Source organism: Ruegeria sp. AM2 (genome assembly GCF_056540685.1).
On the sequence record NZ_JBQFXE010000001.1, the window covers coordinates 1 to 454613 of the forward strand.

General features: G+C 57.1%; 442 protein-coding genes, 8 tRNA genes, 1 other RNA gene and 2 pseudogenes (1 of these 453 running past the window's edge). 229 read left to right on the plus strand and 224 right to left on the minus strand.

Features of this window, described 5'->3' with window-relative positions:
• Window positions 1–91, plus strand: a pseudogene (locus ACR0CR_RS00005) (universal stress protein); the annotation flags it as partial.
• 3 nt (window positions 92–94) lie between these two features.
• On the opposite strand, the gene ACR0CR_RS00010 reads toward ACR0CR_RS00005, so the two are convergent.
• From ACR0CR_RS00010 to ACR0CR_RS00020, 3 genes are read right to left on the minus strand one after another with little or no spacing between them, the layout of a single operon-like run.
• Entirely contained in the window at window positions 95–1129 is a 1035-nt protein-coding gene (locus tag ACR0CR_RS00010) for a lipocalin-like domain-containing protein (protein ID WP_480595586.1), read from the minus strand.
• The gene (locus tag ACR0CR_RS00015; protein WP_480595588.1) at window positions 1119–3533 is read right to left on the minus strand and encodes an FtsX-like permease family protein; all 2415 of its coding nucleotides are present in this window, start codon (window positions 3531–3533) and stop codon (window positions 1119–1121) included. The genes ACR0CR_RS00010 and ACR0CR_RS00015 overlap by 11 nt, the downstream gene beginning before the upstream one ends.
• A complete protein-coding gene (locus ACR0CR_RS00020; RefSeq protein WP_480595590.1) occupies window positions 3530–4177 on the minus strand; it encodes an ABC transporter ATP-binding protein in 648 nt (215 codons plus the stop codon). The genes ACR0CR_RS00015 and ACR0CR_RS00020 overlap by 4 nt, the downstream gene beginning before the upstream one ends.
• A 144-nt stretch (window positions 4178–4321) precedes the next feature.
• On the opposite strand from ACR0CR_RS00020, the gene ACR0CR_RS00025 reads away from it, so the two are divergent.
• Window positions 4322–4756, plus strand: coding sequence for an ion channel (locus tag ACR0CR_RS00025; protein ID WP_480595591.1), 435 nt, complete (start codon window positions 4322–4324; stop codon window positions 4754–4756).
• Here the strand turns inward: ACR0CR_RS00025 and cls are convergent.
• Window positions 4753–6165, minus strand: a complete 1413-nt coding sequence (gene cls, locus ACR0CR_RS00030) for a cardiolipin synthase (protein WP_480595593.1) — start codon at window positions 6163–6165, stop codon at window positions 4753–4755. The genes ACR0CR_RS00025 and cls overlap by 4 nt on opposite strands.
• 138 nt (window positions 6166–6303) lie before the next feature.
• Window positions 6304–7389, minus strand: a complete 1086-nt coding sequence (locus ACR0CR_RS00035) for an AI-2E family transporter (protein WP_480595594.1) — start codon at window positions 7387–7389, stop codon at window positions 6304–6306.
• Between the two features lie 157 nt (window positions 7390–7546).
• Here ACR0CR_RS00035 and ACR0CR_RS00040 point away from each other — a divergent pair, with 157 nt between their 5' ends.
• Both ACR0CR_RS00040 and ACR0CR_RS00045 read left to right on the plus strand, forming a co-directional pair.
• The gene (locus ACR0CR_RS00040) at window positions 7547–8401 is read left to right on the plus strand and encodes a YihY/virulence factor BrkB family protein (protein WP_480595596.1); all 855 of its coding nucleotides are present in this window, start codon (window positions 7547–7549) and stop codon (window positions 8399–8401) included.
• Window positions 8402–8584: 183 nt separating this feature from the next.
• Window positions 8585–8779: a hypothetical protein gene (locus tag ACR0CR_RS00045; RefSeq protein WP_480595598.1), complete on the plus strand. Its 195-nt coding sequence runs from the start codon at window positions 8585–8587 to the stop codon at window positions 8777–8779.
• Between the two features lie 3 nt (window positions 8780–8782).
• Here ACR0CR_RS00045 and ACR0CR_RS00050 read toward each other — a convergent pair whose 3' ends face one another.
• Genes ACR0CR_RS00050 through ACR0CR_RS00060 form a run of 3 tightly spaced genes read right to left on the minus strand, consistent with a single transcriptional unit; the run spans window position 8783 to window position 11011 of the window.
• The gene (locus ACR0CR_RS00050) at window positions 8783–9499 is read right to left on the minus strand and encodes an RlmE family RNA methyltransferase (RefSeq protein WP_480595600.1); all 717 of its coding nucleotides are present in this window, start codon (window positions 9497–9499) and stop codon (window positions 8783–8785) included.
• Between the two features lie 30 nt (window positions 9500–9529).
• A complete protein-coding gene (locus tag ACR0CR_RS00055; protein WP_480595602.1) occupies window positions 9530–9886 on the minus strand; it encodes a hypothetical protein in 357 nt (118 codons plus the stop codon).
• Window positions 9887–9898: 12 nt separating this feature from the next.
• Entirely contained in the window at window positions 9899–11011 is a 1113-nt protein-coding gene (locus ACR0CR_RS00060; RefSeq protein WP_480595604.1) for a Ppx/GppA phosphatase family protein, read from the minus strand.
• Between the two features lie 241 nt (window positions 11012–11252).
• On the opposite strand from ACR0CR_RS00060, the gene ACR0CR_RS00065 reads away from it, so the two are divergent.
• From ACR0CR_RS00065 to ACR0CR_RS00075, 3 genes are read left to right on the plus strand one after another with little or no spacing between them, the layout of a single operon-like run.
• Window positions 11253–11549, plus strand: coding sequence for a virulence factor (locus tag ACR0CR_RS00065; protein ID WP_480595606.1), 297 nt, complete (start codon window positions 11253–11255; stop codon window positions 11547–11549).
• Window positions 11550–11575: 26 nt separating this feature from the next.
• Entirely contained in the window at window positions 11576–12502 is a 927-nt protein-coding gene (locus ACR0CR_RS00070) for a methylenetetrahydrofolate reductase (protein ID WP_480597482.1), read from the plus strand.
• A gap of 9 nt (window positions 12503–12511) precedes the next feature.
• A complete protein-coding gene (locus ACR0CR_RS00075; RefSeq protein WP_480595608.1) occupies window positions 12512–13576 on the plus strand; it encodes a methyltetrahydrofolate cobalamin methyltransferase in 1065 nt (354 codons plus the stop codon).
• 68 nt (window positions 13577–13644) lie between these two features.
• Here the strand turns inward: ACR0CR_RS00075 and ACR0CR_RS00080 are convergent, their stop codons facing one another.
• The gene (locus tag ACR0CR_RS00080; RefSeq protein WP_480595610.1) at window positions 13645–14181 is read right to left on the minus strand and encodes a winged helix-turn-helix transcriptional regulator; all 537 of its coding nucleotides are present in this window, start codon (window positions 14179–14181) and stop codon (window positions 13645–13647) included.
• Window positions 14182–14221: 40 nt separating this feature from the next.
• Here ACR0CR_RS00080 and ACR0CR_RS00085 point away from each other — a divergent pair, with 40 nt between their 5' ends.
• The 3 genes from ACR0CR_RS00085 (at window position 14222) to ACR0CR_RS00095 (ending at window position 15666) form a co-directional block, all read left to right on the plus strand.
• The gene (locus ACR0CR_RS00085; protein WP_480595611.1) at window positions 14222–14596 is read left to right on the plus strand and encodes a VOC family protein; all 375 of its coding nucleotides are present in this window, start codon (window positions 14222–14224) and stop codon (window positions 14594–14596) included.
• Window positions 14597–14698: 102 nt separating this feature from the next.
• Complete coding sequence (locus ACR0CR_RS00090; protein ID WP_480595613.1) at window positions 14699–15526, plus strand: polyphosphate kinase 2 family protein; 828 nt, start codon at window positions 14699–14701, stop codon at window positions 15524–15526.
• 66 nt (window positions 15527–15592) lie between these two features.
• Window positions 15593–15666 (plus strand) — tRNA-Gly (locus ACR0CR_RS00095).
• A 16-nt stretch (window positions 15667–15682) separates the two neighbouring features.
• On the opposite strand, the gene ACR0CR_RS00100 is transcribed toward ACR0CR_RS00095, so the two are convergent.
• Window positions 15683–16540, minus strand: a complete 858-nt coding sequence (locus ACR0CR_RS00100; protein WP_480595614.1) for a class I SAM-dependent methyltransferase — start codon at window positions 16538–16540, stop codon at window positions 15683–15685.
• Between the two features lie 24 nt (window positions 16541–16564).
• Window positions 16565–18610, minus strand: a complete 2046-nt coding sequence (locus ACR0CR_RS00105; protein WP_480595615.1) for an ASKHA domain-containing protein — start codon at window positions 18608–18610, stop codon at window positions 16565–16567.
• A 207-nt stretch (window positions 18611–18817) separates the two neighbouring features.
• Between ACR0CR_RS00105 and guaB the strand changes: the two genes are divergently transcribed.
• The 3 genes from guaB (at window position 18818) to ACR0CR_RS00120 (ending at window position 23856) form a co-directional block, all read left to right on the plus strand.
• Window positions 18818–20266 (plus strand): IMP dehydrogenase, encoded by a 1449-nt coding sequence (gene guaB, locus ACR0CR_RS00110; protein ID WP_480595617.1) that lies wholly within the window; start codon window positions 18818–18820, stop codon window positions 20264–20266.
• Window positions 20267–20299: 33 nt separating this feature from the next.
• A complete protein-coding gene (locus tag ACR0CR_RS00115; RefSeq protein WP_480595618.1) occupies window positions 20300–21481 on the plus strand; it encodes an RsmB/NOP family class I SAM-dependent RNA methyltransferase in 1182 nt (393 codons plus the stop codon).
• An 83-nt stretch (window positions 21482–21564) separates the two neighbouring features.
• Window positions 21565–23856: a hybrid sensor histidine kinase/response regulator gene (locus ACR0CR_RS00120; protein WP_480595620.1), complete on the plus strand. Its 2292-nt coding sequence runs from the start codon at window positions 21565–21567 to the stop codon at window positions 23854–23856.
• 5 nt (window positions 23857–23861) lie between these two features.
• On the opposite strand, the gene ACR0CR_RS00125 is transcribed toward ACR0CR_RS00120, so the two are convergent.
• Window positions 23862–24455, minus strand: a complete 594-nt coding sequence (locus tag ACR0CR_RS00125) for a gamma-glutamyl kinase (RefSeq protein WP_480595622.1) — start codon at window positions 24453–24455, stop codon at window positions 23862–23864.
• A 191-nt stretch (window positions 24456–24646) separates the two neighbouring features.
• Here ACR0CR_RS00125 and recA point away from each other — a divergent pair, with 191 nt between their 5' ends.
• The 5 genes from recA to ACR0CR_RS00150 all read left to right on the plus strand — a co-directional run bounded on the left by recA (window position 24647) and on the right by ACR0CR_RS00150 (window position 30586).
• Window positions 24647–25711, plus strand: coding sequence for a recombinase RecA (gene recA / locus ACR0CR_RS00130; protein ID WP_480595624.1), 1065 nt, complete (start codon window positions 24647–24649; stop codon window positions 25709–25711).
• A gap of 180 nt (window positions 25712–25891) precedes the next feature.
• Complete coding sequence (gene alaS / locus ACR0CR_RS00135; RefSeq protein ID WP_480595625.1) at window positions 25892–28564, plus strand: alanine--tRNA ligase; 2673 nt, start codon at window positions 25892–25894, stop codon at window positions 28562–28564.
• Between the two features lies 1 nt (window position 28565).
• Entirely contained in the window at window positions 28566–28853 is a 288-nt protein-coding gene (locus ACR0CR_RS00140) for a DUF1330 domain-containing protein (RefSeq protein WP_480595626.1), read from the plus strand.
• Window positions 28854–29318: 465 nt separating this feature from the next.
• The gene (locus ACR0CR_RS00145) at window positions 29319–29828 is read left to right on the plus strand and encodes a transglutaminase-like cysteine peptidase (RefSeq protein WP_480595628.1); all 510 of its coding nucleotides are present in this window, start codon (window positions 29319–29321) and stop codon (window positions 29826–29828) included.
• A 92-nt stretch (window positions 29829–29920) separates the two neighbouring features.
• Window positions 29921–30586, plus strand: coding sequence for a hypothetical protein (locus ACR0CR_RS00150; protein ID WP_480595629.1), 666 nt, complete (start codon window positions 29921–29923; stop codon window positions 30584–30586).
• 383 nt (window positions 30587–30969) lie between these two features.
• On the opposite strand, the gene typA is transcribed toward ACR0CR_RS00150, so the two are convergent.
• On the minus strand, window positions 30970–32787 hold the full coding sequence (gene typA, locus ACR0CR_RS00155; RefSeq protein WP_480595631.1) for a translational GTPase TypA: 1818 nt from the start codon (window positions 32785–32787) through the stop codon (window positions 30970–30972).
• A gap of 280 nt (window positions 32788–33067) precedes the next feature.
• Between typA and ACR0CR_RS00160 the strand changes: the two genes are divergently transcribed.
• Window positions 33068–33199, plus strand: a complete 132-nt coding sequence (locus ACR0CR_RS00160) for a hypothetical protein (RefSeq protein ID WP_480595633.1) — start codon at window positions 33068–33070, stop codon at window positions 33197–33199.
• Window positions 33200–33257: 58 nt separating this feature from the next.
• On the opposite strand, the gene ACR0CR_RS00165 is transcribed toward ACR0CR_RS00160, so the two are convergent.
• Together ACR0CR_RS00165 and ACR0CR_RS00170 are read right to left on the minus strand one after the other, a co-directional pair.
• On the minus strand, window positions 33258–33503 hold the full coding sequence (locus ACR0CR_RS00165; RefSeq protein WP_480595635.1) for a hypothetical protein: 246 nt from the start codon (window positions 33501–33503) through the stop codon (window positions 33258–33260).
• Window positions 33503–34156: an alpha/beta hydrolase gene (locus tag ACR0CR_RS00170; protein ID WP_480595637.1), complete on the minus strand. Its 654-nt coding sequence runs from the start codon at window positions 34154–34156 to the stop codon at window positions 33503–33505. The genes ACR0CR_RS00165 and ACR0CR_RS00170 overlap by 1 nt, the downstream gene beginning before the upstream one ends.
• Window positions 34157–34333: 177 nt before the next feature.
• On the opposite strand from ACR0CR_RS00170, the gene iscR reads away from it, so the two are divergent.
• From iscR to ACR0CR_RS00220, 10 genes are all read left to right on the plus strand, one after another.
• Window positions 34334–34792 (plus strand): Fe-S cluster assembly transcriptional regulator IscR, encoded by a 459-nt coding sequence (iscR, locus tag ACR0CR_RS00175; protein ID WP_480595639.1) that lies wholly within the window; start codon window positions 34334–34336, stop codon window positions 34790–34792.
• 54 nt (window positions 34793–34846) lie between these two features.
• Complete coding sequence (locus ACR0CR_RS00180) at window positions 34847–35890, plus strand: cysteine desulfurase family protein (protein WP_480595641.1); 1044 nt, start codon at window positions 34847–34849, stop codon at window positions 35888–35890.
• Window positions 35891–35908: 18 nt separating this feature from the next.
• Window positions 35909–37429, plus strand: coding sequence for a Fe-S cluster assembly protein SufB (gene sufB, locus ACR0CR_RS00185; RefSeq protein WP_170658583.1), 1521 nt, complete (start codon window positions 35909–35911; stop codon window positions 37427–37429).
• The gene (locus ACR0CR_RS00190; RefSeq protein ID WP_480595643.1) at window positions 37429–37632 is read left to right on the plus strand and encodes a hypothetical protein; all 204 of its coding nucleotides are present in this window, start codon (window positions 37429–37431) and stop codon (window positions 37630–37632) included. Before sufB ends, ACR0CR_RS00190 begins: the two co-directional genes overlap by 1 nt.
• A 47-nt stretch (window positions 37633–37679) precedes the next feature.
• A complete protein-coding gene (gene sufC, locus ACR0CR_RS00195; protein WP_480595645.1) occupies window positions 37680–38435 on the plus strand; it encodes a Fe-S cluster assembly ATPase SufC in 756 nt (251 codons plus the stop codon).
• Window positions 38435–39715: a Fe-S cluster assembly protein SufD gene (sufD, locus tag ACR0CR_RS00200; RefSeq protein WP_480595647.1), complete on the plus strand. Its 1281-nt coding sequence runs from the start codon at window positions 38435–38437 to the stop codon at window positions 39713–39715. The genes sufC and sufD overlap by 1 nt, the downstream gene beginning before the upstream one ends.
• Window positions 39715–40200: a YIP1 family protein gene (locus ACR0CR_RS00205; protein ID WP_480595649.1), complete on the plus strand. Its 486-nt coding sequence runs from the start codon at window positions 39715–39717 to the stop codon at window positions 40198–40200. Before sufD ends, ACR0CR_RS00205 begins: the two co-directional genes overlap by 1 nt.
• A complete protein-coding gene (locus tag ACR0CR_RS00210; protein WP_480595651.1) occupies window positions 40197–40757 on the plus strand; it encodes a Yip1 family protein in 561 nt (186 codons plus the stop codon). Before ACR0CR_RS00205 ends, ACR0CR_RS00210 begins: the two co-directional genes overlap by 4 nt.
• An 18-nt stretch (window positions 40758–40775) precedes the next feature.
• Window positions 40776–41996, plus strand: a complete 1221-nt coding sequence (locus ACR0CR_RS00215) for a cysteine desulfurase (protein WP_480595653.1) — start codon at window positions 40776–40778, stop codon at window positions 41994–41996.
• 57 nt (window positions 41997–42053) lie between these two features.
• Window positions 42054–42130 (plus strand) — tRNA-Arg (locus ACR0CR_RS00220).
• A gap of 118 nt (window positions 42131–42248) precedes the next feature.
• Here ACR0CR_RS00220 and mepK read toward each other — a convergent pair.
• Entirely contained in the window at window positions 42249–42818 is a 570-nt protein-coding gene (gene mepK / locus ACR0CR_RS00225; protein WP_480595654.1) for a peptidoglycan L,D-endopeptidase MepK, read from the minus strand.
• 345 nt (window positions 42819–43163) lie between these two features.
• Between mepK and ACR0CR_RS00230 the strand changes: the two genes are divergently transcribed.
• From ACR0CR_RS00230 to ACR0CR_RS00245, 4 genes are read left to right on the plus strand one after another with little or no spacing between them, the layout of a single operon-like run.
• Window positions 43164–44765: a L,D-transpeptidase family protein gene (locus ACR0CR_RS00230; RefSeq protein WP_480595656.1), complete on the plus strand. Its 1602-nt coding sequence runs from the start codon at window positions 43164–43166 to the stop codon at window positions 44763–44765.
• A 34-nt stretch (window positions 44766–44799) separates the two neighbouring features.
• Window positions 44800–45891: a UDP-3-O-(3-hydroxymyristoyl)glucosamine N-acyltransferase gene (lpxD, locus tag ACR0CR_RS00235; RefSeq protein ID WP_480595657.1), complete on the plus strand. Its 1092-nt coding sequence runs from the start codon at window positions 44800–44802 to the stop codon at window positions 45889–45891.
• A 32-nt stretch (window positions 45892–45923) separates the two neighbouring features.
• The gene (locus ACR0CR_RS00240) at window positions 45924–46181 is read left to right on the plus strand and encodes an acyl carrier protein (protein WP_480595659.1); all 258 of its coding nucleotides are present in this window, start codon (window positions 45924–45926) and stop codon (window positions 46179–46181) included.
• Window positions 46182–46189: 8 nt separating this feature from the next.
• The gene (locus ACR0CR_RS00245) at window positions 46190–47398 is read left to right on the plus strand and encodes a beta-ketoacyl-[acyl-carrier-protein] synthase family protein (protein WP_480595661.1); all 1209 of its coding nucleotides are present in this window, start codon (window positions 46190–46192) and stop codon (window positions 47396–47398) included.
• A gap of 58 nt (window positions 47399–47456) precedes the next feature.
• On the opposite strand, the gene ACR0CR_RS00250 is transcribed toward ACR0CR_RS00245, so the two are convergent.
• Window positions 47457–48059, minus strand: coding sequence for an invasion associated locus B family protein (locus ACR0CR_RS00250; RefSeq protein WP_480595663.1), 603 nt, complete (start codon window positions 48057–48059; stop codon window positions 47457–47459).
• A 450-nt stretch (window positions 48060–48509) separates the two neighbouring features.
• Here ACR0CR_RS00250 and ACR0CR_RS00255 point away from each other — a divergent pair, with 450 nt between their 5' ends.
• Window positions 48510–50057 (plus strand): helicase HerA-like domain-containing protein, encoded by a 1548-nt coding sequence (locus tag ACR0CR_RS00255; protein WP_480595665.1) that lies wholly within the window; start codon window positions 48510–48512, stop codon window positions 50055–50057.
• A gap of 12 nt (window positions 50058–50069) precedes the next feature.
• Here the strand turns inward: ACR0CR_RS00255 and ACR0CR_RS00260 are convergent, their stop codons facing one another.
• The 7 genes from ACR0CR_RS00260 to ACR0CR_RS00290 form a co-directional block, all read right to left on the minus strand.
• Window positions 50070–50324 (minus strand): hypothetical protein, encoded by a 255-nt coding sequence (locus ACR0CR_RS00260; RefSeq protein ID WP_480595667.1) that lies wholly within the window; start codon window positions 50322–50324, stop codon window positions 50070–50072.
• A gap of 184 nt (window positions 50325–50508) precedes the next feature.
• Window positions 50509–51822 (minus strand): branched-chain amino acid ABC transporter permease, encoded by a 1314-nt coding sequence (locus tag ACR0CR_RS00265; RefSeq protein WP_480595669.1) that lies wholly within the window; start codon window positions 51820–51822, stop codon window positions 50509–50511.
• Window positions 51819–52898, minus strand: a complete 1080-nt coding sequence (locus ACR0CR_RS00270; RefSeq protein ID WP_480595671.1) for a branched-chain amino acid ABC transporter permease — start codon at window positions 52896–52898, stop codon at window positions 51819–51821. Before ACR0CR_RS00270 ends, ACR0CR_RS00265 begins: the two co-directional genes overlap by 4 nt.
• Window positions 52898–53353, minus strand: coding sequence for a hypothetical protein (locus ACR0CR_RS00275; protein ID WP_480595673.1), 456 nt, complete (start codon window positions 53351–53353; stop codon window positions 52898–52900). Before ACR0CR_RS00275 ends, ACR0CR_RS00270 begins: the two co-directional genes overlap by 1 nt.
• Window positions 53354–53355: 2 nt before the next feature.
• Window positions 53356–54186, minus strand: coding sequence for an ABC transporter ATP-binding protein (locus ACR0CR_RS00280; protein WP_480595675.1), 831 nt, complete (start codon window positions 54184–54186; stop codon window positions 53356–53358).
• On the minus strand, window positions 54183–54971 hold the full coding sequence (locus ACR0CR_RS00285; RefSeq protein ID WP_170658565.1) for an ABC transporter ATP-binding protein: 789 nt from the start codon (window positions 54969–54971) through the stop codon (window positions 54183–54185). Before ACR0CR_RS00285 ends, ACR0CR_RS00280 begins: the two co-directional genes overlap by 4 nt.
• 127 nt (window positions 54972–55098) lie before the next feature.
• Window positions 55099–56280: an ABC transporter substrate-binding protein gene (locus ACR0CR_RS00290; protein WP_480595677.1), complete on the minus strand. Its 1182-nt coding sequence runs from the start codon at window positions 56278–56280 to the stop codon at window positions 55099–55101.
• Between the two features lie 166 nt (window positions 56281–56446).
• Here ACR0CR_RS00290 and ACR0CR_RS00295 point away from each other — a divergent pair, with 166 nt between their 5' ends.
• On the plus strand, window positions 56447–57541 hold the full coding sequence (locus ACR0CR_RS00295; RefSeq protein WP_480595679.1) for a PQQ-dependent sugar dehydrogenase: 1095 nt from the start codon (window positions 56447–56449) through the stop codon (window positions 57539–57541).
• On the opposite strand, the gene ACR0CR_RS00300 is transcribed toward ACR0CR_RS00295, so the two are convergent.
• Window positions 57538–58542 carry a GlxA family transcriptional regulator gene (locus tag ACR0CR_RS00300; protein WP_480595681.1) on the minus strand — a complete coding sequence of 335 codons (1005 nt, stop codon included), beginning with the start codon at window positions 58540–58542 and terminating at the stop codon, window positions 57538–57540. The two genes, ACR0CR_RS00295 and ACR0CR_RS00300, sit on opposite strands and share 4 nt — an antisense overlap.
• Before the next feature lie 170 nt (window positions 58543–58712).
• Between ACR0CR_RS00300 and ACR0CR_RS00305 the strand changes: the two genes are divergently transcribed.
• The gene (locus tag ACR0CR_RS00305) at window positions 58713–60083 is read left to right on the plus strand and encodes a class II 3-deoxy-7-phosphoheptulonate synthase (RefSeq protein WP_480595683.1); all 1371 of its coding nucleotides are present in this window, start codon (window positions 58713–58715) and stop codon (window positions 60081–60083) included.
• A gap of 44 nt (window positions 60084–60127) precedes the next feature.
• On the opposite strand, the gene ACR0CR_RS00310 is transcribed toward ACR0CR_RS00305, so the two are convergent.
• Complete coding sequence (locus ACR0CR_RS00310) at window positions 60128–60802, minus strand: PAS domain-containing protein (protein WP_480595685.1); 675 nt, start codon at window positions 60800–60802, stop codon at window positions 60128–60130.
• A gap of 241 nt (window positions 60803–61043) precedes the next feature.
• On the opposite strand from ACR0CR_RS00310, the gene ACR0CR_RS00315 reads away from it, so the two are divergent.
• From ACR0CR_RS00315 to phoB, 10 genes are all read left to right on the plus strand, one after another.
• The gene (locus ACR0CR_RS00315; protein WP_480595687.1) at window positions 61044–61934 is read left to right on the plus strand and encodes a YicC/YloC family endoribonuclease; all 891 of its coding nucleotides are present in this window, start codon (window positions 61044–61046) and stop codon (window positions 61932–61934) included.
• A gap of 16 nt (window positions 61935–61950) precedes the next feature.
• Entirely contained in the window at window positions 61951–62592 is a 642-nt protein-coding gene (gene gmk / locus ACR0CR_RS00320) for a guanylate kinase (RefSeq protein ID WP_480595688.1), read from the plus strand.
• Window positions 62589–63116 (plus strand): gamma carbonic anhydrase family protein, encoded by a 528-nt coding sequence (locus tag ACR0CR_RS00325; RefSeq protein ID WP_480595690.1) that lies wholly within the window; start codon window positions 62589–62591, stop codon window positions 63114–63116. Before gmk ends, ACR0CR_RS00325 begins: the two co-directional genes overlap by 4 nt.
• Before the next feature lie 16 nt (window positions 63117–63132).
• The gene (locus ACR0CR_RS00330) at window positions 63133–64179 is read left to right on the plus strand and encodes a sensor histidine kinase (RefSeq protein WP_480595691.1); all 1047 of its coding nucleotides are present in this window, start codon (window positions 63133–63135) and stop codon (window positions 64177–64179) included.
• A gap of 192 nt (window positions 64180–64371) precedes the next feature.
• A complete protein-coding gene (locus ACR0CR_RS00335; RefSeq protein ID WP_480595692.1) occupies window positions 64372–65427 on the plus strand; it encodes a substrate-binding domain-containing protein in 1056 nt (351 codons plus the stop codon).
• Window positions 65428–65510: 83 nt separating this feature from the next.
• On the plus strand, window positions 65511–66983 hold the full coding sequence (pstC, locus tag ACR0CR_RS00340) for a phosphate ABC transporter permease subunit PstC (protein ID WP_480595694.1): 1473 nt from the start codon (window positions 65511–65513) through the stop codon (window positions 66981–66983).
• Window positions 66980–68341 carry a phosphate ABC transporter permease PstA gene (pstA, locus tag ACR0CR_RS00345; RefSeq protein ID WP_480595696.1) on the plus strand — a complete coding sequence of 454 codons (1362 nt, stop codon included), beginning with the start codon at window positions 66980–66982 and terminating at the stop codon, window positions 68339–68341. Before pstC ends, pstA begins: the two co-directional genes overlap by 4 nt.
• A gap of 12 nt (window positions 68342–68353) precedes the next feature.
• Entirely contained in the window at window positions 68354–69151 is a 798-nt protein-coding gene (pstB, locus tag ACR0CR_RS00350; protein ID WP_480595697.1) for a phosphate ABC transporter ATP-binding protein PstB, read from the plus strand.
• 16 nt (window positions 69152–69167) lie between these two features.
• A complete protein-coding gene (gene phoU, locus ACR0CR_RS00355; RefSeq protein ID WP_480595699.1) occupies window positions 69168–69878 on the plus strand; it encodes a phosphate signaling complex protein PhoU in 711 nt (236 codons plus the stop codon).
• 3 nt (window positions 69879–69881) lie between these two features.
• A complete protein-coding gene (gene phoB, locus ACR0CR_RS00360; RefSeq protein ID WP_480595701.1) occupies window positions 69882–70571 on the plus strand; it encodes a phosphate regulon transcriptional regulator PhoB in 690 nt (229 codons plus the stop codon).
• A 3-nt stretch (window positions 70572–70574) separates the two neighbouring features.
• Here the strand turns inward: phoB and ACR0CR_RS00365 are convergent, their stop codons facing one another.
• Window positions 70575–71486: a LysR substrate-binding domain-containing protein gene (locus tag ACR0CR_RS00365; RefSeq protein ID WP_480595703.1), complete on the minus strand. Its 912-nt coding sequence runs from the start codon at window positions 71484–71486 to the stop codon at window positions 70575–70577.
• A 96-nt stretch (window positions 71487–71582) separates the two neighbouring features.
• On the opposite strand from ACR0CR_RS00365, the gene ACR0CR_RS00370 reads away from it, so the two are divergent.
• Window positions 71583–72812, plus strand: a complete 1230-nt coding sequence (locus ACR0CR_RS00370) for an acyl-CoA dehydrogenase (RefSeq protein WP_480595705.1) — start codon at window positions 71583–71585, stop codon at window positions 72810–72812.
• A 120-nt stretch (window positions 72813–72932) separates the two neighbouring features.
• Window positions 72933–73700, plus strand: coding sequence for an SDR family oxidoreductase (locus ACR0CR_RS00375; protein WP_480595707.1), 768 nt, complete (start codon window positions 72933–72935; stop codon window positions 73698–73700).
• Here the strand turns inward: ACR0CR_RS00375 and ACR0CR_RS00380 are convergent.
• Complete coding sequence (locus ACR0CR_RS00380; protein ID WP_480595709.1) at window positions 73697–74563, minus strand: acyl-CoA thioesterase; 867 nt, start codon at window positions 74561–74563, stop codon at window positions 73697–73699. The genes ACR0CR_RS00375 and ACR0CR_RS00380 overlap by 4 nt on opposite strands.
• A 49-nt stretch (window positions 74564–74612) precedes the next feature.
• Window positions 74613–75830: a serine hydrolase domain-containing protein gene (locus ACR0CR_RS00385; protein WP_480595711.1), complete on the minus strand. Its 1218-nt coding sequence runs from the start codon at window positions 75828–75830 to the stop codon at window positions 74613–74615.
• A gap of 154 nt (window positions 75831–75984) precedes the next feature.
• On the opposite strand from ACR0CR_RS00385, the gene ACR0CR_RS00390 reads away from it, so the two are divergent.
• Window positions 75985–76614 carry a DsbA family protein gene (locus ACR0CR_RS00390; RefSeq protein WP_480595713.1) on the plus strand — a complete coding sequence of 210 codons (630 nt, stop codon included), beginning with the start codon at window positions 75985–75987 and terminating at the stop codon, window positions 76612–76614.
• Between the two features lie 3 nt (window positions 76615–76617).
• Here ACR0CR_RS00390 and ACR0CR_RS00395 read toward each other — a convergent pair whose 3' ends face one another.
• Together ACR0CR_RS00395 and ACR0CR_RS00400 are read right to left on the minus strand one after the other, a co-directional pair.
• Window positions 76618–77649: a phosphotransferase family protein gene (locus ACR0CR_RS00395; RefSeq protein ID WP_480595715.1), complete on the minus strand. Its 1032-nt coding sequence runs from the start codon at window positions 77647–77649 to the stop codon at window positions 76618–76620.
• 42 nt (window positions 77650–77691) lie between these two features.
• Window positions 77692–78510 (minus strand): SDR family NAD(P)-dependent oxidoreductase, encoded by an 819-nt coding sequence (locus tag ACR0CR_RS00400; protein ID WP_480595716.1) that lies wholly within the window; start codon window positions 78508–78510, stop codon window positions 77692–77694.
• Window positions 78511–78675: 165 nt separating this feature from the next.
• Here ACR0CR_RS00400 and ACR0CR_RS00405 point away from each other — a divergent pair, with 165 nt between their 5' ends.
• The 3 genes from ACR0CR_RS00405 (at window position 78676) to ACR0CR_RS00415 (ending at window position 81006) form a co-directional block, all read left to right on the plus strand.
• Window positions 78676–79677 carry an NADPH:quinone oxidoreductase family protein gene (locus ACR0CR_RS00405; protein WP_480595718.1) on the plus strand — a complete coding sequence of 334 codons (1002 nt, stop codon included), beginning with the start codon at window positions 78676–78678 and terminating at the stop codon, window positions 79675–79677.
• Between the two features lie 130 nt (window positions 79678–79807).
• Complete coding sequence (aroQ, locus tag ACR0CR_RS00410; RefSeq protein ID WP_480595720.1) at window positions 79808–80257, plus strand: type II 3-dehydroquinate dehydratase; 450 nt, start codon at window positions 79808–79810, stop codon at window positions 80255–80257.
• Window positions 80254–81006: an autoinducer binding domain-containing protein gene (locus ACR0CR_RS00415; protein WP_480595722.1), complete on the plus strand. Its 753-nt coding sequence runs from the start codon at window positions 80254–80256 to the stop codon at window positions 81004–81006. Before aroQ ends, ACR0CR_RS00415 begins: the two co-directional genes overlap by 4 nt.
• A 333-nt stretch (window positions 81007–81339) precedes the next feature.
• Here the strand turns inward: ACR0CR_RS00415 and tsf are convergent, their stop codons facing one another.
• The 5 genes from tsf to ACR0CR_RS00440 all read right to left on the minus strand — a co-directional run bounded on the left by tsf (window position 81340) and on the right by ACR0CR_RS00440 (window position 85170).
• A complete protein-coding gene (gene tsf / locus ACR0CR_RS00420) occupies window positions 81340–82215 on the minus strand; it encodes a translation elongation factor Ts (protein WP_480595724.1) in 876 nt (291 codons plus the stop codon).
• Between the two features lie 76 nt (window positions 82216–82291).
• Window positions 82292–83083: a 30S ribosomal protein S2 gene (gene rpsB / locus ACR0CR_RS00425; RefSeq protein WP_480595726.1), complete on the minus strand. Its 792-nt coding sequence runs from the start codon at window positions 83081–83083 to the stop codon at window positions 82292–82294.
• 212 nt (window positions 83084–83295) lie between these two features.
• Window positions 83296–84129 carry a lyso-ornithine lipid O-acyltransferase gene (gene olsA / locus ACR0CR_RS00430; RefSeq protein WP_480595728.1) on the minus strand — a complete coding sequence of 278 codons (834 nt, stop codon included), beginning with the start codon at window positions 84127–84129 and terminating at the stop codon, window positions 83296–83298.
• A gap of 4 nt (window positions 84130–84133) precedes the next feature.
• Window positions 84134–84889 (minus strand): L-ornithine N(alpha)-acyltransferase, encoded by a 756-nt coding sequence (olsB, locus tag ACR0CR_RS00435; protein ID WP_480595730.1) that lies wholly within the window; start codon window positions 84887–84889, stop codon window positions 84134–84136.
• A 98-nt stretch (window positions 84890–84987) separates the two neighbouring features.
• On the minus strand, window positions 84988–85170 hold the full coding sequence (locus ACR0CR_RS00440; RefSeq protein ID WP_480595732.1) for a DUF3553 domain-containing protein: 183 nt from the start codon (window positions 85168–85170) through the stop codon (window positions 84988–84990).
• Window positions 85171–85213: 43 nt separating this feature from the next.
• Between ACR0CR_RS00440 and ACR0CR_RS00445 the strand changes: the two genes are divergently transcribed.
• Window positions 85214–85810, plus strand: a complete 597-nt coding sequence (locus ACR0CR_RS00445; RefSeq protein WP_480595733.1) for a histidine phosphotransferase family protein — start codon at window positions 85214–85216, stop codon at window positions 85808–85810.
• On the opposite strand, the gene ACR0CR_RS00450 is transcribed toward ACR0CR_RS00445, so the two are convergent.
• The 9 genes from ACR0CR_RS00450 to ACR0CR_RS00490 form a co-directional block, all read right to left on the minus strand.
• Window positions 85807–87069, minus strand: coding sequence for a glutamate-5-semialdehyde dehydrogenase (locus tag ACR0CR_RS00450; protein WP_480597483.1), 1263 nt, complete (start codon window positions 87067–87069; stop codon window positions 85807–85809). The two genes, ACR0CR_RS00445 and ACR0CR_RS00450, sit on opposite strands and share 4 nt — an antisense overlap.
• Before the next feature lie 45 nt (window positions 87070–87114).
• On the minus strand, window positions 87115–88221 hold the full coding sequence (gene proB / locus ACR0CR_RS00455) for a glutamate 5-kinase (RefSeq protein WP_480595735.1): 1107 nt from the start codon (window positions 88219–88221) through the stop codon (window positions 87115–87117).
• On the minus strand, window positions 88209–89243 hold the full coding sequence (gene obgE, locus ACR0CR_RS00460) for a GTPase ObgE (protein WP_480595737.1): 1035 nt from the start codon (window positions 89241–89243) through the stop codon (window positions 88209–88211). The genes proB and obgE overlap by 13 nt, the downstream gene beginning before the upstream one ends.
• A 37-nt stretch (window positions 89244–89280) precedes the next feature.
• Window positions 89281–89817, minus strand: a complete 537-nt coding sequence (locus tag ACR0CR_RS00465; protein WP_170658529.1) for a GNAT family N-acetyltransferase — start codon at window positions 89815–89817, stop codon at window positions 89281–89283.
• Window positions 89814–90422 (minus strand): LysE family translocator, encoded by a 609-nt coding sequence (locus tag ACR0CR_RS00470; RefSeq protein WP_480597485.1) that lies wholly within the window; start codon window positions 90420–90422, stop codon window positions 89814–89816. The genes ACR0CR_RS00465 and ACR0CR_RS00470 overlap by 4 nt, the downstream gene beginning before the upstream one ends.
• 90 nt (window positions 90423–90512) lie before the next feature.
• Complete coding sequence (gene rpmA, locus ACR0CR_RS00475; RefSeq protein WP_010440093.1) at window positions 90513–90782, minus strand: 50S ribosomal protein L27; 270 nt, start codon at window positions 90780–90782, stop codon at window positions 90513–90515.
• Between the two features lie 11 nt (window positions 90783–90793).
• Window positions 90794–91405, minus strand: coding sequence for a 50S ribosomal protein L21 (locus ACR0CR_RS00480; protein ID WP_480595739.1), 612 nt, complete (start codon window positions 91403–91405; stop codon window positions 90794–90796).
• 208 nt (window positions 91406–91613) lie between these two features.
• Window positions 91614–92420, minus strand: coding sequence for a DUF2059 domain-containing protein (locus tag ACR0CR_RS00485; RefSeq protein ID WP_480595742.1), 807 nt, complete (start codon window positions 92418–92420; stop codon window positions 91614–91616).
• The gene (locus ACR0CR_RS00490) at window positions 92420–93262 is read right to left on the minus strand and encodes a DUF2059 domain-containing protein (RefSeq protein ID WP_480595744.1); all 843 of its coding nucleotides are present in this window, start codon (window positions 93260–93262) and stop codon (window positions 92420–92422) included. The genes ACR0CR_RS00485 and ACR0CR_RS00490 overlap by 1 nt, the downstream gene beginning before the upstream one ends.
• Before the next feature lie 123 nt (window positions 93263–93385).
• Here ACR0CR_RS00490 and ACR0CR_RS00495 point away from each other — a divergent pair.
• The 9 genes from ACR0CR_RS00495 (at window position 93386) to ACR0CR_RS00535 (ending at window position 102066) form a co-directional block, all read left to right on the plus strand.
• Window positions 93386–93475: transfer RNA gene (locus ACR0CR_RS00495), tRNA-Ser, on the plus strand.
• Between the two features lie 201 nt (window positions 93476–93676).
• Window positions 93677–94165, plus strand: a complete 489-nt coding sequence (locus tag ACR0CR_RS00500) for a hypothetical protein (protein WP_480595746.1) — start codon at window positions 93677–93679, stop codon at window positions 94163–94165.
• Window positions 94166–94378: 213 nt separating this feature from the next.
• The gene (locus tag ACR0CR_RS00505) at window positions 94379–95407 is read left to right on the plus strand and encodes a zinc-binding dehydrogenase (protein WP_480595748.1); all 1029 of its coding nucleotides are present in this window, start codon (window positions 94379–94381) and stop codon (window positions 95405–95407) included.
• A 75-nt stretch (window positions 95408–95482) separates the two neighbouring features.
• Complete coding sequence (locus tag ACR0CR_RS00510; protein ID WP_480595749.1) at window positions 95483–96358, plus strand: branched-chain amino acid ABC transporter permease; 876 nt, start codon at window positions 95483–95485, stop codon at window positions 96356–96358.
• Between the two features lie 4 nt (window positions 96359–96362).
• The gene (locus tag ACR0CR_RS00515; RefSeq protein ID WP_480595751.1) at window positions 96363–97460 is read left to right on the plus strand and encodes a branched-chain amino acid ABC transporter permease; all 1098 of its coding nucleotides are present in this window, start codon (window positions 96363–96365) and stop codon (window positions 97458–97460) included.
• Entirely contained in the window at window positions 97457–98221 is a 765-nt protein-coding gene (locus ACR0CR_RS00520; protein ID WP_480595753.1) for an ABC transporter ATP-binding protein, read from the plus strand. The genes ACR0CR_RS00515 and ACR0CR_RS00520 overlap by 4 nt, the downstream gene beginning before the upstream one ends.
• Window positions 98218–98991, plus strand: coding sequence for an ABC transporter ATP-binding protein (locus tag ACR0CR_RS00525; protein ID WP_480595755.1), 774 nt, complete (start codon window positions 98218–98220; stop codon window positions 98989–98991). The genes ACR0CR_RS00520 and ACR0CR_RS00525 overlap by 4 nt, the downstream gene beginning before the upstream one ends.
• Before the next feature lie 5 nt (window positions 98992–98996).
• Window positions 98997–100883, plus strand: coding sequence for an AMP-dependent synthetase/ligase (locus ACR0CR_RS00530; protein ID WP_480595757.1), 1887 nt, complete (start codon window positions 98997–98999; stop codon window positions 100881–100883).
• Between the two features lie 22 nt (window positions 100884–100905).
• The gene (locus ACR0CR_RS00535; protein ID WP_480595759.1) at window positions 100906–102066 is read left to right on the plus strand and encodes an ABC transporter substrate-binding protein; all 1161 of its coding nucleotides are present in this window, start codon (window positions 100906–100908) and stop codon (window positions 102064–102066) included.
• A gap of 67 nt (window positions 102067–102133) precedes the next feature.
• Here the strand turns inward: ACR0CR_RS00535 and rpsI are convergent, their stop codons facing one another.
• From rpsI to ACR0CR_RS00550, 3 genes are all read right to left on the minus strand, one after another.
• The gene (gene rpsI, locus ACR0CR_RS00540) at window positions 102134–102619 is read right to left on the minus strand and encodes a 30S ribosomal protein S9 (RefSeq protein WP_480595761.1); all 486 of its coding nucleotides are present in this window, start codon (window positions 102617–102619) and stop codon (window positions 102134–102136) included.
• Between the two features lie 6 nt (window positions 102620–102625).
• Window positions 102626–103084, minus strand: coding sequence for a 50S ribosomal protein L13 (gene rplM, locus ACR0CR_RS00545; protein WP_039536983.1), 459 nt, complete (start codon window positions 103082–103084; stop codon window positions 102626–102628).
• Between the two features lie 164 nt (window positions 103085–103248).
• Window positions 103249–104652: an aminotransferase-like domain-containing protein gene (locus ACR0CR_RS00550; protein ID WP_480595763.1), complete on the minus strand. Its 1404-nt coding sequence runs from the start codon at window positions 104650–104652 to the stop codon at window positions 103249–103251.
• Between the two features lie 99 nt (window positions 104653–104751).
• Here ACR0CR_RS00550 and ACR0CR_RS00555 point away from each other — a divergent pair, with 99 nt between their 5' ends.
• On the plus strand, window positions 104752–104979 hold the full coding sequence (locus ACR0CR_RS00555) for a YjiS-like domain-containing protein (RefSeq protein ID WP_170653396.1): 228 nt from the start codon (window positions 104752–104754) through the stop codon (window positions 104977–104979).
• A 58-nt stretch (window positions 104980–105037) separates the two neighbouring features.
• Here ACR0CR_RS00555 and ACR0CR_RS00560 read toward each other — a convergent pair whose 3' ends face one another.
• A complete protein-coding gene (locus tag ACR0CR_RS00560; protein WP_480595765.1) occupies window positions 105038–105481 on the minus strand; it encodes a PaaI family thioesterase in 444 nt (147 codons plus the stop codon).
• 58 nt (window positions 105482–105539) lie between these two features.
• Here ACR0CR_RS00560 and ACR0CR_RS00565 point away from each other — a divergent pair, with 58 nt between their 5' ends.
• The 4 genes from ACR0CR_RS00565 (at window position 105540) to gluQRS (ending at window position 109409) form a co-directional block, all read left to right on the plus strand.
• Window positions 105540–106325, plus strand: coding sequence for an enoyl-CoA hydratase (locus tag ACR0CR_RS00565; protein WP_480595766.1), 786 nt, complete (start codon window positions 105540–105542; stop codon window positions 106323–106325).
• Between the two features lie 249 nt (window positions 106326–106574).
• Window positions 106575–107915 carry a methylenetetrahydrofolate--tRNA-(uracil(54)-C(5))-methyltransferase (FADH(2)-oxidizing) TrmFO gene (trmFO, locus tag ACR0CR_RS00570; RefSeq protein ID WP_480595767.1) on the plus strand — a complete coding sequence of 447 codons (1341 nt, stop codon included), beginning with the start codon at window positions 106575–106577 and terminating at the stop codon, window positions 107913–107915.
• Window positions 107916–107952: 37 nt separating this feature from the next.
• Window positions 107953–108567: a class I SAM-dependent DNA methyltransferase gene (locus ACR0CR_RS00575; protein WP_480595769.1), complete on the plus strand. Its 615-nt coding sequence runs from the start codon at window positions 107953–107955 to the stop codon at window positions 108565–108567.
• On the plus strand, window positions 108564–109409 hold the full coding sequence (gluQRS, locus tag ACR0CR_RS00580) for a tRNA glutamyl-Q(34) synthetase GluQRS (RefSeq protein WP_480595770.1): 846 nt from the start codon (window positions 108564–108566) through the stop codon (window positions 109407–109409). The genes ACR0CR_RS00575 and gluQRS overlap by 4 nt, the downstream gene beginning before the upstream one ends.
• Before the next feature lie 9 nt (window positions 109410–109418).
• Here the strand turns inward: gluQRS and hisI are convergent, their stop codons facing one another.
• On the minus strand, window positions 109419–109808 hold the full coding sequence (gene hisI / locus ACR0CR_RS00585; RefSeq protein WP_480595771.1) for a phosphoribosyl-AMP cyclohydrolase: 390 nt from the start codon (window positions 109806–109808) through the stop codon (window positions 109419–109421).
• A 48-nt stretch (window positions 109809–109856) separates the two neighbouring features.
• On the opposite strand from hisI, the gene ACR0CR_RS00590 reads away from it, so the two are divergent.
• Both ACR0CR_RS00590 and ACR0CR_RS00595 read left to right on the plus strand, forming a co-directional pair.
• Window positions 109857–110309: an iron-sulfur cluster assembly scaffold protein gene (locus ACR0CR_RS00590; RefSeq protein ID WP_480595773.1), complete on the plus strand. Its 453-nt coding sequence runs from the start codon at window positions 109857–109859 to the stop codon at window positions 110307–110309.
• Between the two features lie 56 nt (window positions 110310–110365).
• Window positions 110366–111004 carry a MarC family protein gene (locus ACR0CR_RS00595; protein ID WP_480595775.1) on the plus strand — a complete coding sequence of 213 codons (639 nt, stop codon included), beginning with the start codon at window positions 110366–110368 and terminating at the stop codon, window positions 111002–111004.
• 184 nt (window positions 111005–111188) lie between these two features.
• Here the strand turns inward: ACR0CR_RS00595 and ACR0CR_RS00600 are convergent, their stop codons facing one another.
• The 5 genes from ACR0CR_RS00600 to sciP form a co-directional block, all read right to left on the minus strand.
• Complete coding sequence (locus ACR0CR_RS00600) at window positions 111189–111311, minus strand: hypothetical protein (protein ID WP_480595777.1); 123 nt, start codon at window positions 111309–111311, stop codon at window positions 111189–111191.
• 112 nt (window positions 111312–111423) lie between these two features.
• Entirely contained in the window at window positions 111424–113514 is a 2091-nt protein-coding gene (gene recG / locus ACR0CR_RS00605; protein ID WP_480595779.1) for an ATP-dependent DNA helicase RecG, read from the minus strand.
• Window positions 113511–115763, minus strand: coding sequence for an NAD-dependent DNA ligase LigA (gene ligA / locus ACR0CR_RS00610; protein WP_480595781.1), 2253 nt, complete (start codon window positions 115761–115763; stop codon window positions 113511–113513). The genes recG and ligA overlap by 4 nt, the downstream gene beginning before the upstream one ends.
• 123 nt (window positions 115764–115886) lie before the next feature.
• Window positions 115887–116603: a response regulator transcription factor CtrA gene (gene ctrA / locus ACR0CR_RS00615; protein WP_480595783.1), complete on the minus strand. Its 717-nt coding sequence runs from the start codon at window positions 116601–116603 to the stop codon at window positions 115887–115889.
• Between the two features lie 86 nt (window positions 116604–116689).
• On the minus strand, window positions 116690–116983 hold the full coding sequence (gene sciP / locus ACR0CR_RS00620) for a CtrA inhibitor SciP (RefSeq protein ID WP_480595785.1): 294 nt from the start codon (window positions 116981–116983) through the stop codon (window positions 116690–116692).
• 130 nt (window positions 116984–117113) lie between these two features.
• On the opposite strand from sciP, the gene mnmA reads away from it, so the two are divergent.
• Window positions 117114–118259, plus strand: a complete 1146-nt coding sequence (mnmA, locus tag ACR0CR_RS00625) for a tRNA 2-thiouridine(34) synthase MnmA (RefSeq protein ID WP_480595787.1) — start codon at window positions 117114–117116, stop codon at window positions 118257–118259.
• Here mnmA and ACR0CR_RS00630 read toward each other — a convergent pair.
• The 18 genes from ACR0CR_RS00630 to ACR0CR_RS00715 all read right to left on the minus strand — a co-directional run bounded on the left by ACR0CR_RS00630 (window position 118256) and on the right by ACR0CR_RS00715 (window position 134366).
• Window positions 118256–118837 (minus strand): hypothetical protein, encoded by a 582-nt coding sequence (locus ACR0CR_RS00630; protein WP_480595789.1) that lies wholly within the window; start codon window positions 118835–118837, stop codon window positions 118256–118258. The genes mnmA and ACR0CR_RS00630 overlap by 4 nt on opposite strands.
• A complete protein-coding gene (gene lpxB, locus ACR0CR_RS00635) occupies window positions 118837–119994 on the minus strand; it encodes a lipid-A-disaccharide synthase (RefSeq protein WP_480595791.1) in 1158 nt (385 codons plus the stop codon). The genes ACR0CR_RS00630 and lpxB overlap by 1 nt, the downstream gene beginning before the upstream one ends.
• Entirely contained in the window at window positions 119994–120788 is a 795-nt protein-coding gene (locus ACR0CR_RS00640) for an LpxI family protein (protein WP_480595793.1), read from the minus strand. Before ACR0CR_RS00640 ends, lpxB begins: the two co-directional genes overlap by 1 nt.
• 4 nt (window positions 120789–120792) lie before the next feature.
• Window positions 120793–121578 carry an acyl-ACP--UDP-N-acetylglucosamine O-acyltransferase gene (gene lpxA, locus ACR0CR_RS00645; protein ID WP_480595795.1) on the minus strand — a complete coding sequence of 262 codons (786 nt, stop codon included), beginning with the start codon at window positions 121576–121578 and terminating at the stop codon, window positions 120793–120795.
• The gene (fabZ, locus tag ACR0CR_RS00650) at window positions 121575–122048 is read right to left on the minus strand and encodes a 3-hydroxyacyl-ACP dehydratase FabZ (protein WP_480595797.1); all 474 of its coding nucleotides are present in this window, start codon (window positions 122046–122048) and stop codon (window positions 121575–121577) included. The genes lpxA and fabZ overlap by 4 nt, the downstream gene beginning before the upstream one ends.
• Window positions 122049–122120: 72 nt before the next feature.
• Window positions 122121–122705 (minus strand): OmpH family outer membrane protein, encoded by a 585-nt coding sequence (locus ACR0CR_RS00655; RefSeq protein WP_480595799.1) that lies wholly within the window; start codon window positions 122703–122705, stop codon window positions 122121–122123.
• Between the two features lie 6 nt (window positions 122706–122711).
• The gene (gene bamA, locus ACR0CR_RS00660; protein WP_480595801.1) at window positions 122712–125072 is read right to left on the minus strand and encodes an outer membrane protein assembly factor BamA; all 2361 of its coding nucleotides are present in this window, start codon (window positions 125070–125072) and stop codon (window positions 122712–122714) included.
• 127 nt (window positions 125073–125199) lie between these two features.
• A complete protein-coding gene (locus tag ACR0CR_RS00665; RefSeq protein WP_480595803.1) occupies window positions 125200–125328 on the minus strand; it encodes a hypothetical protein in 129 nt (42 codons plus the stop codon).
• A gap of 90 nt (window positions 125329–125418) precedes the next feature.
• Window positions 125419–126771, minus strand: a complete 1353-nt coding sequence (gene rseP / locus ACR0CR_RS00670; protein WP_480595804.1) for an RIP metalloprotease RseP — start codon at window positions 126769–126771, stop codon at window positions 125419–125421.
• 5 nt (window positions 126772–126776) lie between these two features.
• The gene (gene dxr / locus ACR0CR_RS00675; RefSeq protein WP_480595806.1) at window positions 126777–127949 is read right to left on the minus strand and encodes a 1-deoxy-D-xylulose-5-phosphate reductoisomerase; all 1173 of its coding nucleotides are present in this window, start codon (window positions 127947–127949) and stop codon (window positions 126777–126779) included.
• Window positions 127949–128731: a phosphatidate cytidylyltransferase gene (locus ACR0CR_RS00680; protein ID WP_480595808.1), complete on the minus strand. Its 783-nt coding sequence runs from the start codon at window positions 128729–128731 to the stop codon at window positions 127949–127951. The genes dxr and ACR0CR_RS00680 overlap by 1 nt, the downstream gene beginning before the upstream one ends.
• The gene (gene uppS / locus ACR0CR_RS00685) at window positions 128728–129459 is read right to left on the minus strand and encodes a polyprenyl diphosphate synthase (protein WP_480595810.1); all 732 of its coding nucleotides are present in this window, start codon (window positions 129457–129459) and stop codon (window positions 128728–128730) included. Before uppS ends, ACR0CR_RS00680 begins: the two co-directional genes overlap by 4 nt.
• Before the next feature lie 9 nt (window positions 129460–129468).
• The gene (frr, locus tag ACR0CR_RS00690; RefSeq protein ID WP_480595812.1) at window positions 129469–130032 is read right to left on the minus strand and encodes a ribosome recycling factor; all 564 of its coding nucleotides are present in this window, start codon (window positions 130030–130032) and stop codon (window positions 129469–129471) included.
• A 187-nt stretch (window positions 130033–130219) separates the two neighbouring features.
• Window positions 130220–131215, minus strand: coding sequence for an acryloyl-CoA reductase (gene acuI / locus ACR0CR_RS00695; protein WP_480595814.1), 996 nt, complete (start codon window positions 131213–131215; stop codon window positions 130220–130222).
• A gap of 40 nt (window positions 131216–131255) precedes the next feature.
• Window positions 131256–132359, minus strand: coding sequence for a dimethylsulfoniopropionate demethylase (locus tag ACR0CR_RS00700; protein WP_480595816.1), 1104 nt, complete (start codon window positions 132357–132359; stop codon window positions 131256–131258).
• On the minus strand, window positions 132360–132866 hold the full coding sequence (locus tag ACR0CR_RS00705) for a DinB family protein (protein WP_480595818.1): 507 nt from the start codon (window positions 132864–132866) through the stop codon (window positions 132360–132362). It abuts the gene before it with no gap.
• Window positions 132866–133570: a DUF1326 domain-containing protein gene (locus ACR0CR_RS00710; RefSeq protein ID WP_480595820.1), complete on the minus strand. Its 705-nt coding sequence runs from the start codon at window positions 133568–133570 to the stop codon at window positions 132866–132868. The genes ACR0CR_RS00705 and ACR0CR_RS00710 overlap by 1 nt, the downstream gene beginning before the upstream one ends.
• Before the next feature lie 4 nt (window positions 133571–133574).
• Window positions 133575–134366: a DUF2182 domain-containing protein gene (locus tag ACR0CR_RS00715; RefSeq protein WP_480595822.1), complete on the minus strand. Its 792-nt coding sequence runs from the start codon at window positions 134364–134366 to the stop codon at window positions 133575–133577.
• A gap of 88 nt (window positions 134367–134454) precedes the next feature.
• Between ACR0CR_RS00715 and ACR0CR_RS00720 the strand changes: the two genes are divergently transcribed.
• The 7 genes from ACR0CR_RS00720 (at window position 134455) to ACR0CR_RS00750 (ending at window position 139257) form a co-directional block, all read left to right on the plus strand.
• Complete coding sequence (locus tag ACR0CR_RS00720) at window positions 134455–135186, plus strand: FadR/GntR family transcriptional regulator (RefSeq protein ID WP_480595824.1); 732 nt, start codon at window positions 134455–134457, stop codon at window positions 135184–135186.
• Window positions 135187–135249: 63 nt separating this feature from the next.
• Entirely contained in the window at window positions 135250–135612 is a 363-nt protein-coding gene (locus ACR0CR_RS00725; protein WP_480595826.1) for a DUF4345 family protein, read from the plus strand.
• 36 nt (window positions 135613–135648) lie between these two features.
• Window positions 135649–135996: a transfer-messenger RNA gene (gene ssrA, locus ACR0CR_RS00730) on the plus strand.
• Between the two features lie 99 nt (window positions 135997–136095).
• Complete coding sequence (locus ACR0CR_RS00735; protein WP_480595828.1) at window positions 136096–136527, plus strand: ester cyclase; 432 nt, start codon at window positions 136096–136098, stop codon at window positions 136525–136527.
• Window positions 136528–136656: 129 nt separating this feature from the next.
• Window positions 136657–137469 (plus strand): chromate resistance protein ChrB domain-containing protein, encoded by an 813-nt coding sequence (locus tag ACR0CR_RS00740; RefSeq protein ID WP_480595830.1) that lies wholly within the window; start codon window positions 136657–136659, stop codon window positions 137467–137469.
• On the plus strand, window positions 137466–138719 hold the full coding sequence (gene chrA / locus ACR0CR_RS00745; protein WP_480595832.1) for a chromate efflux transporter: 1254 nt from the start codon (window positions 137466–137468) through the stop codon (window positions 138717–138719). Before ACR0CR_RS00740 ends, chrA begins: the two co-directional genes overlap by 4 nt.
• Window positions 138720–138795: 76 nt before the next feature.
• Complete coding sequence (locus ACR0CR_RS00750) at window positions 138796–139257, plus strand: SspB family protein (protein ID WP_480595834.1); 462 nt, start codon at window positions 138796–138798, stop codon at window positions 139255–139257.
• Between the two features lie 19 nt (window positions 139258–139276).
• On the opposite strand, the gene ACR0CR_RS00755 is transcribed toward ACR0CR_RS00750, so the two are convergent.
• Window positions 139277–139840, minus strand: a complete 564-nt coding sequence (locus ACR0CR_RS00755) for a hypothetical protein (RefSeq protein WP_480595836.1) — start codon at window positions 139838–139840, stop codon at window positions 139277–139279.
• Window positions 139841–140047: 207 nt separating this feature from the next.
• On the opposite strand from ACR0CR_RS00755, the gene fumC reads away from it, so the two are divergent.
• Genes fumC through ACR0CR_RS00775 form a run of 4 tightly spaced genes read left to right on the plus strand, consistent with a single transcriptional unit; the run spans window position 140048 to window position 142498 of the window.
• Window positions 140048–141442 carry a class II fumarate hydratase gene (fumC, locus tag ACR0CR_RS00760; protein WP_480595838.1) on the plus strand — a complete coding sequence of 465 codons (1395 nt, stop codon included), beginning with the start codon at window positions 140048–140050 and terminating at the stop codon, window positions 141440–141442.
• Window positions 141442–141618, plus strand: a complete 177-nt coding sequence (locus ACR0CR_RS00765) for a DUF4169 family protein (protein ID WP_480595840.1) — start codon at window positions 141442–141444, stop codon at window positions 141616–141618. The genes fumC and ACR0CR_RS00765 overlap by 1 nt, the downstream gene beginning before the upstream one ends.
• Window positions 141615–141836 (plus strand): ribbon-helix-helix domain-containing protein, encoded by a 222-nt coding sequence (locus ACR0CR_RS00770; protein ID WP_480595842.1) that lies wholly within the window; start codon window positions 141615–141617, stop codon window positions 141834–141836. Before ACR0CR_RS00765 ends, ACR0CR_RS00770 begins: the two co-directional genes overlap by 4 nt.
• Before the next feature lie 59 nt (window positions 141837–141895).
• Entirely contained in the window at window positions 141896–142498 is a 603-nt protein-coding gene (locus tag ACR0CR_RS00775; RefSeq protein ID WP_480595844.1) for a DNA-3-methyladenine glycosylase I, read from the plus strand.
• Between the two features lie 3 nt (window positions 142499–142501).
• Here the strand turns inward: ACR0CR_RS00775 and ACR0CR_RS00780 are convergent, their stop codons facing one another.
• The 4 genes from ACR0CR_RS00780 to ACR0CR_RS00795 all read right to left on the minus strand — a co-directional run bounded on the left by ACR0CR_RS00780 (window position 142502) and on the right by ACR0CR_RS00795 (window position 146846).
• Window positions 142502–143383 (minus strand): fructose bisphosphate aldolase, encoded by an 882-nt coding sequence (locus ACR0CR_RS00780; RefSeq protein WP_480595846.1) that lies wholly within the window; start codon window positions 143381–143383, stop codon window positions 142502–142504.
• Between the two features lie 71 nt (window positions 143384–143454).
• Window positions 143455–144804 carry a cytochrome P450 gene (locus tag ACR0CR_RS00785; protein ID WP_480595848.1) on the minus strand — a complete coding sequence of 450 codons (1350 nt, stop codon included), beginning with the start codon at window positions 144802–144804 and terminating at the stop codon, window positions 143455–143457.
• Window positions 144801–146015, minus strand: coding sequence for a hypothetical protein (locus tag ACR0CR_RS00790; protein ID WP_480595850.1), 1215 nt, complete (start codon window positions 146013–146015; stop codon window positions 144801–144803). Before ACR0CR_RS00790 ends, ACR0CR_RS00785 begins: the two co-directional genes overlap by 4 nt.
• A 78-nt stretch (window positions 146016–146093) precedes the next feature.
• Window positions 146094–146846, minus strand: a complete 753-nt coding sequence (locus ACR0CR_RS00795; protein WP_480595852.1) for a cytochrome c biogenesis CcdA family protein — start codon at window positions 146844–146846, stop codon at window positions 146094–146096.
• Window positions 146847–146951: 105 nt separating this feature from the next.
• On the opposite strand from ACR0CR_RS00795, the gene ACR0CR_RS00800 reads away from it, so the two are divergent.
• A complete protein-coding gene (locus ACR0CR_RS00800; RefSeq protein ID WP_480597486.1) occupies window positions 146952–147185 on the plus strand; it encodes a sulfurtransferase TusA family protein in 234 nt (77 codons plus the stop codon).
• A gap of 43 nt (window positions 147186–147228) precedes the next feature.
• Here the strand turns inward: ACR0CR_RS00800 and ACR0CR_RS00805 are convergent, their stop codons facing one another.
• The 7 genes from ACR0CR_RS00805 to purC form a co-directional block, all read right to left on the minus strand.
• Window positions 147229–149985: an Rne/Rng family ribonuclease gene (locus ACR0CR_RS00805; protein WP_480595854.1), complete on the minus strand. Its 2757-nt coding sequence runs from the start codon at window positions 149983–149985 to the stop codon at window positions 147229–147231.
• Window positions 149986–150492: 507 nt separating this feature from the next.
• Complete coding sequence (locus ACR0CR_RS00810; RefSeq protein WP_170653304.1) at window positions 150493–151827, minus strand: sigma-54-dependent transcriptional regulator; 1335 nt, start codon at window positions 151825–151827, stop codon at window positions 150493–150495.
• 12 nt (window positions 151828–151839) lie between these two features.
• Window positions 151840–153558, minus strand: coding sequence for a sensor histidine kinase (locus ACR0CR_RS00815; protein ID WP_480597488.1), 1719 nt, complete (start codon window positions 153556–153558; stop codon window positions 151840–151842).
• 106 nt (window positions 153559–153664) lie between these two features.
• Window positions 153665–154333, minus strand: coding sequence for a phosphoribosylformylglycinamidine synthase subunit PurQ (gene purQ / locus ACR0CR_RS00820; RefSeq protein ID WP_480595855.1), 669 nt, complete (start codon window positions 154331–154333; stop codon window positions 153665–153667).
• A gap of 27 nt (window positions 154334–154360) precedes the next feature.
• Complete coding sequence (gene purS, locus ACR0CR_RS00825; protein WP_480595857.1) at window positions 154361–154591, minus strand: phosphoribosylformylglycinamidine synthase subunit PurS; 231 nt, start codon at window positions 154589–154591, stop codon at window positions 154361–154363.
• 126 nt (window positions 154592–154717) lie between these two features.
• Complete coding sequence (locus ACR0CR_RS00830) at window positions 154718–155374, minus strand: MarC family protein (protein ID WP_480595859.1); 657 nt, start codon at window positions 155372–155374, stop codon at window positions 154718–154720.
• Between the two features lie 131 nt (window positions 155375–155505).
• Window positions 155506–156261: a phosphoribosylaminoimidazolesuccinocarboxamide synthase gene (purC, locus tag ACR0CR_RS00835; protein WP_480595861.1), complete on the minus strand. Its 756-nt coding sequence runs from the start codon at window positions 156259–156261 to the stop codon at window positions 155506–155508.
• Window positions 156262–156447: 186 nt separating this feature from the next.
• Here purC and ACR0CR_RS00840 point away from each other — a divergent pair, with 186 nt between their 5' ends.
• Window positions 156448–156768 carry a DUF1476 domain-containing protein gene (locus ACR0CR_RS00840; protein WP_480595863.1) on the plus strand — a complete coding sequence of 107 codons (321 nt, stop codon included), beginning with the start codon at window positions 156448–156450 and terminating at the stop codon, window positions 156766–156768.
• Between the two features lie 116 nt (window positions 156769–156884).
• Window positions 156885–157901 (plus strand): betaine--homocysteine S-methyltransferase, encoded by a 1017-nt coding sequence (gene bmt, locus ACR0CR_RS00845; RefSeq protein ID WP_480595865.1) that lies wholly within the window; start codon window positions 156885–156887, stop codon window positions 157899–157901.
• An 8-nt stretch (window positions 157902–157909) separates the two neighbouring features.
• Here bmt and ACR0CR_RS00850 read toward each other — a convergent pair whose 3' ends face one another.
• The 10 genes from ACR0CR_RS00850 to ACR0CR_RS00895 all read right to left on the minus strand — a co-directional run bounded on the left by ACR0CR_RS00850 (window position 157910) and on the right by ACR0CR_RS00895 (window position 169319).
• Window positions 157910–158686 (minus strand): enoyl-CoA hydratase-related protein, encoded by a 777-nt coding sequence (locus tag ACR0CR_RS00850; RefSeq protein ID WP_480595867.1) that lies wholly within the window; start codon window positions 158684–158686, stop codon window positions 157910–157912.
• A 71-nt stretch (window positions 158687–158757) separates the two neighbouring features.
• Window positions 158758–159213 (minus strand): cytochrome c-type biogenesis protein, encoded by a 456-nt coding sequence (locus tag ACR0CR_RS00855; protein WP_480595869.1) that lies wholly within the window; start codon window positions 159211–159213, stop codon window positions 158758–158760.
• Window positions 159210–161174: a heme lyase CcmF/NrfE family subunit gene (locus tag ACR0CR_RS00860; RefSeq protein WP_480597489.1), complete on the minus strand. Its 1965-nt coding sequence runs from the start codon at window positions 161172–161174 to the stop codon at window positions 159210–159212. The genes ACR0CR_RS00855 and ACR0CR_RS00860 overlap by 4 nt, the downstream gene beginning before the upstream one ends.
• A 74-nt stretch (window positions 161175–161248) precedes the next feature.
• Entirely contained in the window at window positions 161249–161815 is a 567-nt protein-coding gene (locus tag ACR0CR_RS00865; protein ID WP_480595871.1) for a holin family protein, read from the minus strand.
• Complete coding sequence (locus tag ACR0CR_RS00870; protein WP_480595873.1) at window positions 161806–162417, minus strand: holin-associated N-acetylmuramidase; 612 nt, start codon at window positions 162415–162417, stop codon at window positions 161806–161808. The genes ACR0CR_RS00865 and ACR0CR_RS00870 overlap by 10 nt, the downstream gene beginning before the upstream one ends.
• 130 nt (window positions 162418–162547) lie before the next feature.
• The gene (gene ccmE, locus ACR0CR_RS00875; RefSeq protein WP_480595875.1) at window positions 162548–162994 is read right to left on the minus strand and encodes a cytochrome c maturation protein CcmE; all 447 of its coding nucleotides are present in this window, start codon (window positions 162992–162994) and stop codon (window positions 162548–162550) included.
• 7 nt (window positions 162995–163001) lie between these two features.
• Entirely contained in the window at window positions 163002–164030 is a 1029-nt protein-coding gene (gene argC, locus ACR0CR_RS00880) for an N-acetyl-gamma-glutamyl-phosphate reductase (RefSeq protein ID WP_480595877.1), read from the minus strand.
• Window positions 164031–164125: 95 nt separating this feature from the next.
• Entirely contained in the window at window positions 164126–164935 is an 810-nt protein-coding gene (locus tag ACR0CR_RS00885; RefSeq protein ID WP_480595879.1) for a glutamate racemase, read from the minus strand.
• Between the two features lie 7 nt (window positions 164936–164942).
• Window positions 164943–165821: a lysophospholipid acyltransferase family protein gene (locus tag ACR0CR_RS00890; RefSeq protein ID WP_480595881.1), complete on the minus strand. Its 879-nt coding sequence runs from the start codon at window positions 165819–165821 to the stop codon at window positions 164943–164945.
• Between the two features lie 78 nt (window positions 165822–165899).
• Window positions 165900–169319: an indolepyruvate ferredoxin oxidoreductase family protein gene (locus tag ACR0CR_RS00895; protein ID WP_480595883.1), complete on the minus strand. Its 3420-nt coding sequence runs from the start codon at window positions 169317–169319 to the stop codon at window positions 165900–165902.
• Window positions 169320–169488: 169 nt separating this feature from the next.
• Between ACR0CR_RS00895 and ACR0CR_RS00900 the strand changes: the two genes are divergently transcribed.
• From ACR0CR_RS00900 to grxD, 5 genes are all read left to right on the plus strand, one after another.
• Window positions 169489–170397, plus strand: coding sequence for a LysR family transcriptional regulator (locus ACR0CR_RS00900; protein ID WP_480595885.1), 909 nt, complete (start codon window positions 169489–169491; stop codon window positions 170395–170397).
• 278 nt (window positions 170398–170675) lie between these two features.
• A complete protein-coding gene (locus tag ACR0CR_RS00905) occupies window positions 170676–172925 on the plus strand; it encodes a mechanosensitive ion channel domain-containing protein (protein WP_480595887.1) in 2250 nt (749 codons plus the stop codon).
• A gap of 152 nt (window positions 172926–173077) precedes the next feature.
• A complete protein-coding gene (gene purL, locus ACR0CR_RS00910; RefSeq protein ID WP_480595889.1) occupies window positions 173078–175237 on the plus strand; it encodes a phosphoribosylformylglycinamidine synthase subunit PurL in 2160 nt (719 codons plus the stop codon).
• A gap of 125 nt (window positions 175238–175362) precedes the next feature.
• Window positions 175363–175599: a BolA/IbaG family iron-sulfur metabolism protein gene (locus tag ACR0CR_RS00915; protein WP_170354080.1), complete on the plus strand. Its 237-nt coding sequence runs from the start codon at window positions 175363–175365 to the stop codon at window positions 175597–175599.
• A gap of 252 nt (window positions 175600–175851) precedes the next feature.
• Entirely contained in the window at window positions 175852–176214 is a 363-nt protein-coding gene (gene grxD, locus ACR0CR_RS00920) for a Grx4 family monothiol glutaredoxin (protein ID WP_480595891.1), read from the plus strand.
• On the opposite strand, the gene ACR0CR_RS00925 is transcribed toward grxD, so the two are convergent.
• From ACR0CR_RS00925 to ACR0CR_RS00935, 3 genes are read right to left on the minus strand one after another with little or no spacing between them, the layout of a single operon-like run.
• Window positions 176215–176565, minus strand: coding sequence for an MliC family protein (locus tag ACR0CR_RS00925; RefSeq protein WP_480595893.1), 351 nt, complete (start codon window positions 176563–176565; stop codon window positions 176215–176217).
• A complete protein-coding gene (locus ACR0CR_RS00930; protein ID WP_480595895.1) occupies window positions 176562–176957 on the minus strand; it encodes a cell division protein ZapA in 396 nt (131 codons plus the stop codon). Before ACR0CR_RS00930 ends, ACR0CR_RS00925 begins: the two co-directional genes overlap by 4 nt.
• Window positions 176957–177754 carry a hypothetical protein gene (locus ACR0CR_RS00935; RefSeq protein ID WP_480595897.1) on the minus strand — a complete coding sequence of 266 codons (798 nt, stop codon included), beginning with the start codon at window positions 177752–177754 and terminating at the stop codon, window positions 176957–176959. The genes ACR0CR_RS00930 and ACR0CR_RS00935 overlap by 1 nt, the downstream gene beginning before the upstream one ends.
• 234 nt (window positions 177755–177988) lie before the next feature.
• Here ACR0CR_RS00935 and tkt point away from each other — a divergent pair, with 234 nt between their 5' ends.
• Complete coding sequence (gene tkt / locus ACR0CR_RS00940; RefSeq protein WP_480595898.1) at window positions 177989–180013, plus strand: transketolase; 2025 nt, start codon at window positions 177989–177991, stop codon at window positions 180011–180013.
• Window positions 180014–180067: 54 nt separating this feature from the next.
• Here tkt and ACR0CR_RS00945 read toward each other — a convergent pair whose 3' ends face one another.
• Complete coding sequence (locus ACR0CR_RS00945; protein ID WP_480595900.1) at window positions 180068–181030, minus strand: DUF808 domain-containing protein; 963 nt, start codon at window positions 181028–181030, stop codon at window positions 180068–180070.
• A 182-nt stretch (window positions 181031–181212) separates the two neighbouring features.
• On the opposite strand from ACR0CR_RS00945, the gene gap (ACR0CR_RS00950) reads away from it, so the two are divergent.
• The 3 genes from gap (ACR0CR_RS00950) to gap (ACR0CR_RS00960) all read left to right on the plus strand — a co-directional run bounded on the left by gap (ACR0CR_RS00950) (window position 181213) and on the right by gap (ACR0CR_RS00960) (window position 183516).
• Window positions 181213–182214 (plus strand): type I glyceraldehyde-3-phosphate dehydrogenase, encoded by a 1002-nt coding sequence (gap, locus tag ACR0CR_RS00950; protein WP_480595902.1) that lies wholly within the window; start codon window positions 181213–181215, stop codon window positions 182212–182214.
• Window positions 182215–182286: 72 nt separating this feature from the next.
• Window positions 182287–182430 carry a hypothetical protein gene (locus ACR0CR_RS00955; protein WP_480595904.1) on the plus strand — a complete coding sequence of 48 codons (144 nt, stop codon included), beginning with the start codon at window positions 182287–182289 and terminating at the stop codon, window positions 182428–182430.
• An 81-nt stretch (window positions 182431–182511) separates the two neighbouring features.
• Window positions 182512–183516, plus strand: a complete 1005-nt coding sequence (gap, locus tag ACR0CR_RS00960; protein ID WP_480595906.1) for a type I glyceraldehyde-3-phosphate dehydrogenase — start codon at window positions 182512–182514, stop codon at window positions 183514–183516.
• Here gap (ACR0CR_RS00960) and coaD read toward each other — a convergent pair.
• The 3 genes from coaD to ACR0CR_RS00975 all read right to left on the minus strand — a co-directional run bounded on the left by coaD (window position 183508) and on the right by ACR0CR_RS00975 (window position 185485).
• Entirely contained in the window at window positions 183508–183999 is a 492-nt protein-coding gene (gene coaD / locus ACR0CR_RS00965; protein ID WP_480595907.1) for a pantetheine-phosphate adenylyltransferase, read from the minus strand. The genes gap (ACR0CR_RS00960) and coaD overlap by 9 nt on opposite strands.
• A gap of 84 nt (window positions 184000–184083) precedes the next feature.
• Window positions 184084–184521 carry a CBS domain-containing protein gene (locus ACR0CR_RS00970; protein WP_480595909.1) on the minus strand — a complete coding sequence of 146 codons (438 nt, stop codon included), beginning with the start codon at window positions 184519–184521 and terminating at the stop codon, window positions 184084–184086.
• 61 nt (window positions 184522–184582) lie between these two features.
• Window positions 184583–185485: a LysR family transcriptional regulator gene (locus tag ACR0CR_RS00975; RefSeq protein WP_480595911.1), complete on the minus strand. Its 903-nt coding sequence runs from the start codon at window positions 185483–185485 to the stop codon at window positions 184583–184585.
• Between the two features lie 104 nt (window positions 185486–185589).
• Here ACR0CR_RS00975 and ACR0CR_RS00980 point away from each other — a divergent pair, with 104 nt between their 5' ends.
• Together ACR0CR_RS00980 and ACR0CR_RS00985 are read left to right on the plus strand one after the other, a co-directional pair.
• On the plus strand, window positions 185590–187089 hold the full coding sequence (locus ACR0CR_RS00980) for a CoA-acylating methylmalonate-semialdehyde dehydrogenase (RefSeq protein WP_480595913.1): 1500 nt from the start codon (window positions 185590–185592) through the stop codon (window positions 187087–187089).
• A gap of 175 nt (window positions 187090–187264) precedes the next feature.
• Window positions 187265–187849, plus strand: a complete 585-nt coding sequence (locus ACR0CR_RS00985) for a L,D-transpeptidase (protein ID WP_480597490.1) — start codon at window positions 187265–187267, stop codon at window positions 187847–187849.
• A 55-nt stretch (window positions 187850–187904) separates the two neighbouring features.
• Here the strand turns inward: ACR0CR_RS00985 and ACR0CR_RS00990 are convergent, their stop codons facing one another.
• On the minus strand, window positions 187905–188381 hold the full coding sequence (locus ACR0CR_RS00990) for a fasciclin domain-containing protein (protein WP_170653215.1): 477 nt from the start codon (window positions 188379–188381) through the stop codon (window positions 187905–187907).
• 71 nt (window positions 188382–188452) lie between these two features.
• Window positions 188453–189304, minus strand: a complete 852-nt coding sequence (locus tag ACR0CR_RS00995; protein WP_480595915.1) for a class I SAM-dependent methyltransferase — start codon at window positions 189302–189304, stop codon at window positions 188453–188455.
• A gap of 135 nt (window positions 189305–189439) precedes the next feature.
• On the opposite strand from ACR0CR_RS00995, the gene ACR0CR_RS01000 reads away from it, so the two are divergent.
• The 5 genes and pseudogenes from ACR0CR_RS01000 to ACR0CR_RS01020 all read left to right on the plus strand — a co-directional run bounded on the left by ACR0CR_RS01000 (window position 189440) and on the right by ACR0CR_RS01020 (window position 194252).
• A complete protein-coding gene (locus tag ACR0CR_RS01000; protein ID WP_480595916.1) occupies window positions 189440–190555 on the plus strand; it encodes a carboxylate-amine ligase in 1116 nt (371 codons plus the stop codon).
• A gap of 132 nt (window positions 190556–190687) precedes the next feature.
• The gene (locus ACR0CR_RS01005; RefSeq protein WP_480597492.1) at window positions 190688–191830 is read left to right on the plus strand and encodes an acyl-CoA dehydrogenase family protein; all 1143 of its coding nucleotides are present in this window, start codon (window positions 190688–190690) and stop codon (window positions 191828–191830) included.
• Between the two features lie 7 nt (window positions 191831–191837).
• Window positions 191838–192851, plus strand: a pseudogene (locus ACR0CR_RS01010) (enoyl-CoA hydratase/isomerase family protein); the annotation flags it as partial.
• A 30-nt stretch (window positions 192852–192881) separates the two neighbouring features.
• Window positions 192882–193754: a 3-hydroxyisobutyrate dehydrogenase gene (gene mmsB, locus ACR0CR_RS01015; protein WP_480597493.1), complete on the plus strand. Its 873-nt coding sequence runs from the start codon at window positions 192882–192884 to the stop codon at window positions 193752–193754.
• Between the two features lie 108 nt (window positions 193755–193862).
• Window positions 193863–194252, plus strand: coding sequence for a hypothetical protein (locus ACR0CR_RS01020; protein WP_480595917.1), 390 nt, complete (start codon window positions 193863–193865; stop codon window positions 194250–194252).
• 6 nt (window positions 194253–194258) lie between these two features.
• On the opposite strand, the gene uvrA is transcribed toward ACR0CR_RS01020, so the two are convergent.
• From uvrA to ACR0CR_RS01040, 4 genes are all read right to left on the minus strand, one after another.
• The gene (gene uvrA, locus ACR0CR_RS01025; protein WP_480595919.1) at window positions 194259–197117 is read right to left on the minus strand and encodes an excinuclease ABC subunit UvrA; all 2859 of its coding nucleotides are present in this window, start codon (window positions 197115–197117) and stop codon (window positions 194259–194261) included.
• Between the two features lie 107 nt (window positions 197118–197224).
• On the minus strand, window positions 197225–197791 hold the full coding sequence (locus ACR0CR_RS01030) for a methyltransferase domain-containing protein (RefSeq protein ID WP_480595921.1): 567 nt from the start codon (window positions 197789–197791) through the stop codon (window positions 197225–197227).
• Between the two features lie 100 nt (window positions 197792–197891).
• Window positions 197892–197968, minus strand: a tRNA-Asp gene (locus tag ACR0CR_RS01035).
• A 45-nt stretch (window positions 197969–198013) separates the two neighbouring features.
• Window positions 198014–198090, minus strand: a tRNA-Asp gene (locus ACR0CR_RS01040).
• Window positions 198091–198302: 212 nt separating this feature from the next.
• On the opposite strand from ACR0CR_RS01040, the gene ACR0CR_RS01045 reads away from it, so the two are divergent.
• A tRNA-Val gene (locus tag ACR0CR_RS01045) sits at window positions 198303–198377 on the plus strand.
• A gap of 126 nt (window positions 198378–198503) precedes the next feature.
• Here ACR0CR_RS01045 and lon read toward each other — a convergent pair.
• The 3 genes from lon to ACR0CR_RS01060 form a co-directional block, all read right to left on the minus strand.
• Window positions 198504–200912, minus strand: a complete 2409-nt coding sequence (gene lon / locus ACR0CR_RS01050; RefSeq protein WP_480595923.1) for an endopeptidase La — start codon at window positions 200910–200912, stop codon at window positions 198504–198506.
• 214 nt (window positions 200913–201126) lie between these two features.
• Entirely contained in the window at window positions 201127–202257 is a 1131-nt protein-coding gene (gene tgt, locus ACR0CR_RS01055; RefSeq protein ID WP_480595925.1) for a tRNA guanosine(34) transglycosylase Tgt, read from the minus strand.
• Window positions 202258–202320: 63 nt separating this feature from the next.
• Window positions 202321–203232 (minus strand): nucleoside hydrolase, encoded by a 912-nt coding sequence (locus ACR0CR_RS01060; RefSeq protein WP_480595927.1) that lies wholly within the window; start codon window positions 203230–203232, stop codon window positions 202321–202323.
• A gap of 174 nt (window positions 203233–203406) precedes the next feature.
• On the opposite strand from ACR0CR_RS01060, the gene ACR0CR_RS01065 reads away from it, so the two are divergent.
• The 4 genes from ACR0CR_RS01065 to ACR0CR_RS01080 all read left to right on the plus strand — a co-directional run bounded on the left by ACR0CR_RS01065 (window position 203407) and on the right by ACR0CR_RS01080 (window position 206370).
• Window positions 203407–204297 (plus strand): SPFH domain-containing protein, encoded by an 891-nt coding sequence (locus ACR0CR_RS01065; RefSeq protein ID WP_480595928.1) that lies wholly within the window; start codon window positions 203407–203409, stop codon window positions 204295–204297.
• Entirely contained in the window at window positions 204297–204575 is a 279-nt protein-coding gene (locus tag ACR0CR_RS01070) for an NfeD family protein (protein WP_480595930.1), read from the plus strand. The genes ACR0CR_RS01065 and ACR0CR_RS01070 overlap by 1 nt, the downstream gene beginning before the upstream one ends.
• 95 nt (window positions 204576–204670) lie before the next feature.
• Window positions 204671–205033, plus strand: a complete 363-nt coding sequence (locus ACR0CR_RS01075) for an SUF system Fe-S cluster assembly protein (protein WP_480595932.1) — start codon at window positions 204671–204673, stop codon at window positions 205031–205033.
• 125 nt (window positions 205034–205158) lie between these two features.
• Entirely contained in the window at window positions 205159–206370 is a 1212-nt protein-coding gene (locus tag ACR0CR_RS01080) for a glycerophosphodiester phosphodiesterase family protein (protein ID WP_480595934.1), read from the plus strand.
• 61 nt (window positions 206371–206431) lie between these two features.
• Here ACR0CR_RS01080 and ACR0CR_RS01085 read toward each other — a convergent pair whose 3' ends face one another.
• The gene (locus tag ACR0CR_RS01085; RefSeq protein ID WP_480595936.1) at window positions 206432–206743 is read right to left on the minus strand and encodes a hypothetical protein; all 312 of its coding nucleotides are present in this window, start codon (window positions 206741–206743) and stop codon (window positions 206432–206434) included.
• Window positions 206744–206929: 186 nt separating this feature from the next.
• On the opposite strand from ACR0CR_RS01085, the gene ACR0CR_RS01090 reads away from it, so the two are divergent.
• Complete coding sequence (locus ACR0CR_RS01090; protein ID WP_480595938.1) at window positions 206930–207295, plus strand: HesB/IscA family protein; 366 nt, start codon at window positions 206930–206932, stop codon at window positions 207293–207295.
• On the opposite strand, the gene ACR0CR_RS01095 is transcribed toward ACR0CR_RS01090, so the two are convergent.
• Window positions 207292–208206, minus strand: a complete 915-nt coding sequence (locus ACR0CR_RS01095) for an isopenicillin N synthase family dioxygenase (RefSeq protein ID WP_480595940.1) — start codon at window positions 208204–208206, stop codon at window positions 207292–207294. The two genes, ACR0CR_RS01090 and ACR0CR_RS01095, sit on opposite strands and share 4 nt — an antisense overlap.
• A 118-nt stretch (window positions 208207–208324) precedes the next feature.
• Between ACR0CR_RS01095 and tpiA the strand changes: the two genes are divergently transcribed.
• On the plus strand, window positions 208325–209074 hold the full coding sequence (gene tpiA / locus ACR0CR_RS01100; protein WP_480595942.1) for a triose-phosphate isomerase: 750 nt from the start codon (window positions 208325–208327) through the stop codon (window positions 209072–209074).
• A gap of 8 nt (window positions 209075–209082) precedes the next feature.
• Here tpiA and ACR0CR_RS01105 read toward each other — a convergent pair whose 3' ends face one another.
• The 6 genes from ACR0CR_RS01105 to ACR0CR_RS01130 all read right to left on the minus strand — a co-directional run bounded on the left by ACR0CR_RS01105 (window position 209083) and on the right by ACR0CR_RS01130 (window position 216041).
• Window positions 209083–209394 carry a DMT family transporter gene (locus ACR0CR_RS01105; protein ID WP_480595944.1) on the minus strand — a complete coding sequence of 104 codons (312 nt, stop codon included), beginning with the start codon at window positions 209392–209394 and terminating at the stop codon, window positions 209083–209085.
• Window positions 209395–209554: 160 nt separating this feature from the next.
• Entirely contained in the window at window positions 209555–210931 is a 1377-nt protein-coding gene (locus ACR0CR_RS01110; RefSeq protein ID WP_480595946.1) for a TRAP transporter large permease, read from the minus strand.
• Window positions 210931–211608, minus strand: coding sequence for a TRAP transporter small permease (locus tag ACR0CR_RS01115; RefSeq protein ID WP_480595948.1), 678 nt, complete (start codon window positions 211606–211608; stop codon window positions 210931–210933). The genes ACR0CR_RS01110 and ACR0CR_RS01115 overlap by 1 nt, the downstream gene beginning before the upstream one ends.
• Before the next feature lie 112 nt (window positions 211609–211720).
• Window positions 211721–212722: a DctP family TRAP transporter solute-binding subunit gene (locus ACR0CR_RS01120; RefSeq protein ID WP_480595950.1), complete on the minus strand. Its 1002-nt coding sequence runs from the start codon at window positions 212720–212722 to the stop codon at window positions 211721–211723.
• Between the two features lie 359 nt (window positions 212723–213081).
• Complete coding sequence (locus ACR0CR_RS01125; RefSeq protein ID WP_480595952.1) at window positions 213082–214311, minus strand: sigma-54-dependent transcriptional regulator; 1230 nt, start codon at window positions 214309–214311, stop codon at window positions 213082–213084.
• The gene (locus tag ACR0CR_RS01130; protein ID WP_480595954.1) at window positions 214308–216041 is read right to left on the minus strand and encodes a sensor histidine kinase; all 1734 of its coding nucleotides are present in this window, start codon (window positions 216039–216041) and stop codon (window positions 214308–214310) included. Before ACR0CR_RS01130 ends, ACR0CR_RS01125 begins: the two co-directional genes overlap by 4 nt.
• Before the next feature lie 47 nt (window positions 216042–216088).
• On the opposite strand from ACR0CR_RS01130, the gene ACR0CR_RS01135 reads away from it, so the two are divergent.
• Window positions 216089–217270 carry a cytochrome P450 gene (locus tag ACR0CR_RS01135; protein ID WP_480595956.1) on the plus strand — a complete coding sequence of 394 codons (1182 nt, stop codon included), beginning with the start codon at window positions 216089–216091 and terminating at the stop codon, window positions 217268–217270.
• Between the two features lie 21 nt (window positions 217271–217291).
• Here ACR0CR_RS01135 and ACR0CR_RS01140 read toward each other — a convergent pair whose 3' ends face one another.
• Window positions 217292–217759 carry an Lrp/AsnC family transcriptional regulator gene (locus ACR0CR_RS01140; RefSeq protein ID WP_480595958.1) on the minus strand — a complete coding sequence of 156 codons (468 nt, stop codon included), beginning with the start codon at window positions 217757–217759 and terminating at the stop codon, window positions 217292–217294.
• Window positions 217760–217941: 182 nt separating this feature from the next.
• Here ACR0CR_RS01140 and ACR0CR_RS01145 point away from each other — a divergent pair, with 182 nt between their 5' ends.
• From ACR0CR_RS01145 to infC, 6 genes are all read left to right on the plus strand, one after another.
• On the plus strand, window positions 217942–218256 hold the full coding sequence (locus ACR0CR_RS01145) for a DUF2849 domain-containing protein (RefSeq protein WP_480595960.1): 315 nt from the start codon (window positions 217942–217944) through the stop codon (window positions 218254–218256).
• A 63-nt stretch (window positions 218257–218319) separates the two neighbouring features.
• The gene (locus ACR0CR_RS01150) at window positions 218320–219984 is read left to right on the plus strand and encodes a nitrite/sulfite reductase (protein WP_480595962.1); all 1665 of its coding nucleotides are present in this window, start codon (window positions 218320–218322) and stop codon (window positions 219982–219984) included.
• Complete coding sequence (locus tag ACR0CR_RS01155; protein ID WP_480595964.1) at window positions 219974–220735, plus strand: phosphoadenylyl-sulfate reductase; 762 nt, start codon at window positions 219974–219976, stop codon at window positions 220733–220735. Before ACR0CR_RS01150 ends, ACR0CR_RS01155 begins: the two co-directional genes overlap by 11 nt.
• Entirely contained in the window at window positions 220732–221139 is a 408-nt protein-coding gene (locus ACR0CR_RS01160) for a DUF934 domain-containing protein (protein ID WP_480595966.1), read from the plus strand. The genes ACR0CR_RS01155 and ACR0CR_RS01160 overlap by 4 nt, the downstream gene beginning before the upstream one ends.
• A 99-nt stretch (window positions 221140–221238) precedes the next feature.
• On the plus strand, window positions 221239–222072 hold the full coding sequence (locus ACR0CR_RS01165; protein ID WP_480595968.1) for a ferredoxin--NADP reductase: 834 nt from the start codon (window positions 221239–221241) through the stop codon (window positions 222070–222072).
• 235 nt (window positions 222073–222307) lie between these two features.
• On the plus strand, window positions 222308–222769 hold the full coding sequence (gene infC, locus ACR0CR_RS01170; RefSeq protein ID WP_480597495.1) for a translation initiation factor IF-3: 462 nt from the start codon (window positions 222308–222310) through the stop codon (window positions 222767–222769).
• A gap of 50 nt (window positions 222770–222819) precedes the next feature.
• On the opposite strand, the gene ACR0CR_RS01175 is transcribed toward infC, so the two are convergent.
• The 3 genes from ACR0CR_RS01175 to ACR0CR_RS01185 all read right to left on the minus strand — a co-directional run bounded on the left by ACR0CR_RS01175 (window position 222820) and on the right by ACR0CR_RS01185 (window position 225339).
• Window positions 222820–223179, minus strand: coding sequence for a hypothetical protein (locus tag ACR0CR_RS01175; RefSeq protein ID WP_480595970.1), 360 nt, complete (start codon window positions 223177–223179; stop codon window positions 222820–222822).
• 97 nt (window positions 223180–223276) lie between these two features.
• Entirely contained in the window at window positions 223277–224593 is a 1317-nt protein-coding gene (locus tag ACR0CR_RS01180; protein WP_480595972.1) for an aspartate aminotransferase family protein, read from the minus strand.
• Window positions 224590–225339 (minus strand): beta-keto acid cleavage family enzyme, encoded by a 750-nt coding sequence (locus ACR0CR_RS01185; RefSeq protein WP_480595974.1) that lies wholly within the window; start codon window positions 225337–225339, stop codon window positions 224590–224592. Before ACR0CR_RS01185 ends, ACR0CR_RS01180 begins: the two co-directional genes overlap by 4 nt.
• Window positions 225340–225435: 96 nt before the next feature.
• Between ACR0CR_RS01185 and ACR0CR_RS01190 the strand changes: the two genes are divergently transcribed.
• Window positions 225436–226335, plus strand: a complete 900-nt coding sequence (locus ACR0CR_RS01190) for a MurR/RpiR family transcriptional regulator (protein WP_480595976.1) — start codon at window positions 225436–225438, stop codon at window positions 226333–226335.
• 44 nt (window positions 226336–226379) lie between these two features.
• Here the strand turns inward: ACR0CR_RS01190 and ACR0CR_RS01195 are convergent, their stop codons facing one another.
• The 5 genes from ACR0CR_RS01195 to ACR0CR_RS01215 form a co-directional block, all read right to left on the minus strand.
• Window positions 226380–227171 carry an FAD binding domain-containing protein gene (locus tag ACR0CR_RS01195; protein WP_480595978.1) on the minus strand — a complete coding sequence of 264 codons (792 nt, stop codon included), beginning with the start codon at window positions 227169–227171 and terminating at the stop codon, window positions 226380–226382.
• Between the two features lie 95 nt (window positions 227172–227266).
• Window positions 227267–229627, minus strand: a complete 2361-nt coding sequence (locus ACR0CR_RS01200; RefSeq protein ID WP_480595980.1) for a xanthine dehydrogenase family protein molybdopterin-binding subunit — start codon at window positions 229625–229627, stop codon at window positions 227267–227269.
• A 52-nt stretch (window positions 229628–229679) separates the two neighbouring features.
• Complete coding sequence (locus ACR0CR_RS01205) at window positions 229680–230165, minus strand: (2Fe-2S)-binding protein (protein WP_480595982.1); 486 nt, start codon at window positions 230163–230165, stop codon at window positions 229680–229682.
• Between the two features lie 150 nt (window positions 230166–230315).
• Window positions 230316–231317 (minus strand): molybdopterin-binding protein, encoded by a 1002-nt coding sequence (locus tag ACR0CR_RS01210; RefSeq protein WP_480595983.1) that lies wholly within the window; start codon window positions 231315–231317, stop codon window positions 230316–230318.
• On the minus strand, window positions 231314–232282 hold the full coding sequence (locus ACR0CR_RS01215) for an XdhC family protein (protein ID WP_480595984.1): 969 nt from the start codon (window positions 232280–232282) through the stop codon (window positions 231314–231316). Before ACR0CR_RS01215 ends, ACR0CR_RS01210 begins: the two co-directional genes overlap by 4 nt.
• Before the next feature lie 206 nt (window positions 232283–232488).
• On the opposite strand from ACR0CR_RS01215, the gene ACR0CR_RS01220 reads away from it, so the two are divergent.
• The gene (locus ACR0CR_RS01220; RefSeq protein ID WP_480595986.1) at window positions 232489–232989 is read left to right on the plus strand and encodes a hypothetical protein; all 501 of its coding nucleotides are present in this window, start codon (window positions 232489–232491) and stop codon (window positions 232987–232989) included.
• On the opposite strand, the gene ACR0CR_RS01225 is transcribed toward ACR0CR_RS01220, so the two are convergent.
• Window positions 232990–234249 (minus strand): vWA domain-containing protein, encoded by a 1260-nt coding sequence (locus ACR0CR_RS01225; protein WP_480595988.1) that lies wholly within the window; start codon window positions 234247–234249, stop codon window positions 232990–232992.
• 58 nt (window positions 234250–234307) lie between these two features.
• On the minus strand, window positions 234308–235216 hold the full coding sequence (locus ACR0CR_RS01230; RefSeq protein ID WP_480595989.1) for an AAA family ATPase: 909 nt from the start codon (window positions 235214–235216) through the stop codon (window positions 234308–234310).
• Between the two features lie 149 nt (window positions 235217–235365).
• Here ACR0CR_RS01230 and pyrC point away from each other — a divergent pair, with 149 nt between their 5' ends.
• Window positions 235366–236403 carry a dihydroorotase gene (gene pyrC / locus ACR0CR_RS01235; protein ID WP_480595991.1) on the plus strand — a complete coding sequence of 346 codons (1038 nt, stop codon included), beginning with the start codon at window positions 235366–235368 and terminating at the stop codon, window positions 236401–236403.
• On the opposite strand, the gene ACR0CR_RS01240 is transcribed toward pyrC, so the two are convergent.
• Together ACR0CR_RS01240 and ACR0CR_RS01245 are read right to left on the minus strand one after the other, a co-directional pair.
• A complete protein-coding gene (locus tag ACR0CR_RS01240) occupies window positions 236400–237695 on the minus strand; it encodes an MmgE/PrpD family protein (RefSeq protein ID WP_480595993.1) in 1296 nt (431 codons plus the stop codon). The genes pyrC and ACR0CR_RS01240 overlap by 4 nt on opposite strands.
• A gap of 38 nt (window positions 237696–237733) precedes the next feature.
• A complete protein-coding gene (locus tag ACR0CR_RS01245; RefSeq protein WP_480595995.1) occupies window positions 237734–238180 on the minus strand; it encodes a type II toxin-antitoxin system RatA family toxin in 447 nt (148 codons plus the stop codon).
• 73 nt (window positions 238181–238253) lie between these two features.
• Here ACR0CR_RS01245 and hpt point away from each other — a divergent pair, with 73 nt between their 5' ends.
• Complete coding sequence (gene hpt / locus ACR0CR_RS01250; RefSeq protein WP_480595997.1) at window positions 238254–238796, plus strand: hypoxanthine phosphoribosyltransferase; 543 nt, start codon at window positions 238254–238256, stop codon at window positions 238794–238796.
• A gap of 181 nt (window positions 238797–238977) precedes the next feature.
• Here hpt and ACR0CR_RS01255 read toward each other — a convergent pair whose 3' ends face one another.
• From ACR0CR_RS01255 to ACR0CR_RS01270, 4 genes are all read right to left on the minus strand, one after another.
• On the minus strand, window positions 238978–240120 hold the full coding sequence (locus ACR0CR_RS01255) for an amidohydrolase (RefSeq protein WP_480595999.1): 1143 nt from the start codon (window positions 240118–240120) through the stop codon (window positions 238978–238980).
• Window positions 240117–241067: a lipoyl synthase gene (gene lipA / locus ACR0CR_RS01260; protein ID WP_480596001.1), complete on the minus strand. Its 951-nt coding sequence runs from the start codon at window positions 241065–241067 to the stop codon at window positions 240117–240119. Before lipA ends, ACR0CR_RS01255 begins: the two co-directional genes overlap by 4 nt.
• A 94-nt stretch (window positions 241068–241161) precedes the next feature.
• Complete coding sequence (locus ACR0CR_RS01265; protein WP_480596003.1) at window positions 241162–242085, minus strand: LysR substrate-binding domain-containing protein; 924 nt, start codon at window positions 242083–242085, stop codon at window positions 241162–241164.
• A gap of 47 nt (window positions 242086–242132) precedes the next feature.
• The gene (locus tag ACR0CR_RS01270) at window positions 242133–243254 is read right to left on the minus strand and encodes a DUF6456 domain-containing protein (RefSeq protein WP_480597497.1); all 1122 of its coding nucleotides are present in this window, start codon (window positions 243252–243254) and stop codon (window positions 242133–242135) included.
• A gap of 242 nt (window positions 243255–243496) precedes the next feature.
• Between ACR0CR_RS01270 and ACR0CR_RS01275 the strand changes: the two genes are divergently transcribed.
• Entirely contained in the window at window positions 243497–243796 is a 300-nt protein-coding gene (locus tag ACR0CR_RS01275) for a DUF6477 family protein (protein ID WP_480596005.1), read from the plus strand.
• Here the strand turns inward: ACR0CR_RS01275 and ACR0CR_RS01280 are convergent, their stop codons facing one another.
• Together ACR0CR_RS01280 and ACR0CR_RS01285 are read right to left on the minus strand one after the other, a co-directional pair.
• Window positions 243797–245341 (minus strand): trimethylamine methyltransferase family protein, encoded by a 1545-nt coding sequence (locus ACR0CR_RS01280; protein ID WP_480596007.1) that lies wholly within the window; start codon window positions 245339–245341, stop codon window positions 243797–243799.
• A 117-nt stretch (window positions 245342–245458) separates the two neighbouring features.
• Window positions 245459–245899: a GNAT family N-acetyltransferase gene (locus ACR0CR_RS01285; protein ID WP_480596009.1), complete on the minus strand. Its 441-nt coding sequence runs from the start codon at window positions 245897–245899 to the stop codon at window positions 245459–245461.
• Window positions 245900–245988: 89 nt separating this feature from the next.
• Between ACR0CR_RS01285 and guaA the strand changes: the two genes are divergently transcribed.
• The 9 genes from guaA to ACR0CR_RS01330 all read left to right on the plus strand — a co-directional run bounded on the left by guaA (window position 245989) and on the right by ACR0CR_RS01330 (window position 255223).
• On the plus strand, window positions 245989–247548 hold the full coding sequence (gene guaA / locus ACR0CR_RS01290; protein ID WP_480596011.1) for a glutamine-hydrolyzing GMP synthase: 1560 nt from the start codon (window positions 245989–245991) through the stop codon (window positions 247546–247548).
• A 97-nt stretch (window positions 247549–247645) separates the two neighbouring features.
• On the plus strand, window positions 247646–248551 hold the full coding sequence (locus ACR0CR_RS01295; RefSeq protein ID WP_480596013.1) for a DMT family transporter: 906 nt from the start codon (window positions 247646–247648) through the stop codon (window positions 248549–248551).
• A gap of 132 nt (window positions 248552–248683) precedes the next feature.
• Entirely contained in the window at window positions 248684–249817 is a 1134-nt protein-coding gene (locus ACR0CR_RS01300; protein WP_480596015.1) for an OmpP1/FadL family transporter, read from the plus strand.
• Window positions 249818–249915: 98 nt separating this feature from the next.
• A complete protein-coding gene (locus ACR0CR_RS01305) occupies window positions 249916–250812 on the plus strand; it encodes a DMT family transporter (RefSeq protein ID WP_480596017.1) in 897 nt (298 codons plus the stop codon).
• Between the two features lie 50 nt (window positions 250813–250862).
• Window positions 250863–251735 (plus strand): ATPase, encoded by an 873-nt coding sequence (locus ACR0CR_RS01310; protein ID WP_480596019.1) that lies wholly within the window; start codon window positions 250863–250865, stop codon window positions 251733–251735.
• Between the two features lie 39 nt (window positions 251736–251774).
• The gene (gene metA / locus ACR0CR_RS01315; protein ID WP_480596021.1) at window positions 251775–252692 is read left to right on the plus strand and encodes a homoserine O-acetyltransferase MetA; all 918 of its coding nucleotides are present in this window, start codon (window positions 251775–251777) and stop codon (window positions 252690–252692) included.
• Complete coding sequence (locus ACR0CR_RS01320; protein WP_480596023.1) at window positions 252643–253635, plus strand: alpha/beta fold hydrolase; 993 nt, start codon at window positions 252643–252645, stop codon at window positions 253633–253635. Before metA ends, ACR0CR_RS01320 begins: the two co-directional genes overlap by 50 nt.
• 49 nt (window positions 253636–253684) lie before the next feature.
• Window positions 253685–254554 carry a polyphosphate kinase 2 gene (gene ppk2, locus ACR0CR_RS01325; RefSeq protein ID WP_480596025.1) on the plus strand — a complete coding sequence of 290 codons (870 nt, stop codon included), beginning with the start codon at window positions 253685–253687 and terminating at the stop codon, window positions 254552–254554.
• Between the two features lie 54 nt (window positions 254555–254608).
• A complete protein-coding gene (locus ACR0CR_RS01330; RefSeq protein ID WP_480596027.1) occupies window positions 254609–255223 on the plus strand; it encodes a TetR/AcrR family transcriptional regulator in 615 nt (204 codons plus the stop codon).
• A gap of 3 nt (window positions 255224–255226) precedes the next feature.
• Here the strand turns inward: ACR0CR_RS01330 and ACR0CR_RS01335 are convergent, their stop codons facing one another.
• The 3 genes from ACR0CR_RS01335 to ACR0CR_RS01345 all read right to left on the minus strand — a co-directional run bounded on the left by ACR0CR_RS01335 (window position 255227) and on the right by ACR0CR_RS01345 (window position 257801).
• Entirely contained in the window at window positions 255227–256285 is a 1059-nt protein-coding gene (locus ACR0CR_RS01335) for an adenylate/guanylate cyclase domain-containing protein (RefSeq protein ID WP_480596029.1), read from the minus strand.
• Window positions 256282–256650 carry a group I truncated hemoglobin gene (locus ACR0CR_RS01340; RefSeq protein ID WP_480596031.1) on the minus strand — a complete coding sequence of 123 codons (369 nt, stop codon included), beginning with the start codon at window positions 256648–256650 and terminating at the stop codon, window positions 256282–256284. The genes ACR0CR_RS01335 and ACR0CR_RS01340 overlap by 4 nt, the downstream gene beginning before the upstream one ends.
• A 101-nt stretch (window positions 256651–256751) precedes the next feature.
• The gene (locus ACR0CR_RS01345; protein ID WP_480596033.1) at window positions 256752–257801 is read right to left on the minus strand and encodes a patatin-like phospholipase family protein; all 1050 of its coding nucleotides are present in this window, start codon (window positions 257799–257801) and stop codon (window positions 256752–256754) included.
• A gap of 291 nt (window positions 257802–258092) precedes the next feature.
• Between ACR0CR_RS01345 and ACR0CR_RS01350 the strand changes: the two genes are divergently transcribed.
• Window positions 258093–259016 (plus strand): SMP-30/gluconolactonase/LRE family protein, encoded by a 924-nt coding sequence (locus ACR0CR_RS01350; RefSeq protein WP_480596035.1) that lies wholly within the window; start codon window positions 258093–258095, stop codon window positions 259014–259016.
• A gap of 138 nt (window positions 259017–259154) precedes the next feature.
• Window positions 259155–262343 (plus strand): ATP-binding protein, encoded by a 3189-nt coding sequence (locus ACR0CR_RS01355; protein WP_480596037.1) that lies wholly within the window; start codon window positions 259155–259157, stop codon window positions 262341–262343.
• Window positions 262344–262352: 9 nt separating this feature from the next.
• Here the strand turns inward: ACR0CR_RS01355 and ACR0CR_RS01360 are convergent, their stop codons facing one another.
• From ACR0CR_RS01360 to ACR0CR_RS01385, 6 genes are all read right to left on the minus strand, one after another.
• Window positions 262353–263771, minus strand: coding sequence for a Dyp-type peroxidase (locus tag ACR0CR_RS01360; protein WP_480596039.1), 1419 nt, complete (start codon window positions 263769–263771; stop codon window positions 262353–262355).
• Window positions 263768–264484 (minus strand): hypothetical protein, encoded by a 717-nt coding sequence (locus tag ACR0CR_RS01365; RefSeq protein WP_480596041.1) that lies wholly within the window; start codon window positions 264482–264484, stop codon window positions 263768–263770. Before ACR0CR_RS01365 ends, ACR0CR_RS01360 begins: the two co-directional genes overlap by 4 nt.
• Window positions 264481–265515, minus strand: coding sequence for a catalase (locus tag ACR0CR_RS01370; RefSeq protein WP_480596043.1), 1035 nt, complete (start codon window positions 265513–265515; stop codon window positions 264481–264483). The genes ACR0CR_RS01365 and ACR0CR_RS01370 overlap by 4 nt, the downstream gene beginning before the upstream one ends.
• A 178-nt stretch (window positions 265516–265693) precedes the next feature.
• Window positions 265694–266791: a mandelate racemase/muconate lactonizing enzyme family protein gene (locus tag ACR0CR_RS01375; protein ID WP_480596045.1), complete on the minus strand. Its 1098-nt coding sequence runs from the start codon at window positions 266789–266791 to the stop codon at window positions 265694–265696.
• Window positions 266791–267306, minus strand: a complete 516-nt coding sequence (locus ACR0CR_RS01380; RefSeq protein ID WP_480596047.1) for a redoxin domain-containing protein — start codon at window positions 267304–267306, stop codon at window positions 266791–266793. The genes ACR0CR_RS01375 and ACR0CR_RS01380 overlap by 1 nt, the downstream gene beginning before the upstream one ends.
• Window positions 267307–267345: 39 nt before the next feature.
• Entirely contained in the window at window positions 267346–268380 is a 1035-nt protein-coding gene (locus ACR0CR_RS01385; RefSeq protein ID WP_480596049.1) for an L-idonate 5-dehydrogenase, read from the minus strand.
• Between the two features lie 77 nt (window positions 268381–268457).
• On the opposite strand from ACR0CR_RS01385, the gene ACR0CR_RS01390 reads away from it, so the two are divergent.
• Entirely contained in the window at window positions 268458–269225 is a 768-nt protein-coding gene (locus ACR0CR_RS01390) for an SDR family oxidoreductase (RefSeq protein ID WP_480596050.1), read from the plus strand.
• Between the two features lie 35 nt (window positions 269226–269260).
• On the opposite strand, the gene ACR0CR_RS01395 is transcribed toward ACR0CR_RS01390, so the two are convergent.
• Genes ACR0CR_RS01395 through ACR0CR_RS01410 form a run of 4 tightly spaced genes read right to left on the minus strand, consistent with a single transcriptional unit; the run spans window position 269261 to window position 273440 of the window.
• Window positions 269261–269851, minus strand: coding sequence for a LysE family translocator (locus tag ACR0CR_RS01395; protein ID WP_480596051.1), 591 nt, complete (start codon window positions 269849–269851; stop codon window positions 269261–269263).
• Between the two features lie 12 nt (window positions 269852–269863).
• Window positions 269864–270787 (minus strand): 2-hydroxyacid dehydrogenase, encoded by a 924-nt coding sequence (locus ACR0CR_RS01400; protein ID WP_480596053.1) that lies wholly within the window; start codon window positions 270785–270787, stop codon window positions 269864–269866.
• Complete coding sequence (locus ACR0CR_RS01405) at window positions 270780–271628, minus strand: fumarylacetoacetate hydrolase family protein (protein WP_480596055.1); 849 nt, start codon at window positions 271626–271628, stop codon at window positions 270780–270782. Before ACR0CR_RS01405 ends, ACR0CR_RS01400 begins: the two co-directional genes overlap by 8 nt.
• A gap of 12 nt (window positions 271629–271640) precedes the next feature.
• Window positions 271641–273440, minus strand: a complete 1800-nt coding sequence (locus tag ACR0CR_RS01410; RefSeq protein ID WP_480596056.1) for an IlvD/Edd family dehydratase — start codon at window positions 273438–273440, stop codon at window positions 271641–271643.
• A 220-nt stretch (window positions 273441–273660) separates the two neighbouring features.
• Between ACR0CR_RS01410 and ACR0CR_RS01415 the strand changes: the two genes are divergently transcribed.
• Both ACR0CR_RS01415 and denD read left to right on the plus strand, forming a co-directional pair.
• Window positions 273661–274545, plus strand: coding sequence for an NAD(P)-dependent oxidoreductase (locus ACR0CR_RS01415; RefSeq protein WP_480596058.1), 885 nt, complete (start codon window positions 273661–273663; stop codon window positions 274543–274545).
• Window positions 274542–275510 (plus strand): D-erythronate dehydrogenase, encoded by a 969-nt coding sequence (gene denD, locus ACR0CR_RS01420; protein ID WP_480596059.1) that lies wholly within the window; start codon window positions 274542–274544, stop codon window positions 275508–275510. The genes ACR0CR_RS01415 and denD overlap by 4 nt, the downstream gene beginning before the upstream one ends.
• On the opposite strand, the gene ACR0CR_RS01425 is transcribed toward denD, so the two are convergent.
• Window positions 275507–276157: a GntR family transcriptional regulator gene (locus ACR0CR_RS01425; RefSeq protein ID WP_480596061.1), complete on the minus strand. Its 651-nt coding sequence runs from the start codon at window positions 276155–276157 to the stop codon at window positions 275507–275509. The genes denD and ACR0CR_RS01425 overlap by 4 nt on opposite strands.
• Window positions 276158–276351: 194 nt before the next feature.
• Between ACR0CR_RS01425 and ACR0CR_RS01430 the strand changes: the two genes are divergently transcribed.
• The 9 genes from ACR0CR_RS01430 (at window position 276352) to ACR0CR_RS01470 (ending at window position 285821) form a co-directional block, all read left to right on the plus strand.
• The gene (locus ACR0CR_RS01430; RefSeq protein ID WP_480596062.1) at window positions 276352–277365 is read left to right on the plus strand and encodes a TRAP transporter substrate-binding protein; all 1014 of its coding nucleotides are present in this window, start codon (window positions 276352–276354) and stop codon (window positions 277363–277365) included.
• A gap of 78 nt (window positions 277366–277443) precedes the next feature.
• Window positions 277444–278613 carry a mandelate racemase/muconate lactonizing enzyme family protein gene (locus ACR0CR_RS01435; RefSeq protein ID WP_480596063.1) on the plus strand — a complete coding sequence of 390 codons (1170 nt, stop codon included), beginning with the start codon at window positions 277444–277446 and terminating at the stop codon, window positions 278611–278613.
• A gap of 16 nt (window positions 278614–278629) precedes the next feature.
• The gene (locus ACR0CR_RS01440) at window positions 278630–279472 is read left to right on the plus strand and encodes a TRAP transporter small permease subunit (protein ID WP_480596064.1); all 843 of its coding nucleotides are present in this window, start codon (window positions 278630–278632) and stop codon (window positions 279470–279472) included.
• Window positions 279472–281094, plus strand: coding sequence for a TRAP transporter large permease (locus ACR0CR_RS01445; protein ID WP_480596066.1), 1623 nt, complete (start codon window positions 279472–279474; stop codon window positions 281092–281094). The genes ACR0CR_RS01440 and ACR0CR_RS01445 overlap by 1 nt, the downstream gene beginning before the upstream one ends.
• A 10-nt stretch (window positions 281095–281104) precedes the next feature.
• Entirely contained in the window at window positions 281105–282052 is a 948-nt protein-coding gene (locus ACR0CR_RS01450; protein ID WP_480596067.1) for a phytanoyl-CoA dioxygenase family protein, read from the plus strand.
• A gap of 49 nt (window positions 282053–282101) precedes the next feature.
• Window positions 282102–283112 carry a Gfo/Idh/MocA family protein gene (locus ACR0CR_RS01455; RefSeq protein WP_480596069.1) on the plus strand — a complete coding sequence of 337 codons (1011 nt, stop codon included), beginning with the start codon at window positions 282102–282104 and terminating at the stop codon, window positions 283110–283112.
• A gap of 62 nt (window positions 283113–283174) precedes the next feature.
• On the plus strand, window positions 283175–284077 hold the full coding sequence (locus ACR0CR_RS01460) for an NAD(P)-dependent oxidoreductase (RefSeq protein ID WP_480596070.1): 903 nt from the start codon (window positions 283175–283177) through the stop codon (window positions 284075–284077).
• Between the two features lie 2 nt (window positions 284078–284079).
• Complete coding sequence (locus tag ACR0CR_RS01465) at window positions 284080–284961, plus strand: DMT family transporter (RefSeq protein ID WP_480596072.1); 882 nt, start codon at window positions 284080–284082, stop codon at window positions 284959–284961.
• Window positions 284958–285821, plus strand: coding sequence for a sugar kinase (locus tag ACR0CR_RS01470; protein WP_480596073.1), 864 nt, complete (start codon window positions 284958–284960; stop codon window positions 285819–285821). Before ACR0CR_RS01465 ends, ACR0CR_RS01470 begins: the two co-directional genes overlap by 4 nt.
• Here the strand turns inward: ACR0CR_RS01470 and ACR0CR_RS01475 are convergent.
• A complete protein-coding gene (locus ACR0CR_RS01475; protein WP_480596074.1) occupies window positions 285808–287004 on the minus strand; it encodes a mannitol dehydrogenase family protein in 1197 nt (398 codons plus the stop codon). The two genes, ACR0CR_RS01470 and ACR0CR_RS01475, sit on opposite strands and share 14 nt — an antisense overlap.
• Window positions 287005–288369, minus strand: coding sequence for a glucuronate isomerase (gene uxaC / locus ACR0CR_RS01480; protein ID WP_480596076.1), 1365 nt, complete (start codon window positions 288367–288369; stop codon window positions 287005–287007).
• Between the two features lie 99 nt (window positions 288370–288468).
• Here uxaC and ACR0CR_RS01485 point away from each other — a divergent pair, with 99 nt between their 5' ends.
• The 6 genes from ACR0CR_RS01485 to ACR0CR_RS01510 all read left to right on the plus strand — a co-directional run bounded on the left by ACR0CR_RS01485 (window position 288469) and on the right by ACR0CR_RS01510 (window position 294690).
• Entirely contained in the window at window positions 288469–289485 is a 1017-nt protein-coding gene (locus ACR0CR_RS01485; protein ID WP_480596077.1) for a Gfo/Idh/MocA family protein, read from the plus strand.
• The gene (locus ACR0CR_RS01490) at window positions 289482–290483 is read left to right on the plus strand and encodes a Gfo/Idh/MocA family protein (protein WP_480596078.1); all 1002 of its coding nucleotides are present in this window, start codon (window positions 289482–289484) and stop codon (window positions 290481–290483) included. Before ACR0CR_RS01485 ends, ACR0CR_RS01490 begins: the two co-directional genes overlap by 4 nt.
• Complete coding sequence (locus ACR0CR_RS01495; RefSeq protein ID WP_480596080.1) at window positions 290480–291532, plus strand: Gfo/Idh/MocA family protein; 1053 nt, start codon at window positions 290480–290482, stop codon at window positions 291530–291532. The genes ACR0CR_RS01490 and ACR0CR_RS01495 overlap by 4 nt, the downstream gene beginning before the upstream one ends.
• Window positions 291529–292710: a mannonate dehydratase gene (uxuA, locus tag ACR0CR_RS01500; RefSeq protein ID WP_480596081.1), complete on the plus strand. Its 1182-nt coding sequence runs from the start codon at window positions 291529–291531 to the stop codon at window positions 292708–292710. The genes ACR0CR_RS01495 and uxuA overlap by 4 nt, the downstream gene beginning before the upstream one ends.
• A 210-nt stretch (window positions 292711–292920) precedes the next feature.
• The gene (locus tag ACR0CR_RS01505) at window positions 292921–293811 is read left to right on the plus strand and encodes an NAD(P)-dependent oxidoreductase (protein WP_480596083.1); all 891 of its coding nucleotides are present in this window, start codon (window positions 292921–292923) and stop codon (window positions 293809–293811) included.
• Between the two features lie 15 nt (window positions 293812–293826).
• Window positions 293827–294690, plus strand: a complete 864-nt coding sequence (locus tag ACR0CR_RS01510; protein WP_480596084.1) for a sugar phosphate isomerase/epimerase family protein — start codon at window positions 293827–293829, stop codon at window positions 294688–294690.
• A 31-nt stretch (window positions 294691–294721) separates the two neighbouring features.
• Here the strand turns inward: ACR0CR_RS01510 and ACR0CR_RS01515 are convergent.
• From ACR0CR_RS01515 to pyrH, 10 genes are all read right to left on the minus strand, one after another.
• Window positions 294722–294811: transfer RNA gene (locus tag ACR0CR_RS01515), tRNA-Ser, on the minus strand.
• Between the two features lie 57 nt (window positions 294812–294868).
• Window positions 294869–297304, minus strand: a complete 2436-nt coding sequence (locus ACR0CR_RS01520; protein ID WP_480596085.1) for a DUF3772 domain-containing protein — start codon at window positions 297302–297304, stop codon at window positions 294869–294871.
• A complete protein-coding gene (locus tag ACR0CR_RS01525; protein WP_480596086.1) occupies window positions 297304–298338 on the minus strand; it encodes a cysteine synthase A in 1035 nt (344 codons plus the stop codon). Before ACR0CR_RS01525 ends, ACR0CR_RS01520 begins: the two co-directional genes overlap by 1 nt.
• 69 nt (window positions 298339–298407) lie before the next feature.
• The gene (locus tag ACR0CR_RS01530; protein ID WP_480596088.1) at window positions 298408–299523 is read right to left on the minus strand and encodes an NUDIX domain-containing protein; all 1116 of its coding nucleotides are present in this window, start codon (window positions 299521–299523) and stop codon (window positions 298408–298410) included.
• Between the two features lie 30 nt (window positions 299524–299553).
• On the minus strand, window positions 299554–299994 hold the full coding sequence (locus ACR0CR_RS01535) for a TrgA family protein (protein WP_480596089.1): 441 nt from the start codon (window positions 299992–299994) through the stop codon (window positions 299554–299556).
• A 16-nt stretch (window positions 299995–300010) separates the two neighbouring features.
• Window positions 300011–301219 carry a class I SAM-dependent methyltransferase gene (locus tag ACR0CR_RS01540; protein WP_480596091.1) on the minus strand — a complete coding sequence of 403 codons (1209 nt, stop codon included), beginning with the start codon at window positions 301217–301219 and terminating at the stop codon, window positions 300011–300013.
• 69 nt (window positions 301220–301288) lie between these two features.
• On the minus strand, window positions 301289–302713 hold the full coding sequence (locus ACR0CR_RS01545) for a cryptochrome/photolyase family protein (RefSeq protein WP_480596092.1): 1425 nt from the start codon (window positions 302711–302713) through the stop codon (window positions 301289–301291).
• A gap of 48 nt (window positions 302714–302761) precedes the next feature.
• Window positions 302762–303988: an aminotransferase class V-fold PLP-dependent enzyme gene (locus tag ACR0CR_RS01550; protein ID WP_480596093.1), complete on the minus strand. Its 1227-nt coding sequence runs from the start codon at window positions 303986–303988 to the stop codon at window positions 302762–302764.
• Window positions 303989–304108: 120 nt separating this feature from the next.
• Entirely contained in the window at window positions 304109–305695 is a 1587-nt protein-coding gene (locus ACR0CR_RS01555) for a BCCT family transporter (RefSeq protein WP_480596095.1), read from the minus strand.
• 216 nt (window positions 305696–305911) lie between these two features.
• Window positions 305912–306664 (minus strand): UMP kinase, encoded by a 753-nt coding sequence (pyrH, locus tag ACR0CR_RS01560; protein WP_480596097.1) that lies wholly within the window; start codon window positions 306662–306664, stop codon window positions 305912–305914.
• A gap of 97 nt (window positions 306665–306761) precedes the next feature.
• On the opposite strand from pyrH, the gene miaA reads away from it, so the two are divergent.
• The 5 genes from miaA to ACR0CR_RS01585 all read left to right on the plus strand — a co-directional run bounded on the left by miaA (window position 306762) and on the right by ACR0CR_RS01585 (window position 314517).
• Window positions 306762–307658, plus strand: a complete 897-nt coding sequence (gene miaA, locus ACR0CR_RS01565) for a tRNA (adenosine(37)-N6)-dimethylallyltransferase MiaA (protein WP_480596099.1) — start codon at window positions 306762–306764, stop codon at window positions 307656–307658.
• Between the two features lie 348 nt (window positions 307659–308006).
• On the plus strand, window positions 308007–309677 hold the full coding sequence (locus ACR0CR_RS01570) for an ABC transporter substrate-binding protein (RefSeq protein ID WP_480596101.1): 1671 nt from the start codon (window positions 308007–308009) through the stop codon (window positions 309675–309677).
• 134 nt (window positions 309678–309811) lie between these two features.
• Complete coding sequence (locus tag ACR0CR_RS01575) at window positions 309812–310858, plus strand: ABC transporter permease (RefSeq protein WP_480596103.1); 1047 nt, start codon at window positions 309812–309814, stop codon at window positions 310856–310858.
• A gap of 13 nt (window positions 310859–310871) precedes the next feature.
• Entirely contained in the window at window positions 310872–312335 is a 1464-nt protein-coding gene (locus ACR0CR_RS01580) for an ABC transporter permease (protein WP_480596104.1), read from the plus strand.
• A 94-nt stretch (window positions 312336–312429) separates the two neighbouring features.
• Window positions 312430–314517 (plus strand): dipeptide ABC transporter ATP-binding protein, encoded by a 2088-nt coding sequence (locus ACR0CR_RS01585; protein WP_480596106.1) that lies wholly within the window; start codon window positions 312430–312432, stop codon window positions 314515–314517.
• A 48-nt stretch (window positions 314518–314565) separates the two neighbouring features.
• Here ACR0CR_RS01585 and ACR0CR_RS01590 read toward each other — a convergent pair whose 3' ends face one another.
• Window positions 314566–315144, minus strand: a complete 579-nt coding sequence (locus tag ACR0CR_RS01590; protein ID WP_480596109.1) for a lytic transglycosylase domain-containing protein — start codon at window positions 315142–315144, stop codon at window positions 314566–314568.
• 208 nt (window positions 315145–315352) lie between these two features.
• Here ACR0CR_RS01590 and ssb point away from each other — a divergent pair, with 208 nt between their 5' ends.
• On the plus strand, window positions 315353–315838 hold the full coding sequence (gene ssb, locus ACR0CR_RS01595; protein WP_170652947.1) for a single-stranded DNA-binding protein: 486 nt from the start codon (window positions 315353–315355) through the stop codon (window positions 315836–315838).
• Window positions 315839–315856: 18 nt separating this feature from the next.
• On the plus strand, window positions 315857–316927 hold the full coding sequence (locus ACR0CR_RS01600; RefSeq protein WP_480596111.1) for a site-2 protease family protein: 1071 nt from the start codon (window positions 315857–315859) through the stop codon (window positions 316925–316927).
• 7 nt (window positions 316928–316934) lie between these two features.
• Here the strand turns inward: ACR0CR_RS01600 and aroB are convergent, their stop codons facing one another.
• The gene (gene aroB / locus ACR0CR_RS01605) at window positions 316935–318047 is read right to left on the minus strand and encodes a 3-dehydroquinate synthase (protein ID WP_480596113.1); all 1113 of its coding nucleotides are present in this window, start codon (window positions 318045–318047) and stop codon (window positions 316935–316937) included.
• Complete coding sequence (locus ACR0CR_RS01610) at window positions 318048–318635, minus strand: shikimate kinase (RefSeq protein ID WP_480596114.1); 588 nt, start codon at window positions 318633–318635, stop codon at window positions 318048–318050.
• Between the two features lie 79 nt (window positions 318636–318714).
• Between ACR0CR_RS01610 and ACR0CR_RS01615 the strand changes: the two genes are divergently transcribed.
• From ACR0CR_RS01615 to ACR0CR_RS01655, 9 genes are all read left to right on the plus strand, one after another.
• Window positions 318715–318864, plus strand: coding sequence for a hypothetical protein (locus ACR0CR_RS01615; RefSeq protein ID WP_480596116.1), 150 nt, complete (start codon window positions 318715–318717; stop codon window positions 318862–318864).
• Window positions 318854–320377, plus strand: coding sequence for a hypothetical protein (locus ACR0CR_RS01620; RefSeq protein ID WP_480596118.1), 1524 nt, complete (start codon window positions 318854–318856; stop codon window positions 320375–320377). The genes ACR0CR_RS01615 and ACR0CR_RS01620 overlap by 11 nt, the downstream gene beginning before the upstream one ends.
• A 2-nt stretch (window positions 320378–320379) precedes the next feature.
• Entirely contained in the window at window positions 320380–321336 is a 957-nt protein-coding gene (locus tag ACR0CR_RS01625; protein WP_480596120.1) for a site-specific tyrosine recombinase XerD, read from the plus strand.
• A 63-nt stretch (window positions 321337–321399) separates the two neighbouring features.
• Window positions 321400–322707: an HlyC/CorC family transporter gene (locus ACR0CR_RS01630; protein WP_480596122.1), complete on the plus strand. Its 1308-nt coding sequence runs from the start codon at window positions 321400–321402 to the stop codon at window positions 322705–322707.
• A 101-nt stretch (window positions 322708–322808) separates the two neighbouring features.
• Window positions 322809–325226 (plus strand): GcvT family protein, encoded by a 2418-nt coding sequence (locus ACR0CR_RS01635; RefSeq protein ID WP_480596124.1) that lies wholly within the window; start codon window positions 322809–322811, stop codon window positions 325224–325226.
• 31 nt (window positions 325227–325257) lie between these two features.
• Window positions 325258–325854 (plus strand): nucleotidyltransferase family protein, encoded by a 597-nt coding sequence (locus tag ACR0CR_RS01640; RefSeq protein ID WP_480596126.1) that lies wholly within the window; start codon window positions 325258–325260, stop codon window positions 325852–325854.
• Between the two features lie 748 nt (window positions 325855–326602).
• On the plus strand, window positions 326603–328039 hold the full coding sequence (locus ACR0CR_RS01645; protein WP_480596127.1) for a DegQ family serine endoprotease: 1437 nt from the start codon (window positions 326603–326605) through the stop codon (window positions 328037–328039).
• Between the two features lie 161 nt (window positions 328040–328200).
• Window positions 328201–328881 carry a response regulator transcription factor gene (locus ACR0CR_RS01650; RefSeq protein ID WP_480596129.1) on the plus strand — a complete coding sequence of 227 codons (681 nt, stop codon included), beginning with the start codon at window positions 328201–328203 and terminating at the stop codon, window positions 328879–328881.
• A gap of 49 nt (window positions 328882–328930) precedes the next feature.
• Window positions 328931–330244, plus strand: a complete 1314-nt coding sequence (locus ACR0CR_RS01655) for a sensor histidine kinase (RefSeq protein ID WP_480596131.1) — start codon at window positions 328931–328933, stop codon at window positions 330242–330244.
• Here ACR0CR_RS01655 and ACR0CR_RS01660 read toward each other — a convergent pair.
• Genes ACR0CR_RS01660 through ACR0CR_RS01670 form a run of 3 tightly spaced genes read right to left on the minus strand, consistent with a single transcriptional unit; the run spans window position 330241 to window position 333167 of the window.
• Window positions 330241–330702 carry a CYTH domain-containing protein gene (locus tag ACR0CR_RS01660; RefSeq protein ID WP_480596132.1) on the minus strand — a complete coding sequence of 154 codons (462 nt, stop codon included), beginning with the start codon at window positions 330700–330702 and terminating at the stop codon, window positions 330241–330243. The genes ACR0CR_RS01655 and ACR0CR_RS01660 overlap by 4 nt on opposite strands.
• Before the next feature lie 2 nt (window positions 330703–330704).
• Window positions 330705–331460, minus strand: coding sequence for a ParA family protein (locus ACR0CR_RS01665; RefSeq protein WP_480596134.1), 756 nt, complete (start codon window positions 331458–331460; stop codon window positions 330705–330707).
• Window positions 331461–331463: 3 nt separating this feature from the next.
• A complete protein-coding gene (locus ACR0CR_RS01670; RefSeq protein ID WP_480596136.1) occupies window positions 331464–333167 on the minus strand; it encodes a CHAD domain-containing protein in 1704 nt (567 codons plus the stop codon).
• Window positions 333168–333247: 80 nt separating this feature from the next.
• On the opposite strand from ACR0CR_RS01670, the gene ACR0CR_RS01675 reads away from it, so the two are divergent.
• Entirely contained in the window at window positions 333248–333595 is a 348-nt protein-coding gene (locus ACR0CR_RS01675; RefSeq protein WP_480596138.1) for a TfoX/Sxy family protein, read from the plus strand.
• A gap of 50 nt (window positions 333596–333645) precedes the next feature.
• Here the strand turns inward: ACR0CR_RS01675 and ndk are convergent, their stop codons facing one another.
• Window positions 333646–334068: a nucleoside-diphosphate kinase gene (gene ndk, locus ACR0CR_RS01680; RefSeq protein WP_170352964.1), complete on the minus strand. Its 423-nt coding sequence runs from the start codon at window positions 334066–334068 to the stop codon at window positions 333646–333648.
• Between the two features lie 103 nt (window positions 334069–334171).
• Window positions 334172–335374, minus strand: coding sequence for a multidrug effflux MFS transporter (locus tag ACR0CR_RS01685; protein ID WP_480596140.1), 1203 nt, complete (start codon window positions 335372–335374; stop codon window positions 334172–334174).
• 108 nt (window positions 335375–335482) lie between these two features.
• Here ACR0CR_RS01685 and ACR0CR_RS01690 point away from each other — a divergent pair, with 108 nt between their 5' ends.
• The 10 genes from ACR0CR_RS01690 (at window position 335483) to ACR0CR_RS01735 (ending at window position 348990) form a co-directional block, all read left to right on the plus strand.
• Complete coding sequence (locus tag ACR0CR_RS01690; RefSeq protein WP_480596142.1) at window positions 335483–337336, plus strand: ABC-F family ATP-binding cassette domain-containing protein; 1854 nt, start codon at window positions 335483–335485, stop codon at window positions 337334–337336.
• The gene (locus ACR0CR_RS01695; RefSeq protein ID WP_480596144.1) at window positions 337333–337953 is read left to right on the plus strand and encodes a MarC family protein; all 621 of its coding nucleotides are present in this window, start codon (window positions 337333–337335) and stop codon (window positions 337951–337953) included. Before ACR0CR_RS01690 ends, ACR0CR_RS01695 begins: the two co-directional genes overlap by 4 nt.
• A gap of 41 nt (window positions 337954–337994) precedes the next feature.
• On the plus strand, window positions 337995–338576 hold the full coding sequence (locus ACR0CR_RS01700; RefSeq protein ID WP_480596146.1) for a retropepsin-like aspartic protease family protein: 582 nt from the start codon (window positions 337995–337997) through the stop codon (window positions 338574–338576).
• A 48-nt stretch (window positions 338577–338624) separates the two neighbouring features.
• Window positions 338625–339245, plus strand: coding sequence for an ImuA family protein (locus ACR0CR_RS01705; protein WP_480596148.1), 621 nt, complete (start codon window positions 338625–338627; stop codon window positions 339243–339245).
• A 64-nt stretch (window positions 339246–339309) separates the two neighbouring features.
• A complete protein-coding gene (locus tag ACR0CR_RS01710; protein WP_480596150.1) occupies window positions 339310–340524 on the plus strand; it encodes an MFS transporter in 1215 nt (404 codons plus the stop codon).
• A complete protein-coding gene (locus tag ACR0CR_RS01715) occupies window positions 340521–341117 on the plus strand; it encodes a YceI family protein (protein WP_480596152.1) in 597 nt (198 codons plus the stop codon). Before ACR0CR_RS01710 ends, ACR0CR_RS01715 begins: the two co-directional genes overlap by 4 nt.
• A gap of 70 nt (window positions 341118–341187) precedes the next feature.
• A complete protein-coding gene (locus tag ACR0CR_RS01720; protein WP_480596154.1) occupies window positions 341188–342411 on the plus strand; it encodes an MFS transporter in 1224 nt (407 codons plus the stop codon).
• A gap of 268 nt (window positions 342412–342679) precedes the next feature.
• Window positions 342680–344398, plus strand: a complete 1719-nt coding sequence (gene metG, locus ACR0CR_RS01725; RefSeq protein WP_480596156.1) for a methionine--tRNA ligase — start codon at window positions 342680–342682, stop codon at window positions 344396–344398.
• Between the two features lie 278 nt (window positions 344399–344676).
• Window positions 344677–345849 (plus strand): efflux RND transporter periplasmic adaptor subunit, encoded by a 1173-nt coding sequence (locus ACR0CR_RS01730; protein WP_480596158.1) that lies wholly within the window; start codon window positions 344677–344679, stop codon window positions 345847–345849.
• 3 nt (window positions 345850–345852) lie between these two features.
• The gene (locus ACR0CR_RS01735; RefSeq protein WP_480596160.1) at window positions 345853–348990 is read left to right on the plus strand and encodes an efflux RND transporter permease subunit; all 3138 of its coding nucleotides are present in this window, start codon (window positions 345853–345855) and stop codon (window positions 348988–348990) included.
• Window positions 348991–349040: 50 nt separating this feature from the next.
• Here ACR0CR_RS01735 and glpD read toward each other — a convergent pair whose 3' ends face one another.
• Window positions 349041–350609, minus strand: a complete 1569-nt coding sequence (gene glpD, locus ACR0CR_RS01740; protein ID WP_480597499.1) for a glycerol-3-phosphate dehydrogenase — start codon at window positions 350607–350609, stop codon at window positions 349041–349043.
• 209 nt (window positions 350610–350818) lie between these two features.
• Here glpD and ACR0CR_RS01745 point away from each other — a divergent pair, with 209 nt between their 5' ends.
• The 6 genes from ACR0CR_RS01745 (at window position 350819) to ACR0CR_RS01770 (ending at window position 355546) form a co-directional block, all read left to right on the plus strand.
• On the plus strand, window positions 350819–351580 hold the full coding sequence (locus tag ACR0CR_RS01745) for a DeoR/GlpR family DNA-binding transcription regulator (RefSeq protein ID WP_480596162.1): 762 nt from the start codon (window positions 350819–350821) through the stop codon (window positions 351578–351580).
• Window positions 351581–351685: 105 nt separating this feature from the next.
• The gene (locus tag ACR0CR_RS01750; protein WP_480596164.1) at window positions 351686–351841 is read left to right on the plus strand and encodes a DUF5993 family protein; all 156 of its coding nucleotides are present in this window, start codon (window positions 351686–351688) and stop codon (window positions 351839–351841) included.
• Between the two features lie 24 nt (window positions 351842–351865).
• A complete protein-coding gene (locus tag ACR0CR_RS01755) occupies window positions 351866–352420 on the plus strand; it encodes a disulfide bond formation protein B (protein WP_480596166.1) in 555 nt (184 codons plus the stop codon).
• A 34-nt stretch (window positions 352421–352454) separates the two neighbouring features.
• On the plus strand, window positions 352455–352817 hold the full coding sequence (locus ACR0CR_RS01760; RefSeq protein ID WP_480596168.1) for a DUF3302 domain-containing protein: 363 nt from the start codon (window positions 352455–352457) through the stop codon (window positions 352815–352817).
• A gap of 21 nt (window positions 352818–352838) precedes the next feature.
• On the plus strand, window positions 352839–353984 hold the full coding sequence (locus ACR0CR_RS01765; protein WP_480596170.1) for an HlyD family secretion protein: 1146 nt from the start codon (window positions 352839–352841) through the stop codon (window positions 353982–353984).
• Between the two features lie 2 nt (window positions 353985–353986).
• Window positions 353987–355546, plus strand: coding sequence for an efflux transporter outer membrane subunit (locus ACR0CR_RS01770; protein WP_480596172.1), 1560 nt, complete (start codon window positions 353987–353989; stop codon window positions 355544–355546).
• Window positions 355547–355549: 3 nt separating this feature from the next.
• On the opposite strand, the gene mprF is transcribed toward ACR0CR_RS01770, so the two are convergent.
• Together mprF and ACR0CR_RS01780 are read right to left on the minus strand one after the other, a co-directional pair.
• On the minus strand, window positions 355550–358156 hold the full coding sequence (gene mprF, locus ACR0CR_RS01775; RefSeq protein WP_480596174.1) for a bifunctional lysylphosphatidylglycerol flippase/synthetase MprF: 2607 nt from the start codon (window positions 358154–358156) through the stop codon (window positions 355550–355552).
• Between the two features lie 132 nt (window positions 358157–358288).
• A complete protein-coding gene (locus ACR0CR_RS01780) occupies window positions 358289–358717 on the minus strand; it encodes an Lrp/AsnC family transcriptional regulator (RefSeq protein ID WP_480596176.1) in 429 nt (142 codons plus the stop codon).
• A gap of 86 nt (window positions 358718–358803) precedes the next feature.
• On the opposite strand from ACR0CR_RS01780, the gene rocF reads away from it, so the two are divergent.
• Entirely contained in the window at window positions 358804–359724 is a 921-nt protein-coding gene (gene rocF / locus ACR0CR_RS01785; RefSeq protein WP_480596178.1) for an arginase, read from the plus strand.
• Window positions 359724–360767 carry an ornithine cyclodeaminase gene (locus ACR0CR_RS01790; protein ID WP_480596180.1) on the plus strand — a complete coding sequence of 348 codons (1044 nt, stop codon included), beginning with the start codon at window positions 359724–359726 and terminating at the stop codon, window positions 360765–360767. Before rocF ends, ACR0CR_RS01790 begins: the two co-directional genes overlap by 1 nt.
• 140 nt (window positions 360768–360907) lie before the next feature.
• Here the strand turns inward: ACR0CR_RS01790 and ACR0CR_RS01795 are convergent, their stop codons facing one another.
• From ACR0CR_RS01795 to ACR0CR_RS01805, 3 genes are read right to left on the minus strand one after another with little or no spacing between them, the layout of a single operon-like run.
• Window positions 360908–362311: a TRAP transporter large permease gene (locus ACR0CR_RS01795; RefSeq protein ID WP_480596182.1), complete on the minus strand. Its 1404-nt coding sequence runs from the start codon at window positions 362309–362311 to the stop codon at window positions 360908–360910.
• A gap of 3 nt (window positions 362312–362314) precedes the next feature.
• Complete coding sequence (locus tag ACR0CR_RS01800; RefSeq protein WP_480596184.1) at window positions 362315–362944, minus strand: TRAP transporter small permease subunit; 630 nt, start codon at window positions 362942–362944, stop codon at window positions 362315–362317.
• 58 nt (window positions 362945–363002) lie between these two features.
• The gene (locus tag ACR0CR_RS01805; protein WP_480596186.1) at window positions 363003–364019 is read right to left on the minus strand and encodes a C4-dicarboxylate TRAP transporter substrate-binding protein; all 1017 of its coding nucleotides are present in this window, start codon (window positions 364017–364019) and stop codon (window positions 363003–363005) included.
• Between the two features lie 428 nt (window positions 364020–364447).
• Between ACR0CR_RS01805 and acs the strand changes: the two genes are divergently transcribed.
• The 8 genes from acs (at window position 364448) to ACR0CR_RS01845 (ending at window position 373839) form a co-directional block, all read left to right on the plus strand.
• Window positions 364448–366412, plus strand: coding sequence for an acetate--CoA ligase (acs, locus tag ACR0CR_RS01810; protein WP_480596188.1), 1965 nt, complete (start codon window positions 364448–364450; stop codon window positions 366410–366412).
• 7 nt (window positions 366413–366419) lie between these two features.
• Window positions 366420–367127 carry an adenylate kinase gene (locus ACR0CR_RS01815; protein ID WP_480596190.1) on the plus strand — a complete coding sequence of 236 codons (708 nt, stop codon included), beginning with the start codon at window positions 366420–366422 and terminating at the stop codon, window positions 367125–367127.
• A 159-nt stretch (window positions 367128–367286) separates the two neighbouring features.
• Window positions 367287–367571 carry a DUF4212 domain-containing protein gene (locus tag ACR0CR_RS01820; protein ID WP_480596192.1) on the plus strand — a complete coding sequence of 95 codons (285 nt, stop codon included), beginning with the start codon at window positions 367287–367289 and terminating at the stop codon, window positions 367569–367571.
• A gap of 5 nt (window positions 367572–367576) precedes the next feature.
• A complete protein-coding gene (locus tag ACR0CR_RS01825) occupies window positions 367577–369361 on the plus strand; it encodes a sodium:solute symporter family protein (RefSeq protein WP_480596194.1) in 1785 nt (594 codons plus the stop codon).
• A gap of 108 nt (window positions 369362–369469) precedes the next feature.
• Window positions 369470–371293, plus strand: coding sequence for a DUF294 nucleotidyltransferase-like domain-containing protein (locus ACR0CR_RS01830; protein ID WP_480596196.1), 1824 nt, complete (start codon window positions 369470–369472; stop codon window positions 371291–371293).
• A 27-nt stretch (window positions 371294–371320) separates the two neighbouring features.
• Window positions 371321–371839, plus strand: a complete 519-nt coding sequence (locus ACR0CR_RS01835) for a hypothetical protein (protein ID WP_480596198.1) — start codon at window positions 371321–371323, stop codon at window positions 371837–371839.
• Between the two features lie 2 nt (window positions 371840–371841).
• Entirely contained in the window at window positions 371842–373254 is a 1413-nt protein-coding gene (locus ACR0CR_RS01840; protein ID WP_480596200.1) for a 3'-5' exonuclease, read from the plus strand.
• A gap of 84 nt (window positions 373255–373338) precedes the next feature.
• Complete coding sequence (locus ACR0CR_RS01845; RefSeq protein ID WP_480596202.1) at window positions 373339–373839, plus strand: flavin reductase family protein; 501 nt, start codon at window positions 373339–373341, stop codon at window positions 373837–373839.
• On the opposite strand, the gene ACR0CR_RS01850 is transcribed toward ACR0CR_RS01845, so the two are convergent.
• Genes ACR0CR_RS01850 through ACR0CR_RS01860 form a run of 3 tightly spaced genes read right to left on the minus strand, consistent with a single transcriptional unit; the run spans window position 373840 to window position 376069 of the window.
• Entirely contained in the window at window positions 373840–374319 is a 480-nt protein-coding gene (locus tag ACR0CR_RS01850; protein ID WP_480596203.1) for a DUF6505 family protein, read from the minus strand. It abuts the gene before it with no gap.
• Window positions 374320–374321: 2 nt separating this feature from the next.
• Complete coding sequence (locus tag ACR0CR_RS01855; protein ID WP_480596205.1) at window positions 374322–375011, minus strand: biotin/lipoate--protein ligase family protein; 690 nt, start codon at window positions 375009–375011, stop codon at window positions 374322–374324.
• On the minus strand, window positions 375008–376069 hold the full coding sequence (locus ACR0CR_RS01860; protein ID WP_480596207.1) for an Mrp/NBP35 family ATP-binding protein: 1062 nt from the start codon (window positions 376067–376069) through the stop codon (window positions 375008–375010). Before ACR0CR_RS01860 ends, ACR0CR_RS01855 begins: the two co-directional genes overlap by 4 nt.
• 108 nt (window positions 376070–376177) lie before the next feature.
• Between ACR0CR_RS01860 and ACR0CR_RS01865 the strand changes: the two genes are divergently transcribed.
• The gene (locus ACR0CR_RS01865) at window positions 376178–376906 is read left to right on the plus strand and encodes a c-type cytochrome (protein ID WP_480596209.1); all 729 of its coding nucleotides are present in this window, start codon (window positions 376178–376180) and stop codon (window positions 376904–376906) included.
• Here the strand turns inward: ACR0CR_RS01865 and ACR0CR_RS01870 are convergent.
• Complete coding sequence (locus ACR0CR_RS01870; protein WP_480596212.1) at window positions 376900–378852, minus strand: 4Fe-4S binding protein; 1953 nt, start codon at window positions 378850–378852, stop codon at window positions 376900–376902. The two genes, ACR0CR_RS01865 and ACR0CR_RS01870, sit on opposite strands and share 7 nt — an antisense overlap.
• A 250-nt stretch (window positions 378853–379102) precedes the next feature.
• Here ACR0CR_RS01870 and ACR0CR_RS01875 point away from each other — a divergent pair, with 250 nt between their 5' ends.
• The 10 genes from ACR0CR_RS01875 (at window position 379103) to ACR0CR_RS01920 (ending at window position 388292) form a co-directional block, all read left to right on the plus strand.
• A complete protein-coding gene (locus ACR0CR_RS01875; protein ID WP_480596214.1) occupies window positions 379103–379657 on the plus strand; it encodes a DUF3305 domain-containing protein in 555 nt (184 codons plus the stop codon).
• Window positions 379654–380238 (plus strand): DUF3306 domain-containing protein, encoded by a 585-nt coding sequence (locus tag ACR0CR_RS01880; RefSeq protein WP_480596216.1) that lies wholly within the window; start codon window positions 379654–379656, stop codon window positions 380236–380238. Before ACR0CR_RS01875 ends, ACR0CR_RS01880 begins: the two co-directional genes overlap by 4 nt.
• A 4-nt stretch (window positions 380239–380242) precedes the next feature.
• Entirely contained in the window at window positions 380243–380854 is a 612-nt protein-coding gene (locus tag ACR0CR_RS01885) for a TorD/DmsD family molecular chaperone (protein WP_480596218.1), read from the plus strand.
• Window positions 380855–380911: 57 nt separating this feature from the next.
• A complete protein-coding gene (locus ACR0CR_RS01890) occupies window positions 380912–381100 on the plus strand; it encodes a ubiquinol-cytochrome c reductase iron-sulfur subunit N-terminal domain-containing protein (protein WP_170442015.1) in 189 nt (62 codons plus the stop codon).
• A 104-nt stretch (window positions 381101–381204) separates the two neighbouring features.
• Window positions 381205–384099, plus strand: coding sequence for a formate dehydrogenase subunit alpha (locus ACR0CR_RS01895; protein ID WP_480596221.1), 2895 nt, complete (start codon window positions 381205–381207; stop codon window positions 384097–384099).
• A gap of 12 nt (window positions 384100–384111) precedes the next feature.
• Window positions 384112–384705 carry a formate dehydrogenase FDH3 subunit beta gene (fdh3B, locus tag ACR0CR_RS01900; RefSeq protein ID WP_037307340.1) on the plus strand — a complete coding sequence of 198 codons (594 nt, stop codon included), beginning with the start codon at window positions 384112–384114 and terminating at the stop codon, window positions 384703–384705.
• A 125-nt stretch (window positions 384706–384830) separates the two neighbouring features.
• On the plus strand, window positions 384831–386018 hold the full coding sequence (locus tag ACR0CR_RS01905) for a formate dehydrogenase subunit gamma (RefSeq protein WP_480596223.1): 1188 nt from the start codon (window positions 384831–384833) through the stop codon (window positions 386016–386018).
• Window positions 386019–387278 (plus strand): c-type cytochrome, encoded by a 1260-nt coding sequence (locus tag ACR0CR_RS01910; RefSeq protein ID WP_480596225.1) that lies wholly within the window; start codon window positions 386019–386021, stop codon window positions 387276–387278. It begins immediately after the preceding gene.
• 15 nt (window positions 387279–387293) lie between these two features.
• Window positions 387294–387419 (plus strand): hypothetical protein, encoded by a 126-nt coding sequence (locus ACR0CR_RS01915; protein WP_480596227.1) that lies wholly within the window; start codon window positions 387294–387296, stop codon window positions 387417–387419.
• Entirely contained in the window at window positions 387420–388292 is an 873-nt protein-coding gene (locus ACR0CR_RS01920) for a substrate-binding domain-containing protein (RefSeq protein WP_480596229.1), read from the plus strand. It abuts the gene before it with no gap.
• A 59-nt stretch (window positions 388293–388351) separates the two neighbouring features.
• On the opposite strand, the gene ACR0CR_RS01925 is transcribed toward ACR0CR_RS01920, so the two are convergent.
• From ACR0CR_RS01925 to ACR0CR_RS01980, 12 genes are all read right to left on the minus strand, one after another.
• A complete protein-coding gene (locus tag ACR0CR_RS01925) occupies window positions 388352–389164 on the minus strand; it encodes an ABC transporter substrate-binding protein (RefSeq protein ID WP_480596230.1) in 813 nt (270 codons plus the stop codon).
• A gap of 19 nt (window positions 389165–389183) precedes the next feature.
• On the minus strand, window positions 389184–389918 hold the full coding sequence (locus ACR0CR_RS01930) for an ATP-binding cassette domain-containing protein (protein ID WP_480596232.1): 735 nt from the start codon (window positions 389916–389918) through the stop codon (window positions 389184–389186).
• Window positions 389911–390624, minus strand: a complete 714-nt coding sequence (locus ACR0CR_RS01935; RefSeq protein ID WP_480596234.1) for an ABC transporter permease — start codon at window positions 390622–390624, stop codon at window positions 389911–389913. The genes ACR0CR_RS01930 and ACR0CR_RS01935 overlap by 8 nt, the downstream gene beginning before the upstream one ends.
• Window positions 390625–390776: 152 nt before the next feature.
• Window positions 390777–391766, minus strand: coding sequence for an ABC transporter substrate-binding protein (locus ACR0CR_RS01940; RefSeq protein WP_480596236.1), 990 nt, complete (start codon window positions 391764–391766; stop codon window positions 390777–390779).
• A gap of 52 nt (window positions 391767–391818) precedes the next feature.
• Window positions 391819–392664, minus strand: a complete 846-nt coding sequence (locus tag ACR0CR_RS01945; protein WP_480596238.1) for an ABC transporter permease — start codon at window positions 392662–392664, stop codon at window positions 391819–391821.
• On the minus strand, window positions 392661–393578 hold the full coding sequence (locus tag ACR0CR_RS01950; RefSeq protein ID WP_480596240.1) for an ABC transporter permease: 918 nt from the start codon (window positions 393576–393578) through the stop codon (window positions 392661–392663). The genes ACR0CR_RS01945 and ACR0CR_RS01950 overlap by 4 nt, the downstream gene beginning before the upstream one ends.
• Complete coding sequence (locus ACR0CR_RS01955) at window positions 393575–394006, minus strand: N-acetyltransferase family protein (protein ID WP_480596242.1); 432 nt, start codon at window positions 394004–394006, stop codon at window positions 393575–393577. The genes ACR0CR_RS01950 and ACR0CR_RS01955 overlap by 4 nt, the downstream gene beginning before the upstream one ends.
• A complete protein-coding gene (locus tag ACR0CR_RS01960; RefSeq protein ID WP_480596244.1) occupies window positions 394006–394797 on the minus strand; it encodes an ABC transporter ATP-binding protein in 792 nt (263 codons plus the stop codon). The genes ACR0CR_RS01955 and ACR0CR_RS01960 overlap by 1 nt, the downstream gene beginning before the upstream one ends.
• On the minus strand, window positions 394794–395288 hold the full coding sequence (locus tag ACR0CR_RS01965) for a DUF4760 domain-containing protein (RefSeq protein WP_480596246.1): 495 nt from the start codon (window positions 395286–395288) through the stop codon (window positions 394794–394796). Before ACR0CR_RS01965 ends, ACR0CR_RS01960 begins: the two co-directional genes overlap by 4 nt.
• A 10-nt stretch (window positions 395289–395298) precedes the next feature.
• Window positions 395299–396753 carry a dihydropyrimidinase gene (hydA, locus tag ACR0CR_RS01970; protein WP_480596247.1) on the minus strand — a complete coding sequence of 485 codons (1455 nt, stop codon included), beginning with the start codon at window positions 396751–396753 and terminating at the stop codon, window positions 395299–395301.
• Entirely contained in the window at window positions 396750–397091 is a 342-nt protein-coding gene (locus tag ACR0CR_RS01975; protein ID WP_480596250.1) for a hypothetical protein, read from the minus strand. Before ACR0CR_RS01975 ends, hydA begins: the two co-directional genes overlap by 4 nt.
• Window positions 397088–398338 (minus strand): Zn-dependent hydrolase, encoded by a 1251-nt coding sequence (locus tag ACR0CR_RS01980; RefSeq protein WP_480596253.1) that lies wholly within the window; start codon window positions 398336–398338, stop codon window positions 397088–397090. The genes ACR0CR_RS01975 and ACR0CR_RS01980 overlap by 4 nt, the downstream gene beginning before the upstream one ends.
• A 171-nt stretch (window positions 398339–398509) precedes the next feature.
• Here ACR0CR_RS01980 and ACR0CR_RS01985 point away from each other — a divergent pair, with 171 nt between their 5' ends.
• On the plus strand, window positions 398510–399118 hold the full coding sequence (locus ACR0CR_RS01985; protein ID WP_480596254.1) for a TetR family transcriptional regulator C-terminal domain-containing protein: 609 nt from the start codon (window positions 398510–398512) through the stop codon (window positions 399116–399118).
• 34 nt (window positions 399119–399152) lie between these two features.
• Window positions 399153–399377, plus strand: coding sequence for an N-(5'-phosphoribosyl)anthranilate isomerase (locus ACR0CR_RS01990; protein ID WP_480596256.1), 225 nt, complete (start codon window positions 399153–399155; stop codon window positions 399375–399377).
• Window positions 399378–399425: 48 nt separating this feature from the next.
• On the opposite strand, the gene preA is transcribed toward ACR0CR_RS01990, so the two are convergent.
• The 4 genes from preA to ACR0CR_RS02010 form a co-directional block, all read right to left on the minus strand.
• The gene (gene preA / locus ACR0CR_RS01995; RefSeq protein WP_480596258.1) at window positions 399426–400730 is read right to left on the minus strand and encodes an NAD-dependent dihydropyrimidine dehydrogenase subunit PreA; all 1305 of its coding nucleotides are present in this window, start codon (window positions 400728–400730) and stop codon (window positions 399426–399428) included.
• 20 nt (window positions 400731–400750) lie between these two features.
• Window positions 400751–401587, minus strand: coding sequence for a methyltransferase domain-containing protein (locus tag ACR0CR_RS02000; RefSeq protein WP_480596260.1), 837 nt, complete (start codon window positions 401585–401587; stop codon window positions 400751–400753).
• 46 nt (window positions 401588–401633) lie between these two features.
• Entirely contained in the window at window positions 401634–402968 is a 1335-nt protein-coding gene (locus ACR0CR_RS02005) for an NAD(P)-dependent oxidoreductase (RefSeq protein ID WP_480596261.1), read from the minus strand.
• A 160-nt stretch (window positions 402969–403128) separates the two neighbouring features.
• Window positions 403129–403761, minus strand: a complete 633-nt coding sequence (locus ACR0CR_RS02010; protein ID WP_480596263.1) for a cupin domain-containing protein — start codon at window positions 403759–403761, stop codon at window positions 403129–403131.
• A 152-nt stretch (window positions 403762–403913) separates the two neighbouring features.
• Here ACR0CR_RS02010 and ACR0CR_RS02015 point away from each other — a divergent pair, with 152 nt between their 5' ends.
• The 3 genes from ACR0CR_RS02015 (at window position 403914) to ACR0CR_RS02025 (ending at window position 406988) form a co-directional block, all read left to right on the plus strand.
• Entirely contained in the window at window positions 403914–404909 is a 996-nt protein-coding gene (locus ACR0CR_RS02015) for a hypothetical protein (RefSeq protein ID WP_480596265.1), read from the plus strand.
• A 71-nt stretch (window positions 404910–404980) separates the two neighbouring features.
• On the plus strand, window positions 404981–406273 hold the full coding sequence (locus ACR0CR_RS02020; protein ID WP_480596267.1) for an O-acetylhomoserine aminocarboxypropyltransferase/cysteine synthase family protein: 1293 nt from the start codon (window positions 404981–404983) through the stop codon (window positions 406271–406273).
• Between the two features lie 4 nt (window positions 406274–406277).
• Window positions 406278–406988 (plus strand): GNAT family N-acetyltransferase, encoded by a 711-nt coding sequence (locus tag ACR0CR_RS02025; protein WP_480596269.1) that lies wholly within the window; start codon window positions 406278–406280, stop codon window positions 406986–406988.
• A 1-nt stretch (window position 406989) separates the two neighbouring features.
• On the opposite strand, the gene ACR0CR_RS02030 is transcribed toward ACR0CR_RS02025, so the two are convergent.
• Window positions 406990–407685, minus strand: a complete 696-nt coding sequence (locus ACR0CR_RS02030; protein ID WP_480596272.1) for an SIMPL domain-containing protein — start codon at window positions 407683–407685, stop codon at window positions 406990–406992.
• Between the two features lie 163 nt (window positions 407686–407848).
• Here ACR0CR_RS02030 and ACR0CR_RS02035 point away from each other — a divergent pair, with 163 nt between their 5' ends.
• Window positions 407849–409795, plus strand: a complete 1947-nt coding sequence (locus ACR0CR_RS02035; protein ID WP_480596274.1) for a hypothetical protein — start codon at window positions 407849–407851, stop codon at window positions 409793–409795.
• 42 nt (window positions 409796–409837) lie between these two features.
• On the opposite strand, the gene hppD is transcribed toward ACR0CR_RS02035, so the two are convergent.
• Window positions 409838–410935, minus strand: a complete 1098-nt coding sequence (hppD, locus tag ACR0CR_RS02040) for a 4-hydroxyphenylpyruvate dioxygenase (protein ID WP_480596276.1) — start codon at window positions 410933–410935, stop codon at window positions 409838–409840.
• Window positions 410936–411082: 147 nt separating this feature from the next.
• Between hppD and ACR0CR_RS02045 the strand changes: the two genes are divergently transcribed.
• Both ACR0CR_RS02045 and ACR0CR_RS02050 read left to right on the plus strand, forming a co-directional pair.
• Window positions 411083–411538, plus strand: a complete 456-nt coding sequence (locus ACR0CR_RS02045; protein WP_170652773.1) for an Lrp/AsnC family transcriptional regulator — start codon at window positions 411083–411085, stop codon at window positions 411536–411538.
• Between the two features lie 18 nt (window positions 411539–411556).
• A complete protein-coding gene (locus ACR0CR_RS02050) occupies window positions 411557–413440 on the plus strand; it encodes a cation:proton antiporter domain-containing protein (protein WP_480596278.1) in 1884 nt (627 codons plus the stop codon).
• 16 nt (window positions 413441–413456) lie between these two features.
• Here ACR0CR_RS02050 and cobT read toward each other — a convergent pair whose 3' ends face one another.
• Complete coding sequence (gene cobT, locus ACR0CR_RS02055) at window positions 413457–414470, minus strand: nicotinate-nucleotide--dimethylbenzimidazole phosphoribosyltransferase (protein ID WP_480596281.1); 1014 nt, start codon at window positions 414468–414470, stop codon at window positions 413457–413459.
• Between the two features lie 79 nt (window positions 414471–414549).
• Between cobT and cobS the strand changes: the two genes are divergently transcribed.
• Window positions 414550–415314 carry an adenosylcobinamide-GDP ribazoletransferase gene (gene cobS, locus ACR0CR_RS02060; protein WP_480596284.1) on the plus strand — a complete coding sequence of 255 codons (765 nt, stop codon included), beginning with the start codon at window positions 414550–414552 and terminating at the stop codon, window positions 415312–415314.
• On the opposite strand, the gene ACR0CR_RS02065 is transcribed toward cobS, so the two are convergent.
• From ACR0CR_RS02065 to ACR0CR_RS02090, 6 genes are all read right to left on the minus strand, one after another.
• The gene (locus ACR0CR_RS02065) at window positions 415311–416072 is read right to left on the minus strand and encodes an ion channel (RefSeq protein WP_480596286.1); all 762 of its coding nucleotides are present in this window, start codon (window positions 416070–416072) and stop codon (window positions 415311–415313) included. The two genes, cobS and ACR0CR_RS02065, sit on opposite strands and share 4 nt — an antisense overlap.
• Before the next feature lie 116 nt (window positions 416073–416188).
• Entirely contained in the window at window positions 416189–416698 is a 510-nt protein-coding gene (locus ACR0CR_RS02070) for a CarD family transcriptional regulator (protein WP_480596289.1), read from the minus strand.
• Window positions 416699–416981: 283 nt separating this feature from the next.
• Entirely contained in the window at window positions 416982–417320 is a 339-nt protein-coding gene (gene fdxA / locus ACR0CR_RS02075) for a ferredoxin FdxA (protein WP_170352843.1), read from the minus strand.
• 65 nt (window positions 417321–417385) lie between these two features.
• Window positions 417386–417751, minus strand: a complete 366-nt coding sequence (locus ACR0CR_RS02080; protein ID WP_480596292.1) for an RNA-binding S4 domain-containing protein — start codon at window positions 417749–417751, stop codon at window positions 417386–417388.
• A gap of 6 nt (window positions 417752–417757) precedes the next feature.
• Entirely contained in the window at window positions 417758–420580 is a 2823-nt protein-coding gene (locus tag ACR0CR_RS02085) for a helicase-related protein (protein ID WP_480596294.1), read from the minus strand.
• Window positions 420581–420601: 21 nt separating this feature from the next.
• Window positions 420602–421171, minus strand: coding sequence for a tetratricopeptide repeat protein (locus ACR0CR_RS02090; protein ID WP_480596296.1), 570 nt, complete (start codon window positions 421169–421171; stop codon window positions 420602–420604).
• Between the two features lie 70 nt (window positions 421172–421241).
• Here ACR0CR_RS02090 and ACR0CR_RS02095 point away from each other — a divergent pair, with 70 nt between their 5' ends.
• The 3 genes from ACR0CR_RS02095 (at window position 421242) to ACR0CR_RS02105 (ending at window position 424412) form a co-directional block, all read left to right on the plus strand.
• Window positions 421242–421532 (plus strand): SCP2 sterol-binding domain-containing protein, encoded by a 291-nt coding sequence (locus ACR0CR_RS02095; RefSeq protein ID WP_480596298.1) that lies wholly within the window; start codon window positions 421242–421244, stop codon window positions 421530–421532.
• Window positions 421532–422509, plus strand: coding sequence for an alpha/beta fold hydrolase (locus ACR0CR_RS02100; protein ID WP_480596300.1), 978 nt, complete (start codon window positions 421532–421534; stop codon window positions 422507–422509). The genes ACR0CR_RS02095 and ACR0CR_RS02100 overlap by 1 nt, the downstream gene beginning before the upstream one ends.
• Before the next feature lie 82 nt (window positions 422510–422591).
• On the plus strand, window positions 422592–424412 hold the full coding sequence (locus tag ACR0CR_RS02105) for a M3 family oligoendopeptidase (protein WP_480596301.1): 1821 nt from the start codon (window positions 422592–422594) through the stop codon (window positions 424410–424412).
• Between the two features lie 38 nt (window positions 424413–424450).
• Here the strand turns inward: ACR0CR_RS02105 and ACR0CR_RS02110 are convergent, their stop codons facing one another.
• The 6 genes from ACR0CR_RS02110 to ACR0CR_RS02135 form a co-directional block, all read right to left on the minus strand.
• Complete coding sequence (locus ACR0CR_RS02110; RefSeq protein WP_480596303.1) at window positions 424451–425122, minus strand: Crp/Fnr family transcriptional regulator; 672 nt, start codon at window positions 425120–425122, stop codon at window positions 424451–424453.
• A gap of 275 nt (window positions 425123–425397) precedes the next feature.
• Window positions 425398–426264, minus strand: coding sequence for a DMT family transporter (locus ACR0CR_RS02115; RefSeq protein WP_480596304.1), 867 nt, complete (start codon window positions 426262–426264; stop codon window positions 425398–425400).
• 33 nt (window positions 426265–426297) lie between these two features.
• Window positions 426298–426567: a DksA/TraR family C4-type zinc finger protein gene (locus ACR0CR_RS02120; protein ID WP_480596306.1), complete on the minus strand. Its 270-nt coding sequence runs from the start codon at window positions 426565–426567 to the stop codon at window positions 426298–426300.
• A 58-nt stretch (window positions 426568–426625) separates the two neighbouring features.
• On the minus strand, window positions 426626–427600 hold the full coding sequence (locus ACR0CR_RS02125; RefSeq protein ID WP_480596307.1) for a Gfo/Idh/MocA family protein: 975 nt from the start codon (window positions 427598–427600) through the stop codon (window positions 426626–426628).
• Between the two features lie 144 nt (window positions 427601–427744).
• Window positions 427745–428641 carry an RNA polymerase sigma factor RpoH gene (rpoH, locus tag ACR0CR_RS02130; protein ID WP_480596309.1) on the minus strand — a complete coding sequence of 299 codons (897 nt, stop codon included), beginning with the start codon at window positions 428639–428641 and terminating at the stop codon, window positions 427745–427747.
• Between the two features lie 147 nt (window positions 428642–428788).
• On the minus strand, window positions 428789–429823 hold the full coding sequence (locus tag ACR0CR_RS02135) for an RluA family pseudouridine synthase (RefSeq protein WP_480596311.1): 1035 nt from the start codon (window positions 429821–429823) through the stop codon (window positions 428789–428791).
• Between ACR0CR_RS02135 and ACR0CR_RS02140 the strand changes: the two genes are divergently transcribed.
• Window positions 429822–430124, plus strand: a complete 303-nt coding sequence (locus ACR0CR_RS02140; RefSeq protein ID WP_480596313.1) for a DUF6476 family protein — start codon at window positions 429822–429824, stop codon at window positions 430122–430124. The genes ACR0CR_RS02135 and ACR0CR_RS02140 overlap by 2 nt on opposite strands.
• Here the strand turns inward: ACR0CR_RS02140 and ACR0CR_RS02145 are convergent.
• The 5 genes from ACR0CR_RS02145 to ACR0CR_RS02165 form a co-directional block, all read right to left on the minus strand.
• Window positions 430121–432115 (minus strand): hypothetical protein, encoded by a 1995-nt coding sequence (locus tag ACR0CR_RS02145; RefSeq protein WP_480596315.1) that lies wholly within the window; start codon window positions 432113–432115, stop codon window positions 430121–430123. The genes ACR0CR_RS02140 and ACR0CR_RS02145 overlap by 4 nt on opposite strands.
• A gap of 173 nt (window positions 432116–432288) precedes the next feature.
• Window positions 432289–433422: an N-acetylglucosamine-6-phosphate deacetylase gene (gene nagA / locus ACR0CR_RS02150; protein WP_480596317.1), complete on the minus strand. Its 1134-nt coding sequence runs from the start codon at window positions 433420–433422 to the stop codon at window positions 432289–432291.
• Complete coding sequence (locus tag ACR0CR_RS02155; RefSeq protein WP_480596319.1) at window positions 433419–434447, minus strand: SIS domain-containing protein; 1029 nt, start codon at window positions 434445–434447, stop codon at window positions 433419–433421. Before ACR0CR_RS02155 ends, nagA begins: the two co-directional genes overlap by 4 nt.
• 12 nt (window positions 434448–434459) lie before the next feature.
• Window positions 434460–435215 carry a GntR family transcriptional regulator gene (locus ACR0CR_RS02160; RefSeq protein ID WP_480596321.1) on the minus strand — a complete coding sequence of 252 codons (756 nt, stop codon included), beginning with the start codon at window positions 435213–435215 and terminating at the stop codon, window positions 434460–434462.
• Window positions 435202–436089 (minus strand): glucosamine kinase nucleotide-binding domain-containing protein, encoded by an 888-nt coding sequence (locus ACR0CR_RS02165; RefSeq protein WP_480596323.1) that lies wholly within the window; start codon window positions 436087–436089, stop codon window positions 435202–435204. Before ACR0CR_RS02165 ends, ACR0CR_RS02160 begins: the two co-directional genes overlap by 14 nt.
• A gap of 158 nt (window positions 436090–436247) precedes the next feature.
• On the opposite strand from ACR0CR_RS02165, the gene ACR0CR_RS02170 reads away from it, so the two are divergent.
• From ACR0CR_RS02170 to ACR0CR_RS02195, 6 genes are all read left to right on the plus strand, one after another.
• Entirely contained in the window at window positions 436248–437168 is a 921-nt protein-coding gene (locus ACR0CR_RS02170; RefSeq protein WP_480596325.1) for an N-acetylmuramic acid 6-phosphate etherase, read from the plus strand.
• Entirely contained in the window at window positions 437165–438415 is a 1251-nt protein-coding gene (locus ACR0CR_RS02175; RefSeq protein ID WP_480596327.1) for an ABC transporter substrate-binding protein, read from the plus strand. The genes ACR0CR_RS02170 and ACR0CR_RS02175 overlap by 4 nt, the downstream gene beginning before the upstream one ends.
• A gap of 67 nt (window positions 438416–438482) precedes the next feature.
• Window positions 438483–439397 (plus strand): carbohydrate ABC transporter permease, encoded by a 915-nt coding sequence (locus ACR0CR_RS02180; RefSeq protein ID WP_480596328.1) that lies wholly within the window; start codon window positions 438483–438485, stop codon window positions 439395–439397.
• 10 nt (window positions 439398–439407) lie between these two features.
• The gene (locus tag ACR0CR_RS02185) at window positions 439408–440247 is read left to right on the plus strand and encodes a carbohydrate ABC transporter permease (RefSeq protein ID WP_170393445.1); all 840 of its coding nucleotides are present in this window, start codon (window positions 439408–439410) and stop codon (window positions 440245–440247) included.
• Window positions 440244–441278 (plus strand): Gfo/Idh/MocA family protein, encoded by a 1035-nt coding sequence (locus tag ACR0CR_RS02190; protein ID WP_480596330.1) that lies wholly within the window; start codon window positions 440244–440246, stop codon window positions 441276–441278. Before ACR0CR_RS02185 ends, ACR0CR_RS02190 begins: the two co-directional genes overlap by 4 nt.
• Window positions 441275–442270 carry an ABC transporter ATP-binding protein gene (locus ACR0CR_RS02195; RefSeq protein ID WP_480596332.1) on the plus strand — a complete coding sequence of 332 codons (996 nt, stop codon included), beginning with the start codon at window positions 441275–441277 and terminating at the stop codon, window positions 442268–442270. The genes ACR0CR_RS02190 and ACR0CR_RS02195 overlap by 4 nt, the downstream gene beginning before the upstream one ends.
• A gap of 283 nt (window positions 442271–442553) precedes the next feature.
• Here ACR0CR_RS02195 and ACR0CR_RS02200 read toward each other — a convergent pair whose 3' ends face one another.
• Complete coding sequence (locus ACR0CR_RS02200; RefSeq protein ID WP_480596334.1) at window positions 442554–443240, minus strand: hypothetical protein; 687 nt, start codon at window positions 443238–443240, stop codon at window positions 442554–442556.
• A gap of 598 nt (window positions 443241–443838) precedes the next feature.
• Between ACR0CR_RS02200 and ACR0CR_RS02205 the strand changes: the two genes are divergently transcribed.
• A complete protein-coding gene (locus tag ACR0CR_RS02205; RefSeq protein WP_480596336.1) occupies window positions 443839–444195 on the plus strand; it encodes a hypothetical protein in 357 nt (118 codons plus the stop codon).
• Window positions 444196–444251: 56 nt separating this feature from the next.
• Here the strand turns inward: ACR0CR_RS02205 and ACR0CR_RS02210 are convergent, their stop codons facing one another.
• The 3 genes from ACR0CR_RS02210 to ACR0CR_RS02220 form a co-directional block, all read right to left on the minus strand.
• Window positions 444252–444503, minus strand: coding sequence for a hypothetical protein (locus ACR0CR_RS02210; protein WP_480596338.1), 252 nt, complete (start codon window positions 444501–444503; stop codon window positions 444252–444254).
• 44 nt (window positions 444504–444547) lie between these two features.
• A complete protein-coding gene (locus ACR0CR_RS02215; protein WP_480596340.1) occupies window positions 444548–445831 on the minus strand; it encodes a tyrosine-type recombinase/integrase in 1284 nt (427 codons plus the stop codon).
• A gap of 44 nt (window positions 445832–445875) precedes the next feature.
• Window positions 445876–445962 (minus strand) — tRNA-Leu (locus ACR0CR_RS02220).
• Window positions 445963–446101: 139 nt separating this feature from the next.
• On the opposite strand from ACR0CR_RS02220, the gene ACR0CR_RS02225 reads away from it, so the two are divergent.
• Together ACR0CR_RS02225 and lipB are read left to right on the plus strand one after the other, a co-directional pair.
• Window positions 446102–446761 carry a DsbA family oxidoreductase gene (locus tag ACR0CR_RS02225; RefSeq protein ID WP_480596342.1) on the plus strand — a complete coding sequence of 220 codons (660 nt, stop codon included), beginning with the start codon at window positions 446102–446104 and terminating at the stop codon, window positions 446759–446761.
• A gap of 39 nt (window positions 446762–446800) precedes the next feature.
• Window positions 446801–447460, plus strand: a complete 660-nt coding sequence (gene lipB / locus ACR0CR_RS02230) for a lipoyl(octanoyl) transferase LipB (RefSeq protein WP_480596344.1) — start codon at window positions 446801–446803, stop codon at window positions 447458–447460.
• A 327-nt stretch (window positions 447461–447787) separates the two neighbouring features.
• Here lipB and ACR0CR_RS02235 read toward each other — a convergent pair whose 3' ends face one another.
• The gene (locus tag ACR0CR_RS02235) at window positions 447788–448207 is read right to left on the minus strand and encodes an HIT family protein (protein WP_480596346.1); all 420 of its coding nucleotides are present in this window, start codon (window positions 448205–448207) and stop codon (window positions 447788–447790) included.
• Between the two features lie 286 nt (window positions 448208–448493).
• On the opposite strand from ACR0CR_RS02235, the gene ctaD reads away from it, so the two are divergent.
• The 3 genes from ctaD to ACR0CR_RS02250 all read left to right on the plus strand — a co-directional run bounded on the left by ctaD (window position 448494) and on the right by ACR0CR_RS02250 (window position 451424).
• Complete coding sequence (gene ctaD / locus ACR0CR_RS02240; protein WP_480596348.1) at window positions 448494–450152, plus strand: cytochrome c oxidase subunit I; 1659 nt, start codon at window positions 448494–448496, stop codon at window positions 450150–450152.
• A 133-nt stretch (window positions 450153–450285) separates the two neighbouring features.
• Window positions 450286–450885 carry a DsbA family protein gene (locus tag ACR0CR_RS02245; protein ID WP_480596350.1) on the plus strand — a complete coding sequence of 200 codons (600 nt, stop codon included), beginning with the start codon at window positions 450286–450288 and terminating at the stop codon, window positions 450883–450885.
• Window positions 450886–450929: 44 nt separating this feature from the next.
• The gene (locus ACR0CR_RS02250; RefSeq protein ID WP_480596352.1) at window positions 450930–451424 is read left to right on the plus strand and encodes a DUF2244 domain-containing protein; all 495 of its coding nucleotides are present in this window, start codon (window positions 450930–450932) and stop codon (window positions 451422–451424) included.
• Here the strand turns inward: ACR0CR_RS02250 and ACR0CR_RS02255 are convergent, their stop codons facing one another.
• Window positions 451425–451907: a GatB/YqeY domain-containing protein gene (locus ACR0CR_RS02255; protein ID WP_480596354.1), complete on the minus strand. Its 483-nt coding sequence runs from the start codon at window positions 451905–451907 to the stop codon at window positions 451425–451427.
• 183 nt (window positions 451908–452090) lie between these two features.
• Here ACR0CR_RS02255 and carA point away from each other — a divergent pair, with 183 nt between their 5' ends.
• Both carA and ACR0CR_RS02265 read left to right on the plus strand, forming a co-directional pair.
• On the plus strand, window positions 452091–453263 hold the full coding sequence (carA, locus tag ACR0CR_RS02260; RefSeq protein ID WP_480596355.1) for a glutamine-hydrolyzing carbamoyl-phosphate synthase small subunit: 1173 nt from the start codon (window positions 452091–452093) through the stop codon (window positions 453261–453263).
• A 73-nt stretch (window positions 453264–453336) separates the two neighbouring features.
• Window positions 453337–454613 carry the 5' portion of a glycosyltransferase family 2 protein gene (locus ACR0CR_RS02265; RefSeq protein WP_480596357.1) on the plus strand. Its footprint extends 595 nt past the window's final position, so only the first 1277 of its 1872 coding nucleotides appear in the window; it begins with the start codon at window positions 453337–453339; the stop codon falls past the right edge of the window.

Here is a 454613-nt window from a genome sequence, read left to right on the forward strand (position 1 = left end):
ACACAAACCAGACCTCAAAGACTACCTCCTAGGCCCAAACGCCGCCAGAGTCGTCAGACACTCAGAAGTGTCAGTCTATGTCGTTAGGTGAGGATCAGTAGCCTGTCATTTCTAGATAGCCCCGCCCGGAATGGGTGCCTTGAACGACGACGGGTCCTTCCCAATATTCGAAGCTTGTACCCATCCAGGATTTGGGTGTGAGTGCTGTAACTTCAACGTCAACGTCGCGATTTGGTAGCGAAACCTGCCACCGAACGGGCATATCACGCCCCGCGACCTCCGCTTGCTCCAGAGGTTCGAATTGCACCGATCCGTTGGGCAGGCCGATGCCTGATCCGTTCGCGTCGATCCATGTCGCCGCAGTGAAATCGCCGCGAGTACCACGCAGGCGGAAAGCCATGAGCTTGTCGCCGGTATCAAAGCTGAGCGAGAACCAGTCCCAGCCGCTTTGATCTTCGGCCAGCGGCTGCGACGACCATTCCCGATCAAGCCAGCCATTGCCGGTGACTTTGACATCTCCATCGGGCAGGTGAAGGACCCCTTGGACCCGATACGAAGGTTGCGAATAGTAGTAACTGGCTTGCCCGTCTGCGGATTTGACCGAATATCCGTCTTTGCCATGAAAGACGAGCGGACCACTGGCCTGCAGCGAAAGATCGTAGCTGAATTCCGATCCGCTTGCAGTTAGCGACAATGTATCGAAATTGTCGCCGCGCATGTGCCACTCGTCGATCCATGCGTCGAACGGTTCCGCTACAACTCCGGCCTGACCAATGCCGCCGCGCGACAAGCGTTCGGCGAAATAGTGGGTGTCTGGCGTGGTTACGGCGGCGTGTCCCATCCAGATCTGTGGACTTTGCCACCCCTGAACGTCTTCGGGTTTCAAGGCCGAGCGGAACAACGTCCACTGAATGCCATAGTCGCGCCCATCATCGCCGGTCAAGTTGGCAGTCAGATACCACCATTCAATGCGATACGACGGATGCGCGCCGTGGTCTGTGGGAAAGTCAAACCTGTAGCCCGGCTGCGGGACATCGAACCCTTCGACCTTGGTGCCGAGCCCCGCATAGCTCTGCGCCCAAGAACAGACAGGTAGGAGCAAAAAGAACAGGCCCGCCCTAACGTACATTCGCGAAAACCCCCAACAAAGTGGCGGGTGGCAGTTTCCGCAGACGCCACGCGGGCAGTGCGGCGGCTATCGCAGCCGCGAGAAGCGTCAGAGCGAAGAGGCGCAGCCAATCGCCTGGAAACAAATACATTGGCAATCGCCAGCCAAAGGCCTGCACATTGATCACCGCCAGAAGGACCCAAGCCAGAAGCATCCCCAACGGCAGCGCGAGGCAGGCGGTCAGGGCGGCCAGCAAGATACTGCGCAACAGTTCAAGCCGTGCCAGACGCGCGCGGGTCAGTCCCAGGGCCCAAAGAGGCGCGACTTGAGGCAGGCGTTGGGTCCAGAGAGTCAGAAGGCTGGTCAGGATTGCAAATCCAGCCACGCCCAAGGTCAGAATGTTCAGGGCCGAAGTCACAACAAATGTCTTTTCGAAAACGGCCAACGACTGTGCCTTCATTGCCTCCTGACGGACAACAGAAGAAACCGGAAGCTCGAATTGCTCCCGCAAGCCCTGCGCCAATTCCGCCGTGCGATCTGGACTAACGCGCAAGCCGAAGCGCCGGCTTGGGGTGCCCGGCGCAATTCTGTCCAGCGCCTGCATCGAAACGATGGCTTGACCTGTCGGGTTCCCATAGTCGGAATAGACCCCGACTATGCGTAAGGTTTCGTCAGAGCTCAGCCTTAAGTGATCGCCGGGCCAAAGACCGGCGCGACGGGCCAGTTGTTCATTGATCAGGACGGCGTCATGGCCCATCACCTTATCCCAGGCATCAGTGTCGCGGGCAATGAGGGGCCAAAACTCTCGATACGTTGGATCATCCACCACGCCATAAAGAAAGAGAGGACCCGTTTCGTGGCTCACTTCCGTGCTGCGGATCGGCAAAATGGCGTCGACTTGAGGCTCCAGCCATTCCGTGATCGCCGCTCCCTCAGCCTCATCGCGGGCGGTGACGTATAGATCAGACGTTAGGCGTTGGTCCAGCCAACCGATAAAGGTCAAGCGAAAACTGGACACCATGGTGCCGACACCAATATTGGCCGCCAGGGCCAGCAAAAGCGCCATGAGCGCAAGCGACAATCCGGGCAGTTGCGCCCGCATGTCGGCCCAAACCCAATGCGCAATCGGTCCATGGGCACGCCGTCCGCACAGGTCCAGCACGACCGACAGCAGTATCGGAAGCAACAGCGCAGAGCCCGTGAGTAAACCGGCCAACAAGGCAAAGCCCGCGATCAATCCACCCGCAATGGCATAGGTCAGTAAGCCGAGGCCAACCAAGCCAATACCTGCCAGAGCGGCAAGCCGTCGGGAAACTGCGGACCCGCTCCAAGCCTGAATACCCGGCCCCTCGAGCAATGGCATACGTGCCAACCGCCACATTGCCTGTCCGCTTGCAGCAAGTGTTCCTGCCAGCGCCATCGCCAGACCCGCGAGAACCCACCCGGGGCGCAGCGACATTTGGCCATCGATGGGTGCGCCGTATAGGCCGCGCAGGGTGGCGGCGACATCGGGTAGCAGTGCTCCGGCCACGAAATACCCGAGTACAAGGCCCAGTAGTCCGCCCAAGAGAGAAAGCACAAGCAATTCGCAGCAGACGATCCAGATCAGCCGTCGCATTGGCAAACCCAGTGCCCGTAGGGTTCGGATCATCCCGCGCCTTTGGGCAAAGGCAAGGCCGACGGTGCCGTGGACGATAAACAGACCAACCGCAAATGACAGCAGCCCAAAGGCAGTCAGGTTGAGGTGAAAACTGTCGGTTAGTTGCGCCGTATCCAATTGCGCCGCCGGACCAATCCGCCGTAGTTCTGGTGCAACCTTTGACAGCGGCGGGACCGACCGGAGTTGATCCGGCAGAACGATCAGCCTGGAAATCTGACCCACGCGGTTGAGCAGCTGTTCCGCGACCCCGATATCGGTCAGCACCAAGTCGGGCGGTAGCGAGGTGCTTGCGATGACGGGGGGCAGCTCTGGCAGGCTTTGTAGGGCGGGAACCAGAGCAATCGGAGCCAGCAAACGGCCCGGCGCAGTCAAAATATCCGCCGGATCTGGGGGCTCTGCGCTTTGTTCTGCTTCGGCGATCGCGGGCAGGGCGGGATACGTGACCATGTCAACGCCCAGTAAACGGACCCGACGCTCACCTACACGCAGAGATCCGTCAAGGACGGCAGCGACCTGCCAACCCGCGCGGCGCAGATCGACGTAACGAGACAGCGGGATAGAACCCGACGGGTCACGCAGCTCATCAAACTGCCCGAGGGCCAACTGCGCGCTGGCGCGGTTATAACTCGCGCGCGCCTCAGCGTTGATCGCTTGCACAGCCGACCACAGGCAGGTAGCCAACGCGATGCCTGTCAGCAGTGTCACCAGTTGCAGCGGATGCGTGCGCCAATGGGAAAGCAGGGTCTGAACTGCCGGTCCAATCATTGAATCTGACCGCCCGTCAGGTGGGCTTGCGCATCCAGCCGGGCAGCGATGTCTGTGGAATGAGTGACCAACAGCAGGGCCGCGCCGGTATCGGCAACCAGTGACAACATCAGATCCAGCACCACAGCGCTGGCCGTCTCATCCAAGTTGCCGGTCGGCTCATCTGCCAGAAGAAGTTTGGGTCGCGTCGCCATCGCGCGACCAATGGCGACGCGTTGCTGTTGACCGCCCGAAAGGTTTTCGGGGTGCCGGTCCAGCACCTTGGTCAGGCCGAGCCGTTCAACCAAATGTGCGATCCAGTCCGGATCATGCCGTCCTGCAAGCCGTGCGTGGATCGACAGATTATGAGCCACTGTCAGCGACGGGATCAGGTTGAACTGCTGAAACACCAGCGACAGCCTGTCCCGGCGAAGAGCTGCTCGTCCGGGATCGTCCAACGCCGACAATTGCGTGCCATTGACTGTGATCTCGCCGCCGTCGAACCCATCCAGCGCGGCAACCAGATGCAGCAGGGTGCTTTTGCCGCTACCGCTTTCTCCGGTCAGCGCCAGCGTCTTACCTTCGGCCAGTGTCAGCGAGACATTGCTAAGGACAGGACGTCCGCCGGGATAGGATTTTTTAACGTGATCAACGCGCAACAGCATTACAGTCATCCATTGTTTGCCCGCTACAATGTGCGGCGGCGCAACCCGGTGTCCAGAGCAGACAGCCGGTACTTTGATCCATCTCGGGGTTGTTCGACCAATATGATGCCGTCATTGTGAAGCCAGAGCAGTGGGACGGAATATATGATTTTATCGCAGCAAATATTTTGGGGAAGTATCTATCTGGGTATCTGCTTCTTGGCCGAGATAATCCTGCTGACATGGTGCACGTTGGTCATTCGCAAAGTGATCGAGCGTGTAGAAGACAAAAGCCGGATACTGACCACCGCCGCGCCAATTTCGGTCGCGCTGGTTTTCATTGTTGCCATCCACACCTTTCAGGTTTGGCTGTGGGCCATCGTGTGGATATTCAGCAATGTCCTGCCGGACTGGAACACTGCGCTTTATTTTTCCTTGGTGACGTTCACGACACTTGGGTATGGCGACATAGTTCTGGGGGAAGAACTGCGGATATTCGGGGCGTTTGCCTCGGTCACCGGGTTGCTGGCGTTTGGCCTGTCGACGGCGTTCATGGTCGCCTTGATGACGCGCGTCTTTCAAAAAGAGCTATTGAATTAAAGGATTGGCGCGGCCAGCCGGGCCAGAGGCGAACCGAACCGGATATGAAACGGTTGTTGTGACAGATTCCGCGTCAGTTCGTAACTGTTTTCAAAGTCTGTAAGCAGCATATTTGCGGCTGCCTCTGCGGCGCGGCTGTCGAAGAATAGCGCCATCGCTTCGAAGTTCAGCCTGAATGATCGGTTGTCCAGGTTGGTCGTCCCTACGGCGGCCAGCGTATCGTCCACTACGAAGGCCTTTTGATGCATGAAGCCGTCGGTGTATCGGAACACGCGCGCGCCGCAGTCACGGATTTCGTCGAAATAGGCGAAAGCGGCCAGCCAGGGAAGCCGGTGGTCGATGATGTCTGGCACCAGTATCCGCACGTCCACGCCACGCAGAGCGGCATGTTGCAGCGCGGTCATGATGTCGATATCCGGAACGAAGTACGGCGACGCGATCCACAGCCGTTGTTTGGCCTCTGCAATGGCCGAGAAATACATCATCGCGCCTGTCTCGGTATCATCGCCTGGGCCGGTTGCGACCAGCAAAGCGTTCATGTCCTGTTCGGATTCCGATCCGGCCCAATCGAGTTTGTCGATCAGATCCTCATTGCGGGCCCAATGCCAATCTTCGGTGAATATTAGCTGTAGTTGGCGCACGACATGCCCGGTCATCTTTAGATGTGTGTCACGCCAGCGACCGAAGTGAGGGTTTTGGCCCAGGTACTCAACGCCGACATTGTGACCGCCGATGAACCCGGTTTCCCCATCAATGATGACGGTTTTGCGATGGTTGCGGTAGTTGAGTTGAAAGCGGAAGTTCGGCCCGCGTTGCTGGCGCGGATCGGCAACGTCGACACCGGCGTTGCGCAGTGTTTCCAGATAGGCGGACGGCAATCCATAGCTGCCCACGGCATCCGTCATGAACCGCACATTCACGCCACGCCCGACGGCAGCGATCAGTTTCTGTTGCAGCTCCTGGCCCAGAGCATCATCGCGGACGATATAAAACTGGATCAGGATGTAGTTTCTGGCCGCGTCGATCGCTTCGAATATGGCTTTGAATGTGGCGTCCCCATCAATCAGCAGTTCAGCGCCATTGCCGCGCGATACGGGTAAATGGGCCAGTGCCTCGAAAGGGCGGGGATTGATCCGCATCGACTCTGCGTCGGGCTGAGAGAAATCTGCAAATGTCTTGATTCCTTCGACTACGCGTTCGCTTTCCTGACGTGCCACGCGATAGCCGCGAAACCGGTGGTGCCCCAGAAACAAATAAAGCGGAATGCCCAGCATCGGAGCCGAAAGCAGGAACACCACCCAGCCGACAGCACCCTGAGGTGTTCGCGCCGTTTGCGCAGCGCGCACCGAAAAAACGACCGCTACGCAGAACAGTGCGAATACAAAAACAGATACAAACAAAGTCCACATAAGCGCGCCGTTCTATCCATTGAGTTCCGGTCAGTCTAAAGGTGCGTACGTGGCTTTGCCATAGTTTTACGCCCGGCCATTGTCGCGGATGACCCCAAAATTCTCTTTGTTCCTGAACGCTTGCAGGGTCCGAGCGCTTTAGTCGTTTGTGCTGACCCGATCTTCGTCGGCCAGCCGCCCGTCCAGCGACATCAGGATGGCCACAGGGCGCAGGGCTGGAATGTGGCTGAAGATAATCAGTAGACACACGGTCAATGGAACGCTGAGGAATGCGCCGATCAGACCCCAGACTGTGGTCCAGAAGGTCAGGGCCAGAATTACGAGAAATGTGGACATGTTTAACGATCGACCCAACATGGCCGGGTCGACAAAGTTGCCGATCAGGAATTGCAACGTTCCACAGCCCAACACGATGATCAGGAACGGACCGATCGACTCGAATTGTACAAGTGCGATCAGGGCGGGAAAACACACAGCGATGATCGAGCCGATCGAGGGGATGAAGTTCAAGGCAAAGGTCAAAACCGCCCATGTCTCGGCATATTCCAGACCCAACGCTTTGAAGACCGCGTAACTGATGGCCGCCGTGATCAGGCTGATCAAGGTCTTAACGCCGACATAGCGTTGCAGGCTAAAGGAAATCGCATCCAGAACCGAGGCCAAGTCCGCGCCGAATTTCGGGTTGCCCGCCGCCAGTTGTATCTTTTTGCGAAAGGCCAACCGTTCGGCCATCAGGAAAGCGACATAGAGGCTGATCAGAAAGAATTGATTGAGCAGCGAGGTCGCGCTGCCCAACAAAACGCGCGCCACATAGGACATGTCGATGCTGACCAAATTGTCCCGGATAAACCGGGTGACATCGTTGCCAACAAGACCCGCGATCCGGTTCACCGCATTGTCGAACTGGCTTTCATAGGTGTTGATTGAGCGCGCGAACTGCGTGGCTTGGCTGCCGAGGATGTACATGATCATGAACAGTCCCGCCAGTACGACGGTCACACCGGCAATGTTGGCCAGCCACACCGGCGCGCGCGTGAGGGCAATCACCCGATCGCTTAGCGCGATGATCAGCACGTTGATCAGCAGGGCCATCGTCAATGGGATTAAAAAGCCGGCACCCGCATAAAGACCCAGAACGCCGAGCGTCGCGATGATGGTCACATCCCGCAGAACGCTAAGGGACATGCGCGGTCGGATCGTGCGGTCGGGCAGTTCTGAACTCATGGGTCGGCCTTGGGCTGCAACGCTGTAGTAACGCCAGGCAACTCTGCACAGGCTATGCGCTTTATGCAATGCACACAGGTGGTTAACCGAGGGAATTTGGCACTGAACCGGCATTCCCGGGGTTCTGCCGAACCTTAAGGCGAGATAACAATTGAATATGAGACGAACTGCGATTCCCTCGCCCGGATTGTATTTGCGCGCACTTTGGATGGCACTGGGCCGGTTCAATAACAAAAATGGCATGATCATGAGCAGCCACGTCGCGATGTCGTTGATGCTGGCCCTGTTTCCTTTTGTGCTGTTCACGGTCGCTTTGGCTGGTGCCTTGTCGCAGGGCTATGTCACGGATGAATTGATTGAACTGATCTTCGGGGCCTGGCCCAGCGATGTTGCCGACCCGATCGTAGCGGAACTGCGCGCAGTGCTGGCCAATTCAAGCTCTGGTGTCATCACGATTGGTGGTCTGTTGGCGATCTATTTTGCCTCGAACGGAGTCGCCGCTGTGCGCCAGGCAATGACGCGGGCTTATCACGATCACGACAGTTGGCCATTCTGGAAAACGCGCTTGCTGTGCCTCGGGCTGGTGATCGTGGGTGGAGCGGCCATTCTGGCAATCGCGGCTGTCGAAGTGGTCTTGCCCGTCTACACGCGCCTTGTGTCAGAAAAAACGGCCGTTGACGTCGATACATGGCTGTCTGTTGATCGGTTGCGGTGGACGTTCACGGTGGCGGTTCCAGCGGGGACCGTATTGCTTGCGCATCTGATCCTGCCGACGCGGCGGCATAGCGTGTTCCAGATTTTGCCCGGCGTCATTCTGACCTTGGCCCTATGGGCCGCAGGGGGGTGGGGGTTCTCAATCTACATCGCGCAATTCGCCACATACAGCGCGACCTATGCAGGCTTGGCAGGCGCCATGGCTGCTTTGATATTTCTATACCTCTGTTCAGCGATGCTAATCTTGGGGGCCGAATACAACGGAGCACTTATCGATTTGCAAAGAAACGACGACTGAACTCTGTAGCTTCCTTTTGGCAGAACACGCTTTTGCACGCGGCGGCAGGGCGGTCGCTAATCGCGTTCAAGGTGTTTTTAGACCAAGCCATGCGGCGTTGAATCGGCAGATTTGCGCCACGCTCCGGGCTCATTTTGCCATTAGGTTGGGCTTTAAAGCAGGTCTAAAATCAAAAGGTAAGATATGCCCAAACGTCCGGCAACCGATATTCAGCCTCTGACCAAAGCGGGAAAAACGACCCTGGATCAGCGCATTGAGCAGCTTCGCGCACGCGAACCGTCGGATATCAGCCGTGGTCAGGCCTTGATGTTGCGGGGTGTCGCGATCTCGTCTCTGCGCGAACAGCGCCTCTCCGGGAACAAGATCGACCTGAGGTAGCCGCTAACCTCGGAACCCCGTAGCGACCACGAATTTTTCGGAACTGTTCGACCGTGATGCGGGCGGCTTCACATTCGCCACCTTCTCAAACTTCTGTTTCAACAGCTTCTGCAAATCGCCCTCGGCGCCACCGGCCAGTACTTTGGCAACAAATGTGCCGCCCACTTCCAGAACGTCAAAGGCGAAATAGGCTGCTGTTTCACACAAAGCCATGATGCGCAGATGGTCCGTCTGTTTGTGGCCAGAGGACGCGGCGGCCATGTCTGACATCACAACATCAGCCTTACCACCCAGCCAATCCTTGACCTTTTGGTCGGCATCGTCCTCCATGAAATCCAGAACATAGGTCTCTGCGCCCGCAACAGGTTCGACCTCTTGCAAGTCCACGCCGAGAACGGTTCCAATCTTTTTGCCTGATTTCTCGCCCAGCGCATTGATGCGTTTGACCGCGACCTGACACCAGCCACCGGGCGCGCAGCCCAGATCAACCACCCGTGCGCCGGGGACGAGGAACCGGAATTTGTCGTCCAATTCCAGTATCTTGAACGCCGCGCGTCCGCGGTACCCCTCGGCCTGAGCACGTTTGACATAGGGGTCGTTCAACTGTCGCTCCAGCCAACGGGTGGAACTGAGCTTACGTCCGCGCGCGGTTTTGACCTTGACCTTCAGGTCGCGTTGTCCGCGCCCCGAAGTGTTTTTGCCACTGGGTGTCTTGGCCATGAAATCGGTCTCCTGAAGGATGCAGGGCCTTTAGCGTTTCGCCGCGCTGGCATCAAGCCATTGGGACGGCATGTCTTTCAATAGCAGATCGGGCCAAGGGGACGAAACGCCAAAGGCCAGCCAACCCAAACCATTTACAACTTTGTGTGTGCGCGAGTCCGGAGCTGCGCCGGAATATGTGAAACTGTGCAAGAGCGTCAACGCGTCTTTCTGCTGATCCTCAGCAACGGCAATTCCGATCCCGCCAATAGCAAGGGCATAGTGCGGCAGCGTGTTCGCGATTTGAAAGCCGGGACAGAAGACATCAAAACCCTGCGCTTCCAGCACGCAGATCGTTGTTGCCGCCGTCGAGGCGCGATAGGCGATGGCTATGGTGGTCAGCGGCATGAAAAACGGGCGTCAGAATGGGCCGTCTTCTAACACGCCGTCCGCGCTCATCTGCGCATAAAGCAGGCCTTCGCGCAGTCCACGGTCTGCAACAGAAAGCCGGTCGGTGGGCCAGCACCTCAGCAGCGCCTGCAATATGGCGGACCCGGACATGATCAGAGCTTGCCGATCATCACCGATCCGCGGATCGCGCCGCCGCCCCTGAGGGCCGAGGTCAAGATACCCGCGAATGACTTTGTCAATTTGGTCGCTGGTCATGCGCAGACCATCCACTTTCGCGCGGTCATAGCGTTTTAGTCCCAGGTGAGAGGCCGCAACCGTTGTAACCGTTCCGCTGGTGCCGACGATCTGAAAACCTTCCCGGGCCTGTTCGTCCTTGTATGGCGCAAAATCGGCCAGGTTTTCCTCAAAGAACCAGCTCATCAGCGCAAATCGGGCCGAGTCGTCTTCGACATCGTTGAACTGGTCGCGAAGCGTCGCCACACCTAGCGGGACGCTGATCCAATCAACCACCTTGGCCGCAGGAAATGGGCTTTCGGCTGTGTGGAACCCGTTGTGCAGACGCATAATGGCCGCCGGGCGGTCGCGACGCGGAACCGACGAAATGTCGATCCAGACCAATTCGGTTGAGCCGCCACCGATGTCCACGACCAACAGTTGCTCGGTTTTTGTAGAAACCAGCGGTGCGCAGGAAATAACCGCCAGACGGGCTTCTTCCTCGGGCTGAATGATCTCCAACGTCAGGCCGGTTTCCCGTTTGACTTGCCTTATGAAGTCGCGCGAATTCTTGGCCCGGCGACAAGCCTCGGTCGCGACCAGACGCATCCGTCTGACCCGGTTCCGTTTTAGCTTTTGCTGGCAAATCCGAAGCGCTTGAATGGTGCGCGCCATAGACGACCGGGACAGCCGCCCGGTACGCTCCAACCCCGAGCCCAACTGAACGGACTTGGAAAAGCTGTCAACCACATGAAACCCGCTGCCATTGGGCTGGGCGATCAACATGCGGCAACTATTTGTTCCCAAATCCAGCGCCGCATACAACGCATCTGGATCGGGTCTATCCGGCGCGGGGCTTTCGACCGCCTTCGGGAACGCGCCCGCACCTTTGGGACGCTTGGGCGCCATCTTCAACGCCCTCCGATTTTCGAGTTACCCCGACCATATGGTGCGCACCTGAATCGCGCAAGACGCTCATTAAAGTGATGAGTATTTTGATATGCGCGTTTGTCGGACAGTCCGTTACAAGGTTGGCATGCCGGCGTAGGCAAAAAGGTCGCTGGAAATGCGCCTTGTGTCGAAATTCGACCGACCTGCGCCCATATTGAAGTTTAGAACCGGCCCATCTGGTTAGGAGGAATCACGCAAGATGCCTGACGTCACCATCGTTTACTGGCGCGACATTCCCGCCCAAGTCATCGTCGGCAAAGGCCGTCGTGGCGCAAAGCGGCAGTTGGAAGAGAGGTTCGAGCAGGCCATCGACCGTGCGGCCATGAAGGTGAACGCCAAGGACAGCGACGCCTACCTGGCCGAATGGCGCAAAGCCAAGCCTTTTGCGGTTGAGGGCGACCCGTCCGATATCGCCGAAGCTGAAGCAACGCGTTTGGAAGCAGAGTATGATCAGGACCGTATCAAGGCACTGATCGCAAATGACGGTTGGGCATGAGCCCCAAATCTATGTGGGAGGCCGCTATGGCTTTGCTGAACTTCAAGAAACGTGATGCCGTAGAAAACGGCCCGGTGAACCCGACTGTCGAAGCCTTTTTGCAAGGCTATTCGATCGAGGTGATGCCGCGCACCGCCGAAAAGGTCGAGGATTTTCGCGCGCTGCTGCCCGAAGGCACCCGCGTTTACATCGCCCATATCGAAGGCACTCCGATCGAGGATATGGTCAAGACCGCCAAGCGCATCGCTGCCGAAGGCTACCCGGTCATGCCGCACTTTCCGGCGCGGATCATCAAGGATGCGGCGACTCTGGAAAACTGGATCTCGATGTATCAGGGCGAAGCGGGTGTTGAGCAAGCGCTGCTGCTGGCAGGTGGCGTTGAGAAACCGCATGGTGAATTTGACAGCTCTATGCAGCTGCTGGAATCCGGTCTGTTCGACAAAGCGGGCTTCAAACGGTTGCACGTGGCGGGCCACCCCGAGGGCAACAAGGATATCGACCCGGACGGGTCGACCAAGAATGTCGATGACGCGCTGCGCTGGAAACAGAAGTTCAGCGAGACCACCGATGCCGAAATGGCATTGGCCACTCAGTTCGCATTTGACGCCAAGCCGATCATCGCGTGGGCCGACAGCCTGAAAGAGGCGGGCATCGACCTGCCGATCCATATCGGCATCGCGGGTCCTGCCAAGTTGCAGACGCTGATCAAATTCGCCATCGCGTGCGGCGTTGGCCCCTCGCTGAAGGTTCTGCAGAAGCGTGCGATGGATGTCTCCAAACTGCTGCTGCCCTATGAGCCGACCGACGTGATCACCGAGCTAGCCAACCACAAGGAAGCCAACCCGGATTTCAACATCACCAACGTCCACTTCTTCCCGCTGGGCGGGATCAAGACAAACGCCAACTGGGCGATCAATAACGGTGGCGCTTCGGCAAAGCCTGCAAACTCCTAAGGAACGGACATGACCCGTACAGTCGTAGAATCAAAAACAAAAACAGCCGTTCTGGGCTTTGATGAACCATTCTGCGTCATCGGTGAGCGGATCAACCCCACCGGCCGCAAGAAGCTGGCCGCCGAGTTGGAAGCGGGCGATTTTTCAACCGTCGAGAAAGACGCTTTGGCACAGGTCGCAGCAGGCGCGACCGTTCTGGATATCAATGCGGGCGTCGTCTACAACTCGAACCCGAACCCCAACGAGACCGAGCCGCCGCTGATGCGCAAGATCGTTGAACTGGTACAGGGTCTGGTTGATGTGCCGCTGTGCATCGACTCGTCAGTACCTGGTGCTTTGGAGGCCGGTCTTGCAGCCGCCGAAGGCCGCCCGTTGCTGAACTCGGTCACCGGCGAAGAAGAGCGTCTGGAACTGGTTCTGCCGCTGGTCAAGAAATACAACGTGCCGGTTGTCGCGATCTCGAACGATGACACCGGGATTTCCGAAGACCCTGACGTGCGCTTTGCCGTTGCCAAAACCATTGTGGAACGTGCTGCCGACCACGGAATTCCCGCCCATGACATCGTCGTTGATCCGCTGGTCATGCCCATCGGCGCGATGGCCACGGCTGGCCAGCAGGTGTTTGCTCTGGTCCGTCGCCTGCGCGAGGAACTGGGCGTGAACACCACCTGCGGTGCGTCCAACATCTCGTTCGGTCTGCCGAACCGTCATGGCATCAACAACGCGTTCCTGCCGATGGCGATGGGCGCTGGTATGACCTCGGCGATCATGAATCCGGTGGCTCTGCCAGTGACACAGAAGAAGATTGCGGAGAAGAAAGAGGCCGTCGCCGCCGCAGGTATCATCCTGCCCGAGGGCATGGACGATGAGACCTTTGTACAGATGTTCGGTCTGGGCTCGACGCTGCCGCGCGCCGGTAAGGAAATGGAGGCCATTCGTGCCGCCAATTTGCTGACCAACAACGACGCGCATGGTGGCGAATGGATCAGGTTCAACAAACCACCTGCCGAGGCTGGTGCCGAGGGTGAAGGCGCCCGCGGTCGTCGCGGCGGGGGCCGTCGCCGCCGCGCCTGATCGTTTCGAGAGCTGAACTTAGAAAGGCCGGGTATCCACCCGGTCTTTTTTGTTGGCGGGTTCGTCGTCTACAGGTGAAGCCCGATTGCCCGGTTGACCTCTATCCCGGCGTTCACCGCACAATAGGTGGGAAAGGGTGCCCGTGCGGACGTATCAATGCTGCGGTGGATCCATTCACGATCTTCCAATTGGTGCAACGTGGACGACAAGGCGCGGTCGGTGATCCGATGAAGCGAAGTTTTTATGGTCGAAAAGCGTTGCGGGCTATCCGTCAATGCGAGGATCGGCACGGACCAGCTGCGCCTAAGCACAGCAAAATCGGCTTCATCAGGAATGGCGGAGACGATACGGGCCGCAACTTCGGCAGCCTTAATTCCTTGTGCAGTCAATTTGAATTCTGGGCGCAAAGGATGTCCGTGACCCGGATTTTTCTCCAAAAGACCAAGCTCGAACAGATGCGACAGACTCGCCGCAAAAGACGTGCGGCTTGCCTGCGTTGCGCTCAGCAGCGGAGCCTGACGCCCCGGAATACCTCTATGCAGTGCTGCCAGAATGTTCAGTGACCAAGCACGCGAGGTCAGCTTGACAAGTGCGTCAATGTCCATAAAGTATAGTTACTATAATTTTGAACAAAAGGAAAGATCGATGGCTTTGATTTCTCTGGATGATACGATCACGCTGGCTCTGTCAGTTCGGGACCGCCACGCCAGCGCCGACTGGTACGGATCGATGTTGGGCTTCGACCTGATCCATCACATTGACGAGGCTGGCTGGAGCGAATTGCAGACCAAAACGCCGGGCGTGACGCTGGGATTGGGCGAACAAGCCGAACCGGCGCCCGGCAATACTGTTCCGGTTTTTGGGGTTGCTGACATCGCCTCAGCCAGAACGGCGTTGGAAACCGCAGGTGTCAAGTTCGATGGTCCGACCGAGACAGTAGAGGGGATGGTCAGCACCGCAACTTTCTATGATCCGGACAACAACGCCTTGATGTTGGCGCAGGACCTTACCAAGGGATGACGCTAAAACCCGTCTCTGGATGCTAAGACTCTAGCTTTCCTTGCAAAACGACCGGGTTCCGGGAACAGTGGTAAGGGCTATGGCAAGCTTATAGGTGGCCCCATGTCCATACACCATCCGCCTAAACTCTCGGACACGGATTTGACCAAGCGTCTGGGGAAAAAGAACTATTTCGACCAACTGGTTGATCTGCAGGCTCAATTGGCGCTCATCCAGCAGGCGTTTCTGTTTCATGGCGTCAAGGGCGTGCTTGTGTTCGAAGGTTGGGATGCCGCTGGCAAGGGCGGCACCATTCGTCGGATCAGTCAGGCGCTTGACCCGCGCAGTTTCAAGGTCTGGCCAATTGGCGCGCCGCGAAATTACTACCTGAACCGGCACTACTTGCTGCGGTTTTGGGAACGACTCCCGCCTGCAGGAGCGATCTCGGCTTTTGACCGTAGTTGGTATGGCCGCGTCATGGTCGAACGGCTTGAAAACTTCACCCCGGAACATCGCTGGCGTGCGGCGTATCGTGAGATCAATGACTTTGAACGGATGTTGGTGGATGACGGCACACGGATCGTAAAACTGTTCTTTCATATTTCGCCCGAAGAACAGATGGCACGTTTTACCGAGCGGCTGCGCAACCCGATGAAGCGTTGGAAACTGACTTACGAGGATTTCCGCAATCGCGAACGCTGGGCCGAGGCAGAAGTGGCCGTGGATGAGATGCTGGCCCGAACCTCGACCGAAAGTGCCCCGTGGCATGTGATCCCTGCGAACAACAAAAAGTATGCGCGGATCAAGGCGATGCGCGCAATTGTTGATGCGTTTTCCAAGGATGTTGATCTGAACCCGCATCATCTGGACAAACGTACTCTGGATGCGGCGAGTGAGGCGTTGGATGTCGAGCAATCGTTGATCGACAGCCTGCGCGCACGCACGGAATGATCGCTTTGAAGGATGCCGAAAGGCGCTTGCAGCCGGTCCGGCGACAATGCTATCCAAATCGATGCGGCGGGTATGATGTAATGGTAGCCTGTCAGCTTCCCAAGCTGAACGCGCGGGTTCGATTCCCGCTACCCGCTCCACGCTATTCCGACTGGCTCATTCTGCCCGACGGGCCTGAAACAGGTTGATGACCGCCGGGATTTCGACGCCGTTATTGCCCTCGAATAGCTCAACTTTCTTAGCGACATCTGCTTCAATGGCCGCTACGTCATGGTCCGTTCCATTGAAATGGCTGATCACACGGGCCGCCGGTCCAACTCGGGTACATAGTGCTGCGGTGCCTTTCACACCGTTGAATCCGGGCAATTTCAAGGGCACGGGGTCAGCTTGGATGTCGGTTAGTGCGGCGTCATTCATCATTCCGGCCACGTGGTCCAGATCGTGAAACGCAAGCGGACCGGGAGCGTATCTTCCATATTTGGGCGGATTGCCCAGCCGCGCGGTGGCGGCGATGTGCGGGATCCTGAACCACGGATTGGTCGAAAGTGGTCCCCAGGCGGCAAAGGTCATCTGCCCTCCGGGTTTCAGCGCGCGAGCGATATTGCGGAAGGCGGCAACCGAGTCCTGAAAGAACATGACGCCGAACCGAGAAATCGCGGCATCGAATTCGCCCTCGGTGAACGCATGTGTTTGGGCGTCCGCGAAAAGAAAACTTATATTATTCAGGCTTTCAGCACGCGCGCGTTCTTCGGCTCGGTCCAGAAAGGCCTGAGAGATATCCGCGCTTTGAACATGACCCGAATTGCCAACGCGTTTCGCCGCAGCAAGCGAACTGACGCCGGTGCCGCAGCCGATGTCCAACAACCTCATCCCTTCGCCGATATTGGCGCGGTTTAGGACAAGGTCCAATACCGGTGTGAATACGTGATCCAGCTGATCCTCGTATGTCAGCCATTTCACGCCGGATGGCGACTTGCCCCAATACTCAGCCTGTTCTTCGTTCGGTGTGTGCATTGGGGCCTCCGGCGCTTGATCCGACTATGACCTGCGGCGGCGACGACGGCCAGATTTTTCATCATCCCCGCCGCCGGTGTTGAAGGATGGCGAGGGCAGGGTGACCACCTGCGCCAGTTCCGGGAACGGATCGGTTTTGTGCGGGATCGCATTGGCGGCGACGAAGTGGTCCTGAAACTTGGGCTCGATGGCAGTTTCGACCTTGGTGATCTCGCGCACGACCCGCTCGATTTCGGCCCGTGAGCCGATGTTGCACAGCGCAATCCGGGCACCGGTGCCTGCGGCGTTGCCCGCGCTTGAAACCTTGTCCAGCGGCGCGTCAGGAATCATTCCCAGAACCATCGCGTGTTTGGTCGAGATATGTGCGCCAAAAGCACCGGCCAGGACCACACGATCGACCCGGTCGACTTCCATTTCATCCATCAATAGGCGCGCACCGGCATAGAGCGCCGATTTCGCCAGTTGGATGGCGCGGATGTCGCCTTGGGTCACGGTGATGCGCGGGCCACCTTCGGCGCTGGCATCGTGGATCAGGTAGGAATGCGTGCGGCCTTCGGGAACGCTGCGCGCGGTGCCGGTTTGCTCGGCCGATCCGATCAGGCCGCTTTCGTCCAGCAAACCTGCGATGCGCATCTCGGCCACCGCCTCAATGATGCCCGACCCGCAGATTCCGGTGATGCCGGTGGTGGCGATATCGACGTCGAAACCATCCTCATCGGACCATTTCTCGGACCCGATGACGCGGAAGCGGGGTTCTTTGGTCACCGGATCGATCTCAATCCGTTCAATCGCACCGGGTGCGGCACGCTGGCCCGAGCTGATCTGAGCACCCTCGAAGGCGGGACCCGTGGGCGAGGAACAGGCCAGCACGCGTGTTGTGTTGCCCAGCAGTATTTCCGCGTTGGTGCCCACGTCCACGATCAGCACAAGGTCTTCGGACTTGCCGGGTTCCTCGGACAGTGCAACGGCGGCGCAGTCGGCCCCCACATGGCCCGCGATACACGGCAGGATATAGACCTGCGCGCGGGGGTTCATCTTGGTCAGGTCCATCTCACGCGCGGGCAGGGACATGCTCTCGGACGTGGCAAGCGCGAACGGGGCCTGCCCCAGTTCCACCGGGTCCAGACCCAGTAGCAGATGGTGCATGACCGGGTTGCAGACAAACACGGTTTCCACGATCAGCGCGGCATCAATCCCGGCTTCATCCGCGATCGAGGCGGTCAGATCGTTGATTGCCTCGCGCACGGCCTTGGTCATCTCGGCATCGCCGCCGGGGTTCATCATGGCGTAGGACACACGGCTCATCAGGTCTTCACCAAAGCGAATCTGTGGGTTCATCAGGCCCGAGGACGCTTTGACCTCACCTGTTTCCAGATCCGTCAGATGCGCTGCGATGGTGGTCGAGCCGAGGTCGATGGCAAGACCGTACAGTCCTTGTTCATGCAAGCCGGGCCAGATTTCGATGATCTTTGCGACATCGTCTTTGTGGCCTTTGTAGACGGCCACCGTGACCTCCCACTTACCTTTGCGCAGCACTGGTTGCAGCTTGGACAACAGCGACAGGTCGGCGGTGACGGCCTCGATCTGCCACTGTTCGCGCAACGCGCGTTCCAGGCGTTCCAGATCGCCGGTTGGCGAATGCATATCGGGTTCCTCGACCACGACAAAGAACAACCGCGTGGCCGGATCCATAGTGATCGCACGTGCCGCGGCGGCTTTTCGAACGACCTGACGGTGCACTTGACTTTCCGGCGGGACATCGATGACCACATCGCCCTGAACGGTCGCTTGGCAACCTAGGCGACGCCCAGGCTTCAGCCCGCGTTTGTCGTCATAGCGCTGCTCAACCGCGTTCCATTCGCTCAGCGCGCCCTCTGACACGGTCACGCCATGCTTGGGGAATTCGCCATAGCTGGGCGTGATCTGGCATTTTGAGCAAATCCCGCGACCGCCGCAGACCGAATCCAGATCGACTCCCAACTGGCGCGCGGCGGTCAAAATCGGCGTGCCCACAGGAAAGTGCCCGCGTTTGCCCGATGGGGTAAAGACGACGAGGGGGTCGGTGGTCATGTCTGGCCTGCCTTTTGAATTCGCGCGTTTGATGCGCAAGATATGGGTTTGCGCGCAAAGGGAAAGGCCAATCAGCGGCACGTTTTACGCAGGTTGCGTCGTTTTGAGGCGCGGCCTTCCGAAACAACTTGGGTCAGGGGGCTTTCCCTTTTGCAAAATCCATGTAATAGGGTCACCGCCAAACGGGGTTTTGCATGGGGTTAGCAGATGCAGATTCGTGAGGCACTCACCTTTGACGACGTACTTCTGGTTCCGGGCGCATCTTCAGTGCTTCCGGCAACGGCGGATACGACCACGCGCGTGACGCGTGAGATCACCATGAATATCCCTTTGCTCAGCTCGGCCATGGACACGGTGACCGAGGCTCGAATGGCGATCGCCATGGCGCAGGCGGGGGGCATTGGTGTGGTCCACAAGAACCTCTCGGTCGAGGAACAGGCGCGGGAAGTTCGCCGGGTCAAACGCTTTGAATCCGGTATTGTCTATAACCCCGTAACCTTGCGTTCGGACCAGACACTGGCCGATGCCAAAGCATTGGTGGAGCGTTACAATTTCACCGGTTTTCCTGTCATCGAAGACGATGGGCGTGTTTTGGGCATCGTCACCAACCGAGACATGCGTTTTGCGACCTCGGATGATACGCCGATCAAGGCGATGATGACCACCGAGAACCTGGCGATGCTGCAAGAGCCCGCCGATCTGGAAGAAGCCAAAAGCCTGATGAAAGCGCGGCGTATCGAAAAGCTGCTGGTGGTTGATGGTGAAGGCAAATTGACTGGTCTGTTGACGCTGAAAGACACTGAACAGGCGGTTCTGAACCCGACCGCATGCAAAGATCGTCTTGGTCGTCTGCGTGTCGCGGCGGCGACCTCGGTTGGAGATGCGGGATTTGAGCGGTCCGAGCAATTGGTGGACTCGGGCGTCGATATTATTGTCGTTGATACCGCGCACGGGCATTCTCAAGGCGTTCTCGACGCGGTCAAACGGGTGAAGACACTGTCGAATGAAGTGCAGATCATCGCGGGGAACGTTGCGACAAGCGAGGCGACCAAGGCTTTGATTGATGCAGGTGCGGATGCCATCAAGGTTGGCATCGGACCGGGTTCAATCTGTACCACGCGGATGGTGGCAGGCGTCGGTGTGCCTCAACTGACGGCGATCATGGATTGCGCGGCAGCGGCAGGGGATGTGCCGGTGATCGCGGATGGCGGCATCAAGTTCTCAGGTGATTTCGCTAAGGCAATCGCGGCAGGCGCGTCCTGCGCCATGGTCGGATCGATGATCGCGGGTACGGATGAAAGCCCCGGTGAGGTGATCCTGTATCAAGGTCGTTCGTTCAAATCCTACCGGGGTATGGGCAGTCTGGGTGCAATGGCCCGCGGTTCAGCGGATCGGTACTTCCAGAAGGACGCAGCCAATGACAAGCTGGTGCCCGAAGGCATCGAGGGGCAGGTGCCGTACAAAGGCTCGGCCAGTGCGGTTGTTCACCAGTTGGTGGGCGGTCTGCGGGCGGCGATGGGATATACCGGATGTGCCACGGTCGACGAAATGCGCCGCAATTGCAACTTTGTCAAAATCACCGGCGCTGGCCTGAAAGAGAGCCATGTGCATGACGTTCAGATCACGCGGGAAAGCCCGAATTACCGGGTGATGTAGTACCGAGTTGCATTCAGCACGAGGGAAGCAGCAATGACGCCAGCCGCCCGGGTTCAAGCCTCGATCGAAATTCTCGACGACATTCTTGCAGGCTCACCCGTTGAAAAAGCGCTGACCGGTTGGGCGCGGCGCAGCAGATTTGCCGGGTCTAAAGATCGGGCGGCGGTGCGTGATCACGTTTTTGACGCCATCAGATGCAAGCGGTCATTCGCTGCGCGCGGTGGTTCTGAAACGGGTCGTGGCCTGATGATCGGCGCTCTGCGCGCGGCGGGACGTGATCTGGCGGAGGTTTTCACCGGGGACCGGCACGCTCCCGCGAAGGTACTAGATACCGAGCGTTCAAAGCCGTTTGCGTCGGACGCAGAGCGACTGGATATTCCAGGATGGCTGTGGCCGCAATTTGCGGCTTCTTTGAATGATGCGGCTGAGGCTGTTGCTCATTCGCTGCAAAGCAGGGCTCCTGTTCATCTACGCGTCAACCTGGCAAAATCGACAAGACCGCAGGCGATAAGCGCGTTGGCAGCGGATGGGATCGGGGCCGAGACGCATCCAGCATGCAGCACCGCGTTGAACGTCACCGGGGGCGCTCGGAAAATCGCACAATGCACTGCCTATTTGACAGGATTGGTCGAATTACAGGACGCGGCAAGCCAGGCCGTCATCGAAGCAATCAGCCTGAGGCCGGGGCTGCGCGTATTGGACTATTGCGCGGGCGGCGGAGGCAAATCTTTGGCTCTCGCGGCGCGCTCTGAAGGTGTTCAGGTTTTTGCGCATGATGCCAACCAAAGTCGGATGAAGGATTTGCCCGCGCGTGCGGAACGTGCAGGTGCTGATATTCGCGTTCTGTCGACGGCCCAAGTGGCGCAGCAAGAACCATTTGATGTGGTGCTGACGGATGTGCCGTGTTCGGGAAGTGGCTCGTGGCGGCGTGCGCCCGCCGGGAAATGGGCTTTGACACAAGACCGGCTGGCCGCGTTGCTTGGCACTCAAAACGAGGTTCTCGAGTCTGCGGCGGCTTTCCTAAAGACCGACGGCGTTTTGGTTTATGCGACGTGTTCGGTTTTGAAAGCCGAGAATGACGGTGTCACCGATGCCTTTCTGAAGGCGCATCCAAACTGGCATCGAAGCTATCGCAATGCGTGGTTGGTATCACACGAAACCGATGGTTTTTTTACTATCCACTTGACGAGAAAAGGTCTTATTGAAATCAACTAAAAGAAGAGTGGCCGCGCCTGTTTAAGCGGTCGTTAACCATTTCAGGCCGATACAGGTCGAAAATGCACAATTCCGAGCAGTTGATGACCAATTCCGAAGCACTTTCATCTGAACCCACCGACCTTGAAAGCCCAGGCGCCAGCCGTATCCTTCCCATTGTCCTTTTGTCCGCATTGCTTTGTTTGCTTCCGGGGTTTGCGGCCGTGCCGCAAGGCTGGAACACTGGACTGTTTGCCGCCGGACTTACGCTTTTGGGTACAACCTCCATCTGTTACGCCAAAATGTGGTTTCAAAACAGATTGCGCGAAAGAACAATAAGGCTATCTGCGGCATTGATCGAAAACGAGGACAGTGCTTGCGTCATCGCGGATGAGCGAGGCTATGTATTGGCCGCGAATTCGCGTTTCTTGGCACGGTTTCGGCAGCAAACAAGAACGCGGTTGGACGATTATCTGAGGTCTCAGTTCGCAAATCCGTCCGCGATAGCCCTGCGTCTGCAATCGTTGGCGCAAACACATGGTACAGCGCAAGATACAATCGTTTCGCGCGGCGGAGAAACTCATGTGTCCGTAACGCGCCTGGAAAAAGACCTGTATTGTTGGCGCATTCATCTGGACCAAAGGCGGATTTGGAAGGAAACGCTGGCACCGGTGCTGACTGTGGGCCGAAATGACGTCGTCCTGAACATCAATGAGCCTGCTCGCGTTCTATTGGGAAACACGCCTGAGGCGCTTTCTGACATACTGGTGGCGGGCACGACTGCGGGCTGCGAGGCAGTGCATATTCAAACGTCAAAAGATGTGCAGCTTGCGCGCCTTATTCCCTTGCGCAAGAACGGCGTGACACGCGATCTGCTGTTGTTGCTGAACGATCCCGACCAAGTCACGGAAACAGGCGCGTCATTCAAGGATTTGCCAGTTCCGATCATGCGTTTATCGCCCGAAGGCGACATTCTCGAAGCCAATCGACTGGCGACGCAATTGGTCGGAGACGTGCTACCAGGAAACAGCAACATTCAGGACCTAATGCAGGGCCTGGGTCATCCTATTCAAGCGTGGCTTGACGACACGATCGAGCGTGAAGCATCACCACGGTCCGAAATTCTGCGCCTGACCCGAGAGGATCAGGACGTCTTTGTTCAGGTGACGTTGTCAAAGATGCTGCGCGACGGTCAGGTTTGCCTGATCGCCGTGCTGAACGATGCGACAGAGTTGAAAACGCTCGAAGCACAGTTCGTGCAAGGGCAGAAGATGCAGGCCGTTGGTCAGTTGGCCGGCGGCGTTGCTCACGATTTCAACAACCTTTTGACTGCCATCTCTGGGCATTGCGATTTGCTGCTGCTTCGCCACGATCAAAATGACCCGAACTTTGGCGATCTTGTTCAGATTAACCAAAACGCGAATCGAGCGGCCGCGCTGGTCAGTCAGCTGCTGGCATTTTCGCGCAAACAAACCCTCAGGCCCGAAATCCTGGATCTTCGGGACACAATCTCGGACCTTATTCACCTACTCAATCGACTGGTTGGCGAAAAAGTGCGCCTTATCCTCAGCCATGACCCTGTGGTTAAGCCGGTTCGAGCGGACAAGCGCCAACTTGAGCAGGTGCTGATGAATCTTGTCGTGAACGCGCGGGATGCAATGCCAGAGGGCGGAGAGATTCGGATCGAAACCGAGATCCTCAGGCTCGATCAGCCAATGATGCGAGACCGCGCAACGGTTCAACCGGGAGAGTACGTTACCGTGAAGGTAATTGACAGCGGGACAGGCATTGCTGCTGACAAGCTTCAGAAGATATTCGAGCCGTTCTATACGACGAAACGCACCGGTGAAGGCACCGGTCTGGGCCTGTCCACTGTGTACGGCATCGTCAAGCAAACGGGCGGCTTCATTTTTGTTGACAGTGTCGTGGGAAGAGGTTCGGAATTCACTGTCTTCCTTCCTGTTTGCCAGCAGAAAGCGCGTATAGAACCCCAGGCACCAACAGCTCCGAATGAACAGATTTCGCACCAGGGCGAAGGTGTCGTGCTGTTGGTTGAGGACGAAGCTCCGGTCCGTGCATTTGCCACCCGCGCGCTGCGGCTGAAGGGATTTACCGTGCTCGAGGCTGAATCCGCCGAAGACGCGCTTGCGTTGCTTGAAGATGATGATCTGAGCGTGGACATATTTGTGACAGATGTTGTCATGCCCGGCATCGACGGTCCAACCTGGGTACGGCAGGCGATGGAGAAGCGACCGGACGTGCGCGTCGTTTTCATGTCAGGTTACACCGAAGGTGCGTTTGACGATTCGGGGCCGGATATTGCCAATTCCACCTTCTTGCCAAAGCCATTTTCGCTGAACCAGTTGACCGAAGCGGTGTTTCAGCAGCTCAACTGATCGCGTCACAGTGCTGCGTCGTAGGCTTCGAATTCACCCGCATGGCGCATCTGAAACTGCCGCAGGGTATGATCACCAAGGCTAAGGTCTCCGCTGGGTGAGACGTTTTCCTGCGTGAGGTTGATCTTGCAGTTCAGTCGATCCTGGAGAAAGTCCAGTATTCCCACCTGGTTGTCGTATTTGAATACATGCGTCGCACCAATCCCGTTGCGCCGGGGTTGCAGAAACTCGGCCTGACTGCCGACATCGGCAAACAGGGGTCGATCTCGCTGCATATAGGCGTTCACGAAGGCATCGAAGGTTATCGAGCTTGTGGAATTGGGATGGCCGTTCAACTCGAGGCGGCTGCGATATCTGTACCAGCTACCCAGCCAGTCAATAGGTTCCCGAATGACGGCCATGACTTCCATCTCAGTGTCGAACATTTTGCGGAACATGGTCTGAAAGAACCGATCATACCGGCGAACGGTTGCGTGTTTGAGTTCCGGTGGTCCTGCCACAAATATGTCCGCCCGGTCGCGCAAAGCGAGCTGATAGGCTGTACTGCCTGTCTTGGGAACAGACAAGAGCGCCAGACGTTCCTCATAAAAAACAAGCATTTATCTTTCCACTTTCAACGCATATTAGTTTTCAGATTGGCGTAAACGACTCTTTAACACAATTGACGAACAGTGGGATTTGTAAGTTTTTATTGAAATGTTCTCTTTTTGGTCCCATAAGGAGCAAGAGGCGAACAAAGCAGTGATTGCCGCCCGTTAAAGGGTGTGACAAAAGGGAAGGCGACAGGACAATGGCGGATCTTCTGACGATGAGCGACAAGAAAAACGCAGACAAGCAAAAGGCGCTCGACAGCGCGTTGGCGCAGATTGAACGGCAATTCGGCAAGGGTTCGATCATGAAGCTGGGCGAGGATTCCAAGCAGGATATCGACGCCAGTTCAACCGGCTCTCTGGGCTTGGATATCGCTCTGGGCATTGGCGGTCTGCCGATGGGGCGGATTGTTGAGATTTATGGTCCGGAAAGCTCGGGTAAAACCACGCTGACCTTGCATTGTATTGCTGAACAGCAGAAACGCGGCGGTGTTTGCGCGTTTGTCGATGCAGAACATGCGCTTGACCCGCAATATGCCCGAAAGCTGGGTGTTGATCTGGATGAATTGTTGATCTCGCAGCCCGATACAGGTGAGCAGGCGCTGGAAATCACGGACACTCTGGTGCGGTCGGGGGCTGTCAACATGGTCGTGGTCGACTCGGTGGCGGCGTTGACGCCGAAATCCGAACTTGAGGGCGACATGGGCGACAGCAGCGTGGGCGTGCAGGCCCGCTTGATGAGCCAGGCGATGCGCAAACTGACCGGGTCGATCAACCGCTCGAACTGCATGGTGATTTTCATCAACCAGATCAGGATGAAGATCGGCGTGATGTTCGGCAGCCCCGAGACCACAACCGGTGGCAATGCGCTGAAATTCTACAGTTCGGTCCGCCTCGACATCCGCCGCATCGGTGCGATCAAGGACCGTGACGAGGTGGTTGGCAACCAGACCCGCGTCAAGGTCGTCAAGAATAAGGTGGCGCCGCCGTTCAAACAGGTGGAATTCGACATCATGTATGGCGAGGGCATCTCGAAAATGGGTGAACTGTTGGATCTGGGCGTCAAGGCCGGTGTGGTCGAAAAATCCGGCTCGTGGTTCAGCTATGGCGATGAACGGATTGGGCAGGGGCGTGAGAACGCCAAGCAATACCTGCGCGACAACACCCGCGCCGCGCTGGAGATCGAGGACAAGATTCGCGCCGCACATGGGTTGGAATTTGAGATGCCGCCTGAGGCGGAAGAGGATGATATCCTCGAAGCCTAAATAGTCGCTGAAGGGAACGGCAGAAATTCCCCGGTGCCCAGATGGTGCTGAGAAAACTTGGAACAAGGCGGTCCACCGGGGCCGCCTTGTTTCGTTCCAGGCTGCCTCGCCTGTGGACACTCGGGGGGCGCACCGCTAAACCTTTGCCGACCAAAACGATTGCGCGCTGAGAGAGCCCTAATGCCTACGCTGAACGACATTCGATCGACCTTTCTGAACTATTTCGCCAAGCAAGGGCACGAGGTCGTTGCGTCCAGCCCATTGGTGCCGCGCAACGACCCGACGCTGATGTTCGTCAACTCGGGCATGGTGCAGTTCAAGAACCTGTTCACAGGTGTTGAAACGCGGGATTATCAGCGTGCCACGACCGCTCAGAAATGCGTGCGGGCAGGCGGCAAACATAACGATCTGGACAATGTCGGTTACACAGCGCGACACCATACCTTCTTTGAAATGCTGGGAAATTTCTCGTTTGGAGACTATTTCAAACCCGAAGCGATTCCCTTCGCCTGGGAGCTGATCACCAAAGAGTTCGGCATTGATAAGAACCGCCTGCTGACCACAGTCTATCACACGGATGATGAGGCGTTCGAGATCTGGAAAAAGGTTGGTGTGCCCGAAGACCGGATCATTCGCATCGCCACAAATGACAACTTCTGGCAGATGGGCCCGACCGGCCCGTGCGGACCATGCACCGAGATTTTCTATGACCACGGCGATCACATCTGGGGTGGCCCTCCGGGTTCGGCCGAAGAAGACGGTGATCGGTTCATCGAGATCTGGAATATCGTCTTCATGCAGAACGAGCAGTTCGAAGATGGCTCGATGGTCGAGCTCGACATGCAGTCGATCGATACGGGTATGGGGCTGGAACGGATTGGGGCTCTGCTGCAGGGAAGCCATGACAACTATGACACCGATCTGTTTAAAACGCTGATCGAAGCCTCTGCGGATGTGACGAATGTCGATCCTTACGGGGATCAGAATGTCCACCACCGCGTGATAGCGGATCACTTGCGGTCAACGTCTTTCCTGATCGCGGATGGCGTGATGCCCAGCAATGACGGGCGTGGATATGTACTGCGTCGCATCATGCGCCGTGCCATGCGTCATGCGCATCTGTTGGGGGCGAAAGACCCGGTGATGCATCAATTGGTGCCGACTTTGGTGCAACTGATGGGGGCTCAGTACACGGAACTCGGTCAGGCGCAGGCATTGATCGAAGAAACGCTTCTGCTGGAAGAAACACGCTTCAAGCAGACATTGGATCGTGGCCTCAAACTGTTGGACGACGAAGTCGCAGGCCTGCCGGAAGGTGGTGCGCTACCGGGTGATGCGGCGTTTAAGCTCTATGATACTTATGGCTTCCCTCTGGATCTGACGCAAGATGCGCTGCGGGAAAAGGGTCTGACCGTCGATACCGATGGGTTCGACACAGCTATGGCGGAACAAAAGGCCAAGGCGCGCGCCGCTTGGGCAGGCTCCGGAGAAGCTGCGGATCAGGCTGTCTGGTTTGATGTCCTCGACAGTGCGGGACCTACAGACTTTCTGGGCTATGAAACCGAAAAAGCTGAGGGGCAGGTGTCTGCGCTGGTCGTCGATGGTGCGTTGGTCGACAAGATCGAACAAGGGGGTGCCGGCTGGGTTGTGGTCAACCAAACGCCTTTCTACGGCGAAGCTGGTGGTCAAATTGGTGACGCAGGTGAAATTCGGCGCTTAGAGAATATGCAGGACGTGGCGCAGGTGGAAGACACGCGCAAGTTCGCCGAGGGCAAGGTTTATGCGCATCGTGTAACGGTCAGCCAAGGCGTGCTCTCAATGGGTGACGCGGTTGAGCTTGAGGTCGATCACGCACGCCGATCCGCAATTCGGGCGAACCATTCCGCAACTCACCTTTTGCACGAAGCACTGCGCGAAACATTGGGCGACCATGTTGCGCAGCGTGGATCGTTGAATGCGGCGGATCGTTTGCGGTTTGACTTCAGCCATTCCAAAGCGTTGACGGTCGAAGAGGTGCAAAAAGTTGAGCGCGATGTAAACAACTTCATTCGCCAGAACTCGACAGTTGAAACGCGGATCATGACGCCGGACGATGCCCGCGAATTGGGTGCTCAGGCTTTGTTTGGCGAGAAATACGGCGACGAGGTCCGGGTCGTGTCTATGGGAAAAGCCCCGACCGGCAAAGGCCAGGATGGCGAGACATGGTCGATTGAATTATGCGGCGGCACGCATGTGCGCCAGACCGGTGACATCGGTACTTTTGTCGTTCTAGGTGACAGCGCCAGCAGTGCGGGTGTGCGCCGGATCGAGGCTTTGACAGGGAATGACGCCCTTCGCCACCTGTCTGCGCAGGATCGGCGCCTGGGACAGATTGCATCGGACCTAAAGGCGCAGCCAGATGATGTCGTGGACCGGGTCAAAGCGCTGATTGACGAACGAAAATCCTTGCAAAACGAAGTTGCACAGCTACGGCGTGACCTCGCGATGGCGGGCGGTGCAGGGCAGGGCGCGCCGTCGGAAACAATAGAAATCAATGGCGTTCCGTTCCTCGCGCAGTCGTTGAAGGGCGTTTCTGGCAAGGACCTACCGTCGCTGATCGATGAACACAAAGCACGTTTGGGCAGCGGGGCCGTGTTGCTGATTGCTGACGCAGGGGGCAAGGCCGCGGTGGCCGCGGGCGTTACCCCGGATCTGACAGGCAAGGTGTCTGCCGTGGACCTTGTCCGTGCGGCCGTTGCAGAGCTGGGCGGAAAGGGTGGCGGCGGCCGTCCGGACATGGCTCAGGGCGGTGGCAAGGATGCATCGAATTCGGATGCGGCAATCAAGGCCGCTGCACAAGTATTAGGAGGATAAAATGGCCGCACTCTGGATTGCACATGTCACTGTGACCGACGCGGATGCTTACGGGAAATACGCCGAGTTGGCCGGGCCCGCCATTGCGGCTCATGGCGGAACGTTCATCGCGCGCGCAGCTCGATACGTTCAGCTTGAAGGGAAAGACCGCCCTCGCAACGTCGTCGCCCGGTTCCCCTCGGTCGAAGCGGCTGTTGATTGCTATAATTCGGACCAATACCAAAAAGCCCTCGATCACGCTCGGGGCGCAAGCGAACGCGAATTGGTTGTGGTAGAGATTTCTGACTGAGAATCACCGGGTTCGCCGTAGACCTCGGCGACACCAACGGCAGATTTGGCGAGGTTTGGGGCCTTTTGGGCCTCAAATCGGCATTGGATAATGTAAAAGTATAAAAACACTTTAAAATAAAACGAGTTAGGGCGCGATCTTAACCCTGTTGCCATTCCGTTAGGCCGAATTGTGGCTGCGTTTGCCTTAAATTCGCGCTTGAATGGCCCTGAAATCTGACGAAATTCCGCCGTTTTTCCCTCGCAAATTAATCAGTGATTGCGCGGCGTGTTCTGTTTACGATTACTAAAGACGGACAGAATACACTTTTGAACTGACGCGATCGATCGAAACAAAGATCGAGGGGATGCAATGAATTCGATTCAGAAAAAACTGAATGACGTCATTGGACTGTCAGTTGCGCGTGGCCGCATGGCTTTGGGCGCAGTAACACTTGTTTTGGCTGCGCATGTTGGCGCAGCCGGTGTGGAAGCCGCCGAGGCGGCATTTATCAAAAGTTCGTTTGCGTCCCCGCCACCCTCCGGCGCGCGCGAACTGTGCCATCAATACTCTTGGGCCTGTGCGGCAAGTCCGAAAGTTTCTCGACCGGTGCAACAAGAGATGAGTCTGGTCAAGAAAATCAATCGCAAGGTCAATGCCTCTACCAGAGAGGTGACAGACCAGTCTCAGTACAAAACACAAGAACGCTGGGCCCTTCCGACCCGTCGTGGTGGGGATTGTGAAGACTTTGCGCTGTTGAAAAAGCATGACCTTATCAAAGCCGGCATTGATCCGAACAAGCTTTTGCTTGCGACGGTTTTGGACACGCGCAGAAATGCTCATGCGGTTTTGGTGTACCGATCCAGCCAGGGCGATCTGGTTTTGGATAACCTCACCAACCGGATCAAACCTTGGGCGGCGACCAAATACCTGTTTCTTAGGATGCAGGACCCGCGGCAACCAGGAAAATGGGTCGGCGTTTACGGTCGAAGTTAAGGCGGTATAAATAGAGCTATCAGCCAAGCAAGTATTAAGCGATCAAACGTGGGTGACTCGGGTGTCTCCCACGTTTTTTTCGTAAATTTCAAATGCTGATCGGCGTCGTTCGGAACAGTACCTCAGCCTGCCGCAATAGCTTACGCAGACTCTTCACCATCGCTATTGCGATTGGCCCTGCGCTGTTGTTCGCGTTCCTGCTTAGCGCGGTTCTTTTGCTCGCGGATTTCCTTTCTGCGCTCTTTCCTTTCGCGCTCAGCGCGCTCACGCTGCTCTCGTTTGCGCTCGGCTCTGGCGCGATTTTTCTCAGCCCGCCTTTGCTCTTTTTCGGTCTTCTTATTGTTTTCGCCATCGACTTCTTCGCCGCCGTCTTCGCCGTCGTCGTTCCCGTCTTCGCCGTCGTCGTTTCCGTCCTCGCCGTCGTCGTTCCCGTCTTCGCCGTCGTCGTTTCCGTCCTCGCCGTCGTCGTTCCCGTCCTCGCCGTCGTCGTTTCCGTCCTCGCCGTCGTCGTTCCCGTCATCGCCACCGTCGTTTCCGTCTTCACCATCTGGATCATTGTCACCACCTTCGTCGGCTGGTCCATCACCCGATCTCTGATCTGGGGTGCCAACAGAAGCGGTGGGGAAATCTGTCAGTACAGACGCAAAGGCAGGGCAGTCTATCAGAGTTCGAGAGAGTATTTCTTCAAAGTCCGCACGCCTCTGGATGTATCGCAGCATGCTGGACGATACTACGTCGCACGCGCACAGAGTGTTTGAAGAAACGGACTGACGGGCCGTTTTTACCGTGCACATTTCCGAGGCCAAAGTCGGTGCCGCAGATACAAAGGGAAATGTTGCCGAACAAAAAACAATAGAAAGCAATCGGGACTTCAGGCGCATCGCGCGTCTCCTTTACACTCGTTAAACTGGCATCGCGGAACAAGCGAGGCCTTACTTTTGTCACAGATACAGCGTTTTTACGCCCCAATATCAAGGGGTAAAATTCTTGTCAATTTTCATCTTAATGCAATCTAGGGGAGATTAATGAGTAAAAACAGTGCAGAGCGGGTATCAGCCGCTCTGTTCACATATTGGGCGCTTTGTGAAATTGGACGTAAAAATGTCACAATTGCGGCATTGTTTCTAAAGGCGAAACGAAATTACGCAGATCTCGCCATACGTTTGCGTTCATGCGGATCAAGGAACCGTTTGCGCAGACGAATGGCGTTTGGGGTGACCTCGACCAATTCGTCATCATCGATATAGGCGATCGCTTCTTCCAGTGAAAACTGGATGTGCGGGGTCAGGCGCACCGCATCATCCGATCCGCTGGCGCGCACGTTGGTAAGCTTTTTGCCCTTGAGCGGGTTTACTTCCAGATCATTGTCGCGCGAGTGCTCACCGATCACCATGCCCTGATATACCTCGACCTGAGGGCCGACGAACATGCGTCCACGCTCTTCAAGGTTCCAAAGGGCGTAAGCGACGGCCTGGCCCTTCTCCATCGAGATCAAGACACCGGCACGACGCCCAGGGATTGGGCCTTTATGCGCGGCCCAGTCGTGGAACACGCGGTTCAGAACACCGGTGCCACGGGTGTCGGTCAGGAACTCTCCATGATAGCCGATCAGGCCACGCGAAGGTACATGCGCGATGATGCGCGTTTTGCCAGCACCGGCTGGACGCATCTCGACCAACTCGCCTTTACGCGCACCAGTGATCTTTTCAATCACCGCCCCAGAATATTCGTCATCAACGTCGATGGTGACTTCTTCGACCGGTTCCAGTCGCTGACCCTCTTCTTCGCGGAACAGAACCTGCGGCCGAGAGATGCTGAGTTCGAACCCCTCGCGACGCATGTTCTCGATCAAAACACCCATCTGCAATTCGCCACGACCCGCCACCTCGAAAGCTTCACCGCCCGGCGTGTCCGTGATCCGGATGGCGACATTCGATTCGGCCTCTTTCATCAGGCGATCACGAATGACACGGGACTGAACCTTTTTCCCGTCACGGCCAGCCAGAGGTGAATCGTTGATGCCGAAGGTCACTGTAATGGTCGGCGGGTCAATGGGTTGGGCGGGCAGGGCTTCTTCAACTTGCGGAGAGACCAGCGAATCCGCGACGGTGGCCTTGCTCATGCCGGCGATGGTGACGATATCACCCGCTTCGGCCACATCGATGGGCTGCTGAGCCAGCCCACGGAAAGCCAGGATTTTTGAGGCGCGGAAGCTTTCGATCAGTGAGCCGTCGCGGCTGAGCGCCTTGACGCTGTCACCTGCCTTCAGCGTGCCGCTTTCGACACGCCCAGTCAGAATGCGGCCGATGAACGGATCGCTGCCCAGCGTCGTGGCCAGCATGCGGAACGGTTCGTCCTTGCGGTTCGCCTGTTTCGGGGCTGGGACGTGATCGACGATCAGGTCAAAAAGGGCGGTCAGATCCTTGCGAGGGCCGTCCAACTCCATATCTGCCCAGCCGGACCGGCCCGAGGCATACATCGCAGGGAAGTCCAACTGGTCGTCATCGGCGCCCAGATTTGCGAACAGGTCGAAACACTCGTCCAGCGCCCGATCGGGTTCAGCATCGGGTTTGTCGACCTTGTTCAAGACCACTATGGGGCGCAACCCCAGCGCCAATGCCTTGGATGTGACAAACTTGGTCTGCGGCATCGGACCCTCGGCGGCATCAACCAGCAGGACCACGCCGTCGACCATGCTGAGAATCCGTTCGACTTCGCCCCCGAAATCGGCGTGGCCAGGTGTGTCAACAATGTTGATCCGGGTGCCTTTCCACTCGACACTGGTGGCTTTGGCCAAGATAGTGATCCCGCGCTCGCGCTCCAGATCGTTGCTGTCCATGGCGCGTTCCGCCACGGCCTGATTTTCCCGGAACGCGCCGGATTGTTTAAGCAGCTCATCCACCAAGGTCGTCTTGCCGTGGTCCACGTGAGCGATGATTGCGATGTTGCGCAGGTCCATGAGAGGTCAGCCTTTGAACAGGAAGTTGCCGCGCGCATAACGCGGCTCGGCGCAATATGCCAGCCCTAACCGCCCGTCAGAGGTCTGCAAATCGGGAAATTCACCATTCTACCTACGGTGCAATCGAAGCGGGCATGCGGTCGCGTAGTGATTAAAATCCAAGCGAATGTGAAGGCTGGGCGCAACACTTTCGAAAGGTCAGGTAAACCGGACTATTCGAGTTCGCAGCGAATGTGGTAAAAAGCATTTGTTTTTAGTGTTTTTTTTATGAGTGTTAGAAATGACGACTTTTGCAAAATCCGTCATCATCATATCGTTTCTGATTGTGGCGCTGGGGTGGCTTGCAGACGGGGGGTCCGTCGACATTGATGCAGCCCAAAGTGTTGAACGTGTATCGGGTGTTTCTGTTTAAGCGCTGATCAGGCGACCTTAAAAAGGAGCATTGCGCTCCTTTTTTTCTTGCAGTCGAACTATTGCTTCTCGATCGCTTTCATTTTCGAGCGATGCTGAGACAGTCGTTTGACGACGAACTGACGCGCTTTCCGTTCGGCCAGACGTACGCGAATTTCGGTCAGAAACGCCTCTTCTAACGTTTGTGATGATGCGCCTAACACCTCGCCAACCTCGACGAAGAACCGATCGTCGCCGGTTTCGTCCATGACCTTGACAGTGTCGTCGGCCAATCGTGCAGCAAGGGTTGTAATCGTGTCTGACATCAGCGCGTGGTCTCGGTCAGGCGGCGCTTCACGTAATCGGTGACGTCACCCATAAGCGTGTCCATGTGCCGATCCTGAAAGAAGTGGTCTGCGCCGTCGACCTCATGATGGGTGATGGTGATGCCTTTTTGCTCGTGCAATTTGCCCACCAGCGACGTCGTGTCCGCAGGCGGGGCCACGCGGTCAGCGGACCCGTTGATAATCAGGCCGGAAGACGGGCAGGGCGCCAGGAACGAGAAATCGTACATGTTTGCCGGTGGCGAGACACTGATGAAGCCTGTGATCTCGGGGCGGCGCATCAGCAGTTGCATACCGATCCAGGCGCCGAAAGAAAAGCCAGCAACCCAGCAATGTTTGGAATTGTTGTTCATCGACTGCAGGTAGTCCAGCGCCGATGCGGCATCACTAAGCTCGCCCACGCCTTGATCGTACTCACCCTGACTGCGACCGACACCGCGGAAGTTAAAGCGCAGAACCGTGAAGCCCATGTTGTAGAATGCGTAGTGCAGGTTATAGACGACCTTGTTATTCATGGTCCCGCCAAATTGCGGGTGCGGATGCAGCACGATGGCGATCGGTGCGTCTTTTTCCTTTTGCGGGTGGTAGCGGCCTTCCAGGCGGCCTTCGGGTCCGGGAAAAATCACCTCGGGCATGTGTGCTTTGATCCTGTCTTTTTTGCGTCGGCGTCCGGATATACTTGACGGTTATCGTCGGACACCTTAGAACGGTTCTAATTTCATTGATGTGCGTCATAAGCACTGCCCGTCGGAGATACGCATTGCCTGCGGCGGCGTCAATGTTTTCGCGCGGTCTTGCCGAGAGGGAATCTGATGAAGCTGTCAACCAAAGGGCGATATGCGATGTTGGCGCTGGCGGATATTGCGCTGCAGTCCTCGGATAAACTGGTGACGCTGGGCGAGATTTCTGAGCGTCAGGACATCTCGTTGCCATATCTGGAGCAACTCTTTGTCAAGTTGCGCCGCGCTGATCTTGTCAGTTCCGTTCGCGGTCCCGGCGGTGGGTATCGCCTAGCGCGTCCAGCTTCGGAAATCCGGGTTGTCGAAGTGTTGTCTGCGGTCGATGAAACGGTTGATGCCATGCACAAAGGGGCTGGTGCATCGGGCGGGTCGTCGGGAAGTCGGGCGCAATCCATGACAAACCGCCTATGGGAAAGTCTCAGCGCGAATGTCTACGTGTTTCTGCATCAGACGCGGCTGTCGGACGTGATCAGAAATGATCTGGCGCCTTGTCCGGCTGTCCCTAACCTGTTTTCGGTGGTGGACGATTGATTTCATGAGGCCCGTCACTGCATATCGCGTCGCGGCATTAATAATGATGCATCTATGAATCGAGTTTATCTGGATCATAACGCGACAACGCCTTTGCGCCCCGAGGCACGCGCGGCAATGATTGCCGCGATGGATGTGTGCGGCAACCCATCCTCGGTGCATGCCGAGGGACGTTTGGCAAAGTCTCTGATTGAGAGCGCGCGCGCGCAGATAGCGGCAGCCTTTGGCGCAGACGGTTCGGATATCGTCTTTACATCAGGTGCGACCGAGGCTGCTGCGTTGGCACTGCGCGGACATCCGATCAAAGGTGCCGCGATTGAGCATGACGCGGTAAGGGCTTGGATTGATGAAGTTCTACCTGTTACAGCAGGTGGTCAGGTCACGGTAGAAGATCCCTCACGGACCACATTGCAGGTGGCCAATTCCGAAACGGGTATTGTGCAGTCCTTGCCCACAGGCTTGGCCGTAACCGACGCGACTCAGGCATTTGGAAAATCGCCGTTGGCTTTCAACTGGATCGGAGCGCAGATGGCGCTGATATCCGCGCACAAGCTGGGCGGACCCAAGGGGGTGGGCGCGCTTGTGATGAAACGCGGCACCGATATTGCTGCGCAGATCAAGGGTGGCGGGCAAGAGATGGGGCGACGTTCGGGTACGGAAAACGTCATTGGAATTGCGGGGTTCGGCGCTGCAGCTGAAGCAGCGGCGCGTGACTTGGCCGACGGTGTTTGGGAAAAAGTTGCGGAACTTAGAAATATTCTAGAAAACGCCCTTGAGGCTGGCTCTAAATCTACTATTTTTGTCGGGAAAGATCAGGCGCGACTCCCGAACACGCTGTGTTTTGCAACGCCCGGATGGAAGGGCGAAACGCAGGTCATGCAGATGGATCTGTCGGGCTTTGCAGTCAGCGCGGGCTCGGCCTGTTCCAGCGGCAAGGTGCGCGCCAGCGCGGTGCTGACCGCGATGGGGTTTGACGAACAAACGGCTGCCAGTGCGATCCGCGTATCGCTGGGAACCGAAACGACGGAAGAAGACGTGCTGCGTTTCGCCGAAACGTGGCTTGAGAAAGAGAAAAAGCATCGCGCGCGGGCCGCGTGATCTGACGGAGGGTGTCTTATGGCCGCTTTGGACCAGACCCAGGTAAAAGAAGGTGTTGATCAGGAAACCGTGGATGCGGTGCGCGAGGTCAGCACGTATAAATACGGCTGGGAAACCGATATCGAGATGGAATATGCGCCAAAAGGCGTAAATCCGGATATCGTGCGTCTGATCTCGGAAAAGAACGAAGAGCCCGAGTGGATGACCGAATGGCGTTTGGCCGCGTTCGAGCGCTGGACCCAAAAGGAAGAACCTAAATGGGCGATGGTTCACTACCCGCCGATCGATTTTCAGGACCAGTATTACTATGCGCGTCCGAAATCGATGGAGGAAAAGCCGAAGTCGTTGGACGAGGTCGATCCCAAGCTGCTGGCCACTTATGAAAAGCTGGGTATCCCTCTGAAGGAACAGATGATTCTTGCGGGCGTCGAGGGGGCGGAAGATGCACCCGCCGAAGGTCGAAAGGTTGCCGTGGATGCGGTATTCGATTCCGTTTCCGTAGGTACGACATTTCAGGATGAACTGAAAAAAGCGGGCGTGATTTTCTGCTCGATCTCCGAAGCGATCAAAGAACATCCCGAACTGGTCAAGAAATACCTTGGCACGGTGGTGCCGGTCTCGGACAACTTCTATGCCACGCTGAACTCCGCCGTGTTCTCGGACGGCTCGTTCGTCTACATCCCGCCGGGTGTCCGCTGCCCGATGGAACTGAGCACCTATTTCCGCATAAACGCTGAAAACACCGGTCAGTTCGAACGGACGCTGATCATCGCCGACAAGGGTTCCTACGTGTCCTATCTGGAAGGCTGCACCGCGCCGCAGCGGGACACCGCGCAGCTGCACGCGGCTGTAGTTGAGATCATCGTCGAAGAAGATGCCGAGGTGAAATACTCAACCGTCCAGAACTGGTTCCCCGGCGATGAGAACGGCAAAGGCGGCATCTATAACTTCGTGACCAAACGCGCCGATTGCCGGGGTGATCGGTCCAAGGTGATGTGGACTCAGGTGGAAACCGGTTCGGCTGTGACGTGGAAGTACCCCTCCTGCATTTTGCGGGGGAATGACAGCCAGGGTGAGTTTTACTCGATCGCGATTGCCAACAACTATCAGCAGGCTGATACCGGCACGAAGATGGTTCATCTGGGTAAGAACACCAAGTCGCGCATCGTGTCCAAGGGGATTAGCGCGGGCAAGGCACAGAACACCTATCGCGGTCTTGTCTCGATGCATCCCAAGGCGAAGGACAGCCGCAACTATACGCAGTGTGACAGCCTTCTGATCGGCGACAAATGCGGCGCGCATACGGTTCCTTATATCGAGGTCAAGAACAACTCTTCCCGAGTGGAACATGAGGCGACGACCTCCAAAGTGGACGACGATCAACTGTTCTACTGCCGTCAGCGCGGCATGGACGAGGAAGAGGCCGTGGCGCTGGTCGTCAACGGGTTCTGCAAAGATGTGCTGCAGGCGCTACCGATGGAATTTGCCATGGAAGCGCAGCAGTTGGTGGCAATCAGTCTTGAAGGTTCGGTTGGCTAATGGCGCGGTCACCTCAGGCCCGCATCCGGAAGGATGATGTGCTGACCTGGCTTGGTTACGCATTGCCCGTTTTGGGCGGGGTGCTGGGCGTGGCCTATGTCAACATCAACTACTACGAATTCATAAACCCGGTCTGGGCTATTGGCGGCGGGGTAATCCTTGGGTGGATTGCAGCAAAGTTGATCCGCAGGGTTGTGGGATAAAATGATCGGAGCCCAAGGGCTCTTTGCGATAGGCAAAAGGACAAAAAATGCTGGAAATCAAGAACCTGCACGTCAAACTTGAGGAAGAAGAAAAGCAGATCCTCAAAGGCGTAGACCTGACTGTCGAAGCCGGCAAAGTACACGCGATCATGGGGCCGAACGGCTCGGGCAAATCTACGCTCAGCTATGTTCTGTCCGGGCGTGATGGCTATGAGGTCGAAGAGGGCTCTGCCACGCTGGACGGCGAGGACCTGTTGGAGATGGAGCCGGAAGAGCGCGCGGCAGCGGGTGTTTTCCTGGCGTTTCAGTACCCGGTCGAGATTCCAGGCGTTGGCAACATGACCTTCCTGAGGACTGCAGTGAACGCTCAACGCAAAGCGCGCGGTGAAGACGAGCTTTCGGCGACGGATTTCCTCAAAGAAGTGCGCGCCAAGGCGAAGGCCTTGAAGATCGATGCGGAAATGCTCAAACGTCCCGTGAATGTTGGCTTCTCGGGTGGTGAGAAAAAGCGCAATGAGATCCTGCAGATGGCCATGCTGGAACCCAAGATGTGCATCCTGGATGAGACGGACTCGGGGCTTGACGTGGACGCGATGAAGCTGGTGGCCGAAGGCGTGAACGCGCTGCGCGATGAGGGGCGTGGTTTTCTGGTTATTACGCATTATCAACGGCTTCTGGATCACATCAAACCTGATGTCGTTCACATCATGGCGGACGGTCGGATCGTGAAAACCGGTGGCCCAGAGCTGGCGCTTGAAGTGGAAAACAACGGCTATGCCGACATTCTTTCCGAGGTGAACTGATGGCGCTGCCCCAAGCAAAACAGTCGGCGACCGAGGAACGGCTGGCCGCTTTGACCCTGCCGGATGCCGGGTGCACCCGTAAGGCGCGCGAAGCCGCTCTGGCCCGTGTCCGCGAGATGGGTTTGCCCGGTCGTCGCGACGAATACTGGAAATACACCCGGCCCGACACGCTGACCTCTGCCGAGGCGATCCCCGCCGCGCTATATCGCACGGACGAACCCATGGTGTTTCATGAGTTTGATCGGTTGAAGATCGTTTTCATCGACGGTGTGTTCAGCCCGGACGACTCGGATGATTTGTCTTTGGAGGGCGTCTCGATTGACCGGCTCGAGGATATCTGCTGCAAGGATATTCATTGGGCCAAAGAGTTGTACGGCGTTCTTGAAGCCAGGGGACAAGACCCGGTTCAACGACCACTGGCCGCTTTAAACACGGCTTTTGCGTCGGATGGTGTGGCCATCCATGTGACCGGCAAGCCGTCAAAGCCCATCAGCCTGATCTATCGCCACGCGTCTGAAACGTCGGACGCGATACTGCACCACATCGTTCGGGTCGAAAGTGGGGCCGAGGTAACGATCCTCGAGAACGGACCTGCCGCATCGCGCTTTAACAAGTGCATGGAGATCGATATTGCCGACGGCGGTACCTTGCACCACATCCGCGCTCAGGGCCGCGATCATCAGCGCCGGGCCGCAACGCATATGTTCACCCGCATGGGGCGCCAATCTGTTTACAAGTCGTTCACGCTGACCGTAAACGGCGTGCTGACCCGCAATGAACAGGTCGTCGAACTGACCGGAGACGACGCGATCGCGCATGTGGCCGGGGCCTGTGTCGGCGACGGTGATTTCCACCACGACGACACCGTTTTCGTTACTCATGACGCGGTGAATTGCGAAAGTCGTCAGGTGTTCAAAAAGGTGCTGCGCAACGGTGCGACGGGCGTGTTTCAGGGTAAGATCCTGGTCAAGGAAGGCGCACAGAAAACGGACGGCTATCAGATCAGCCAGTCCCTGCTGTTGGACGATGACAGCCAGTTCCTTGCCAAGCCGGAGCTTGAGATATACGCCGATGACGTGGCTTGTTCGCACGGATCGACATCCGGCGCGATTGACGAGACGGCGCTGTTCTATCTGCGCTCGCGCGGTATTCCTGCAAAGGACGCGACAGACATGCTGACGCTGGCCTTTCTGGCCGAAGCGGTGGACGAAATCGAAGACAAAGCTCTGGCTGACGTGATGGTATCCCGTCTGGAAAGCTGGCTGGCACGCCGAAGCTGATGCCGGTCGCAACCGATATCGTTGCCACGTATCGCGGACCGGGGCGCGTTGTTCGACGGCTGCTGCAGATGGGGCCACGCGAAGACCGTGCGTTGATCATCGTTATGGCGGCCTGCGTGCTGGTTTTCATTGGTCAGACACCGCGTCTGGCCCGTGAGGCGCATTTGACGGGGCAGGAACTGAACGCGCTTCTGGCCGGGGCGTTGTTTGCGTGGGTGCTGACCGCGCCGCTTTTCCTTTACGTTCTGGCGGGCCTGAGCCATGTGGTTGCGCGCCTGTTAGGTGGCAAAGGCGATTGGTTTGGCGCCCGGTTGGCCTTGTTCTGGTCTTTCCTTGCAGCCAGTCCCTTGTTGATGTTGTTTGGCCTTGTCGCGGGCTTCATCGGTCCCGGCGGCGCCCTGAACGCGGTCGGACTGGTTTGGGTGGGCTTCTTTTTGTGGTTCTGGATCTCGGCTTTGATCCAAGTGGAAAGGCGCGACCCATGAATTCGGTGGATTGGCGCGGTCTTGTGATCATGACGCTGGCTCAGCCCGCCGAAGCGGGCCGCCGTCTTTTAGCACTTTGCCCAAAACGCGATGTATTGTGGCTGCTGTTCTTTTTGACAGTGGTTCTGAATACACTGTTGCAAACCACGGCTTCGATCCTCATTCCGGCAGTCAATCCCGAACTGGAGGTTCCAGTTGAACCGGTTGCGCGGGCGCTGGCGACATCGACCGGCATATTGTTCCTAAGCATTGCCGCCTTCTTTTTCGCCGGGCGTCTGATCGGTGGGCAAGGCAGCTTTGACGGTATCATGTGCCTGGTGCTCTGGCTGCAACTGCTGCAGATCGCAGCGCAGGTCGTGATCTACGCTGTGGCCATCATCGCGCCGCCTATGTTCGGCCTGCTGTTGCTGGCGATGAGCCTTTACAGCCTCTACATCACGTTGCACTTCATCAATCAGGCGCATCAGTTCCATTCTCTGGGAAAGGCTTTCCTTGTAGTGCTGCTTTCCGCTTTGGCGGCGGTGCCGTTTGTGCTGATTTTATACCCGTTGGCTTAAGACAGGACCTCGACGACAATGTATGATGTTGAAAGCATCCGCTCTGACTTTCCAATCTTGTCCCGGCAGGTGAACGGTAAGCCGCTGACCTACTTGGACAACGGCGCGTCTGCGCAGAAACCTCAGGTGGTGATCGATGCGGTGACGCAGGCCTATGCGCATGAATATTCCAATGTGCATCGCGGCTTGCACTACCTGTCGAATCTTGCCACCGAGAAATACGAATCCGTCCGCGGGACGGTTGCGAAATTCCTTGGTGTTCCGGATGAGGACGAAATCGTCCTGAACTCGGGTACAACCGAAGGCATCAACCTTGTTGCCTATGGATGGGCCATGCCGCGCATGCAGGCAGGGGATGAGATCGTTCTGAGCGTGATGGAGCACCACGCCAACATTGTCCCTTGGCATTTCCTGCGCGAGCGGCAAGGCGTGGTTCTGAAATGGATCGACGTGGATGCGGCGGGACATTTGGATCCCCAAGCGGTGATTGATGCGATTGGCCCCAGGACGAAACTTGTCGCCGTGACCCATTGCTCGAACGTGTTGGGAACGGTTGTGGATGTTAAGGCGATCACCGAAGGCGCTCATGCAAAAGGTGTTCCGGTTCTGGTTGATGGCAGTCAGGGCGCCGTGCACATGCCGGTCAACCTGTCAGATATCGGCTGCGATTTTTATGCGATCACGGGCCACAAGCTCTATGGCCCGTCCGGATCCGGTGCGATTTTCATCAAATCGGAACGTATGGCCGAAATGCGCCCGTTCATCGGGGGCGGTGACATGATCAAAGAAGTCTCGAAGGACGAAGTGATCTATAACGATCCGCCAATGAAGTTCGAAGCTGGAACGCCAGGCATCGTGCAAACGATCGGAATGGGTGTGGCTTTGGATTACATGATGGGTCTGGGCATGGACAACATCGCCGCGCACGAGGCCGGTCTGCGCGATTATGCAATGCAAAAACTGACCGGGCTGAATTGGTTGCAGGTTCAGGGCACGACGGCCGACAAGGCGGCGATCTTCAGCTTTACCTTGGATGGTGCAGGTCACGCTCATGACGTTTCGACCATATTGGACAAAAAAGGTGTTGCCGTTCGGGCAGGGCATCATTGCGCAGGCCCGTTGATGGATCATCTCGGCGTCACGGCGACGTGCCGGGCCAGTTTTGGGCTGTATAACACGACCGATGAGGTCGACACTCTGATCGATGCGCTTGAACTGGCGCATGATCTGTTCGCCTGATCCGGGCGTGGATTTGCAGTTGCACCCGGATCGGAACGAGGGTAGCTAACGGCCAAGGCACCTGTAGCTCAGCTGGATAGAGCGCTGCCCTCCGAAGGCAGAGGCCAGAGGTTCGAATCCTCTCAGGTGCGCCATCTTTCATCAAAAGCTCGACAGTTTTGGCGCCATTGCATCGCGAAAATGCCGAGCGCCAAAAACAAAACCCCCGAGCGCGGGCTGCGGGGGCGAAGAAAACAACGACGGGTGGTTAAATTAACCGCGCCAGGTGCGGATCACACCGCAGTCCATGTGGACAAAGTTCGAGCGATAATACTGACCGACACCGCCTGCACGGCAGGCCATTGCGGCCTTGGCCATTTGCGAGACCGAGCGCGAGGATAGTCTGAGATCGGCAGCCTGACCCTTCATATGAAGTGAGTTCTTGGCAACGCCGCGTGATCTGGAGCGCAGCAACGCGTTGGTTTGCGGTGAGCGGTAGCCGGACAGGAGCATATACGGTTCGCTCACATCCATCATGTTGTGTGCCGCCGCCATGATGTCGATTGTCCGCAGGTCCATGTCCTTCACCTGGTCGCTGCGCCAATCGCGCATGAAGTGATTCACTTCTTTCACGGCATCCTTGATGTATTTGCCATCAACCCAATATACCATGTCGATGCGTTCACCGGTGCGACCGGAATACATGCGGACGCGCCGTATGTCGCCGCCGCCACGCAGAAATCCTGCTGCTTGGGAATAAGTCGGAGCCGCGGCAACCGCCGTGGCAGCAAATGCGCCCAATAGGGCGCGCCGGGTCAAGCCCGATGCACTGCTCATGGTCATTTCTTGTTTCGTCCCGTACTGTTCCTGCCTGCACGCGATGTTACGCGAGCTGTCTTAATTTTTTCCCATCCCAGATGCGGTTTTTATGACACAGTGAGAGTCGCGCGCCAAGAAGTGTTTCACATATACGTTTTCAAGGGGGAATTTTCGGCAGTTTTTTGCGCAATTGACACAGTTTCGCCTAAGCTTCGCGCACAGCCCAGGCTCTAGATGCAAACGCGCACCACGACAATCCAGATGCGTTCAGGTGATGAATTTGTGAATGGACTTCTGAGTTTTTGGACAACATTGTCATTTGACGCACCGGATTTGGTGCTCAAGTCATTGAATTGTTAAGGTCACCCCATGCCTTTTTCCTTTTGTACCAGTATTCGTGTTGTCTCTGTCGCGATTTTCGCGACATGTTCCTCGGTTGCGCAGGCCGCGCCGGACGGGACGGCTTTTCGATTGTCGGTGGCTGAAACTGCCTCATCAAACTCTGTGCTGACAGAGTTTTACCGCACCAATGGTTTTGACCCGTTGTGGGTAGGCGACACGCCTGCGCACACCGCGCGACGCGCCGCTTTGGTCGATGCGCTTTCCTCGGCCGAACTTCATGGGCTGCCCACTGCGGAATACGACGTCAATTCCTTGATGTCTCAGATGAAGGACGCGCGCAGTCTCCGTGATCTGGGTGCTGTGGAAGTTGAGCTGAGCCGGGTTTTCCTAGGCTACGCTGCTGATATTCATTCCGGTGTGGTCGAACCGTCAAGCGTTGACGATGGATTGGTTCGCGAGGTCGTTCACCGGTCGAAGACTGAACATCTCAGCAAACTTTCCGCTGATAAATCAGGTGCATACATTCGGACATTGATGCCGCAAACACGCCAATATCGCGCGTTGTTGAAGCAGAAGAAAGCGCTTGAGAGCCTAATTGCCCGAGGTGGTTGGGGACCGACGGTTCCCGATGGCAAGCTTGAGTTCGGTGATGCCGGACCGCATGTCGTGAAACTGCGCAATCGTCTGATTGCGATGGGGTATTTGAAACCCAATGCGAGCGCCGAGTTCGACGATGCGTTGCTGGCAGCTGTTCAATCGTTTCAATCTTCACATGGGTTGGAGCCTGACGGAGTTGCGGGCAGTGGCACGATTGCTGAACTCAACCGTCCAGCATCTGACCGGCTGAAATCCGTTATCGTCGCGTTGGAGCGTGAACGCTGGTTACCCGAGCAGCGCGGCGAGCGTCACATTCTGGTCAATCAGGCGGATTTCTCGGCCAAGATTATCGACGACGGGCAGGTTACGTTTGAAAGCCGTACGGTCATTGGCAAAAACACACACGATCGCCGGAGCCCGGAGTTTTCGGATCAGATGGAACACATGGTGATCAATCCAAGCTGGTATGTACCACGCTCGATTATCACCAAGGAATATCTGCCGCAACTTCGTGAAAACCCGAACTCTGTTGGCCATATTCAGATTACCGACCGCAGCGGGCGTCAGGTAGACCGCGGAGCGGTCGACTTCAATCAGTTTACCGCCCGCAACTTTCCGTTTTCCATGCGGCAACCGCCCGGTAACAGCAACGCTCTGGGGCTTGTAAAGTTCATGTTCCCCAACAAGCATAACATCTATCTGCATGATACCCCTCAGAAAAGCTTGTTTGCGCGTGAGGTTAGGGCATTCTCGCATGGTTGTATCCGGCTTGCTGACCCGTTCGGGTTCGCCTACGCCTTGTTGGCAAAGCAAGAGGAAAACCCCAAAGCCTTTTTCCATCGCGTGCTGAACACCGGCAAAGAGACCAAGGTCAACCTGGAGCAGCCGGTTCCCGTGCACTTGATCTATCGCACAGCTTATGTCGGACCAAAGGGCGACGTTCAGTATCGGCGCGATGTTTATGACAGGGATCGCAAGATTTGGGAGGCATTGCAGAAGGCAGGGGTGGTCCTGCCGGACGTTCAGGGGTAATCACGGGGCGACTCCTGCAATAAGGGTGCCCGAAATGCAGTTCACCATTGAACAGATTGCTCAATCTTTGGGGGCGGTGGCCGAGGGCCAAACCGACCTGACCATTCTGCGTGCTGCAGAACCACAAGACGCCGGGCCAACAGATCTGGCGATGGCCATGTCGCCGAAATATGCCGAATCCTTGTCTGCTGGCTCCGCACGGGCGGCTGTTGTGTGGGACGGAGCGGATTGGAAGTCGATGGGTCTTGCCGCTGCGATTTTCGTGCAGCGACCCCGGATGGCAATGGCAGGCATCACAACAATGCTTGATCGAGGGCAGGGGGTTGCGGAAGGGGTTCATCCATCGGCCGTAATAGACCCGTCAGCGGAGATAGGGGACAATGTTTCGATCGGTCCTCTGGCCGTCGTCGGAGCGCGTGCAAAGATCGGCGCAGGCTCGGTTATTGGTCCTCAATGCTCAATTGGAATGGATGCGGTGCTAGGCGAATACGCGCTTTTGCGCGAAATGGTCAGTATTGGCGCGCGGGTGCAGATTGGCGCACGGTTCATCGCACAGCCCGGTGCGAGGATCGGAGGGGACGGGTTCAGCTTTGTCACGCCCGAGGTGTCCGGAGCCGAAAACGTCAGAAAGACCATGGGTGACAAAGGGGACGCCAAGGACCAAAGCTGGCTGCGCATCCATTCTCTGGGCGCGGTTGAGATTGGTGACGACGTTGAGGTCGGATCCAACAGCACGGTGGACAACGGCACCATTCGCAACACAGCGATTGGAGATGGTTCGAAACTGGATAACCTAGTGCATGTTGGCCACAACACACAGGTTGGTCGGGATTGCCTGCTTTGCGGTCTGACTGGAGTTTCTGGCTCTGTCGAAATCGGCAACAACGTGATCCTTGGTGGTCAGACCGGTGTTGTGGACAATATCTTTATCGGTGACGGTGTGATTTCAGGCGGCGGGACGAAAATCCTGTCAAATGTTCCTGCGGGCCGCGTAATCATGGGCTATCCTGGTATCAAAATGGAAACACACACCGATATCTACAAAGCCCAACGACGTTTGCCACGCATGGCGCGTGACGTAGAGGCGTTGAAAAAGGCGGTTTTCAAACAGCCCCCAAGCGATTAAGTCATCCGCAACGCGATAATCAGGGGACCGACATGAGCATCAGCGACCGTGTCATTGCAATCATCGCCGAGCAGGCCGTGCTGGAGCCGTCGGACGTGACGCCGGAAAGTACGCTCGAGGATCTGGGAATAGACAGCCTTGGTCTGGTCGAAAGCATCTTTGCGATTGAGGAAGAGTTCGACATCTCCATCCCATTCAATGCCAATGAGCCGACGGCCAGTGATTTCGACATCTCGAACGTCGCGGCGATCATTGCCGGTATTGAAAAGCTTGTGGCGGAAAAGGTCTGAGCCACCTTATGAAACGCGTTGTCATTACGGGTGCCGGGACAATCAACTCGCTGGGGCATTCTGTCCCCGATACGCTGGAGGCTATGCGCGAAGGTCGTTGCGGCATCAGCGAACTGGAATTTCGCGATGTTGAGCGTCTGGCCATCAAGATTGGCGGCCAGGTACGCGGGTTCGAGGCCGAGGGCCGGTTTAATCGGCAACAAATGACCTTGTATGACCGGTTTACTCAGTTCACCCTGACAGCGGCCAAAGAGGCGATCGATCAGTCGGGCATCGTTTTCCATGGCGACGTTGCGGCTCGGTCCGGTGTGGTGCTTGGCACTGCCGGTGGCGGGGTGTCTACTTGGGACGACAATTACCGATCCGTCTACGAAGACGGCAAGAACCGGGTGCACCCATTCGTCGTACCAAAGCTGATGAACAATGCGGCGGCCAGCCATGTATCGATGGAGCACAACCTCAAGGGCCCCAGCTTCACCGTATCAACGGCATGCGCTTCCTCGAACCACGCCATGGCGCTCGCGTTTCAAATGGTACGCAGCGGCGCGGCACCGGCGATGCTGACAGGCGGTTCGGAATCCATGCTGTGCTTTGGCGGCGTGAAAGCCTGGGAAGGGTTGCGTGTCATGTCGAAAGACGCGTGCCGCCCGTTCAGCGCCAACCGCAACGGAATGGTTCAGGGCGAAGGCGCAGGCGTGTTTGTTTTCGAAGAGCTTGAACACGCGAAAGCAAGGCGAGCGGAAATCCTTTGTGAAGTCGTTGGCTTTGCCATGTCCTCGGACGCAGCTGATATCGTGATGCCCAGCAAACAGGGCGCGTCGCGCGCAATGTCTGGCGCTTTGGCGGATGCAGGGCTGAACGCCAGCGAAGTTGGCTACATCAACGCGCACGGCACCGGAACTGCGGCCAATGACAAGACCGAGTGCGCGGCTGTCGCAGATGTCTTCGGCCCACATGCGGATGATCTGATGATTTCGTCAACCAAATCCATGCATGGTCACCTGATCGGTGGAACGGGCGCGGTTGAATTGCTCGCGTGTATCATGGCGCTGCGGGACGGTGTTATCGCACCGACGATCGGTTACGAAGAACCTGACCCGGAATGCGCCCTAGATGTGGTCCCCAACGAGGCCCGTGAAGCCAAAGTCGACGTTGCCCTCAGTAATGCTTTTGCATTCGGCGGGCTAAACGCCGTCTTGGCGCTGAAACGCGTCTGACAAAAAAAACCGCCGTTTTGGGACGGCGGCTTTGATATTGGGGCTTTCAGGTCACCTGTCAGTTGACCGAAACATTCAGCCCATCAAACGCGGCGGTAAATCCGCTAAGAGACATATCCATGTTCAGGATCTGATCCGGTGCGCGCGCGGGCACCAGAGACAACACGGCAGTTGTACCTGATTTCATCGCATCCACATCGCCCTGTGTCAGGCCCAACTGCGCGACACATCCGACTGGAATGCAGTGGTGATAATTATACAGCTTGCGTGGTGCGCCATCGATTGAAATGGCCAACTGCGCCTGCAACAGTGTCTCAAGTGGAACAACGACATTGGCCCACGCCACGGCTGCCCCCCCTTCGGGCAGCTTGCCGATTGTCACCTCGGCAATAGGATCACCTTGCTGACCGTTGAGAATTTGCACCATGGCGCAGGGGTCATCCCCTTCGCCGGCTTTGATGCAGGACACGCCCCAAGCCCCAGATTCTTCCTTGATGTATTGTTCACCCACCCGCGGGCCGCTTTGACCCAAATCCAGATCGCTGCCGGGCTGCGCATTCGGCTCTGCCTGCTCTTGCGAGGTGTTGCTTTCATCCTGGGCATAGACCGCGCCAGCCATGGCAGCAGCCACCAGAGTAATTGGGACAAATTTCCTGATCATGAACGCCTCATATTGCTGATCCAGCTTTTTTTACCCGTCTATCATCGCAATTCGATGGTGTCAGGATCAAACGGGGCGTTCTGCGGGGAATTGACCATATTTTTGCTTAAACGAGTGGCGAAGGTTTCCCAAGGTCAAACGACAAAGGGAGCCGATAGAGCGGCTCCCTTCATGAATTTTTTCTCCCCGTCGGACTGGCCGACTTAGTTATGCGCAGACGTTACGAAAGGGAATCTCGGCGGTCAACAGCTAACGACAAAATTTTTTCCGTTGTTCCTGAGCTTTATCCTTAAGTGGGCGAAAAAAGCCGTGCCCAAGGGCACGGCCAGTCAACAGGGAGGAAGTTTGCCCCGACGCAACAGAGCCACGGCGAAGGCAAATTGACTATCGCAGTGAATGGTTAACTTTGTATGCTCGGGGCAGATCGGTGGAATTCGGGACAGGTTTTCAATGGATAACAATATCTTTATCGGCGGTGGCGGGGATGAATATGGCGTGCCTCAGGGACTGACGCTGAGCTATGCGAACCGCCACGGTTTGATCGCCGGGGCAACGGGCACCGGCAAGACCGTCACGTTGCAAATTCTTGCCGAAGGGTTTTCCAAGGCCGGGGTTCCGGTGTTCATGGCCGACGTCAAAGGTGACCTGTCCGGACTGGCTCTGCCCGGCAGCGACCAGCACAAGCTGCACCAGGCATTTCTAGACCGCGCTGAACGGATCGGTTTTGACACATTCTGCTACAGTGCGTGTCCAGTAACGTTCTGGGATCTGTTTGGTGAACAGGGGCATCCTGTCCGTACCACGATCACGGAAATGGGCCCATTGTTACTGTCGCGACTTTTGGAATTGAGCGAGGCACAAGAAGGTATTTTGAACATCGCCTTCCGGGTCGCCGATGAAGACGGATTGCCCTTGCTGGACCTTAAGGACCTACAAGCCTTGTTGGTCTGGATCGGCGAGAACCGGGCACAGCTTTCTCTGCGTTACGGCAATGTCTCGACTTCTTCTATTGGCGCAATTCAGCGCAGGCTTCTGGTTCTTGAAAACCAGGGCGGGTCAAAATTGTTTGGAGAGCCGGCGCTCGATCTGGCGGATTTGATGCGCGTCGACGAAAACGGGCAGGGAATGGTGAACGTTCTGGCCTCGGACAAGTTGATGGGGGCGCCACGCCTTTACGCAACCTTCCTGCTGTGGTTGCTCAGCGAACTGTTCGAGGAACTACCCGAAGTGGGCGATCCAGAGAAACCCAAGCTCGTCTTCTTCTTTGACGAAGCGCATTTGTTGTTCGAAGACGCGCCCAAAGTTCTGATCGACAAGGTCGAACAGGTTGCCCGTTTGATCCGGTCAAAAGGGGTGGGGGTCTATTTCATCACACAAAACCCGGCGGACATACCGGAGGATATTCTGGGCCAGTTGGGCAACCGCGTGCAGCATGCCTTGCGTGCATTCACTGCGCGAGACCGTAAGAACCTGCGGCTGGCCGCCGAGACGTATCGGGAAAACCCTGCCTTTGACACCGAAACGGCGATTCGCGAGGTGGGCGTGGGTGAGGCCGTCACATCGATGCTGCAAAAGAAGGGCGTGCCAGGCATCGTCGAGCGGACGCTGATCCGGCCGCCCGGCTCGCAATTGGGTCCGATCACAGCCAAGGAGCGTCAATCCATATTGGATCAATCTGCGATGGGCGCGAAATATGACAAGACCATCGACCGGAAATCGGCCTTCGAAATTCTTCAGGCCCGCGCCGAAGCTGCCGCTAAAGAGGCCGAGGCCGCAGAAGCCGACGAACTCATTGAACAACAATCTGCTGCCGAAAGAGAATACGCATCTGCCCGCCGCTATTCTGGCAGCAGGGTGGGCCGGTCCTCTTCCCGGGTTTCCCGGAAAAAGGATACTTTCGCCACAGCCATGAGCCAGGCGGTTATCAAAGAGCTGAAAGGCACCACGGGGCGCAGAATTGTGCGTGGTATTCTGGGAGGGTTGTTTAAGAACAGATAGGCACCGAAATGCTTACCCGTTCAATTGGCGCAACCCTTCTTCGCGGCAAATATTGTCAGCTTCCGCGACAGACATTTTCGTTGCCGGGAAATCAATTGCACGATCCCAGAGGACGCGGTTCTTGGTATATAGCTGACAAGTGACGACGCCTTTCTGCGTTTGAACTTGAACAGGTTCAGTTTCCAAATCCACAGGGGACGGAACGCAGGCGGCCAATGCCGAGAACAGGGGCAAAAGCAAAGCGACTTTGGTGAGGGTCGATGACATCGTGAGGCTCATTCTCATTAGTAAACATAGCGGGTCGTACCGATCGGTCAGATCGTGTGAGTGGACGCCGAAACCAAAAGCGGCACACGCAAGCGGTGAGGTCGTTTATAAACAAACGCAAGCGAAATCAAGAAACCGCGCCAAAAAAAGTTGACGCGGTTCAATTGTTTGAGAGGTTTTCGGTCTATTTCTCGGGGATCAAACCCCGAGGGCTGAACCTGAGAACGATCAGCAGAATAAGCCCCATGGTGAACAAACGCATATGAGCTGCGCTGTTGATCAAATGCGATTTCAGCGCGCTGCCTTCGGGCATCCCCACGGTGATGAGGTTCATAAGCCAAAGACCGATGGGCTCAACCTGAACCCACAGGAACCAGATCAGGAAGGCGCCCAGAACCGCGCCGAAATTGTTGCCTGATCCGCCGACAATCACCATCACCCAGACGAGGAAGGTAAAGCGCAGCGGGTTATAGGTGCCAGGTGTCAGCTGTCCGTCCAGCGTGGTCATCATCGCACCGGCAATGCCGCAGATCGCAGAACCCAGAACGAATATCTGCAGATGGCGGCGGGTGACATCCTTGCCCATTGCTTCAGCCGCAACCTCGTTGTCACGAATGGCGCGCATCATCCGGCCCCACGGGCTTTTCAACGCCATCTGGGCCATCCAAAGCAGCACCAGCAGCACGACAACAAACAGCAGCGAATAGCCCAGCTTGACCGAGAGGGTCGATGCCGTCACTGGGTCAATCCCAAACCACTCGGCGCGTGCTATGAACGAGGGGTCTTGCTGCAGCTCGACCTCGTACCCCACAACGGGCGCGGGGCGAGGGATGCCGTAGACATTCTTTACCCCTCGGGCCAGCCAATCCTCGTTTTTCATGATCGCGATGATGATCTCGGCGATGCCCAGCGTTGCAATCGCCAGATAGTCCGAGCGCAGACCAAGCGCCGTTTTACCGATCAGCCACGCGGCACCTGCGGCCAGTAAGCCTCCGGCGGGCCAAGCCAGCAGGACAGGCAGATTCAGACCGCCGATATTGCCTGCAACCGCAGGATCGATTGCCTCAATCGCGGCGATGCTGGGATCGAAAATCGCGCGATAAACAAAGAATCCAATGACGAGGATGCCTATAATGGCCAGCGTCTGCACGCGACCTTTGGGCATCTTTTTTGCCACCATCACCGCCGCAACAACTGTCGCAGCGCCAAGCAGCAGCGCGAGTACAACGCCATAACCACCCGATGACCATGCTCCGGGTGTCGGAGGGGTCGAGACCAGCACAACCGCCAGGCCGCCCAGCGCGACAAAGCCCATGACGCCAACGTTAAACAGCCCCGCAAAGCCCCATTGCAGGTTCACCCCGATGGACATGATAGCCGAGATCAGCCCCATGTTCAGAATCAGGATCGCCGCGTTCCAGCTTTGCGTGAACCCGGTCAAAAGGATCAGCCCGCCGACGACGACGAAAAGCAGCGTGTTTTTGACAGTCTCGGTCATACCGCTTTCCCCTTGAACAGGCCCGTGGGCTTAAACAGCAGCACAATCAGCAAGATGGCAAAGCTGACGGCGAATTTGTAATCGGTGGACAGGAACTGAACCAAACCTGAAGGTTCAAGGCTTTCCGGTGCCAGATAGGTCAGCACCTTTTTCCAGGCATAGGTGATCGTCACCTCGGAAAACGCGATGATGAACCCGCCTGCGATGGCCCCGATCGGGTTGCCAAGGCCGCCTACAATGGCTGAGGCGAAGATCGGCAGCAACAGCTGGAAATAGACAAACGGCTTGAAGCTTTTGTCGAGGCCATAGAGCACACCTGCCGTGGTCGCGAGTGCTGCGACGATGATCCATGTGATCATCACAACACGCTCGGGGTTGATGCCGGACAGCAGCGCCAGATCTTCATTGTCCGAATAGGCGCGCATCGATTTACCGGTGCGGGTTTTGTTCAGGAACCAGAACAACAGCGCCACGGCAACAACAACCACGATCACGGTAATGCCCTGAGAAGTCTTGATCGCCAACCCCTCGCGCAGCCCGGTCATCGCCTTGAAATCCCGCGCCGAGATGATGAACCTTGCACCGTCCGAGAAGCGCTGATCGTCCGGTCCGATGATGAACCGCACGAGGCCGTTCATGATGAACATCACGCCCATCGATACGATCACCAGAATGACCGGTTTTGCCTTTTGTTCCCTGTAGAACCTGTAAACCAGCCGGTCGGTGATCAGCACCAGAACGATACAGCCAAGAATGGCAAAGGGCAGGGCGACGAGAGCGGTTGGGAGCGGACCGCCCATCACTCCGAATGGGGTCAAAAACCAAGACATTACCCCGTTAACTAAGCCAAACTGACTTTCTAGGGTCCAAGCAAGCAGCAATGGAATTCCCCAAGTCACCAGCACCGCAATCATCGCGCCAAAGGCCATCGTATCGCCATGGGCAAAGTTCGAAAACCGCAGGATTCCATAGATCAGCGTCACCCCCAAAGCGCCCAGCGCCAACTGGCTGCCATAAGCGATTGCGGGAACAAGAACGAAGTTGGAGAGCGCCACCAGGGCGTTGAGGAAGTCCATTAGTTTTCTTCTCCGCAGAAGCCGTAAACCATTTCAACAAAATGAGAATGAGGGAGCCTCTGAATGGTCATTGCGATGCCGATTGGTTCGCCGTCGGTCCACAATTCAACGACCGCATTGGTCAGGGTGTTATCAACAACACTATTCGCCACAATCGCGCGATCGTTTGAGAGTCTGCTGTCAACCTGAAAGTCCCCGAAATGAACTCGAGAGTCCTTGGTCGACGGAACCGCGTAAACTTGTAGTTCACTATCGTCCATTGAGATTTCCAGCCAAAAGCTTCCTTCCGGACAGTCCGTGGCGGGACAATCTGCACCCATGCACATTGTTCTAACTTCACACATTCTCATTTCGCAGTAGGTCTTAGGAAACGAGGCGGCTTGCGCAGGGCTTTGCCACATTAGGTTCATCGCAACAGCCAACGTGAGGAAAAATTTGAAAGAGGTTGTTTTCATCCTCACCCCCCCAAGAAACTCTTGCGCACTTCAGGATCGGCCAGCAGCTCTTTGCCCGTGCCGGTATAGGCATTCCGCCCCTGAACCAGCACATATCCCTTGTCCGCGATCTCCAGCGCCTGGCGGGCGTTTTGTTCGACCATCAGGATCGGCAACCCGGTGCGGGAAACCTCGATGATCCGGTCGAACAGCTCATCCATCACGATGGGCGAGACACCAGCGGTCGGCTCATCCAGCATCAGCACCTTTGGCTGGGTCATCAGCGCGCGGCCCACCGCGACCTGTTGGCGTTGACCACCTGATAGCTCTCCGGCGGCCTGATTGCGTTTGTCGCGCAGGATGGGGAACAGGTCATAGACCTGCTCCATTGTCTGGCTGATATCGTCGCGGCGGATGAAGGCGCCCATCTCAAGGTTCTCTTCCACCGTCATCGACGTGAAGATGTTCGAGGTTTGCGGTACAAAACCCATCCCGCGTATCACGCGATCCTGCGGGGTGAGAGAGGTGATGTCTTCGCCGTCCAGTCGCACCGCGCCCGAACGGACATCGAGCATCCCGAACACGGCCTTCATCGCGGTGGACTTGCCCGCGCCGTTGGGGCCAACGATCACCGCAATCTCACCCTTGTCGACGGCGATGGTGCAATCATGCAGGATGTCTGGCCCTTTGCCGTATCCGCCGGTCATGGTGTCACCGATCAGGAAGGGGCCGCCCTCGACCTTGTGCGTCTCACCACTTTTGCGATGTGCAGGTGTCATGGTGCCGGCGCCGTGCGTATTGGTGATCGAGGCATCCTTGTTGCCCTTGTCGTCATGGTAAGGGTTGTCGGTCACGCCCCGGCCTCCAGCTTGTCTTTGTTTTTCAGGCCGGTGCCCAGATAGGCCTCGATCACGTGCTCATTGGCCTTGATCTCATCCAGAGTGCCCTCGGCAAGTACCTTGCCTTCGGCCATACAGATGACGGGGTCGCAAATCTTGCCGATGAAATCCATGTCATGCTCGATGACGACGAAGGTATAGCCACGCTCTTTGTTCAAGCGTAGGATCGTGTCGGCGATGGTCATCAGCAGGGTGCGGTTCACGCCCGCGCCAACCTCATCCAGAAACACGATTTTGGCGTCGACCATCATGGTGCGACCCAATTCCAGCAGTTTCTTCTGACCGCCCGAGACCTGACCGGCCTTGTGATCGGCCAGATGTTCGATGGTCAGGAATTCCAGAACTTCGTCCGCCTTGGCCTTCAGCGCGCGTTCTTCATCAGCAATACGTTTGCGACCAAACCATGTGTTCCAAAGCGATTCCCCGGATTGCGCGCCCGGCACCATCATCAGGTTCTCGCGGCAGGACATCGACGAAAACTCGTGCGCGATCTGAAACGTGCGAAGCAGCCCTTTGTGAAACAAGTCGTGCGGTGGAAGGCCGGTGATTTCCTCACCGTCCATAAAAACGCGCCCTGAAGTAGGGGGCAGAACGCCCGCGATCACGTTGAACAGAGTGGTCTTTCCGGCTCCGTTCGGCCCAATCAGACCGGTGATCGAGCCCTTTTGGATTTCCAGCGATGCCCCGTCCACCGCATGAAATCCGCCGAAATGCTTGTGCACGTCTTCGACGACGATCATCTTTTCCCCTAGCCGCCGTTTTCCGGCGTTGTTGCCACATCCCTGTACGAATGGTGCGGGCTTTTGTCATTGAAACAGCCCGGGCACAAGGCCCGGGCTGCTTGTTTTTATGACTATTAACCTCGGATCAACGGAAGTTGACGGTCTTGTTTTCGCCGTCGGTCACTTCGATCTCGCGATAAGAGCCCGCGCTTTCACCGGGGCCGATCAGCTCAACGCCCGACGCGCCGACATAGTCGATGTCTTGACCTGCAGCCAGCAGCTCCAAACCCTTGGCCAGTTCACCCGGATAGATCTTCTCACCCGGAGCGTTGGCAACGTCCATGATTTTCGCGCCATAATCCGCGGGGCTGGTCGAGCCTGCGGCCTGCATGGCCAGCATGAACAGAGCCGCGGCGTCATAGCTTTCCGGCGAGTAGGGCGACGAGCCGTCGAAGCCTGCAGCTTCGGCCATGGCAAAGTACTTTTCAGCACCTTCACCACCCGAGCCAGCGATCTGACCGAACGAGCCGTTCAGGTCCGGACCGACATTGGCAGGCAGCGAGTCACCGATCATGCCGCCCGGTAGACCGAACGTATCGAACGCACCGCTGTCCAGCGCCGACTGGATGATGCCCAGACCGCCTTGGTCCAGATAGCCTGCAACGACCAGAATGTCGCCACCGGCCGAGGCCAGCGCGCCGACTTCAGCCGAATAATCAGCCTTGCCGTCCTCGTGGGCTGCGACAATGGTCACTTCGCCACCCGAAGCCTCGTACGAGGATTGGATCGCGTCCGCCAGACCCTTACCATAGTCGTTATTGGTGTAGGTCAGAGCGATCGAACTGATGCCGCGATCGTTCAGGATGTCGGCCATCACCTGACCTTCACGCGCATCCGACGGGGCGGTGCGGAAGAACAGGCCGTTATCTTCCATGGTCGACAGGCCGGGCGAGGTTGCCGACGGCGAAATCATCACCATGCCGTTCGGAATCGCGACGTTCTGCAGAATCGCGCCGGTGACGCCCGAGCAGTCGCCGCCAATGATGCCAGCAACGCCGTCCGCGATCATGCGTTCGCCGTTCGAGGTGGCCAGACCATTGTCGATGCAGCCGGTGTCGGCGCGCGACGCGCTGACCTTGGTGCCATCCAGCAGCTTGCCGGATTCGGAGACTTCGGCCATCGCCATCTCGGCACCCGAACCCATTGCGGGGGCCAGAGATTCAATCGGACCGGTGAAGCCAAACAGAACGCCCAGCGTGATGTCCTCGGCCAGTGCCGGACCAGCCAGCAGAGCGGATGCTGCAGTTGCAGTAAGCAGCTTTTTCATATGGTTACTCCCTGTTGTGAACGTAATCGTTCTGGGCACGACCCTAGGCAAGCTACCAAAAAAAGAAAAGTCCTAACGAAACTGTGTTTTTACCGGTCACAATCCTATTTGTTTCTATAGGTTTGTCGCCCGATCCGGCGATATCGTCCAATGGATGGAGGTGAATATGTTCCGAGCTTTCGCGATTCTGATGCTGTGTTGCTGCACTACGTTGGTCAATGCCGATGTGCTGCGAACGTCGGCGGGTCCGGTTCAGGTTGCAAAAGTGGTCGAAGGTTTAGACACCCCCTGGGCGGTTGGTGTTTTGCCGGACGGCTCTTTTCTGGTCACGGAACGGGACGGCGATCTTTTGTATGTCAGCGATGGTCAAGCAAAACGCGTCAAGGGCATGCCGAAAGTTGCTGCGAACGGGCAGGGAGGCTTGCTGGACGTGACGGTTGCCCGTGACTTTGCGCAAAGCCGCGAGATTTTCCTGACCTTCTCGAAACCGCAACGAGGTGGTGCCGGAACTGCCGTTGCCATTGCGCGTCTTTCTGAGGGCGGGGACCGTCTGACCAATACCCGCGTGATATTCGAGGCTGTACCGGGCGGCTCGGGTGGCCGACACTTTGGCTCTCGCGTGGTCGAAGCACGTGACGGGACACTTTACGTTACCATTGGTGACCGCGGTGACCGTCCTCAGGCACAGGACCGGTCCAATCACATGGGAACGGTGATCCGAATTAACCGAGATGGATCAATTCCCGAAGACAACCCCTTTGTTGGGCAATCCGGCATGCGGCCGGAAATCTGGTCATACGGTCATCGTAATCCACAAGGCGCGGGATTGGATGCGCGGGGCAAGCTTTGGGTTTCTGAACATGGTGCCCGTGGGGGCGACGAGGTGAATTTGGTGGAGCCCGGTGCAAACTATGGCTGGCCAGTCATTTCTTATGGCGTGCACTATTCCGGTCAGAAGATCGGTGAAGGCACGTCGAAACCGGGAATGAAGCAGCCCGAGTACTACTGGGACCCGTCAATCGCACCGTCAGGTTTGCTGGTTTATTCCGGCAAGCTCTGGCCGCAATGGAAGGATGACTTATTCGTTGGATCGCTGAAATTCGACTATATTTCTCGTCTGTCAGGGAACCCATTGCGCGAAGTCGAGCAGATAAAGGGACCTGAAACCGAACGTGTTCGCGATATCGTAGAAGCCCCGGATGGTTCTATCTGGTTCATTTCTGTCGGTGAGGGCGCGGTCTATCGGATGACGCCCGGCTAAACTGAAAGCCGACCAGCCTGCGCCCCACGCTCGCGATACGGCGTGGTGTTATAATGCGCGCGGTAACATTTTGAGAAATGGCTGGGCGAGGCGAAACCGCAGGCCAGCGCGACGTTGATCACGCTCATATCCGTCTGCATCAACAGGTTGCGTGCTTTGTGAAGACGCAGTTCCATGTAGTACCGTTTGGGCGACCGGCTCAGGTAGCGGCGAAACAGGCGCTCTAGCTGACGGGTCGACATGCCCACATCTTTGGCGAGGATCGAGGGCGAGATCGGCTCTTCGATGTTTTTCTCCATCATCATGATGACCTGGCTGAGCTTTGGGTGACGCACGCCAATCCGTGTCGGCGTCGACAGGCGCTGGGTGTCTTGGTCGGTGCGGATCGAAGAATAGATCATCTGATCAGCCACCGCGTTTGCAAGGTCTTCACCATAATCGTCGGCGATGAGTTTCAGCATAAGATCGATTGACGATGTCCCACCGGCTGTCGTCATGCGATTGCCGTCGATCAGAAAGACGGATTTGGTCAGTTCGACGGCATCAAATTCTTCCGCGAAACTATCCGAGTTTTCCCAGTGGATCGTGGCCTTCTTTCCGTCCATCAGCCCCGCCTTGGCCAGCGTATAAGCAGCAGTACACAATCCACCGATCTTCAGCCCTTTGCGGGCCTCGCGACGCAGCCAGTTCAACACGCGTTTCGTTGTCGCCGCCTGAACATCGACTCCGCCGCAAACCATGATCACTTCGTCGCGCTGCAACTCTTCAAGATCACAATCCAGTTTGAACGTTGTCCCGGCCGAGCACTTGACCGTCTCTCCACCCTCGCCGGCCAACTCCCACGTGTATAGCTCGCGGTTTGCCATACGGTTTGCGATGCGAAGGCTGTCGAGCGCAGACGCGAAAGACAGCAAAGAGAATTTGTCCAGAAGCACAAAAACGAAATTGTGCGGCTTTGCCGCGCTGCTGTCCACAGTGACAACTTGGCGTTGCTCTTGCATGGCGAACTGTCCTTGATTCGGTGCGTACTGCGGTTGCCCGCAGGTACGTATGTGCCTGCCAACATGCTCAAAGCTTGTTTGCGCCGTCAAGAGGCCCAAAAGGGATATGGTCTCTGATCAAAGCTTTTTGTATAGAGACCACCTGAATTACCTCAGCGGAGATCAAAGCTATGAGTGAATGGCAAAAAACGAACTGGCGCAACAAGCCACGGGTTCAGATGCCAGACTATACCGACGCGGCCGCGCTGGCCAAAGTCGAGGCGCAGCTTTCGCAATATCCCCCGCTGGTCTTTGCAGGCGAGGCGCGGCGTCTTAAGCAACATCTGGGTGCCGCCGGTCGCGGCGAGGCCTTCCTGCTGCAGGGCGGGGATTGTGCTGAAAGCTTTGAACAATTCAGCGCGGATGCGATCCGCGACACGTTCAAAGTGATGCTGCAGATGGCAATGGTTTTGACCTATGGCGCCAAAGTTCCGGTCATCAAAGTAGGCCGTATGGCGGGTCAGTTTGCCAAGCCGCGCAGCGCGCCGACCGAAGTTGTGGATGGCGTGGAACTGCCCAGCTACCGCGGTGACATCATCAACGAACTGGCCTTCACACCCGAGGCGCGCATTCCGAATCCGGGCAAGATGCTGCAGGCCTATACACAGGCGGCGGCGACACTGAATCTGCTGCGCGCCTTCTCGACCGGCGGTTTCGCCGATATGAGCATGGTGCATTCGTGGACTCTCGGCTTTGCTGATGAACAGGACGTGCACAAATACTCTGAGATTGCGGACCGTATTCAGGACACGATCGACTTCATGGGAGCGGCAGGAATTACCGCCGACACCACACATGAATTCTCGACCGTTGAGTTCTACACCAGCCACGAAGGGTTGTTGCTGGAGTATGAAGAGGCACTGACCCGTTTGGACTCAACCTCGGGCAATTGGCTTGCTGGTTCTGGTCACATGATCTGGATCGGCGACCGTACCCGTCAACCTGATGGTGCACATGTTGAATTCTGCCGGGGCGTTCTGAACCCGATCGGACTGAAGTGTGGCCCAACGACGACGGCCGAGGACCTGAAGGTTCTCATGTCCAAACTGAACCCCGAAAACGAAGAGGGGCGTCTGACGCTTATCGCGCGTTTCGGTGCTGGCAAAGCAGGTGAGCATCTGCCGCGTCTGATCAAGGCCGTGAAAGAAGAAGGCGCCAAGGTGACATGGGTCTGTGATCCGATGCATGGCAATACCATCAAGTCGGCAACCGGCTACAAGACTCGCCCATTCGACTCGGTACTGCGCGAAGTGCGCGACTTCTTTGGTGTGCATCAGGCTGAGGGCACCATCCCCGGCGGCGTGCATTTCGAGATGACCGGTCTTGACGTCACTGAATGCACCGGAGGTGTGCGCGCCGTTACAGAAGAAGACCTTTCGGATCGCTACCACACAGCATGCGACCCGCGCCTGAACGCAACGCAATCGCTGGAGTTGGCTTTCCTCGTTGCCGAGGAACTGACCAACTTGCGCGGTGGTCGCACCAAACGCGCCGCCAGCTAAAGGTTTGCAATTTAGAAGAAAGGCGGGCCATGTGCCCGCCTTTTTTAGTCATCACGCGACGAAACAAGTCTTAGATGACGGCCTTTAGGCTTGAATGTGCTTTGATCCTCGGCAAATCCCGCCTCATGTTGCGGAATCGGACGAGGCAGTTGCTGCAGGTTCGAAACGTCTCGCACAGTGCTGTCCGTGATCGAAAATCTGCGTGGCGTTGCCCCGACAACGCCATCGCTGACCATGACCCCTAGCGCTCGACTCACATCCCCGAGATCGCTTTTGAGCGGTAAAAGGATCATGCGCGCATCCATTTGAGTGCGGCCAATCTTGCCCGGTGACACAAGACCTAAGTCCGCGACCGCAGGGGCGGAAAAGACGCGGTTCAGGTGGTCCGAGACATCTTTACGCGCGGCAGGTTCAAAAAACGACGTAAGTGGCATGCCACGCACTTCCATCCCGGCCAGCTTGTTCAGATGGCTGCCCGCCAGGCGAAAGCGCGCCAGACCGGGCGCGATCCGTTCCAGAATAAACGTATATTCCAGAATATTCTCAAGCCCGCGCGGATCGATCTGCGAACGCATCGGCACCCCGTCGCCCGGCAGCAACGCGGTCCAATAGGCCTCGGCCTGACGGATGGGGGACAGACTGCGCCCACTGTCAAAACGATCCATTGCAACGATCTTTCCAAATCTCTGGTCGGAACCAATCCCGAAAAAGGTTTTCATTTCATCACCCTAACGTCAATCGGCCGCGATTTTCATAAAATGCCACCTAACGGGCGAACCTGCGACACACCAATCTTTGCTCTGGGCAGATTGACACGGGGTAGTTCTATTTTGGAGTAATTCTTTAACGAATGGTTAACGTAATGGCCTGAATGCATGAATAAGCAAAGGCTTGCCCCCGCATGGCGGATGGCATTAGGTGCGGCGAGCGGTGTGGCGACCAAAATAGGAAAGGGCAGGCATGATCAGATCCATGACCGGATTCGCCTCGGACAAAGGTACGTTCGGGCCATATAGCTGGGCCTGGGAGTTGCGCAGCGTGAACGGCAAGGGGCTGGACATGCGCATTCGCGTTCCCGACTGGCTAACCGGTCTTGAGGCGGCGTTGCGGGCCGAGATGGCCAAATCACTGGGGCGCGGCAATGTCGCTTTGTCTTTGCGGGTCGCTCGCGAAGAAACCACAGCCGACCTGCAACTGAACGTAGCCGCCATCAAGGTTGCAATTGAGGCGGTGGCGCAGACCGAAGCGTTGGCAAAAGAAAGGGGCGTGACTCTTGCGCCATCCTCGGCCAGCGACTTGCTGGCTTTGAAAGGAATGCTTGAGGCTGGTAGCGGTGAGGAAGACACCGCTCCGCTGGTTGCGCAGCTAAAATCTGAGTTCGGCGAACTTTTGGCCGCCTTCATTGATATGCGCGAGGCCGAAGGAACATCGCTGGCAAATATTCTGAAAGATCAGCTTGTGAAAGTCGCCGAATTGACTGAACAGGCTGCCGGATTGGTCGAAAAACGGCACCATGAGACGGCTCAATCTCTCCGCGAAAATCTCGCCCGCGTTATGGACAACGCCCAGGGTGCCGACGCTGATCGGGTTGCGCAGGAACTGGCCATAATTGCGGTCAAAGCGGACATCACAGAGGAAATTGACCGTTTGTCGACCCATGTCGAGGCGGCAAAAGAGCTGTTGACGAAGGACGGCCCGGTTGGACGCAAGCTGGATTTTCTGATGCAGGAGTTCAACCGCGAGGCAAACACGCTGTGTTCCAAATCCCAAAACGCCGAACTGACATCGGTAGGGCTGGAATTGAAGGCAGTTATTGATCAGATGCGCGAGCAAGTGCAGAACGTGGAATAAAGACAGGAACCAAGATATGGCGGATCGCCGAGGCCTACTTATCATTCTGTCCTCGCCTTCTGGCGCGGGTAAATCCACCTTGGCCCGACGGCTGATGCAATGGGATTCCGATCTGGAATTCTCGATTTCGGCCACGACACGCGCGCCGCGCCCTGGGGAAGAGGACGGGCGTGAGTATTACTTTCTGACCGAAGACGCGTTCAAGCAGCAAGTGGCGGACGGCCAGATGCTGGAACACGCGCATGTCTTCGGCAACTTTTACGGCTCGCCAGCGGGACCGGTTCGGAGCTCCATCGATCAGGGGCGTGACGTGCTGTTCGACGTGGACTGGCAGGGGGAAGTGCAGATCAGGAACTCGGATCTGGGCAAGCATGCGCTGTCGATCTTTATCCTGCCGCCGTCGATCCCCGAGTTGCGGCGCAGGCTGGAAAGCCGGGGTCAGGACAGCGAGGACGTTATCTCAAAGCGGATGCTGAAAAGCTGGGATGAGATCAGCCATTGGGGGTACTATGATTACGTGCTGATAAATGACGATCTGGACGCAACTGAAGAAAAGCTGAAGACCATCGTCAGCGCCGAGCGGATGCGTCGCATTCAGCAACCGCGCCTGCAATCTCATATCCGCAAACTGCAAAATGAGTTCGAGGGGATTTCATGACGATTTACGCTCTGGGCGACGACGCGCCGCAATTGCACCAAGACACATGGGTTGCTCCGGACGCCAATCTGATTGGCAAGGTGGTTTTGGAAGAGGGCGCCTCGGTCTGGTTTGGCTGCACCATTCGTGCCGACCACGAAGAAATCCGCGTGGGCGCGGGCAGCAACGTGCAGGAAAACTGCGTCATGCATATTGATGCAGGGTATCCTCTGACAATCGGTGCGAATTGCACGATTGGGCATAAGGTCATGCTGCACGGCTGCACGATCGGAGACAACAGCCTGATCGGAATGGGCGCTATCGTTCTGAACGGTGCCAAAATCGGCAAGAATTGCCTGATCGGGGCAGGGGCCTTGATCACCGAAAACAAGGAAATACCCGACAATTCTCTGGTCATGGGTTCGCCCGGCAAGGTCGTGCGGCAACTGGACAACGCGGCGGCGCAGCGCATCACCCTTAGCGCGCTGCATTATCAGGAGAACATGAGGAAATTCCGCGATACAATGCGGCCCGTACCCGCATAGTCTGAAAGCAATGATCATGTCCGAGGACTTGCTAGCCGAATTTGTCTCGGCCGTTCCGATGCCCGCTTTGATGGTCGATCAGACCGAACGGATCATAGCTGCCAATACCGATGCGCGTACGATGTTGGGGCAAAATATTCAGGGACGTCATTTCGCGACGATTCTGCGCCAGCCGCAGGTGATCGAAACACTTGAACAAAGCCTTCTCTTGAAAAAACCCGCTAAGACGCGGCACCTGTCCAATGACGGCGCGCAAGACACCACGTTCGAGGTCGAGTGTCGCTATATGAACGGGGTCGGCGCGGTCGAAGGCGGCGCGGTGCTGGTTACGTTTCAGGATGTCACCCACCTGGAACAGGCCGGCCAGATGCGCCGCGATTTTGTCGCCAATGTCAGCCACGAGCTGCGCACACCGCTGACTGCGTTGATGGGGTTTATCGAAACACTGCGCGGACCTGCGCGCGATGACGTCAACGCACGCGAACGGTTCCTGCAGATCATGGCGGATGAGGCCAACCGGATGAACCGGCTTGTTGGTGATCTTCTGTCGCTGAACCGGGTGGAAAGTGAAGAGCGTGTCAGACCGCGCGAAGAACTGGAACTGGTCGGTTTGCTGCAATCGACGTTGAACTCGCTTACGCCTCTCGCCGAGGGCGCTTCTGTCTCGCTGAACCTTATTGCGCCACCCGATCCGCTGATGCTGATGGGCGACAGCGATCAATTGCGTCAGGTCTTCACCAACTTGATTGAAAACGCCGTCAAATACGGCGGCAGTGGCGGCAGTGTCGATGTGCGTGTGACCGCATCCGAACGCGATACCGCGATGCGTGGACCATCGGTCCGGGTGCAGATTGTTGATAAAGGCCCGGGAATTGATCCAGTGCATCTGCCGCGCCTGACCGAGCGGTTTTATCGTGCCGACAGCCACCGTTCGCGCGAGTTGGGAGGAACCGGCCTGGGGCTGGCCATCGTCAAGCATATCGTGAATCGGCACCGCGGTCGGTTGCGAGTTGAAAGCGATTTGGGCAAAGGCTCGGTTTTTACGGTGATCCTGCCGGGCTAGGTGGATCTCCGGGCGGGTTCGGCTGCGCCACATGACGTTTTCCCCGCGTCACATTAAGTTTTTTTCAAGTTTTTTTCACGCTGTCATGAAACCGTTACAAACCTGTCACAAAAGCCTTACGCGCGGTCCTTAGGGGTGCCCGCAAGATCATCATGGGGGTGATCACATTCCAAATTTCTCAAGGAGACTGAGATGTCCTTTGTAAAACTGTCGGCTTCGGCGCTTGCCATCGCTGCCGTTTCGGCCACTACCGCCGCAGCTCGTGATCAGGTTCAGATTGCCGGTTCTTCGACCGTTCTGCCTTACGCATCGATCGTCGCTGAAGCCTTCGGTGAAAACTTTGATTTCCCAACGCCGGTTGTTGAATCGGGTGGTTCGTCCGCCGGCCTCAAGCGGTTCTGCGAAGGTGTTGGCGAAAACACCATCGATGTTGCCAACGCATCGCGCAAAATCCGCGAAAAAGAGATCAAAGCCTGTGCCGACAACGGTGTGACCGACATCATCGAAGTACAAATCGGCTATGACGGCATCGTTTTCGCATCCGACATCAACGGTAACTCGTTCGAGTTCACACCGGAAGACTGGTACAAAGCTCTGTCCGCTCAGATCGTTGTGGACGGCCAGTTGGTCGACAACCCCAACAAAACCTGGGCCGACGTAAACCCTGCGTTCCCGGCGCAGCCGATTGCCGCTTTCGTTCCCGGCACCAAGCACGGAACTCGTGAAGTGTTTGAAGACAAGGTGATCCTGGCCGGTTGTGAGCATCTGGGCGATTTCGACGCGTATCTGGCGGCTGCTGAAGGCGACAGCGACAAGGCCAAGAAGAAAGCAGCCGAGAAAGCCTGTATCGCTCTGCGCACCGATGGCGTTTCTGTCGACATCGACGGCGACTACACCGAAACACTGGCTCGCATCGACAGCAACAAGGACGGCATCGGCGTCTTTGGTCTGGCGTTCTATGAAAACAACACCGACAAGCTGCAGGTTGCAACCATGTCTGATGTTGTTCCGTCGACCGAATCGATCGCAACCGGCGAGTACCCGGTATCCCGTCCGCTGTTCTTCTACGTGAAGAAGGCGCATATCGGCGTGATCCCCGGCCTCAAAGAATACGCCGAATTCTTCGTCGCGGACGAGATCGCAGGCCCCGATGGCCCGCTGGCCGAGTATGGCCTGGTTTCGGATCCCGAGCTGGTCAAAGTTCAGGAAGCTGTTGCCAACGAAACCGTACTGGGCGGCGGTTCCTAATCACCCTTGCCTATGGAACCGGGGCGGTTTATGCGCGCCCCGGTTCTTTTTGACTCTTCTCCTGCCATTCCGACGGAGTTCCCATGGCACTATCCTGGCTGTTGCTCATCCTGCTTGTATTGGCGGTGATCGGATATTTCGCAGGGCGGTCCCGCGCCCTTGTTAGCGCAGGAGGAGACGCGCGCGAACTGCACTCGCTGCCGTCCTACTATGGCTACAACGTTGCGCTGATGGCCTTGGTGCCCGCGCTTGGCGTTTTGATTGTCTGGTTGCTGGCACAACCGATGATCGTGAACAGCACGGTCACAGGCATGATCCCCGAGAATGCAATCCCCGACGGAGCAGATCGCAGCCTTGTCATGAGCGAGGTGCGCCGCGTTTCGGATGGGTTGGAGGGTGCTGTATCAGTCGGAGCGCTTGCCGAGGCGCAGGCCCGCAATGCCGAAGCTGACATCGACGAGCTGACAGAGACATTGAAGGATGCAGGTCAGGTTCTAACGCAAGAGATCACGCAACCTATTCTGGTCGCGGCACAGAAATACCGCAGCATGACTGCGACGGGTACGATTGCAATGCAGGTGATCGTGTTGATCGTCGCGCTGTTTGGGGCGGCCTTCGCGTATATCCGCACACACAAGGAATTCCGCGCCCGCAACGTGGTGGAACAAGGGGTGCTGGCACTGCTGCTGTTGGCGGCCTCTATCGCGATCCTGACCACGGTAGGCATTGTTCTGTCGATGTTGTTTGAAACGCTCAACTTCTTCCAGCTGCATTCGTGGAAGGATTTCTTTTTCGGCAGCACCTGGGCCCCGAATTTTCGTGGTGGGTCCGAATTGTCGATCCTGCCGCTGCTGTGGGGCACACTTTATATCTCGTTGATTGCATTGCTGGTCGCGGTGCCGATTGGCCTGTTCGCAGCAATCTATCTGTCTGAATATGCGTCTGGCGCGACCCGATCGATTGCAAAACCTCTGTTGGAGATTCTGGCCGGCATTCCAACCATCGTTTACGGTTTGTTTGCCTTGCTGACGGTCGGTCCCGCATTGGTATCGATGTTCGGGCAGGGCGGCGCGCTGGGAGTGGGCTGGATGGCCAGCTCGAACGCAGTGCTGACCGCCGGGTTGGTGATGGGCATTATGCTGATCCCCTTCGTCTCGTCACTGTCCGACGACATCATCAATGCGGTACCGCAGTCGATGCGCGATGGTTCGTTGGGTTTGGGCGCGACGCATTCCGAAACGGTGCGTCAGGTGGTTGTGCCCGCCGCGTTGCCGGGGATCGTGGGTGCGATCCTTCTGGCTGCAAGCCGCGCCATCGGTGAGACGATGATCGTGGTGATGGCCGCCGGTGCAATCGCCAAATTCTCGGGTAACCCGTTCGAGGCGATGACGACCATCACAACCCGGATCGTCAGCCAGTTGACCGGGGATACCGACTTTGCCAGCCCTGAAACGCTGGTGGCCTTTGCGCTGGGTCTGACCCTGTTCATCATTACGCTGGGGCTGAACATCTTCGCCCTTTATATCGTGCGCAAATACCGGGAGCAGTACGAATGACCGATATTTCCCAAACCCCCGGCGCAGCGCCCGAGGCCCCCTCCAAACACGGGTCGCTGTTCGAAAAGGACGCCCGCACCAAAAAGCGCAATGCGGCTGAATCCCGGTTCAAGATGTATGGCATCGCCGCCATCGGGATCGGCCTGCTGATGCTTATCGTGCTGGTCACCAATATCGTGACCGCAGGAACTGGTGCCTTCCAGCAGTCTTTCCTTGAACTGAATGTTGAGCTGAAAGAAGACAAGCTGGACAAGAAGGGCAACCGCAATATCGAGGACATCAAAAAGGTCTCGACCTTTGGATACGCGCCGCTTATCGCCTCGGCGCTTGAGACCGAAGTTCAGGAGCTGGGCATACAGTCTGACCTGAAGCCCAAGGACATGGGTAAAATCCTGTCCAAGGCCGCACAGGCCGAATTGCGGGATTATGTGATCGCCAATCCAGATGAGATCGGCAAAACCGTCAGCTTCCGCTTTCTGGTCAACAGCCGCGTCGATGGCTACATGAAGGGCCGCGTGACCCGCGAGTCCATCGCCAATGACAAAAGCATCACGGTCGCTCAGCTGGATTTCGTCGATCAACTGCGCGATGCAGGCGTACTGTATAAAGCGTTCAACCCGGATTTCATCTTCGGCTCGGATGCCTCGGACCAACGCCCCGAGGCCGCGGGGATCGGTGTGTCGATGCTGGGCTCGCTGTTCATGATGTTCGTGGTGCTGGCTTTGGCGCTGCCGATTGGCGTTGCAGCCTCGATCTATCTGGAAGAATTCGCGCCGCAGAACCGGCTAACCGATATCATCGAGGTCAATATCTCGAACCTGGCCGCCGTGCCGTCGATCGTGTTTGGTATTCTAGGTTTGGCCGTCTTCATCAACTATATGCACCTGCCGACCTCGGCCCCGCTGGTGGGCGGTCTGGTGCTGACGCTGATGACCCTGCCGACGATTATCATTTCAACCCGAGCCTCGCTGAAGGCGGTTCCGCCGTCGATCCGCGATGCGGCACTTGGGGTGGGGGCTTCGAAAATGCAGGCGGTGTTCCACCATGTTCTGCCTCTGGCCGCGCCCGGCATTCTGACCGGCACAATCATCGGTCTGGCGCAGGCTCTTGGCGAAACCGCGCCGCTGCTGCTGATCGGGATGGTGGGCTTTATCGCCTCGAACCCACCTGATGGGCTGGTGGCGGGCTTCCTGTCTCCGAACTCGGCTATGCCGGCGCAGATCTACGAATGGTCGAAACGCGCCGACCCGGCCTTTTACGAACGCGCATGGGGAGGCATCATCATCCTGTTGATCTTCCTTGTGACAATGAACACCATCGCGGTCATACTGCGCCGCCGCTTTGAACGCCGCTGGTAAGAGGGCGCTATTATGAATGACATGACACGAGTGGAGAGAGCCGTGGACTCCAAAGCCATCAAGATCGCCGCGAACAAAGTGCAGGTCTACTACGGTGAGACGCACGCCATCAAGGACGTCAACGTCGAGATCGAAGACAAGACCGTCACCGCCTTTATCGGCCCGTCAGGCTGTGGCAAGTCGACCTTTCTGCGTTGCCTGAACCGGATGAACGACACGATCGACATCTGCCGGGTCCAGGGCGATATCCTGCTGGATGGCGAGGATATCTACGACAAACGCGTCGATCCGGTGCAGCTGCGCGCCAAGGTGGGTATGGTGTTCCAGAAACCGAACCCGTTCCCCAAGTCGATTTATGACAACGTGGCCTATGGCCCGCGCATCCACGGCCTTGCCAAGAACAAGGCGGAACTTGATGAGATCGTTGAGAAATCCCTGCGTCGCGGTGCGATTTGGGATGAGGTCAAGGATCGTCTGGATGCCCCCGGCACTGGCCTGTCCGGCGGTCAACAACAGCGCCTGTGCATCGCCCGCGCCGTAGCGACGGAACCCGAGGTTCTGTTGATGGACGAGCCATGCTCGGCCCTGGACCCGATTGCGACCGCCCAGGTCGAGGAACTGATCGATGAACTGCGCTCGCGCTATTCGGTGGTGATCGTGACCCACTCAATGCAGCAGGCTGCTCGGGTCAGCCAGAAAACCGCATTCTTCCACCTCGGCAACCTCGTCGAATTCGGCGAAACGGGTCAGATCTTCACCAATCCCGAAGATCCCCGCACCGAAAGCTATATCACCGGCCGGATCGGCTGAGGACAGGTATCAAACTATGACCGAACAACATATTGCATCCGCTTTTGACCGCGATCTCGAAGCCATTCAGGCCCATATAATGAAAATGGGTGGACTGGTCGAAGCCGCCATTATGAGCTCGGCTCGGTCGTTGGAGTCGCGCGATGAGGAACTTGCGCAGGAGGTTCGCCAGGGCGACAAAGCCATCGACGCGCTGGAAGACCTGATTAACGAAGAAACTGCCCGCTTGATTGCCTTGCGGTCACCGACTGCGGGCGATCTTCGGCTTGTCCTGTCAGTGCTGAAGGTTTCGGCCAACCTGGAACGCATTGGGGACTATTCGAAAAACATCGCCAAGCGGACCACCGTTCTTGTCAACGCCGGAGAGATCAATGGCAGTGCCGCCGCCTTGCGCCGCATGGCCCGCGAAGTTGAACATATGCTTCGTGACGCCCTGGATGCATATATCCAGCGTGATGCCGAACTTGCCGCCGACGTGATCGAGCGAGATGAGGAAGTGGACCAGATGTACAATGGTCTGTTCCGCGAGTTCCTGACCTTCATGGCCGAAGACCCGCGCAACATCTCATCTTGCATGCACCTGCATTTCATCGCCAAGAATATTGAGCGGATGGGCGATCATGTCACCGCCATCGCCGAACAGGTCGTCTATCTTGTGACCGGCGAACGCCCGACCGAAGCGCGGCCCAAGGCTGACATCACCTCGCACACCCCGCAGGAGATCTGACCAATGTCAGCGGATCAGCCCACTGTTCTGGTCGTGGAAGATGAATTGGCCCAGCGTGAAGTGCTGGCCTATAACCTTGAGGCCGAAGGGTTTCGTGTCTCCAAGGCGGCAAGCGGCGATGAAGCGATGTTGTTGGTGGACGAAGACAGCCCTGACATCATCGTGCTGGACTGGATGATGCCGAACCTCAGCGGGATCGAGGTGTGCCGGCGCCTCAAAACACGCCCCGACACGCGGTCCATTCCGATCATCATGCTCTCAGCCAGATCCGAAGAGGTCGACAAAGTGCGGGGTCTGGAAACCGGCGCGGACGACTATGTTGTCAAACCCTATTCCGTGGTCGAGCTGATGGCGCGTGTCCGGACCCAGTTGCGGCGCGTGCGCCCGGCGACCGTTGGTATCCGGCTGGAGTTTGACGACATCATTCTGGACTCGGAAACCCACAAGGTCAGCCGCGCGGACAAACCTTTGAAGTTGGGACCCACCGAGTTTCGCCTGCTGAGCACATTCATGGAAAAGCCCGGCCGCGTCTGGAGCCGCGAGCAATTGCTGGATCGGGTCTGGGGCCGAGACATCTATGTGGATACGCGCACTGTTGACGTTCATATAGGGCGACTGCGAAAGGCGTTAACCCAGCACGGTGGTCAAGACCCCGTGCGCACAGTACGCGGAGCAGGCTACGCGCTGGGTTAGGGTCTAGCGAGGCAGGGTCTCATCCGACTGTGCCTGTGATGCCAACCAGTGCCGAAATTGCCTGAGTGACGGCTCATCCGATTTGTCTGTCGGCCAAACCAAATAATACGCGCCAACTGTTTCAACGGCATCCGGGAAGGCCGCGATTAACTGGCCGGTCGCGAGGTCTTGTTCAATCAGGTAATTCGGTAAAAGCGCGATGCCCAGCCCGTGTAGGGCAGCCTGATTGAGGGTGGCGAACTGATCGTGCACCATGCCGGGCAGGGGGTTCGGTGGCGTGACGCCCATTTGCCTGAACCAGTCCTGCCATGCGCGTGGCCGAGTCTGAATGTGCAGCAACGGAAGTTTCAGCAATTCTTCCGGCGTGACTGGCGTCCCCTTTGGAAGCAGTTCCGGCGCGCAAACGGGCAACACGCGCTCGGTCTTTAGCAACAGACGGTCCGTGCCGGGCCAATCTGGCTCGCCAAAATGTAGCGCAGCATCAAAGAGTTCATTTGCAAAGTTGAAGGGGCGTAACCTGCTGGACATGTTGATCGTGATGTCTGGGTGAAGCCGAGTGAAGTCCGGAAGCCTCGGCACCAGCCAGCGCATTCCGAACGTCGGCAAAATCGCCAAGTTCAACGTGCCGCCCACCGGCGCGATATGAAGCTTAAGTGCTGCTTGGGCAATTTGGGAGAGGGCGGGGCGAATTTGCTCAACATAGTCCTGTCCGGCTTGCGTCAGCGTAAGCCGTTTACGATCACGGCGTACAAGTTCCGCACCCAATTGGCCCTCAAGCGTTTGCAATTGCCGGCTGATGGCGCTCTGCGTCAGGGCCATTTCTTCTGCAACTGCCGATGCTGATCCAAGCCTGTCCAACGCCTCAAGTGCGCGCAAGGCAGAAATCGGGGGCAGGATAGGGCGGTTCGGTCTCATCTATGCGTTTTAGTCATGAAAACTTGAGAAAGTCTTGCTGTTTTTTGCGGTTTCCTCAGATTACATTGCGTTCAAACAGTTTTGACGGAGCTCATCATGAACGCGCCAAATTCCAAACCGACCCTGAAAGCAAAGGATGCACCTGATTTGGGGCGTTTTTCGTGGGATGATCCGTTTCAACTGTCTGACCAGTTGCAAGAGGATGAGCGCCTGATGGCCGACAGTGCCCGCGCTTATGCCCAGGAAAGGCTGCAAACACGGGTCACGCAGGCGTTTCAGAACGAAGAAACCGACCCCGATATTTTTCGTGAAATGGGTGAGATGGGCCTTCTGGGCACGACAATCCCCGAAGAATACGGCGGTTTGGGTGCTGGCTATGTAGCGTACGGATTGGTCGCACGTGAAATTGAGCGGGTGGACTCCGGCTATCGCTCGATGATGTCTGTGCAAAGCTCGTTGGTGATGTACCCGATCTATGCCTATGGCACCGAGGCACAGCGGCGCAAGTACCTGCCAAAGCTGGCCAGCGGCGAATGGATTGGCTGCTTTGGCTTGACCGAACCGGATGCCGGTTCCGACCCGGCAGCGATGAAAACCAGGGCTGAAAAGATCGACGGCGGCTATCGCCTGACTGGCAGCAAAATGTGGATCTCGAATTCTCCAATCGCGGATGTGTTTGTCGTCTGGGCCAAATCCGACGCGCATGATGGAAAAATCCGCGGTTTTGTTCTGGAAAAAGGCCTAAAAGGCCTGAGCGCGCCGAAGATCGAAAACAAAATGAGTCTGCGGGCTTCAATCACGGGTGAGATCGTTTTGGAGGACGTCGAAGTAGGCGAGGACGCCTTGTTGCCGCATGTTCAGGGTCTTAAGGGGCCATTTGGATGCCTGAATCGGGCGCGTTATGGTATCAGTTGGGGCGTTATGGGTGCGGCCGAATGCTGTTGGCATGCCGCGCGGCAATACGGACTTGATCGTCGCCAATTCAATCGTCCTTTGGCCCAGACGCAATTGTTCCAGCGAAAGCTGGCGGATATGCAAACCGAAATTGCCCTAGGACTTCAGGCCAGTCTGCGCGTGGGCCGTTTGATGGATCGGGCAGAAGCAGCACCCGAGATGATCTCGATCATCAAGCGGAACAACTGTGGCAAGGCGCTTGAAATCGCACGGACGGCGCGCGACATGCACGGTGGCAATGGAATTTCCCTGGAGTTTCAAGTCATCCGGCACATGGTCAACCTTGAGACCGTCAACACCTATGAAGGAACTCATGACGTTCACGCGTTGATCCTGGGGCGGGCCCAAACAGGTTTGCAGGCTTTTTATTAAGTCGCACCTAATGTTCGCATAATCGGTATTATGTAAAAAAGATAGTCACCACGCCGTGTGTACTGGTGGTTCTATTCCAACATGTTACGCTGCCATTTGAAACCAGCGCTGGATGATAGAATGAAACTAGAAAACAAAACGGTTGTTGTCACCGGTGCGGCTGGCGGCATTGGCGCAGGCCTGGCGAAACGGTTCGCACGTGAAGGTGCGCGTGTCGTTTGTGCCGATATCGATCTGTCCGGAGCTCAACGTATTGCAGATGAGATCGATGGTCACGCCGTCGGATGCGATGTCTCAAGAGAAGCTAACATCCAGGAATTGATCGATACCGTTGAGACGGAAATTGCTCCGATCGATCTGTTCTGCGCCAACGCGGGAATTCTGACTTTGGGCGGCCTCGATGTTCCGGATGAGCAATGGGAAAAGATTTGGAAAATCAACGTGATGTCGCATGTTTGGACGGCGCGACATCTGATCCCGCGCATGATACAGCGCGGCGGCGGCTACCTGCTGACGACTGCGTCAGCGGCCGGGTTACTTAATCAACCCGGCGCGGCGCCGTATGGTGTCACCAAACATGCCGCTGTCGGGTTCGCCGAATGGGTCGCTTTGACCTATGGCGATCAGGGAATCCGTGTCTCTGTCTTGTGCCCACAGGCCGTTCGGTCGGACATGACGCGGGGACACGAAGAATCCGTTGCTGCAATTGATGGCATGTTGGAACCTGAAGACGTCGCACAAGCCTGTGTCGAAGCGATTGATGCCGAAACGTTCCTGGTGCTGCCGCACCCGCAGGTATTGGACTATATCCGGTTGAAAACCTCGGATTACGACCGGTGGCTGGACGGAATGAGAAAGCTAAATCAAAAGTTTGTAGGACAAACTTAATTCCCTTGTCGCCGCCTTTGCAGACCTTCCTGGGCAACAGAGGCGACAAGGGTTCCGTCTTGTGCGTAAATCAAACCCCGGTTGTAACTGCGCCCCTGCCCCGTCCACGGTGCCTCCATCGAGTATAGATGCCAGTTCTGAAATTGAACCGGGGCGTGGAACCATATCGCGTGGTCTAAACTGGCGGCGTCAACCTGACCGGTAAACCAGCTCAGCCCATGCGGGCGTAAACCGGAACTGAGAAGGCTCATGTCCGAGGCGTAGGCCAAAAGAAGATGTTGTGTGACAGTATCCGCCTGATCAGCAGCCCCCATGCGAAACCATAGTTGATGCTTGTCGTCTGCCTTTTCAGGTTGAAACAAGTCCAGGGGGGCCACATCGCGAACCTCAATCGGGCGCTCACGCAGCAATTCAGTCTTTAACTTGTCGGGCACTCGGGACAGGTATTTTTGCCTCAGGTCGTCGCGTGACGCATGGCTTTCTGGCTGTTCGACATTCGGCATCGGATGCTGGTAATCCCAACCTTCATCCTGTTTGTGGAACGACGCAGACATGTTCAAAATCTGTTTGCCGTGCTGAATGGCCACGACGCGGCGTGTCGTGAACGAGCCTCCGTCCCGCGCTCGATCAACTTGATAAATAACAGGTATTGACGGATCGCCCGGGCGAATGAAATACGCATGCAACGAATGACACAGCCTGTCCTCGACCGTTCTGTAGGCCGCGGCAAGCGCTTGGGCGATCACCTGACCACCAAAAATCCGGGTTGGGGTTTCTCCTCCGGAACCGATGCCGCGGAACAGATCAACTTCCAATCGCTCTATGTTCAGCAGATCCAGCAGAATGCGTTCGGCTTCGGTCATCGTGTTCACTCCGGTTCTCGCCCGAACAGCGGTAGCACCAGAGGTCGCATCATTCAATCATTGCCCCAAGGACAAGCGCCTTCAGTTCCGAACGGGACGGATAAGAACTGGAAGGTGAAAGTTGGGTGAAGAAAACGCAAGACAGGCCATTGACCCGATCGATCCAGAAATAAGTGGACGCCATCCCGCCCCAGCCGAAATCACCGACCGATCCGGGCGTTTTTGCACGAGCGGGGTTCAAAACAACAGCACCGCCGATTCCAAACCCCGTTCCTTCCATCGGTTGCTCAGCGAAGCTTTGCGGTCCCATCGATGCAATGTCGCCGGGTAAGTGGTTGGAAAGCATAAAATCCATGGTCTTGGGGCCAAGCACGCGGTGGCCGTCCCAAGTGCCTCGGTTTCTGAGCATTTCGGCAAACGTACTGTAATCGTCAATCGTCCCGACAAGCCCACCACCGCCCGAGAATGTCTTGGCGTCTAAAAACGGAGACTCTATTGCGGCATCGACCAGCCGTAATGTCTCGCCCCCGGTCTTTGCGGTGTTCAGTGCCATGGCGTCGCCATCCAGCGGAGTATAAAGCGAGGCAAAGCGGTTCCCTACCCCGGCCGGAACGGAAAACCCAGTCTCGGTCATCGAAAGCGGTTCGAAAATGTGGTCGCGGAAGAACTGGTCCAGAGTTTGACCGGAAACAACTTCGATGACACGGCCGATGACGTCTATTCCAACCGAATACTCCCATCGCGTGCCCGGTTGAAAAGCCAGCGGCAGATCAGCCAAAAGCCGAACGCGCGCGCTCAGAGAACCTTGATTCGGCGAAAATATCAGCTTTCTTTCATCCATGGCTTGGGGCAGAACGCCGGGATTGAAAGGATAGCTCAATCCACTTGTGTGCGTGAGCAACTGATGGATTGTCGGCGCAGGGGCATTTTCAACCTGATCCAGACGTGTCGCACCGGGTAGCAGGGCCTGCATCTCATTGAATTCTGGCAAAAATTCTGACAGCGGCGCATTCAGGTGCAGTAATCCGCGTTCGACCAAAGTCATCAGGGCCACCGATGTGACCGGTTTCGTCATGGAATAGACCCGTACAACGGTGTCGCGCCCAAATGGCAGCTTATCTTCAACGGATCGATATCCGCACGAGTCAAAAAAGACTTCTTGCCCTGATCGTCTGATCAGGACCGAACAGCCGGGATATTTTCGTTGATCCACATAGCGTTGCATCCAGTTGCTGATGCGCGTGGTTAGTGCTGGATCGAGTCCCATTCGCTGGCTCCGTTCAGGGTTTTCCCGATCTTGCAGTGTGACCCGCAGAATCTACAATAGAAATCAAGAGAGCAAGCCATCGCTGCTATGATGGTTGGGTTACCGAGTCCGTTTTGTGGTGTTGCGTCTATTCAGATTTGGACAGGAGAACAAAATGGCTGACCATATTGATTTCATTTACGACTTTTGCAGCCCGAATGCGTATTTGGCCTGGAAAGAGCTTCCGGCGCTGGCCAAACGCGCATCTGTTGACGTGACGTGTCACCCTGTTTTGCTGAGTCTTGTGTTCAAGGCGACCAACAACCAAAACCCCTTTCAGGCCTTCGCAGAAAACCGCCAGAAGACGGCATATCTGACGCATGACCTGCATCGGTTTGCGAGGCGGCGCGGGATTAGTTTTCACATGAGCCCTCATTTCCCGTTGAATACCAAATTCGCCATGCGCGGGGCCTGTTTTGCGCAAGGAAAGTCGTGGGAAAACAAGTACATAAATTCGGTCTTTGACGCCATCTGGGTGCATGGTCAAAAGGTGGACGATCTGAATGTGTTGATTGAGGTCGCACAGGATAATGGTTTGCCGGTGCGAAAACTTCGCGAGGCGATGACCAATCCTGAAATCAAGCAGACGCTCAAGGACCAAACCAAAGCAGCCGTTAGGCGCGGAGTCTTTGGCGTTCCGACCATGTTTGCGGAGCGCGAGATGTTCTTTGGAAAGAACAGCCTCGGCAACCTCGAGGCTGAACTTGCGATTCAGGCACAGCAGAGCGTCGCCGAATCGACCTGACTTTCAGCGCGTCGAACCAAGCGCCGCCAACCCATGAGCGGCAAAAACCGGAACATACGCCCCGAAGGCCTGCGCCCGGGCGGGATCCGACGCATTTCCGTCAAGCGACCGCTTGTAGACTCCTTGCAAGATTCCAGCCATGCGGAAAAAGTTGAATGCCAGGTAGAACCCGAAATTTTTGATCCCCGGCAGACCGCGGCGCACGCAATAGTCCGCGATAAACGCCTGATCCGATGGCAGCCCCAATGAAGACCGATCAACCCCCGCAAGGCCGCGTCCCTCTTTGCCGGGGGGCAGTTGCCATTGCATGATGACAGCCGCCAGATCGGCATAGGGGTGTCCAATGGTGGACAGTTCCCAGTCTAGAACTCCGATACACGTCGTTCCGCCATGTTCAAACAGCATGTTATCGATGCGATAGTCACCATGAACCAGCGTCCTCTGACCGTCGTCTTCGGGTATCTGACGATCGAGTTCGGTGATCAGTCTGTTCATGTCGTCGATCGTGTCGGTCTCGGATGCGCGATATTGTTTGGTCCAGCGCGCGATCTGCCGCTCAAAGTAATTTCCTGGCGGGCCGTAATCAGACAGCCCGTGCGCGTCGATGTCGACCATATGCAATTCGGCGAGGATGCGGTTCATCTCATCCAGAACACCGGTTCTGGTTGCGTTGTCCTCACCTTCCATGACCGGATCCTGAAAACTGCGCCCATCCAAGTGCTGCATGATGTAAAAGTCCGAGCCAATGACAGCGTCGTCTTCACACAGAAGATACATCTTTGGGACTGGTACGTTGCTTGTCGCCAGCGCGCGCTGGACGCGAAACTCGCGATCAACGGCATGGGCTGATTTCAGCAATGTTCCCGGTGGCTTACGGCGAAGAACATAGTTCCTGCTTGGCGTTTGCAAACGGTAAGTTGGGTTGGACTGCCCGACCGTGAATTTGGTGGCCTTCAGCGGGCCTTCATACTCTGGGAGGTGCAGTTTTAGATAAGCGTCAACGGCATTCAGGTCCAATACGTTCTGATTTGTCATAACCAAACCTCGGGCAATACGTGCGGGTCAGAAAGTGAAACGTCAAAGCGCCTCGGCAAAGATGTTACCGGCAGTTTGCACATTTATGCCGCCAGAGACAGGGATCACACCGCCAGTGACATAACTGCCGCCCCGACCGCACAAAAACAGAAGGCATCCAGCGATATCCTCGTCTCGCCCAACGCGTCCCAACGGCACCGAGCCACCGACCCGTTCCCGTGTATCCAAATCATGCGTCGCAAAGGCCGTCATCCGTGACACGAACGGTCCCGGCGCAAGCGCGTTGACAGTGACACGGAACGGCGCAAGTTCCTTGGCCATGATCTTGGTCAGATGGATTACAGCGGCCTTGGATGCAGAGTAGCTGTAGGCACCGTCGCCCATGGGGACCTCTCCCATGACAGAGGCAACATTGACGACGCGCGCCGGGTCGTCATCCGTCCCGGAAACTGTGAGCAATGGCAACAGTTTCTGGGTCAGATCGAATATTCCGGCAACGTTCACGGACATCACTTTGTCCCACGCCTCATACGGAAACTGCCCCATTGGCGCCCCCCATGAGACGCCCGCATTGTTCATAAGTATTTCAAGCGAATCTGTGCGGTTGGTCACCTCGGATACCAGCGCAAGAATGCCCTCTTCGGTGCCGATGTCCCCTGCGAATCCCTCGGCGGTTCCGGGCGCATCCATCGCGTTCAACTCGGCCGCCACCACTTCGCAAGCCGCGCCCTTGCGCGATGCGATCAGAACGCGTGCGCCGGCGCGGACCAACGCCTCGGCCGCCATCCTGCCAATCCCCGTTGCGCCACCCGTGACCAGAGCGGTTTTTCCGTGCAGCGAAAATAATGTCTCGGGCGTCATGGGGTCTCCTCCTGGTATGTACGCATTGTGCCATTGGCCTTGCGGCGAGAATACAACGGCTGGCGCTTATTGGCCGAAGCAGGATTGCGCCCGGCGCGGTTCTTGACAACACCTGAATGTAATCCAACGATTTCGACTTCGGTCAGGCAAGAGGCAAAAAGACAGATGAAAGCATTACTCAGCGTAACACCCGGCGGACCCGAAACTTTGGAGCTGACCACCCTGCCCGATCCCGCGCCCCAAAAAGGTGAACTGCTGATCCGAGTGCATGCGGCCGGTGTGAATTTTCCGGACACTTTGGTCATTCGTGACCTGTATCAGATCAAACCGCCCCGCCCTTTTGCGCCGGGTGGGGAAGTCGCCGGTCAAGTTATTGCTGTTGGGGAAGGCGTCACCGGGTTTGCCCCAGGCGACCGGGTGCTGGCGCTGACTGGTCATGGCGGGTTCGCGACCCATCTGACGCTGAAAGCCAAAGCAGCAGTCAAAATCCCTGACGTGATGCCATACGAGGACGCTGCTTGTTTCGTCTTCACATACGGAACATCGTACCACGCCCTGAAAGACCGCGCGACGTTGCAGCCTGGTGAAACCGTCCTTGTCCTCGGCGCTGCCGGTGGTGTCGGGTCTGCCGCGATCGAATTGGCAAAGGCGATGGGTGCCCGTGTCATAGCCGCTGTTTCTTCAGAGGAAAAAGCATCGTTTTGCCGAAAGATTGGCGCTGACGAAACACTGGTCTATGCGCGAGACATGACCAAGGATGCGCAAAAAGAACTGTCGGCCCAGATCAAGGCCCTGGCAGGCGGCGAGGGCGTGGACGTAGTCTACGACGCCGTTGGCGGAGACTATGCGGAACCCGCGCTTCGCAGCATGGCATGGAACGGCCGCTACCTGGTTGTCGGGTTTCCTGCCGGAATTCCCAGCTTGCCGTTCAACCTGACCTTGCTCAAGGGGTGTCAGATCGTTGGTGTGTTCTGGGGTGCGTCCGTGTTCCGCGATCCCAAAGGTCACGCGGAAAATATGGCAGAACTGTTCGGCATGTATTCAGGCGGCAAAATCAAGCCGCAGATCAGTGCGCAATTCCCGTTGGAGCGCGCTGGTGACGCGCTGGATTTGCTGAACCAGCGGTCTGTTTTGGGTAAAGTCGTGATCTCGATGAGCGATGTGTGAATAGTTTTACATCCAGAATGCTCAACTCGGGACAACATGCAGAATCAAAGGAAGTTGTCACGTAAGGTCGTTGCTAGACGGTTCTTTGTTCGGCGTTTATTAAACTAAGGGAGATGGGGACAGTTTGAAGATGCAGAATATCCTGGTACTGAACGGCCCGAACCTGAACCTTCTGGGCACCAGACAGCCCGAGGTTTACGGCCATACCACGTTGAAAATGGTCGAAGATCTCTGTGTATCTCATGGCGGGAAGTTGGGGCAAACGGTCACGCATCTTCAGTCCAATCATGAAGGCGCGCTAATCGACGCGATTCATGCGGCCCGAGGCGTTCAAGATGGGATTGTCCTGAACGCTGGTGCTTATACCCACACATCCATCGCTTTGATGGACGCGATTTCCTCGGCGCAGGTTCCGGTCGTCGAAGTCCACATGTCGAACATCCACGCGCGTGAAGAGTTTCGGCACACGTCCTACATTTCAAAAGTTGCGATCGGTTTGGTCTGCGGTTTTGGCGCACAAAGCTATGTACTCGCTCTGGAAGCGTTGGCGGCACATCTGGCTGAGGAGGGCAAGGGATGAACCTCAAAGAGTATCTCAATTATCTGAGCTATACGAAAACGCTGGAAGAGCTTTGGGATGCGCATTGTCGCCAAATGGCGCAATTTGGTTTCGACCGGCTTTTATACGGGTACACACAATATCGCACGGCGACGTCTTTGGGCGACCCCGAAGACTTTGTCATTCTGACCAACCATTGCAAAGAATACCTGGACGGGTTTCTCGCATCCGGTCTTTACTTTCATGCACCCATGCTGAAATGGGCCCTGAACAACGAAGGCGCGGCAAGCTGGAGCATGATCCAAAAGATGATGTCCAGCGGGGTGCTGACGGCGGATGAGCGCAAGGTTTTTGACTTCAACAAGTCTCGTGGCGTGACATCAGGCTATACAGTCAGCTTCACGTCGGTTTCGATGCGGTCCAAAGGGGCGATTTCACTTTGTTCCCGTAACGGCAGCCAGCAGGACGTCGACGAGATCTGGGCCGAGCACGGCGAAGATATCCTGCTCATGAACAATGTGGCCCACTTGAAAATTCTGACCCTGCCCTACAGCGCGCCCAACCGGGCCTTGACCAAAAGGCAGCGCGAGGCGTTGCAATGGGTGGGTGACGGAAAAACGACGCAGGATATTGCCCTTTTGATGGGGCTGACGTCTGCAACGGTAGAAAAGCACCTGCGTCTGGCGCGTGAATCGCTGTGCGTTGAAACGACAGCACAGGCGGTGTTGAAGGCATCCTTTCAAAACCAAATGTTTGTGATCGAAGCCTAAGGTCCCAAATTGAGCTAAAACACGCTGGTTGACCCTAGGTAAGGAAATCATGACTTTCCAAATGTGGGCAGAAAAAGGCAGAGTGTTAATGTTCCGTGAGTGGTGGCTTTGGCCAGGGAACATTTGGTCGGATCTCTGCAATACCAGAGCTCTCTGATCGCTCTGACAAAAGGGCGCCTATTTGTCCGCGTTCCTGCCGTTGGAATTGTTGAGGGGTCCTGTCCATCCCCATCATGCGGGGCCCCTCAACTTCTCAACCAGATATGAACAAAAAACCGGCCACGAAATGTAGCCGGTTTAGAATTTTGTAGCGCCTCTTTTGGGCTGACCCAATTAGCCCTGTGCGGCCTTGGCAACCTCTGCAGCGAAGTCTTCTTTTTCGACCACGATGCCTTCGCCAACTTCCAGACGGATAAAGCCGGTGATGGTTGCGCCCGCTTCTTTGGCCGCTGCTTCAACGGTCAGGTCAGGGTTCACAACGAACGACTGGTTCAGCAGGGTCGACTCGGCCACGAATTTCTTCATGCGGCCCACGATCATCTTTTCGATCACCTGCTCCGGCTTGCCGGATTCGCGGGCGATGTCCATCTGAACCTGCTTTTCCTTCTCGACAACAGCCGGGTCCATGTCCGCCTCGGACAGAGCCGCCGGGTTCACAGCCGCGATGTGCATCGCAACCTGTTTGCCGATCGCTTCGTCGCCGCCGGTAAGAGCGACCAGCACGCCGATCTTGCCCATGCCGTTGGTGGCTGCGTTGTGGACGTAGGACACAACGGTGTCGCCCGACAGTTTTGCCATGCGGCGCACCGACATGTTTTCACCAATGGTGGCAATCTTGTCGGTCAGCGTGTCGGCGACGTTCTTGCCACCCAGATCAGCCGCCAGCAGAGCCTCGACATTGTCCACGCCTTCGGCTGCGTATGCGATCTTGCCGACCATTTCCTGGAACTCGGCGTTTTTCGCAACGAAGTCGGTTTCCGAGTTCACTTCGACAGCAACACCGTTGCCACCGTCGACGTGAACAGCGACCAGACCTTCGGCTGCGGTACGGCCCGATTTCTTGGCAGCTTTCGCCAGACCTTTGGTGCGCAGCCAATCAACGGCCTCGTCCATGTTGCCGCCGGTTTCGGTCAGCGCTTTTTTCGCGTCCATCATGCCTGCGCCAGTTGCGTCGCGCAGTTCTTTCACCATTGCTGCTGTGATTGCCATCTCTTGGCTCTCCTCAATTCAAACGGATTTGGGGCAGGTCTACCCTGCCCCACATGTCATTTACGTGACGGGCAGCTTACGCTTCGGCAGGTGTTTCTGCTTCGGCGGGGGCTTCTTCGGCAACGGCTTCTTCAACCGGAGCTTCTTCGAACTCACCCAGATCAACGCCTGCGGCACCCATCTGAGCGGTCATGCCGTCCAGAGCAGCACGTGCGGCCAGATCACAGTACAGCGCGATTGCACGAGCCGCGTCATCGTTGCCGGGGATGATGTAATCCACACCATCGGGCGAGCAGTTGGTGTCGACAACAGCCACAACCGGGATACCCAGCTTGTTGGCTTCGGCGATGGCCAGTGCTTCTTTCTTGACGTCGATGACGAACAGCAGGTCAGGAACGCCGCCCATCTCACGGATGCCGCCCAGCGAAGCCTGCAGTTTGCCCTGGTCACGCTCCATGCCCAGACGCTCTTTCTTGGTCAGGCCTTCGGCGCCCGATTCCATCGCCTCATCGATCTGGTTCAGACGGTTGATCGACTGGGAAACGGTTTTCCAGTTGGTCAGCGTGCCGCCCAGCCAGCGGTGGTTCATGTAGTATTGGGCCGACTTTTCAGCCGCTTCGGCAATTGGCTGTGCCGCCTGGCGCTTGGTGCCAACGAACAGAACGCGGCCACCCTTTGCAACGGTGTCACGAACAGCCTGCAGAGCCTGATCCAGCATTGGAACAGTCTGGGTCAGGTCCATGATGTGGATGCCATTGCGCGAGCCGTAGATGAACGGGCCCATGCGGGGGTTCCAACGCTGTGTCTGGTGACCAAAGTGAACGCCAGCTTCCAGCAGCTGACGCATGGTGAACTCGGGAAGAGCCATGCTTTACTTTCCTTTTCCGGTTTACGCCTCGGCGGGGGTGAAAGAAGCGGATGCTCCAACCGGCGGGCCAGATAAGGATGTCTCCCCTACAAAGCCCAAACCCCGCCTGCGGGTTTGAATGGCGCGCGTATACGGGAGCAGAGTTCACCCTACAAGTGAAAAATCACGATTTTTAGTGATTTTTCACTATGAAATGTGAAATTCAAACAGCCTTATTGTAAGCGCGCCAGCGCGTGCGCATTTCGCACGACGTCTTCGCAATGCGCCGCAAGTTCCTTGCGGTTGGCGAAATCGCTGACTTTGGCGGGTGCGTGGTAAATCAACTCAACCGATCCCTGCCTGCGCGCGCCCAGAGTCTTGAGCAAATGAGGACCAAAATCCATATCGCCCCACCAACCATAAAACCGGTTCGGCTGCCCCTTTGGCGGGTGATAGATCACGGAAACGGGCTGCACATACATGAATTCGCGTAGTTCTTCGGTGAAGAACGCTGCGAAAAGTGTTGTTTTGAATGGCAAAACCCTAATGCCATCGGTCGAAGTGCCCTCGGGGAAGAACACCAGCTTGTGCCCGGCGGTCAGACGTTCCTGAAACAGCAGGGTCTGCTCGCGCGCTTTCTTGCGATTGCGTTCGATAAAAACGGTGCCCGTCGCGCGTGCCAGCCAGCCAATCCCAGGCCATTTCGCCACCTCGGCCTTGGACACGAAATAGACCCTTTTACGGGCGTTTAGCGAAAAGATATCCAGCCATGAAGAGTGGTTTGCGACAACTGCCCCGCGTTGCGTCATTAACTCGCCCGAAGTGCGGAACCCCATCCCGAGAATGCGAAACGCGTTACGGCATACAAATTGGCTGATGAACGGGGTGATCGGTCGTCGCACACCGAAAAGCGGGCGCTCGACAAGCCTTAAGACCAGCAAGACGATCAGCCCCCCGAAAACCAACACGGCCAGAGGCAGCCCGCGCAGCAACACCAAAAGCCACCCGATCAAGCCCAGTTCAATCGGGTCGGGCGCGTCTTCGCTGTGCCAGGATGCGTCACTCATTGATTCAGACCCCGCCATAGATGCGCCTTTGACGCTCATTCATGCGTGCAGTGTCCAGGATCAGGCACACGTCGGTGGTGTTGAAAGTGTAATCGACAAAGGCCCCCTCACCCACGAAACCGCCCAGCCGCAGATAGGCTTTGATCAACGCCGGAACTTGCACCATGGCCGCGCGACGGTCCAGTGCGCCCGGGTCGACCAGATTCATCGACTGAAACACCTTGGGCTGCGCGCGCACCCTTAAGTCTTTGGGTGCGAGGTGGTTGTGATGCAGCATGGACAATGGCTGCGCCAATGCATGCACATCAGTGCCGTGAAAGCTGGCAACTCCGAACAGCACCTCGATCCCGCGTTCGGACACATAAGTCGCAAGACCGTTCCACAGATGATACATCGCCGTGCCCCCACGATAGTCGGGATGCACGCACGACCGCCCCAGTTCCAGCAGCTTGCGGCCACTATCCTTCAGAACGGCCAGATCGTATTCGTCTTCGGAATAAAACTGCCCAATCTCCATCGCACGTTCACCCGGCAACAGCCTGTAAACGCCCACAGTTTCTCCGGTCTGATCATCAATGGCCAGCATATGGTCAAAAAAAGGGTCGAACCTATCCCGCTCAAGCCCGGCCTCATGGTCGACCATCTCTCCGCCGCCGCCCAATTCAAGGATGAACACGTCATAGCGCAGCCTCTGCGCAGCGCGCAGTTCGGCTTCGGTTTCGGCAAGTTTCACGGTGAAAGTTGGGCCCGTTTCCGACATCAGCGCTTCCGTATCTTTTAGGCGCTGATACCGCAGGTGCCGGGGGAATGGCAACTAAGGGCGCGATCGACGGAACGTTAACCTTTCCTAAACCAGTTTCACGGATCAAAGACCGGTATCAGGGTGATGCGTGTTCCGTCGATTACTACTTTCCCCTGCTCGCGGAAGTTAACGGTGATCTTACCAGCGATATTGGACTGCACCTGTCCAATGCCCCATTCGGGGAGATCGGGGTGGCGGACAAGCATGCCCGGTGCAAGAATTGCATTGAGGTCTGACATGACTGGGCTCCGGGTCCGGCGGCAGATAATTCAGGAGGTACGCATGAGCGTTACAGACGTCAACCTGGCCGAACTGATCGGGTCGCGGATCTGTCATGATCTGATCAGCCCGATTGGCGCGATCACCAACGGGTTGGAATTGCTTGAGATGGTTGGCGCCGCAAACGGCCCTGAGATGGAGCTTATCTCGGGCAGTGTCGGCAACGCCAAGGCAAGGATCAGGTTCTTCCGTGTGGCGTTCGGGGCGGCCAGCGACCAACCATTGGGCCGCACCGAGGTCATGGAGCTTTTGAATGATGTCGAACGCGCCGGTCGCGTTCGTGTCAATTGGCACCTGACCGAAGCTGTGCCGCGCAATCAAGTGAAACTAGCCTTTCTGGCCATGATGTGCTGTGAAAGCGCCATGCCGTTCGGAGGTGAGGTCTCCATTCAGAACACCGGAAACTCCTGGACGGTGACCGGGGTGGCCGACAAACTGAATGTGGATGCGGACATGTGGAAGGGTCTTCCAACGGGTCGTTTTTCGGACAAGATCAAACCGGCGCATGTGCAATTTGCCCTGCTGCCGGAAACAGCGGCGTCCATGGGGCGTCGGGTTGCGGTGGAGACCACCTCAACCCGCATTGCAATCCGAATTTAGGGGCGCACAGTCCCGTTTCCCCGGACCAAGTATTTGAAACTGGTCAATTGCGCAGCGCCAACAGGTCCGCGGGCGTGCATTTTGCCCGTGGCGATGCCGATTTCAGCGCCCATCCCAAACTCTCCGCCATCCGCGAATTGAGTTGACGCGTTGTGCATCAGAATTGCGCTGTCCAGCCGCTCGAAGAATCGTGCGGCAGTCGCATTGTCCTCGGTCATTATGCAGTCGGTGTGGTTCGACCCATACCGGCGAATATGCGCAATGGCAGCGTCAACATCAGCGACAGGTTTCGCGGCGATGATGCTGTCGACGTATTCCTTACCCCAATCGTCCGCTGTAGCAGCCACAGTCCCGTCCAAAACTAACGCGCCATCCGCATGAACTTCGACACCAGCGGCCTGCAGAGCAGCGATGACTTCGCGCCCCAAAGTTGCGACGACATCCTGATGGATCAAAAGGCACTCGGCCGCGCCGCAAATGCCAGTGCGACGGGTTTTTGCGTTCAGCACCACATCCAGCGTCTTTTGAGGGTCGGCATCCTTGTCAATGTAGACATGAACGATGCCTTCCAGATGGGCGAAGACAGGCACCCGCGCTTCACGTTGTACCAAACCGACAAGGCCTTTTCCGCCTCTGGGGACGATGACGTCGACATAGTCGGTCATGGTCAATAATTCCTGAACCGCGGCGCGGTCACGCGTGGGAACCAACTGGATCGCGTCCTCGGGCAGGTCCGCCGCCCGAAGCCCTTCGACGAGACAGGCGTGAATAGCTCCGGAAGAATGAAAGCTTTCAGATCCTCCTCGCAGGATCACAGCGTTTCCTGATTTCAGGCAGAGTGCGCCCGCATCGGCCGTCACATTGGGTCGGCTTTCATAGATGACACCGATTACGCCCAAAGGCGTGCGCACGCGCTGGATATTCAAACCCGACGGCATGTCCCATTCGGCCAGAACCTCTCCGACAGGGTCCGATTGTTCAGCGACGGCGCTCAGGCCGTCTACCATGCCCTGAACGCGCGATTCATCCAGCATCAGGCGGTCCATCATGGCAGGGCTCAGACCCTTTTCGCGACCAAATTCCAGGTCCTTCTGGTTTGCCTCGATGATCGCCGCGCGGTTCGCCCATACCGCGTCTGCAGCCGCAATCAGGGCTGCATGCTTACGCTCAGCCGTTGCAAACGCCAGGTCTGCCGAGGCGGCTTTGGCGCGTTGACCAAGATCGGCCATCAGGGCGGGAATGGTGTCGAAATCCTTCATCTCATCAGCCTTTCGGTCGGTCCTATTCATTTTATCCTCGCGCCATCACAGCGCCAAATCATCCCTGTGGATCAGGACGGCGCGCCCGGGGTATCCCAACGTCGCCTCAATTTCCGAGGACTTGCGCCCTTTGATCGCGTCCGCCTCTTGCGCAGTATAACGACTAAGGCCTTGTGCGAGGCGTCGCGCATGCGGGTCCATGATTGCAACCGGATCACCACGCCCGAAGTCGCCAGTAACTTCAACAATCCCCGCGGGCAGCAGGCTTTTGCCGTTGCCAAGGGCCTTGGCCGCACCTGCGTCCACCACGATTTCTCCACGCGGTTTCATAGCCGAGATCCAGCGTTTGCGCGCAGCATGCGGATCAAGCGTCGCTGTGAACCAAGTACAGTTCGCGCCTTGTTCCAATGATTTCAGTGGGTTCAGGGGTGATCCTTCAGTAATCGCCATGTCACATCCGGCAGCGGTCGCCATTTTAGCGGCCAGAAGCTTGGTCTTCATGCCGCCTTTGGACAGGCCAGACCCAGCGTCACCCGCCATCTGTTCGATCTCTGACGTGATGCTTTCAATCACATCAAATCGTGTCGCCGAGGCATCTTCGTTGGGGTTACCAGAGTAGAACCCATCCACGTCCGACAGAAGGATCAACTGATCCGCTCCGACGGTTACTGCAATTTGGGCAGCCAGACGGTCATTGTCTCCATATCGGATTTCATCGGTGGCGACCGTATCGTTTTCGTTGACAATCGGGACCACGCCCAAGCCCAACAGCGTTTCCAAAGTCGCCCGTGAGTTCAAATATCTGCGACGATCGGCGCTGTCCTCTAAGGTGACCAGAACCTGTGCGGTTGTGATGGCGTGGGGCGTCAACGCTTCTTCATATGCACGGGCCAGACGGATTTGTCCAACTGCCGCAGCGGCTTGCGACTGTTCCAACGGCAAAGTTTGCATCGGCAGACCCAAAACACCACGCCCCAGCGCAATTGAACCCGAGGACACCAGAATGACATCTGTCCCCTGCCCTTTAAGCCACGCCACGTCCTGAGCCAGTGAGTGCAACCATTCGGAACGCAACAACCCGGTATGCCGATCCACCAAAAGCGCGGACCCGATTTTTACGACCAGACGTTTTGCTGACGTCAGGGTTGCCACGGTGCGGCCTCTTCGGTGGGTTTTTGACGGACTCGGTTGTCGTCGATTTGCGCGCGCAAGGCGCGCAGAACCTCGGTCACGCCAAGATGCGCCACGCCGGACATAGTCATGACCAGCCCGCCAACGGCCTCTTCCAGTTCCGCTTTGGCAAAGTCACGTTCCTCGTCGTCCAAAGCGTCAACCTTGTTCAGGACGGTGATGCGCGGCTTGTCCGCCAACTCACCGCCATAGGCTTCAAGCTCGTGGATAATGGTGCGATAGTCCTCGGCAACAGTTTCCGACGTGCCGTCAACCAGATGCAGTAACACGGCGCAGCGTTCGACGTGGCCCAGAAAGCGGTCTCCGATCCCGCGCCCCTCATGGGCACCTTCGATCAGGCCGGGAATATCAGCCACAACGAATTCCACATTGTCGACGCCAACAACGCCCAGGTTTGGGTGCAGCGTAGTAAACGGGTAGTCCGCGATCTTCGGGCGCGCGTTCGACGTGGCGGCCAGAAAGGTGGACTTCCCGGCATTCGGCATTCCAAGCAAACCCACATCTGCAATCAGTTTCAACCGCAACCAAATGGTGCGGTCAATCCCCGCCTGCCCCGGATTTGCACGGCGCGGAGCCTGGTTTGTAGCCGATTTGAAATGCAGGTTGCCAAAGCCACCGTTGCCGCCCTTGGCCAACAGGAAACGCTGTCCAACTTCGGTCAGATCGCAAATGACGGTTTCTTCGTCTTCGTCCAGAATCTCGGTGCCGACGGGGACGCGCAGGACGATATCGTCGCCATCCTTGCCGGTGCGCTGCTGCCCGCGACCGGGCTGGCCGTTCTTTGCGAAGAAATGCTGCTGATAGCGGAAGTCGATCAGCGTGTTCAGGCTGTCCACAACCTCAACCCAGACCGAGCCACCTTTGCCTCCGTCGCCGCCATCAGGCCCGCCATATTCGATGTATTTTTCGCGCCGGAAACTGACGCAGCCGCCACCTCCGGCACCGGACCGGATGTAGACCTTTGCAAGATCGAGAAATTTCATGTGTGTCCCCTACTGCAAAGGCCCCATCGGCCACAAGTCAGAGTTTTTTGCTGTACGTCCAGGTGGGCACGTTCGCATCGCGCGCCACCGAATAGCTTTCCGCATCACCCAGATACTGGAACCCGCAATGAGTCAGCACCCGCGCCGAGGCCGGATTGTCCTGAAAGACGCTGGCGAACATATTGGCGTTTTCCAGCGGGTTTGCATTCACAAGCGTCTCAACAGCAAGCGACGCGATACCGGTGTTCCAATAGACCGGCGCGACCCAATAGCCGACCTCGGTCTGGTTACGATCCAGTCGGGTTAGCGAGATCAGCCCGATCAGTTCGGGTCCGCCGTCCTTGGTGGCATCCATCGCCCATACGTCTTCGTCACGGTCTTCGGCCATCGAGCGTGTCACAAACGCCTCGATCGAGCCGGGTGGCAACGGGTGCGGAATAGACGTGGTCATGCGCGCCACACGCTCATCGCCTGCGTAATGCTCAATGAGACCCATATCCGACCGGCGCAGCGGGCGCAGGTCGAACCGCTCGGTTTCAATGACCGGCTGATTGATTATCGTCTCAAGTTTCATGAGTGCGTTCCTCCTACGAACAACACGAAAAATACGGACGCAACCGTGAGGCTGGCTAATGTCCACATCAGATATTTTTCCGAAGGGCGACCTTCAACCGCATGAGCGATCCGATCGCCGGCAAATGTCCAGATCGGGTGCAAAACCGCCTGGCAAAGCAATAAACAGAGAGCAATCGTCAACGTTGCGTTAACGGTGGGTGTTCCCGCGGCGACAAAGCCGGTAAATCCGGCGATGATCATTGCCCATGCTTTGGGATTCAGCGGATGCACGATCAGCCCCGCCCAAAAACCTGGCGCATCTCCAACGGTTTCGCCGCGTGCCAGTCGTAGATTTGCAATCTTCCACGCCAGCCAGAAAATATATGCTGCCGAAGCATATTTCAGCGCCGTGAATGCCGCAGGTGCCTGCTCGGCGACCTGCATCAGGCCAAAACCAACGGGCCAGATGATCAGTTGCTTACCCAGGATAACCCCTGCCACAAATGGCAGAGCCGCTCGAAAACCATAGCGCGCACCGGTGCCCAGCAAGACCATATTGGCCGGTCCCGGCGTGCCGACCTGGCTGGCGGCAAAGATCAGGAAACTGGTGGTTGCGACTGTCATCGGATCGGTGTTCACGACTGCGTTAAAACGAGAAAGGGGACCGGCAATTTCTGCCGACCCCCCGAATTTTCAAACCTTATGGGTTTCGGCTTACTCTGCGGCCTCCGCCACTGGCAGGACCGAAATAAAGGTGCGGTTTTTGAGGCCTTTGTGGAACTTCACAGCGCCATCAACAGTTGCAAAGATGGTGTGATCTTTGCCCATGCCTACGCCTTCGCCCGGCCAGAACTTTGTGCCGCGCTGACGTACGATGATGTTGCCTGCGATGGCCGCCTGGCCACCATACAGTTTCACGCCAAGGCGGCGACCAGCTGAGTCGCGACCGTTACGGGAGGAACCGCCAGCTTTTTTATGTGCCATTCTCTCTCTCCTTAGCCTTGAGCCAGCTCTTTGGCTTGCTCAACCCATTCGGGCTTCACTTTGATGGTGTCGATAGCAGCAATCTGCTCGTCCGACAAGGCAGCCAGAGCGGCAAAGCTCTCGATGCCGGCCTCAACCAGCTTTTTGGCAGCGGCGGGGCCGACACCGTTCAGCTTGGTCAGATCGTCAGCGGCAGCAGCGGCGGGTGCCTCTGCTTTGGCTTCTGCTTTCTTGGCAGGCTTTGCAGCAGGTGCCGCTTTGCCAGCCGGAGCAGATCCGGTTGCAGCTTTGATGCCCGACTTGTCAGCGCCTGACGACAGGATGTCGGTGATTTTGACCAGGGTCAGCTTCTGACGGTGGCCAACGGTACGCTTCGAGCTGTGCTTACGACGGCGCTTGACGAACTTGATGACCTTGTCACCTTTGATCTGTTCGATCACTTCGGCCTGTACGCCTGCGCCTTCAACGAAAGGTGCGCCAACAACCGGAGCGTCGCCACCCAGCATCAGAACATCGTTGAATTGAACTTTTTCACCTGCGTCGGCAGCCAGCTTTTCAACGCGGAGCACATCGCCCGCCTGAACCTTGTACTGCTTGCCGCCAGTCTTGAGGACCGCAAACATGCGTCTTTCCTTTTCCAACCCGCGTTCTGTGGTCCCCATATGGGTGTTAACGGCCTCAGCCACCTCGAACAGCGCGCCCTTTTTGGGCTGTGTGACGACCCTGGGACACGCCCCTTAGGTCAAATAATAACGAGACCCGGCGCGGAGATTCCGGCCGGGATGCGGGCTTATCCAAGGATTGCGGGTGAAAGTCAACCAGAATCGGCGGTCAAAGATCCGAGGCCCTGAGCGCACGCGCGACAGTGGTGCCCAACTCAAATGAGATCGTATCAATCATCCGGTCAAACCCTTCGAACAGAGCTTGATTCAAAGCTTGTCCTGTATCCGTCCTTGAGAACGCGATGTTCTCGCGGAGTTGGCCCTCGCTTAACGGTTTGTAGGCCAGCAAAAGGAAAGAATACATCCAGTCCACGGTTTCTTGGCGGGCCTCATCCTGGCCTTCCAACAACTCGCTGAGGATTGACTGATCGTCCACCGGCAAGCCCTGTCCAGAAGACAGTCCGCGATAGAAATTGTAGTCCGCGCTGAGCGTTCCCTGAAGGTTTCGGTCAACCAAATCGTTGACCTCGATATATTCATCGACGAGGCGGAAGAACGGAGTAGATCTGTCAATCTCAGCGTAGTTCAGGCGCGCGAACTCTTCTATGGCGTCGTCACCCAAAGCACGGCGGGCCGAATTTTCCAACGATACGATGGTCTGACCCAGTTCGCTTTCGAAGAAAATCGCCGCTTGTTCCAACTGACCGTCGTCCAAGTTGACTTCAACGGCATCCGACAGTTGCTCATACATCCAAGCAGGTTCGTAGAGCAGTTCAACTTGGTCGTGAAACAGGGGGCCACCTGCGCCGTCTAGCAATCCTTCGTTTATGGCGTTTCCTTGCTCTTGCCCTTCTTCGCGCAGAATTAGCAGGAAAGCGGGCACCTGCATCGCTTCAAGCAAGCGATCAACCCTTGGGTTCGCAAATGCCGAGCTGGCAAGAAGGGAAGCTACAACGGCAAAGGCAACCGTGCGCATCAGATATCCTGTGCTGGCCGCAGTTCGGCCATACGCGCCGCAAGGATTTCAAAGCGCATCGCCATGATTTCGTATTGGATCGCATTCAGCAATTCATAGACTTCCTGCATTAAGGGCTGTTCCAAAGCCTCGACATATGCGTCCACGTCTTCGTTTGAAAAATCCTGATACGTGTACGCCGAGCCGGCCAAAGCAGAAAGTTGCAGCGACCTCCGCATCTCAGCCTCGTTCCGGCGCATCATTTCGCGCAATTCATCACCGCCAAGCTGTAGGTCGATCACACCGGACGCACTTGCGGCCAAAAGAAATCGAACTTGGATTTCTTGCAGCGCTCGTAAAGATGTGCCGCTTGCATCGACAGCCCGATTCATACGCTTGAGACTCTCGACCCGCGTCGATCCTTCCTTGATCAGATCTGAAACGATCTCCTGCCCACGCTGTTGCTTGGCCTGATCGTCCTCATCCATATGTGACGCGTTCTCAGCTTCGACGAGGCGTTGGCCCAGATCCGAGGCGTAGAATGTAACCGCATGGGTGAGCGCCTGATCGCTTAGTGTTTGTTCGAGGATCGAAACGGCAGTTTCGTGCATTTGCTGTGTATCAAAGACTTCTTCAGTCAGGCGTGTCCAATCGGACCCGAAGCCATCCGCGTCGATCCCCAGCATGTCTGGCGCCGAAGCCGAGGCCAGTGCGATGCTTTCAAGCGCAACGTCAAAACCCGTTGTGGTCAGGAAGGCTTCTATCCTGTCGCGGCTGGCGGCCTGTGACGGCATGGCCATCGTGCACAAGGCCAGTAACGGCAGAAACAGGGACAGGGTCGCGCGGCGCATCAAGTAGGTCATAATAAGCAGCCTAGGTTTTTTAGGCCCGCTGGCAATGGGAAATCCGGGGAACAGAAGATTTCGGAATTTTCTGCTTGCACCCCTGCCCGTTCCTTACTACATCCCGCCCTCACAGACCCCCGCGGAGAGGTGCCGGAGTGGTCGAACGGGGCGGTCTCGAAAACCGTTGTGGGTGCAAGCCCACCCAGGGTTCGAATCCCTGTCTCTCCGCCACAATCAATCCAAGTTGGACAACCCCGGATAGAGCGATAGAGCTTTGTTTCTCGTCTTGTGGCGTGAAGTCGCCGCTTGCGTGCGGTCTTATCAGCATGGTGTGGCTCAAATCGGCTTTCTGCTGATGTCTGCCCGGAATTCCCCTTTGTGATCAGGTATTTTTTCCCCATCTCGGCAGCATATCATTTGTAGGAGAAAGACATGAACCGTCTCATTCTGATCGTAGTCGTCCTTGTTATTGGCGCAGGGGCTTATTTCTTTGTATCCCGACCCGATCCCACACCAGCCGAGCAATTGCAGTCTGCGGCTGAAAACGTCGGCGATGCTGTCAGCGAGGCTGCTTCCGCCGTACAGGACGCCGCGGGTGAAGCCGTAGAAACAGCCACACAACAAGCGTCGGATGCCGCGTCGTCCTTGACCGATCAGGCCGCTGACACCGCTTCTGAGGCAGGTGATCAGATAGCATCTTTGGCAGCGCAGGGTCAGGATTTACTCAACACATGGGTGCAAGAAGGTCTGCTGACGGCACAGCAAATCGACTATGATGCCATGATGACGTCGTTGCAGGACAGCGCGTTGTCACAAGAAATCAAAACTCAGGTGGCCCTGATTCTGGACGAAATCAAAGCATCGCCAGAGACTGCAGTGGCCAAAATCGAAGATCTGCGCAAACTGCTAACGCAGCAGTAAGCCCAATTTGGGGCGGGCCCGCTGCGGTCCGCCCTGCACTACCATGTGTTGGGCTTCCTCGACGTTAAAGTTGGTCACAATTGACCTTCGAGGTGTGTTTTGTTTGGTTTGAGATAAGACGGTTGCCCTGAAAGACCGACTGCGTTTGCGCCTGTTTTCACAGCGGTCTGACAAGGCGGAACGTCAAATCCAAGCTGTATCGAGGACATGAACATGACAACCCTTCCAGATTCGATGTTCGCTGTTATTCAAACCCACGACGGGTATTCAGGCGAAGCGACCGGACCGACGTTGGACAAAGCCTCTGACTGGCTGGCCGAGGCCGAGCTGCCGGTTCCCGCACCCGGACCGGGTCAGGTTCTAATCCGGTTGCGCGCCTCGTCCGTTAATCCGTCGGACATTCACTTTATCAAAGGCGAATATGGTCAACCTCGGGTCAAAGGCGCGGCGGCCGGATTCGAAGGGTGTGGTGACGTTGTCGCCACCGGAGAAGGCGCAGAAGCCCTTCAAGGTCAGCGTGTCGCGTTTGTGGCCGCAGGGTCTGGGGCTTGGGCGGAATACGTGGTGACACAGGCGCAGATGTGTATTCCCCTGCGCCCGGGTATCTCGGATGAGGACGGCGCGGCGCAGATCGTGAACCCCATGACCGCCATGGCGATGGTCGATATCGCGCGGGGGGACGGTGAGGCGTTCATTGTGTCCGCCGCTACCAGCCAGTTGGGCAAACTGATGTGTAGCCTGGGTCGGGACTTGGGGCTAAAGCCGATCGCTCTGGTCCGCCGAGCAGAGGCTGTAGAGCCGCTTAAAGAGCTGGGTGCTACCGAGGTCCTGGTGACCGCTGACCCTGGCATTACCGAGCAATTCGCCGCAGTGAGCAGAGAATTGAAACCGCGTGTGTTTTTGGATGCTGTCGCAGACCAATTGTCCGAGCAAGTTTTCTGCAACATGCCGAACGGTGCGCGCTGGGTCTGCTATGGCAAGCTGAGCCCCGAATTACCCAAGCTGACGCAGACGGGCCAGTTGATCTTTATGAACAAGCGGATCGAAGGGTTCTGGCTGACGCAGTGGATGATGAACACGCCACCTGCGGACCAAATGCCAGTTGTGGCTGAAGTGCAGGCCAGATTTGCCGACGGTCGCTGGAAAACTGATGTCTCTGAAAGGCTTGCCCTGAAAAATGTGGTCCCAAGTCTGGCCGATGCGCTAAAAAAGAGTGACGGAAAGGTGATAATCACGCCATAGTGGTATCAAGCTCCGGGTCCGGCACAGGACCCGGAGTACAAAAAACGCCGGACATACCGGCATGGGAGGGTGAATTTGGATAACGCGCAGCTGCTGATAAGCGGGCTGGCGAATGGCTGTGTGTACGGCCTGATCGCACTTGGCTTTGTGTTGATTTACAAGGCGACCGAAGCTGTGAATTTCGCGCAGGGCGATTTCATGATGCTGGGCGCGTTTGTGACCATTGGTCTGACAAATACTGAATATATGGGGCTGCCGTTCTGGCTCGCGCTTCCGATCTCATTGGGAATCATGGGCGCGCTGGGATATCTGATCGATAGGCTGATCATCCGCCGCCTGTTCGGCGAAAGCCAGACGGCTGTTGTGATCCTGACAATCGCCTTGGGCTTTGTGATTCGGTTCTTTGCCGGTTTGATCTGGGGGCACGAACCACAGACGCTGCAAAACCCGCTGGCCGGAAAAGAGCTGCGCTTTGGCGGGCTTGTTCTGGGGATGGAGGATGTCGCCGTTATCGTCGTGACGGTTCTGCTGACATGGGGGCTGTACGTGTTCTTCAGCAAGACCAAACTGGGCCTTGCGATGCAGGGCGCGTCTCAGAACCAGTTGGCGGCATATTACATGGGTATCCCGGTCAAGCGGGTGCAGGGCTTTATCTGGGCGCTGGCCGGCGTTGTCGCAGGGATTGCGGGCATCCTCTTTGCGGCCAAAGGTTCAGTGGATCCGTCCACCGGTCTGTTGGGCATCAAGGCTTTTGCTGCCGCGGTGATCGGAGGGTTCGGTAGCCTGCCCGGCGCGCTGGCGGGTGGCTTGATCGTTGGCGTCATAGAACCCTTTGCCAGCCGCTATATCGCAGCGGGTTATAGCCAAATTGCACCGTATGCTCTGTTGTTGGCGGTGTTGATTTTCCGCCCACACGGGCTGTTCAGTCAGATACGGCTCAAGAAGGTCTAAGCGCATGAGGATCGTTTTCAAAACCGACTACATGCAAGATATCCGACCCTGGAAGGATGGATATCAACTGCGGCTCTATCTGATCCTTTTGGCCATCGCTGCTATGGCGCCATGGTGGCTGGATGCATTCTACCTTGGCGAGTTGACGAATGTGCTGATCTGGGCAATCGCGGGGTTGGGGTTGATGATCCTGACCGGTCATACTGGTCAGGCCAGCCTGGGTCACGCGGCATTTTTGGCGGTTGGATGCTATGCGAACGTCATTCTGATCGAGGCAGGCGTACCGTTTCTGATTGCCTTCCCGGTGGCTGGCATCATCACAGGCATCGTCGGCGTCACCGTAGCCATCCCGGCGCTGCGCCTGCATGGCATTTATCTCGCGATCTTCACCTTGGCATTGTCGATCCTCATGGATGACATCATCGTTCTGGCCGAGCCCATTACCGGCGGTGTTGCTGGGAAATACATGGGCGGGGTTGAGATATTCGGGTTTCTGGTAGACCGCTGGGCCACCCCAAACCAGTTTTACTGGCTGGTTCTTGCTGTGGCGGTCATCGTCACGCTTGGATACATAAATTTGCTTCGCGCACCGCTGGGGCGCAGTTTCATTGCGGTTCGCGATTCCGAAGTTTCCGCGCAGGCAATGGGCGTCGACATTGCACGGACCAAGATGATTTCGTTTGCCCTGTCTTGCGCAGTCACCGGCTGGGCCGGTGCGCTGATGGGGCTGTTTTCCGGCGCGTTCAACAATGAAACATTCAGTGTCGTCATCTCGATTCAGTTGTTGATGATGATTGTGATCGGCGGGCTGGGGTCGATCCACGGCGCGTTTCTTGGGGCCATCGTGATCGGGTTTCTGCCTCAGTTCCTGTCCATCTCAAAAGAGTATGTCGGGGCGCTGTTCGGCGGAAACACCGTTGCCATACCCGGCCTTGAATTCGGCGTGTTCGGCATGATCCTGATCGCGTTCATTCTGTTCGAACCGATGGGGATGTATGGCCGATGGTTGAAAATCCGCACCTGGTTCGAACTTTTCCCCTTCTACCGCAAAGATATGTTCAAACGGCAGAAATCCTATCTCAAGACGGAGCGTCTGAGATGAGTATGCTGGAGTTCGAAAACGTCACCCTGAAATTCGGCGGCCTGACTGCGGTGGACAACCTTTCTTTCTCAGTCAACGAAGGCGAGGTGTTTGCGATTGTCGGGCCGAACGGTGCGGGCAAGTCGACCGTGTTCAACTTGATATCGCGTTTCTATGATCCATTTGCCGGGTCGATCCGATTTGACGGCCACGATCTGTTGCAGGTCAAACCTTCCGGCGTTGCGTCCTTTGGCGTTGCGCGAACATTTCAGAATATCGAGCTGTTCGAACACGCGACCGTCCTGCAAAACCTGCTGGTTGGGCGACATAGGCACCGCCGTACGAACCTGATCTCCGAGATTCTGTTCACTCCGTCGGTCAAGCGTCAGGAAATCGAGAACCGCGAAAGGGTTGAAGAGATCATTGATTTTCTCGACCTGCAAGCCGTGCGCGACAAGATGATCTCTGGTCTGCCATACGGCGTGCGCAAGGTGGTCGAGGTTGCGCGCGCTCTGGCAACCGATCCAAAGCTGCTATTGCTGGACGAGCCCGCCTCGGGACTGTCCGTTGAGGAAACCACGGATATGCGCTGGTGGATCGATGACATTCGGCGGCAGATGGGGATCACTGTGCTGATGGTCGAGCATGACATGGGTCTTGTGTCAGGCGTGTCTGACCGAGTTCTGGCGATGGCGGATGGCGCGAAATTGGCGCTTGGCACACCGTCAGAAGTGCAATCCCACCCGGCTGTTGTCGAAGCATATCTGGGGAAAGCCTCATGACTGAGCCGATCCTGAAAATCCGCAATGTCGAAAGCTTCTATGGCCCGATCATGGCCATTCGTGGTGTGTCTTTGGATGTTCACCCGGGCAAGATTGTCTCGATCCTTGGGGCCAACGGCGCGGGAAAGACAACTCTTATGAAAACCGTATCGGGGGTGATGGACCCGGAAAAGGGTACAATTACCTTCGACGGTAAGGAAATTCAGGGGGCAGAGCCGCACAAAGTTGTCGGTCAGGGCGTCATTCATATCCCCGAAGGGCGCGAGGTCTTTCCTTTGCTGACAGTGGATGAGAACCTGAGCCTCGGCGCCTACACCCTGTCGGACAAGGGGCAAATCGACCACGACCGCGATCTGGTGTTCTCATATTTCCCTGTCCTTAAGGAACGACGAAATCAAGAGGCCGGAACCCTGTCCGGCGGCCAGCAGCAGATGCTGGCGATTGGCCGAGGGTTGATGGCAAACCCTAAAATCATGCTGCTGGATGAGCCTTCGCTGGGGTTGTCACCGCTGCTGGTCCAGGAAATCTTCGGTATCCTCAAGCGTTTGAACGACGAACAGAACATGACGATGATGCTGGTTGAACAGAATGCGAATGCGGCCCTGCAGCTGGCCCATCATGGCTATGTCATGGAGATTGGGCGCATCGTGATGGATGGTGCGGCGGATGTGCTGATGCAATCCGAGGACATTCAGAATTTCTATCTGGGTGTTCAGGAAGAAGGCACACGCGAGAACCGCCGCTGGAAACGTAAGAAGACGTGGAGGTGAACCAGATGGACGCAAACGCCCTGCCCCCACAGAAAATGATCAATGGTGTGCAGTTCAACGCCACCCCTGGTCAACGCCCATTGCGGGTCGATGGCTGCATCACGATCAGCGAATTGTTCCAGAAACGCTGCGCAGAGTTGGGCGACCGCACCGCGCATCGCGAGAAGGACTTTGGTATCTGGAAGTCCTATTCATGGTCTGACTATTGGCAGCACGCCAAATGGATTGGTCTGGCCCTGCGCGGGCTGGGGATGCAACGTGGCGAGGTCGTGTCGATCCTCTCCGAAGACCGCAAGGAATGGGCCTGGTTCGATATGGGCATTCAGGCGGTCGGCGGGATCGCTTCGGGTGTCTACACCACGGACTCTGCCAACCAGTTGGAATACCTGATCAACGACAGCGGCAGCCGCTTTCTGGTCGTGGAAAACGAGGAACAGCTGGACAAGTTTCTTGAGATTGAGCACGCCGTCCCGGACTTGCAAAAAGTCATAATCCTTGAGGACGAAGGGCTTCATGATCTCGATCATCCTCGCTGCATGATGATCGACGAGCTGTACGATCTGGGTAAACAGGCCGAAGCACAGGAACCCGGTGCCTTCGAGGCCGAAATTGCGCTGTCCACGCCGCAGGATACTGCGCTGCTGGTTTATACATCCGGAACCACGGGCAAGCCGAAGGGCGCAATGCTGAGCAATGAGAATGTCATGGCCGCCATCGAAAGCGGTGCACATGCCCTGCCCGCCTTGGAAACGGATGAGCAGCTGTGTTTCCTCCCATTATGCCATGTCCTGGAGCGTGGTGTTTCCGTGATGTTTCCGCTTGCGTCCAAGTGCACAGTGAACTTCGCCGAGAGTCCCGAGACGGTTTTTACAAATCTGCAAGAGGTCTCTCCAGCAACATTCACCGCCGTGCCGCGCGTGTGGGAGAAAATATACTCACAAGTCTTGTTCATGGTGAAGCAGGCCACACCGACCGGGCGGACTGCATTTGGATTGGCGCTCAAGGCTGGAATGGCGCGGGCGGATTATCTTTTGTCGGGCAAACCGGTCCCTGCTGCGGTTGCAATGCAATACTGGTTTTGGGACAGGCTCGTTCTTCGCAACCTGCGGCGAATGCTGGGTATGGATAATTTGCGCCGGGGAGGCTCGGGTGCTGCTCCGATTTCCGCAGATCTGTTGCGGTGGTATTGGGCGATTGGTGTGCCTGTGGTCGAAGGTTTCGGTATGACCGAAACAACGGGGATCGCTGTTCTGAACACACTTGACGCGAACCGACCGGGCACGATTGGCCGGGCTGTCGAAGGCAACGACCTGCGCATAGCGGATGACGGCGAAATTCAGGTAAAAGGTCTGAACGTGTTTCAGGGATACTGGCGCAACAATGCCAAGACGGCGGAAACGTTCACCGCCGACGGATGGCTGCGAACGGGCGACCTGGGTGAGGTTGACGCAGACGGGTTTGTGACGATCACCGGTCGACTGAAGGATGTCATAATCACGGCCGGAGGTAAGAACATAACGCCTGCCGAAATAGAGACACGGTTGAAATTCAGCCAGTATATCTCGGATGCTGTGATCATCGGTGACGGGCGAAAATATCTGACGTCGCTGATCATGATCGATCAGGAAAATGTCGAAAAGTTCGCACAAGAGGGCAAAATCCCGTTTTCCAACTTTGCTTCGCTGTGTGCGGCCCCTGAGATTCGCGACCTGATCGGGGCTGAGGTCTCAGCGACGAACAAGGAATTCGCTCGGGTAGAACAAATTAAGGATTTCCGCCTGATCAATGTCCTGCTGACCGCTGACGACGAAGAGTTGACGGCAACCATGAAGCTGAAACGAAATATGGTCGAAAAGAACCACGCGCATCTTATTGAAGACATGTACAAATAATCAGATCTAAGGGAGGAGCATAATGAGGAACTTTCTAAAAGGGGTCACAGCGGCCACCGCTTTGTCGATGTCGGCAACGATGGGTTCGGCCGAAACCCAGGGTGTGACCGACGATGAAATCGTCATCGGGTCAGTCAACGACCTGAGCGGTATTTTTGCGGCTGTCGGAGTGCCCGCCACCAAGGGCGCGAATGTCTACTTTGACAGGGTCAACGCTAATGGCGGCGTTCACGGACGCAAAATCCGTTATGTGGTTGAAGACAACGGGTACCAAATGCCGCGCGCAATGCAGGGCTATAACAAGCTACTGAACCGCGACAAAGTCTTTGCCATGTTGCAGTCGTTGGGCACGCCGATGAATGTCGCGGGTTTCAAGCTTCTGGACCCCAAGGGCATCCCGAACGTCGCGCCGTTATCTGCCGCGCGTCAGATGCTGCAAGAGCCGATGGACAACAAGTTCACCGCCTTTTCGACCTATTTCGATCAAAGCCGCGTCGGCGTGAAATACCTGGCTAAGGAATTTGGCGGGCAGTCCGTCTGCTCGATGTATTTGCCTACCGATTTCGGCGAAGAAATCGTCGAAGGTACCAAGGCAGGTGCCGAAGAGGCTGGGATTAACTTTGTCGCCGAAACCACTCATAAACCAGACGAAACGGACTTTGTGGGTTCGCTCAGCAAGCTGAAGGAAGAAGGTTGCGATATCGTCACCATTGCCTTGGGCGTCCGGCAGGCGATCACCGTTGTGGGCACCGCCAAGAAGATGGGACTTACAGATATGAAGTTCCTCGGCACATCGGCAAGCTTTTTGACCGTGGTCGCGCAAGTTCCCGGTGGCGTGACAGACGGTTTCTACGCCGCCGCCTCATGGCAGGACCTGTGGGCGCGTGCGGATGAGCCCGCCCCCGCTGCGTTTATCGAAGAGTACAAGGCCGCGACCGGAGAAGACCCTGTCGGTTTCGCGATGCTTGGCTATTCAGCGGCTGAAACGATGGTGCGTGCGCTAGAGGCTGCCGGACCTGACCTGACCCACGAAAGCTTCATAGCCGCTATGGAGACGTTGGACTATCAGGATGAGTTGGTTGGAAACCACATGACATTCGGACCAGACGATCACCAGGGTGCGGACTCGGTCTACGTCAACGTCGTGGAAAACGGCGCTTGGAAACTGGTTTACGAAGAATAACCAGCATCAATAAACGAAAAAAGGGCTCGCAATTGCGAGCCCTTTGCTTTTCGAAGTTCCGTAGCGATTAACGCTTCGAGAACTGGAACGAACGACGCGCTTTGCGCTTACCGTATTTCTTACGTTCCACAACGCGGCTGTCGCGGGTCAGGAAGCCAGCGGCTTTCAGAGCGCCACGCAGGTTGGGGTCATAAAGCTGCAACGCTTTTGAGATGCCGTGCTTGACCGCACCGGCCTGACCGGTCAGGCCACCACCTTTGACGGTCGCAACAACGTCGAACTCACCTTCCACACCAGCAACCTGAAACGGTTGGCGCAGGATCAGCTGCAAAACGGGACGCGCAAAGTAGACGTCCTGATCCTTGCCATTCACGGTGACCTTGCCGGAACCCGGCTTGATCCAAACGCGGGCAACAGCGTCTTTACGCTTGCCGGTGGCATAGGAGCGCCCCAGTTCGTCACGAACGGGTTCACGCACGATGACTTCTTCAGCCACAGTTTCAACGCCTGCGACGGCGCTCAGCTCTTCGAGAGTATTGATCTGATCAGCCATCGGTCATTAGCTCCGGGTGTTTTTCTTGTTCATGGACTTAACATCCAGAACTTCGGGCGCTTGCGCCTCATGAGGGTGCTCGGCACCGGCATAAACGCGCAGGTTGGTCATCTGCTGACGCGCCAAACGGTTGCCCGGCAGCATGCGCTTGACCGCTTGGGTCACGACGCGCTCGGGGTGTGCACCTTCCAGGATCTGCTGCTTGGTGCGCGACTTGATGCCGCCCGGGTGGCCAGTGTGCCAGTAGAAGTTCTCTTCGCGCTTCTTGCCGGTCATCTGGATCTTGTCAGCGTTGATCACGATGACATTGTCGCCCATGTCCATGTTCGGGGTGAAGGACGCTTTGTGCTTGCCACGCAGGCGCATGGCGACGATCGAGGCAAGACGGCCCAAAACAACGCCCTCGGCGTCGATCAGGATCCATTTCTTGTCGATGTCTGCAGGTGTTGCAGAAAAGGTTTTCATGGCAGGATAGTCCTGTTTGATGTGAAAGACCGCCCCCATGTCGGAGCGGCCCGAATTCGATGGAGCGTATTTAGAGGGGACACAGTGACAGGTCAACAGCGTTAGGATCTTTTTTAGATAGCAAAACCAATGATTTAGCAAATAGGTATTATTTTACCCCAAATCTAAACGCTGATTTGTTCGGGTGGATTGTCCAACAAGGCGCGCAGGCGTTGCATAGCGGCTTCGAACCGTTCAATTGAGACATGGCCGTTCATTGCGATGCGCACTGCGTTTGGTGCGCGCCCGTCGCGCAGGGCGAACTCATCAGCGGAACGCAGCTGAATACCCTCGCGTTCGGCGGCACGGCTGAAGGCGGCGGCGCGCCAGCCGGAGGGCAGGTTCAGCCAGACAAACGGCACATCCGGAGCCCAGTTGAGATCGAACCCGCCCAGGGCATTGACGGCCACCCGGACATATTCCCCCATCTTAGCGCGCACATCCTTGGCAATCTGGCGCGTTCTGGGGTCTGAAAGCAGCAATCGGGTCAATTCCGCCAGCGGCTGTGCCAGACCAAAATACCCGTATTCGGCAGAGCGTCGCAAATCCACACTGCGTTCGCGCGGTGCAATCGCGAAGCCGACGCGCAGCGATGGTGTCAGGGTTTTTGAGATCGACGATACGTGCCAACCCCTTTCGGGCGCCAAAGCGCGGTAGCTCGGTTCACGCGCGTCGCCCATTCGATAGCAATCATCTTCGACGATCTGAACGTCATAGCGTCTTGCGACCTCAACGATCTCTTTCCGCCGTTCCATCGGTGTGTGTGATCCTGTCGGGTTTTGCACCTCGGGCGAAACACAAACTGCCTGTGCCGGAGTTTGCCGCAAGACGTGTTCCATGGCGTTTGGGTCAATTCCCCATTTGTCCATTTTCACACCGACAATCTCGGCACGCATCAATTCCCCTGCCCTCCGGAACCCGGCGTATGACAGGTCCTCGACCAGAACGACGGGTTTGGGGCCACGCAAAATGGTTTGAAACACCAGGCACAAGCCGTTCTGACCGCCATGTGTCAATACAATGTCGTCCTGCGACAACGCGCCAAGCGGTATGTCTGACAGCCAATCTACAACGACCTGACGCATCGGCTTGTATGCATCGCGTGTGGGGTAATTCAAAAACAGGCCTGGATCGGATTGAGCGACCTTCTTCAAACATTCCCGTATCAGAGTGACCTGCCCCACATCCGGCAGCCGCGGGCTGAACAGGCTGACACTGGCGTTGTATTTGTCGTCCCTCAGATGAAGCTGCCGGGCCCAAACATCGTCCAAAAGCGGGGATTTTGGAGGTGCCACAAATGTACCACGGCCGACCTCAGCTAGTAACAATCCCTCATCAGTGAGAATCGTGTAAGCCCGTGCTACGGTGCCCGGCGTGATTTGTAATTGGTACGCAAGTTCCCGCACCGGAGGCAGCTTCACGCCAACCTCCAGCGTTTTGTTTTCAATCGCTTTTCGTATTGTGTCAGCCACCAGTGTATACTTGGGGCCTTTGGACTTTGGCAGCGATTCTGGCCAAATTGTATCCATTACAATTATTCCTTTGATTGCGACACAATGTTGAATGTATCAATCTCATATACCGAACATATTTGTTTTGTGTCAATACAATTTGAAAGGATACCCAAGATGACACGCGCAATGCACAACCCAGCCCTTCTGCTGCTGAACGACAGCCCTCGGCTGCCGCTGATCGCCGCACTGGCCGTGCGGTTTGCGGCGACCGTCACCAAATGGGAACAACGTCGCCGCAGCCGAGTGAACCTCGGCAGGCTTGATGACCGGTTGCTCCGGGACGTTGGTCTGACGCGATATCAGGCCAACTCGGAAACCAGTCGTTATTTCTGGATGAGTTAAACAATCCCCAGTCCCAATTTTGGGACCTCTTCCTGGCCGGGGTTCGCCCCGGCCTTTTTTATCCGAACGCCGCCGCGGCGGATCCTTCGGGTGGAATTGAATAAGTTAAACTGGCCCGCGCCACAGGTTTGTCTGACCCTTCCGAATACATCAGCACGTCACCGACGGCCAAAGTGCGCCCCAGTTTCAACAGACGGCAATGGGCGATCATGTCGGCGCTGCCCTCGGGTTTTCGCAGAAAATCCATCGAGCTGCCCGTGGTCACCGCAAGGGATTTGCGTCCCTTTCGCGCCAGCACCATGGCATAGACACACACATCGGCCAGACCGAACATGGATGGGCCAGAAACCGTGCCCCCTGGCCGCAAGTGACGGTCTTCAACGATCAAACGCATTGTAATTGTGTCTTCGGAAAGCTCCTCGACCGCGAAGTCTTTGTGAACTTGTGGGAATACCTGTTCTAGATACTCCGTCAGTTCTTGTTTGTTCAGGGCCAATGACATGCTTCCCCTCCTCCTGTTCCCGGCCTAGAGTTGGCCCGGATTCAGGTGGGAGGACAAGATGGGAATTCTGGAACGTAACGACACAGGTGCAATCGCGCGACTGAAGATGAACGCTCCAGAGCGCCTGAACGCCCTGAGCGATGAGATGATTGCAGCGCTGCAATCGGAATTCGACGCGCTGCGCGAGGATCGTTCGATCCGGGTTGTGATCCTTTCTGGTTCCGGGAAAGCATTTTGTGCCGGGCACGACCTGAAGCAGATGACCCAGGGCCGTCAGTCCGAGGACGGGGGGAAAGCTTATTTCCGGGATCTGTTTGACCGTTGCGCAAAAATGATGATGTCCATTCAATCCTTGCCGCAACCGGTGATTGCCCAGACACATGGGATCGCGACCGCCGCCGGTTGCCAATTGGTCGCGACTTGCGATTTGGCCGTTGCGGCCGAAGGCACGCGATTTGGCGTGAATGGTGTAAATATCGGACTATTCTGTTCGACACCGATGGTCGCCCTCAGCCGCAACATCCCGCGCAAACGCGCATTTGAATTGCTGACGACCGGTGATTTCGTTGATGCCGACCGTGCGTCCGAGCTTGGTCTGATCAACCGAGTTGTCCCCGAGATGCTGCTGGAGCACGAGGCAAATGTGCTGGCCGAACAGTTGTCCTCAAAGTTAGGTGCGGCGGTAAAAATCGGGAAACAGGCGTTCTACGAACAACTGCAAATGCCCGTGGATCAAGCATATGCCTATGCCGCCGAGGTAATGACACAGAATATGCTGGGTCGGGATACCGAAGAAGGAATTTCCGCATTTATCGAAAAAAGACCACCAAATTGGAAGCAGTAAGTAGATTATTTTCAATAAATCTGATGACTGTTCGCAATTTTTCACTTTCCAAAAGGGCAACACTGTGGCAATGGTGGGTCAAGGCTAGGGCCTGACACATACTTTTGGGTCGCCGTGGGCGGAAGGTCCCTCCAGGTTGGTTTCTCTCACTGACCGCGACATTCCCGCAGCGGCGACCCCAAGACCTCCTATATATTTGGTTCCCGATTGTCATTGCGGCGACGCTGTGTCTGCCCTATGTGGCAGCCCATGACAGAGACTTTGCATATTGTGGGCGGCGGCATGGCCGGGTCCGAAGCCGCCTGGCAAGCCGCCGAAATGGGCGTTGACGTGGTGATCCACGAAATGCGCCCCACGGTCGGCACATTTGCGCATCAGACCGGTAATCTGGCTGAAATGGTGTGTTCAAACTCTTTCCGATCGGATGATGACGAACAGAACGCTGTGGGTCTGCTGCACTGGGAAATGCGCGCGGCGAATGGGTTGATCATGACAACCGCAGACGCCCATCGCCTGCCCGCAGGCGGCGCGCTGGCCGTTGACCGCGATCCGTTTGCCGAGACCGTCACGGCCAAGTTGCGCAGCCATCCGCGTGTATCCGTGACAGATGAAGAAGTCACCACCCTGCCCGACACCGGACGTTGGATCTTTGCGACGGGTCCTTTGACCTCTGCCGCGTTGGGTCAGGCGATTCAGGCTGAGACCGGTTCAGATGCGCTGGCTTTCTTCGACGCGATTGCCCCGATTGTTTATGCCGAGAGCATCGACATGAGCCAGGCGTGGATGCAGTCGCGATATGACAAAGGCGAAACCGAGGAAGAGCGCACAGCCTATTTGAACTGCCCGATGGACCGCGATCAGTATGAGGCCTTTATTGACGCGCTTCTAGCCGCTGACAAAACCGAGTTTCATCAAGGTGAAACGGCGGGTTACTTCGATGGCTGTCTGCCGATTGAAGTGATGGCCGAACGTGGTCGCGAAACGCTGCGCCACGGACCGATGAAGCCGGTGGGCCTGACCAATCCGCATCAGCCGGATGTCAAACCATGGGCTGTGGTCCAACTGCGTCGCGACAATGCGCTTGGAACGCTGTTCAATATCGTGGGCTTCCAGACCAAGATGAAGTACGGTGCGCAGACCGAAGTGTTCCGCATGATTCCGGGGCTTGAGAATGCAAGTTTTGCTCGGCTGGGTGGCATTCATCGCAACACGTTCATCAATTCGCCGACCTTGTTGGACGCTCAGATGCGGCTGAAATCGCGGCCCAATATTCGCTTTGCCGGGCAAATCACCGGCGTCGAAGGCTATGTTGAAAGCGCCGCAATGGGTTTGCTGGCTGGACGCATGGCGGCCACCGAGATCCTCGGAAAGCCTCTGCCAGAAGTTCCGCAAGACAGCGCCATGGGTGCATTGATCCATCACATCACCGGCGGGGCCGAGGCCAAGACGTTCCAGCCGATGAACGTGAATTTCGGCCTTTTCCGCCCGGTCGAGGGGCTAAAAGGTGGCCGTCGGGGCCGCAAAGACCGCTACAAAGCCTACACTGATCGCGCCAAATCGGCTTGGACAGACTGGCTCACACATTGCTGACTGGACGGCACAGGGGTGCTGGGCCTAAAATAAGGGTATGACCAAGAAATTCCTTGCAGATACCTATGGGTTGGACACGCCTCAGGACACCCGGGATCACTATCAGGAATGGGCGGCCTCGTACGATGATGAGGTCGGAGAAAACGGGTATGTCACGCCCGGTCGCGTGGCCGCTGCTTTACGTTCAATCGTTCCGGACGCCCAAAAACCAGTTTTGGACTATGGATGCGGAACTGGCCTGTCGGGGCGCGCGCTCTACGACGCCGGGTTTCGGGTGGTCGACGGTATGGACCCGACACCGAAAATGTTGGAGGGCGCAGCCGCCAAAGGCGTCTATCGCAATCTGATCAGCTTTGAAATCACTGATCCCCAACCTCTTCTGCCTAATGCGTATTCCGTGATTGCGGCGATCGGGGTAATTGGTGCCGGAGCCGCGCCGCCCGAAACCTTTGATCTGCTCATGAACGCTCTGCCGAAAGGTGGGTTCTTGGCCTTTTCGTTCAACGATCACACGTTGGAAGAGCGCGCCTACACAGCGCGCCTCAATGATTGGCTGGATATGGGGCATGCGCGGCTGTTGTTTCGCGAATATGGCCCGCACTTGCCCGGTCTCGGCATGAATTCAGACGTCTATGTCATAGAAAAAGCGTGACATTTACTACTCGGTTCGCACCTTCGCCGACAGGACCCCTGCATCTCGGCCATGCCTATTCAGCGCTTTTGGCGCATGACATGACAAGGTCCGAAGGGGGTGCGTTCCTGTTACGGATCGAGGATATCGACCAATCCAGAGCCCGCCCGCGTTGGGAAGACCAGATCTATGACGATCTTGCTTGGTTGGGGCTGCGGTGGCCAGAGCCGGTCTTGCGACAGTCGGGCAGATTGCCGAACTACCGTGCAGCATTGGACGCGTTGATCGCACAAGGTTTGGTGTACCCGTGTAGGTGCAATCGTTCGGACATTGAAGCCGCCGCCGGAGCTCCGCAGGAAGGCGTGCCACAATTCGGACCTGACGGGCGCATCTACCCCGGCACCTGCCGCCAGCGGGTTATGACGGACGCTGGCCCCGATGACGTGTTGCGGCTGAACATGCAAAAAGCTGTCGCGTCAACGCGACTTGGATCATTTCAAGAAACGGGTGATGCCTTCCGCGGCGTGCACGACCTCGACCCCAAGCAGCTTGTGACCACCGTCGGTGACATCATTCTGGTTCGTCGAAACATGGGCAGTTCCTATCACCTGTCGGTGGTTGTTGATGATGCCGAACAAGGAATTAACCATGTTGTGCGCGGAGAGGACCTGTTCGACGCCACCCAAATCCACGTACTACTGCAGCGTCTGCTGGGCGTGCCGACGCCGGTTTATCATCACCATCGGTTGATCCGTGACGACACAGGCAAACGTTTGGCCAAACGCGACGACGCACGAGCCATTGCCAAATACAAGGCCGAGGGCGCCTCACCGCAAGACATTCGGGCGATGGTCGGGCTTTGACCGGCTCAGCTATTCCATCGGAGCCATCAGTTCGACTTCTTCACCATCACGAACGGCTGTGTAGAAACAACTCCGTCGGTTGGTATGGCACGCAGGCCCGGTTTGACGGACCAGAACCAGCAGGCAATCCCGGTCGCAATCCACGCGGAAATCGACCAGTTCCTGTATGTGGCCCGAGCTTTCGCCTTTGATCCAAAATGCCTGCCGTGAGCGGGACCAATACGTAACCCGCCCGGTCGTCAACGTTTGTTCAACCGACTGCGCGTTCATCCAGGCCATCATCAGGACCTCTCCGGTCCCTTCATCCTGGGCAATTGCGGGGATCAGTCCGGCCTCGTTGAACTTTAGACTTGAAACATCAAACGCGACATTCGCCGACATGGTAAAAACCTTTTGCATCCCAGATTCAGGTCACTATGTATGGGGAACGGACAAAGAGGGAAAGCCATGAGCGGCGAGACCGACCTTATCAAGCTGTATTCCGGGCGCATTCTGGCCCTTGCAGCCGACATTCCGCACCTTGAGCGACTGGAAAACCCTGACGCAACCGTCAAAAAACGCGCACCATTGTGCGGGTCGACAGTTGCCGTTGATGTCAATGTCGAAGACGGAAAAATCACCGCTTTCGGACAGGACGTAAAGGCCTGTGCATTGGGGCAAGCCTCGGCCTCGGTCGTCGGTAGCGCGATTGTCGGCGCGACTCGGGCACAAGTCGAAACCGCCCGAGATCAGTTGTCGGCCATGCTGAAGAAAGACGGCCCTGCCCCGGATGCGCCATTCGATGGGCTAGAAGTTTTGATGCCAGCGCGTGATTACAAAAACCGTCATGCCTCGATCCTGCTGGCGCTGGAGGCAACCGCTGAAGCGATGGAAAAGGCCGAACAGGCCAACTGCGCCTAACCGTGGTGTTTCAAAGCATTTCCGTCTAGGCTCTCGTCAAATCGGGGAGAGTCCGTTTGGATAAGTTGCTGGAACACTTTGTGACCCTTTGGGTCGTTATCGACCCGATCGGCACGATCCCCGTGTTTATTGCCGTCACTGCTGGGCTCGAAGTTGCCGCGCGACGGCGTACCGCTTTGCTGGCGGCACTCATCAGTGCCGGTGTGCTGTTGTTCTTTCTGGTTTTTGGCCAATTGCTGATCGAGGCTTTGGACATTGGCCTGAACTCGTTTCAGGTCGCGGGCGGCATCATTCTTTTCCTTTTTGCGCTGACAATGATCTTTGGCGAAAGCAAACAAGAGCTTGAAGAGCGAGAGGCGAAAGAGGACCAGAAGGACAAGATGCATCAGCACAACCCTGCGATTTTTCCGCTGGCTGTGCCGTCATTGGCTTCGCCCGGCGCGATGCTGGCCATTGTCATCCTGACTGACAACAGCCGATATAGTGCCACAGATCAGGGCATCACAGCGTTGGTCATGTTATCGGTGATCGTCATAGCTTTCGTGCTGATGCTTCTGGCCGAGCCTATCATCCGTCTGATTGGACATTCAGGCGCCGCTATTATCAGTCGCGTTATGGGCATGATCCTGGCTTCGGTTGCGGTGAATTCCGTGCTTTCGGCGCTTTTGGAAATTCTCAAAACCGGTCAGTTATAAAAAAGCCGCCGCACCTTCCGGGCGGAAAGGGCGGCGGCAGGTTATGCGTGTCTCGTATGGGGTCCGGATACTGCGCGGGGCCGAGGCTGGCCCCTTCAAGGGGTATGGGATAGGCAGGTCACCCTTGACTGATATGGGGACGACAAGCGCAGGGTTTTCGGTACGAGATCGCAGGCAGAAAGGGTCAGAATCCAGTGGGCAGGTGAAGAGCGACCATCAGCATGACAACCAATGAGACTGCACCGATCGCGTCCTGCAGGAACGTCGATTGTGAACGGCTGAACGCGGTCTTAATCTGGGTCAACATGGTCTCACCTCCGTTCTGGATTTAACTCTTTGTTGACCTTTTGTTCTCATATTTTTCCATTGCGGTAAAGAACTTTATGAGAACATTTGTGAACTTTTTTGGCGGCAGCTACTTAACCTACTGAAATCAAACGGATCGCCTGGTCCTGCTTCATCAACCACAACAGAACACGCGCCGCGCGGCCTCGGTCTGACGTGAGTTTCGGGTCTGCCGACAGCAACGCGCGCGCATCCGACTGCGCAACTGCCATAAGCCCGGCCTGTCGTTCCAAGTCTGCGATGCGGAACTTTGGTAACCCGGATTGAGCCGTCCCGATCAGGTCACCCGCCCCGCGCATTTGCAAGTCGGTTTCGGCGATGCGAAAGCCATCCTCGGTTTCGCGCAGCACTTCAAGCCGTTTGCGCCCGCCTTCACTGAGCGGGGGTTGATACATCAACAAACAGGTCGAGGCGTCCTCGCCGCGTCCCACTCGGCCGCGCAACTGGTGCAGCTGGGCCAGTCCGAATATCTCGGCCCGTTCGATCACCATGATCGTTGCGTTGGGGACGTTGACGCCGACCTCAATTACCGTTGTTGCAACCAGAACCTTGGTTTGACCGGATTGAAACGCAGCCATGGCCGCGTCTTTTTCGGCAGGCGGCATCTGTCCGTGCACCAAGCCAACCGCTTGATCCCCCAGCAATGCCCGCAGTCGCTTGAACCGTTCTTCCGCCGCCGTCAGATCGGACACTTCGGATTCGTCAACCAAGGGGCACACCCAGTAGCTTTGCTTTCCGGCTTCAATCGCGCCGCGAAGATGCGCGACGACCTCTTCCATCCTTTCGGTGCTGACGATCGCAGTTTTGATCGGTTTGCGCCCAGGCGGCTTTTCATCCAGCACGGACACATCCATGTCGCCATATTGCGCCAAGGCCAGGCTGCGAGGGATCGGCGTGGCCGTCATCACCAGCACATCCGCCCCCTGCCCTTTTTCCGAAAGTTCCATCCGCTGGCGAACACCAAACCGGTGCTGTTCGTCCACAATGGCCAGTCGAAGAGCGTGGAAGGCCACATCGCTTTGGAATACGGCATGCGTGCCAACCAGAATCTGGATGTCACCACGCCTTAGGGCGTCCAGCTTTGCCTTGCGTTCCGCGCCTTTGTCTCGGCCCGTCAAAATCTCCAACACGACCCCGGCGTCCTCGGCCAGCGGGCGCAGCCCTTCCAGATGCTGACGCGCCAGGATTTCGGTTGGGGCCATCATGACGCCCTGCCCGCCAGCTTCGACCGCGACCAGCAATGCCATGAACGCCACCAGCGTTTTTCCCGCCCCGACATCCCCTTGCAGCAGCCGGTTCATGCGGGCGTCAGACGCCATATCCTGGGTGATTTCGGAAATCGCGCGCGTTTGGGCGTTGGTGGGGCGATACGGTAAACTCCTGAGAACCTTGGATTGCAGTGCGCCGGTTGCGACACTCACAATGCCGCGCGCCTTTCTCTCTCGCTGGCGCGCGAGGGCCAATGTCAACTGGTGCGCCAGCAGCTCATCATAGGCCAGACGTTCCCGCGCGGGTGCAAACGGGGCGACGTCATCCGCCCCGCTTGGGTTGTGGGCGGTGTTTATGGCTTCAAGCCAACTCGGCCAATTTTGCTGTGCCACTTGCGCCGGGTCGGCCCATTCCGGAAGGTTTGGCGTGCGTGACAAAGCGCTGCGCGACGCTTTGAAAGCCGTCTTCTGCGTCACCCCCTGGGTCAGATGATAGACCGGTTCGAACTCCGGCAAGTCTGCGGCTTGGTCCACCGGGACCATATGGTCGGGATGCACCATCTGGGCCATGCCATCAAACAGCTCAAGCTTGCCTGATACCACGCGGCGCGAGCCCTGCGGTAGAACCTTGTTCAGGTAGTCTCCGCGTGCATGAAAGAAGACCAATTGAAAATCAGATTGGCTGTCCTCGACATGCACCCGGTAAGCGCCACCCTTGTTGCGTGGCGGACGGTGCGGACCGACCGTTACCTCTACCGTCAAGGTCGTAGGCAGATCTGCGCCCTGAATGGTGTCGCGCCGCCTGCGATCAATGACCGCGTAGGGCAGTGCGAACAACACATCGCGCGGCGACTCGATCCCCAATTGGCCCAGAAATTGCGCTGTTTTGGGGCCAACACCGTCCAGAGTTTCCAAGCCCGCAAACAGCGGAAACAGCTCTTCGGGGCGGCCGCTCATGCATCCCCGATCAGCTGAATCCAGCCGTCTTCGTCCAACGTTTCAATGCCAAGGTCTGCCGCCTTCTTCGCCTTTGACCCTGCCCCAGGCCCCGCCACAAGCAAATCGGTTTTCTGACTGACTGATCCTGAGACTTTGGCCCCTAACGCTTCGGCCCGTGCTTTGGCTTCGGCCCGAGTCATTTTTTCCAACGTTCCGGTAAACACGACGGTTTTTCCAGCGACAGGGCTTTCCGATGCCGGAGCTTCTGGCGGGACGATTGTCAGATGTGCCCGCAAAGCATCAAACGCCCGGCGTTCGTCTGAGTTCGCAAAGGCGTCCGACAACGAGAGGCCAAGCGTTGCACCAATCCCATCAATTCCGATCAAGTCAGACCAAGCACTGACAGCCTCGACCGATGGATTCAGTGCATTAAATGCGGCAGTCCGCGCGTCCTTTAAGTTCGCCTTGCGGCCTTCGGTGCTTGCTGCAACGCGCTCTTCCTCCTCGGCCTGATCCGCCGCGCGCTGTGCCAGCGCCGCCGGTCTCGCGGTATCGATTGCCTGCGCCATCACATCCCATTCGCGGTAATACAACGCCAGATCCCGCGCGCCGACTTCGCCCACGTGCCGGATGCCCAAAGCGAATAACAGCCTCGCAAACGGAATCGTTCGCTTGTTCTCGATTGCCGCGAACAAGTTGGCCGCAGAGGTCTCGCCCCACCCGTCGCGATTTTTCAGGCGCGCCACGTTTTGAGTGTCCCGCTGCTGCAGTGTGAAAATATCGGCAGGCGCGTTGATCGGCAAAACCGGGTCATCGTGGAACATTTCGATCTGTTTAGCCCCAAGACCCTCGATATCGAATGCCTTGCGCGAAACGAAGTGCTTGAGTTTTTCGACCGCCTGCGCCGGACAGATCAGCCCACCTGTGCATCGCCTGACCGCATCGCCGTCTTCGCGGATGGCGTCACTGTTGCATTCAGGGCAACGGTTCGGAAACTGGTATGGCTCGGTGTCATTGGGGCGTTTCGAAAGATCCACGTCCGAGATTTTGGGGATGACGTCACCAGCACGATAGACCTGAACCCAATCGCCCACGCGGATATCCTTGCCGTCGCGGATCGTGCCGCCCTTTGCATCGCGCCCGGAGATGTAGTCCTCGTTATGCAGCGTCGCGTTGGACACGACAACTCCGCCCACTGTGACAGGGTGCAACCGGGCAACCGGGCTGAGCGCGCCCGTGCGACCGACCTGAATGTCAATGGCCTCAAGCCGAGTCCAGGCCAGTTCGGCCGGAAACTTGTGCGCAATTGCCCATCGAGGGGTGGTTGAGCGGAAACCCAATCTGGACTGCAGCGCAAGGTCATCGACCTTGTAGACAACGCCGTCGATGTCATAGCCCAGCGTCGACCGTTGTGCTTCAATCGTACGGTAATGATCCAGCATTTCGCTGGTTGAATGGCACTGTCGGGTCAGAGGATTGACCTGAAATCCAAATGACCCCAGCCGTTCGATTGCGCCGGTCTGCGTGTCCGCCAAAGGCTCGGACAGCTGACCCCAGGCATATGCAAAAAACCGAAGCGGGCGCGATTTGGTTATCTCGGCATCCAACTGGCGCAACGATCCCGCCGCAGCGTTGCGCGGGTTTGCAAATGTTTTTCCGCCAGAGGCAGTTTGGCGGGCGTTGAGTGCATCGAAATCCTCATGAGACATGTAGACCTCGCCTCGGACCTCCAGAACGTCAGGTGCGTTTTCGATCCGCTGCGGAATGTCCGAGACGGTGCACGCATTTGCCGTGACGTTCTCACCGACTTCGCCATCGCCGCGGGTCGCCGCCTGAACCAATTGCCCGTTTTCGTATCGTAGAGAAAGCGACAGCCCATCAATTTTTGGTTCGGCGGTGTAGGAGAGTATCTCGCCGTCAGCCATCCCCAGGTACTTTCGGACTGAGCGGTCAAAGTCCTGCACGTCTGTATCGTCGAACGCGTTGCCCAACGACATCATGCGTACTGCATGTGTAACCTTGGTAAATCCATCAGTTGCACGTGCGCCCACCTGATCAGTTGGGCTGTCGTCGCGTTTGAGTTCGGGAAAACGCGCTTCTATTTCCGAGTTGCGCCGTTTTAGCGCATCATAAGCGGCGTCTGAAATCTCGGGGTCGTCTTCCGCATGATACAGCCGGTTCGCGCGCTGCAATTCGGTGGCGAGTCGCGCCAGTTCCTGCTGCGCCTGATCTTTGGTCAGGTCTGATACCGGAATGGTCTCGATCATGGCCTCGCCCTGTCACGTAGTCTTGGACCTCAGTGATAGGGCGAGGCCATGGCAAGGTCCAGTGGTGTGCTGAGCCGTGAGTGATGATGCCGCCCTGAACCTCCGACGGCAATCTACGGGTATTCAGGCGCCGACGGCCATTCTGGTTTCGTCTACCGTGTTGGATTGCGGGTCGCGCAATACGTATCCCCGGCCCCAGACGGTTTCTATATAGTTCTCGCCGCCCGTTGCATTGCTGAGCTTTTTGCGCAGCTTGCAGATGAACACGTCAATGATTTTCAGTTCCGGCTCGTCCATGCCGCCGTAGAGATGATTCAAAAACATCTCCTTCGTCAAAGTTGTCCCCTTGCGCAGGCTCAAAAGCTCCAACATCTGATATTCCTTGCCCGTCAGATGCACGGTCTTGCCTTCGACTTCGACCGTTTTGGCATCAAGATTGACCGCAATTCGACCCGTATGAATTACAGACTGCGAATGACCTTTGGAACGTCGGATGATGGCGTGAATTCTCGCCACAAGTTCCTCGCGGTGGAAGGGTTTCGTCAGATAGTCGTCTGCCCCGAAGCCAAATCCTTTGATCTTGCTTTCCGTGTCATCCGCACCTGACAGAATCAGGATGGGCGTTTCGACACGGGCGATACGCAATTGCCGAAGGACCTCATGCCCGTTCATGTCCGGCAGGTTCAGGTCCAGCAGAATTAGGTCGTAATCATATAGCTTTGCCAGATCGATCCCTTCTTCGCCAAGATCCGTCGCATAGACGTTCAGGTTGGCGTGGGTCAGCATCAGTTCAATGCTCTTGGACGTGGTTGGATCATCCTCGACAAGAAGTATACGCATTCTACTGCTCCAATTTTTGGGTCAAATTTTCCTGTTCAAACCGAGCCTGATCAAAAATGGTTAATCTGACGTTACCGTTGAATCATTTATTCCCTTTCACCTTTAGGTTGTCGATATTTTTTTAGGGTGGTCGCCTTCAAGGCGTCGATTCCATGTTCAGCAACCGCAGAAACCCACGCATTAAATTCCTCATCACTGATGCCATATCTTTTTTTTGCCTCAGACAGAGTGATCAACCCGTATAGAACGCCCCGCACGACCACGACCTTGCGCGACGCCACCCAACGGCTTGTCTCCGAGGGCGGCAGGTCGGCGCGGGTCAAAACCGAGCCGTCCGGCAAGGTAACCGATCTTGGCCCATCAACTTTGTGCAAATACATCTTTCCGGCCCTTTTCTTGCTGCGACAAAGTTGCGACCAGTCTACTTAACGTCGTGTGAAACCGCCCCTTGAGAGTGTCTAAGATTTTCCTATATTCTGCCGGTCTTCATTAACCCTGACTGGAATCGATATGGCCCTCGATGCCGAGACCCCTCTGAACTCACTTGGCTTTGCCAAACCGCCCTCGGAGACGCGGGTCGTTGTGGCCATGTCCGGTGGTGTGGATAGCTCTGTTGTGGCCGCCTATCTGGCTGATCAGGGGTATGATGTCGTCGGTGTGACGTTGCAGCTTTACGATCATGGCGCTGCGCTGGCCAAGAAAGGCGCGTGTTGCGCGGGGATCGATATACACGACGCGCGGCGGGTCGCAGAAGAACGCGGGTTTCCGCATTACGTGCTGGACTATGAAAACATCTTCAAAGACGCCGTGATCGATGAATTCGCCGACAGCTACCTGGCCGGCGCGACACCGGTGCCGTGCATCCGTTGCAACGAGCGAGTGAAATTCAAGGATCTGCTGGAAACAGCCAAGGACTTGGAAGCCGATTGCATGGCGACCGGGCATTACATCCAGCGCAAGATGGGCGCGAATGGGCCGGAGCTTCACAGCGCCGAAGATGCGAACCGGGATCAGTCGTATTTCCTGTTCTCGACCACACCGGAGCAATTGGACTATTTGCGCTTTCCTTTGGGCCACCTGCCCTCAAAGGACGCTACACGAGAGATGGCGGCGCAGTACGGTCTGGCCGTCGCGGACAAGCCCGACAGTCAGGACATCTGTTTTGTGCCCAACGGCAACTATGCCAGCGTGATCGAAAAACTGCGCCCCGGCGCCGCCGAACCTGGTGAGATAGTTCACGCCGACGGCCGTGTGTTGGCGCGGCACAATGGTGTCATTCACTACACGATCGGTCAGCGTCGCGGCCTTGGCATTGGTGGGCTGAGTGAGCCGCTCTATGTGGTTAAGCTCGACGTAGACAAAAAGCAGGTTGTTGTCGGCCCGAAAGAGTTGCTGGCCACGCGTACTGTTCCTGTTCGCGAAATCAACTGGCTTGGCGATACGCCATTTACGTCGCAGAAGGAATGGCAAGTCTCGGTCAAAGTGCGTTCCACGCGCCCCCCGACCGAGGCGATCATTCGCCCGCTTTCGGAGACCACGGCCGAAGTGGAGTTGCTGATGGCTGAGGAGGGAATTTCTCCGGGTCAGGCCTGTGTGTTCTATGAAACCGGCGGCAGCCGCATCTTTGGTGGCGGCTGGATTTGGCGCGGCTACTAGATCGCGTCCGTCCACGAGTTGCTAAGAATATAGAGCCCGGCGCAGATCATCACATAAGGCACCAGCGTTTCAAGGCGGCGCGCGAGGCCACCGCTCATTAGGGGCGTTCGCGCGCCGAACAGTCCCAATGCGGTTAACGTCACGGCGGCGGCGCTGGCTCCGATCACACCGGCAACTCGGAAGCTTTGCGTCGAATCCGCCAGCAATGGCGCGAGAACCGCGAATGTGTCCATCGACAGGCTGACGAACAACAACATCGTCACCAGCACAGACGCGCCGGATGAGACGCTGGGATCGGCCCCACCATCGGACCCTCGGAATTGCCGGTAAACGCCCATAAGCCCTAGGCCCAAAGGGATCACGCCAAGATATCCGGCCCAATGGGGCACGACGTCGTCCACACCAAGGGCCAAGAGTAGCGCGGCCAGAATGATCAGCACCTGCGCCAGCAGGAATCCGGTAACCGCGCGTCGTGGTCCCGAGACCATCATCAACGCAACCAGCGCCGCCAGATTGTCGAGATTGGTCAGAACCTGCGCAGTAAAGGCCGAGGCGCCAAAGGCCAGATGTTCCAGCATCAGGCGTTCATCCGCTCCAGAACCGCGCGGGCGGCCCGCAGGCCCGGTGCCTCGCCCCCGCGTCCGAGGCGGTCCATGGTCACGGTCATCGCCTCACGCTGCGCATCAGGTGTTTGCGATACTTCTGTCAGCGCCCGCGCAATCTGTTGCGGTTCACAGTCATCCAGCAGGCATTCGGGCACTGCGCGCGTGTCTGAGACCAGATTGACCAGAGTCACCGTCTCAAGCTTCACCATACGTTTGGCGATCAGCGTCGTCAGCCAGTTCAGATTGTACGCAATCACCATCGGCGTTGCCTGAGCAGCGAGCTCGAGCGACACGGTGCCTGAGGCTGCCAAAGCAATGTCGGCGCCCGCGAAGGCGGCCCGTTTCAGCGCTTGTGCGTCATCCGACGGCATGTCGCGCGGGTCCAACACCACTGTCTGACCAGGCCAGTCGCGGGTATGGGTCGAAACAGTATCGACCATATGCGCCACCGAGGGTACAACGACACGCATATCTGGACGGTCTTTCAAAAAAAGCGATAACGCTTCGCCAAACACCGGGGCTAGGCGATCAACCTCGCCCCGGCGTGATCCGGGCAAAGCCAGGACGTAGGGCGCATCTTGCAGATCGTAGGTGTTGCGGAAGTGGGCGATGTCGTGATCGGTCGCAATCGGCTCGTTGACCACCGGATGACCAACGAAGTCGCATTCCATCCCTGCGCGCTCCATATAGGGCGGCTCAAAGGGCAGCAGGGCCAGAACGTGGTCGATCACCTTGGCCATCTTATCCGCCCGTCCCGGTCGCCAAGCCCAGACGCTGGGGGCAACGTAGTGGACGGTACGAATGGTGCTGGCCGCATTGACAATCTTGGCAACGCGCAGTGAGAAATCGGGACTGTCGATTGTGATCAGCACATCCGGCCTGGTATCCAGCACAGCCTGCGCGGTCTCGGAAATCCGACGCTTGAGGTGAAAGTACTTGGGCAATACCTCGATCAACCCCATCACGCTGAGTTCTGACATCGGAAAGCGGCTGTTCAGACCCTGAGCTTGCATCAGCGGACCACCGACTCCGTCAAACTCAATATTAGGCGCCAGCGCCTTGAGCCCTTCCATCAACGCGCCACCCAGCCGGTCACCAGAGGGTTCGCCAGCGACCAGAAAGACACGCATCAGATCGTACGCTCGCGTACGGCCAGAAACAGGCCAAGGCGATTGCATTCCTCGACGACCCGCTGCCGCTGCAGGACGATCACGCCGCCTTTTTCGATCACGATACCGGACAATCCAGCAGCAACGGCTGCAGAAATGGTGTCGGGCCCAATGGCGGGCATATCCGCGCGGCGGTCTTGATCGGGTTTGGGGCCTTTGAACAAAATACCACCGCCCGCATCCGGGCGTTGGGTCAGTGATTGAAGCATCCAGGCGGTTCCATAGATGCTTTCAATCGCAAGCGCCTGGCCGTTCAGAACGACGCAAGCCTGACCAATATCTGCGGCTCCCATGGAACGCAATATGCCTGCCGCGCGATCGGCGTCTGAAATATCGGCCTCGGACGGCTGAGCTTCTGTCGGACAGCCAAGCGGTGGCAACAGATCTGGCGCGATCTCATGCGCAGCCTGAACACGCAGGCCCGCACCTTCGATAATTCCGATTACTGCACGCAATGCGCCATCGTCGCCGGACATAATCGCCTTTTGCAAGATCGGAACCAACGGAATCGTCGCCGCATCAATACGCTCGGGGTTGACCGTGGGGCGGCGTACAGCCCCGGCCATGCAGATTTCCGAAATACCGCGCGCTTTCAAATCAGCGAGAAAACTGCCCAGCTGTTCCAATGGGAAAACAACGTCCGGAGACAGATTGTCAGGCTCAAACCCTTCCAACGCGCATATCAGGGGCCGTTCGGGCAGATGTGCCACAACCTCATCCGGCAAACCACCCGTTCCCGCGATCAGCGCTAGCATCAGATTACTTCCTTGGCGTCAGAAATGAACGGTCGGTTTCGCCGGTTACAAACTCGACGATCTGGCGCACATAGTCGCTGTCGGAGTCCTCGCCCAAGCGTTTCGCGCGGTCCATGAAAGTGCCGTCGCCCTCGGACAACTCGCGAAACGCCGCGCGCAGAGCAGCGATGTCCGCCCGGGCAATCCCGCGGCGTTTCAGACCAACGAGGTTCAGCCCGTCAAGCTCGCCACGCGGAGCCTGAACCAATCCATAAGGAATCACGTCGTTGGCAACCATGGTCAAAGCCCCGATGATGGCACCCTGCCCGACGCGGACCCACTGGTGCAGGCCCGAGATTCCGCCAACAATCACATCGTCCCCGATGACACAGTGACCGGCGGCACCGGCGTGGTTCACCATGATCACACGGTCACCGATCTGAACGTCGTGGGCGACATGGACCCCTGCCATCAGCAGGCAGTCGTCCCCAATACGGGTGACACCACCACCACCTTCTGTGCCGGTATTTATCGTCACATGTTCGCGAATGCGGTTTCGTTTGCCGATTTCCAGACGAGTATCTTCGCCGCCGAATTTCAGATCCTGCGGGATTTCTCCGATCACCGAGAAGTTGAAGATGATGCTGTCTTCGCCAACGCGGGTGTCCCCGGTCACGACGACATGAGATTTAAGTTCCACCCGGTCGCCGAGGCGAACGCGCGGGCCGACATAGCAAAACGGACCGATGGTGCAGTCCTGACCGATCTGCGCCCCGTCCTCGATAATCGCGCTGGGGTGAATGTTGCTCATGTTGTTTTTTCCATGTCCCAATCGACATAGGCCGAGAATTCGGCTTCGGCAGCAACTTCGCCTTCAACGGTGGCGCGGCCCGCAAACTTGAAGATCTTTCCGCCTTTCTTACCGCGAACAGTTTCGACGTGCATTTCAAGCACGTCACCGGGGATGACTTTGCGGCGGAATTTGCATTTGTCGATATTCATGAAATAGATCAGCAACTCGCTGTCGATCACATCCATACCCACACCCAGCATGACACCGGCGGTCTGCGCCATTGCCTCGACGATGGTGACACCGGGCATAATTGGCGTGCCGGGGAAATGGCCCTGAAAATGCGGCTCGTTCATGGTGACATTCTTGATGCCCACCGCCGACTGATAGCCCGAGATATCGACCACTTTATCGACCAGAAGGAACGGATAGCGATGCGGCAGGATACGCTGGATCAGCTGAATGTCGGCACTCTGGGTTTCCGTGGTCATGGTGCGGATGTCCTGTTCTGGAAGTCTCGTGTTCGCGTGGTTAGCAATACGTGGACATTAGGGCAAGCCAAGCTAGTCGTTATCTCTCTGCTCAAGAGCGGTGCCGTCTCCGATTGCAGCGTCGATCCTGGCAATGGCAGCGTCTGTAATATCCGACGCATCCGAACTGAGCACCACATTTGCGCGTTCGATGACAATCGACGCCCGGGATTCGCGCAGAAGCTCGATCAGAATGGGCTGCGCCATCTCAAAGAACGTGCCGCGCGCCTCCTCGCCCCGGCGGGCCAAAGCGTCCAACTTGGCGCGTTGACCTTCGCGGTGGGATTGAACCTTTTGGTCAAATGCTTCGGCAAGCGGACGGAACTCAGGCGGTGTCAGAGTGGCGCGCTTGACGGTCAATTCTTTTTCTTCCTGACTGAGCTCTGCGACGATGCGTTCGTTTTCCTGCGCCAGCAATGCGCTTTCGGCATCGATCTCTTCGAAAACGCGCCGACCAAAGGCAGAATCGGAAAACAGGCGCTCGCTCGAGATGGTCAGAACTCCGGATTGCGGAACGCCAAGCTGCTGGGCGACTGCGGTTGATCCGACAATCGCCATTGCCAAAACGCACAGGGCCCAAACCGGGCCCTGCAGCTTTTGAACAAACCCAAAGGCCATTCGTGATCAGAACCGAGCCTGAATGGTCAGGTCAAAGTTCTGTTCCTGGTCGAAATCTTCTTTCTTGAGCGCCTGAGAAAAGTTGAACCGCAGAGGGCCAAACGGCGTCTCCCACAGGACCGACACCCCCAGAACGTGACGGATCGACCCGTCCTCGCCAACGATGTTACCACCCGCGGTATTCACATCGTCCAAGTTGTACAGGTTTCCGACGTCATAGAAGACGCCGCCCCGCAAGCCAAGTTCCTCGGGAAGTCCCAGCGGGAAATCGGATTCAAAACGCGCCACCCAATAGTAGTTACCACCGATCGCGTCATCTTGACCGTTCGACAGATCACGGGGACCGATACCAGCGGGCTCAAACCCACGGAACGTGCTGGGGCCAAGAACAAAGCGGTCAAGTGTTCGGCTAAAGTCATTGCCACGCCAGCGCAATGCGCCCATTTCCAATGTCGCCCGCAGAACCACCTCTTCATTCCAGACCCGTTGCTGCGCAATTGCACGGGCAGTTGATTTAATGAACTTATTGTCGCCACCAAGACCGGCCGCGTCTACGCCGACCTCAAAGAGGACACCCGCGTTGGGGTTCAAACCACCAAGCCGGCTGTCGTAAACATAGGACAGTCCGATGCTGTTTGTTGTCCGTTCACCCTGGGCAATTTCCGAGGCGATCACGGCACCGTTCACCTCACCGCTTTGCTGCGTCATCTCGCTCTCTTCCCATCCATAGCGGAGACGGATCGAAGAAAGCTCACCGATGGCGTAGGACAGTTGCGGGGTAAAGAACAGACGCTCGGTGTCGTAGCTTGCAAAGCTCGAGTTTGTGCTTGCTAGTCCAAGACCAAGATCAAAGCGCAGCCTGCGCCCCAAAAGGTAGGGTTCAGTGAAGTTCAGAGTGTACTGCTCTGCATCCTGCGCCGTTGCAATGGTGACGCCGATATTTTGCCCGCGGCCAAGAAAGTTGGATTCATTCAGGCCAATGGCAATCCCGAACCCATCCGAGACCGAGTAACTACCGCCAAGACTTAGTGAACCCGTAGGCTGTTCGGTAACGTCGACATCAACGATAACCTGGCTTGGCGTCGATCCTTCGCGTGTCTCGACATCTGCGACTTCAAAGAACCCCAGCGCACGAATGCGTTCGGCACTCTGGCGAATTTCTCGGGGATTGAACGGGTCACCTTCGACAGTGTCAAACTGACGGCGGATGACGCGGTCCAGAGTGGTTGTGTTGCCTTCGATATCGATACGTTCAACAAAGATCCGGGGACCCTTGGTCAGGACAAACTGTACATCCAGCGTCAGGTCGCGGTCGTTGCGCGTAACGCGCGGCTCTACGCGCAGGAAGTCAACGCCTTGCTTGATGCCAAGCCGCTCCATCCGAGCGATCGAGTTTTCAACCAGCGTCGGTGTATAGATAACGCCCGGCTTGATTTTCAACGCCTCTTGATACGGTGCGGGATCAACACCGGGGATTTCGCTGACGGTCGTGATATTACCGAACGAGAAACGCTGACCTTCAGTGATATTCATCACCAGGAAAAAAGCATCGCGTTCGCGGGTGAATTCAACGTTGGCACTGTTGACGCGGAAATCCACATATCCGCGCGAAAGATAGAAATCGCGTATAACCTGTTTGTCAAACTCGATCCGGTCCGCGATGAATGTATCCCCACGCAGGAAGGTACGCAGGACATTCGCCTGTTTGGTCTCCAGCACACGGCGCAGACGTCTATCCGAATACGCGCGGTTTCCGACAAAACTGACGCGCTCGACCTCAATCGTTGTGCCTTCGGCCACTTCGAAGACCAGATCGACCCGATTGTCGCTGCGGCGGATGATGCGTGGGATGACGGTCGCGGACACGCGACCCTGTGCGGAGTAAATCTGAGCAATCAGATCAGCATCTGCCTCTGCCACTTGCGGAGTAAACACACGCCGTGTTTCAGATGAGATCGCTTCAAGCAGGACATCATCCTTGACGCGTCGGTTGCCCTCGATGCTGATCTTGTTGATCGTTGGGTATTCTTCGACGGAAATGACCAGCGTATTGCCACGCGGCGTCAGCTCGACTGTCTCAAAAACACCACTGTCAAGCAAACGCTGAAAAGCATCATTCAGCTGTCCGGCCGAGACGGTCTGACCCGGTTCGATTCCCGTTCGGGCGATAATGGTCGAGGTTTCGATCCGCCTGTTGCCTTCAACCTCAAAGGCGTTGATCGTGTATTGCTGGGCGCTGGCGAAGCGCGGCAATGCCACCCAACTTATTGCGAATACCAGAAAAAAAAGCGTTAGTGCCTGCCACAAAATATAGGTTCTCGGTCCCTGCGCGCCGCAGAATGTGCCCGTGCCTCTGCTGTCATTCATTTTTTTCTTCACCCAGAAAATTTGGTCTTTATGAGTTGAGTAACGGGATTGCAGAGTCTTGTCAAAAGACCAAAAGCAAGAGCGGACCATTGGACCGCTCACCAACTTTCAGGGATTTCAAATAGAATCAGAGACCGACGAGATAACCGCCCACGGCCAGCGCCAACGCGGTGACGCCAAAACTCAGCAAAGCGTCCCAATTCAGCATGAAGAGGAAGCTGAAGCTACGGTATGACTTCTGTAGCGCATTGGTCATCGGACGGGTTTCCGGTCAAGTTACTCTTACGATCATCTTACCTTTGAATTGAGGCAATTTTGCGTCCTAATCTTGCCTCTATCGCCATAGTCAGCAGAACAAATCGTTGCTGACTGAAAACAGCATAAGCGACAGAATGAGCGTGATGCCAATCCCCATCAACACTTTCAAAGCCTTGTCGCTGGGCGGTTTGCCGGATACGGCCTCGTAGGCGTAGAAAACCAGATGCCCGCCGTCCAGCGCCGGTATTGGGAAAAGGTTCAGCATGCCCACGGCGGTAGAAAGAACCGCAATGAAAAAGATGAAGTTCTGTGCGCCTTGACTGGCCATGGCGCCGGATGTTTCGGCAATACCAATGGGGCCAGAAATATTGCAGGTACTGATCGCACCGGTGATCATATGCCAGATGCCGGACAATGACCCGTCAATGATGCGAATGGTTTGGTTTACACCGCCGGTCAGGGACTCCCAAAACCCAGCAGGAACTGTTGCGGGCTCTAACATCATGCCGCCGACAATACCAATCCGCCAGTGAGTCACAAAGCCACCGTCCGCCTTCGGTTCATCGGTCCGGCGCGGCGCCAGCGCAAATTCAAGCTCTGCCCCGTCGCGCCACACGTCAATCAACAGCACCCGACCATCCGAGCCTTCGACCTTTTCTTTCAACTGAGCAAAGGCGAAAATCGGATCACCGTCGACAGCAGTGATCACATCGCCGGACTTCAATTGAATGTCCATCGCGGCGCTGCGCGGTGTAACTTGTTGAATGAGAGGTGGAAACAGCCACGGCCCAGCGACATCAAGGGTCTGTCCATCCCGGACAACGGTGTAATCAAGCTCAGGTTCTACGGGCAGCGCCGAAGTAAACTCGGACCACGTGATCTGATTGTCGATATCCGGGGTCTCAATCCCCGCAATCGCCACGATTTCGTCTCCGTCCCTCAAGCCCTGTTCCGTGCCCGGCAGCGGGCTGAGCGATCCAACGGTCAATGGCTCACGCGAGACGCCTTGCGACCAAAGGATCAGCCCAAACACGATGATGGACATTGCAAAATTAAAAATCGGCCCGGCGGCTACGGTCGCAGCCCGGGCCCAAAGCGGTGCGCCATGCATCGTTCGGCGCAATTCCTCAGGGCTCTGCTCCGAGATTTCCTCCATCGCGTCGGCATCCTTGCCGGACGCTGCGTTCGCATCACCCAGAAACTTCACATAGCCGCCAAACGGCAACAGCGCGATCTGCCACTTCGTACCGCGTTTGTCATAACGGCTCCACAAAACGGGACCGAAGCCGATGGAAAAGACCTCGGCATGGATGCCTGACCAACGTCCGACGATATAGTGACCATATTCATGCACCGCGACAATGGCCGACAGCGCAATAACAAAGGCCAGTATCGTATAGAGAAGATTGCCGAATTGCGGAATCAGAGAGAGTATGTCCAACGAAATTATCCTGCTCGTTCAAGTACGGCTTCATCGACCCACTTCCGTGCCAGATGGTCCGTTTGAAGCACATTATCAAGGGTCATGGAGGCATCAATAAGGCTATCGGATGACTCAAAACGTTCCAGTACCGAAGAAACGGCATCCGCCATATCAACAAACCGAAGCCTGCGTGCGATAAAGTGGTCCAAAGCCCGTTCCTTGGCGGCGTTGAAAACCGCACCTGACAGGCCTCCACGGTCCATCACTTCGCGCGCCAAACGCAAAGCTGGGTAGCGCGCCTCGTCCGGAGCTTTGAACTGCAATTGCCCAAGCGCGGCGAGATCCAATCGTTTGACCGGCAAATCCTGTCGGTCTGGCCAGCTTAGCGCATAACCAATCGCGTGACGCATATCAGGTTCTCCCAGATGCGCCATGAAAGCTCCGTCATGAAATCCGACCAGTGCGTGAACGATGGATTCGGGATGCACCAGCACTTCGATCTGCGATGGCCGAACCCCGAAGAACTCTTTTGCTTCTATGACTTCCAATGCTTTGTTAAACATCGATGCGCTATCGATTGTGATGCGCTGACCCATTTTCCAGTTTGGGTGGGTCGAGGCCTGTTCAACTGTCGCAGAGGCCAGTTTGTTCAAAGGCCAGTCTCGAAACGCACCGCCACTGGCGGTGATGATGATACGTTCAACCGTTGAGATATCCTCTCCGACCAGGGCCTGAAACACCGCTGAATGCTCGCTGTCTACGGGCAAAAGCCGGGCGTTGTGCGTGGCCGCAGTTTTCAGAACCAATTGTCCGGCACAAACCAAAGTTTCTTTGTTGGCCAAAGCCAAGGTTGCGCCCTGCTTCAAGGCTTCAAGACCCGGTGCAAGACCGGCCGAGCCGACAATGGCAGACATGACCCAATCCGCTGGGCGCGCGCCCGCTTCAATCAAAGCCGCCTGCCCCGCTGCCGCCCGAACGCCAGTCCCCGCCAGCGCATCTCGCAGGTCATCTAACCGGTCATTATACGCCGTAACAGCGATGTCCGCACTCAGGTTAATCGCGTCCTGCGCCAGTTGTTGAATGTTTGCTCCGCCCGTCAGGGCAACCACGTCATATCTTTCAGGGTCCCGCGCAATCAGATCGATGGTGTTCTGGCCAATCGATCCGGTTGATCCGAAAATCGACACTTTGCGCATTAGATATCCCCTGGAGCGTAGACTAGCCCGGCAATCAGGACAAACAGTGACGCCCCCATCATACCATCAAACCGGTCCAGAAACCCGCCGTGGCCCGGGATCAGGTTCGAGCTGTCCTTCACACCAAATTTCCGCTTTGTTGCGCTTTCCACGATATCGCCCGCCTGACTAGCCATTGAAGCAAGGATCGAGATCAAAACGAACGCCACCCCGAACCCGGCGAATGACGCAAACACCGCTCCGACCAATGCAGCAGCGACCCAGCCACCTGCGGTTCCCGACCAGGTCTTTTTCGGGCTGACCTTGGGCCAGAACTTAGGTCCCCCAATGGCTTTACCAACAAAATACCCGGCCACATCTGTCGCAACGACGACCGAGATCAGCCAGACCATCCAGCCGAAGCCCATATTTTCACGAATGGAAATGAAGCCAAGTCCCGCCGCAGCGATCCAGATTGCAAAGAGTGCAAAGGTGACCCGCGCTTGTTTTACCTGCCCCGCTCCTACAAGCGCAGGGGCCAGCAAAAAAGGCAACTTATACAAAGGCGGAAGATGGTAACTGAGTACGACCGCGACGGCCATCAGAATTCCAAGCTGAACCGCAACGCCGGTATTCTGGCGGTCGATCATCCGCACCAGTTCCCATGTCATGAGACCGCAGGCCGCGGCGATGAACGCTTCGAACCAAAGGCCGCCCAGCCAAACCTCGATGGCCCCGATCACAACCAGAACTGCGGCAGACAGAATCCGTGCGGCTAAATCCGACCATCGGCCGTCGCTCATGCCAGAACCGCTCCGTACCGGCGCTCACGCGTTCCGAAGTTTCGGCACAGGCGCTCAAATTCGGCCGCTGTGAAATCTGGCCACAGAGTTTCTATGAACTCGTATTCGGAATAGGCCGATTGCCATAGCAAAAAGTTGGAAATCCGGGCCTCGCCGCTGGTTCGAATGACAAGATCGGGATCGGGCAATACGCGTGTGTCGAGGTATTTCGGAAGTGTTTCCTGATCGACGTCTTCGGGCCGTAGCTTGCCGTCCGCGACATCACGAGCCAGCCTTTTCGTCGCCCGCGCCACCTCGTCTCGACCACCATAATTCAAGGCGACGGTCAGGTGGATCAGATCGTTGTGTTGCGTTTCCTTTTCAAGTGTGTCCATCAAGCCCGTCAGCTTGGAATCCAGACGCACCCGATCACCGATAAAGCGAACCCGAACACCGTTTGCCTTCAGAGTTCGGGTTTCTTTGACGATATAGCGACGGAACAGGCTCATCAAACCAGCGACTTCCACCTGGGTCCGTTTCCAGTTTTCCGTCGAAAATGCAAAAACCGTAAGGTATCTGACCCCAAGGCCCGGACAGGCTTCGACCACTTCGCGCACGCGACGCGCGCCTGCATGGTGACCAAAAAGCCTTGGCCTTCCCCGAGCCTGCGCCCAACGGCCGTTACCGTCCATGATGATGGCGACGTGGCGCGGGCCTACAGCGTTCATATCTTGGGGCGTATTCAGCATGAAACCGGGTTAGACCTGCATTATCTCTGATTGTTTAGTTTCCAACGCTTCGTCGACGGACTTAATAAATTGATCCGTCAAATCCTGCACTTCGGATTCCCAGAATTTCTGATCATCTTCGGACATGCCATCCGCCTTGGCCTTCTTGATTTGGTCCATTCCATCGCGGCGAACGTTGCGGATCGAGACCCGGGCGCTTTCGGCGTATTGACCGGCCACTTTACCCAATTCCCGGCGTCTTTCTTCGTTCAACTCGGGAATGGGCAGCATTATGATCGTGCCGTTAAGCTGAGGGTTGATACCCAAACCACTTTCGCGGATCGCTTTTTCCACCTTGCCGACCAGTGACTTGTCCCAGACATTCACAGTCACCATGCGCGGCTCAGGAACGTTTACTGTGCCAACCTGATTGATCGGAGTCATCGAACCATACGCGTCGACCATCACCGGTTCTAGCATCGAAGCCGAGGCGCGTCCTGTGCGCAAAGATGCAAATTCGGTTCGGAGGTTCGCCATTGCGCCCTCCATACGGCGCTTCAAATCGTCGGTGTCCAATTCGAAATCATCTGACATTCTGCTCACTCCCGGTCTTCAGGTGCTATTCGTTCGGGTCTTACGCCATTGCACTTGGGATGTATAGCAATCATGGGCGCGAATTGTGCCATTGACCAGAACTGTTTCCGGCATTTTTGTGAACTGTTCTAAAAAATGAAGAACCGACCGGCCAGGTTGGACCGGTCGGTTTTGGTTGTCTGCAGGATCAGGCGTTGACGTCTACAACGACACGTCCCTTGACCTGTCCTTTAAGGATGTCTGCACCAAGCTGTGGCAGATCGGACAGCGTGGCCGGATGTACCATTGCTTCAAGCTTGTCCATCGGAAGGTCCGTCGCGATCCGCTTCCACGCGCGGACGCGATTGTCATAGGGCTGCATAACGCTGTCGATCCCCAGCAAGTTCACGCCACGCAACAGGAACGGGATCACCGTCGCAGGAAGAGCCGCGCCGCCAGCCAGACCAACGGCCGAGACCGAGCCGCCGTATTTCATCTGCCCCAGAACACGGGCCAGCATCTCGCCTCCAACAGCGTCCACACAACCTGACCAAGTCTCGCTTTCCAGCGGGCGTTTTGTGGTCTCATTCAATTCATCACGCGGCACAATCGTCGTCGCGCCAAGAGACTTGAGGTAGTCCTCAGTCTCAGGTCGCCCGGTCACTGCGGCGACCTCGTATCCCAAATTGGCGAGGATTGCTGTGGCAACCGAACCAACCCCACCGGCGGCCCCGGTCACGAGAACGGGACCCTGCCCCGGTTTCAGCCCGTGATCCTCAAGCGCCATGACCGCCAGCATTGCTGTGAAACCAGCTGTTCCGACCGCCATGGCCTGACGCGCGTCCAACCCTTCGGGCAGCGGTACCAGCCAATCCGCCTTGGCGTTCGCCTTTTGCGAATAGCCGCCCCAATGCGCTTCTCCAACGCGCCAGCCGGTCAGAACGACCTTGTCGCCCGGCGTGTAACGATCGTCCGAGGATGCCTCGACCGTACCGGCGTAATCGATCCCCGGTATATGCGGATAGGCCCTGACAAGTCCGCCACCTTTTGGCGACATGCACAGGCCGTCCTTGTAGTTCACCGTTGAATACTCCACCGCGACCGTAACGTCCCCTTGCGGCAAATCGTCGGTTGAAAGCTGCTTGACTGTGGCGCTGGCAAGCCCGCTTTCCTCGTCCTTATCCATGACCAAAGCGTTGAACATAATCAATTTCCTTTCGTTGTATTGGCGATTCACCGGAACGTCAGATCCAGAAACTTGACTGGACTTTTGCTTTGCGCGTTCCATCTGGCGTTTCGACTTCAATTTCTGTGCCCGCGTCCCAATGGCTGAGTCTCAGCATTCCGATTGAAACGTTGGTTTCAAAATCCGGGGACCATACCGCTGACGTGACCTGCCCAACCCGCTTGCCATCCACAAAGGCGGGCCAAGGCCGATCGCAGACAGGAACGGCGTCACCTTCAATGGCGATAGGGCGAATTTGCTGCACGGGTCCTTCCTTGGCGACTCGCAACAAGGCGTCACGCCCAATACAGCCTATGGCGGTATGCGTGTTGCAGAACTTGCCCAGCCCGCATTCGTGCGGCGTGTTGTCGTCGGTCATGTCATTGCCGTATGACAACAAACCACCCTCGATGCGCTCAATCAGGTTGGGGCATCCGGCACGGACATTCAGGTCTTCGCCCGCATCAAACAGAGCGTTCCACAGCGGCATGCCGACATCTGCACCCTCGACGTAGATTTCAAAGCCGCCTTGTTTCGAATAGCCAGAACGCGCAATGGCAAGGTCGCGCCCTTCAAACTGGAACATGTCGAATTTGAAGAACCTGATATCGCGGACCCTGTCTCCGAACACACGAGCCATCAGGTCATTCGCCTTGGGACCTTGAATGGCAAGCGGCGAGACGTCCGGTTCGTCGACCAAGACGTCCAAACGGTACCCATTCGCAAGTCCCTTGATCCAATACAGCAAATCGCTGTCAGCAATGGACACCCACCAACGGTCCTCGGACAGTTTGACGGCAACCGGGTCATTCAGCATGCCACCGGTTTCGTCAACGATCGGGACATAATAGCACTGACCGGGCAACATCCCACGCAGATCGCGCGGTGTGAGCATCTGCATCAACCGCGCCGCGTCGGGGCCGCGCAATTCAACCTGTCGCTCGCACGAGACATCCCAGACCTGAACATGCTGTTTGAGATGACGGTAGTCTTCGACCACGCTCTCAAAAACGGTCGGCAGCAACATATGGTTGTAGACCGTAAATGCTTTGACCCCAGCGGCTTCGACGCCATCAGAGAACGGAGTGCGGCGCAATCGACGCGAGACGGATAACTGAGCCACCTAAACCTCCTCGGGCAAAAAGACCAAATCGCTTACCGGGGCAGCCGATCCGCTTTGCGTCAACATCTGATGCAATTGGCCCCTGTGATGCGTTTGATGGTTGAACAAATGGATTATGCATTCTGCGTAATCCCTTGCGACGTTTGTTTCTTTTGCGGCAGAGTACCAAGTGAAACTGCCGGTCAGAGGCGTGTCGCCGAGGCTCTCTGCCCAATCCGTGATGCGCAGATCGATCTGGTCGCGTAGCGGCAGCCACGATGTCAGGTCCGGACAAATCCCGGTGCTATCGGATATGCCTCCGCCCGGACCTGGGCCCTTGTCAAACCGGGACATCCAAATCCAATCTCCCCAAAGCAAGTGATTTGCCGTTCCCATGATTGATCCAAAAAATGCGCCTTGATCCCGCATAAGGGTTTCTGCGGGTAACGCCGTAAGAAAGCCCTTCAACTGACTGTTTTGCCAGTGATTATACCGGGCCATCTGCCGAACAAACGCGCCCGTGATCATCACTTGGGCCCATGCCAGTCGATGGGGCAGATTTCTGCCGATTTGCCGCCGAAATCCCAGACCCGACCATAGTCTCGAACCTTGGACTTTGTGCCGCGTGCAACGATGATGTCGGGACCCATCCAGTATTTTGAGTTCGAAACCATGACCGGATGATCGGGATCTTTCCCGGCAAGCATCTCAACTTCGCCTTGAATTTTGCGCCCGATGGCGATGCGCCGCTTGTTGCCGTCCCGCTCAATCTGAACCGGAGCGCGTTCGGCGCCGATAATGTCGCTGACGAGCATTGTAAACAGCCCGGTCGTGCCGCCTGCCTGTCCGCTGAAGATTTGGAGCAGACCGTTGTACGCTTTGCCGCTGGCGCGTTCGTCTACATAGGCCGCGACCTTCCATTGGCCTTCGCCCATCCGTCCCGGAATATCGACCAACAGACCAACGTTCAGCCCGGACAGATCCTCGCCTTCATAGTGGCCTTCATCAATGATGATCCCCATCCAGGCGTGGCAATGCCCTTCGGTCGGAGGGTGCGCGCCCAGTGAAACCACGCAGGGGCAAAACACATCGCATGAGCAGTTCAGGATCAACTCGCCCTTGATCCCCCATTCGGTCGGGCTCATTTCGCGCCGTTTGGGATTTGGCATGCGGCTGTCAATCCGCTGGCTGATCGGCAACCTGTCGGCCTCCGGTTTTCTGTTCTTTGCCATAGGCTTAACCTCCGTTCATGACAGGATAGATGAGCAATATCAGGCCGCCCGCGATAAGGGCAAACCCCATAGGGCGTGTGATTGCGTGACCGATTTGCGGCAGTTTCTCAAGCACCATGAAAAGGGTCGCAAGCCCCATCCAAAGAAGGCTCATGACGCCGCCGACGAAGCCGAGCGCCATAAACCCCCAGCAACATCCGACGCAAAAGGCCCCAAGTCCCAGCCCCATGCGCATGCCACCGGTAAAGCCGGTTTTCCAGTGGCCCAGAAAATACGTCATTGGGGCGTGGCAGACGCCGTGGCAGACTTCCTTGGCGCGGGTGAATTGAAACGCCCCGACTGCAATCATCAAGCCGCCTGCGATCCAGCCGGATTTGGCGATGCCCAGAATGTCGACTACGTCGCCGAATAGCAGGATCAACTGAATCCCGGTTATTAGCGCCGCAAACCCAACCCAGACTATGAAATACCCGCTGAGGACGCCCAGCCAGCCGGCCCGGCTGCCGTTGGCGCTGTGGATCAGGTCGTCATAGCTGCGCAGCGTGGGAACCAAAGTCGGCAGCATCATCGCCGCCATCATGATCGCCCACATCCAGAACAAAGGCCCGAACTCGGCCATGGGCATATACATGTCCATGCGGGGGTCCATCGCAGCCATCGCCTGCCCCATGGGGCCCGGGCGACCGATCCAGTCCAGATCCATGCTGCGGCTCATTGAGAACATCATCCACCACGCCCAGAGGATCGAGGCGTAGAAGCCCAACCACAGACCGTTGCGTAGAACAGCGCGACTCATCAAGCCCCTCCCGACTCAGTGCTTGCAATTCAAATGTCAGACTTTTAAATGTCAGACAAATAAAAAATGTCTGCTGCAGGCTGTTGCTTTGAAAATTGACCCTCAGAACCCAGCCGATCTTTCGGCCCAAATTGCACAGGCGATCCGCGATGCGATCATATCTGGTCAGTTGATTGTTGATGAGCGTCTGCCTTCGGAGGCTGAGCTTTCAGAGCAGTTCAATGTATCGCGCCCGACGGTGCGCGAGGCGTTGAAGCGGCTTGCCGCGCAGTCTCTGATCCGCACGCAACGCGGCGCGTCGGGCGGTGCATTTGTGAACCGCATCAGTTTTGAAGACGCCTATTCGCAGCAGATTACCACCTCGACGTTGTTGCTTTCGATGAACGCGGTCAGTTTCGACACCGCCTGCGAAGCACGCTTTTCACTGGAAAGGGCCTGTGCCCCATTGGCCGCAAAACGCCGAACTCCGGATCAGTTGGCAACCATGCGGGCCGAGATTTTTCGGCAAGCGCAGCCCGGTTTGACGGATGAGGCGTTTTGCGCCTCGGACGTGGCCTTTCACCGTGCGCTGGTGGACGGTGCGGGAAATCCGGTTCTGTCCTACCAGCTTGCGGGTGCCGTGGAGGCCATGCAGCCCTTGATGAACATGATCACGTTCACAGCGCGGTCGCGGGAACAGATCATCATGCTGCACGGAAAGATTGCTGACGCGCTTGAAGCACGCGACGCTGTGGCCGTGGATGAAGCCCTGTTGGCGCTTGAGGCATATACGCGGGAACTCGCCCTCAACATAGTCGAAAGCAAAAGAAAAAGCGGCTGACCGGCTCTTTTCAATGAAGTTTCGAAATATAGGTTGCAGCTGAGAACTTTAGACGAGGACGCCATGACGACAACCCTGAATGTAATTGCTGCCGTCTTAACCATCGGGTTTGGTCTGTTTGGCTTTTTGGCTCCGGCGTGGACGGCGGCGTCTTTGGACCTTGCGCCGACCAATAGCACGATGGGTCTTAGCGAGATGCGCGCCTCGGTCGGCGGGTTGTTTGTTATCACAGGAATTGCGGTGATTTGGCTGAACGCACCAATGGCATATGCGATGTTGGGTGTGGTGTATCTGGGTGCAGCCACCGGACGTTTCCTGTCCGTCCTTTTGGACAACCCGCCCTTTGTCAAAGCGATCACATTTGGTGGAATCGAGTTGGTTTTGGCTATCTGGCTGATCGCGGCGAACTTGAATAGAGCATCATAGATCGCTGTTAAAAAACAACAATAAGCGCAGCAATCCGGGTTTGCATCCCGTTTCATCCTCACCTATATAAATAGGGTCCTTCGGGACTATGGACATAAACGCGCTCGTAATAAGCGGATCGGACCCGGGGGCGGTACCCGGCGGCTCCACCAACCATCCTTCGTTTGGGGATTTTGGGGCCGAAATAGGATCGACGAACGTCTAAAGGGGTTAGCTTTGTCTCGGCTGTCTGCCACCGTTACCGGCGAAAATAGTACAATTGCAAACGACAATCGTGCTCCGGTTGCAGTTGCTGCGTAAGCAGTAGCAAGACCGAAACTTAAGCCCTTGCGCCTAGCCGCGTAAGGCGGGGTTCGCAGGTACCTGGCAACAGAAACCTGCATTTTCCCCCTTATGTCTGCTTTTCTTGCCGTTTCTTGGCAAAATTTAGAGATTGTTCATTTCTCTGGGCCATTGTCCTGCTTGAAAGACAGGAGGGCCAAGATGACAAATTCTGACAGGCTGAAACAGTGGTATTCCGAAGTTTGGGAAAAGGGCAACACGGACGCGATCGACGACTATTTCGCTCCGGACACCATGGCCGAAGGGTTGATCCCGGAAATGCAGGTCGGTGCCGACGATTTCCGTGATCTGGTCACGGCGTTCCGTCATGTTCTGGGGGAAATCAAAGTCGATTTGCCCAAGATCATCGAGAATGACGATTGGGTCTCGGGCATTCTGCATGTCCGGACTTTTCGTGCCGACAATGGCGCGCCGCTGGAAGTTACGGGTCAGGTTATGGCGCGGTTTCAGGGCGACAAAATGGTCGAAGCTTATAATCAATTCGACTTTGTTTCCCTATTTGAGCAGTTGGGGCAATTTCCCGAGGATACACTGCCGGTTTGCATGACCGGGCAGCGATTGGATTGGGTCTGACACCTAGAATCGCAGGCTTGACCGCCAAGACCCTTTGACGCTAGCAAAGGGTCAAGGGGTTGGCTTGCGAACACCCCGTGAGGCGGCAGCCCAAGTTCGCATGTATCCTATTGGAAAAGGAAACATGCTATGGCTGCCCCTAATGCTATTACGCCGAAACAGTTGTGCCGATTGATCGGAACGCCTCAGGCGCCCGTACTCGTAGATGTGCGCACCGACCCTGACTTTGACGATGATCCTTTTCTGATCCCCTGCGCGGTCAGACGAAATTTTGCGGATATTGAAGGTATTGCCGCGCTTTCAAGGGATAATCGGTGTGTCGTTGTGTGCCAAAAGGGCAAGAAATTAAGTCAGGGTGTCGTCTCCTGGCTGTTAAGTCAGGGGATCAGTGCGGAGTTTCTGGAAGGCGGTATGATGGCGTGGCGTGACACTTCGGACGCGCTAAACGTTCCGTTCCGGGCATTGCCACTAAAGCCCGACGGGACAACCCTGTGGGTCACGCGGCACAGGCCCAAAATTGATCGCCTTGCCTGCCCCTGGCTGATCCGGCGCTTTATCGACCCAGCGGCGCGGTTTCTTTTTGTAGCCCCGACCGAGGTCGAAGCTGTGGCAAAACACTTCGGCGCGATCCCGTTTGACGTTGAAGGCGCGCATTGGGCGCATCGGGGCGAAAACTGTACGTTCGACGCAATGTTGGAAGGGTTTTCCCTGACGACGCCCCCGCTTACGCGCATGGCTGCCATTATTCGGGCGGCTGATACGAACCGTCATGAACTGGCCCCAGAGGCCGCAGGGCTACTTGCCTTTTCAGTGGGGTTGTCTCGTCAATACCGCAATGACCATGCGCAGCTTGAGGCCGGATTGCCACTTTATGATGCGTTGTACCGCTGGGCGCGCGACGGGGTTGATGAACGTCACGATTGGCCAGGTGGTCACCTATGACGGCCCCTTCCCTTCGTGACCTTACCCGTGTCTTCGGCCGGATTGGGGTTTTCTCGTTCGGGGGGCCAGCCGCCCAAATCTCGCTAATGCATGAGGAATTGGTCGAGCGCCGCACTTGGATGGATGAGCAGACATTTCTTAGGGCGCTATCTCTATGCATGCTTTTGCCAGGACCCGAGGCCATGCAACTCGCCACTTATGCGGGTTGGCGGTTGCGCGGCGTGACCGGAGGGCTGATTGCCGGAGCACTTTTCGTCCTTCCCGGTGCATTGGTCATCGCTGTCCTGGTTTCGCTATACGCGGCCTATGGGGCTTTGCCGCTGGTTCAGGCAGGTTTTTTGGGGATCAAGGCAACCGTCATTATCATCGTCCTGCAAGCGCTACGCAATCTGGCACGCAAGGCCATGACAAGTACCGAGCAATGGATGATCGCTGCTCTTGCCTTTCTAGCCATCTTCGTCTTCAACCTGCCGTTTCCGCTGATCATCCTGATCGCGGCGTTTTGGGGGTATTCCAGATCTAGCTATGCAGCAATTGTTCCGGACGCCCCCTCTCCTTCCCTCGCGCGTCCCTTAACAACAGCAGTCGTCTGGCTAACGCTCTGGCTGGCACCGCTGATCGCCCTGCAGCTTTGGGGGCCCGAACTGCTAAGCGACCTTGGATGGTTTTTTGCGCGCCTGGCCGTGGTGACGTTTGGCGGAGCGTATGCTGTTCTGGCCTATATGACTCAGACAGTCGTCGATACCTACCAATGGATCAGCACAGATCAGATGATCGACGCGCTTGGCTTGGCTGAAACAACCCCCGGCCCTTTGATTTTGGTAACCCAATTTGTTGCGATGCTAAGCGGTCAGATTGCCGGTGGCCCTTTGATGGCCCTGTCGGCCGGCTTGGTCGCGCTTTGGGCGACTTTTGTCCCATGTTTTTTGTGGATTTTCCTCGCCGGACCGTATCTTGACCGAATTGCGACGCGTCCTCGACTCAACGCTGCCTTGCAGGGGATCACCGCTGCTGTAGTCGGAGTGATTCTCAACCTTTCTGTGTGGTTTGGGTTGAACGTTCTGTTTGGTCAGGTCTCGGACTGGACAGTGGGGGTCGTCTCGGTGCCGTTGCCCGATGTCTCAACATTGGATGGATCTGCTGTTATTTTGACGGCTGCGGCAGGGCTATTGATTTTCAAACTAAAATCCGGTTTAGCGACCACATTGGCATTGATGCTTTCGGCGGGAATATTGATGCAAGTTTTGTGACCAAGGTCGTCGTAACCAGCCTTTTGTTTCCTTTCGAATCCCTTATGCTGAGTCCAACCACTTTCGAGGATTAAATATGTCGCAAGACATTGACTACGGGAACCTGATGCACGCGGCCATGCGCGGTTTGATACAAACCGTTCTGACGGATGTGGCCAAGAATGGTCTGCCCGGGGCGCACCACTTTTTCATTACTTTCGACACACGTCAGGAAGGTGTGGAGTTGGCCGATTGGCTGCGGGACCGCTATCCAGAAGAGATGACAATTGTCATGCAACACTGGTTCGAAAACCTTGAGGTGGGTGACGATGGATTCGCTATCACACTGAACTTTGGCGACGCGCCCGAGCCGCTTTATGTTCCTTATTTGGCGATCCAGACATTTGTCGATCCGTCTGTGGAATTCGGGCTGCGGTTCGAAAGCCCCGAAGATGAGGACGAGCTGGAGCATCTGACTGAGGAGCAGATCGAGGTCGAACCCGAAGAAGAACCGCAACACGACGCGGATATCGTTTCTTTGGACAGTTTCCGCAAGTAAGCGCAGTCAGCAATCCGGTCTACTGCCTTTCGAGAAACGTCTCGACGGTGCGTGATTTTTCACCGCCACGGAACCTGGAGAAAGATAGCTCCAGTCCGCCATCGGCCAAAGTTCTGTCGAATTGCTGTAACTCATAGTCACCGTTTTGGCCGATAAACAACGAGAAAACCGTCAGCGTTTTCCCATCGATCCGACCCCAGACAAATGGCTCACCTTTCATTGGGTCCAGTGGAACCTCATGTCCAAACACATTGCGCTTCATCGCGGCTGAAAAGACGTCGGGGCGGTCGGAAGTCTGGAAATCAACCGAGTATTTCTCGTCCTTCACACGCCCGTCCAGCTTATAGGTTGTGGTTGACCAACTGATGTTGAAGCCGCCTTTGATCGGATGAATTGAAACGCTCATGTCCCTGGGTGTCGAAGACCCGTCCGCGTCGACGACATTTGCCGATCCCACGTAGTCTCCGACAAAGGGTGTGATATCCGCGGCTAGCGCTGGTAGGGACAACACCGCCGTCCAAACAGCTGCAACTGCGGCTAAGACTAGGGCGTGCAAGGATGAGTCTGGTCGGTTTGCGCGCATCAAAAGTCTCCATCGCTACATAAGGACTATCTTAGACTTAGAACGGCTGGGCACAATGGCACTGTTTTCGCTAACGCGAATAATTTGCGACTCGGGTTGGCCTATACCTTTGATCAGCCTGAGTTTAAGGTGCGCGCAACCGGCCGATTGTACTGCAGCCGCGCTGTGGTTAAACGGCATACAATTGCATACCAGACGGAGTGACAGATGTCTCAGACCCGCACCGAATCCGACAGTTTTGGCCCGCTTGAGGTTCCCGCCGACAAGTATTGGGGCGCGCAGACCCAACGCTCGATCATGAATTTCCCCATCGGGTGGGAGAAACAGCCCGTCGCCATCGTGCGCGCGTTGGGCGTGATCAAGAAAGCCTGCGCAATGGAGAACAAAGCCACCGGTAAATTGGATGGGACAATCGCGGACGCAATCATTCAGGCCGCCGGTGAGGTTATTGACGGCAAATTCGATGACAACTTCCCTCTGGTCGTTTGGCAGACCGGATCGGGCACGCAATCGAACATGAACTCGAATGAGGTCATCGCGAACCGTGCCATCGAGATTTTGGGCGGTGTGATCGGATCGAAGGACCCGGTTCACCCCAATGATCATTGCAACATGGGGCAGTCGTCCAACGACACATTCCCCACCGCCATGCACATTGCCACAGCGATGAGTGTACGGGACGTCCTTTTGCCGGGCATGGAAAAATTGGCCGCCGGGCTTGAGAAAAAAGCAAAAGAATTCAGTGGGATCATCAAGATTGGTCGCACGCATACGCAGGACGCCACGCCTCTGACGCTCGAGCAGGAGTTCGGCGGTTATGCGCACCAGATCCGTCAGGGCATCGCACGAGTCGAAGCCGCCATGCCGGGTATCTACGAGTTGGCGCAGGGCGGTACAGCCGTCGGTACAGGTTTGAACACGCATGATGGCTGGGACCAGGCGGTTGCATCCAACATGGCCGAGATCACCAGCCTGCCCTTTGTTACCGCGCCGAACAAGTTCGAGGCACTGGCCGCCCATGATGCGATGGTGTTCCTGTCCGGGGCGTTGGCGACGATTGCGGGTTCTTGCTACAAGATCGCCAACGACATCCGGTTCTTGGGTTCTGGCCCCCGTTCGGGTTTGGGAGAGCTCATGCTGCCCGAGAACGAACCGGGGTCGTCCATCATGCCGGGCAAAGTCAACCCGACCCAGGCCGAGGCGCTGACTCAGGTCGCGGCCCATGTCATGGGCAACGACGCAGCAATCAAGTTCGCGGGTTCTCAGGGTCATTTTCAGTTGAACGTCTATAACCCGATGATGTCCTACAATTTGTTGCAGTCCATTCAGTTGCTGGGTGACGCGGCTGACAGCTTTACCGAGCGTATGCTGATGGGCATCAAGGCGAACGAGCCACGCATCGAAAAGCTGATGAAGGAATCTCTGATGCTGGTCACGGCGCTGGCTCCGACCATCGGGTACGACAACGCGACCACTGTCGCGAAAACGGCGCATAAGAACGGCACAACCCTCAAGGAAGAGGCGATAGCGCTGGGCTTTGTCGACGAAGAGACATTCGACGCCGTTGTTCGCCCAGAACACATGATTGGCCCCAAAAGCTGATGGGCAAGCCGGTTAATCTGAACCGGTATCGGAAAGAAAAAGCGCGGGCCGCAAAGAAGGCCCGCGCGGATCAGAACGCTGTGAAATTTGGCCGACCCAAAGCTGAAAATGAGGTGGTCAAGCTAGAGCAAGATAGGCAGCGGCGCGACCTCGACAATCATGAGTTGGATGAATGAGCGGGCCTCCGGTCAAAAGGTCCCTGACCTTGCAGGGGCATAGAACGTCCGTCTCGCTTGAGGATGAGTTTTGGTTGGCATTTCGCGAGATCGCCAAAGCAAAGATGCAGCCGATCAATGTCTTGGCCGCCGAAATTGATGCGCAGAGAGACCCCGAAACAGGGTTGGCCTCGGCCATTCGGGTCTTTGTTTTGAACTGGTACCGCGATCCCACCTGAAAACGCTTGCACCCCAGCCGACTGCACGCCTATTGTGAGTGGAACAAAGGGGGTACAAAATGGCTGATACGGTGCTTGGACCCGATGGGCAACCGCGTTGTTTTTGGTGTAACGCGGCGCCTGAATTCTTTGACTACCATGACCGAGAATGGGGCTATCCGGTATCAGATGATCAGCGGCTGTTCGAGAAACTTTGCCTCGAAAGTTTTCAGTCCGGCCTGAGCTGGCGCACGATCCTGTCCAAGCGCGAGAATTTTCGCAATGCATTTTGTGGGTTTGATTTCAACAAGGTGGCGGCGTTTGGTAACGCAGATGTTGAACGTTTGCTCAACGACGCAGGCATCGTCCGTCACCGGGGCAAGATTGATGCGGTCATCAATAACGCTCGCCGCGTGATCGAGCTGATTGAAACCGAAGGATCGCTGGCTGCCTATGTCTGGCGGTTTGAGCCGTCAAACCCAACAGAGCCCCGATCCGCCTCGACCTCGGCGGAATCCGTTGCGATGTCAAAGGACTTGAAAAAGCGGGGCTGGAAATTCGTTGGGCCCACAACCGTTTACGCCTTTATGCAGGCCATGGGGCTGGTGAACGACCACGCTCGTGGCTGCGTGATGCGTGAAAAAGCGGCGCAGATGCGCCGCGATTTCAAAAAGCCGGAATAGTGATCAAACAGATGCGCGGTAGATCTTCTCGATGTTGCTGCCCAACGCACCGTTGAACGCGTCGTTGGATTGCTGCTTGGACAGGCCTTCGGTCAGCGCGCGCGAGAACGAAGCAATCATCTTGGTATTCTGACCCAGCAGATTGCAAGCGTCATCAGTCGAGTAGCCACCGGACAAAGCGACAACACGAATGACCCGAGGGTGATCGGCCACATCGTCATAGAGGTTGGCCTGGCTGGGCAGCGTGAGCTTTAGCATGACCTCCTGCCCTTCGGACAACTGATCAAGGTTCTTTAGAAGCTCGGCCTTCAAAATATCCTCGGCTTCGGCCTTGGTTTCAGAATGGATGTTCACTTCGGGTTCGACAATCGGAACCATGCCCGCGTCGGTCACTTCGCGCGCCACTTCGAATTGCTGAGACACGACAGCGGCGATGCCCTCGGCGTTGGCCTCATGAATGACCGAACGTTCCTTGGTGCCAAACACGCCTTCTGCTTTGGCAAGCGTTTCGGCTAGGCCCGGAATTGGCTTCATCAATTGGACGCCGTTGGCCTGCTCTTCCAGACCTTTGTCGATCTTGAGGAAGGGCACGATACCTTTGTTTGACCACAGGAAATCCGCGACGGGCTTGCCGTCGATGACCTCGCCCAAAGTCCGCTCGAACAGGATCGCGCCGATCACTTTGTCCTTGGTAAAATCGTCAGCCAAAATGATCCGGGCACGCATTTTCTGGATTTCGTCAAACATCTCGGCATCCGAGGCATAATCCGAAGCCTCGACCCCGTACAACGCCAGTGCTTTTGGCGTTGAGCCGCCACTTTGATCCAATGCTGCGATGAATCCTGCACCGTTCGACATTTGCGCGCGTTGTTCTGCCTTGGACATAACCAATTCCCATTCAATGTGATTCCGCTTTGAAAACCGCATACAGCAAGGCGCACAGCGATGGTAGGTTGTTAGCGCTCAACCATGCGCAACCAAATTCCGTCCTTCGATCGGACGGTCAAATGCGCGACCGGTACCGGCCTACGTCCCTCGATTGTTTCGAACCTGAACCGGCTTAGGAGCATTGACAGAATCAGCGGGCCTTCGATCATCGCGAAACCCGCGCCGGGGCAAACGCGCGGTCCCGTCGAGAACGGAATGAATGCCTCTCGTTGGCAGACCTTTCCGTTTTCGGTCTCCCATCGTGCCGGATCAAAGTCATCCGGACGGTCCCACAACCGTTCCTGTCGATGCAGGTGCCACGGGCTGATGACGATCTGGGACCCCTTGGGCACAGACCTGTTCCGAAAGGTTTCCGGACAGGAGGTTTCTCGCACCATCATTGGAACCGGCGGGTAAAGCCGTAGTGTTTCGCGAAACACATCGCGGCTGAGTTTCAACCGAGACAGGGTCGTGAAGGAGATTTCCTCCATAGCGCGCGCCTCATCAGCGATCCGGTCCTGCCATTCGGGATACAGGGCCACCAAATAAAGCGCCCACGCCAACGCCGAAGCGCTGGTTTCGTGGCCTGCCAGAAAGAAGATCGCGACCTGATCGACCATTTCATTTGTGTCAAAAACAGTTCCGGTCTGCGGGTCCGGTGTGGTCATGATTTTGGTCGCAAGATCATCCGGTGCCTGCCCGGCCGCAATCTGTTCCGCCCGATCGACCGTCAGGCGTTCAATAAGCGACCGAATTTCCCGCGCGGCCCGGCGCGTTTTCCGGGAATGAAAGCGCGGAACCCACGCAGGCAGCGGAAAAAGAGCGGCAAGGTTCACCAGAGGCTGCTCGCGTTGGTAGGCTCGAAATTTTTCGAACACCTGCGCAGCAAGTTCGTGCTCGATAGGAACCGAGAACAACGTGCGGAATATGATGTCAGCGGCTGCGTGGCTTGTGATTTCTTCGCACTCAATTTCAGAGCCCGCGTGCGGTTGAATTCGGTCCACGCACGCATTTGCCGCGTCCAGCATCGCAGGGAAAGTGTCCTTCAACCGTCCACCGGCAAATGCAGGGTCGATGATGCGGCGCTGCTGCTGCCAGCGCGCGCCGTTGGTCAAAAAGACTGAGCTTCCCAAAAGCGGGCGCAGCCCCTCGCTGATCCGGTCGGATTTTGGAAACGCATCCGGGCGCTGTTTGAGAACCACGTCAATCAGGTCGGGTTGGTTGATCATGAAGGATCGGAAAAACGGCGTACGAAACTCGGCCATCCAGGCTCGATACAGGCGTTGCGGTTGCGCGGATAGCAGATCCTGCCTGAACAACTGCATATATCGCCACAACGAAACCTTGTCGGGCCGCGGCTTTGGTTTTGGCGGCGTCATGCGCTCACCGAGGTGAATTTCGACACGGGCGTTTCGATGCGCGACCGGGACGGCGATCTGTTTTCGAACCGTTGGCCCAAGGTTTTTGGCCCGGCTGTAACACGGAAATAGTCGTAGTCGCCCGGCTTGTCGAAGGCACACATATATTGGAAATGCAGCCGGAAAAACCGCCACCGCATTGCCCTCCATTTCTGGCGTGACAGGGTCTGCGTGAATGCAGCGGACAAAACCAAAGGCCAGCGCTTCTTTGGTCCGGTCACACCGCTGACGGCCACCGGATCGCACAACGCGAAAGTGCATCCGTCGCCGGGTGCCGAGACATCCACCCATGTCAGGTCGTTGCTTTCAGAAAGAAATCTTAGGTCTTTCCGCAGCCGTTGCGCCTTGGGCAAAAAGGAAACCATCGGGACGACCTGCCCAAGGGAGAGAAAGGACAATGCCGGGCCATTTGTGCGCTCGCCGCGATGTCTGAGAGCGTCAGCGACGACCATGGCCCCCAGGTGCGCGCCGGAACTATGGCCTACGACCAAGACCTCATCAAACTCATCGCGAAGCGCTTTTAGAATTGTCTGTGAGAACTCGCTAAGACGCGCGTTCAATTCTGTCGAGGTCGCACCTTTGCGTCTGGCGGAATAGGCATAGTCATGCATCAGGTAGTAGGCAAACAGTCGATTGTCTATCCGGCGGAACCAACGCAACAGCGCCCAAAAAGCTACAGAGGCAGGCAAAAGCCCGGCCCAACCGAGGATGTTCCACACCAATGCTGTCAGGCCCCAAGCCGTCAGGAGCGCGGCGGCCAGTTGCAGGATAAGCATGCCAATCGGATATAGCGCGGCAATGACCGGACCCTTCCGTAGCCGCATCAACCGCCAGAGCACTCCGGTTGAAAGGTAAATCCAGACCGTTCTTAGCAATTGCAGATAGGTCGCGGCAATTGACGTCTCCATGCTGTCGCGAACGATATCGGACCACACCAGAACTTCGACATCGGTTTGAACCGTGATGCCGTTCTGGGTTGATGTGATATGCCATCCGAACGGTCCTGAGCCCGTTTTGGCGCGAATCTGGATGTCGTAACCTGAAATTCCGGCCTGAGCAGCGCCCTCGGTCCGGTATAGCTCTCGATACCGGCGGGGATGGATTGGATCATAGCCGGGCATGTAAAACACCCGTCGACTTCGGACCGTTTTTTGTTCGTTTTGGCTGCTCATTTCTGCGCAGGTTAGCGCAGCCATTGGTATAAAGTAAGACCCGCGAGAAACGCCGGTTCCGCGTTGCGGATCAGCGCTTTATCCAAAATTCGCCAGTGCCGGGAAGGTTTCCAGAAGCCACCAGCTGAATTCCGTGAACAAGCCGGTGATCAACATGATCCCTACGAACAGCAGCAGACCGCCCATGACCTTTTCGATCGTCGCCATGTGTGGCTTTATCCGGTTCATGAGCGCCATGGATCTGTTCAGGAACATTGCAGCCAACAAGAACGGTATTCCCAGACCTGCCGCGTAGATGCCCAACAGCAAAGTCCCGCGCGCAACCGACGCTTCGGACGCGGCGAGTGACAGAATCGCACCCAACTGCGGCCCGATACAGGGTGTCCAGCCGAAGGCAAAAGCGAGACCCAGAATGTATGCGCCAAAGACGGACCCATTGGAATCGCCGGTCTCGACCCGCGCCTCTCGGTCTAGAAGCGGAATGCGGAAGACGTTCAGAAAGTGCAGGCCAAAGACAATGACGACTGCGCCGGACAGCTTTGCAAACAGGACTTGGTTTTGCAGCACAAAGGCTCCAAAAGCCGATGCTGTGAAGCCCAACAGCAAAAAGACCGTTGACAATCCCATCACGAAAAACAGCGCCGACATGGTCGCCTTGCGTCGGGCGCGAGATTCGTCCTGCATTTCGTTGATGGTCACGCCGCTCATATACGCAAGGTATGGCGGCACGATCGGCAATACGCATGGCGACAGAAAGCTGATAAGCCCGCCCAGCATCGCGATGAACATGGCCGGCAGCAACCCGGCGTCTATGATGTCAATTCCGAACATGAGATTCCACATATGTTATCCGCCGCGCCGCGTCACGAGGCCATTCGGTCACATCATCGTGCGCGCGCGCTGGACAGTCCTGCAGGTTGGAAATATTTCAGACACATGAGTGAAAAGACAGAAACACTGGATGCATTGGGCTTGCTATGCCCTTTGCCTGTCCTGAAAGCCCGAAAAAGGCTCAAATCCATGCCCGCCGGGACACTGTTGCGTTTGCTGGCCGACGACCCAGCAGCCATTGTCGATGTGCCGCATTTTTGTTCCGAGGCAGGGCACACTCTGATTTCACAAGATGAGACTGATGGTCACCAAATCTATCTGATCAGGAAGTCAGGCTAACTCTGCCTCAAGAAAAAGGCGGACCATTTGGCCCGCCTTTGTCTTACTTGCCCAGCGACCACCACCCGCGCCGCTTGGGTTTGGGGGGGGATTGTTCAGGTTCTTCCGAGACTGTCTCTAGCACAGGTTCCGCAGATTCGGTGGCGTCTTCCTGATCCTTCGCTTCGACCGGCTCGGGCTCTGGGGTGAACGTTTCGGCCGGTTCCTCATCGCTGGAAACCCGCTCGGCGGTGTCGTCTACGACGGGTTCGGCCACTTGATCGGGTTGCGCGGCCTCGTTCTCGACGGGTTGCGCCTCGCCCTGATCGACATCCGAACCGGCTTCGATCGCGTCAGGTTCAGCAGAGGCTTCAGTTACGGCTTCGTCAGCGACTGGTTCCTTTTTCCGACGGCGCGGCGCGCGGCGTTTCTTGGGCTTGGCAGGCTTTTCTTCCGCTTCCTCAATTACTTCGGCTGCGCCTTGTTCGGTTGCTTTCGCTTCATCAGATTGAAGGGCTTCGCCCCCTGCCGTGTCCGATTGATCATCAGACGATTCCGCCTCGGGCGCTTCACCATTGCCCGACCCCTTTTTGCGACGACGCCGACGGCGCTTGCGCTTGGGTTTGGTTTCCTCTTCTTCCTGCACGACCTCGTCTTCGATTTCCTCTTCTTCCGAGGTATCGACCAGATCCATCAAAGACGCATCCGCTGAAACAACCGGCGCGGTCGCTTCGGGCACAACCCGGCTGGCCGTCTTGAATTTCTCCATCGAGAAATCAGGGCTCACCAAATGAACGTCGCCCTCAAGCCGCACCGAAAGGCCATAGCGCGCTTCAATCTGCGCGATATGTTCGCGTTTTTGGTTCATCAGGAAGTTGGCAATGCTCACCGGGCAGCGCACCAGTACTTCGCGCGACCGACGGCGTGTGCCTTCCTCCTCGATCTGACGCAGAATGGTCAGCGCCATGTTGTCGTCGGACCGGATCAGGCCAGTGCCGTGGCAGGACGGACACGGCTGTGTTGTCGCCTCCAGCATGCCCGGGCGCAGTCGCTGGCGGCTCATCTCAAGCAAACCGAATCCAGAAATCCGCCCAACTTGAATACGTGCGCGATCCGTTTTCAACTTGTCTTTCAGGCGTTTTTCAACGGCCGAGTTATTCTTGCGTTCGTCCATATCGATAAAGTCGATGACGATCAGCCCCGCAAGATCGCGAAGACGCAACTGACGCGCGACCTCCTCGGCCGCTTCGAGGTTGGTTTTCAGCGCCGTTTCCTCGATCGATCCTTCTTTGGTCGCCCGGCCCGAGTTCACGTCGATCGCCACCAGTGCTTCGGTCACGCCGATTACGATGTACCCGCCAGACTTCAGCTGAACAGTCGGGTTGAACATCCCGGCCAGATAACTTTCCACCTGATAGCGCGCGAACAGAGGCAACGAGTCCTCATACCGTTTCACGTTCTTGGCGTGCGACGGCATGATCATCTTCATGAAGTCCTTGGCGATGCGGTAGCCGCCCTCGCCTTCGACCAGAACCTCGTCGATCTCGCGGTTATAGAGGTCACGGATCGAACGTTTGATCAGATCGCCTTCCTCATAGATCTTCGCAGGCGCAATGGATTGCAGCGTCAGTTCCCGGATCTGCTCCCAAAGACGCTGCAGGTATTCATAGTCGCGCTTGATCTCGGATTTCGTTCTCTTGGCCCCAGCCGTCCGCACAATCAGTCCTGCCCCGGTCGGCACGTCTATCTCCGACGCGATGTCTTTCAGCTTTTTCCGATCGGCCGCATTGGTGATTTTACGGCTAATACCACCGCCGCGCGCGGTGTTTGGCATCAACACGCAATACCGGCCCGCCAGTGACAGATAGGTCGTCAGCGCAGCACCTTTGTTGCCCCGCTCTTCCTTGACCACCTGAACCAACAGGACCTGACGAACTTTGATAACTTCCTGAATCTTGTACCGGCGCGGACGAGGTTTGCGCGGCGGGCGAATATCTTCGCTGTCATCCTCGTCAGCAACTGACTCAATCGAATCGTCCTTCGAGGCCGCATCGGCGCGTTCTTCCTCGGCGTCCGCTTCAGATTCAGCTGGTTCGCCACCTTCTTCTGCACTCGTGTCTGCTTCAGGCGCGGTTTCTGTATCCTTAGCAGTGACCTCGGCATCTTGGGTCTCTGCTACAACCGTTTCCTCTGGCTGTTGCGTTGACTGATCTTCTGTCTCAGGTTCACCAGCGCTGTCCTGGTCGCCAACACTGTCTTGGGGCTCAGCCGGATCTTCCGCGTCTTCCGAAGGTTCCTCAACCGGCGTTTCGGCAACCCGCTCAATCGGAGAGGACCCTTCGTGGGCTTCGAGATCCGGTGTTTCATCCGCATCTTCCAGATCGATGGTTTCCATGCCAGTGGGCTCGGACGACACATCCAACGTTTCCACCGGGTCACTGGTCTTTACATCCGCGGCCTTACTGCGCGAGCGGGACCGGCGTTTCTTTTGCTTTGCCTCATCCGCATCGTCGCGTGCGCGCATCGCCTCGGCATAGGCACGCTCTTCTTCCATCAACGCTTCGCGGTCGGCGACGGGGATCTGATAGTAATCCGGGTGAATTTCGGAAAACGCCAGGAAACCGTGCCGGTTCCCGCCATAATCAACAAAGGCTGCCTGAAGAGACGGCTCAACCCGCGTTACTTTTGCAAGATAGATATTGCCAGCTAGCTGGCGTTTCTTTTCGGATTCAAAGTCAAATTCCTCGACCTTGTTTCCGTCGACCACCACAACCCGAGTTTCCTCGGCGTGGGTGGCATCGATAAGCATTTTCTTAGCCATGTGTCCTTGGTGCACCGCGCCAAACGCGTTGTCCTGACCCGTCCGGGCGGACAGGCACATTTGGGAAGGTGTCTTGTACAGGCGATATCGGACGGCGCGCGGCAAGGTCTGGCGCTGTGGCCCCCTGCCCGTATGTTCATTCGTTGCGCGCGCGTCATCGCGGTTCTTCTCCGACAGGTGCGATCATCGCCGCCGCCTGCCCATTTGTTCCTTTCGCCCATCTGCACGGGCTCAGGTATTCAACTGCCCCGTTCAGGGCACAATCGGTCTGCTGAACCATGCGGGATCCATCCTCTGCACCGGATCAGCAGCGAAACTCATAGATTCGGGTCTCTAAGGCGTTCAAATCAGCCATACCCGTTCCGACACCATAAAAGCAGTCTTGTGGAAAAGACAATGGTCAAACTGCACCAGAACCCCGAACTTGGCGCGGGATCCCTTCATCTGGCAAGAAATATCCCGGGGGTGAATTGAGCCGTAGGCTCAAGAGGGGGCTGGCCTCCTTCCCTACAAATAGTCTGACCGCTGGAGTCCGTATTTGGCCATTTTCTCATTCAGTGTCCGCCGTGGAAGGCACAGCTCATCCATAACGGATGCAATCGAGCCCTTATGTCGCCGCATCGTGTTGTCGATCAGCATCCGTTCAAAGGCTTCGACATATTCCTTGAGCGGCTTGCCCTCGGTGGTCATTACAGGCTGCATTTCTTCATGATCGGACATCAGCAGCGAGGCAATCGTCCCGGACCCACGCCGGGATTGCAGCACCGCGCGCTCAGCGATGTTGATCAACTGGCGCACGTTCCCCGGCCAAGGTGCTTGCAGAAGCTGGGCAGCCTCCTGTGCTGTCACCTGAGGCGCGTCACAGCCGTATTCTTCCGCAAATTGCTCGCTGAGGCGAGTGAAGAGCGTCAGGATGTCCTCTCCGCGCTGACGCAACGGCGGCATAGTGATGCGCAGTGCGGCCAGGCGATAGAACAGGTCCGGACGCAGAACGTCCTCGGAGGTTTTACCGGCCTCCTGAAGGTTGGAAATTGCAACGATACGCGTTTCCGCCGGAGTCCCCTGTTCGTTCATGACGCTCAGCAACCGGGCCTGAAGCGTGTCGCTCAGCGCCTCGACGTCCTCAAGTACCAGCGTTCCGCCGCGGGCTTCTTCGATTGCGGGCAATTGCGTGTCTTCGGGCAACATCGGACCAAACAGCCGCTTAGACAGCGCCTCTTCTTCCAACGCCGCGCACGAGACCAGAACGAATTTCTTACCAGCCCGGCTGCCTACAGCATGCAACGCATGGGCGACCAGGGTCTTACCGGTTCCGGTTTCGCCATCGATCAGGACGTGACCATCGGCTTGCCCCAGATCCAGGATATCTTCCCGCAGACGCTCCATCACGGGGCTGGCTCCGATCAGCTTGTTCATGATCTGGGTGCCACCCGACAACTCGCGCCGAAGCGCCCGGTTGTCCAATGTCAGGCGTCGGGCATTGCTGGCGCGTTTGGCCAGTTCGGACATGCGATCCGGATTGAAGGGCTTTTCAAGGAAATCAAACGCCCCAACACGCATTGCTTCGACCGCCATAGGAACGTCGCCGTGACCAGTTATCATGATCACCGGCAATGTGCTGTCCGCCCCCATCAACTTTTTCAACAGCTGAATTCCGTCCATCCCCGGCATCTTGATGTCGGAAATCACGATCCCCGGATAATCCGGCCCCAGAACCTTGAGCGCGTCTTCGGCGCTGGAAAACGTCTCGGTGTCATAACCCGACAGTGCCAGCCACTGGCTGATCGACTGACGCATGTCTTGTTCGTCGTCCACGATGGCGATTTTCATGGCCTGTGCCATTGTACTTCCTCGTTATTCCGCGGCTTTAAGGCCGTCGCTTCCCAGTATCGGCAATTGCATTTCGAACACCGCGCCGCCGTGCTGGCTGTTGCGGGCCGTTAGCCGTCCGCCATGGTCGTTCACGATCCCGGACGAGATGGCAAGCCCCAGCCCAACGCCGTCACCGGGTCTTTTGGTCGTGTAGAACGGCTCGAACAGGCTTTCGATGTCCGAGATACCGTGCCCATTGTCGCGCACGGTCAGCACCGCCGTATCCCCAGCAGCCAGAATGATTTCAACATCCGGGTCTGCCACTGATTTGGTGGCGTCCAGCGCATTGCGCAAGAGGTTGACCATCACCTGCTCAATCCGCATCCGATCACCCATCACAATGACAGGTTCCTCGGGTAGAATTTGTGTGATCTTCACGTGCCGCTGCCGCAGTTGCGGTTCCATCATCGATAGCGATGAAGCCAGCGCTTCGCCAAGATTTACTGGTGAAAACGCATCGGCACCCTTGCGGGCATAAGACTTGAGCTGGCGTGTGATCGCACCCATCCGTTCAATCAACCCATCGATGCGACCAAAGCTGGCCAGCGCCTCTTCGGGGCGGTTTCGGCGTAACAATAGCCGCGCTCCGGCCAGATAGGTTTTCATCGCAGCCAGCGGCTGGTTCAACTCGTGACTCACGGCCGCCGACATCTCACCCAACGCGGCCAATTTCGAGCTTTGCGCAAGGGTCTGCTCGGCAACTTCCAGTGTCTTTTCAACCCGTTCCCGCTCAGCGATTTCCCGCTGCAGCCTTGCGTTCAATGCGCGAAGCTCTGCCGATTCGCGTTGGAACAGGGTCATTCGCGTCGTGGCGCGACGGCTGAGCGCATAGAAGGCCAGCGCCAGAAGAATCGCAAATCCCATGATCTCGAGCGCAAGCACGCCATTCACCCTTTCGCGGATCGACGAATAGGGCGTGAACGAGGTCATCTGCCAGCCGCGGAATGGGATGCGTGTTTCCATGCGCATAACCGCCTCACCCTGCAGATACGCGTCCGGCGGCAGCGCGGTCCAGTCGGTGGTCGCGCGAATTGCTCGTTGGATCGCACTTAACGGCGGTTGAAGCAGCAAGGCCGCGCCCTCATCCAGACCTCGCCAGCGTGGTTCGGTCGACAGAACGATCGTACCGGTACTGTCTGTCACCATGACGGCTGCGGAAATACCGGCCCAGGCGCGTTCGAACTTTTGCAAATCGACTTCGACTACGATCACGCCAAGGATTTCCGCGCCTGCCTCCAGCCGCCGCGAATAGACAAAACTATAACCACCGGATTCACGCGGAATCACCGAAAACAGCGTCGAATTCGATCGGATTGCATCGATGAAGTAAGGCGAGTTCCGATGCGCTTCGCCCAATCGGTTTCGGTCAGTTGCAGCCACCGTCCTGCCATCACGATCAAGCAGCACCAACGAGGCCGCGCCGATTTCCTCGACAAACGAAATCAGTCGCTGCGTCGATAGCGAGTAGTCGACCGACTGCAAGGCCGAGATCAGCGTCGGGTCTCGTGCCAAAAGCTGCGGCACGATGGCGTTGCGGCGAAGTTCGCTCAGCAGATTGCCCGAGTACAAAGCCAACCGCAGTTCGGCCCGGTTGCGCGTCGATTCGGTAAAACGGTTCGTCAGCAGATTGTTGGTGATCCAAACTGTCGCGACCGCAGCCGACAACAGCAGAATTATTGCCAGTCGCAAACGCCAACCCATCGGTGCGCCGCGAAAACGCGCCAGAAAATTCGATAGTCCTGATTTTGCCTCGGAATTCATGCCAAGACGCTACGCGCCAGAGGCGCTGACCTCAAGTCACGCGCGCTCACGCAGGCGCTAACACTCCGGACAATGCGCGGAAGAGCGCCGTTCCGTCGGTGCCCCCATGGCCTGAATCCGCCGCACGTTCCGGGTGCGGCATCATCCCCAACACGCGGCGGTTGTGCGAGAGAATGCCAGCGATATCACCGCGCGAACCGTTGGGGTTTTGCGTGTAAGTAAACGCAATCCGATCCTGCGCGCGCAATTCGGCCAGCGTCTGGTCATCGGCAAAGTAGTTACCGTCATGGTGCGCGATCGGAATGCCGATCACGTCTCCTGTGCTATAGCCTTGGGTAAAGGCGCTGTCGCTGGTTTCGACCTTTAGGTTCACAGTGCGGCAGATGTATTTTAGGTTTGCGTTGCGCAGCAGCGCGCCGGGCAGGATGCCCGTCTCGGTCAGCACCTGAAACCCATTACAGATGCCCATCGCGTATCCGCCCCGCTCGGTATGCTCGGCCAAAGCTCTGCAAATCGGAGACTGCGCGGCAATCGCGCCGCAGCGCAGATAGTCGCCATAAGAGAACCCGCCCGGGACGCCGACAATATCGACACCCGATGGCAGTTCCGCGTTCTTGTGCCAGACCATATCGACCGAAAACCCAGCCTGTTGTAAGGCAACAGCCAGATCACGGTCGCAGTTGGAGCCGGGGAAAACGATGACAGCAGCGCGCATGAGCGACCCTCCTAACCGCTGGAAATCTCAGACCAGCTCGATCTCGTAGCGTTCAATAACCGTGTTGGCCAACAGCTTTTCGCACATATCGGTTATGTCCGCCTCGGTCGCGCCATCGGCCAGGTCCAGGTCGATCACCTTGCCCTGCCGCACACCTTCGACTTGATCAAAGCCCATGGTTCCCAATGCGTGACGCACCGCTTCGCCCTGAGGATCAAGTACCCCGTTCTTGAGCATCACATGCACCCGTGCTTTCATTTTGGCAACTCCGCTTAAGGGCCGCGACCCGAGGCCTGTTTCGTTGCGCGGGGGATAGCGCGGTTGGGCCATTTGGACAACCCTGTTTGCAAGGCAGTTGACCGGTTCGTGCTAGGATAAACCTGCCTAGCCACCGGACAACCCGGGATAGTGCGCGTCTATTGCGTTGAATGTTCCGGTCAGAATCATCTCGATCGCCACCGCGACCAGAATTATTGCCATCACCCGCGTGATCACATTGATCATTGTCGGACCAAGAAATCGTGAGATGGGATCAGCAAACAGCAGCCCCAGCCCGACGATGGCGCAGGCGATCAAAACCGCAGAACCCAATGTCACGATTTCAGCCCCGTCCGAGAGCGTGTGAGAGAATACAATGGTCGTTGCGATGGTGCCCGGCCCGATGGTCAAAGGCAAAGCCAGGGGCACAACCGCAATATTTTTCTTCTGTACGCCGTGGGCGACGGCGTCTTGGTCGCCCTTGGGTCGGTCGGATGCATTCAGCATCGCCATACCGACCCCCAGAATGATCAACCCGCCCGCGATTCGGAAGGACGGAATATCTATGCCAAACAGCGCCAGTATTTCCTCGCCAATGACGACCGCAGTCAGAGCGATGGCAATAACGGTCGCGGTGACGATCATCGCAACACGTTTGCGTTCAGCGGGCGTATAACCCTCGGTCATACTGAGAAAGATCGGAATGCCGTAAAGCGGATTGAAAATCGCCAGCAATGCCGCGAGGAACTTTAGAAAAACTGCCTGATCGAACAATTCGGCCATTTTAGGTGTCATCCGGTGATTGTTTGGCCCGACAATGTGGGACAATCCACGCACCTGTCAAATGCTGGATTCGCCACGAAAAAACGCCGCGGAATCCGCGGCGCTTTCCAAGATTCAAAAGCCAATTTTGCCTAATTGATAAGCGTTGGCTTGGTCACGTTGCTTTGGGGCAACACGCCCAGGCGACGCGCGACTTCAGAATAAGCATCGGTCAGGTTGCCCAGATCGCGGCGGAATACATCCTTGTCCAGTTTCTGACCTGTTTCGATATCCCATAGGCGGCAACTGTCGGGGCTGATTTCGTCCGCCACGATAAGCCGTTGAAAGTCGCCCTCAAAGATCCGGCCGATTTCGATCTTAAAATCCACAAGCCTGATACCGACGGCCAGCATCACGCCGCTCAGAAAATCATTCACCCGCAACGCCAGGCTGAGGATATCGTCCATGTCCTGCGGACTGGCCCAACCGAAAGCGGCTATATGTTCCTCGGTCACCAGCGGATCACCCAAGTCATCATCCTTGTAGCAATACTCCACGATCGGTCGCGGCAGTTGCGTGCCTTCGTCGATGCCCAGGCGCTTGGACATGGACCCCGCGGCATAGTTGCGCACGATGACCTCAAGGGGCACGATCTCGCAATTGCGGACCAATTGTTCCCGCATATTCAAGCGGCGGATGAAATGGTTCGGCACGCCGATCTGCGTCAAACCGTTCATGAAGAACTCGCTCAGGCGGTTGTTCAGCACGCCTTTGCCGTCGATGACGTCCCTCTTCTCGGCATTGAAGGCGGTGGCGTCGTCTTTGAAATACTGCACAATCGTGCCCGGCTCGGGGCCTTCATACAGAATTTTCGCCTTGCCTTCGTAGATTTTCTTGCGACGCGCCATGAGCGACCTTTCAAGTCCGGGGCGAGAGAATGAGTCCCTTCGCGTTGGCGCCCTCATAGTGCAAGGCCCGAGTTCCCGCAAGTTTACTGATCCGAGAGGCATTGACGCAGCGCAAATTCCTTGCACTGCCGGTGTCGTATCGTCATATCATCAATAACGAAGATGAAATCCAAGGGACCTTTGCCAATGACCACGTTTGACGAACGCGAAGCAGCTTTTGAGAACAAATTTGCACATGACGAAAAGATGCAATTCGTTGCCCGGATGCGTCGCAATCGGTTCATGGCCGTCTGGGCTTCGACCGTCAAAGGCGACACAGTGGAAGAAGCTCGCAAATATGGGCAGGTTCTGGTTCAAAAAGACCTTCAGAACGTCAGCGAAGACGATGTGGTCGAGGCCGTCAAATCATACCTCGGCGATCTCGCGGATGAGCAGAAAATCCGCGAGAAAATGGCAGAACTTCTGGTCGAAGCAAAAGAACAGGTCATGATCGAGTCGGACATCTGAGGCCGACACGCTCTGCCTCATGATCTTCATGAGTTTTATGAATTTGATTTGACGCCCCAGTCGTGAGACACGGGGCGTCTCATTTTTTGGCTTTGGCCCAATATCGGATTAGTCCTATGACAAACGCGCTCAGCAAATTGTTGGAAACGGTTGATGTCGTGCTGGCGGATGGCGCGACCGGAACTACCTTGTTCAATATGGGACTTCAGTCAGGCGATGCGCCGGAACTATGGAACGTGGATGCCCCCGAGAAGATCCGCGACTTGTATCGCGGCTCGGTCGAAGCCGGCAGTGACCTGTTTCTGACCAACACGTTTGGGGGCACGGCTGCCCGCTTGAAATTGCATGACGCGCAGGATCGCGTCGCCGAACTTAATCGCGCAGGGGCGGAACTTGGGCGCGAAGTCGCGGACAAGTCTTCCCGCACTGTCATCGTCGCAGGTTCGGTCGGGCCAACTGGCGAGATCATGGAGCCTGTGGGTTCGCTGTCACACGCTGATGCAGTCGAAATGTTTCATGAACAGGCAGAAGCGCTGAAAGAAGGCGGTGCCGATGTCTTGTGGGTTGAAACTATCAGCGCCCCCGAAGAATTCCGAGCTGCGGCCGAGGCGTTTGCACTGGCCGATATGCCCTGGTGCGGAACGATGAGTTTTGACACTGCAGGACGCACGATGATGGGTGTGACGTCCTCTGACCTGGCGATGCTGGTTGAGACCTTGCCAAACCCGCCCGTCGCATATGGTGCAAATTGCGGAACTGGCGCGTCAGATATTCTGCGGACTGTTCTGGGTTTTGCCGCGCAAGGCAACGAAAGACCTCTGATCTCTAAGGGTAATGCCGGGATTCCGAAATATGTTGACGGGCACATCCACTATGACGGGACGCCCGACTTAATGGCGAACTACGCAGCCATGGCGCGCGATTCCGGTGCGACGATTATTGGCGGATGCTGCGGCACCACCCCGGATCACTTGCGCAAAATGCGCGAGGCTTTGGACACGCGCCCACGTCAGGACCGGCCAACGCTGGATCAGATCACGCTGGCCTTGGGGCCGTTTTCGTCGGCGTCTGACGGAACGGGCGAAGATGCCGCGGCACCCGAGCGCCGGACAAGACGTCGCCGCCGCGCGTGATCGTCAGATCAACGCCCTTCGAATTTCGGAGGGCGTTTTTCCATGAATGCCACTACACCTTCGGCGAAATCCCTTGTTCGCCCGCAACCGCCCTGTAAATGAGCCTCGATCTGCAATTGCTGCGGCAGGCTTCGTTCGTAAGTGCCACGCATAGCCTTTTTGATCGCTGCAAAACCGGCTGTCGGCCCATTTGCCAGATATTCCGCGCGTTTGCGCCAGTGCGCGGCAAAGTTCTCATCCGGAACGGCCGCCCAGATCAGACCCCAGTCATCGGCTTGCTTGGCGCTGATCTTGTCGGCAAACAGCGCCGCACCCATCGCTTTGGCAAACCCCATCTGGCGCGGCATGAACCAAGTCCCCCCTGCATCGGGCAACAGCCCAATCCGTGCAAACGCTTGCAGGAAGTATGCGCTTTCCGTCGCGATGACGACATCCGCGCACAGGGCGAGATTGGCCCCGGCCCCAGCAGCCGGGCCATTCACCGCGGCGATAGTCGGAACCGGGCAGTCATAGATCGACTCAAGCATCGGCTCGTATTCGTCTCGCAGTGCCTGCTCAAGATCGATTTTGCCGGTGCTGGAGGAATCGCCCAGATCTTGACCTGAACAGAAAGCTCTACCTGCCCCTGTCACAACGATGGCACGCGCATTGCGCGCGGCGTCTTTCATCGCATGGGTGATTTCTGCACGCATCTGCGTGGTCAACGCGTTCATCTTTTCGGGTTTATTGAGCGTCAGTACCGCCAATCCACCCGAAATATCCAACAGAACCTCTTCGTACTCCATACATTCCTCACATACGCTGGGTTTCGTGAACCTTGACGTAGTTGGAGGCGAAGGGAAAGCCAGATCGCGCGTCAGCCTTCGAGAATTCGGCGCAAACGTTCTTGTTCTTCCTCGCTGAGCGCGTCGGCGTCTGCACCAGGTTGCGGCTTGGAACGCGTGCGCAAAAAGCTCCAGCCCATACCCGCGGCGATCAGCAGCATGATGGGTCCGGCCAGCCACAACATCAGATTGGCGCCGCTCGTCGTGGGTTTCAGAAGGACATATTCGCCATAGCGATCAACAATGAAGTCGACGGCTTCTTGATCCGAGTCGCCTGCGACCAGACGTTCCCGCAGCAGAATGCGCAGGTCCCGCGCAAGCTCGGCGTTGCTTTCGTCGATGCTCTCGTTGCGGCAGACAAGGCACCGCAGCCCGGTACTGATATTTCGCGCACGCTCCTCAAGCGCCGGGTCATCCAGAACTTCGTCTGGTTGCACGGCCAGAACCGGGGCTGCGACAAGCATCAAGATGAGAATAAATCGCTTCATTCTGCCGGCACCCCTGTGTTCGGAGTTTTGCGCGCGCCCGCAGCAACGCGGAAACGGCGATCTGACAGGCTGAGTATGCCGCCAAGCGACATCAGAATGCATCCACCCCAGATCCAGTTAGCCAGAGGTTTAATGTATGTGCGCATGACCCATCCGCCATTGTTCTGCTGGTCACCGATGACCACATACAGATCGCCCCAGAACCGATAGTCGATAGCGGCCTCGGTGGTGGGCATGCGGGCCACCGGATAGTCTCGTTTCTCAGGGTGCAGAGTCGTGATTTGACGACCATTCTTTTCAACCACAACATCAGCAGTGGTCGAGAAATAGTTTGGTCCCTGAACACGTCGTACATCTTGCAAGGTCAAGGTGAACTGACCGACATCGAATGGCTGCCCGGGTTGAGCAACGCGAATGTCCTCGACCTCCCACGCGGTCAGGCCCGCGATGGCAAACATCGTGACGCCCATCCCGATATGGGCGACGGCCTTGCCCCAATCGGCGCCGGGCAAACGGAACAAACGCGCCAGATTGCCTTTGCGACCGGTCCGGCTCCACAAGTCGACAAATGCGCCGAAGGTGATCCATGCACCAAGGAACAAACCGATTGGGCCTAAAGCGCTGCGGCCTGTCTGCATGACCCAGATCAGTATAGCCAGCGCAACGGCCAACACAAACGCATAGCGCAGTGACCATGCGGCCCGGCCCAATTTACCCCGCTTCCACGGAAGCATCGCACCGATGGGCAGGACGAGCCCCAAAACGATCATGAACGGCGTGAAGGCCGAGTTAAAGAACGGCGCGCCGACGGATAATTTCCGGTCAAACGCCATCTCGGCCACCATCGGCCAGAGCGTGCCGAAGAAGACCACAAAACAGCTGACCGCCAGCAGGATATTGTTTACCACCAGCGCGCTTTCGCGGCTGACCATGCCAAAGACGCCCTTGGCCTCCATCGTTTGAGCCCGTGCGGCAAACAACGTCAGCGCGCCCCCGATGAAAATCACCAGAATGAACAGAATGAACACGCCCCGCTCAGGATCATTGGCGAATGCATGCACCGAAGTCAGAAGACCCGAGCGTACAATGAATGTCCCAATCAGCGAAAAGCCGAACGCGATGATCGCCAGCAGGATGGTCCAGCTTTTCAGCGCCTCACGTTTCTCGACCACGATGGCCGAGTGCAACAGTGCGGCCGCCAAAAGCCATGGCATGAACGAAGCGTTCTCGACCGGGTCCCAGAACCAGAAACCGCCCCAGCCAAGCTCATAGTAGGCCCACCATGATCCCAGCGCGATACCGATTGTCAGAAACACCCAGGCCGCCAGAGTCCAGGGCCGCACCCAACGGCCCCAAGCGGCATCGACGCGGCCTTCGATCAAGGCGGCAACCGCAAAGCTGAACGCCATGCTCAGACCCACATAGCCCAAGTATAGAAATGGCGGGTGGAAAGCCAAACCGGGGTCTTGCAACAGCGGGTTCAGGTCTCGCCCGTCAAATGGTGGCACTGGCAGGCGATCAAACGGGTTTGATGTGAACAGGATGAAGGCAAAGAAAGCCACACCAATCGCGGACTGAACAGCTAACACTCGGGCCTTCAGGGTCGGTGGCAACCCGCCGCCAAATATCGCAGCCATCGCGCCGAATATCGTGACAATCAGCACCCACAATAACATTGAGCCTTCGTGGTTGCCCCATGTTCCGCTGATTTTGTAAAGCATCGGCTTGGCAGAGTGGCTGTTTTCGACAACCACCCTTAGCGAGAAATCAGACGTGGTAAACGCCCAGACCAGCGCGCCGAAGGCGAACGTGGTCAACAGGAACTGAGTGATCGCTGCGGGCTCGGCAAATGCCATCCACGCGGGCCACCTTTTGGCAGCACCAACCAGCGGCACCAGAGTTTGAACGATGGCGACCAGAAAGGCGAGGATTAGTGCGAAATGACCAAGCTCTGTAATCATGGCGCGCTTATACTGCCACCTTGGGGCAAGCGCCATTCACATTCGTGAAACGCAGACGCACATAGTGTCGCGGCTCAACCTGCTTTGCGGCGTCTCCATTCGTCTAGCGCTGGATTTCCGTCGGTCGAATAAACTTCGACTTCAGGGACCGGTTCCAGATCGCGCGAAGCGTCGTTGCGCAGCCCGAGCAACCTGTCTTGTTCGGCAACCACGTTTGAAGCCTGCAGCATAGTGGCACCGATTTCACGCTGAAAATCTTGCGCCTTGCTTTGATGTCGCGCGCCAAAATAGAACGAAACGACGACGCCCAACAACCACCACAAAGGTTCAGGCACCAACGCAAGCCCTTGCATCCGTACGGCAAACCACAGCGGGTCAACCATTGCGACCACGAACAGACCCAGTGTCCCAAGCGCCAATGCCGGGCGTGGAAGTCGGTTCAATCCGTCCATGAAACGGTCGAACCGCCCTCTCTGATTCACTCGGAATTCTGCACCGAATTGAGACATCGCCTGCCCCCGCAGTTCTGCCGACCGCGCAGCACCTGCGTCCGCGTTTTCGCGAAAGACCTCGGCGGTTTCGCGGACCACGTTGCGATCACCACCGAAAAGCAGCGCCATCACCCCCGATATCAACCCCATCTCGAAACCCTTTCGTCGAATTCTGCGCTGCTGAGGTGATATTTTGGCGAGATGAACTCTTCAGCCCGTAGAATCCATCCACCCTTTGCGCCGCTGCGTGTGCGGGCAAACTTTCTGGACGCGGCGCGCCGGTCGGCGAGACGAAAGTAATAGTTGCGCCGTGCAATTCCGTAAGCGTCCCGAACCAAGGCTGGGTCCGGATCCACAGCATCTTTCGCTGCTTGGGATGTTTGGGGGCCAATAGAGCCATCGACGGATATGTCGTATTTCATTTGCCGCAACAGGGTCTGCAACAGTACCACCGCCTGCTTGCCCGCATTCACATACATGTCAAAGACTGTTGGTTGCAAAGCGTCTGGCAACAGTGAAATACGCGGCTCTTTGAAGTAGTGCCTGACGAAAATATCGACGGCCCGAGCCCTTCCCAATAGCTTCACATCCGTTTTCGTGACCAAACCATCCTGGTCTAGATCGATGCCCAACTTGCGCATTGTATGAATGGTGACACCGAAATTTGTTGCTCCACCGGGATCGTCCGGGTCATCGACGTATCCGCCTTCCCGATCCACGATGCCCTGAGCGATTTGTTGAACCGTTTGCATGCAGCCATCCCTGTTTTGATGGCTTGAGGCTCGGACAAAATCGTTAATCGCATCAAAAAAGACAGGGCGCTGCCCGCCTCAGCGCGCAACGCCCCTGCATACTCTGGTCAAACACTTCCGCCAGCAGCGTTCAGCTACCGTCGGTTTCCTTGTAAACGCCTTGTTCTTTCAACGCGTCCACGACCTCTTTCGGCATATAGGTTTCATCATGTTTTGCCAGGATTTCAGTGGCTTCGAAGATACCGTTCACGTAGCTACCGGTACCGACCATGCCCTGGTTCTCGGAAAACAAGTCAGGCAAAACGCCTGTAAATGCAACCGGCACGCTTTCGCCGCCATCCGTCACAACGAAATGGATCGTTTCCCCCTGACCCCGAACAATCGAGCCTTCCTCGACCAGCCCGCCGATGCGAAACACTTCGGTGGGTTTGGGCGGCTCGGCGATGACTTCACTGGGCGAGCGGAAAAAGTTAATGCCGTCTTTCAGTGCGGTGCCAATAAACGCTGTCGCCAACCCAAGCGCCACCACAGCCAGCAAGATCACTTGAATGCGACGCCGTTTCTTTAACGTTTTCATGCCGTCCTCATGGGAACAGGGGGGGCATCATCAGCCCCATGGTTTCGGTTTCACCTAACATCAGGTTCGCGTTCTGCAAGGCTTGCCCGCTGCTACCTTTTGTCAGGTTATCCAATGCGGCAACCACAATCGCGCGGCGTTCAATCCGATCGCCCACCACGCCGATATGGCAGAAATTCGAGCCGCGCACATGGTGTGTTGATGGCGTTTCACCAAAGGGCAACACTTCGACGAATGGCTCAGTGTCGTAAGCGGATTTCAGTGTCTCATAAACACTTTGCGGGTCGCCCTTAACGTAAGATGTCGCCAAAATCCCTCGGTTGGCGGGGATCAGATGCGGCGTGAATTGAATATGCACCGTGCGCCCGGCCAATTTCGAGAATTCCTGATCGAATTCACCCAGATGCCGATGAGTTCCCCCGACGGCGTAAGCATTGGACCCCTCGCTTAGTTCGGCGTGCAGAAGGTTTTCCTTCAGCGCGCGCCCAGCCCCGGACACCGCGCATTTCAGGTCCAGAATGATGTCATCCAGATCGATCACGCCAGCCGAAATCAACGGCCGCAGGACGTATTGACCAGTCGCCGCATTGCACCCGGTTCCAGCCACAAGCCGCGCTGCGCGGATCTCGTCGCGGTAAAACTCTGTCAGTCCGTAGACAGCCTCGCTTTGTTGTTCCAGAGCGCTATGCGGATTGCCGTACCATTTCTCGTATTCGTCGGCCTCTTGCAGCCGGAAATCGGCAGAAAGATCGACGATTTTCAAATTCTTAGGCAGGTCGCGGATCACTTCCTGACTGGTTTTGTGCGGTAAGGCGCAAAAGCACAAGTCAACCGACGCAAAGTCAATTTCCGAGATTTTGCACAGCACCGGCAGGTCCAGATGGCGCAGGTGCGGAAAAACCTGATCCATCGACTGACCGGCCTTACGTTCGGCCGCCAGAGCGACGATTTCCATGTTCGGGTGCTCGGCGATCAGCCGCACCAGTTCCGCGCCCGTATATCCAGAAGCGCCAAGAATTGCGATTTTGTGGGTCATATCAGACCTCATATCCTTCGTGTGTCACATGTCACGACCGCCGATGCGACGGTCTTTGATTTAGAGAGTCGAGCTGGGGCCGTCCTTGACCTAAGTCAGGCAGCCTGAAAGGTGATTTGTCGTCGCAAAAACTGCGTCGCACGGTCCGAAACGACCGATGCCTTGCCCGTGGTCAGGAAACCGCCCTCGCCTTCGCCCAGCATTTCGGGATGGCGTTGAAGGTAATCCGCAAGGCTTTCGGCGACCAGATCACCTTGGCTGTAGACTTTCACACCCGATCCCAACGCCGCCTGAAACTCTTCAGCCATCAAAGGGTAATGCGTGCAGCCCAGAATGGCGGCCTGCGGCTCGGGCATCTTTCGTTTCAGCGCGTCCACATGGGACCGGACCAGCGCTTCCGCCAGGATCATGTCGCCATCTTCGATCGCGTCAACGACACCGCCGCAGGACTGAGCCTCGACATCCACGCCAATCGCGCGGAACGCGAGTTCGCGCTGAAACGCACGACTGGACACCGTTGCGGGTGTCGCAAACAAGGCAACATGCTGAACCGCGACCTCACGTGGGGGCGAATTGTCGCCCCACTGCCGTTCAGTCAGGGCTTCGATCAGGGGCACGAATACGCCTAGCACACGCTTGCCTTGCGGCACGCCTTCTTCCTGCATCCGGCGCAACGCCGCCGCGCTGGCGGTGTTACAGGCGAGAATCACCAGATTGCAGCCCCGAGACCAAAGCTCGTTCACCGCGTGCCGCGTCAGCTGATAGATATCTTCGGCATCCCGCACGCCATAAGGCGCGTGTTCACTGTCGGCGAAATACAGGAAATCGACGTCGGGCAGCCGCTGCTGAGCTGCGTTCAGGACGGTCAAACCACCCAGACCAGAATCAAAAATACCTACTGCCATTTGCCCTTCAGGCGCGATGCCGTTCCTCGAATTCATAGCCGTAGTCGTAAGACTTCAACGGCTTCGGGGACAGCTCATACGTGGCTTTGCGCAGGAAATCCATCATCTTGCGCGTATCCTTGCTTAGTGGGTCCAAAACATCACGCCCTATCGGCTCACCTATGACCACTTGAACAGGTGTATCTACCCGTTTTTTGAATTCTTTGATCAACAGGCCCATGCGCAGGGTGTTGTGCAAATGACTGGCGATCTGAAACAGCCGCGAGGTGTGCCCGTCAAAGAAAACCGGCACCACCGTGGCCTTGGACTTGGCCACCATGCGGGCCGTAAAACCCCGCCAACCCGGATCCATGGGGTGTGAAAACGGTTTGACGCCAGTGCTGACCGTGCCGCCGGGGAAAATCCCGATGGACCCGCCCTCACCGAGATAGTTCAGTGCGGTCTTGCGGGTTTCGAGGTTCAGCCTGACCGCCTCTTTCGACTCGTCAAACGAGATCGGCAGGATGATACGGTTTATATCCTCGGCCTTGCGGAACACCCGATGCGCCAGAATGCGGAAATCGCCACGGGTCTGGGACAGGATGTGCCCCATTATCAACCCGTCAAGAATGCCATAGGGATGGTTGGCAATCAGGATCAGCGGGCCTTCCTTTGGAATGTTGCTGAGCGTACCACCCACCACATCCAGCGACAGTCCGTACCGATCGACCATGACCGACCAGAAGTCCTGACCACGCGCCACGTCTTCTTCGTACCCATCCGAGCGTTTGATAAGACGCAGGCGGCCGGTGGTGTTTTCCATCAGCTTGATCACCATACGTCCGCCTTTGGTCTCGGCGGAATAAGCATAAGATATGTCGCAGGCGACATGACGGCGAGAGGGCATTGGGGTCTCCGGTTTGCTGATGTCAAAATAGGGTCAACGACCCATTTTGCCTAGCGTTCGTGACACCGTTGTAAAATTTTACTCCGCTGCGGCCCTCAACTGAGGCCCACCGTTGCGAATAACGGCCAGCAGTTCCTCACGTCGCTTGGCGGCCTTGGCTTCATTGGTGACAAGTACGGGTCCGAAGCCCCTGATATCCAGCGGTAAACGCGCCAACGCAACCATTGCACCGTGTGTTTCCGGGCTAAGTTTCGCCAAAACCTCTCGCATGTCTTTCTCGTACTGTTTGATCAAGGCACGCTCCATCCGACGTTCCTTGGAGTATCCAAAGACATCCAAAGGCGTTCCGCGAACGGCTTTTAGCTTGGCCAGCAGCTTCAGCGGCCCAAGGAACCACTCGCCAAAAGCACGTTTTTTGGGCCGACCGTGGTCGCCTTTTGTGCCAAGAGCCGGAGGGGCCAGATGGAATGTCATCTTGAAATCCCCGTCGAATTCGGCCGCTGCCTTTTTCCGGCTGGTAAGCAACAGGCGGGCAACCTCGTACTCATCCTTGTAGGACAGGAGTTTGTGATAGCCTTTTGCAACGGCCTCGCGCACGTCCTCGTCCTGAACGCTGTCGACCAGTTTCCGATATCGTTTGGCAAGACGTGCGCTTTGGTAATCCGTCAGGTGCGCCGCTCGGAAGTCGATAATTTGGTCCAGCGTTTTTGGCAAGTCCGCCACTTTGTCTGTCAACAGCCCCGAGGCATCCTGAGGGCATTCCACGGCCCATCGCCCGACCTCAAAGGCGCGTTTGTTGCGTTCGACCGCGGTGCCATTCAGCTCGATCGCTTGCAGGATTGCGTCGTGGCTGATCGGCAGCAAACCGCGCTGCCAGGCGGCGCCAAAAACCATCATGTTCGAATAGATCGAGTCGCCCATCACAACGCGAGCCAAATCACTGGCATCGAACAAGACCACGCCGTCTTTCAGCCGCGCTTGCAAAGCCAGTTCCAGTTGATCGCTTGGGATCTGGAATTCGGTGTCGCGGGTGAAGTCGCCAGTTATGATCTCATGGCTGTTGACCACCGCGCCGGTCTGGCCTTCTTGCGTCAAACCCAGTGTCTTGGCTCCGGCGGAAACCACAAGATCGCCGCCGATCAGGGCGTGTGCCTCACCGGTCGCAACGCGAATGGCGCTGATATCTTCGGGTCGGTTCGCCAGACGGCAATGAATATGCACCGCGCCGCCCTTTTGGGCCAGGCCGGCCATCTCCATCATTCCGGCGCCCTTGCCGTCAATCTGTGCGGCTTGCGCAAGAACGGCGCCGATAGTCACAACGCCTGTCCCACCGACACCGGTGATCACAACGTTATGCGTGCCGTTGATCTGTGGCAAAACCGGCTCAGGCAAGTCTGGCAGATCCAGATCGACCGTCGCCTCTTTGCGCACTTTGGCCCCTTCCAGCGTCACAAATGACGGGCAGAAGCCGTTCACGCACGAGAAGTCCTTGTTGCAACTGGACTGATCAATCGCGCGCTTCCGGCCCAGCTCGGTCTCTTTTGGAACAATGGACACGCAGTTCGACTGGACACCGCAATCGCCGCAGCCTTCGCAAATGTCGGTATTGATAAACACGCGCTTGTCGGGATCGGGGAAAGTGCCACGCTTCCGACGGCGGCGTTTCTCTGCCGCGCAGGTTTGAACGTAAACGATGACCGATACGCCCTCAATTTCGCGGAATTCTTCCTGAACTTTCATCAGATCCGCACGCTCATGCGCCTCGACACCGCTCGGAATCGCTTTCAGGTCGACTTCTTCCTTTTCGTCGTAAACCAGGGCCACGTGTTGCACGCCCATCGCTTTGACCTCGCGAATGATCCGCTCGGCGGTCAAGTCGCCATCGTTGCCCTGCCCGCCTGTCATTGCGACGGCATCGTTGAACAGGATTTTGTAAGTGATGTTCGTGCCCGCCGCCAAGGCCGCACGGATCGCCTGAACACCGGAATGGTTATAGGTGCCATCGCCCAGATTCTGGAACACATGCTTGGTGTTCGAGAACGGCTCTTCACCGATCCAGTTGGCCCCTTCGCCGCCCATGTGGGTAAAGCCGGTCGTTTCGCGGTCCATCCATTGGACCATGTAATGGCAGCCGATACCGGCGTAGGCCCGGCTTCCGTCTGGGATTTTGGTCGAGCTGTTATGCGGGCACCCTGAACAGAAATATGGCAGACGCGCTGCGATTTCCTGCGCGTTATCGGCGCGACGGGCGTCGGACAGTTTTGCCAGACCAGCGCGAACACCATCGGTGTCGCGCCCCTCTTCAATGAGAATTCCACCCAGCTTTTCGGCAATCATGATGGGATCGAGCGCGCCGCGGGTCGGGAACAACTCCTCCCGATGCAGAGTTCCCGCGCCACCTTTGTACCAGCCATAAACGCGACGCCCACGACGGTCGTCAAAGATCGCTTCTTTGACCTGAACTTCGATCAGTTTGCGCTTTTCCTCGACAATGACGATCAGGTCCAACCCTTCGGCCCAATCATGGAAGCCTCTCATATCCAGCGGAAATGTCTGACCGACCTTGTACGTCGTGATTCCAAGACGTTCGGACTCGGCCTCGTCGATGTTTAACAGCGATAGCGCGTGCGTCAGATCCAGCCAGTTCTTGCCTGCAGCCACGAAACCTATTTTGGCGCCGGGCTTACCCCAAACGCGCTTGTCCAGACGGTTGGCGTGGGAAAACGTCTCGGCAGCAAAGCGTTTATAGTCGATGACCCGCGCCTCTTGCAGGTGCGGCGTGTCTACAAGGCGGATGTTCAGCCCGCCTTCGGGCATGTCAAACTCGGGCGTGACGATTTTGACCCGATCAGGACTGCCATCCACAACCGACGTAACCTCGATCGTGTCCTTCATGGTCTTTAGACCCACCCAGACGCCCGCAAAGCGGCTGAGCGCGAACCCGTAGAGCCCGTAGTCCAGAATTTCCTGAACGCCTGCCGGACTGACGACCGGCATATAAGCATCCACCAAAGACCATTCCGACTGATGCAGCACGGTCGAACTTTCACCGGTGTGGTCATCGCCCATCGCCATCAGAACACCGCCATGTTCAGCAGTGCCCGCCATATTGGCGTGGCGCATCACGTCGCCCGAACGATCAACACCTGGCCCCTTACCGTACCACAGGCCAAACACGCCATCGAACTTGCCCTCGCCCCGCAATCCGGCTTGCTGGCTACCCCAAAGCGCGGTTGCGGCCAGGTCTTCGTTCAAGCCGTATTGAAATGTGACATCACTTTCTGCCAATTGTTTTTCAGCCCGCGACATCTGAAGGTCGACTGCGCCCAACGGAGAACCCCGGTAACCCGTTACCAGGCCCGCCGTGTTCAACCCTGCCGCCTTGTCGCGCGCCTTCTGCATCAGCATCAGCCGGACCAGCGCCTGGGTGCCGTTCAAAAGAACCGGGCTTTTTGACAGATCAAACCGGTCGTTCAGAGTGATTTTCGGCTGACTCATCTGACGTCTCCCCTCGTCGGATTAGTGTGCTGCAATTTTCCTCACTTTAGGTCAATTATGCTGACCTGTATAGAATTTTCGCGCTTTTCTGTAACGATTTCCGGGTTCAAATGTAGAAATTGTTACGTCTTTCATATAGGGCTGCCCGAGGATAACGAAAGTTGCGGCGATGGATTGGGACAAGCTTAGAATATTTCACGCGGTTGCGGATGCAGGCAGCCTCACGCATGCGGGGGACAGGCTCAATTTGTCTCAATCCGCCGTGAGCCGTCAGATCCGCGCGCTTGAGGAATCGCTTGATGCAACCCTGTTCCACCGTCACGCGCGCGGGCTGATTCTTACCGAACAGGGCGAGTTTCTGTTCGATGCGACATCGGCCATGTCCAAACGCCTCGATGCCGCCGCCGCCCGTATCCGCGACAGCGAAGACGAGGTATTCGGAGTTCTGCGCGTTACAACGACGTTTGGGTTCGGCACCCTTTGGCTGGCCCCGCGCCTGCCCAAGCTCTACGAACAATACCCCGATTTGAACATTGATCTCATGCTGGAAGAACGTGTGCTTGACCTGCCGATGCGCGAGGCTGACGTGGCCATCCGCATGAAGGAACCCAGTCAGGCGGATCTGGTGCGCAAGCGTTTGATGACCGTTCAGATGCAATTGTACGCGACACGTAAATATCTGGACGCCCACGGTGGCGCTCCGGAAACGTTAGAGCAGATCTCAAACCACCGTCTGATCTGTCAGACGCCCTCTGCCCCGCAGGTCGGAGCGGGCGCGTCCATGGTGCGGCATCTGATGACTCACAATCCCAGTTCATTGCTGACCGTGAACAACTATTTCGGTGTTTTGCAGGGCGTTCTGCATGATCTTGGCATCGGAGTTCTTCCCGACTACGTGACCGAGGATTTCCCGGACCTCGTTCCAGTCCTGGCCAACACCGAAAGCGCTGATGTGCCCGTCTACCTGGCATTTCCAGAAGAATTGCGTCATTCCAAGAGGATAGCTGCATTTCGGGACTTCGTTCAGGATGAAATCATAGCCCACCGCAAGCAATTGCGTCAGTTGGGCAAGCTCTAGCTATGCGCGTACAGCATAGCAGACATGACATGATTAATCTGTAAAATACCTTGATCGTTTACAAAGTGATCCCTAAATGAGCAATCGAAGGCGATGATGCTGTAACGCTCATCATCTTCATACCTCCCTGTTGGACTTCGGCCGAGCTTAGTGCTCGGCCTTTTTTTTGCTCCGCCGCAATCTCAGGCCGCAAGACAGGTAAAACATCTGGGAATATCGGACACTTAAGCCTATGATCACGCAAAAATCACGAAGACTTGTGTTCGAGGACAGATTCGATGTTTCACCCACTCCGCATTTTGCTTGCGCTACTTACGGTTGCATTTCTTTCCGGACCGCTCTGGGCTCAGGTCACGAGCACCGCTGACGGCAGTGGCACGATCAAAATTCCAGAGGAATTGACCACCGAACAAGTTGACGATCTTGTGGCCCGCATGTCCGACGATCAGGTTCGTGCCATATTGCTTGATCGTCTGGACGCCGTCGCCGAAGAGCAGGCCGCTGCCGCCGGAGGCCGCACAAGTTTGGTGCAATCAATTTCCGATACCGTCAGAAGCATGGCGGGGTCCTGGCTGGACGTGATACGAAAGATACCGCTGCTGGTTACGGCGCAAATAGAAGCGTTTTCGAATTTTGGCGCTACATTCGGAGCAAGCGGATTGATGTCCCTTTTCGGGTTCACCTTTCTTGCCTTGGCAATTGGGTTCGCCGCTGAGAAAATCGTAGGCCTTTGGACACGGCGTTGGATCAAGGTCATTGACGACGATTCCGCAACGGATTTGCGCGGAGCGGTTACCTACCTGTTCAAACGCCTGTGCTGCGAATTTCTTGGGCTTCTGGTCTTTTACTACACGCTGGTCTTTGTCGGGCGACAATTGCTGACGGATCAACAGATCGCGCAAGCTGCGCCGTTTGTCTTCTACCTGATCTGGATTCCGCGTCTGGGTGCTGCGATTTCAAGGTTCACCCTTGCGCCAAACCAGCCAAGATTGCGACTGGTCAACATCGATGACCACTGGGCCAAATACCTGCATCGCAACCTGATTGGGCTGTTCCTGCTGATCGGTTTCACCCTGTTCATGCTGGAATTCAGCGCCATGAACGGTGTTCCACCCGGAGAATCCAGGCTTGGGTTCTGGCTGAACTCGTCGATCCATATCTATATCGGCATCATCGCCTGGAAAGCGCGCGAGGGGCTGTCGGATATGATGCTGGGATCGGACCCAGATCGCACAAAATTCGACGAGGATGCGGCGCGTATCTACCCCTATTTCGCCATTGGCGTTTCGGCGGGCACCTGGCTGTTGGTCGAATATCTTGCGTCGCAACGCGACCCCAAAGTGTTCCTGCTGCTGGGACATGGTGCGCACTACATAACAATGTTCTGGCTGTTGATTGCGCCTGCGCTCGACACGTTGATCCGTGGGCTTGTGCGCCACCTGCAGCCGCCGATGATGGGCGACGGGCCTGTCGCGGAGCGGGCGTATAAATCGACCAAACGCAGTTATATCCGCATCGGTCGCGTTCTGGCCGGGATTCTGATTATCCTGATGATCGCAAATGCCTGGGATCTGGACCTGCAAGAGATCGCAGGTGCCGGGACGGATTCTGGCAGCAAAGTCATTCAGTTCTTTATCATCGTAGCGATCGGCTACATCCTGAACGAATGTGTGTCGTTGTGGATCAACCGTCGCCTTGCCAAAGAACACACCGCATCAGAACAAAGCCCAGATGAAGAAGCTGGGGAAGGTGGCGGCGCCGGCGGATCGCGTCTGGCCACGGTTCTGCCCCTGCTGCGCGTCACAGCGCAAGTCGCCATTGCGGTTATCTTTGTCCTGCTCGCGTTGGGCGCTTTGGGTTTGGATATCACCCCGCTTTTGGCCGGTGCCGGTATCCTTGGTTTGGCTATTGGCTTTGGCGCGCAGAAACTGGTCTCGGATATTGTGGGCGGGGTTTTCTTCCTAATCGATGATGCTTTCCGGGTGGGTGAATACGTCGATGTCGGCGGCACGACCGGTACGGTCGAAAAGATTTCGATCCGGTCGATGCAGCTGCGCCACCATCGCGGCCCGGTTCACACTATCCCTTATGGGGAGATTCAGAAGCTGACGAACTACAGCCGCGACTGGGTGATCATGAAGCTGAAATTCACCGTGCCGTTCGACACTGATCCAAACAAGGTCAAGAAGATCTTCAAAAAGATTGGAGCCGAGATGATAGCCGATGAGGTCCACAAGGATGGCTTCCTGCAGCCCTTCAAATCGCAAGGCGTGTTCGACTTTGACGATGTTGGCATGATCATCAGGGGCAAGTTCATGGCCAAGCCGGGCAAGCAGTTCACGCTGCGCAAGGAGATATTCAACCGGGTTAAGGCCGCATTCAAGGAAAACGGCATCGATTTTGCCCGCCGAGAAGTACGCGTGGCCATCCCCGGATTGGAGGAAGCCGATCATCTGACCGACGAACAAAAGGCCGCTGTGGGCGCAGCTGCGGCCGATGCCGCAAACAAGGCGCCGGACCCGGCCTGATCCTCAACGGTCAACGACCAAAGACGGAACCGGACCAGAGCCGGTTCCGTTTTTCGTTGGCAAGCATGGCCTGCGCGATCTTGGCCCTTTCCACCGCAGCGCCCTTGCCCTACAAGGCCCGCAACTCGGCCCATTTGGACACAGGACAGAAGATGCAAGAGCCCGCAATCACACCCGACCTGATCGCCGCGCATGGGCTAAAGCCCGACGAATATGACATGATCCTCGAGATCATCGGGCGCGAGCCGACATTTACTGAGCTGGGCATCTTTTCCGCGATGTGGAACGAGCATTGCTCGTACAAATCTTCGAAAAAATGGCTGCGCACCCTGCCCACTTCGGGACCGCAAGTGATTTGTGGTCCGGGTGAGAATGCGGGCGTGGTCGATATCGGCGATGGTCAGGCTGTGGTGTTCAAAATGGAAAGCCACAACCACCCCTCATATATCGAACCCTATCAAGGCGCGGCGACCGGTGTGGGCGGCATCCTGCGTGACGTCTTCACCATGGGCGCACGGCCCATCGCTTCGATGAATGCTCTGTCCTTTGGTGAACCCGGCCACCACAAAACGCGTCAGTTGGTTAACGGTGTGGTCGAAGGCATCGGTGGATATGGCAACTGTTTCGGCGTGCCTTGCGTGGGTGGTGAGGTCCGGTTTCACCCGGCTTACAACGGCAACTGCCTTGTGAATGCCTTCGCTGCGGGTCTGGCTGACAGCGACAAAATCTTCTACTCGGCCGCCTCGGGCGTCGGGATGCCTGTCGTCTATTTGGGTGCCAAAACCGGCCGTGATGGCGTCGGCGGCGCGACTATGGCCTCGGCCGAGTTCGACGACACTATCGAAGAAAAACGCCCCACCGTTCAGGTCGGCGACCCCTTCACCGAAAAACGCCTGATGGAGGCGACGCTGGAGCTGATGCAGACCGGCGCGGTGATCTCGATTCAGGACATGGGCGCTGCGGGTCTGACCTGTTCGGCTGTTGAGATGGGCGACAAGGGTGGCCTTGGCGTGCGTCTTGATTTGGAAAACGTCCCCCAACGCGAAGAGAACATGACCGCCTATGAGATGATGCTGTCGGAGTCTCAGGAGCGGATGCTGATGGTTCTCAAGCCCGAGCTTGAGGCCGAGGCCCGCGCCGTGTTCGAAAAGTGGGACTTGGATTTTGCTATCGTCGGCGAAACAATCGCGGAAGACCGCTTCCTGATCGTCCACAATGGTGAAGTGAAGGCCGATCTAGTCCTGTCCAAACTCTCCTCGACCGCGCCGGAATATGACCGGCCTTGGGTCGAAACGCCTGCCGCCGATGAATTGTCCGAAGTGCCTCAGATTGATCCGATCGACGGTCTGCGCGCTCTGCTCGCTTCGCCGAACTATGCCGGTAAGCAATGGGTCTATGAACAATACGACACCATGGTCATGGCCGACACGGCCAGGACGCCGGGTCTGGGCGCTGGCATGGTCCGCGTGCATGGCACCGACAAGGCGCTGGCCTTCACCAGCGACGTGACGCCCCGCTATGTCCGCGCCAACCCGATTGAAGGCGGCAAACAGGCCGTCGCCGAAGCCTATCGCAACTTGACCTCCGTCGGGGCGACCCCGTTGGCGACGACCGACAACCTGAACTTCGGAAACCCCGAAAAGCCCGAGATCATGGGGCAGTTTGTCGGCGCGATCAAAGGCATCGGTGAAGCTGTCGCCGCGCTGGACATGCCAATCGTGTCGGGTAACGTCTCGCTGTATAACGAAACTGACGGTCAGGCGATCCTGCCGACCCCGACCATCGGCGCGGTCGGTCTGCTGGCCCACACCGATGAGATCATCGGCAACGAAGTCCGCGAGGGCCATGTCGCTCTGGTCATCGGCGAAACCCAGGGCCATCTGGGCCAATCCGCCCTGTTGGCCGAGGTGTTCAACCGCGAAGACGGCGACGCGCCTCATGTCGATCTGGACGCTGAAAAGCGCAACGGCGAATTCATCCGTGCCAACCGCGACATGATCAAAGCTTGTACCGATCTGGGCGACGGTGGCCTTGCGCTGGCCGCGTTCGAACTGGCCGAAGCGGCTGGTGTTGGCGTCTGCCTCGATGATGCCTCGACCGAGTTCCTGTTTGGCGAAGATCAGGCCCGCTATCTGGTCGCTTGCAATTTTGATCAGGCCGAGGCGCTGATGATCGCCGCAGGTCAGGCCGGTGTTCCGCTGGTTTCGGTCGGCCGCTTTACAGGTGAGAGCGTCAAAGTTGGCAGCTCCGAGGCACCGTTGGCCGAATTGACCGAAACATTCCGCAGCAGCTTTGCTGAGGCTGTCGCCTGATTTCGGCTCACTAAATGTCTTGAGAACCCGCGCTGTGATCAGCGCGGGTTTTGTCGCCCCGGGACCACTTGCGCGCCCCGCTTAGGCGCTCTACATCTTGGGAAAGACCTTTTGGAGTAACCTACATGCCGATGAGCGCCCACGAAATCGAACACCTGCTGCGCGAAGCTTTTCCCGACGCGGAAATTCAGGTCGGTGGCAGCGATGGCGTGCATATGTCCGCCATGGTCGTGGACGAGAGCTTTCGCGGCAAAAACCGGGTTCAACAGCAGCGCGCGGTCTATGCGGCCTTGAAAGGCAAAATGGACGGCCCAGATGGAGAACTGCACGCGCTCGCGTTGACCACAAAAGTGCCGGAGTAAGATGGAATTCGGATTGGGAACAGCCGTATGCATCGCGTTGGTCGCCGCACTAACGGTGTTGTTGGCGCGGAGCCGATCCAAAAACGAACCGAAATCAATGCGAGGATCCGTTCCCGGAATTGGGTATCGCACAATTTTCACAATCTATGACTCAGGCGGCTCCGGCGGCGGACATTCAACTCAATATCGTGTCCCGAAAGACCCGCAAGACTACGCCAAAGCGATGATGCCGAAGAGCAAAGGAAACGCGAAATGACTGACGTGAAAACCCAGATCGACGAAACCGTCAAAGCCAATGACGTTGTGCTGTACATGAAAGGCACCAAAGAGATGCCGCAATGCGGATTTTCGTCTCGCGTGGCCGGTGTCCTGAACTATATGGGCGTCGATTATACCGATGTGAACGTGCTGGCGGACGAGGACGTGCGTCAGGGCATCAAGGATTATTCCGACTGGCCAACCGTCCCTCAGCTTTACGTCAAAGGTGAGTTTGTCGGTGGTTGCGACATCATCACCGAAATGACCTTGTCGGGGGAACTGGACACTCTGTTCGATGACAACGGCGTTGGCTATAACAAAGACGCCGCCGACAAGATCCGCGAAGCAAACGCCTGATCAGCGGCTTACGCAATCCCTGTACAAAACGCGCTCGGGGGCCGTGTCACCTGCGGGCTGGTAGGTGATCGTGGCCTCCCAGCCCTTTGAGCGCAGTGTGTAAGTCCCTGCCCCGCCCTCGGATTCGTATCGGATACCCGAGCCGCTTTCGACCTGACGAAGCGCAACCAGCCGTCCGTCGATCAACATAGCGGCGGCACCCGGTCCATCCGTCGGGTTGAAATACGAAACTGGTACCGTGGCATTGCTCTCACATGTGAATGTGACGGACAGCACATCAATCTCGGCGTGGACCGCACCGCCTATCCCGGACAGCAACAACGCTGCAAGAATTGGGTGTTGCCACTTCATCCCTGAGATTTTTCTTCGACAACGGCGGCCAGCGCCTCGGCCCGCGCGGCCATCTCGGCCAATGTGTCCGTGACCGACGGGGGTACGATTGCGACTTCGACACGCTCCGGTTCTGGTGCTGGTCGATTCCGCAGATGGTTCAACTCGGCCCGCGCCTCGGCCAATTCGGTTTCGGCTGCCTTAACCCGATCATCCTGCGCGGCAACTTTGTCTGCGAGCATAAGGCCAGCCATAAGGAGCATGCGCGCCTCAGGCATTCGACCGATCTGATCGGACAGAACCTGCGCTTCGTCATCCAACAGTTTTGCTGCTGTCTCCAGAAAGACTTCTTCGCCATTCTGACAGGACACTTCAAAACCACGACCGCCGATGTGAACTGTGACTTCGGGCATTATTCTACCTCTCCTTCGGCCAGATTTGCGCGGTTGAGCAAGGGTTCGAGACGGGCCAGAACGGCATGCGCTTCGGCGGCGTCCGAGGCCCGCGCGGCGCGGGTCGCCTCAAGTTCGGCCGCCGTGGCACGGTTCAGCAGGTCCGCATCCGGAACGCCCTTTTCAGCGGCTGCGCGCAATTCGTCTACCGTGCTGCGTAGTTGTTCGTTGGCTTTGCGCAACCGCTGAAGGTCATCATCAAGCCGCGACATCGCCGCGCCATGGCTTGCCCGTTCTGCGCGCAGCATTTCGAGTTCGGCATTCAAATCTTCAAGACGTTCGGTGTCGGAAAGCTCGGACCGTAACCGGTTAATTTCCGCCTGCATGGCGTCTGATGCGGTTTCCTTGGCGCGAAGCGCTTCTATCTCGGCTTTGAGTTCAGAGGTTTCGTCACTATTCTCCAGCGCAGCCTTGGCCTCGGCCAGTTCTGCGCGCGCGGCCTCTACCGTCGCAAGTCGTGAGGTCGCCTCGGCCAGTTGTTCCCGCAATGCGACGGATTCGGATTCCAGGGCCGGCTGTGTACGCAAAGCCTCAAGGTCACCGCGCATTGCGTCCACCTCGGTTTCGTGCCGCTCCTTGAGGGTCTTCAACCGCTCTTCCAACTGGGCGTTTGCCAGGCGCTCTTCCTCAAGCGCCTCGCGCAATGCCAAATTCGCGTCGCCCGAGGGCAACGACGCAACGCCAAGGCCCTCGACTCCGGCACCAATGCGCTCCATCGCAGCAATGATACGACGCTGCAGTTCTTCGATTTGGCTCATGCCTCTGTCACCTCTTAACCAAGGTCTTTCTGTTTCGCGCCATTCCGAATCAAGAATGGCCGGTCTCGGGCATAGTCTAACGGAATGTGACAGAAAATACCCACTCTTTGCTTTCAATCACTTGCGCAGCGCTCTTGAACCGTTCCGGCCATCCACTGTTTGGTTCTGCTTGCACTTTGGGGGGCGGATGGTATTGAGCGGCCCATCTGCCTGTAATCCAAAGGAACAACGCCCGTGGACCTGACTGCGCTGCGCAATGCAAACCCCGAACACTGGGACAAAGCTGCGGCCATCCGCACCCTGACCCTCGACGCCGTCGCCGCCGCCAATTCCGGCCATTCCGGCATGCCGATGGGCATGGCCGATGTTGCGACAGTGCTGTTCGAAAAGCACCTGAAGTTTGATGCCTCGGCCCCGAACTGGCCAGACCGCGACCGGTTCATCTTGTCGGCAGGTCATGGTTCCATGCTGATCTATTCGCTGTTGTATCTGACGGGCCATGCCGACGTAACGCTGGATGAGGTGAAGAATTTCCGCCAGCTGGGCGCAAAAACCGCAGGCCACCCCGAGAACTTTCTGATCGACGGAGTTGAGACGACAACAGGTCCCCTGGGCCAAGGCATCGCGAACGCCGTTGGTTTTGCGATGGCCGAAGAGATTCAGCGCGCGCATTACGGTAAGAAAATCGTCGATCACTACACCTATGTGATCGCAGGAGACGGCTGCCTGATGGAGGGTGTCAGCCAAGAGGCGATTACGCTGGCTGGCCGTCACGAGCTGGGCAAGTTGATCGTGTTCTGGGACAACAATAACATCACCATCGACGGCACGGTCGATATGGCGGATCGCACTGATCAGGTGCGCCGTTTTTCGGCTTCGGGCTGGCATGTGATCGAAATTGACGGCCACGATCCTCAGGCGATCGACGCTGCAATTGTTCAAGCCAAGAAGTCGAACAAACCGACGATGATTGCTTGCGAAAGTCATATCGCGCTGGGTCATGCGGCACAGGATACGTCGAAGGGTCACGGTGCCCTGACCGATCAGGACCAGTTGAAAGCGGCAAAGGAAGGTTACGGCTGGCCGCATGATGCGTTCGAAATCCCCGCGGATGTCAAATCTGCTTGGGAAGCCATCGGTGCCCGTGGTTCTGCCGAGCGCGCCGCATGGGAAGAGCGTTTCGCCCAAATCTCAGAACGCAAGCAGGCTGAGTTCAACCGCGCCTATGCGTTCGAGGCCCCCAAGAAGCTGGCAGGTGCCATCCGCTCGTTCAAGAAACAGATGTCCGAGGATCAGCCCAAGCTGGCCACCCGCGCCTCGTCCGAAAAAGTTCTGAATGTTGTGAACCCAATCATGACCGAGACCATTGGCGGTTCAGCCGACCTGACCGGCTCGAACAACACCAAATCCGCCGATATGGGCGTATTCCTTCCGGAAAACCGCAAGGGCCGCTACATCCATTACGGTATCCGCGAACACGGCATGGCCGCTGCGATGAACGGTATGGCGCTGCATGGCGGCATCCGCCCTTATGGCGGCACGTTCATGGCCTTCACCGACTATGCCCGTCCGTCCATGCGTCTGGCCGCGCTGATGAAAATCCCGTCGGTTTTCGTGATGACGCACGATTCCATCGGCCTGGGTGAAGACGGCCCGACCCACCAGCCGGTCGAACATCTGGCCATCAGCCGCGCGACGCCCAACACCTATGTGTTCCGCCCAGCCGACACTATCGAGACCGCCGAGGCCTGGGAACTGGCGCTGACCTTCAAGGACAGCCCCTCGGTTCTGTCGCTGACCCGTCAAGGCGTGCCGACAGTGCGTAAGGATCACAAAGCCAAAAACCTGACGGCTCAAGGCGCTTACGTTCTGGCCGAGGCTGAAGGCAAACGTGAGGCCATCCTGATCGCCACCGGCTCCGAGGTTTCGCTGGCGATGGAAGCTAAAGCGATGTTGGAGGCTGAAGGCATCGGCACCCGCGTTGTCTCCATGCCCTGCATGGAACTGTTTGCCGAACAGGACGAGGCATACCGCAAGCGCGTTCTCCCCGGCGGCGCTGTCCGCGTTGGTATCGAAGCCGCTGTTCGCGCGGGGGGCTGGGATCGCTGGCTATTGGGCGAGCGCGGTCGAGAAACCAAGGCAGGCTTTATCGGCATGTCGAGCTTTGGTGCTTCCGCCCCTGCGGGAGAGCTTTACAAGCATTTCGGCATCACCGCTGATGCGACGGTTGCTAAGGTCAAGGATCTGCTGGGCCTCTGAGCCCCAGCACCACCCGAGCAAAGGGCGGCTTAGGCCGCCCTTTTCAATTTGATATCAGTGTGCTGCGGGTTTTTTTGAAAGCAATGGCGCAACAAGCTTGGTTGCAACCGGGATCAGCGCCACTCCCCACAGCAGGCCAAATACACCGTCCATCGTCGCCCTGGAGAGCCACTCAACTGCGCCAGCCCACGAAGAACTCACCGAGTGTCCCAGGGCATGGGCCCAGTCATGGATGTGGTGTCCGAGCCAGCCAAACCCCAGCACTTCCAGCCCGTGAATGACGATTGAGCCGCCAACCCAAAGCATTGCGGCAGTGCCCACGATAGAAAGGATTTTCATCACGCCGGGCATTGCCATGACCAGCCCCCTTCCCGTACCGCGTCCGATGGGCGTCGGCGCGTTCTTTGCCAGAAACAGACCGACATCATCCATTTTCACAATCAGCGCAACAGACCCGTATACCGCAACCGTCACCCCTATTCCGACGACCGCCAGAGTTGCCGCCTGCATCCACAGGTTCGGCGCCTCAATGGCCGCAAGTGCAATCGTCATGATCTCAGCCGACAGGATGAAATCAGTTTTGATGGCACCTCTGACCTTCTGTTCTTCCAAGTGGCTCGGATCTTTGACCTTCATGTCTTCGTCGATGACGTGACTGCCATGCGGGAACAAGACATGGAAAATCTTCTCGGCGCCTTCAAAGCACAGAAACGAGCCTCCGATCATCAAAAGCGGCGTTATCAACCACGGTGCAAAATTGGCCAACACCAAAGCCACGGGCAGAAGAAGAACGATCTTGTTGAACATCGACCCACGGGCGATGCGCCAGATGATCGGCAATTCGCGTGCAGGCGCAAACCCCTGAACGTATTTCGGAGTGACAGCCGCGTCATCAATAATCACGCCAGCCGTCTTGGTCCCTGCCTTCCCGGCGGCGGCCAATACGTCGTCAACCGAAGCTGCCGCGACTTTTGCAATGCCCGCCACATCATCCAACAGCGCCAACAATCCGCTCATCGCGCGTCCTTTCCTTTCATCTGCCCCACCCGGACCCTACCCGATCCGACAGCTAGCGCAAGCGTTAGCGCAATCGCCGTAAGTTTGCGCTAACACCTTAAAAATATGCCATTTTTGCCCTTTTGAGATTCCAATTTCGGGTCTATATGGCCCCAGAAGCAAGCGCAGTTTGGAGACGTCGGATGACCATCAAGGTCGGTATCAATGGTTTTGGCCGCATTGGCCGCTGTACCCTGTCGCACATCGCCGCCTCGGCCCGAAATGACATCGAGGTGATCAAGGTCAATGCTACGGGGCCGCTGGAAACCTCGGCGCATTTGCTGAAATACGACAGCATTCACGGCCGCTTTCCGCGCGATGTCTCGATCGAAGGCAAGACCATGGATTTGGGTCGCGGCCCAATGGAGATGTTCTCGACTTACGACATGAATGAACTGGACTGGGAAGGTTGCGACGTCGTTCTGGAATGCACTGGCAAGTTCAACGACGGGCTGAAGGCGAAAACGCATCTGGACCGTGGCGCAGAACGTGTGCTGCTGTCTGCCCCCGGCAAGAACGTCGACAAGACCATTGTCTTTGGCGTGAACCACAACAGCCTGACCAACGACGATCGCATGGTGTCTAACGGGTCATGCACCACGAACTGCCTTGCCCCGCTTGCCAAGGTTCTGGACGAAGGCATCGGTATCGAACATGGCATCATGACAACGATCCACGCCTACACCGGTGATCAGCCCACACTGGACCGTCGCCACAGCGATCTCTATCGCGCGCGCGCCGCGGCGATGTCGATGATCCCGACCAGCACAGGGGCTGCGGCCGCATTGGGTGAAGTTCTGCCCAACTTGAAGGGACGTTTGGACGGCTCGGCTATTCGTGTGCCCACCCCCAATGTTTCGGCGGTTGATCTTACCTTCCGTGCGTCCCGCGATGTGACCGTCGAACAGGTCAACGCCATCGTCGAAGAGGCCGCCAAAGGCCCGATGCAGCGCGTTCTGGGCTATGAGCCCGCGCCGCTTGTATCGACCGATTTCAATCATACCGAGGAAAGCTCGATCTTCGCTCCGGATCAGACGCGCGTGGTCGACAATCGCATGGTGCGTGTGTTGGCTTGGTATGACAACGAATGGGGCTTCTCGGTTCGAATGGCCGATGTTGCCGTTGCGATGGGCCACCTTAACTAACTCTTCGCACTCTGCTTGTACCATAATGCCCGCTCAGGTTATCTGGGTGGGCATTTTTTGTTCGAGGCCGCCATGACCAATCAAATCGCCATCTGGCTTGGGGTGTTGATCCTTGGCGGCGTCACGCTTGACGTGGCCCTGGTCGGAACAGAACATCTTCTGTTCCTGGCCAAAAAGCTTATCGAGTTCCTGGACTGGCTCGCCTTCTGGCGGTGACGGATGTTTTGCTTGACATTCTTGCCCATCTGGCTTTGTTAGCGCTAACCATTACCGAGCGGCATTCGAACGGAGCGCAAAATGACAGTCAAACTTGCTATCAACGGATTTGGACGGATTGGGCGCGGTGTTTTGCGGGCCGCTATGGAAAACAACCGAACCGATGTTGAAATCGTAGCCATCAATGATCTGGCCAAGCCCGAGATGAACGCACATCTGTTTGAATTTGATAGCGTTCATGGCCGATACCCGAACCCTGTAACTCTGTCTGACGACGTCCTTGACGTTGGTGCCGGTCCGATCCGGCTGAGCAGTGAGCGTGATCCCGAGGCGCTGAACTGGTCCGACGTCGATGTTGTTCTGGAATGCACTGGCGTCTTTCGGACGCGGGAAACGGCCTCTCGACACTTTGAGAACGGCGCTAAGAAAGTTCTGATCTCGGCACCTGCGCGCGGAGACGGTGGCGTCAAAACGGTGGTATTTGGTGTGAATGACAGTGGACTGACCGCGGCCGACACCGTCGTGTCAAACGCGTCTTGCACAACTAACTGCCTGTCACCTGTGGCTGCGGCGCTTGACGCTGGTCTGGGCATCAAACATGGGAACATGACCACCGTTCATGCATATACGGCCAGCCAACCGGTGCACGATACGGCGGGCAAAGACCCCTACCTGTCAAGGGCAGCCGCATTGTCGATGATCCCCACGACGACCGGAGCGGCCTCAGCCGTTGGTCTGGTTCTGCCCCAGCTTCAAGGTAAACTGACGGGTCAGGCGATCCGCGTACCCACACCGAATGTTTCGGTTGTGGATCTCGTGGCCGAAGTTTCTCGCCCGACGACGGAAGAAGAAGTGAACGCGTTGTTCGTCGAAGCCGCAGCAAAAATCCCCGGTGTTCTGGCTGCGGAAAACCGACCGCTGATCTCGATCGATTTCAACCACGACTCGCACAGTTCTACCGTTTCATTGCCCGAGACCAAAGTGACCGACGGCACGCTGGTGCGTGTTCTGGCATGGTATGACAACGAATGGGGTTTCTCGAACCGGATGATCGACACTGCGGCGACGATGGGAGCGTTAACCTAAGCGACCCAGCAATGCTTTGTTGACGCGGGGCGTGACAAAATTCGAGACGTCACCGTTCAGCCGCGCTATCTCCTTCACCAGCTTGGAGGCGATAGCCTGGTGCCGGGCTTCGGCCATCAGAAAAACCGTCTCAATCGAGTTGTCCAACACGCGGTTCATTCCAACCATTTGAAACTCATATTCAAAATCAGCGACGGCGCGCAACCCTCGCACGATGATCTGAGCACCCACATCGCGGGCACAATCAATCAGAAGATTTTCGAACGGATGAGGAACGATTTCGGTTCCGGTCTGTTCTGTCAGAAGGGCGCATTCTGCTTCGATCATGGCGACACGTTCTTCCAGCGAAAACAGAGGTCCCTTGTCTCGGTTTATCGCCACGCCGATGACGAGTTTGTCAACCAGCGCGGCGGCGCGGCGGATAATGTCGATATGACCCAAAGTGATCGGGTCAAAAGTTCCGGGATATAATCCAACCCGCATGGGGCTCTCCTGCGCAATAAAATTTCGGCGCAAGCAAACATAACTTTGCTGCAGGTGCAAGAGGCCGATAGCGGCCCAAAGGGGTTAATGCCCCATAATCATGCCTTCCAAGGCATCTTTCTCCATCGCAAGTTCAGCCAATTGCGCCTTGACGACGTCGCCAAGGGTCACAATACCAACCAGCTTGCCCTCCTCAAGAACGGGCATATGGCGAAAGCGGCCCTCGGTCATCTGCGAAAGGATGCCCTCAACCGTGTCCTGACGACTGGCAGTGATCAGTTCCCGCGTCATATACTCGCTGACCGGTTTCTTCAGGCAGCCGCTGCCGCTGGCAGCCAATTCTCGGACAATATCGCGCTCGGAGAGGATTCCTGCGGCAGTTTCGCCGCCATCGTCCGAGACGATGACCGTCCCTATTCGCTTGTTTGCCAAAATCTCGGCTGCTTCGGATACGGTCACCGTAGGTTCCACCGTCACGACCCCTTCCGTGGCCTTTGACTTCAGAATAGCCTGGACGAGCATACGAAAAACCTCCGAAAATAACTTTACGTAATACAAAGCGTTGCCGGAATGCCTGAACCTGTCAAGGTGAAGCTTCGGCTTCAAGCCGCGCGACCTCGTCGCGAAGACCAAGCGTCAGCGCCTGCGCAAAACTGTTCAATCGCTCGTTGCGCTGGTCACCCCGATGCCTGACCAGATAGAACCGTCGCGTCAAACTGACCTGATCCGTCACTATTTTCCGAAGCTCCGGGTGAAACGGCAGCGTGAAATCATGCGCCACGCAAACGCCCGTCCCAAGCGAGACCTGACGCAATTGAACCGAAACCGAATTCGATGCAAGAGCGACACGGTCAACGCCAATGTCATTCAGATAGTCCAATTCCTGGTCAAAAATCATGTCCGGGATGTAACCAATCATTCGGTGATCGTTCAGGTCACTTAGACTCTGAATGCGGGAATGCCGGTTCAGATAGCTTTGGCTCGCCACAAGATGCAGCTTGTAGTCCGTTATTTTTTTAACCAACAGCTTTCCGGCGGTGGGCGCACTGACCGAAATGGCCATATCGGCTTCGCGCCGCGACAGGTTGATCAACCGTGGCAGCGCCAGGATTTGAATGTCGAGGTCGGGGTTGGCGTCGCTGATCCGTGCGCAGACCTGCGGCAAAAGGTAATTCGCACACCCATCCGGTGCCCCGATCCGGATTTGACCGCTTAGCGTTTCTGTCGAACCTGTCACGGCGCCCGTTGCGGCGCGCATGGCGTCCTCGGCCAACAACCCATGATCCATCAGGCGTGTGCCCGCGACCGTCAGCACGTAGCCCTGTTGCGATTTTGTGAACAAGACCGAATCTAACACAGCCTCCAACCGCGCGATGCGCCGCCCAACGGTTGCGGGGTCGAGCTTTAACACGCGACCGGCGGCAGAAAGGCTCTCCTCACGCGCGACGGCCAGAAACACACGCATGTCATCCCAGTTCGGGTTCATCCGCCACCCTTTGCATTTTCGCAAAACAACTTTGGAACATTGCCTCTGTTCAAGGGATTTTCGCAAGCCTATTCTGCGCGCAAACCCATGCGGAGGATTTTGCGATGAATGATCTCACCCACTTTCTGAACGGCGAAATGGTGGCTGGCACCTCTGGCCGGTTTGACGATGTGTTCAACCCGGCAACCGGCGAAGCTCAATACAAATGCCCAATGGCCAGCGCGGCCGAGACAACCAAGGCCATAGAAGATGCCGCTGCCGCTCAGGTCGAATGGGGCGCGACCAATCCGCAAAAGCGCGCGCGCGTGATGATGGCCATGGTTGGCTTGATGAACCGCGACATGGACAAGTTGGCAGAAGTACTCAGCCGCGAACACGGCAAGACAATTCCAGATGCCAAGGGCGATCTGCAGCGCGGGCTGGAGGTCATCGAGTACTGCATCGGTGCGCCGCAGATGCTGAAAGGTGAATTCACTGACAGTGCGGGCCCCGGCATCGACATGTATTCCATGCGTCAGCCGCTGGGTGTGGTCGCCTCGATCATGCCGTTCAACTTTCCTGCGATGATGCCCTTGTGGCATGTCGGCCCGGCGCTGGCATGTGGCAACGCTGTGGTCCTGAAACCGTCCGAACGAGACCCCTCGGTTCCACTGATGCTGGCTGAGTTGTTCGTCGAAGCGGGTTTGCCCAAGGGTGTTTTCCAGGTGGTGAACGGAGACAAGGAGGCTGTCGACACCTTGCTGGACAGTGAGATCATTCAGGGCGTGTCCTTCGTGGGTTCGACCCCGATTGCGCAATACATTTATTCGCGCGCAACGGCGAGCGGCAAACGCGCGCAGTGTTTCGGTGGCGCGAAAAACCACATGATTGTTATGCCTGACGCCGATATGGATCAGGCAGCAGATGCTTTGGTTGGCGCAGGTTTCGGTGCCGCGGGCGAACGCTGCATGGCAATTTCGGTCGCTGTTCCTGTTGGCGAGTCAACTGCGGATGCCTTGATCGAAAAGCTGATCCCGCGTGTCGAAAAGCTCAAAGTCGGCCCCTACACAGCCGGTGATGACGTTGACATGGGTCCTGTTGTAACGGGTGCCGCAAAAGAGCGTATCCTTGGACTGATCAATTCTGGTGTTGAGCAAGGGGCCAAGCTGGTTGTTGATAACCGTGATTTCAGCCTTCAAGGCTACGAGGATGGTTTCTTTGTCGGCCCGCACCTGTTTGATCATGTCACCCCGGACATGGACATCTACAAACAGGAAATCTTCGGCCCGGTTTTGTCCACAGTCCGCGCCGGTTCCTATGACGAAGCGCTGAAACTGGCGATGGACCACGAATACGGTAATGGTACTGCAATTTTCACCCGTGATGGTGACACCGCGCGTGACTTTGCCAGCCGTGTGAATATTGGCATGGTCGGCATCAACGTGCCAATTCCTGTGCCACTGGCTTACCACACTTTTGGGGGCTGGAAGAAATCGATGTTCGGCGACCTGAACCAGCACGGACCGGACAGCTTCAAGTTTTACACGCGCACCAAGACAGTGACATCTCGCTGGCCGTCTGGTATCAAAGAAGGTGGTGAATTCAACTTTAAGGCCATGGATTGATCTGGTCGAATAGCTGACAGAGGCGGCCCAATTCGGGCTGCCTTTTCTTTTGGCAAATTCTCACGAGAAATTCAGATGCGGACCTCTGGAAAATTGCGGCATTCACCAATATTTTACCTCCAAACCATAGACTGAGCAGTTCATCTTTCCGGAGGCACCTTTGTCCCAATCCCGCATGACCCGCCGCTCTGCCCTGTTGGGGGCTGCATCTTTGATCGCGACACCTGCTTTGGTGCGCGCACAAAGCATTGACGCGTTCCCACAGGACGAAGAAGCCATCAGCACGCAACTGCCAGTGCGCCGGAATGTGTCATCCTTCTCGCAGCAAAGCTGGGAAGATCATTTTGATGAACTCGGCGTCGGCGCGCTGTTGGCGGATATCACCAGCCGCGCGGTGCATTATTGGGGGCCGGACGGCACATACAAACTGTACCCAAGTTCAGTTCCGATGAGCGAGGAACTGACCAAACGCGGCTACACCAAAGTGGTTCGCAAAACGGAAAACCCAAGCTGGACACCCACGTCCTCGATGCGCGAGCGTGATCCATCGCTGCCGATCAGGATGGACGGTGGTGAGCCAGGAAACCCGCTTGGGACACGCGCGATGTACCTGACTTGGCCCGCATATCTGGTGCATGGCACCCATGACACGCGCAAGATCGGACGGCAAAGCTCATCTGGCTGCATCGGTCTTTACAATCAGCACGTCGAAGAGCTGTATCCGCTGGTGCAAATCGGCACGCAGGTTCGACTGGTTTGAAACAACAAAGCCCCGGCCTTCAGGACCGGGGCTTTTCTTCCGCAAATGGGCGGAATCATTCGGGCAGGATCACTGCGTCCACAACATGGATCACCCCGTTGCTGGCTTCGATATCGGCCTGAATGACCTCGGCATCGTTAACTTTGACGCCGCGCTTTGCGTTGACGCTCAGGCGATCACCCTGGACGGTCAGAACCTTAGCGCGCTTGCCAGCAATGTCACCGGACATGACCTTTGCCGGAACGACGTGGTATGTCAGAATCTCAACCAATTGATCTTTGTTTTCGGGCAACAACAGAGTTTCAACCGTTCCTTCGGGCAGTGCAGCGAACGCTTCGTCGGTAGGAGCAAACACAGTGTACGGACCGGCCCCCTTCAGCGTATCGACCAAACCTGCGGCTTGAACCGCTGCAACCAGCGTGTTGAAGGATCCTGCGGCAACCGCAGTGTCAACGATATCGGCGGCCTGTGCCTTGGCAGGCAGTGTCAGTGCTAGTGCTGCGGCAGCACCCAAGAATGTACGGCGGAACATTGCTGTCTTCTCCTCTCCAGCTTGTTATGGAAAGGGGTACGGGGCGTGTGTCGGGCCGGATCACAAAGAGGTCAATTTTCTTTGATTTGTACCCAGATACTTTGCGCACGACCGTCCTTCAAAAACGGCAAAGCCCCAACCGCATCAGGGCGGTCTTTTTGCAGGTAATACCCCGGCCAAAGCATTGAAAACGCGCCGGATTGCAGCAAAGCATGCAGCATGTATTGCTCGCCCCAACCCGGGCAGTCATAGAAGAACCGCTTGGGGTATTCGTAGGGCAAGAAAACATCGTGCACATGGATGACGACACCCGGTTTCAGCGAGGGAATGATGCGGCAGAACAGATGCGCGACGTCATTGCTCATCCGAACCACGTGGCTGGAATCGATGAATAGTATGTCGCCGGACTCGAGTTGATCAAACAGGCTGGGGTCTACTTCTTCCAGGCGTTTTTGTTCGAACCTGTCCACCACGTGCGCGATGTCGGCACGTGGATACGGATCGATGGCTGTGATCTCGGTCTGCAAGTTCGCATCAAGAATGGCCTGGCGGGTCACCCGGGTTGAGTTTCCGCACCCAACCTCGATCACACGTTTGGGCTGGAAGCGTCGAATCATCAGGTAAAGCGCATCCGCATCCGGGCTGTCATAGTATCCGTTTTCGGGCCGGTAACCCGTCTGGTTTCGCGACGGGTCCTTCAGGGCTTGCAGCTCGTCCGCATGCTGTTTGTATTCCGTAACCAGTTGCGAGATATCGAACTCGTCCATGCCGGGCGACAACGCGTAAGCGGGTCGTGTCAGTCCACCTGCCCGTTCGAATGCCTCCAGCCGCGCCCGTTCTTCCTGCTCGGTCACCTTGTCGACCAGTCGAACGCCAAGCTCATCAAGGGCGGCGTTGATCTGAGGAAATTTTCTGGGTTTCACGGGCTGGCTCCACTTTTTCACTTGCTCCGTTCCATACCGCCGCTGCCCCGGGCTCCGCAAGCGCCAGTGCGCCAAACCCTTGGCAAAGAGGCGATTTGCGTATTCACTGATCCGAATTGTATTACGAGGAGCGCCATGCAGCAGGAATTCACGCTGGGTATAGAAGAGGAATACCTTCTGGTCGACCGCGACAGCCTGCAGCTTGCCCAGGCCCCCATCGCCCTCATCGAAGCGTGTCAATCGGATTTCGAAGGTCAGGTCAGCCCTGAATTTCTGCAGTGCCAGATCGAAGTTGGCACGCGACCACATACGACCATCAAATCCGCCCGTGATGACCTGAAACGATTGCGATCCTGTGTCGCCAAACGCTCTGCCGACTACAACCTCGCCCCAATCGCCGTTTCCTGCCACCCGTTCGCCAATTGGAAGGACCAACATCATACGCGAAAAGAGCGGTATGATGCATTACAGCACGCATTGGGCGGCGTCGCCCGTCGCATGCTGATCTGCGGAATGCATGTTCATGTGGGGGTCGACGATGCCGCCTTGCGTGCGGATTTGATCCCGCAGCTGTCCTATTTCCTTCCGCATTTGCTGGCTCTGTCGACATCTTCACCCTTTTGGAATGGCGAGGATACTGGCCTGTCGTCCTACAGGCTTACTGTTTTTGATAATCTCCCCCGCACCGGCCTTCCGCCTGTTTTTGGCAGTTGGTCCGAGTATGAGCGCACCACCGGTATTCTGGTCGAATTGGGCGTAATCGAAGACACATCGAAAATCTGGTGGGATTTGCGACCTTCACACCGGTTCCCCACGCTTGAGACCCGCATTATGGACGTGCAGCCGCGGTTGGAGCATACGCTTTCGTTGGCCGCCATGGTTCAGGCGCTGACACGGATGCTCTGTCGCCTGAAAGATCGCAACCTGCGCTGGCGGCAATATGATCGGTTTCTTATTGGCGAGAATCGGTGGCGGGCACAACGATATGGTGTGGGCGAAGGTCTGATCGATTTCGGGGATCGATCCATCAAACCCATGCCTGAACTGATCGGCGAGTTGATGGGGATGCTGGCCGAAGACACCGAAGCGTTGGGCACCATGACCGAATTGGCACGCCTGCGCCAGATTGCCGAGACCGGCACCTCGGCCACTCGCCAACGACGTATTCACGCCGAAGCCAGCGCGCGGGGTGACGATCCGGGACGGGCCGTGGTGCGTCACCTGATCGACGAATTTCACCAGGACCTATAGCAAGGCTTTGCCGGGCGTCGAATTTCGACACACGCCACGCGAACCCAATGTTTGCCGACGCTGAAAAATTTCTGTAAGGATTGAAGAATAAAACGCTTGTTCAATTCTTCAGGCTACAAGGAACGCATCGCCATGGATTTCGCGCTGACCGAGGAACAAACGGCCATTTTCGACATGGCATATGCCTTTGGACAGGAGAACATCGCGCCGTTTGCGCGGCAGTGGGAAGCAGACGGCACAATCCCAAAAGAGCTGTGGCCCAAGGTCGGAGAGCTAGGGTTCGGTGGGCTTTATGTTTCAGAGGAAAGCGGTGGCTCGGGCTTGTCCAGACTGGACGCAACGCTCGTGTTCGAAGCGCTGTCTATGGCCTGCCCGTCTGTCGCAGCGTTCCTGTCGATCCACAACATGTGCGCCAAGATGCTGGACAGCTTTGCCAACGACACATTGAAATCCCGCATCATGTCGGATGTCCTGAGCCTGAAGACCGTGCTGAGCTATTGCCTGACGGAGCCAGGTTCAGGATCAGACGCGGCGGCCTTGAAGACACGAGCGGACCGGACAAATGAAGGATACACGCTGAACGGAACCAAGGCCTTTATTTCGGGTGGCGGGTATTCGGACGCCTATGTCTGCATGGTTCGGACGGGCGCGGATGGGCCCAAAGGAATCTCGACCGTTTATGTTGAAGACGGAACCGATGGTCTCAGCTTTGGTGCGCTGGAACAAAAGATGGGGTGGAAAAGTCAGCCGACGGCGCAGGTTCAATTCGACGATTGCAAAATCCCGTCTGACAATCTGGTCGGTTCCGAGGGCGATGGTTTCAAATATGCCATGATGGGGCTAGATGGCGGACGGCTGAACATCGCCTCATGCTCTCTGGGCGCTGCGCAGTCTGGTCTGGATATGACTCTGCAATACATGTCCGAACGAAAGGCGTTTGGGCAATCAATAGATCAGTTTCAGGCCCTTCAGTTCCGGTTGGCCGATATGGAGATCGAATTGCAGGCAGCGCGCGTCTTCCTGCGTCAAGCCGCGTGGAAACTGGATCAGGGCGCGCCGGACGCAACCAAATTCTGTGCCATGGCCAAGAAGTTCGTGACCGAAACCGGATCGAAAATTGTCGATCAATGTCTGCAACTGCATGGCGGTTACGGCTATCTGGCAGATTACGGGATCGAAAAGCTTGTGCGCGATCTGCGGGTGCATCAGATATTGGAAGGCACGAACGAGATCATGCGCGTCATCGTTGCGCGGCAAATGCTGACCAATCGCTGAGGACAAAATGGCTGACATCGATATCCGAAACACGGGGCGCGCCGGGCGCATCACCCTGACACGGCCCAAAGCCCTCAACGCGCTGAGTTATGAAATGTGCATGGCCATAGATACCGCGTTGCGGAACTGGCGCGAGGATGATGCAGTCGATCTGATCATTCTCGATGCCGAGGGCGACAAGGCGTTTTGTGCCGGCGGCGACATTGCCGAACTGTATAAGACCGGGACCAACGGTGATTTTGCCTATGGTCAGACGTTCTGGCGCGACGAATACCTGTTGAACGCTTTGATTTTCGAATATCCCAAGCCTGTCGTCAGCTTCTTGCAGGGTTTCACGATGGGTGGAGGTGTCGGCATTGGCTGCCACGGCAGCCATCGCGTCGTCGGTGAAAGCTCGAAAATCGCGATGCCCGAATGCGGGATTGGACTGGTGCCGGACGTGGGCGGATCGCTGATGTTGGCGTTGGCACCTGGCCGCCTCGGCGAATATCTCGGAACAACTGCAACCCGAATGGGTGCCTCAGATGCGATTTACGCTGGCTTTGCAGACGTTTACATCCCGGAATCGATGTGGCCGGAGCTCATCGAGTTGATGGAAGCATCCGGTGATGCGTCGTTGCTGGACAATCATGCGCAAACCCCGCCGCAAAGTGCGTTGGAACAACAACAAGATGAGATCGACCGCTTGTTCGGAGGAGAATCTCTGGGCGATATTGTCAATAACCTGAGCAATGATGGCGGTGATTTCGCCACTCACGCGTTGGCAAAGTTGCAGAAAAACTCCCCCCTGGCCATGGCCTGCGCCATCGAAATGCTGCACAGGCTCAAAGGGCCATCGTTGACGCAACGCAAGGCCCTGGAACTGGAATACCGGTTCACCTACCGCGCGATGGAGCATGGCGACTTTCTTGAAGGCATCCGCGCGCAGATCATAGAAAAGGACCGCAACCCGCAGTGGCAGTATGCCGATATGAACGTCCCCCCCGTTGCGGTTTCCAAAATGTTGCGCCCGCTTGGGCAAAACGCCCTGAAATTTGAGGAGGAGAAAGGTATGAAGATCGCCTTCATCGGATTGGGAAATATGGGCGCGCCCATGGCCGCTAATCTTGCGCGCGCCGGACATGACATCGTCGGTTTTGACATGGCGGATGTCTCGGTCGATGGCGTTGCGATGGTTCCGTCTGCCGCTGACGCCGTCGCAGACGCCCAAGCCGTTATCACAATGCTCCCAAACGGGCAGATCCTGCGATCCGTAGCCGCCGAGATTGTGCCAGTCATGAAATCCGGCGCCGTTTTCATTGATTGCTCGACCGTCGATGTAGACAGCGCCCGTGATGTGGCCGAACAAGCAACTGAGGCTGGGCTTTTGGCTGTCGACGCTCCGGTTTCGGGTGGTATTGGCGGTGCGGCAGCGGGCACGTTGACCTTTATGGCCGGAGGTTCCGAGGCCGCCTTTGCTTTGGCCGCCCCCCTGTTCGACATCATGGGCCAGAAGGCCGTTCACTGTGGTGAGGCCGGTTCCGGCCAGGCTGCCAAGATTTGTAACAACATGATCCTTGGTGTCACTATGATTGCCACCTGCGAGGCGTTCGCCCTCGCCGACAAACTCGGTCTGGACCGGCAAAAGATGTTTGATGTGGTCAGCACCTCGTCCGGCTATAGCTGGACCATGAATGCCTATTGCCCTGCCCCCGGCGTTGGTCCGCAAAGCCCGGCGGACAACGACTACCAGCCCGGATTCGCGGCTGAACTGATGCTGAAGGACCTTCGCCTCAGTCAGCAAGCCGCTGACAGTGCAGACGCTGACACTCCGATGGGACAGGCAGCGACCGCGTTGTACGAGCAGTTTGTCGAGAACGAGGGCGGGCTGGGTCAGGACTTCAGCGCGATGCTGCCAAGGTTCGAAAAGCGCGGTCGTTCCTGAGACTTCGACGGCGAATTTCCGCACAAACCTCCAAATCTGTGTACCGAAGCACTATCTGTGTTTCGTAAACCCTGTCATGAGTGCGTTGTCGATGTTGGAGCTTGATTGATGAAGACCCTGACCTGTTTGTCCGTAATTGCCCTGTTGGCCATTACCCCGATTGCGGCTGTCGCCGGAAATGGCAAAGGAAAGAACAAAAGCAAAATTCAAGTCGAGCGCGTGTCCCCTGACTATGGCGTCAAAGTCGGTGGCAAAGCGCATTGCCCCCCGGGTCTGGCGAAGAAGGCCGTACCTTGCGTACCGCCGGGTCAGGTGAAGAACCGGTATCGTGTCGGGGATCGCATTACCGACAATTACGTCTGGATCAATGATCCATACCGCTATGGCTTACGTCGTGGCGGCGATTACGTTCGCGCTGGCGATTACGTGTACCGTATCGACCCGGACACACGGAAAGTCCTGAACCTGATCGGTGCGGTCGCTGACATTCTGTATTAAAGCGCGCTATTCAGCCGCCACTCTTTCTGCGTTCAACATCGGTTTGAGATACTGTCCGGTATAGCTGCGCTCATTCGCAGCGACATCCTCGGGCGTGCCCTCGGCGACGATCTGACCACCGCCGTCGCCGCCCTCGGGACCGATATCGATAATCCAATCTGCCGTTTTGACAACATCCAGATTGTGTTCGATCACGATCACCGTGTTGCCTTGGTCAACCAGTTCGTGCAGCACTTCCAACAGCTTACGCACGTCTTCAAAATGAAGTCCCGTTGTCGGTTCATCAAGGATGTACAGTGTTCGCCCGGTTGAGCGTTTGGACAATTCTTTGGAAAGTTTAACCCGTTGCGCCTCGCCCCCTGACAGTGTGGTGGCCTGCTGTCCGACCTTGATATACCCAAGACCCACCCGTGCCAGCGCATCCATCTTGTCCCGGATCGAGGGTACGGCCTTAAAGAACTCCTGCGCGTCTTCCACAGTCATATCAAGCACATCTGCGATAGACTTGCCCTTGAACTTAATCTCCAATGTCTCGCGATTGTAGCGCGCGCCTTTGCAGGTTTCACAGGTAACATATACGTCGGGCAAAAAGTGCATCTCGATCTTGATGACACCGTCGCCCTGACAGGCCTCGCACCGACCACCTTTGACGTTAAAGCTGAAGCGACCGGGCTTGTAACCCCGTGCTTTGGCCTCGGGCAGCCCTGAGAACCAGTCGCGGATTGGGGTGAAAGCCCCGGTGTAAGTTGCTGGATTCGAACGCGGAGTTCGCCCGATCGGGCGCTGGTCAATGTCGATGACCTTGTCCAGATGCTCCAACCCTTTGATCGTCTCGCAGGGCGCAGGCGTTTGACGCGCGCCGTTGAGGCGCATCGAAGCTGTTTTGAACAACGTCTCAATCGTCAGGGTCGATTTACCACCGCCAGACACGCCAGTAACACAGACAAACTTGCCCAGCGGGAACTCAGCCGTGACGTTCCTCAGGTTGTTACCTGTCGCCTTGACCACCTTAACCTTGTGCTTCTTGCCTTTCCGCCGCTCGGTTGGAACCGCAATTTCACGCGTTCCGGACAAGTACTGCCCGGTGATCGAGGCCGCATCGCTTGCGATGCTGTCAGGCGTTCCATGACTGACCACCTGCCCTCCATGGACACCTGCTCCGGGGCCGATATCAAAGACGTAATCCGCTTCGCGAATGGCTTCCTCATCATGTTCTACGACAATCACTGTATTGCCCTGATCCCGCAGGTTCTTGAGCGTGCCGAGCAGGCGATCGTTGTCGCGTTGATGCAGACCGATGGAAGGCTCATCCAATACGTACAGAACACCCGTGAGACCCGACCCGATCTGACTGGCCAACCGGATGCGCTGGCTTTCGCCGCCTGACAGCGTGCCGCTTGAACGTGATAGCGTAAGGTATTCCAATCCAACATTATTCAGGAAACCCAGACGCTCTCGGATCTCCTTCAGAATAGCCCGCGCAATCTCGTTCTTCTGTTCGCTCAGATGGTTCGGCGCATCCTCAACCCACGCCAAAGCCTCTCGGATCGACATCTGAACGACTTGCCCCACATGCTGTCCCGCGATTTTGACGGCGAGGGCTTCGGCGCGCAGACGATAGCCTTCGCACGTTCCGCAAGGACGGTTGTTCTGATAGCGTTCGAATTCCTCGCGGATCCAGGCGCTGTCGGTCTCGCGATAGCGGCGTTCCATGTTGGGGATGACGCCTTCGAAACTGCGAGTGACCTGATACACACGCCCGCCTTCATCATAGCGGAACTGGATTTCCTCATCGCCCGAGCCCCGCAGGAACACCTGTTGAACCTTCTTGGGAAGATCTTTCCAAGGCGTGTTCTTATCGAACTCATAATGACGCGCGATGGCCTCGATCGTTTGCAGGAAATACGGGGACTTTCCCTTGCGCCACGGTGCCAGCGCCCCGTCATAGAGCTTTAGCGTCTGATCGGGTACGACCAACCGCTCGTCAAAGAACAGTTCAACCCCCAGACCGTCGCAATCCGGACAGGCGCCGAACGGCGCGTTGAACGAGAACAGGCGTGGTTCAATCTCGGGGATGGTGAAACCACTGACGGGACAGGCAAAATTCTCGCTGAACGTGATCCGATCCGGGTCGCCTTCCTTTGGAGCGGTTTCCAGAACAGCGATTCCATCCGCCAGATCCAAAGCGGTTCGCAGACTGTCGGCCAGCCGCGTTTCCATCCCTTCACGCACGACAAGGCGGTCCACGACCACGTCAATGTCATGGCGAAATTTCTTGTCCAGGGTTGGCGGTTCGTCCAACTCGTAAAACGCACCGTCAACTTTCACACGCTGAAAGCCCTGCTTGCGCAGCTCCAAAAACTCTTTTTTATACTCACCCTTCCGGTCCCGCACGATCGGGGCCAGCAGGTAGCCGCGCGTGCCCTCCTCCATCGTCATGATACGGTCGACCATGTCTTGCACCTGCTGCGCTTCGATCGGCAAGCCTGTGGCCGGGCTGAAAGGCGTGCCAGCACGGGCGAACAAAAGACGCAGATAGTCGTAAATCTCGGTCACAGTCCCCACGGTCGAGCGCGGGTTTTTTGACGTCGTCTTCTGCTCAATCGAAATCGCCGGGCTCAGACCGCTGATGTGATCAACATCGGGCTTTTCCATCATGTCCAGGAACTGACGCGCATAGGCCGACAAGCTTTCGACATAGCGGCGCTGACCCTCGGCATAGATCGTGTCAAAAGCCAACGACGACTTGCCCGAGCCTGACAGGCCGGTGATCACCACCAGTTGATCCCGCGGGATGTCTACATCAATGCTTTTGAGGTTATGCTCACGCGCACCGCGCACCTCGATATTCTTCAGCTCAGCCATTCTGGCCCCCAACACATGCGTCCCACAGAGATAGGCGAGCGGCGCTGAGTCTCCAACCAAAAAATTAGAACAAACAAAGAACGAGCGGATTTTCTACCGGGGGCACCTTACTCTGCCGCTTTTCGGGCCAGTGCCCATGCGCAAATTGGAAAATCCGGATCATTTTCCAGGTCATCACTTTCGGGATCGTAGGTTGGAGGCCATTCAAGTTCCAGATTTCGCAACGCTGCGCGACGATTGCCCCATTGTTCGGCTTTAATGCCATTCGGGTCGAACCCACATTCAATAAGCAGGTTCGTCAAGCCGCGCGCGGACCAGCGGGAACAGTCATTCGGGGCCGCATGAAACGGGATGAAAAACGGCACAGCCAGCCAGAAATGACCCCCGGGGCGCAGCATCTCAAGCACGTTCAACGTAGCCTCATAGGGCCGGTCCAAATGCTCCCAGACCTGATTGGCCAGGATCAGATCGAACTGTCGGACATCGCGCTGATCATCCAGTAGTGGACCATGGCAAATGTCATGCTGCCGCCGCCAAGCCTGAATATAGCTTTGGAATGCGAATTGTTTGCCCCACGAACCGGAAATCTCGAACACGTCCAGCGAGGGTGGATGCAAAGCGCGAATCCACTGTCTACTGCGGCGCGCCATCACGATCCGGTTCAGACTGGTCACGGGATTCACCTTGGGCTGAATTCACACTTCAGCGACACCGATGACATACCGCAACCGGCGCTGCAATGCGATTGAGAACTGTTCGGGTTTTAGGGGAAAATGGCGCGGTTGACGGGGCTCGAACCCGCGACCCCCGGCGTGACAGGCCGGTACTCTGACCAACTGAGCTACAACCGCGCATCTATTTTCGTGGCCATTGTCCCGGACCAGGGATGACAGTGATGGCGCGGTTGACGGGGCTCGAACCCGCGACCCCCGGCGTGACAGGCCGGTACTCTAACCAACTGAGCTACAACCGCCCACTGCCCGTTCATCGTTGAACGTTTGGGTGTATTATGGCTACGGTCGGGCAGCGTCAAGCGGCGTTTTCAAGTTTTTTGATCTGCCCCCAGAAATTCCCGAAAAGAACCAATGTGCACGGACAGACCAAAGTCATTTCACCCGAATAAATCGATTTGGTCGGATGGTTCTCTTGCCAAGATTCGATGGACAGGTTAACAGCGCGCCTTATGGGTGATTAGCTCAGTGGTAGAGCGCTTCGTTCACATCGAAGATGTCAGGAGTTCAAATCTCTTATCACCCACCATTCTCATCTCCGCTGAAAGTGCCCCAAGCCGGCTTACGACATACGACGTAAGTCACGTTGTCAACGAATTGAGAAAAAGGGGCGCGGAATGGACCGCGCCCCTTTCTCAAGTCTTACTAGCAAACCCTAGTGCGCTGTCGCCGAGGCACCCGAAGAATCCTTGGCCGCCGCCGCGGCGGTCGCGGCCTCTTCTGCTGCCTCGTCCCATTCAATGGGCTCGGGCGTATCGACCAGCGCTTGCGCCAACACTTCGGACACATGCTTGACCGGAATGATCGTCAGACCTTCTTTCACATTGTCCGGAATATCGGCCAAGTCCTTTTCGTTCTCTTCCGGTATCAGCACCGTCTTGATCCCGCCACGCAGCGCTGCCAGCAGCTTTTCTTTCAAGCCGCCAATCGGCATCGCGTTGCCGCGCAGAGACACTTCGCCCGTCATCGCGATATCCTTGCGAACAGGGATACCTGTCAGCACGGACACAATAGATGTCACCATTGCAAGGCCCGCGCTTGGACCGTCCTTGGGCGTTGCCCCATCCGGCACATGGACGTGAATATCCAGCGTGTCGAATTTCGGAGGTTTCACCCCGATCTTCGGCGAAATGGAACGCACGTAGGACGAAGCCGCGTCGATGGATTCCTTCATCACATCGCCCAGCTTACCGGTTGTCTTCATCCGGCCCTTACCGGGCAGTTTCAGCGCCTCGATATGCAGCAAGTCACCGCCCACGGACGTCCACGCCAGACCTGTGACCACACCGACTTGATCGTCCTGTTCGGCCAGACCGTAACGGAACTTGGGCACGCCCAGGAAATCATCCAGATTGTCAGGCGTTACGGTAACCGAGTCCGCCTCTTTCTTGATGATCTTGGTCAGCGACTTCCGCGCCACCTTGGCGATTTCACGTTCGAGGTTCCGAACGCCCGCCTCGCGGGTATAGGTACGGATGATCGATTGCAGCGCCTCGTCGGTCAGTTCGAACTCTTTGTCCTTCAGACCATGGTTTTTGACCTGCTTGCCGATCAGGTGCTGCTTGGCGATCTCGGATTTTTCCTCTTCGGTGTAACCGGCCAGCGGAATGATTTCCATCCGGTCCAGCAGAGGACCAGGCATGTTGTAGCTGTTCGAGGTCGTCAGGAACATCACGTTGGACAGGTCATATTCGACCTCAAGGTAGTGATCCATGAACGTGTTGTTCTGTTCGGGGTCCAACACCTCAAGCATCGCCGAAGCCGGGTCACCACGGAAATCCTGCCCCATCTTGTCGATTTCATCCAACAAGATCAGCGGGTTCGTGGTTTTCGCCTTTTTCAGCGCCTGAATGATCTTGCCCGGCATCGACCCGATGTAGGTCCGACGGTGGCCGCGAATCTCGGACTCGTCGCGCACGCCGCCCAGCGAGATGCGAATAAACTCGCGCCCCGTGGCTTTGGCAACCGACTTACCCAAACTGGTTTTACCCACGCCCGGAGGGCCAACAAGGCACAGGATCGGGCCTTTCAGCTTTTTCGAACGCTGCTGCACCGCAAGGTACTCAACGATCCGCTCTTTAACCTTCTCCAGCCCGTAATGATCATCATCCAGAATGTCCTGCGCGCGGCCCAGATCCTTTTTGACACGGGATTTGGTTCCCCAAGGCAGCGACAGAATCCAGTCCAGATAGTTGCGCACGACGGTGGCCTCGGCCGACATCGGGCTCATGTTGCGCAGCTTTTTCAGCTCGCCTTCGGCCTTTTCGCGCGCCTCTTTCGACAGCTTGGTCTCGGCGATTTTGGCTTCCAGCTCGGCAACTTCGTTGCTGCCGTCCTCACCATCGCCAAGCTCTTTCTGAATGGCCTTCATCTGCTCATTCAGATAATACTCGCGCTGCGTCTTCTCCATCTGGGATTTGACGCGGGTCTTGATCTTTTTCTCGACCTGCAGAACCGACATCTCGCCCTGCATCAGGCCATAGACCTTCTCAAGCCGCTCGCTGACGCTGAGGGTTTCCAGCAGTTCCTGCTTTTGCTCTACCTCGATGCCCAGATGGCCCGAAACCAAATCAGCCAGCTTTGCAGGCTCGGTGGTTTCGCCAACAGCGGTCAGCGCCTCTTCGGGGATATTTTTACGCACTTTTGCGTAACGCTCGAACTCATCGGCAACTGTGCGCAGCAGCGCTTCGGTCGTGGTGACATCGCCGGGGATTTCGGTCAGGTATTCCGCCCGGGCCTCAAAAAAGTCGTCATTTTCGAGAAATTCGGTGATCTGCACCCGCGCCTGACCTTCGACCAGCACTTTCACAGTACCATCGGGCAGCTTCAGCAGTTGCAGAACGTTGGCCAGCACGCCGGATTGGAAAATGCCGTCAACCGAGGGGTCGTCGTCACCGGGGTCAATCTGGCTGGACAACAGAATTTGCTTGTCATCCTGCATGACCTCTTCCAGCGCGCGGACCGATTTGTCACGGCCCACAAACAGCGGCACGATCATGTGTGGGAAAACCACGATATCGCGCAGCGGCAGAACGGGGTATGAGGAGTTCAGAGGCTCTTGCATGCTCTATCCTTATCATTGGCAAGACGGCACTGGTCCCTGATTCAGGCAACCGCCGACCGTCTCCTGTCTTGGACGATAAAGGTGGGGCACCTGTGAGCCCATTTCAACCTCATCGCCGCGTATCGTCGAGCACAATGACCCGAGGTTTTATCGACTGCAAGGCGTCCCAAGGACATATCCACTGATTTTAGCACAATGGCGTAATTTATGCGCGTTAAACCGGCTCAATGTCGCCTTGGGCGCGATTTGCGTGAAAGTCCGCCTGCCACGCGTCAAATGCGCCGCCTGCAATCGCCTCCCGCATGCCCTGCATGATTTCCTGGAAGTAATGCAGATTGTGCCACGTCAGCAGCATGCCCGAGATCATTTCATTGGCCCGGAATACGTGGTGCAAATAGGCGCGAGAGTAGTTCGAACAAGCTGGACATGTGCATTCTTCGTCCAGAGGGCGCGGATCGTCGGCATGGCGCGCGTTCTTGATGTTCACAACACCTCTGCGCGTGAACACCTGACCTGTTCGGCCCGATCTTGATGGCAGAACGCAATCCATCATGTCCACACCACGCGCGACCGCGCCGACGATATCATCGGGTTTGCCGACACCCATCAAGTAGCGCGGCTTATCCGTAGGTAGAAACTCCGGCGCATAATCGAGGCAGTCGAACATGGCCTCCTGCCCTTCGCCCACGGCCAGACCACCGATGGCGTAGCCCTCAAAGCCGATATTTTTCAGTGCCTCTGCGCTTTCTTGCCTTAAGTCGCTCTCAAGCCCGCCTTGCATGATGCCGAACAACGCATGTCCGGGTCGGTCGCCAAACGCATCGCGAGACCTTTCGGCCCATCGCATCGAAAGACTCATCGACTCGGCGATCCTGTCTCGATCTGCGGGCAGCGCTGGGCATTCATCAAAACACATGACGATGTCCGACCCCAAAAGGCGTTGAATTTCCATAGACCTTTCGGGGGATAATTCATGCTTCGAGCCGTCAATATGCGATTTGAAGGTCACGCCCTTCTCGGTCAGCTTCCGTAGCCCGGCGAGCGACATGACCTGAAACCCACCCGAGTCAGTCAGAATCGGACGATCCCAGTTCATGAACTTGTGCAACCCGCCTAACCGGTCGATCCGTTCAGCGGTCGGTCGTAGCATCAGGTGGTAAGTATTGCCCAAAAGGATGTCGGCACCCGTGGCACGGACGCTTTCGGGCATCATCGCTTTGACCGTGGCCGCCGTTCCGACGGGCATGAAGGCTGGTGTACGAACGTCACCGCGCGGCGTACTGATCACACCTGTGCGGGCCTTGCCATCGGTGGCTTTCAACTCGAATGAAAATCGCTGGGTCATATCTGTGTCTCGGGTCACTGAACCGGGCAGGCTTTGCCGCAAATGCGGGGTCAATGCAAGCCGTCAGGGAAGTGAAGCAACCCGTTCGGTAAACAGACGCACGACCCCTGCCCCATCCACATTGTGGCACACGTGAACCGGCGGTCTTGAGGGGTCGACCCGTGTCGCCCCTACCTCGGGCCCGTCATGAATGACACGAAGTCCGGTCGCGACCGTTTCGAACAACGCGTCATGTGTGCAGCCAATAACGGCCGTGGAATCGTGCAGGCCGCAGCCTTCCAGCCCACCTACCTCGCGATAAAACTTCAGATAGAACTTAGAGATTTCGTTAAGAAACCCTCCGATTTGCGGAGACCTTTCCGCCAATGCCTCGAAATCCGCTGTTTCATAAAGCGTTTTCAGCGTGACATCCAAGCCGACCAAGATGGTCTGGGGTGGGTTCGCAAAGACCGCATCAGCAGCCTTGGTATCATGATAGATATTGGCCTCGGCGTGCTCGGTGACATTGCCTTTTGAAAACACCGCGCCGCCCATAATGACCAATCGCGCAATGTTCGATGAAAACGCAGGGTCCAAGTGGATCGCATCGGCAATATTCGTTAGGGGCCCGACTGCACAGATAACCAGTTCCCCCTGATGCACCCGCGCCATTTCCACAAGGTATTCAGCGGCAGCCAACGCGTGGTTTTCACCGACCTGGGGGATATCGGTGATGTCCCCGAACCCCTCGGGACCGTGCACATGCCTGGACGGCGCGTGTGCGTCCTCTCCCCAAGCAAAGTCGGCGCCTTCTGCAACCGGAATTCCCAGCCCGAGCTTGTCCTGCAAAAACCGAGCGTTCCGACTGGATTGATGCACGTGCGTGTTGCCGAAAACAGTGGTCAGGCCAATCAGGTCAATCTCTGGGGCGGCGGCGGCGTAGGCAATCGCCATCGCGTCGTCGATGCCGGGGTCTGTGTCGATGATGAGTTTCATCCACGTGCGATACCGCAATCCAAGCGGGATGCAAAGCAGTCACAGCCGTGAAAATGCGACATGAATTGGAACCTTCAAACATTCCAATCCATATCAACTCAATCCATACCAGAGTTGAAAATGGGAGACTCAATCCCTAAATGTATACTGTCGTACACAATAAAAGAGGGCAAAATGACAGAAGAACAAATTATCGGACTAGTGACATCGAATTTGGTTTATCTACTTGCAGCCGCGTTTATTATTGCGGTCATCTTCAAAGGCATAAAAATTGTGCCACAATCCGAGAAATACGTGGTCGAACGGTTTGGTCGGCTGCATTCTGTTCTGGGGCCTGGAATCAACTTTATTGTTCCTTTTCTTGATGTTGCGCGGCACAAGATATCCATTCTTGAGCGTCAGCTGCCAAATGCCACACAAGACGCCATCACCAAAGACAACGTGCTGGTGCAAATCGACACCTCGGTGTTCTACCGGATTCTTGAACCCGAAAAGACGGTCTATCGCATCCGCGACGTGGACGGAGCGATTGCCACAACGGTTGCCGGGATCGTCCGTGCTGAAATCGGTAAAATGGACTTGGATGAGGTGCAGTCGAACCGTGCACAGTTAATTACCCGCATTCAGGAAAGCGTCGAAACCGCTGTCGATGACTGGGGGATTGAGGTCACGCGCGCTGAGATTCTGGATGTAAACCTTGATCAGGCCACTCGTGACGCAATGCTGCAGCAGTTGAACGCTGAACGAGCGCGCCGCGCGCAGGTTACCGAAGCCGAAGGCCAAAAGCGTGCCGTTGAACTGCAAGCGGATGCGGAATTGTATGCCGCCGAACAAACCGCGAAAGCCCGCCGCATTCAAGCCGAGGCCGAGGCATATGCGACCGAAGTCGTCGCCAAGGCCATTCAGGACAACGGTTTGGAAGCCGCGCAGTATCAAGTTGCTTTGAAGCAGGTCGAATCTCTGAATACTCTGGGCTCAGGATCCGGATCGCAGACAATTGTCGTGCCCGCAAATGCGCTGGAAGCGTTCGGAAATGCGTTCAACATGCTGAAAGGAAACAAGTAATGGCTGATCCGTTCTGGCTGACCTGGTGGATTTGGCTGGCGGCGGCTCTGGTGCTGGCGATTGCCGAGGTTACGCTGCCCGGTTTCATATTCCTCGGCTTCGCCATTGGGGCGGCCATCACTGGGCTTGTTTTGCTGATCCCTGGCGTCACCCCAGTTCTACCCGTACTGCTGTTGATCTTTGCAGTTCTGTCTCTGGTCGCGTGGCTGGTGTTGCGCAAGATGTTTGCCTTGCCGCACGGACAGGTGAAAACCTTTAATCACGACATCAACGAGTGATCAAACGTGGCGCCTGAACCGGGCGCCACGCCACCTCTGGACGGTGCCCGGGTCTTTCCCTATATAAACTCTCAGGTAACAGACCCGAGGCATCAATGACCCATCCGAGTGAACAGTTTGAAGGCTCACCGCTGATCGCGCCTTCAACCATCGAGCATCCTCTGTACGAGCCCGTCGTGGACGCTTGCCGGACGGTCTTTGACCCGGAGATCCCAGTGAATATCTATGATCTGGGCCTGATCTACACGATCGATATCAGCGCCGAAAATTCGGTGAAGGTCATTATGACCCTGACGGCCCCCGGCTGCCCGGTGGCAGGCGAAATGCCAGGCTGGATCGTCGAGGCAATTGAGCCCGTTGCAGGCGTCAAGGATGTGGATGTTGAACTGACATGGGAACCGCCCTGGGGCATGGAAATGATGTCAGACGAAGCCCGGCTTGAGCTGGGATTCATGTAGCGCCGAGTTATCCACAGAAAAAACCTATTTGTTACAAAACGATGTGCTGTCTGTTACGCAGCCGTTTTCCACTTGTCACATTGCTGCACAAGAACGCGTGGGTATGACAACCCCGGAGATATCCAATGCGTTTTTCCTCTGTTTGCGCGGGCTTCCTGCTGCTGCCTACCCTGGCAATGGCCAATGGCATTGCCCCTGACATCAGCTACGGCCCCCGACCTGCCTACTTGATCGACAAGCTGCCTGAGGGCGAGTTGAAGGCCAAGCTGCAATCTTGTTCGGCGCAGACGCCCAAATCTTCGACCTTTTCGATTGGCCATCGCGGCGCGCCCCTGCTGTTTCCTGAACACACGGTGGAATCCAATGTCGCTGCAGCCCGGATGGGTGCGGGCGTTCTGGAATGTGATGTGACCTTTACCAAGGATCTGGAACTGGTCTGCCGCCATGCGCAGAACGACCTGCACACAACGACCAACATCCTGACCAGCGATCTTGCAGACACCTGCGTCACACCGTTCACGCCAGCCAACGGCGACACACCGGCCGAAGCGGAATGCCGCACCTCGGAGCTGACGCTGGCCGAGTTCCGAACCCTGACGCCTAAGATGGACAGCGCAGACAAAGCGGCCACGTCCGTCGAAGGTTACCAGGGCGGTGTCGCCGGATATCGCACCACTCTATTCTCGGATGCGGCGCAGACCATGACGCACGCGGAATCGATCGCATTGTTTCGCGATCTGGGCGCGAAATTCACGCCCGAGCTGAAATCTCCTTCCGTTGACATGCCGTTCAACGGCTTCAGTCAGGAAGACTATGCACAAAAGCTGATTGACGAATACAAAACGGCAGGCGTCCCGGCGTCTGATGTCTGGGCGCAGAGCTTCAACCTTGACGACGTTCTGTACTGGATTGAAAACGAACCGGAATTCGGCAATCAGGCAGTTTTCCTGGATGCGTCCTATAATGTCGAAGGGTTCGACCACAACGACCCATCGACTTTCCCGCGCGATTTCAAGGAACTGCATGCCAAAGGTGTGAATTATATCGCGCCACCGATGTGGATGTTGGTGACCGAAGAAAACGGCCAAATCGTGCCGTCAATCTGGGCCAAGCAGGCGAAAGACGCGGGCCTTAAGATCATCACATGGACGCTTGAGCGGTCCGGCCCACTTTCGACCGGTGGAGGCTGGTATTTCCAGTCGATTGCGGACGTTACCAACAACGACAGTGTCTATTACCAGGTTCTGCATGTGCTTGCGCAGGATGTGGGTGTCGAAGGCGTCTTCTCGGACTGGCCTGCGACCGTGACCTATTACGCGAACTGCATGGGCCTGTAAGAATACCCGTCCCCATTGAAGGGCCCATTTGGACCGCTCTTGCCCGAGAGCGGTCCACTTTTTACTTCACATTGCAGGTCGACTTGATTTCAGCAGCGCGAGCGTCAAGCTGCTTGACGTAATCTCCTGATAACATTTCAAGTCTTTTGTTCTCGGTTCCGGTGATCAATCCAAGCAACGCGCCTGCAGGCAAGATAGAGACGACACTCTCCACCTGTTGATCTTCGGCATGTTTCTTCTCGGCGGCGATCGCACGTAAATCGCCCTCGGCGGTCGCGCAGTTGACCGGATGTCGCTTTTCGTTGTCCGCCGCAAAAACGGGGCTGGAGGCGAGGATTACGGCAAGGGTCAGTGAGCGTGTGGCCAATCGCATGAATAGGTATCCTCTCAGGCTTGGGTTTGGCTTTCGTCCAACGCTAATGCCATGGCTCGTGAGTAAGCAAGCCGGAATCCCGACGTGGCAGATTGAACATTCCGCAATGTATTACGTCTGCAATCCCTTGAGCCCGATGGCCTTCGCGCTTAGATTGGGTGCAAGACGCGAGAACGGAGACCATTGATGTTTGGCATCCCCGGCAAACAGGCCGTGACTATGACGCCCAAAGCTGCAGAGCAGATCACCCGCCTGATGCATTCAGGTGGCCACGCCGGTTTGCGCATTGGCGTAAAAAAAGGCGGCTGCGCGGGAATGGAATACACAATGGACTACGTGGACGAAGCCGATCCACATGATGAAGTGGTCGAACAAGACGGCGCCCGTGTCATGATCGCTCCGATGGCCCAAATGTTCTTGTTTGGGACCGAGATTGACTATGAGGTGTCTTTGCTTGAATCAGGCTTCAAGTTCCGCAACCCAAACGTTGTAGACGCCTGTGGTTGCGGTGAATCGATCAAGTTTGACGAAAGCCTTGCTGAACAGCGTTAACTCGCGGATTTCAAATGGACGTAGGTTTCATTGAACCGGCGTGTAAGATGTTCACCCGCTCTGATCACCTGATCTGATCCCGGCGGAGCGACATTGGTGTCGTAAGACGGATTGAAAAACAACGGAACCGAAAGCCTTTCATGCGCTCCGCCTTTGACGCGGTGCAGCGTGGCGCGAACCTGCCCTGCAGTCCAAAACTCTAGCATCTCACCAAAATTGATGATGAAATGGCCTGGCAGTGCCTGAACTTTCTGCCATGCCCCGTCTGGCATCTGCACCTCTAACCCCGGCTGCCCGTCAGTTGCCAGCAATGTCAGGCACCCGTAATCGGTGTGCGGCGCAATTCCGAAATCCTTATTGCCCGCCCAATCAGGACGTTCAGGATAGTAGTTTCCGCGCAGCAGAGCCATGGGTGCTTCAAAAGCCCCATCAAAGCTATCTGCATCCCGTCCCAGAGCCACCGCTATAGCACGCAGAATGCGCATCGCTACGGCGCACGCGTCGGAATAGTAATTCTGAACCGTCTGGCGAAACGCCTCCTGTCCAATGGGCCACAGATTGGGCGCGTACACCGACAGGTTTTTGTCCGCATACCTGTGCCCAGCCGGTAGTTCATACCCGCAGTCGAAAACTTCCTTGTAGTCAGGGTTTGCTGTTGGGTCGACCTGTTCAGATTGGGATGCGCCCCACCCTCGATTAGCGCCCGTAGCAGCCATATCTACGGTTCTTTTCAAACCGTCGGGTAGCCCGAAGAACCGCCTATAGGCATTAAGGACGTCCTCAACCCGATCCGGGCCCAATCCGGTGTCGGACACAGTAAGAAATCCAACGCGCCCAACAGCTGAACGCAGCTTCTCAAGCTCTATCGGATCGCGTTGATCCAGTCTGCTCAGGTCTAGGTTCTCGATCATGGTGCCCTCTGATTTTGTCGTGCAATCTGTCGTCGGAATGCGCAGACCGCAACCCGAATTGTCACGACGTTCCGTCAGTGTTATCCGGGGTTGAACAAGCATGCGTGGAGGACAAGACATGAGGCGCAAAATCGCGGCCGGAAATTGGAAGATGAATGGAACCAGCGCATCGCTTAACGAGCTTCAAACTCTTGCAGGTTCCTATTCTTCCTCGACTGTCGATATCCTGATCTGCCCACCCGCAACGCTGCTGAATAGGGCCGCCGAAGCTGTCTCGGGTACGTCTGTGGCCGTTGGCGGTCAGGACTGCCACGCGGCGCAAAATGGCGCACATACCGGAGATCTGAGCGCCGAGATGTTGCTGGACGCAGGCGCAAGCGCAGTCATCCTTGGGCATTCGGAGCGCCGCGAAGACCACGGCGAGCGAAATGACGATGTACGCGCAAAGGCGAGGACCGCGATGGATGCTGGCCTAACAGCGATTATCTGCGTCGGGGAAAGCCTGGAGCAGCGCGAGGCCGCGAATACCTTGGACATAATTGGCGGCCAAATGTCTGGCTCAATTCCGGATCAGGCCACAGGAGAGAACCTGGTTGTTGCCTATGAACCAATCTGGGCAATTGGAACCGGCAAGGTTCCGACGCTCGACGAGATCGGAGAGGTTCACGACTTTATCCGCGCACGGCTGGAACGCCGGTTTGGTGAAGGGGTCGGCCGCTCGGTCCGTTTGCTCTATGGCGGCTCGGTCAAACCGGGCAATGCCGCCGACATTTTTGCAGTATCCAATGTCGACGGCGCTTTGGTCGGTGGTGCAAGTTTGAAGGCCGAGGATTTCTCGGGCATCATCAACGCGCTTCAGCGGGCCTGAGCGTTTGCTCAGGCCAGTTTCATCGTGACCAGCCCGGCCACGATCAGCACCGCAGCAAAGACGCGCGCTGTCGTAACCATCTCACCGAGAAACATGATACCGACCAAAAACGCGCCAACGGCACCGATACCGGTCCAGATGACGTAAGCCGTGCCCAGGGGTAAAGTCCGCATAGCCAGGGCTAACAAGCCAAACGACCCAACCATCGAAACACCCATGACCGCTGTGGGCCACAGACGCGTGAAACCGGCCGATTGCTTCATGGCAACGGCCCAAACGATTTCCAGAAGACCAGCGAATAGAAGATAAATCCATGCCATTGAGAGACCTCATGTTCCTTCGGGTCGTCCCGAATGATCACCCTTGATGGGGAGGTCGTCCTCAGTCCCAAAGTAAGAATTCTGGCAAGCCGTTCAACATCTGAGAAAGAAAAAACCGGGCAGTCAAACCGCCCGGTTGTGTTGCTCGATAGGCTTGGGCCTAGTTTGTTATGATCTCTGGTCCCATGAAGGTGTTGGGCAGGAAGGTCGAGATCCACGGTATGTACGTCACCATGATCAGGAAGACGAACAGTACCGCCAGGAACGGCAGCGCCGCCCGAACGACACTCATCATCGGCATCCCGGCCACACCCGACGTCACGAACAAGTTCAGACCGACCGGAGGCGTGATCATCCCGATTTCCATGTTCACCACCATGATGATGCCCAAATGGATCGGGTCGATGCCCAGTTCGATGGCAATCGGGAACACCAGCGGTGCGACGATCACCAGTAGCCCCGAGGGCTCCATGAACTGACCACCGATCAGCAAGATCACGTTGACCACGATCAGGAAGGTCACCGGACCCAGACCCGCCGACAGCATGGCGCTGGCGATATGCTGCGGCACCTGCTCATCCGTCAGAACGTGTTTCAGGATCAACGCGTTGGCGATCACGAACAGCAGCGTGACGGTCAGTTTTCCCGCCTCAAACAGCGTGTGCTTTGTATCGGGGTGGAAGAACGCTGTAACCAGAGCATAAGGCTTTTTCAGAAGCGGCAGGTTTGCCGAGCCTTCTTCCGTGCTGAGCGGTCCCATGTCCTTGTAGACAAAGCTGGCAATGAAGAATGCGTAGACGGCGGCAACCGCAGCGGCCTCGGTTGGGGTGAAAATGCCGCCGTAAATCCCACCAAGGATGATCACGATCAGGAACAAGCCCCAACCGGCTTCGCGCGCGGATGTGAAGATTTCGCCCCAGCCTTTCCAGTCGCCTTTAGGCAGGTTCTTAACCTTGGCGATCACATAGATCGTCACCATTAGCATCAGTCCGGCCATCAGACCCGGGATAACCCCCGCCAGGAACATGCGTCCGACCGACACCTCAACAGCGGCGGCGTAGACGACCATCACGATGGAGGGCGGGATCAGGATACCCAGTGTACCAGCGTTACAGATGACGCCAGCCGCGAACTCTTTCGAGTAGCCGACCTGACGCATCCCGGCGATGACAATCGAACCGATGGCCACAACTGTCGCCGGAGACGAGCCAGAGAGCGCGGCGAACAGCATACAGGCAAACACGCCCGCAATTGCCAGCCCCCCGGGCAAATGCCCTACACAAGCGATCGAGAAGCGGATGATCCGACGCGCCACGCCTCCGGTCGTCATGAAGGACGACGCGAGGATGAAGAACGGGATCGCTAGCAGGGTAAAGTGACCCTCAAACGCCTCAAACAGCGTGCCTGCAACCGAGGCCAGCGAACTGTCGGAATAGATCAGCAGGAACAGGGTTGAACTGAGGCCCAACGCCACCGCAATCGGAACACCGATCAGCAGTAGGCCGATCACCATCGAGAAAAGAAGTACGACGTCCATCAGTCATGCTCTCCTTGCAGGGCACGGACCTCTTCGATCTCGTCCTCGACTTCGTGGCTGGCGACAAGACGGTCGGTCTCACCACGCCAGATTTGAATTGCTGCCTGCGAAAACCGGATGACCAGCAGCAGCATCGACAGAGGCAGCACCAGATAGGGCACGACCTTGGGCAACTTTTCATACCCCTCGCCATAGTTGATCAGGTCTTCCAGAAACCGCAGCGGGGCGACCATTGGTATGTCATCCACCTCATAGAAACTCTGGCTGCGCGCACCAGCGTCAAACCCAGTTGGGAACCAACGGCCCGAGGTCGGCGGCAAGTCAGCAAAAACGGCCCAATAGTCATAGGACCCTTTGAGCAGCAGCAGCGAAAACACCAGACAACACGCCACCGCAATCAACGCCAGAATTCGACGTGGCGCAGGGGCGAGCATATTCAGGATTGCGTCGACGCCCAGATGTGCGTGCTTCTTGACCGCATAAGACGCTCCCAGCAGGACCAGCCAGCCGAAGGTGAAAACCGTCAGTTCAAGCGCCCACAGGATGTTGGAATTGAAAACAAACCGGGCGATCACGTTGGCGAAGGTAACGACGGTCATCACCCCCAACAAAAGCGCGATCATTGTCTCTTCGATATGGTCGACCAGCCCGTGTTGGCCGGGTTTCGCACCAGACATCTTTCTGTCCCCACATTTTTTGTGATGAGAATGATTGGGGCGGGCCCATCTCGGCCCGCCCGGCCTCCACGCCGGTAACTCCCCAGTCCCCCGACGCGCGGCCTGACCGCGATCAGAACCCGGCGTTAATCGCCTGTGCAGCGTCGATCTTGTCCTGACCTACGTCGTCAGCGAACTGGTCCCAGACAGGCTTCATCGCATCAACCCAAGCCTGACGCTGTTCAGGGTTCAGGTCACGGATAATCCCGCCCGCATCGGTGATCGAGGCTTTGGCCGCTTCATTCACTGCGAAGGCTTCCTTGTTCCGTGTTTCAGTCACCTCAGACAGAATGGTCAGGAACTGATCACGTACGGCGGGATCAAGGCTGTCCAGCCAGTCCACCGATGTCACGACCAGATAGTCGATGATGCCGTGATTGGTCTCGGTGATGCCGTCCTGCACCTCAAAGAACTTCTTGCCGTAGATGTTCGACCAGGTGTTTTCCTGGCCGTCCACAACGCCTTGCTGCAGCGCGCCGTACACTTCCGAGAATGCCATCTTCTGCGGGCTGCCACCGATCGCTTCCATCTGAGCGACCAGAACGTCCGAGGACTGCACGCGGAATTTCAAGCCATCCGCATCTGACGGATCGACCAGAGGCTGGTTCGCCGACATCTGCTTCATGCCGTTGTGCCAGAATTCGAGGCCCTGCAGGCCGCGGCGCTGCATGCTGTCCTTCATCGCCTGACCTTCTGCCGAGGCCTGGAAGGCGTCCACAGCGTCGATGTTCTTGAACATGAACGGCAGGTCAAACAGACGGAACTGCTTGGTGAACTTCTCGAACTTCGACAGCGAAGGCGCGGCCAGTTGCACGTCGCCCTGCAGCATCGCCTCAAGAACTTTGTCGTCATTATACAGTGTCGAGTTCGGGAAAACCTCGACACACATGACGCCGTTCATTTCATCATTCACGCGCTGTTCCAGCAGCGATGCAGCGATACCCTTGGGGTGTTTGTCCGTGTTCGTCACATGCGCAAACTTGACGACGATCTCGCCATCGTCGCAAGCGGCCATGCCTGCGGTTGCGGTGACGGTCAGTGCAACTGCCGTTGCGGCTGTTGTAAGGAATTTCATCTGTCTTTTCCTCCCAGACTTCGAAATCGACGCGCAGGTCGCGTCCTACGAGGCGCAGTGAAGCGAATCGGGAATCGCTTCTCAACCATTTGTTTTACTGCGTCATGTATGGGTAAAATGCTTGTCTTTTCCGATGTTTATTCGGATTTAGCCCCCACACCCCCCGCCTCATCGAACCACCCTGTGCGGAAATCCGCACATCCAATCCTCTGGTTGTGCGGAATCCCGCACTCTTTTGAATCAACCCAACTCGAATCACAACGACTTCCAGAAAAACGACCACAGCCCGCCTTGGCGGGCTGCCCGGCCCAACAGATTTGTCTGCATGAAAATGCAGGCAAATCTGGCGGGAGCCCTCCTTACCGCCGATAATCTTCCGGACGAATGTTGTAGCGGGCCAACTTGTCATAGAAGGTCTTTCGCGGCAGCTTCAGCGCTTTGGCTGCATCGGACGCCTTGCCGTTGTGTCGGCCTAAAGCCGCAATGAGCAACGAACGTTCAACCCGCGCCATTTGCTCGACAAGCCCCAGTTCGGCGACTTCTGCGGCCTCTTCCGGCATACCCAACACAAACCGCATCGCAGCGGACATCAATGATCGCGCATTTCCGGGCCAGTTTTGTGCCATCAGCGCTGCCAGATGTTCTGGCGTCACCTCCGGCGGCGCGATACCGGCCTGTTCCGCTGCCTGAGCCACGTAATGTCGAAAAATCACCGGAATATCCTCGGGCCTCTCGGATAAAGCAGGGATTCTGACGCGCATAACATCCAAGCGGAAAAACAGATCGGCGTTGAACTTCCCTTGCGCAGATAGCTCTGACAGGTCCGCAGTCGTTCCCGCGATGATGCGCGCTCCGGGGTCTTTCTCGATCATTTCCAATGCCGCATACTGGGTGGCATCCGGCATCACCGAAACCTCGTCCAGAAACAAAGACCCACCACTGGCATCTTCACAGGCGCGAGCGAAATCTGCTGACGAAAGACCCGACGCTGGGCGCTTGATGAACGGTCCCTGCCCCACGGGTGAAATCAAGTGCACAACTTCGGCAACCTTGGAAATGCCGCTGCCGACTGGTCCGGTGACCAGAACTTCGGCCCGGGTCCCCGACACGGTGCGGACACGAGCCCGCAGGGCCTCGGCCTGTTGTGACAGGCCAAACAGCATCCGCGCTGCTGGATCGCCTCTCTCCAGTTCCTGCTTTTGCGCGCGTTGCGCCAGAATGTCGTCGCGATGGGTGCAAGCACGGGTCAGGACGGACACAAGATCGGCCGAGGCACAGGGCTTCTCCAAAAAATCAAAGGCTCCCTGACCCATCGCCTGGACGGCCATCGGGATATCGCCTTCGCCTGTTAGCAAGATGACCGGCAAGTCTGGGTCTGTATCCCGCGCATAGGCAAGAAGGTGAAAGCCATCCCGTCCGGGCATCCGAATGTCCGACAAGATCACGCCGGCAAAGTCCTTGTGAATATGATCCTTGGCGGCAACGAACGAGCCCGCAACAATCGGCTCATAATCCGCCAGTTCCAACGTTTGCGCCAGCGCCTCACGCACCGCGGCATCGTCATCTACCAAGAGCACGGTGCGGATCATGCCGCCTCTTCTTCCTTGAAATAGTCCAGCACAACCGTAAACACCGCGCCCTCTTTTCCGTTTGACCCTTTTATGTTGCCACCAAAACTCTGAACCAGACCGTATGAGATTGACAGACCCAGCCCCATCCCTTCTGACGACCCCACGGCTTTGGTCGTGTAGAACGGCTCAAAAAGGCGATCGGGATCAGCGATACCCGGTCCGACATCGCGCACTTCAACAGACAAGCGCGCGCCTGTGTTCAGCAATATCGTGACGCGGCGATTGTCTTGCTCGGCCATTGCGTCCGCAGCGTTGTTGATCAGATTCACAAACACCTGCACCAACCGCACCTCTCCGCCCCATGCAAAGACGGGGTCCGGCGGAGGCTGCCAGTTCAACGCGACCTCTTCTGCTTTCAGCCGCGCTTCGGTCAGTTCGACGGCGGTGTTGAGCACCTGAACCAGATCCACCTTTCCCATCGGCTCGCTTTCGTTTCGCGCAAAAGCCCGCAGGTTCTTGATAATCCGAGCCATGCGCGCGGCCATTCTTGAGATACGATTTAGATTGTCGCTGGCCTTATCAGTCTTTCCGCGCTCCATGAATGCCGAGCCATTGTCGGCGAATTGCTGGATTGCCATCAAAGGCTGATTTAATTCGTGGCTGATTCCAGCAGACATTTGCCCCAGCGCGCTTAGCTTTCCGGCTTGAACCAGATCACCCTGCGCTTTCTTGAGCGCCGCCTCGGCCTCTTCCCGCTCTGCTACTTCCCGGCGCAGGGCCGTGTTTGCGGCGGTCAGCGCGCGGGTGCGCTTTTCGACCCGTGTTTCCAGAACCGCATTGGCCTGAGCCAGCGCGCGTCGTCTTTCGGTCGCAAGAAACAACAGTGCTCCAAAGGCAAAGCAAATCGCGGCCACCGCTGCGGCTTGCAACCCTGCCAGACGTCGCGCCGGGGCGACGTCGACCAAAACCTCAGCCGTCATATCAATGACCGGCAGATCGAGTGTCAGATGTAGCGCGCGCCGCGGCAGATACCTGCCCCAGTTCAGTGTCCAGACCTCGTGCCCGTCTACCAGGGCTGAGGCAAAAGCGACCGCGTCACCAGATGGAGGGCTCAGCCCCTGCTGTCCTTCCGAGCGGTGCCAGAACAGCAAATCCGAACGGTTAGAGATAAAAACGATCCCTTCCGCATCGACAAAGAACACTGCCTCGGTACTGCCGCGCCAAGTTTGCTCGACATCTTGCACGTCCGCCGTCACGACCAACGCGCCCACGACCTGACCGAGCGAACCAAAAGCCGGGGCTGCATAAGTATAAATTCGATCTCCACTGTCCGGCTGAACCTCGTGCGAATTACCCAACGCACCTTGCAGGGCGCGCTCGAACGCGGGATGTCCGGCCATTGTGTTATGCGCAACCGGTTGCGCCGCTGCCAAAACACGACCGGTCCGATCCAAGTAAATCATGTTGACGGCTGCGGTTTTGTCGGCGACGTCCAGCAGCATTGCTTGCGCCTCACGCCCTTGCTCTGGGCTTTCAATTTCTCGCAGAGCCGGGTGGCCCGCCATCAACACCGCCAGCTCTTGATAGACCTGCATCTGTGTGCTGAGCCTGTCAGCGGCCAATTCAAGGTCCGCTTCGGCCTTTTCACTCAGTTGAGACAAGGCCTGACGATATCCGTAAGTCCAGACACCGGCGGACAATAATCCGACGGCAAACAGGAACCCCAAGATGATCCAAACTCTTTGCATCTCGTAGGGTCTTGCATTCAACACGCGCCATGGCAAGTGTGCAGCGCATGAAGACACTGACCCAATCCCCGACCGATCCGCAATTTGTTCAAAACCCGTATACGTTTTACGACGCAGCTCGGACGCAGGGAGATTTGTTCTATTGGACGGAATACAAAATGGCTGCGGCAGTGTCCCATCGCGCCGTCAGCGCCTTGCTGCGCGACAAGCGTTTTGGGCGTGAGGTCCCGCCCGAACTTGCGCAACCCGGCCCGACCCATCTGGCACCATGGTTGGCGGTCGAGGCGCATTCGATGCTGGAACTTGAACCACCACACCACACAAGACTGCGGTCCTTGGTGCTGCGGGCGTTCACCTCTCGGGCAATTTCGGCGCTCGCGCCATCGATCGAACAATTGTGCCATGACCTGATTGATCGCTTCCCGCAGGGCTCGTTTGACCTGCTGGACGCCTATTGTACTCAGGTACCGGTCATTACAATCTGTCGATTGCTGGGCGTTCCGGAAAACATGGCACCAGATTTACTGCGCTGGTCGCATGACATGGTCGCGATGTATCAGGCAAGCCGCACCGAAGAGACCGAACACGCCGCCGCGCGCGCGTCAGAGGATTTCACCGCATTCCTTGAAAGCTACATTGCTGCCCGTCGTGATGATCCAAGGGATGACTTGATCACCCGCCTCATTGCTGCTGAGGAGGATGGCGAGAAACTTTCGAAAGAAGAGCTAATCGCAACCTGCATTCTGTTGCTGAACGCCGGGCATGAGGCAACAGTTCACGCCATTGGAAACGGCGTCAGAACCCTGCTGTCCACTGGCGTGGTCGCAGACGTATTGGGGCCCGACACCATCGATGGCACGGTAGAAGAAATCCTGCGTTTCGATCCGCCCCTGCATATGTTCACGCGATATGCCTATGAAGATGTTGAGGTATTCGGCACCCGATTTAAGCGCGGAGATCAGGTCGCTCTTTTATTGGGCGCAGCCAACCGCGATCCTGAGTTCTGGTCCTCCCCTGACGTTTTTGACCCAACACGCGGCGCGTCCGTGAATACAAGCTTTGGAGGCGGCTTGCATTTCTGCGTCGGTGCGCCGCTCGCTCGCCTGGAAATGCGCATCGCATTGCCGATCCTTTTCGAAAGATGTCCAAACCTACGGATGGCAGAACCAGCAACGTACTCGGACACTTATCATTTTCATGGCCTGAGCGCTTTGAATGTCAGCGTATGATACTTCAAAGATCCAGAGGTACTATGCGCTTAAGGGAAGCATCGTGGTTGATTTGATTTCTTCCATCGACAGCAGCGCCGTCACATTGTGAACCCGCACTTCTGAGATCAGAGATTGATAGAACGCGTCATAGGCGCGTGCATTCTTGACGCGCACCTTGAGGATATAGTCGATGTCACCCGCCAGACGGTGGGCCTCTTGCACTTCGGGCCTGTCGCGCAGCGCCTTGAGGAATTTTCTCTGCCAATCGGCCTCGTGTTCCGAGGTTCGGATAAGCACAAAAAACGTAGCTTCCAACCCAAGTGCTTCGGCATCAAGCAACACGGTCTGCTGACCGATCACGCCCGCGCCACGGAGCTTGCGAATTCGATTCCACACCGGGGTCTTGGAACTGCCGACCTGGGCGGCAATTTCGTCCAGCGACTGACTGGCGTCCCGCTGCAGTTCAGCCAGAATTTTCCGATCTGTGTCGTCTATTCGCACCGACATTCCAAATATTCCCTCAATGCAGAACCAGTGTTCCGCGTTTTACCAAAACTGGAACACTTGTCCTTATTTGTCGCCACATATGGCGCTTTGATGGGAATATTTCCTATATTGGAGGTCAAGTCAAACAGCACGGCAGACAGGCTCTGACCGGATCGCAATCGAGTTCAAAAGGACCCTAAAGCATGGCCCGCGCATTTACACCCAAAGTTGTTACGGCAAACGACTTGCTGGAAGGCGACGTCATCTATCAGACCGAAGATGACCGCTGGTCTCGCGAATTGGCCGAGGCTGAGCTGATCACGGATGAGGCCCATGCTCAGGTGCGTTTGCTGGATGCCGAGCGTCAGGTCAACATCATTGTCGGTGCATACCTTGCCGATGCAATTGTCGGCGACAAAGGCCCGGAACCAACGCACTTCCGCGAGGACTTTCGGCGGACAGGCCCTTCCAACTATGCCCATGGCAAACAAGAAACTCCCCCGCAGCCCCGGACCTGAGCACAGGCCCTTGTCTCCCCTATTAGGCCCCGCAACCGGGGCTGCACCTAAGGACAGCTAATCATGTATCGTTACTCCGAGTTCGACACTGCATTTTTGGCAGAGCGAAACGCGCAATTCCGCGCCCAGGTTGAGCGTCGTATTGACGGCTCGCTGACTGAAGACGAATTCAAACCCCTGCGCCTGATGAATGGCCTGTATCTGCAGTTGCACGCATACATGCTCCGGGTCGCCGTGCCGTATGGTACGCTTTCAAGCGCGCAGATGCGTCAACTGGCTCTGCTGGCTGAAAAGTGGGACAAGGGTTATGGCCATTTCACCACCCGCCAGAACATTCAGTACAACTGGCCAAAGCTGAACGACGTACCGGATATGCTGGACGCGCTGGCCGAGGTTGGCATGCACGCTATCCAGACCTCGGGCAACACGATCCGTAACGTTACAGCGGACCATTTCGCCGGTGCCGCCGCGGATGAGATTGCTGACCCGCGCCCCTATGCCGAACTGCTGCGCCAGTGGTCGACCGACCACCCGGAATTTCAGTTCATGCCGCGCAAGTTCAAGATCGCCATCACCGGCTCGGAAAATGACCGCGCCGTGATTAAGGCGCATGATATCGGTCTCCAACTGGTTAAACGTAACGGCGTTCTGGGTGCCCGCGTTATCGTGGGCGGCGGTCTGGGCCGCACGCCGATGATCGGCAAGGAACTGTCCGACTTCGTCGCATTTGACGACCTCCTGGCGTATCTTGAGGCCACCGTCTCGGTCTGGAACCAGATCGGCCGCCGCGACAACAAATACAAAGCGCGCATCAAGATCACCGTGCACGAGCATGGCATCGACGCCATCCGTGCCAAGGTCAACGAACGCTTTCTTCAGGTTCGCCCGCAGTTCAAGGGGGCCGATATGGCCCTGTTGGAAGAAATCAAAACCCACTTTGCGGCTCCCGATTTCCGCAAGGGTTCGGTTGCGTCGTTTGAAAGCGCCTATACCAACGATCCGGTTTTCCGGTCGTGGGTCGATACCAACATCGCGCCGCACAAGAACGCGGATCATGCGATTGTCACGATCTCGATCAAGAAGCACGGTGCAACACCGGGCGATGCGACCGCTGAACAGATGCGCGTGATGGCCGATCTGGCCGAAGAGTTCGCCTATGACGAGCTGCGCATCAGCCACGAGCAGAACGTGATCCTGCCGCATGTCCACAAGTCGGACCTGCCCGCGATCCACGCCAAGCTAAAGGAATACGAACTGGCCACTGCCAATATCGGCCTGATCAGCGACATCATCGCCTGCCCCGGTATGGATTACTGCGCTTTGGCTACAGCCCGTTCGATACCAGTTGCACAGGAAATCGCGACCCGGTTCGAAGACCTGAAGCTGGAGCATGATATCGGTCACCTGAAGATCAAGATCTCGGGCTGCATCAACGCTTGTGGTCACCACCACGTTGGCCATATCGGCATTCTGGGCCTGGATCGCGCGGGCGTTGAGAACTACCAGATCACTCTGGGCGGTGACGGCACTGAAACGGCAGCCATCGGCGACCGCACCGGTCCGGGCTTTGCCTATGATGAGATCGTCCCGGCGGTCGAGCGGATCGTGAACACCTATCTGGAACAGCGCGACAGCCCCGAAGAAGAGTTCCTGCAGACCTATCGCCGTATCGGCATGGCTCCGTTCAAGGTGGCTCTGTACCCCGAGGCTCAGGCGAATGCCGCTTGATCTGATCCAGACGGAACTTGGCAAAGATCGCGGCGCACTGACCGAAAAGGTCGAAGCGCTGAATGCCCGGTTCCGGCACCACTCGGCGCATGACGTTATGCACGGTGCGATTGACGAGATCGATGATCTTGCCCTGGTGTCCAGCTTCGGTGCGGAATCAGTTGTGTTGCTGCACATGGCGGCGGTGGTCGACAAGATGACCCCGGTGCTGTTCATCGACACGCAGATGCTGTTCACCGAAACGCTGGAATACCAGCAGGAGGTCAGCGACCGACTGGGTCTGCGCAACGTCAAGATCATCCGCGCGGATGAACAAGACGTACAGCGCGATGACCCCTATGGCGCGCTACGACTGCGGGATACGGATGCGTGCTGCAACCTGCGCAAGACCTTTCCGCTGCAACAAGCTCTGTTGGGCTACTGCGGCTGGATCACTGGTCGCAAACGGTTTCAGGCTGGCACACGCGCCGCACTCGATTTCTTTGAAGTCGAAGACGGTACGGGTCGGATCAAGGTCAACCCATTGGCCCATTGGACGCCCGAGGACGTGCGCACCTATATGGACGAAAACAACCTGCCCCGGCACCCGCTGGTGGCCAAAGGTTACCCCTCGATCGGCTGTGCGCCCTGCACCTCGCCGGTCAAAGAAGGCGAAGACCCCCGCGCCGGGCGCTGGCGTGATCAGAACAAAGAAGAATGCGGCATCCATTTTGTCGATGGCAAGATGATGCGCGCCGGAGAAAAAGCATGAGTGTTATCGTAACGGATGAGGGGTTTGCCCCCGATGACTGGACTGACGGCTACGTCACACTGGACGACGCCGCCAATGATGTGGTCGCGCTGGATGTGGCATCGGACACCGATCCGGATGAGTTGGTCGAACGTCTGGGCTGTGCCAAAATGGTGCGCGTGGATTTTCCGTCTTCAGCAGATGGACGCGGGTTTACCATTGCGCGCGTACTCCGCCTGAAGGGTTACACAGGCCGTCTGCGCGCCAAAGGGCACGTTCTGGCCGATCAATACGCCATGGCCCGCCGCAGCGGTTTTGATGAGATTGAGATCGACCATGCGCTGGCCAACCGCCAGCCCGAAGATCAATGGCTGGCCCGTGCCGACTGGAAATCGCACAATTACCAGTCGCGCCTGCGTGGCTGACGCCGCTTGCGGCCCCAACGTTGCGGCATTTGCCCCTTTTCCTGACGTGGATCAAAGATTAAACGGAGACGTCGGTTTACCCAATCGACGGTGATAACGATGACAGAGATGAAACCCGTGACCGAAGCTACCGCCGTCAAGGCGCCCGTGCTGCCCGACGCCCAAACTGTGACTGACGTCAAACATTGGACGGACCGTCTGTTTTCCTTCAAGGTGACGCGCCCCGCGTCGCTTCGGTTCCGCTCGGGCGAGTTCGTGATGATCGGCCTATTGGGCGACAATGGCAAACCCCTGCTTCGCGCCTATTCGATTGCATCGCCGTCGTGGGATGAAGAGTTGGAGTTCTATTCGATCAAAGTGCAGGACGGCCCACTGACATCGAAATTGCAGCACATCCAACCCGGAGATCAGATCATCCTTCGGCCCAAGCCCGTTGGCACGCTGGTCCATGACGCGCTGCTTCCCGGCAAGCGCATCTGGTTCTTTGCCACTGGTACTGGCTTTGCCCCTTTTGCTTCGCTGCTGCGTGAACCGCAGACTTACGAAGACTACGATGAAGTGATCATCACCCATACCTGCCGCGATCTGGCCGAGTTGGACTATGGTCGTGAACTGATCGAAAACGTGCGCAACGATGAATTGCTGGCCGAACTGATCGGTGAGGGTTTCGCCGACAAAATCCGCTACTACCCGACCACCACGCGGGAAGAGAGCCCCAAGATGGGGCGCATCACCACTCTGCTGCAGGATGGTACGGTGTTTGCCGATCTGGGTATCGAAGGCGGTATCAAACCGGAAACCGACCGTGCGATGGTCTGCGGAAGCCTGGCATTCAACCATGACATCAAGGCCATCCTTGAAGAATTCGGCTTGCGCGAAGGGGCGAATTCGGAACCCAAGGAATTCGTGATTGAAAAGGCATTTGTAGGTTGAACCGAACCTTTCGGATCACAACCAATGTATAAACCTGCTGTGAAACTTGCGAATTTCGTGGGTTTCACAACGGTTGACGCTTGAAACACTGATCAGCCCGGTCTAAATTCCGGGCTCGAAATTCTGCAATCATCAAAGGAATGAACCCATAGCCCGCAGACCGCACAACGCGCCCCCGCAGAGAGACACCGGACCGCGCGTCAATGACAGAATCCGTGCCCCCGAAATTCGCCTGATCGGCGCTGAAGGCGAAAATGTCGGGGTGGTTCATCCCGCCAAAGCCATGCAACTTGCCGCCGACGCCGGGCTTGACCTTGTCGAGATATCGCCCAACGCGAACCCGCCGGTCTGCAAGATCATGGATTTTGGCAAGTTCAAGTACGAACAGCAAAAGCGTGAAAGCGAAGCCCGCAAGAAACAAAAAGTCATCGAGGTGAAAGAGGTCAAATTTCGGCCCAATACCGACACTCATGACTATGACGTCAAGATGAAGAACGTCTTCAAGTTTTTGGAAAAGGGCGACAAGGTTAAAGTTACGCTGCGGTTCCGCGGTCGTGAAATGGCACACCAAAATCTGGGACGTGAACTGTTGGAGCGTGTGGCCGAAGACATAAAGGAACTGGGCAAGGTAGAAAACATGCCCAAGATGGAAGGCCGTCAGATGATCATGATGATCGGCCCTCTTCCGCAAAAGTAGACGGACACGAATGTGAATTCATCAGCCTCCTCGGACCCGAGGGGGCTTTTTTATTGGCGACGGTGCCGGAACCAAACAAAAGCGTCATTGATGTCAAAGCCCAGAGAAATCAGATCGACTACAAGCAACAACATCAGAACCTGAACGTATTCCGAGGATAGCTCTGCTCGGCTTACCAACACCGTTACCACGATTGCCACCATCGGCACCCAACACAGCAGATGCGGCAACGCCATCGCTTTGGAGAACCCCCTCTCCAATATCATGATCGGCAAGTTCAGCGCCATCCCCAAGAGCGCAAGCACAGCGATAACACCCCCTTGCGGGTGGTCCATAAACGCAAGCGGGACCAAATTGGTCGGGATGAGAAAGACCGCGACCCAGATGCGGACCCACACAGGCAGGTCCATGAAACTTTTCCAGATGTCGTTTAGCATTTCCCACCGCCACTGATTTGGTTGCTCGGGTTCTAGCGGACTACGAGCCGAGGTGCAGATCACGAAATCGTCAAAAAACTGAGGCTATCGTCCTCGACAACTTCGCAATCAATTCATCTATTTGTTCGTCCTCAATGATAAACGGCGGCGCCAATAGAACATGGTCACCCAGTCGCCCGTCACGGGTACCCGACATAGGGTAACAAATCAGACCTTCTTCAAAGGCGGCTTTCTTGATCCGCCCGGCGACGCCTCGTGCGGGATCAAACGGGGTTTTCGCGTCGCGGCTTTCGACAATTTCCAATCCCAAAAACAGACCCCTGCCCCGAATATCTCCGATATGTGGGTGTTTGCCGAATGCCTGTTCAAGACAATCCTGAAGCCGATCACCCATGACAGTGGCCCGCGCCGGAAGTTCATTGCCGATCAGTTCACGCAGAACAGCTAAGGCAGCAGCTGTGGCGACAGGATGTCCTACATAGGTGTGCCCGTGCTGAAAAAAACCCGAACCGTCACGGATCGTATTGTAGATTTTCGCAGAGCACAGCATCGCGCCTATCGGTTGATAACCGGCCCCCAAGCCTTTGGCAATACAAAGAATATCGGGCGCAATTCCATCGTGATCGCAGGCAAACAGGTGGCCCGTGCGCCCCATGCCGCACATCACTTCGTCCAAGATCAACAACACGCCATAGGCATCGCAAATCTCGCGAATGCGTTTGAAATACCCTTCAACGGCAGGCACCGCGCCCAGCGTGGCTCCCACGACCGGCTCGGCAATAAATGCCATCACCGTTTCTGGGCCCAAGCGCTGAATTTCCGCTTCCAACTCGTTGGCCACCCTTTGACCATAGTCATAACTGCTTTCACCTTCGGGCTTGTCAGCGTATTCGTAGCACGGTGCGATATGAGTCATTTCGATCAGCATTGGCGCGAATTGCGCACGCCGCCAGGCATTTCCACCCGCTGAAAGCGCGCCCAGAGTATTGCCGTGATAGCTCTGCCGCCGCGCAATCACGCGCCGCCTGTCCGGCTCCCCGGATTCCAGGAAATACTGGCGCGCCAGTTTGATGGCGGCTTCTGTCGCCTCGGACCCACCGGACACAAAATATACTCGATCCAGATCTCCGGGTGCGTGTTGGATCAGCAGATCAGCCAAGGCCTCGGCCGGTTCCGAAGTCATGAAGCCGGAATGGGCAAACGCGATCTGTGCCACCTGCTCTTGTACCGCACCGATGACCTTTTCATTCGAATGGCCCAAACACGATACCGCTGCGTCGCCGCAATCCAGATACCGCTTGCCCGCGGCATCGATCAGATAGCACCCGTCCCCACCCACAGCGATGGGAAGGTCCATTTTTGTGTGTCGTGGAAAAACATGGCTCATATCACTGTTTCCTCCAAACGGCTGACCAACGACGAGACAGAGGCCGCATTGTCCGCCCAAGGCAGCCCATCAGGTCCGAACATGCTGTTTTCAAACCCCACACGAACATCGCCGCCCAACTGCGCCGCTTTTAGCAGGCAATCATGCTCGTGTTTGCCAAAGGCACAGGCCATCCACGCCGAGGCGCTTGCGGGAAATGAATCCAGATCATCGGGATGCGATTCCTGAGATGCAGCATAGCGCCCTAGAACCAGCAAGCGGTCCGTCTGTTCGCCACGCACAATCCCTGCCGCTTGCCACCGCTCCAACAAACTTACGTCGTCCTTATCGTATAGGATGTGCTGAACCCGGGTGCCCTGGTCCTCGCACAGCGCATAGACGCGTGGGGCCAATTTCGTGTTTCGGGCAATTTCCCGCACAGAGATCGAGGCCCATTTCGGCCGCACCTGAGCCAGGCAATACAATTGAGCCGAGACGTCGAACCGACCCGCTGCCTCGGTCGTTATCTGCATCTCCATGTCAGGCACAGCGCGATGCAACTCTTGCAATGTCTCAAGGTAAAGTCCAGCGTCCAGAGTATGCTGGCCGTCCCCGTCCCGAACATGCAGGTGCAGCCCAATTGCACCGGCCTCAAAACACGCACGCGCCGAGCGGACAATCTCATCCGTTACCACCGGAAGGCGCGGGTGATCGCCCTTGCCCCGCCGCGCCCCATTTGGAGCAACAAGTACATATGGTTTCTTCATCTCATGCACACGCAACTGACACTTTGCTGGCTTGATGTACGAAAAACGATTATGTTTTCAATTTACATTTTTCATAACATTTGTTTTTTATCGACCATGCAACCATCTCCGAACCAGTTGATAGGTCGTCTGCGCCGCGACATTGAATCTCTGCCAAAACAAATGCAGGCCGCGGCCAAGTACATTATCGATCACCCTGGCGATTTCGGTCTGGATCCGATCCGGGTCACGTCGGCCAAAATCGGGGTCAGCTCGAACGTTCTGGTTCGACTGGCCCAGCAGCAGGGGTTTGATGGGTTCGAGGCGTTCCGGCACCCCTTTCGGCAGACACTTGTGACGGATGGCGAAGACCGTTTCAATCGGGATTGGCTGAACGGCGGGCAAGGCGCTGATACCTTCGGAACCACGCATGCACGGTTTGCCCAGAACGAAATGAACGTCGTATCCCGGTCGCTCAGACTTCAAGAGCCCGAGGCCATCAAGCGTGCGGTCGAACTGATGGGTTCATCAAAGCGCTGTTTTGTCAACGCGACACGTGCAAGCTATGCGCTTGCATACTACTTCTACTACGTCGGTCGAATGGCAAATCCCCGCCTCAGGCTGATTCCCAGGCACATGGGCTCCGCCATAGACGATCTATTTGACGCAGACGCCGACGACTGCCTGTTTGCAATGACTGTCCATCCCTATTCGTCCGACACAATCAAGGCCATACGGTATGCCAGCGACCGCGGAACGCGCATAATCCTTCTTTCGGACAGCAAGGTCATAGCGCCCGGTCTCAACCCGGATGTTACCCTGACCATAAGCACACGCACACATCACCATCTTAGCAGCTTCACAGGAGCCATGGCCGTGATAGAATGCCTGCTGGCCCATTTGTTTCAAGCCGGTGGTTCACAGGCGCATTCCCGCGTTGAAGGCTATCAGAAAACGCGCGAAGACTCAGGAGCCTATTGGCGCGCCTCTCTCCCACCCAGGCTCAGGCGCGACTAGGAAAAGCCCCGAACAAAAGCCCGGGGCTAAAGGTCAGTTTTGTTTCACGAACAGGCTTGAACCGCCCGCTTGGTCATGACCGAGACCAGATGCGCGCGGTACGCTTTGCTGCCGTGCAGATCTCCGATCATGTTCGTCGGGTTGATGCTCAGCCCTGTCAGAGCGTCGGTGCGGAACTCCTTGACCAAAGAATCTTCGGCTTCGGTCCAGCGGAAAACGCCATCCTCGCTGGCGCCGGTCACTGCAACACGCACGCTATCCGCGAAGCGCGCCACAAAAACACCGACCAACGCAAAACGCGACGCAGGTTGCAGGAATTTTTGGTAACTTGCGGCCTGTGGCACTGGAAACCGGACCGAAGTGATGATCTCGCCTTCATCCAATGCCGTGCTGAACATGCCATCAAAAAAGTCATCCGCCGTGATCCGGCGCAAATTGGTCACAACGGTCGCGCCCGACCCCAATACACCCGCAGGATAACAGGCCGCCGGATCGTTATTGGCCACTGACCCGCCAATGGTGCCGCGATTACGCACCGCCGGATCGCCGATCTGCCCCGCCAACGCCGCCAGCGCCGGGTACGACCCCACCGCCTCGCGCGCCACCGTGGCATGGGTCGTCGCCCCGCCAACCGAGACCGAGCCGTCATCCTCGATGCAGACCCCCTGCATCTCGGCAATCCCACTCACACTGACCAGCACCGACGGTGCCGCCAACCGCTGCTTCAGCGTCGGGATCAGCGTCTGACCACCCCCCAACGCCTGCGCATCCTCGGCCCCCAGCGCAGCAACCGCATCCGCAATGGTCGATGGCTTCTCAAACTCGAAACTATACATTTCGCATTCCCTTTCCGAAGAACACTAATCCGTTCTTCATCTGGCTATAAATATCCCGGGGAGCGCGAGGGGCTGGCCCCTCGCACCCCAACCTCTCAGCTGTTCATCGCGGCCCAAACACGCGACGGGCTCACCGGCATGTCGATGTGATCCACCGCCTTGCCGCCCGCGTTCAGCGCATCCAGCACCGCATTGACCACCGCAGGCGGGGAGCCAATGGCCCCGGCCTCACCACAGCCCTTCACCCCAAGCGGGTTATGCGTGCAGGGCGTTTGGCTGGAATGATCCACGCCATAGAACGGCACATCATCGGCGCGCGGCATGGCGTAGTCCATGAAGGACGCACTCAGCAGTTGGCCATTTTCGTCATAGGCACAGTTCTCAAGCAGAGCCTGACCGATGCCTTGACCGATCCCGCCATGGACCTGGCCATCTACAATCATAGGATTGACGATGTTGCCAAAGTCATCCGCAGCTGTGAACGCCTCAATGCTGACCTGACCGGTTTCCGGATCGACTTCGACCTCGCAAGCGTAAGCACCAGCCGGATAGGTGAAGTTGGCCGGGTCGTAAAACGCGGTCTCCTCCAAACCCGGTTCAACTTCCAAAGGATAGTTATGCGGCACATAGGCTGTCAGGGTCACATCGCCCCAGGCCACCGACTTGTCGGTTCCTGCGACGCTGAACTGACCGTCCTTCAGCTCGATATCGGCCTCGGACGCTTCCAGCAGGTGGGCGGCGATCTTCTTGGCCTTGTCGATCACTTTCTCGGTGGCCTTCACCATGGCCGAGCCACAAACCGCCAGCGAGCGCGAGCCATAGGTGCCCATACCGAACGGGATCTTCGAAGTGTCGCCATGCACGATCTCGACCATCGATTCATCAATGCCGATCATGTCGGCCACAACCTGCGGAAAGGCGGTCTCATGCCCCTGCCCGTGGCTATGCGCGCCCACCATGACGCTGATCGAGCCGGTGGCATTCACCCGCACGGTGGCGGCATCATAGAGACCCGCACGGGCCCCCAGCATGCCAACAATGTTCGACGGCGCAATACCACAGGCCTCGATATAGCAGTTGATGCCCAGACCCCGCAGCTTGCCCTTGGCCTCGCTCTGCGCCCGGCGCGCGGCAAATCCGGCCAGATCGGCAGCGGCCTCGAGCTTGTCCATGGTCCCGTTATAATCCCCGGTGTCATAGGTTAGAGCGACCGGCGTGTCATAGGGGAACTGGGTGATAAAGTTCTGACGACGCAGCGCGATCGGATCGACGCCCAACTCGCGTGCGGCTTTGTCCACTACGCGTTCCAACTGATAGGTCGCCTCGGGCCGGCCCGCACCGCGATAGGCATCCACCGGCACCGTGTTGGTGAACATCGCCTTCACGTTCACCTGAATGACCGGCGTCTTGTAGTTGCCCGCCATCAACGTGCCGTGCAGCCATGTGGGCACCGAGCTGGAGAAGGTCGACAGATACGCCCCCAGATTGGCGAAGGTATTGGTGCGCAGACCGATGAAGTTATTGTCCGCATCCAGCGCCAGCTCAATCGTACTGACATGATCGCGGCCATGGGCATCCGACATGAACGCCTCGGACCGGCTGGCCGACCATTTCACGGGCCGGTTGCAGGCCTTGGCGGCGAAGGTCACAAACGCCTCTTCCGCATAGTGGAAGATCTTTGTGCCAAAGCCACCGCCCACATCGGGGGCCACAACGCGGACCTTATGCTCGGGCAGGCCCAACACAAAGGCGCACATCAGTAAGCGGATCACATGCGGGTTCTGCGAGGTCGTATAGAGCGTATAGTCCTCGGTCCCACGGCTGTATTCCGCCACCGCCACGCGCGGTTCCATCGGGTTGGCGACCAGGCGGTTGTTCACCAGATCGAGCGTTGTCACATGGGCCGCATTGGCAAAGACCTCGTTGACCTTGGCGTCATCGGTCTCGCCCAGTTGCCAGTCATAGCAGATGTTGTTCTTCAGATCGTCATGGACCAACGTTGAACCTTCTTGGGCAGCAGCCTTCATGTCGACCACGGCAGGCAATTCCTCGATATCCAGATCGATCGCCTCGGCGGCGTCGCGCGCCTCGGCCAGACTATCTGCTACCACGGCTGCAATCGGATCGCCCACATGGCGCACTTTACCTTGCGCCAGAATGGGGTGCGCCGGTTCCTGCATGGGCGCGCCGTGCTTGTCGGTCACCTCCCAGCCGCAGGGGATGCCGCCCACGCCTTCGAAATCTTTGCCGGTGAATACTTTGACTACGCCCGGCATGCCTTCTGCCGCCGAGGTGTCGATGGAATTGATCCGGCCATGCGCGATATCCGAGCGCAGGAAATACACATAGGCCTGTCCAGCCACGTTGATGTCGTCGGTGTAGTTGCCTGCTCCGGTCAGAAAGCGCACGTCCTCGCGCCGCTTGGAACTGGCTCCGATGCCACTGTCTTTGGGCATTGCTTGTTCTCCTCCCTGGGAAAAGAATTTTCGTCGAAAATTCTTGTCCGCCTTATTCGGCGGCGATGCTGCTCACGTCCTGGCCGGATGCGGCCATGATCGCTTTGACGATGTTGTGGTAACCGGTGCATCTGCACAGGTTGCCCTCAAGGTACTTTCGCACCTCGGCCTCGGTCGGGCGCGGGTTTTCCTTCAGCAAGGCCGCAGCACTCATGACCATGCCGGGCGTACAAAAGCCGCACTGAAGCCCGTGATGATCCTGAAAGGCTTGCTGGATCACGTTCAGCGATCCATCCGTGTTCGCCTGACCCTCTATGGTGCCCACGTCGGCCCCATCAGCCTCAAGCGCCAGCATATTGCAGGACTTAACCGCCGCGCCATTCACATGCACGACGCACGCTCCGCATTGTGCAGTGTCACAACCAACATGCGTTCCAGTAAGCGACAGGTGGTCGCGCAGAAAGCTGGACAACAAGGTCCGGCCTTCGACATCACCGCTCACGGATTTTCCGTTCACGGTCATAGAGACCTGTGTCATTAGTTCCTCCCATTTGGTATTTTTGATTAGGGCGAGTTAAACACGGGAATTTTCGTTTGAGAACAAAAATCTTTGCCGTTTTTTCGCACCCCAAGTTTCGACCAACGCCACGATGTAGATCGCCGCAACTGGTCGTCAAATATCCGCGCGTTACACGCGTTTGGCAGAACGTGGCTGCGGACGTGTCGGAATTTCCTTGAGCAGACCACCCACGCCCATCCCGGCAATATCGGCGTTTGTGGTTTCGATGCCGCACGCGACGCGGGACAAAACCCAGTCCGCACCGTTAAGCGCCGGCGACCGCGCGCACCCCGGCAAACCGATCACCGGACGACCCTGCAACGCGCCCAGAAAAAGCAGGTTCCCCGGATCGACCGGCATTCCGAAGCGATCGACCTGCCCCCCTGCATCTCGGACGGCCTGCGGGGCAACATCATCTACATCGGACGTCGCCGACCCCGTCAGGATCATTGCGACGTCTCCTTTGATATTCTGGACCGCATCACTCAGTGCACCAGTGTGATGCGGCACGATCTGAACGTCACACAAGTCCATTCCAAGGGCTTCGACGCGGCCTCGCATCGCTGCAATGCCTTTTTCGTTCGGGGGACCGCCGGGAATATCGGTCACCACCAGACCAGCGGTGTTCACAACGGGTGAGGCCAATTTGATCGCACCTTGCGCCAGTCGCGCCGCCCGTAGAACATCTGCGCCCGGAACCGCGTAGGAGATGACCTTAATCGTCGCCACCATTCCACCGGCACCCATCTGTTGATACTGCGGAACTGTCGCAACGGTGATCATCGGGTTGACCTGATTGAACGCCAACAGTGCGTCCGTCTCCAGAACGGCGACCCCCGGTCCATCAGCAAGAAGATTAACACGGCCCGTAAATGGCAGCGTGACACGCAGTCCCGCCGCCTGGGCATCCGGGGCCAATGCTTCGGCGAGCATTCGCGCCGCTTCGTCTTCGTGACAATCGCCGGGTTCCAGCCGCGCCACTATGATTGTGGCGTGTCCTGTGTCTGTTAACTGAGCAAGATGTTCAACGGTCAGGGTTAGCCCCTTGCGCAGCTTTCCGCCATTGGTCTTGACCGAATGCGCCAGAATTGCACCTCTGGCTTCGGCGACAGGTACAGGCCCGAACTTCACGCTTTGCCTCGCAACACGGCGGTCATCTGAGCCAAAATGGCCACCGCGATTTCCGATGGATCCGCTGCGCCAATATCCAGACCTATCGGCCCGTGAACCTGCGCGATCTGGGGGTCTGAAAAGCCCGCTGCCTTCATACGATCTACGCGTTTTGCATGCGTCCGCGTAGACCCTAATGCTCCGATATAAAACACGTCAGCTTGCAGAGCCGCCTCCAGCGCAGGGTCGTCGATCTTGGGGTCATGCGTCAGTAAAACTACGGCGGTTCGCGCGTCCAATCCCAATTCGGCGATGGCCTCGTCGGGCCAATCTGTCAGCACCGTCTCACCGGGAAAGCGCGCGGCCGAGGCAAAGGCGTCGCGCGGGTCAATCACGAAGGGATCGTATCCCGCGATACGCGCCATTGGCACCAGGGCCTGCGCGATATGCACCGCGCCGACAACGATCAGCCGCAATGGAGGGTTATGCACCGCAACAAAGGTTTGCCCATCTTCTTCAAACCCCGACCTATCCATGCGTAGGCGGTCCTGATAGGCCTTGCGACGCAATGCACGGTGACCTGTTTCAACATTTACTTCGTATGCAACCGGTTCGCGTCGCGCACGCGCCGCGACCAACTCTTCCAGCATGGGTTTCGTCAAAACCGTGCCAACAGGTTCAACGAGCACTCGAATTGTGCCGCCACATGCCAAGCCAACAGCAAAGGCGTCCTCGTCACTGACACCGAATTCAAGCAGACGCGCCTCACCCTCTTCGATTGCCTCCAACGCTTCAACGATCACGGCCCCTTCGACGCATCCCCCGGATACTGAGCCCTGCATCTTGCCGTCTCCGGCGATCACGAGTTGCGCCCCAACGCGCCGCGGTGCGCTGCCCCATGTCTGCACAACAGTGGCAAGCGCCGTTCCCTGTCCGGCGCGGTACCATTCCAATGCGGTTTCTGGGCTGCTGTCGAATCGTTCCATTGAGACCTCCGGCCTTCTCTGCGTTCAACATAGTCAGGTTTGACGTGATGAAAAGCCGGGCAGAGCGTTGGGTGCCGGCGTCCAAAGGCCGATTTCGCTTTCACATAAGCAAAGCATTGAATGTCATGCGCCAGAGTTCTAGCCTGCGGCCATGCTCGGGTCCCGCCTGAGTAAACCCCCTGAATATTTCTAATAGGAGAAAGAGGTTGAAACGCATTCTTAAACTGGCATCTGCAATTGGCATTTTGACTGCAACAGCAGGCTGGGCAGATACGTTCTTGCGGTATGGCGAAGTTGAGGGCTGGAAAGTCTTTATCGATCAGGACAAGAAAACCTGCCTGATCGAAGCAGTTGATGACGCCGAAAACGTTGTCCAGATGGGCCTGACCGAAGACCGAAGTGTCGGCTACGTTGGCGTCTTCACCAAGGCAAAGACTGACATTAAGCGCGGTGAAAAAGAGGCCGTGGCCATTTTGATCGGCGACAATATCTACCTAGGTGAAGCAACCGGTATGAAAGGCAACATCACCAAAGGCTATTCGGGCGGCTATGTCCTGTCTGATGACCCTCAGTTCGCTGACGATCTGGCCAAGAAGAAAGTCATGATCGTGTTTCCGGAAAAGGAGTTCGCCTTTACCGTTGACCTGACCGGCACTTACAAGGCGATGGAAATGGCCCGCAAGTGCAATGAAGAGCAGCTAAGCTGATTATCCTTGGGAAAGCGCGGTCATCAATCGCGCTTTCTGCCCCTGATCATCCGGTTGGGAGATCACGGAAGCCAACTCTTCAAGTGACGCAATTGAATGCCCTGCCCTGAAGCTGTCTACATGGGGCAACATTGTTGCGACACCCTTCGCTTTCGGGGCGAACCCATCCCACCGCAGCAACGGGTTCAGCCAGATCAGACGGCGGGACGAAAGGTGGAGACGCTCGATCTCTTTTTCAAGCTGCTCTGGGTCGCCACGCTCAAGGCCATCTGTGATCAGCAAGACAACAGCACCTTGCCCCATGACCCGCCTCGACCAGTCACGGTTAAATTGGTGCAAACAGTCACCAATACGCGTCCCGCCTTCCCAATCCTGCGCTTCGGCCCCGGCGGCGGCGAGTGCGGCATCGACGTCGCGTTGATGCAGGTGGCGGGTGATGTTGGTCAGTTGCGTTCCAAATGTAAACGCGTGAACTTTGGCCCAACCTGCGCCTTTCGCGTTAGAGACCGTGTGCAGGAAATGCAGAATGATGCGGCTGTACTGGCTCATCGAGCCAGAGATGTCACACAACACAACTAGGTTCGGCCACCGTGGCTTTGGCCGCTGCCGGGCGATATCCCGAAGGTCGCCGCCCTGCCGCATGGCAGCACGCAGCGTACGCGCCCGATCAATCCGGTGGCCCAGATGACTGGCCTGCCCGCGCCGAGACGCAATCGGTTGCACTGGCAGAGTCAGACGCGACAAAATGCGTTTGGCCTGAGCGGTCTCTTCGGTGCTCATCTGCTCAAAATCAAGATTGCGCAGACGTTCTTCTGACGAAGCGGTCTGCGTCGCATCAATTTCAATCTCTGTCTCGCCTTCTGATTCAGGTGTTTCGGGTTGCTCACGCTCAACACCGTCCAGCAGCGCCTCTGCCGCTCGTTTCTCTGCGGAATCAGCTTTGCGTTCCTCCTGCACGCCCCGGATGGCAGGCAACATCATGGACATCATGTGTTCAAGATACCTCGGATCGCGCCAATAGAGGCGAAAGACCTGAGCGAACACAGTGCGATGTTCGGGACGGTTCACGAAACAGGCGTGGAGTGTCCAGTAGAAATCCTGTTTTTGCGTGAAACCTGCGGCTTGAACGGCGCGGATCGCATCGACCACGCGACCTGTTCCGATCGGCAAACCCGCCTTGCGCAACGCCCGCGCGAAATGCGTGATGTTCCGCGCAAGTTTCGGACTGTCGGGGATATCCAGAGGAAGTTGCTCTACCATCGACGTTCACGAGGGCCTTGCCCCCATAGCCCCAGAGTGTTTTTGGACAAAAGACGCATCAGGCAGGTTCGAGAGTGGCTTTGGCCTCGTCCAGAATGCGCTTGGCCTCGGAGCCTTGCAGTTTCTGGATGTCGTCCTGATATTTCAGGATCGCGCCCAATGTGTCACCGATCACTTCAGGGCTCAGGTTGATCACATCAAGTGCCAGCAGGCATTTGGCCCAATCAATAGTCTCCGCGACACCGGGTTTTTTGAACAGGTCCTCCGTGCGCAGATGTTGGACGAAGGCGACAACCTCGCGGCTAAGCGCCTCTGCAGCCTCGGGTGCACGGGCGTGGAGGATTTCGATCTCGCGTTCGAAATCCGGGTAATCGACCCAATGGTACAGACAGCGCCGCTTGAGCGCGTCGTGGACTTCGCGGGTACGGTTCGAGGTCACGATGACGATCGGCGGTTCTGGCGCTTTTACGGTGCCCAGTTCCGGAATCGTCACCTGAAAGTCGCTGAGCGCCTCTAGCAGAAAAGCCTCAAAAGGTTCATCCGTGCGGTCCAATTCGTCGATCAACAGAACAGGCGCGCCGCTTTCGTCGGGACGCATGGCCTGAAGCAGAGGGCGCTCAATCAGGTATTCATCCGAGAAAAGCTCGGTCTGCAACGCGCCGCGGTCGGCGCCACCGGACGCCTCGGCGGTGCGGATCGCCACCATCTGCGCCGGGAAGTTCCATTCGTAGACGGCCGAGGACGCGTCCAGCCCCTCGTAGCATTGCAACCGGATCAGGCGTCGGTTCAGACCAGCGGCCATAGCCTTGGCAATCTCGGTTTTGCCAACACCGGCCTCACCTTCCAGAAACAGCGGACGCCCGAGTTTCAATGACAGGAACACGACCGTGGCCAAGGCCCGACCGCAGACATAACCCTGCGCGCCCAGCATAGATTGAACGGCGTCGATTGAATCTGGTTGCGTCATACTCTTCTCCCTCGGGACAACAGGTCATGGCCGCGCCCGCGCGTCAAGACCGTGGTCTTTCCGTGACTTACGTCGCCCATCGCAGAAGACAAGGCCATGACCGTAACAGGGGCCTTTTACCCACTCAGCGCCTGTGCTAGCCCGAGGGCATGACCGACACCCTTACGATCCGCCGTCCCGACGACTGGCATCTGCATCTGCGCGATGGCGCGATGTTGCAGGCCGTCCTGCCAGAAACCGCGCGCCATTTTGCACGTGCGATCATCATGCCGAACCTGGTTCCGCCGGTTGTGACAGGCGATCAGGCGGCAGCTTATCGCGACCGCATCCTGGCCGCGCTGCCCAGTGACATGACGTTCGAGCCCCTCATGACGTTGTATCTGACAGAGGACACGGATGCCGAAGACGTGGCCGCTGCGCATGCCAGTGGGCTGGTAAAAGCCGTCAAACTCTACCCGGCGGGGGCCACGACGAACTCGGCTTCGGGCGTGCAGGACTTCGACAGGGTCCGGCCAGTGCTGGAAAAAATGGCCGAGATCGGTCTGCCGCTTTGCGTTCATGGCGAGGTCACGGATGCCGAGATCGATATATTTGATCGCGAGGCCGTCTTTATCGACCGGGTACTGGATCCGATCCGCAGATCGACCCCAGGGTTGCGTGTGGTCATGGAGCATATCACGACAGCGAACGGCGTAGATTATGTCAAAGCCAACACCGCCGATTTGGGCGCAACGATCACCGCGCACCACCTGATCATCAACCGCAATCACATTCTGGTGGGCGGGATCAAACCACACTATTACTGCCTGCCCGTGGCAAAACGTGAAGAGCATCGGCTGGCGCTGCTGGCCGCCGCGACCTCGGGTGATGAGCGGTTTTTCCTAGGCACCGACAGCGCTCCGCATACGGATGCCAATAAGGAAATGGCGTGCGGATGCGCAGGGTGTTTCACGGCAACCAACACAATGTCGCTCGTGGCTGAAATGTTTGACCGTGCGGGCGCTTTGGCGCAGCTCGAAGGGTTTACGTCACTCCATGGACCAGCGTTCTACAGACTGCCTGTGAACGAAAGCACCATCACTTTGGCAAAGGGTGAAGCTGTTGAATATATAAGCAAGATCGAGTCTGTGGATGGTCCGGTAACCGTTTTCGACCCCGGTTTTCCGTTGCATTGGCGAGTGGTTTAAACACTCAACCTGTCGGCTAACTCGGCGGCGCGGCCACCTGTTCGTAGCATCGACCAGATCGCATCGGCCTCGTCTCGGCCGATGAGTTTTCCCGCCTTCTGGCGGACGCGATCCTCGCGATCAGCCAGTGACATCGGGGCCAGCAGATCATGGTCGGCTTCGCGACGTGCGCCGTCGCGACGCAGCAACAACAAATGCGCCTGCGTTTCCGACAGACTGTCATCGGCTTCGACCGTGACACGGTCGCGCAAAGAAATCAGCCTGGGATCAGAGCAGGTTTTTTCAGAGTAGCTCGCGGGTAACGCGGTGTCGTACCCTGTTGCTTGCATCGCAATGACAGTGCGGTACGAGAACTTTGCCCCCAGCCCAGTGGTTGGGGCGAGTTGGTTGCATACACTCATCCAGCGCGGATGCGTTTTGACCTTGATCTCAGCTACTTCGGGCTCGGCGATGTCCAGTTCTCGCGCGGCCTCCAACGCTGCGTGCAGGCCGTGGCAGCAGGCGTGGAATTTGTGGCTAACGCTGTCGAAAAGCCGTTCTTCACCCAGCCCGTCCAGAGCTGCTGCGCTGTCGTCGGCACCCTGATGCGTTTTGCCAAAGCCGTATTCACCTTGCAACGCGCTCTGGCTGGGCTCAAATCCCGCGCGGATCAATAGTGCAGCCTCAACACCAGTCGCGGCGGCGAGACCCGCGTTGTAGGGTTTTCCCATTGTCCCGAATTGGTTCTTGAGCCCCGACGCGCGCGTCGCCGTAAGACCCAGAACCCGACCCATGTGCGCGGCATCAAAGCCCAGAATTCGACCCACCGCCACCGCCGCTCCGAAGGCGCCGGCTGTCGCGGTCTGGTGGAAGCCTGCTTGATAGTGCCCGCGTCCAAGCCATAGGCCCATCCGGATCGACACTTCCATCCCGACCAGTGCGGCCTCCAAAAGATCAACAATCGGACGATCATCCCACTCTGCAATGGCCAAAGCGGCAGGAAACACCGCCACCGAAGGATGCCCGATATGCGCAAAATGCGTGTCGTCGTAGTCCAGGGCGTGCGAGACCGTCCCGTTGACAAGGGCCGCCCCGCGCAACGGCGCAGCGCCTCCACCGAACAGGCGGGCCTGCGCGTCTCCGCCTTCTGCCAACACCATGTTTCGAATGATATGCGAGACCGGCGCATTGACGCCTGCCCGCCCAACCGCCAGCCAATCCAGACAGGAAAGCGAGGTCACGATACGAGTCTGTGCTGTGGTTGAAATCGGCCCTGACGCAAAGGCGGACAATGCAGTTGCAAGATCGGTCATGGTGCGCAGTCTAGCGCGGTTGCGGTTTGGGTAAACCCTTAGCCATAAAGCTCTGTGGCGCGGGTTTCAAAGGCGCGGACGATGCGGTGCATCGCTTCGTTAAATACGACACCGATAATACCTTGCAGAACGGCGTTCTTGAACTCGAAATCGACGTGAAACGACACGTTGCACCCGCCCTCAGGCGCGTCCTCAAAGTGCCAATCCGACCGCATATACTTGAATGGACCATCCAGATACTCGGTATCGATGCGCTTTTGCTGATCGAACAACGTTACCCGGCTGCCGAACCGTTCGCGGAAGACCTTGAACGAAATGACCAGGTCCGCCTCCATCACGCGGCCTTCACCCTGGTCATAAGTCCTGCGGACGCGCGCAGCAGCGCACCACGGCAGAAATTGCGGATATTTCGGCACATCCGCGACCAGATCGTACATCTGCTGAGCGGTGTATGGCAGGTGGCGGGTCTCGGAATGGATCGGCATCGCTTTGGGGTATTTGCAGGTGACAATGGCGCGTCATGTCGTATGTTGCGCGCCAAAGATCAAGGGGGCAGCGATGAGCCAGCGCACTTATGTGATAGATGAGATGATATCGGCCAAGGCCATCGCCGCCAGAATCGAAGAGCTTTGTCGTCAGATTACGGATGAATTCGGTGGAACCGACAAGCTGATCGTCGTCGGCCTGCTGCGCGGCAGCTTCGTGTTCATCGCCGATTTGGTACGTGAGTTGGACCTACCGATTGAGGTGGATTTCCTTGAGGCGTCTTCGTACGGAGACTCGATGGAAAGTAGCCGGGAAGTGCGCATTCTCAAAGACTTACGCGGTGCTATTGAGGGACGCGATGTGCTGGTTGTTGAAGACATCGTGGACACCGGCCACACGCTGAACCACGTCACCAAGCTCCTGCGAAGCCGTAAACCAAAACGCCTGAAATCCATTGCCTTGCTGGACAAACCCAGTCGGCGCGAAGTTGATTTCCGCTCGGACTGGATCGGCTTTGAGATACCTGATGAATTTGTCGTGGGGTATGGCATCGACTACGCACAGCGCAACCGAAACCTGCCGTTCATCGGCAAAGTGCGATTTACCGAGGACTGAATGGGCCCTCGCCACTTCTTGCGCATGTCCCAATGGGCGCGAAACCCACCCTCGGCGCGCAGAGTGATTTTTGTCTTCGCAATCGTTGCGATTTGTCTGGTCGTCGTTGGGATAGAGTACATGGGGTGGTGGCCTGATTGGGCCACCGGAGAGTGGACGAGGTTTACACCGTAATATATTGTTATTTCAACGCGATTTCGATTGCTCGCAGGAAAATACCGGTGCCAATAGGGATAAGCGCATCCGGGAAGTCATAATCAGGATTGTGCAGCTGGGGGTGCTTTTCCCCTGACCCCAACCAAAACATCGCTGATTTTGCACCTTTTCCGAATTGGCCGAAGTCTTCGGAAAACCGTTGGGGCTCGGCAACGAGATCCAATGGAACATTTTGGATACCACAGGCCTCGGCCAGTACGCGTACGGCGCTGACATTATTGGTGCACGCTTCAAACACGTCCTCGTATGTGATCGTGACGGACAATTTGTTGGCCTGGGCGATTTTGTTTACCAAGTCTTCCGCCTCACTGATTAACCCATCCATGCGATGGTCAGATACCGTGCGAAGGGTGACCCACAGCTCAGCATACCCAGGCGAGATGCCAAACGTCGCTTCACCCAAACGCGCGTGGGTCACGGTTGTTAAGGCGTATTCCGCGTCCAGCTCTCCGCCTTTTCCCAAACCGGCCAAGGCCGGAACAAGTTCCGCCAACGCGCCAGCCGGTGACACACCGTCCTGCGGCGCTGCGGCATGAGACGTCTTTCCCGTCAGCGCGATCCTCATTCCGCGCGAGGCACAATTGGCCGCGCCTTCACACAGTTGCACTGCGCCCAAGTCCAGCCCAGGCAAATTGTGCAGGGAAAACACGATGTCAGGTGCGATTGCATCGAACTGCGGATCGGCACGAAAGGCTGCGGCCCCTTGCCCGGTTTCCTCTGCAGGCTGAAAGATCAAAACGACCCGCCCTCGGTCCGGTCGAACCTGTCCCAGAGAATGCGCCACGCCCAGAACCATCGACATGTGACCATCATGCCCGCAAAGATGGCCCTTACCGGCGACTTGCGAGGCATAGGGCGCGCTTGATTCTTCTTGTATCGGCAGGCCATCCAATTCGCACCGTATGCCAATTGTTGGGCCCGGTTTGCCGCTTTTATAAATCGCAGCGACGCCATGCCCGCCGATGTTCGTCAGAACCGAATCTGGATTGCATAGCTTCAGCAGGTCCAAGATTCTGGCAGCGGTGTCCTGCTCCTGACCCGAAATTTCCGGAACCCGATGCAGCGAGTGGCGAATCTGGACAAGCCAGTCCAGAACGTCCGGGGTCACCCTTGGCTCAGCTTCTTTTGACGCGCGTCGCGCAGACGGGCGAAATCATCACCCGCATGATACGACGAACGGGTCAGCGGAGTCGCAGACACCATCAGGAACCCTTTGCCGAAGGCTGCTTTTTCATAGGCTGCAAACTCTTCTGGCGTGACGAAGCGATCAACACCGTGGTGCTTTGGCGTCGGCTGCAGGTACTGACCGATCGTCAGGAAATCGATATCTGCGGCACGCATGTCATCCATCACCTGCCGCACCTGCTGTTCTTCTTCCCCCAGACCGACCATGATGCCGGATTTGGTGAAAATCGACGGGTCCATCTCTTTGACCCTTTGCAACAGGCGAAGGGAATGGAAGTAACGAGCACCCGGGCGAACCTCGGGATAGAGGCCGGGAACGGTTTCCAGATTGTGGTTGAACACGTCCGGTTTTGCTTCGACGACGACCTCAAGCACGGACGGGTCGCATTTGAGAAAATCGGGTGTCAGAATCTCAATCGTCGTTTTGGGCGAGCGATGGCGGACGGCACGGATCGTTTGGGCAAAGTGCTCGGCACCGCCATCCTTTAGGTCATCGCGGTCGACCGAAGTGATAACGACATGGTTGAGACCCAGCTTTTCAACGGCATGCGCCACCCGGCCAGGTTCGAAGGCGTCCAACGCATCGGGTCGTCCGGTCGCGATATTGCAGAATGTGCAGCCGCGTGTACAAATCTCGCCCATGATCATCATGGTGGCGTGACCCTGGCTCCAGCATTCGCCCACATTTGGGCATCCTGCTTCTTCACAGACGGTTACCAAGTTGTTCTCACGCATGATCTTATGCGTCTCGGCATAGCCTTTGCCACCCGGGGCTTTGACCCTGATCCATTTGGGTTTTTTCGGCTGAGAATTGTCGGGCCGATGCGCCTTTTCAGGGTGTCGCTGTTCGGGAATATTCAGATCGCGCACGGCTGGTTTCCTGACTTTGGGTCAATTTTCTTCGTCTCTAACATAATCCCAAGCAGCCCTCCAGACCTGCCGTGCATAGCTGGTATGCGCCGTTTCACGTCTGACTCTGGGCGACCATATCCACACCCACATTTCGAATGAGATCAGCAAGTTTGTCGAACCATCCTTCGCCATTAGACGACGCACGGCGAACCAGACCAATAGTGCGAGACGGTTGCGGTGCGCGAAAGCGTAGCAACCTGAGCCCAGGCACCGCATCGGATTCCGCGCGGGCCGCCAGTTCAGGCATCAGTGTCAGGCCAAACCCTTCGGCTACAAGGCGTGACAGCGTCGCCAATGAGGATGCCCCCATATTGATCTGTCCATTCGCCCGGTCATGGCCGCAGACCTCAAGCGCCTGATCCGTTAGGCAATGGCCATCTTCAAGCAACATCAATTGAGCGGCCTGCAGGTCAACTGGCCTCAGCCTATCCGGACTCACGGTCAAGCTGTTCAACCTGGTCTGGCTGCCGGCTAGCAGAAAATGGTCTTGAAACAGCGGTTCTTCATGCAAAGCGACGCCACCCGAAGGCAGGGCGAGAACAGCAGCGTCGATTTCACCGGCGTGGAGCATTGATAAAAGTGTTGCCGTTCTGGCCTCACGAATCTGTACCTTTAGCGAAACGTCGCCCGCACGCATCCCGGCCAGAACGCCAGGCAATATGTAAGGCGCGACAGTGGGGATGATCCCAATCGCCAGCGACCGATGCCCGTCCGAGTGATCGCGCGCGAACCGGTCCAGTTTTCCTGCAGCCTCAAGAACCTGCAACGTCCGGTCCAGAACGTCCCGGCCAAGCGGTGTCAGCAGGATGTCTCGGGCTTGGCGTTCGAACAATGCGCCGCCCATCGCCTCCTCGAGCGCCTTGATTTGCACTGACAGCGCCGGCTGGGATACGTGACAAACCTGTGCGGCGCGGCCGAAATTGCGCTGTTCGGCCACCGCCCGAAAATACTGCAATTGCCGAAGGGAAAATTTCATAACCCCTGACTATCACTTTCGGTCGAAATCGCAAAGTTACATTATACTTAACCAATCAGCCGATCCCGTTCGGCCTGGTCTTCATAGTGACGTTTCAGGCGTTGAAGCGCGATCCGCAGGACAATTTTCCCGGACCGCGCCGACCAGCCCATGCGTTTTTCGGCAAGCTCAAGCCCCTCAAGATAACAGCAACACCGCAATGCAACATCGCTCAGCCCAGGCCCAAGATCAGCCAACGCGCGTGCCACGCGGTCACGGGCGCCTGACGATCCCTTTCCGATGGGCGCATCGGGTGCAAACCCGCCACGTCCGCCGCCGGTCAGAAAACCATCCCAGTTCTGAGTGATCTGAGGTCCAATCTGCGCAAGCTCAAAATCCTCGCGCAAGCGCTCTCCCGCGCCGACAAGTGTGTCATCCAGAAACGGTTTGCCATCTCTGTCGCGACGACGAGATAATGCGATCAAGGGACTTTCCGCCGCATTGTAGCGCACGCGCATAGGCCTTTTAGAACGCGCCTCCTGAGCGGAGGACCTGGCGGAACGCGGTTGAAAAGAGGCCTGCGCCTCGGCCATTCCAAATTCGTTTTGCGCTCTGGCACGGTTTTCGGCGCTGGCAATCAGATGACCAAGCGCCGCCCGGCCGGAAGATGAAATCCGATAGCGGGAAATACGACCCGGATTGTCGCACGAAATCCAATCGTTCAGTGCAAGCGCTTGCGCGATGTCGCAATCCACGACCGCTGTCTTAGTGGCACCAGATTCGCCGTTGTCGCGAACGACGACCGCCTTGTCCATGTCTTCGGCCACGGCCAGTACAGCCCCGGTTTCACACAACCGACGAAGCACACGCAGCGCTTCGTTGTTGAATGCGTCTTCCCTTGATCCCCACAATTCACTGGGGCCGCCATCCGACTCAGCGTAGGTCATTGCCCCGCCATCCTGAGTGCCGGACGGAAAGAGCGTCGCGGCCAAAGACTGCAGCGCTGCATCCACCAAAGGATCGTCGCGCCGCATTTCGATCCGCCGGATCTGTCTTAGGATCGTCGACGCGTGGCAGCCCGCAGAACGTGCAATATCTCGGATTGAGCGCCCGGATTCCGTGTGGTCCAAATACCTCTGCGCCCCTTCGGGCACCCATGCAGGAATGTTGAAAGCCACACTGTTTTCCATTGTCATTTGCCCTCGTCGACTAAACAAACTGTCCATGTCCGCCGTCGGATTTTTTTGGTTAACCAAATCTAACTAGAGCCGCTTTTGTTACCCATTCGTTAATCGCGGACGGCAAGAAGCAGAATTGATTAAAAAAGATAAACACTCGTGAAACCATCGTTCGGCACGAAAGCGACACAGGCAACACCCGCTTAGGTTGTGTAAAACAGCAGACATCGGATTTTGATAGCGAGGAACGCCCTGTGCACGACCTGATGACCATGATCACCACCCTACGCCGCCCACGCCTGCTGACCAGAGCTGCGAAAATCGGCGCGCAGGATTACAACCGGGATCGCCACCTGCAGCGCATTCTGGGCTATGGTCGCTTGCCGGGCACCGGGTCGGCTTTGATCCGGCTCATGGAATTGGAACGCGAAGTCAACATGCAAAGGGAAGACGATGACGCGGCCTATTCGCTGGTCCGTCATCTGGACCTGCTGATCGCGCTGGTGGGCGAGGCGCAGCTGTATCAAGCCAGCCGCGCCTCGCAGTATCAATGATCAGGTGAACGCGTCCGGCATCGACTCTTTTTTGCGGGCGACATAATCGTCCAGCGCCGATTTCAAGGCCGGGTCAAGCTGTGGCTGTTGATAGTTCGCCAACAGATGTTCGACCCGCGCCGTGGCCAGTTGCCGCGTATCGCGGGCGCCCTCTTCTTCCCAAGTCTCGAAGGGCTTGTAGTCGAGCAAATCTGATTTCCAGAACGCCTCTTTGAAATTCGCCTGCGTATGGGCGCAACCCAGATAGTGCCCACCCGGGCCAACTTCTTGGATCGCATCCATCGCCTGACCGCTTTCGTCGTAAGTAACGCCCTTGGCCAACCCGTGCAGGACGCCGAGTTGATCGGCATCCATGACGAATTTCTCAAAATCGGCAACCAGACCGCCTTCGAGCCATCCGCAGGAATGAAGCATGAAGTTCACGCCAGCCAGAAGCCCCATGTTCAGCGAGTTTGCGGTTTCATACGCCGCCTGCGCATCCGGCAGTTTCGAGCCACAGAACGACCCGGCCGAACGGAACGGCAGCCCCAGGCGGCGCGCCAGTTGCCCCGCCCCATAGGTTACCAGGGAAGCTTCGGGCGTCCCAAAAGTCGGCGCGCCAGAGTTCATGTCGATCGATGACACAAAAGCACCGAAGATCGCCGGGGCACCCGGACGGATGATCTGGCTATAAGCGACACCAGCCATCACTTCGGCCAGAACCTGCGTCAGCGTCCCCGCAACCGAAACCGGGGCCATCGCCCCACCCACGATGAAGGGCGAAATGATGCAGGCCTGATTGTTTCGCGCATAGACCTCAAGCGAGCCCATCATCACATCGTCGAAAGTCATCGGTGAGTTGATGTTGGTCAGCGAGGTCATGACGGTGTTTTCCTGGACGAACTCCTTGCCGAACAGAATTTCGCACATTTCAACCGAATCCTGCGCGCGCGAGGGGTCGGTGACCGACCCCATGAACGGCTTATCCGACAGGGTCATATGCGCCATCAGCATATCCAGGTGACGTTTGTTCACCGGAACATCCGTGGGTTCGCACACAGTCCCGCCCGAGTGGTGCAACCACTTGGACATATAGGCCAACTTCACAAACTTGTTGAAGTCATCCATGGTCGCGTATCGACGGCCCCCGTGAGCGTCGCGCACGAACGGTGGACCGTAAACCGGGGCCAGTACCATGTTGCGGCCACCGATGACCACGGATTTTTCTGGGTTGCGGGCGTGCTGAGTGAACTCGCTGGGGGCGGTTTTGATCAGCTCACGCGCCAGACCACGCGGCAGGCGCACGCGTTCACCGTCTACATCGGCGCCTGCTTCCTTCCACCGTTCCAACGCCGCGGGGTTGTCAACGAAATTGACACCGATCTCGGCCAGAACGGTTTCGGCGTTGTTCTCGATGATCTGCAAAGCTTCTTCGTTGAGAACCTCGAAATTCGGAATGTTGCGTTCGATGTACTTCGCGGTTTCGATGCGAACTGCGGTGCGCTCGGCCCGGCGGGCGGCGCCGCCGCCGCCTCTTGCCCTGCGCCGGGTGTTTGCCTCTGCCATGAGAAAATCCCGTTGGTTGGTTGATTTTGTATGGTGTTACAGGAACGACAACCCCGGCCACCGGTAGTTTACGGCGCAATAGGGGGAAAAGCGACATGCATCTGTGACCGGCGAATATTACCAGACCGTCTTTTCCATCAGAATCGTGTTGCCCGCGACGTCTTTTTCTTCCCACCCTAGATGACGGTACATGTCGCGGGTGCTGACCATCAGGCGGTGCGTGCGCAGTCTGAGCGTGGACAGTCCAACGTCTGACGCTGAAGACTCGGCGGCCCCCATCAAACGCCGTGCAATCCCCTGCCCTTGTGCTTCGGGTGATACGGCAAGGTTATAAACCATGAGCGCCTCAAGGGTTTCACCATACACAACCACGCCCAGCAACAGACCGTCCTGTTCGGCGATCACGACGTCCCGGGCCCCGACATCTTCGGCAATCCCGCTTGTCACATCCGGAAGATCCGCAATGTCGCGCATGGCACTGGCATATGCGTCGGCAACGCACGTGCGGATTGCATCGACGTCGCGGGTCGTTGCTGGTCTCAATTCCACTTCGGCCATTCGATGTCCCCCTCGGAATCGCCGTGCCCGAATTTGTATTTGACGTCATTGCGCTTGCACAAGCAAGGCTTGCAACCTAATAGCCAATCATGACCCAAAGCACCCATGACCGCCTTCTGATTATCGACTTCGGCAGCCAGGTGACGCAGCTGATTGCCCGACGCCTGCGCGAACTGAATGTCTATTGCGAGATTCACCCCTATCAAAACGTCACGATGGACTTCGTGCGCGAAATGTCGCCCCGTGCGGTGATCTTTTCGGGCGGACCGGACAGCGTTACACGGGACGGATCGCCGCGCGCACCGCAAGAGATTTTCGACTTTGGGGTGCCAATCCTTGGTATTTGCTACGGTCAGCAGGTGATGATGCACCAACTGGGCGGCAAGGTCGAAAGCGGGCACGGCACGGCCGAGTTCGGACGTGCTTTTGTCACCCCCAGCGCCAATCTCGATATTCTGGATGGTTGGTTTGCGGACGGAGATGAGCAGGTCTGGATGAGCCACGGCGACCATGTCAGTGAAATCGCTCCGGGATTTGAGGTCTATGGCACGTCTCCCAACGCGCCATTCGCGATCACTGCGGACCCCTCGCGCCACTTTTATGCGGTCCAGTTCCACCCCGAGGTGCACCATACGCCGAAAGGTGCCCAGCTTTATGAAAACTTCGTCCAACTGGCCGGATTTGCGGGCGATTGGACGATGGGGGCCTATCGTGACGAGATGATCCGCAAAATCCGCGATCAGGTCGGCGATAAAAAAGTCATCTGCGGTCTTTCGGGCGGCGTCGACAGCTCGGTTGCGGCGATCCTGATTCACGAGGCTATCGGCGATCAGTTGACCTGTGTTTTTGTGGACCATGGGCTGCTGCGCAAGAACGAGGCGCAGGAAGTCGTCGGCATGTTCAGAGACAACTACAACATCCAGTTGATCCACGCGGATGAGAGCGAGCTGTTTCTAGGCGAGCTAGACGGCCAATCCGACCCCGAGACCAAGCGCAAAATTATCGGAAAATTGTTCATCGACGTATTCCAGAAACATGCTGATACAATTGAAGGGGCCGAGTTCCTGGCCCAGGGAACTTTGTACCCTGATGTCATTGAATCCGTGTCTTTTTCTGGAGGTCCTTCAGTCACGATCAAGTCACACCATAATGTGGGCGGCCTGCCCGAAAAGATGGGCCTGAAGCTGGTCGAACCCCTGCGTGAATTGTTCAAGGACGAGGTCCGCGCCTTGGGTCGCGAACTTGGCCTGCCTCAAAGCTTCATTGGCCGCCACCCCTTCCCAGGACCCGGCCTTGCGATCCGGTGCCCCGGTGAAATCACTCGCGAGAAACTGGATATTTTGCGCGAGGCGGATGCCGTCTATATCGACCAAATTCGTAAACATGGCCTCTATGACGAGATATGGCAGGCGTTCGTTGCGATTCTGCCCGTCCGTACAGTGGGCGTGATGGGCGATGGGCGCACTTATGACTATGCGTGCGCCTTGCGAGCAGTGACTTCGGTGGACGGGATGACGGCGGACTACTACCCGTTCAGTCACGAATTCCTCGGCGAGACTGCGACCCGCATCATCAATGAGGTCAAAGGCGTCAATCGGTGCACCTATGACATCACCTCAAAACCCCCAGGCACGATCGAGTGGGAGTAAACGGAAGCCGGGTCAGTAACCCGGCTTTTTTGTTTTACAATCCGCTCAAAAACGACTTCAGTCGGCGCGTTGGGGCATGACCTTGGCAGGGGCGGAGATGGACGGCAACAAAACGCAGATTGGCAAAGCGGCGCTTTGGATGACGGGGGCCATTGCTTCGTTTTCCTCGATGGCCGTCGCCGGGCGTGAGTTGAGCGTCACACATGATACGTTCGAAATCATGTTCTATCGCAGCCTTGTCGGGATTGTTGTGGTCTCGGCGGTGCTGACTTTGGCGGGAAAGTGGCACCAGGTTTCAACCAAACGAATTGGGCTGCAAGGTATACGCAACGTGCTGCACTTCACTGGCCAGAACCTGTGGTTCTATGCCGTCAGCGTTGTCCCGTTGGCTCAGGTCTTTGCGCTAGAGTTCACGCAACCCATCTGGGTGATCCTTCTGTCCCCGCTGCTGTTGGGCGAACGCCTAACGGCGGTGCGTCTGACCGCAGCCCTGATCGGGTTTGCCGGCATTCTCATCGTGGCCAGACCAGGGGCCGCACCGATCAGCGTCGGTGTTGTTACAGCCGCAATGTCCGCGATCTTTTTTGCACTAACCACGATCAGCACCAAGTCGCTGACCCGCTTTGCCAGCATCGGCTGCATTATGTTCTGGCTGACTGTCATGCAGGCCGTGCTCGGCCTGGCGGCATCGGGCTTAGACGGGCAGATCACTCTGCCAACGCTTGCCACAATGCCCTACTTGCTGCTGGTCGGCTTGGCAGGCCTGCTGGCGCATTTCTGCATCACCAACGCCTTGGCAATTGCCCCCGCCACTGTTGTCGTTCCCTTCGACTTTGCGCGCCTGCCCACAATCGCTGTAGTGGGCATGATTCTCTACAATGAGCCTCTGGATTTCTGGACCTTGTTTGGTGCAGTGGTGATCTTCTCGGGTATCTTTCTGAATGTTAGCGCCGAGAAACGTAACAGTTTGGCAACACTTCCTGAGGACACTCAACCTAAGTAACGCTTGGTCACTGGTTGACGAAAAATCAATGGCTGAGTGAGTATCCTGCACATCAAATGCACCAGCCTGCCTGAAAACGCACCACACAAAGCCAATGGCAGCGCTTACGAGAGACAGTAAGGGAGGAAGTTAATGAAAAGAGCGCTTTTCCAAGCGTGCGCACTATGCGTCGGCGCAACAGCCGTCCACGCCGGGGGGCTGGACCGAAGCGGTCAGGGCGTCAATATCCTGTTCGAGGAAGGGTCCGTTGTTCAGTTCCGCCTCGGCTATGCCATGCCGGACGTTTCAGGAACGTCGCAGGGATTTCAATCCGGCGACATCACCGAGAATTTCACGGCACCGGAAGCCGCATACAAAATGTCGATCACTGATCGGCTGGACTTCGCACTGGTCTACGATCAACCATTTGGTGCGGATGTCAAATACAATGCAAACTATCCACTTTCTGTGAACCCAAACCCGCTTGGCCGCCAAGACGTTCTGCGGGCCGACGCAGATGTCGACGCGATTACGGCTTTGTTCCGGTACAAGTTTGATCGTGGCTTCAGCGCGATCGCAGGGATCAGAGGACAGCGGCTGGAATCGAATGTAGCCGTACCTGCAGCGGCTGGTTATCAAGTCGATCAGGACGCAGACACGGACTATGGTTACGTGGTCGGTGTTGCCTGGGAGAAACCTGAAATCGCTGCGCGCGTTGCTTTGACGTATAACTCGAAGATCACTCATGACGTGTCCCAGACCGAGTCCTTTAACTCCTTCAACCCGCTCAACCCGATTGTTCCACCAGATTTCGTTCAAGAAAACCGGACCAATGCTGAAGTCGTAACCCCGCAATCGGTAAATCTTGACTTCCAAACCGGCGTCGCACCACGCACCCTGGTCTTTGGTACGATCCGCTGGGTTGACTGGCCTCAGACAATTTATGAGCCCCCCACCTATGTCGGGATCACTGGCAACCCGCTGGTGAGCTATGATTCACCAACCTGGACCTTTACGTTGGGTGTAGGCCACAAGTTCTCTGAAGCATTCTCAGGTGCTTTCACTGTTGGCTACGAACCATCAACTGACGATCTGGTCTCGGATCTTGGCCCGACCGATGGATTTTGGAGCGTGGGCGTCGGTGGCACCTACACCTATCAAAAAGCTCAGATTTCAGGCGGCCTGCGTTACACCGACATCGGCGATGCGACGACGCGAACCGGTGCTGAATTCAGCGGCAACAGCGCTTGGTCCGTCGGTCTGCAGCTTACGTATTCGCTGGACTGATACAACTGACAGTCAAATTTGGAAAGCCCCGCCCTTCGGCGGGGTTTTTTCGCATGATCCGGGTCGCTGAAACATTCGTTTTCCGAGATGACAGGCATATGAATGCCACTGTCTCTCTTACCCCTCGTGCCTGGTTCGAACTTGTCCTGCTCGGATTGATCTGGGGCGCTTCATTTATTGCCATTCGCATTGCGTTGGATGACATCCCGGTCATGACGTCTGTGCTGCACAGGGTTTTTTGGGCGGCGCTAGTGCTCTGGGTCGTCATCCTGCTTCAACGCCAGAAAATCCCGACCGAGCCACGCATTTGGGTGGCGTTTTTGGTCATGGGGCTTTTGAACAACATCCTACCCTTCTCTCTGATGGCTTGGGGCCAGCTCTATGTCGAAACTGGGTTGACGTCGATTTTTAACGCTGCCACGGCGATTTTCGGAGTGCTTTTGGCTACAGTCTTCTTTCGTGATGAGCGTTTGACCCTCCCACGCTTGATCGGTGTTGGCTTGGGATTTCTGGGCGTATCCTTCGCCATCGGTCTAAAGCAATTCGCAGAGTTCAGCCCCAGCAGTTTGGCCCAACTCGCTATTCTCGCAGGGACGGTCAGTTACGCCTTCGCTGCCGTGTGGGCACGTTTTCATCTGACTGGAATGTCACCCCAGGTCGCCGCCGCGGGTATGCTGACGGCCTCAGCCATAATGATGGCCCCGATCACGCTTGCAATCGACGGTGTGCCGGAACTTGCGTTGCCGCCTAATTCATGGCTTGCCGTGGCATACTACGCGCTGGTTGCTACAGCCGGAGCATATCTTCTTTATTACCGCGTACTGGCCCAAGCAGGCAGCGGGAATTTGCTGCTCGTGACGCTGATCATTCCACCAGTCGCGATCCTGCTGGGCGCATTGGTCCGCGACGAATCTCTGGCCCCAAACGCATTTCTGGGCTTCGCCGTTTTGGGTTTCGGTCTCATCATTCAAAGCCGCGCAGGTCGGCGCGATTGACGCCGAGGTCCGCCCGATTTAGCTAGGACTAAAACAAGGGACAGCGGAAGATGATCTATAGCTCGGCAAGGGATTGGCGCGACGCGGCGCGCAAAAAAGTGCTGTTTTTCGGCATGTCCGGGCTGGGCAAGACATATGTCTCGAACATTCTGCGCGACGCGGGTGATTGGTTCCACTACTCGATCGATTATCGCATTGGCACCCGCTACATGGGCGAATACATCACCGACAACGCCAAAGCCGAAGCGATGAAGATTCCTTTTCTACGCGATCTTCTGCTGTCGGATTCCATCTATATCGGTTCTAACATCTCGTTCGAAAACCTGACGCCGGTTTCAACCTATTTGGGAAAACCCGGCAACCCGGCGAAAGGCGGGCTGGAGATGGCTGAGTACCAGCGCAGGCAAGAACAATTTCGCCTTGCGGAAATGCATGCTCTACTGGACACCAAGTACTTCATCGATCGGGCGGAACACCTGTATCAATATCCGAATTTTATCTGTGATACGGGCGGTTCGATTTGCGAATGGGTGAACCCCGATGATCCAAATGACCAAATTCTGACTGAGCTTTCGCGCCACACGCTGATGATCTGGCTTGAGGGCGATGACGCGCATACCGCCGAATTGATCCGTCGTTTCGACATGGCACCCAAGCCGATGTCCTACCAGGCCGAATTCCTGAACCGGGTCTGGGAGGAGTATCTGCAAGTAAACGACTGCACCGGCCCCGAGGTGGACCCTGATGCCTTTATCCGCTGGACCTATTCCCGTGCGATGGCGCATCGCCAGCCGAGATACAAGGCAATGGCAGACAACTGGGGCGTGACTATCGCCGCCAGTGAAATAGCCAAAGTGCGCGACACGGGCGATTTCGACGAATTGATCGAACGCACCCTTGAGACCAGCGCCAACCAGTCCTAAGTTCCACAATTCATTCAAAGACCTGAAAAGCGTGGCCCAATGCCGATCAAGATACCCTCAGACCTGCCTGCATTTGACGTCCTGACCGAAGAAGGCGTGATGGTCATGGATGAGGATCAGGCCATGCGTCAGGACATTCGTCCCTTGCGGATCGGGTTGCTGAATCTGATGCCCAAGAAGATTCAGACCGAGAACCAGTTCGCCCGGCTGATCGGTGCGACACCGCTTCAGATTGAGCTGTCGCTGATCCGGATGACCGAGCACCGGACGAAGAACACTGCCGCCGAACACATGGCCGAGTTTTACCAGCCGTTTCAGGAGGTAAAGGATCAAAAGTTCGACGGTCTCATCATCACAGGTGCGCCTATTGAGCATCTGGATTTTGCCGATGTCACCTACTGGAATGAAATCGGGGAAGTCTTTGACTGGACACAAACAAATGTTCATTCGACCTTTGGCGTTTGCTGGGGCGGCATGGCAATGATCAACCATTTCCACGACGTCAAAAAGCATCACCTGGACGCAAAGGCCTTTGGTTGTTTTCGACACAAGAATCTCAACCCTGCCTCACCATTCCTGCGGGGCTTTTCGGACGACTGCGTCATTCCCGTCAGCCGTTGGACCGAAATGAAGCAGGCCGAAATTGATGCGGCTGAAGGTTTAACAACCCTGCTCGGCAGTGACGAAGTGGGCCCCTGTCTGGTCGAAGATGCAGCGCATCGGGCACTCTATATTTTCAACCATTTTGAATACGACAGCGATACGTTGAAACAGGAATACGATCGGGATGTCAAAAGCGGCACGCCGATCAATGTACCGACGAACTACTACCCTGACGATGATCCAAGCCGAGAACCGCAGAACAGGTGGCGCAGCCACGCGCATTTGCTTTACGGCAACTGGATCAATGCTATCTATCAATCCACACCCTTTGAGTCGCACAAAATTGGTCAGTAAGGTTTTGATATCATTGCTCGTACTCGTCGTCGGCCTGATGGCCGTGGCGATCTGGCAGAGCAGGCAGCGCGAGGCCCGCGCCGAGGCCACCTTTCCTCCCGAAGGTGAGATATCGCAGGTCGATGGCATAGCGGTCCACGCCGTTGTCATGGGCGACGGTCCCGACGTGGTGCTGATCCACGGCTCAAGCGGCAATACGCGTGACATGACTTTTGCATTGGCGCCGATTCTTGCCGAGAATTACCGTGTCATCGTTTTCGACCGACCCGGCTTGGGCTATTCCGAAAGCTTCAACCCCAATGGCGAAACCATTGTTGAACAAGCGGAAATTCTCCAAAAGGCCGCCGCTCAACTGGGTGCCGAGAAACCCATCGTTGCGGGCCAAAGCTATGGTGGTGCCGTGTCGTTGGCTTGGGCTGTGACGCGGCCCGAGAATATCTCGGGTCTGGTTTTGATCGCCCCGGCCGCAATCCCTTGGGAAACGCCGTTGGACAGTTTCAACACGATTGCAGCCACCGGCGCGGGAAATGCGCTCGCCCTGCCCCTTGTCGGAGGGTTTGTGCCCGATTGGTATGTCACCGAGGCACTGGATCGTGTTTTTGCGCCGCAAAAAGCGCCTGAAGGCTACGCAGAGCATTTTGGACCTGGGTTAACGATGCGCCGTGCTTCTATGCACGCAAACGCAAAACAACGTGCGAACTTGCTGGACGAAGTTGCCGAGCTGGAACCCAGATATGGTGAAATCTCGGTCCCGACCGAGATCGTTCATGGCACGGCGGACACCACGGTGAGCCTCGACTGGCATTCCAAGCGGTTGATCGAACAAATCCCCGGTGCTGAGCTGGTCGAGCTGGAAGGCATGGGCCACATGCCCCAGGTTGTTGCGGCCAGGGAAGTTGCCGACGCCATTGACCGTGCCGCCCAACGTGCAGGTTTGCGTTAATCCCTTCCGTAATCCATAGTAACTTATGGACTTTATGACGAGGCCAACAATGACCCGAACTGACAAGGGCGCAATCGAGAGCTACTTCAAAAAAGATGCCCCCACGGATGTCCGTCAAGCAATCGTGGACGCAAAGAAGGGCAAGATACTGAACCCCACATTCCCGTACGCCGAGAAGCTGAAGACCAAGGATTACGAAAAGCAGATGGAAGATCTGCAAATCGAACTGGTCAAAATGCAGTCGTGGGTAAAAGAAACCGGCGCGCGTATCGCTATCATTTTTGAAGGTCGGGATGCCGCTGGCAAGGGGGGGACAATCAAGCGGTTCCGTGAAAATCTGAACCCTCGGGGGGCCCGCAACGTTGCGCTCAGCAAGCCGTCGGACGCCGAAAGCAGTCAGTGGTATTTTCAACGTTATATCTCACATCTGCCCTCTGCAGGCGAGATCGTCTTTTTCGACCGAAGCTGGTACAATCGGGGCGTCGTTGAAAACGTCTTTGGGTTTTGCACGACTGAACAACGCGAACGCTTCTTCCGTCAGGTGCTACCGCTGGAAACGGGCTTGGTGAATGACGGGATAAAATTGTTCAAATTCTGGCTGAACGTTGGGCGGGCCGAGCAGTTGAACCGGTTTTTGGCGCGCGAGACTGACCCGCTAAAGCAATGGAAACTCAGCCCGATTGACGTCGCAGGGTTAAGTAAATGGGACGCGTACACCGAGTCTATTTCCGAGACGCTGACGCGGACTCACACCGAGTTTTGCCCTTGGACGATCGTTCGATCCGACGACAAGAAACGTGCGCGTCTGGCGGCCATTCGAACTGTGCTAAACGCGCTGGACTATGACGAAAAGGACAAAGAATCCGTTGGACAGCCGGATCCCAAAATCTGTGGCGAACCCGAAATTTGGGATGCGTAACAACGGCTTGCACATGTCGCCGCGTGTTGATAGCAAAGTCCGCCTGAGGTTTGAATGACGAAACGCGGGTATCACCACGGGAACCTGAAACAAGCCCTTATCGAGGCCGCCTTGTCGCTGATCGAACAAAAGGGGCCGACAGGTTTCACTTTGTCCGAGGCAGCCAAAACCGCCGGCGTCACCCCCGCTGCTGTGTATCGCCACTATGAGGGGCGCGAGGACTTGATCGCCGAGGCCGCGCGCCAAGGGTTTGAGATGTTCGCGGACCTTATGCAGTTTGCTTACGAACAAGGGCAGCCCTCGGCGCTGGCTGCGTTCGAGGCGACGGGTCGCGCGTATCTGGCCTTTGCCCGCAAACATCCCGGCCACTACATCGCGATGTTCGAAAGTGGTATTTCACTAAATCGAACGCCCGAGCTTGCCATGGCCGCAAACCGGGCAAAACGCGTTCTGGAACAAGCGGCCGAAGATTTATCTCAGCGCATCCCGCCGGACAAACGCCCACCCGCGTCGATGTTCAGCGCGCATATCTGGGCCATGAGTCATGGTGTTGTCGAACTCTATGCCCGCAACACCGGGGCCAGTTCCCCCTTCCCGCCCGAAGAACTGCTGGAGTCCGGCATCGGAATCTATTTGCGCGGTCTGGGCCTTTTGGCGCAGGACGAGTAATGATCAGAATGCCCGGCTGGGTTTTGCAGAGGTCAATCGCGACGTGACGTTGATCAGATCCATATGCCCCATGCCTTTGATGTCCACAGGCCCCAGATCGGTGATCTGAAATTCATCGATCAGCGCAAATTTCATCTCTTCCGGTGCCACGATATTCATCGGATTTGCAAAAACCTGCAGCCTTGAGGCAATGTTCACCGCCGGGCCAAAGACGTCATAGACATATTTTTGTATCCCAACAACCGACCCCACCGCGGCACCCATACCCAAACCGATCCGCGCCTGCCACTTATGCGGATGGCTTTCGTTGCGACGTTCCAAATACCTCAGGAACCTGACCGCACAATGAGCCACTGCTGTTGCGTGATCCGGGGATTCATCCGGCATACCGGAAACAGCCAGATAGGCGTCACCGATTGTCTTGATCCGTTCACAACCGAATTGCTCAACAATGCGGTCAAAGGCGGTAAAGATATCGTTCAATTCGCTCAAGGTTACAGTCGGGTCCGTTTTGGCCGCGAAATCCGTGAAGCCCACGAAATCCAACATGACCACGGACACCTGATCAAACAGCTGAGGCGTTACAACGCCGAATGTTTTGAATTCCTCATAAACCGATCGCGGCATCAGGTTGAGCAACAGACGCTCGACCCGTTCTTTTTCACGTTCCAACTCGCGCGTGTTCCGCTCAACCATGGTCGAATAGCTGTCGATCATGCTTTCAAGCTCGCGAATGCGGGTGATGTTCTGGCACTCCACAACCAGAACCTGTTCCTCAAGCCCATTCGCAAGTGACACGGATGTTGCAAAGATCAAGGACCGCCGTTTGGGTTTGATCTGAAGCTCGACCGAATAGCGGAGACCGGAATGGCGGACATCGTCCAGTTCCTTTGGATCCAGATCGGGCATCAGGTCCAGAAGTGTTTGCCCGTCTTCCGGCGTCCCGAACCATTCCGCAAACGGGCCATTGTGAAACACAAAGGTCATGTCTGATGCGCGCAGAACAGCAACACCGACACCAATGGCCCGCAACAAATGCTCGTTAATGGCAAGGATGCTCATGCCGCAGTCCTGGCCACAATGATCGAACGCTTTTCTTCAATTGCCCCCAGTGCAACGGCGATGTCCCTCTCGGCCATTCCGTGAAGCGCCAAGGCTTCGCTAAACAGCGCCGCCATCTCATCGAAATCGTCATGCGAGATATTTAGGTGGCGATGTACCGCCTCAATCCGGTCGTCGCTGAACGACGCAGGACCGCCGACAAGAGACGAGACAAACTTTGTCTGATGGTCGATCAGACGCGGCATATCAATTTCTTCGAAATGGTCCCCAATCTGCTCGGAATCCAAGGCCATCTCGTAGAATGACATTACGATGCGGCTGATGGTTTTGAACCCGCCGTATTTTTCATAGATCGTCTGACTCACAACAATAACCGATTAATAATTGGCAATAACACTGCAAGGTTATAGCAAAGAGTCGACTTTGTTAACTGAATTGAAGCGCCACGGCGTTTAGCTGCCCGGCACTACCAGGTTTTAAGCATCTCGACTGTGCGCGCCCACTCATCGCTGTGGCGGGCTATCTGGTAGGCTTCGTCCATCAGCGCATAGCTTCTGGGTTCGATTTTTGCCAGACCAACGGTTTTTGAAAGCGGTGGGTTCAGCCGCGCAAGCTGATCCTTAAGCACAAGGTGGGCAATCCAGTACTGGTTTTCTGCCGACGTCGACAGCCCAAGTTCCAGAAGCGCGCCCGTGGGAACGTCCGAGGTTACACCAAACCATTTCAACAGACCCCAGTCCTCTGGGTTTTTGAACGTACCCTCGGCAACGGCTGTCGGTTGACGGCCAGTGCCGATCGAAACGGCCTGAATATTGTTCAGGTGAACACCCGGTTTCGTGGCGATTGCCACGTTAATGCCGTTGAGCACAGGATTGTTCGCAAACATTCCGCCATCGGCAAAATACCCATAATCGGTGCCAGCCGCGTTGATTCTGTGGGGCGGGAAATAAGTCGGAGCGGCCGAAGTCGCCATGGCCACGTCCAGCAGTTTGACGTCGCTCATGTCCAGCCATGGACCCTCTCCCACCTTGTGGTTCGTCAATGTAAACGGTGCCCAGCCAATCTGATCGTTCAGATGCAGACAAACCGTTGTAACAGCCAATACGATATCATCCGAGATCGACCCGATTGTTCGATCCGCCACCAGTTCGTGCCCGATCTTCTCTAGGCCCGCGGATGAGAACTGCGCTGCAGTGACCCCCGGCCCTCCGGTCAGGTGAAAGCGCTTCATCACCTCATCCAACGCTTTGTCGAATAAGGAACGGTCGTTCTCCAAAAAGATCTGCTCGGCCTTGTCGTGATAAAGCGAGATCAAGTCTTTCAGCAACGAGGACATGTCTTTGCCTTGTGTTCGGCCATCCGCCAGCGACACTGCAATCAGACCTCCTGTCGATGTTCCCGCAAACCCGTCAGCACGATCGAGAAAGCCGGTTTCCTCGTGCAAGCCATCAAGAATCAGGCAAGTCAGATATCCACGAATACCTCCACCATCGCAGGAAACGAGTTTGAACGTCATGACCACCCCAAAATTCTAAAATGCTGCGTTACGCGAAATCTGCTGGTTTTGTGATACACCAATTTGAAGTTGAAAAGCGAAAACTACATTACGCCGGCAAAAATCGAAGCGCGCCTTAGGCGTGCAACGCGTTACACGCCATGCCGGCGATGCTGATTAATCACACCTGTTGTCCGATCCCAATCCGCTGGCTAGAGTTGGCCAGCGTCCGCGCTTCTGGTGACCAGTGAAGCCAGAAAACTGAGATTATTTGCACAGTTGCAGTAAATCGGATTCCGGAGGGGGAAATTCATGTCATTGAAATTGGAAGAAGTCGCAAGCGGCCTTGGGTTTCCCGAAGGCCCCGTGGCAATGGACGACGGGTCCGTTCTGTTTGTGGATATCAAAGAGCAGACGCTTATGCGGCTGTCACCGGACAAATCTCTGCACAAGATAGCGGACTTGCCTGGCGGTCCGAACGGCATCGCAATCGGCCCTGATGGCGCGGCCTATGTTTGCAACAATGGCGGCGTTTATACCTTTGTTGAAGAACCCACGCTTAAGATCACTGTGCCTTCCTCAGAAAGGCCGAACTATATCGGAGGGTCGATTCAGCGCGTCGATCTAGACAGCGGAGAAGTCACCGATCTGTACTATAAGTACAAAGGTAAGTGCTTGATATCTCCGGATGATATCGTCTTTGACAAAGATGGTGGGTTCTGGTTCACCGACACCGGAATGCAGCACGAACAAAGTAGCGAGTTCGGCGCAGTCTATTACGCGACGATCGACGGCAAAACGCTGATCCATGCTGCCACGGTGCCAACGGCCAACGGAATCGGGATTTCGCCGGACGGAACCAAGCTATTTGTATCGGACACTGTGTTTGGGCGTCTTTGGATGATGGAAATCGAAGGTCCAGGCAAATTGAAACCCGGCGCATTGCCAGGAACGCCCGGAAACGTGGTTCAGACCCTGCCGGGCTTTCAGTGGCTCGACAGCCTCAAGGTCGAAGCGGACGGGCGCGTCTGCGTTGCGACGCTCTTTACCGGCGGCATCACGATTTTCAGCCTGGACGGGACGACGGAACATCTGGAAGTCCCTGATCCCTTCACCACGAATCTGTGTTTTGGCGGCCCTAACATGGATACGGCGTGGATAACCGCATCAGGGACAGGCAAGATCTACAAAACCCAATGGCCCCGCCCCGGCCTCAAATTGGAATTCACCGCCTGAGCAGTAAATCAACACCCAAAAATTGAACAGCATGCGCGGCCATTCAGCCGAAAGCTGAACCCGGTGGCAATCAATCGAGATTCACCGGGTCTCGGGTGCTAGCCGAGTCAATTTCAGATGTGATAAGCAAGATGCACTATGGATAAACCCGCTGAAAATTCAGTGTCTTCCTCAAAGCACATGGGCGAACGCCGATTGGTCTCGGTGCTGTTCACCGACATGGTCGGCTATACGGCTATTGTGGACAGTTTGGGCGGCGAAAAGACTGTGCAGTTTACGCGCATGGTCTATGAAACGCTGAAGGGCATCGTGGAAGAGCACGGCGGCGTTGTCCGGGGATTTGCCGGGGACAGTATCATGGCCGTCTTTGGAATTCCCGAAGCGCTGGAAGACGCTGCTTTACGGGCCTGCAGGACCGGCATGGCGATTCACGAAGCCTTCGATCGTGCCGGGGACGACATCGAGGCGCGATTTGGCGTGCGCCCGGTGATGCGTGTCGGCGTCAGTTCCGGCTCGGTCGTGATGGCAAAAGTCGAAGGCGAAAGCGCCGAGATGACCGCCGTTGGGAATGCCGTCAACCTGGCCTCGCGTATTCAGTCCTTGGCCTCGCCGGGGCGTTGCCTGATCTGTGACACGACCCGCCGCCTTGTCGAATGGCTGGTCGATCTGAGCTTTGACGGAGAGCACAAGATCAAAGGCGTGCCACGTGAACAAAAACTGTGGCTGCTGGAATCCATTCATACTGCCGCATCCAGGTTCGACGCCTCACTGGCGCGAGGCCTAAGTCATTATGTCGGACGCGACGCGGAACTTTCGCAGCTTTCCCAGGCGCTGGAAGAGAGCCAGAAGAACATGCAGGTCGTGGATCTTATGGCCGAACCGGGTCTTGGAAAGACGCGCTTGGTCTACGAGTTTTTGGCGCGCGCGGAATCCCAGACCAGAACGATTTTCAGGGGGCACTGCACCGCCGACGGGCAACAGATTCCCTTCATGCCGTTCCTCGAAGTTGTCCGCAACTCATTCAGAATCTACGATGATGACGAACCTGACGCGATCGCTCAGAAGCTGCAGGAAGGCCTGAAAGCATCCGGACTGGAGACGCCGGAAAACATCGGCCTTCTGATGAACCTGCTTGGCTTGAAGCCGCCGGAAGGAACGCTGGACGGACTGGATGGCGTTTTGATCGGTCTACGAACGCGTGATCTGCTGCCCGCGCTGCTGCGGGCGCAATGTGCGCGGGGGCGTACAATCGTACTCATTGAGGATATTCACTGGATCGACGGTGCCTCGGAAGAAATGATGCGGGCGTTGATTGATGGCGATGGAATCCAGAACCTGTTGATCCTGCAAACAAGGCGCCCCGAATATGTGCCACCCTGGCTAAACAAGCCCGCAGTCGAAACCATTGCCCTCAAACCGTTGGGGGAAAGCGATTTTCGTCAACTCGCTTCGACACGGCTTGGGTCGGACAACCTGCCGGATGAACTTATCCGACAGGTGACTGAACGCGCCGGCGGCAATCCGTTGTTTGGCGAGGAGATTTTGAGCTTTTTGATCGAACAAGGCGCGTTACGCGTCGAGGCCGGTCAAGTGCTGTTTGACACCAACCCAGACGATCAGGGGCTTCCCGCCAGCATGCAGGGGCTATTGCTGGCCAGAATCGAACAACTGCGCCCCGAAGACCGCGTTCTGTTGCAAGCGGCGGCCACAATCGGGCGCGCGTTTGACCCCGGTCTTCTATCCCTTGTGGTGCCGAACCCAGAGGACGTGGGAACTGCCCTGCAAAGGCTGCAGGCGCAAGACATCCTGTTCCGCAAAAGCAACTCGTCGGACTATATGTTCAAGCACGTTCTTCTGCGCGATGCCGTGTACCAAAGCCTGGTGCGGGTGCGCCGTTCCGAGCTCCATCTTGCAATCGCTGCCGCGCTTGAACAGCGTAACGCAAATCGTCTGCCCGAAGCGGCCGAGACGCTTGCGCATCACTATTCCCATACCGACAAGACCGACAAGGCGTTTGAATTCTCTGCGCTGGCCGGGGCAAAAAGCCTTGGAGTATTCTCGCACGATCAGGCCAATCAGTATTTCGCGTCGGCGATGGAGCTGTATGAAAAAGACCCGAGCTGCGCCAGCGATGCAGCCTTTGCCGCCTTTCTTGCGAACTACGCCTTGTGTTCCAATATCTCGCTGGATGTGATGACCACGATCGGCCTTGCACCCAGCATTCGCCCGATCCTGAACCAGATCGGCGATTCCGAAGACCACGCGCTGTTCCTGCATCACTATGTCTCGTGCCTGGTTTGTAACAGCAAGTTCCTTGAAGCGTTGAGCGTCCAGGGAGAATTGACAGCCATGGCCGAACGTTTGGGTGATCCGAAATCGGTCGCCTACGCGTTGGTCAACGAACTATCTGTATCTATCTATTGCGCACCCCTGCCCAACGCGGTGTTCGAAGCTAAGAAAGCCGAAGTTGAACAGGCTTTGGCCAAATTCGACGATGCGTATCTGCAGAATTTCTATCTCGCCACTGTCGGATGGAATGAATTGACACGCGGCCGTGTGATCAGAGCGCGCGAAACGGCTGAGAGGATGGTGGCGGCGGGCGAAAAGAAAAACGACCCCAGGGCTTTGGGATACGGAACCGCGATGAAAGCGCTGGTCGCTGTCGTCACTGATGACCATCAGGCCGCGTTCGACTTGTCAGAAGAAGCTTTGCGTCTGTCCCGCGCTGAATTTGAGCTCGCCATCGCTGAATCTTCGCGTGTGGCGGCGCTTGTGCCGTTGCAGCGGCCCAATGCACGCGACTCCGTGCAGCAGTATGTCGATATGGTCCACGCAAAGGGCAGCACGCTGTTTGCTGGCGTACCTCAAACGATGCTGGGGGTGGCATTGGCCATGGAGGGTCGCGTCGGAGAGGGTTTGCGGGAAATTGAATCTACAATTGCCCAGCGTGAAGCCGAAGGGGCGTATACTGCGGCGGATTGGAACCGATTGTTTCTTAGCGAAGTGTATCTGCAGATTTTGGCAGGCGACGGCGACGCATCAATTGGCGTTTTGCTGCGCAATTTCTGGACTCTGGCAGGTGTGCTCTTCAATGGTGAAAAGCGCATCGTTGCATTGATCGAAAAGACGCGAAAAAACCCGCAATTCGATCCCGAAGGGCACTATTTTGCGCGAGGTGAGATGATCCTTGGGCTTTTGTACAAGGTCAAAAAGAAAAAGCCGAAAGCACTGGAGCACCTGAACAGAGCGCATCACTTGATTGCGCCCACAGGAGCATCCCCGATGCTGACGCGCATCGAGGATGCTATAGCCGAATTGGCCGCCTGACGAGGCTTACTAATCGCCCAACTGTGACAGGTATCGTATGGCATCCAGACTGGGCAGGAACGTGTAGGCCCCTCCGCGCGTGATGACAAAACGCGGGAACCCACTTAGACGTATGCGTTCCTCGGTATCCGCAACCGTCATTTCAAACATGCTCGTCTGCGGCACATTTGCGCCAAGCAACGGATCGTTTGTCCCCGTGATTTCCGGATCTTGAAGGCCAAAGTTTAACCAATCACACACGACTGCCTCAAACTGAGCCCCATAGTTCGCACCGATGAAATTTCCCAGCAAACCGCGCTCTTCGTTATCCCGCTTGGCGTTCGGGTCGAAGTCGGGCCCATAGGACATGCCGCGCCGCACAAGACGGCGTGAGCGGTTGGCGATGCGTTGCACAATCGGGCCACCGCGCGGATTCACGCGCCGCATGTGCGCGCCCGCCGGACATCGGGATTCACGCGTATAGTCGTAGTTGGTCAATGAGACCCGGTCGTCAGGCCACTGCGCATTGGGCGACAGCTCGTATGGGACGCCGTTGCGCCAGCGCCCGCACATCTGCGCGGCAACAACCTCGCGCAATGCGCCATGCCGATCCAAGCCCTCGCCCACATCCTTTTCGCAGCCCGGCGGCAGCAGCTTGTCCACCAAGGGGTGGCTCATCAGTTTGGTCGCGGCTTCGGTCAAATAGTCCTCGAACGCATAAACGTCCTGCTTCAAGACGCGAAACGCGTTAAACGACCCAAACAGACCCAGCGCTTCGGGGGTCGGGATGCTAAAGCGCAAACCCTCGAAATGAGTCTGGTAGCCAAGCAACGCGGTACCTAACGGGTCCAGCGGCTCTTCGACCAATTTTTGTTCGGGATCGACAATGCCTTGGAACTTAGGCTGAGAAATGCTGTCACGGTAACCGAAGAATACTTTGTTGTCTGGCAGATTCCGTCCATTGCGCACGCCCAGTACATTGAAGGCCTTGGCAACCTGTTTTTCTGTTGCGTCCAAAGCGGCTTCGTCATTTGCATAGACCGACGCCACAATATGTACCTTTTGGGGCTGATCGAACGGAGCTGGCCAATTCTCGGGCGCGCTTTCACCAAAATCGCCCAGCTTTTCCGCTCGCTCGGCCATGCCATCGACGAACTCTGACGGAAAGGTATCCAGATCGCTTTTGGGAACACCCATCGCTTGTAGGCCCTGAAAAGTGATGCCTATATTGAAGCAGACTTCGGGCTTTACTTTCCATTTCGCGGATCGGGTGATAGTCGGAACTTCACTACTTGTGCCATCGGCCGAGGCGGCCAGAAATCTTCGCGCCGCATCAAGATCTTTGACCTCAAGAATGATGTATCGGACCATGCTATTGGAGTATCCGCGCAGAATATTGCCCTGAATTTTCTCAGGATCGAAAACGGGGTCTTTGATAACTTCGTTCACCAGCCAACTCCCAACTTGCGGCGAATTTGAGCCGCCGAATAACCCGGATAGCCGCGATAGCCACCGCCGAGCGAAATGTTCTTGTTTGCATGCAACTGAAGGATCAGATCACGCGGCAACGCCATCAGATCGTGCGGCGGAACGTTTGGTTCGCGGCCAATCTGTTCATCCTGAACCGCGAAAAGATCGATGGCGTAATCCGGAGCCTGAAACAGGTCATGATCGCGCACCCAGTCGATGAATGTTTCGACGTTCTCTTCGCACGGATAGAGGTTTTCGCCACCCTCGACCAAGTGCATCAACGCGTCAAACACGCTGCCGATGGTCGATATGAAATCGCGGATATAGTTGCTGAAATCTCCGTCATAGACCGAGATCATGCAGATATAGTCTCCGATCAGCAAAAACCGGGCTGAGTGGACCGTGCCCACATTGTCGAGCCCCGCAAAAACTTCATCCACATTGCCGGCCAGCGCCATGACCGCCTTGGCACGGCCAATGGGTGACGGATCCTTGAGCGGCATAAGCAGGTTCATCATCCGCTGCGTGCTGTCGCTGGGTTGCGTCGTGATCCGCGGGCCGCCCGGCAGCTTTGGCTTTGGCGCGCGCCAGATCCAATAAGGAACAACCACATATCTGGACACGAACTGGAACCAGCCCCGTTCGGGCAGGCTGTTGATGTATTCATTGAGCCATCCGGTTTCCTTGGTCATTCTCCGGTCCCTCCTGCGCCACTGAATGGGCAAGGTATTCCCCCGCGCCGGTTGCTTGAAAACTCGTAAACGTCCTTGCGAATTTTAAGCACAGCGTCTTCCGACGGCCTGATCCCGTCTGTCAGGTGCATGGGGTTAAAGCTGAGCTTTTCGTTATGTGCTTCTTGATCTTCGGGAACGTTATCCAGCGTCAGCGTACCCATCATCACCCGCTTGCGGTGTGGCGGCCACTGTTTGGTTGAATCAGCGAAATCATCGCCGGTTTCACCGATGGTCATCATCAGCGAAAACCGCTCGATCCCCTTGGAGAGCCGGTCCTTGAGGTCGTCCTTGAGGTACTTGTCCTTTGGCGGCTCTTCAGGGTCTGTTCGCAGCACACCGGCAATCGGCGCCCAGTGGAACCGCACGTAGCGATCGGTGCCATCCGGCGCGGTCACAATGAAGGTGTGTACCGCGTGATAGGTTGCGCGCACATAGCTGACCGGCGCCCCGATTACCGACGCCTGCAACACCGCGGGCTGAGCCCAGGCGTGTTTGTGGGCAAATGCTGTTGCCCCTTCGTTTGGCCGCTCGTCCTGCCCGGGATAAGGATCGGGCATCGGCAATTGCAGTTTCAAATAGCTTTTTATCTTGCTCCACGGGCTGGCCACCTCGCACGGCTCGGGTCGGGCGTGGAGTGCGAATTCAAGGAATGTTTCCGGGTCTGGCGCGAAGAAAACCGGTAGGGTCATCGCGATCAGGTCGGTACTTTGACCTTCGCCCAGGTCGAACCGCACAGCCATGCCGCGCACATCTGACCATCCATCATGTTCTGCGACAACACCCATTCCGTTCGAAAACCGAACCGCCACCGGGATCGTCTCTGCTTGCTTATTGAAATGCTCAGCTGTGCAAAATTCCTGGGCAATCGCAGAAGCTTTGAAATAGCCCGTAGCCCCAATTCCGACCGTATGAACGGGTCGCCTTTTGGTGCTGCCGCCCTCTACATCCAGTGCATGTACAATGTCTTCAACAAGTTTCGGATCTGACATAGATTCCCCCCCAAATCCCAATATTGTTAACGAACCTTTAACACCTTCCGGGCAAATTACAGTGAACTAAATCTCTCCCCGCCAGAAAATTAACTTTTGAATCGGCTAACTTGTCGGCTTTTTAGCCAAGTATTTCGAGCACCAAACGTCCACGACTGCAATTTAGCGCTGCAGCGTCTCACCCAAGGTCTTTGTGTTCCGCTTTTAGCCTGGCCCAGTCAAACTCAACCCCAATACCCGGTTCGTTTGGGGCAACTGCCAAGCAGTTCTCGACCACCAGCGGACGGTGTGTGTACTGATCAATCGGAAAGGAATGCACTTCCAACCATCCTGCATTCGGTTGGGACGACACCAGACTAACGTGAAGCTCTTGCATGCCGTGACTGCAGACCGGAATACCGTGTGTTTGACTTAGTTCTGCAACCCGAAGCCACCCGGTGATGCCGCCGCAATTGGACGCATCGGGCTGAATAAAGCTGAGCTTCGCGTCTTCAAACGCGTATTCGAACTCGTGGATCGTGTGGAGGTTTTCGCCCATGGCCAAGGGCACTCCAGTCTCGGTCGCAATGCGGCCATATCCCTTGTAGTCGTCAGGAATCGTGGGTTCTTCGAACCAAAGGATATCGCATTCAGCAAACCCTCGTGCCGCTGTAATCGCCTGATCGACGCTCATCGAGTAATTCGCGTCGACCATGAAAAAGCGATCAGACCCCAGCATGTCGCGAACCGCGTGCGCGCGCCGCAGGTCTTCAGCCAGTTCTGGCTGGCCTACCTTGATCTTAACGGCGTTGAACCCGCGCGCCAGATAGCCTTCGGTCTGCGCAAGCAGCTTGTCTAACGAAAAGTTAAGATCAATGCCGCCCGCATATGCCTTGCATCGGTCTGACGCGCCGCCAGCCATTTTCCAAAGGGGCTGACCCTGCGATTTGCACCGGATGTCCCACAGCGCAATATCCACTGCAGAGATCGCAAAAGACGCGATGCCCCCTCGGGCGACATAATGAACATGCCACTGCATTTCGTCATAGAGATGTTCTACACGGCTTGCGTCCTGGCTGATCAGAAAAGGCGTCAGATCGTGTTGGATCATCGCCAAAATCGCGTGCCCGCCTTTGCCACCGGTGTAGGTATAGCCCGTTCCTTCGACCCCATCGTCCGTTCGAACCGTCACTGTCACCAATTGAAAGAAAGTGTGGTCCCCGTGCTTGGCATCGACCAGAACTTCGGCCAACGGGACATTGAACAAGCGCGCTTCGACCGACTGGATCGACGCCATCATGCCGTCCCGCGCACGGGTCGATCATTGTCGATGTTGAAGATCATTCCGTCCAACAACTCCTCAAGATCGGGACGAGCAGCCGGACCGTTGGAGATATCGACCAGCATCAGAGATCCGTCGGGGCGGATCGCGAAAGCTCCGGGTTCGGCAAACGGGCTGTCGGTCTCGGCCTCGGACAATGGTTCAGACACATAGAGACCCAGATCGCGCATTTGCGGAATGGTCATTCCATAGCAAAGGTCAAAATTCCAACCGAACTCAGCCTTATCCGCCAGTGCTTTTTCCTGCGTATCCGCTGAGACCACAACAACATCCATGCGGTCGGTCCAATCGGTCAGTTGCGCATTCAACTTGTTCAAAAAGCGCTTGCAACGCGGACAATGGCGACCGCGGTAGACAAACAACATGCTCCACCGATCCTTGGTGCCTCCAAAACGACGAGCTCCGCCGTCAACGAGCGGGAATTCGACCGGGGTCACAGGCGCGCCGACACTGGGTTTGGGACTGGTCATAAGAATACCCTTTCTATGTTTTGCTGTGTTGTCAGCGCTTCAGAATTTCAACTGAACTTTCATGGCGCAAGTTCTGTCTGAGGCCTTCTCAAACGCCGCTTGGGCATCCGACACCTCAAATCGATGCGATATCAGGTGGTCGACGTTGATCAGACCTTTCTGCATCATCTTCACGGCCATAGCGAACTCGGGGTGAAACCGGAATGATCCTTTCAAGGTGATTTCCTTGGCCGTGATCATCTGCAACGGGATCGTCATATCGCCGCCCATTCCAAGTTGCACCAGCACGCCACCGGGCCGGAGGCAGCTGACCCCTGCGCTCAGCGCGCTGGGCGCGCCCGAGCATTCAAGATGCACGTCGACCTGACCTTTGTCGGCCTGAAGCGGCCCTAAGGCGTCCGCGTCCGCCGCGACATTAATGATTTCTTCTGCGCCGCTCAGCTTTGCTAATCCCAAGGTGTACTCGGACAAATCAGTCGCGACGATGCGTTCCGCCCCTGCCCGTCTGGCCGCCAGAATACTCAGGCACCCTATCGGGCCGCATCCGGTCACCAAGACCGTTTTGCCAACCAGATCTCCGGCTTGACGGATTGCGTGTAGACAGACCGCCAATGGTTCGGCCATTGCGGCCTGGTCCGCGCTCAATCCGTCGGCGGGCACGCATTGACTGGCCAAAGCAACCAATCTGGTCTGAAACGCGCCCTGGATATGCGGAAAGGGCATGGCACTGCCGTAGAACCGCATGTTCAAACACTGGTTTTGCTGTCCGTTGAGGCAGTATTCGCAGCTGCCACAAGGTCGGGACGGAGACACGGCAACCAATTGACTGACCGCCAACCCTTCGACGCCATCTCCAATTTCTGCGACCACGCCCGAGACTTCGTGACCCAGAACCATCGGTTCTTTTAACTTAACGGTGCCGAAGCCGCCGTGGTTGTAATAGTGAAGATCAGAACCGCAGATGCCGCCGGCGCGCATCTCGACCAGAACCTCCCTCGCACGCGGGAGGGACACGTCGCGCTGTTCCAGCCTCAGGTCCTTTGGCGCGTGGATCACGATCGAGGTATTGCTCATCAGCATTGCTCCATCCCCCCTATACAGATCGGAAAAAGATACGGATAGTCGGTGCCAAGTACCAAGGGGTTTTTGATATGACACTTCAGATGTTTGACCTGAGCGGGTCGCGAGTTCTGATTACGGGCTCCAGCCAGGGGATCGGGTTTGCGCTGGCCAAAGGTCTCGCGGATGCAGGGGCGGAAATTGTTCTGAACGGCCGCGATGCCAGCAAACTTGCAGCCGCGCACGAGCAACTGGAACAAGCGGGTGCAAACGTTCGCGAACTTGCGTTCGATGTCACGGATCACGATGCGGTTCGAGTTGCGGTCGATAATTTTGAAGCCAGCACCGGCCCTATCGACGTGCTGATCAACAACGCGGGCATGCAGCACCGCACCGAGTTGCAGGACTTTCCTGCGGATGCGTTCGAAAGGCTGCTTCAAACCAACATCGCGTCGGTATTTCACGTTGGTCAGGCGGTCGCCCGCCATATGATTGGCCGAGGCGCGGGCAAGATTATCAATATCGCATCGGTTCAAACCGCCCTCGCCCGCCCAGGTATTGCGCCATATACGGCGACCAAAGGGGCGGTCGGCAACCTGACCAAGGGCATGGCAACGGATTGGGCCAAATACGGGCTGAACTGCAATGCAATTGCGCCCGGCTATTTTGACACGCCGTTGAACGCCGCATTGGTCGCCGACCCTGAATTCAGCGCGTGGCTGGCAAATCGCACGCCAGCAGGTCGGTGGGGCGACGTCGAAGAACTTGTGGGCGCTGCGATCTTCCTGTCTTCCGCTGCGTCCAGTTTTGTCAATGGGCACACCCTGTACGTAGACGGCGGCATCACTGCTTCGCTCTGAAAATCGACCAGTGGCCTGAGTTTTCAACACTGTCGTCATAGCGTCGAAACTAGGGCAATTGTAACCACGATCAGCAAGGATGCAGCCATGCCGACGTTGATCACGCGTTGCGTCCGAGGGCCGAGATCCAGATGGCCAAGCGCGGTTCCCGCGCCCAGCCAAATCAGATGAACGGGCAGCCATATCGCATTGAAAACGATTAGTTTCACGACGACTTCCCAAGCCGGTGAGTTTGGCATGAAAGCGAAACCGGAAAATAGGGTCGTGCTAACCACATAGGCTTTGGGATTGATGAATTGCAGCATCAGGCCGTTACGAAATCCCAAAGGTGTACGCGCGGGTGCAAATCCGATCCGCGACCCCGCGCTGGCTATCCGCCACGCCAGATAGACAAGATATGAGGCGGAGGCGAACAGCAGCACAGTCCGCAATACTGGGACCGCAAACGCAATGGCGGCTACGCCGGATACGACGAGCATCATGTTGATGAAGCCGCCCGTCATCAGCCCCGCGACAAATCCGAAACCGGCGCGATATCCAAAAGCGGCACCAATCCCTGCCGTTGTCAGCACCCCCGGCCCCGGCGTTATCAGTAGAAAAAAGACGGCGATGATGAATTCAATCACGCCGTCCGTCCCTTACAGGTCCGCGCATTCCGGAACAGCGGTCATCACAGTGCCGTCCTTGAGATGCTGCAACAGATTATCGACCGTCAGATTCCCCATCGCAGCGCGGGTTTCGACCGTGGCACTTCCTGCGTGCGGCAACAGGGTGACATTCGGCAGGTCTCGCAGCGCCTGCGGTACGACCGGCTCTGCCTCGAACACATCGAGACCGGCCCAACCTAAACTGCCGTCCCGCAGCGCTTGGATCATCGCCGCCTCATCCACAACCGACCCTCGGCTGACATTGATCAGCGTCCCGTTCGGTCCCAGCGCCCTTAGAATCTCGGCATTGACGATCTTGTTTGTCGCTGGCCCCCCGGGCGTGATGCAGATCAGAGTGTCAACGTAAGCCGCCATCTCGGCCAGATCAGCAAAATACTGATATTCCACGTCTTTCCGACCACGAGAGTGATAGACAATCTCGGCATTCCATGGCTTCAACTTGTCGGCAATGGCCTGACCAATGCGCCCCAAACCCAGAATGCCAACCTTCTGATTGTCTGCTGAGCGGGTTAGGGCAGCATTACCTTCAGTTTCCCATAACCCTTCCCGCACATATGCGTCATCGCGCACAAGCTCTCGGTAGCAGGCCAACATTAACAGGACAGCCGTTGTGGCAACTTCTTGGTTCAGCACGTTCGGCGTATGTGTCACCATGACACCGCGCCGCGCTGCTTGGGCAGCATCCACTGCGTCGTAGCCAACTCCATAAACGCTGATCATCTTCAAGTTCGGCAGCCCCGACATGACCTCTGGCGGTACACCTGCATGGCCATTGGTAATGACATGCGTGATCTCGCTTGGGTCATAATCGTCCAACTGGTGGATCGTAAATGCCTCGGTCAATCGCGCGCGCATTGGGTCGGTGATGCCACCGATTTGAAGAAGATCAGCCATCCTGGTCCACCACTTGCCGTTGGTGTCCCAAGCCCTGAATACGCAAATCCATCACATCGCCTTTCTTGAGGAAGACTGGATTAGGCTTGATCCCCAGCCCCACGCCCGGAGGCGTTCCGGTTGAAATCACATCACCGGGATGCAACGTGAATAGCTGGCTCAGATGTTCAATGATCTCGGCCACGGTAAAGATCATGGTCGCGGTGTTCCCGGTCTGCATCCGGGTGCCGTTTACATCCAATTCCATGCTGAGCGCCTGCGGGTCTCCCACCTCGTCCCGCGTCACCAGCCAAGGCCCGGTCGGACCGAACGTGTCACAGGATTTGCCCTTGGTCCACTGTCCGGTCAGGTGCTTTTGAAAGTGCCGTTCCGAGACATCATTGACGATGCAATAGCCTGCGACATAGGACAGCGCGTCTTCTTTCGAGACGTATTTGGCAGTTTTGCCGATCACGACCCCCAACTCGCATTCCCAATCAGTATGCGTTGACCCGCGCGGCATGACCACATCGTCATATGCTCCAACGATGGCCGAATTGGCCTTGAAGAACAGGATTGGATGTTCCGGTATTGCCGCTCCGGTTTCTGCCGCATGATCCGAGTAGTTCAGGCCGATGCACAGAAACTTTCCGATATTCCCGACACAGGGGCCGATGCGCTGCTCGCCTTCGACAATAGCAAGTCCCGCAGGATCAAGCGCGCGCAGCCGGTCAAGGCTTTCGTCACCCAGAACATCGCCAGTGATGTCATCCACGTGGTCAGACAAATCCCGCAAAAGTCCGGCATCGTCCAGCATGGCAGGCTTTTCGGCCCCCGCCTCTCCGTAACGAACGAGTTTCATGTTCGTATCCTCTTAGTGATTGTCCCGAGGCATGTATTGCCGCGCAATATCTCTATATCCATCGGCCCCTTTAAGGGTCATGCCACGATCCAGGCGGTCGACCTTTTCGCGGAAAATTTCCTGCCAAGGGGATTGATTGGGCGGCATGTCATAACCGCCATTGGCCTCAAGTGTGCGGGCGCGTTCGTTCAACTCATCCAAGGGCACCAGCATGTCAGCCGTGCCTTTGCCCAGATCGATGCGCAAACGGTCACCGGTTTGAACCAACGCCAGCCCGCCGCCTTCTGCAGCCTCGGGTGAAGCGTTCAGGATCGACGGACTTCCGGACGTCCCGGATTGCCGCCCGTCACCAATGCAAGGCAGCGCCTCAACCCCTTTTTTGATAAGGTATGATGGCGGGCGCATGTTCACCACTTCGGCCGCACCTGGATAGCCCTTCGGCCCGGCACCGCGCATGATCAGAATGCAGTTTTCGTCAATGTTTTCTGCTGGATCATCGATGCGGTGGTGAAAATCCTCTGGACCATCAAAGACGACGGCCCGACCTTCAAAGGCGTCCGGATCATCGGGGTTTGACAAATAAGCCTCACGAAATGCGGGCGAGATCACCGAGGTCTTCATGATCGCGCTTTCGAACAAGTTGCCTGACAAATTGATGAACCCGGCCTGTGCCTTCACCGGCGTGCTGACCGGTTTGATCACATCGTCATTCAGCGTCCGACGTTTCGTGCAGTTCTCGCCCATGGTCTGGCCGTTAACGGTTGGCGCATCGGGATGAGGCAGCAGACCTCCTGCAATCAACTCTCCCACAACGGCGGGAACGCCACCGGCTTGCTGATAGTCTTCGCCCAGGTACTTCCCGGCGGGTTGCATGTTGACCAGCAGAGGGACGTCATGCCCCAAAGCCTGCCAGTCATAATTGTCCAGCGGCACGCCCAAATGACGTGCAACACCGTTCAGGTGGATCGGCGCGTTGGTCGACCCGCCAATGGCCGAGTTGATCACGATGGCATTTTCAAACGCCTCGCGAGTCATCACATCGCTTGGGCGCAGGTCTTCCCACACCATTTCGACAATCCGTTTGCCGGTTTCATAGCTGATCTGCCCTCGCTCGCGATACGGCGCAGGAATGGCCGCGGAACCGGGCAGCTGCATCCCCAGCGCCTCGGCCAAAGAGTTCATAGTCGTGGCCGTGCCCATCGTATTGCAGTAGCCGACCGAGGGGGCTGCCGCAGCCGCAATCTCCATGAACTCATCGGTATCGATCTTGTCCGCGGCAAGGTCCTCGCGCGCCTGCCAGATCACTGTGCCTGAGCCTGCGCGCTCACCCTTCCACCAGCCGTTCAACATCGGCCCCACCGACAGCGCGATGGCCGGGATGTTCACGGTCGCTGCAGCCATCAACAATGCAGGCGTGGTCTTGTCACAGCCGATGTTCAGAACGACCCCGTCCAGCGGATAGCCGAACAGACTTTCCACCAGCGAAAGGTAAGCCAGGTTGCGATCCAGCGACGCCGTCGGGCGCTTGCCGGTCTCCTGAATGGGATGCACCGGAATTTCGATGCACGTGCCGCCCGCTGCGATGATGCCATCCCGAACGCGTTTGGAAAGTTCAATGTGATGACGGTTGCAGGGGCTTAGATCACTGCCCGTTTGCGCGATGCCGATGATCGGTTTGCCCGATTGCAACTCCTCGCGGGTCAGGCCGTAATTCAGATATCTCTCCAGATACAGAGCCGTCATTTCGAGGTTGTCTGCGTTCATGAACCATTTGCGGGACCGAAGTTGGTCTTTTGTGATCTTTTGTGCCATTGGCCTGATCATCCCCATCCGAGGTAAGAGTTGCCCGTAACCTCGCTGTATCGGCGATGGGCGTCAATCTCGAAATTTTTGTGTTTTTTGAGATTCTGCACACGAATCGGTTATGACGCCTTGGACAGGGTTGATTCAGCCAACCGTTAAGCCACCTCATCTGACCAAGGCGTTCGCCTGTCTAACGCAACCCAAGTTTCGTTCGAAAGGACCTGACAGAATGAGCCAAAGCAACCGCATTTCATTTATCGGAACCGGTTTGATGGGCGCGCCGATGGCGCTCAACCTGATGAAAGCCGGATATGATCTGACGGTTTGGAACCGCAGCCCGCAGAAGGTCGAACCGCTGGTCAACGCCGGGGCTGAGGCCGCACCGACCGCAAGTGCAGCTGTGTCCGGCGCGCCAGTCATTGTCACGATGCTGTCCGACGGCTATGCCACGCAAGCGCTGTTGGCAGACCCTGACTTTGTATCCGCGCTCGCGCCCGGCGCGCTATGGATCGACATGTCCAGCGCGAAACCCGAACATGCGCGGCAGCAGTCGGAACAGTTGGCGGCATTGGGCATTGATCACATAGATGCACCAGTATCTGGCGGCACAAAAGGCGCAGAAGCGGCGAGCCTTGCCATCATGGTGGGCGGTAAAGCGCCGGATTTTGAGCGCGCGAAACCTGTCCTCTCTGCCATGGGTCGACCGGTTCATGTTGGACCAAGCGGCGCTGGGCAATTGTGCAAACTCGCCAATCAGACAATAGTCGCCGTCACGATATCCGCTGTCGCCGAAGCGACCTTGCTCGCGGAACAAGGCGGCGCGGACCCCACAGCGTTGCGTGCGGCCTTGAAAGGTGGATTTGCGGACAGCGTTATCCTTCAACAACACGGAGAACGCATGTCAGATCGAAATTTCGTTCCAGGAGGCCTGTCAAAGTTCCAACTCAAAGACCTGGACAATTCTCTGGCCGAGGCGGCATCGTTTGGCCTGGAGCTTCCGTCTACTCAATCCGTGCGGGACCGCTTTGAACATATGGTCAATGAGATGGACGCCGCCGATTTGGATCACTCGGCGCTGTATCTTGAGCTTAGAAAACGGAACGGTTTGTCATGACCCAAGTTCTGATCATCGGCGGTGGTGGAATGCTGGGGCAGAAACTGGCGCAGCGCATTCTGGCGGAAGAAACCTTTGGGCAAAACTGTGAACTCACCCTGTTCGATCTCGGTTTTCCTGAGAACGCGACTGCCACAACCAACGTTACCGGGGACTTCAGCAATCCGGATACAGCTAAGGAGCTGGCCGCAGCCCGTTACGATGTGATCTTTCACCTTGCCGCTATCGTATCCGGTCAGGCTGAGGCCGACTTTGCGCTGGGCTGGGACGTCAACATGATGGCGACCTGGGCATTCCTGAATGCACTGAAAGCCGAACATGAGATCTGTGGTGGAACCTATCGCCCTCGGTTGATTTTCGCCTCATCAATCGCGGTTTTTGGTGGGCCTTACCCCGAGCGGATCGACGACGATTTCCTGTCCGCCCCGCAAACCAGCTATGGCGCTCAGAAAGCTGCGTCGGAACTGATGATCTCGGATTTCAGCCGTAAAGGTTTTGTCGATGGCATGTCGCTGCGACTTCCGACGCTGTGCGTCAGGCCCGGCAAGCCAAACGCGGCTGCGTCATCTTTCTTTTCCGGAATAATCAGGGAACCGCTGAACGGACAAGAGGCCATTTTGCCCGTACCAGACACGGTGCGCCACTGGCACGCAAGCCCCCGAGCGGCTGCAGGTTTTATGACCCACGCGGCCAAGCTGGATACAAACAGATTGGACAAACGACGCGCCCTGAACATGCCCGGCATCAGCTGCACAGTGGCGGAACAGATCGAGGCGTTGCGGGACATCGCGGGCCAGGACACTGTCAACCTGATCAAACCTGTTTCGGACGCGAAAATCGTGACAATCGTAAACGGATGGCCTCGCGATTTTCAGACCGATCGGGCGCTGAGCCTGGGGTTTCGGGCGGAAGATAGCTTTGCTGAAATCATCAAAGTCTATTTGGACGAGGACTTCGCGGGCTAGTCCCCCATCGTCTTTCCCGTCAGATGCCGTTTGAGGTGGTCATGAATCTTTTCTCGGGTCAGGTTTTCATCACCTGACAGCGCGGCATCCAAAATGTTTGCGTGATGGCGAATATTCTCGGAAATAAACTCGAATTTTCGGTCAGCAACCATCAATTGCTGCCGAAACTGCGCGTAGATGCGCCCGTGCATTTGCTTTAGAGTTTCCGATCCGCAGGCCGATATCAGCGTCTGGTGAAACTCGTTTTCCGATGCAAACCAGATGTCCACCAGATCGCTGGGGTCGTCCTTGGTGTGAATGCGCTTTTCGATGTGGCTCAGCTTGTGATGGGCCGCTGTCAGACGCGCTTCCCAATCCACGCCACCGTTACGGATGGACAGAGCCGTCCCCTCGCCTTCGAGCAAGATCCTGATATGGGTCAATTCAATGAGCTTTTGAGGCGACCGCTGTGGGACCCGAAAACCACGTTGTTCTTGAAAGTCGCTCAGTCCAATTGCGGAAAGCCGAAACAAGACCTCGCGCACGGTGCTGGCCGAACAATCATACTCTTTGCGCAAATCCTCGGCCCGCAGCTTGGCGCCGTGTTCGAATCCGTTCGAAATCAGCCGCGCTTTAAGGTCTTGATAAATATCGATTTCGCTTGTCATTCGATTGAGCGTCCCGAACTGTCCCGTTTGAATTTCGTATCCGTATTTTCGATTTTGCGCAAGAATCTCGAAATTTTCATGAATTTCACATTTTGCTTGTTGCATTCGATTCGCCGTCATAACGTCGAACGGCGTTGCTTAGAAGGGGACGGCAAGATCTCCGGGACGCCACGTTCAACGTCTGGGAGGACAATATGAGATTATTGACGACAGCGGCCGCTGTGGCCGTAGCGACCACTATGGCAGCCACATTGGCGACTGCCGAAACGACAACGCTCCGCATTCAGACCCACTTCTCGCCCGAACAGCTGTCTGGCAAGATGGCAGCCAAGTTCATCGAGGACATCACCGAGATGTCCAACGGCGAGATCGAAGTCGAGATGTTCTATTCGTCATCCGTGGTCAAATCGGTCGAGACCTTTGACGCGGCTGCGACAGGCATTCTCGATTGCGACATGACCGGCGGTGGCTATCAGACAGGTAAGAACCCAGCGTTCCAATTCGCCGGGGACCTTCTGGGCGGCTATCAGAACCCTTATCAGCAAATGGCATGGCTGCTTCATGGTGGTGGCCGCGACGCATTGAACGAGCTGTATAACGGCTATGATATGGAGTTCGTCGGGTGGTGGATTCCGGGACCGGAGTCGCTGTCCTCGACCAAGCCGATCGCGACGGTTGAAGACTTCAAAGATTGGAAATTCCGCTCGCCCCCGGGTCTGGCAACCAAAGTGTTTGCCGAATTGGGCGCATCGCCGATCGTGATGGATTTCAACGAGATCTTCACCGCACTTGAGACCGGCATCATCGACGGTGCAGATGCGGCCAACCTCACCAACAACGTGGGCTTGGGCCTGTATGAAATCGCGGGACACACGAACTTCCCTGGCTTCCACTCGATGCCTGCCGACCACCTGGCGTGCCGCAAGGATGTCTGGGAATCGATGCCTGCGCATCACCGCAAGATCATCGAAGTGGCCATGGACAGCCTCGCGCTGCACAACGCGACGATTAACGAGGTCCAGAACGCTCAGACCGCGAAAGACCTGCGCGCGCAGGGCATTCAGCTGTACGAATGGTCGCCTGAAGACCTGGCCGCCTACCGCGACGCTGTTCAGGTTGGCTGGACCGAGTTCGCCACAACGCCCGAGGCCAAGGCGCTGTTGGAAAGCCACATCTCGTTCCTGAAAGACATGGGCGCGATGAAGTAATCGGCCTTGTGCTGAGACAAACTGTCGGAAAGGCTGCTGACGCGGCCTTTCCAAAGGCACCTCGGGTCCGCGTGTTTCATGAAGATCACCAAAATCATCAGTCACGTCCTGCAGTACGACATGCCCGAGGTTTTGGGATATTCGCAGCAGTATTACGACAAACGATCCGCGCATCTGGTCGAAGTACAAACCGATGATGGCTTAACCGGTTGGGGTGAATGCTTCGGCCCCGGAAATGTCGCCATCGCCAACAAGTCCATCGTCGAAAATGTCATCCAACCCATGGTGTTGGGGTCAGACCCGATGGACCGCGACGTGATCTGGCACAAGGTCTACAACCTTTTGCGAGATCATGGGCAAGGCGGAATGCCTCTGCAAGCGCTGTCCGGCGTCGATATCGCACTGTGGGATATCGCTGGGAAGGTTGCGAACCTCCCACTTCACAAGCTCATCGGCGGGGCGCACCGGACGTCGGTGCCCTGCTATGGTTACGGCATGATGCTGCGAGACGAGCCGGTCGATGATCTGGCACGTCGCTTCACGGACGAGGCCGCATCGATCAAAGACAAAGGCTTTGTCGCAACCAAGATGAAAACCGGGTTTGGCCCAAAGCCGGATGTGAAACTGTGTCAGGCTGTGCGGCGCGGAGTCGGTGATGACTATCCATTCATGGTTGATGCAAATCACGCGTATACAACGTCCGATGCCTTTTACGTCGGCCATGCCCTGGATGAGCTGGACGCTTATTGGTTCGAAGAACCTGTCGCCCCCGAAGATGTCGATGGGTACCGGGAACTCCGCAAAGGGGTGAAGACCAATATTGCTGGTGGAGAGGCTGTCTATAATCGCTGGGGCTGGCGGGACCTTCTGGAAAGTCGCGGGCTGGACATTGCGCAGCCTGAGGTTTGCGCACTTGGCGGTGTTTCAGAATATTTGCGGGTCCTTGCATTGTGCCACGCGCATTTCACCCCGGTCGTTAATCACGTCTGGGGCAGTGCCGTCGCGGTGGCGACCAACCTGCAATTGCTGGCAGCTATGCCAGCCATACCGGGCGGCTTGCATCCGTGGGAGCCGATGCTGGAATTCGACACAACAGACAACAAATTCCGGGACGATCTGCTGACCGTTCCGCTGGATATCCAAGGCCAGGTCAAGGCCAACGCGGGCCGCGTCGCTATCCCGACCGGGCCCGGCATCGGCGTAGAGCCGGACCGCAGCTTTATTGATCACTTCCGGATCGCAGATTAACGGCAAGGGGCGAGACATGCAGAAATCAACGGGTGGAATAGTCGAATGGCTGATCCCATTGGCCTTTGTCGCAACAGGCAGCTGGGTCGTTTGGCACCTGCCCGCATTTCTGTTGGACTGGCTACCCTACTCATCCGAATCTCTTAGATCGCAGGTCGAAGAGATCTATTTGCGCAGCGACATAACGTTGAGCATGAATGGCCTGTTTGGTGGCTACATCGACATCATTGATATGCTGGCCCTTATCCTAACGCCGATCCTGGCTGTCATCGGCGCTCGCACCGTTCGCCCCGCTGCGATGGAATATGGCGGAGGCGGCAGCATCGACCGCTTTGCGCTGTTCATCGGCCGTGTGACGATGATGATGATCGCCATCATGACTATCGTGATGCTCTACGAAGTGTTCATGCGCTACATTCTGGAAAAGCCGACCGAATGGGCCAACGAGATGACGCTGTGGTTCGCCAGCTTCGTCTTTCTGATGTCCGGCTACTATGCCATGCAACAGCGCAGCCATATCCGGATTTTTCTGCTATACGATGCGGTGCCGCGATGGCTGCAACGGGTGTTTGACACGATCTCGACCATCTTGATCGTGCTGTTCGCGTTTTTCCTTGTCTACGGCAGTTACAAGCAAGTCTTCGTCAATAAGCTTTACAAATGGGAGCTTTACGGCTCGGCGTTCAACCCGCCAATACCGGCTACGCTGCAGCCGATGGTGCTGATCGTCATTACTCTGGTGGCCTTTCAGGCGGTCGTAAACCTGATCGCGGATTGGAACAATGAGCCCGAGATTCACACCGATGAACCAGACGAAGAAGAAATCGAAATGCTGAAAAAAGCAGTGGGGCAAGACTGATGGATATTGGCACAATTTCACTTGTCCTGATGGTCGCCTTGATCATTCTGCTGGCAATCGGGATGCCGCTGGGCTTGGCTTCGGCTTCGCTGGCTGTGCTCGTTCTGGTTATGAAATTCGAACCGACGCTGCTGCTGAACCCGTTTTCTTTCGGCGATGGTATCCTGACCGGGCGACCGGGGACTGGGCCCCTCTATATATTGGCGCAAAAAATATATGGGCTCTTAACGGATTACGTACTCATATCGGTGCCCTTGTTCATCTTTATGGCATCCCTGCTGGAACGGTCGGGGATCGCCAAGGATATGTATTCCTCCCTGAATGTCTGGCTGTCTCGGACCCGAGGCGGCATTGCCATCGTAACGTCGATCATGGCGGTCATCATGGCGGCCATGTCGGGCATCATCGGTGGTGAGGTCGTCCTACTGGGCCTGATCGCCCTGCCCCAAATGCTGCGGTTGGGATATAACCAGAACCTCGCGATCGGGGTGATCTGCGCCTCTGGTTCGCTGGGCACGATGATCCCGCCGTCGATTGTTCTGATCATCTATGGTCTGATCACCGAGACCTCGATCAAGTCTTTGTTTACTGCGTCGTTCATCCCGGGCTTCATGCTTGCCTCGATGATCATCCTTTACATCATCATCCGCACCCGCCTGAACCCGGACGACGCCCCCCTGCCCGAGCCTGATCCGAACGATCCGGAACCGACCGAAAAGCGCAAGCTCTTCGCGGCGTTCATGAGCATTGTCGTTGCAGGGTTCTCGACCACGCTTTTCATCCGCGCCGCGTTCTTTGAACTCTCCGGCTCAAATGCCGCAAGTCAGGGCGAGCCCGCGCGGTTCGGTACAGCGGACTACCTGCCCTGGTTCGCTGGAATCACCATCATCGCCTTGTTGCTGATCTTCTTCGTCTTCGGCAAAGAGCGCGCGAGAATCGGCTGGCACATGGGCAAAGGCCTTGTCGCGCCGCTGGTTGTGATCGGAGTCGTTTTGGGTTCGATCTACGGCGGCATCACCGGCATCACCGAAGCCGCCGGAATGGGCGCCTTCGCGGTTCTGGTCATTGCGTTCTTGCGTGGCGAGGGCTCATTCGAGCTTGTCTGGGACAGCCTGATGCGCACGCTCAAATCCACCGGGACAATCATCTGGGTGACCATCGGTGCGGCGTCACTGGCCGGGGCCTATACCATCGCGGGCGGACCTCAGTACGTAGCCGATCTGATCGTTGGTCAAGACCTGCCGACCATGTTGGTCATTCTGGTAATGATGTTGATCCTGCTATTCATGGGCGCATTCATGGATTGGGTTGGGATCGTTCTGCTGATTATCCCAGTGTTCTTGCCCATCGTTCTGCGCTTGCCGATCGAAGAAATCGGCCTGATTGGTCAATTGCAACCCAGCCATGTCGCAATCTGGTTCGGCGTTGTGTTCTGTATGAACATGCAGGTCAGCTTCCTTTCACCGCCCTTCGGTCCTGCGGCCTTCTATCTGAAATCGGTCGCTCCTCCGCATATCAGCCTCACGGACATTTTCCGCGGCTTCCTGCCCTTTATTGGCATCCAGATCCTGGCCCTTTCGGTTCTGCTGATCTGGCCAAACATCATCGCGTTGCTGTTGTGAGGATTGATCAATGCTGACGCAAAACCAAATCTCCAGCTTTGAAACAAACGGCTATCTTGTCGTGCCGGATGTCATCCCGCCGGACGATCTTGAGCGGGTCGTCGAGGAGTATTCCGCCCTTCTGGACGGGCTTTTCGAAGGCTGGGTCGCGCGGGGCCTGGTGCCCCATACTGAGGGTCTGGATTTTTGGGGCAAGCTGATCACCGCATATGACGCCGGTTGCGACTATTTCCAGCCGATGGATATTTCTCTACCCGGTGATCGGATAAAGGCCGACACCCCGTTTCATATCGGCCCCGCCGTGTTCGAAATGCTCACTGCGAAACCGCTTTTGGATGTGGTCGAACAATTGATCGGGCCAGAGCTGACCAGCAATCCGATCCAGCATGTGCGTCTGAAGCCGCCCGCTCGCAAACTCGCCACAGATGAGATTCGCGCGCATATTACCGCGACCGACTGGCATCAAGACCGAGCCGTGGCCTTGGAGGAGGCGGATCAGACCGACATGGTCACTGTCTGGATCGCCGTGACTGACGCTACAGTTGAGAACGGGTGCCTGCAGGTGCAAGCCAAAACGCCGGATCAGGAGATCCTGCCCCATTGTGCCAAAACCCAAACGGGCATCGCAGATGGCTTTGTCGACGAAAGCACGGCGGTGCCTTTGCCTGTACAGGCTGGTGGCGTGGTTCTCTTCCATCCACTGACTCCGCATGCATCTTTGGTGAACACCACCGACGCCTTTCGTTGGTCGTTCGACATTCGCTTCAGCGCCACCGGTCAGCCGACGGGCCGGGGTCATTTCCCCGATTTCATCGCCCGTTCGCGCGCGCACCCAGAGCGAGAATTGAAAGACTGGCGGGTCAACAAATCCCAGTGGGAGGCCGCCCGCGCGCGTCTGGCGTCACAACCACATATCGACATTCACAGGTGGTCATCAGACTCACCGTTTTGCGCCTGAACCCGGAAAGAAAGCCCGCAGTCATGGCACTTTACGCCGGAGAAATAACGTGAAGCGCATCCTCGTTGCAGGCGGCGGACTGATCGGAATTCGCCATGTTCACGCGGTTCAGGCGCACGCCAATTGTGAACTTGTGGGGCTCGCCGATCCAGATGACTCTGTGGTGGTAGATGCGCCTCGGTTTCGAAGTATGGAAGACGTGGACCGCCCGGTTGATGGCGTGATCATCGCAACACCGACCCACCTTCACGCAGCGCATGGCCTAAGCGCCGCCGAACGTGGCTGGCACATGCTGATCGAGAAGCCTGTCGCCGGGAATGTGCGGGATGCGGCAGCCTTGGAAACCGCTGTTTCGCGGTCAAATGTCCGTACGCTTGTCGGGCACCATCGTCGCTATCATGCCTGCCTGCAACAGCTTAAGTCCCTGATCGCGAACGGGGCAATCGGAACGGTTGTGACCGTCTCAATGATCTGGGCCATGCGCAAACCAGATGCTTATTTTCAACAGAACTGGCGCACCTCTGGCGGCAGCCCGGTGATGATCAACCTGGTGCATGACATCGATCTTTTGCGCTTTGTGATCGGCGAAATTTCTCAGGTTCAGGCTTTGCGTGGCGCCTCAATACGCGGGTCTGATAGGATCGAAAGTGGCGCAGTGGCAATTGCCTTTGAAAATGGCGCGACGGGCACCATCAGCTTTGCAGACACTGCCCCCAGCCCCTGGGGTTTTGAAGCAGGCACCGGCGAAAACCCGAACATTGGAACCACGCTCCAGGACATGATGTGGATCACCGGCACTAGGGGTGCGATCAGCTATCCGTCGATGACTCTGTGGCGGGGCGAGGATTGGGGCACACCGTCAAGGACTGCCCCGTTGAAGAAACACAAAGACACGCGCAAACCGCTGGAGGCGCAACTGGATCACTTCCTGGATGTGATGGACGGCGCGCGCCCGTTGATAGACGTCGCCGATGCCGCAAGAACTTTAGCCGTGGCCACACAGATCGAAGAGCAACTAGGCGCGTCGAAAGCAAAAGTGCCCACCCTAACCAACACATGATACGCCGAGGCGTTGAGGCCAATATGAACCACCCCAGCGTCTTCGACACGTAGAAAATTGATTTGAAAGGACACCCAATGAGCAAACCAACAATTGGATTCATCGGCCTCGGCCTGATGGGCGGGGCCATGGTAAACCGGCTTCAGGACCTTGGGTATGATCTTACCGTTCTGGGCAACCGTGACCGCACTTATCTGGACATAGCAATTGCGCGCGGCGCGTCCGAAGCCGCCAATGCCAAAGAGGTCGCAGAATCCAGCGACATCGTGATGCTATGCATGGGGACGTCGGACCAAGTCGAAGGTCGCATGCGCGGACTCGATGGTGTGATCGCAGGGCTGCGACCCAATGCCGTGGTTGTGGATTTCGGCACCTCCCTGCCCGGCAGCACCCGCACATTGGCGGATGTTGTCGCGGCGGCTGGCGGTCAGTATCTGGACGCCCCGCTTGGTCGCACGCCGTCGCATGCGCTGGAGGGGCAGCTCAACATCATGACCGCAGGCGACAAGGACGCTTTTGACAAGGCCGAACCAGTTCTAAAGGACTTGGGCGAGAACGTGTTCTACCTCGGCGCGTCGGGATCGGGGCACACAATCAAGCTCATCAATAACTTCTTCGGTATGACCGTTGCGAATGCCATGGCCGAGGCATTTGCCATGGCCGACGTTGCTGGAGTGGATCGAAAGCAGCTTTATGACGTCATGGCGGCAGGCCCCTTGCACTCGGGCATGATGGATTTCGTGACCGCATATGGCGTGAGCAACGATCCCAATCAGTTGGCGTTTGCAATCAAGAACGCAGCCAAGGATATCGGCTATTACGACCGCATGGCGCACGATGCCGGTGTTGACAGCGTTATGTCCAAGGGCACTTTGGCGGCGTTGAATGATGCTGCCAATTCGGGCCAGGCAGATGACATGGTCAGTCAGATGGTCGACTACTACGTCGCGCGCTTCAAGGGCTGAGCATGGCTGTTGCCGCCGGATCGACTGCGGACCTACCGCGCCTCGGCATCGTTTTGATGCTGACGGCTTGGCTGTTGTTTTCCGTTGTCGATCTGGGGGCGAAATGGCTTGCCGTCGCTGGGCTTCCAGCCTTTCAGTTGGCCTTTATGCGTTACTTCGGGCACTTCGTGATCTCAACTGGTGTCATCGCCAAAGGCGGACTGGACCCGGATCGGTTCAAAACCGATCACCCCTGGCAAGTCATCAGCCGCGCCCTTCTTTTGGTTTCGGCTACGGTCTTCAACTTCTATGCGCTCAGGTTTCTGCCGTTGACTGTGGTCTCGGCCATCATGTTCTCAAGCCCGGTGATCGTCTGCTTCCTCTCGGTACTCGTGCTGAAAGAACGTGTCGGACCATGGCGGTTGGCAGCTATTCTTCTGGGGTTTGTCGGAGTGCTGGTCGTTGTCCGACCCTTCGGGACTGTCTTTCACCCGACCATGCTGTTGATCGTCTACAACGCAACAGCGCTGGCGCTTTATTCGCTGATGACGCGCAAGTTGTCGGGGATCGTTGCGGTGGACACGATGCAGTTCTATCTGGGTTTGACCGGAACATTTGTCTTGCTGCCATTTGCAGTTTGGACATGGGTACAACCCGAGACCTTTTGGGGTCTTACTGTGTTAATAGGTCTGGGCGTCATGGGTTGGGGCGGACATCAATTGCTGACCAACGCCCATCGATTTGGCACGGCCAATCAGTTGATGCCATTCACCTATTCTTTCCTGATCTACGTCGCTATCTGGGGCTACCTCTTCTTTGGAACCGTTCCTGATCTGGGCACGTTAATCGGAGCAATGCTTATCATGGGCGCAGGCCTCATCATCTGGAAGCGAGAGCAGAAATGACGCGGATTGCCTGCATTGGCGAAGCAATGATCGAGCTTTCAATCCTTGGTGACGACGCGGAGGTGGGCGTTGCCGGTGACACTCTGAACACTGCGATCTACATGCGTCGCTGCGCACCTGACCTGAAGGTGGATTATGTGACATGTCTGGGCGACGATCCTCTTTCAGATCGGATACTCCGCTTTATTTCTGCTCACGGCATCGGAACTGTGGCCATCAAGATGATCCCGAATGGCACGCCTGGTCTATATGCAATCAGTACGTCGCCCGAGGGAGAACGAAGCTTTACCTATTGGCGCAGTGCATCTGCCGCGCGGCGGTTGTTCTTCGATGGGGATTTCACAGTGCTTTCCAACTATGATGCGCTGCACTTGTCAGGAATTTCACTCGCGATCTTGCCGCCTGATGTAAGACGTTCCCTGGTTGACTGGCTGAAGACATACCCGGGCAAAGTGATCTATGACAGCAACTACCGTCCTCAACTTTGGGAAGACCAAGAAACCGCGCGCGCGGTGACTGCCGACATTTGGCAGCGTGCCGATATCGCTCTGCCATCTATAGATGACGAGATGCACCTGTTCGAAGAGACCGCGGATCAAGTGGCTGCGCGTTTCTCTGGGCTTCAGGCCGTCGGCGCGCTGAAGCGGGGTGGGCAAGGTCCAATGTCGATTGGTTCACGTGTTGACCAGCACTACACTCGGTCCACGAAAATTGTCGACACAACTGCCGCCGGTGACAGCTTTAACGGGGCGTATCTTGCCGCAGTGCTGACCGGGCGCCCACAGGCCGAGGCATTGATGGCCGGGCATAATATGGCATCGAAAGTCATACGTTACCGTGGGGCCATCATTCCCGAATAAGCGGTTCAATGTCCTTTGCGCCAATAATTTCCAACAGCGCGGGTGTAGACGCCTCATGTTCGGCAGCACGCGCTATGTCATCCGCGCGAGGATCGTTGAGCCTGCGCCCCGCTGCGGTTTCGGAAACACAGTATGCGATCCAAGCTCGAATGCCTTGCACTGCGGCGGGCGATCCCGTTTCGCGCAGCGTGTCCAGTAGCCGGTAGGGAAGCTTTTGGCTGCCATCCATCGCGATTTGATCCAAACGATGAGCGAGTTCCGCGTTCTCAAACCGTCGAACAAGATCATCGGCGTATTGTGGCGCGCGCTGTCGGGCTTCAGGCTGCAAGGTATACGCTGCGTCGGACATTAACTGCTGCACAAGCTGGCGCAGTTTTGGGTTGGCGATCGCCTCATGAACAAAACTATGCCCGCGCAGCAGCCCGGCATAAGCCATCAGCGAATGCGCGCCGTTCAACATGCGCAACTTTCGCTGCTCATGTGGAGAGACGTCCAAGACGAACTGAACCCCGGGCCAGTTCGGGCGCGGCCCGGCAAAGTCATCCTCGATCACCCATTCCGAGAACGGTTCGGTCGGAACCGCCATCGGGTCGCCGCTGATGGCCCGAACCGCATCGGTTGTGGCGGGCGTGATCCGGTCGACCATTGAGTTTGGAAAGCGGATAACATCCCAATTTAATGACAGGCCCGCCTGCCCGGCAAACCGCGCGACGGCATTGCGAAGGACCGCCCCGTTGTTCAAACGGTTGTCACAACTCAGCACAGTCACCGGGCGATTTCGACCTGCCAAGCCAAATGCCAAGAACCCGATTAGTGTTGATGGCCCCTGCCCGCCCAAGTCTTCCACGACGGCAGGGTCCTGTAGGTCGAGCGCATCAGACGCGACAAGATGGTAGCCTTTTTCGGTCACCGTAGCCGAGATGATGTCGGCGCGGTCCATCGCGTGAAACACCGCCTGACGATCCTCGGGCGCGACCAAAACGTCCTGCAAAACGGTTATGCGTCGAACGCCCTGACCCTGTACGCAAAGGTCATAGTCAAACCCCTGCCGCGCCAACCCGTCTCGAATGGCGGTTGACCGCAAGCTAACTCCGGTAACGTCCCAACCGCCCGCTTGTTGCGTGTAATCCAGCAAATGCGCGCGGGCAAAATTCCCAAGACCGAAGTGAAGGATATGCCCCATCTATTGGCCCAACCCATAAACCTCACGCGCGAGGCCAGTGGTCAAAAGATCGGCCAGCACTCCCGCATCGCCGCGCCCAAAGTACCCTTTGTCTACCTGGCCCGCCAAATGCTGGGCCACGCCGCGACGCCACAGATCGTGCCGTGCCGGAATCGACAGAAAGGCGCGTGTGTCATCGTTGAATCCAGCGAGGTTGTAGTACCCCGCCGTCTCAACAACCTGATCAAAGTACCGCGCGATGCCTGCGGCGCTGTCGTGAAACCACCAGGGCGGACCGATCCTCAGGCACGGCCAATGCCCGGCCATAGGTGCCAGTTCACGAGCATAGGTGCCTTCATCCAATGTAAACAAGACGATCCGCAATTCAGAATTGTTCCCCACCCGGTTCAGCAACGCGTCCAGCCCATGAACCCAATCCATGGCGATGGGGATATCTGCACCCTTGTCCCGACCAAAAGCCTGCATAAGAGCGTCGTTCGTATTGCGTTTGCTCCCTGCATGTATCTGCATGGTCAGGCCGTCCTCGACTGACATCTGAGCCATCTCAATCAGCATATGCCCATAGAACTGCCGAGCATCATCCGAAGACCCGTTGCCAAGCCTGAGACGCTGGTACACCGCATCCGGATCGGATAGCCATTCGGTCTGCAGCACCTCAACGCCGTGATCCGTGGCCGTCGCTCCCATTTTGGCAAAGAAAGCCCGTCGCGCACGCAAGGCCGCGATATAGCCTGAATAGGTCCCGACCTCGATCCCGGTGATCTGCTGCAGTTTTGACAGGTTCTTCTGAAACTCCGGGTCCGCGCCATCCAGAACACCGTCTGGTCGAAACGTGGGCACGACGCGGCCTGTCCAACCGCTTTGCTGAATTGCGGCGTGGTGCGACAGATCATCGAGCGCTGAATCAGTCGTCGCCAGGACCTCGATACCGAACGCATCAAACAGAGCGCGCGGGCGAAACCTGTCTTGTGCCAGCCGATCCGCAATCTGATCATAAACCGCGTCTGCAGTCTGTGCGGACAAGCCGGTTTCGATGCCCAGGGTTACGCGCAAAACATACTCGGTCCAGATACGGGTCGGGGTCCCAAGAAACAAATGCCAATGGGCGGCGAAAATCCGGAACACTTGGCGCGGGTCGGCGTCACGCCCCGCTGGCCCAACGCCCAGATCCGCCAAAGACACGCACTGAGAATAGAGCATCCGAAACACGTAGTGATCGGGAACGACCAACAGCTCAGCCGGGTTCGGAAAGGCTTCATCCGTCGCAAACCACTTTGGGTCACAGTGGCCGTGCGGCGATACGATGGGCGCGTCCTTGATGCCAAGATACAGCTCGTCCGCCAGCCCTTCCAGCATGACCCTCATTTTCGCCTCCGCCCTCGATACCTGCTTTTGTTAACATGTTTTTTGTCGCTTGCATCTTTTAGCTGCCCGATCAGAATAGTTTGTGACGAAGGGGGGAATATGAACATTGCATTGATCGGTCTGGGAATGGTTGCGGGGACTCATGTGGCCGCCATCAAGGCTTCGGATCAAGAGCTTAGACTGGCAGGTGTTCTGGGCCGTGACCCCTCGCGAACCGCAGAGTTTGCGCGCAAAATCGGAACGCGGGCGTACACTTCTGCCGAGGATATTGCCAATGACCCAGAGATCGATTTCGTCATTATTGCGACGCCACCCGACCAGCGCCTCGAACTGGTAAAAACGTTGATCGCAGCCGGCAAACCGATCCTCATGGAAAAACCGATTGAGAGGAACTTGACCGCCGCGACCGAGATCGTCGACCTTTGCGAATCCGCGTCCCTCCCGCTCGGGATCGTGTTTCAACACCGGGCGCGCGCCGCCTCTGGTCACCTAAAGTCACTGTTGGACGCGAATGCGTTGGCGGACATCGCGACCGTGGACATCCGTGTGCCGTGGTGGCGCGATCAAAGCTATTACGACGCGCCTGGTCGCGGCACCTATGCCCGGGACGGCGGCGGGGTCATGATCTCTCAGGCTATCCACACATTGGATCTGGCAATGTGGTTGCTGGGCCCAATTACAAGCGTTCAGGCCATGATGCGGACAACGCCTTTGCATCAGCTTGAGGCGGAAGATTGGGCCGGTGCGCTATTCGAAATGCAAAACGGTGCGATAGGCACGATGATGGCGACAACTGCGGACTTTCCTGGTGCGGCTGAGACGATCACGATTCAGGGGACCAAAGCGAAGGCGCATCTCGGTTCTGGCGTGGTGACGGTGACCCGCTTGAACGGAGAAACTGAGACATTCGGTGATGTGGCTTCTACAGGTGGTGGGGCAGACCCGATGGCCTTTACGCATGAATGGCACCAGACGGTCATCGAGGATTTTGCGCAGGCGATCACGCAAGACAGACCCCCAATGGCAACTGGGCGTAGTGCCTTAAGAACCCATGCGGTGATTGATGCCATGGAAAAGGCAAATCGATCCGGCCAACGCGAGAGTGTATTCACATGACCCTGACCTGCGTTGCCATTGGGCTGGACCACCGCCACATCTACGGCATGACAGAAAACATGCAGAAGGTCGGAGTAACTTGCGTGGGATTTTGGACGGAAGGTGACCCGCAAACCCTGCCCGGCTTTGTCAAACGGTTCCCGAACGTGCCCCGGCTTAATCAACTGGAGGACGCACTGAACTCGGGTGCCGATTTGGCCCTGATTTCGGCTATTCCAGCGGATCGCGCCGATTTGACCGTCAAAGCCATGCATCACGGCATGGACGTCATGAGCGACAAACCCGGCTGCACCACTCTCGATCAGCTTTCGCAAATCCGCCAAGCCGTTCAGGATACAGGCCGCATCTGGTCGGTGAATTTCTCGGAACGTTTCGAAACGCCGGTTAGCACGAAGGCAACCGAACTTGTACAGTCCGGCGCAATCGGCAAAGTTGTCCAAACGATCGGGCTTGGTCCACACCGGTTGAACCGCGCCACCCGGCCCGCGTGGTTCTTTCAACGGGAAAGGTATGGCGGCATTCTGACCGATATTGCCTCGCATCAGATCGATCAGTTCTTGCACTATACCGGTTCGACCTCAGCAGAGGTGACGAACGCCTACATCGCAAATTACGCGAACCCCGACGATCCCGGTTTGCAGGATTTTGGTGAGATCAACCTTTGCAGCGAGAACGGCACCGGCTATATCCGCGTCGATTGGTATACGCCTGACGCTCTGCCCAATTGGGGCGACGGTCGGCTCACGATCCTTGGAACCGAAGGCTATATTGAGCTGCGAAAATACGTTGATGTAGGCGGGGCCAGTGGGACCGATCATCTAATCCTCGTGAACGGCGACAGGTGCGAAAAGATCGATGCATCCAGCGCCGGACTGCCCTATTTCCAGCGGTTGGCCGACGATATCGCGCACCGCACGGAAACGGCGATGACGCAGGAGCATTGCTTCACTGTGATGGACCTGGCCTTGCGTGCGCAACACTTGGCAGAATCGAAATGATCAACGTCGCCATTCTGGGGGCTGGGATCGGCAGCCAACATCTGAGCGCACTGCGGGCGTTGCCGGAAAGCTATAAGGTTGCTGCAGTCGTCGACCAGGATATGTCGCGGATTGAAAGCATCCGTGAAGACGCTGATTTTTCAGCCTTTTCGGATATCGAGGGCGTGTTGGAAGATGCCACCATCGACGTCATAGACATTTGCCTGCCGCCCCATCTTCACGTCCCTGTCACGCTAAAGGCGCTGGCGGCGGGAAAACACGTCATTTGTGAAAAGCCTTTGGCAACGTCCATGTCCGATGTTGATCGGATCGCCGCAGCGGCAAGGGCGGTTGATCGGCAGGTTTTTCCTGTATTTCAATACCGTTGGGGGCCATCATTAACGCAGTTACGTCATCTGCAAACGACGGGTCTGACGGGTGCGGTGCAATCTGTATCGCTGGAAACCCACTGGTCGCGCGGCGCAGACTATTACGCCGTTCCGTGGCGCGGCACTTGGGCAGGTGAGCGTGGCGGGGCGGTGCTTGGCCACGCAATCCATAATCACGACCTGCTGACGCATATCGCTGGCGAGGTTGCGGCGGTCTCAGCGATGACAGCGACCCGCGTTAACCCGATCGAAACCGAGGACTGCGCTGTTATCTCCTTCGAAATGGCATCTGGCGCGCTGTGCACTAGCAACATCACTTTGGGGGCCGCCTTCGATGAGACCCGATTGCGCATCGTGTTTGAACACCTGACTGCGACATCGGGAACCGAACCTTACGCTCCGGGAGCGGTCCCGTGGACGTTCTCTGCCCGAAACCCCGACCGGCAGAGCGAAATCGATGAAGCGCTTGAGGGAGTAGTCGCAGAACCCAAAGGTTTCATTGGCTTTTTCGCTGAAATCGCCAAGGCGTTAAAGGCTGAACCCAATTCAGCCGTCACACTGACCGATGGCGCGGCATCCGTTGCGCTTGTGACCGCGATCTACCACGCCGCACGTATAGGCCAAAGGGTTGCTCTGCCGATTACGCAGGATCACCCGCTTTATGAAGGATGGCAGCCATGAAACAATGCTGGCGCTGGTTCGGCCCTGATGACCCAATCGCCCTGTCCGATCTACATCAGGTCGGTGTCGAGGGGATCGTGACGGCCCTGCACCATATTCCGCCCGGTCAACCCTGGGACGATGCTGGCATAGCCGAACGGCAATCTATCCTCGCGGACAATGGCTATGCTTGGGATGTGGTCGAAAGCCTGCCCGTGTCCGAGGCGATCAAGACGCAATCGCCCGATATGGCCGACCACATTGACGCCTACAAGGGCAGCCTTGGTGCGCTTGCGGCACACGGCATTCAAACGGTTTGCTACAACTTCATGCCGATCCTGGATTGGACGCGGACGTCGCTTAGGGCGCGTCAGCCTCATGGCGGCAATGCGATGCTTTTCAATCTGACCGAATTTGCGGTTTTTGATCTGCATATCCTAAGCCGTCCAGGCGCATCAGACGACTATTCGGCCAATGTGAGGGCGGATGCTGAAGCGCGGTTTGCAACCATGAGCGACAGCGAGAAATCCAAACTTCAGAACAACATCACGGCAGGTTTGCCCGGCGCCAATGACCAATGGAGTGTCGATGATGTACGCGCCCTGCTGCTAACCTATGACGGCATTGATGCTGCGCGTCTGCGTTCAAACCTTACCGACTTCTTAAGTGAAGTCGCTCCGGTCGCGCAGGATCTGGGACTGCGTTTGTGTTGCCATCCTGACGATCCACCCTTCTCGCTGCTGGGCTTGCCGCGCGTCATGTCCAACGCCGATGACTATGCGGCGGTAATGGAGGCCGTTGATCTGCCCGCAAATGGCGCGACGCTCTGCACCGGGTCGCTTGGGGTCGCCGCTGATTTCGACGGGTCAGAGTTTGTGCGCCGGCATGGACCGCGCATCCATTTCGCTCATCTACGCAACACAAAACGCCTTGCTGGATCGGACCCGGCCAAGCCCGACTTTTTCGAAGCCGCGCATCTGGAGGGCGACACTGATATGGTCGGGACCATTCGCGCGTTGATGGCCGAACAGAACAGACGAAAAGCAGAAGGTCGCTCCGATTGGCAAATTCCGATGCGACCCGACCATGGCCAGGAACTGCTGAGCGACATTGGCGGGCACAGCACTCCGGGCTATCCGCTGATCGGACGAATGCGTGGGCTGGCCGAGTTGCGCGGGATTATGGCGGCCTTCGCCTGACCCTCCGACACGGCGGGCGAAACCTTTCCTTGCGCGATCCTCTCAATCGCCGTTTACTGTCCTTACCTAAACGGGCAGCGGGGTGTCTTCCGGACTCGCCCGACGCTGATGACCAGCGTGTGAAATCCCCGCGAAATCCGATGCGACGACGCATCATGTTTCGAAACGCCGGCCGCACCCCTTGCGGTCGCAAAAACGGGAGGTTTTTCTATGAAAACCGCAGGAGTTATCGGTCTTGGCGATATGGGCAGCGGCCTGGCCAAGAACCTAATCAAGAACGGCTTTCAAACGTCTGGCTTTGATCTGAGCGCCGAACGAATGGCCACTTTTTCCGATATCGGAGGCCTGGCCAAACAAAGCGCCGGAGAAGTTGGTGCGCAAGCTGACAGCGTCTTTGTCATGGTCATGAACGGCGATCAGGCGCGCGCAGTTATCCTTGGCGACGATGGGCTTGTCGCCAACATGAAACCCGGTGGCACGATCATCTTGTCGGCGACAATCCTTCCTTCCGAGGCCCGCGCAATTGCCGACGATATGCAGGGTTCAGGCATCGATCTGATCGACACACCCGTGTCAGGCGGGTTTCCGGGCGCGCAAGGCGGTACTTTGACAATGATGGCAGCTGCCGAACCCGAGGTATTGGACAAAAACGCAGAAGTGATGGAAGCCGTGTCTGCCACGATCCACCGAGTGGGAACCAAAGCGGGTGACGGTCAAACGGTCAAGGCGTGCCTGCAATCCCTGATCGGTTCGATGTTCTCGGCCACTTTCGAGGCCGCTGCTCTGGCCGCCAAGGCAGGCGTCAGCGGCGAGGTTTTGTTGAACGTATTTTCCACCTCAAGCGCGGGCTGCGGGATCGTGAACAACGCGCTGGAAAAGATCATCGACCGGCAGTTCGTCGGCACCGGCAGCCATATTGCGACGATGCACAAGGACTTAACGATCTCGCTGGCTGTAGCAGGTGACCTTGGGGTTCCCATGCATACGGCCGCCTCCGCCATGCAGATTTTTCACGCCGGAAAAACCAAATACCCCGAAGGCGACAATTGGATTTGCACCCGTGTGATCGAAGAGATCGTCGGTGCGGAACTCCATCGCTGAGCGGAGGGCAATGACATGAAACTTGGAGTGATTTGCGACGGTATCAGCCGCGACCTGCGCCACGCCGTCGACGTGATGGACGAATTCGACCTGGAATATGCAGAACTTCAATTCGTTGGTGATACCGAGGTTGGTGACCACACTCAGGCCGAAATTGCAGAGATTGATGCCTTTCTGCGGGACCGGGGAAAGCCGGTTTCGTGCCTGTCCCGCCATATCTTTGCGGGCATGACTGCCTCGAACCGACCTGGCGATGAACTGCACACCAAACACATGGATGCGCTCAAACGCGTGATCGATATGGCGCATGTGGTCGGCTCGCCCTTGGTTCGCATCATGACGCAAAGAAAAGAACAGATTCTTTGGGGCAAAAACGGTGCTGAGAAGTGGAACGTTGCTCACGGTATCTGGGACACGATGGCCCCGATGATCGCGCCTGCGGTTGAACTGGCTAAGTCCGAAGGGGTGAAACTGGTCGTCGAGACAGGCAACGGGACGCTGGTCAATTCAAACTACACAGCGCGTCGCCTGATTGATGAGTTGGACGCCAAGGATACGCTCAAAGTGTTATGGGACCCGGGAAACAATTGTTGGTGCCATGAATTGGCCTATCCAGACGGCTATGATGAGCTGCGCGGCGGGTATCTGGGCCACATCCACATCAAGGATGTGAAGGTCGATACGCCAAGAGCAACGCTGGAGGTTCGACGGATGGGTGAAGGTCAATTGGCCGATCTGTTCGAACCCATTGCGAATGCCTTGCGCGCGGACAATTACGACGGCGTGGTGTCATTCGAAAGCGTCTATCATCCGGGCAACGGAAACTTCGAAGACGGGTTTCGACTGTGCGTCGATCGGTTCAAAGCTCTCTATGCCTGAACCGGGAATTCGAACAGAACTAAAGGTGTTATGGCGGAGAGACAGGGATTCGAACCCTGGAGACGGTTTCCCGCCTACACACTTTCCAGGCGTGCGCCTTCGACCACTCGGCCACCTCTCCGTGTCGGCGTTATTTGAACCATCGAAACCGGATTTGCAAGGGCCGATTGAGGTTGATTCAAACCTCGTCCCCATCTCCGGAATCCAGGTCGGTTTCCGTCATCTGTATCGGGTCGCTCTGCCCGCGCGCGGCCTCGGGCGGATGCTCTTCGGTCGCAGCCACGGGTTTGTCCCAACCCGGCCTCAGGACCTCAGGGTTGCGCAGCCAGAGGTCACGCTGCGCAAACGGAATTTCGATACCTTCTTCCGAGAACCGGCGATTGATTTCATGATTCATGTCGGACTTGACCGACAGAACCCAATTCACATCGCGCAGGATCGCACGAATTTCGAAATCCAGTGAATCCGCGCCAAACCCCTGAAACACAACGCTCGGCGACGGATTGGCGAGGACCATCGGGTGCGCATTCGCGATTTCGCCCAGAATGCTTTCGACTTTGCGTGTGTCGGTTCCATAGGCCACGCCAACGGGCACAATAACCCGACCGATCGTATTGCCACGCGTGTAATTCGTGACGACTCCGCTGATCAGATCGGAATTCGGAACGATGACGTCCGTCCGGTCAAACGTCTCGATCCGGGTCGATCGAACCGAGATGTCACGGACGTAACCCATCATCCCGTTCACATCGATCCAATCCCCTTTTGAAATAGGACGCTCGACAAGCAGGATGATCCCAGAGACGAAGTTCGACACGATCGTTTGCAGACCAAAACCGATCCCAACCGACAAGGCACCGGCGACAATAGCGAGCGATGAAAGATCAAAGCCCGCGACCATGATCGCCGCCAGCGCCGCCAGAAAAATCCCGACGTACCCGGTGCCCGCTACAATCGCGTTCTGCCCGCCAGGATCGATGCTTGTCTTCGGCAGCAACGAGTTCCGCAGGCCGCTTTGCAAGATGCGCGTCAATGCGTAACCAATTCCGAAAATAGCAAGGAACGTAAAGAAATTGCTGGGCGAAATGGTGACACCACCGATGTCAAAGCCCAACAGCATGCGCGACCACGCCTCTATTAGGTCGGTCTCCCGCGCACCCCAATAGATCACAAGAACCGGCAGTGCCAGTATGGCCAGAACGAAGCCCACAAGGACGGAAAAAAGTGAATCACGTGCTGCGTCGCCCTGCCCCGTAATCAATCCGTAAACGGCAGTCAGGAAACGCTGTAGGATGACAAGCGCGGCGATCAAGACCAGGGATTTGACCGCTGGAAATACGATCCCTTCTGCCGCGTTGGTAAAGCCAAAGACCGCAAGAACCGGGCTGACCATCCCCAACAAAAACAGCGCGCGGCGCAGAAACTCGATCAGTTGTGTCAGGCCGGCTCCTCGGGCTCTTTCACCCGATTCATCGGATTCAACCGGCGCTTCTGAACTTCTGATTTGCCGCACGCGAAGCAGGATCAATGCCGTCGCCACAACGACGGGGAAACTTACAACCGCGCGCGTCGCATCCGAGATGTTTTCGATTTGCTCGAACAACTCGCCCAACTCATGCAGGATCAGCATGGCGGCAAGCAAATCCAGATAGACTCGCAATTCAGTAATCTTTTGACGGGACAGCCTTCGGAAATTCTGCGCCGCCTGAATCACATAGACCTGCCGTCCGATCCAGTCATAGTAGAGAACAATAGCCGCCCAAAACGGCACGTTTTGGATCAAAAGCGCGCCGCGCAGACCCAGCACTCCGGTCATCACAACGGCCTGTACCAGAAGCCAAACGCCAAGCCAGGGCAGCGCAATTCGAAACAGCGAGATCAGGAAGGTCCAGACACCAGTGCCACGCCCACCGAGGTTGCGCAACAGCTCACCGCCGGTTTCGGACCAACGTTTACCGTAGACCAGCAGAACTCCTGCGATCGTGACCAACAGCAGGATGCCGAGGCCGCGATCCCGCAATTGCTCTTGCACAACATCCGTCCGCAGGTTTTGGGCCGCCTCGTTGAACAGCCCCTTTCCAGCCTCGGTTATGTCTATCCAAGCCGGGCCCCAATAGATGGGATTGACCGGGGATGGTCCACGTTCCAGTAGCTCTTTGGTTTGTCGGGTTCGAATAAGCTGATCAATTTCGCTGATCAGACCATTGGCACGGCTGAACGCCTCTTGCGAGATGATCTGAGGGACCCGGAGACTGTTGAGCTGGTTTTCCAGATGCGCACGCAGGTCGGCGATGTCCTTGGGTTCGGTCGCATCGCCTTCGGGTTTGGGACCCAGGGCTTTGATCTGACTCTCAAGGGTCTGAATACGTTCGGTATTCGCGGTGCGCGCCCGATTAAACTCGTCGCGATAGCTATGAATTTCGGATCGAAGATTTTCAAGTGCGGCGTCAGAGGCGCGATTGGCCTCAATCACCGACACGGCCCGATCAGCCGTCCTGACCCAATCCTGATAATATTCGTTTTGCTGATTTGACAGCTGGGCAGCCGCAGGACCACCCAGAAGGATCAGGCAAAAGGACAGAATAGTAAGAACAAGGCGGACGGGCCGCAGCATCATACGTCCTCGAACACACCGGGAATGCTGCGCGGTGCCTCGGTCATCCAATCCGGGACTGGTAGGTCTTTTTCACGCAGGAATTCCGGATTGAACAGCTTGGACTGATAGCGTGTACCATAATCGCACAGGATAGTTACGATGGTATGGCCCGGTCCCAGATCCTTCGCCAGACGCACCGCACCCGCCATATTGATCGCGGTTGAGCCCCCCATGACCAGGCCCTCTTCGCGCAGCAGATCAAAGATATAGGGCAGCGCCTCCTGGTCGGTCATCTGGTAGGCATAATCGGGCTTGAACCCTTCAAGGTTCTTGGTGATCCGCACCTGACCGATACCTTCGGCGATCGAACCGCCCTCCATCGCGATCTCACCAGTGGTGTAGTAGGAATAGAGCCCCGCGCCCATCGGATCAACAAGTGCAATCTTGACGCCTTTGGGCTGCAAAGCATCGGCGACACCGGCCAGCGTACCGCCCGAACCAACTGCGCTGACAAACCCGTCAACCTTACCGCCTGTCTGCTCCCAAATCTCAGGTCCGGTGGTTTCTACATGTGCTTGACGATTGGCAACGTTGTCGAACTGATTGGCCCAGATCGCGCCATTTGGCTCGGACTGAGCCAACTCTTCGGCCAGACGGCGCGAATAATGCACAAAGTTGTTGGGGTTGCGATAGGGCGCGGCGGGAACTTGAACCAACTGCGCGCCCGCAAGACGTAGCATGTCTTTCTTTTCCTCGGATTGGGTTTCCGGGATCACAATCACCGTCTTGAAACCCATCGAGGCCCCTACAAGCGCAAGGCCAATCCCTGTGTTTCCCGCAGTTCCTTCCACGATGGTACCACCCGGTTTCAGGTCGCCCCGTGCGATGGCATCACGAATAATGTAGAGCGCCGCCCGATCCTTGACCGACTGGCCCGGATTCATGAACTCGGCTTTGCCAAGGATTTCACACCCGGTCTCTTCACTGATGCGGCGCAGGCGGATCAACGGGGTTTTTCCGACTGCGTCGGCCAGGTCTCGTGCAATGCGCATGGCGCCCTCTTATCGTTTGGTATTTCGACAGATTTACAGTCGCGTCGCCCCGACCACAAGCCGGGATAATCACGCGCGCAAACGATTCCTGTTCCGGGCCAGCCAATTGGCCAGCATCAGCAGTGGCATATCCTTGAATTTCCCATCGTCAACCATCTGCAGAAACGCGTCGAACGGGAAAATTTTTGTCCGGATATCTTCGCCCTCGGCAGCGACACCACCTTCATCCGTTGTGTGAAGTAAGTTTCCTAACCCAACATAAAGATGTATAAATTCCGTGGACGACCCACTTGACGTATACGCTCCACCAGCGCGTTCCAACCGGTCCAATCGCATGTGCGCTTCTTCCAAAGTTTCACGATGTGCAGCCTGTTCCGACGTCTCCAGCGGATCAATGATGCCTGCGACGGGTTCCCACATCCAGGGTTCCGGATCATCAGCCAAATAAACAGGGGTCCGGAATTGTTCGACCAAAAGCACAGTGTCTCGCACTGGATCATAAGGCAGTACGATAACCGCCTCGCCCAGCATGAGGCTGCCTCGGCTCAACACCGGCCCCATCGACCCGTCGAATTGGCGATGCTGGACCTGAACAGTCTCAAAGCCGAAGAAATCGACATAGGCACGCGTACGGGAGAGCAGCTTGACGTCGTCCTCGGCTTCGCGCGCATCGACCTGCCCCCGCTTTTTGGCCTCCATTCTGGCCCAGGCGCGCCACCGAATTGCAGGAAAGCTGCGCGCGATCCAGCTGGCATCGAAAGTGCCGAAGTATCCCATGACCTCTTCCGCTGCCAACACCGTCAACTCGCCCCAAGTGTTCACCCAATCGGAAAAAGACCAAAGTCCGTTCCCCGTACACACACCGTTCGCGGGACAAGCCACCAATGCGTCATGTCGCATGCCGTCAAGCGTAACCACGGACTGCTTTGTCAATTCATGGCCCAATCCGCTCTGGTAATATGTCAGCCTTTCAAGGTCGCGATCGGTCAAACCTTGCACCAGAATGCCTTCGGCGACCGCGCCGGGTTCGGCCGCGATTGACGGAAAAGGCTGATCCTGATCGCCATAGACTGCGTGTTCAGGAAGGCCAGCGCGAAGCACGCCAATATCTTCCGTGCCGCGACCCAGCACAAGTTCCAACAAAGGCACATGGCGCAGGGTGCCGTAGAAGAACAGGTCAGACAATTTTAAAGGCCTCATGCCAGGGGCGTCTGGTTATCTCCAGCGCCGCGCCGCGATTTCTGTCAGAAGGCCAGCGACCAGAGCGCCGATTGCAAACGTCCAGAGGATTTCAGACACGATCAGTTGCTCACCAAACTCTAACCCGATCTGAAATATCGCCAGCAACGCTTCAAACGGACCACCAAAACGGTGCCGCATGGCCTGCTGGAACATTTCGTATGTGCCTTGAACAAACAGGCCCCAAAAGATCAGTGCAGCCATGCCAGTCAAGCCGTTGTTAATGCCTGAAATCCAGCCATGTCCGGCCCGCTTGCCCATGATGAACCAGCCACAAACGAAACCGATGAGCATGTTCACATAGGTGAAGTAGCCATAGTTTTTGCCTTCTTCCCCGTTGTTGATGATCATGGTCGAGACCAGAAACGCCACGACCAGCAGACACACTGCAGCAACAAGTCTTGAAGCGGTAGGCATTCGAAATTTCCGTTCTTTAACTGGGTTTGGCTATAGTGATCTGTGTCACATCGCAATTGCCGGTGTCAAAGGCTGCGCCACATGCGGTCAAATAATAATTCCACATGCGGCGAAAACGCTCATCAAAGCCCAGTTCCGCCACTTGGTCCCATTTGTCGTTGAAGGATTCGTACCATCGCCGCAATGTCTGGTCATAGCTTTTACCGAACTCCTTGGACTGCACGACCTTCAGTCCAGCCCCAGCAATCTGTTCTTCGAGAACGGATGGTGCGGGTAGCATGCCGCCAGGGAAGATGTATTTCTGGATGAAATCCACACCGTTCTTGTAGACGTCCCAGCGGTGATCGGCGACGGTGATGATCTGCAGCGTCGCCTGCGCCCCCGGTTTCAGCCGGTCGCGTACTGTCTGGAAATACACCGGCCAGTATTTTTGTCCGACCGCTTCGAACATCTCAATTGACGCGATGCCATCATACTGGCCCTGTTCATCCCGATAGTCCTGAAGTTTGAGCGTCACTTTGTCAGAAAGTCCCGCCTTTTGAACGCGTTCTTGCGCGAACTTCAATTGCTCCTGACTGATGGTCAGACCTGTGACATGCAGCCCACGCTCTTTCGCGGCGTATTCCGCGAATCCACCCCAGCCACAGCCGATTTCAAGGATGTGGTCACCGGGCTTTGCCCCCATTTCGTCGATCATGCTCGCATATTTCGCGGTCTGAGCCTTTTCCAGGCTTTCCTGCCCAGTTTCAAAAATGGCGCTCGAATAGGTCATCGTGTCGTCCAGCCACAACCCGTAGAACTCATTGCCAAGATCGTAGTGGTACGAGATGTTTTTCTTGGCCTGAGATTTGTTGTTGCGGTTCAGCCAAAACCTAAGCCTCTCGTAGGCGCGGACCAGAATACGGCCTGTGAAGTCATCATAAACCGTCTCGGTTCCCATATGGACAAGGTCCATGAAGGCGCGAAGGTCTGGCGTACTCCATTCTCCTTCCAGATAGGCGTCCGAAAAGCCAAGTTCACCTTCGCGGATCAATCGGGCAAACACATCATCCGAGTGAATATCGACATGCGCGATTGGTCCGGGTTTGGAGGCCTCGGCACGAAAAACGCGACCATCCGGCAAGGCAATGTCCAAACGTCCCGAACCCATCCGGTTCAGCATTTTGAAGACTTGTACAAAGTATCTGGGCAGTTCTTTCTGTCCATCCGTGCTTGTCAAAAACATCCGCGCTCCCCTCTGCGGTTGCGGGTCAAGGCTAGGACGGGATTCGGTTTGTGGCAAGTTTTCAATTCCTTACTGGTTTTTTGACTGCTTATAGAGGCTCAGCGCGCGTGTGCGACCCTCGGCCAAACCAACGATCGGGTCTGGGTAGGTATCGTCCGGACGAAGGCCCCAGGACAAGGGTATCGCTTGGAAGTAGGACAGCGCGGTCTCGGTCGGCGCTGATTGCCCCTCGGCGATCCAACGGTGCAGGTATTCAGACTGCGGATCGAATTTCTGTCGCTGAGTTTCCGGGTTGAATATGCGAAAGAAAGGGGCTGCGTCCGGTCCTGATCCCGCCACCCATTGCCACCCCATCGCGTTGGCCGCCGGATCCCAGTCGATCAGACAATCGGCAAACCAATCCATGCCGATCTTCCAATGGACTTGCAGATGTTTGGTCAAATAGCTTGCCACAATCATGCGCGCGCGATTATGCATCCGACCTGTCACATACATCTGCCGAAGTCCCGCATCGACAACAGGAATGCCTGTTCGAGCCCGGCACCACGCATTTACATGAGGCGCGTCCGGGTCCATTCGCCAGGGGAAGTTATTCCATTCAGGCTTCCAATTGTCGGTCATCAGATGCGGCCAGTGGTACATCAGATGATAGGCAAACTCGCGCCAAACCAGTTGGCGCAGAAAGGGCTCGGTTCCCGACACACCCATCTGAGCGGCATTTCGCACCCTGTGCCATACGGTCCGAGGGCTGATCTCACCCAGCGACAGATACTCAGACAAGTTTGACGTTCCGTCTTCGCTGAGGTTGTCCCTTTTGTCGGAGTATTGGCTGATGCGGTCCAGAAAACGATCCAGTTGGTCAAAGGCGGATGCTTCACCCGGTTGAACGTGGGGGCAGAGTACGTTTGCGCCTCGACGCATGGCCGCGGAAAGTTGCCAATCCTGAAGTGCATCTGACGCTGGCCACTGTGATGGTACTGACAAACGATCGGGTCTTGGGTCGGGAGTTGCAACATCGCGCCCCTGCACGGCCCGCCACATCGGCGTGAACACACGAAACGGCTGCCCGGCCTTGGTCGCGACGGTCCAGGGCTCGAACAAAAGATGGCCTGCGAAGGATTTGGCCTCGACCCCTTGGGCTATGAGTTCAGATTTGATCTGTGTGTCACGCTGAATGGCTGCTGGGTCGTAGGCACGTGACCAAAAGACAGACTTGGCACCGGTTTCAGCTACCAGCGCTTTCAGAACGTCCAGCCCCGGCCCGCGTCGCAGGACCAGGCGGCTGCCGATGGCCGAGAGGGTTTCAGAAAATGCCTCAAGGCCCAGCCCCAAACGCCATTTTGGCGCTGCGCCCAGGGTCTCGACGAGATCATCCAGAATAAACACCGGCACAATTGGCCGCCCGGATTGAACGGCTGCGGTAAGCGCTGGGTGGTCGGTCAGCCGCAGATCGCGCCTGAACCAAAGAATGATCGCTGATTGGTCGTCTTGCATGACTGGCCTGTGTCTTTTTAACGGATACGCTAACGCGCGAAATCCGGATCACAAAACGCGGTCAAGGGCTTCCAAAAGCTGATCAATTTCCTGTTTCGTCGTGTAATGCGTAAAGCTCAGCCGCAAAACGCCGTTCTCAGGATCAATGCCCATCGCCTGAAGGGGACGCGCGGCATAGAAATCGCCCCCGCCCGCCATGACGCCGTACAGCGCAAGTTCGGCCGCTACGGGTTCGGCGGCACGGCCCAGCGAAAGGGCAACGGTGGGCGCGCGACGTTCCGCCTCGGCCGGGCCCAGAAGACGCACCGCGTTTCGGTCTTTGACGGCATCCAGCAAGGGCTGCAGCAGCGCCACCTCTTGGCTGCGCATCAGATCGTGAACAAAGGCTCCACGCTTGGTCGCGCCGGTTTCAGGTCCACCGTGATGATCGTTCAGAAGATCAAAATAGTCTGCAATACCTGCGCAAGCGGCAACCTGCGCGTGATCCGGTCCTGCCGGAGTGAAGCGTTTGTAAAGGACATCGCCGTTGAAATGGTGGGCCTGATTGGGCAGCAACTCTCCAAGCGCGCGGCGAATGACCATGCATCCCTGATGCGGGCCGTAAGTCTTGTAGGCTGAAAACAAATAGATATCAGGCCCGAGATTGCCGACATTCGGAAGCCCATGCGGCGCGTACGAGACACCGTCGACACAAACAAAGGCACCTGCCGCATGGGCAATCGCTGTAATCTCGGTCACCGGATTGATCCCACCTACCACGTTGGAACAATGGGGGAAGCAGACCAACCGAACACGTTCGTCCAAAAGGTGTTCAAGATCATTCGGATCAAGCGATCCGCTGTCAGGTGAGATCCGCCATTCGCGAATCTCGATCCCATCCTCGGCCAAACGACGCCAGGGCCCCGAGTTCGCCTCGTGGTCCTGATCGGTAACCACGATGGCGTCTCCAGGTTTCATCCATTGCCGAAATGCCTGCGCAAGAACATAGGTGTTCTGGGTGGTCGAAGGGCCAAAGCTCAGCTCATCCCGGTCAACACCCAACAACGCCGCAAGGCGGATTTGCGCCTCATCCATTTCCTGGCCACCCAACTGGCTGGCCTCGTAAGGGGCGTATGGCTGCACTTTGCGCTGAGTGTAAAACCGGGACAGCCTGTCTATGACAGGCTGACACATGTACGATCCACCGGCGTTTTCAAAGAAGGCCTGCCCTTTCAGGCTGGGTTCTGAAAAGGCCGGAAACTGGGCGCGTGCAAACTCTGTGTCCAAACTACTCATTTTGGGGCCTCCGGTGTCGTCCTGGCGGCCAATAAGCCGTGACACCGGCGTTCCGTCAACGAAAAAGGCCCCGGCAATGCACCGGAGCCCTTTGTAGTTTCAGGGTTTTCTTGACCGGTATCAGCGGCGGCGTCGCTCGTTTGCAAGACCAATGAACAAGGAAACACACATCAAAACCAGAACGATCGCAAACGGGAAACCAGTTGCGATGGCCGCAGCCTGAAGTGCGCCAAGCCCGCCGCCCAGCAGTAGGACAATGGCGATCGCGCCTTCCAGAATGCACCAGAACACGCGCTGTGCAGTTGGTGCGTTGGTTTTGCCGCCCGCGGTAATCGTGTCGATCACCAACGAGCCGGAATCCGAGCTGGTCACAAAGAACACGACGACCAGAATGATGCCAACAAAAGACAGCAGCGACGTCATCGGGAACTGTTCGAACATGGTGAACATCTTCAGCTCTAGCGCCGCGTCCGACAGGGCCTGACCGGAACCGGACAGAACCTGATCCAGAGCAGCGCCGCCAAAGACAGCCATCCACAGCGCACCAACAACGGTAGGGATCAAGATCACGCACGTCACGAACTCGCGAATGGTGCGACCACGCGAAATACGCGCGATGAACATACCAACGAAAGGCGACCAGGAAATCCACCAGGCCCAGTAGAAAGTGGTCCAGCCTTGCATGAAGTTGACATCCTCACGACCGACCCAATTCGACAGTGCGGGCAGTGCAACGACGTATTCAATCAAGCTGTCAAAAAACCCGGTCAGAATGGCAACGGTCGGCCCAAGGATCAGAACCAGGAACAGCAGGATTGCCGCCAGGATCATGTTCGCCTCGGACAAACGTTTTACCCCTTTGTCCAGACCAGCAACAACCGAGACCAAAGCAAATGCCGTGATCAAGGCGATCAGAAGAACCTTCATCCCGTCAGTCACTGGCACTCCGAACAGATAGTTCAAACCAGCCAGAGCTTGCGTCGCACCCAGACCCAGCGATGTTGCAAGACCAAAAATGGTCGCGAACACCGCCAACACGTCGATGACGTGGCCCAGCGGACCCCATGTTGCTTCACCGAAGATCGGGTAGAACACCGACCGCATGGTCAGCGGCAAGCCTCTGTTAAAGCTAAAGAAAGCCAGCGCCAGAGCGACAACCGCGTAAACCGCCCAAGGATGCATCCCCCAGTGGAAGATGGTTGCAGCCATGGCCAGCTTTTTGGACGCCTCAGGGTCCTCCAACCCCGCGCCCAGCGGTGCCCAATCGGTGCGGACTCCGTCTTCGCCAACAGCGATGCCGCCAACCGACGAACCATAGTGCGAAATAGGCTCGGCAACGCCCCAGAACACCAGGCCAATGCCCATGCCAGCGGCAAACAGCATGGCAAACCAACCGGCATAAGAATAGTCGGGCTTTGCTTCATCTCCGCCCAAGCGGATCGAACCATAGGGCGTGATGATCAGCATCAGCGAAAACACGACAAAAATGTTCGCTGCGATCATGAACACCCAGTCAAAATTGCTGGTCAGTGCCGGACGAAGCCAACCGAAAAACTCCGATGCCTGCTCGCGGAAAACCAGCGAGAAAAACACGAAGGCAACAATGGTTAGGCCGGAAACAGCAAAGACCGGATTGTGGACATCCAGACCAAATATCTGAACGTTGTCCTGACCGACCTCATAGTCGGTATCCGTATTGTCGGACATCTCTCTTCCTCTCTATTTTCGTACCGCAGTCTTCCGTTAAGGAAGGTTGAACCGGCACGACCGTTGAGACCGTCCTAGAACAAAAAACGACATTTCCCGGGTTATTGTTCGAGATGCAAAACTACAAAAAACAAGAGAGACGCTCTGGTTCCCCGATATCGCCGGCCAGAATAAAGGCCGGTTTTGCGTTGGTATGGCCGCGCAATCCGAAGCGCTTCAGCCTTGAACCTTGGTATAAGTCCCTTCACCCGCAAGGATTCCCCGGAACCCGCCGGGTTCGTCCAAGCCGAAAACGATAAGGGGCAAGTTGTTGTCGCGGGCCAGCGCAATGGCCGAGGCATCCATCACGCGCAGACGTTTGGTCAGAACGTCATCATAGGTGACGGTATCGTAACGCACCGCGTCCGCGTTGGTTTTGGGGTCCTTGTCATAGACACCGTCTACACCGTTCTTTCCCATGAAAATCGCTTCGCACGCCATTTCGTTGGCGCGCAGGGTGGCAGCCGTGTCCGTTGTAAAATACGGGTTGCCGGTTCCGGCGGCAAAGATGCAGACCCGCTTTTTCTCAAGGTGGCGCACGGCGCGGCGGCGAATATAGGGCTCGCAGACTTCGTCCATCCGAATGGCCGAAATGACACGCGTGAAAACGCCGACTTCTTCCAGCGCCGACTGCATTCCCAACGCGTTCATGACTGTCGCGAGCATCCCCATATAGTCTGCGGTCGTCCGCTCCATCCCTTGGGCCGACCCAGACAGCCCGCGGAAAATATTGCCGCCGCCGATAACCATGCAGATTTCCACGCCCAGATCATGAACCGATTTGACCTCTTGCGCGATGCGCTGAACGGTTGGCGGGTGCAAACCGAATCCCTGATCCCCCATCAGCGCCTCGCCCGAAATCTTCAACATCACGCGGTTATACGCGGTTTTTGGGGTCTCTTTGGCTTCGGGATCAGGGGAAAGGCTCATGTTGCGCTCCGGGCTGGCACGGGGTTATTTTCCTGCGCAAAGTGAAGCAAAACCACTGCAGGTTCAATGCGGATCATGAGAATTGGGAAGAATCGAAATGGACGATGGCGCGGCAAGCAGGTTTTGGGATCGCCTTCCTCCCATTCCCGATGACAAGCCGGTTTTGATCGCGGGTCCGACTGCGTCGGGAAAGTCGGCGCTTGCGCTGCTGATCGCGGAACGGTGCGGAGGCGTGATAGTCAACGCGGATGCCAGTCAGGTTTATGACTGCTGGCGCGTGATTTCTGCCCGGCCTTCGCCCGCAGACGAAGCGCGGGCGCCGCATCTGCTGTACGGGCATCTGACCTATGACCAAACTTATTCGGCGGGACATTGGCTGCGCGAGGTCACCCCGATGCTAAACAGCAGCCAGCGCCCGATCATCGTCGGCGGCACCGGGCTTTACTTTACTGCGCTGACCGAAGGCATGGCCGAGATACCGTCCACACCGCCACAGGTTCGGATGCAGGCGGACCAGATGTCACTAGAAAACCTGATGACCGAAGTCGCAGCGCGAACGCTGCAGAACCTGGACACCCGGAACCGGGCCAGAGTGCAGCGAGCCTGGGAGGTCCAGCAAGCAACAGGTCGCCCTCTGCATGAATGGCAAGCCGACACCCCTCCCCCGGTTCTGCCGCTTGAGAATTCTGTTCCGATTGTATTCGATGCTGGCAAAGAGTGGCTGCAATCCCGTATCGCCAAGCGGTTCGACCAGATGCTCGATCAAGGCGCGCTGGAAGAAGTCGGCGCGATGCGGGACCTGTACGACCCGGCGCTTCCCGCCTTCAAGGCTATCGGCGTGCCCGAACTTATGGCCCATCTCGACGGGCGCATGATGCTAGAGGAAGCCCGAGAAAGGGCAACGATTGCGACCCGGCAATTCGCCAAGCGCCAACGGACTTGGTTCCGGGCAAGAATGAAGGCGTGGCATCATGTCGATGCCGCGACGGTTTGACGGTTTGACCCTTTTTTCTGAGGACCTGACTTTATGGACTGATGTTATTTATCAATAACTTGAAGTCTCCACACCAAAGTTCGGTAGCGCATTTCAAATTCCTTTGGCCTCGCCCCAAACTGGCGTTTCACATTGAAACCTGACACCCTGCACTTTCCCATGAGATGTCGTTTTTGTACCATCAATGACGATTTCGAACATTGACGTTGGCAATTTTCTGGTGCGGAATGAACGCATGGGGGATGTTTACAACTCAAAAAAGAAGCCCTTGGCCCTATCAGCCAACAAGATCCGGCCTCGGTAGCGCAAAGCTCAATCAACAAAAATTCGTGTCACAGGGAGACATCTATGGAAAACCAGACAACCACCGGCAAGCTGACGCATTGGGCGGCAGAAATGCATGCCCAGGAGTATCGAGACGGCAAGCTGAGCCGCCGAGAATTCCTGACGCGCACAACCGGTCTTGGAGTCACAGCCGCCGCCGCCTATGGGATGATCGGTTTGACCGCACCCGCACATGCAGAAGGGGAAGACGCCAAGAAAGAGGGCGGCACCTTGCGCGTGCAACAGGAAGTTCGCGCGTTGAAGGACCCGCGCACCTATGATTGGTCGCAGATCGCGAACGTCACCCGTGGTACGCTGGAATATCTGGTCGAGTACAACTCGGACGGGACATTCCGCGGCATGCTTTTGGAAGGCTGGGAGGTCAATGACGACGCGACCGTCTACACGCTGAAAGTACGCCCCGGCGTGAAATGGAACAACGGTGACGACTTCACCGCCGATGACGTGGCCCGCAACATCGCACGTTGGTGCGACAAAAGCTCGGAAACCAACTCGATGGCCGGTCGTTTTGCGACGCTGATCGACGCGGATTCGGGTCAGGCGATTGACGGCGCAATCGAGGTGGTCGATGCAAATACGGTCAAGCTGAACCTGCCGAACTCGGACATCTCGCTGATCGCGGGCATGGCTGACTATCCGGCGGCCATTGTTCACAGCTCGTTCAGCGAAACTGACCTGCTGAACAACGTCGGCACCGGCCCCTATCTGATTGACAGCCTCGAAGTCGGTGTGAAGGCCACTCTGGTGCGCAACGAAAACCACACATGGTGGGGTGAGGAAGTCTTTGGTCGTCCGGCGTTGGATAGCATCGTCTATATTGACTATGGCACCGACCCGTCCGCGTGGCTGGCTGCGTTGGAATCCGACGAAGTCGACATGCTGTATGAATCTGTTGGTGAGTTCATCGACGTGATGGACAGCCTGGGCTATGTGAAGTCCGAAGTTGTCACGATGAATACAATCGTGATCCGTCCCAACCAGTTGGCCGAAATCGACGGCAAGCGCGTTTACGAAGACAAACGCGTGCGCCAAGCGCTGCAAATGGCGGTCGACAACTCGGTCTGCCTGGAACTGGGTTACGGCGGACGTGGCTCGCCTGCCGAGAACCACCATGTTGGCCCGATCCATCCGGATTACTTCGAACTGCCGCCCCAGAAAGTCGATCCCGAAGGCGCGCGCAAGCTCATGGAAGAGGCCGGTATGGCCGACTATGAGCACGAGCTGATCTCGATCGACGATGACTGGCGGCGGAATACCACCGATGCGGTGGCCGCGCAGTTGCGCGACGCGGGGATCAAGGTCAAGCGGACTGTTCTGCCAGGCAACACGTTCTGGAACGACTGGGCGAAGTATCCTTACAGCTCGACCAACTGGAACCACCGCCCGCTTGGGGTGCAAATCTGGGCTTTGGCCTATCGCACCGGTGAGGCATGGAACGAATTTGGCTGGTCCAACGCCGAATTCGACGCGCTGCTGACCGAAGCCTTGGCAATTGCGGACGCTGACAAACGTCGTGAGGTCGTGGCCAAAGGCGAAAAGATGATCCAGGACGAAGGCGTGACCATTCAGCCTTACTGGCGCTCGCTGTATCGCCACATGAAGGACGGTCTTGTCGGCACGGACATGCATGTGTCGTTCGAGCATCATCACTACAAGTGGGGTTGGGCAGCCTAAACCCGACCTGAACTTCATAGGGGGCGCCCAACACGGGCGCCCCTTTCCAGCCGCAGACCTGCCGACTTGATCGGATGTCCGAAGCCAGAAAATGGTCCACTGATCTGCGGAACACCCGAACAACAGGGGCCAACATGGGACTATTCATCCTCCGACGGTTTGGCGTCATGCTGCTGACAGCGCTGTGCCTGACTTTCGTGGTCTTCTTTCTGACCAACCTTTACCCAAACCTCGAAAAGCTCGCCAAAACGCAGGGCAACCAGCGTATGTCGGATGAGCAGGTCGAAAACTGGCTCGAAAATCGGGGCTACCTGCAACCAACGCTCGTGAAGTATGGGCAATGGCTTGGCGTCATGCCCGGACACACCAAAACGCTTGAGGATGGCACGTTTCTGGGCACTTGCACCCGCCCGGGATCGACCGAGGAGACAACGCCAAGATATTGCGGTGTCCTGCAAGGCGATTGGGGATATTCCACCGTTTTCAAGGATGAGGTCGGAACAATCGTTGGCAAGCGTCTCGGGAACACCGGGTATCTGATGTTCTGGGTGCTGGTGCTGATGGTTCCCTCTGCGTTGATCGTCGGTGTCCTTGCGGGGATGAGAGAAGGCTCGGCGCTGGACCGGTCTCTTTCGACTTTTTCGATTATTACGACGGCCACACCTGAATATGTGTCCGGCGTGATTTTCATTGCCATTTTTACGTCTTCGACGGTTGGTCTGAAATGGTTCAAGGGCACCGCGACGCAAGCGATGGAAAACCCGACGTTCGAGAACTTCTTTCTGCCGGTTCTGACCATTGCACTATATGGGATGGGCTATATCGCCCGTATGACCCGCGCCTCAATGACTGAGGTGATGACGGCGCAGTATATCAGAACCGCGCGACTGAAGGGCGTGTCATTCCCGAATATCGTGATGAAACATGCACTGCGCAATGCGCTGATCGCCCCTTTCACCGTCATCATGCTGCAGTTCCCATGGCTGCTGAATGGCGTCGTGATTGTCGAGACTTTGTTCAACTACAAAGGCTTTGGCTGGGCGCTGGTGCAAGCGGCGGGCAACAATGACATCCAGCTGCTGCTGGCGATTTCGGTCGTGTCGGTCTTCGTTGTGCTGGTGACGCAGCTGATCTCGGATATCGGCTATGTCTACCTCAACCCGCGCATCCGCATTTCTTAAGGGAGGATAGAACATGGAACCCCTAAGCTGGACCGGCTCTATCGCCTTTCTGAACCCGCTTTTGATGATCGCCCTGGGCGTGATGGTCTTGTCCATTGTGGCCTGGATTCTCGCCAGCATTGTACTGCCCGAGGCTCAGGTCACTGTGAACCCCGACGGCACGCTCAGCTCTGGCTCGGGCTTACGCAATTTGATCCAGACGGCGCTGACCTACAGTTTTCTCGCTTCTGTCGGCCTTGCGGCTGCCTATATCGTTCTGGGTATCCTTATGGGAACGGGTGCGGGTATTGTCGGCGCAATCTCGCAACAGTTTCTGCCCGTATGGCTGTCGCTGATCATCCTTTATGCCATGTCCATCGCCTTCAAACGCCGCTTGGGCCTATACGGCAAACTGTTTGACAGCCCCATCGGCATGATTGGTTTTGGGTTAGTGATGTTTTGGGTCTTTACCGGGATTTTCGGAGCCCTCGACCTCATCGTGACGCATGACCCGCTTGTGCAGGTCTCGGGCATGAAGAACAAAGTGCCGGGGACACCATTGCCCAACATCGAGGACGGCGAATATGCTTGGTATCTTCTGGGAGGAGACAACTTGGCGCGCGACGTCTTTAGCCGGATGGTCAAAGGCGCGTGGATCGTGGTTCAAATCGCCCCACTGGCGACCCTGTTTGCCTTCATGGTCGGGATCACGCTGGGCTTGCCCGCCGGGTATTACGGAGGGCGGCTGGATACTTTCCTGTCCTTCCTTGCGAACCTGATCCTGGCTTTCCCGGTCATTCTGCTGTTTTACCTTTTGGTCACGCCCGAGATCGTGGCGACGGGGGTTCCGAACTATATGGCTGCGGTCCTGTTCATCTTCCCGATCCTGTTTATCGGGGTTTTGTTGAACTCGCGGTACTACACCCGGCCAAACTTTCGAACTCCACTGCTGATCGGGGTTTTGGGTGTCGCGATCTGGCTCTACTTGTCGCTGATCTCAACCGGGGGATATGTCATCAACACAGATGACTATCGCATCTGGGGGCTGCCGACTTATCTGGACCTGTTCGACATTCCGGGCGGTATCCTTGTGGTGTTTGTGTCGGTCGTCTTCGTGAACTCACCCACTGTTTTTCGCATCGTCCGCGGGCTGGCTCTGGACATCAAGACACGGGACTATGTGGCCGCGGCCCAGACCCGTGGCGAAGGTCCTTGGTACATCATGCTGTGGGAAATCCTGCCCAATGCGCGTGGCCCGCTGATCGTCGATTTCTGTCTGCGGATCGGCTACACCACGATCCTTTTGGGTACCTTGGGTTTCTTCGGTCTGGGACTGCCACCAGAAAGCCCGGATTGGGGTTCTACGATCAACGAAGGGCGCAAGCTGCTGTCGATCTATCTGCACCCTGCCCTGCCTCCCGCGCTGGCCCTGCTGTCACTGGTTCTTGGACTGAACTTGTTGGCCGACGGTCTGCGCGAGGAAAGCCTGAAGGATTGATGTGAGAGAGGCCGGGGGGCCAGCCCCCCGGACCCCCCGGGATATTTTTAGCCAGATGAAGGGGATCCCCGCGATCTGGTGAGGAGCAAGCAAGATGAACAAACTGGCGGATTATGACGGGCCTATTCTTGAGATCGACAAGCTGTCGATTTCGTTTTTTACCAGACTGAGGGAAATCCCCGCCGTGATGGATTTTTCTGTCAGCGTGCAACCGGGCGAGGCCGTCGGGCTGGTCGGAGAATCGGGGTGCGGGAAATCCACAGTGGCGTTGGGCGTTATGCAAGACCTTGGAAAAAACGGTCGCGTCGTCGGTGGTACAATCAAATTCAAGGGCCGAGATTTGGCCGAAATGTCGACCGAGGAATTGCGTGACATTCGCGGCAACGAGATCGCGATGATCTATCAGGAGCCGATGGCATCGCTGAACCCAGCCATGAAAATCGGCAAGCAGCTGATGGAAGTGCCAATGATCCATGAGGGCGTGAACCAGGAAGAGGCCTATGCCCGCGCTCTGGAAGTGGTGACGGATGTTCGTTTGCCTGATCCGGAACGGATGCTGAATTCTTTCCCGCATCAGTTGTCGGGTGGCCAGCAGCAACGCATTGTCATTGCCATGGCGCTTATGTCCAAGCCCTCGCTTTTGATTTTGGACGAGCCGACCACTGCGTTAGACGTGACCGTCGAAGCGGCCGTGGTCGAACTGGTCAAGGACCTGGGCAAGAAATACGGCACGTCGATGCTGTTTATTTCACACAACCTTGGGCTGGTCCTTGAAACCTGCGACAGGCTCTGCGTGATGTATTCGGGTGAAGCGGTTGAGCGTGGGTCGATCCACGATGTGTTTGACGAGATGCAGCACCCTTATACGCAGGCGTTGTTCCGCTCGATCCCTTTGCCGGGGGCGGACAAGAACTCGCGTCCTTTGGTCGCGATACCGGGGAACTTTCCCCTGCCCCATGAACGCCCTCCGGGATGCAACTTTGGCCCGCGCTGCGACTACTTTGAGGAGGGGCGTTGCGATGCGCAGGATATTCTGATGCAGGCGGTGCCGGGCAATGACCGGCATCACACGCGGTGTCTGAAATTCCAGGAAATTGACTGGAACGCGCCAATCACCGTAGGTGAGCAGAAGGAAAAGGGCGAGATTGGTCGCACTGTTCTGAAAATGGACAACCTCAAGAAATACTATGAGGTTGCAGCAAACGCGCTGTTCGGTGGCGGTGAGAAGAAAGTCGTTAAAGCCAATGAGACGCTGAGTTTCGAAGCGCACGAATCCGAAACTCTGGCCATTGTGGGCGAGTCCGGATGCGGCAAGTCGACTTTTGCCAAGGTGCTAATGGGTCTTGAAACCGCCACTGATGGGCAAATCTTGCTCGACAATCGCAACATCGAAGATGTGCCAATCGAAGAACGCGATGCCAAAACGGTTGGCGAGGTTCAAATGGTATTCCAGAACCCGTTTGACACACTGAACCCGTCGATGACCGTTGGTCGCCAGATAATTCGCGCGCTAGAGATTTTCGGCGTCGGGAATTCCGAAGCCGAGCGCAAGCAGCGCATGCTGGAGTTGTTGGACCTGGTCAAACTGCCCCGCGCCTTCGCTGAACGGATGCCGCGCCAACTGTCCGGTGGACAGAAACAACGTGTCGGTATCGCGCGGGCCTTTGCGGGTGACGCGCGTATTGTCGTGGCGGATGAGCCCGTTTCGGCACTGGATGTGTCCGTTCAGGCGGCAGTGACCGATCTGTTGATGGAAATCCAGCGCGAGCAGAAAACCACCCTACTGTTCATTAGCCACGATCTATCGATTGTCCGGTACCTTAGCGACCGCGTTATGGTGATGTATCTTGGTCATGTGGTCGAGCTGGGCACGACCGATCAGGTCTTTAGCCCGCCTTATCACCCTTATACCGAAGCCTTGCTGAGCGCGGTTCCAATCGCGGACACCTCGATCGAAAAGCAACATATCGTTTTGGAAGGTGACATCCCCTCGGCTATGAACCCTCCGCCGGGCTGCCCGTTCCAGACGCGGTGCCGTTGGAAATCTCAGGTTCCGGATGGTCGGTGTGAATCGCATGTTCCACCGGTTCAGACATTGGCAGATGGCCATCAGGTCAAGTGCCACTTGGCCGAAGACGTGATGGCCAGGATGGAGCCAGTCATAAAAATTGCGGCCGAGTAACAGAGGTTAAGCAAAGGTTGGAAGCCTTCCGGCCTTTGCCACAACCGCCTATCCGCCCCAGATCACTTTCACGTAGTTCTGGGTTTCTGCGTAGGGTGGGATTCCGCCGTATTTTTCAACCGCTTTTGGGCCCGCATTGTAGGCAGCAAGCGCCAGGCGCCATGATTTGAACTTGCGATATTGCCAGGACAAATAGCGCGCACCACCTTCAAGGTTCTGCAGCGGATCGTGCGGATTAACACCCAAACTCTTGGCCGTTTGCGGCATCAACTGCGCCAATCCCAACGCACCCTTGTGAGATTTCGCGTGTGGATTCCAACCACTTTCTTGCTGAACCAGACGCAAGAATAACTCTTCGGGCACACTGTGTTTCCGAGCGGCACGGCGCGCATGGTCCAGAAATTGCCCGCGATAGTTTCCGGTGTAGCGCTTGGAGAATGTCCCGTGTTTTGTTTTGGGCTTCAGCCGTTCTGAATCGCGATACTGGTTTGCGGCGCGACCATCCAGAACTTTGGATTGCTTTAGGAAAATTGCCTTGCGGTTTTTCGTCGACAACGTCTCGGCCTGCGCCGCAATGGACACCAGACACAGACATGCGACCGACAAACCACCAACCAGAAAACGCATAAAAGCCTATCCTGCACGCTCAACAACCAGACTGATTATAGATATCCCAGCATGAAATGAAAGCTTGGTAAACGCGAGGCTAAATTTTTCCCTGGCATCGTTGCCCAATCAACCGTGTTTTAACCAAGACGCAGGCCGTATAGGGTCAGCAGCAGAACACAAGCGCCAGATTCGGGCGCGATCCAGTCAGACAAGAACGAGGACATACATGGCGGGTTCAGTAAACAAGGTCATTCTGGTCGGAAATCTGGGTGCGGACCCCGAGGTTCGATCGTTTCAGAACGGCGGCAAAGTGTGCAACCTGCGCCTTGCCACGTCGGAAACGTGGAAGGATCGCAATACCGGTGAACGGCGTGACCGGACACAATGGCACTCGGTTGCCATTTTCTCAGAACCTCTGGCCCGCATTGCTGAACAGTACCTGCGCAAAGGCAGCAAGGTCTATATCGAAGGTCAGTTGGAAACACGCAAATGGCAGGACCAATCGGGCCAGGACAGGTACACGACCGAAGTTGTTTTGCGACCCTATCGCGGCGAGTTAACCTTGCTGGATAGCCGGGGCGACAGCGGCGGGCAATCCGGTGGATACGGTGGAGGTCAGGCTGGCGGCGGCTATGGCGACCCCTATGGTGGTCAGTCCAGCGCGCCCGCTCCGGCCTCAGGCGGAATCGACGACGACGAGATTCCGTTCTAAACGAAACGGAGACATGACATGGCATGGTCCTTCTCGCTCGGCCGATTGCTCGGCTCGGACCTGAGGGTCCATGTCACCTTTTTCCTCTTGCTGGCCTGGGTGGGGTTTGCGGCCTATACCAACGGCGGATGGCCTGCGGTAATCAGTAACATCCTGTTCGTTCTTGCCCTGTTTGCCTGTGTCGTCGCGCATGAATTCGGCCACGCGCTGATGGCGCGACGCTATAGAATTCGCACACCCGACATTACCCTTTTGCCAATCGGAGGCTTGGCGCGCCTCGAACGGATGCCCGAAAGACCTGCTCAGGAGATATGGGTGGCGCTCGCGGGTCCGGCTGTGAATATCGTCATCTGGGTCATTCTGATCGCTCTGGGGGCAAGGTTGCAGCCGGATACGCTGGCTCAAATAGACTCGCCACATTCGGACCTTCTGAGCCGGTTGGCATACGTCAACCTTCTGCTGGCCTTGTTCAACATGATCCCTGCCTTTCCGATGGACGGAGGCCGGGTATTCCGCGCAGTGCTTTGCCTTCGGATGGACCGGGTAAAGGCAACAAAGGTTGCGGCTATAGCAGGTCAGGTTGTCGCCGTCGGTCTGGGATTTTTCGGACTCACATACGGAAATCCGATCCTCGTTCTGATAGCGGTATTTGTCTTTTTCGCAGCCAACGCAGAAAATCAGGATGTGGCAATGCGCTCTGTTGCGCGGCGGGTGTTGGCGCGAGATGCGATGATTACCGAATTCCACACTTTGTCCCCGGACGATACACTTGCGACTGCCGCTCAGGCGGTCATTCAAACGACACAGCATGAATTTCCAGTCCTCGCCGAAGGCGGCGCCCTTTTGGGGTTTGTGACGCGCAACCGATTGCTCGCCGCCTTAGCCAGCGATCACCCCCGTTCAGAGCCTGTCACCTCGGTCATGGAAACAGGGATTCCACAGGTCACTTTAACCAGCGGATTAAACAAGGTTTTGAACGGCCTGCATCAGGGGGCACCGGCCATCGCGGTCTGCACCAAAAGCGGGCAGATGGTCGGGTACATTACCCGCGAAAATATCGGTGAATTGATGGTTATTCAGGGCCGTTGATGCCGGTTCAGCATACGGCCAAGGCATCCTCCAGCACCGACAGAACCGCGTCGCGTGGCACGTCAGAGGTGACGAACGCTTTGCCAATTCCATGGGCCAGAATGAACCGCAACTGACCGTCGATGACCTTTTTGTCCTGCGCCATGAGATCGACCAGCGCCTCTGCACCGGGAAGCTCTCCGGGAATGTCCGCCAAGTCGGTCTTCATCCCCATTGCGCGCAGATGCGCCCTTACACGGCTTGGATCCTCTTGTGAGCAGAGACCCAGTCGCGAAGACAGCTCGAAAGCCAGCGCGCAACCGATGGCCACGCCTTCGCCATGCAACAGGCGGTCGGAATAACCTGTCGCCGCCTCTAACGCGTGGCAGAATGTATGCCCAAGGTTCAACAGCGCGCGGTCGCCCTGCTCGGTCTCGTCTCGCGCCACGATATCGGCCTTCATTTGCACCGACCGGGTCACCGCCTGAACGCGGGCCGCCATATCGCCAGAGGACAGAAGCGGGCCATTGTCCTCAAGCCATTCAAAGAACGATGCGTCGCCCAGCAGGCCATATTTGACCACCTCGCCGTAACCGGCCAGGAAGTCACGTGCCGTCAAAGTCCCAAGGACCGAAGTGTCAGCGAGAACAAGAGATGGTTGGTGAAACGCACCGATCAAGTTCTTCCCCTGCGGCGCATTGATCCCGGTCTTGCCGCCAACGGAACTGTCGACCTGAGCCAGCAGCGAAGTGGGGATTTGCACAAACCGCACCCCGCGCCGCAGAACCGCTGCTGCAAATCCAGCCAGATCGCCGATCACGCCACCACCCAAGGCTACGACGACATCGCGGCGTTCAATTTTTTCGGCCAACAGCCATTCGACTGCGCGTTCAAAATGTGGCCAGCTTTTGGTTGCCTCTCCGGCAGGCAGAGCCAATGAGGTCATGGTGACACCCGCAGCAGACAACCCTTGCTCCAGCCCCTTTAGATGCAGGTCTGCGACCGTTTCGTCCGTCAAAACAGCGACCCGAGGGCGTGGCAGCAGCGGAGCTATCCGCGCGCCAGATTGCGCCAGCAGGTCTGGACCGATCTCAACATCATAAGACCGCTCGGCCAAATCGACATGTACTGTTTGATGCATCTATTTCTGTTCCAAAACATCCGGGCGCGTGAGCAACGCCTTTAGAACCCGGTCCACCATATCTTCGATCGCGGTTTCGCCATCAGATTCCGCAACCAGATCGGCTTGCTCATAAATGGGCAGCCTTTCCTCGTACAACCCACGCAAGGTCGCGTGCGGGTCAGCGGTCCGCAACAAGGGGCGCGTATCTTTGTGGCGGACCCGGTTCCAAAGCACGTCAAGATCCGCCCGCAACCACACCGAAACGCCCTTGGCCGAGATCATCCTGCGGTTCGCCTCGGTCAGAAACGCGCCACCGCCAGTCGACAAGATACCCTTTTCATCATCCAGTAACCGGTTGATAACCTGACTTTCTTTGGTCCTGAAAAAAGCCTCGCCATCACGAGCGAAAATCTCGGGGATGGACATGTTTGCCGCCGATTCGATCTCGGCATCACTGTCCAGAAACGGAACCCCAAGACGCGCGGCAAGCGCACGACCCACGGCTGTCTTACCTGCGCCCATCATCCCGACCATAACAACCGTTTTGTGCAGAATTAGCCGTGGCGCTGTGACCACAGGAGACTCGCTTTGCTTATTTTCGCTCATTTCATCGTGAATGACGTGATCTTAGAAAAAATGCCAGTTATAACTTGGACAAAAGCAAAAATTGAGGCAGCGTTCACCTATGGGTCGTCTGATCAAATTCCTGATATACCTCATCTGCCTGTGTTTTGTCGGGTTGGTGGGTTATGCCTATGTCGGACCTTTTTTCGGCGCGGACTTTTCGGCCACCCAGGACGAAATCCGCGAACCGGTTATTCTGAATGCGGATTAAAGCAGCCCTGCTGGCTGTATCGCTGGGCGCAACGCAGGTTCACGCGGAAGAACCATTGTCAGTCATTGACTGGCTGACCGATCCGCCAGAAAACCTGCCGGGCACAGTGTTGCTGGAACCTCCGGTCACGCAGACAGGGTTGCAACCGGACGTGCAGGTCTCGCCTCTGGAAACTTTGTCGCCTCCGCTGGGACTGGTGTCTTCGTCGGTCACCGGGCTTCCCGTAGATTTGTGGCAAAGCAGCGATGCGACGCGCCTGGCCGAACTGATTTCACGCGTTCCAGTCAGATCGAACCCCGCTATGCAGCGATTGTTGTTCACGCTGTTGCTGTCCGAGGCGCGGCCGCCCGCAAGCAATGCTGACAAAGACACGCTTCTGATGGCGCGGCTGGATCGACTGCTGCAGTTGGGTGCGGCCGACCCGGTACAATCGCTGGTTCAACTTGCCGGGCCGACTGACTCGCAAGACAGGTTTCAGCGCTGGTTCGACGCAACACTGTTGACTGGGGACGAAGATCGCAGCTGCTCGGCCCTGATTGCGCAACCACACTTGTCTCGGGATTACGCCGCGCAGATTTTCTGCAAGGCCCGTCGTGGAGACTGGACGTCGGCCGCCCTGACGCTTGAGGCCGCTCATGCGTTGCAGGTTTTGCCGGACGAGGAATTGGACCTGCTGGATCGCTTTCTCAGTCCTGAACTGTTTGAAGACGCAGCCTATCTGCCGCAGCCGGACCACCCCGATCCCCTCACCTTTCGCCTGTTCGAAGCAATTGGTGAGCGATTGCCGACGGCCTCGTTGCCGCGCGCTTTTGCCAACGCGGACCTACGGGATGTTGCGGGTTGGAAGGCCCAGGTCGAAGCGGCCGAACGCCTGACACGAATTGGCGCACTGACATCCAACCAGTTGCTTGGCCTTTACACCGACCGCAAACCAGCCGCCTCGGGCGCTGTCTGGGACCGAGTATCTGCCATTCAAGGTTTCGAAGCTGCATTGGACAGTGGCGATCCTGAACGTATCGCAGACGCTTTGATGACTGTATGGGCGCAGATGCAGGTCGTGGGCCTGGAAGTTCCGTTCGCCGAGTTGTTTGCGCCCCGACTTTCGTCTTTGCGGTTGCCTTCGACCAAAGCCGAAAACCTGCGGTGGCGGATTATGTTGTTATCCGAGCTCTATGAAGACGTGGCTCAGGATGTTCCGGTCGTCTCGGAGGCCAACACGTATTTGTCTGCACTGGCCATTGGCGACCCAAGTCGCGCGACCTCGCCTTCGCCTCTGGCTGATGCTGTGACCGAAGGGTTTGCCTGGTCGGCGCCCATTCCGGCGGACATCAACGCCTTGCTTGGCAACGGTCAATTGGGCGAAGCCATTCTGGAAGCCATGCAACTCTTTGCACACGGCGCGCGTGGCAATCTGGTGGATTTGACCGCAGCGATTGCAGTTCTACGCCGCGTGGGCCTTGAGGACACGGCGCGGCGGGCCTCGTTGCAACTTATTATCCTGAACGGGGCCTGAACATGACAGCGCCCGGCAATCAGGATCAATGGATTTCCACGTTTCTGGAGGCTCAGGCCGCAGAGCTCGGTGCTGCGACGAACACGTTGCTGGCCTATGGTCGCGACCTGAAGGACTTCGGAGATTGGCTGGAGCGCCGAAAGATCGACTTCGCCGGAACCGAACGGGATCAGATCGAAGGGTACCTGATCGATTGCGAACGCCATGGGCTATCCAGTTCAACCCGGGCGCGGCGGTTGTCCGCAATCAAACAACTCTATCGCTTTGCTTTTGAAGAAGGCTGGCGCGACACGAATCCGGCCATTCAAATCAAGGGACCTGGCCGCCCCAAACGCCTGCCCAAAACGCTGGACATGATGGAAGTGGACCGTCTGCTTGAGGCTGCGCGCACGACGGGTCGCTCGCCATCAGACAAAGTTCGCAATACTTGTTTGATGGAACTGCTCTATGCCACGGGCATGCGTGTAACCGAGCTGGTGTCTCTGCCGGTGTCATCTGCTCGGGGTGATCCTCGGATGTTGCTTGTGCTTGGTAAGGGCGGAAAAGAACGGATGGTCCCTCTGTCCCCTCCTGCGCGCGATGCGCTAAAGGAATGGTTGGACTGTCGCGACCAAGCCGAGGATGCGGTTGTTGCGAATGGCGGGCAGCGTTCTCGGTTCCTTTTTCCCTCACGCGGAAAATCAGGGCATCTGACGCGCCATAGTTTCTTCCTGCTGATTAAACAGTTGGCGCAAGAAGGTGGCGTTTCGCCCACAAAGGTCACACCGCACACCCTGCGCCACGCCTTCGCGACGCATCTGCTGGCCAATGGGGCAGACTTGCGTTCCATTCAGACACTTCTGGGTCACGCGGATGTCGCAACGACCGAGATTTATACCCATGTGCTGGATGAACGGTTGTCTGAACTGGTGCTGGAACACCACCCCCTGGCCAAAGATGAGGCCCCGGACAAGGGCTAACCCCTTGATTGCAGGGGGCGCCACCCCCATAACGGATGCACAACCACCAATATTCAAGGACCAATGGAACCCACATCTTCCCTGCTGGACAGCGCTTTCTGGATCACAACAGGCTCAATCCTCCTACTGCTTGTGTTGTCGGGGTTTTTCTCGGGGTCCGAGACGGCTTTGACAGCTTCGTCGCGGGGAAAGTTGCGCGCACAGGCTGACAAAGGCTCGCGCGGGGCGCAAAAAGCGCTGGATATCACCGACGATAACGAACGTCTTATCGGTTCGGTTCTTCTGGGCAACAATCTGGTCAACATCCTGGCCGCGTCTCTTGCGACAGCTCTGTTCACCCGCCTTTTCGGAGAAAGCGGCGTGGCCTTGGCGACGCTGGTGATGACCCTTCTGGTTCTGATCTTTGCCGAGGTTTTGCCCAAGACATACGCCATCACAAATGCAGAAAAGGCCGCGTCGGCCGTTGCGCCGGTGATCGGCATCGTTGTCACCGTTTTCTCACCTGTCGTTGCGGCCGTGCGGCTATTGGTTCGTGGTGTTCTGCGTGTGTTTGGCGTTCAAATCGACCCGGACAGCAACATTCTGGCCGTGCGCGAAGAAATCGCCGGTGCCCTGCAATTGGGCCATTCCGAAGGCGTGGTCGAAAAGGAAGACCGCGACCGCATCTTGGGCGCGCTCGACCTGGGCGACCGGGCGGTCGAAGAGATCATGCTGCACCGCTCGAATATCGAGATGATTGATGCAGAGGATGATCCCAGATCAATTCTGAAACAATGCCTTGAAAGCCCACATACGCGTCTGCCGGTCTACCGGGACGAGCCCGAGAACATCGTGGGTGTGGTTCATGCCAAGGATCTGTTCCGTGCAATGTATGCACAGGCTGGCGGCGCGGAGCGTGGCCCCGACCCTCTTAAGGATTTCGACATCTCAAAGGTGGCGAACGATCCTTATTTCGTGCCCGAAACGACGACGCTGGACGACCAGATGCGTGAGTTTCTTCGGATGCACAGCCACTTTGCATTGGTGGTCGACGAATATGGCTCACTCCGTGGCTTGATCACTCTGGAAGATATTCTTGAGGAAATCGTAGGTGAGATCGCAGATGAGTTCGACATCGACGAAGACGTTCCGGTTACCCGAACCGATGACGGCCAGTTCCTTGTCGAAGGCGCAATGACCATTCGCGACGCGAACCGCGCGCTCGACTGGCATCTGCCGGATGAAGAGGCAAATACCTTGGCCGGGCTGGTCATACACGAAGCGCAGATGATCCCGATTGTGGGTCAGGTCTTTTCGTTCCACGGCTTTCGGTTCGAGGTGACGGCCCGAGAAGGCAACCGGATCACCGCTCTGAAAGTGCGCCCTCTTTGACAGCCTAGCGTCGGGTTGGTGAAAACGACGAGCTACGTCGCATTTCAGACAGATACCCGTGATCGGGCGCTGCACGGTCAACGCAAGATCAGGAGGTAGCAATGAAAAGCACGTGTCAGGTGGCTGTTATCGGCGGTGGGGTTGTTGGCTGTTCGGTCCTGTACCATCTGACAAAACTGGGCTGGTCGGATGTCATGCTGCTTGAGCGTTCCGAACTGACCAGTGGTTCGACCTGGCACGCTGCGGGCGGGTTTCATACGCTCAATGGCGACACGAATATGGCCGCCCTACAAGGCTATACCATCAGGCTGTATAAAGAGCTTGAGGAGATCACGGGCATGTCTTGCGGTCTCCACCACGTGGGCGGGATCACTCTGGCCGACAATCAGGACCGGTTCGACATGCTGCTGGCCGAGCGAGCAAAGCACCGTTTCATGGGGCTTGAGACGGAAATCGTCGGACCGGAAGAAATCCGGAACATTGCTCCGATCACGAATACGGATGGCATCATCGGCGCGCTATACGATCCGCTGGATGGCCATCTGGACCCGTCCGGAACAACGCACGCCTATGCCAAGGCTGCCCGTATGGGCGGTGCTACGATCGAAACCCATTGCATGGTGCGCGAGACCAATCAGCGATCGGACGGCACTTGGGATGTGGTGACTGACAAGGGCACAATTCACGCCGAACATCTGGTCAATGCCGGGGGGCTTTGGGCGCGAGAAGTCGGGGCGATGGCGGGTGTCTATTTCCCATTGCACCCGATGGAGCATCAATACCTCGTCACCGACTCGATCCCCCAGATCGAAGCGATCATTGATGCGGGCGGAGAGCACCCTCATGTCATGGACCCCGCCGGAGAGAGCTATTTGCGGCAAGAAGGGCGTGGTCTGTGTATCGGTTTCTATGAACAGCCCTGCAAGCCTTGGGCGGTGGACGGCACGCCCTGGGATTTCGGGCATGAGCTGTTGCCGGATGATTACGACAAAATCACCGACAGCATAGAATTCGCCTATCGCCGCTTTCCGGTCCTGGCCGAAGCGGGCGTGAAATCGGTGATCCATGGGCCATTCACTTTTGCGCCAGACGGAAATCCTCTGGTCGGCCCCGTTCCGGGTATGCGCAACTATTGGTCAGCATGCGGCGTGATGGCTGGATTTAGTCAGGGTGGCGGCGTTGGATTGACCTTGGCGCAATGGATGATCGAAGGCGAGCCCGAGCGCGATGTCTTCGCCATGGATGTCGCCCGGTTCGGGGATTGGATAAGCCCCGGCTATACCCGCCCCAAGGTGATCGAGAACTACCAGAAACGGTTCAGCGTCGCCTATCCGAACGAAGAACTGCCAGCCGCGCGACCAAATCGAACAACGCCGATGTACGATATCTTCAGCGATCTGGGGGCCGTCTGGGGGCAACAATACGGGCTAGAAGTAGCCAACTACTTTGCGCAAGGCGATGAGCCCGGTTTTGAAACTCCGTCTTTCCGCCGCTCTGACGCCTTTGACGCGACCGGGCGCGAGGTCAGGGCTGTTCGCGACGGCGTTGGGATCAATGAGGTTCATAACTTCGGCAAGTACCGCGTAACCGGGCCACAGGCCCGCGCATGGCTGGATCGGATCATGGCGGGTCGTATCCCGCAGGCCGGTCGGGTCTCACTGACCCCAATGCTTTCGCCCAAGGGCAAACTGATCGGGGATTTCACGGTTTCATGTCTGTCTGAGGAGAAGTTTCAGCTGACTGCATCTTATGGCAGTCAGGCTTTCCATATGCGCTGGTTCCAGCAGCAACACGCAGACGGCGTGAGCGTTGAAAATATCAGCGACCGGCTCAACGGGTTTCAAATTGCAGGGCCTAAGGCATCCGCTGTCCTGGCGGCTTGCACGCACGAGAACGTCTCGGATCTGAAATTCCTAGATGTGCGGCGAATGACAATTGGCATGACGGACTGCACCGTCCAACGGGTCAGTTACACGGGTGATCTGGGCTATGAGATCTATTGCGATCCGATGGCACAACGGCAACTCTGGTGGACACTTTGGGACGCCGGTCAACCGCATGGCATCACACCTTTCGGCATGCGTGCCATGATGAGTCTGCGGCTGGACAAATTCTTTGGATCGTGGCTGCGAGAGTTTTCCCCGGACTACACCGCTGCCGAAACCGGGCTGGATCGTTTTATCGCGTTCTCCAAGAACACAGATTTTATCGGCAGGTCTGCCGCCGAGGCAGAACGATCTGAGGGCCCCGCGCGCAAGCTGGTCGCCTTCGAAGTGGACGCACTTGATGCGGACGTCAACGCCTATGAACCGATCTGGCTTGGGGGCGAGGTTGTTGGGTTCTGCACCTCGGGTGGGTATTCGCACTATGCGCGGAAATCTGTTGCGATTGGCTTTCTACCGACTGAGTGTGCGACCGATGGCCAGGAAGTCGAAATCGAAATCCTCGGTCATTTGCGAAAGGCGCGTGTAATCTCGACACCATTGTTCGATGCAGATGGCGCGCGCATGCGGGGGTGACACCGACCTGTACCACCGGCAAAGTGGCCGAATGACGCAGATTCCGATCATCCTGTTGGCCGCTGGTCAATCCAGCCGAATGGGCGGCGTGGATAAACTCTTGCAGCCCATTGACGGCGTGCCCCTGTTGCGCCGTTCGGCGCAAAGAGCGCTGGTCGTTGCCCCTGTGATCGTTGCGCTGCCGCCTAAACCCCATCCAAGGTATTCATCGCTGGATGGGTTGGACTTGAACAAAACCGAAGTAAAAAATGCCTCTGAGGGTATGAACGCAAGCCTGCGCCGGGCTATGGAATGCGTTCCGCAAACGGCCCCGGCGGTAATGGTTCTTCTGGCTGATCTTCCTGATCTAACGACCGACGATCTAAGCGCGGTCATAAGGGCCAGAGATGATCACACGGAAAACCTGATTTGGCGCGGAGCAACTCAGGCAGGCAAACCTGGGCACCCGGTGATTTTTGATCGTGCATTATTCGCAGAGCTGTCCAACCTGACCGGCGATGACGGAGCAAAACCGGTCGTCAGAAGACACAAGAACAAAGTACACAATCAATGCCTTCCGGGCAAAAACGCGTTGATGGATTTGGATACGCCTGAGGATTGGGCGACATGGTCGTCAAGCGATGGCTGAAAAGAACACGGCCCGGTCGATATCGACCGGGCCGGTTGCCCAATACAGGACTACCACTTTCATCAATCTCATCCGCGCGTACAGACCGTCAAAATGACATTCTGAACAATCGCTGCCGAACCTAAACAAGACCCCCTCGTTAACATGCCGCTCTGCGCTACAGAGACTGAGATTCGCCATCAACACCCCCTAGTGTTTCAGGCCCCCCTCACTTGGGCACGATCATCGTCGCCGATCAGATGCTTTCAAACAATGTAAAATTGGAAAAGACGGTTAATTTTGCACGTATCAGACTGGTAATTGGGCAACAAAGCCACACCGACCACTCACCTTAAAAGTGTATGGTACTTTTGGCAGCCCGTTGTGCGGCAGTAACAACATCAAACATATAGAATTTATTTTTACCAAAACAAATACATAAGATTGTCAGAGCGGCAAAAACGCCGAGCTTACCACAACCCTTGGTAGAAGCGTTACAGCAACTTCGCGATCGCACCGCCTTTGTTAACAAAAATGAATCAATGCAACCTCTTTACGCATCAACCGACAATTTGAGCAACAATCCACCGATTCGCACGGGTTGCGCGAGCGTGATTCTGTTGACGAACCGAGTCGCACGGCCAGACTTCAACGGCATAAAGTGGCAAAATTAAGGTTTCTTAACCTTTTGGTCAGAAACCCCCAACACTGGCGCGCCATCTCCTGATCCAAGCGCGGGCAAAACCGCCAAACACAGACAGGAGTCAAAATGAGCATCCGTAAATCCTCACTGCTTTTTCCTCGCACGTCCAACTGGGTCGGTGCAAGCGCGCTGGGCGCGGCCATGCTGGCCACCACTGCCCTGCCCTCGATGGCAGACGAGGCCTTGGCAGATCTGGTCGAAACCGTGTCACCATCGGTTGTCACCATCATTGCCAAGCAGGACGCTGCGCCCACACCGGCGCAGGGACAGGAGTTTAATTTCGAAGGCCATCCCTTTGGTGAGTTCTTCAAACGCTTTGGCGGGCCCGAAGGCTTCCAGATGCCGCAGCGTGGTCCGAGCCAGGGTCTGGGCTCTGGCTTTGTTCTGGACAAAGAAGGCTACATCGTCACCAACCACCACGTCGTGGACAGCGCCGACACGATCACTGTGCGGCTAAGCGATGATCGCACCTTTGAGGCCGAAGTCGTGGGCACCGATCCATTGACAGACATCGCCGTTCTGAAGATCGACGCTGGTGAAGACCTTCAAGCCGTTCAGATGGGTGACAGCGACGTTATCCGCGTGGGCGAAGACGTTGTTGCCATCGGCAACCCGTTCGGCCTCAATTCTACCGTGACCACCGGCATCGTTTCGGCCAAAGGCCGCAACATCTCGGAAGGTCCGTATGCCGAGTTCATCCAGACCGATGCGGCGATCAACAAGGGTAACTCCGGCGGCCCGCTATTCAATATGCAGGGCGAAGTTATCGGCGTGAATTCAGCTATTTACTCGCCCAGCGGCGGTTCGGTCGGCTTGGGCTTTGCGGTGACGTCGAACATCGTCGATCACATTACAACCGATCTAAGAGATGACGGTCAGGTCAGCCGTGGCTGGCTGGGTGTCTCGATCCAGACCGTCAGCCCGGAACTGGCCGCGGCGATGGGCATTGACACCGCAACCGGCGCACTTGTGTCCGAGGTCGTCGCTGGCAGCCCTGCCGAAGGGGTCTTGCAGCAAGGCGATGTCATTCTGGCCTTCAACGATGAGCCCGTGGACACCAGCAGCGATTTGCCAATCCTGGTCGGCACGACCAAAGTAGGATCGGAAAGCGTCATGACCGTGCTACGGAACGGCAAGGAAGAGCAGATCGAAGTGACCATTGGTCAGCATCAGTCCGCATCGGCCGAAACCGACAATGTTGTTGAGGACAAGTTCGAAGGCACTTCGCTTGGCGTCACGGTTGCACCTTTAACAGAAACCGCACGCGCGGACATGGGCGTGGCCGAAAACGTTGATGGGGTCGTAGTGACCGATCTTCAGCCCGACGGTCCAGCGGCACAGGCTGGTCTGCAGCGCGGTGATGTCATCGTTCGCCTGGGAAGCTTGGATACCGCAACGCCCGACGCTCTGAAATCGGCGCTGGAAAGCGAAAAGACCGATCCGGCGCTGGTTTTGATCAACCGAGGTGGCAACCAGATCTTTGTCGCAGTCGAGGTCGCCTGACCCAACACCAAAGCGCGCCACATGATGGGGAATCTGGTGCGCTTCTACCGGAAGGTGCGGATTGTCCACGCACCTCTGGGCGGCCGGGTGCGGCTCTGCACCCGGCCTGTTTTTTTCAACCAGTAGATATGTTTAAATCGTTGCTGAAAGGGAACCCAACCATGAGTAGACGTCTGTTGATCGTTGAAGATGACCAAGACACCCGCGACTTCATTGCCAAGGGCTTTGGGGAAGAAGGGTATGTGGTCGAGGTTGCCTCGGACGGTCGCGAAGGCTTGTACCACGCCACTGACGGCGGGTTTGATGCGATTGTTCTGGACAGGATGCTGCCCGGGCTGGACGGCCTGTCGCTGATCAAATCCATGCGCGCGGCCGGGTTGAAAACCCCGGTTTTAATGCTGACCGCGATGAGCGCGGTTGACGAGCGGGTCAAGGGATTGCGTTCTGGTGCGGATGATTATCTGGTCAAACCGTTTTCGTTTCAGGAGCTGCACGCCCGGATTGAGGCGCTACTGCGCCGCCCGCAAGAAGCAGAAGAGACCCCTACTCTAACGTGCCGCGACCTTGAGATGGATCTGCTGACACGCAAGGTCTTGCGCGGAGGACGCGAAATAACTCTCACGCCACGCGAGTTCCAGATTTTGGAGTTTTTCCTGCGACGCAAGAACCGGGTCGTTTCGCGCACCATGCTTTTGGAAGGCGTCTGGGATTATCATTTTGACCCGAACACCAATGTCGTGGATGTGCACATCTCGAAGCTACGCCGCCAATTGGACGAGGACGGCGCTGATCCGATCATTGAAACCGTCCGAGGGGCCGGCTACATGATCTCGGATGGATAACCTGCTACATTCATTTAGAAATTCCCGCACCCGCTTGGTTCTAGCCAGCATGGTTCTGAGCACCCTGCTAACCGCGACCATATTGGCAATGGTTTACGTCACAGCCAATCGTACGATCACAAGTGAGACACGTTCGGTCGTATCGGCAGAGTTGACCGGGCTGGCGGATGAATATGAACGGCTCGGGATGATCGGGCTGATTACCGCCATTGAACGACGCCTTCCCACAGCGGCAGAGCGTGACGCGCTGTACCTTTTGACTGGGCGCCAGGGTACGAAGATTGCCGGCAACCTGGCGCAATGGCCAGACGGCATCAAGGCCGGCAGCGGTTGGGTGGACCTGCAGTTGCGAAGGGACGACTCAGATCAGTTCGTGCCGATTTCGGCAGCCGCCATTCGCCTGCCGGGTGGAGAACGCCTGTTGGTTGGACGCGACGCGCTGGCGCGGCAGCAGTTTGACCGCGTGCTCTTGCGCTCGGTTGCTTTGGCGCTGGCGACAGCTCTGGCGCTTAGCCTTCTGACCGGTTGGCTGCTGACGCGTCTGGTCTTTTCTCGCCTCAAGGATATCGCCGATACGGCCGACACAATCGTATCGGGCGACCTGTCCCAGCGTATGCCGCTGCGCGGGACCGGAGATGAATTCGATCAGGTCGCCGGTACGCTCAATGACATGCTGGACCGAATCGAGGAACTAATCAGCAATCTGCGAACCACCTCCAACTCCATAGCCCACGACCTGCGGTCCCCCTTGTCCCGCCTTCGGCAGCGCGTGGAGACCCTGGCCGAGCCCGGCAAATCAGATCAGGAGCGTGAAATCGATATGGCCCGCGCGACGGGTGAGATCGATCACCTGCTGCGGGTTCTGAGCCAATTGACAGAGATTTCCCGCGCCGAGGCCGGTTTGGGGCGCGAGCAGTTCGAGCCCGTTAACCTGCTGCAGGTCGCCGCAGACGTGGTCGAGCTTTACGAGCCCGTTGCAGCGGACCAGAACATTCGGCTTGAAGTCACGGGCAAAGCACAACCCATTCAAGGACACAGACCCCTGCTCTCTCAAGCTCTGTCGAACCTTATGGAAAACGCTATGCGTTATGCACCGCCGGGCACTGCAATCACGATCCATATTGATGAAGACGGTCCCATGGCGCTGCTCAGCATTCGTGATCGCGGTCCGGGCGTTCCCGAAGCGGACCTGCCGCGCCTTCAAATGCCGTTCGTCACACTTGATCCGGCCCGCACCGAGCGCAATGCAGGGCTGGGTCTGGCGCTGGTCGCCGCGATTTCGCATATGCACGGCGGCAGTTTCACGGCGCGCAACCGCAAGCCCGGTCTGGAAACCATCATCAGTCTCGAGCGGAGCACCTAATCAGGTTTACCTTCGATCGCCAGTATCTTGTTTTTAAATCGTTTATCATTGGTTACATCCGCCCCGAACCACTTTGGTGGTTCAAACGCCACCGCCTCGGCTTCCGTGGAAAATTCGACCTCAACCAGGCGCAGTGGCGCCAATTCGCCCTGAAAAACGTCCAGCTCAAACTCCAAGCCGGATTCAAGGCGTCCAGTAAAACGTTCTTTTTCGACACGCCTGCCTTTGGTCTCGGGCCAGAAAGTGCCGAACTGTTCGGCAGTAATCTCGGTCTCCCGTTCGACCCGAACCATGTTGCCGCCGCCTTTGAGCGTCAGAAAGTAAAAATCGTTCTTCTGACGAAGACGCAGCTCGGTGGAGTCCGTCGGTGCCGTCAAATAACCCTGACGCACAACAGCTTTCCTTAGGCCCGTAAGATCTGGTAGCATGGCGACCAAGAACTTGCGTTCAATTTCCATGCTCATGCGTCCGGACCAACTTCTGAATTCACTTCTTTGAACAATGCCCTATAGGCTTTGCCGGCTACGCTGCTATTTGCGTAGGTCAATACAGGGGCGCGGTGCTGGCCCATACGCTCGATATCTGCCGCGAACGGGATCGAAGTTCTCATGAACCGATTTTGGTACTGTTTTCGCATGGAGTGCATTGTGTCGTGATGGAGCGTTTTGCGCTTTTGGACCATAGAGAAAAATGCACGCAGTTTCTTCTTGGGAATCTTTCGCTGTTCAAAAAAGCTGACCAACTGATCGAACGTCCGTTCGGACAAAGTTGTGGGGATGACAGGCACCAGGATCACATCGGCAGCCTTGAAGATGTTCTCGGACAGGGTCGAAAAATTGGGCGGACAATCCAAAATGATCACATCATAGTCCCCGCCCGCCGAAGTCAGAGCCTTTTTCAACCGAGATCGTTTGTTGCGCATACGCGAGAGAAAAATGTCGAAATCGCGAAACGTCAGATTTGCTGGCAATACGTCGAGGCTTTCAAAGTCACTGGCACGAATGGCCTTGATAAAGCGTTGAACATCTTCGAAGAACCGCGCCTCGGTCAGCTTCTTCGACGGTTTGACGCGTAGATAAAACCCGGACGCCCCCTGAGGGTCCAGATCACACAACAAAACCTGTTTGCCCTGCTGCGCAAAAGCATATGCCAGGTTGACCGAGGTCGCGGTTTTTCCCACACCGCCCTTGTTGCTGTAGCAAGCAATAATCTTCATCGTTCAATCCTTCGTCGGGTGAAACAAGCTTTGGAAAAGTCTGCGGGTTTTGGGGTGGTCAAATCGTTCAAAACTCGCCATCACGTGGTCCCTTTCATGCTTTTGGCGCTGGTTGAGCACCGCGATCAACCCACCGACAGCCATCGAGAGCTGCGCGTTGGCGTGGCCGCCCTTGTCGCAATGCTGGTCAACCAGCCTGTGCAATGCATCCTGCTGGACAGAGTAGTCGTTGAACAGCCCAAGATTGTCTTGCAACACTTTCAGCGATTTAATGATCGTTTTCATCGCTTTGGGATCAAAAAGCGGCGCAAAAAACTCCATCAAATAGCGCAGTTTCTTGCAGTCGATGCGTAGTTCGTGAATCGTCTCGTCAGGAGTCCGGGCAGTGATACCGCGTGCGGTTTTGCAGACCCCGCGGTAGCGCTTCCAGATCAGAGCGCAGGCGTAGGCATACGCGCCGAGTTGCGCATTTGGTCCGGGTTCAATGTTTCCAGTGTCGGCAAAAAGGGTCGTTAGCTTGTTCATCTGGCCGTCATAGCCGGTGCTCTTGAAACGCCTCGAAAGGCTAGCGTGGGCGCGTTTTCTTTCAGCCTCAAATTCGGTGAACATGACGCCAAGACCATCGTGAAGAATTTCCGGCAACAAATTGTAATATAACTTCTTTTCCAAGAGATACACATCCAGGTCCCGGACCCTTCCAGTGGGTGCGGTAAGATCGGAAAACTCACGTTTCAGCCGCGCGGTCTCTTGTTGGGAAAACACCCCTTTGAACAAGCTCAGCACCGAGCGGACCTTGCGCAGCGACACGCGGTAATCGTGCAGAAACTCTGTATCGATATCCGCCACCACACCGCTTTCGTTCTGGCGCGCGACCGAAAGGTATGTCGCGATGATATCCTTAGCCACCTGGAGAATAGGGTCATGATGGCTTAGCGGCCGGGCGGGTTTTGCGACATAGGGAATTTTGTCGGGGAACAACCCTTTGAAAATGCCCTCAACTCCGCCCGGATTGGGTTTCAAGCTGGCAAGCGCGTCGCTGACCACTTGAAAGGACCGGTCATAGCCCCGCAAAGGTTGGGTCGTAACAAGGGTCGTCTCGCTCGTTTCGGATGTCAGGCTCAGGACGGTGCCGCGTACATGGGTTTTGTCAAGATCGTCAACAACGGCAAAGTTGCGACTTGTCATTGTGCCGTCACCAACGCTCATCAAAGCGCGCAGTTTGGGAAAACCTCGCAATGCATCTTTCACTGGTCCGCACGACAGGTCCGGCACAAACATGTTTCTGGCACTGCCCTGTTGTATCATGGTCCGACCATCCCGATCGAGCAGGCGCAAACAGCGGTCGCATTCGATCAGCACGCGGCCTGATGCCCCGAGCGAGTGATCATGGCAATCCAGCAATAAAAAGCGACGCTTAGGTGTCGTAGGTCCGAGTTGAAGTGAGAGGTTGCTCAGTTGCCCGCCGAAACATTTTGCGTCGAATGGACCTGAGAAAACGTAGACACCCGTGTCTGCAGAGTTCATTTGCGGCCCCTCCCGCGCAGCAAAAAATAGATCGCTCAACTCAGTTTTGAACGCTAATCCCATACTCGATCGCGCAAAACATGTGTGTCGCCCTGTTCGACTGCTCGGCCTCGGTGACCGATTGCCCGGGCGGGGTTTGTCAGCGTTACGACCCCTGACGTTCGCGCCTCGCGCTTGTGGCATAAAATCCCGTTTTCGCAAGTTGTTCAAGCGTGAACGACTTCGGGATGACACGGCACAGGCACCCGGCTAAAACTCGGGTCATGTCAGACCCAGTCTCTTCAATTCGCAACCTTGGTCCGGCCTTCGAGCAGGCCTGTGCCCGGGCGGGCATTCATTCTGCGCAACAGCTTCGGGAAATGGGACCAGATGCGGCGTATGCGAAACTGTTGCAAGCCGGTTCCCGACCACATTTCATTGGCTATTATGTTCTGGTCATGGGTTTGCAGGGCCGACCATGGAACGACTGCAAGGGCGAAGAGAAAAAGGCCCTGCGCCAACGATTTGACGCCATTAAGTCAAATGTTGGTGCGACGCCTCAAACGCAGATGATCTCGGACCTGGATGCGATCGGTGTCAGGGTGTCGCCAGACGATCTCAAACCGACATAAAAAAGCCGCCCCCGATCAAGGGAGCGGCTTAAAAGAAGCAGCAGATTTGCTTAACCGACCAGTTCGATGCCGGAGAAGAAATAGGCAATCTCAACCGCTGCGGTTTCCGGCGCGTCCGAGCCGTGGACCGAGTTCTCGCCGACCGATTCAGCAAATTCAGCGCGGATGGTGCCGGCTGCGGCGTCTGCGGGGTTGGTTGCGCCCATGACTTCGCGGTTCTTGGCAATGGCGCCCTCGCCTTCCAGAACCTGAACAACGACCGGAGCTGACGACATGAATTCGCACAGTTCGTCATAGAACGGACGCTCTGCGTGGACTTCGTAGAACTTGCCAGCTTGTTCCTTTGTCATGTGGATACGCTTTTGTGCGACGATGCGCAGGCCCGCGTCTTCGAACTTGGCGTTGATTTTGCCAGTCAGGTTGCGGCGGGTCGCATCGGGTTTGATGATCGAGAATGTGCGTTCCAGTGCCATGTCGGCCTCTCCTTACTATAAGGCGCGACACCCGCGCCGAAATCCATCGCGGGCCGCCTAACATGGTACGTGCCTCATGAAAAGCGTTATGATGGCATTCGGTTTAGATCGCGTCAGGCAGCGGCTCGATACGGTCGATCCGGCGCACGTAAAGGACGGCCAGCAAACCTGCGAAACTGCACGCGCACATCATGCCAAGGACCAGAAACGGGCCGTTCTCGGGGCTGACCAAAATCCCGGTCATCCATGTCAGAATGGCCCCCAGCGCCACGATCATCGCCCCCGACAACCCTGCCGCGCTGCCTGCGAGCCTGGGCCGCACCGACATTACGCCTGCCGAGGCGTTGGCGTTTGTCAGGCCGTTGCCAAACCCCACGCAGATCGCCGCCCCAAAGAAAACCCAGACCGAGCCCGTATCGGACCAAAACAGTAACAATCCAATCAGCGGCCCGGTCGAAGCGACAACCCGCCCAGCCAAAATCATCGTGGTCAAGCGTGTGTGTGCGGCAATCCGGCCAGTGATGAAATTCCCGGCCATAAAGCCGCCCGTGATGATCCCGATCCCCAGACCCAGCATGGCGGGGCTTAGATCGAACCAGGCGGCCGCCACCAAAGGGGCTCCGGTGATGAAGCTGAAAAAAGCGCCGATCGAAAAGGCGGCGCACATTGCATAGCCCCAGAACCGACGCGCGCGAAACAGATGCGGGTATTCACGCAATTGAGCGGTCAGAGTTGACGAGCGGTTGGTATTGGTCTCGCCCATGTCCAGCCAAAGCAGTGCGAACAGTCCTGCGCCGAATGTCGTGAACAGAACGAATCCCGCGCGCCAGCCGAACAGCACATCCAGCGCTCCGCCCAGCATCGGACCCAGCATCGGCGCCAAGGCCATGGCCATCGCGACATATCCCAGCTTGCTTGCCGCCTCGTTAGGCGGGTGCATATCGCGGATTGATGCGCTGGATAGAACCGGCCCGGCCACGACGGCGGCCTGCAACATCCGGTAACCGAGAAAGGTCCAGATCGACTCGGCCAATACGCATCCAAGTGAAGCAAAGGCAAACACCGCCATGCCAATCAGCAAAACCGGCCTGCGGCCAAACCGGTCTGACATCGGCCCAAGGATCAGCTGCAAAACAGCGGAAATCGCCAGATAACCGGCAACGGAAAAGTTCATCAACGCGTAATTGACCTGGAAATCCTGCGCCATGCCAGCCAGTGACGGAAGGAACATGTTCAGCGACACCACCGACAGCCCCGTCGCCAGGATCAAAGTAATCAAGGATGGGGGCGTTTGGGCCGCGCGCATGAGACAAAAACCAGGTAAAATCCAGCCGGAACAGCGCTAACACATCACTTGGGCGTTGAACATGCCAAGCCGCTGGCGGCGGCATCACGGCTCTGCTAAGAGCGCGTCATGCTACGGATCGAAGACATCAATTACGCCGTCGAAGGCCGCCCCTTGTTCGATGGGGCCAGCGCGACTATCCCCGATGGTCACAAAGTGGGTCTGGTGGGCCGCAATGGCACCGGCAAGACCACTCTATTCCGTCTGATCCGCGGAGAGTTGGCGTTGGAATCGGGAAATATCGTGCTGCCGAAACGCGCCCGCATCGGGGGCGTGGCGCAAGAGGTTCCTTCGTCCGATGTCTCGCTGATCAACACGGTTCTGGCCGCAGACACCGAACGCGCCGCCTTGATGGCCGAGGCCGACAGCGCCGAGGACCCTGCTCGAATTGCCGAGGTCCAGACCCGTCTGGCCGATATCGACGCGTGGTCGGCCGAGGCCCGCGCAGCCTCGATCCTTAAAGGGTTGGGATTCGATGACGAAGATCAGCTTAAGCCCTGCTCGGATTTTTCGGGCGGTTGGCGCATGCGTGTCGCCTTGGCGGCGGTGCTGTTTTCACAACCCGATTTGCTACTGCTGGACGAACCAACCAACTATCTGGACCTGGAAGGTGCGTTGTGGCTGGAAAGCTATCTGGCCAAATACCCACATACAGTGATCATCATCAGCCACGACCGGGGGCTGTTGAACCGCGCGGTCGGCTCGATCCTCCATCTGGAAGACCGCAAGCTGACCTATTATGCGGTGCCCTATGACAAGTTCGCGGAACGCCGCGCCGAACGTATTGCGCAGGCGGAATCTGAGAACGCCAAAGCCAAGGCTCGAATTGCTCACCTGCAAACCTATGTGGATCGTTTCCGCTACAAGGCGTCCAAGGCCGTTCAAGCCCAGTCGCGTCTTAAGATGATTGAGCGCATCCAGTTGGTTTCCACACCTCAAGAAGCAGCACTGCGCGCGTTTTCCTTCCCCGAACCAGAGGAACTGTCGCCCCCGATCATCCACCTTGAGGGCGGCGTGACCGGCTATGGCGAGACCGAGGTGCTGCGCCGCCTCAACCTGCGCATCGACCAGGACGACCGGATTGCGCTGCTTGGCAAGAACGGTCAGGGCAAGTCGACCCTGTCCAAACTGTTGTCCGACCGCCTGCCCCTAATGGCGGGCAAGATGACCCCCAGCAACAAGCTGCGCATCGGCTATTTCGCGCAGCATCAGGTGGATGAACTTTATGTGGACGAGACCCCGCTGGATCACTTGCGCCGCCTGCGCCCGGATGAAGCTCCGGGCAAGTGGCGATCCCGTCTGGCCGGGTTCGGCCTGAATGCCGATCAGGCAGAAACCACGGTTGGTCGGCTGTCCGGTGGCCAAAAAGCGCGCCTGTCGCTGCTGATCGCCACCATCGACGCACCGCATATGCTGATCCTCGACGAACCGACCAACCATCTGGACATCGAAAGCCGCGAGGCGCTGGTCGAAGCGCTAACTGCTTATTCCGGTGCAGTCGTTCTGGTCAGCCACGACATGCACTTGCTGTCACTGGTCGCGGACCGGCTGTGGCTGGTCTCGGACGGGACGGTGAAACCGTTCGAGGGTGATCTGGAGGCCTATCGGTCACTGTTGCTGGGGCGCGACAAGCCCGTGAAGATAAAGCCGCAAACGGCGAAACCGAAACGCCCGTCACGAGACGCGATGTTGGCCCTGCGCGCGGACCTGCGGAAATGCGAGGATCGGATTGAGAAGCTGACAGATATGCACGAGAAACTGTCGGCCAAGCTGGCAGACCCAGCGCTGTATGAAGATGACCGGATCGATGATCTGGAGACATGGAATCGTAAATTCGCCGAGGTAACGGAGGCCATGCAAAAGGCCGAGACCCTCTGGGTTGCGGCAGCGGAACGACTGGAACAGGCGGAGAGTGCCGCATGATCGACATGGCCTTTTTCATCACCGCTTTCACCACGATGTTCGTGGTGATCGACCCGTTTGGCACGACGCCGATCTTTGTCGCGCTGACACAGGATCTGGACTCGGCAACGCGCCGCAAGATCGCGATCAGGAGCTGTCTGACCGCCGTGTGCATCCTGATCGCCTTCGCCGCCTTTGGTGAGGCGGTGCTGGGCTTTGTTGGCATCTCGATGCCCGCCTTCCGCGTGGCCGGGGGTGCCTTGCTGTTTCTGACCGCGCTCGACATGTTGTTCGAACGGCGCACGAAACGGCGCGAGAACCGGGCTGAGGAAGAAGAACACCCTGACCCGTCCGTGTTCCCTCTGGCCATTCCGCTGATTGCCGGCCCCGGCTCGATCGCAACGATTATCCTGCTGGCTGGGCAAAACCCCGGCATCCAGGGAATAGCCGCCGCCTGTGCGGTGATGCTGGCCGTGATGATGGTGGTCTTTGTTTTCTTTCTGTCCGGCGGCATTGTGGCCCGCATTCTCGGCAAAACCGGCCTGAACGTGTTGACGCGCCTTTTAGGAATGCTCCTGGCCGCACTGTCGGTCCAGTTCATTTTGGATGGCCTTAAGGCCTTTGGTTTCGCGTCCTGAAACCCCATATGTGTTTCAGGTTAATCGGTTAGGGTCACGATATGGACGGAGACAGCATCGCACGTGTGGCATATCTCAGCCTGCTTGGCGCAGCTGTTGTCGCGTGGTTCATCTCGCAAAACCGGCAAACGGTGAACAAGACGCTGCAGCAGGCAATGGCGTGGGTGTTCATCTTTGTCGGCGTGATCGCTGTGGTGGGCCTGTGGGAAGACATCCGCTCGACCGTTGGCCCTGTGCCACAGATGACCGTAACCGGTGAAACGATCCAGGTGCCGCGTGCGGCGGACGGGCATTATTACCTGCCGATTGAGGTGAATGGACAGCCGGTTACCTTTCTTGTGGACACCGGTGCCAGCCAGATTGTCCTCAGTTCGCAAGACGCCGAACGCCTTGGGATTGACCCGGATCAGCTGAACTATTTTGGCCGCGCATTCACCGCCAATGGCGAGGTTCGGACAGCGCCAGTGCGGTTGGATACTCTGACGCTGGGGCCGATTACGGATCGCGACGTCTCGGCCTGGGTGAATGAGGGCGAGTTGCATCAGTCGCTTTTGGGGATGGATTACCTGCATCGGTTCTCGAATATCCAGTTTGCGGATGGCCGTCTGGTTCTGTCGCGCTGAGGGTATTCCTCAATTGAGAACAAAATGAGAACATGCTAGCCTGACAGCATGTCTACGAACCTTCTTGGCCGCAAACCTGCGCGGGACGCGCCGGGGCTGGCGCTGCACCCTCAGATCACCCTGCAACTGGGCCGCGTGCATGAGGCCTGCGGCCCTGCCCGCCGCAGCTTTGCCCTGTGGTTGGCCGGTCAGGCGCAGGGGCCGGTGCTGTGGATTTCGCCCGCATGGGAGCCCGGCCAGTTGAACCCCGACGGGATGATGCCCTTTGCCGATCCTGCCCGTTTCATCTTTGTCCGCCCCACCCGCGCCGAGGATCTGTTGTGGTGCCTTGAAGAAGCGTTACGCAGTGGGGCCATCCCGCTGGTGATCGGCGACCTGCCCGGCGCGCCGGGGCTGACGCCGGTGCGGCGTATGCATCTGGCTGCCGAACAAGGCGGCGCGATGGGACGCGCTCCGCTAGGGTTGTTGCTGACACCCGGCGATGGCGGCGCGCAGGGGGTTGAGACACGCTGGCACATGGCGGCCAATCATCAGGCAGAGGCCCGCCGCTGGACCCTGACCCGGCGCCGCGCCCGCGCCCTGCCCCCGGTAAGCTGGCAGGCCACCCAAACCAGACCCCGCGCCGGGCTGAACCTGACAAAGACCACGGTTGCAGAGGCTTTGGCGTGACACCACCGCGTGATCACGCAAGATGTGACTAGCCAAGCCCCACCCCGCGCCCTAGCGTTCCGCCATGAGCCATCCGATCCACGACAGTCGCTATTCCTGGCTACGCCTTCTCATCACGCTCGCCATTGCAATGGTGGCGAATGTCGGCATGTGGGCGGTGATCGTGGTGATGCCCGCCATCGAGGTGCAGTTCAGCGCGGGCCGGGCAGAGGCGTCATTGCCATACGTCCTGTCGATGATCGGATTTGCGCTGGGCAACATGTGGTTGGGGCAATTGGTCGATCGGCTGGGCGTGACCAAGGCACTGATAGGTGCCGCCATCCTCAGCGCCATCAGTTACTTGCTGGCAACGTTGGCCCCGAACATGGTGTTGCTGTCGCTGGCGCACCTGCTGTTGGGGCTTGGCACCTCAATCGGGTTTGGACCACTCATCGCCGATATCTCACACTGGTTCATGAAGCGTCGCGGAATTGCCGTCGCGCTGGTGGCCAGCGGGAACTATCTGTCAGGTGCGATCTGGCCCACTCTTCTGTCGGGCATTCTGGCGCGAGACGGCTGGCAACAGGTCTATCTGACGCTGGCGGTTATGACATTGGTCGTCGTTATCCCCTTGTCCCTATTGTTGCGTCGACAAGTTCCGGCAGAGGCGCACAGCACCGCTGCAGCCAATGCGCAGATCAACGCACGCAGTGTCGGGATATCACCACGCGCACTACAATACATTCTCGGATTGGCCGGGATCGGCTGCTGTGTGGCGATGTCGATGCCGCAGGTTCACATCGTGTCCTATTGCGTCGGGCTAGGCTATGGGCCAGCCGTCGGAGCCGAGATGTTGTCGCTGATGCTATTGGGTGGCGTGGTCAGTCGCGTGATCTCGGGACTGGTCGCGGACAAGCTTGGTGGGATCATGACGCTGCTGATCGGCTCAATCCTGCAATGCATCGCCCTGTTCCTGTTCCTTCCGTATGACGGGATGGCCTCGCTATATCTCATCAGTCTGATGTTCGGGTTGGCCCAAGGCGGCATCGTACCCAGCTATGCGCTGGTCGTCCGCGAGTACATGCCCCCGCAGGAGGCTGGTGCGCGTGTCGGATTCGTCATGATGATGACGATCATGGGTATGGCCCTGGGTGGTTGGATGTCGGGCTGGATCTACGACTTAACCGGAAGTTATCAATTGGCCTTTATCAACGGCATCCTCTGGAACGGAATGAATATCGCTATACTGTTGATGCTCATGAATCGATCCCGCCCGCGCAGACATGAGGTTGTCGCATGACCCTTCTTTCCCGGCGCACATTCGTGGCCGGGTTGGCCACAATGCCCCTGGTGCAATCCGCACAGGCCGCAATGCGCCCTTATGTGTTGGTGCCGTCCGGCACATCTGTTGAGTTCACGTTTGTGCTGTCCGGGGTCACCCAATCAGGCACGATGCCCATCCGGTCCGCCGATATCCGCATCGACATCCCAAACCTCGAAAACAGCCGCGTCGACGTTCTGATGGACGTGTCCGAAGCCCGGACGAAACTGCCATTTGCACGTGGACCGATGCTTGGCCAAAGCGTTTTGGACGCCGAAACCTATCCAACGATCCATTTTCAATCGACCAAGGTTCAGTTGGGCGAAGGCGGCAGGATTTCACGCGGCGCACAAATCATCGGTGACCTAACGCTGCGCGGGGTCACGCGCCCCATCGCCCTGCAGGCGGACCTGTTTCGTCAAAGAGGCAGCGCCGCAAACAGCCTGGACGAATTGTCGATCCGGTTGAAGGGCGCGCTGGACCGCAACGAATTCGGGGCCTCCGGATACTCTGATCTGGTCGCTGATGAGGTCGGCCTGGATATTCAGGCCGAAATCAAACGTGCAGGATAGATGAAAAACGACGCAACAAAGTCGAATAACCGCGCGCATCTGAGGCGATTGAAGTCAATCTGACACCATCATGCGCACAATCATTTCATTTGCCGCTTTGTTTCTCTCAGTCATCCTGCTGCAGCTTTCCACAGGCGGTGTCGGCCCGCTAGACGCGATCTCAGGCTTGACGCTGGAGTTTTCGACGGAGCAGATCGGTCTGCTGGGTTCGGCGCATTTTGTCGGGTTCTTCGTTGGCTGCTGGTGGGCACCGCGCCTGATGGGCAGCGTCGGTCATTCGCGCGCCTTTGCCGTCTGCACGGCGTTGGGCGCGATGGGGCTGCTGGGGCATACGCTGACCGAGAATCCGTACATCTGGGCCATTCTCAGGATCGCTTCGGGCACATGTGTTGCCGGTTGCTATACAGTGATCGAAGCCTGGCTGAACGCAAAGGTCACCAACGAGACCCGAGGCCGCGCCATGGGCAGCTACCGCATCGCGGACTTGGGTGCGTCTCTTTGCGCGCAATTGATGATCGCAGTGCTGCCTCCGGCGTCGTACGTATCCTACAATCTACTGGCCATTTTGTGTTGCGCGTCATTGTTGCCGCTGACGTTGACAAAGGCGAGCCAGCCCAAAACCCCGGATGCGCCCCGATTGCGCCCAAAACTCGCATGGCGCAGTTCACCCCTTGCGGTGGCCGGCGTAATCGTTGCTGCGCTTAGCTCAGCCTCTTTTCGTATGGTCGGCCCGGTCTACGGGCAAGAGGTCGGCCTGGGCGTCGATCAGATCGCCTTCTTCCTGGCATCGTTTGTTCTGGGTGGCGCGCTGGCGCAGTACCCGGTCGGTTGGCTGGCCGACAAATACGACCGTCGCTGGGTGCTGATCTGGCTATCGGCCGCAGCCGTTCTCAGTTGCGGCATTACAATGGCCGCAAGTGACGCGGGGACCGTCGGCGTGATGTTGGCGGCGGCCATCTTCGGACTCACAACTTTCCCGATCTTTTCGGTGTCCTCCGCCCATGCAAATGACTTTGCAACGACAGAAGAACGGGTCGAGCTTTCGGCGGCTCTGATGTTCTGGTTTGCCCTGGGCGCAATCGCCTCGCCCTATATCTCGTCAACCTTGATTCAGGAGTTCGGCCCGGGTGCTTTGTTTGCCTTTGTGGCCGTCGGGCACGCTTTTCTAATCGTTTTCGGATTGGCCCGAATGCGGTCGCGACCAACACCGGACGCCCGCACGAACTATGTCTACGCGCCGCGGACCTCATTTACCATCGGGCGATTGCTGAAACGATCCCGCGAAGAGCAATGACCGGAAAACCTAGCTGAACACACCGCCCAATTCCATATTTTGACAAACCTCCTTGATGGGCAAACACAGTCGGACTTTCAGAGGTTGGGGTTCCAATTTGCTACCTGTTGGGTTTTGTCTTGATCGGAAATGCCCTGATCTGCCGCATGGCGTCGCTAGGATTCATCGAGAATCGCGGCCCTAATTTGCAATGAGCCGTGTCGCCGGGGTTTTGCTGGCCGTTTACATAATGTAGACGGGCGCGCAGACAGTTACGTGGACACGCAAAATGGCTCGGATTCTCATCACCTCGGCGATCCCTTATATCAACGGGATCAAGCACCTCGGCAATCTGATCGGCTCGCAATTGCCCGCCGATCTTTACGCACGTTTTCAGCGTGGCCGGGGCAACGAGGTCATGTTTCTGTGCGCCACGGATGAGCACGGCACACCTGCCGAACTGGCCGCCGCAAAAGCGGGCAAACCGGTCGCGGACTATTGCGCCGAGATGTACGGCGTTCAGGCCGATATCGCAAAGCGCTTTGGCCTGAGTTTCGATCACTTTGGCCGGTCGTCCAGCGAACAGAACAAAGTGCTGACCCAACATTTCGCGGGTAAGCTGGACGAGGCTGGGTTGATCCGCGAAGTCAGCGAAAAGCAGGTCTATTCCAACGCCGATGGCCGCTTTCTGCCCGACCGTTACATCGAGGGCACCTGCCCCAATTGCGGTTATGACCGCGCGCGGGGTGACCAGTGCGAGAACTGCACCAAGCAATTGGACCCGACCGACCTCATCGAGCCGCGCAGCGCGATAAGCGGCTCGACCGATCTGGAAGTGCGCGAAACCAAGCACCTGTATCTGCGCCAGTCAGCGATGAAGGATCAGCTGGATGCATGGATTGACGGCAAAACCGATTGGCCCATCCTGACGACGTCCATTGCCAAGAAATGGCTGCATGACGGCGACGGCCTGCAGGATCGTGGCATCACCCGCGATTTGGATTGGGGGGTGCCGGTCAAGAAAGGCGATCAGGACTGGCCGGGCATGGAAGGCAAGGTCTTCTACGTTTGGTTCGATGCTCCGATCGAGTACATCGCTTGCGCAGGTGAATGGGCCGCCGCGAACGGTAAAACCGATGCCGATTGGGAGCGCTGGTGGCGCACCGACAAGGGCGCGGACGATGTGCGCTACGTACAATTCATGGGTAAGGACAACGTGCCTTTCCATACGCTTTCCTTCCCGGCCACCATTCTGGGCTCGGGTGAGCCTTGGAAAATGGTCGATCACCTGAAGTCGTTTAACTACCTGAACTATGACGGCGGTCAGTTCTCGACCAGCCAGGGCCGCGGCGTCTTTATGGATCAGGCGCTGGAGATTCTGCCCGCCGACTATTGGCGCTGGTGGCTGCTCAGCCACGCGCCGGAAAGCAGCGACAGTGAGTTCACCTGGGAGAACTTCCAGCAATCGGTCAACAAAGACCTCGCAGACGTACTGGGCAACTTCGTTAGCCGGATCACCAAGTTCTGCCGCTCGAAATTTGGCGAGGCGGTGCCGGCAGGCGGTGCATTTGGCGAGCGTGAACAGGCGCTTATCGCCGATCTGACCAAACGCGTGCGCGCTTATGAAGGCTTCATGGAGGCAATGGAGGTTCGCAAATCCGCGCAGGAATTGCGCGCCATCTGGGTTGCGGGCAATGAATATCTGCAATCGGCGGCCCCATGGTCGACCTTCAAGGAGGACCCGGAACAGGCAGCGGCTCAGGTGCGTTTGGGCCTGAACCTCATCCGGCTGTACGCCGTGCTCAGCGCGCCGTTCATCCCCGAAACGTCGGCGCGGATGCTGAGCGCTATGAACACGCTGGACACAAGCTGGCCGGACGATGTCGAGGCTGCGCTGAATTCGCTGCCCAGGGGTCACGAGTTTTCAGTCCCTGATGTATTGTTCGCCAAAATTACCGACGATCAGCGCGAGGATTGGCAGACCCGTTTTGCCGGCACCCGCGACTGATCGCGTTGAATTCCGCACACCACAGAGGGCGCTTTCGCCCTCTGTTTTATTTTGCCCCATTGCCTGCACTGTGATCCCTTCAGCCGCGCCTCGTCGGCTTTGAAAACGTAAACCTGCGCGCTGCAAGAAAAATTTCCACCTTCAATCAGGCGTGATGTCGGTCAACACGCTTGAGAAAATTGTCCAAACCCGCCATCCTCACGAAAAGTTCAGACGACTCGGCCCAGTAGACAGAGGGCCGGGATTGCGGCCAGACTCACTTTGACGAGGTTATTATCATGTCCCTTGTATCCAAATTTCCCACATCACGCTCGATTGGCCGGACGCAAGGCATCGTCAAGTGTTCCGCGGCTGTGATCTGTTTGGGTCTGGCGCAATCCGCTATGGCGCAGGATGAGGCTGCACCGCCAAAGGTTTCGATCGCGGCGGCCTACACCGAAGAAATCACCGAAGAAGCCGTTTTCATCGGACGCGCCGAGGCGCTGGACAATGCCGACATCGTGGCACGTGTCAGCGGGTTTCTCGAAAGCCAGAACGTTGAGGACGGCGCGCTGGTGAAAGAAGGCGACCTTTTGTTCACCATCGAGCCAGACTTGTATCAGGCGACGCTGGAATCGCGAAACGCCGATCTGGATCGAGCGCAGGCCAATCTTGAATTGGCAAAGATTGATCTGGCGCGGAAGGAAGAACTGTATAGGCGCGACGCAACACCAGAAGCCGAGCGTGATATTGCCCGGGCAAATGAGTTGGTGGCAGAAGCCGAAGTTAAGTCGGCCGAGGCCGCGATTCAGCAAGCCAAACTGGATCTCAGCTACACTCAAATCCACGCCCCTTTTGCCGGTCGCATCGGACGTGTGGAAATCAGCGTCGGGGATGTTGTGGGCCCGACCAACCCTCCGCTGGTCAATATCGTCAGCGAGTCTCCGATCTACGTGAATTTTTCCTTGAACGAAAAGCAATTTACGACCGTTCTGGAAACCGTCGGCGAAAACGCGGCCACGCTGGCCGAAAGCAACAAGAGCCCGGTGGTCAAAATCACCTTACCGAACGGTTCTGAACTGGATGAAGAGGGAAAGATCGTCTTCGTTGACAACCGGATTGACCCTTTGACCGGGGCGATCACAATGCGGGCCGAATTTGACAACACAGACAGGCTGATCGTCGACGGCGCGTTTCTGAGCGTGCAGATCGAAGCCTTGGAACCAACGCTTGAGGTACTTATCCCTCAAGCCGCCCTGCAACGTGATCAACGGGGCGAATTCGTTTTGGTCGTCAACGATCAGCAGATGGTGGAACAGCGCTATATCGAGACGGGCGACAATTATGAGTCATCCGTCATCGTAAAAGACGGGCTGCGCGAAGGTGAAAGTGTGATTGTCGAGGGCTTGCAGCGCGTCCGTCCGGGTGTCGCTGTGGACGCCGTTGTCGCGTCTGAGCAGCCGGGAGAGTAACAGATGTTCTCAGCCCTGTTCATCAGCCGGCCCAAGCTGGCGCTTGTCATCTCTCTGGTGCTGACCATCATGGGCTGCATCGGATATCTGGTGCTGCCGGTTGCGCAATTCCCCGACATCACGCCGCCGGTTGTCAGTGTCTCGACCACCTATACCGGCGCCAATGCGGAAACCGTTGAGAACACCGTCGCAGCCCCTATCGAGGCGCAGGTCAACGGCGTGGACGACATGATCTATATGACGTCGACCTCGTCGGATAACGGGTCCTATTCGCTGAACGTGACGTTCGAAGTGGGCACCGACCCCGATATCGCCTCGGTCAACGTGCAGAACCGGGTGGCACAGGCCATGTCGTCGCTGCCGACCGAAGTGACGTCCTCGGGCGTTGTGACGCAAAAAGCCTCGACCAACATGTTGCTGCTGGTCACTTTGACTTCGCCCAATGGCACCTATGACAGCGTATTCCTGTCAAATTATGCCTCGATCAACCTGAAGGATGCGTTGGCGCGGGTTCAGGGCGTTGGCAAGGCGGATGTTCTGACCAATCTGGAATACGCCATGCGGATCTGGATGGACCCGGACAAGATGGCATCCCTGTCGATCACGCCCGGAGATGTGATCAACGCGATCCGGGAACAGAACATCGAAGTGTCCGCAGGGTCTATCGGTGCCCCACCGGTTCCCGAAGGGCAGACATTTCAGTACACGATCAAGACCAAGGGTCGCCTGACCTCGGCGGCGGAGTTCGGAGATATTGTGATCCGCACTGGCGACGCGGGTTCGATCGTGCGGGTTCGAGACATTGCGCGGGTCGAATTAGGTGCTGAATACTATGCGGCTTCGGGCTTTTTCCAGAATGTTCCTGCGACCGTGATCGGCATCTATCAGGCGCCGGGCGCGAACGCTCTGGCCGTGTCCGACCGGGTTGAAGCCGAATTGGAGCGCCTGTCCCGCGCCTTCCCGACGGATGTCGAATATCAGGTCCCGTTCAACACCACCGACTTTGTGGAACAGTCACTGAATGACGTGGTTTCGACCCTGATCCTGACTTTCATTCTGGTGATTTCGGTTGTCTTCGTCTTCCTTGGCAGTTGGCGCGCCACGATCATTCCTGCCGTTGCCATCCCGGTCTCATTGATCGGGACATTTGCCTTTCTGTTGGCCTTCGGAATGTCGCTGAACACCATCTCGCTTTTTGCGCTGGTTCTGGCCATCGGCATCGTTGTTGATGACGCCATCGTAGTCGTCGAAAACGTCGAGCGGATCATCGCGGATGAGGGGCTGCCCCCTGCCGAGGCGACCCGCAAGGCGATGGGCCAAATCACCGGACCGGTGATTGCAACAACGCTGGTCTTGCTGGCCGTGTTTGTGCCGGTGACCTTCATGCCCGGCATCTCGGGGCGGCTCTATTCTCAATTTGCCGTGACGATCTCTACCGCAGTTGTGATCTCGTCCATCAACGCCCTGACGCTTTCGCCCGCGCTGTGCGGTCTCGTGTTACGCGCACGGTCCGGCCCGCCCAAGGGTATTCTGGCCCTGTTCGAAGGGTTCATCGGCACGATCCGAGGAGGGTACGTGGCGATTGTGCGCAAGTTGCTGATCCTGCCCGTCGTCTCGCTTGCGATCATCGCCGGTTTCGGGTTCGGCGGCGTGACCATCATGTCGAACACATCGACCGGCTTCCTGCCACTTGAAGACAATGGCTATCTGTTTGTCGACATCCAACTGCCTGACGCGGCAACGTTAGAGCGGACCGAGGTCGTATCCGAACGCGTGGACCGCCAAATTCAGGAAATCCCCGGCGTCGCCAGCACGGTTTTGATCAACGGCTTTTCGCTGCTGAACGGCACCGTCACCAATGGCGCGGCGATCTTCGTCAACCTCGACAATTGGGAGGAACGCCCCGAGGACGACCTGAGCGCAGACGCCATCCTGGGCAAGGTTCTAGCCATTGCCAACGGGGAATCCGCCGCCTCTATCGTGGCGTTCAACCCACCCCCCATTCAGGGCCTCGGCATGTCCGCGGGCGTCGAAATGGAGGTACAGCAAACGGGCGGAGGATCACCGCAAGATCTGGCCTCGGCCGTTGGATCTTATGTCTATTCGGCTAACCAACGACCCGAGATCGGGCAGGCCTACACCACCTTCCGCGCAAACGTGCCCCAATTGTTCGTTGATCTGGATCGGGAAAAGGCCAAGACTTTGCAGGTCTCGGTGGCTGAAATATTCCAGACCATGCAGGCGCAGTTGGGATCGTACTACGTGAATGACTTCAACCTGTTTGGCCGGGTCTATCGCGTCATGATCCAGGCCGAGGGCAGCTATCGCGACGATGTCGAAGATATCTCGAACCTTTACGTCCGCTCGACCAAAGGCGAAATGGTACCGCTGGGAACCCTGATCGACGTTGAGAACGTTTTGGGGCCTGTCTTGCTGAAGCGTCACAACATGTTCCGTTCGGCAACCGTGACTGCGGTTCCGGCCGAGGGGCTTTCAACAGGCGATGCGATCCGGGTGATGACCGAAGAGTCTGAAACCGCCCTACCCCCCGGCTATTCCTTCGAGTGGACCGGCACGGCGCAGCAACAGCTTGCATCTGGCGGCTTGGTCATCGTCATCCTCGGGCTTGCGGTTCTGTTCGGCTATTTGTTCCTTGTGGGGCAATACGAAAGCTGGACGATGCCCATCTCGATCCTGCTGTCTGTGATCGTCGCCCTGTTTGGCGCGGTAGCCGCAGTGGCGATCGTCGGCAGTGACATCAACCTCTATACGCAGATCGGGATGATCATGCTTGTGGGGCTTGCGTCCAAGAACGGGATTCTGATTGTCGAATTCGCGATGGAACAGCGGGCTAATGGCCTGTCGATCAAGGACGCTGCGGCCGAGGCGGCATATCAACGTTTCCGCGCCGTGATGATGACGGCGCTGTCCTTTCTGCTGGGTGTCGTTCCCCTGCTCGCCGCCAGCGGTGCGGGTGCGGCCAGTCAGAAGGCAATCGGATATGCTGTGTTTGGCGGCATGCTAGCGGCCACACTGTTTGGTGTCATTCTGGTGCCCGTGCTTTATGCCGTGATGCAAAGCCTGAGGGAACTGCTCAAAGGCGGAAAGAAAGACCCGACACCGCCAGAAACGGCAGCCTGAACCAAAAAAGCCCCGTCTTTGTTGGCGGGGCATTTTTGCTGTGCACAGCGTCAAATCTGCGACGCCATCCATTCGTCAATCCGGGCGATTTGGTCCGCGGACAACCGCAATCCCAGTTTGTTGCGCCGCCAAACCACATCCTCCGCTCGGCGCGCGTATTCCTGATCTATCAGCCACTTTACTTCGACAGCGGTCAGGGTCGCGCCAAAATCTTCACCCAAGTCCTGCGCGGTCTTCGCCGACCCAAGAACATTGCGCGCATCCGTGCCATAGGCACGAACCAATCGTTGCGCCCATTTTCGTGACAAAAAGGCGTAGTCTGACATCAGGGCATCAACCAAAGCATCCCCCCCATCAACCGGAAAGTCGCCTCCGGGCAACGGAACCCCAGCGGTCCAGGCCCCGTTCAGGCCCGGAAAATGCTCGGCCACCTTCTCCATCGCGCTTTCTGCCAGACGGCGATAGGTGGTGATTTTGCCGCCAAACACGTTCAGCACCGGTGCGCCCTCGGCATCCACTTTCAAAGTATAATCCCGCGTCGCCGCCGTCGCGCTGCTGGCCCCATCATCATATAGCGGGCGAACACCCGAGTAGGTCCAAACCACATCTGCGCGCGTAACCGGCTTTTCGAAATAGTTCGACGCAAAGGCGCAGAGGTATTCCTGCTCAGCTTCGGTGCAGACCGGAGGGTCCGACGGGTCCGAGTGGTCCTGATCGGTCGTCCCAATCAGGGTAAAATCCTGCTCATATGGGATGGCAAAGATGATCCGGCCGTCTTCGCCCTGAAAAAAGTAGCAGTTGTCGTGGTCATACAGCCTTTTGGTCACGATATGGCTGCCGCGCACCAATCGGACGCCCTCACGTGAATCCACGTGGATCTTTGCATGAATAATGTCCCCAACCCACGGACCGCCCGCGTTGATCAGCATTTTGGCGCGCAGAGTGTAGGTTTCGCCACTGTCCCGATCCCGGATCGTGATCTGCCACAGATCATCCGCGCGCTTGGCGCTCAGAACTTCGGTTCGGACCATGATGCGTGCACCACGTGCCTCGGCGTCGCGGGCGTTTAGGACCACCAGACGGGAATCTTCGACCCAGCAATCGGAATACTCGTACGCGGTTTCGAATTTCTTCTGCAAAGGCGCGCCTTCTGGCGATGTGCCAAGCGAGACCGAACTGGTGCCCGGCAGGATTTTGCGCCCGCCCAGGTGGTCATACATGAACAGGCCCAAGCGGATCAGCCAGGCCGGACGACGCCCGCGCATCCATGGCATAAAGGTGCTAAGCAACCGCGACGTCGGCGTTTCGGAGTCAAACCGCATGTCTTTGTGATACGGCAGGACAAATCGCATCGGCCAACTGATATGTGGCATGGCGCGCAGCAATGTTTCCCGCTCGACCAGGGCCTCGCGGACCAATCGGAACTCAAAATATTCGAGGTACCGCAATCCACCGTGAAACAACTTGGTCGAGGCCGAAGACGTTGCCGACGCCAGATCGTTCATCTCGGCCAAGGCGACTGAAAGCCCCCTGCCCGCCGCATCCCGCGCTATTCCGCAGCCGTTGATCCCACCACCAATAATAAAAAGGTCCGTTACCTGATCGTCGGTCGAAGACATATCCGCGCGAGTCCCGATGTTGAAAGCAAGCGCATTAACATCATGCATGTTCGAAACGTCAACATCATTATTCGTTTTTACTCGCTTTATCGCGATTCAAGTTTAACACTCTGACTCTTTCAACGATTATTTCGTATTTTGTGAGTTCCTCGCTTGCCGAAGCGCGCTAAAAGAAGAAAAACGAAAGAAAGTGATATATCGGAGCCCCCATGTCTTTGTCTTTCCGCCAATCCGACATCCTGGACATCGCCAGACAAGAGGGGCGAGTGGCCGTTGAAGATTTGGCGGCGCGGTTCGACGTGACCGTTCAGACCATTCGACGTGACTTGACCGAACTGTCAGATGCCGGAAAACTGGACAGGGTCCACGGCGGCGCGGTCCTTCGTTCTGGTGTCTCGAATATCGGTTATGAAGACCGCCGCGCGTTGAATGAAGACGCCAAAACCCGGATCGCCGAGCGCTGCGCGGACGGCATTCCCGACGGTTCCTCGGTCTTTATGAATATTGGAACGTCAACCGAGGCAGTGGCGAGGCAATTGCTGTCGCATAAAAACCTGATGGTGGTGACCAACAATATGAACGTGGCCAATATTCTGGTCGAAAACCCGGATTGCGAGATTGTGCTTGCCGGCGGCAGCCTGCGCCGCTCGGACGGAGGGCTGGTCGGTAATCTGGCCGTTTCGACAATCCGACAGTTCAAATTCGACCATGCGGTCATCGGGTGCTCGGCTCTGGACGCGGACGGTGATTTGCTGGATTTTGATCTTCAGGAAGTCCTGGTCAGCCAGACCATCATCGCGCGAGCCCGTCAGACCAGTCTGGTGGCGGATCAGTCCAAGTTCCAACGGTTCGCTCCGGCTCGCATCGCGTCTCTGGCAGATGTTGACAAGTTCTATACAGATGCCACGCTGCAGGCCGATTTGGAGTTGAAATGTCGCGAGTGGAAAACGGAGGTTATGGTCTGCACCTAGGCACCCCACACAATGCAAGGTTGTCAAACCTTGCCAGATCGAATTCAGCCTGACACAATCGTGAGAATACGCCGCAATGACCGGACAAAGGGGAGACAACCGGCCATGATCGCGCTTTTCTTTGCATTACTTACGGCCACAATGGGCCTGAACTATTTTGGACGCACCGGAGCAGGTACGACACTGTTCTTGATCACTCTGGCCTTGAGCATCTATTGGCTCAAATTTCACGCCACGAGCCAACTGACAATTCAACTCTAGGGGCAAACCGCAATGACACCCGAGATGTCCCGCACTCTGAACGCCATCGGCGCATTGGCCGTCAGCCTCGTGTTGGTTTTGGCCTACGCATATCAGTTCACCCTTGATGAGCTGCCCTGCCCGCTTTGCCTGTTACAACGGGTGGGATTGGTTGCCGTCGGCGTTGGACTTGGTCTGAACCTTCTTTATGGACCCCGCCCACAACACTATGCCATCATGTTGCTTGCCGCGCTGTATGGCGGCAGCGTTTCGATCCGGCAAATCCTGTTGCATATCGTACCGGGCACTGGTCACTATGGCTCGCCCGTACTTGGTCTGCATTATTATACTTGGGCGGGAATTGCGTTCTTTCTGATCCTTGTCGGCACTGCAATCATGTTGATGTTCGAGCGGCAGTACGCAGAAGAACCACAGGCCGAACGCTTTGACGGCAACAAACTGGCCCGCGCAGCGTTCTTCATCATACTGGCATTGGCCTTTCTGAACGCGATTTCGACGTTGATCGAATGTGGCCCGACGATTTGCGCTGACCCACCGACCAGCTACAAACTGATTGACGAACTGGGCGGCAACAACTGAGGATAGGGCAACCTTTCCCGATGGAGGCACGAGTATGGGACTGTTGGGCCAGCCGCTGGGCTACTATGACTACCTGACATTTGTGGCGCTCATCCTGCTGCTCGCGGCGGTGATGGGGCTGTTTCTTTTCATAATGGGCCTACCCGGCCGTATCGCGATCAAGCGGAATCACCCACATGCCGAGGCGGTCAAGATCATGGGATGGATGGGTTTTTTGGCCGTGATCCCTTGGGTCCATGCGTTCATCTGGGCGTTCCACGATGGTGTGACCGTCGATATGCGCCGGGGACCGGACGAAGAAAAGAAAGCCATACGTGACGAGATTGAACGTTTAGGCGGCACGGTCAAACCCGAATATCAGGACACCTCTGGTTCTGAAGATCCGCAAAAAAGCTAAGGCCGAAGGAAATCCATACAAATGTTTGTCGCCCTCGGCATCACGCTTTTTTACATCATTTTCGTCTGGTTCATTTTCTTCAAGGCGCAATGGCTGAAATTCAATATCACTTGGGGCATCGTGTCGTTCTGGGTGGGCGCGCATCTGCTGCTGATTTTTCTGGTGGCCCTGCGTTTTTTCCAGCCGTTTTCAATCGACAGCCACGTTGTCCGCTCGACCATTCAAATTTTGCCGCGACTGACGCAGCCCACTATTCTGACCGAAGTGTTGGTCGAACCCAATACGCAGGTCACGAAGGGCGATCCGCTCTATCGCTTTGACGACACGGTGTTCTCTCTGGGCGTTGAAAAGGCCAAGGCGCAACTAGTCGCTGCCGAGCAAAACGCCAAAATCTTGGAACAGGACGTCATCGCCGCGACCGAGGCCATCGAACGCGCAAACGCGCAGTTGGCCTATGCGCTGACACAAAAGCAGCGGTACGAAAACCTTGTCCCTGCCGGAGGGGCGCGTCAAGATGAGCTCGACCGCTGGAATGAACAGGTCACCGAGGATGAGGCCCTTGTCAAAGAGGCGCAAGCCAATCTGGAAAAGGCCAATCTTGCACAAGCATCGCAGATTGATGGAGTGAATACCGGAATTTTACAGGCTCAGGCGCAATTGGCCGAGGCCGAGTATTTCCTTGATAATACAACGATCTACGCGCCAGAAAACGGTATGATCGTGTCGCAACAAGCGCGCCCCGGTCTGGTTGTTGGCGACCTCAGGCTTGGTGCCATCGCCAGTTTTGTGACTGAAGACAGCCCCTATATTCTGGCCACGTTCCGGCAGCAAAACCTGAAATTCGTCGAACCCGGCCAGCCGGTGGAAATCGCGCTGGACCTGTATCCCGGAGAAATTCTGACCGGCAAGGTCGAGGCGATCTGGTGGGCCACGCGTCAGGGTCAATACCTCCCCTCTGGTCGCTTGCCGGGGTTTGAGTTACCTAAACTGCCGGGCCGGATTGCCGTCCAGATTACCGTGGACCTGCCAGAGAACCACACGCTGCCCGCAGGCGGCCACGCGGCGGTGGCAATCTATACCGGGCTGGGATCAAGCTTTGAGTTTCTCAGACGCATCAATATCCGCCTCTATTCCTTCGCCAACTTCATCCGACCACTGGATATCTGATTATGGGCAAGACCACCTTTCGACGACTGATGGGACCTGCCCTATGTGCGGCGCTACTTGTCAGTTGCGCGCCGGTTGGACCTGATTTCGTGCGCCCGAACTCTCCGGTCGTCAAACAGTGGATCGAAGCGAACAGCCCCGACGCCAACGCCAGTGGTCTGACCTCTCGCAGCGCACCGGTTGTGAAGTGGTGGGAAACGTTCAACGACCCGACCCTGAACAAGCTGATCGCCGAAGCCTATGCGCAAAACCTGACCCTACAGGTCGCCGGGGCCCGCGTGCTGCAGGCCCGCGCCCAATTAGGCATCGCATTTGGAGAGCTTTACCCACAATCGCAAGCCATCGGGGGGTCGATCGAGCGACGCCAGATCAGTGAGAATTTGGGGCCGATCTCGGATATCAACCGGATTATCCCGTTGGATACCGAGTTCTCGACCTCGCAAGTTGGTTTCGATGCGCAGTGGGAGCTGGATGTCTGGGGCCAACAACGACGCGGCGTTCAGGCGGCACGCTCCAATCTGGCGCTGCAAGTGGCGAATTACGACGACGCACTGGTGACGCTGACCGGGGACGTTGCCGCGCTCTACATCAACATCCGCGCGTTGCAGGAAGGGTTGGGTGTTGCGCGTAACAACATCAAGTTACAGCAAGAAAGTGCAGACCTGACCGAGCTGCGTTTCAACAATGGCGTCACGACCGAACTGGACGTGCAGGAATCGACTGCGCTGCTGAACAACACCAAAGCGGTTGTGCCGCAGCTAGAAACCGAACTTCAACAGGCCAAGAACGCGATGGCCGTTTTGCTGGGCACAACACCGTCGCGGGTGAATGGTCTGCTCAGCCGATCCGGGCGCATCCCTTCGGCGCGCTCCAACGTCGCTGTTGGCGTTCCGGCCGAGTTGCTGCGTCGTCGCCCCGACGTGCGCGCCGCAGAATTGGCCGCCGCCACACAATCGGCGCAGGTCGGTATTGCTTTGGCGGACCTCTATCCGCAATTCATATTGTCCGGTTCCATCGGCGTGCAAGCCTCGGGCGGGCGCGATCTGTTTTCGTCCAACAGCAGGACCGGGCTTGCGAGCGCTGGTGTGGTGTGGAACGTGCTGAATTATGGACGGATCAAGAACAACGTTCGCGCGCAAGACGCGGCCTATCAAGCGCTGATTGCGAACTACCAAAACACGGTCCTTTCCGCCTATTCCGAAGTGGAAAGCGCGATGGTGGCATACACTGAGGCACGCAAGCAGGTGACTTTCTATCAGCGCAGCGTCGATGCATCCCGCAAGGCGGCTGATATTGCCGTGAACCAGTACCGGGACGGCATCGCCGATTATTCCCGCGTCCTGAACACGCAGACGGCCCTTTTACGGTCCGAGTCGAACCTGATCCAGGCCCAACAACAGGTCTCGGCCAATCTCGTGTCTGTTTACAAGGGCCTCGGCGGCGGTTGGCAGATCCGGCAAAATCAGGAATTCCTGCCCGAGACGGTTCTGGCAGAGATGGCCTATCGCACAGACTGGGGGGACCTTTTGGAACAGGCCCCAACGCGCGCCAGCCTGAACTGATCCTTATTTCGTCAGCCCACGCAGCCCGCCCGAAATCAGGATGTTCACCTCATAGAGAATACGCGGCGCGGCCAGACCACCGGGGCTGGCCAGATAGTTCGGACTCCATTCCGGGTCGAACTTCTGCTTGAACGAGCGCAGACCCTCGAAGTGATAGAACTGCTCACCATGTTCATAGACAAAGCCACCGATCCGGTTCCACAGTGAGGCCAATTGCCGGTTTTCGATGCCTGAAAACGGCGCTGCACCAAGCGAGAACCAGTTGAACCCCTGTTCGGACCCCCACGACATCATCTCGGCAAACAATGCATCCATGACAAAGCTTGGACTGTCAGGTTCATAGCGCATCAGATCCAGCGAAAGCTCGGATTTGTTGCCGCCCTGAAACAGGTTGGCAAAGGCCATGATCTTGCCCGTCTCGCTCCGCAACACGGCATGATCGAAATAGGACAGGTATTTCTCGTCGAACCCGCCAAGGGCAAAACCTTTTTCTTCGCCTGCTTTGCCGGAAAGCCAGTGGTCTGAAATCGCCCTCAGTTCTGGCAAGACCGGGGCAAGTTTTTCTTTCGGGATGATTTCGAACACATACCCCTCGCGTACAGCTCTATTCTTGGCCTGACGGAAGCGTTTTCGCGGTTTGCCGTCCAGCGAGAAGTCCTTGAGCGGGACGCGCGCGACCTCGCCGATTTTCAGGATGGACAGGCCGAGGTCCAGAAAAGTTGGCAGATACTGTGTCGACACACTGTAAAAAGCGCACAGTTTGCCCTCGCGGTCAGCCCTTTCGCGCAGTTGCCAGATCAGTTGTTGCCCGGCTTTTTCGTCGCCAACCGGCTCCCCTTTGGTGATCAGGGCATTGCCCGTATCTGCGAATGCCAGAAACGCGGTCTCGTCCGGAGAAATCAAAAACTGTTTGTCGCCCGTGAGCGATATCTGAGACTCAGTATCCTCGCTCTCCATCACCAAACGTTCGACAACCTCGGGTATTTCGGTTCGCACTGGCGCGGGTATTTCCCGTCCGAACAGAGAATTCACGGCCACGACCCCAAGGATCACCGCGACAACGAGGCTGGAGCGCAGGAACCGTGACGCGTCTCCGTTCCAGGCGAACTCCCACCAAAGCGCATTTTGGTACTCGACATGGGAATAGGCGAAGAGGCCAATCCAGAAAATCACCGCCAACAGAGCAATAACGCTGACCAACCAGGGGATGTTCAATCGAAATACGGACGCGCCGCTGACACGGTAAAACGCGCCGCGAAACATCGCCAAAAGGATGATCGTGCCCAGCAAAGATATGGCCTCATGCGTGTCCAGACCTTTGGTGAGCGACGCGACAAACCCGGCCAGCATCAACAGCATGGCGACGACCCACGCCCGATAGAGCTTGCGGAACAGCCCACGAGATACCAACAGCAGCAAAACACCGACCGCACTGCCCGCAAGATGCGAAGCCTCGACGAAAGATAGCGGCAGAACCTCGCGCAAAACGCCGAGTTTTTGGCTACCGGCTGGCAACGCGCCCGAGACCAACAGGATCACACCGGCAACCGCTGCAATCCCTGCTGCGACCATCGGAACAATGGGCCGAATGGCGCGATAAACCCAGGTCGCAGCGCCTCCGATACGTTGTCGGTGAGACAGAGCCGTCGCGACAGCTATGGACAAACTTGCAATGCCGAACGGAAGAAATGTGTAGACCACGCGGTACAAAAGCAGCGCCGCAATGACGTCCGATCTGCCGGACGCGCCCAGGCCAGCGATCAGCGTCGCTTCGAACACTCCAATACCACCAGGCGCGTGGCTGATGATACCAACCGCGATTGCAGCAATGTAGATCGTGAAGAAATAGGGAAATCCGACGCCCAAATCGTCGGGCATCAGAACATAAAGCGCCATGGAGGCGCCAAACAAATCCCCGACAGCCGAAATTGTCAGCAGGCTGGCCAACTTGCCGCCTGGCAAGTTGAAACCAAACCCCGCAACGCTCAGGCGGCGGCCTCCGCTGGACAGCCAAATGAACAGGGCGACCAACCCGCCCAGAAGGCAAAGCCCGATCGCGGTTTCCGCGGTTTCGCTGATGGGAACGACCTTGGATACACCATCCGGGTGAATGGTCAGAAGCAGACCCAGCAAGAGGACGAACCCCATCCAGAACGCCACCCACGAGGTTGCGATCACCCCGGCCACGCGCCCAAGGTCCAGGCCAAGCGACGCGTAGATCCGGTATCTGATTGCGGTGCCGGTGATGTAGGAAAACCCAAGGCAATTGGATACGGCATACCCACTTGCCCCGGCCAAGCCGGCCACCGGCAAAGGCACTTTGCCGTCGGCTACGCTTTGCACGGCCAGAACATCATAAAAGGACAGCGACAAAAAGCTCACGGCGGTCCAGCACAGGGCAAAAAACATGATCCGCCATGGCGTGGCCGCGATATCCGTTTGGACATCCGCCCACTTCACATGCGCCGACAAGTCATGCAGCACGAACAACGCAATCAACGTGACCAGCACCGGCACAGCCACCTTAACAAGCGGCTTTTCCAGCAAACCCGTCACACGCTCGGCCAAGCGTTCGACACGAGGTTCCTCATTCGTGGCGTGTGTTGTCATTCAAAATGCCTCTGCGTTGCGGTAGTGCCGGTTTTGCCCTGCCAAACCGACAAAGAAATTGTGCTAATGGATCAGCCTGTTGCCAAAGCTTTGCACACTTTGTGCCATGGTCATAGGGCATAGAGGCCCGAGCTACGATCGACCCTTTCGCGTGGACAACAAAAGGTTCGTTTCTGACCGCGTGACTCCTTCGATCCGCCGTATCTGAAACAAAACCTCGTCCAGTTCGGCCAGAGTTTCGGTTCCGATTTCAGCGATCAGGTCCCATCCGCCATTGGTCGAGTGAACCGCCCTCACCTGCCGCATGGCCGCGATGCGTGACATGATACGTTCGGTTCCGCGACCTTCGATCTCTAGCATCATTAACCCGCGCACCGGGCTATCCGACACGCCCTGCCTGGTGACAATTGTAAAGCCGACGATTTCGCCGGATTGCTTTAGCCTTTGCAGTCGGCTGCGCACCGTTGTGCGTGTAACGCCCAATGTTGCCGCCAACTCTGACAGCGAAGCCCGAGCATCCCTATGCAACGCATTGAGCAATCGGTTGTCCAGATCGTCCATGTTTCATTTCCAAATCGGATGACATGAGTTCATTTTGAACAATTTGCGCCCTTTTCGCAATCCGGCTTGCCTCGTTAGATAGAAGTATGGACAACAAGACTCTTATTCTCGCCGGTGTTCCGATGGACGCCGGGAAAAGGCGTCAAGGGTGCCGCATGGGCCCGGACGCGTATCGTGTTGCTGGGCTCGAGCAGGCTCTGGCCGATTTAGGGCATTCGGTAAAAGACATCGGAGATGTGCGGCCCAATGAGACACAAGTCGCCGATCACCCAAATCTGTTTTCTCTGCCCGAATGTGTTGGCTGGACCCAGGCACTGAGCCGTTTGGCTCAGGAAGCAGCGCAGCAAGGACTTCCGATATTCATGGGCGGGGATCACGCCTTGTCGATGGGAACCGTCGCCGGCATGGCAGCGCATGCGAAAACGCTGGAACGGCCTTTCTTTGTCCTGTGGTTGGATGCGCATAGCGATTTTCATACACCGGACAGCACCGACAGCGGTAACCTTCACGGCACTCCGGTTGCCTATTTCACAGGCCAGCCAGGTTTTGATGCGTTTCCAAAGGTCACATCGCCCGTTCCAACAGACCGCGTTGGCATGATCGGTCTGCGCTCGGTTGACCCGGCCGAGCGTGCGCGATTGGAAGAAGACAACGCCATGCTGGCCGATATGCGCAGCATAGATGAGCACGGAATAAAAGCCCCCTTGCTGGCATTCCTTGAAAAGGTCCGCGCGAATAACGGGATCCTTCACGTATCCTTGGACGTGGACTTCCTTGAACCGTCAATCGCACCGGCCGTCGGAACGACCGTGCCCGGTGGTGCCACAGAACGCGAGGCGCATCTGGCCATGGAACTTCTGCACGAAAGCGGCCTTGTGTGTTCGCTGGATCTGGTTGAGCTGAACCCGTTTCTGGACGAACGGGGCAGAACTGCAAAACTGATGGTCGATTTGACGGCGTCTTTGTTTGGTCGCCGTGTGTTTGACCGCCCGACACGGAGCTTCTGATGACCCAACCTTCTGAAAAAGCGCTAGTACCCTTTGTCTCGGTTAACAACATGATGCGGCTTGTTCACCACGTTGGTGTCGAGCGGATGATCACCGATATCGCAGCCCAGATCGAAGCCGATTTCAAACGCTGGGAAAGCTTTGACAAAACGCCCCGTATTCCCGCCCACTCGCCTCATGGCGTGATCGAGTTGATGCCGACGTCGGACGGTGAAGCCTATGGGTTCAAATACGTGAACGGCCACCCGAAAAACACGTCAGAAGGTCTGCAAACCGTGACGGCATTTGGGCTATTGGCGGATGTTTATACTGGCTATCCGACATTGCTGACAGAAATGACAATGCTGACGGCGTTGCGTACAGCAGCAACATCAGCGCTGGTCGGCAGCTATCTGGCCCCGAAATCCGCCTCGACAATGGCTATGATCGGCAACGGTGCCCAGTCCGAGTTCCAATGCCTCGCCTTCAAGGCCATGTGCGGCATCGACACGGTTCGTCTGTACGACACCGATCAAAACGCCACCAAGAAGTGTGAAAAAAACCTGCAGGGCAAAGGGCTGACAGTTATCGCCTGCGGAACCCCCGAAGACGCCATTGAGGGCGCACACATCATCACAACCTGCACGGCCGACAAAAAATATGCCACCATCCTGACCGATAATATGGTCGGCCCCGGGGTGCACATCAACGCCATCGGTGGCGACTGCCCGGGTAAGACAGAGCTTCACCGTGACATCCTTTTGCGGTCGGACATTTTCGTAGAGTACCCTGAGCAAACTAGGATCGAGGGTGAGATTCAGGCGTTGACCACCGATCACCCCGTCACGGAAATGTGGGAGGTCATGACAGGCCAAGCCAAAGGCCGCACTGATGACCGCCAGATCACCTTATTTGACAGCGTTGGATTCGCGATCGAGGATTTTTCGGCCTTGCGCTACATCAAAGGCACCATTGAAGGCACTGATTTTTTTGAACCTTTGGACATGTTAGCCGACCCCGATGATCCGCGCGACCTGTTCGGAATGCTGATGCGCGCGACTTGAGAAATACGCAAAGGGGCTCTGCCCCCGCTGCGGCAAGCCGCGCCTCCCCCGGGATATTTTCAGCCAGATGAAGCAGGGGATCCGCTCTTCATCTGGCCAGAAATATCCCGGAGCGCGAGGCAGAGCCTCGCATAAGCCCATTATCCGGCAAGCGACGGCAGGTATAGAACGATACCCGGGAATGCCACGAGCAATGCGATTGTCATTGCGTCTGCCAGAAAGAACGGCGTGACCCCTCTGAATACGTCCTGAACGCTCAGATCCGGGCGCACACCGGCCACGACAAAGCAGTTCAGTCCAATAGGTGGCGTAATCAGACAAAATTCCGCCATTTTAACCACCAGAATCCCGAACCAGATTGCGCACATCGGTCCGGACATTCCAAAAGCACTGTCGGCCGCACTGACCGCTTCACCGCCGTTCAAAGCCATGACAGCAGGGTACACGACAGGAAGCGTCAGGAGCAGCATACCAATGGCATCCATGAACATGCCAAGCACTGCATAGGCGAGAAGGATGCAGATCAGGATCAGCATCGGCGACATCTGCAGCGACGTGATCCAATCTGAAAACGCACCGGGTAGGTCCGCGAAGCCAAGAAAACGGACGTAGATCAAGACCCCCCAGATTATTGCAAAAATCATCGCAGTCAGTTTCGCAGTCTCCAGCAGGGCTGATTTAAACTGCGGCCACCGCATGCCATGGAACAGGGCAAAGCAGAAAACGATAAAGGCCCCTATCGCGCCGCCTTCCGTCGGCGTGCCCCATGCTTGTTCGCCGAATGGGTTGTAGACAAAGCAGATGATGATCAGGATCACCGCGACGATGGGCAATGCTCCAGGCAGCGAGGCAAACCGTTCGCGCCACGTAAACCCTGTAACGGGTGGCCCGACGCTCTTAAATATGACCGCGATCCCGACTATAAGCAGACCATAGATCAGTGCAGAAAACGCCCCGGGGATAAAGCCCGCGAGCAGCAGCTTGCCGACATCCTGCTCAACGATGATTGCGTAGATCACAAGGATCGCTGAGGGTGGGATAAGCGAGGCAAGCGTGCCTCCTGCGGCGACAACGCCTGCAGCGAAGCGCTTGTTGTAGCCGACGCTCAGCATCTCGGGGATCGCGATGCGGGCGAAGACTGCGGACGTCGCCACCGACGCGCCGGACACCGCCGCAAACCCGGCGGTGGCGAAGATGGTGGACACCGCGAGCCCTCCGGGGACCCAGGCAACCCAGCGCTTTGCCGCTTCGAACAGGGCGCGGGTCAGTCCGGCGTAGTAGGCCAGATAGCCGATCAGAATGAACGTTGGGATCAGGCTGAGCGTGTGCGAGGCCACTTTCGAGTGCGGCACCTGCCCTGCCGTTTTGACGGCGACAGTGACGGCCTTGCCAAACCGCTCGGGGTCGTACCCAAACTTGGCCCAGAAAATCCAGATCAGTCCGATCAGCCCTGCCAAACCCGCCGCGAACGCCACGCGCATGCCTGCAACGACAAAGACCAGCAACCCGCCTGTGACCCAAAGGCCGATATCGATCGTATCCATGGGTCAGGCTTGCCCTTCGAATTGTTCGGCCTCGGCGGCCGCTTGTGCCGCTGCGTCCTGGATCAACGGAACGGCAACGGGACTGTCCAGCCCGAGAACAAAGGCGCGGCCATAGCCCCAGACCTGCAGGACAAGCCGCGCGCAGAGCACCGAGAATGCAACGGGCGCAAGAAGCTTTGCAGGCCAGATCGGAATACCGATATCGATGGAGCTATCCCGGCTCCACAGTGGTGCGCCGAAATCAAAGGACCGGTCAAAATGGGACCAACTGCCCCAGACCAGAGCCAGCATTAGCAATAGGATCAGCAAGACCGAGATCAGCTCGAACAGCCACAAAGCGCGACCCCGCAAACGTGAGATCACTATGTCCATCCGGATATGCCCGCCATCGCGTTGCACGTAGGAGATGCCGAGAAAGGCAATCAGGGGCATGGCTTGTTCGATCCAGTCCACATAGCCAGGCAAAGGCGCATTGAACGCGTTGCGCCCGCTGACCGAAACGACCGCCAGTACCATCAACCCGAACACGGCCATTCCGCTGATCAGCGCCATGAAGCGTTCGAGTTTCAACAAGAGGTGGTCCAGACGGCTGAGGCGGCTGCCGTCTTCCAGCACCGTGGCCTGTCCTGCCATTCCGGTGTTCCTTATTCCGAAGGTGCCCGGGCGCCCGACGGACGCCCGGTTCTGACGATCAGTTGCCGCCGCGTTGCTGTTTCAGGGTCGCCTGGACCAGATCATAGAGGTCCTGCGCGGGCAGGCCCTGCGCGGACATGGTCTCAATCCATTCGGCACGGATCGGATCTGCGGCTTTGGCGCGGAATTCCTCGATCACTGCGTCGTCGATATTAACCTTTTCGACGCCCTTTTCAGACAGAACGCCATCCCATTTCTCAAGCAGTCCGGCGTAGTTCGCCAAGTAGTGATCTATGGCCTCGTCAATCGAACTGTTGAGCGCTTCGCGGTGCTCGGCTGGAAGGGATTCGTAGGCGTCGATATTGACGACCACGGGGCAATTCACTGTGCCGGGGTTCAGGTTGGCCGTCCACCAGTCGGCCTCGTTGATCGTGCCAAATGACAGGTGTGCGTGCTGGGCGAAGGCTACCGTGTCGACAACGCCGGATTCCATCGCGTTGAACGCCTCGGTCGCAGGCACAGAGGTTGGAACGCCGCCCACGGCCTCAAAAGCTTGACCCAGACCGCCGGTCGCGCGCACGCGCATGCCGTCGAAATCGGCCAACTGGTCGCGCGGATCACCGGTGCCGACCAGATTGTACTGTGGCATGGGAGAGGTCATGATGATGCGCGCGTTCCACTGTGCCATCTCATCTTTGACCGCCGGGTGGTCATAAACCGCGTGGCTAACCGCAACCTCTTCGTCCAGCGTATTCACGCCAAGGAACGGCAATTCCAGAACCGTGATCGCCCTGTTCTTGTCGCGATGATAGCCCGCGCAGAATTGCGCCATCTCAAAGGCTCCGATCTCGATCCCATCGAGGTTTTCGCGAGGTTTGGACAAGCCGCCATAGCTGACATTTATCGTGAATTCACCACCGGTTTTCTCGCTGACAAGTTCGGCCAGTTTCTCAACATGCTCGGTAAACGCGCGACGTTTGCCCCAGACCGAGGCATTCCACTCGGTCGCTGCAGCTTCGGTCACGATAGCAGCAGCCAAAGCGGCGACAGCGGCACCGCTCAACAACTTTTTCATCTTGATTTCTCCCTTTGGTGCGCCCCCGTCCCGAGGCGCTTGCGATTCAAGCTAGCGCCAACATCTAAATGTGCCAACCCCCGGCACTAAGTCGCCAAGCGACAACGAGTGGATTGTCGGGCGCTAACACGCAAAAGATGAATCTGCGGTACAAATTGTTGAGCCACCTGCGCGCGCGCCGGGTGCTGAAATCTGTTACAACTATACTATTGTTTTATCGTGCATTTCCGAACCACACTAAACATTGGTTTTCAGATTTCACAGTCGGTAAAAAATTTATTTACAAACAAATCCATAGTTTTCGGTAATTTATTTCCTTGTTTTCAGTTCTTCGTATTATCCGATATGTGGAGGAAGCGGGTCGACATTACCGGTTCTGCGGGCAAAATCGATCCAGTGAAATAAAGTCCAGAGGGAGGAGCCTCAGTATGACAACCGCTGCACAGTCAGATGCCAACGTTTACCCGCCATCCGCAGACACCGTGGCGCGCGCGCATGTTGATGCCGAAAAATACAATCAGATGTATGCGGCCTCAATCAATGATCCTGTCGCGTTCTGGGACGAGCAAGGCAAGCGGATCGACTGGATTAAGCCCTACAGCCAAGTCAAGGACGTCAGCTATGACTTCGGGTCTGTTGGCATCAACTGGTATGCGGATGGCACGCTGAACGTCTCGGCCAACTGCCTTGACCGCCACTTGAAGACCCGCGGCGATCAAACCGCGATCATCTGGGAGCCGGATGATCCAACAGATGCCTCGCAGCACATCTCTTATGCCGAATTGCACCGCCGCACTTGCCGGATGGCGAACATTCTGGAATCGATGGGTGTCCGCAAGGGTGACCGGGTCGTCATCTATCTGCCCATGATCCCCGAGGCTGCCTATGCCATGCTTGCCTGCGCGCGTATCGGCGCAATTCATTCAATTGTGTTCGCGGGCTTCTCGCCTGATGCGCTGGCCGCGCGGGTCAATGGCTGTGACGCCAAGGTTGTGATCACGGCGGACGAAGCGCCTCGTGGCGGACGTAAGACGCCGCTCAAGTCCAATGCGGACGCGGCGTTGCTACACTGCAAAGACACCGTGAAATGTCTGGTGGTCAAGCGCACCAATGGCCAGACGACATGGATCAATGGCCGCGATTTCGACTACAACGAGATGGCGCTGGAAGCGGATGATTACTGCGCCCCTGCCGAGATGGATGCCGAGGATCCTCTGTTCATCCTCTATACCTCGGGCTCGACCGGTCAGCCTAAGGGCGTTGTGCATACCACGGGCGGCTATCTTGTTTACGCCGCACTGACGCATGAGGTCACGTTCGACTATCACGACGGCGATATCTACTGGTGTACCGCTGATGTGGGCTGGGTCACCGGCCACAGCTACATCGTTTATGGTCCGCTGGCCAATGGCGCGACCACACTTATGTTCGAAGGCGTGCCGACCTTCCCCGATGCCGGTCGGTTCTGGGAAGTTTGCGCAAAGCACAAGGTCAACCAATTCTACACCGCACCCACCGCGATCCGCGCGCTGATGGGTCAGGGAAATGAGTTTGTGGAAAAGCACGACCTGAGCGATCTGCGTCTGCTGGGGACAGTTGGCGAGCCGATCAACCCCGAAGCGTGGAATTGGTACAACGAGGTCGTCGGCAAAGGCAAATGCCCCATCGTAGACACCTGGTGGCAGACCGAAACCGGTGGCCATATGATGACTCCCCTGCCCGGCGCGCATGCAATGAAGCCCGGCTCGGCGATGAAACCCTTCTTTGGCGTTGAACCAGTTGTGCTGGATCCTCAGTCCGGAGTGGAAATCAAAGGCAATGGGGTCGAGGGCGTGTTGTGTATCAAGGACAGTTGGCCCGGCCAGATGCGCACCGTATGGGGCGATCATGAACGGTTCGAACAGACCTATTTCTCGGACTACAAAGGCTACTACTTCACTGGTGACGGCTGCCGTCGCGATGAGGATGGAGACTACTGGATCACGGGCCGCGTAGACGACGTGATCAACGTCTCGGGCCACCGCATGGGCACCGCCGAGGTCGAAAGCGCGTTGGTCGCGCATGCGGCCGTCGCCGAGGCCGCCGTGGTCGGCTACCCGCACGACATCAAGGGTCAGGGCATCTATTGCTATGTCACCCTGATGAACGATCGCGATCCCAGCGATGAGCTGCTGAAAGAACTGCGCACCTGGGTTCGGACCGAGATTGGCCCGATTGCCTCGCCGGATGTGATTCAATGGGCACCGGGTCTTCCGAAGACGCGTTCGGGCAAGATCATGCGCCGTATCCTGCGCAAGATTGCCGAAAATGACTATGGCGCGCTGGGTGACACCTCGACGTTGGCTGATCCTTCGGTCGTCGAAGACCTGATCGACAACCGCGCAAACAAGTGAGGGTGTGATGGACGCTGCCACGATCACTACACCCGCCGTTCTGATCCTTCTCGGCCCTCCGGGTGCTGGGAAGGGCACACAGGCCCGCATGTTGGAAGACAAGTTCGGACTGGTTCAACTCAGCACCGGTGATCTTCTGCGCGCCGCCGTTGCTGCGGGCACTGAGGCTGGCAAAGCTGCGAAAGCGGTGATGGAGGCCGGTGATCTGGTCAGCGACGACATTGTCATCGCAATCCTGCGCGACCGTCTGGCTGAACCAGATTGCGGCAAAGGCGTCATCCTCGATGGCTTTCCCCGCACGACGGTTCAGGCACAAGCGCTTGATACGCTGCTGGCCGAGACCGGTCAGAAGATCAACGCAGCCATCAGCCTCGAAGTCGAGGACGCGGAAATGGTCACGCGCATCTCGGGTCGGTACACGTGCGCCATGTGCGGCGAAGGTTATCACGACACGTTCAAGGTGCCGGCGGCTGAAGGCAAATGCGACAACTGCGGCAGTACCGAATTCAAGCGTCGCGCGGATGACAATGCCGAAACCGTGGCGTCTCGGTTGGCAGCCTATCACGCGCAGACCGCGCCGCTGATCACTTATTACCAAAACCATGGCGTTCTGAAAGGCCTTAACGCCATGGGCAATATCGACGAAATCGCGGGCGATCTTGAAAAGATCGTCAATGACGCGATGAACTGGGGAACTCGGCCCGCCCAGACCTAAGGGCCGAATTCCTAACGGAATACTTCAACGGACCTGCCCCGGCAGACCGGAGAGGTTTTGCCTGATGCCAACCTGGCCTTGGGCGTATCGCAAAGCGACCCATGCGCTGGAGGACAAAGCAACGGGTCGCCTTAGGAGGAAGCGAAGGAGGACCCCGCGATGGCGGATCAATCAACAAACTCCGCGCAGACTGCCGAGGCCGACAAGGGCTATTGGCAGGCGAACCTGCGTCTCATCTACATCAGCCTCGTGATCTGGGCGCTGGTGTCTTTTGGATTCGGCATCTTGCTGCGTCCGATGCTGTCCGGCATTTCTGTTGGCGGCACCGATCTGGGCTTTTGGTTCGCCCAGCAGGGTTCGATCCTGGTCTTTCTGGTGCTGATCTTCAACTACGCCTGGCGCATGAACAAGCTGGACGCCAAATTCGGCGTGGATGAGGAGTAAACCCCATGGACCAGTTTACCATCAACCTGCTGTTTGTTGGCGCGTCTTTCGCGTTGTACATCGGCATCGCGATTTGGGCTCGTGCGGGTTCCACATCGGAATTCTACGCCGCCGGTCGTGGTGTCCATCCGGTCACCAATGGTATGGCGACAGCGGCGGACTGGATGTCTGCGGCCTCGTTCATCTCGATGGCGGGCCTGATTGCCTTTACCGGCTATGACAACTCGACTTTCCTTATGGGTTGGACCGGTGGCTATGTGTTGCTGGCGCTGCTGCTTGCGCCCTACCTGCGTAAGTTCGGCAAATACACCGTCTCGGAATTCATCGGCGACCGTTTCTACAGCCAGACGGCACGCGTCGTTGCCGTGATCTGTCTGATCGTTGCATCGGTGACCTACGTGATCGGTCAGATGACCGGCGTTGGCGTGGCCTTTGGCCGTTTTCTTGAGGTGTCGAACACATCCGGTCTGCTGATCGGTGCCTGCGTCGTGTTTGCCTATGCGGTGTTTGGCGGGATGAAAGGCGTGACTTATACGCAGGTCGCTCAGTACTGCGTGCTGATCACCGCTTATACCATCCCCGCGATCTTCATCTCGCTACAGCTGACCGGTGCGCCGATCCCTGCACTGGGTCTGTTTGGTGACACTGCAAGTGGTGAGCCTCTGCTGACCAAGCTGGACGCCATCGTGACCGAGCTGGGCTTTGCTGAATACACGGCTCACCACTCGAACACGTTGAACATGGTGCTGTTTACGCTTTCGCTGATGATCGGTACCGCCGGTCTGCCGCACGTGATCATGCGCTTCTTCACCGTGCCGAAAGTGTCCGACGCCCGCTGGTCCGCTGGCTGGACGCTGGTGTTCATCGCACTGCTGTACCTGACTGCCCCTGCGGTTGGAGCCATGGCGCGCCTGAACATCACCGATATGATGTGGCCCAATGGTGGCATCGATGGTGGCGCTGTTTCGGTTGAAGAGATCGACACCGATCCCCGCTACGACTGGATGCAGACTTGGCAGAAAACCGGTCTGCTGGACTGGGAAGACAAGAACGGCGACGGCAAGATCCAGTACTACAACGACGCAAACGCCGAAATGCAGGCCATTGCTGAGGAAAAAGGCTGGGTCGGTAACGAGTTGACCAAGTTCAACCGCGACATCCTGGTTCTGGCCAACCCCGAGATTGCCAACCTACCGGGTTGGGTGATCGGTCTGGTCGCTGCGGGTGGCCTTGCCGCTGCTCTGTCGACTGCCGCTGGTCTGTTGCTGGCGATCTCGTCGGCCGTGTCCCACGACCTGATCAAAGGCGCGATCAACCCGTCGATCTCGGAAAAAGGCGAGCTTCTGTCGGCACGGATCGCAATGGCTGTGGCCATCGTGGTGGCAACCTATCTGGGTCTGAATCCTCCGGGCTTCGCGGCGCAGACTGTTGCTCTGGCCTTTGGTCTGGCGGCTGCCTCGATCTTCCCGGCGCTGATGATGGGGATCTTCTCGACCCGCATCAACAACACCGGCGCGGTTGCAGGTATGCTGGCTGGTCTGACCGTCACACTGGTCTACATCTTCCTGCACAAGGGCTGGCTGTTCATTCCGGGCACCAACTCGTTCACCGATGCTGACCCGCTGCTGGGTCCGATCAAGTCGACCTCGTTCGGCGCGATTGGTGCAATGGTCAACTTTGCCGTCGCTTATGTGGTGGCTGGCATGACCAAGGAAACCCCGCAGGAGATCAAAGAACTGGTCGAAAGTGTGCGCATTCCCCGTGGTGCGGGCGCAGCTCAGAACAAATGAGCATGATGCGGCATATGGTAGGTTTCCATGTGCCGCGTCTTTCGACTGACTACTCCCGCCCGGCATTCCACCGGGCGGGATTTTTCCTCAGAACACTGGAGACATCTGATGCCCCTGTCCCATGATGAGATCACCCGGTTTCTGAAATCCGTGCACCCCTACGACTCGTTGCCTCATGATGCTCTGGACGATCTGGCCCAGCAGATAGAGGTGCGCGAAGTCGATGCAGATGGCAGCATCTACAAGCTGGGGAACGCTCTGCCGGGTGTCTTTGTGATCTACGAAGGACAGGTAGAGATTACCGATGAGAACGGCGCTGTCGTCTCACATCTGGGATTGCGCAATTCCTTTGGTGAGCGCGGATTGCTGAAGGATGGCAAGGCTGCCACCCATGCGCGCGCGCATACGCCGTCGGTACTGATCGTTCTGCCGCCGGAGTTGGTCAAAAACCTGATCGACGGGCACGATGTGGTGTCCAAATTCTTCAACCGAACACGCGGTGGGCGCAGCGGACCTCAAAGTCTGGCGACCAGCACCATCGACGTTTTGATGGCGCGGGACCCGGCCACCTGCCCGCCCTCGACCCCTGTTCAGATGGCCGCGCAAATCATGCGCGACAAGCATATTTCGTCTCTTTGCGTGACCGAAGGCGAGGCGTTGAAAGGGATTGCCACGCTGCGCGATGTCTCGGGCAAATTTGTTGCCGACGGCATGCCTCAGGACACTCCGATCTCGGCCATTATGACCGCCGATCCGGTGACCCTGTCACCCAGTGACATCGGGTCCGACGTGCTGCATGTGATGATGGAGCGTGGCATCGGCCATATTCCCATTTCCGAGGCCGGGCGTCTTGTCGGTATCGTGACCCAAACCGATCTGACGCATTATCAGGCCGTGAATTCAGCGGAACTGGTTCGCCGTATCGCCAGGGCGGATACCGCCCAGCAAATGGCCAGTGTGACGGCAGAGATCCCTCAATTGCTGGTCCAACTGGTCGCGGCGGGTAACCGGCATGAGATCACGACCCGTCTGATAACCGATATCGCCGATACCGTGACCCGCCGTCTTCTGGCGCTTGCAGAGGAAAAGCTGGGACCGGCACCTGTGCCCTACCTCTGGTTGGCCTGTGGCTCGCAAGGACGACAGGAACAGACTGGCGTGTCAGATCAGGACAATTGTCTGATGCTGGATGACAATGTCACCGATGACGACATGACGTATTTCCTTCAGCTGGCCAAGTTTGTCTCGGACGGGCTGGACGCCTGCGGCTACTTCTATTGCCCCGGAGACATGATGGCGACCAATCCGCGGTGGTGCCAGCCTGTGCGAGTCTGGCGCGATTACTTCAACGGCTGGATCGCCAAGCCGAACCCCGAGGCGCAGATGCTGGCCTCGGTCATGTTCGATCTGCGGCCGATTGGCGGTGCGACCGAGCTGTTCTCGAACTTGCAAGCCGAGACGTTGAACGCGGCGCAGGCGAACTCAATTTTCGTTGCACATATGATTGCGAATTCACTGAAACACACGCCTCCGCTGGGCTTGCTGCGAGGTTTCGCCACGATCCGATCCGGGGAACACCGCAACACGCTGGATTTAAAGCACAACGGCGTCGTACCGGTTGTTGATCTCGCACGGGTCTACAGCCTGCAAGGCAAATTGCCCGAGGCCAATACGCGCGCGCGTCTGAAGGCTGCCGAGGCCGCTGGGGTGCTCAGCCCCTCGGGGGCACGCGATCTGCTGGATGCCTATGACCTGATCGCGGAAACGCGGCTGGAACATCAAGTCAAACGGGTAAAATCGGATACCGCGCCGGACAATTACCTGCCACCTTCGGACCTGTCCGATTTCGAACGCAGCCACTTGCGCGACGCTTTTGTGGTGGTGAAAACAATGCAATCTGCCGTTGGTCACGGCAAGGGAATGCTGGGCTGATCCCGGCCCGGAATACGGAGAGACGACATGTTTCTGGAACTGATCGCCACGATATTTGCGGGCTTCGCCTTTGCGGGCGTGGTAATGCTGTTAAACAAACTGACCGGGGGCCGATTGCCACGTTGGGCCGCGCCTGTTGCCGCAGGGATTGGGATGATCGGGTTTACGATTTCCAGCGAATATTCGTGGTATGACCGCACCAAGGCCGAACTGCCTGATGGTCTGACCGTCGTTCAAGAGGTCGAAAGCCGCGCCTTCTATCGCCCTTGGACGTATGCCGTACCGTTCGTGGATCGGTTTGCGGCTATCGACACTGTATCGCTGCGCACAAACGAAAACATCCCTGAACAGCGCCTGGTTGATATGTATTTCTTTGGCCGCTGGGCCCCGGTGTCCAAAGTTCCGGTGGCCGTCAACTGCGCTGACAATAGCCGCGCCAATCTGGCTGACGGGGCCGAATTTGCCGATGACGGGCGCTTGCTGAACGCCAGTTGGATCAAGGCTGGCGACAACGATCCGGTCATCGAGGCCACCTGCGGAGCCTGATCATGCTGAACCGACTGAGCCTGCGCCTGAGGATTTTCCTGTTCTTCTGCTTGTTGGCGTTGGGCGGTGTGGCCCTCAGCTGCGCCGCACTTTGGTTGGGGTATCAACGTCTGGACCCTGAAAACTCGGCCAATGCCTTCGTCTTCAGCGGCCTGCTGATTTCATTCGGCCTCATGGCGCTGATCGCAGGCGTTTGGCTGCTGTTTGACGACAACGTAGCGAAACCCATCGAGCGACTGTCAGCGCAATTGCGCGCGCGTGCCCATGCGGGTGTCAGTTCTGATCTGGATCTTCAAGCTGCGCGCTATCTGGGTGATCTGGCCCCCGCCGCTGCGGGGTTGGCCGAGCAATTATCGACCAGCACTTTGTCGACCGCAGAAGCCATCGCTGCGGAAACGGCTCATCTGGCATCGGAAAAGCGGCGGCTAACTGCCTTGCTGACCGAAATTCCGGTGGCCATTTTGCTGGCAGGGCCGAACCATCAGATCGTCCTCTACGACGCTCAGGCGGCTGAAGTTCTGGCACAGATCGCGCATCCACGACTGAATGCGTCCCTGTTCGACTATCTGGAACGGAAGCCCCTGCAGGACGCCTATGCCAAACTGGCGAAAACCGGAATGGATGTGACGTGCACGCTGAAGAGCGTTGATGGCAAGCAGTCTTACACGGCGCGGATGAAACCACTTGGTGACGCGCCGGGCTATATGCTCGTGTTCGAAGACAGCATCGCCCAAATTCAACCCGAAGACGCGCGACCCCTGGTCTATGATTTTGACCTTCTGAACGCATCCGGCGATGGTGCTTTCGAAGATCGGCGTCTTTCCGAACTGTGTTTTGTTGTCTTCGATACCGAAACGACGGGCCTGTTGCCCCACAAGGACGAGATCGTACAGATCGGGGCGGTGCGCGTAGTCAAAGGACGAATTGTCGAGGGCGAGCGCCTAGACATGCTGGTGGATCCGGGCATTCCGATCCCGCCCGCGTCAACCAAAGTCCACAAAATCAGCGATGCTTTGGTTCGAGGTGCGCCTGACATTGCCGTCTCCGGTCGCAGTTTTCACCATTTTGCCCGGGACGCCGTTATCGTCGCGCATAACGCTCCGTTCGATATGGCATTTCTGCGCAGGCACGCCAAACGGATGGAGGTCGAGTGGGACCACCCCATTCTCGATACCGTTCTGCTTTCAGCCGTGCTTTTTGGTGCTAGCGAGACGCACACTTTGGATGTCCTTTGCGACCGCCTGGGCGTCACAATCCCGCCAGCCCAACGGCATACGGCGTTGGGTGACGCTGTTGCAACCGCCGAGGTTCTAGTAAAGATGCTGCCAATGCTGTCGGCGCGCGGGATGATCACCTTTGGCGACGTGATCGCTGAAACACGCAAGCATGGTCGATTGCTGGAAGATTTGAACTGACATTTTATGACAGTTCTCCAAGCTTTCCATGGACAAACAAGCCCGCCCGTGGCACCTCAAACCTGCCCACAAGTCGAGCGCGCGATGACCGAGAAGACCTTCACCCCCGGACCCGAGCAAAGCTTTGCGTTTCGCGAAGCATTGGGTTGTTTCGGGACAGGTGTAACTGTCGTTACGACCCACATCGACACCGTGCCGATTGCCATAACAGTGAACTCGTTTTCGTCGGTTTCGTTGGACCCGCCATTGGTGCTTTGGTGTCTTGGGAAGGACTCGAACCGCTTTGATGCGTTCAGCACCTGTCAATTCTATTCGATCCATGTCATGGCGCAGGATCAACACGATCAAGCGTTACGATTTGCGCGGGACGGTTTCGATTTTTCGCACGCCGATTGGCGGCGGGACGAGGCCGGACGCCCACAACTCGCGAACTGTCTGGCCCGGTTCGATTGCCGTCTGTTCGATTGCCATGAGGCCGGAGATCATTTGATCCTGGTCGGGCACGTCGAACAGGTCATGCATCGGCCTGGTCAGGGCCTGATCTTCAAACGCGGGCAGTTCGGCGGTTTTTCCGATCTGATCTGATCATTCATCCAGTGAGCCGTGAACCGCCAAGGTTTCCAACTGGGTTTCCTGTGGGGTGATCACCCGAAACGCCTCATGCACCCCTGCCCCGGTCAATTCCCGCACTACGGTCAGTAGAGTATTGGGTCCGTGCTCATCACACAGCTCAGACATATGTTCGATCTCAGCTTTGGCGACACCCAGAGCGGCCTCGACCGACGGCGCGCCGTAAAACTGAACAAAGTGTTCCGCAAGGTTTTGCTCGATCTGTTCGATCTCAGCCGGTTCAACTTGCGTGACGGCGACAAAGGTGACGCGGCCAAAGGTTTCGACCCCAAGCCAGCCATTGGCAAACGCTTGCCGCGCCTTTCCCTCCAGATCGCCTTCGCCCCAGTTTGAAAATTCAAACCCGCCGGAAATGCACCACTCTCCGGTCCGCGCTGGCGAATGGAACACGTTCATGTCGCTTTCATCGAAGTGGATCGCGCGGGCCAGTTTCATGATCAGGTCTCCAATAGTTCCGTCAGTGGGCGCAAGCGCGTTTCCGAGCCGTCACGGATCAGCATACCAAAACGTTCGTCAGTGCCGAGAAAAACACCCGTCTCATACGGCTCGCCCACGCCACGCAGCAGCCCCATCCATTCGGCATGCAACGGCGCATTGCCGTCCTCCTGCCAGCGGTTCAGCCAGGTTAGCATATGTCGCGACCAGCTTTCGACCAGTTGCGTCGGGGAAACTTCGGCGCAGCCCTCGTCATAGAGCGCGGTGACATCGGGGTTTTCCCCCGGCGCATCGGTGGTTTGAAGCAGCGCCAGTTCCCAGCCTACGATGAGCCAATCCGGCTCGGCGGTGGGGTCTGTATCAGACGCGGCAACATGAAACTTCCCGCATTTCGCACCGTTCACGCAGATCGGGCCATCCCAGTCCAGATGCACTGCCACTTCGGGCGGGGCCAAAGCCCCAAGCGCGTTTTGAAATCCAACAGCACACAGCGGCAACATCGCCATCGCGTCCTGTAACGGAACCTCGGGCGCAAAGACGACGGCTGCCCTCAGTCGGTCTGCCTGAATGTTGTAGACCACTGTCCCGGCATCACACCCTAGCGCGGCCATGGCTTGCGCGCGCTCAAACGGGTCGTCCCGACCTTGAGCCGCATGCCCCACCAGCAGCGGAGGGAAAACCGGCTCGGTCACGCGTTCCCCTTCGCGATCAAATCACGGGCGATTTTGCGGAACGCTTCAGCCTGTTGGCTGTCGGGTTTACTGACCACGATCGGAGCGCCTCCGTCGGCAGCGACGCGGATATCCAGATGCAGAGGGATCTCGCCCAACAATGGAACGCCCAACGCCTCGGCCTCAGACGCAACACCGCCATGACCAAAGACATGTTCTTCGTGCCCGCAATTCGAACAGATATGCGTCGACATGTTCTCGATCATGCCAACAATAGGCGTCTTTAGCTGATTGAACATATCGATCCCTTTACGGGCATCGATCAAGGCAACGTCCTGCGGGGTCGAAACAACAATGGCGCCGTCCACCTGGAATTTCTGGCTTAGCGTCAATTGTACGTCCCCGGTGCCGGGCGGCAGGTCCACGATGAGCACGTCCAAAGCGCCCCATTGCACTTGGCTCATCATCTGTTGCAGCGCACCCATCAACATCGGGCCACGCCAAACGACAGCTTGTCCTTCGTTTGTCATCAGACCCATCGACATCATGGTCACACCATGATTGCGCAACGGGAGGATCGTTTTGCCATCGGGGCTGGCCGGACGACCGGACACGCCCAGCATCCGGGGCTGCGACGGGCCGTAAACGTCGGCGTCCAGCAGACCTACGCGGCGTCCTTCAGCAGCCAGAGCACAGGCGAGGTTCGCCGAGACGGTTGATTTGCCGACGCCACCCTTACCCGAGGCCACGGCAATGATCCGGTCCACGCCCGGCACCGCCTGCGGTCCGGTCTGCGAGGGCTTCGGCTTGGGTTTCAAATCCGGTGGAGCCTTTTCGGAATGGGCCGTCAGCATAGCCGAGACCTTGGCGACGCCATCCACCAATTGCGCGGCCTGTTCAGCGGCAACGCGCACCGGCTCCATCCGCTCGGCCTGCTTGGGATCGATCTCCAGCACAAAGCGCACGGTGTCGCCTTCGACGTTCAACGCGCGAACAACGCCTGCGCTGACAATGTCCTGCCCGGATACCGGATCGGTGATCTTTTTGAGGTTCGCCAGAACCGCGTCACGAACACTCATGCCATTGGCCCTTTAAGTTGCCCAACCAAGTGGTTGATTTTCATTGCATGTGTCTCCGTCTCAATCTGTTCATTTGACGCATTCGATCCCGGGCCGTTAGGCTGAGCCATGCGTGTTGTCCTGTTGTGCCTGAGCCTGACGCTGTCCGCCACCCCTTCCTGGTCACAGGAAGCGCTGGGGCTTGCGGCCCCGACCGAGGTCAGCGACTCGGGTCTCTTGCAACATATCCTTCCTCGCTTCTCTCTCAAGACCGGCATACGCATTATCGCGGATGAGACCGGCGTTTTGGTGCTTGCAACCCAGCCCCCCGGTGATCCTGTCTTTGCCCGCGACGGGGTGGTCTACCACCTGAGGATCGGTGACGATGCCAAACACGAACGGTTCCGCGACTGGTTACTGTCCGACATAGGCAAACGCACGGTCGAAAGCTTTGTGCCCGACTCTGGCGCGCCCTTCTCGGCCGATTTTGAGATCGCCGCTGTGCAACAGGAAACGGTGATCGATGGCGATGCGGCCCTCGGCGAAAAACTGTCGATGACCCATTGCGGGCGCTGTCATGTCATCGGTCCAAAGAACCGGATGAACGGGTTAGGCTCGACGCCATCTTTTGCCGTTCTGCGCGCGATGCCCGACTGGTCCGAACGGTTCGAGGCGTTTTTTGCGCTCAATCCCCACCCGGCTTTCACGCAGATCGACGGTTTGACGCCACCATTCGATCCGCAACGCCCCTCGCCCATCCATCCAGTTGAGATGACTTTGGATGACCTTGAGGCGATATTGGCGTTCGTCTCGGTCATCAGCGCCGCCGACCTGGGCGCGCCTTTGCAACTTCAATGATCCTTTCGCTTTGAAAAGTAATCCTCGGTCGTGACCACCTTTGGTCGCGGCGCGGACTGAAATGGATTGTCCTCTTGCTGGAACTGCGCATTCACGCGGCAATTGTCACACATCTGGATCATTCGGGCCTTGTCCGAGGTCGCAAACATAGGATGCGTGCCTGACAGTTTCTCCATGATCCGCTCGACGGTGGATTTTACCCCAAACAGCGCGCCGCATTCGACACAGGCAAAGGGTTCTTCCTCGTTCAGCACCTGTTGCGACAGCGCGGCGTCGCTGAGGTCCAGCTGCGGCACAAGTGTAATCGCATCTTCCGGGCAAATCGTTCGACACATTCCGCATTGCAGGCAGGCGTCCTGCTGAAAGTTCAGCTGTGGTTTGTCCGGGTTGTCGATCAGCGCTCCAGAGGGGCACAGCGAAACACAACTTAGGCACAGAGTGCAGCTATCAGTGTTTACTGCAACCGCCCCATAAGGAGCATTTTCAGGGAGCGTCAGCGGAGCCTCCGCCTGTGGGTTCAGCGCCTGCGCCGAAAGCCGCGCGATCTGACGACGATTGCCCAACGGCAGAACGGGGTCGGCCAACGGTTCCGGCACACCCTGCGCGTATAACAGATCACACATGGCATCTGGGTCCGCTTCATCGATAAGGCCCAGTTTCCCATTCCCCGCAATCGCCTCGGCCAGTTCCAATTCGCTGACCAGCGCATCGTGTTCGGTTGTCGGGGCCAACAAGACATCCACACGCGCAAACCCGTGCGCGAGTGCCGCCAGCATTTCAGCATGGCCAAAACCGGAGATCACGTTCAGCTCCAGCGGAATCACATCCGCGGGCAAACCGCGCCCGAACCGGGCCGCAAGGCGGATCATCTGAGCGCCGTGTCCGTCATGCACCAGCAACCTTGGAGCAGTGCCTCCTGCCCGGCGGTAGGTCCGAGCCAGTATATGCAAGCGGGACAACAACGCCGACACCGGCGGGTCCTCGTAGGTGATCGCCGTCGATGGGCAGACTGCCGCACACGCCCCGCATCCGGCGCAAACCATGGGATCAATTGCGACATGTTCGCCCGCCGGAGTGATCGCCCCTGTCGGGCAGATGTCCAGACACTTCGTACACCCGATCTGTTCGGCGCGGGAATGGGCGCAAAGGGTTTCCTCCATACGAACGTAAAGCGGTTTTTCAAAGGTCCCGACCAGTTGGGCGGCTTCAAAGGCCAGCCGCTCGACCGCAACAACGTCTTTGGGATCGGCCCGCAAGTACCCTTCACGCTTGGACGGGGCTTGAACAAAAGGCGTGCCCCCTGTCAGGTCCAGAATGATATCGCAGCCTGACACCGCACCGTCTTGGGGCTCGGACCAGCCAAAGGCACCGCGCCCGCCGGGTTCAAGCTGTTGCAAGGCGTCCAGTCGAAGCGAGAACCCACCAAGCGCGCCGCTGACTGACCGGATTGTTCCAAGCACAACGTCAAAGTCGCGGGACATAGGCTCGACTTGATCGGTGACCAGAACCGTAACCGCCAGCGCGTCCGCCAACCGTTCGGCCAGACCAAAGGCCGTGGTACCGGGTCCCACGATGAAACACGTGCCTTCACTGATAACATCCACGCTGGGGGTGATGGGTTGCGGTAGCAGAGCCTCGGCGGTCAGCGCCGCCATTTTCGGCGTCGCGCTATCGGATTGATCGGACCATCCCGCGCGATCACGCAGGTCTACGAAACCGGGTTCTGCGACGCCTATATCTTCGGCGAGAGTTCGAAACACCTCTTGCTCTTGCCCACAGGCGATGATGGTATCACCGTCCTGCATCAACGCAGCGGCGGTCTGCAACTCGCGGGTGCATAAGGCGGTGTGAACGTTGGTACATTCGGTATCGCAAACTGATGCGATCTTCTCAGCGTCCACCTGCTGGGACCCTGCGCAATCGCAGAGTATGACTTTGGTCTTCATTTCCTCCCCCCAGACTTGTTGCCTGTTGCCTACACCTTAGTCTGTATCTTCCTACTGGCAATCCGAACCCGAAAAAGTCCGAACAAACTAATTTTACTCAAGACATATCCGATAGGTTTGCTTGGTCATTATCACATAAAATATCGGTGATTGGCCGGGTGCGATGACGAATACAGGCTTGGCACATGGCAGTTTTGTGTACCATAGTAGACGGAAGGAAAGGCAGGGGAGAGCCTTTCGGGGAGGAACAGTGGCGAAGGCCGCAAACCAGATTGAAATGCCGCTTGGCGTCGTCGTGCGCAAAACACCCGGTGTAACCCGCTGGGCCAAGTGGAATTGGCGCGCCGTTGCGGTCCTTCCCGGAGCGGGTCCTGCTGACTGGCTTGAGATGCGGCGGGAAGGTGAAGCGGTCGAGTATCACGCGGCCACCCTGCCCCTGAAACTCTGGGCGGACGAAACCGAAGCCTACATGGTCAATCTGTCAGACGGGCAGCCTTCGATCTATCTGGTGTTGCGCGATGCATTGGATGGTCAGCGGCCAATGGATGCGGTTCTGGTCACGGCCTCTCCGTTCGAAGGGCAAGACTATGCCGACACCGGAGAAGAGATCGTCGAAAAGATTCCCATGTCCGAAGGGTTGATCGCCTGGGTTCGGGATTTTGCTTTGGAACATCACCGCGATGAAGTGTTCGTAAAACGCCGTCGCGACAAGAAGCGCACCGATCTGGTCGAGGATGGCAAGGGTGACGCCCGCATCAGGCAAGTGTCAGACGTCTATCGTGCCCCGCGGAGGATCGTGCAATGACCGAAGCCCGCGATTTCTGGTCGCGCCGAAAGGCTGCCGTTCAGGCCGAAGCTGAGGCTGAGATCGTCGCGGCTGATGAACAGATCATCGCGGCCCAACGCGCTGAACTGGAAGAAAAGACCGACGCGGAAATTCTGGCCGAGTTCAACCTTCCCGACCCCGATCAGTTAAAGGCAGGCGATGACGTCTCGGGGTTCATGGCCAAGGCGGTGCCCGATCGTCTGCGTCGCCGCGCGCTACGCCGGCTCTGGCGGTTGAACCCGGTTTTGGCCAATGTCGATGGTCTGGTTGACTATGGCGAGGATTATACCGACGCCGCCTGCGTCATCGAAAATCTGCAGACCGCGTATCAGGTCGGCAAAGGAATGCTGGCCCATGTCGAAGCTCTGGCCGCCGAGGCTGAGTCGGATGTTCAGGTCACTGAAGACCAAGGCGAGGTCGAAGACCCTCAGCCAGAGCCGGAAGAAATCGAAGCGCCTCTCTCTGCGCCCATCGTGATGGCTGAAGCAACAGCTGATGTGCCCGACGAGATCGAGATGGCTCCGGCCCCGCGCCGTATGAAGTTTGAATTCGAAGGATAACCAAATGACCGCGAATGAAGCGCAACAGATGGATGTCTCGACCGAGGATCGCCTGCGCGCGGATTTTTACAACTTTCTAGGGTTGTTGCTGTCTGCCCCGCCCGATCAGCTGTTGCTGGATCAGGTCGCGGGACTGAGCGGCGATGAGACAGATCTGGGACAAGCCATTCAGGCGATGGCGCGGGTTGCCAAGGTCACCAAGCCTGCCGCCGCCGAACGTGAATTCAACGCGTTGTTCATCGGTCTCGGGCGTGGCGAACTGCTGCCGTATGCCAGCTTCTACCTGACCGGTTTCCTGAACGAGAAGCCGTTGGCGCAGTTGCGCAACGATATGGCCTCGCGCGGGATCACCCGTGCGCAGAATGTATTCGAACCCGAGGACAACATCGCCTCATTGATGGAGATGATGGCGGGCATGATCGTCGGGCGTTTTGGTGCGCCTGCTTCGCTGGAAGACCAGAAAGCGTTCTGGAACAAACATATCGGCCCCTGGGCCGCGCATTTCTATTCGGATTTGGAAGCCGCTGAAAACTCGGTTCTCTATGCTTCGGTCGGCACAGCCGGTCGGGTGTTCATGGAGATCGAGCGCGAAGCCTTCCGAATGACGGCGGCCTAGCCGCCACTCGCCAGCGCCCTCAACGGCGCTAGATCGCAAATGGGAGAGGAGGACCCCATGAGCAAGACCAAGGAAGAAGGCGCAACGCGCCGCGACTTCCTCAAACTGGCCGGAACCGCAGCGCCCGCTGCCGTTGCCGCCGCGAGCCTGACCGGAAAAGCTGAGGCAGCCGAGCTGCCCACAGACGACACCCGGATGCAGGACACTGCGCATACCCGCGCTTATCTGGAGAGCGCCCGGTTCTGAGCCGGACGTTGTCACACCCGACAGACGGTTGCGATTGGCCCTGACGTCGGTACCAGAAGTACCAAGCCAGCCATGGCTCACATGGCCAGCAAGGGAGGAAAGAAATGCTTAGGAAAAAGACCAACGGGGTTGCGAGACGCCCCCAGCGGACAAGTATCCTGTCCCAGGTCGGCGAGAAAACCGTCGATCGCCGCGCATTCCTGCGTGGCTCGGGCCTGACGATCGGCGGCCTTGCCGCGATCAGCGCCACGGGTGGAACCGTGACGCCAGCCAGCGCCCAGACAGCGGCCAATCAGGCCGTCGAAAACATCAAATCCGTATGCACCCACTGCTCGGTCGGCTGTACCGTCGTTGCCGAAGTGCAGAACGGTGTCTGGGTCGGGCAGGAACCCGGCTGGGACAGCCCGTTCAACCTGGGTGCGCACTGCGCCAAGGGGGCCTCGGTCCGAGAGCACGCCCATGGCGAGCGCCGCCTGAAGTATCCTATGAAGAAAGAAGGCGGAGAGTGGAAGCGCATCAGCTGGGAACAGGCGATCGACGAGATCGGCGACGGCATGATGAACATCCGTCAGGAATCCGGGCCAGACAGCGTGTACTGGCTGGGTTCTGCGAAACATAACAACGAACAGGCCTATCTGTTCCGCAAGTTCGCCGCCTACTGGGGTACGAACAACGTGGACCACCAGGCCCGTATCTGCCACTCGACCACGGTTGCGGGCGTTGCGAACACATGGGGCTACGGCGCCATGACCAATTCCTACAACGACATGCACAACAGCCGGGCCATCTTCATCATCGGTGGTAACCCGGCCGAGGCGCACCCCGTCTCGTTGCTGCATATCCTGCGTGCGAAAGAGCAGAACAACGCCCCTCTGATCGTCTGCGACCCGCGCTTTACGCGCACCGCGGCCCATGCGGATGAATATGTCCGTTTCCGCCCCGGCACCGACGTCGCGCTGATTTGGGGTATTCTGTGGCACATCTTCGACAACGGTTGGGAGGACAAAGAGTTCATCCGCACCCGTGTCTGGGGTATGGACCAGATCCGCGAAGAGGTTGCCAAGTGGAACCCCGAAGAGGTTGAGCGCGTCACCGGCACGCCCGGCTCGCAGCTACGTCGCGTCGCGCGGACCATGGTGAACAACCGCCCTGGCACCGTTGTGTGGTGCATGGGTGGTACGCAGCACACCAACGGCAACAACAACACCCGCGCCTACTGCGTGCTTCAGCTTGCGCTGGGCAACATGGGCACCTCGGGTGGTGGCACCAACATCTTCCGCGGCCACGACAACGTGCAGGGCGCGACGGACCTTGGTGTTCTGTCCCACACCCTGCCCGGCTACTACGGTTTGTCGAAAGGCGCTTGGGGTCACTGGGCCCGTGTCTGGGGTGAAGAGCCCGAATGGCTGGCCGGTCAGTTCGCCACGATCAAGGACAAGGAAGGCAAGGACAAACCGCTGCAGAACGAGCGCGGTATCCCTGTTTCCCGCTGGATCGACGGTGTTCTGGAAGACCCGGCCAACATGGATCAGGACAACAACGTCCGCGCCATGGTTCTGTGGGGCCACGCGCCCAACTCGCAGACCCGGATGACGGAAATGAAGACGGCGATGGAGAAGCTGGACATGCTGGTCGTGATCGACCCATATCCCACCGTCTCGGCCGTTCTGCATGACCGCACTGACGGCGTCTATCTGTTGCCTGCGTGTACGCAGTTCGAAACGCGTGGCTCGGTCACGGCGTCGAACCGCTCGCTGCAATGGCGCGACAAGGTGGTTGATCCGCTGTTCGAAAGTCTGCCGGACGAGGTCATCATGGCCAAGTTCGCCAACAAGTTCGGCTGGGCAGATCGGTTCTTCCGCAACATCGAGATGGATGACCCGGAAACCCCGAATGTTGAAAGCATCACACGTGAGTTCAACTCGGGCCTCTGGACCATCGGCTACACCGGTCAGTCGCCGGAACGTCTGAAAAGCCATATGGCCAACCAGCACACGTTCGACAGAACCACACTGCAAGCCATTGGTGGACCAAACGACGGCGAGTATTACGGTTTGCCATGGCCCTGCTGGGGCACGGCCGAGATGGGTCATACGGGGACACCGAACCTGTATGATATGTCCAAACCGGTGGCCGAAGGTGGCCTGACATTCCGCGCCCGTTTTGGTGTGGAACGCGATGGCGACAACCTGCTGGCCGAAGGGGTCTATAGCGTTGGATCTGAAATTCAGGATGGCTATCCCGAATTCACGATGCAGATGCTGATGGACCTTGGCTGGGATGGCGACCTGACGGCTGAGGAACGCGCGGCGATCGACGCTGTTGCGGGGCCAGAAACCAACTGGAAAACCGACCTGTCAGGCGGTATCCAGCGGGTTGCGATCAAGCATGGCTGTGCGCCCTTCGGGAACGCAAAGGCCCGCGCGGTTGTCTGGACATTCCCGGATCCGATCCCGCTGCACCGCGAACCGCTTTACACGCCGCGTCGCGATCTGGTGGCAGATTATCCAACCTACGAGGACCGTCAGGCCTATCGCCTGCCGACCCTTTATGCTTCGATCCAGAAGAACGACTTTTCAAAGGATTACCCGATAATCCTCACGTCTGGTCGTCTGGTCGAATATGAAGGCGGCGGTGATGAGACCCGGTCGAACCCATGGCTGGCCGAGCTTCAGCAGGACATGTTCGTCGAGATCAATCCACGCGATGCCAACAACCTTGGCATTCGTGACGGATCACAGGTCTGGGTCGAAGGTCCTGAGGGCGGCAAGGTCAAGGTGATGGCGATGCTGACCAACAGGGTCGGTGCCGGTGTGGCCTTCATGCCCTTCCACTTTGGCGGTCATTATCAGGGCGATGATCTGCGGTCGAAATACCCCGCAGGTGCCGACCCTTATGTCTTGGGTGAAAGTTCCAACACCGCCCAGACTTATGGCTACGATTCAGTGACCCAGATGCAGGAGTCAAAGTGTACTCTCTGCAAAATCTGGGCAGCGTAAGGAGGACGATAAATGGCTAGAGCAAAGTTTCTCTGCGACGCTGAACGCTGCATCGAGTGCAACGCCTGTGTCACCGCGTGTAAGAACGAGCACGAGGTGCCATGGGGCATCAACCGCCGCAGGGTGGTGACGATCAATGACGGCAACCCGGGCGAACGCTCGATCTCGGTGGCCTGTATGCATTGCTCGGATGCGCCCTGCATGGCGGTGTGCCCGGTCGACTGCTTCTATCAGAACGAAGAAGGCGTCGTCCTGCACTCCAAGGACCTGTGCATTGGCTGCGGTTATTGCTTCTACGCGTGTCCCTTCGGCGCGCCGCAATACCCGCAGGCGGGCAATTTTGGGTCACGCGGCAAGATGGACAAATGTACCTTCTGCGCCGGTGGCCCCGAGGAAACGCACTCGACCGCAGAGTTCGCCAAATATGGTCGCAACCGGATCGCCGAGGGCAAGTTGCCCATCTGCGCCGAGATGTGCTCCACAAAGGCCCTGCTTGCCGGTGACGGCGACGTGGTCTCGGCCATCTACCGCGAACGCGTTGTCGCGCGCGGGTTTGGATCGGGCGCGTGGGGTTGGGGCACCGCCTACGACCAGAAAGACGGCTAACCTGCCTAAAAAATCGCCCCGGCGCGCATCGTTCGTGCCGGGGTGAGACAAGATTTTTCGACGAAAAATCTTTGCCCGCCCGGTGGTGGTGGGCGATGCTCAATATAACTGGCAATGAGGCTTCCATGGCAATTCTGCGGCTTCTGTTTCTGCTTATGGCGCTGACCGCGCCCGTTCTGGCGCAGGAAACGCCAGTACCGGACCGCAGTTCGACCGGTGGAGCCACGACGCTGGAAGATATTCTTGCCCGTCAGCGCGGGGAAAAGGTCGACAATAGCTATCGCTCGGACAATACCGGACGCGGTAATGTTGAGGGCCTTCTGGGACAGTTTGGCACCAGCGGCGTAGCGTCCGACAGCGATGTTTACCGCGCGCTGCGCTATGGCTCGGCCGATGTCACCGTGTCATCCCAAGGGCCTGCAGCCAGCGTCCTGATCCAGGATGGCGGCATGTGGTGGTGGGCCTTTCGCACCGGACCGCTGCGCGAATATGGCTCATATATTCTGGCCGGTATGGCCGCCGTTATTATGCTATTCTTCCTGATCCGCGGCAAAATTCGCATCGACGGAGAAAGAACCGGCCGCACAGTGCTTCGGTTCAACAGTTTCGAACGCTTTGGTCACTGGCTGTTCGCCGGGTCCTTCCTGATCCTCGGTTTGACGGGCCTTCTGACGCTCTATGGTCGCGATTTTCTGATCCCGATCTTCGGAAAAGAAGGCTTCGCCACCATCGCGCAGGGCTGCAAATGGCTGCACAATAACTTGGCGTGGGCCTTTATGCTGGGCCTGATCATCGTCACCGTGAACTGGATAGCGCATAACATCCCCAATCGCACCGACCTGAAATGGCTCGCCGCTGGTGGAGGGTTGTTCACAAAGGGCAGCCATCCTCCCGCCAAGAAATTCAATGCGGGTCAAAAGGTCATCTTCTGGGCCTGTATCCTACTGGGTGTCTCGATCAGCCTGTCGGGCCTGTCTTTGCTGTTCCCGTTTGAAATGCCGTTGTTCGCCAAGACGTTTTCTATCGCCAACGCAACCGGCATACCGCAAGCTTTTGACCTGAACCTGCCGACCCAGATGTCGCCGCAAGAAGAGATGCAATACGCTCAGGTCTGGCACGTCATGATCGCCTATGTCTTCATCGCCATCATCATCGCCCATATCTACCTCGGTTCGGTCGGGATGGAGGGCGCGTTCGACGCCATGGGCACCGGCGAGGTCGAGGAACAATGGGCCCGCGAACACCATTCACTTTGGCTGGAAGAAGTTCAGGAAAAAGAGGCCGGCAAAGGGGCGGCCTCGCCTGCGGAATAGATGCGCGCGCTGGCCCTGATCCTTGCGCTGTTCCCCCTGCCCGTTTGGGCCGAGTTCTTCACGCTCAAGGGTCATGGCGGGCCGATCATGGGGATCGCCACGGCCCCCGACGGTCGCATCGCGACGGCCAGTTTCGACAATTCGGTGGGCATCTGGTCAAACAAAACGCCTGAATGGCTGGAAGGCCACGAAGCCGCCGTCAATGCAGTCGCTTTCAACGGCACTGCCATCTACTCGGCAAGTGACGACTTTACCCTGCGGCGCTGGCCAGGCGGAGAAATCGTGGGCCAGCACAAAGGCAAGATCGTCCACATTGCCGCGTCAAAAACCCATGTGGCGACAGCCAGTTGGGACGGCACGGTTGGCCTGTGGCCGGTCGATGGATCGCCGCCGCGTACATTGGCGACCGGTAGCGGGGTCAACGCAGTTGTATTCTCGCCGGACGGCTCGCAGATCTATTCCGCCGGGGTAGATGGCACACTGCGCCAGTGGGACGTGGCCAGCGGTGAGGAAACTCAGCGCGTGGTGGAACACGGCTTTGGCATCAACGAACTGGTTCTGAACGCGCAGGACGACTGGATCGCATATGGGGCCGTCGATGGCGTGACCCGCATTCGTGATCTCACGACCGGAGATGAACGCGACTTTACCCTGGACCGCCGCCCGATCCTGGCGCTGGCGCTCAGCCCGGATCGCGGCCTTCTCGCCGTGGGCGACGGCGAGGGCTATATCATGGTGATCGACACGCTGGACTGGCAGATCGCGCAGGACTTCCGCGCCACGCTGCGCGGCCCGGTCTGGGCTTTGGCTTTTTCAGCCGACGGTCAGAACATCCACGCAGGCGGGATCGACGAAGCGATGTACAGCTGGCCCGTCGCCACCCTGCGCGACCAAGAGCAAATGGCAACCACCCAGCCCAGCTTTCTGAAAAACCCCAGCGAGATGACCAATGGTGAACGTCAGTTCGCTCGCAAATGCTCAATCTGCCACAGCCTGACACCCGATGACAAACGCCGCGCAGGTCCGACGCTGCATGGTGTTTTCGGACGACAAGCCGGGTCGTTGCCGGGATATTTCTACTCGGACACACTGCAAGACTCTGATATCATTTGGAATGACGAGACCATAAATGCTCTTTTCGACGAGGGCCCCGATCACTACATTCCAGGGTCAAAGATGCCGATGCAGCGGATCACGCAGGCCAGCGACCGCGACGACCTGATTGCCTTTCTGCGCCGCGCCACGGCACCGGAGAACTGAAACCGGAGGAAACCGATGAAAGCCTTTCTTGCCGCCGTTGTCGCGATGGTCGTGATCACCGTGGCTGCGCCCAACGTTCTGGACCGAATTGGGTTCAGCGCGGCGGATGCCACATCGGGCAACGCGGTGCGCCTCGACTAGATGGCCGAATATCTGACCACAAGGGAGCTCGCCGATCTGCTGCGCATCGGTGAGCGCAAGGCCTACGACCTCGCCTCGTCGGGCGAGATACCCTGCGTGCGCGCCATGGGAAAACTGCTGTTTCCCCGCGCCGAAATCATCGCGTGGCTGAACGCATCACGGTCTGGCCCGCAAGTCGCCGAGCCACCGCTACCCCCCATCATCGCGGGCAGCCACGACCCGCTGTTGGACTGGGCGCTGCGTGAAAGTGGATCGGGTCTGGCGACCTACTACGATGGGTCCTTCGACGGCCTGAACCGGCTTGAAGACCGAACCGCGCAGGCCGCCGCGCTGCACATTCACGAAGAGGATGGGTTCAATACAAACGCCCTGCGCGATCACCTTGGCGAGGCACCAGTGGTTTTATTCGAAGTCGCCCAGCGTCAGCGCGGCCTGCTGCTTGCAAATGGCGTTACCGGCATAGGCGGTTTTGCCGACCTCAAAGGGCGAAGAATCATCATGCGTCAGGACAGTGCCGCAAGCCAACGGTTGTTTGACGCTCAGCTTGAAGCACATGGCATGTCGCGCGACGATCTGGACGCCCTGCCCGTGTGCGCGCGTACCGAAGAAGAACTGGCCATCGCCCTGCACGACGGCAAGGCCGAGTGTGGTTTTGGATTGGGTGCTTTAGCAGGTCTATACGATCTGGGCTTCATCCGCACCCACGCGGAACGTCTGGATCTGGCGATCTGGCGGCGTGCCTATTTTGATGAGCCGATGCTGAAGCTGTTGGGTTTTCTTCACTCTGACCGTTTTGCAACGCGGGCGGCTGAACTTGGCGGTTATGACCTGTCGGGGCTCGGCCAAATCCACCACAACGGGGCCACCGGCTAAACAGCGCCCCTTCATCTTATCCAAAATACTCTCACCGAAGGCATTGGCCACAGGCCAATTCACCGCGCGTTGGGAAAAAACACTTGCCGCCCGTCCAGAGAAAAAGACGCTATCGCTGCCTGACCATCCGGCCCGATCAGCCAATCGATGAACCTTTGGCCCGCGGCAGCTCGAACCCTCAGGTGCTTTTCGGGGTTCACCAAGATCACGCCATATTGGTTGAACAACCTCGGATCACCCTCGACCAGAATCTCAAGATCGCCCTTGTTGCCAAAGGACTGCCACGTCGCACGATCCGTCAGGGTATAAGCGTTCATCCCGCTGGCCACGTTCAGCGTCGCCCCCATACCGGATCCGGTTTCGCGATACCAGTCGCCGGATGCCCCGGTAGGATCAATCCCGGCTTCCGTCCAATGGGCCATCTCGGCCTTATGGGTTCCGCTGTCATCCCCGCGTGAGGCAAACGGGGCCTTTGCCGCGCGTATCGCCGCCAAAGCGGTCACGATATCCGCCCCACCCTTCACTTTCGCCGGGTCTGTTTTCGGGCCCACCAGAACGAAGTCATTATACATCACATCAAACCGTTCAACGCCCCAGCCATCGGCTACAAACTGTTCCTCGGCGGATTTGGCGTGGACAAGCAGCACGTCCCCATCGCCATTGATTGCATTGCGGATGGCTTGCCCGGTTCCAACGGCAACGACGCGCACGTCGATGCCGGTTTCAGCCTCAAACCCCGGCAGAATGTAGTCAAGCAGGCCCGAGTTCTGCGTAGACGTCGTCGATTGCACCACGATGAAAGGTGCCTCGGCATTCGCAGTCGCCGCGAGGCCAAGCGATACCAGTGCCGCCCCAAGGAAAGTCCGGATCATTCAGAACTCCAACTTCAGATCAAGTTACCAGACCCCCGCCAAGATAGCGACGTGACGCGTCGCTTTCAGGGGTGTCCAATACCTGTTTGGCGGCCCCGTGTTCAACCACATGACCGCCCTGCATCATGATGACGTCCGCAGCCAACCGTCGCGCCTGCCCAATGTCATGCGTCACCATGACGATCCTGACCCCCCGACCAGAGGCACGCAGGATCATGCGTTCGATCATCTGCGTCGCGCTCGGGTCCAGGGCACTTGTCGGCTCATCCAGAAACAATGTCTCTGGGTTCAACGCCAAGGCGCGCAGAATGGCAAGTCGCTGGGCCTCGCCACCGGACAGCGAGCGCGCGGACTGACGCGCCTTGTCCTCAAGCCCGCCTTCGGTCAGCAAACCCTCAATACGCGCCTTGCGCACGCGACGCGGCAACCCATGCCGTTTGAGCACAAAGTCCAGATTGGCGGACACAGAGCGGCGCAGCAAAACGGGTTGCTGAAACACCATGGCCTGACGGGCTTTGTGATCCGCATTCAGCCTTTGCCCGTCCTGTTCCACCCTGCCCTGATCGGGTGAGATCAACCCATGCAAACAGCGCAAAAGCAGGCTCTTGCCCGCGCCATTGGGACCAAGGATCAGGCTGGGCCCCGGACCATCCAGCGACAGATGCGAAACGTCCAGCAAAGCCTTGCCCTTGCGTGTTATGCGTATCCCGCGCACGGTCAGGCCATTCGGCGTATCGCACATCAGATCACGCATGACGCAGCCCCTCTTGCTCGGCCCGCAGGCTAACCGCACTGACCATCGCGTTTACGGCTATGGCAATCCCGATCAGGATTGCGCCCAAAGCCAGAGCCAGCGCCAGATTGCCCTTGGATGTCTCTAACGCAATCGTCGTCGTCATGACCCGCGTGACATGGTTGATGTTGCCGCCGACGATGATCACGGCGCCGACCTCGGCGATGGCCCGTCCAAAACCGGCGAGCAAGGCCGTCACCAACGCCAGTCGTGCATCCCAAAGCAGCACCGGAACAGAAGCAAGGCGCGACACACCCAGCGAGCGGAGTTGCTCCGAGTATTCTTCAGCCAGCATCTCGATCACCTGCCGGGTCAGCGCCGCAACGATGGGCGTCACCAAAACGACCTGAGCAATGATCATGGCGGTCGGCGTATAAAGCAGCTCCAACACACCCAGCGGGCCGGACCGGGACAGCATCAAATAGACGAGCAGACCAACCACAACAGGCGGAAAGCCCATGAGCGCGTTCATCAGGATGATCAGCATCCGTCGCCCGGGGAACCGCGCAACGGCCAGCGCAGCGCCGACGGGCATCCCGATCAAAGCAGAAATCAGTACGGCGAAGACGGAAACTTTCAAGGACAGAAGCACAATCGCCCAAAGCTCTGCATCCCCGTCAAGGATCAGAGCCAGGGCAGAACTGAATTCTGATGCAAATCCCTGCATAATATTCCGTGACCTGAGCATTTCGTAGGAAATGCGCGCATTTACAGGATAATACTAAGCGATTTAGCACCCAAGTACAGACACAATTCCGACACCCGAAACAGAAAACGCGGCCCCAAAAAGGGACCGCGCCATTTTAGATGACCGAAGCTTTAGTTCAGGGCCGCATCCGTAATCTTATGCGTCCAAGCGCCTTCGGGCGTTTTGGTGATGACCGGGTCAGACCCGCCCGCCAGCAAGGTGCTAACGGTGCGGTCAAAGTCCGCCGGATCGAGCGACCCGTTCGAACCCGCTGTCAACTTGGCAATCTCGCCCATCATACGCTTCTGATGTTCTTCGGTCTGAGCACCTGTCGCATCGTTTTCCAACACGATGTCGGCTGCTTCTTCAGGGTGTTCCTCGGCGTATTTCCAACCCTTCATCGAAGCGCGGACAAAACGTTCCATCTTGTCGACAAAGGCCGTATCGTTCAGGTTTTCTTCCAGCACGTACAGACCGTCTTCCAAAGTTGCCACGCCCTGATCTTCGTATTTGAAGGTCACCAGCTCATCCGGGTTCACACCCGCATCGATGACCTGCCAATATTCGTTGTAGGTCATGGTGCTGATACAATCGGCCTGACGCTGCAGAAGAGGATCAACGTTGAAGCCTTGCTTCAAAACCTCAACGCCACTTTCGGCTTTTCCATCAGTGCTAATACCCAACTGGCTCATCCAGCTCATGAACGGGAATTCGTTGCCAAAGAACCAAACGCCCAGAGTACGGTTCTTGAGGTCATCCGGTGAGGCGATCCCTGCGTCCTTCCAGCACGTCAGCATCATGCCCGAGCTTTTGAAAGGCTGCGCGATGTTCACCAGCGGCAGGCCCTTTTCACGAGCAGCCAACGCGGCAGGCATCCATTCAACGGTCACATCAGCACCACCGCCTGCGATCACCTGAGTCGGTGCGATGTCCGGTCCGCCAGGAAGGATAGTGACGTCCAGCCCCTCTTCTTCGTAGAATCCTTTATCGGCGGCCACGTAGTAGCCCGCAAACTGCGCCTGCGTCACCCATTTCAATTGCAATGTTACTTCGTCCGCCGACCATGCAGCTGTGGCTGCCAGGCCAAAGGCGGTTACCGCCCCGCTAAGTAGCTTCTTCATCTTCAAGTCTCCTAGTTGTTGTTGCCCCGGTTCAGGGGTCTGTTGAAGTTTGTTATCCGCGTTGTGACGGGTGCCAGAAGGTTACAGCCTTCTCGATCATGGCCACAGTTCCATAAAACGCCGTACCGGCCAGCGCGGCGACTACAATTTCGGCCCAGACCATGTCCAAAGAAAGCTGTCCGACACTCGTTGAAATCCGAAACCCCATCCCCAGTGTTGGCGAGCCGAAGAACTCGGCCACAATAGCGCCGATCAGGGCCAGAGTGGTGGAAATCTTCAACCCGTTGAAAATGAACGGCATCGCTGCAGGCAGGCGCAGTTTCAGAAAGCTCTGCCAATAGGTGGCGGCGTAGGTCTCCATGAGGTCGCGCTGCATGGCCGTCGCCTCGCGCAGCCCGGCAACCGTGTTCACCAGCATCGGGAAGAACACCATGACCACGACCACCGCCGCTTTGGAATGCCAGTCGAACCCGAACCACATCACCAGAACCGGGGCGGTTCCAACGATGGGCAGCGCCGCCACGAAATTGCCCACAGGCAGAAGCCCGAGGCGAAGGAAATCCCATCGGTCCACTGCAATCGCCATCAGGAACGCCGCGCCGCAACCGATCAGATACCCGCTGAGCGCACCCTTAATGATTGTCTGAACAAAGTCCGCCCAAAGGATTGACAGGCTACCCCCAAACCGCACGGCTATCACCGAGGGTGCGGGCAGAATGACCAAAGGCACCTCAAGGCCACGCACCAGTAACTCCCAAACGCCGATGATCGTAAGGCCAAAGATCAGCGGAGCCAGAAACCGAACCAGTTGGCTGTCGGCCTGTGGGCCGCTGGCGAGACGACTGTTCAGCCACCAGCCGAAAACCCACAACAAGATCGCACCAAAGACCAGCATCATTGCGCCATCCCCATGCGTTTGAGAACGGTCCGTTCTAACAGCCCAAGCAGACCTACAAGACAGGCCGCAAGGATAGCTGCTCCAAACAAGGCCGACCAGATTTGCACTGTTTGCCCGTAGTAGCTACCCGCCAGCAAACGCGCGCCCAGCCCAGCGACGGCACCGGTTGGAAGCTCTCCGACGATTGCACCGACCAGAGAGGCTGCGATACCGATTTTGAGCGAAGCGAACAGATAAGGCATCGATGCAGGCAAGCGCAATTTCCAGAAGCCTTGGGATTTGCTGGCGCTATAGGTGCGCAGCAGGTCCAACTGCATGGCGTCCGGGCTGCGTAGTCCTTTAACCATACCGACGACCACAGGGAAAAAGCTGAGATACGCTGATATGATCGCCTTGGGGATCAGCCCCTGCACCCCAATCGAATAGAGCACCACAATAATCATCGGCGCGAGCGCAATGATCGGAATGGTCTGGCTGACAATCGCCCACGGCATCACAGACAGGTCCATCACCTTGCTGTGCACGATTCCGACGGCAAGCAAAATGCCCAAAATGGTGCCAATCGCAAAACCCAGCACCGTCGCACTCAGCGTGACCCAGCCGTGATAGACCAGAGACCGTTTGGACGTGATCTTTTTGTTGATGGTCGAATCCCACAACTCCAACACCACATCATGCGGTGCAGGCAAGCGCGGACGGTTTTGCTCCCAGGTGTCCGGGATTGCGAAAGCGTTGTCCCAGACCAAAACGACGTCGTATTCCTGCAAACGCTCTTTCGCGGTTGGGGGGTCAACCTCTTCTCCGGCACGCTCGGCCGCGTTCAGCGCGCTGTCGATATTCATCGGGATGCAGGCAATGTACCAGATCGCAACGATGGCAGCGATCACCCACGTGACGGCTGTAAACTGCTTCATGACCGCCACTCCATCCGAAAGACAGGCACCGTATCGGGGGGAACTGGCGCCTCGCGTCCGGTCTCAACGAACCCTTCCCGGCGGTAAAACCGCTGTGCGGCGACGTTGGGAACGTGCGTGGTCAGCCATAAATGGTCCCGACCGATTTTGGCCTGATCCAACAAGCGCTTACCAACTCCTTGGCCGGTGCGAAGGCAATAAAGCGCGCCGACTTTATTCTCCACCGGATCAACCGACATATAGCAATCCACCGGGTCGCCAGAGACCCAGATGTCCCGGCTCGGAAACGCTTCGCGGATGAGGCTTTCAAGCTGCTCCTGGGTCACGTCTTCGGGCATCCAATCGGTTTTTGCGATCCACGTCCATATGATCCGGGCGCAATCGGGGACGTCCGCCAAGGTCGCGCGTCTGATTTCTGCGTCCGCCATCAGACATCATCCCCATGTCCGGCCCGCAGCCCTTCACGCACGCGGTGGGCGACTTCGATGAACTCGGGCGTATCGCGAATATCCAGAGGCCGTTCCTTGGGCAGAGGGCTGTCGATCACATCCGTGATCCGCCCCGGACGGGGGCTCATCACCACGATCTTGGTGCTCAGATACACCGCCTCGGGGATTGAGTGCGTGACAAAGCCGATGGTCTTCTCAGTCCTTGCCCACAGCGCCAAGAGTTGTTCGTTCAGGTGATCTCGAACGATCTCGTCCAACGCCCCGAACGGTTCGTCCATCAATAAGATGTCCGCATCGAATGCCAGCGCCCGGGCGATACTGGCCCTTTGCTGCATCCCGCCCGACAATTGCCAGGGAAACTTGCCGCCGAACCCCTCCAGATCAACGAGTTCCAGAACGTTCTTAACACGCTCGTCCTGTTCTGATGCAGAATATCCCATGATCTCAAGCGGCAGCTTGATGTTCTTCGCGATCGTCCGCCACGGGTACAGCCCCGCCGCCTGAAACACATACCCATAAGCCCGCTTGCGTCGCGCTTCATCCGGGGTCATGCCGTTGACGGTCAGCGTGCCGCCGGTCGGGGCCTCCAAAGCCGCGATACACCGCAGGAACGTTGTCTTGCCGCAGCCCGACGGGCCGATAAAGCTGACAAATTCGCCTTTGTCGATGTTCAGGTTCACGTCCTTTAAGGCATGGATCGGGCCGTCATTGGTTTGGAAGGTTAGGTCGAGGTTGTCGGCCGCGATGACAGTATTGCCTGCTTCGTTCATGTTTCTTTATCCGTTGTCTTCCAGCGGGCAACCATGCGCTCGGTAGCGACAAAAAGGTTACCATTCTTCGCCCTCAGCCGCTCGCCGCTGACAAAATTCTCTAGCCTGTCCCAATCGCGATAAAGCGCTGTACGCCAGTAATCACGTAGGATTTCTTCGTCGATCGCACCGTGTTTGATCATCCGCGCCATCAGCCCATAAATGCTGAGAATATAGCGCGCTAGCCCCCGCTCTTCACTTTCCAGATCATTATAATCCCTCTGATGCGGACCACCAAAGAAACGCTGTCGGGCCTCTCGAAACTGACCGGCTTGCAGCGTTTCGTGGATCACATGGATCGACTCGCGTAGAAACCGACGCTCATCCTTGTCTTGACCGCGTGCCTGCAAATGCATCTGACGCCAGACAAACGCCGCAGTCACGATCACAGCCAAGGCAGCGAGGATTGCCGCGACATCCGCAGAAATATCCAGCCAAAATTCCAAACCCATTTTGCCGCGATCAAACCCCCGTCGCAGGAATACCCGTCCGCTCAACAGGGCGCGGCGCGGTCAGTTCTTTCCAGGTGCTCAGCGCCTTGTTCACGTGGGTATTGGCCTCACGCGCCACGAATTTCCCATGCCCTTCCTGTGTCTGGACCTCACCATCATGCACGGCAACCGCACCACGGGTCAGCGTGAACCGCGGCAACCCACGCACTTCTTTACCTTCGAACACGTTGTAGTCGATCGAAGACTGCTGTGTTCCGGCTGAAATCACCTTGGCCTTATCCGGATCCCAAACCACCAGATCCGCATCTGCGCCAACCAAAACTGCGCCCTTTTTTGGATAGCAATTCAATATCTTGGCGATGTTTGTTGAAGTAACAGCCACGAACTCATTCATCGTCAGCCGCCCAGTATTGACCCCATGGGTCCAGAGCATAGGCATCCGATCCTCCAACCCTCCAGTCCCGTTCGGGATCTTGGTGAAATCTCCCACGCCGTAGCGTTTCTGCTCAGTGGTAAACGCGCAATGGTCCGTGGCGACTACGCTCAACGTACCCGATTGCAGCCCGTTCCACAGGCTATCCTGATGCTGCTTATTCCGGAACGGAGGGCTCATGACCCGCCGTGCCGCGTGTTCCCAATCGTGGTGGAAATACTCGCTCTCATCCAGGGTCAAGTGCTGGATCAAAGGCTCGCCCCAAACCCGCTTGCCGTTCATCTTGGCCCGACGAATGGCCTCGTGTGCCTCTTCACAGGAGGTATGCACCACATACAATGGCACACCAGCCATATCGGCAATCATGATGGCCCGGTTCGTCGCCTCACCCTCAACCTGTGGCGGTCGAGAATAGGCATGCGCCTCGGGTCCCGTGTTGCCCTCGGCCAGCAACTTAGCGCTCAGCTCTGCGACGACATCTCCGTTTTCGGCATGAACCATCGCGGTCCCACCCAACTCGGCCAAACGCTTGAACGAGGCAAACAACTCATCATCATTCACCATCAACGCGCCTTTATAGGCCATGAAGTGTTTAAACGTGTTAATTCCGCGCGTCTCAATCACAGTCTTTATGTCGTCAAAAACCTGCTCGCCCCACCAGGTCACCGCCATGTGGAACGAATAGTCACAATTCGCCCGCGTCGACTTATTGTCCCAACGCTTGAGTGCGTCCAGTAGGCTCTCACCCGGGTTGGGCAACGCAAAATCCACAACCATCGTGGTGCCACCCGCCAATGCAGCACGCGTGCCGCTCTCGAAATCGTCGCTGGAATAGGTTCCCATGAACGGCATCTCAAGATGCGTATGCGGATCAATCCCGCCCGGCATGACATAGCAACCGGTGGCATCCAATTCCTTGTCGCCTGTCAGATCCGGGCCAATCTCCGTAATGATACCACCCTCGACCTTTACATCCGCCTTATACGTCAGATCAGCGGTAACAACCGTTCCGTTCTTGATCACAGTGCTCATTGCACATCTCCCTTGTGTTTTTCACCATCACTTCGTGAGTGGTGTTTAGGGTTTCTCTCGGTAGGCGCCTGAAAATAGACTGGCACATCGAAAGAGATTCTATTTGTTCGTTCTTGAGCCGCGCCAGCATTGGCTTCGCCTATTGACCAAACGCTAATTCCACCTGCCGCCTCTTTGCTAACAGTCACTTCCACTTCGAATTGTACGGTAGAAGGCGTTTTCACTACTTTGTTTTCGACCGTCCCGGGAGCAATGTGCAGCAATGAAGCATTCTGAGCCTCAGTAACCCCTTTCGTAATGTCCAAAAGGGTTTGCTTTACGAATTCATCCAGCTTCACTCTGCGATCTCCGCCGTTTCGACGACCGCATGAAACAGAACATCGGCCCCGGCAGCGGCCCAGTCCTTGCTGATGTCCTCGGCCTCGTTGTGGCTCAGCCCGTCCACGCACGGACACATAACCATTGCTGTCGGCGCTACGCGGTTAATCCAGCATGCATCATGCCCTGCGCCCGAAATGATATTCATGTGGGTGTACCCCAATCGCTCTGCCGCATCGCGAACGGCAGCCACGCAGCCGTCATCAAATTTGACCGGATCAAAGCCGCCTACTTTTTCGAACTCGATCTCAAGACCCATCTCATCGACGATGTCTTGCGCCTCGGAACGCAACCGGGCCTCCATGTCCTGAATGACCGAAAGCTCGGGCGACCGGAAATCAACTGTGAACACGACTTTGCCCGGGATCACGTTACGAGAGTTGGGGAACACATCAATATGACCCGCCGCCCCAACGGCATGTGGCGCATGAGACCACGCGATTTCATCCACTTTCTCAAGAATGCGTGCCATCGCCAGACCAGCGTTCTTGCGCATTGGCATAGGGGTTGAACCCGTATGCGCGTCCTTTCCTGTGACCGTCACTTGCGTCCAGCTCAAGCCCTGCCCATGAGTGACCACGCCGATGTCACGGCCCTCAGCCTCGAGGATTGGCCCCTGCTCAATGTGCAATTCAAAGAACGCGTGCATCTTGCGCGCGCCAACCTCTTCGTCACCACGCCAGCCGATCCGCTGCAGCTCATCGCCAAATTTCTTACCTTCGGCATCTTCGCGATCGTAAGCCCAATCTTGCGTGTGCATCCCGGCAAACACGCCGGAAGACAACATCGCAGGCGCATAGCGCGTACCCTCTTCGTTGGTCCAGTTGGTCGCAACGATTGGGTGTTTGGTCTTGATGCCCAGATCGTTCAGGGTGCGGATAATCTCCAACCCGCCCAGAACACCCAGAACACCGTCGTATTTTCCGCCAGTGGGCTGCGTGTCCAGATGCGATCCAACGTAAACCGGCAGAGCATCCGGGTCCGTGCCCTCGCGGCGGGCAAACATATTGCCCATCTGGTCAAGACCCATGGAACACCCGGCGTCCTCACACCATTTCTGAAACAAGGCGCGGCCTTCGGCGTCTTCATCCGTTAGTGTCTGGCGGTTGTTACCCCCGGCGACTCCGGGTCCGATCTTGGCCATCTCCATCAGGCTGTCCCACAACCTGTCGCCGTTGATCCTGAGGTTCTGCGCCGGAGCTGCCATCCTGTTCTTCCCTGTCGCTTGCGATTTGGCTCGCTTTTGGTGTCTTGATTTGACCATCTGGTCAAAGTCACGCTATCACGGGTTCGAGATCAGTCAAGAAATTGCAGGACGCCGCCGTAATTTTCGGCATATAGCGCCCCTGCTTGTCGGAAAAAGAGACGCCCTGAGAACATGCCCAAGGACCGCGCGCCCACCCGCATACAGAAAAAGAATCGCGCCGCGATTCTGGAAGCGGCATTGAATGTGTTTTCAGCCCATGGTTTCCGGGGTGCCACCGTTGATCAGATCGCCGCTGAGGCGGGCCTGAGCAAGCCAAACCTGCTGTATTATTTCCCCTCAAAAGAGGCGATTCATACAGCGCTGCTTTCTGGGTTGCTCGAGACGTGGCTTGCACCGCTGCACGCGCTTGATGGCACGGGCGATCCGTTGGAAGAGATTCTGTCCTACATCCGCCGCAAGTTGCAGATGAGCCGTGAATTGCCGCGCGAAAGCCGTCTGTTCGCGAATGAATTGGTTCAGGGCGCGCCGCGAATCCATGATGCGTTGTCTAGTGACCTGAAAGCTCTGGTCGATGATAAGACGGCGATCCTACAAAAATGGATGGACGAGGGTAAAATCGCGCAGGTTCACCCCTACCATTTGGTTTTTTCCATTTGGTCGCTCACGCAACACTACGCGGATTTCGACGTGCAGGTACGGTCGATTTTGGGCGACGAAGATCCTTTCGAAGGCGCGGCACCGTTCATCGACACGCTGTATCGGAAACTCCTGACGCCTTAACTGTCGCTTAACCCTGTTTGATCAAGGTTAAGGGATGATCACGATCCGCCCTGACCCCGACCCTTGGCTATCCCAACTATTTGGGACCAAATCTGCACAGAAGGGCGCGGTCGTTCGCCGCTCGGTCGCTTGGGTCGAAAGAGAGGTCGGCCACCACCGCTTCCAAGAAGAAGTAAGGCGGCGCGGATTTCACCTGATCCGCACCGCCAACCAATACATCGTCATCTGCCACAACGGACCCATTGACATCCTGTTCTGAGAAAATTCGTCGAATTTTCTCGGCCGAGATTTTTCGACGAAAAATCTCTTATTCCGCGGCCTTCGCCATCGGGTTGTTTGGGTGTGAGGTCCAGTTGGCATAGTCCGGCTGCACAACATTCCCGGTACGCGGGTCAACCTCTCCTGCCGCCATTGGCTCCATCGAAATACAGCCTTCAACGGGGCAAACGTCCACGCACAGATTACACGCAACGCATTCCTCGTCTATGACTTCAAACACCCGGTCGGCAGACATCGAAATAGCCTGATGGCTGGTGTCCTCGCAGGCAGCGTAGCAACGACCACATTTGATGCACTGGTCCTGATCAATCTTGGCCTTGGCGACATAGTTTAGGTTCAGATACTGCCAGTCCGTCACGTTTGGCACAGCGCGACCGACAACCTCGGACACGTTAGAGTATCCTTTTTCGTCCATCCATTCCGAAAGGCCAGCGGTCAATTCATCAATGATCTTAAACCCATAGGTCATCGCGGCCGTGCAAACCTGAACGTTGCCGCACCCAAGCGACATAAACTCGGCCGCATCGCGCCACGTGGTCACTCCGCCGATGCCCGAAATCGGCATTCCATGCGTCGCCTCGGCGCGGGCGATTTCGGACACCATCGACAAAGCGATCGGTTTCACAGCTGGACCACAATACCCGCCATGGCTACCCTTGCCATCAATAGAAGGCTCGGGGCTGAACGTGTCGAGGTTCACGCTGGTGATCGAGTTGATCGTGTTAATCAGCGAAACCGCATCTGCGCCGCCGTTCCTTGCCGCTTCCGCCGGCTTTCGGATATCGGTGATGTTCGGCGTTAGCTTAACGATTACCGGGCGATCGTAGTACATCTTACACCACCGGGTGACCATCTCGATGTATTCCGGCACTTGCCCGACGGCCGAGCCCATACCCCGTTCGCTCATGCCGTGTGGACAGCCGAAGTTCAGTTCAATCCCGTCTGCTCCAGTTTCTTCAACGCGCGGTAGGATCGCTTTCCAGGCCTCCTCCTCGCACGGCACCATGATCGATGCGATGAGCGCGCGGTCCGGGTAATCCGCCTTGACCCGCGCCATTTCCTCGAGGTTCACCTCCAGGGGTCGGTCGGTGATCAGTTCGATGTTGTTCAACCCCAGCAACCGACGGTCCGCACCGTAGATAGCGCCATATCGCGGTCCGTTTACGTTTACGACCGGAGGGCCCTCGGATCCTAGTGTCTTCCAAACAACACCGCCCCAACCGGCCTCGAACGCGCGGCGCACATTGTATTCCTTGTCCGTCGGCGGCGCAGAGGCCAGCCAGAATGGGTTGGGGCTGGAAATTCCCAGAAAATCGGTTGTCAGATTGGCCATGGGTACTCCTTTCCGGCTCCTCAGCCGGTTTTCTTGAATATCATTTCCGTCGGGCGGATGCGCCCAGCGTGAAGGTTTTTGACGTAGTTCTGGAACTTCTCAGGGGCCGTCTCGCCCATCATCAGATGAATGCCCAAGGGCGCAGGTCCGGTCTCGGCGACCTTAGCGAAGACCTCTTCGAAAAAGGCCACGGCAAAGTCGGTCCGATCCGTCTCGGCCACCAATTCCAAACCAACCGCCTGGGCTGCGTCCTTGTAGACATCCGGAACGTGGACAAAAGACGTCTCGGGCTGCGAAGACCACGGCAGTGGAAAAGCCAGAGGTTCGTCCGTTTCGCCGCCCATGACATCGAACAGGGCAAAGGTGCCGCCTGTTGCCAGGGCGCGAGACACTTCCGCGAACAGACCAGCTTTATCCTCGATGTTCATGCCGACATGTAGCATTACGGCGAGGTCAAAACCCGCATCCGCAACCGGCATGTCCAGAGCGCTTCCAACATGGAAGGTCAGCTTTTCGGAAAGACCGACAAGATCACTAAGTGCTTCTGCCGTTTCAATAAATTCTGGCGTCAGATCGACACCCGTTACTGTCGAGTCATAGCGATCCGCGATGTACCGTGAAGTTCCCCCGATACCGCAGCCGACATCCAGCACGCGCGTGGCGTGGGTCGGAGACAACTGCCCAAACAGGTGGTCGGTTGCGGCAACGCCACCCGTGTGGAACTCATCACCGGCCTTCAAGTCCGCCGTCGTCGCGTTGTCAGGATCGATACCGCTGGCGTGCAAAGCAGCGCGGACACGCTCGGTCAACGCTCCTGTTGTGTAGTGCTCGGCAACTGCTTCTTCGATCCGGGACATGATGCGACCTCAGCTGTGATATGTGGGGATATGAGCCCTCAGCATATCACGAAACCAGCGCGGCGTGGATGTCCATCGCGGCATCCCGGCCCTCGGCTACCGCCGTAACCGTCAGATCGTCCCCACCAGACGCGCAGTCGCCCCCAGCCCAAACGCCCTGCATCGAGGTACGGCCCGCGCCACTGACGGCGATCTTGTAACCGTCCAAAGAAAGGCCTTCGGGCGCACCTTCCAGCGTCTGACCGATGGCTTTGAGTATCTGATCAGCAGGAATGCGGATGGTTTCTCCTGTGCCGGTCAGTTGGCCATTCTGGCTTGCGGTGTATTCCAACTCAATCTCAACCGCCGCGCCGTTTCCATGAACGGCCACCGGCTGAACGTTGCATAAGATCCGTACGCCATGGGACGCCGCCAGATCCTGTTCATACCGACTGGCCCCCATCGCGTCACGACCACGACGATAAGCAATAGTGACGTGCTCCGCCCCAAGCAGCTTGGACTTCACTGCAGCATCCACAGCAGTCATCCCGCCGCCAATGACCACGACATTGCGTCCGACCGGCAGGTGCGCCAGATCGCTCGCCTGCCGCACATCCGAGATGAAGTCAACCGCGTGGCGCACACCGTCCTTGTCGGCCCCTTGCGCCCGCAGAGCATTTACACCGGCTAAGCCGATGGACAGGAAAACAGCGTCGTAGTTGTCCAGCAACCCATCCAGCGAGATCGTTTCGCCCAGAACAGAACCTGTTTCGATGGCAATACCGCCGATCTTCAGCAGCCAATCGACCTCGGCCTGAGCGAAGTCATTCGTCGATTTGTAAGCCGCGATCCCGTATTCGTTGAGGCCGCCCGCCTTGGGCTTAGTCTCATGGATCACAACCTCATGGCCCAGCATCGCCAGTCGGTGCGCGCAGGCCAAGCCTGCAGGCCCTGCCCCGACCACGGCAACGGTTTTGCCCGTCAGCGGTGCGCGCGCAAAAGGATGCGCACCCGAAGACATCACATCGTCGGTCGCAAAGCGCTGAAGCCGTCCGATCTCAACCGGCTTGCCTTCTGCAGCCTCACGCACGCAAGCCTCTTCGCACAGAGTCTCAGTCGGGCAAACGCGGGCGCACATGCCGCCCAGAATGTTCTGTTCCAGAATGGTCTGCCCTGCGGCCTTGGGCTGCCCCGCCTGTATCTGCCGGATGAACAACGGAATGTCGATATCCGTCGGACAGGCCGTCACACATGGCGCGTCATAGCAGAAATAGCAGCGATCAGCGGCCACGGCGGCCTCATGCGGGGCCAAAGGCGGATGCAGATCGGTGAAATTCGAGGTCAGCTCATCGCTGGAAAGCCGCCCAGAGACGATCCCGGGTGCCATCTGGCCCTGTGCCATCACTCTACTCCCTGTAGATATGTTCGTTATGCGACTCAGCTTGCCACATTCTGATTTTTTATCAATTGGTAAAATTTGCCAAATGGTCAAAAAATGAAAAACCCGGGCGCGACGGCCCGGATTTCTGTGATTTTTGCCTAAAATTGGCGCAACTTTGGGATCAGATCATCCCGCTCAGGTGCCCAGACTTGATCCAGACACGCGCGCCGCCCTCTCCGGCAGTACCAGAAGACGAGGTACCCGGCGGCAGCCTCAGCCAATCCCACTGGCCAAAACTCTCCTGCCCTTCCGTGAACGACCCGCTGATTACAAAGACCTCCATCCCCTTTGAGGCATCAAGTGCTACGGTCTCGCCCGCGGCCCATTCCTGAACCAATACGTCCTCATGCGAGTCGCGAAATAGTTGGGTATTGCCGGACCCGTTAATTGATCGACGCACTTCGGTACGGTCGTCGGGATCGAACTGATGCAGCTTCACCAGAATCGTCGCGCCCTCTTTGGCCGACGGCGTATGTGAAGAAGTGGGTGGGTTGCGCACATAACTTCCAACCGGGAAATCACCAGTTTCGTCCTGAAACACACCGTCGAGCACAAGGTATTCCTCACCACCGTCATGGGTGTGCGCCGCAAATGCGCTGCCCGGGGCAAAGCGGACAATGGTCGTGGCACGTGCGACTTCGGCCCCAATCCGGTCCAGCATTTTGCGTTCAACGCCCGCCGAGGGGGATGCTACCCAATCGGTGTCGTTGAAATGAACCGCCACGCGCTGGCTGAAATCTGCATTGACCCGCATCTGAGTTCTCCTGACCGTTAGCTGCGATATTAAATGGGATGGCTTCCCGCATTTTCAAACCGCAGGTTGCATCGGGTTTTGACGCCTACCGCCGGTTCCTGTAGGTCGAATGGAACAAGGCCGAAAACCGGCCTCGATCAGAGAGCATCCAAATGCAGGCGCGCCCGACCAAATTCAACATCCTTATCATCGGGCAAAACAACCGGCTGCAATACGAGGCATTGCTGTTCGCGGCGTCTCTGCGCCATTCATCGCCAGGGTTTGACGGTCGGCTGTTTGTCGGCGTTCCGCAGGCCGGTCCCTTATGGTCGCAAAACCCCAGCATCCAGAACCCCGAAGTGTTGAACGCGCTTCAGCAACTGAACGCTGAAATCCTGCCCTTCGAGTCTAAGGTGTTCGGAGAAAGCTATCCGTTCGGCAACAAGATCGAAGCCCTTTTGGCAATGCCCGAGAATGAACCCTTCGTGTTCTTCGACACGGACACGTTGATCACCGGGGAACTGGCGGACGTGCCGTTCGATTTCGACCGCCCCGGAGCGTCGCTCAAGGTCGAGGGAACATGGCCCAGACCTACGCTTTACGGTCCGGGCTATGATGGCATCTGGCGCGCGCTGTATGATCGGTTCGGATTGGAATTCGAAAGCTCGCTGGACCTGGCACAACCAGCGGACTATTGGCGGCGATACCTGTATTTCAACGCAGGCTATTTCTTCTACAAATGCCCCCACAAATTTGGCGAGCGTTTTCTGGACTATGCCAAAACCATCCGAGATGAGGGCATTCCGGAACTCACCGGACAGGTCCTGGACCCGTGGCTGGACCAGATCGCCCTGCCTCTTGTGGTCCACTCGTTCGGCGGAGGGCGAGACGTTCTGCCCACCGGCCTGTTGGATGGTTCAGTTACCTGTCACTACCGCCTGTTCCCGCTGCTTTATGCACGCGAAAGCGACCGTGTGATCGAAGTGTTGGAAACCATCGCGGCACCCAACAAGGTCAAGAAGGTGCTCAAGGGTTATGACCCGGTCAAAAAGCTGGTCATTCAGGGCAAAGGTGCCAAAATTCGCGCCTTGTTCGATCAACAGAATCTGCCCTCACGCGAGCAGGTCATTCGGAAAGAGATCAAGGCAAAAGGCCTTTGGCTGCGGTAACACACCGTTGTGTGAAACCAATCAATGCCCTAGACATTCCGCAAAACCAATTCCAACAGGAGATTTCTTAGATGTCAGACGGTCCCACCTACGGCTTCGATACGCTGCAAATCCACGCCGGAGCGCGCCCCGACCCCGCTACAGGAGCCCGCCAGACACCCATTTATCAAACGACGGCCTACGTGTTTCGCGACGCCGATCACGCTGCGGCGCTATTCAACCTGCAAGAGGTCGGGTTCATCTATTCCCGCCTGACCAACCCCACGGTCGCCGTTTTGCAGGAACGTGTTGCGACTTTGGAAGGTGGCGTCGGTGCGGTGTGCTGTTCGTCCGGCCACGCGGCGCAGATCATGGCGCTGTTCCCGCTGATGGGACCGGGATGCAACGTGGTGGCCTCGACCCGTCTGTATGGCGGCACGGTCACGCAATTCAGCCAGACGATCAAACGCTTTGGCTGGTCGGCCACGTTTGTGGACACAGACGATCTGGACGCTGTGAAGGCCGCGATCGACGATAACACCCGTGCGGTGTTCTGCGAGTCCATCGCCAATCCCGGCGGTTATGTCACCGATATCCGTGCTCTGGCAGATGTGGCCGACGCGGCCGGTATTCCGCTGATCGTCGATAACACCTCGGCCACGCCCTACCTTTGCCGTCCCATCGAACAGGGCGCGACGCTGGTGGTCCATTCGACCACTAAATACCTGACCGGCAACGGCACTGTCACCGGCGGTTGCATTGTGGATTCGGGCAAGTTCGACTGGTCGGCGAATGACAAATTCCCCTCGCTCAGTGAACCGGAACCAGCCTATCACGGCTTGAAATTCCATGAGACCTTCGGCCCGCTGGCGTTCACCTTCCATGGCATCGCCATCGGTCTGCGCGACCTGGGCATGACCATGAACCCGCAGGCAGCGCACTACACGCTGATGGGAATCGAAACGCTTTCGCTGCGGATGGAACGTCACGTGGAGAACGCACAAAAGGTAGCGGCCTGGCTCGAGGCGGACGACCGGGTGGACTATGTGACCTATGCTGGCCTGCCCTCTTCACCCTATCACGACCGGGTCAAAAAGCAGTACAAGAAGGGCGCTGGCGCGTTGTTCACCTTTGCCGTCAAGGGTGGCTATGACGCCTGCATCAAGTTGGCGAACGCGCTTGAGATTTTCAGCCACGTTGCCAATCTTGGCGATGCGCGGTCGCTGATCATCCACTCGGCCTCGACCACGCACAGGCAACTTACGCCCGAACAGCAAGAAGCTGCCGGTGCAGGTCCAAGTGTCGTTCGTGTATCTATCGGGATCGAGGATGCAGACGATCTGATTGCCGATTTGGACCAGGCTTTGTCCAAGGCAAGCGCATAAGCCAATGCCCGGGCACGATAAGAACGAACTGGGCCAACGCATCGGTTTGCCGGTGTCGGGTGCGTTTCCGCGCCCCACGCCGCCTTACACGCCAATGCAAGGCCGGTTCTGTTCCGTCGTGCCGCTGGATGTAAACCGACATGCGCCCGGCCTGTTCCGGGCGTTTGCCAAGGACACAGATGGGCGCAATTGGACCTACCTGCCTTATGGGCCCTTTGAACGAGAGCAGGAATTCTTTGATTGGGCGCAATCCAGTTGCATGGACGCCGACCCGATGTTTCACACCGTTCTGGACGCTGATGATACGCCGATCGGCATGGCTTCGTATCTGCGCATTGATGCGGCTGCTGGGGCCATCGAGGTTGGACATATCCACTTTTCCCCGCTGCTACAGCGGACGCCGAAATCGACCGAAACAATGTTTCTGATGATGCGACGCGTATTCGATGAGTTGGGCTATCGCCGGTACGAATGGAAATGCGATGCTTTGAACGCGCCTTCGCGGCGCGCTGCAGAGCGGCTGGGCTTCACTTTTGAAGGCATCTTCCGACAAGCCACGCATTACAAAGGCCGCAACCGGGATACGGCCTGGTATTCGATCATCGACAGTGAGTGGCCCCGCATTCGAAACGCGTATGAGGCGTGGCTGTCGCCCGGCAACTTCGATGCGTCGGGCCAGCAACTTCAGCCGTTGATGGCCAGCGCAGAACGCTAGGCTATTCCGATATCTCGAACACCATCGAGACATTGACGGACACCGAGATTTCACCAGCCGCAACCGGCAGCCCGCCTGCATCGGCCATGCTCATCTCGCGCATCTTTGCCAAAGGCCGCACGCCACCGCCATGATCGCTGATCGAAATGATCTGACCGAGTGTTATTCCGGAAGCCTCAGCAAGTTGCTTCGCCTTTGCAGTTGCGTCTGCCACTGCTTTAGCGCGCGCATCGGCCTCCAGCGGTTTGGGGTCCTGCACCTCAAAGCTCAGTCCGCCAAAGTCATTTGCCCCGTCCTGAATGACGGCATCCATAATCTTGCCCAGCTGATCCAACTCACGAACCCGCACAAACACCCGGTTCGAGGCGGTAAAGCCGGCAATCTGCGGCGCTTCGCCGTTCTGGGCGTTTCGTCCGGTCCACACTGGGGTCAGCGTCAGGTCCCTTGTCTGAACATCGCGAGCCTCAAGCCCCATCTCGTCCAACCGCGCAAGAATCTGTGTCACTGCGTCCGTTGTGGCCTGCATTGCAACGGATGCTTGGGTGTCCTGGTTCGTCACGCCTAACGTGATGGTCGCCATATCCGGCACGGCCAGCGCAATTCCTGTTCCGCTGACAGAGATGCGACGATCCTCCGCATGGGCGGGCAAAGTGACAGCCGCCAGCGCCATGGCAGTTAGAAAAGCAAGTGTCTTCAAGGTGATCCCTCCTGTTGCCTTATCCCTTAGATGGGCGTTCACACGATATCGGGACAAGGGGGAACGTGCCTTTTTCTTTCCCTCGGCGACTTCCTGCTCTAATCTCTTCGGGCAGGCACAAGACCGTTTGCATTGACGCTGACAAATATGGTTCATCCGGATTATGAAACCCGCCTTTGCGCTGTCATTTTCTGAAAATGGAATATCCCTGCACCACTGGTCCGATGACGACTGGTATTGCATCGGGACAGTTCCGTTGGACGAGCCCGATTTTGCAGGCAAAATGCAGGCGTTGCGCGATCAGGGCTTCGCGCTTGAGCACGATCTGAGTTGCCGCCTGATAATCCCGGCGGACCAGGTGCGCCATTTGTCCATCGAAACCGAGGGTGCAGATCCCGAAGCGAGCGGACAGGCGATCCAGGGCGCATTGGCGAATGCCACACCCTACGCGCTTGAGGATTTGGCCTACACCACCATCACCGAGGATCAGGTCACACAGGTGGCTGCGGTCGCGACGTCAACGCTGTCCGAAGCGCAGGAGTTTGCGCGCAATCACGGGTTTATCCCAGAACGGTTCTGCTTGAGCACGTCCGAGATGGACGCGTTGCAAGACCCTAAGTTTGTGCTGCCTGCCGCGGTCGAACCAGACTCGGAATCGTCGAGGGTGCCGCAGACCACTCCGGACCCTCGTTTGGATGCGGAATCTGAGCGTGCGACGCATCTTCCAGCCAAAACGAAGCCGCTGCTGCAATTCGTTTTGCCGGATCAGAAATGGCTTGTTGCTGGCGGCGTCGTCGCATCCGTCCTGATTGGCGTGGCAGTTGGTGCTTTGTCCCTCAGAAAGCCCGAGCCAGAAGTTGTCGCAGAGCCACAAGAAATTACCGAACCTCGCAGCGTCGAATTGGACACTCGGCCTGGGGTTGCTGTGGCGTCTGCCCCTGAGCAACCCGAAACGCCCGCGCCAACGACAGCGGCCCCCACACCGACGTCAGAGGCCGATCTGGTCAACCAGCCAACCAAACCTGAAATGCCCCAGATCGAGGGTTCACCGCCTCTCTCGGCAACAGATGCAGCGATCCTCGAGGCTCTAACGGACGGCGCAATCCTTGAAGCCCTGAATGTTCCGCCCACGCCCGTCGAGGACATCACGCCCGATTCGGACACTCAGACCGCGTTCCACGAATTCAGCGGGTCGGCCCCAATCGAGCCGACAGGCATGATACAGCCAGAAGCACAATCGCTCGGGGACATCTACCTGAGTTCAATAGATCGCTCGGATCTATCGTTGGACGCAGTTGCACTGCCCTCAATCACCAACCTGAACACGGATGAACCTTTTGTTCATACCGCTTTGCCTTCCGAGAACGGTCAATCGTTCGAATTCGACGAGCGCGGATTGGTGACACCAAGCGTCGAAGGGACGCTCAACCTCGACGGGATACTTGTGTTTCTGGGCCGTCCGTCCTCGGTACCGCCCGAACCACCGGTTCGGTTTGAAGCAGATCCAACCGAGCCGGAAGCTGACAATGCTTTGGCGGGCTATCGTCCAAGACCGCGGCCAGACAACCTGGTGGAACAATTCGAACGTGGGCAGTTGGGTGGCCGCTCGCGCGAAGAATTGGCGGTTGTTCGTCCGAAGTCCCGACCGGATGACCTGAAAGTACCGCCCAAAGTTGACCACACGCCCACCGCGCTTGCGGTTGTGCGTGTCCCGCGCCCTAAGCCCCGCTCTCCAAATATCGCCGCTTTGGCGGCGCAAAAACCCAAGAACGCCAGCGCGCCGCTGGGGTCCACAGCCGATGTCGCTGCGAAAAGTGACGAGGCTGGCTCGGCCCCGCCACGAGCAGTAAAGCCGAAAATACCGACAACCGCGTCCGTTGCCAGACAGGCGACCATCGACAATGCCATCAACTTGCGAAAATTGAACCTGATTGGTGTTTATGGCACTCCGGCCAATCGCAGGGCTTTGGTGCGCCTTCCCAGCGGGCGGTACAAAAAGCTGAAAATCGGAGATCGGATTGACGGGGGCAACGTCATCGCCATCGGTGACAGCGAGCTGCGCTATCAAAAAGGCGGGCGTAACGTGACGCTGAAAATGCCCCGAGGCTGATGCCGGGTCCCGCAGAACCCGGCATTTGGTACAGCGGATTTCTTAGGCAGCGGAAATCTCGCCGGACTCGATCTGCTCGCGCTCGATGGATTCGAACAGCGCCTGGAAATTGCCCTCGCCAAACCCATCGTCGCCCTTGCGCTGAATGAATTCAAAAAAGATCGGCCCGATCACGGTTTTTGAGAAGATCTGCAGCAAGATCTTTGTCTCACCACCGTCCACGACACCTTCGCCGTCGATCAGGATGCCGTGTTTCATCATCTGGTGCTTTGGCTCGTCATGCCCCGAAACGCGATCATAGGACATGTCATAGTAGGTTTCGTTCGGACCGGGCATGAATTTCAGGCCTTTTTCGGCAATCGCATCGGTCGAGCTGTAGATGTCGTCGCTGCCCACAGCAATGTGCTGGATCCCCTCACCATTGTATTTCTTCAGGTAGGACACGATCTGACCGGTCTCACCCCGATCTTCGTTGATTGGAATACGAATGCGGCCACAAGGCGAGGTCAGAGCGCGGCTGAAAAGACCAGTAAACTTGCCCTGAATGTCGAAAAACCGGATTTCGCGAAAGTTGAAAAGATCGCCATAGAACCTGAACCACTTGTCCATGTTGCCCTTGAATACGTTGTGGGTCAGGTGATCGAGGTAGAAGAACCCATCGCCCCGGGGTTTGGATTGCTTGAACCATTCGAATTCTTCGTTGTAGGGCGAGGTATCGTAGTACTGGTCGATGAAATAGATCAGCGAACCGCCAATCCCCTTGATGGCGGGTACGTTCATCGTTTTGTCTGCGGCGTCATAGGGCTCTGCACCCTTGGCAATCGCGTGTTCGTAAGCTTTCTGCGCATCGACAACACGCCAGCCCATGGACGGGGCGCACGGCCCATGCTCGGCAACAAACTTGGCCGCAAAGCTGTCGGGATCAGCGTTGAGGATGTAAGTCACATCGCCCTGCTGCCAAAGCTCAACCGAAGGCGTATCGCGGTGATAGCCGACATATTCAAACCCCATCCGCGCGAACAAATCTCGCAGTTCCTGCGGTTCAGGATGGGCGAATTCCACGAACTCAAAACCGTCCGTACCGGCGGGGTTTTCGTCGCTGATGACTGATTTGGGGGCGTTATGCGGGAAAGGACCCATGGCGCGTCTCCGTGTTAAACAGGAAATTTTTTGCTGATTCAAAAATAGGCCTTTATCCGCGCTGTTTCTGCGCGTTGTTTTGCTGTAACCTGACCACACGCGCGTGATTTGCGTACTGTTTTGGGAAAAATTAACGAATCCCCGCATATGCTTGATACGACGGATACAAGACTCCTGTCTGCGCTCCAAAAGGACGCCCACCTGACCGCCCATCAGTTGGGCGAGATGTTGAACCTTTCGGCCAGCCAAGCCGGTCGAAGACGCCAGAGGTTGGAAGCCGAAGGCTATATCACTGGCTACACCGCGCGCCTGGACCCGTTAAAGCTGGGGTTACAGGTTCAGGGGTTCATTCAGGTGCATCTGGGCACCCACGGCCCCGAGCAATCCGCCAGTTTTGCGCGGATGGTCGACACTCGGCCCGAGATCAGCAGTGCGTGGACGATGACCGGTGAGGCAGATTACCTGCTCCATGTCTATTGCGACGACCTGCCCGCCCTCAACACCTTGCTTCACCAGGTGATCCTACCGCATCCTGCAGTTGCGCGAGTCCAAAGCCAGATCGTGATGGACCAATTGAAACGCGACGCCCCGCTGCCGACCTAGGCGCTTAGAAAGGACGTTATGAACGAATTCCTGTATCAGGCATCGATTTACCTGGCGGCCGCCGTGATCGCCGTTCCTTTGTCCGCGCGCCTCGGGCTGGGCTCGGTGCTGGGCTATCTGGCGGCGGGTCTTGTCATAGGCCCTTTGTTGGGGCTGGTCGGGGCTGAAACAGAAAGCCTGCAGCATGTGGCCGAGTTTGGCGTCGTCATGATGCTGTTTTTGATTGGGCTGGAGCTGGAACCCCGCGCCCTGTGGGACATGCGCGACAAGCTTTTGGGACTTGGTGGGTTGCAGGTCGGCGTGACGACCGCAGTGATCACTGCTGTTGCATTCTACACCGGGCAGCCCCTGTCGGTGGCGCTGGCAGTCGGGTTGACGCTGTCGCTGTCTTCTACTGCAATTGTTCTGCAGACCTTGTCTGAGAAAGGGCTGATGCAGACCAATGGAGGGCGCGCAACGTTCTCGGTTCTGCTGACACAAGATATCGCCGTCATCCCGATTCTCGCGTTTCTGCCACTGCTGGCTTTGCCGCCGATGGCACACATCCAAAATGATGGCTCAATCGACCGAGGCGCAGACGCCGCTCATGGCGCAGACGCGCACCATACGCTGTCTCTGGTCGAGGGGCTGCCGGGATGGGCCGTTACACTTGTCACGATCGCAGCCATCGCCTTTGTCATTCTTGCCGGGATATACCTGACCCGCCCGCTGTTCAGGTTCATCCACGCCACTCGCTTGCGCGAGATGTATACCGCGCTGGCGCTGATGATCGTCGTAGGCATTTCCTTCCTGATGACCCTTGTCGGGCTGTCCCCGGCTCTGGGCGCGTTTCTGGCCGGGGTTGTTCTGGCCAGTTCGGAATTCCGACACGAGATGGAAAGTGACCTTGAGCCCTTCAAAGGGCTGTTTCTGGGCCTGTTCTTCATCACCGTGGGCGCGGGTATAAACGTTGCATATTTCTTCAACGATCCGTTCGATCTGATCGGGTTGGCGTTGCTGGTGATCCTTGTCAAAGGCATCATCTTGTTTGTTGTCGGGCGGGCATTCAAACTGCAAAAACGGGATCACTGGCTGTTCACCCTTGGATTGGCGCAGGCCGGCGAGTTCGGCTTTGTCCTGCTGGCCTTTTCGACGCAGCAAAATGTCATCCCACCTGACCTGTCGCAAAAGCTGCTGATGATCATTGCATTGACCATGCTGATCACGCCGCTTCTGTTCATCATCTATGATCAACTCAATCGGTTCTTTGGCGAAAGCAGCCCACAGATTGAACCCGATGAGATCGACGAAAAGGGCCCAGTGATCATTGCCGGGATCGGGCGGTTCGGCCAGATCGTCAATCGTCTGGTACAGGCCAGTGGCTTCAAGACCGTGGTTCTGGACCACGACATCGAAACGATCCAGCTGATGCGTCGCTTTGGCGTCAAAGGCTTTTTGGGCGATCCGACAAGGCCCGAATTGCTGCGGGCCGCAGGGCTGGATAAAGCCACCGTCCTTGTGGCGGCGATGGATGATTACAAACAGGTGACACGGCTGGTCAGCTATGCCCGTCGACAACGGCCGGATTTGCATATCATTGCGCGGGCCAAAGACCGTAACCACGTCTATGAACTGTACCAGGCTGGCGCCAACGATATCGTTCGCGAGATGTTCGATGGCTCGCTTCGCGCCGGGCGGTATGTGCTAGAGAACATTGGACTCAGCGAATATGAGGCCGCGCAAGCGGAACAGACCTTCTATCACCACGACCGTATGTCGGTCCGAGAACTGGCCGAACTGTGGATACCCGGAATGCCGACAGCCGAGAACAAAAAATACATCGAACGGGCGCAACAGCTTGAAAAAGATCTGGAAACCGCGCTGTTGGAAATGGCGGAGGAAAACGACAAGAAATCCGCCTGATCCAGATCGCGCCCCTTTAACCGTCCGACACTCCGGCCTCGGCAAAGGTCGCCATACCGGAATGGCAGGCAACCGCGCTTTTGAGGATATTAATCGCCAGTGCCCCGCCCGAGCCTTCGCCTAGTCGCAGGCCAAGGCTAAGCAATGGCACCTTCCCGAGCCTGGACAGCATGGCACCATGAGCGCCCTCTGCGCTTTGATGACCGGCAACGGTGTGGTCCAGCGCCGTTTCAGAAACCTGCGCCAGACATGCAGCCGCCGAGGTGCAGATAAACCCATCCAGAATGACTGGAATACGCAAAACACGTGCAGCAGCAATGGCCCCTGCCATCGCCGCGATTTCCCGACCGCCCAGACAGCGCAGGATTTCCAAACCGTCATCAGTCTGACCGTGAAGGGCCACACCCTCGGCCACAACCCGCGTTTTGTTGGCAAGGCCGTCATCATCGACACCGGTACCCCGCCCGGTCCAATCCGCTGCGTCGCCGCCAAACAACGCGCAGGCCAGGGCTGCGGCAGGGGTCGTGTTCCCGATCCCCATCTCTCCGACAACCAAAAGGTCGGCCAAAGGATCAACAGCTTGCCAACCGGTCCGAAGGGCATCAAGCAATTCGGCCTCTGTCATCGCTGGTGTTTGGGTGAAGTCCGCCGTCGGCCGATCCAGGTCCAGCGCGTGAACGTCCATTTTAGCGCCCGCAGCCTTGGCGAGTTGGTTGATCGCCGCGCCACCATGTTCAAAGTTCATCACCATCTGAACGGTCACCTCCGGCGGAAAAGCCGACACACCTTGTGCCGTCACACCGTGGTTTCCCGCAAAGACGATGACCTGAGGGGCATTGATCCTTGGCCGTGCATCCCCGCGCCATCCTGCATACCAGATCGCCAGATCTTCGAGCCGCCCCAACGCTCCCGGAGGTTTGGTCAGCTGCCCGTTTCGCTCTTCCGCGCCTTGCAAGGCTGCTTGATCCGGGCCCGGCGCATGTGTCAAAGCCGTGCGAAAACTGTTCAGGTCGGTGAGTTCGGGCAGCATTCAAAGCCTCGTTGCATCTGAGTGGTCCTGCGTGTTTAACCAATGCTGGCAAAGCAACAAGACCCGGAAAGGCCTGGGAGTGCACAAAAACGACACAAGCCCGTTTTCCGTATGGGATATTCCGCTTGCACTGGTCTTGCTGACCCGCCTGCCCTTGCCGCACTTGCCCGAGCCGGTGTTCTCGCGTCAGGCACAATCGACTTGGGCCTTCCCGATCGTGGGACTTGTGGTTTCTGCTCTGGCTTGCGGCGTCGCCTGGATCGCTCTTTGGGCCAATATGCCGCCGCTGATTGTAGCTACCCTTTTGGTGGCAACGCTCATCGTGGCGACCGGCGCAATGCATGAGGACGGCTTGGCCGACACGTTTGACGGGCTTTGGGGCGGGCACACCACGGAACGCCGGTTGGAAATCATGAAGGACAGCCATATCGGCACCTACGGCGTGCTGGCCCTGATACTGTCCCAAGCCCTCAGGATGAGCGCGATTTTCACGCTGGTTGATGCGCGCCTGTTGACAGGGGTCATCGCCGCGTCACTGTTTTCTCGGGCATTGATGCCGATCCTTATGTTTGCCCTGCCCAACGCGCGAAAATCCGGGCTAAGCCAAAGCGTCGGCATCCCTCCGTTTTCGGCCGTTGCAACGGGCTTTGGTCTGGCGGTGATTCCGACGTTCGTTCTGCTGGGCGCGTCTGCGATCGGTCCTATGCTGTGCGCGTTACTGGCTTGCGGTTTTGTGGCCCGGATCGCAAAAGCAAAGATCAGCGGTCAGACCGGAGATATTCTAGGGGCAACCCAGCAGGTGGGCGAAATCGCCTTTCTGCTTGCTGTTGTAGCAAGCCTTTAGGACACCCCACCCGTTTCAATCCGCAGTGTCCCGCCGCAGTGTTTGCAATGCACAGCATCCGGATCGTGCCGGTACAAACCGCAACTCGGACATTTGTGGCGGACTTTCTGAGGCATGAAGATCGCCTGAGCCAACCGCACGAACAACGCGACACCGACCACCATGATGAAAACCGAGAACAGTTTGCCAGCGGGCGACTGAAGAGTGATATCACCGAACCCCGTTGTGGTCAGCGTTGCCATGGTGAAATAAAGCGCGTCAATGTAGGGCGTCTGGCTCGTATTCGGGATGAAGAACACCAAAACGGCTGTCGAAGTTGCGAAGACAAAAACCAACAGATTGATCGCAGCGATCACAGCGTCTTCGTGGGTTCGGAAAAACGGACTATCGCGGCGCAGATCCCTTAGCAACTGATAGGAATGGATCAGGCGCAAAGCTCGCAAAATCCTGAGAAACGCCAAATTGCCAGTCAGGAACGGATCGAGAAGGATTGAGACGATCACGACGATATCGGCGAGCGTATAGATCTTGTGCAGAAGCTTCCATCGGTCCTTCGCGATCCAAAGGCGCGCCAGAAAGTCTAGCAAGATAATGAAGCCGACACCGAAACTCGCTGCCGTCAGACCTGGACCATGTGGGATATCCGCGGTCGCAACAAAGAATACAATGGAAACGGCATCAAACAGGATCAGAAAATACCTGAACCAGACGGATATCGGCCCCCTGCCGATATATAGCGCTTTGACCGTCTTTTTCATTCGGAACCCGGTTGCAACGTACTTTAGATACGTTATCGGCAATTTGGCACCCGACCAAGCGCGTACAAAAAAGGCCGCCCCCAATCAGGGACGGCCAGAAAGTGTTCTACCTTGAATCAGGCTGCGCGCGAGGTCAGAACCTCATCCACCTGCTTGGCGGCAGCAATTTCGTCCGCGCCAGACACTGCAGCCACTTCGCGGGTCAAACGCTCCAGTGCGGCTTCATAAAGCTGACGTTCAGAATAGCTCTGCTCGCGCTGATCATCGGTGCGGTGCAGGTCTCGAACCACCTCGGCAATCGAAATCAGATCGCCCGAATTGATTTTCTGTTCATATTCCTGCGCACGGCGGGACCACATCGCGCGCTTGACCTTGGCTTTGCCCCTCAATGTCTTCATCGCCTGGCTGATCACGTCAGGCGAGCTGAGCGACCGCAACCCGGATTCGGTGACCTTGTTGGTCGGCACACGCAGGGTCATTTTGTCTTTCTCAAACGAGATCACGAACAGCTCGAGCGCGAAGCCCGCCACTTCCTGCTCCTCAATCGATATGATCTGGCCCACGCCATGGGCGGGGTAGACAACATAATCGTCGGGGCGGAACTCAAGCTTTTTCGACTTAGACATTCAGGTTCATCCTTGGTTATGGACCGGGAGAAAACGACAAAACACACCGACCGGAGAAATTTTTCGGCTCCGTCAGGTGAGGGTATTGTCAATAAATCAGAACTCCAAAGCGAGCATACTTACGGAGCGCATCCCAATCACAGTCATCATTCAGTCACAGAGTATATCACAAAAATGCGACACCCAAAAGTCCACCCCGCCCTTCAGACGCTAAACACTATATATTTCAGTGCGTTGCTGGGTGAAATCGGTGCTGGATATGCGTCCTGTCAGCGCGAATCGCTCAACCGCCTTCGCCAGGTGCCTCGGAGAAGTACTTCTCCATCTTCCCTTCTTCGCCATCACGTTCTTCGGCTTCGGGAAGAGGGTCTTTCTTGGTGATGATAACCGGCCACATTTCAGAGTACTTGCGGTTAAATTCGACCCACTGATCCATGCCCGGCTCGGTGTCGGGGCGAATGGCGTCGGCGGGGCATTCGGGTTCACACACACCGCAGTCAATGCATTCGTCAGGGTGAATGACCAGCGTGTTTTCGCCCTCATAGAAACAATCCACCGGACACACTTCGACACAATCTGTGTATTTGCAGCCAATACAGTTTTCGGTGACAACGTAGGTCATTGCGGATTCCTATCTGCGCTTTGGGCGACTAGCTAATTCAGTATCGCCGCTTCTTCAAGGGAAGATCAGCCGTCAGACCCGCGAGAAAGATCAAGCGCACGCCGATCTTTCTTAGTCGGACGACCTTTTCCCTCGAACGCCGGATTCTTCGTCGATTTGTCCTGTTTTTCGGTCATATCCGTGTACAGCGTTTGCGCCTCGGATGCGGGACCGCGCCGCTCGCCCAGCTTTTCGACCCTGACCACACGTACGATCCGACCTTGCGGGAATGTCAGAACGTCGCCGGGAATGACAACCTGCGCAGGTTTCAGCACCCGGTTCCCATTCACACGTACATGGCCGCCGCTGACCTGTTTGGCCGACAGGCTGCGGGTCTTGAAGAACCGCGCCTGCCACAACCATTTGTCGATCCGTAGCTTGGCCTCGGACATCGGCGCTTAGTTGCCGTCCTTTAGACCCATCAGCGCAGCGGCGAAGGGGTTGTCGGGATCGATCGCTTTCTCCTTCTTCGGCGGACGGGCCGAGAAGGACTTGGCGCCCTGCGGCTTGCCGCCTTTTTTACCTTGCGGTCGGCGTCCGTCCTGCTGCTTACCACGCGGCTTGCCCCTGCCCTGCCCTTGCTCGCGGCGCGGGCCACGGTTTTGCTGGCGCTGGCGACCCCATGTGAAGGTATAAAAGACCTCGAGCTCGGGTTCGTCCGATGCTGGCTCCGCTGGCTGTTCCGCAACCGGAGCCTCGGCTGCCGCCTCGGTGCTTTCGGTGGCCTCGGCTGGCGCCTCGGCGGGGGCGGCGACCTCGTCCGCCGGCGCATCCGGTGTCGGGGTTTCTTCGGCGACAAGTTGCTCTGTCGTTTCTGCCGCAGGTTGTTCGGCGGGTGCAGGTTTGACCTTTTCACGCTCGCCGCGCTCGGCCTTGTAACCCAGCCCCTGCATCAGGTCCGCAAACTGTTCCAGCGTCATGCCGGTGATCGAAAGCATGTCGGGCTTGGCCTCGAACCCGCTGCGGCTGTCCTCGGCACGTAGCATGTCAGCCAGACGTTCCAGCATGTCGATACGGATCGAGCGCTCGCCCGCGTCGCGGTAGCCACACATGGTGTCGTAGCCTTGCGGCGCGTCCTTGGCGACAGGCACAGTGACCAGACCCGGCGGAGGAGCTTCGGGAAATTCCTGCAAGCCACCGGACAGCGCCCACAGCACCAGACGCAGGCGTGTTGGCGCGGGTTTCAGCAGCAACGGCATGAAGATGGTGAACTGACCAAATCGGATACCGTGCTTGCGCAGCGCGCCACGGGCGTCCTGATCCAGATCCTTGACCTCTTGCGCGACCTGCGCGCGCGGCAGCACGCCCAGCGCCTCGACCATGCGGAATGCGAAACCCTTGGCGAGGCCCGACAGTTCCTCGTCGCGCGACAGGTTCAACAGCGGCTCGAACAGCGCGGCCACCTTGCGGTCGATGAAATGCTGCAGGCGGCGCTGCACTTTCTGTTCGACGTCAGGGCCTGCTGCCTCATCGACAAAAACCTCGACCATGGGCTTGAGCGGCTCTGCCCCGGCTACCAATTTGCCGACCGCATATTCGCCCCACATCAAGCCGCCCTGATCGGTGAAATCAATTTCGGTATCGGGCGCATTGTAGAAGCGATCGGCACGCAGATGGAATTGCGGCGCGAGGGCCTGCAGAGAGGCAGACTTCAAGGCTTTCGCCTCGGTCCCCTGCGCGGCTTTGTCCGGGATAAACCGGAACCCTTCCAGACGACCGACGAATTCGCCTTCGACGGTCACTTCACCCTTGTCATTTACTTCGGCCAAAAGGGCCTCCTTCTGTTTGAGCCGGCGCAGCAACACAGATGTGCGCCGGTCCACAAATCGTTGGGTCAAACGGTCATGCAGAGCGTCTGACAGCCTGTCTTCTACAGTGCGCGTTTCCTCACGCCAATGGGATTCGTCACGCACCCAACTGTTTCGTTGCGCAACATATGTCCAGGTGCGAATATATGCCAGCCGTTTGGAGAGCGCATCAATATCGCCATCCGTTCGGTCAATATGGCGGATTTGCCGCGCCATGAAGTCGTCGGGAATGGACCCGCGTTCGTGCAGGTGACCATAGATGACCTCAAGCAAACTGGCGTGTTCGGCGTGGCTGATGCCCCGGAAATCAGGGATTCGGCACACATCCCACAGCAAACGGACCGATTGCGGATCACTGGCGCGGGCGATCACTTCGGTAACTTGCGACAGAGATTTCAGCACATTGAGGTCATCAGCCGGGCGCGCCTTGAGTAGGTTTTCATTGCCCGGACTGACTTCGAGCGAGGCGATCAGCGCCTCAATCGAGCCGAACCGCAAGGCAGCATTCCGCCAGTTCAGCTTTTTCATCGGCGTGAATCGGCTGTCCATGATGGCTTGGGCCACACCGTCATCCAGCGGAGGAGCCTCACCGGTCACCCCGAAGGTGCCATCTGACATACCACGCCCGGCCCGGCCCGCGATCTGGGCTAGTTCGTTAGGGGCAAGCGGACGCATCCGCCGCCCGTCAAATTTGGTCAGAGACGAGAATGCCACATGGTTTACATCCAGGTTCAACCCCATCCCGATGGCATCGGTGGCGACCAGAAAATCGACCTCGCCATTCTGATAGAGCTCCACCTGCGCGTTGCGCGTGCGGGGGCTAAGTGCGCCCATGACCACCGCCGCCCCGCCCTTTTGGCGGCGCAGTAACTCGGCGATGGCATAAACGTTGTCTACCGAGAACCCGACGATGGCGCTGCGCGCGGGTATTCGACTGATTTTTTTTGACCCGGCATAAACGAGCTGAGACATGCGTTCACGCCGGACAAACTGTGCCTCTGGGACCAGGGCCGCGATGGGGCCGCGCATGGTATCTGAGCCCAGAAACAGTGTCTCATTGGTGCCGCGCGCCCGCAGGAGGCGGTCGGTGAAGACATGGCCGCGCTCGGGGTCAGCACACAGCTGGATTTCGTCGATGGCAACGAAATCAGCCCCCATGCCTTCAGGCATCGCCTCGACCGTGCAGACCCAGTATTGCGTGCGGGGTGGCACAATCCGCTCTTCGCCCGTAACCAAAGCCACAACAGACGGTCCGCGAATGGCGACAATCTTATCGTATACTTCGCGCGCCAATAGACGCAGCGGCAGGCCGATCACACCGGTCCGGTACCCCAGCATCCGCTCAATCGCGTAGTGAGTTTTACCTGTGTTGGTCGGGCCGAGTATGGCCACGATTCGGGATGACCCGCTCACCTTTGCCCCCTGCCCCGGTTCTCAGAGCGCAGCGCCCTCGACCTGAGGTCTCAATCGATTCACGGCATTGGTTACTTCTTCGTGATGCGGATGTATAGCCAGAGCGCGGGTGTACGCGTCATAGGCCCTTTGGGGCTGATCGGTGATCTCGAAAATCAGTCCAAGCCCATAGATCGCTTCGTAATTGTTGGGGTTCAGCGCCAACGCAAGTTCCAGATCCGCAGCGGCCATACCAAAACGATCAATTCCAAAGAACACCGAGGCTCGAACGTGCCAGCCCTCGGCGAATTCCGGCGCGTGATCCGTCAACGCTGTAAGGTGTTGCAAGGCTGCGTCGACGTCTCCGTCGTCCAGTGCCTCACGCCCACGCTCCAACAGCAAATCCGCCGAGGCAGACCCCGACTGGGACCACAACGCCTTGAGCTGCCGGTCGAGTCCAACCGCTTGTTCCGGAGTCGACTGCATAAGTTGATTTAGCAACGCGGCCTCATCCCTCAGATCCGCTTGCTGCGCGCCAGCAGGAATGGAAAACGTGACTAGAAGTAACGTTGCCGCGACGATATCTTTGAGATTGGTGCTTGCATTACCCATAACACTGTTCAGTGTAGCGTTGCGCCCGGGGATGTCCATTCCTGGGCGCATTAACAAAGTGAGGAGAACCATGAGCGAAACTCTGGATAAGGCCGCGGCCGCGCTGAACGAAAAACTGACCGGGGGCGTGTTTGACGCATCTGCCAAATTTGCCATCGCCGGTTTGGGCGCTATCGTTTTGGATGCTGACGGCGCGCGCGTCAGCGACGACGAGGCAGATGTGACACTGAGTGCAGATGTTGACACGTTCGAACAAATCCTCAGCGGAGAGCTTAACCCAACAGGGGCGTTCATGTCCGGCAAACTGAGCGTGGACGGCGACATGGGTATTGCCATGAAGCTCGCTTCGGTGCTGGCCTGATGGAATTGTCGCCGGCCCCTTACTTTGAAGACGTGGCCGGCGGTCCCGCTGGGGGCAAGGCCCACTGGCTTGCAACCACTGACCGCAAGCGGATTCGTGTGGGCCACTGGTTGCCCGCAGGCGAAGCCCATGGAACGGTCATGCTGTTCCCAGGTCGCACAGAATATATTGAAAAATACGGCGACACCGCCCGTGAGTTCATCGACAGGGGCTTTGCCGTCCTTGCCATCGACTGGCGCGGTCAGGGTCTCGCTGACCGGTTGCTCGATGACCCGCGTGTCGGTCATGTCGACCAGTTCACCGACTATCAAATGGATGTGGCTGCGACGCTTGATCTTGCAGTTGAACTTGATTTGCCTAAGCCCTGGTATGTGATTGGTCACTCGATGGGCGGCGCCATCGGAATGCGCGCGGTTCTGGAAAAAGACTGTTTCGCGGCCTGTGCATTTACCGGTCCAATGTGGGGCATCTTCTTTACCCCGTTGATGAAGCCGCTCAGTCGACTTACCGCCTATTGGGGTCCTCGGATCGGGTTGGGAGAACGTACGCCACCGACGACGACGCTGGAAAGCTATGTCGCGGCACAGCCTTTCGAAGGAAACGTGCTGACCCGTGATCCGACGATGTACAAGATGATGCAGGACCAATTGGCCGCGCATCCGGAACTTGCCCTTGGTGCGCCCTCGACAATCTGGTTGCGCGAGGCGTTGGATGAATGCGACTGGCTGATGGACCAAACGGCACCTGAAACACCATGTCTGACATTCCTTGGCAGCCACGAACAGATTGTCGACCGCAAAGCGATCCGTGCCCGGATGGCGAATTGGCCCAGCGGCACCTTGGTCGAAATCCCGGATGGCGAACATGAAGTGATGATGGAGGCGCCCGACGTGCGCGGGCCTGTCTTTGACCAACTGGCCAATCATTTTCTGACGGCCACACAAGGCACATCGTCCGAGATGATCCTGAGCAAGTAAGCTCGTGCATGCGCGAAGGTCGCTTGTGATCCTGACGCCTCGGGCCTAGATGTTTGCCAAAGCAGAATTTTCGAGGTGACCCATGCGCGACCTTCCCTTTCCCGTCCGTGACGCAAACGCCGTTGGAGGTGCTGACAATCTCGGCAATTTGCCAGAGTGGGATTTGAGCGATCTCTATGCATCAGAAGACGCACCAGAGTTGGCCCGCGATCTAGATTGGCTGGAAGGTGAATGCGCGTCTTTTGCGGCTGATTATGAGGGTAAACTGGCCGACTTGGACGCCGCCGGTTTGCTGACCTGCGTCCTGCGGAATGAGAAAATCAACGCCATCGCCGGGCGGATCATGTCCTTCGCGGGCCTTCGGTATTACCAACTGACCACTGATGCCGAACGTGCCAAGTTCCTGTCGGACATGCAGGAAAAGATCACCATCTTTACGACTCCACTTGTGTTTTTCACGTTGGAAATCAACCGCATCGACGACGACGTTTTGAAGGCCCATTTCGGCGCGAATGCGGATCTGGCGCGTTACGAACCTGTTTTCCGTCGCATCCGAGCGATGAAGCCGTATCAGCTCTCTGACGAGCTTGAGAAATTCCTGCATGATCTGGGTGTCGTCGGCGACGCATGGGAACGCCTGTTCGACGAAACGATCGCTGGGCTGACCTTCGACGTGGACGGCGAAGAATTGAATATCGAAGGCACGCTCAACCTGTTGACCGAACAGGATCGCTCCAAGCGAGAGGCGGCGGCGCGAGAGCTGGCATCGGTGTTTCAAGACAACATCAAAACCTTCGCCCGTGTTCACAACACACAGGCCAAGGAAAAGGAAATCGTCGACCGCTGGCGCAACATGCCGACCGCGCAGACCGGTCGCCATCTGTCAAATGACGTTGAACCAGAAGTCGTTGAAGCCCTGCGCGAAGCGGTTGTGGCCGCCTACCCCAAGTTGAGCCATAGATACTACGAGTTGAAGCGGAAATGGCTGGGTCTGGGCGTGATGCAGGTCTGGGACCGCAACGCGCCCCTTCCGATGGAAGACACTCGCATCGTTGGCTGGGAAGAGGCCGAAAAGACGGTGATGGATGCTTACAACGCGTTTGATCCCCGCATGGGCGAGATCGCGGCACCCTTTTTCTCAAAAGGCTGGATCGACGCGGCCGTCAAACCGGGCAAAGCACCAGGTGCGTTTGCACATCCCACGGTGACCGAAGTCCACCCTTATGTGATGCTCAACTACCTGGGCAAACCGCGCGACGTGATGACCCTTGCGCATGAGCTTGGTCATGGGGTGCATCAGGTGCTGGCAGCCGATCAGGGTGAGATGCTGTCGTCGACCCCTCTGACACTTGCTGAAACAGCCTCGGTCTTCGGCGAGATGCTGACTTTCCGCAAAATGCTGGACAAGGCCGAGACTCCGGAACAGCGCAAAGTGCTGCTGGCGGGCAAGGTAGAGGACATGATCAACACGGTCGTCCGCCAGATCGCGTTCTATGACTTTGAATGTAAGCTGCACGCAGCGCGGCGCGAAGGTGAGTTGACCCCTGACGACATCAACGCGCTGTGGATGAGCGTTCAGGCCGAAAGCCTTGGCCCTGCATTTGAATTCATGGAAGGGTACGAGACCTTCTGGGCCTATATTCCGCATTTTGTCCACTCGCCCTTCTACGTCTACGCTTATGCCTTTGGCGATGGCTTGGTAAATGCGCTGTACTCGGTCTACGAAAGCGGTGCTGACGGTTTCGAAGACAAGTATTTCGACATGCTGCGCGCTGGGGGATCAATGCACCACAAGGAATTGCTCGCCCCGTTCGGACTGGATGCCAGCGACCCGAAATTCTGGGACAAGGGCCTTTCGATGATCTCGGGCTTTATCGATGAGTTGGAGGCGATGGAAGGCTGATCGTCAAACGACAAACGCCCCGATTTTCGGGGCGTTTCTTATTCGACAAGTTCGCGAAGTCGATTCAAGTCGTTCACGATGATTGATTTTTGCTCGCTCTGAACCCCAAAAGTCCTGAGCTTTGAAAAGGCGCGCGACAGGCTTTCCGGCTTCATTCCCAGCGCGGATGCCAAAACAACCTTGTCGAATGGCAGTTGAACCTGGGTTGTCCCGCCCTTTTGTTCGATCAAGCGGATCAGAAAGTTGCTCAGCCGTTCGACCCCGGTGTGCACCTTCAATTCCTCGACCTGCAACATCATGTTGTCCAGGTGCCCCGCCGCAGCTGAAAGGATCGCGGACGAGATTTCCTGTGCCGCCCCTTCGCAAGACCCCATTGTCGAAAGATCCACAAATAGAATTTCGCAACCGGTCGCAGCTTCGACATATGCGGTCGTTCGGCCCCCACTCAGCGCACGCACCTCATCGAAACTCTGGCCGCTGGACAGCATCGAAAGCAGCGCCTCGTGACCGGACGAGGTAACGCGGTACAATTTGACCCACCCCGACAGAACGATCTTGAGAGAAGTACAGGGCTCATCCTGCACCCCAATGGTCTCCCCCCGGTCAAACGCGCGGATTTTGGATCCGGAAAGCAGGCAATTGCGCACAGGCGGCGAGAGCTGCTGCAATAGCGGAGCAGTGATGCGAGTTGCCTGGCTGAGATCGAACATTGAATTACCTGTCGCTGAGCACAAATCAGGGATAGCGAAAACAAATTCCCAAAAACTTGAGCCAGATCAATTTTTAGACACCTGAAAACATTAAAGAAATTCTGAACCTGGAATGTGTTTGCCTAGAATTTAGTCAAAAATTCAACCAATGCGAGGGCTTAGCGGCATGTCCGGCCCGCTTGTCAACTACCGCTCGTTACGTGCAAAAATTGCTATTTGCGCGCACATTATAGATGGCGACTCACTAAATGCAGGACCTTGTCGACGTGTCACAATTAGGTGCCCTTGGTTTTTTGCGTCGTGGTCAAGAAAATCGCAGTTACAATCATACTTGCCCCAATCATCGAAAACACAGTGATCACTGCCCCCAAAAACAACGCAGCGTTAACGAAGGTGAACACGACCGAGGACGCAAACATCAAAGTCGCCGTCAGGGTCGAAACACGGGCGGCGGCCTCGTACCACAGGTAATAGGCCAGCGCAGTTGGCAGAACCCCCAGAAGGATCAGGAAAACCAGATCGTTAGCCGTCGGAAGCTCCAAAGACGACGCCGCCAAGGGCAAAAGCAAGACGCCTGAACACAGGAAAACGCCGAACAGAAAGTTCAACCGCTCGCCCGTTGTCTGGGAACGGCGCATTGCCCGACTGCTTGAGACCAGAAATACCGCCCAGCTAAACCCAGCTCCGATCTCTAGAAGATCGCCGAACAAGGGGTCTCCACCGACCCGAAAGTCCTGAAGAACCGTCAGAAAAACACCCAGAACCGCCAATGCTGTTGCCAGCATGTCCGTCCGAGTGACCGGTGTGTCTGCAATAAAGTAGAGGAACACTAATACGAAGAACGGCGCGGTGTTTTCCAGCACCATGGCGTTGGCGGCGCCGGTATACTCCAAACCGATATGGAACAGAACATAGTTCACCACGGTTGAAAGAACCGCCAGCCGAAAATTCCAGTCTTTCAAGTTGATCGCGACCGGCACACGCATCAGGCGCAGCATGACATAAATTGCCAAAGCCGCGATGAACAGGCGCGATACGGCGATTTGCAACCCACCCAAGTCGCTCGTCAGGTAGCGGACGATGACGCTGTGCGTGCCCCACAGAAACGCGGCCAGAAAGCCCAGAACCAAACCATTTTGCATGAGGGCGTGCTTTGCCTGGGTCGCGGGCATCCGCTACTTCAATTGGCTGTCTTTGGACCCGCGGCGGTTGATGCCCGCGCGGGCCTTGAAGGAGCCGTCTCTCTCTTGCTGGCAATCCAGGCAAAGCTTGACCCCTGGAAGCGCGATCCGGCGTTTTTCGGGGATCGGTTCCTCACATTCCGCACAATGGGTCAGGCTTTCGCCTAGGGGTCGCTTCTGCGCCTGCATCCGCGCCAGTTCGTCGGAAATCGACGCTTCAATCTGTTCGCTCACCGCGCCGTCGCGCGCCCAGCCGCCAGCCATGGATCGCCTCCTGTTCAGATGACGGCCAGATTAGGTCAGCCGGGCCGCCTGTGGCAAGTCAGAGAGACACCGCACATTCAAACACGCGGTCGATCATAGCTTGCGTTCCGCGCGAAAACTCAAGCGGGCAAGGATAGTCCACGCCTTCGCGCACAGACCGGCAGAACGCTTCAACCTGAAGTTTGTAATGGTCATCGCCGGGGAAGCGGGTCACCTGAACCTCAAGCCCGGGGCGGTGCAATTCCACCCGCGCTTCACCAAAAACACGTGCGTTGAAGGGCGCTGTCAGGCGGATTACGCCGGCTTCGCCGTGAAACTCCATCCACTGATTGGGATGCATTCTGGTCGATACATAGGTGGAATACGTAAAACCGGGAAAGCGCGCATTGATCTCTGTAAATACGTCAACCTCGTTTTCCCATCGGATCGACGCGCTGAGTGTTTCGGGCTCGGCACCCGTCACAAAACGCGCGCTGCCGATCGTGTAGACGCCAATATCGCGCAATCCGCCCCCGCCGGTTTCGGGGCGGTTTCGAATGTTCTGGGTGTCCGACCGGTTGTCATAGCTGAATACGCCGGATACATGGCCAAGTTTTCCAATCGCCCCATCAGCAAAGAGCTGTCTGGCCAACTGCCACTGAGGATGATGCACGATCATGTAGGCCTCGGCGGCAAGCAGGCCCGTCTGGTCCCGTTTGGCGATCAGTTGATCAAATTCCTGCGCCTGCATCGTCATCGGTTTTTCGCACAAAACGTGTTTGCCCGCATCCAGAGCTTTCAGGCTCCAGTCGACGTGCAAATGATTGGGCAGCGGGATATAGACAGCTTCGATCCTAGGGTCCGCCAGCATGGCATCGTAACTGTCATAGACCTCAAGATCGGGACAGAACGATTTGAAAGGTTTTGCTTTTTCTGAGTTTGATGTTGCAAGACCCGTCAGGCGTGCGCCCTCAGCCGCGTGGATCGCCGGTGCCATAAATTTCTGCGCAAACTGCGCCGCACCCAGAACGCCCCATTGAACCGGATTGGTCATATCTATCCCTCCATGCCGTTAGCGCAACCGTTTTGCGCCCTTCTAGCAATCAACCGCCCGGCTGTCAGGGCTATTATGGTCACAACAACGCGAAGAACCGGCCCAATGGTTTTGGGCCGGTCCCTCAATTGCGATCAAATTCGTTTAGCTTGCGCCCAGCATGCCTTTTTCTCGCGCCAGTTCACGCATCTTTTTCTGCAGCTTTTCGAACGCGCGTACTTCGATTTGGCGGATGCGTTCCCGGCTGACATTGTACTGCGTGCTCAGATCTTCGAGCGTGACGGTCTGATCCATCAATCGGCGCTGCGTCAAAATATCTTTCTCGCGATCATTCAGCACATCAAGCGCGGCGGCCAGCAGTTCACGGCGGGCCTCCAACTCATCCCGCGCCTCGTAATCTCCGGCCTGATCAGCATCTTCATCTTCAAGCCAGTCCTGCCACTGCATGGTCCCCTCGCCCTCGGACCCGACGGTGGCGTTCAGCGAGGCATCGCCACCGGACATCCGGCGGTTCATGCTGATCACTTCCTCTTCGGTCACGCCAAGATCAGTGGCGATCCGAGTGACGTTTTCCGGGCGCATGTCTCCTTCTTCCAACGCACCGATGCGGGCCTTGGCCTTGCGCAGGTTGAAGAACAGCTTCTTTTGCGCCGAGGTTGTGCCCAGCTTCACCAACGACCAGGACCTCAGGATATACTCCTGAATCGAGGCGCGAATCCACCACATCGCGTAGGTCGCCAGACGGAAGCCCTTTTCCGGATCAAAGCGTTTGACCGCCTGCATCAGACCCACATTGGCCTCTGAAATCACCTCGGCCTGCGGCAGTCCGTAGCCGCGATAGCCCATGGCAATTTTTGCCGCCAGACGCAGGTGCGACGTGACCATTTTATGCGCAGAATCGGTGTCCTGCTCTTCGACCCAGCGTTTCGCCAGCATATATTCCTCTTCCGGCTCCAGCAGAGGAAACTTGCGAATCTCCTGCATATAGCGGTTCAGACCACCCTCGGGTGTCGGCGCGGGAAGATTTGTGTAATTTGCCATTTAGTTCTGCCCCTTGGACAAATGTTTAAGCCCTTAACATGGGATATGGGCATGTCGCCCGTTACATTCAAGAGGTACCGGTAACAGTTTGGAATTAACCGGATGTAAAGAAAAGCTGAAAGTACAGTTTTCACAAGGCTTTGCGAATTATGTCACCGGCTGGCACAGGTCTTTCAGCAAGGCATCCATATCTTCGGGTAGCGGAGCTTCAAACCGTAGGGTTTCGCCGGATACGGGATGCGTAAAGCCTAAAACCGCGGCGTGCAGCGCCTGACGTGGAAACGCACGCACAGCTTCGGCGGTTTCGGGACGAAACGCCCGCGCAGCCAGCTTACGTTTACCGCCATAAACCGGATCACCAACCAGACCATGCCCAGCATGCGCCATATGGACCCGAATCTGGTGCGTACGTCCGGTTTCCAGCCAACATTCGACCAGCGACAGGGAATTGGGCTCGCCAAACGTTTCGACAATCCGAGCTCGCGTTACCGCGTGGCGGCCGCCATGAAAAACAACTGCCTGTTTCTGCCGGTCCGTTTTATGACGCGCCAACTGCGTTGTGAGGCGCATGATATTGCCGGGTTCAAAGCTGACGCCCTTAACTCCGCGCAAACGCGGGTCATTGGCGTCCGGAACACCGTAACAGATCGCCCGATAATAGCGCTCAACACTATGAGCTTCAAATTGGGCAGCCAACCCATGATGCGCGGCATCGGATTTAGCAACGACCAGTAAACCGCTGGTTTCCTTGTCAATTCTATGAACGATACCCGGTCGCTTGACACCCCCGACGCCTGAAAGATCCGAGCCGCAATGGTGCAGCAGAGCGTTGACCAATGTCCCACTTGCCGAGCCCGGCGCCGGATGCACCACCATCCCGGCGGGCTTATTGACCACGATCAGATCATCATCCTCATAGACGACATTCAGTGGAATGTCCTCAGGTCCGATATGGCTGTCTTCTGCCTCGGCCACGTAAATTTCAACGCGCGCGCCCTCAGACACCTTTGCCTTGGGGTCCGCAACCGGCGTGTCATTCACGGATACCGCGCCCTCTTCGATCAATCGCACGATGCGGGTGCGCGACAGGCTTTCTTGCGCTGGAACATCCCGCGCCAGCGCCTTATCAAGGCGGGGTGGCGGCGCGGCCGCAATGACGAACTCTATCAGGCGGGTGCCCATGACTGACCCTTCCGAACTTCAGGAACCGCAGGAAACACCGCAGCTTAGGTTGCTGCGGCGCATGGTCATGCTGTTGACCGCGGTGATGATTGGCGGGGTTCTAGTGACATTCGCGCTGATTGTCATCCGCCTTGCGGACAGAACGCCCAAATTGCCGGATCAGATCGAATTGCCTGAAGGTGCCAAAGCGCAGGCACTGACTATTGGCAACAATTGGTATGCGGTTGTGACCGACGACAATCGCATTCTGATTTTCGACAAAACCACCGGCAAACTAAGGCAAGAGGTCACGCTGGACTAGTCGCCCGCCCGTTTGAGTTGATTTGCGAAGCGCTTAAACGGCGGATACAGATCACGTGCCCGCTCAAGGTATTTGCGTGCTTTTTGCTTTTTGCCTCTTCGCAACAGAATCTGTCCCGCAGCACCTTGAATCGCGACCGAGACATCATCCAGTTCCGCGGCCTTCAAGATCAGGTCTTCACCGTGTTCCTTGTTCCCAAGCCGTTCGGTCAGACCACCCTTGGCAAATATCAGGAACGGGTTTTCCGGATCGCATGTCAGTGCGGCATCTATTGCTGCCTGTGCTCCGAGAGCATCACCCTCTGCTTCAAGAATATCCGACAGTCGCTTGTAATATAGCGAATTTTCTGGAAATTCTGCGGCCACTTCGCGTGCGACGTCAACCGCCTTTGCGCCGTGCAGTTCACCCAGATGGTAATCCAAAACTGCGCCCGCGCTACGTAGACGCGGATCGTCACTTGGGATATCCGTCAGGGTCTCAAGCACGGTTTTCAAAGCTGCCAGCCGATTTGGGCTGTCGAACAATCGGCGCGCTTTTTGATCCAAGGCAAGAGCTGACCAATCCAGCAAAACAAAGTCAAAATTGCAGGGACGCAGCGCAATGATCTTATGCTGGACAAGGTACATGTTGTTGAACGGTGGAAAGCGACGCTGGCGGATATGTTTTTGTAGCGACCAGTCCACGGGCGGCAACAACCGATATGCCATCTGTCCGCGATAAAGCATCCGAGACCCCAAAACAACGACATCAGGTCGTAAGGGTTTGGCCCAGAACGCTTTTGCGAAATGACGCGTCCCGGCCCAACGGTTCTTTTGCGCCCCGAGGATCGCGCCGCGCAATGCCGACAGAACCGCATAATCCTCTGGCCAAAGGTGCGGACTTTGCAACCCTTTCCGTGCCAGATTTTCACTCTCCTTCCACTGCCCAAGATAGAAACAGTTCAAAGCTTGCAGCAACGGCATGAACGCGTTGTCCGCGCCCGCGTCCAAAATGGGCCGCGCCAGATCGTAAGCCTCCTGACATCTGTCCTGAGCCACCAAATACTGTGCAGCTTTGGAATAGACATGCGCGGCCTCGGAGGGGTTCAGAAAGCTCTCTGGTCCCAGCGCGACCCGTTCAATGACGCGCGTATTGGCCTGCTGAATCTCGTCTTCGGTCAATACGTCGCGAAACACCTTGCGCTGCTGTCCGGAAATACGCGCCGCAGCCATCGAAAAGGCCGAAATATAGGGGGCCACAACCTGTTCGGCCCGCGACATCGCATAAAGCTCTAGAAAGTCACGTTTGGCCCGTGACAACTCGGACAGGTCCGCAATGTCCGGCATCTGCATCAGGTCCGGAAACTTTGCCTGAAACCGCGCGATTAGTTCCGGCTGATCAGAGAACATGATCGACGCTCGCCCGTCTGCCTTTTCGAGATGCGTCTCGTAAAACTCTTCGGGTTCGATCTTGGCGGGCCAGGTCGAGTGCTTCCACGGCAAACCGTTCAGAATATCCCCGCGCCGGATGTGATAGGCGGACACGCCCTGCCCCGAGAGCTTTTCATCGATCTGATTCATGATCGAGCGGATGTCATCGGCGAATCCGACCCGGTGAATGAATTCGCGATAGCGCGGGCGAATAGTCTCAATGCCCTCCCAAGGAAACGCCAGGACCTCGAACCCTTCTTCAACCAGAACCGAACGGCCCGCGGTGAGATGCGCGTTCAGCCGATCTGGGGAAGGATCGTTCAGAAAAGCCCACACCGGCAAGGCATTGCGATTGAGGTCATCGAATTCCTGTGCGCTCAGGAAATGCGCATCCATCCAGTCTTTGGTGAATAGCTCTTGCGGATGGTCGAGTTCCGGTGCGTCCCCGCCTTGGGGAAACCAGTTGATCCGGTATTCTGTCTGAAAGTCCTGTGCCAAGCGGATGCATGTCAGCATCATCAGCAGGCGCGCGCCCATCCGATCCTTGCGCTGACCTATGAAAACGCCGCGTGCCTTGGTCATCGTCCGCTTTCGGCTGGCCGGGCCTTGAAAGACCCAAGTAAATGTTCAACCACGGGTGCTAATATCAATGCAATCTGAGGCACTCGACCCTGCTCCGAACCGGTTTTTCTGTAGTGATACACAAAGCAGCCAGAAACGGCGAGGTCAGAAATCCTTTTGGAAAAGTATCACCTTCAAATGTCCAGAACCGGAACCGCCTCAGACAGGTCTGCGCTGATCCGAATGAACGATGACGTAGCCAACCGATCAGCCGCCGGCATGTCGACGATATCTGCAGGGATACTGGTTGCAGCCACAAGCGCCTGTTCCAGTGGGATTCCAACCTGCTGCGTCAGGTTGCGAAGCGCGGTGGTCAGATCAAGATCAGCTCCTGCAAGCGTACCATCCTGCAAGGTTAACCGGCCGTTTTCACGCTGAATCAGCCGACCCTCCAGACGAAATTCCTGTTGCGTGGTACCGGCGACGGCCATCGCGTCGCTGACCAGAAAGATGCGGCCCGGACCTTGTTTGGCGGCACATGCCGCCCGCATCGTCTGAGCGTGCACATGAACAGTGTCAGCGATGAGACCCGCAGACAGTGCACCACAGGACAGCACCGCGCCAACCAGGCCCGGCTCTCGGTTTCCCAGCTGGCTCATGGCGTTGAAAAGATGCGTCGCGCATCGGACACCGGCGTCCGCATACGACAAGCAAGTCTCGAACGACGCATCCGTATGGCCAAGCGAGACAACAATTCCCGCACGGGAAAGTTCCGCGACCTGATCCGTGCTGACGCTTTCGGGCGCGATGGTCACCATCAGGGCCGGTAGATTTTCGCGCGCAGCGATCAGGTTATCGAGGTCTTTGCCTGACATTGGCCTTATCAACTCGGCATCATGCGCACCCTTGCGCCGCACGGACAGATGTGGACCTTCCAGATGCAGTCCGACGATTCCAGGCACTTTGTCCTTCACTGCCTGAATGGCCGCTTCCACCGCAGCCTGCGTTTTTTCGGGCGTGTCTGTGATCAGGGTTGGCAGGATCGACGTCGCCCCAAGCTGGCGATGCGCCCTAGCAATGCAGGCCAATGTCTCGACTGTCGGTGCATCATTGAACATGACGCCGCCGCCGCCATTGACCTGCAGATCGACATAGCCGGGGCTCAGGATATCGCCCGCCAAGTCCTCAACGTGTTCACCATTTGCCAAATCGGAAGTTGGAATGATCCCTTGCAAAACGCCGCCGGCAAATCTGGCGGCGCAGTCGTTTCGCAAGGTCTCGCCATCAAAGATCGGACCGCCAGTGAAAGTAACGTTGTAAGCGTTCATACCGTTTCCGTCACTTTTCTGAGGTGTCGCGGCGTGTCCGGGTTGATCCCGCGCCGTGTGGCCACCGTTTCGACCATGCCGTAGAACGACGCAATTGCAACCACTGGGTCTGTCATCCAATGATTGGTTCGCACATGGGGCAGCGGAACCGCCTGCTTGACCTTGTCCGAGGTCGCAAAGACCTGCGCGCCTTTCTGCACCAAAGCGTCGGCCACCTCGGCGATGTTGGCCTCGGCAGCATCACCGGACAGGAAGGCCAGAATTGGAAACCCAGTGTCCACAATCGACACCGGCCCGTGCAAAACCTCGGCAGAGGAATAGCTTTCGGCATGGATCTGACAGGTCTCTTTGAATTTCAGGGCCGCTTCGTTCGAGATCGCCCAGGACGGTCCGCGCCCGAGGGTGAACAGGGACTGCCCATTGACCGCCTCAACCACCTGCCCCCAGTCGCAGGTGATTGCCGCCTCAAGCGCCTCGGGCAAGTCACGAATTGCACCCAACAGGTTGGCGTCGCCCTTCACCTCTGCCAGCAGCCAGAGCCCGGCCACCAAAGAGTTTACGAATGTCTTGGTGGCCGCCACACTGAGTTCCGGTCCCGCGTGAATGGACAGCGTCGAGGATGCCGCGGTGGTCAAGGCCGACTCGGTGCTGTTGGTAATCGCAACCGAAAGCGCGCCGCCTTTGGTCAGAGACCGGGTCAATTGCACGATGTCAGGGCTCTGACCCGATTGGGAAATTGCGAAACAAGCGGCACCATTGCACTTCATGTCAACGCCATAAATGGACTTGACCGATGGCCCAACCGACGCCATCGGCAAACCCAGCAACAATTCCGCCGAATACTTGAGATAGCTGCAGGCATGATCCGAGGACCCGCGCGCGACGGATATCAGAAATTGCGGATCATGGTCCCTCAGCGCGCGCGCCGCTTGCGCCACGGCGGCCGCACCTTCCGTCAATAGCCGGTCAACGGCCACCGGGATTTCATTGATTTCCCGCCTCATTTGGGTGGTTTGGGTGGACATTGTCCGCACCTTTCAGTTTGACAGCCGCAGCTCGGCCACGAAATCGTAGGCTTCGCCGTGATAGATGGATCGGGTAAGCTCGGCGACGCGCCCGCTGTCCAGATAGGATGTGCGCTGAATCCGAAGCCCTGCTGTGCCTTCTGCAACGTCCAGCAATCCGGCCTCGGCCGCCTCAAGGTTGATGGCAGAAATCTTCTGAATGGCGCGCACCGGGCGAAACCCCGATTGGTCCAGAAACGCATAAAGCGATCCGGTCACCTCAGTTGGGTTGGGCAGAATGTCCAGCGGCAGCGAGGCGCGTTCCAGCGCCATGGGCCGCCCGCCAGCCGCCCGCAGACGGTGTATCCGTGCCACTTGTTCATTCGCAGACAATCCCAACGCCATCATCTCGTCCGGCGAGGGAAGGAAAATCCCGCGCTCCAACCAGGTTGACGTGGTTTTCATTCCGCGCCTCTCCATATCCTCGGTAAAGGATGTCAGGTGCGAGAGGGATTGTTCTACCCGCGCGACGGGCTCGCGCACGAAAGAACCGGAGCCCTGGCGCTGCTCGATTGCCCCTTTTCGCACAAGCTCTTGAATCGCCTTGCGAACAGTGACTCGAGACAGATCGGTCAACTCGGCAATTTCACGTTCAGGTGGCAATGAGCTGTTGGGCGGGAGGATACCGTCGGCGATCCCTTCCTCCAATCTCTGTCGCAGCTGGACATAGCGTGGCCCCGCGTTATGTCCCAACCAACCTTCGGGACGCAGGAAATCAGCGATGCTCATTCTCGATCTCCTTTTGAAACGCATGCGCCAAAGCGATCGCGCCTGACAGCGGATCCCCTTCTGCATCCGCCAAATCCACCCGCATCTCTTCGGGCAGCAAACCGGCGTAATGAGGACCGATGCCGCCGGTCAGGCAAATTGGCAAGCCTGACCGCCACCCCAACCGCGTAAGTCGATCAGCCAGATATCCGGCACCTTCCGCCAGAACAGTCAGAGCCACTTTATCCCCCTGACCGGCGGCCTTCGTCACCAATGGAGCCAGCGCGCCGAAGTCATAAGGCGACATTTCCCCTGCCGCGCCCACAATGCCAGCGCTTCCAGCAAAGTGGTCCAACAATTGATCGGCCAGATCGGATCGACCAGTTACATCATCCACGCAATCCAGCACATGCGACAACGCCTTGCGACCGACCCATTGCGCCGATGCCTGATCACCCAGAACCGGCCCCCAACCACCGACGAAACGCCCCTTGCCGCCAATCTGTGACGCCAGAAAGGAACCCGTCCCACAATGGGCAATGAAACCATCCCGACAACCCATAGCACCCCGCAATGCCGCCGCGCGGTCATCCGCGATTCGAATGTGCCGGAATGGCAATTCACGCGCCAATCGCCGGGAAATCTCGTCGCCGGTAATCCCGGCCAATCCAAAATAGGCGGGAATCTCTGCAAGGTCCGATTGTCTCAAGTCATTCTCAGACGCCAGCCCCTCCAATCCTACGCGCATTTCAGCCAACGCGGCGCGGAAATCGGTGGATACATTTGCTGATCCAACCTCGATCTTGCGCACCTCGACACCATCAGACAGCGCAATTCGACAGCGCGTTCCACCGCCATCGACGGCCACAACAAAGGTGTCAGCTGCTTTAGTCATGTAGATACCTTTATAATACCTTTTGCGATGATAAAAGACCAAAACACTACAAAATGAGGGGATTTGGCGAATATTTCAGAATATATACCAATCTCAACAAAATGGTAGACTAATGGTATCTAAAAGGTATGATGCCCAGAAGCCATAGGGGGAATCACGTGACCACACCGGTGACAGAACAGCTGCATCAGGACGCCGACGGGCTGGACGCCCGACCGCTGGCCGAGGTAGCCGCCCTTCTTGCCACCGCGCAATCCAATGCCGCCAAGGCGCCCATGTCGTCCCTTCCCGAAATTTGCGCGGGCGCCTCGGCCATGGCCGCGACGATCCGAAACGGGGGCATTTTGCGCTATCTGGCTGCCGGTTCGTCCGGACTGATGGCTGCATCCGATGCATTGGAACTTGGCGGCACATTCTCCATCCCATCCGATCAAATACGCATCCATATGGCGGGTGGTTTGCCGACCACCGCCGATATGCCAGGCGATGTCGAGGACATTGCAGATGATCTGGATCGCGAACTGGCAGATCTGTCGGAAACCGATACTCTGATCGCCGTTTCCGCTAGCGGCAGCACGCCCTATACGGTGGCCGCCGCAGGAATCGCGCGGACGGCGGGGGCAACGGTCATTGGGTTGGCCAACAACCCGGACACCGAGTTGCTGCAACTGTCAGATCACCCCGTCTTGCTACCGACACCGCCAGAACTGATTTCAGGCTCGACCCGCATGGGGGCTGGCACGGCGCAAAAAATCGCACTGAACATGTTGTCGACCTTGATGGCCGTCCGGCTTGGGCACATTCAGGACGGCATGATGGTCAATCTGCGCGCGGATAATGACAAGCTGCGTGCGCGGGCCAACGGAATCGTTTGCCACCTGACAAATGTCACACCTGACCAAGCTGACAAGGCGATAGCCGATGCGGGCGGCAACCTTAAATGCGCAGCTCTTTTGGCATCCGGGGCGGAAACGCTTGAAAGCGCCCACGCCCTTCTGCGAGAATTCGACGACCACCTTCGCCCGGCATTGGAGCGATTAAAAAATAACGAAACCATCAACTTGGGAGAAATGAAATGAAACGCAAAGTTCTAAGCCTGGCTCTGCTGAGCACGGCGCTGGTTACAAGTGCCTATGCGCAGGATGCGACGCTGACCATCGAAAGCTGGCGCAATGACGACCTGGCCTTGTGGCAGGAAAAAATCATTCCAGCCTTCGAGGCCGAGCACCCCGGAATCAAGGTGATCTTCTCACCCTCTGCCCCGGCTGAATACAACGCCGTGCTGAACTCGAAGCTCGAGGCCGGATCAGCGGGCGATCTGATCACCTGCCGTCCGTTCGACGCCTCGTTGGCTTTGTACGAGGCTGGTCATCTGACAGACCTGTCTGATCTTGAGGCGATGGGCAACTTCTCGGACGTTGCCAAATCCGCATGGCAGACCGATGACGCTTCGGCCAGTTTCTGCGTTCCGATGGCATCCGTGATCCATGGCTTCATCTACAACAAAGACGCGTTCAACGAGTTGGGCATCGAAGTCCCCACCACCGAAGCCGAATTCTTTGCCGCGCTTGAGAAAATCAAGGCAGACGGCACCTATATCCCGATGGCGATGGGCACCAACGACCAGTGGGAAGCCGCCACAATGGGCTATAACAACATCGGCCCGAACTATTGGAAAGGTGAAGAAGGCCGTCAGGCGCTGATCAAAGGCGAGCAGAAACTGACAGACCCACAGTGGGTTGCACCCTATGCAACTTTGGCAAAGTGGGCTGACTATCTGGGTGACGGTTACGAAGCACAGACCTATCCAGACAGCCAGAACCTGTTCACGTTGGGTCGCGCCGCAGTTTACCCGGCGGGCAGCTGGGAAATCTCGGGCTTCAACACGCAGGCCGATTTCGAAATGGGTGCCTTCAAGCCGCCAGTCCAGAATGCCGGTGACACCTGCTATATCTCGGATCACACCGATATCGGCATCGGCATGAACGCCGCCAGCGAAAACCAGGAAGCCGCGCGCACCTTCCTGGCCTGGGTCGCTAGCCCGGAATTCGCCAGCATCTTTGGCAACGCCCTGCCCGGCTTCTTCCCGCTGTCCAGCACTCCGGTCGAGTTGGAAGATCCGCTGGCCAAGGAAATCGTCGGCTGGCGCGATGAGTGCGAAAGCACGATCCGCTCGACCTACCAGATCCTGTCGCGCGGCACACCGAACCTCGAAAACGAGACTTGGGGCGCATCCGTTGCCGCCATCAAAGGCGCGGAAACACCCGAAGCTCTGGGTCAGCAGCTGCAAGACGGTCTGGCCAGCTGGTACGCACCGCATCAGTAAAGCCTGAGCCACTCACACCGGACGCGGCGTGTGTCGCGTCCGGTCCCTAATCCCCCCGGAGACTCCCATGCAGACCCGCCGCATCCGCTGGCACATCGCCGTTTTCCTCGCCCCTGCGGTGCTGGTCTACACGGCGGTGATGATCTTCCCCTTGTTCAACACGCTGCGCCTCGCACTGTTCACCGAGGTTGATCAGACCCGCATTTATGTCGGTTTGCAAAATTTCCGCACGCTGTTCTTCGATCCGATCTGGTCCGAGCAGTTCTGGAACGCATTAGGCAACAACTTCTGGTTCTTCCTGATCCATATGCTGGTCCAGAACCCGATTGGCATCGCCTTGGCCGCATTGCTGTCGCATCCCCGCCTGCGGTTTGCTGCGCTCTATCGGTCTGCAATATTTATCCCGACAATCCTGAGCTTTGTGATCGTAGGCTTTGCATGGAAACTGATCCTGTCGCCATTGTGGGGCATCGCGCCGTCGATGCTGGACGCAGTCGGTCTGAAATTTCTGTTCGCGCCCTGGTTGGGCAAAGAAGAATACGCCCTCACAACGCTGGCACTTGTCTCGGTCTGGCAGTTTGTCGGCATCCCGATGATGCTGATCTATGCCGCCCTCTTGTCCATCCCCGAGGAAATTCTTGAAGCCGGAGAAATCGACGGCATCACCGGAGCCTCGGCCTTCTGGAAGATCAAGCTACCGTTGATCATTCCTTCGATCGGCATCATCTCGATCCTGACTTTTGTAGGAAATTTCAACGCGTTCGACTTGATCTACGTGTCCCAAGGCGCGCTGGCGGGGCCGGATTTCTCAACAGATATCCTCGGCACCTTCATGTACCGCACCTTCTTTGGCTTCCAATTGCAACTGGGCGACCCACATATGGGATCGGCCATCGCCGGGGCCATGTTCGCGATCATTCTCGTGGGGGTCTGCATCTACCTCTTCGGCATCCAGACCCGGATGCGCCGGTATCAACTGTGAGGATAGCCGGATGAACAAAGCACGCCATAACCCACTGAATACGGCCGCCATGCATGGGGCGCTGATCCTCTACACTTTGATCGCCCTCTTCCCGGTTTTTGTGATCATTATCAACAGTTTCAAAACCCGACGCTCGATTTTCCGAGAACCACTCGCCCTGCCCGATGCCGAAAGCTTCTCGCTCATCGGTTACCAGACGGTGATGAAGCAAGGGGATTTCTTCCTGTACTTCCAGAACTCACTGATCGTGACCGTGGTGTCGCTAGCCTTCGTCTTGCTGTTCGGCGCCATGGCCGCCTTTGCGCTGAGCGAATACAAGTTCAAGGGCAACACCCTGATGGGCCTCTATCTGGCGCTGGGGATCATGATCCCTATTCGCATCGGTACGGTTGCTATTCTGGAGATGATGGTCGCGACCGGACTGGTAAACACGCTCTGGGCGCTGATCCTTGTCTATACCGCTCAAGGTCTGCCGCTGGCTGTGTTCATCCTGTCCGAGTTCATGCGGCAGGTCTCGGACGATCTGAAAAACGCAGGTCGCGTCGACGGTCTGTCAGAATACACGATCTTCTTCCGACTGGTCCTACCGCTGGTTCGCCCCGCCATGGCGACCGTTGCGGTGTTTAACATGATCCCGATTTGGAATGATCTCTGGTTCCCGCTGATCCTGGCCCCCGCTGAGGAGACCAAGACCCTGACGCTGGGCAGCCAGGTCTTCATTGGTCAGTTCGTCACCGACTGGAACGCGGTTCTGTCGGCGCTGTCTATGGCGATCCTGCCGGTGCTGGTCCTCTACGTCATCTTCTCACGCCAACTGATCCGCGGCATCACGTCAGGAGCTGTCAAATGACCAAAGTTCTGATTGCTGGCCTCGGCAATATGGGCCTGAGCCACGCGCTCGCCCACCACCATCACCCGGATGCTGAAATCGTGGCGTTGGTGAACCGGTCCGGCCAAGTGGACCACCCTGATCTGTCAGGATATCCCACCTTTTCGGATTTTCACGCCGCTCTGGCCGAGACAAACCCCGATCTGGTGGTTGTCGCTACCTATTCCGACAGCCACGCCGATTTCGCCTGTGCGGCGATGGAGGCCGGGGCACATGTCTTTGTCGAAAAGCCACTGGCGACCACCGTGGCGGACGCCAAGCGTGTTGTCGAAAAGGCTGTTGAGACCAACCGCAAACTGGTCATTGGTTATATCCTTCGCCACCACCCCTCATGGATGCGCCTGATCGCCGAGGCGCGAGATCTAGGCGGGCCATATGTCTTTCGTCTAAACTTGAACCAACAGTCGTCGGGTGCTGAGTGGGAGACGCATAAAGCTTTGATGCAGACCACATCGCCCATCGTCGATTGCGGCGTTCATTACGTCGATGTGATGTGCCAGATCACCGAATCCGATCCCGTACGTGTGCACGGAATGGGCCTACGCCTGAGCGATGAGATCGACAAGGACATGTACAACTACGGCCAGTTTCAGGTGATCTTTGAGGATGGCTCAGTCGGCTGGTACGAGGCCGGTTGGGGGCCGATGATGTCGGAAACCGCGTTCTTCGTGAAAGACATCGTCTCGCCCAACGGATCGGTCTCGATCACTGACGGCAACAAGGGCGCGTCAGCCGATATCGACGGCCACACCAAGGTCGGCGGCATTCTGGTCCACCGCCCCGAGGGCGACCAGACGATCGACATGCCCGATGAACCCGGCCATCAGGAACTCTGCGATGCCGAGCAGGCCTACATGCTGCGGGCCATCGCCGAGGATATCGACCTGACCCGCCACATGAACGACGCTGTGCAATCGCTCGCCATCTGTCTGGCCGCCGATGAAAGCATCCGCACCGGCCAACCCATTTCGCTGAAAGAGGCAACGCAATGACCGCCCTGACGCTGACAAACGTGAACAAGTCCTTCGGAACCGTCGAAGTTCTCAAGGATATCAACATCGAAGTCGAAGACGGCGAGTTCGTTGTCTTCGTCGGCCCTTCGGGCTGTGGAAAATCCACCCTTCTGCGCGTCATCGCGGGGCTTGAGGATGTGACCTCGGGCGAGGTGCGCATCGGCGGCGAGGTGATGAACCTCACCCCACCCTCAAAACGTGGCATAGCGATGGTGTTCCAAAGCTATGCGCTCTACCCGCACCTGAATGTGCGAAAGAACATGTCGCTGGCGCTGAAGCAAGAAGGTCAGAGCAAGCAGGTCATCGAAGAGCGTGTTGCCAAGGCCAGCAAGATGCTGAACCTTGAACCCTATATCGACCGCTATCCCTCCGAACTATCCGGCGGTCAACGACAGCGCGTCGCCATCGGTCGCGCCATCGTGCGCGAGCCCAAGCTGTTCCTTTTTGACGAGCCGCTCTCAAACCTGGACGCCGCCCTGCGGATGAACACGCGGCTGGAGATCGCCAACCTGCACCAGCAACTCGATGCCTCGATGATTTACGTCACCCACGACCAGACCGAGGCGATGACTCTGGCCGACAAGATCGTCGTCCTGCGTGACGGGCGCGTTGAACAGGTCGGCAGCCCGATGGAGCTCTATAACAATCCCGCAAACCAGTTCGTCGCGGGTTTCCTCGGCGCGCCGTCAATGAATTTCTTTCCAGCCGACCTGATTGGGGAAAGCGCGGACACCACCTTGGGCATCCGTCCCGAAGACCTGCACCTGACCGACGATGGCCCATTGGCCGCGAACGTTACGCATGTCGAACATCTGGGCGGAGACACCAACGTCATCGCAATGATGAACAGCCACCAGATCACCGCACGCCTCTTTGGCCAGCACCAAGTTGCTGCCGGCGAACCAGTCCGGTTTGGCTACGCCCAGGACCGCACCTACCGTTTCGACCTGCAGGGCGCACGACTCAGCTGAGAGAAATCAGGCTGTTTCAGAGAATTTGGTGCGGTCGAGAAGACTCGAACTTCCACGGGTGTTACCCCACAGCGACCTCAAGTATACCGCGTGTAAACATTCCGTCTAACGCACTGTAAACTTGGTGTCTTTGACCGCGTGACCTTCTTAGGTTCTTCGCACAGTTGGTACTGCGAGTACGATTGTTACTGTAACGGAATCCGGGTGGTCAACCCGCCGTTGCCTGAGCGCTTCTCGTGAAGCTTTGCTACGTCTCCCTGCCGGGATGGTAGACAAGGGTAACTTAGCCACTCCCTGCCCCGTCTTTAAGGAACAACGAGTTTATCCGAACTTTACCGCTTTTGAGGCGTTGCAGGGCTTCTGGGATCACGGCGACACCGACAGATGCCAAGGCTTTGCGCCCTTCGCTATCCTCAGGGTACACAAAGGACTTCATTGCGACCCGCCAGAAGTTTTGAGACAGGTTCAAGTCGTTACGGACTTGAAGAGGATGATAGGGACCGGCTTGTTCACCCCGTTTGGTGGCCAGATAAGCATCATAGGCGTTCTTGGCCTCTAGGGCCTCTACCTGCGCTTCTCCGCGTGTGTTGAACACGTTCTCTCCAAACTCGGCAGCTGCGCCGAAGAGGCCGCGAGTTGCGGCCCCCGGTAGCTCGGAGATATGCTCCCAGAAACCGTGTGGTTGCTCTAGGGTTCTATAGTGTTCAGCGGCACCTTGACCCCACACATTGTCGAAGTCTTGGTGAATTGGGTCAGTATCGTCGGCCTCTTTGAGCGCGGCGATCATATCCTCATTCGGGCCACCTAGGATCATCTGGGTCAAATCCATGTTGTTCCCGGTAGCCGTGGTGATGTCAGCCTGGACCGTGAGATCGTCTTGGGCTTTGGCCCTGATTTTCTCAACTTGGTCGAAGGTGAACTGACCGTACCATTTATTAGCGCCCCTTCGAGCGCTGTTGTTATCGTTCATATATGAATTGTCCTTAGAAATTGGTCTTGAGAGCGACGCATCAATCTTGCGCCACTTTGAGTTTTCCCGGGGCCAGCAGAAGTGAGCCTGTGGTGAGGCACCTCCCGCCAGCGCAAGGAATAGCGCCGCCTCCCCCTGTGGGGCGGCACTAAGGAAATCTAATGTGTTGAGTTACGGTCTCTGGGATTTGGCCTCAGGCTTCTGTGTACTCCGTCGCAAGCCGCTATGAGGAAGCCCCCAAGCCACGATGGTTAGACACACGTCCCCCATTCAGTTCTACTCAGAGGTAGTGAGTTTACAGATCATCATTCACGCATCATCGGCTTACGCCTAGCTACCCCACCATGAGACTTAGAATTCTCGTGCCGCATATATCCCGTGCGACTGGTCAAGGGTGATGATCTTCATATTCAGTTATCAAAGAGCGCAGCCACGTTTTGTGACCGGTCAGCAGAACAGACTCGCACCACCAACTTACCCACATTTCTATCCGGTATCGGATGTAATGTAAATAGACTCTTTTCAAGACGTTGTAATTTTTATCTAATATGAATAGGTAAGTGTTATTACTCAGTCCCGTAACGAAAATAGGTCATTCATGCACAATGAAATACAACCCGGAATCGAGTTCCTTCGGCGCTTCGAACAATTTGATCTCAAAATGCAGATAAGCACTGCGTTAGCACTGCTGTACATAGCTAGGCATCAGGACAGACCACAGGGCGTAACCACTGCGGATATTCAAAATTGGCTGGGCTTTGGTTCAGCAGCAGCCAGCCGAAATGCCAACTACTGGGCAGATGGCACACCGGACATGCCGGGTTCAGGCCACAACTTAGTCAGCGTTCGCATCAGCCCAAACGACCGGCGCAAAAGAGAACTGAGGTTGACCCCTAAGGGAGAAAACTTCGTTTCAGATTTGGAAGCAATTCTCTCAGGCCCCAAAGGCAACTGAACACTTAGGGGCCAGCGAAGTGCCAGCCCCTTCAATATCGTTCTCACTACAGACCGTTAAACAGGCAGCGAATCCAACTCACCTTCTACAGGGTGCGATTCCCCTGAAAGCTCTTCGTAGGCACACAGCGCCATAACCAACTGCTTCCTGATGCTCTCTTTGTCATACTTCTTGGCAAAACCCATAACAGTTTCGGCTTCGACTTGGGCTACCATCATAGCGTTCCTCTCATCCAGCAACATCAGATAGAGCATCAAAATCCGCTCATGCATACTTTGGGTCGGTGTGAGCGTTCCTAGCATTCTCATGGTATTTTTCCTTCTCTACTCGTTAGGTTTCTTAGGGTTGGGTTTCAGTTTGCTTTCGGTCGAACCGAGGGTGACACAAGGCTTCCTCCTAGTTCTTCATAAAGCGCTTCAAAGGTTGATAGGATCACATCGCCCAACTCTGCCCTCTTGGCATAGACGCTGATACCAATGTCATCTTTGTTGGAGTGGCCGACAGCAAGATTTCGGGCTTCTCGGGCGACACCCGCGTTCACCAGAGCAGACACAGCCGTTCTTCTAAATGAGTGCATATCCCATTTGGAATTGTCGCCCTCAAGGTTCTTCCTCGCCTTCTCCAAGGCTTTCCCGAGGTAGTGGCTGGGTTGCTTATCGTATCCACCTAAGTTGATCCGAGGGAACAACCGGCCTTCATTCTCAGAACAAGACGGTTCAGCGATGGCCGCTTGTCTGATGGCCTCTCTGAGCAAAGCACAATCGGCATCACCAACGATCATGACAGTCCGCTTCCCTGCCTCGGTCTTGGCCTCCGGGATATTGATACAGATGTGGTCTCCTTTGTCCTCAATATCAGAGAGGTAGCGCCCACAGATTTCATTCAATCGGCATCCGGTGACCCAGAGTAACCTGACTGTGACAAACATCTCGAATTGGTATTTGAGAGCAGAGTTGTGAGCGATGTAGGTCAGAAGGCTCTCAGCTTCTTTTCGGGTTACTGGTCGCAGTTTCTTCTCTCTCGGGTCTGCCTTCTTTTTCTGTCCTGCGACGCGCCTCAAGAGCGAAGAGAAGGGATTACGAACATCGGGATCGACCAAGCCCCAATGATCCAAGACGCGCCAGTAAGAGGCGAGACAGCATTGATAAGACTGTAGGGATCGAGCCGAGAGAAGTTCGCCGGTTCGCTCAGACGGCGTGACTTTGAGATACTCCATGAAAGACAGAGCCAGCGCCCTGTTTATTTCAGTGACCTCGATGTTCCCCGCGTAAGCCTCGAAGCCCTCAAGGTGCTGCCGATACCTCGCTTTGGTGGACTCTTTGATCCCGTCCGCTTCCCTGAGCCAGCGATGCCCCGTGTCCCTGACGGTGGTCCCCTCTTGCGGGTCATGTCTAGCAACCTGTTTGACTATAGGTTCAGGCGTTGAGCCCTCTCCTATAGACGCCAGAATCTCGGGCAAGACCTCTTTTCGCCTGACCAAAGCCTCAGCTAAGTCCTGCGTTCCAAGACCCCGCACGATCTCTTTCTTACCGATGATAGCTTGGTATTCGTTGGGTACTGCGACTCTGACCGCGTATCCCTTGCCTCTCTTAAAGAGGCCCTTTGGCACCCGTACATCCATCTCAAAAGGCTCCATTTACCGTTACATTCGGCGAAGAAACCTGTTGAAAATCAATCATTTGGTGCGGTCGAGAAGACTCGAACTTCCACGGGTGTTACCCCACAGCGACCTCAACGCTGCGCGTCTACCAATTCCGCCACGACCGCACTGCCAGTGACTTGGTAAAGGCGCGTATAGACGTTGAATTGGGGGATGTGAAGAGGCAAAAACACGACTGTTTGAATTCCCGCGGAGCATTCATATGTACAAACCCGAAGCACGCGACATCTCATGCAGGAGCAACACATGACATCTTCCGATTCCCGCCCAAATGTTCAGATTGATGTCGTATCGGACGTCGTTTGCCCCTGGTGCATTGTCGGCTTTCGCCAGCTTGACGCTGCGCTGAAACAAGAAGGCGTTGCAGCCAACCTACGATGGCACCCGTTTGAGCTGAACCCGACGATGGTTGCGGAGGGTCAGAACCTGCGCGAGCACATCACGCAGAAGTACGGCTCGAGCGAGGAACAAAGCCAACAGGCCCGCTTGCGCTTGACTGAATTGGGAAAAGAACTGGGGTTTACTTTCAATTTCGACGATGACAGCAGGATCTACAACACCTTCGCGGCGCATCAATTGCTCGATTGGGCCGAGGGTCAAGATCGTCAGCATCCCCTAAAATTGGCGTTGTTTGATGCTTATTTCACCCAACAAAAGGATGTGTCCGACGTCGGCGTCCTGATTGACGTCGTCCAGGATGCGGGGCTCAATCCTTACGAGGCAAGGCAAGCACTTGATTCAGGCGCCCATGTCGCGCCGGTGCGAGAGAAACAGCAATTCTGGACCAGTCGCGGGATTTCAGGCGTACCATCGATGGTGTTTGGTGGGAAATACCTGGTTACAGGGGCACAAGGTACGGATACCTATGCGCAAATCCTGCAGCGCTGCCGAAGCGAAGCGGCCTGACCCCTTCCATCGCCCAAGCAGACGGTTTATGGACCCGCCATGGAATGGAAGACGACAGACGGGCTGACCGATTACGATAAGGCCGTGGCCTTTATGGAAGATCGCGTTGCCAAGATTGCAGCCGGCGAGGCTGATGAATGCATCTGGCTTTTACAGCACCCGCCGCTTTACACGGCGGGTACATCGGCTCAGTCGTCTGACCTGAAAGACCCCCACCGGTTTCCGGTTCATGAAACCAAACGGGGCGGAGAATACACCTATCACGGCCCCGGACAGCGCGTCGTCTACGTCATGCTGGATCTGAGAAAACGCGGTCAGGATGTTCGACGGTTCGTTCAGCAGCTTGAGGCATGGATCATCGCTGCGCTGGCCGAGTTCAACGTGACCGGTGAAATTCGCGCTGGACGAGTCGGCGTTTGGGTGCAGCGCAACGACAAGCCTCTGACCGCCTTGGGCGAGCCTACAGAGGACAAAATCGCGGCCATTGGCGTCAGGCTGCGCAAATGGATCACGTTTCATGGCGTTTCGATCAACGTCGAACCCAATCTTGAACATTTTTCGGGGATTGTTCCTTGTGGCATTCAAGAGTACGGCGTCACTTCTCTGGTCGATCTGGGGTTACCAGTTGTGATGGACGACGTGGATGTTGCTCTGCGTCGGACATTCGAGCCTGTTTTTGATGCTGAAGCCGTCGGGTGATCACAACCACCCGAATCGGGTCCTTTCTGCGGGCGGCACAACAATCGCTTGGAATAGTCGGCTTCTGTTTCTCGATCCTTTAGAAAATCCCGTCAAAATTGACTTTAACGGACAAGGATTCATGGGTTATTCATTTTCCCCCAATACAAACGCCCTGCAACCACGTATTATGTAATCGCCGTTCATGAGTGAGTGGTGCGTTAACCGGTGATCCCGGGCTTCGGCCCGCGAGACCCGCCAAGTGTTTGGGTACGAGTCTGCCGTTCCGACCCCATATCGGAACGGCATTTCTCGTTTCTGGCCATGCCAAATCTGTAGATCGATCCCCTAAGCCAGAACACCACGGATTTTTTCCGCATGCTGTGCGATCAGGTCGAAATCGCCCATTTTGCCGGGTGCACGGACCGAAACACCTTCGTGCCGCGGCAGGACATGAAAGTGCAGGTGAAACACTTCCTGCCCCCCTGCGGCCTCGTTGAACTGCTGGATCGTCACTCCGTCGGCATCAAATGCCTGCACGACCGCCTTGCTGAGTTTCTGAACCGTCGCCATCACGGCGTTCAACTGTTCAGGCGAGGCGTCCAACAGATTGCGGCAGGGTGTTTTTGGAATGACCAGCAAATGACCATCCGCGCGAGGCATGATGTCCATGAAGGCCACTGTTTTATCATCCTCGTACACGCGGTTCGAAGGGATTTCGTCGCGCAGGATCTTCGCAAAGATGTTATCAGGATCATAGGCGGGCATCAGGGGTCTCCGGTTCATGAGGTGCCTTATGTTCTGAGGCCCGACACAGAAAGGGTCAAGTCGCGAGTTTGGCGCAAGCGGGACAACTTGAATGGCCCAAATCGATGCCTAAATAACGCGCAGTCTTTCCGGAATCGCGCGAGGCACAGCTTGCCCCGCGACAATTAATCTTGATCCAGATCAAACTCGACCATTGAAGGTCGCCCCTACGCATTCTAAAACCAGCAGGAATCCCGCGCGCCGGAGAGGTCCGGCTGCGCGGTTGAATTGCAACAGGAGGCACCTAATGGCAGACGCAGCCATTCATGGTCATGATCATGAAGACCAGCGTGGGTTCTTTACCCGCTGGTTCATGTCGACCAACCACAAGGACATCGGGGTTCTTTACCTGATCTTCTCGGCGCTGGCCGGGTTCATCTCGGTGGCGATGACCGTCTATATGCGGCTTGAGCTGATGCACCCCGGTGTTCAGTACATGTGCCTCGAAGGGTTCATGGCCGATCCTTGCACCCCGAACGGGCACCTGTGGAACGTGATGATTACTTATCACGGTGTTCTGATGATGTTCTTCGTCGTCATTCCCGCCCTGTTCGGCGGTTTTGGCAACTATTTCATGCCGTTGCAGATTGGCGCGCCGGACATGGCGTTCCCGCGGATGAACAACCTGTCGCTTTGGCTGTATGTGGCCGGAACTTCGCTGGGTGTGGCTTCGCTGCTCAGCCCCGGTGGTAATGACCAGCTTGGGTCGGGTGTTGGTTGGGTTCTCTATCCACCGCTGTCCACGACCGAGGGCGGCATGTCCATGGACCTTGCGATCTTTGCCGTGCACGTATCGGGCGCCTCCTCGATCCTCGGTGCGATCAACATGATCACAACGTTCCTGAACATGCGTGCGCCGGGCATGACCTTGTTCAAGGTCCCGCTATTCAGCTGGTCAATCTTCATAACCTCTTGGCTGATTCTGCTGTCGCTGCCGGTTCTGGCGGGCGCGATCACCATGCTGCTGATGGACCGCAACTTTGGTTTTACCTTCTTTGATCCAGCCGGTGGTGGAGATCCGATCCTGTATCAACACATCCTTTGGTTCTTCGGACACCCGGAAGTGTACATCGTGATCCTGCCCGGTTTTGGCATCATCAGCCATGTGATCGCCACCTTCTCGCGCAAGCCGATCTTCGGTTACCTGCCGATGGTTTGGGCGCTGATTGCCATTGGCGTGCTGGGCTTTGTCGTATGGGCACACCATATGTACACGGTTGGCATGTCGCTGCGTCAGCAAGCCTATTTCATGCTGGCCACGATGGTCATCGCGGTTCCGACTGGTGTTAAGGTCTTCTCGTGGATTGCGACCATGTGGGGCGGCTCGATCGAGTTCAAGACACCGATGCTGTTCGCCTTCGGCTTCCTGTTCCTGTTCACCGTTGGTGGTGTGACCGGTGTGGTTCTGTCGCAGGCCGGGATCGACCGGGCCTATCACGACACCTACTACGTTGTGGCACACTTCCACTACGTGATGAGCTTGGGTGCCGTCTTCGCGATCTTTGCTGGCGTCTACTTCTACTTCTCGAAGATGACAGGCCGTCAGTATTCCGAGTTCTGGGGCAAGGTGCACTTCTGGATGTTTTTCATCGGTGCCAACCTGACCTTCTTCCCGCAGCACTTCCTGGGCCGTCAGGGCATGCCGCGCCGTTACATCGACTATCCCGAAGCGTTCGCTCAGTGGAACTTTGTCTCGTCGATTGGTGCGTTTGTCTCGTTCGCCTCGTTCCTGCTGTTCTTCGGCATCGTGATCTACGCCCTGCTGCGCGGCGCGAAAGAGACCCGTCCGAACCCGTGGAACGAATACGCGGACACGCTGGAATGGACCCTGCCCTCGCCGCCGCCCGAGCATACGTTCGAGCAGCTGCCTAAGCAGGAGGACTGGGATAAGGGCCACGCGCACTGATCCTGAAAGTTACTCAAAGAAACCCCGCCCATTCGGCGGGGTTTTTTTCTTGGTCCGCCCCCGGCAGTCGCCATACGGCCAAAAATCCGCTATCCTGAGGCCCGAGATACGTCCGGCAACCCGGAGGATTCTGATGCCCGAGATTGACTTCTGGTATTCCATTGGCAGCACGTACAGCTTCCTGACGATCACGCGATTGGACGGCTGGTGCGCCGAACATGACGTCTCGGTAAAATGGCGTCCGTTCAATGTGCGCACTGTCATGTCCGCCCAACAGAATATCCCTTTTGCGGGCAAGCCCGAGAAGTCAGCCTACATGTGGCGCGATATCGAACGACGCGCCGCCAAGTATCGCATCCATGCGAACCTTCCCGCGCCTTACCCAATCTCGGATCTGGCGCTTGCCAATCAAGTTGCTTTGCTGGGGATGCGCGAAGACTGGGGTAAGGAATTCACGAAATCTCTCTATCGCATCTGGTTCGAAGACAGTGTCGAAGCAGGGTCGGAGTCCGCAATCTCCGAGGCCCTATTGCGCTGCCAACAAGACCCGCGCCTAACGCTCGGTCGTGCACAACAACCGGATGCGGTTCAGGCTCTCGAGACTGAAACGGAAAACGCCATCGCACTTGGCGTGTTTGGTGCCCCCAGCTTTGTCGTGCGTGATGAGGTCTTTTGGGGCGATGACCGGTTGGATGACGCCCTGTCCTGGTCTCGCGTGGGCCACGTGGTTTGAAAAATCGCTTTCGACTCGGCGGTGGATGACGCTAGTTCTTAGCCATGCCCTATCGTTGGAAACAGACCTCGGACACAGTTCAGGAATTGCGCCTCTGGCCTCATAACTCATTGCCGCCGCGTGGCGCGATGGGGGTTGTTCTGGCGGTCTTCCTGTTCGGGCTCATTCCACTGTTTGCGGTGCTGGGTTCGGTGTTGCTGTGGGGCCTTTTACCCTTCCTGCTTCTTACCGTGTCGGGCCTGTGGCTGGCATTCGAGATGAACTATCGCGCGCGTAGCGTGTTCGAGGTTCTGACGCTGGACAAAACTCAGGCGCGTCTTGTTCATCACCATCCGCGGAAAGGGGATCAGGAATGGTCCTGCAACCGCCATTGGGCCCGTCCCGAGATGCACGCGAACGGCGGGCCGGTGCCCCATTACGTTACATTGATCGGAGACGGGCGAGAGGTCGAAATCGGCGCGTTCCTGTCCGAGGACGAACGGATCGCGCTGTTCGATGATCTCAGCCAAAAGCTGCGCGACCAGGCCGCGCAGTATTGATCATGCGCCGTTGGACCCCGCGCAAAGGTGATCCTTGACCATCGGGCCCACCTTGCCGAAGTCCATCTGGCCGGTGTAGCGCGTCTTCAACTCGCCCATTACCTTGCCCATGTCCCGGATCGAACCCGCGCCCGTGGCGGTGATTGCCGTTTGGATGGCCTTGCTAACCTCGTCATCATCCAACTGCTTGGGTAGAAATTCCTCAATGACTTCAACCTCGCGCAGTTCGCGTTCGGCCAAATCCAGCCGCCCACCCTCTTCATAGGCGCGGGCGCTTTCCTTGCGTTGCTTGGTCATTTTCCCAAGAATTTCAAGAACCTCGGAATCTCCGCAGCCCTTGGCTTCTTCATTGTCGGAAGCGCGCGAGGCTATGTCCCGATCCTTGATTGCTGCGTTGATCAGGCGCAGCGTCGACAGACGCTCGGCCTGTTTGTCTTTCATTGCTTGCTTCAGGGCAGAGTTCACCCGTGATCGCATATCCATATGGTTTGTCCATCCCCATGACAACGGAACCCCGACCATATCGAAACAAAATGCGGGGCACAACAGGGGTCAATTATCAGTAAGCTGTTGATTTTCCACAATAGCCCAAAATTTGAACAGGCTTGACCCAAGCGTCCAACCCCCTTAGGTATGCGCCGGTTTACCTTGCAGGAGAGTCGCGCCATGGCCCAGAACGCCCCGTCCAAGCCCACCGCATGTCTGGCTTTGGCCGATGGAACCCTGTTCTACGGCATAGGGTTCGGCGCCACTGGCCAAACCGTGGCCGAGCTGTGTTTCAACACCGCAATGACAGGGTATCAAGAGATCATGACAGACCCTTCTTATGCGGGTCAGATCGTGACCTTTACGTTCCCTCACATCGGCAATGTCGGTGTAAACCCCGAGGATGACGAAACCGCTGATCCTGTCGCAGCCGGAATGGTTGTCAAATGGGATCCGACGGAACCGTCCAATTGGCGCGCCTCCGAAGAGTTGAAGACCTGGCTGGAACGGCGGGGACGCATCGCCATCGGTGGCGTTGACACCCGCCGTCTGACGCGCGCCATTCGTCAGCAAGGCGCACCGCACGTCGCCCTCGCGCATAACCCGGACGGTAAATTCGATATCGAGGCCCTGATCGCAGCCGCGCGCGGTTTTGCCGGGCTTGAGGGCATGGACCTGGCAAAGGATGTCACCTGCGCGCAAAGTTACCGCTGGGACGAAATGCGTTGGGCCTGGCCTGATGGCTACACTCGGCAGGAAGAGCCGGTCCACAAGGTTGTCGCGTTGGATTTCGGTGCGAAAAGGAACATTCTCCGCTGCCTCGCATCTGCGGGGTGCGATGTGACCGTGCTGCCCGCAACCGCAACCGTAGCCGAAGTCTTGGCCCACGATCCGGACGGCGTCTTTCTGTCAAACGGCCCCGGCGACCCGGCCGCCACCGGCGAATATGCCGTGCCGATGATTAAGGAAGTGCTTGAGACCACCGACCTGCCCGTCTTTGGTATCTGTCTCGGGCATCAGATGTTGGCCCTGGCTCTGGGCGGCCAGACCGTCAAAATGAACCACGGCCACCACGGCGCGAACCATCCGGTCAAAGACTTGGAAACCGGTAAGGTTGAAATCACGTCTATGAACCACGGCTTTGCCGTTGATGCGCAATCGCTACCAGACGGCGTTCTTGAGACCCATCGGTCATTGTTCGACGGATCGAATTGCGGCATCCGGATGAAGGACCGTCCGGTTTATTCGGTTCAATATCACCCCGAAGCTTCACCCGGACCACAGGACAGCTTCTATCTGTTCGAACGGTTCGCAGCGGCAATGGCCGGGCGCAAAGAACGGGCTTTGACCTAAGTTAATCAGCGTTAACTGGGCGTTAACTATAATTGAGCAAACCTGCCGACCGTTAACGGAGGCAGGTTTGCGAATGGCCGATCTAACGACACAGCGTGTGGTGCCGGATGAAATCCCCATCGCTTCGGCGCCACGCAAGCCGCTTGGCACCTGCCTGCTGGACCGGGGCTCGATCACGTCCGACCAATTGGAACATGCGCTGGCCTTGCAGGCCGGACAGAATGCGCCGCTGGGTGAGATTCTGGTCGGCGAAGGCTGGACAAACCGACAAACCGTCGTGGATGCGCTTGCGGATCAAAGCGGCTTGCAAGTCGCAGATTTTGAACGGACACCGCCAACCGCCGAGCTCTGTGCGATCAGGCAGGTCGAGTTCTGGTTGAAGCACAACGTTGTTCCCTGGATGCAGATTGGTCCCATCTTGCTGGTGGCCACCTCGCGACCCGACAGGTTCTCGGATGTTGTTGATGCGATGAAAGGCAACGGCCTGACTGTTGTGCCGGTGCTGGCCAGTGCCGAACAGATCGATACCGCAATTGCCCGCTGTCACGCCATTCCCCTGGCAAAAGCCGCCCAAGAACGCGTCGATGCGGACCAAAGTTGCCGAAACTGGACCGCGCGGCCCAGATCAACGGCCGTCGCGGTGGCAATCACGTTTTGCGCCTTGTTCGCCGCGCTCCCTTTGGTCGGGCTGAACCTTCTGCTATGGGTCACAATCGCGACCCTTGCGCTGTTCTTGATCCTTCGTCTGGCCGGACTTTTGGCATATGTCGCGCCACGCCGGGCCCAATCCGAACCTACAGACAACAGCTTTTCAAAACTGCCCTGCGTGTCAATTCTCGTTCCGTTGTACAAAGAACGAGAAATTGCAGACGCGTTGATCGCTCGGCTTCAAAGGCTGACCTATCCAAAGACACTACTGGATGTGATCTTGGTTCTTGAGGAGCAGGACGAGGTGACCAAGGCCGCGCTTACCGATCTGGAACTACCCAGTTGGATACGCGCACTTGAGGTGCCAAAACTGGGCAACCTGACGACGAAACCACGCGCGATGAACTACGCTCTGGACTTCTGCCGCGGCGAAATCCTTGGCGTCTGGGATGCCGAAGACGCGCCGGTGCCTGATCAAATAGAAACGGTCGCAAGACATTTTGCGCAGGCGCCCGAAGATGTCGTGTGTCTACAGGGTATGCTGGATTACTATAATCCGCGAACCAACTGGCGATCTCGCTGTTTTACAATCGAGTATAACGGCTGGTTCCGGGTCATCCTCAAAGGCATTGCGCGGCTGGGTTTGGTTGTTCCGTTGGGGGGCACGACGTTTTTTTTCCGCCGCGACAAGCTGTTGGAGTT

Bases quoted from the DNA above. Each gene is read 5' to 3' on its own strand.
- ACR0CR_RS00010 (WP_480595586.1), bottom strand. From the start codon at position 1,129: ATGTACGTTAGGGCGGGCCTGTTCTTTTTGCTCCTACCTGTCTGTTCT.
- ACR0CR_RS00015 (WP_480595588.1), bottom strand. From the start codon at position 3,533: ATGATTGGACCGGCAGTTCAGACCCTGCTTTCCCATTGGCGCACGCAT.
- ACR0CR_RS00020 (WP_480595590.1), bottom strand. From the start codon at position 4,177: ATGCTGTTGCGCGTTGATCACGTTAAAAAATCCTATCCCGGCGGACGT.
- ACR0CR_RS00025 (WP_480595591.1), top strand. From the start codon at position 4,322: ATGATTTTATCGCAGCAAATATTTTGGGGAAGTATCTATCTGGGTATC.
- cls (WP_480595593.1), bottom strand. From the start codon at position 6,165: ATGTGGACTTTGTTTGTATCTGTTTTTGTATTCGCACTGTTCTGCGTA.
- ACR0CR_RS00035 (WP_480595594.1), bottom strand. From the start codon at position 7,389: ATGAGTTCAGAACTGCCCGACCGCACGATCCGACCGCGCATGTCCCTT.
- ACR0CR_RS00040 (WP_480595596.1), top strand. From the start codon at position 7,547: ATGAGACGAACTGCGATTCCCTCGCCCGGATTGTATTTGCGCGCACTT.
- ACR0CR_RS00045 (WP_480595598.1), top strand. From the start codon at position 8,585: ATGCCCAAACGTCCGGCAACCGATATTCAGCCTCTGACCAAAGCGGGA.
- ACR0CR_RS00050 (WP_480595600.1), bottom strand. From the start codon at position 9,499: ATGGCCAAGACACCCAGTGGCAAAAACACTTCGGGGCGCGGACAACGC.
- ACR0CR_RS00055 (WP_480595602.1), bottom strand. From the start codon at position 9,886: ATGCCGCTGACCACCATAGCCATCGCCTATCGCGCCTCGACGGCGGCA.
- ACR0CR_RS00060 (WP_480595604.1), bottom strand. From the start codon at position 11,011: ATGGCGCCCAAGCGTCCCAAAGGTGCGGGCGCGTTCCCGAAGGCGGTC.
- ACR0CR_RS00065 (WP_480595606.1), top strand. From the start codon at position 11,253: ATGCCTGACGTCACCATCGTTTACTGGCGCGACATTCCCGCCCAAGTC.
- ACR0CR_RS00070 (WP_480597482.1), top strand. From the start codon at position 11,576: ATGGCTTTGCTGAACTTCAAGAAACGTGATGCCGTAGAAAACGGCCCG.
- ACR0CR_RS00075 (WP_480595608.1), top strand. From the start codon at position 12,512: ATGACCCGTACAGTCGTAGAATCAAAAACAAAAACAGCCGTTCTGGGC.
- ACR0CR_RS00080 (WP_480595610.1), bottom strand. From the start codon at position 14,181: ATGGACATTGACGCACTTGTCAAGCTGACCTCGCGTGCTTGGTCACTG.
- ACR0CR_RS00085 (WP_480595611.1), top strand. From the start codon at position 14,222: ATGGCTTTGATTTCTCTGGATGATACGATCACGCTGGCTCTGTCAGTT.
- ACR0CR_RS00090 (WP_480595613.1), top strand. From the start codon at position 14,699: ATGTCCATACACCATCCGCCTAAACTCTCGGACACGGATTTGACCAAG.
- ACR0CR_RS00100 (WP_480595614.1), bottom strand. From the start codon at position 16,540: ATGCACACACCGAACGAAGAACAGGCTGAGTATTGGGGCAAGTCGCCA.
- ACR0CR_RS00105 (WP_480595615.1), bottom strand. From the start codon at position 18,610: ATGACCACCGACCCCCTCGTCGTCTTTACCCCATCGGGCAAACGCGGG.
- guaB (WP_480595617.1), top strand. From the start codon at position 18,818: ATGCAGATTCGTGAGGCACTCACCTTTGACGACGTACTTCTGGTTCCG.
- ACR0CR_RS00115 (WP_480595618.1), top strand. From the start codon at position 20,300: ATGACGCCAGCCGCCCGGGTTCAAGCCTCGATCGAAATTCTCGACGAC.
- ACR0CR_RS00120 (WP_480595620.1), top strand. From the start codon at position 21,565: ATGACCAATTCCGAAGCACTTTCATCTGAACCCACCGACCTTGAAAGC.
- ACR0CR_RS00125 (WP_480595622.1), bottom strand. From the start codon at position 24,455: ATGCTTGTTTTTTATGAGGAACGTCTGGCGCTCTTGTCTGTTCCCAAG.
- recA (WP_480595624.1), top strand. From the start codon at position 24,647: ATGGCGGATCTTCTGACGATGAGCGACAAGAAAAACGCAGACAAGCAA.
- alaS (WP_480595625.1), top strand. From the start codon at position 25,892: ATGCCTACGCTGAACGACATTCGATCGACCTTTCTGAACTATTTCGCC.
- ACR0CR_RS00140 (WP_480595626.1), top strand. From the start codon at position 28,566: ATGGCCGCACTCTGGATTGCACATGTCACTGTGACCGACGCGGATGCT.
- ACR0CR_RS00150 (WP_480595629.1), top strand. From the start codon at position 29,921: ATGCTGATCGGCGTCGTTCGGAACAGTACCTCAGCCTGCCGCAATAGC.
- typA (WP_480595631.1), bottom strand. From the start codon at position 32,787: ATGGACCTGCGCAACATCGCAATCATCGCTCACGTGGACCACGGCAAG.
- ACR0CR_RS00160 (WP_480595633.1), top strand. From the start codon at position 33,068: ATGACGACTTTTGCAAAATCCGTCATCATCATATCGTTTCTGATTGTG.
- ACR0CR_RS00165 (WP_480595635.1), bottom strand. From the start codon at position 33,503: ATGTCAGACACGATTACAACCCTTGCTGCACGATTGGCCGACGACACT.
- ACR0CR_RS00170 (WP_480595637.1), bottom strand. From the start codon at position 34,156: ATGCCCGAGGTGATTTTTCCCGGACCCGAAGGCCGCCTGGAAGGCCGC.
- iscR (WP_480595639.1), top strand. From the start codon at position 34,334: ATGAAGCTGTCAACCAAAGGGCGATATGCGATGTTGGCGCTGGCGGAT.
- ACR0CR_RS00180 (WP_480595641.1), top strand. From the start codon at position 34,847: ATGAATCGAGTTTATCTGGATCATAACGCGACAACGCCTTTGCGCCCC.
- sufB (WP_170658583.1), top strand. From the start codon at position 35,909: ATGGCCGCTTTGGACCAGACCCAGGTAAAAGAAGGTGTTGATCAGGAA.
- ACR0CR_RS00190 (WP_480595643.1), top strand. From the start codon at position 37,429: ATGGCGCGGTCACCTCAGGCCCGCATCCGGAAGGATGATGTGCTGACC.
- sufC (WP_480595645.1), top strand. From the start codon at position 37,680: ATGCTGGAAATCAAGAACCTGCACGTCAAACTTGAGGAAGAAGAAAAG.
- sufD (WP_480595647.1), top strand. From the start codon at position 38,435: ATGGCGCTGCCCCAAGCAAAACAGTCGGCGACCGAGGAACGGCTGGCC.
- ACR0CR_RS00205 (WP_480595649.1), top strand. From the start codon at position 39,715: ATGCCGGTCGCAACCGATATCGTTGCCACGTATCGCGGACCGGGGCGC.
- ACR0CR_RS00210 (WP_480595651.1), top strand. From the start codon at position 40,197: ATGAATTCGGTGGATTGGCGCGGTCTTGTGATCATGACGCTGGCTCAG.
- ACR0CR_RS00215 (WP_480595653.1), top strand. From the start codon at position 40,776: ATGTATGATGTTGAAAGCATCCGCTCTGACTTTCCAATCTTGTCCCGG.
- mepK (WP_480595654.1), bottom strand. From the start codon at position 42,818: ATGACCATGAGCAGTGCATCGGGCTTGACCCGGCGCGCCCTATTGGGC.
- ACR0CR_RS00230 (WP_480595656.1), top strand. From the start codon at position 43,164: ATGCCTTTTTCCTTTTGTACCAGTATTCGTGTTGTCTCTGTCGCGATT.
- lpxD (WP_480595657.1), top strand. From the start codon at position 44,800: ATGCAGTTCACCATTGAACAGATTGCTCAATCTTTGGGGGCGGTGGCC.
- ACR0CR_RS00240 (WP_480595659.1), top strand. From the start codon at position 45,924: ATGAGCATCAGCGACCGTGTCATTGCAATCATCGCCGAGCAGGCCGTG.
- ACR0CR_RS00245 (WP_480595661.1), top strand. From the start codon at position 46,190: ATGAAACGCGTTGTCATTACGGGTGCCGGGACAATCAACTCGCTGGGG.
- ACR0CR_RS00250 (WP_480595663.1), bottom strand. From the start codon at position 48,059: ATGATCAGGAAATTTGTCCCAATTACTCTGGTGGCTGCTGCCATGGCT.
- ACR0CR_RS00255 (WP_480595665.1), top strand. From the start codon at position 48,510: ATGGATAACAATATCTTTATCGGCGGTGGCGGGGATGAATATGGCGTG.
- ACR0CR_RS00260 (WP_480595667.1), bottom strand. From the start codon at position 50,324: ATGTCATCGACCCTCACCAAAGTCGCTTTGCTTTTGCCCCTGTTCTCG.
- ACR0CR_RS00265 (WP_480595669.1), bottom strand. From the start codon at position 51,822: ATGACCGAGACTGTCAAAAACACGCTGCTTTTCGTCGTCGTCGGCGGG.
- ACR0CR_RS00270 (WP_480595671.1), bottom strand. From the start codon at position 52,898: ATGGACTTCCTCAACGCCCTGGTGGCGCTCTCCAACTTCGTTCTTGTT.
- ACR0CR_RS00275 (WP_480595673.1), bottom strand. From the start codon at position 53,353: ATGAAAACAACCTCTTTCAAATTTTTCCTCACGTTGGCTGTTGCGATG.
- ACR0CR_RS00285 (WP_170658565.1), bottom strand. From the start codon at position 54,971: ATGATCGTCGTCGAAGACGTGCACAAGCATTTCGGCGGATTTCATGCG.
- ACR0CR_RS00290 (WP_480595677.1), bottom strand. From the start codon at position 56,280: ATGAAAAAGCTGCTTACTGCAACTGCAGCATCCGCTCTGCTGGCTGGT.
- ACR0CR_RS00295 (WP_480595679.1), top strand. From the start codon at position 56,447: ATGTTCCGAGCTTTCGCGATTCTGATGCTGTGTTGCTGCACTACGTTG.
- ACR0CR_RS00300 (WP_480595681.1), bottom strand. From the start codon at position 58,542: ATGCAAGAGCAACGCCAAGTTGTCACTGTGGACAGCAGCGCGGCAAAG.
- ACR0CR_RS00305 (WP_480595683.1), top strand. From the start codon at position 58,713: ATGAGTGAATGGCAAAAAACGAACTGGCGCAACAAGCCACGGGTTCAG.
- ACR0CR_RS00310 (WP_480595685.1), bottom strand. From the start codon at position 60,802: ATGAAAACCTTTTTCGGGATTGGTTCCGACCAGAGATTTGGAAAGATC.
- ACR0CR_RS00315 (WP_480595687.1), top strand. From the start codon at position 61,044: ATGATCAGATCCATGACCGGATTCGCCTCGGACAAAGGTACGTTCGGG.
- gmk (WP_480595688.1), top strand. From the start codon at position 61,951: ATGGCGGATCGCCGAGGCCTACTTATCATTCTGTCCTCGCCTTCTGGC.
- ACR0CR_RS00325 (WP_480595690.1), top strand. From the start codon at position 62,589: ATGACGATTTACGCTCTGGGCGACGACGCGCCGCAATTGCACCAAGAC.
- ACR0CR_RS00330 (WP_480595691.1), top strand. From the start codon at position 63,133: ATGTCCGAGGACTTGCTAGCCGAATTTGTCTCGGCCGTTCCGATGCCC.
- ACR0CR_RS00335 (WP_480595692.1), top strand. From the start codon at position 64,372: ATGTCCTTTGTAAAACTGTCGGCTTCGGCGCTTGCCATCGCTGCCGTT.
- pstC (WP_480595694.1), top strand. From the start codon at position 65,511: ATGGCACTATCCTGGCTGTTGCTCATCCTGCTTGTATTGGCGGTGATC.
- pstA (WP_480595696.1), top strand. From the start codon at position 66,980: ATGACCGATATTTCCCAAACCCCCGGCGCAGCGCCCGAGGCCCCCTCC.
- pstB (WP_480595697.1), top strand. From the start codon at position 68,354: ATGAATGACATGACACGAGTGGAGAGAGCCGTGGACTCCAAAGCCATC.
- phoU (WP_480595699.1), top strand. From the start codon at position 69,168: ATGACCGAACAACATATTGCATCCGCTTTTGACCGCGATCTCGAAGCC.
- phoB (WP_480595701.1), top strand. From the start codon at position 69,882: ATGTCAGCGGATCAGCCCACTGTTCTGGTCGTGGAAGATGAATTGGCC.
- ACR0CR_RS00365 (WP_480595703.1), bottom strand. From the start codon at position 71,486: ATGAGACCGAACCGCCCTATCCTGCCCCCGATTTCTGCCTTGCGCGCA.
- ACR0CR_RS00370 (WP_480595705.1), top strand. From the start codon at position 71,583: ATGAACGCGCCAAATTCCAAACCGACCCTGAAAGCAAAGGATGCACCT.
- ACR0CR_RS00375 (WP_480595707.1), top strand. From the start codon at position 72,933: ATGAAACTAGAAAACAAAACGGTTGTTGTCACCGGTGCGGCTGGCGGC.
- ACR0CR_RS00380 (WP_480595709.1), bottom strand. From the start codon at position 74,563: ATGACCGAAGCCGAACGCATTCTGCTGGATCTGCTGAACATAGAGCGA.
- ACR0CR_RS00385 (WP_480595711.1), bottom strand. From the start codon at position 75,830: ATGGGACTCGATCCAGCACTAACCACGCGCATCAGCAACTGGATGCAA.
- ACR0CR_RS00390 (WP_480595713.1), top strand. From the start codon at position 75,985: ATGGCTGACCATATTGATTTCATTTACGACTTTTGCAGCCCGAATGCG.
- ACR0CR_RS00395 (WP_480595715.1), bottom strand. From the start codon at position 77,649: ATGACAAATCAGAACGTATTGGACCTGAATGCCGTTGACGCTTATCTA.
- ACR0CR_RS00400 (WP_480595716.1), bottom strand. From the start codon at position 78,510: ATGACGCCCGAGACATTATTTTCGCTGCACGGAAAAACCGCTCTGGTC.
- ACR0CR_RS00405 (WP_480595718.1), top strand. From the start codon at position 78,676: ATGAAAGCATTACTCAGCGTAACACCCGGCGGACCCGAAACTTTGGAG.
- aroQ (WP_480595720.1), top strand. From the start codon at position 79,808: ATGCAGAATATCCTGGTACTGAACGGCCCGAACCTGAACCTTCTGGGC.
- ACR0CR_RS00415 (WP_480595722.1), top strand. From the start codon at position 80,254: ATGAACCTCAAAGAGTATCTCAATTATCTGAGCTATACGAAAACGCTG.
- tsf (WP_480595724.1), bottom strand. From the start codon at position 82,215: ATGGCAATCACAGCAGCAATGGTGAAAGAACTGCGCGACGCAACTGGC.
- rpsB (WP_480595726.1), bottom strand. From the start codon at position 83,083: ATGGCTCTTCCCGAGTTCACCATGCGTCAGCTGCTGGAAGCTGGCGTT.
- olsA (WP_480595728.1), bottom strand. From the start codon at position 84,129: ATGAGTGACGCATCCTGGCACAGCGAAGACGCGCCCGACCCGATTGAA.
- olsB (WP_480595730.1), bottom strand. From the start codon at position 84,889: ATGTCGGAAACGGGCCCAACTTTCACCGTGAAACTTGCCGAAACCGAA.
- ACR0CR_RS00440 (WP_480595732.1), bottom strand. From the start codon at position 85,170: ATGTCAGACCTCAATGCAATTCTTGCACCGGGCATGCTTGTCCGCCAC.
- ACR0CR_RS00445 (WP_480595733.1), top strand. From the start codon at position 85,214: ATGAGCGTTACAGACGTCAACCTGGCCGAACTGATCGGGTCGCGGATC.
- ACR0CR_RS00450 (WP_480597483.1), bottom strand. From the start codon at position 87,069: ATGAAGGATTTCGACACCATTCCCGCCCTGATGGCCGATCTTGGTCAA.
- obgE (WP_480595737.1), bottom strand. From the start codon at position 89,243: ATGAAATTTCTCGATCTTGCAAAGGTCTACATCCGGTCCGGTGCCGGA.
- ACR0CR_RS00465 (WP_170658529.1), bottom strand. From the start codon at position 89,817: ATGAAACTTGAGACGATAATCAATCAGCCGGTCATTGAAACCGAGCGG.
- ACR0CR_RS00470 (WP_480597485.1), bottom strand. From the start codon at position 90,422: ATGACAGTCGCAACCACCAGTTTCCTGATCTTTGCCGCCAGCCAGGTC.
- rpmA (WP_010440093.1), bottom strand. From the start codon at position 90,782: ATGGCACATAAAAAAGCTGGCGGTTCCTCCCGTAACGGTCGCGACTCA.
- ACR0CR_RS00480 (WP_480595739.1), bottom strand. From the start codon at position 91,405: ATGTTTGCGGTCCTCAAGACTGGCGGCAAGCAGTACAAGGTTCAGGCG.
- ACR0CR_RS00485 (WP_480595742.1), bottom strand. From the start codon at position 92,420: ATGCGCACGGTTGCCTTTGCCGTTGTAGCTTCCCTTCTTGCCAGCTCG.
- ACR0CR_RS00490 (WP_480595744.1), bottom strand. From the start codon at position 93,262: ATGACCTACTTGATGCGCCGCGCGACCCTGTCCCTGTTTCTGCCGTTA.
- ACR0CR_RS00500 (WP_480595746.1), top strand. From the start codon at position 93,677: ATGAACCGTCTCATTCTGATCGTAGTCGTCCTTGTTATTGGCGCAGGG.
- ACR0CR_RS00505 (WP_480595748.1), top strand. From the start codon at position 94,379: ATGACAACCCTTCCAGATTCGATGTTCGCTGTTATTCAAACCCACGAC.
- ACR0CR_RS00515 (WP_480595751.1), top strand. From the start codon at position 96,363: ATGAGGATCGTTTTCAAAACCGACTACATGCAAGATATCCGACCCTGG.
- ACR0CR_RS00520 (WP_480595753.1), top strand. From the start codon at position 97,457: ATGAGTATGCTGGAGTTCGAAAACGTCACCCTGAAATTCGGCGGCCTG.
- ACR0CR_RS00525 (WP_480595755.1), top strand. From the start codon at position 98,218: ATGACTGAGCCGATCCTGAAAATCCGCAATGTCGAAAGCTTCTATGGC.
- ACR0CR_RS00530 (WP_480595757.1), top strand. From the start codon at position 98,997: ATGGACGCAAACGCCCTGCCCCCACAGAAAATGATCAATGGTGTGCAG.
- ACR0CR_RS00535 (WP_480595759.1), top strand. From the start codon at position 100,906: ATGAGGAACTTTCTAAAAGGGGTCACAGCGGCCACCGCTTTGTCGATG.
- rpsI (WP_480595761.1), bottom strand. From the start codon at position 102,619: ATGGCTGATCAGATCAATACTCTCGAAGAGCTGAGCGCCGTCGCAGGC.
- rplM (WP_039536983.1), bottom strand. From the start codon at position 103,084: ATGAAAACCTTTTCTGCAACACCTGCAGACATCGACAAGAAATGGATC.
- ACR0CR_RS00550 (WP_480595763.1), bottom strand. From the start codon at position 104,652: ATGGATACAATTTGGCCAGAATCGCTGCCAAAGTCCAAAGGCCCCAAG.
- ACR0CR_RS00555 (WP_170653396.1), top strand. From the start codon at position 104,752: ATGACACGCGCAATGCACAACCCAGCCCTTCTGCTGCTGAACGACAGC.
- ACR0CR_RS00560 (WP_480595765.1), bottom strand. From the start codon at position 105,481: ATGTCATTGGCCCTGAACAAACAAGAACTGACGGAGTATCTAGAACAG.
- ACR0CR_RS00565 (WP_480595766.1), top strand. From the start codon at position 105,540: ATGGGAATTCTGGAACGTAACGACACAGGTGCAATCGCGCGACTGAAG.
- trmFO (WP_480595767.1), top strand. From the start codon at position 106,575: ATGACAGAGACTTTGCATATTGTGGGCGGCGGCATGGCCGGGTCCGAA.
- ACR0CR_RS00575 (WP_480595769.1), top strand. From the start codon at position 107,953: ATGACCAAGAAATTCCTTGCAGATACCTATGGGTTGGACACGCCTCAG.
- hisI (WP_480595771.1), bottom strand. From the start codon at position 109,808: ATGCAAAAGGTTTTTACCATGTCGGCGAATGTCGCGTTTGATGTTTCA.
- ACR0CR_RS00590 (WP_480595773.1), top strand. From the start codon at position 109,857: ATGAGCGGCGAGACCGACCTTATCAAGCTGTATTCCGGGCGCATTCTG.
- ACR0CR_RS00600 (WP_480595777.1), bottom strand. From the start codon at position 111,311: ATGTTGACCCAGATTAAGACCGCGTTCAGCCGTTCACAATCGACGTTC.
- recG (WP_480595779.1), bottom strand. From the start codon at position 113,514: ATGAGCGGCCGCCCCGAAGAGCTGTTTCCGCTGTTTGCGGGCTTGGAA.
- ligA (WP_480595781.1), bottom strand. From the start codon at position 115,763: ATGATCGAGACCATTCCGGTATCAGACCTGACCAAAGATCAGGCGCAG.
- ctrA (WP_480595783.1), bottom strand. From the start codon at position 116,603: ATGCGTATACTTCTTGTCGAGGATGATCCAACCACGTCCAAGAGCATT.
- sciP (WP_480595785.1), bottom strand. From the start codon at position 116,983: ATGTATTTGCACAAAGTTGATGGGCCAAGATCGGTTACCTTGCCGGAC.
- mnmA (WP_480595787.1), top strand. From the start codon at position 117,114: ATGGCCCTCGATGCCGAGACCCCTCTGAACTCACTTGGCTTTGCCAAA.
- ACR0CR_RS00630 (WP_480595789.1), bottom strand. From the start codon at position 118,837: ATGCTGGAACATCTGGCCTTTGGCGCCTCGGCCTTTACTGCGCAGGTT.
- lpxB (WP_480595791.1), bottom strand. From the start codon at position 119,994: ATGCGTGTCTTTCTGGTCGCTGGCGAACCCTCTGGTGACCGGCTGGGT.
- ACR0CR_RS00640 (WP_480595793.1), bottom strand. From the start codon at position 120,788: ATGCTAGCGCTGATCGCGGGAACGGGTGGTTTGCCGGATGAGGTTGTG.
- lpxA (WP_480595795.1), bottom strand. From the start codon at position 121,578: ATGAGCAACATTCACCCCAGCGCGATTATCGAGGACGGGGCGCAGATC.
- fabZ (WP_480595797.1), bottom strand. From the start codon at position 122,048: ATGACCACGGAAACCCAGAGTGCCGACATTCAGCTGATCCAGCGTATC.
- ACR0CR_RS00655 (WP_480595799.1), bottom strand. From the start codon at position 122,705: ATGGCCTTTGGGTTTGTTCAAAAGCTGCAGGGCCCGGTTTGGGCCCTG.
- bamA (WP_480595801.1), bottom strand. From the start codon at position 125,072: ATGAATGACAGCAGAGGCACGGGCACATTCTGCGGCGCGCAGGGACCG.
- ACR0CR_RS00665 (WP_480595803.1), bottom strand. From the start codon at position 125,328: ATGACCAATGCGCTACAGAAGTCATACCGTAGCTTCAGCTTCCTCTTC.
- dxr (WP_480595806.1), bottom strand. From the start codon at position 127,949: ATGCGCAAAGTGTCGATTTTCGGATCAACCGGATCGATTGGCCAGAAC.
- ACR0CR_RS00680 (WP_480595808.1), bottom strand. From the start codon at position 128,731: ATGAGCGACGGCCGATGGTCGGATTTAGCCGCACGGATTCTGTCTGCC.
- uppS (WP_480595810.1), bottom strand. From the start codon at position 129,459: ATGCTGAATACGCCCCAAGATATGAACGCTGTAGGCCCGCGCCACGTC.
- frr (WP_480595812.1), bottom strand. From the start codon at position 130,032: ATGTCAGATGATTTCGAATTGGACACCGACGATTTGAAGCGCCGTATG.
- acuI (WP_480595814.1), bottom strand. From the start codon at position 131,215: ATGTTCAACGCTTTGGTCATGGATAAGGACGAGGAAAGCGGGCTTGCC.
- ACR0CR_RS00705 (WP_480595818.1), bottom strand. From the start codon at position 132,866: ATGATCACGGGCGCGTTTGTTCGGCAGATGGCCCGGTATAATCACTGG.
- ACR0CR_RS00710 (WP_480595820.1), bottom strand. From the start codon at position 133,570: ATGGCAAAGAACAGAAAACCGGAGGCCGACAGGTTGCCGATCAGCCAG.
- ACR0CR_RS00715 (WP_480595822.1), bottom strand. From the start codon at position 134,366: ATGAGTCGCGCTGTTCTACGCAACGGTCTGTGGTTGGGCTTCTACGCC.
- ACR0CR_RS00725 (WP_480595826.1), top strand. From the start codon at position 135,250: ATGACGACAACCCTGAATGTAATTGCTGCCGTCTTAACCATCGGGTTT.
- ACR0CR_RS00735 (WP_480595828.1), top strand. From the start codon at position 136,096: ATGACAAATTCTGACAGGCTGAAACAGTGGTATTCCGAAGTTTGGGAA.
- ACR0CR_RS00740 (WP_480595830.1), top strand. From the start codon at position 136,657: ATGGCTGCCCCTAATGCTATTACGCCGAAACAGTTGTGCCGATTGATC.
- chrA (WP_480595832.1), top strand. From the start codon at position 137,466: ATGACGGCCCCTTCCCTTCGTGACCTTACCCGTGTCTTCGGCCGGATT.
- ACR0CR_RS00750 (WP_480595834.1), top strand. From the start codon at position 138,796: ATGTCGCAAGACATTGACTACGGGAACCTGATGCACGCGGCCATGCGC.
- ACR0CR_RS00755 (WP_480595836.1), bottom strand. From the start codon at position 139,840: ATGCGCGCAAACCGACCAGACTCATCCTTGCACGCCCTAGTCTTAGCC.
- fumC (WP_480595838.1), top strand. From the start codon at position 140,048: ATGTCTCAGACCCGCACCGAATCCGACAGTTTTGGCCCGCTTGAGGTT.
- ACR0CR_RS00765 (WP_480595840.1), top strand. From the start codon at position 141,442: ATGGGCAAGCCGGTTAATCTGAACCGGTATCGGAAAGAAAAAGCGCGG.
- ACR0CR_RS00770 (WP_480595842.1), top strand. From the start codon at position 141,615: ATGAGCGGGCCTCCGGTCAAAAGGTCCCTGACCTTGCAGGGGCATAGA.
- ACR0CR_RS00775 (WP_480595844.1), top strand. From the start codon at position 141,896: ATGGCTGATACGGTGCTTGGACCCGATGGGCAACCGCGTTGTTTTTGG.
- ACR0CR_RS00780 (WP_480595846.1), bottom strand. From the start codon at position 143,383: ATGTCCAAGGCAGAACAACGCGCGCAAATGTCGAACGGTGCAGGATTC.
- ACR0CR_RS00785 (WP_480595848.1), bottom strand. From the start codon at position 144,804: ATGACGCCGCCAAAACCAAAGCCGCGGCCCGACAAGGTTTCGTTGTGG.
- ACR0CR_RS00790 (WP_480595850.1), bottom strand. From the start codon at position 146,015: ATGAGCAGCCAAAACGAACAAAAAACGGTCCGAAGTCGACGGGTGTTT.
- ACR0CR_RS00795 (WP_480595852.1), bottom strand. From the start codon at position 146,846: ATGTTCGGAATTGACATCATAGACGCCGGGTTGCTGCCGGCCATGTTC.
- ACR0CR_RS00800 (WP_480597486.1), top strand. From the start codon at position 146,952: ATGAGTGAAAAGACAGAAACACTGGATGCATTGGGCTTGCTATGCCCT.
- ACR0CR_RS00805 (WP_480595854.1), bottom strand. From the start codon at position 149,985: ATGGCTAAGAAAATGCTTATCGATGCCACCCACGCCGAGGAAACTCGG.
- ACR0CR_RS00810 (WP_170653304.1), bottom strand. From the start codon at position 151,827: ATGGCACAGGCCATGAAAATCGCCATCGTGGACGACGAACAAGACATG.
- ACR0CR_RS00815 (WP_480597488.1), bottom strand. From the start codon at position 153,558: ATGGGTTGGCGTTTGCGACTGGCAATAATTCTGCTGTTGTCGGCTGCG.
- purQ (WP_480595855.1), bottom strand. From the start codon at position 154,333: ATGCGCGCTGCTGTCATCGTTTTCCCCGGCTCCAACTGCGACCGTGAT.
- purS (WP_480595857.1), bottom strand. From the start codon at position 154,591: ATGAAAGCACGGGTGCATGTGATGCTCAAGAACGGGGTACTTGATCCT.
- ACR0CR_RS00830 (WP_480595859.1), bottom strand. From the start codon at position 155,374: ATGGCCGAATTGTTCGATCAGGCAGTTTTTCTAAAGTTCCTCGCGGCA.
- purC (WP_480595861.1), bottom strand. From the start codon at position 156,261: ATGGCGCGTCGCAAGAAAATCTACGAAGGCAAGGCGAAAATTCTGTAT.
- ACR0CR_RS00840 (WP_480595863.1), top strand. From the start codon at position 156,448: ATGACCACGTTTGACGAACGCGAAGCAGCTTTTGAGAACAAATTTGCA.
- bmt (WP_480595865.1), top strand. From the start codon at position 156,885: ATGACAAACGCGCTCAGCAAATTGTTGGAAACGGTTGATGTCGTGCTG.
- ACR0CR_RS00850 (WP_480595867.1), bottom strand. From the start codon at position 158,686: ATGGAGTACGAAGAGGTTCTGTTGGATATTTCGGGTGGATTGGCGGTA.
- ACR0CR_RS00855 (WP_480595869.1), bottom strand. From the start codon at position 159,213: ATGAAGCGATTTATTCTCATCTTGATGCTTGTCGCAGCCCCGGTTCTG.
- ACR0CR_RS00860 (WP_480597489.1), bottom strand. From the start codon at position 161,174: ATGATTACAGAGCTTGGTCATTTCGCACTAATCCTCGCCTTTCTGGTC.
- ACR0CR_RS00865 (WP_480595871.1), bottom strand. From the start codon at position 161,815: ATGGGGTTGATATCGGGGGTGATGGCGCTGCTTTTCGGTGGTGATCGC.
- ACR0CR_RS00870 (WP_480595873.1), bottom strand. From the start codon at position 162,417: ATGCAAACGGTTCAACAAATCGCTCAGGGCATCGTGGATCGGGAAGGC.
- ccmE (WP_480595875.1), bottom strand. From the start codon at position 162,994: ATGAAAACGTTAAAGAAACGGCGTCGCATTCAAGTGATCTTGCTGGCT.
- argC (WP_480595877.1), bottom strand. From the start codon at position 164,030: ATGACCCACAAAATCGCAATTCTTGGCGCTTCTGGATATACGGGCGCG.
- ACR0CR_RS00885 (WP_480595879.1), bottom strand. From the start codon at position 164,935: ATGGCAGTAGGTATTTTTGATTCTGGTCTGGGTGGTTTGACCGTCCTG.
- ACR0CR_RS00890 (WP_480595881.1), bottom strand. From the start codon at position 165,821: ATGCCCTCTCGCCGTCATGTCGCCTGCGACATATCTTATGCTTATTCC.
- ACR0CR_RS00895 (WP_480595883.1), bottom strand. From the start codon at position 169,319: ATGAGTCAGCCGAAAATCACTCTGAACGACCGGTTTGATCTGTCAAAA.
- ACR0CR_RS00900 (WP_480595885.1), top strand. From the start codon at position 169,489: ATGGATTGGGACAAGCTTAGAATATTTCACGCGGTTGCGGATGCAGGC.
- ACR0CR_RS00905 (WP_480595887.1), top strand. From the start codon at position 170,676: ATGTTTCACCCACTCCGCATTTTGCTTGCGCTACTTACGGTTGCATTT.
- purL (WP_480595889.1), top strand. From the start codon at position 173,078: ATGCAAGAGCCCGCAATCACACCCGACCTGATCGCCGCGCATGGGCTA.
- ACR0CR_RS00915 (WP_170354080.1), top strand. From the start codon at position 175,363: ATGCCGATGAGCGCCCACGAAATCGAACACCTGCTGCGCGAAGCTTTT.
- grxD (WP_480595891.1), top strand. From the start codon at position 175,852: ATGACTGACGTGAAAACCCAGATCGACGAAACCGTCAAAGCCAATGAC.
- ACR0CR_RS00925 (WP_480595893.1), bottom strand. From the start codon at position 176,565: ATGAAGTGGCAACACCCAATTCTTGCAGCGTTGTTGCTGTCCGGGATA.
- ACR0CR_RS00930 (WP_480595895.1), bottom strand. From the start codon at position 176,957: ATGCCCGAAGTCACAGTTCACATCGGCGGTCGTGGTTTTGAAGTGTCC.
- ACR0CR_RS00935 (WP_480595897.1), bottom strand. From the start codon at position 177,754: ATGAGCCAAATCGAAGAACTGCAGCGTCGTATCATTGCTGCGATGGAG.
- ACR0CR_RS00945 (WP_480595900.1), bottom strand. From the start codon at position 181,030: ATGAGCGGATTGTTGGCGCTGTTGGATGATGTGGCGGGCATTGCAAAA.
- gap (WP_480595902.1), top strand. From the start codon at position 181,213: ATGACCATCAAGGTCGGTATCAATGGTTTTGGCCGCATTGGCCGCTGT.
- ACR0CR_RS00955 (WP_480595904.1), top strand. From the start codon at position 182,287: ATGACCAATCAAATCGCCATCTGGCTTGGGGTGTTGATCCTTGGCGGC.
- gap (WP_480595906.1), top strand. From the start codon at position 182,512: ATGACAGTCAAACTTGCTATCAACGGATTTGGACGGATTGGGCGCGGT.
- coaD (WP_480595907.1), bottom strand. From the start codon at position 183,999: ATGCGGGTTGGATTATATCCCGGAACTTTTGACCCGATCACTTTGGGT.
- ACR0CR_RS00970 (WP_480595909.1), bottom strand. From the start codon at position 184,521: ATGCTCGTCCAGGCTATTCTGAAGTCAAAGGCCACGGAAGGGGTCGTG.
- ACR0CR_RS00975 (WP_480595911.1), bottom strand. From the start codon at position 185,485: ATGAACCCGAACTGGGATGACATGCGTGTGTTTCTGGCCGTCGCGCGT.
- ACR0CR_RS00980 (WP_480595913.1), top strand. From the start codon at position 185,590: ATGAATGATCTCACCCACTTTCTGAACGGCGAAATGGTGGCTGGCACC.
- ACR0CR_RS00985 (WP_480597490.1), top strand. From the start codon at position 187,265: ATGACCCGCCGCTCTGCCCTGTTGGGGGCTGCATCTTTGATCGCGACA.
- ACR0CR_RS00990 (WP_170653215.1), bottom strand. From the start codon at position 188,381: ATGTTCCGCCGTACATTCTTGGGTGCTGCCGCAGCACTAGCACTGACA.
- ACR0CR_RS01000 (WP_480595916.1), top strand. From the start codon at position 189,440: ATGCAGCAGGAATTCACGCTGGGTATAGAAGAGGAATACCTTCTGGTC.
- ACR0CR_RS01005 (WP_480597492.1), top strand. From the start codon at position 190,688: ATGGATTTCGCGCTGACCGAGGAACAAACGGCCATTTTCGACATGGCA.
- mmsB (WP_480597493.1), top strand. From the start codon at position 192,882: ATGAAGATCGCCTTCATCGGATTGGGAAATATGGGCGCGCCCATGGCC.
- ACR0CR_RS01020 (WP_480595917.1), top strand. From the start codon at position 193,863: ATGAAGACCCTGACCTGTTTGTCCGTAATTGCCCTGTTGGCCATTACC.
- uvrA (WP_480595919.1), bottom strand. From the start codon at position 197,117: ATGGCTGAGCTGAAGAATATCGAGGTGCGCGGTGCGCGTGAGCATAAC.
- lon (WP_480595923.1), bottom strand. From the start codon at position 200,912: ATGCAAGAGCCTCTGAACTCCTCATACCCCGTTCTGCCGCTGCGCGAT.
- tgt (WP_480595925.1), bottom strand. From the start codon at position 202,257: ATGACCCAGCGATTTTCATTCGAGTTGAAAGCCACCGATGGCAAGGCC.
- ACR0CR_RS01060 (WP_480595927.1), bottom strand. From the start codon at position 203,232: ATGAAACTCATCATCGACACAGACCCCGGCATCGACGACGCGATGGCG.
- ACR0CR_RS01065 (WP_480595928.1), top strand. From the start codon at position 203,407: ATGACAGAAGAACAAATTATCGGACTAGTGACATCGAATTTGGTTTAT.
- ACR0CR_RS01070 (WP_480595930.1), top strand. From the start codon at position 204,297: ATGGCTGATCCGTTCTGGCTGACCTGGTGGATTTGGCTGGCGGCGGCT.
- ACR0CR_RS01075 (WP_480595932.1), top strand. From the start codon at position 204,671: ATGACCCATCCGAGTGAACAGTTTGAAGGCTCACCGCTGATCGCGCCT.
- ACR0CR_RS01080 (WP_480595934.1), top strand. From the start codon at position 205,159: ATGCGTTTTTCCTCTGTTTGCGCGGGCTTCCTGCTGCTGCCTACCCTG.
- ACR0CR_RS01085 (WP_480595936.1), bottom strand. From the start codon at position 206,743: ATGCGATTGGCCACACGCTCACTGACCCTTGCCGTAATCCTCGCCTCC.
- ACR0CR_RS01090 (WP_480595938.1), top strand. From the start codon at position 206,930: ATGTTTGGCATCCCCGGCAAACAGGCCGTGACTATGACGCCCAAAGCT.
- ACR0CR_RS01095 (WP_480595940.1), bottom strand. From the start codon at position 208,206: ATGATCGAGAACCTAGACCTGAGCAGACTGGATCAACGCGATCCGATA.
- tpiA (WP_480595942.1), top strand. From the start codon at position 208,325: ATGAGGCGCAAAATCGCGGCCGGAAATTGGAAGATGAATGGAACCAGC.
- ACR0CR_RS01105 (WP_480595944.1), bottom strand. From the start codon at position 209,394: ATGGCATGGATTTATCTTCTATTCGCTGGTCTTCTGGAAATCGTTTGG.
- ACR0CR_RS01110 (WP_480595946.1), bottom strand. From the start codon at position 210,931: ATGGACGTCGTACTTCTTTTCTCGATGGTGATCGGCCTACTGCTGATC.
- ACR0CR_RS01115 (WP_480595948.1), bottom strand. From the start codon at position 211,608: ATGTCTGGTGCGAAACCCGGCCAACACGGGCTGGTCGACCATATCGAA.
- ACR0CR_RS01120 (WP_480595950.1), bottom strand. From the start codon at position 212,722: ATGAAATTCCTTACAACAGCCGCAACGGCAGTTGCACTGACCGTCACC.
- ACR0CR_RS01125 (WP_480595952.1), bottom strand. From the start codon at position 214,311: ATGATCCGCACCGTGCTCTTGGTAGATGACGATGCCGCGGTGCGTGAG.
- ACR0CR_RS01130 (WP_480595954.1), bottom strand. From the start codon at position 216,041: ATGCAAAGAGTTTGGATCATCTTGGGGTTCCTGTTTGCCGTCGGATTA.
- ACR0CR_RS01135 (WP_480595956.1), top strand. From the start codon at position 216,089: ATGAAGACACTGACCCAATCCCCGACCGATCCGCAATTTGTTCAAAAC.
- ACR0CR_RS01140 (WP_480595958.1), bottom strand. From the start codon at position 217,759: ATGTCGGTGCGAATAGACGACACAGATCGGAAAATTCTGGCTGAACTG.
- ACR0CR_RS01145 (WP_480595960.1), top strand. From the start codon at position 217,942: ATGGCCCGCGCATTTACACCCAAAGTTGTTACGGCAAACGACTTGCTG.
- ACR0CR_RS01150 (WP_480595962.1), top strand. From the start codon at position 218,320: ATGTATCGTTACTCCGAGTTCGACACTGCATTTTTGGCAGAGCGAAAC.
- ACR0CR_RS01155 (WP_480595964.1), top strand. From the start codon at position 219,974: ATGCCGCTTGATCTGATCCAGACGGAACTTGGCAAAGATCGCGGCGCA.
- ACR0CR_RS01160 (WP_480595966.1), top strand. From the start codon at position 220,732: ATGAGTGTTATCGTAACGGATGAGGGGTTTGCCCCCGATGACTGGACT.
- ACR0CR_RS01165 (WP_480595968.1), top strand. From the start codon at position 221,239: ATGACAGAGATGAAACCCGTGACCGAAGCTACCGCCGTCAAGGCGCCC.
- ACR0CR_RS01175 (WP_480595970.1), bottom strand. From the start codon at position 223,179: ATGGACCTGCCTGTGTGGGTCCGCATCTGGGTCGCGGTCTTTCTCATC.
- ACR0CR_RS01180 (WP_480595972.1), bottom strand. From the start codon at position 224,593: ATGAGCCATGTTTTTCCACGACACACAAAAATGGACCTTCCCATCGCT.
- ACR0CR_RS01185 (WP_480595974.1), bottom strand. From the start codon at position 225,339: ATGAAGAAACCATATGTACTTGTTGCTCCAAATGGGGCGCGGCGGGGC.
- ACR0CR_RS01190 (WP_480595976.1), top strand. From the start codon at position 225,436: ATGCAACCATCTCCGAACCAGTTGATAGGTCGTCTGCGCCGCGACATT.
- ACR0CR_RS01195 (WP_480595978.1), bottom strand. From the start codon at position 227,171: ATGTATAGTTTCGAGTTTGAGAAGCCATCGACCATTGCGGATGCGGTT.
- ACR0CR_RS01200 (WP_480595980.1), bottom strand. From the start codon at position 229,627: ATGCCCAAAGACAGTGGCATCGGAGCCAGTTCCAAGCGGCGCGAGGAC.
- ACR0CR_RS01205 (WP_480595982.1), bottom strand. From the start codon at position 230,165: ATGACACAGGTCTCTATGACCGTGAACGGAAAATCCGTGAGCGGTGAT.
- ACR0CR_RS01215 (WP_480595984.1), bottom strand. From the start codon at position 232,282: ATGGAACGATTCGACAGCAGCCCAGAAACCGCATTGGAATGGTACCGC.
- ACR0CR_RS01225 (WP_480595988.1), bottom strand. From the start codon at position 234,249: ATGGTAGAGCAACTTCCTCTGGATATCCCCGACAGTCCGAAACTTGCG.
- ACR0CR_RS01230 (WP_480595989.1), bottom strand. From the start codon at position 235,216: ATGACGCAACCAGATTCAATCGACGCCGTTCAATCTATGCTGGGCGCG.
- pyrC (WP_480595991.1), top strand. From the start codon at position 235,366: ATGACCGACACCCTTACGATCCGCCGTCCCGACGACTGGCATCTGCAT.
- ACR0CR_RS01240 (WP_480595993.1), bottom strand. From the start codon at position 237,695: ATGACCGATCTTGCAACTGCATTGTCCGCCTTTGCGTCAGGGCCGATT.
- ACR0CR_RS01245 (WP_480595995.1), bottom strand. From the start codon at position 238,180: ATGCCGATCCATTCCGAGACCCGCCACCTGCCATACACCGCTCAGCAG.
- hpt (WP_480595997.1), top strand. From the start codon at position 238,254: ATGAGCCAGCGCACTTATGTGATAGATGAGATGATATCGGCCAAGGCC.
- ACR0CR_RS01265 (WP_480596003.1), bottom strand. From the start codon at position 242,085: ATGAAATTTTCCCTTCGGCAATTGCAGTATTTTCGGGCGGTGGCCGAA.
- ACR0CR_RS01270 (WP_480597497.1), bottom strand. From the start codon at position 243,254: ATGGAAAACAGTGTGGCTTTCAACATTCCTGCATGGGTGCCCGAAGGG.
- ACR0CR_RS01280 (WP_480596007.1), bottom strand. From the start codon at position 245,341: ATGGCAGAGGCAAACACCCGGCGCAGGGCAAGAGGCGGCGGCGGCGCC.
- ACR0CR_RS01285 (WP_480596009.1), bottom strand. From the start codon at position 245,899: ATGGCCGAAGTGGAATTGAGACCAGCAACGACCCGCGACGTCGATGCA.
- guaA (WP_480596011.1), top strand. From the start codon at position 245,989: ATGACCCAAAGCACCCATGACCGCCTTCTGATTATCGACTTCGGCAGC.
- ACR0CR_RS01295 (WP_480596013.1), top strand. From the start codon at position 247,646: ATGGACGGCAACAAAACGCAGATTGGCAAAGCGGCGCTTTGGATGACG.
- ACR0CR_RS01300 (WP_480596015.1), top strand. From the start codon at position 248,684: ATGAAAAGAGCGCTTTTCCAAGCGTGCGCACTATGCGTCGGCGCAACA.
- ACR0CR_RS01305 (WP_480596017.1), top strand. From the start codon at position 249,916: ATGAATGCCACTGTCTCTCTTACCCCTCGTGCCTGGTTCGAACTTGTC.
- ACR0CR_RS01310 (WP_480596019.1), top strand. From the start codon at position 250,863: ATGATCTATAGCTCGGCAAGGGATTGGCGCGACGCGGCGCGCAAAAAA.
- metA (WP_480596021.1), top strand. From the start codon at position 251,775: ATGCCGATCAAGATACCCTCAGACCTGCCTGCATTTGACGTCCTGACC.
- ACR0CR_RS01320 (WP_480596023.1), top strand. From the start codon at position 252,643: ATGCTATCTATCAATCCACACCCTTTGAGTCGCACAAAATTGGTCAGT.
- ppk2 (WP_480596025.1), top strand. From the start codon at position 253,685: ATGACCCGAACTGACAAGGGCGCAATCGAGAGCTACTTCAAAAAAGAT.
- ACR0CR_RS01330 (WP_480596027.1), top strand. From the start codon at position 254,609: ATGACGAAACGCGGGTATCACCACGGGAACCTGAAACAAGCCCTTATC.
- ACR0CR_RS01335 (WP_480596029.1), bottom strand. From the start codon at position 256,285: ATGAGCATCCTTGCCATTAACGAGCATTTGTTGCGGGCCATTGGTGTC.
- ACR0CR_RS01345 (WP_480596033.1), bottom strand. From the start codon at position 257,801: ATGACGTTCAAACTCGTTTCCTGCGATGGTGGAGGTATTCGTGGATAT.
- ACR0CR_RS01350 (WP_480596035.1), top strand. From the start codon at position 258,093: ATGTCATTGAAATTGGAAGAAGTCGCAAGCGGCCTTGGGTTTCCCGAA.
- ACR0CR_RS01355 (WP_480596037.1), top strand. From the start codon at position 259,155: ATGGATAAACCCGCTGAAAATTCAGTGTCTTCCTCAAAGCACATGGGC.
- ACR0CR_RS01365 (WP_480596041.1), bottom strand. From the start codon at position 264,484: ATGACCAAGGAAACCGGATGGCTCAATGAATACATCAACAGCCTGCCC.
- ACR0CR_RS01370 (WP_480596043.1), bottom strand. From the start codon at position 265,515: ATGTCAGATCCGAAACTTGTTGAAGACATTGTACATGCACTGGATGTA.
- ACR0CR_RS01375 (WP_480596045.1), bottom strand. From the start codon at position 266,791: ATGGCGTCGATCCAGTCGGTCGAAGCGCGCTTGTTCAATGTCCCGTTG.
- ACR0CR_RS01380 (WP_480596047.1), bottom strand. From the start codon at position 267,306: ATGACCAGTCCCAAACCCAGTGTCGGCGCGCCTGTGACCCCGGTCGAA.
- ACR0CR_RS01385 (WP_480596049.1), bottom strand. From the start codon at position 268,380: ATGAGCAATACCTCGATCGTGATCCACGCGCCAAAGGACCTGAGGCTG.
- ACR0CR_RS01390 (WP_480596050.1), top strand. From the start codon at position 268,458: ATGACACTTCAGATGTTTGACCTGAGCGGGTCGCGAGTTCTGATTACG.
- ACR0CR_RS01400 (WP_480596053.1), bottom strand. From the start codon at position 270,787: ATGGCTGATCTTCTTCAAATCGGTGGCATCACCGACCCAATGCGCGCG.
- ACR0CR_RS01405 (WP_480596055.1), bottom strand. From the start codon at position 271,628: ATGAAACTCGTTCGTTACGGAGAGGCGGGGGCCGAAAAGCCTGCCATG.
- ACR0CR_RS01410 (WP_480596056.1), bottom strand. From the start codon at position 273,440: ATGGCACAAAAGATCACAAAAGACCAACTTCGGTCCCGCAAATGGTTC.
- ACR0CR_RS01415 (WP_480596058.1), top strand. From the start codon at position 273,661: ATGAGCCAAAGCAACCGCATTTCATTTATCGGAACCGGTTTGATGGGC.
- denD (WP_480596059.1), top strand. From the start codon at position 274,542: ATGACCCAAGTTCTGATCATCGGCGGTGGTGGAATGCTGGGGCAGAAA.
- ACR0CR_RS01425 (WP_480596061.1), bottom strand. From the start codon at position 276,157: ATGACAAGCGAAATCGATATTTATCAAGACCTTAAAGCGCGGCTGATT.
- ACR0CR_RS01430 (WP_480596062.1), top strand. From the start codon at position 276,352: ATGAGATTATTGACGACAGCGGCCGCTGTGGCCGTAGCGACCACTATG.
- ACR0CR_RS01435 (WP_480596063.1), top strand. From the start codon at position 277,444: ATGAAGATCACCAAAATCATCAGTCACGTCCTGCAGTACGACATGCCC.
- ACR0CR_RS01440 (WP_480596064.1), top strand. From the start codon at position 278,630: ATGCAGAAATCAACGGGTGGAATAGTCGAATGGCTGATCCCATTGGCC.
- ACR0CR_RS01445 (WP_480596066.1), top strand. From the start codon at position 279,472: ATGGATATTGGCACAATTTCACTTGTCCTGATGGTCGCCTTGATCATT.
- ACR0CR_RS01450 (WP_480596067.1), top strand. From the start codon at position 281,105: ATGCTGACGCAAAACCAAATCTCCAGCTTTGAAACAAACGGCTATCTT.
- ACR0CR_RS01465 (WP_480596072.1), top strand. From the start codon at position 284,080: ATGGCTGTTGCCGCCGGATCGACTGCGGACCTACCGCGCCTCGGCATC.
- ACR0CR_RS01470 (WP_480596073.1), top strand. From the start codon at position 284,958: ATGACGCGGATTGCCTGCATTGGCGAAGCAATGATCGAGCTTTCAATC.
- ACR0CR_RS01475 (WP_480596074.1), bottom strand. From the start codon at position 287,004: ATGGGGCATATCCTTCACTTCGGTCTTGGGAATTTTGCCCGCGCGCAT.
- uxaC (WP_480596076.1), bottom strand. From the start codon at position 288,369: ATGAGGGTCATGCTGGAAGGGCTGGCGGACGAGCTGTATCTTGGCATC.
- ACR0CR_RS01485 (WP_480596077.1), top strand. From the start codon at position 288,469: ATGAACATTGCATTGATCGGTCTGGGAATGGTTGCGGGGACTCATGTG.
- ACR0CR_RS01490 (WP_480596078.1), top strand. From the start codon at position 289,482: ATGACCCTGACCTGCGTTGCCATTGGGCTGGACCACCGCCACATCTAC.
- ACR0CR_RS01495 (WP_480596080.1), top strand. From the start codon at position 290,480: ATGATCAACGTCGCCATTCTGGGGGCTGGGATCGGCAGCCAACATCTG.
- uxuA (WP_480596081.1), top strand. From the start codon at position 291,529: ATGAAACAATGCTGGCGCTGGTTCGGCCCTGATGACCCAATCGCCCTG.
- ACR0CR_RS01505 (WP_480596083.1), top strand. From the start codon at position 292,921: ATGAAAACCGCAGGAGTTATCGGTCTTGGCGATATGGGCAGCGGCCTG.
- ACR0CR_RS01510 (WP_480596084.1), top strand. From the start codon at position 293,827: ATGAAACTTGGAGTGATTTGCGACGGTATCAGCCGCGACCTGCGCCAC.
- ACR0CR_RS01520 (WP_480596085.1), bottom strand. From the start codon at position 297,304: ATGCTGCGGCCCGTCCGCCTTGTTCTTACTATTCTGTCCTTTTGCCTG.
- ACR0CR_RS01525 (WP_480596086.1), bottom strand. From the start codon at position 298,338: ATGCGCATTGCACGAGACCTGGCCGACGCAGTCGGAAAAACCCCGTTG.
- ACR0CR_RS01535 (WP_480596089.1), bottom strand. From the start codon at position 299,994: ATGCCTACCGCTTCAAGACTTGTTGCTGCAGTGTGTCTGCTGGTCGTG.
- ACR0CR_RS01540 (WP_480596091.1), bottom strand. From the start codon at position 301,219: ATGTTTTTGACAAGCACGGATGGACAGAAAGAACTGCCCAGATACTTT.
- ACR0CR_RS01545 (WP_480596092.1), bottom strand. From the start codon at position 302,713: ATGCAAGACGACCAATCAGCGATCATTCTTTGGTTCAGGCGCGATCTG.
- ACR0CR_RS01550 (WP_480596093.1), bottom strand. From the start codon at position 303,988: ATGAGTAGTTTGGACACAGAGTTTGCACGCGCCCAGTTTCCGGCCTTT.
- ACR0CR_RS01555 (WP_480596095.1), bottom strand. From the start codon at position 305,695: ATGTCCGACAATACGGATACCGACTATGAGGTCGGTCAGGACAACGTT.
- pyrH (WP_480596097.1), bottom strand. From the start codon at position 306,664: ATGAGCCTTTCCCCTGATCCCGAAGCCAAAGAGACCCCAAAAACCGCG.
- miaA (WP_480596099.1), top strand. From the start codon at position 306,762: ATGGACGATGGCGCGGCAAGCAGGTTTTGGGATCGCCTTCCTCCCATT.
- ACR0CR_RS01570 (WP_480596101.1), top strand. From the start codon at position 308,007: ATGGAAAACCAGACAACCACCGGCAAGCTGACGCATTGGGCGGCAGAA.
- ACR0CR_RS01575 (WP_480596103.1), top strand. From the start codon at position 309,812: ATGGGACTATTCATCCTCCGACGGTTTGGCGTCATGCTGCTGACAGCG.
- ACR0CR_RS01580 (WP_480596104.1), top strand. From the start codon at position 310,872: ATGGAACCCCTAAGCTGGACCGGCTCTATCGCCTTTCTGAACCCGCTT.
- ACR0CR_RS01585 (WP_480596106.1), top strand. From the start codon at position 312,430: ATGAACAAACTGGCGGATTATGACGGGCCTATTCTTGAGATCGACAAG.
- ACR0CR_RS01590 (WP_480596109.1), bottom strand. From the start codon at position 315,144: ATGCGTTTTCTGGTTGGTGGTTTGTCGGTCGCATGTCTGTGTCTGGTG.
- ssb (WP_170652947.1), top strand. From the start codon at position 315,353: ATGGCGGGTTCAGTAAACAAGGTCATTCTGGTCGGAAATCTGGGTGCG.
- ACR0CR_RS01600 (WP_480596111.1), top strand. From the start codon at position 315,857: ATGGCATGGTCCTTCTCGCTCGGCCGATTGCTCGGCTCGGACCTGAGG.
- aroB (WP_480596113.1), bottom strand. From the start codon at position 318,047: ATGCATCAAACAGTACATGTCGATTTGGCCGAGCGGTCTTATGATGTT.
- ACR0CR_RS01610 (WP_480596114.1), bottom strand. From the start codon at position 318,635: ATGAGCGAAAATAAGCAAAGCGAGTCTCCTGTGGTCACAGCGCCACGG.
- ACR0CR_RS01615 (WP_480596116.1), top strand. From the start codon at position 318,715: ATGGGTCGTCTGATCAAATTCCTGATATACCTCATCTGCCTGTGTTTT.
- ACR0CR_RS01620 (WP_480596118.1), top strand. From the start codon at position 318,854: ATGCGGATTAAAGCAGCCCTGCTGGCTGTATCGCTGGGCGCAACGCAG.
- ACR0CR_RS01625 (WP_480596120.1), top strand. From the start codon at position 320,380: ATGACAGCGCCCGGCAATCAGGATCAATGGATTTCCACGTTTCTGGAG.
- ACR0CR_RS01630 (WP_480596122.1), top strand. From the start codon at position 321,400: ATGGAACCCACATCTTCCCTGCTGGACAGCGCTTTCTGGATCACAACA.
- ACR0CR_RS01635 (WP_480596124.1), top strand. From the start codon at position 322,809: ATGAAAAGCACGTGTCAGGTGGCTGTTATCGGCGGTGGGGTTGTTGGC.
- ACR0CR_RS01640 (WP_480596126.1), top strand. From the start codon at position 325,258: ATGACGCAGATTCCGATCATCCTGTTGGCCGCTGGTCAATCCAGCCGA.
- ACR0CR_RS01645 (WP_480596127.1), top strand. From the start codon at position 326,603: ATGAGCATCCGTAAATCCTCACTGCTTTTTCCTCGCACGTCCAACTGG.
- ACR0CR_RS01650 (WP_480596129.1), top strand. From the start codon at position 328,201: ATGAGTAGACGTCTGTTGATCGTTGAAGATGACCAAGACACCCGCGAC.
- ACR0CR_RS01655 (WP_480596131.1), top strand. From the start codon at position 328,931: ATGGTTCTGAGCACCCTGCTAACCGCGACCATATTGGCAATGGTTTAC.
- ACR0CR_RS01660 (WP_480596132.1), bottom strand. From the start codon at position 330,702: ATGGAAATTGAACGCAAGTTCTTGGTCGCCATGCTACCAGATCTTACG.
- ACR0CR_RS01665 (WP_480596134.1), bottom strand. From the start codon at position 331,460: ATGAAGATTATTGCTTGCTACAGCAACAAGGGCGGTGTGGGAAAAACC.
- ACR0CR_RS01670 (WP_480596136.1), bottom strand. From the start codon at position 333,167: ATGCCACAAGCGCGAGGCGCGAACGTCAGGGGTCGTAACGCTGACAAA.
- ACR0CR_RS01675 (WP_480596138.1), top strand. From the start codon at position 333,248: ATGTCAGACCCAGTCTCTTCAATTCGCAACCTTGGTCCGGCCTTCGAG.
- ndk (WP_170352964.1), bottom strand. From the start codon at position 334,068: ATGGCACTGGAACGCACATTCTCGATCATCAAACCCGATGCGACCCGC.
- ACR0CR_RS01685 (WP_480596140.1), bottom strand. From the start codon at position 335,374: ATGCGCGCGGCCCAAACGCCCCCATCCTTGATTACTTTGATCCTGGCG.
- ACR0CR_RS01690 (WP_480596142.1), top strand. From the start codon at position 335,483: ATGCTACGGATCGAAGACATCAATTACGCCGTCGAAGGCCGCCCCTTG.
- ACR0CR_RS01695 (WP_480596144.1), top strand. From the start codon at position 337,333: ATGATCGACATGGCCTTTTTCATCACCGCTTTCACCACGATGTTCGTG.
- ACR0CR_RS01700 (WP_480596146.1), top strand. From the start codon at position 337,995: ATGGACGGAGACAGCATCGCACGTGTGGCATATCTCAGCCTGCTTGGC.
- ACR0CR_RS01705 (WP_480596148.1), top strand. From the start codon at position 338,625: ATGTCTACGAACCTTCTTGGCCGCAAACCTGCGCGGGACGCGCCGGGG.
- ACR0CR_RS01710 (WP_480596150.1), top strand. From the start codon at position 339,310: ATGAGCCATCCGATCCACGACAGTCGCTATTCCTGGCTACGCCTTCTC.
- ACR0CR_RS01715 (WP_480596152.1), top strand. From the start codon at position 340,521: ATGACCCTTCTTTCCCGGCGCACATTCGTGGCCGGGTTGGCCACAATG.
- ACR0CR_RS01720 (WP_480596154.1), top strand. From the start codon at position 341,188: ATGCGCACAATCATTTCATTTGCCGCTTTGTTTCTCTCAGTCATCCTG.
- metG (WP_480596156.1), top strand. From the start codon at position 342,680: ATGGCTCGGATTCTCATCACCTCGGCGATCCCTTATATCAACGGGATC.
- ACR0CR_RS01730 (WP_480596158.1), top strand. From the start codon at position 344,677: ATGTCCCTTGTATCCAAATTTCCCACATCACGCTCGATTGGCCGGACG.
- ACR0CR_RS01735 (WP_480596160.1), top strand. From the start codon at position 345,853: ATGTTCTCAGCCCTGTTCATCAGCCGGCCCAAGCTGGCGCTTGTCATC.
- glpD (WP_480597499.1), bottom strand. From the start codon at position 350,609: ATGTCTTCGACCGACGATCAGGTAACGGACCTTTTTATTATTGGTGGT.
- ACR0CR_RS01745 (WP_480596162.1), top strand. From the start codon at position 350,819: ATGTCTTTGTCTTTCCGCCAATCCGACATCCTGGACATCGCCAGACAA.
- ACR0CR_RS01750 (WP_480596164.1), top strand. From the start codon at position 351,686: ATGATCGCGCTTTTCTTTGCATTACTTACGGCCACAATGGGCCTGAAC.
- ACR0CR_RS01755 (WP_480596166.1), top strand. From the start codon at position 351,866: ATGTCCCGCACTCTGAACGCCATCGGCGCATTGGCCGTCAGCCTCGTG.
- ACR0CR_RS01760 (WP_480596168.1), top strand. From the start codon at position 352,455: ATGGGACTGTTGGGCCAGCCGCTGGGCTACTATGACTACCTGACATTT.
- ACR0CR_RS01765 (WP_480596170.1), top strand. From the start codon at position 352,839: ATGTTTGTCGCCCTCGGCATCACGCTTTTTTACATCATTTTCGTCTGG.
- ACR0CR_RS01770 (WP_480596172.1), top strand. From the start codon at position 353,987: ATGGGCAAGACCACCTTTCGACGACTGATGGGACCTGCCCTATGTGCG.
- mprF (WP_480596174.1), bottom strand. From the start codon at position 358,156: ATGACAACACACGCCACGAATGAGGAACCTCGTGTCGAACGCTTGGCC.
- ACR0CR_RS01780 (WP_480596176.1), bottom strand. From the start codon at position 358,717: ATGGACGATCTGGACAACCGATTGCTCAATGCGTTGCATAGGGATGCT.
- rocF (WP_480596178.1), top strand. From the start codon at position 358,804: ATGGACAACAAGACTCTTATTCTCGCCGGTGTTCCGATGGACGCCGGG.
- ACR0CR_RS01790 (WP_480596180.1), top strand. From the start codon at position 359,724: ATGACCCAACCTTCTGAAAAAGCGCTAGTACCCTTTGTCTCGGTTAAC.
- ACR0CR_RS01795 (WP_480596182.1), bottom strand. From the start codon at position 362,311: ATGGATACGATCGATATCGGCCTTTGGGTCACAGGCGGGTTGCTGGTC.
- ACR0CR_RS01800 (WP_480596184.1), bottom strand. From the start codon at position 362,944: ATGGCAGGACAGGCCACGGTGCTGGAAGACGGCAGCCGCCTCAGCCGT.
- ACR0CR_RS01805 (WP_480596186.1), bottom strand. From the start codon at position 364,019: ATGAAAAAGTTGTTGAGCGGTGCCGCTGTCGCCGCTTTGGCTGCTGCT.
- acs (WP_480596188.1), top strand. From the start codon at position 364,448: ATGACAACCGCTGCACAGTCAGATGCCAACGTTTACCCGCCATCCGCA.
- ACR0CR_RS01815 (WP_480596190.1), top strand. From the start codon at position 366,420: ATGGACGCTGCCACGATCACTACACCCGCCGTTCTGATCCTTCTCGGC.
- ACR0CR_RS01820 (WP_480596192.1), top strand. From the start codon at position 367,287: ATGGCGGATCAATCAACAAACTCCGCGCAGACTGCCGAGGCCGACAAG.
- ACR0CR_RS01825 (WP_480596194.1), top strand. From the start codon at position 367,577: ATGGACCAGTTTACCATCAACCTGCTGTTTGTTGGCGCGTCTTTCGCG.
- ACR0CR_RS01830 (WP_480596196.1), top strand. From the start codon at position 369,470: ATGCCCCTGTCCCATGATGAGATCACCCGGTTTCTGAAATCCGTGCAC.
- ACR0CR_RS01835 (WP_480596198.1), top strand. From the start codon at position 371,321: ATGTTTCTGGAACTGATCGCCACGATATTTGCGGGCTTCGCCTTTGCG.
- ACR0CR_RS01840 (WP_480596200.1), top strand. From the start codon at position 371,842: ATGCTGAACCGACTGAGCCTGCGCCTGAGGATTTTCCTGTTCTTCTGC.
- ACR0CR_RS01845 (WP_480596202.1), top strand. From the start codon at position 373,339: ATGACCGAGAAGACCTTCACCCCCGGACCCGAGCAAAGCTTTGCGTTT.
- ACR0CR_RS01850 (WP_480596203.1), bottom strand. From the start codon at position 374,319: ATGAAACTGGCCCGCGCGATCCACTTCGATGAAAGCGACATGAACGTG.
- ACR0CR_RS01860 (WP_480596207.1), bottom strand. From the start codon at position 376,069: ATGAGTGTTCGTGACGCGGTTCTGGCGAACCTCAAAAAGATCACCGAT.
- ACR0CR_RS01865 (WP_480596209.1), top strand. From the start codon at position 376,178: ATGCGTGTTGTCCTGTTGTGCCTGAGCCTGACGCTGTCCGCCACCCCT.
- ACR0CR_RS01870 (WP_480596212.1), bottom strand. From the start codon at position 378,852: ATGAAGACCAAAGTCATACTCTGCGATTGCGCAGGGTCCCAGCAGGTG.
- ACR0CR_RS01880 (WP_480596216.1), top strand. From the start codon at position 379,654: ATGACCGAAGCCCGCGATTTCTGGTCGCGCCGAAAGGCTGCCGTTCAG.
- ACR0CR_RS01885 (WP_480596218.1), top strand. From the start codon at position 380,243: ATGACCGCGAATGAAGCGCAACAGATGGATGTCTCGACCGAGGATCGC.
- ACR0CR_RS01890 (WP_170442015.1), top strand. From the start codon at position 380,912: ATGAGCAAGACCAAGGAAGAAGGCGCAACGCGCCGCGACTTCCTCAAA.
- ACR0CR_RS01895 (WP_480596221.1), top strand. From the start codon at position 381,205: ATGCTTAGGAAAAAGACCAACGGGGTTGCGAGACGCCCCCAGCGGACA.
- fdh3B (WP_037307340.1), top strand. From the start codon at position 384,112: ATGGCTAGAGCAAAGTTTCTCTGCGACGCTGAACGCTGCATCGAGTGC.
- ACR0CR_RS01905 (WP_480596223.1), top strand. From the start codon at position 384,831: ATGGCAATTCTGCGGCTTCTGTTTCTGCTTATGGCGCTGACCGCGCCC.
- ACR0CR_RS01910 (WP_480596225.1), top strand. From the start codon at position 386,019: ATGCGCGCGCTGGCCCTGATCCTTGCGCTGTTCCCCCTGCCCGTTTGG.
- ACR0CR_RS01915 (WP_480596227.1), top strand. From the start codon at position 387,294: ATGAAAGCCTTTCTTGCCGCCGTTGTCGCGATGGTCGTGATCACCGTG.
- ACR0CR_RS01920 (WP_480596229.1), top strand. From the start codon at position 387,420: ATGGCCGAATATCTGACCACAAGGGAGCTCGCCGATCTGCTGCGCATC.
- ACR0CR_RS01925 (WP_480596230.1), bottom strand. From the start codon at position 389,164: ATGATCCGGACTTTCCTTGGGGCGGCACTGGTATCGCTTGGCCTCGCG.
- ACR0CR_RS01930 (WP_480596232.1), bottom strand. From the start codon at position 389,918: ATGCGTGATCTGATGTGCGATACGCCGAATGGCCTGACCGTGCGCGGG.
- ACR0CR_RS01935 (WP_480596234.1), bottom strand. From the start codon at position 390,624: ATGCAGGGATTTGCATCAGAATTCAGTTCTGCCCTGGCTCTGATCCTT.
- ACR0CR_RS01940 (WP_480596236.1), bottom strand. From the start codon at position 391,766: ATGAAGAAGCTACTTAGCGGGGCGGTAACCGCCTTTGGCCTGGCAGCC.
- ACR0CR_RS01945 (WP_480596238.1), bottom strand. From the start codon at position 392,664: ATGATGCTGGTCTTTGGTGCGATCTTGTTGTGGGTTTTCGGCTGGTGG.
- ACR0CR_RS01950 (WP_480596240.1), bottom strand. From the start codon at position 393,578: ATGAAGCAGTTTACAGCCGTCACGTGGGTGATCGCTGCCATCGTTGCG.
- ACR0CR_RS01955 (WP_480596242.1), bottom strand. From the start codon at position 394,006: ATGGCGGACGCAGAAATCAGACGCGCGACCTTGGCGGACGTCCCCGAT.
- ACR0CR_RS01960 (WP_480596244.1), bottom strand. From the start codon at position 394,797: ATGAACGAAGCAGGCAATACTGTCATCGCGGCCGACAACCTCGACCTA.
- ACR0CR_RS01965 (WP_480596246.1), bottom strand. From the start codon at position 395,288: ATGGGTTTGGAATTTTGGCTGGATATTTCTGCGGATGTCGCGGCAATC.
- hydA (WP_480596247.1), bottom strand. From the start codon at position 396,753: ATGAGCACTGTGATCAAGAACGGAACGGTTGTTACCGCTGATCTGACG.
- ACR0CR_RS01980 (WP_480596253.1), bottom strand. From the start codon at position 398,338: ATGGCAGCTCCGGCGCAGAACCTCAGGATCAACGGCGACAGGTTGTGG.
- ACR0CR_RS01985 (WP_480596254.1), top strand. From the start codon at position 398,510: ATGCCCAAGGACCGCGCGCCCACCCGCATACAGAAAAAGAATCGCGCC.
- ACR0CR_RS01990 (WP_480596256.1), top strand. From the start codon at position 399,153: ATGATCACGATCCGCCCTGACCCCGACCCTTGGCTATCCCAACTATTT.
- preA (WP_480596258.1), bottom strand. From the start codon at position 400,730: ATGGCCAATCTGACAACCGATTTTCTGGGAATTTCCAGCCCCAACCCA.
- ACR0CR_RS02000 (WP_480596260.1), bottom strand. From the start codon at position 401,587: ATGTCCCGGATCGAAGAAGCAGTTGCCGAGCACTACACAACAGGAGCG.
- ACR0CR_RS02005 (WP_480596261.1), bottom strand. From the start codon at position 402,968: ATGGCACAGGGCCAGATGGCACCCGGGATCGTCTCTGGGCGGCTTTCC.
- ACR0CR_RS02010 (WP_480596263.1), bottom strand. From the start codon at position 403,761: ATGCGGGTCAATGCAGATTTCAGCCAGCGCGTGGCGGTTCATTTCAAC.
- ACR0CR_RS02015 (WP_480596265.1), top strand. From the start codon at position 403,914: ATGCAGGCGCGCCCGACCAAATTCAACATCCTTATCATCGGGCAAAAC.
- ACR0CR_RS02020 (WP_480596267.1), top strand. From the start codon at position 404,981: ATGTCAGACGGTCCCACCTACGGCTTCGATACGCTGCAAATCCACGCC.
- ACR0CR_RS02025 (WP_480596269.1), top strand. From the start codon at position 406,278: ATGCCCGGGCACGATAAGAACGAACTGGGCCAACGCATCGGTTTGCCG.
- ACR0CR_RS02035 (WP_480596274.1), top strand. From the start codon at position 407,849: ATGAAACCCGCCTTTGCGCTGTCATTTTCTGAAAATGGAATATCCCTG.
- hppD (WP_480596276.1), bottom strand. From the start codon at position 410,935: ATGGGTCCTTTCCCGCATAACGCCCCCAAATCAGTCATCAGCGACGAA.
- ACR0CR_RS02045 (WP_170652773.1), top strand. From the start codon at position 411,083: ATGCTTGATACGACGGATACAAGACTCCTGTCTGCGCTCCAAAAGGAC.
- ACR0CR_RS02050 (WP_480596278.1), top strand. From the start codon at position 411,557: ATGAACGAATTCCTGTATCAGGCATCGATTTACCTGGCGGCCGCCGTG.
- cobT (WP_480596281.1), bottom strand. From the start codon at position 414,470: ATGCTGCCCGAACTCACCGACCTGAACAGTTTTCGCACGGCTTTGACA.
- ACR0CR_RS02065 (WP_480596286.1), bottom strand. From the start codon at position 416,072: ATGAAAAAGACGGTCAAAGCGCTATATATCGGCAGGGGGCCGATATCC.
- ACR0CR_RS02070 (WP_480596289.1), bottom strand. From the start codon at position 416,698: ATGTCTAAGTCGAAAAAGCTTGAGTTCCGCCCCGACGATTATGTTGTC.
- fdxA (WP_170352843.1), bottom strand. From the start codon at position 417,320: ATGACCTACGTTGTCACCGAAAACTGTATTGGCTGCAAATACACAGAT.
- ACR0CR_RS02080 (WP_480596292.1), bottom strand. From the start codon at position 417,751: ATGTCCGAGGCCAAGCTACGGATCGACAAATGGTTGTGGCAGGCGCGG.
- ACR0CR_RS02090 (WP_480596296.1), bottom strand. From the start codon at position 421,171: ATGGGTAATGCAAGCACCAATCTCAAAGATATCGTCGCGGCAACGTTA.
- ACR0CR_RS02095 (WP_480596298.1), top strand. From the start codon at position 421,242: ATGAGCGAAACTCTGGATAAGGCCGCGGCCGCGCTGAACGAAAAACTG.
- ACR0CR_RS02100 (WP_480596300.1), top strand. From the start codon at position 421,532: ATGGAATTGTCGCCGGCCCCTTACTTTGAAGACGTGGCCGGCGGTCCC.
- ACR0CR_RS02105 (WP_480596301.1), top strand. From the start codon at position 422,592: ATGCGCGACCTTCCCTTTCCCGTCCGTGACGCAAACGCCGTTGGAGGT.
- ACR0CR_RS02110 (WP_480596303.1), bottom strand. From the start codon at position 425,122: ATGTTCGATCTCAGCCAGGCAACTCGCATCACTGCTCCGCTATTGCAG.
- ACR0CR_RS02115 (WP_480596304.1), bottom strand. From the start codon at position 426,264: ATGCAAAATGGTTTGGTTCTGGGCTTTCTGGCCGCGTTTCTGTGGGGC.
- ACR0CR_RS02120 (WP_480596306.1), bottom strand. From the start codon at position 426,567: ATGGCTGGCGGCTGGGCGCGCGACGGCGCGGTGAGCGAACAGATTGAA.
- ACR0CR_RS02125 (WP_480596307.1), bottom strand. From the start codon at position 427,600: ATGACCAATCCGGTTCAATGGGGCGTTCTGGGTGCGGCGCAGTTTGCG.
- rpoH (WP_480596309.1), bottom strand. From the start codon at position 428,641: ATGGCAAATTACACAAATCTTCCCGCGCCGACACCCGAGGGTGGTCTG.
- ACR0CR_RS02140 (WP_480596313.1), top strand. From the start codon at position 429,822: ATGACTGACCCTTCCGAACTTCAGGAACCGCAGGAAACACCGCAGCTT.
- ACR0CR_RS02135 (WP_480596311.1), bottom strand. From the start codon at position 429,823: ATGGGCACCCGCCTGATAGAGTTCGTCATTGCGGCCGCGCCGCCACCC.
- ACR0CR_RS02145 (WP_480596315.1), bottom strand. From the start codon at position 432,115: ATGACCAAGGCACGCGGCGTTTTCATAGGTCAGCGCAAGGATCGGATG.
- nagA (WP_480596317.1), bottom strand. From the start codon at position 433,422: ATGAACGCTTACAACGTTACTTTCACTGGCGGTCCGATCTTTGATGGC.
- ACR0CR_RS02155 (WP_480596319.1), bottom strand. From the start codon at position 434,447: ATGTCCACCCAAACCACCCAAATGAGGCGGGAAATCAATGAAATCCCG.
- ACR0CR_RS02160 (WP_480596321.1), bottom strand. From the start codon at position 435,215: ATGAGCATCGCTGATTTCCTGCGTCCCGAAGGTTGGTTGGGACATAAC.
- ACR0CR_RS02165 (WP_480596323.1), bottom strand. From the start codon at position 436,089: ATGACTAAAGCAGCTGACACCTTTGTTGTGGCCGTCGATGGCGGTGGA.
- ACR0CR_RS02175 (WP_480596327.1), top strand. From the start codon at position 437,165: ATGAAACGCAAAGTTCTAAGCCTGGCTCTGCTGAGCACGGCGCTGGTT.
- ACR0CR_RS02180 (WP_480596328.1), top strand. From the start codon at position 438,483: ATGCAGACCCGCCGCATCCGCTGGCACATCGCCGTTTTCCTCGCCCCT.
- ACR0CR_RS02185 (WP_170393445.1), top strand. From the start codon at position 439,408: ATGAACAAAGCACGCCATAACCCACTGAATACGGCCGCCATGCATGGG.
- ACR0CR_RS02190 (WP_480596330.1), top strand. From the start codon at position 440,244: ATGACCAAAGTTCTGATTGCTGGCCTCGGCAATATGGGCCTGAGCCAC.
- ACR0CR_RS02195 (WP_480596332.1), top strand. From the start codon at position 441,275: ATGACCGCCCTGACGCTGACAAACGTGAACAAGTCCTTCGGAACCGTC.
- ACR0CR_RS02200 (WP_480596334.1), bottom strand. From the start codon at position 443,240: ATGAACGATAACAACAGCGCTCGAAGGGGCGCTAATAAATGGTACGGT.
- ACR0CR_RS02205 (WP_480596336.1), top strand. From the start codon at position 443,839: ATGCACAATGAAATACAACCCGGAATCGAGTTCCTTCGGCGCTTCGAA.
- ACR0CR_RS02210 (WP_480596338.1), bottom strand. From the start codon at position 444,503: ATGAGAATGCTAGGAACGCTCACACCGACCCAAAGTATGCATGAGCGG.
- ACR0CR_RS02215 (WP_480596340.1), bottom strand. From the start codon at position 445,831: ATGGAGCCTTTTGAGATGGATGTACGGGTGCCAAAGGGCCTCTTTAAG.
- ACR0CR_RS02225 (WP_480596342.1), top strand. From the start codon at position 446,102: ATGACATCTTCCGATTCCCGCCCAAATGTTCAGATTGATGTCGTATCG.
- lipB (WP_480596344.1), top strand. From the start codon at position 446,801: ATGGAATGGAAGACGACAGACGGGCTGACCGATTACGATAAGGCCGTG.
- ACR0CR_RS02235 (WP_480596346.1), bottom strand. From the start codon at position 448,207: ATGCCCGCCTATGATCCTGATAACATCTTTGCGAAGATCCTGCGCGAC.
- ctaD (WP_480596348.1), top strand. From the start codon at position 448,494: ATGGCAGACGCAGCCATTCATGGTCATGATCATGAAGACCAGCGTGGG.
- ACR0CR_RS02245 (WP_480596350.1), top strand. From the start codon at position 450,286: ATGCCCGAGATTGACTTCTGGTATTCCATTGGCAGCACGTACAGCTTC.
- ACR0CR_RS02250 (WP_480596352.1), top strand. From the start codon at position 450,930: ATGCCCTATCGTTGGAAACAGACCTCGGACACAGTTCAGGAATTGCGC.
- ACR0CR_RS02255 (WP_480596354.1), bottom strand. From the start codon at position 451,907: ATGGATATGCGATCACGGGTGAACTCTGCCCTGAAGCAAGCAATGAAA.
- carA (WP_480596355.1), top strand. From the start codon at position 452,091: ATGGCCCAGAACGCCCCGTCCAAGCCCACCGCATGTCTGGCTTTGGCC.